The sequence below is a fragment of the Cohnella rhizosphaerae genome (assembly GCF_029525575.1).
In the GTDB taxonomy this organism is placed as follows: Bacteria; Bacillota; Bacilli; order Paenibacillales; family Paenibacillaceae; genus Cohnella; species Cohnella rhizosphaerae.
In genome coordinates this window covers 1,149,649-1,611,021 of the sequence record NZ_JAPDIA010000003.1, presented here as the reverse complement: position 1 = coordinate 1,611,021, position 461,373 = coordinate 1,149,649, and the positions used below count along the sequence as shown (strand labels likewise).

Annotated in this window: 359 protein-coding genes, 57 pseudogenes and 1 riboswitch (1 of these 417 only partly in view); of the genes and pseudogenes, 82 read left to right on the top strand and 334 right to left on the bottom strand. The window is 60.8% G+C overall.

Features of this window, described 5'->3' with window-relative positions:
- Positions 1 to 557: 557 nt before the first annotated feature.
- The 17 genes and pseudogenes from OMP40_RS12940 to OMP40_RS12865 form a co-directional block, all read right to left on the bottom strand.
- Entirely contained in the window at positions 558 to 2,540 is a 1,983-nt protein-coding gene (locus OMP40_RS12940; RefSeq protein ID WP_277531828.1) for an alpha-amylase family protein, read from the bottom strand.
- The gene (locus OMP40_RS12935) at positions 2,530 to 2,994 is read right to left on the bottom strand and encodes a hypothetical protein (RefSeq protein ID WP_277531826.1); all 465 of its coding nucleotides are present in this window, start codon (positions 2,992 to 2,994) and stop codon (positions 2,530 to 2,532) included. The genes OMP40_RS12940 and OMP40_RS12935 overlap by 11 nt, the downstream gene beginning before the upstream one ends.
- Positions 2,995 to 3,250: 256 nt before the next feature.
- Positions 3,251 to 7,804, bottom strand: coding sequence for a non-ribosomal peptide synthetase (locus OMP40_RS12930; protein ID WP_277531824.1), 4,554 nt, complete (start codon positions 7,802 to 7,804; stop codon positions 3,251 to 3,253).
- Positions 7,805 to 7,839: 35 nt separating this feature from the next.
- Entirely contained in the window at positions 7,840 to 9,177 is a 1,338-nt protein-coding gene (locus OMP40_RS12925; protein WP_277531822.1) for an MATE family efflux transporter, read from the bottom strand.
- Positions 9,170 to 9,859 carry a RibD family protein gene (locus OMP40_RS12920; protein WP_277531820.1) on the bottom strand — a complete coding sequence of 230 codons (690 nt, stop codon included), beginning with the start codon at positions 9,857 to 9,859 and terminating at the stop codon, positions 9,170 to 9,172. Before OMP40_RS12920 ends, OMP40_RS12925 begins: the two co-directional genes overlap by 8 nt.
- Positions 9,856 to 11,034: a sugar ABC transporter substrate-binding protein gene (locus tag OMP40_RS12915; protein WP_277531818.1), complete on the bottom strand. Its 1,179-nt coding sequence runs from the start codon at positions 11,032 to 11,034 to the stop codon at positions 9,856 to 9,858. Before OMP40_RS12915 ends, OMP40_RS12920 begins: the two co-directional genes overlap by 4 nt.
- Positions 11,035 to 11,052: 18 nt before the next feature.
- Entirely contained in the window at positions 11,053 to 12,204 is a 1,152-nt protein-coding gene (locus OMP40_RS12910) for a zinc-dependent alcohol dehydrogenase (protein WP_277531816.1), read from the bottom strand.
- Complete coding sequence (locus tag OMP40_RS40090; protein WP_338131168.1) at positions 12,201 to 12,449, bottom strand: hypothetical protein; 249 nt, start codon at positions 12,447 to 12,449, stop codon at positions 12,201 to 12,203. The genes OMP40_RS12910 and OMP40_RS40090 overlap by 4 nt, the downstream gene beginning before the upstream one ends.
- A 12-nt stretch (positions 12,450 to 12,461) precedes the next feature.
- Positions 12,462 to 12,959: pseudogene (locus OMP40_RS12905) on the bottom strand (alpha-amylase family glycosyl hydrolase); the annotation flags it as partial.
- A 94-nt stretch (positions 12,960 to 13,053) separates the two neighbouring features.
- Positions 13,054 to 13,986: pseudogene (locus OMP40_RS12900) on the bottom strand (alpha amylase N-terminal ig-like domain-containing protein); the annotation flags it as partial.
- Positions 13,987 to 14,552: 566 nt separating this feature from the next.
- On the bottom strand, positions 14,553 to 15,611 hold the full coding sequence (locus tag OMP40_RS12895; RefSeq protein WP_277531815.1) for an alpha/beta hydrolase: 1,059 nt from the start codon (positions 15,609 to 15,611) through the stop codon (positions 14,553 to 14,555).
- Positions 15,608 to 16,981 (bottom strand): alpha/beta hydrolase, encoded by a 1,374-nt coding sequence (locus OMP40_RS12890; protein ID WP_277531813.1) that lies wholly within the window; start codon positions 16,979 to 16,981, stop codon positions 15,608 to 15,610. The genes OMP40_RS12895 and OMP40_RS12890 overlap by 4 nt, the downstream gene beginning before the upstream one ends.
- Positions 16,982 to 17,018: 37 nt before the next feature.
- Positions 17,019 to 17,853: pseudogene (locus OMP40_RS41630) on the bottom strand (sugar ABC transporter permease).
- Positions 17,854 to 17,859: 6 nt separating this feature from the next.
- Complete coding sequence (locus OMP40_RS12880) at positions 17,860 to 19,245, bottom strand: carbohydrate ABC transporter permease (RefSeq protein WP_277531812.1); 1,386 nt, start codon at positions 19,243 to 19,245, stop codon at positions 17,860 to 17,862.
- Complete coding sequence (locus OMP40_RS12875; protein WP_277531811.1) at positions 19,242 to 19,904, bottom strand: extracellular solute-binding protein; 663 nt, start codon at positions 19,902 to 19,904, stop codon at positions 19,242 to 19,244. Before OMP40_RS12875 ends, OMP40_RS12880 begins: the two co-directional genes overlap by 4 nt.
- Positions 19,905 to 19,950: 46 nt before the next feature.
- Positions 19,951 to 20,574, bottom strand: a pseudogene (locus OMP40_RS41625) (extracellular solute-binding protein); the annotation flags it as partial.
- Between the two features lie 29 nt (positions 20,575 to 20,603).
- Positions 20,604 to 20,963, bottom strand: coding sequence for a hypothetical protein (locus OMP40_RS12865; protein WP_277531809.1), 360 nt, complete (start codon positions 20,961 to 20,963; stop codon positions 20,604 to 20,606).
- A gap of 54 nt (positions 20,964 to 21,017) precedes the next feature.
- On the opposite strand from OMP40_RS12865, the gene OMP40_RS12860 reads away from it, so the two are divergent.
- Positions 21,018 to 21,539 (top strand): DNA-binding response regulator, encoded by a 522-nt coding sequence (locus tag OMP40_RS12860; protein WP_277531808.1) that lies wholly within the window; start codon positions 21,018 to 21,020, stop codon positions 21,537 to 21,539.
- A gap of 344 nt (positions 21,540 to 21,883) precedes the next feature.
- Here the strand turns inward: OMP40_RS12860 and OMP40_RS12855 are convergent.
- The 4 genes and pseudogenes from OMP40_RS12855 to OMP40_RS12840 form a co-directional block, all read right to left on the bottom strand.
- Positions 21,884 to 22,675: pseudogene (locus tag OMP40_RS12855) on the bottom strand (ABC transporter permease); the annotation flags it as partial.
- Positions 22,676 to 22,687: 12 nt separating this feature from the next.
- Positions 22,688 to 23,437: an ABC transporter permease gene (locus tag OMP40_RS12850; protein ID WP_420871968.1), complete on the bottom strand. Its 750-nt coding sequence runs from the start codon at positions 23,435 to 23,437 to the stop codon at positions 22,688 to 22,690.
- Positions 23,438 to 23,478: 41 nt separating this feature from the next.
- Positions 23,479 to 24,670, bottom strand: a pseudogene (locus OMP40_RS12845) (ABC transporter ATP-binding protein).
- Positions 24,671 to 24,841: 171 nt separating this feature from the next.
- On the bottom strand, positions 24,842 to 25,063 hold the full coding sequence (locus OMP40_RS12840; protein ID WP_277531805.1) for a hypothetical protein: 222 nt from the start codon (positions 25,061 to 25,063) through the stop codon (positions 24,842 to 24,844).
- Between OMP40_RS12840 and OMP40_RS12835 the strand changes: the two are divergent.
- From OMP40_RS12835 to OMP40_RS12825, 3 genes and pseudogenes are all read left to right on the top strand, one after another.
- Positions 25,062 to 25,319: pseudogene (locus tag OMP40_RS12835) on the top strand (LCP family protein); the annotation flags it as partial. The gene OMP40_RS12840 and the pseudogene OMP40_RS12835 sit on opposite strands and share 2 nt — an antisense overlap.
- Before the next feature lie 94 nt (positions 25,320 to 25,413).
- Positions 25,414 to 25,806 carry an LCP family protein gene (locus OMP40_RS12830; protein WP_277533154.1) on the top strand — a complete coding sequence of 131 codons (393 nt, stop codon included), beginning with the start codon at positions 25,414 to 25,416 and terminating at the stop codon, positions 25,804 to 25,806.
- A gap of 104 nt (positions 25,807 to 25,910) precedes the next feature.
- Entirely contained in the window at positions 25,911 to 27,245 is a 1,335-nt protein-coding gene (locus OMP40_RS12825; RefSeq protein WP_277533152.1) for a glutamate-1-semialdehyde 2,1-aminomutase, read from the top strand.
- Positions 27,246 to 28,174: 929 nt separating this feature from the next.
- Here OMP40_RS12825 and OMP40_RS41620 read toward each other — a convergent pair.
- The 9 genes and pseudogenes from OMP40_RS41620 to OMP40_RS12790 form a co-directional block, all read right to left on the bottom strand.
- Positions 28,175 to 28,501 (bottom strand): hypothetical protein, encoded by a 327-nt coding sequence (locus tag OMP40_RS41620; RefSeq protein WP_420871924.1) that lies wholly within the window; start codon positions 28,499 to 28,501, stop codon positions 28,175 to 28,177.
- 109 nt (positions 28,502 to 28,610) lie between these two features.
- Positions 28,611 to 29,447: an inositol monophosphatase family protein gene (locus OMP40_RS12815; protein ID WP_277531803.1), complete on the bottom strand. Its 837-nt coding sequence runs from the start codon at positions 29,445 to 29,447 to the stop codon at positions 28,611 to 28,613.
- 135 nt (positions 29,448 to 29,582) lie between these two features.
- Positions 29,583 to 30,401: a sulfite exporter TauE/SafE family protein gene (locus OMP40_RS12810; protein ID WP_277531801.1), complete on the bottom strand. Its 819-nt coding sequence runs from the start codon at positions 30,399 to 30,401 to the stop codon at positions 29,583 to 29,585.
- A gap of 255 nt (positions 30,402 to 30,656) precedes the next feature.
- A pseudogene (gene uvsE / locus OMP40_RS12805) lies at positions 30,657 to 31,701 on the bottom strand (UV DNA damage repair endonuclease UvsE).
- A 157-nt stretch (positions 31,702 to 31,858) separates the two neighbouring features.
- A complete protein-coding gene (locus OMP40_RS12800) occupies positions 31,859 to 32,443 on the bottom strand; it encodes an amidohydrolase family protein (protein ID WP_338131162.1) in 585 nt (194 codons plus the stop codon).
- Positions 32,412 to 32,984: pseudogene (locus OMP40_RS41615) on the bottom strand (amidohydrolase family protein); the annotation flags it as partial. The pseudogene OMP40_RS41615 and the gene OMP40_RS12800, both read right to left, overlap by 32 nt.
- A 78-nt stretch (positions 32,985 to 33,062) precedes the next feature.
- Entirely contained in the window at positions 33,063 to 33,242 is a 180-nt protein-coding gene (locus tag OMP40_RS12795) for a hypothetical protein (RefSeq protein WP_277531797.1), read from the bottom strand.
- Positions 33,243 to 33,303: 61 nt separating this feature from the next.
- A pseudogene (locus tag OMP40_RS41610) lies at positions 33,304 to 33,531 on the bottom strand (ROK family protein); the annotation flags it as partial.
- A 52-nt stretch (positions 33,532 to 33,583) separates the two neighbouring features.
- Positions 33,584 to 34,048 (bottom strand): annotated as a pseudogene (locus OMP40_RS12790) (ROK family protein); the annotation flags it as partial.
- Positions 34,049 to 34,332: 284 nt separating this feature from the next.
- Between OMP40_RS12790 and OMP40_RS12785 the strand changes: the two are divergent.
- Positions 34,333 to 35,583 (top strand): right-handed parallel beta-helix repeat-containing protein, encoded by a 1,251-nt coding sequence (locus OMP40_RS12785; RefSeq protein WP_277531795.1) that lies wholly within the window; start codon positions 34,333 to 34,335, stop codon positions 35,581 to 35,583.
- 53 nt (positions 35,584 to 35,636) lie between these two features.
- Here OMP40_RS12785 and OMP40_RS12780 read toward each other — a convergent pair whose 3' ends face one another.
- The 20 genes and pseudogenes from OMP40_RS12780 to OMP40_RS12695 all read right to left on the bottom strand — a co-directional run bounded on the left by OMP40_RS12780 (position 35,637) and on the right by OMP40_RS12695 (position 62,858).
- Entirely contained in the window at positions 35,637 to 37,361 is a 1,725-nt protein-coding gene (locus tag OMP40_RS12780) for a type 2 periplasmic-binding domain-containing protein (protein WP_277531794.1), read from the bottom strand.
- 89 nt (positions 37,362 to 37,450) lie between these two features.
- Positions 37,451 to 38,334, bottom strand: a pseudogene (locus OMP40_RS41605) (carbohydrate ABC transporter permease).
- Between the two features lie 133 nt (positions 38,335 to 38,467).
- Entirely contained in the window at positions 38,468 to 39,247 is a 780-nt protein-coding gene (locus tag OMP40_RS12770) for an ABC transporter permease subunit (protein ID WP_277531792.1), read from the bottom strand.
- 258 nt (positions 39,248 to 39,505) lie between these two features.
- On the bottom strand, positions 39,506 to 41,170 hold the full coding sequence (locus tag OMP40_RS12765; RefSeq protein WP_277531791.1) for a cache domain-containing sensor histidine kinase: 1,665 nt from the start codon (positions 41,168 to 41,170) through the stop codon (positions 39,506 to 39,508).
- 134 nt (positions 41,171 to 41,304) lie between these two features.
- Positions 41,305 to 41,940, bottom strand: a complete 636-nt coding sequence (locus OMP40_RS12760; protein ID WP_277531789.1) for a helix-turn-helix transcriptional regulator — start codon at positions 41,938 to 41,940, stop codon at positions 41,305 to 41,307.
- The gene (locus tag OMP40_RS12755; RefSeq protein WP_277531787.1) at positions 41,927 to 42,934 is read right to left on the bottom strand and encodes a response regulator; all 1,008 of its coding nucleotides are present in this window, start codon (positions 42,932 to 42,934) and stop codon (positions 41,927 to 41,929) included. The genes OMP40_RS12760 and OMP40_RS12755 overlap by 14 nt, the downstream gene beginning before the upstream one ends.
- A 960-nt stretch (positions 42,935 to 43,894) precedes the next feature.
- Entirely contained in the window at positions 43,895 to 44,380 is a 486-nt protein-coding gene (locus OMP40_RS12750) for a hypothetical protein (protein WP_277531784.1), read from the bottom strand.
- Positions 44,289 to 45,728, bottom strand: a complete 1,440-nt coding sequence (locus OMP40_RS12745; protein ID WP_277531783.1) for a hypothetical protein — start codon at positions 45,726 to 45,728, stop codon at positions 44,289 to 44,291. Before OMP40_RS12745 ends, OMP40_RS12750 begins: the two co-directional genes overlap by 92 nt.
- A gap of 468 nt (positions 45,729 to 46,196) precedes the next feature.
- Positions 46,197 to 47,888 (bottom strand): beta-mannosidase, encoded by a 1,692-nt coding sequence (locus OMP40_RS41600; protein ID WP_420871923.1) that lies wholly within the window; start codon positions 47,886 to 47,888, stop codon positions 46,197 to 46,199.
- Positions 47,889 to 48,177: 289 nt separating this feature from the next.
- Positions 48,178 to 48,663, bottom strand: a pseudogene (locus tag OMP40_RS41595) (glycosyl hydrolase 2 galactose-binding domain-containing protein); the annotation flags it as partial.
- Between the two features lie 309 nt (positions 48,664 to 48,972).
- Positions 48,973 to 51,318 (bottom strand): annotated as a pseudogene (locus OMP40_RS41590) (discoidin domain-containing protein); the annotation flags it as partial.
- A 191-nt stretch (positions 51,319 to 51,509) separates the two neighbouring features.
- Positions 51,510 to 52,262: a discoidin domain-containing protein gene (locus tag OMP40_RS41585; protein ID WP_420871967.1), complete on the bottom strand. Its 753-nt coding sequence runs from the start codon at positions 52,260 to 52,262 to the stop codon at positions 51,510 to 51,512.
- Positions 52,263 to 52,548: 286 nt separating this feature from the next.
- Positions 52,549 to 55,305 (bottom strand): annotated as a pseudogene (locus OMP40_RS41580) (fibronectin type III domain-containing protein); the annotation flags it as partial.
- A gap of 1,624 nt (positions 55,306 to 56,929) precedes the next feature.
- A complete protein-coding gene (locus tag OMP40_RS12725) occupies positions 56,930 to 57,727 on the bottom strand; it encodes a M55 family metallopeptidase (RefSeq protein ID WP_277531777.1) in 798 nt (265 codons plus the stop codon).
- Between the two features lie 32 nt (positions 57,728 to 57,759).
- A complete protein-coding gene (locus tag OMP40_RS12720) occupies positions 57,760 to 58,989 on the bottom strand; it encodes a Gfo/Idh/MocA family protein (protein WP_277531776.1) in 1,230 nt (409 codons plus the stop codon).
- 107 nt (positions 58,990 to 59,096) lie between these two features.
- Complete coding sequence (locus OMP40_RS12715) at positions 59,097 to 60,107, bottom strand: Gfo/Idh/MocA family protein (protein WP_277533147.1); 1,011 nt, start codon at positions 60,105 to 60,107, stop codon at positions 59,097 to 59,099.
- Positions 60,108 to 60,133: 26 nt separating this feature from the next.
- Positions 60,134 to 60,706, bottom strand: coding sequence for a DeoR/GlpR family DNA-binding transcription regulator (locus OMP40_RS12710; RefSeq protein WP_277533145.1), 573 nt, complete (start codon positions 60,704 to 60,706; stop codon positions 60,134 to 60,136).
- A gap of 94 nt (positions 60,707 to 60,800) precedes the next feature.
- A pseudogene (locus OMP40_RS12705) lies at positions 60,801 to 60,887 on the bottom strand (DeoR family transcriptional regulator); the annotation flags it as partial.
- A 55-nt stretch (positions 60,888 to 60,942) separates the two neighbouring features.
- Positions 60,943 to 61,995, bottom strand: a complete 1,053-nt coding sequence (locus OMP40_RS12700; RefSeq protein WP_277531774.1) for a 1-phosphofructokinase family hexose kinase — start codon at positions 61,993 to 61,995, stop codon at positions 60,943 to 60,945.
- A complete protein-coding gene (locus OMP40_RS12695) occupies positions 61,992 to 62,858 on the bottom strand; it encodes a class II fructose-bisphosphate aldolase (RefSeq protein ID WP_277531773.1) in 867 nt (288 codons plus the stop codon). Before OMP40_RS12695 ends, OMP40_RS12700 begins: the two co-directional genes overlap by 4 nt.
- A 169-nt stretch (positions 62,859 to 63,027) precedes the next feature.
- On the opposite strand from OMP40_RS12695, the gene OMP40_RS12690 reads away from it, so the two are divergent.
- The gene (locus OMP40_RS12690) at positions 63,028 to 63,915 is read left to right on the top strand and encodes an SIS domain-containing protein (RefSeq protein WP_277531772.1); all 888 of its coding nucleotides are present in this window, start codon (positions 63,028 to 63,030) and stop codon (positions 63,913 to 63,915) included.
- Positions 63,916 to 64,903: 988 nt separating this feature from the next.
- Here OMP40_RS12690 and OMP40_RS12685 read toward each other — a convergent pair.
- The 10 genes and pseudogenes from OMP40_RS12685 to OMP40_RS12640 all read right to left on the bottom strand — a co-directional run bounded on the left by OMP40_RS12685 (position 64,904) and on the right by OMP40_RS12640 (position 72,407).
- A complete protein-coding gene (locus OMP40_RS12685; protein WP_277531771.1) occupies positions 64,904 to 65,983 on the bottom strand; it encodes a Gfo/Idh/MocA family protein in 1,080 nt (359 codons plus the stop codon).
- Positions 65,980 to 66,900, bottom strand: a complete 921-nt coding sequence (locus OMP40_RS12680) for an AraC family transcriptional regulator (protein ID WP_277531769.1) — start codon at positions 66,898 to 66,900, stop codon at positions 65,980 to 65,982. The genes OMP40_RS12685 and OMP40_RS12680 overlap by 4 nt, the downstream gene beginning before the upstream one ends.
- A 25-nt stretch (positions 66,901 to 66,925) precedes the next feature.
- On the bottom strand, positions 66,926 to 67,777 hold the full coding sequence (locus tag OMP40_RS12675; RefSeq protein WP_277531767.1) for a sugar phosphate isomerase/epimerase family protein: 852 nt from the start codon (positions 67,775 to 67,777) through the stop codon (positions 66,926 to 66,928).
- Positions 67,778 to 67,830: 53 nt separating this feature from the next.
- Positions 67,831 to 69,003 (bottom strand): N-acetylglucosamine-6-phosphate deacetylase, encoded by a 1,173-nt coding sequence (locus OMP40_RS12670; protein WP_277531766.1) that lies wholly within the window; start codon positions 69,001 to 69,003, stop codon positions 67,831 to 67,833.
- Complete coding sequence (locus OMP40_RS12665; protein WP_277531763.1) at positions 69,000 to 69,782, bottom strand: glucosamine-6-phosphate deaminase; 783 nt, start codon at positions 69,780 to 69,782, stop codon at positions 69,000 to 69,002. The genes OMP40_RS12670 and OMP40_RS12665 overlap by 4 nt, the downstream gene beginning before the upstream one ends.
- Entirely contained in the window at positions 69,779 to 70,825 is a 1,047-nt protein-coding gene (locus OMP40_RS12660; RefSeq protein WP_277531762.1) for a Gfo/Idh/MocA family protein, read from the bottom strand. Before OMP40_RS12660 ends, OMP40_RS12665 begins: the two co-directional genes overlap by 4 nt.
- Positions 70,822 to 71,181, bottom strand: a complete 360-nt coding sequence (locus OMP40_RS12655) for a sugar phosphate isomerase/epimerase family protein (RefSeq protein ID WP_277531760.1) — start codon at positions 71,179 to 71,181, stop codon at positions 70,822 to 70,824. The genes OMP40_RS12660 and OMP40_RS12655 overlap by 4 nt, the downstream gene beginning before the upstream one ends.
- Positions 71,182 to 71,293: 112 nt before the next feature.
- A pseudogene (locus tag OMP40_RS12650) lies at positions 71,294 to 71,686 on the bottom strand (sugar phosphate isomerase/epimerase family protein); the annotation flags it as partial.
- A gap of 176 nt (positions 71,687 to 71,862) precedes the next feature.
- On the bottom strand, positions 71,863 to 72,060 hold the full coding sequence (locus OMP40_RS12645; RefSeq protein ID WP_090108999.1) for a DUF4177 domain-containing protein: 198 nt from the start codon (positions 72,058 to 72,060) through the stop codon (positions 71,863 to 71,865).
- A 26-nt stretch (positions 72,061 to 72,086) separates the two neighbouring features.
- The gene (locus tag OMP40_RS12640; protein ID WP_277531758.1) at positions 72,087 to 72,407 is read right to left on the bottom strand and encodes a hypothetical protein; all 321 of its coding nucleotides are present in this window, start codon (positions 72,405 to 72,407) and stop codon (positions 72,087 to 72,089) included.
- 358 nt (positions 72,408 to 72,765) lie between these two features.
- Between OMP40_RS12640 and rpoD the strand changes: the two genes are divergently transcribed.
- Positions 72,766 to 73,656, top strand: a complete 891-nt coding sequence (rpoD, locus tag OMP40_RS12635) for an RNA polymerase sigma factor RpoD (protein WP_338131160.1) — start codon at positions 72,766 to 72,768, stop codon at positions 73,654 to 73,656.
- Between the two features lie 161 nt (positions 73,657 to 73,817).
- Here rpoD and OMP40_RS12630 read toward each other — a convergent pair whose 3' ends face one another.
- Together OMP40_RS12630 and OMP40_RS12625 are read right to left on the bottom strand one after the other, a co-directional pair.
- The gene (locus tag OMP40_RS12630) at positions 73,818 to 74,945 is read right to left on the bottom strand and encodes a D-alanine--D-alanine ligase (protein WP_277531756.1); all 1,128 of its coding nucleotides are present in this window, start codon (positions 74,943 to 74,945) and stop codon (positions 73,818 to 73,820) included.
- Positions 74,946 to 74,999: 54 nt separating this feature from the next.
- On the bottom strand, positions 75,000 to 76,079 hold the full coding sequence (locus tag OMP40_RS12625) for an amidase domain-containing protein (RefSeq protein ID WP_277531754.1): 1,080 nt from the start codon (positions 76,077 to 76,079) through the stop codon (positions 75,000 to 75,002).
- 1,068 nt (positions 76,080 to 77,147) lie between these two features.
- Here OMP40_RS12625 and acnA point away from each other — a divergent pair.
- From acnA to OMP40_RS12610, 3 genes and pseudogenes are all read left to right on the top strand, one after another.
- Entirely contained in the window at positions 77,148 to 79,862 is a 2,715-nt protein-coding gene (acnA, locus tag OMP40_RS12620; protein ID WP_277533144.1) for an aconitate hydratase AcnA, read from the top strand.
- Between the two features lie 397 nt (positions 79,863 to 80,259).
- Positions 80,260 to 80,490, top strand: a pseudogene (locus tag OMP40_RS41575) (hypothetical protein); the annotation flags it as partial.
- 118 nt (positions 80,491 to 80,608) lie between these two features.
- Entirely contained in the window at positions 80,609 to 81,157 is a 549-nt protein-coding gene (locus tag OMP40_RS12610; protein ID WP_277531751.1) for a S16 family serine protease, read from the top strand.
- A gap of 206 nt (positions 81,158 to 81,363) precedes the next feature.
- On the opposite strand, the pseudogene OMP40_RS12605 reads toward OMP40_RS12610, so the two are convergent.
- A pseudogene (locus OMP40_RS12605) lies at positions 81,364 to 82,108 on the bottom strand (IclR family transcriptional regulator).
- Positions 82,109 to 82,326: 218 nt separating this feature from the next.
- Between OMP40_RS12605 and OMP40_RS12600 the strand changes: the two are divergent.
- The 4 genes and pseudogenes from OMP40_RS12600 (at position 82,327) to OMP40_RS12585 (ending at position 86,438) form a co-directional block, all read left to right on the top strand.
- On the top strand, positions 82,327 to 83,154 hold the full coding sequence (locus tag OMP40_RS12600; protein ID WP_277531749.1) for an alpha/beta hydrolase: 828 nt from the start codon (positions 82,327 to 82,329) through the stop codon (positions 83,152 to 83,154).
- The gene (locus tag OMP40_RS12595) at positions 83,129 to 83,368 is read left to right on the top strand and encodes an alpha/beta hydrolase family protein (RefSeq protein WP_277531747.1); all 240 of its coding nucleotides are present in this window, start codon (positions 83,129 to 83,131) and stop codon (positions 83,366 to 83,368) included. Before OMP40_RS12600 ends, OMP40_RS12595 begins: the two co-directional genes overlap by 26 nt.
- 608 nt (positions 83,369 to 83,976) lie before the next feature.
- Positions 83,977 to 84,606: pseudogene (locus OMP40_RS12590) on the top strand (superoxide dismutase); the annotation flags it as partial.
- A gap of 209 nt (positions 84,607 to 84,815) precedes the next feature.
- The gene (locus tag OMP40_RS12585; RefSeq protein WP_277531745.1) at positions 84,816 to 86,438 is read left to right on the top strand and encodes a M4 family metallopeptidase; all 1,623 of its coding nucleotides are present in this window, start codon (positions 84,816 to 84,818) and stop codon (positions 86,436 to 86,438) included.
- Between the two features lie 556 nt (positions 86,439 to 86,994).
- Here the strand turns inward: OMP40_RS12585 and OMP40_RS12580 are convergent.
- The 8 genes from OMP40_RS12580 to OMP40_RS12545 form a co-directional block, all read right to left on the bottom strand.
- Positions 86,995 to 88,164, bottom strand: a complete 1,170-nt coding sequence (locus OMP40_RS12580; RefSeq protein WP_277531742.1) for an S-layer homology domain-containing protein — start codon at positions 88,162 to 88,164, stop codon at positions 86,995 to 86,997.
- The gene (locus OMP40_RS12575; RefSeq protein ID WP_277531741.1) at positions 88,136 to 91,342 is read right to left on the bottom strand and encodes a cadherin-like beta sandwich domain-containing protein; all 3,207 of its coding nucleotides are present in this window, start codon (positions 91,340 to 91,342) and stop codon (positions 88,136 to 88,138) included. Before OMP40_RS12575 ends, OMP40_RS12580 begins: the two co-directional genes overlap by 29 nt.
- Positions 91,272 to 93,371 (bottom strand): hypothetical protein, encoded by a 2,100-nt coding sequence (locus OMP40_RS12570; RefSeq protein WP_277531740.1) that lies wholly within the window; start codon positions 93,369 to 93,371, stop codon positions 91,272 to 91,274. Before OMP40_RS12570 ends, OMP40_RS12575 begins: the two co-directional genes overlap by 71 nt.
- Positions 93,372 to 93,399: 28 nt before the next feature.
- Entirely contained in the window at positions 93,400 to 94,503 is a 1,104-nt protein-coding gene (locus OMP40_RS12565; protein ID WP_277531738.1) for a hypothetical protein, read from the bottom strand.
- A gap of 46 nt (positions 94,504 to 94,549) precedes the next feature.
- Entirely contained in the window at positions 94,550 to 95,380 is an 831-nt protein-coding gene (locus OMP40_RS12560; RefSeq protein ID WP_277531737.1) for a lectin-like domain-containing protein, read from the bottom strand.
- Positions 95,381 to 95,604: 224 nt separating this feature from the next.
- Entirely contained in the window at positions 95,605 to 96,945 is a 1,341-nt protein-coding gene (locus OMP40_RS12555) for a sensor domain-containing diguanylate cyclase (RefSeq protein ID WP_277533143.1), read from the bottom strand.
- Positions 96,914 to 97,234 carry a hypothetical protein gene (locus OMP40_RS12550; RefSeq protein WP_277531734.1) on the bottom strand — a complete coding sequence of 107 codons (321 nt, stop codon included), beginning with the start codon at positions 97,232 to 97,234 and terminating at the stop codon, positions 96,914 to 96,916. The genes OMP40_RS12555 and OMP40_RS12550 overlap by 32 nt, the downstream gene beginning before the upstream one ends.
- 200 nt (positions 97,235 to 97,434) lie before the next feature.
- The gene (locus OMP40_RS12545) at positions 97,435 to 98,511 is read right to left on the bottom strand and encodes a Gfo/Idh/MocA family protein (protein WP_277531733.1); all 1,077 of its coding nucleotides are present in this window, start codon (positions 98,509 to 98,511) and stop codon (positions 97,435 to 97,437) included.
- 208 nt (positions 98,512 to 98,719) lie between these two features.
- Between OMP40_RS12545 and OMP40_RS12540 the strand changes: the two genes are divergently transcribed.
- Positions 98,720 to 99,472, top strand: a complete 753-nt coding sequence (locus tag OMP40_RS12540; RefSeq protein WP_277531731.1) for a GNAT family N-acetyltransferase — start codon at positions 98,720 to 98,722, stop codon at positions 99,470 to 99,472.
- 74 nt (positions 99,473 to 99,546) lie between these two features.
- Here OMP40_RS12540 and folE read toward each other — a convergent pair.
- From folE to OMP40_RS12510, 6 genes and pseudogenes are all read right to left on the bottom strand, one after another.
- A pseudogene (gene folE, locus OMP40_RS12535) lies at positions 99,547 to 100,141 on the bottom strand (GTP cyclohydrolase I FolE).
- Between the two features lie 61 nt (positions 100,142 to 100,202).
- The gene (locus OMP40_RS12530; protein WP_277531730.1) at positions 100,203 to 100,433 is read right to left on the bottom strand and encodes a YneF family protein; all 231 of its coding nucleotides are present in this window, start codon (positions 100,431 to 100,433) and stop codon (positions 100,203 to 100,205) included.
- 158 nt (positions 100,434 to 100,591) lie between these two features.
- Positions 100,592 to 101,611, bottom strand: coding sequence for an HD-GYP domain-containing protein (locus tag OMP40_RS12525; RefSeq protein ID WP_277531728.1), 1,020 nt, complete (start codon positions 101,609 to 101,611; stop codon positions 100,592 to 100,594).
- A gap of 281 nt (positions 101,612 to 101,892) precedes the next feature.
- Positions 101,893 to 103,058 (bottom strand): annotated as a pseudogene (queG, locus tag OMP40_RS12520) (tRNA epoxyqueuosine(34) reductase QueG).
- Positions 103,059 to 103,145: 87 nt separating this feature from the next.
- Positions 103,146 to 103,730, bottom strand: a complete 585-nt coding sequence (gene lepB / locus OMP40_RS12515) for a signal peptidase I (protein ID WP_277531726.1) — start codon at positions 103,728 to 103,730, stop codon at positions 103,146 to 103,148.
- Entirely contained in the window at positions 103,727 to 104,323 is a 597-nt protein-coding gene (locus tag OMP40_RS12510) for a DUF402 domain-containing protein (RefSeq protein WP_277531724.1), read from the bottom strand. Before OMP40_RS12510 ends, lepB begins: the two co-directional genes overlap by 4 nt.
- Positions 104,324 to 104,642: 319 nt before the next feature.
- On the opposite strand from OMP40_RS12510, the gene OMP40_RS12505 reads away from it, so the two are divergent.
- From OMP40_RS12505 to OMP40_RS12490, 4 genes are all read left to right on the top strand, one after another.
- Complete coding sequence (locus OMP40_RS12505) at positions 104,643 to 105,173, top strand: hypothetical protein (RefSeq protein WP_277531722.1); 531 nt, start codon at positions 104,643 to 104,645, stop codon at positions 105,171 to 105,173.
- Positions 105,151 to 105,396: a hypothetical protein gene (locus OMP40_RS12500; protein ID WP_277531720.1), complete on the top strand. Its 246-nt coding sequence runs from the start codon at positions 105,151 to 105,153 to the stop codon at positions 105,394 to 105,396. The genes OMP40_RS12505 and OMP40_RS12500 overlap by 23 nt, the downstream gene beginning before the upstream one ends.
- Before the next feature lie 882 nt (positions 105,397 to 106,278).
- On the top strand, positions 106,279 to 106,473 hold the full coding sequence (locus tag OMP40_RS12495) for a hypothetical protein (RefSeq protein ID WP_277531719.1): 195 nt from the start codon (positions 106,279 to 106,281) through the stop codon (positions 106,471 to 106,473).
- Positions 106,474 to 106,965: 492 nt separating this feature from the next.
- Positions 106,966 to 107,262 (top strand): hypothetical protein, encoded by a 297-nt coding sequence (locus OMP40_RS12490; RefSeq protein WP_277531717.1) that lies wholly within the window; start codon positions 106,966 to 106,968, stop codon positions 107,260 to 107,262.
- A gap of 165 nt (positions 107,263 to 107,427) precedes the next feature.
- On the opposite strand, the gene OMP40_RS12485 is transcribed toward OMP40_RS12490, so the two are convergent.
- The 7 genes and pseudogenes from OMP40_RS12485 to OMP40_RS12460 form a co-directional block, all read right to left on the bottom strand.
- Positions 107,428 to 107,682 carry a helix-turn-helix domain-containing protein gene (locus OMP40_RS12485; RefSeq protein WP_277531715.1) on the bottom strand — a complete coding sequence of 85 codons (255 nt, stop codon included), beginning with the start codon at positions 107,680 to 107,682 and terminating at the stop codon, positions 107,428 to 107,430.
- Positions 107,679 to 108,008 carry a helix-turn-helix domain-containing protein gene (locus tag OMP40_RS12480; protein WP_277531713.1) on the bottom strand — a complete coding sequence of 110 codons (330 nt, stop codon included), beginning with the start codon at positions 108,006 to 108,008 and terminating at the stop codon, positions 107,679 to 107,681. The genes OMP40_RS12485 and OMP40_RS12480 overlap by 4 nt, the downstream gene beginning before the upstream one ends.
- A 23-nt stretch (positions 108,009 to 108,031) precedes the next feature.
- Positions 108,032 to 108,367 (bottom strand): DUF771 domain-containing protein, encoded by a 336-nt coding sequence (locus OMP40_RS41570; RefSeq protein WP_459076909.1) that lies wholly within the window; start codon positions 108,365 to 108,367, stop codon positions 108,032 to 108,034.
- Positions 108,368 to 108,382: 15 nt separating this feature from the next.
- A pseudogene (locus OMP40_RS12470) lies at positions 108,383 to 108,653 on the bottom strand (group-specific protein).
- A 258-nt stretch (positions 108,654 to 108,911) separates the two neighbouring features.
- Positions 108,912 to 109,130, bottom strand: a complete 219-nt coding sequence (locus tag OMP40_RS41565) for a helix-turn-helix domain-containing protein (protein ID WP_420871966.1) — start codon at positions 109,128 to 109,130, stop codon at positions 108,912 to 108,914.
- A gap of 715 nt (positions 109,131 to 109,845) precedes the next feature.
- Positions 109,846 to 110,148, bottom strand: a complete 303-nt coding sequence (locus OMP40_RS12465) for a hypothetical protein (RefSeq protein WP_277531711.1) — start codon at positions 110,146 to 110,148, stop codon at positions 109,846 to 109,848.
- Between the two features lie 694 nt (positions 110,149 to 110,842).
- Positions 110,843 to 111,265, bottom strand: coding sequence for a GNAT family N-acetyltransferase (locus OMP40_RS12460; protein ID WP_277531709.1), 423 nt, complete (start codon positions 111,263 to 111,265; stop codon positions 110,843 to 110,845).
- A 475-nt stretch (positions 111,266 to 111,740) separates the two neighbouring features.
- Here OMP40_RS12460 and OMP40_RS12455 point away from each other — a divergent pair.
- Positions 111,741 to 112,353: pseudogene (locus OMP40_RS12455) on the top strand (superoxide dismutase).
- On the opposite strand, the gene OMP40_RS12450 reads toward OMP40_RS12455, so the two are convergent.
- The 4 genes from OMP40_RS12450 to OMP40_RS12435 all read right to left on the bottom strand — a co-directional run bounded on the left by OMP40_RS12450 (position 112,335) and on the right by OMP40_RS12435 (position 115,633).
- Positions 112,335 to 112,619 carry a hypothetical protein gene (locus OMP40_RS12450; RefSeq protein WP_277531707.1) on the bottom strand — a complete coding sequence of 95 codons (285 nt, stop codon included), beginning with the start codon at positions 112,617 to 112,619 and terminating at the stop codon, positions 112,335 to 112,337. The pseudogene OMP40_RS12455 and the gene OMP40_RS12450 overlap by 19 nt on opposite strands.
- A 713-nt stretch (positions 112,620 to 113,332) precedes the next feature.
- Entirely contained in the window at positions 113,333 to 113,554 is a 222-nt protein-coding gene (locus tag OMP40_RS12445; RefSeq protein WP_277531706.1) for an NUDIX hydrolase, read from the bottom strand.
- Positions 113,472 to 114,737 (bottom strand): A/G-specific adenine glycosylase, encoded by a 1,266-nt coding sequence (mutY, locus tag OMP40_RS12440; protein WP_277531705.1) that lies wholly within the window; start codon positions 114,735 to 114,737, stop codon positions 113,472 to 113,474. Before mutY ends, OMP40_RS12445 begins: the two co-directional genes overlap by 83 nt.
- Complete coding sequence (locus OMP40_RS12435; RefSeq protein ID WP_277531704.1) at positions 114,734 to 115,633, bottom strand: helix-turn-helix domain-containing protein; 900 nt, start codon at positions 115,631 to 115,633, stop codon at positions 114,734 to 114,736. The genes mutY and OMP40_RS12435 overlap by 4 nt, the downstream gene beginning before the upstream one ends.
- Before the next feature lie 79 nt (positions 115,634 to 115,712).
- On the opposite strand from OMP40_RS12435, the gene OMP40_RS12430 reads away from it, so the two are divergent.
- Positions 115,713 to 116,078, top strand: a complete 366-nt coding sequence (locus OMP40_RS12430; protein WP_277531703.1) for a c-type cytochrome — start codon at positions 115,713 to 115,715, stop codon at positions 116,076 to 116,078.
- A 96-nt stretch (positions 116,079 to 116,174) separates the two neighbouring features.
- On the opposite strand, the gene acpS is transcribed toward OMP40_RS12430, so the two are convergent.
- The 5 genes from acpS to OMP40_RS12405 all read right to left on the bottom strand — a co-directional run bounded on the left by acpS (position 116,175) and on the right by OMP40_RS12405 (position 120,041).
- Positions 116,175 to 116,657, bottom strand: coding sequence for a holo-ACP synthase (acpS, locus tag OMP40_RS12425; protein ID WP_338131106.1), 483 nt, complete (start codon positions 116,655 to 116,657; stop codon positions 116,175 to 116,177).
- Between the two features lie 7 nt (positions 116,658 to 116,664).
- On the bottom strand, positions 116,665 to 117,474 hold the full coding sequence (gene nadE, locus OMP40_RS12420) for an ammonia-dependent NAD(+) synthetase (RefSeq protein ID WP_277531701.1): 810 nt from the start codon (positions 117,472 to 117,474) through the stop codon (positions 116,665 to 116,667).
- A 142-nt stretch (positions 117,475 to 117,616) separates the two neighbouring features.
- Complete coding sequence (locus tag OMP40_RS12415) at positions 117,617 to 118,051, bottom strand: BrxA/BrxB family bacilliredoxin (protein ID WP_090109024.1); 435 nt, start codon at positions 118,049 to 118,051, stop codon at positions 117,617 to 117,619.
- A gap of 131 nt (positions 118,052 to 118,182) precedes the next feature.
- Positions 118,183 to 118,311 carry a hypothetical protein gene (locus tag OMP40_RS12410; RefSeq protein ID WP_277531698.1) on the bottom strand — a complete coding sequence of 43 codons (129 nt, stop codon included), beginning with the start codon at positions 118,309 to 118,311 and terminating at the stop codon, positions 118,183 to 118,185.
- Positions 118,312 to 118,373: 62 nt separating this feature from the next.
- Positions 118,374 to 120,041 carry an ATP-binding protein gene (locus tag OMP40_RS12405; protein ID WP_277531697.1) on the bottom strand — a complete coding sequence of 556 codons (1,668 nt, stop codon included), beginning with the start codon at positions 120,039 to 120,041 and terminating at the stop codon, positions 118,374 to 118,376.
- A gap of 226 nt (positions 120,042 to 120,267) precedes the next feature.
- Here OMP40_RS12405 and OMP40_RS12400 point away from each other — a divergent pair.
- Positions 120,268 to 121,504: pseudogene (locus tag OMP40_RS12400) on the top strand (BaiN/RdsA family NAD(P)/FAD-dependent oxidoreductase).
- A gap of 625 nt (positions 121,505 to 122,129) precedes the next feature.
- On the opposite strand, the gene OMP40_RS12395 reads toward OMP40_RS12400, so the two are convergent.
- The 5 genes from OMP40_RS12395 to xylA form a co-directional block, all read right to left on the bottom strand.
- The gene (locus OMP40_RS12395) at positions 122,130 to 122,543 is read right to left on the bottom strand and encodes a hypothetical protein (protein WP_277531695.1); all 414 of its coding nucleotides are present in this window, start codon (positions 122,541 to 122,543) and stop codon (positions 122,130 to 122,132) included.
- Positions 122,544 to 122,621: 78 nt separating this feature from the next.
- Positions 122,622 to 123,797 carry an ABC transporter permease gene (locus OMP40_RS12390; RefSeq protein WP_277531694.1) on the bottom strand — a complete coding sequence of 392 codons (1,176 nt, stop codon included), beginning with the start codon at positions 123,795 to 123,797 and terminating at the stop codon, positions 122,622 to 122,624.
- Between the two features lie 171 nt (positions 123,798 to 123,968).
- On the bottom strand, positions 123,969 to 124,730 hold the full coding sequence (locus OMP40_RS12385) for an ABC transporter ATP-binding protein (protein ID WP_277531693.1): 762 nt from the start codon (positions 124,728 to 124,730) through the stop codon (positions 123,969 to 123,971).
- 207 nt (positions 124,731 to 124,937) lie between these two features.
- The gene (gene xylB / locus OMP40_RS12380; RefSeq protein WP_277531692.1) at positions 124,938 to 126,434 is read right to left on the bottom strand and encodes a xylulokinase; all 1,497 of its coding nucleotides are present in this window, start codon (positions 126,432 to 126,434) and stop codon (positions 124,938 to 124,940) included.
- Positions 126,435 to 126,468: 34 nt separating this feature from the next.
- Positions 126,469 to 127,788 carry a xylose isomerase gene (gene xylA, locus OMP40_RS12375; RefSeq protein WP_277531689.1) on the bottom strand — a complete coding sequence of 440 codons (1,320 nt, stop codon included), beginning with the start codon at positions 127,786 to 127,788 and terminating at the stop codon, positions 126,469 to 126,471.
- Positions 127,789 to 127,979: 191 nt separating this feature from the next.
- Between xylA and OMP40_RS40050 the strand changes: the two are divergent.
- Positions 127,980 to 128,639: pseudogene (locus OMP40_RS40050) on the top strand (ROK family transcriptional regulator); the annotation flags it as partial.
- Positions 128,640 to 128,697: 58 nt separating this feature from the next.
- A complete protein-coding gene (locus OMP40_RS40045) occupies positions 128,698 to 129,147 on the top strand; it encodes an ROK family protein (RefSeq protein ID WP_338131105.1) in 450 nt (149 codons plus the stop codon).
- Between the two features lie 570 nt (positions 129,148 to 129,717).
- Here OMP40_RS40045 and fucU read toward each other — a convergent pair.
- The 13 genes and pseudogenes from fucU to OMP40_RS41560 all read right to left on the bottom strand — a co-directional run bounded on the left by fucU (position 129,718) and on the right by OMP40_RS41560 (position 143,982).
- On the bottom strand, positions 129,718 to 130,152 hold the full coding sequence (gene fucU, locus OMP40_RS12365; protein ID WP_277531688.1) for an L-fucose mutarotase: 435 nt from the start codon (positions 130,150 to 130,152) through the stop codon (positions 129,718 to 129,720).
- A 144-nt stretch (positions 130,153 to 130,296) separates the two neighbouring features.
- Positions 130,297 to 131,373: an ABC transporter substrate-binding protein gene (locus tag OMP40_RS12360; protein ID WP_277531686.1), complete on the bottom strand. Its 1,077-nt coding sequence runs from the start codon at positions 131,371 to 131,373 to the stop codon at positions 130,297 to 130,299.
- 101 nt (positions 131,374 to 131,474) lie between these two features.
- Positions 131,475 to 132,311, bottom strand: coding sequence for a helix-turn-helix transcriptional regulator (locus OMP40_RS12355; RefSeq protein WP_277531684.1), 837 nt, complete (start codon positions 132,309 to 132,311; stop codon positions 131,475 to 131,477).
- A gap of 58 nt (positions 132,312 to 132,369) precedes the next feature.
- Entirely contained in the window at positions 132,370 to 132,828 is a 459-nt protein-coding gene (locus OMP40_RS12350) for an RrF2 family transcriptional regulator (protein ID WP_277531682.1), read from the bottom strand.
- 199 nt (positions 132,829 to 133,027) lie between these two features.
- Complete coding sequence (locus OMP40_RS12345) at positions 133,028 to 133,669, bottom strand: type 2 periplasmic-binding domain-containing protein (RefSeq protein WP_277531680.1); 642 nt, start codon at positions 133,667 to 133,669, stop codon at positions 133,028 to 133,030.
- Positions 133,647 to 134,765, bottom strand: coding sequence for an extracellular solute-binding protein (locus OMP40_RS12340; protein ID WP_277531678.1), 1,119 nt, complete (start codon positions 134,763 to 134,765; stop codon positions 133,647 to 133,649). The genes OMP40_RS12345 and OMP40_RS12340 overlap by 23 nt, the downstream gene beginning before the upstream one ends.
- Entirely contained in the window at positions 134,762 to 136,192 is a 1,431-nt protein-coding gene (locus OMP40_RS12335; protein WP_277531676.1) for a response regulator transcription factor, read from the bottom strand. The genes OMP40_RS12340 and OMP40_RS12335 overlap by 4 nt, the downstream gene beginning before the upstream one ends.
- Positions 136,170 to 137,513, bottom strand: a complete 1,344-nt coding sequence (locus tag OMP40_RS12330; protein WP_277531674.1) for a sensor histidine kinase — start codon at positions 137,511 to 137,513, stop codon at positions 136,170 to 136,172. The genes OMP40_RS12335 and OMP40_RS12330 overlap by 23 nt, the downstream gene beginning before the upstream one ends.
- Positions 137,514 to 137,523: 10 nt before the next feature.
- The gene (locus OMP40_RS12325; RefSeq protein ID WP_277531673.1) at positions 137,524 to 137,925 is read right to left on the bottom strand and encodes a hypothetical protein; all 402 of its coding nucleotides are present in this window, start codon (positions 137,923 to 137,925) and stop codon (positions 137,524 to 137,526) included.
- A 201-nt stretch (positions 137,926 to 138,126) separates the two neighbouring features.
- On the bottom strand, positions 138,127 to 139,911 hold the full coding sequence (locus tag OMP40_RS12320) for an extracellular solute-binding protein (protein ID WP_277533141.1): 1,785 nt from the start codon (positions 139,909 to 139,911) through the stop codon (positions 138,127 to 138,129).
- Between the two features lie 147 nt (positions 139,912 to 140,058).
- Entirely contained in the window at positions 140,059 to 140,955 is an 897-nt protein-coding gene (locus OMP40_RS12315) for a carbohydrate ABC transporter permease (RefSeq protein WP_277531671.1), read from the bottom strand.
- Between the two features lie 18 nt (positions 140,956 to 140,973).
- Entirely contained in the window at positions 140,974 to 141,942 is a 969-nt protein-coding gene (locus OMP40_RS12310; protein WP_277531670.1) for an ABC transporter permease, read from the bottom strand.
- Positions 141,943 to 142,796: 854 nt separating this feature from the next.
- A pseudogene (locus OMP40_RS41560) lies at positions 142,797 to 143,982 on the bottom strand (MFS transporter).
- Between the two features lie 485 nt (positions 143,983 to 144,467).
- On the opposite strand from OMP40_RS41560, the gene OMP40_RS12300 reads away from it, so the two are divergent.
- Entirely contained in the window at positions 144,468 to 144,884 is a 417-nt protein-coding gene (locus OMP40_RS12300; protein ID WP_277531668.1) for a TlpA family protein disulfide reductase, read from the top strand.
- A 105-nt stretch (positions 144,885 to 144,989) separates the two neighbouring features.
- Positions 144,990 to 145,985, top strand: a complete 996-nt coding sequence (locus OMP40_RS12295; RefSeq protein ID WP_277531664.1) for an acrylyl-CoA reductase family protein — start codon at positions 144,990 to 144,992, stop codon at positions 145,983 to 145,985.
- An 82-nt stretch (positions 145,986 to 146,067) separates the two neighbouring features.
- Here the strand turns inward: OMP40_RS12295 and OMP40_RS12290 are convergent, their stop codons facing one another.
- Together OMP40_RS12290 and OMP40_RS12285 are read right to left on the bottom strand one after the other, a co-directional pair.
- Positions 146,068 to 146,751, bottom strand: coding sequence for a queuosine precursor transporter (locus tag OMP40_RS12290; protein ID WP_277531662.1), 684 nt, complete (start codon positions 146,749 to 146,751; stop codon positions 146,068 to 146,070).
- Between the two features lie 916 nt (positions 146,752 to 147,667).
- The gene (locus tag OMP40_RS12285; RefSeq protein WP_277531660.1) at positions 147,668 to 149,989 is read right to left on the bottom strand and encodes an S-layer homology domain-containing protein; all 2,322 of its coding nucleotides are present in this window, start codon (positions 149,987 to 149,989) and stop codon (positions 147,668 to 147,670) included.
- Positions 149,990 to 150,171: 182 nt separating this feature from the next.
- Between OMP40_RS12285 and OMP40_RS12280 the strand changes: the two genes are divergently transcribed.
- Both OMP40_RS12280 and OMP40_RS12275 read left to right on the top strand, forming a co-directional pair.
- Complete coding sequence (locus OMP40_RS12280) at positions 150,172 to 151,479, top strand: MalT transcriptional regulator family protein (protein WP_277531658.1); 1,308 nt, start codon at positions 150,172 to 150,174, stop codon at positions 151,477 to 151,479.
- Positions 151,388 to 152,851 carry a LuxR C-terminal-related transcriptional regulator gene (locus OMP40_RS12275; protein ID WP_338131157.1) on the top strand — a complete coding sequence of 488 codons (1,464 nt, stop codon included), beginning with the start codon at positions 151,388 to 151,390 and terminating at the stop codon, positions 152,849 to 152,851. The genes OMP40_RS12280 and OMP40_RS12275 overlap by 92 nt, the downstream gene beginning before the upstream one ends.
- 167 nt (positions 152,852 to 153,018) lie before the next feature.
- Here the strand turns inward: OMP40_RS12275 and OMP40_RS41555 are convergent, their stop codons facing one another.
- The 23 genes and pseudogenes from OMP40_RS41555 to OMP40_RS12165 form a co-directional block, all read right to left on the bottom strand.
- Positions 153,019 to 153,180, bottom strand: a complete 162-nt coding sequence (locus OMP40_RS41555; RefSeq protein ID WP_420871965.1) for a GH36 C-terminal domain-containing protein — start codon at positions 153,178 to 153,180, stop codon at positions 153,019 to 153,021.
- Positions 153,104 to 154,702 (bottom strand): alpha-galactosidase, encoded by a 1,599-nt coding sequence (locus OMP40_RS12270; protein WP_277531656.1) that lies wholly within the window; start codon positions 154,700 to 154,702, stop codon positions 153,104 to 153,106. The genes OMP40_RS41555 and OMP40_RS12270 overlap by 77 nt, the downstream gene beginning before the upstream one ends.
- Before the next feature lie 40 nt (positions 154,703 to 154,742).
- Positions 154,743 to 155,165: a hypothetical protein gene (locus OMP40_RS12265; RefSeq protein ID WP_277531654.1), complete on the bottom strand. Its 423-nt coding sequence runs from the start codon at positions 155,163 to 155,165 to the stop codon at positions 154,743 to 154,745.
- Positions 155,083 to 156,876, bottom strand: a complete 1,794-nt coding sequence (locus OMP40_RS12260) for a carbohydrate binding domain-containing protein (protein ID WP_277531653.1) — start codon at positions 156,874 to 156,876, stop codon at positions 155,083 to 155,085. The genes OMP40_RS12265 and OMP40_RS12260 overlap by 83 nt, the downstream gene beginning before the upstream one ends.
- A gap of 13 nt (positions 156,877 to 156,889) precedes the next feature.
- Positions 156,890 to 158,623, bottom strand: coding sequence for an alpha-galactosidase (locus OMP40_RS12255; protein ID WP_277531652.1), 1,734 nt, complete (start codon positions 158,621 to 158,623; stop codon positions 156,890 to 156,892).
- Between the two features lie 339 nt (positions 158,624 to 158,962).
- Positions 158,963 to 159,478, bottom strand: a complete 516-nt coding sequence (locus OMP40_RS12250) for an SDR family NAD(P)-dependent oxidoreductase (RefSeq protein ID WP_277531651.1) — start codon at positions 159,476 to 159,478, stop codon at positions 158,963 to 158,965.
- Positions 159,432 to 159,776 (bottom strand): SDR family NAD(P)-dependent oxidoreductase, encoded by a 345-nt coding sequence (locus tag OMP40_RS12245; RefSeq protein WP_277531650.1) that lies wholly within the window; start codon positions 159,774 to 159,776, stop codon positions 159,432 to 159,434. The genes OMP40_RS12250 and OMP40_RS12245 overlap by 47 nt, the downstream gene beginning before the upstream one ends.
- Before the next feature lie 49 nt (positions 159,777 to 159,825).
- The gene (locus OMP40_RS12240; RefSeq protein WP_277533138.1) at positions 159,826 to 160,659 is read right to left on the bottom strand and encodes an aldo/keto reductase; all 834 of its coding nucleotides are present in this window, start codon (positions 160,657 to 160,659) and stop codon (positions 159,826 to 159,828) included.
- 191 nt (positions 160,660 to 160,850) lie between these two features.
- Entirely contained in the window at positions 160,851 to 161,477 is a 627-nt protein-coding gene (locus OMP40_RS12235) for an SMP-30/gluconolactonase/LRE family protein (protein WP_277533136.1), read from the bottom strand.
- Complete coding sequence (locus OMP40_RS12230) at positions 161,420 to 161,728, bottom strand: hypothetical protein (RefSeq protein ID WP_277531649.1); 309 nt, start codon at positions 161,726 to 161,728, stop codon at positions 161,420 to 161,422. The genes OMP40_RS12235 and OMP40_RS12230 overlap by 58 nt, the downstream gene beginning before the upstream one ends.
- 65 nt (positions 161,729 to 161,793) lie before the next feature.
- A complete protein-coding gene (locus tag OMP40_RS12225) occupies positions 161,794 to 163,440 on the bottom strand; it encodes an extracellular solute-binding protein (RefSeq protein WP_277531647.1) in 1,647 nt (548 codons plus the stop codon).
- Between the two features lie 135 nt (positions 163,441 to 163,575).
- Complete coding sequence (locus tag OMP40_RS12220) at positions 163,576 to 164,409, bottom strand: carbohydrate ABC transporter permease (protein ID WP_277533135.1); 834 nt, start codon at positions 164,407 to 164,409, stop codon at positions 163,576 to 163,578.
- A gap of 75 nt (positions 164,410 to 164,484) precedes the next feature.
- A pseudogene (locus OMP40_RS12215) lies at positions 164,485 to 165,488 on the bottom strand (ABC transporter permease).
- A 62-nt stretch (positions 165,489 to 165,550) separates the two neighbouring features.
- Complete coding sequence (locus tag OMP40_RS12210; RefSeq protein ID WP_277531645.1) at positions 165,551 to 166,363, bottom strand: SDR family oxidoreductase; 813 nt, start codon at positions 166,361 to 166,363, stop codon at positions 165,551 to 165,553.
- A gap of 27 nt (positions 166,364 to 166,390) precedes the next feature.
- Positions 166,391 to 167,854 (bottom strand): CoA-acylating methylmalonate-semialdehyde dehydrogenase, encoded by a 1,464-nt coding sequence (locus tag OMP40_RS12205; RefSeq protein WP_277533134.1) that lies wholly within the window; start codon positions 167,852 to 167,854, stop codon positions 166,391 to 166,393.
- A 72-nt stretch (positions 167,855 to 167,926) separates the two neighbouring features.
- A pseudogene (locus OMP40_RS12200) lies at positions 167,927 to 168,697 on the bottom strand (class II fructose-bisphosphate aldolase); the annotation flags it as partial.
- A pseudogene (gene iolC / locus OMP40_RS12195) lies at positions 168,670 to 169,702 on the bottom strand (5-dehydro-2-deoxygluconokinase). The pseudogenes OMP40_RS12200 and iolC, both read right to left, overlap by 28 nt.
- 6 nt (positions 169,703 to 169,708) lie before the next feature.
- On the bottom strand, positions 169,709 to 170,806 hold the full coding sequence (locus OMP40_RS12190) for a hypothetical protein (protein WP_277531644.1): 1,098 nt from the start codon (positions 170,804 to 170,806) through the stop codon (positions 169,709 to 169,711).
- Entirely contained in the window at positions 170,803 to 171,282 is a 480-nt protein-coding gene (locus OMP40_RS12185) for an SDR family oxidoreductase (protein WP_277531643.1), read from the bottom strand. Before OMP40_RS12185 ends, OMP40_RS12190 begins: the two co-directional genes overlap by 4 nt.
- Before the next feature lies 1 nt (position 171,283).
- Entirely contained in the window at positions 171,284 to 171,589 is a 306-nt protein-coding gene (locus OMP40_RS12180; RefSeq protein WP_277531642.1) for an SDR family NAD(P)-dependent oxidoreductase, read from the bottom strand.
- Positions 171,590 to 171,602: 13 nt separating this feature from the next.
- Positions 171,603 to 172,385: an MBL fold metallo-hydrolase gene (locus OMP40_RS12175; protein WP_277531640.1), complete on the bottom strand. Its 783-nt coding sequence runs from the start codon at positions 172,383 to 172,385 to the stop codon at positions 171,603 to 171,605.
- 13 nt (positions 172,386 to 172,398) lie between these two features.
- Complete coding sequence (locus OMP40_RS12170) at positions 172,399 to 172,824, bottom strand: cupin domain-containing protein (protein ID WP_277531638.1); 426 nt, start codon at positions 172,822 to 172,824, stop codon at positions 172,399 to 172,401.
- Between the two features lie 181 nt (positions 172,825 to 173,005).
- Positions 173,006 to 173,687 (bottom strand): annotated as a pseudogene (locus tag OMP40_RS12165) (SDR family NAD(P)-dependent oxidoreductase); the annotation flags it as partial.
- Positions 173,688 to 174,016: 329 nt separating this feature from the next.
- Between OMP40_RS12165 and OMP40_RS12160 the strand changes: the two are divergent.
- On the top strand, positions 174,017 to 174,574 hold the full coding sequence (locus OMP40_RS12160) for an FCD domain-containing protein (protein WP_277531636.1): 558 nt from the start codon (positions 174,017 to 174,019) through the stop codon (positions 174,572 to 174,574).
- Between the two features lie 80 nt (positions 174,575 to 174,654).
- Here the strand turns inward: OMP40_RS12160 and OMP40_RS12155 are convergent, their stop codons facing one another.
- Both OMP40_RS12155 and OMP40_RS12150 read right to left on the bottom strand, forming a co-directional pair.
- Entirely contained in the window at positions 174,655 to 175,725 is a 1,071-nt protein-coding gene (locus OMP40_RS12155) for an aldose 1-epimerase family protein (protein ID WP_277531634.1), read from the bottom strand.
- A 27-nt stretch (positions 175,726 to 175,752) separates the two neighbouring features.
- Complete coding sequence (locus OMP40_RS12150; protein ID WP_277531631.1) at positions 175,753 to 176,718, bottom strand: C-terminal binding protein; 966 nt, start codon at positions 176,716 to 176,718, stop codon at positions 175,753 to 175,755.
- 171 nt (positions 176,719 to 176,889) lie between these two features.
- On the opposite strand from OMP40_RS12150, the gene OMP40_RS12145 reads away from it, so the two are divergent.
- Positions 176,890 to 178,194 carry a VPS10 domain-containing protein gene (locus OMP40_RS12145; protein ID WP_277531629.1) on the top strand — a complete coding sequence of 435 codons (1,305 nt, stop codon included), beginning with the start codon at positions 176,890 to 176,892 and terminating at the stop codon, positions 178,192 to 178,194.
- 63 nt (positions 178,195 to 178,257) lie between these two features.
- Here the strand turns inward: OMP40_RS12145 and OMP40_RS12140 are convergent.
- The 4 genes and pseudogenes from OMP40_RS12140 to OMP40_RS12125 form a co-directional block, all read right to left on the bottom strand.
- Positions 178,258 to 178,449, bottom strand: a pseudogene (locus OMP40_RS12140) (helix-hairpin-helix domain-containing protein); the annotation flags it as partial.
- A 36-nt stretch (positions 178,450 to 178,485) separates the two neighbouring features.
- A complete protein-coding gene (gene lspA, locus OMP40_RS12135; RefSeq protein ID WP_277533132.1) occupies positions 178,486 to 178,938 on the bottom strand; it encodes a signal peptidase II in 453 nt (150 codons plus the stop codon).
- Positions 178,839 to 179,708 (bottom strand): M56 family metallopeptidase, encoded by an 870-nt coding sequence (locus tag OMP40_RS12130; protein WP_277533131.1) that lies wholly within the window; start codon positions 179,706 to 179,708, stop codon positions 178,839 to 178,841. Before OMP40_RS12130 ends, lspA begins: the two co-directional genes overlap by 100 nt.
- Positions 179,709 to 179,900: 192 nt before the next feature.
- Positions 179,901 to 180,315, bottom strand: a pseudogene (locus OMP40_RS12125) (BlaI/MecI/CopY family transcriptional regulator); the annotation flags it as partial.
- A 147-nt stretch (positions 180,316 to 180,462) separates the two neighbouring features.
- On the opposite strand from OMP40_RS12125, the gene OMP40_RS12120 reads away from it, so the two are divergent.
- A complete protein-coding gene (locus OMP40_RS12120) occupies positions 180,463 to 181,575 on the top strand; it encodes a carbohydrate kinase (RefSeq protein WP_277531626.1) in 1,113 nt (370 codons plus the stop codon).
- Between the two features lie 37 nt (positions 181,576 to 181,612).
- Positions 181,613 to 182,524 carry a pseudouridine-5'-phosphate glycosidase gene (locus OMP40_RS12115; protein WP_277531625.1) on the top strand — a complete coding sequence of 304 codons (912 nt, stop codon included), beginning with the start codon at positions 181,613 to 181,615 and terminating at the stop codon, positions 182,522 to 182,524.
- A 121-nt stretch (positions 182,525 to 182,645) separates the two neighbouring features.
- On the opposite strand, the gene OMP40_RS12110 is transcribed toward OMP40_RS12115, so the two are convergent.
- Complete coding sequence (locus tag OMP40_RS12110) at positions 182,646 to 183,137, bottom strand: copper amine oxidase N-terminal domain-containing protein (RefSeq protein WP_277531623.1); 492 nt, start codon at positions 183,135 to 183,137, stop codon at positions 182,646 to 182,648.
- A 19-nt stretch (positions 183,138 to 183,156) separates the two neighbouring features.
- Positions 183,157 to 183,420: pseudogene (locus OMP40_RS41550) on the bottom strand (copper amine oxidase N-terminal domain-containing protein); the annotation flags it as partial.
- Between the two features lie 577 nt (positions 183,421 to 183,997).
- On the opposite strand from OMP40_RS41550, the gene OMP40_RS12105 reads away from it, so the two are divergent.
- From OMP40_RS12105 to OMP40_RS12080, 6 genes and pseudogenes are all read left to right on the top strand, one after another.
- Positions 183,998 to 184,963 carry an ABC transporter permease gene (locus OMP40_RS12105; RefSeq protein ID WP_277531621.1) on the top strand — a complete coding sequence of 322 codons (966 nt, stop codon included), beginning with the start codon at positions 183,998 to 184,000 and terminating at the stop codon, positions 184,961 to 184,963.
- A gap of 12 nt (positions 184,964 to 184,975) precedes the next feature.
- The gene (locus OMP40_RS12100) at positions 184,976 to 186,094 is read left to right on the top strand and encodes a carbohydrate ABC transporter permease (protein WP_277531620.1); all 1,119 of its coding nucleotides are present in this window, start codon (positions 184,976 to 184,978) and stop codon (positions 186,092 to 186,094) included.
- A gap of 1,665 nt (positions 186,095 to 187,759) precedes the next feature.
- On the top strand, positions 187,760 to 189,523 hold the full coding sequence (locus OMP40_RS12095) for a cache domain-containing sensor histidine kinase (RefSeq protein ID WP_277531618.1): 1,764 nt from the start codon (positions 187,760 to 187,762) through the stop codon (positions 189,521 to 189,523).
- A pseudogene (locus OMP40_RS41545) lies at positions 189,483 to 189,683 on the top strand (response regulator transcription factor); the annotation flags it as partial. The gene OMP40_RS12095 and the pseudogene OMP40_RS41545, both read left to right, overlap by 41 nt.
- Before the next feature lie 256 nt (positions 189,684 to 189,939).
- Positions 189,940 to 191,064: a helix-turn-helix transcriptional regulator gene (locus OMP40_RS12085; protein WP_277531614.1), complete on the top strand. Its 1,125-nt coding sequence runs from the start codon at positions 189,940 to 189,942 to the stop codon at positions 191,062 to 191,064.
- A 98-nt stretch (positions 191,065 to 191,162) separates the two neighbouring features.
- Positions 191,163 to 194,189: a glycosyl hydrolase gene (locus OMP40_RS12080; RefSeq protein WP_277531613.1), complete on the top strand. Its 3,027-nt coding sequence runs from the start codon at positions 191,163 to 191,165 to the stop codon at positions 194,187 to 194,189.
- A gap of 320 nt (positions 194,190 to 194,509) precedes the next feature.
- Here OMP40_RS12080 and OMP40_RS12075 read toward each other — a convergent pair whose 3' ends face one another.
- The 21 genes from OMP40_RS12075 to OMP40_RS11975 form a co-directional block, all read right to left on the bottom strand.
- Positions 194,510 to 195,373 (bottom strand): glycoside hydrolase family 88/105 protein, encoded by an 864-nt coding sequence (locus tag OMP40_RS12075; protein WP_277533130.1) that lies wholly within the window; start codon positions 195,371 to 195,373, stop codon positions 194,510 to 194,512.
- Complete coding sequence (locus OMP40_RS12070; RefSeq protein ID WP_277531611.1) at positions 195,342 to 195,614, bottom strand: hypothetical protein; 273 nt, start codon at positions 195,612 to 195,614, stop codon at positions 195,342 to 195,344. Before OMP40_RS12070 ends, OMP40_RS12075 begins: the two co-directional genes overlap by 32 nt.
- Before the next feature lie 32 nt (positions 195,615 to 195,646).
- Positions 195,647 to 196,453: a response regulator transcription factor gene (locus tag OMP40_RS12065; protein ID WP_277531609.1), complete on the bottom strand. Its 807-nt coding sequence runs from the start codon at positions 196,451 to 196,453 to the stop codon at positions 195,647 to 195,649.
- The gene (locus OMP40_RS12060) at positions 196,446 to 197,261 is read right to left on the bottom strand and encodes a sensor histidine kinase (protein WP_277533129.1); all 816 of its coding nucleotides are present in this window, start codon (positions 197,259 to 197,261) and stop codon (positions 196,446 to 196,448) included. Before OMP40_RS12060 ends, OMP40_RS12065 begins: the two co-directional genes overlap by 8 nt.
- 22 nt (positions 197,262 to 197,283) lie before the next feature.
- Positions 197,284 to 198,387, bottom strand: a complete 1,104-nt coding sequence (locus tag OMP40_RS12055; protein WP_277531607.1) for a hypothetical protein — start codon at positions 198,385 to 198,387, stop codon at positions 197,284 to 197,286.
- 77 nt (positions 198,388 to 198,464) lie between these two features.
- Positions 198,465 to 201,389 (bottom strand): S-layer homology domain-containing protein, encoded by a 2,925-nt coding sequence (locus OMP40_RS12050; protein ID WP_277531604.1) that lies wholly within the window; start codon positions 201,387 to 201,389, stop codon positions 198,465 to 198,467.
- Positions 201,390 to 201,417: 28 nt separating this feature from the next.
- A complete protein-coding gene (locus OMP40_RS12045) occupies positions 201,418 to 201,576 on the bottom strand; it encodes a hypothetical protein (RefSeq protein WP_277531602.1) in 159 nt (52 codons plus the stop codon).
- Entirely contained in the window at positions 201,531 to 201,995 is a 465-nt protein-coding gene (locus OMP40_RS12040; RefSeq protein WP_277531601.1) for a hypothetical protein, read from the bottom strand. Before OMP40_RS12040 ends, OMP40_RS12045 begins: the two co-directional genes overlap by 46 nt.
- Positions 201,943 to 203,604, bottom strand: coding sequence for a glycoside hydrolase 5 family protein (locus OMP40_RS12035; protein WP_277531600.1), 1,662 nt, complete (start codon positions 203,602 to 203,604; stop codon positions 201,943 to 201,945). The genes OMP40_RS12040 and OMP40_RS12035 overlap by 53 nt, the downstream gene beginning before the upstream one ends.
- A 1,149-nt stretch (positions 203,605 to 204,753) precedes the next feature.
- Positions 204,754 to 206,433, bottom strand: a complete 1,680-nt coding sequence (locus OMP40_RS12030) for a type 2 periplasmic-binding domain-containing protein (protein WP_277531598.1) — start codon at positions 206,431 to 206,433, stop codon at positions 204,754 to 204,756.
- Positions 206,434 to 206,520: 87 nt separating this feature from the next.
- Positions 206,521 to 207,141 (bottom strand): carbohydrate ABC transporter permease, encoded by a 621-nt coding sequence (locus OMP40_RS12025; protein WP_277531596.1) that lies wholly within the window; start codon positions 207,139 to 207,141, stop codon positions 206,521 to 206,523.
- Entirely contained in the window at positions 207,071 to 207,397 is a 327-nt protein-coding gene (locus OMP40_RS12020) for a hypothetical protein (protein ID WP_277531594.1), read from the bottom strand. The genes OMP40_RS12025 and OMP40_RS12020 overlap by 71 nt, the downstream gene beginning before the upstream one ends.
- An 18-nt stretch (positions 207,398 to 207,415) precedes the next feature.
- Positions 207,416 to 208,501 (bottom strand): ABC transporter permease, encoded by a 1,086-nt coding sequence (locus tag OMP40_RS12015; protein WP_277531592.1) that lies wholly within the window; start codon positions 208,499 to 208,501, stop codon positions 207,416 to 207,418.
- A gap of 533 nt (positions 208,502 to 209,034) precedes the next feature.
- Entirely contained in the window at positions 209,035 to 210,912 is a 1,878-nt protein-coding gene (locus tag OMP40_RS12010) for a glycoside hydrolase family 36 protein (RefSeq protein ID WP_277531590.1), read from the bottom strand.
- Between the two features lie 166 nt (positions 210,913 to 211,078).
- A complete protein-coding gene (locus OMP40_RS12005; RefSeq protein WP_277531588.1) occupies positions 211,079 to 211,381 on the bottom strand; it encodes a hypothetical protein in 303 nt (100 codons plus the stop codon).
- Entirely contained in the window at positions 211,371 to 212,105 is a 735-nt protein-coding gene (locus OMP40_RS12000) for an Ig-like domain-containing protein (protein ID WP_277533128.1), read from the bottom strand. The genes OMP40_RS12005 and OMP40_RS12000 overlap by 11 nt, the downstream gene beginning before the upstream one ends.
- A 505-nt stretch (positions 212,106 to 212,610) precedes the next feature.
- On the bottom strand, positions 212,611 to 215,223 hold the full coding sequence (locus OMP40_RS11995; RefSeq protein WP_277531587.1) for a fibronectin type III domain-containing protein: 2,613 nt from the start codon (positions 215,221 to 215,223) through the stop codon (positions 212,611 to 212,613).
- An 837-nt stretch (positions 215,224 to 216,060) separates the two neighbouring features.
- Positions 216,061 to 216,861, bottom strand: coding sequence for a DUF4432 family protein (locus tag OMP40_RS11990; RefSeq protein ID WP_277531585.1), 801 nt, complete (start codon positions 216,859 to 216,861; stop codon positions 216,061 to 216,063).
- Positions 216,862 to 217,190: 329 nt separating this feature from the next.
- The gene (locus OMP40_RS11985) at positions 217,191 to 218,780 is read right to left on the bottom strand and encodes an extracellular solute-binding protein (protein WP_277531583.1); all 1,590 of its coding nucleotides are present in this window, start codon (positions 218,778 to 218,780) and stop codon (positions 217,191 to 217,193) included.
- Positions 218,781 to 218,839: 59 nt separating this feature from the next.
- Positions 218,840 to 219,787 (bottom strand): carbohydrate ABC transporter permease, encoded by a 948-nt coding sequence (locus OMP40_RS11980; protein ID WP_277531581.1) that lies wholly within the window; start codon positions 219,785 to 219,787, stop codon positions 218,840 to 218,842.
- Positions 219,788 to 219,824: 37 nt separating this feature from the next.
- On the bottom strand, positions 219,825 to 220,736 hold the full coding sequence (locus OMP40_RS11975) for an ABC transporter permease (RefSeq protein WP_277531579.1): 912 nt from the start codon (positions 220,734 to 220,736) through the stop codon (positions 219,825 to 219,827).
- Positions 220,737 to 221,513: 777 nt separating this feature from the next.
- Between OMP40_RS11975 and OMP40_RS11970 the strand changes: the two genes are divergently transcribed.
- The 4 genes from OMP40_RS11970 (at position 221,514) to OMP40_RS11955 (ending at position 224,447) form a co-directional block, all read left to right on the top strand.
- Positions 221,514 to 222,038 carry a class I SAM-dependent methyltransferase gene (locus tag OMP40_RS11970; RefSeq protein WP_338131104.1) on the top strand — a complete coding sequence of 175 codons (525 nt, stop codon included), beginning with the start codon at positions 221,514 to 221,516 and terminating at the stop codon, positions 222,036 to 222,038.
- Positions 222,039 to 222,095: 57 nt separating this feature from the next.
- Positions 222,096 to 222,692: a DedA family protein gene (locus OMP40_RS11965; RefSeq protein ID WP_277531577.1), complete on the top strand. Its 597-nt coding sequence runs from the start codon at positions 222,096 to 222,098 to the stop codon at positions 222,690 to 222,692.
- Entirely contained in the window at positions 222,685 to 223,374 is a 690-nt protein-coding gene (locus tag OMP40_RS11960) for a response regulator transcription factor (protein WP_277531575.1), read from the top strand. The genes OMP40_RS11965 and OMP40_RS11960 overlap by 8 nt, the downstream gene beginning before the upstream one ends.
- 116 nt (positions 223,375 to 223,490) lie before the next feature.
- A complete protein-coding gene (locus OMP40_RS11955; RefSeq protein WP_277531573.1) occupies positions 223,491 to 224,447 on the top strand; it encodes a HAMP domain-containing sensor histidine kinase in 957 nt (318 codons plus the stop codon).
- A gap of 92 nt (positions 224,448 to 224,539) precedes the next feature.
- Here the strand turns inward: OMP40_RS11955 and OMP40_RS41540 are convergent, their stop codons facing one another.
- The 8 genes from OMP40_RS41540 to OMP40_RS11915 form a co-directional block, all read right to left on the bottom strand.
- On the bottom strand, positions 224,540 to 224,725 hold the full coding sequence (locus tag OMP40_RS41540) for a helix-turn-helix transcriptional regulator (protein WP_420871922.1): 186 nt from the start codon (positions 224,723 to 224,725) through the stop codon (positions 224,540 to 224,542).
- 962 nt (positions 224,726 to 225,687) lie between these two features.
- Positions 225,688 to 226,851, bottom strand: a complete 1,164-nt coding sequence (locus tag OMP40_RS11945; RefSeq protein WP_277531570.1) for a cache domain-containing protein — start codon at positions 226,849 to 226,851, stop codon at positions 225,688 to 225,690.
- A 156-nt stretch (positions 226,852 to 227,007) separates the two neighbouring features.
- Positions 227,008 to 227,169 carry a hypothetical protein gene (locus OMP40_RS11940; protein ID WP_277531568.1) on the bottom strand — a complete coding sequence of 54 codons (162 nt, stop codon included), beginning with the start codon at positions 227,167 to 227,169 and terminating at the stop codon, positions 227,008 to 227,010.
- Positions 227,153 to 227,461, bottom strand: coding sequence for a hypothetical protein (locus OMP40_RS11935; protein WP_277531566.1), 309 nt, complete (start codon positions 227,459 to 227,461; stop codon positions 227,153 to 227,155). Before OMP40_RS11935 ends, OMP40_RS11940 begins: the two co-directional genes overlap by 17 nt.
- Before the next feature lie 112 nt (positions 227,462 to 227,573).
- A complete protein-coding gene (locus tag OMP40_RS11930; RefSeq protein WP_277531564.1) occupies positions 227,574 to 227,969 on the bottom strand; it encodes a hypothetical protein in 396 nt (131 codons plus the stop codon).
- A gap of 98 nt (positions 227,970 to 228,067) precedes the next feature.
- On the bottom strand, positions 228,068 to 228,760 hold the full coding sequence (locus OMP40_RS11925; protein WP_277531563.1) for a hypothetical protein: 693 nt from the start codon (positions 228,758 to 228,760) through the stop codon (positions 228,068 to 228,070).
- A 227-nt stretch (positions 228,761 to 228,987) separates the two neighbouring features.
- Complete coding sequence (locus tag OMP40_RS11920; protein WP_277531561.1) at positions 228,988 to 229,965, bottom strand: Gfo/Idh/MocA family protein; 978 nt, start codon at positions 229,963 to 229,965, stop codon at positions 228,988 to 228,990.
- A 159-nt stretch (positions 229,966 to 230,124) separates the two neighbouring features.
- Positions 230,125 to 231,246: a Gfo/Idh/MocA family protein gene (locus OMP40_RS11915; RefSeq protein ID WP_277531559.1), complete on the bottom strand. Its 1,122-nt coding sequence runs from the start codon at positions 231,244 to 231,246 to the stop codon at positions 230,125 to 230,127.
- A 244-nt stretch (positions 231,247 to 231,490) separates the two neighbouring features.
- Between OMP40_RS11915 and OMP40_RS11910 the strand changes: the two genes are divergently transcribed.
- Positions 231,491 to 232,270 carry a helix-turn-helix transcriptional regulator gene (locus tag OMP40_RS11910; RefSeq protein WP_277531558.1) on the top strand — a complete coding sequence of 260 codons (780 nt, stop codon included), beginning with the start codon at positions 231,491 to 231,493 and terminating at the stop codon, positions 232,268 to 232,270.
- A 114-nt stretch (positions 232,271 to 232,384) separates the two neighbouring features.
- Here the strand turns inward: OMP40_RS11910 and OMP40_RS11905 are convergent, their stop codons facing one another.
- The 20 genes and pseudogenes from OMP40_RS11905 to OMP40_RS11810 form a co-directional block, all read right to left on the bottom strand.
- Positions 232,385 to 235,726: an S-layer homology domain-containing protein gene (locus tag OMP40_RS11905; RefSeq protein ID WP_277531556.1), complete on the bottom strand. Its 3,342-nt coding sequence runs from the start codon at positions 235,724 to 235,726 to the stop codon at positions 232,385 to 232,387.
- 191 nt (positions 235,727 to 235,917) lie between these two features.
- Complete coding sequence (locus tag OMP40_RS11900; protein WP_277531555.1) at positions 235,918 to 236,421, bottom strand: hypothetical protein; 504 nt, start codon at positions 236,419 to 236,421, stop codon at positions 235,918 to 235,920.
- Complete coding sequence (locus OMP40_RS11895) at positions 236,360 to 237,973, bottom strand: hypothetical protein (RefSeq protein WP_277531554.1); 1,614 nt, start codon at positions 237,971 to 237,973, stop codon at positions 236,360 to 236,362. The genes OMP40_RS11900 and OMP40_RS11895 overlap by 62 nt, the downstream gene beginning before the upstream one ends.
- Positions 237,974 to 237,998: 25 nt before the next feature.
- Entirely contained in the window at positions 237,999 to 239,963 is a 1,965-nt protein-coding gene (locus tag OMP40_RS11890) for an AraC family transcriptional regulator (protein WP_277531553.1), read from the bottom strand.
- A 290-nt stretch (positions 239,964 to 240,253) separates the two neighbouring features.
- Positions 240,254 to 241,867 (bottom strand): type 2 periplasmic-binding domain-containing protein, encoded by a 1,614-nt coding sequence (locus OMP40_RS11885; protein ID WP_277531552.1) that lies wholly within the window; start codon positions 241,865 to 241,867, stop codon positions 240,254 to 240,256.
- 49 nt (positions 241,868 to 241,916) lie between these two features.
- Positions 241,917 to 242,795 (bottom strand): carbohydrate ABC transporter permease, encoded by an 879-nt coding sequence (locus OMP40_RS11880; RefSeq protein ID WP_277531550.1) that lies wholly within the window; start codon positions 242,793 to 242,795, stop codon positions 241,917 to 241,919.
- 15 nt (positions 242,796 to 242,810) lie between these two features.
- Entirely contained in the window at positions 242,811 to 243,707 is an 897-nt protein-coding gene (locus OMP40_RS11875; RefSeq protein WP_277531548.1) for an ABC transporter permease, read from the bottom strand.
- 1,016 nt (positions 243,708 to 244,723) lie between these two features.
- Positions 244,724 to 246,703, bottom strand: coding sequence for an alpha-amylase family protein (locus OMP40_RS11870; RefSeq protein ID WP_277531546.1), 1,980 nt, complete (start codon positions 246,701 to 246,703; stop codon positions 244,724 to 244,726).
- 21 nt (positions 246,704 to 246,724) lie between these two features.
- Positions 246,725 to 247,438, bottom strand: a complete 714-nt coding sequence (locus tag OMP40_RS11865) for a carbohydrate binding domain-containing protein (protein WP_277531543.1) — start codon at positions 247,436 to 247,438, stop codon at positions 246,725 to 246,727.
- A gap of 307 nt (positions 247,439 to 247,745) precedes the next feature.
- Positions 247,746 to 248,492 (bottom strand): annotated as a pseudogene (locus OMP40_RS41535) (carbohydrate binding domain-containing protein); the annotation flags it as partial.
- A gap of 106 nt (positions 248,493 to 248,598) precedes the next feature.
- Positions 248,599 to 249,153 (bottom strand): annotated as a pseudogene (locus tag OMP40_RS41530) (NEW3 domain-containing protein); the annotation flags it as partial.
- Positions 249,154 to 249,416: 263 nt separating this feature from the next.
- On the bottom strand, positions 249,417 to 249,980 hold the full coding sequence (locus OMP40_RS11850; protein WP_277531538.1) for a hypothetical protein: 564 nt from the start codon (positions 249,978 to 249,980) through the stop codon (positions 249,417 to 249,419).
- A gap of 459 nt (positions 249,981 to 250,439) precedes the next feature.
- Entirely contained in the window at positions 250,440 to 251,768 is a 1,329-nt protein-coding gene (locus tag OMP40_RS11845; RefSeq protein WP_277531536.1) for a hypothetical protein, read from the bottom strand.
- A 51-nt stretch (positions 251,769 to 251,819) separates the two neighbouring features.
- Positions 251,820 to 252,965 carry an ABC transporter substrate-binding protein gene (locus tag OMP40_RS11840; RefSeq protein ID WP_277531534.1) on the bottom strand — a complete coding sequence of 382 codons (1,146 nt, stop codon included), beginning with the start codon at positions 252,963 to 252,965 and terminating at the stop codon, positions 251,820 to 251,822.
- Positions 252,966 to 253,237: 272 nt separating this feature from the next.
- A complete protein-coding gene (locus tag OMP40_RS11835) occupies positions 253,238 to 253,870 on the bottom strand; it encodes a helix-turn-helix transcriptional regulator (RefSeq protein ID WP_277531532.1) in 633 nt (210 codons plus the stop codon).
- Positions 253,794 to 254,873, bottom strand: coding sequence for a response regulator (locus tag OMP40_RS11830; RefSeq protein WP_277531530.1), 1,080 nt, complete (start codon positions 254,871 to 254,873; stop codon positions 253,794 to 253,796). Before OMP40_RS11830 ends, OMP40_RS11835 begins: the two co-directional genes overlap by 77 nt.
- 13 nt (positions 254,874 to 254,886) lie before the next feature.
- Positions 254,887 to 255,576 (bottom strand): sensor histidine kinase, encoded by a 690-nt coding sequence (locus tag OMP40_RS41525; RefSeq protein WP_420871921.1) that lies wholly within the window; start codon positions 255,574 to 255,576, stop codon positions 254,887 to 254,889.
- Between the two features lie 271 nt (positions 255,577 to 255,847).
- A pseudogene (locus tag OMP40_RS41520) lies at positions 255,848 to 256,585 on the bottom strand (cache domain-containing protein); the annotation flags it as partial.
- A gap of 149 nt (positions 256,586 to 256,734) precedes the next feature.
- Entirely contained in the window at positions 256,735 to 257,127 is a 393-nt protein-coding gene (locus OMP40_RS11815) for an AraC family transcriptional regulator (RefSeq protein ID WP_277533126.1), read from the bottom strand.
- Positions 257,087 to 257,611: an AraC family ligand binding domain-containing protein gene (locus OMP40_RS11810; RefSeq protein WP_277531525.1), complete on the bottom strand. Its 525-nt coding sequence runs from the start codon at positions 257,609 to 257,611 to the stop codon at positions 257,087 to 257,089. The genes OMP40_RS11815 and OMP40_RS11810 overlap by 41 nt, the downstream gene beginning before the upstream one ends.
- 125 nt (positions 257,612 to 257,736) lie before the next feature.
- Between OMP40_RS11810 and OMP40_RS11805 the strand changes: the two genes are divergently transcribed.
- The 3 genes and pseudogenes from OMP40_RS11805 to OMP40_RS11795 all read left to right on the top strand — a co-directional run bounded on the left by OMP40_RS11805 (position 257,737) and on the right by OMP40_RS11795 (position 260,434).
- Positions 257,737 to 258,894, top strand: coding sequence for a glycoside hydrolase family 88 protein (locus OMP40_RS11805; RefSeq protein WP_277531523.1), 1,158 nt, complete (start codon positions 257,737 to 257,739; stop codon positions 258,892 to 258,894).
- Positions 258,895 to 258,945: 51 nt separating this feature from the next.
- Positions 258,946 to 259,575 (top strand): annotated as a pseudogene (locus OMP40_RS41515) (sialate O-acetylesterase); the annotation flags it as partial.
- Between the two features lie 40 nt (positions 259,576 to 259,615).
- On the top strand, positions 259,616 to 260,434 hold the full coding sequence (locus OMP40_RS11795; protein ID WP_277531519.1) for a sialate O-acetylesterase: 819 nt from the start codon (positions 259,616 to 259,618) through the stop codon (positions 260,432 to 260,434).
- A 637-nt stretch (positions 260,435 to 261,071) separates the two neighbouring features.
- Here the strand turns inward: OMP40_RS11795 and OMP40_RS11790 are convergent.
- Positions 261,072 to 262,211, bottom strand: a complete 1,140-nt coding sequence (locus OMP40_RS11790; RefSeq protein ID WP_277531518.1) for an IS110 family RNA-guided transposase — start codon at positions 262,209 to 262,211, stop codon at positions 261,072 to 261,074.
- A gap of 762 nt (positions 262,212 to 262,973) precedes the next feature.
- Here OMP40_RS11790 and OMP40_RS11785 point away from each other — a divergent pair.
- Positions 262,974 to 263,354: a hypothetical protein gene (locus tag OMP40_RS11785; RefSeq protein ID WP_277531516.1), complete on the top strand. Its 381-nt coding sequence runs from the start codon at positions 262,974 to 262,976 to the stop codon at positions 263,352 to 263,354.
- Between the two features lie 59 nt (positions 263,355 to 263,413).
- Here the strand turns inward: OMP40_RS11785 and OMP40_RS11780 are convergent, their stop codons facing one another.
- Both OMP40_RS11780 and OMP40_RS11775 read right to left on the bottom strand, forming a co-directional pair.
- Complete coding sequence (locus OMP40_RS11780; protein ID WP_277531514.1) at positions 263,414 to 263,713, bottom strand: helix-turn-helix transcriptional regulator; 300 nt, start codon at positions 263,711 to 263,713, stop codon at positions 263,414 to 263,416.
- Between the two features lie 362 nt (positions 263,714 to 264,075).
- Complete coding sequence (locus OMP40_RS11775) at positions 264,076 to 264,291, bottom strand: hypothetical protein (protein ID WP_277531512.1); 216 nt, start codon at positions 264,289 to 264,291, stop codon at positions 264,076 to 264,078.
- Positions 264,292 to 264,435: 144 nt separating this feature from the next.
- Here OMP40_RS11775 and OMP40_RS11770 point away from each other — a divergent pair, with 144 nt between their 5' ends.
- Entirely contained in the window at positions 264,436 to 266,406 is a 1,971-nt protein-coding gene (locus OMP40_RS11770; RefSeq protein ID WP_277531511.1) for an alpha-amylase family protein, read from the top strand.
- Between the two features lie 598 nt (positions 266,407 to 267,004).
- On the opposite strand, the gene OMP40_RS11765 is transcribed toward OMP40_RS11770, so the two are convergent.
- From OMP40_RS11765 to OMP40_RS11670, 22 genes and pseudogenes are all read right to left on the bottom strand, one after another.
- On the bottom strand, positions 267,005 to 268,189 hold the full coding sequence (locus OMP40_RS11765; RefSeq protein WP_277531510.1) for a carbohydrate-binding protein: 1,185 nt from the start codon (positions 268,187 to 268,189) through the stop codon (positions 267,005 to 267,007).
- Entirely contained in the window at positions 268,180 to 270,162 is a 1,983-nt protein-coding gene (locus tag OMP40_RS11760; protein ID WP_277531508.1) for a hypothetical protein, read from the bottom strand. The genes OMP40_RS11765 and OMP40_RS11760 overlap by 10 nt, the downstream gene beginning before the upstream one ends.
- A gap of 5 nt (positions 270,163 to 270,167) precedes the next feature.
- A pseudogene (locus OMP40_RS11755) lies at positions 270,168 to 271,038 on the bottom strand (carbohydrate ABC transporter permease).
- A gap of 15 nt (positions 271,039 to 271,053) precedes the next feature.
- A complete protein-coding gene (locus OMP40_RS11750) occupies positions 271,054 to 271,956 on the bottom strand; it encodes an ABC transporter permease (RefSeq protein ID WP_277531506.1) in 903 nt (300 codons plus the stop codon).
- Between the two features lie 75 nt (positions 271,957 to 272,031).
- Positions 272,032 to 273,753, bottom strand: coding sequence for a type 2 periplasmic-binding domain-containing protein (locus tag OMP40_RS11745; RefSeq protein ID WP_277531504.1), 1,722 nt, complete (start codon positions 273,751 to 273,753; stop codon positions 272,032 to 272,034).
- Positions 273,754 to 273,939: 186 nt separating this feature from the next.
- The gene (locus OMP40_RS11740; protein WP_277531501.1) at positions 273,940 to 276,237 is read right to left on the bottom strand and encodes a helix-turn-helix domain-containing protein; all 2,298 of its coding nucleotides are present in this window, start codon (positions 276,235 to 276,237) and stop codon (positions 273,940 to 273,942) included.
- 121 nt (positions 276,238 to 276,358) lie between these two features.
- Positions 276,359 to 278,080, bottom strand: a complete 1,722-nt coding sequence (locus OMP40_RS11735; protein WP_277531500.1) for an Ig-like domain-containing protein — start codon at positions 278,078 to 278,080, stop codon at positions 276,359 to 276,361.
- Entirely contained in the window at positions 278,004 to 279,404 is a 1,401-nt protein-coding gene (locus tag OMP40_RS11730) for a chondroitinase-B domain-containing protein (RefSeq protein WP_277531498.1), read from the bottom strand. The genes OMP40_RS11735 and OMP40_RS11730 overlap by 77 nt, the downstream gene beginning before the upstream one ends.
- 372 nt (positions 279,405 to 279,776) lie before the next feature.
- Positions 279,777 to 281,279, bottom strand: a complete 1,503-nt coding sequence (locus OMP40_RS40030; RefSeq protein WP_338131103.1) for a right-handed parallel beta-helix repeat-containing protein — start codon at positions 281,277 to 281,279, stop codon at positions 279,777 to 279,779.
- Positions 281,224 to 283,029 (bottom strand): CARDB domain-containing protein, encoded by a 1,806-nt coding sequence (locus tag OMP40_RS40025; protein ID WP_338131156.1) that lies wholly within the window; start codon positions 283,027 to 283,029, stop codon positions 281,224 to 281,226. The genes OMP40_RS40030 and OMP40_RS40025 overlap by 56 nt, the downstream gene beginning before the upstream one ends.
- A 187-nt stretch (positions 283,030 to 283,216) precedes the next feature.
- Positions 283,217 to 283,528 (bottom strand): annotated as a pseudogene (locus OMP40_RS40020) (galactose-binding domain-containing protein); the annotation flags it as partial.
- A gap of 425 nt (positions 283,529 to 283,953) precedes the next feature.
- Positions 283,954 to 284,517, bottom strand: a complete 564-nt coding sequence (locus OMP40_RS11720) for an NADPH-dependent FMN reductase (protein ID WP_277531497.1) — start codon at positions 284,515 to 284,517, stop codon at positions 283,954 to 283,956.
- Between the two features lie 66 nt (positions 284,518 to 284,583).
- Complete coding sequence (locus OMP40_RS11715; protein WP_277531495.1) at positions 284,584 to 285,582, bottom strand: type I glyceraldehyde-3-phosphate dehydrogenase; 999 nt, start codon at positions 285,580 to 285,582, stop codon at positions 284,584 to 284,586.
- Between the two features lie 52 nt (positions 285,583 to 285,634).
- On the bottom strand, positions 285,635 to 286,609 hold the full coding sequence (locus OMP40_RS11710; protein WP_277531493.1) for a ring-cleaving dioxygenase: 975 nt from the start codon (positions 286,607 to 286,609) through the stop codon (positions 285,635 to 285,637).
- 57 nt (positions 286,610 to 286,666) lie between these two features.
- Complete coding sequence (locus OMP40_RS11705) at positions 286,667 to 287,068, bottom strand: DoxX family protein (protein WP_277531491.1); 402 nt, start codon at positions 287,066 to 287,068, stop codon at positions 286,667 to 286,669.
- A gap of 1,249 nt (positions 287,069 to 288,317) precedes the next feature.
- Positions 288,318 to 289,517 (bottom strand): low temperature requirement protein A, encoded by a 1,200-nt coding sequence (locus tag OMP40_RS11700; RefSeq protein ID WP_277531489.1) that lies wholly within the window; start codon positions 289,515 to 289,517, stop codon positions 288,318 to 288,320.
- Positions 289,518 to 289,586: 69 nt separating this feature from the next.
- Complete coding sequence (locus OMP40_RS11695) at positions 289,587 to 290,471, bottom strand: DMT family transporter (protein ID WP_277531488.1); 885 nt, start codon at positions 290,469 to 290,471, stop codon at positions 289,587 to 289,589.
- Between the two features lie 104 nt (positions 290,472 to 290,575).
- On the bottom strand, positions 290,576 to 290,839 hold the full coding sequence (locus tag OMP40_RS11690; protein ID WP_277531487.1) for a Uma2 family endonuclease: 264 nt from the start codon (positions 290,837 to 290,839) through the stop codon (positions 290,576 to 290,578).
- The gene (locus OMP40_RS11685; protein WP_277531486.1) at positions 290,757 to 291,137 is read right to left on the bottom strand and encodes a Uma2 family endonuclease; all 381 of its coding nucleotides are present in this window, start codon (positions 291,135 to 291,137) and stop codon (positions 290,757 to 290,759) included. The genes OMP40_RS11690 and OMP40_RS11685 overlap by 83 nt, the downstream gene beginning before the upstream one ends.
- A gap of 144 nt (positions 291,138 to 291,281) precedes the next feature.
- The gene (gene melA / locus OMP40_RS11680; RefSeq protein WP_277531484.1) at positions 291,282 to 292,694 is read right to left on the bottom strand and encodes an alpha-galactosidase; all 1,413 of its coding nucleotides are present in this window, start codon (positions 292,692 to 292,694) and stop codon (positions 291,282 to 291,284) included.
- A 24-nt stretch (positions 292,695 to 292,718) separates the two neighbouring features.
- Positions 292,719 to 293,768 carry a Gfo/Idh/MocA family protein gene (locus tag OMP40_RS11675; protein ID WP_277531482.1) on the bottom strand — a complete coding sequence of 350 codons (1,050 nt, stop codon included), beginning with the start codon at positions 293,766 to 293,768 and terminating at the stop codon, positions 292,719 to 292,721.
- A 5-nt stretch (positions 293,769 to 293,773) separates the two neighbouring features.
- The gene (locus OMP40_RS11670) at positions 293,774 to 294,865 is read right to left on the bottom strand and encodes an FG-GAP repeat domain-containing protein (RefSeq protein ID WP_277531480.1); all 1,092 of its coding nucleotides are present in this window, start codon (positions 294,863 to 294,865) and stop codon (positions 293,774 to 293,776) included.
- A gap of 148 nt (positions 294,866 to 295,013) precedes the next feature.
- Between OMP40_RS11670 and OMP40_RS11665 the strand changes: the two genes are divergently transcribed.
- On the top strand, positions 295,014 to 295,847 hold the full coding sequence (locus OMP40_RS11665; RefSeq protein ID WP_277531479.1) for a helix-turn-helix transcriptional regulator: 834 nt from the start codon (positions 295,014 to 295,016) through the stop codon (positions 295,845 to 295,847).
- Positions 295,848 to 296,556: 709 nt separating this feature from the next.
- Here OMP40_RS11665 and OMP40_RS11660 read toward each other — a convergent pair.
- From OMP40_RS11660 to OMP40_RS11590, 16 genes and pseudogenes are all read right to left on the bottom strand, one after another.
- Entirely contained in the window at positions 296,557 to 299,124 is a 2,568-nt protein-coding gene (locus tag OMP40_RS11660; protein WP_277531477.1) for a beta-mannosidase, read from the bottom strand.
- 21 nt (positions 299,125 to 299,145) lie between these two features.
- A pseudogene (locus OMP40_RS11655) lies at positions 299,146 to 300,424 on the bottom strand (alpha-L-fucosidase).
- A 182-nt stretch (positions 300,425 to 300,606) separates the two neighbouring features.
- On the bottom strand, positions 300,607 to 301,650 hold the full coding sequence (locus OMP40_RS11650; protein WP_277531475.1) for a type 2 periplasmic-binding domain-containing protein: 1,044 nt from the start codon (positions 301,648 to 301,650) through the stop codon (positions 300,607 to 300,609).
- Positions 301,559 to 302,356, bottom strand: a complete 798-nt coding sequence (locus OMP40_RS11645) for an extracellular solute-binding protein (RefSeq protein ID WP_277531474.1) — start codon at positions 302,354 to 302,356, stop codon at positions 301,559 to 301,561. Before OMP40_RS11645 ends, OMP40_RS11650 begins: the two co-directional genes overlap by 92 nt.
- Before the next feature lie 68 nt (positions 302,357 to 302,424).
- Positions 302,425 to 303,303, bottom strand: coding sequence for a carbohydrate ABC transporter permease (locus OMP40_RS11640; protein ID WP_277531472.1), 879 nt, complete (start codon positions 303,301 to 303,303; stop codon positions 302,425 to 302,427).
- Positions 303,266 to 304,180, bottom strand: a complete 915-nt coding sequence (locus OMP40_RS11635) for an ABC transporter permease (protein WP_277531471.1) — start codon at positions 304,178 to 304,180, stop codon at positions 303,266 to 303,268. The genes OMP40_RS11640 and OMP40_RS11635 overlap by 38 nt, the downstream gene beginning before the upstream one ends.
- A 183-nt stretch (positions 304,181 to 304,363) precedes the next feature.
- A complete protein-coding gene (locus OMP40_RS11630; protein WP_277531469.1) occupies positions 304,364 to 305,698 on the bottom strand; it encodes a sensor histidine kinase in 1,335 nt (444 codons plus the stop codon).
- Positions 305,699 to 306,207: 509 nt separating this feature from the next.
- Positions 306,208 to 306,462 carry a helix-turn-helix domain-containing protein gene (locus OMP40_RS11625; protein WP_277531467.1) on the bottom strand — a complete coding sequence of 85 codons (255 nt, stop codon included), beginning with the start codon at positions 306,460 to 306,462 and terminating at the stop codon, positions 306,208 to 306,210.
- The gene (locus tag OMP40_RS11620; protein WP_277531465.1) at positions 306,459 to 307,835 is read right to left on the bottom strand and encodes a response regulator; all 1,377 of its coding nucleotides are present in this window, start codon (positions 307,833 to 307,835) and stop codon (positions 306,459 to 306,461) included. Before OMP40_RS11620 ends, OMP40_RS11625 begins: the two co-directional genes overlap by 4 nt.
- 218 nt (positions 307,836 to 308,053) lie before the next feature.
- Positions 308,054 to 309,499, bottom strand: a complete 1,446-nt coding sequence (locus tag OMP40_RS11615; RefSeq protein ID WP_277531463.1) for an alpha-amylase family protein — start codon at positions 309,497 to 309,499, stop codon at positions 308,054 to 308,056.
- Between the two features lie 187 nt (positions 309,500 to 309,686).
- Positions 309,687 to 310,172, bottom strand: a pseudogene (locus OMP40_RS41510) (beta-galactosidase); the annotation flags it as partial.
- Between the two features lie 1,573 nt (positions 310,173 to 311,745).
- Positions 311,746 to 312,513, bottom strand: coding sequence for an SDR family NAD(P)-dependent oxidoreductase (locus tag OMP40_RS11610; RefSeq protein ID WP_277531461.1), 768 nt, complete (start codon positions 312,511 to 312,513; stop codon positions 311,746 to 311,748).
- A 16-nt stretch (positions 312,514 to 312,529) separates the two neighbouring features.
- The gene (locus tag OMP40_RS11605) at positions 312,530 to 313,372 is read right to left on the bottom strand and encodes a fumarylacetoacetate hydrolase family protein (RefSeq protein WP_277531460.1); all 843 of its coding nucleotides are present in this window, start codon (positions 313,370 to 313,372) and stop codon (positions 312,530 to 312,532) included.
- Positions 313,369 to 314,385 carry a galactitol-1-phosphate 5-dehydrogenase gene (locus OMP40_RS11600; RefSeq protein WP_277531459.1) on the bottom strand — a complete coding sequence of 339 codons (1,017 nt, stop codon included), beginning with the start codon at positions 314,383 to 314,385 and terminating at the stop codon, positions 313,369 to 313,371. The genes OMP40_RS11605 and OMP40_RS11600 overlap by 4 nt, the downstream gene beginning before the upstream one ends.
- A gap of 13 nt (positions 314,386 to 314,398) precedes the next feature.
- A complete protein-coding gene (locus OMP40_RS11595; protein ID WP_277531458.1) occupies positions 314,399 to 315,550 on the bottom strand; it encodes a mandelate racemase/muconate lactonizing enzyme family protein in 1,152 nt (383 codons plus the stop codon).
- A gap of 121 nt (positions 315,551 to 315,671) precedes the next feature.
- Entirely contained in the window at positions 315,672 to 316,307 is a 636-nt protein-coding gene (locus tag OMP40_RS11590) for a GntR family transcriptional regulator (protein WP_277531457.1), read from the bottom strand.
- A gap of 86 nt (positions 316,308 to 316,393) precedes the next feature.
- On the opposite strand from OMP40_RS11590, the gene OMP40_RS11585 reads away from it, so the two are divergent.
- From OMP40_RS11585 to OMP40_RS11575, 3 genes are all read left to right on the top strand, one after another.
- Complete coding sequence (locus tag OMP40_RS11585; RefSeq protein ID WP_277531456.1) at positions 316,394 to 316,831, top strand: GntR family transcriptional regulator; 438 nt, start codon at positions 316,394 to 316,396, stop codon at positions 316,829 to 316,831.
- The gene (locus tag OMP40_RS11580; RefSeq protein WP_277531455.1) at positions 316,776 to 317,027 is read left to right on the top strand and encodes a hypothetical protein; all 252 of its coding nucleotides are present in this window, start codon (positions 316,776 to 316,778) and stop codon (positions 317,025 to 317,027) included. The genes OMP40_RS11585 and OMP40_RS11580 overlap by 56 nt, the downstream gene beginning before the upstream one ends.
- 135 nt (positions 317,028 to 317,162) lie before the next feature.
- The gene (locus OMP40_RS11575) at positions 317,163 to 318,056 is read left to right on the top strand and encodes an SMP-30/gluconolactonase/LRE family protein (RefSeq protein WP_277531453.1); all 894 of its coding nucleotides are present in this window, start codon (positions 317,163 to 317,165) and stop codon (positions 318,054 to 318,056) included.
- A gap of 411 nt (positions 318,057 to 318,467) precedes the next feature.
- On the opposite strand, the gene OMP40_RS11570 is transcribed toward OMP40_RS11575, so the two are convergent.
- The 8 genes and pseudogenes from OMP40_RS11570 to OMP40_RS41505 all read right to left on the bottom strand — a co-directional run.
- Positions 318,468 to 318,659 (bottom strand): hypothetical protein, encoded by a 192-nt coding sequence (locus OMP40_RS11570; RefSeq protein ID WP_277531451.1) that lies wholly within the window; start codon positions 318,657 to 318,659, stop codon positions 318,468 to 318,470.
- Between the two features lie 104 nt (positions 318,660 to 318,763).
- Positions 318,764 to 322,033 carry a DUF6259 domain-containing protein gene (locus OMP40_RS11565; protein ID WP_277531449.1) on the bottom strand — a complete coding sequence of 1,090 codons (3,270 nt, stop codon included), beginning with the start codon at positions 322,031 to 322,033 and terminating at the stop codon, positions 318,764 to 318,766.
- Between the two features lie 42 nt (positions 322,034 to 322,075).
- Positions 322,076 to 322,585, bottom strand: a complete 510-nt coding sequence (locus OMP40_RS11560) for a GH32 C-terminal domain-containing protein (RefSeq protein WP_277531448.1) — start codon at positions 322,583 to 322,585, stop codon at positions 322,076 to 322,078.
- Positions 322,515 to 323,561, bottom strand: a complete 1,047-nt coding sequence (locus OMP40_RS11555; RefSeq protein ID WP_277531447.1) for a family 43 glycosylhydrolase — start codon at positions 323,559 to 323,561, stop codon at positions 322,515 to 322,517. The genes OMP40_RS11560 and OMP40_RS11555 overlap by 71 nt, the downstream gene beginning before the upstream one ends.
- A pseudogene (locus OMP40_RS11550) lies at positions 323,562 to 324,444 on the bottom strand (carbohydrate ABC transporter permease).
- Between the two features lie 18 nt (positions 324,445 to 324,462).
- On the bottom strand, positions 324,463 to 325,362 hold the full coding sequence (locus OMP40_RS11545) for an ABC transporter permease (protein WP_277531446.1): 900 nt from the start codon (positions 325,360 to 325,362) through the stop codon (positions 324,463 to 324,465).
- A 134-nt stretch (positions 325,363 to 325,496) separates the two neighbouring features.
- On the bottom strand, positions 325,497 to 326,567 hold the full coding sequence (locus tag OMP40_RS11540) for a type 2 periplasmic-binding domain-containing protein (protein WP_277531445.1): 1,071 nt from the start codon (positions 326,565 to 326,567) through the stop codon (positions 325,497 to 325,499).
- A 58-nt stretch (positions 326,568 to 326,625) separates the two neighbouring features.
- Positions 326,626 to 326,847, bottom strand: a pseudogene (locus OMP40_RS41505) (extracellular solute-binding protein); the annotation flags it as partial.
- On the opposite strand from OMP40_RS41505, the gene OMP40_RS11535 reads away from it, so the two are divergent.
- Positions 326,783 to 326,962 carry a hypothetical protein gene (locus OMP40_RS11535; protein WP_277531443.1) on the top strand — a complete coding sequence of 60 codons (180 nt, stop codon included), beginning with the start codon at positions 326,783 to 326,785 and terminating at the stop codon, positions 326,960 to 326,962. The pseudogene OMP40_RS41505 and the gene OMP40_RS11535 sit on opposite strands and share 65 nt — an antisense overlap.
- A gap of 54 nt (positions 326,963 to 327,016) precedes the next feature.
- Entirely contained in the window at positions 327,017 to 327,241 is a 225-nt protein-coding gene (locus tag OMP40_RS11530; RefSeq protein WP_277531441.1) for a hypothetical protein, read from the top strand.
- 65 nt (positions 327,242 to 327,306) lie between these two features.
- Here the strand turns inward: OMP40_RS11530 and OMP40_RS11525 are convergent, their stop codons facing one another.
- From OMP40_RS11525 to OMP40_RS11515, 3 genes are all read right to left on the bottom strand, one after another.
- A complete protein-coding gene (locus OMP40_RS11525) occupies positions 327,307 to 329,016 on the bottom strand; it encodes a response regulator (protein ID WP_277531439.1) in 1,710 nt (569 codons plus the stop codon).
- Positions 329,013 to 330,710 (bottom strand): sensor histidine kinase, encoded by a 1,698-nt coding sequence (locus OMP40_RS11520; RefSeq protein WP_277533124.1) that lies wholly within the window; start codon positions 330,708 to 330,710, stop codon positions 329,013 to 329,015. The genes OMP40_RS11525 and OMP40_RS11520 overlap by 4 nt, the downstream gene beginning before the upstream one ends.
- 204 nt (positions 330,711 to 330,914) lie before the next feature.
- The gene (locus tag OMP40_RS11515; RefSeq protein ID WP_277531437.1) at positions 330,915 to 331,874 is read right to left on the bottom strand and encodes an alpha/beta fold hydrolase; all 960 of its coding nucleotides are present in this window, start codon (positions 331,872 to 331,874) and stop codon (positions 330,915 to 330,917) included.
- A gap of 120 nt (positions 331,875 to 331,994) precedes the next feature.
- On the opposite strand from OMP40_RS11515, the gene OMP40_RS11510 reads away from it, so the two are divergent.
- The 3 genes and pseudogenes from OMP40_RS11510 (at position 331,995) to OMP40_RS11500 (ending at position 334,397) form a co-directional block, all read left to right on the top strand.
- The gene (locus OMP40_RS11510) at positions 331,995 to 332,867 is read left to right on the top strand and encodes an AraC family transcriptional regulator (protein ID WP_277531435.1); all 873 of its coding nucleotides are present in this window, start codon (positions 331,995 to 331,997) and stop codon (positions 332,865 to 332,867) included.
- A gap of 137 nt (positions 332,868 to 333,004) precedes the next feature.
- Positions 333,005 to 333,322 (top strand): annotated as a pseudogene (locus OMP40_RS11505) (family 4 glycosyl hydrolase); the annotation flags it as partial.
- Positions 333,323 to 333,380: 58 nt separating this feature from the next.
- Positions 333,381 to 334,397, top strand: a complete 1,017-nt coding sequence (locus OMP40_RS11500) for a family 4 glycosyl hydrolase (protein ID WP_277531433.1) — start codon at positions 333,381 to 333,383, stop codon at positions 334,395 to 334,397.
- Between the two features lie 200 nt (positions 334,398 to 334,597).
- Here the strand turns inward: OMP40_RS11500 and OMP40_RS11495 are convergent, their stop codons facing one another.
- Positions 334,598 to 335,698 carry a CapA family protein gene (locus OMP40_RS11495; protein ID WP_277531432.1) on the bottom strand — a complete coding sequence of 367 codons (1,101 nt, stop codon included), beginning with the start codon at positions 335,696 to 335,698 and terminating at the stop codon, positions 334,598 to 334,600.
- Positions 335,699 to 335,901: 203 nt separating this feature from the next.
- Between OMP40_RS11495 and OMP40_RS11490 the strand changes: the two genes are divergently transcribed.
- From OMP40_RS11490 to OMP40_RS11450, 9 genes are all read left to right on the top strand, one after another.
- Positions 335,902 to 336,165 (top strand): hypothetical protein, encoded by a 264-nt coding sequence (locus OMP40_RS11490; RefSeq protein ID WP_277531430.1) that lies wholly within the window; start codon positions 335,902 to 335,904, stop codon positions 336,163 to 336,165.
- On the top strand, positions 336,147 to 337,346 hold the full coding sequence (locus OMP40_RS11485) for a spore germination protein (protein WP_277531428.1): 1,200 nt from the start codon (positions 336,147 to 336,149) through the stop codon (positions 337,344 to 337,346). The genes OMP40_RS11490 and OMP40_RS11485 overlap by 19 nt, the downstream gene beginning before the upstream one ends.
- Positions 337,346 to 338,506 (top strand): Ger(x)C family spore germination protein, encoded by a 1,161-nt coding sequence (locus OMP40_RS11480; RefSeq protein ID WP_277531426.1) that lies wholly within the window; start codon positions 337,346 to 337,348, stop codon positions 338,504 to 338,506. Before OMP40_RS11485 ends, OMP40_RS11480 begins: the two co-directional genes overlap by 1 nt.
- A 22-nt stretch (positions 338,507 to 338,528) precedes the next feature.
- On the top strand, positions 338,529 to 339,008 hold the full coding sequence (locus tag OMP40_RS11475) for a GerAB/ArcD/ProY family transporter (protein ID WP_277531425.1): 480 nt from the start codon (positions 338,529 to 338,531) through the stop codon (positions 339,006 to 339,008).
- Positions 338,959 to 339,153: a hypothetical protein gene (locus OMP40_RS11470; RefSeq protein ID WP_277531424.1), complete on the top strand. Its 195-nt coding sequence runs from the start codon at positions 338,959 to 338,961 to the stop codon at positions 339,151 to 339,153. Before OMP40_RS11475 ends, OMP40_RS11470 begins: the two co-directional genes overlap by 50 nt.
- The gene (locus tag OMP40_RS11465) at positions 339,110 to 339,625 is read left to right on the top strand and encodes a GerAB/ArcD/ProY family transporter (RefSeq protein ID WP_420871964.1); all 516 of its coding nucleotides are present in this window, start codon (positions 339,110 to 339,112) and stop codon (positions 339,623 to 339,625) included. The genes OMP40_RS11470 and OMP40_RS11465 overlap by 44 nt, the downstream gene beginning before the upstream one ends.
- A gap of 98 nt (positions 339,626 to 339,723) precedes the next feature.
- Entirely contained in the window at positions 339,724 to 340,203 is a 480-nt protein-coding gene (locus tag OMP40_RS11460) for a carboxymuconolactone decarboxylase family protein (protein ID WP_277531421.1), read from the top strand.
- 196 nt (positions 340,204 to 340,399) lie between these two features.
- Complete coding sequence (locus OMP40_RS11455) at positions 340,400 to 340,951, top strand: TetR/AcrR family transcriptional regulator (RefSeq protein ID WP_277531419.1); 552 nt, start codon at positions 340,400 to 340,402, stop codon at positions 340,949 to 340,951.
- A 179-nt stretch (positions 340,952 to 341,130) separates the two neighbouring features.
- Complete coding sequence (locus tag OMP40_RS11450; protein ID WP_277531417.1) at positions 341,131 to 341,871, top strand: SDR family oxidoreductase; 741 nt, start codon at positions 341,131 to 341,133, stop codon at positions 341,869 to 341,871.
- Positions 341,872 to 342,047: 176 nt separating this feature from the next.
- On the opposite strand, the gene OMP40_RS11445 is transcribed toward OMP40_RS11450, so the two are convergent.
- The 4 genes from OMP40_RS11445 to OMP40_RS11430 form a co-directional block, all read right to left on the bottom strand.
- A complete protein-coding gene (locus OMP40_RS11445; protein ID WP_277533122.1) occupies positions 342,048 to 342,593 on the bottom strand; it encodes a type 2 periplasmic-binding domain-containing protein in 546 nt (181 codons plus the stop codon).
- A complete protein-coding gene (locus tag OMP40_RS11440; protein ID WP_277531415.1) occupies positions 342,505 to 343,608 on the bottom strand; it encodes an extracellular solute-binding protein in 1,104 nt (367 codons plus the stop codon). The genes OMP40_RS11445 and OMP40_RS11440 overlap by 89 nt, the downstream gene beginning before the upstream one ends.
- 81 nt (positions 343,609 to 343,689) lie before the next feature.
- Entirely contained in the window at positions 343,690 to 344,577 is an 888-nt protein-coding gene (locus OMP40_RS11435) for a carbohydrate ABC transporter permease (protein ID WP_277531414.1), read from the bottom strand.
- Positions 344,578 to 344,579: 2 nt separating this feature from the next.
- Positions 344,580 to 345,071, bottom strand: a complete 492-nt coding sequence (locus tag OMP40_RS11430; RefSeq protein WP_277531413.1) for an ABC transporter permease subunit — start codon at positions 345,069 to 345,071, stop codon at positions 344,580 to 344,582.
- A 41-nt stretch (positions 345,072 to 345,112) separates the two neighbouring features.
- Here OMP40_RS11430 and OMP40_RS11425 point away from each other — a divergent pair, with 41 nt between their 5' ends.
- The gene (locus tag OMP40_RS11425) at positions 345,113 to 345,361 is read left to right on the top strand and encodes a hypothetical protein (protein ID WP_277531412.1); all 249 of its coding nucleotides are present in this window, start codon (positions 345,113 to 345,115) and stop codon (positions 345,359 to 345,361) included.
- 3 nt (positions 345,362 to 345,364) lie between these two features.
- The gene (locus OMP40_RS11420; RefSeq protein WP_277531411.1) at positions 345,365 to 345,724 is read left to right on the top strand and encodes a hypothetical protein; all 360 of its coding nucleotides are present in this window, start codon (positions 345,365 to 345,367) and stop codon (positions 345,722 to 345,724) included.
- A 35-nt stretch (positions 345,725 to 345,759) separates the two neighbouring features.
- On the opposite strand, the gene OMP40_RS11415 is transcribed toward OMP40_RS11420, so the two are convergent.
- From OMP40_RS11415 to kdpF, 13 genes and pseudogenes are all read right to left on the bottom strand, one after another.
- Entirely contained in the window at positions 345,760 to 347,379 is a 1,620-nt protein-coding gene (locus OMP40_RS11415) for a response regulator (protein WP_277531409.1), read from the bottom strand.
- On the bottom strand, positions 347,376 to 348,698 hold the full coding sequence (locus OMP40_RS11410) for a sensor histidine kinase (protein ID WP_277531407.1): 1,323 nt from the start codon (positions 348,696 to 348,698) through the stop codon (positions 347,376 to 347,378). The genes OMP40_RS11415 and OMP40_RS11410 overlap by 4 nt, the downstream gene beginning before the upstream one ends.
- Entirely contained in the window at positions 348,637 to 349,140 is a 504-nt protein-coding gene (locus tag OMP40_RS11405) for a hypothetical protein (protein ID WP_277531406.1), read from the bottom strand. Before OMP40_RS11405 ends, OMP40_RS11410 begins: the two co-directional genes overlap by 62 nt.
- Entirely contained in the window at positions 349,137 to 350,018 is an 882-nt protein-coding gene (locus tag OMP40_RS11400; protein WP_277531403.1) for a helix-turn-helix domain-containing protein, read from the bottom strand. The genes OMP40_RS11405 and OMP40_RS11400 overlap by 4 nt, the downstream gene beginning before the upstream one ends.
- 148 nt (positions 350,019 to 350,166) lie before the next feature.
- Positions 350,167 to 351,747 (bottom strand): amidohydrolase family protein, encoded by a 1,581-nt coding sequence (locus OMP40_RS43085; RefSeq protein ID WP_277531401.1) that lies wholly within the window; start codon positions 351,745 to 351,747, stop codon positions 350,167 to 350,169.
- 171 nt (positions 351,748 to 351,918) lie between these two features.
- A complete protein-coding gene (locus OMP40_RS11390) occupies positions 351,919 to 352,104 on the bottom strand; it encodes a hypothetical protein (RefSeq protein ID WP_277531399.1) in 186 nt (61 codons plus the stop codon).
- Positions 352,070 to 355,036, bottom strand: a complete 2,967-nt coding sequence (locus tag OMP40_RS11385) for a hypothetical protein (protein WP_277531397.1) — start codon at positions 355,034 to 355,036, stop codon at positions 352,070 to 352,072. Before OMP40_RS11385 ends, OMP40_RS11390 begins: the two co-directional genes overlap by 35 nt.
- Before the next feature lie 2,046 nt (positions 355,037 to 357,082).
- Positions 357,083 to 359,405: pseudogene (locus tag OMP40_RS11380) on the bottom strand (universal stress protein).
- A 240-nt stretch (positions 359,406 to 359,645) separates the two neighbouring features.
- A pseudogene (locus tag OMP40_RS11375) lies at positions 359,646 to 360,179 on the bottom strand (alpha/beta fold hydrolase); the annotation flags it as partial.
- 314 nt (positions 360,180 to 360,493) lie between these two features.
- Entirely contained in the window at positions 360,494 to 361,117 is a 624-nt protein-coding gene (gene kdpC, locus OMP40_RS11370; protein WP_277531395.1) for a potassium-transporting ATPase subunit KdpC, read from the bottom strand.
- Between the two features lie 63 nt (positions 361,118 to 361,180).
- Positions 361,181 to 363,220 (bottom strand): potassium-transporting ATPase subunit KdpB, encoded by a 2,040-nt coding sequence (kdpB, locus tag OMP40_RS11365; RefSeq protein ID WP_277531393.1) that lies wholly within the window; start codon positions 363,218 to 363,220, stop codon positions 361,181 to 361,183.
- Positions 363,221 to 363,238: 18 nt separating this feature from the next.
- Entirely contained in the window at positions 363,239 to 364,921 is a 1,683-nt protein-coding gene (gene kdpA / locus OMP40_RS11360; protein ID WP_277531391.1) for a potassium-transporting ATPase subunit KdpA, read from the bottom strand.
- A gap of 44 nt (positions 364,922 to 364,965) precedes the next feature.
- Positions 364,966 to 365,151: a K(+)-transporting ATPase subunit F gene (gene kdpF, locus OMP40_RS11355; RefSeq protein WP_277531389.1), complete on the bottom strand. Its 186-nt coding sequence runs from the start codon at positions 365,149 to 365,151 to the stop codon at positions 364,966 to 364,968.
- A gap of 144 nt (positions 365,152 to 365,295) precedes the next feature.
- A riboswitch (cyclic di-AMP (ydaO/yuaA leader) is annotated at positions 365,296 to 365,459 on the bottom strand.
- Between the two features lie 344 nt (positions 365,460 to 365,803).
- Here kdpF and OMP40_RS11350 point away from each other — a divergent pair.
- From OMP40_RS11350 to OMP40_RS11335, 3 genes and pseudogenes are all read left to right on the top strand, one after another.
- A pseudogene (locus OMP40_RS11350) lies at positions 365,804 to 367,379 on the top strand (DUF4118 domain-containing protein).
- Positions 367,366 to 368,067, top strand: a complete 702-nt coding sequence (locus tag OMP40_RS11340; RefSeq protein WP_277533117.1) for a response regulator — start codon at positions 367,366 to 367,368, stop codon at positions 368,065 to 368,067. The pseudogene OMP40_RS11350 and the gene OMP40_RS11340 overlap by 14 nt, the downstream one beginning before the upstream one ends.
- A 242-nt stretch (positions 368,068 to 368,309) precedes the next feature.
- Positions 368,310 to 368,744: a hypothetical protein gene (locus OMP40_RS11335; RefSeq protein WP_277531387.1), complete on the top strand. Its 435-nt coding sequence runs from the start codon at positions 368,310 to 368,312 to the stop codon at positions 368,742 to 368,744.
- Between the two features lie 20 nt (positions 368,745 to 368,764).
- Here OMP40_RS11335 and OMP40_RS11330 read toward each other — a convergent pair whose 3' ends face one another.
- From OMP40_RS11330 to OMP40_RS11305, 6 genes and pseudogenes are all read right to left on the bottom strand, one after another.
- A complete protein-coding gene (locus OMP40_RS11330) occupies positions 368,765 to 370,039 on the bottom strand; it encodes a prolyl oligopeptidase family serine peptidase (RefSeq protein ID WP_277531385.1) in 1,275 nt (424 codons plus the stop codon).
- Positions 370,040 to 370,062: 23 nt separating this feature from the next.
- Complete coding sequence (locus OMP40_RS11325) at positions 370,063 to 371,826, bottom strand: DUF5605 domain-containing protein (RefSeq protein ID WP_277531384.1); 1,764 nt, start codon at positions 371,824 to 371,826, stop codon at positions 370,063 to 370,065.
- Positions 371,823 to 373,349 carry a glycerol kinase GlpK gene (gene glpK, locus OMP40_RS11320; protein ID WP_277531382.1) on the bottom strand — a complete coding sequence of 509 codons (1,527 nt, stop codon included), beginning with the start codon at positions 373,347 to 373,349 and terminating at the stop codon, positions 371,823 to 371,825. The genes OMP40_RS11325 and glpK overlap by 4 nt, the downstream gene beginning before the upstream one ends.
- A gap of 12 nt (positions 373,350 to 373,361) precedes the next feature.
- Positions 373,362 to 374,301: pseudogene (locus OMP40_RS11315) on the bottom strand (transketolase family protein).
- A 1-nt stretch (position 374,302) separates the two neighbouring features.
- Positions 374,303 to 375,149, bottom strand: a pseudogene (locus tag OMP40_RS11310) (transketolase).
- A gap of 20 nt (positions 375,150 to 375,169) precedes the next feature.
- A complete protein-coding gene (locus OMP40_RS11305; protein ID WP_277531380.1) occupies positions 375,170 to 376,603 on the bottom strand; it encodes an L-fucose/L-arabinose isomerase family protein in 1,434 nt (477 codons plus the stop codon).
- 231 nt (positions 376,604 to 376,834) lie between these two features.
- Between OMP40_RS11305 and OMP40_RS11300 the strand changes: the two genes are divergently transcribed.
- Positions 376,835 to 378,001, top strand: a complete 1,167-nt coding sequence (locus OMP40_RS11300; protein WP_277531378.1) for a LacI family DNA-binding transcriptional regulator — start codon at positions 376,835 to 376,837, stop codon at positions 377,999 to 378,001.
- A 656-nt stretch (positions 378,002 to 378,657) separates the two neighbouring features.
- Here the strand turns inward: OMP40_RS11300 and OMP40_RS11295 are convergent.
- The 14 genes and pseudogenes from OMP40_RS11295 to OMP40_RS11230 all read right to left on the bottom strand — a co-directional run bounded on the left by OMP40_RS11295 (position 378,658) and on the right by OMP40_RS11230 (position 401,828).
- Positions 378,658 to 380,935: pseudogene (locus OMP40_RS11295) on the bottom strand (beta-glucosidase).
- A gap of 104 nt (positions 380,936 to 381,039) precedes the next feature.
- A complete protein-coding gene (locus OMP40_RS11290) occupies positions 381,040 to 382,374 on the bottom strand; it encodes an ABC transporter substrate-binding protein (RefSeq protein WP_277531376.1) in 1,335 nt (444 codons plus the stop codon).
- A 307-nt stretch (positions 382,375 to 382,681) separates the two neighbouring features.
- Positions 382,682 to 383,557: a carbohydrate ABC transporter permease gene (locus OMP40_RS11285; RefSeq protein WP_277531375.1), complete on the bottom strand. Its 876-nt coding sequence runs from the start codon at positions 383,555 to 383,557 to the stop codon at positions 382,682 to 382,684.
- A 21-nt stretch (positions 383,558 to 383,578) separates the two neighbouring features.
- Positions 383,579 to 384,448 (bottom strand): ABC transporter permease, encoded by an 870-nt coding sequence (locus OMP40_RS11280; protein WP_277533115.1) that lies wholly within the window; start codon positions 384,446 to 384,448, stop codon positions 383,579 to 383,581.
- Between the two features lie 235 nt (positions 384,449 to 384,683).
- Positions 384,684 to 385,412, bottom strand: a complete 729-nt coding sequence (locus OMP40_RS11275; RefSeq protein ID WP_277531373.1) for a helix-turn-helix domain-containing protein — start codon at positions 385,410 to 385,412, stop codon at positions 384,684 to 384,686.
- A complete protein-coding gene (locus OMP40_RS11270) occupies positions 385,385 to 386,293 on the bottom strand; it encodes a response regulator (protein ID WP_277531371.1) in 909 nt (302 codons plus the stop codon). Before OMP40_RS11270 ends, OMP40_RS11275 begins: the two co-directional genes overlap by 28 nt.
- 6 nt (positions 386,294 to 386,299) lie before the next feature.
- The gene (locus tag OMP40_RS11265; RefSeq protein ID WP_277531369.1) at positions 386,300 to 386,719 is read right to left on the bottom strand and encodes a sensor histidine kinase; all 420 of its coding nucleotides are present in this window, start codon (positions 386,717 to 386,719) and stop codon (positions 386,300 to 386,302) included.
- Positions 386,644 to 388,047, bottom strand: coding sequence for a sensor histidine kinase (locus tag OMP40_RS11260; protein WP_277531367.1), 1,404 nt, complete (start codon positions 388,045 to 388,047; stop codon positions 386,644 to 386,646). Before OMP40_RS11260 ends, OMP40_RS11265 begins: the two co-directional genes overlap by 76 nt.
- A 121-nt stretch (positions 388,048 to 388,168) precedes the next feature.
- Positions 388,169 to 390,441, bottom strand: a pseudogene (locus OMP40_RS11255) (glycoside hydrolase family 3 protein).
- A 119-nt stretch (positions 390,442 to 390,560) separates the two neighbouring features.
- Positions 390,561 to 393,482 carry an alpha-L-rhamnosidase gene (locus OMP40_RS11250; RefSeq protein ID WP_277531365.1) on the bottom strand — a complete coding sequence of 974 codons (2,922 nt, stop codon included), beginning with the start codon at positions 393,480 to 393,482 and terminating at the stop codon, positions 390,561 to 390,563.
- A gap of 951 nt (positions 393,483 to 394,433) precedes the next feature.
- On the bottom strand, positions 394,434 to 398,084 hold the full coding sequence (locus tag OMP40_RS11245; protein ID WP_277531363.1) for a fibronectin type III domain-containing protein: 3,651 nt from the start codon (positions 398,082 to 398,084) through the stop codon (positions 394,434 to 394,436).
- A 107-nt stretch (positions 398,085 to 398,191) separates the two neighbouring features.
- Positions 398,192 to 399,850, bottom strand: a complete 1,659-nt coding sequence (locus OMP40_RS11240) for a type 2 periplasmic-binding domain-containing protein (protein ID WP_277531362.1) — start codon at positions 399,848 to 399,850, stop codon at positions 398,192 to 398,194.
- Positions 399,851 to 399,951: 101 nt separating this feature from the next.
- The gene (locus OMP40_RS11235) at positions 399,952 to 400,659 is read right to left on the bottom strand and encodes a carbohydrate ABC transporter permease (protein WP_277531360.1); all 708 of its coding nucleotides are present in this window, start codon (positions 400,657 to 400,659) and stop codon (positions 399,952 to 399,954) included.
- Positions 400,660 to 400,865: 206 nt separating this feature from the next.
- The gene (locus OMP40_RS11230) at positions 400,866 to 401,828 is read right to left on the bottom strand and encodes an ABC transporter permease (protein WP_277531358.1); all 963 of its coding nucleotides are present in this window, start codon (positions 401,826 to 401,828) and stop codon (positions 400,866 to 400,868) included.
- A 258-nt stretch (positions 401,829 to 402,086) separates the two neighbouring features.
- Between OMP40_RS11230 and OMP40_RS11225 the strand changes: the two genes are divergently transcribed.
- The 3 genes from OMP40_RS11225 to OMP40_RS11215 are packed head-to-tail and all read left to right on the top strand — an operon-like array spanning position 402,087 to position 404,716.
- Entirely contained in the window at positions 402,087 to 403,592 is a 1,506-nt protein-coding gene (locus OMP40_RS11225; RefSeq protein ID WP_277531357.1) for a cache domain-containing sensor histidine kinase, read from the top strand.
- Positions 403,486 to 403,830 (top strand): sensor histidine kinase, encoded by a 345-nt coding sequence (locus tag OMP40_RS11220; RefSeq protein WP_277531355.1) that lies wholly within the window; start codon positions 403,486 to 403,488, stop codon positions 403,828 to 403,830. The genes OMP40_RS11225 and OMP40_RS11220 overlap by 107 nt, the downstream gene beginning before the upstream one ends.
- Positions 403,823 to 404,716, top strand: a complete 894-nt coding sequence (locus OMP40_RS11215) for a response regulator (protein WP_277531353.1) — start codon at positions 403,823 to 403,825, stop codon at positions 404,714 to 404,716. The genes OMP40_RS11220 and OMP40_RS11215 overlap by 8 nt, the downstream gene beginning before the upstream one ends.
- Positions 404,717 to 404,933: 217 nt before the next feature.
- On the opposite strand, the gene OMP40_RS11210 is transcribed toward OMP40_RS11215, so the two are convergent.
- Positions 404,934 to 405,209, bottom strand: a complete 276-nt coding sequence (locus OMP40_RS11210) for a hypothetical protein (RefSeq protein ID WP_277531351.1) — start codon at positions 405,207 to 405,209, stop codon at positions 404,934 to 404,936.
- Between the two features lie 112 nt (positions 405,210 to 405,321).
- Between OMP40_RS11210 and OMP40_RS11205 the strand changes: the two genes are divergently transcribed.
- The gene (locus OMP40_RS11205) at positions 405,322 to 405,606 is read left to right on the top strand and encodes a helix-turn-helix domain-containing protein (RefSeq protein ID WP_277531350.1); all 285 of its coding nucleotides are present in this window, start codon (positions 405,322 to 405,324) and stop codon (positions 405,604 to 405,606) included.
- 582 nt (positions 405,607 to 406,188) lie between these two features.
- On the opposite strand, the gene OMP40_RS11200 is transcribed toward OMP40_RS11205, so the two are convergent.
- From OMP40_RS11200 to OMP40_RS11170, 8 genes and pseudogenes are all read right to left on the bottom strand, one after another.
- Entirely contained in the window at positions 406,189 to 406,365 is a 177-nt protein-coding gene (locus OMP40_RS11200) for a hypothetical protein (protein WP_277531349.1), read from the bottom strand.
- 40 nt (positions 406,366 to 406,405) lie between these two features.
- Positions 406,406 to 408,577 carry an FAD-dependent oxidoreductase gene (locus tag OMP40_RS11195; protein WP_277531348.1) on the bottom strand — a complete coding sequence of 724 codons (2,172 nt, stop codon included), beginning with the start codon at positions 408,575 to 408,577 and terminating at the stop codon, positions 406,406 to 406,408.
- Positions 408,578 to 409,189: 612 nt separating this feature from the next.
- A complete protein-coding gene (locus OMP40_RS11190) occupies positions 409,190 to 412,363 on the bottom strand; it encodes an S-layer homology domain-containing protein (RefSeq protein ID WP_277531346.1) in 3,174 nt (1,057 codons plus the stop codon).
- A gap of 296 nt (positions 412,364 to 412,659) precedes the next feature.
- A complete protein-coding gene (locus OMP40_RS11185; RefSeq protein ID WP_277531344.1) occupies positions 412,660 to 413,055 on the bottom strand; it encodes a hypothetical protein in 396 nt (131 codons plus the stop codon).
- A 28-nt stretch (positions 413,056 to 413,083) separates the two neighbouring features.
- Positions 413,084 to 413,308: pseudogene (locus OMP40_RS41485) on the bottom strand (hypothetical protein); the annotation flags it as partial.
- Positions 413,309 to 413,658: 350 nt separating this feature from the next.
- Entirely contained in the window at positions 413,659 to 413,826 is a 168-nt protein-coding gene (locus OMP40_RS11180) for a hypothetical protein (protein ID WP_277531343.1), read from the bottom strand.
- Between the two features lie 37 nt (positions 413,827 to 413,863).
- Positions 413,864 to 414,451, bottom strand: coding sequence for a helix-turn-helix domain-containing protein (locus OMP40_RS11175; protein WP_277531342.1), 588 nt, complete (start codon positions 414,449 to 414,451; stop codon positions 413,864 to 413,866).
- A 134-nt stretch (positions 414,452 to 414,585) separates the two neighbouring features.
- Positions 414,586 to 415,521, bottom strand: coding sequence for an AraC family transcriptional regulator (locus OMP40_RS11170; RefSeq protein WP_277531341.1), 936 nt, complete (start codon positions 415,519 to 415,521; stop codon positions 414,586 to 414,588).
- A 162-nt stretch (positions 415,522 to 415,683) separates the two neighbouring features.
- Between OMP40_RS11170 and OMP40_RS11165 the strand changes: the two genes are divergently transcribed.
- Both OMP40_RS11165 and OMP40_RS11160 read left to right on the top strand, forming a co-directional pair.
- Complete coding sequence (locus tag OMP40_RS11165) at positions 415,684 to 416,637, top strand: glycoside hydrolase family 38 N-terminal domain-containing protein (RefSeq protein ID WP_277531340.1); 954 nt, start codon at positions 415,684 to 415,686, stop codon at positions 416,635 to 416,637.
- The gene (locus OMP40_RS11160) at positions 416,562 to 418,172 is read left to right on the top strand and encodes a glycoside hydrolase family 38 C-terminal domain-containing protein (RefSeq protein WP_277531339.1); all 1,611 of its coding nucleotides are present in this window, start codon (positions 416,562 to 416,564) and stop codon (positions 418,170 to 418,172) included. The genes OMP40_RS11165 and OMP40_RS11160 overlap by 76 nt, the downstream gene beginning before the upstream one ends.
- A 103-nt stretch (positions 418,173 to 418,275) precedes the next feature.
- Here the strand turns inward: OMP40_RS11160 and OMP40_RS11155 are convergent, their stop codons facing one another.
- The 7 genes from OMP40_RS11155 to OMP40_RS11125 all read right to left on the bottom strand — a co-directional run bounded on the left by OMP40_RS11155 (position 418,276) and on the right by OMP40_RS11125 (position 426,483).
- Positions 418,276 to 420,318, bottom strand: a complete 2,043-nt coding sequence (locus OMP40_RS11155; RefSeq protein WP_277533113.1) for a DNRLRE domain-containing protein — start codon at positions 420,316 to 420,318, stop codon at positions 418,276 to 418,278.
- Between the two features lie 223 nt (positions 420,319 to 420,541).
- Positions 420,542 to 420,979 carry a hypothetical protein gene (locus tag OMP40_RS11150; RefSeq protein WP_277531338.1) on the bottom strand — a complete coding sequence of 146 codons (438 nt, stop codon included), beginning with the start codon at positions 420,977 to 420,979 and terminating at the stop codon, positions 420,542 to 420,544.
- Positions 420,980 to 421,235: 256 nt separating this feature from the next.
- A complete protein-coding gene (locus tag OMP40_RS11145) occupies positions 421,236 to 422,867 on the bottom strand; it encodes a glycoside hydrolase family 13 protein (protein ID WP_277531336.1) in 1,632 nt (543 codons plus the stop codon).
- 44 nt (positions 422,868 to 422,911) lie between these two features.
- Positions 422,912 to 424,471 (bottom strand): sensor histidine kinase, encoded by a 1,560-nt coding sequence (locus tag OMP40_RS11140; RefSeq protein WP_277531335.1) that lies wholly within the window; start codon positions 424,469 to 424,471, stop codon positions 422,912 to 422,914.
- Entirely contained in the window at positions 424,374 to 424,871 is a 498-nt protein-coding gene (locus OMP40_RS11135) for a hypothetical protein (protein ID WP_277531333.1), read from the bottom strand. The genes OMP40_RS11140 and OMP40_RS11135 overlap by 98 nt, the downstream gene beginning before the upstream one ends.
- Positions 424,855 to 425,814, bottom strand: a complete 960-nt coding sequence (locus OMP40_RS11130) for a helix-turn-helix transcriptional regulator (protein ID WP_277531332.1) — start codon at positions 425,812 to 425,814, stop codon at positions 424,855 to 424,857. The genes OMP40_RS11135 and OMP40_RS11130 overlap by 17 nt, the downstream gene beginning before the upstream one ends.
- A gap of 42 nt (positions 425,815 to 425,856) precedes the next feature.
- Positions 425,857 to 426,483 carry a response regulator gene (locus tag OMP40_RS11125; protein ID WP_277531331.1) on the bottom strand — a complete coding sequence of 209 codons (627 nt, stop codon included), beginning with the start codon at positions 426,481 to 426,483 and terminating at the stop codon, positions 425,857 to 425,859.
- A 253-nt stretch (positions 426,484 to 426,736) separates the two neighbouring features.
- On the opposite strand from OMP40_RS11125, the gene OMP40_RS11120 reads away from it, so the two are divergent.
- The 4 genes from OMP40_RS11120 to OMP40_RS11105 all read left to right on the top strand — a co-directional run bounded on the left by OMP40_RS11120 (position 426,737) and on the right by OMP40_RS11105 (position 431,670).
- Positions 426,737 to 428,092 (top strand): ABC transporter substrate-binding protein, encoded by a 1,356-nt coding sequence (locus OMP40_RS11120; protein ID WP_277531328.1) that lies wholly within the window; start codon positions 426,737 to 426,739, stop codon positions 428,090 to 428,092.
- 456 nt (positions 428,093 to 428,548) lie between these two features.
- Complete coding sequence (locus OMP40_RS11115) at positions 428,549 to 429,061, top strand: carbohydrate ABC transporter permease (protein WP_277531327.1); 513 nt, start codon at positions 428,549 to 428,551, stop codon at positions 429,059 to 429,061.
- A 10-nt stretch (positions 429,062 to 429,071) separates the two neighbouring features.
- Positions 429,072 to 429,884, top strand: a complete 813-nt coding sequence (locus OMP40_RS11110; RefSeq protein WP_277531325.1) for a carbohydrate ABC transporter permease — start codon at positions 429,072 to 429,074, stop codon at positions 429,882 to 429,884.
- A 40-nt stretch (positions 429,885 to 429,924) separates the two neighbouring features.
- Entirely contained in the window at positions 429,925 to 431,670 is a 1,746-nt protein-coding gene (locus OMP40_RS11105; RefSeq protein ID WP_277531323.1) for a glycoside hydrolase family 66 protein, read from the top strand.
- A 109-nt stretch (positions 431,671 to 431,779) separates the two neighbouring features.
- On the opposite strand, the gene OMP40_RS41480 is transcribed toward OMP40_RS11105, so the two are convergent.
- The 35 genes and pseudogenes from OMP40_RS41480 to OMP40_RS10935 form a co-directional block, all read right to left on the bottom strand.
- The gene (locus OMP40_RS41480; RefSeq protein WP_420871961.1) at positions 431,780 to 432,103 is read right to left on the bottom strand and encodes a glycoside hydrolase family 95-like protein; all 324 of its coding nucleotides are present in this window, start codon (positions 432,101 to 432,103) and stop codon (positions 431,780 to 431,782) included.
- Positions 432,104 to 432,157: 54 nt separating this feature from the next.
- Positions 432,158 to 433,376, bottom strand: a pseudogene (locus OMP40_RS41475) (glycosyl hydrolase family 95 catalytic domain-containing protein); the annotation flags it as partial.
- Positions 433,377 to 433,402: 26 nt separating this feature from the next.
- On the bottom strand, positions 433,403 to 434,278 hold the full coding sequence (locus OMP40_RS11090) for a glycoside hydrolase family 95 protein (protein WP_277533111.1): 876 nt from the start codon (positions 434,276 to 434,278) through the stop codon (positions 433,403 to 433,405).
- A gap of 79 nt (positions 434,279 to 434,357) precedes the next feature.
- Positions 434,358 to 435,278: a hypothetical protein gene (locus tag OMP40_RS11085; protein ID WP_277531317.1), complete on the bottom strand. Its 921-nt coding sequence runs from the start codon at positions 435,276 to 435,278 to the stop codon at positions 434,358 to 434,360.
- On the bottom strand, positions 435,232 to 435,777 hold the full coding sequence (locus OMP40_RS11080; protein ID WP_277531315.1) for a hypothetical protein: 546 nt from the start codon (positions 435,775 to 435,777) through the stop codon (positions 435,232 to 435,234). Before OMP40_RS11080 ends, OMP40_RS11085 begins: the two co-directional genes overlap by 47 nt.
- 43 nt (positions 435,778 to 435,820) lie before the next feature.
- A complete protein-coding gene (locus tag OMP40_RS11075; protein WP_277531313.1) occupies positions 435,821 to 436,276 on the bottom strand; it encodes a hypothetical protein in 456 nt (151 codons plus the stop codon).
- 38 nt (positions 436,277 to 436,314) lie between these two features.
- Positions 436,315 to 436,899, bottom strand: a complete 585-nt coding sequence (locus tag OMP40_RS11070) for a carbohydrate ABC transporter permease (protein WP_277531311.1) — start codon at positions 436,897 to 436,899, stop codon at positions 436,315 to 436,317.
- A gap of 37 nt (positions 436,900 to 436,936) precedes the next feature.
- A complete protein-coding gene (locus tag OMP40_RS11065; RefSeq protein ID WP_277531309.1) occupies positions 436,937 to 437,161 on the bottom strand; it encodes an ABC transporter permease family protein in 225 nt (74 codons plus the stop codon).
- A 155-nt stretch (positions 437,162 to 437,316) separates the two neighbouring features.
- Positions 437,317 to 438,045 (bottom strand): carbohydrate ABC transporter permease, encoded by a 729-nt coding sequence (locus OMP40_RS11060; RefSeq protein ID WP_277531306.1) that lies wholly within the window; start codon positions 438,043 to 438,045, stop codon positions 437,317 to 437,319.
- 109 nt (positions 438,046 to 438,154) lie between these two features.
- On the bottom strand, positions 438,155 to 439,561 hold the full coding sequence (locus OMP40_RS11055; RefSeq protein WP_277531304.1) for a carbohydrate ABC transporter substrate-binding protein: 1,407 nt from the start codon (positions 439,559 to 439,561) through the stop codon (positions 438,155 to 438,157).
- 354 nt (positions 439,562 to 439,915) lie between these two features.
- Positions 439,916 to 440,728 carry an ROK family protein gene (locus OMP40_RS11050; RefSeq protein ID WP_277531302.1) on the bottom strand — a complete coding sequence of 271 codons (813 nt, stop codon included), beginning with the start codon at positions 440,726 to 440,728 and terminating at the stop codon, positions 439,916 to 439,918.
- 39 nt (positions 440,729 to 440,767) lie between these two features.
- The gene (locus OMP40_RS11045) at positions 440,768 to 441,637 is read right to left on the bottom strand and encodes a MurR/RpiR family transcriptional regulator (RefSeq protein ID WP_277531301.1); all 870 of its coding nucleotides are present in this window, start codon (positions 441,635 to 441,637) and stop codon (positions 440,768 to 440,770) included.
- 33 nt (positions 441,638 to 441,670) lie between these two features.
- The gene (locus OMP40_RS11040; protein WP_277531300.1) at positions 441,671 to 442,432 is read right to left on the bottom strand and encodes an N-acetylmannosamine-6-phosphate 2-epimerase; all 762 of its coding nucleotides are present in this window, start codon (positions 442,430 to 442,432) and stop codon (positions 441,671 to 441,673) included.
- A gap of 495 nt (positions 442,433 to 442,927) precedes the next feature.
- Positions 442,928 to 443,338, bottom strand: coding sequence for a Gfo/Idh/MocA family protein (locus OMP40_RS41470; RefSeq protein ID WP_277531298.1), 411 nt, complete (start codon positions 443,336 to 443,338; stop codon positions 442,928 to 442,930).
- The gene (locus tag OMP40_RS11030) at positions 443,271 to 443,831 is read right to left on the bottom strand and encodes a Gfo/Idh/MocA family protein (protein WP_277531296.1); all 561 of its coding nucleotides are present in this window, start codon (positions 443,829 to 443,831) and stop codon (positions 443,271 to 443,273) included. The genes OMP40_RS41470 and OMP40_RS11030 overlap by 68 nt, the downstream gene beginning before the upstream one ends.
- A 15-nt stretch (positions 443,832 to 443,846) precedes the next feature.
- The gene (locus OMP40_RS11025; RefSeq protein ID WP_277531294.1) at positions 443,847 to 444,602 is read right to left on the bottom strand and encodes a right-handed parallel beta-helix repeat-containing protein; all 756 of its coding nucleotides are present in this window, start codon (positions 444,600 to 444,602) and stop codon (positions 443,847 to 443,849) included.
- A 91-nt stretch (positions 444,603 to 444,693) separates the two neighbouring features.
- Entirely contained in the window at positions 444,694 to 445,575 is an 882-nt protein-coding gene (locus tag OMP40_RS11020) for a hypothetical protein (RefSeq protein ID WP_277531290.1), read from the bottom strand.
- The gene (locus OMP40_RS11015) at positions 445,572 to 446,033 is read right to left on the bottom strand and encodes an alpha-L-rhamnosidase C-terminal domain-containing protein (RefSeq protein ID WP_277531288.1); all 462 of its coding nucleotides are present in this window, start codon (positions 446,031 to 446,033) and stop codon (positions 445,572 to 445,574) included. The genes OMP40_RS11020 and OMP40_RS11015 overlap by 4 nt, the downstream gene beginning before the upstream one ends.
- Positions 445,981 to 446,511, bottom strand: coding sequence for an alpha-L-rhamnosidase-related protein (locus OMP40_RS11010; RefSeq protein ID WP_277533110.1), 531 nt, complete (start codon positions 446,509 to 446,511; stop codon positions 445,981 to 445,983). Before OMP40_RS11010 ends, OMP40_RS11015 begins: the two co-directional genes overlap by 53 nt.
- A 100-nt stretch (positions 446,512 to 446,611) precedes the next feature.
- Positions 446,612 to 447,175 (bottom strand): annotated as a pseudogene (locus tag OMP40_RS11005) (family 78 glycoside hydrolase catalytic domain); the annotation flags it as partial.
- A 19-nt stretch (positions 447,176 to 447,194) separates the two neighbouring features.
- Positions 447,195 to 447,878: an alpha-L-rhamnosidase N-terminal domain-containing protein gene (locus OMP40_RS11000; protein ID WP_277531286.1), complete on the bottom strand. Its 684-nt coding sequence runs from the start codon at positions 447,876 to 447,878 to the stop codon at positions 447,195 to 447,197.
- Positions 447,763 to 448,311, bottom strand: a complete 549-nt coding sequence (locus OMP40_RS10995) for a glycoside hydrolase family 78 protein (protein WP_277531285.1) — start codon at positions 448,309 to 448,311, stop codon at positions 447,763 to 447,765. The genes OMP40_RS11000 and OMP40_RS10995 overlap by 116 nt, the downstream gene beginning before the upstream one ends.
- Positions 448,295 to 448,675 carry a carbohydrate ABC transporter permease gene (locus OMP40_RS10990; protein ID WP_338131155.1) on the bottom strand — a complete coding sequence of 127 codons (381 nt, stop codon included), beginning with the start codon at positions 448,673 to 448,675 and terminating at the stop codon, positions 448,295 to 448,297. Before OMP40_RS10990 ends, OMP40_RS10995 begins: the two co-directional genes overlap by 17 nt.
- Positions 448,605 to 448,988 carry an ABC transporter permease family protein gene (locus OMP40_RS10985; protein WP_277533253.1) on the bottom strand — a complete coding sequence of 128 codons (384 nt, stop codon included), beginning with the start codon at positions 448,986 to 448,988 and terminating at the stop codon, positions 448,605 to 448,607. The genes OMP40_RS10990 and OMP40_RS10985 overlap by 71 nt, the downstream gene beginning before the upstream one ends.
- Positions 448,989 to 449,138: 150 nt before the next feature.
- Positions 449,139 to 449,828, bottom strand: a complete 690-nt coding sequence (locus OMP40_RS10980; protein WP_277531284.1) for a carbohydrate ABC transporter permease — start codon at positions 449,826 to 449,828, stop codon at positions 449,139 to 449,141.
- Between the two features lie 261 nt (positions 449,829 to 450,089).
- Positions 450,090 to 451,442, bottom strand: a complete 1,353-nt coding sequence (locus OMP40_RS10975) for an ABC transporter substrate-binding protein (RefSeq protein ID WP_277531282.1) — start codon at positions 451,440 to 451,442, stop codon at positions 450,090 to 450,092.
- A gap of 154 nt (positions 451,443 to 451,596) precedes the next feature.
- On the bottom strand, positions 451,597 to 451,734 hold the full coding sequence (locus OMP40_RS41465) for a helix-turn-helix domain-containing protein (protein WP_420871960.1): 138 nt from the start codon (positions 451,732 to 451,734) through the stop codon (positions 451,597 to 451,599).
- 34 nt (positions 451,735 to 451,768) lie between these two features.
- On the bottom strand, positions 451,769 to 453,145 hold the full coding sequence (locus tag OMP40_RS10970) for a response regulator (protein WP_277531279.1): 1,377 nt from the start codon (positions 453,143 to 453,145) through the stop codon (positions 451,769 to 451,771).
- Positions 453,142 to 453,708 carry a sensor histidine kinase gene (locus OMP40_RS10965; protein WP_420871920.1) on the bottom strand — a complete coding sequence of 189 codons (567 nt, stop codon included), beginning with the start codon at positions 453,706 to 453,708 and terminating at the stop codon, positions 453,142 to 453,144. Before OMP40_RS10965 ends, OMP40_RS10970 begins: the two co-directional genes overlap by 4 nt.
- Positions 453,611 to 454,753 (bottom strand): sensor histidine kinase, encoded by a 1,143-nt coding sequence (locus OMP40_RS10960; protein ID WP_277531275.1) that lies wholly within the window; start codon positions 454,751 to 454,753, stop codon positions 453,611 to 453,613. The genes OMP40_RS10965 and OMP40_RS10960 overlap by 98 nt, the downstream gene beginning before the upstream one ends.
- Before the next feature lie 286 nt (positions 454,754 to 455,039).
- On the bottom strand, positions 455,040 to 455,771 hold the full coding sequence (locus tag OMP40_RS10955; protein WP_277531273.1) for a LamG domain-containing protein: 732 nt from the start codon (positions 455,769 to 455,771) through the stop codon (positions 455,040 to 455,042).
- A gap of 52 nt (positions 455,772 to 455,823) precedes the next feature.
- Positions 455,824 to 457,344: pseudogene (locus OMP40_RS10950) on the bottom strand (apiosidase-like domain-containing protein); the annotation flags it as partial.
- Between the two features lie 193 nt (positions 457,345 to 457,537).
- A complete protein-coding gene (locus OMP40_RS10945; protein ID WP_277531272.1) occupies positions 457,538 to 460,657 on the bottom strand; it encodes an apiosidase-like domain-containing protein in 3,120 nt (1,039 codons plus the stop codon).
- A gap of 48 nt (positions 460,658 to 460,705) precedes the next feature.
- Positions 460,706 to 460,924 (bottom strand): hypothetical protein, encoded by a 219-nt coding sequence (locus OMP40_RS10940; protein ID WP_277531270.1) that lies wholly within the window; start codon positions 460,922 to 460,924, stop codon positions 460,706 to 460,708.
- Positions 460,925 to 460,935: 11 nt separating this feature from the next.
- On the bottom strand, positions 460,936 to 461,373 hold the end of the coding sequence (locus OMP40_RS10935; protein ID WP_277531268.1) for an ABC transporter permease. 846 nt of this gene lie beyond the right edge of the window; only the last 438 of its 1,284 coding nucleotides appear in the window; its start codon lies off the right edge, out of view; it ends in the stop codon at positions 460,936 to 460,938.

The following is a 461,373-nucleotide window of genomic DNA, read 5'->3' as shown; positions in this document are numbered from 1 at the left end:
TCCGCTATCCACCTGCGCCGGGCTGCTGCACGGGCCAATAGCGGAAGTTCCTTCCGCTATCCACCTGCGCCGGGCTGCCGCACGGGCCAATAGCGGAAGTTTCTTCCGCTATCCACCTGCGCCGGGCTGCTGCACGGGCCAATAGCGGAAGTTTCTTCCGCTATCACCTGCGCCAAGCTGCTGCACGAGCCAATAGCGGAATTTTCTTCCGCTATCCACCTGCGCCGAGCTGCTGCACGAGCCAATAGCGGAATTTTCTTCCGCTATCCACCTGCGCTGGGCTGCTGCACGAGCCAATAGCGGAAGTTTCTTCCGCTATCACCTGCGCCGAGCTGCTGCACGAGCCAATAGCGGAATTTTCTTCCACCATCCTATTAAGCCATCTGCGCCAGGCGGCTACGCGGGCCAATAGCGGAAGGTTTTTCCGCTCTCCCCCCCCCCTGCGCCTGCACAAGCAAGTTCGAAAAGCGGCACAGCCCCTCCGGGCTGTTGCCGCTTTTTCGCCGCTGCGAGCGATCTAGTCCGTCGACAGCACGATCGCCTGACGCGGCCCCAGCTTAAACCGATCCACGCGTTGTCCTTCCAGCAGCCCCTCTCCCGGCTCGCTGTCGATGCGCACCGCGAGCCCGCCGCCGCTCGCGCCGGACTCGGCACCGTCCCGCAGCAGCTCGGATACCGAGAGCGGAACCGCCGCCTCCGTACCCAGATTGAACACGGCGAGCACCGTGCCCGCATCCGATCGATAGCCGTAAGCGACGATATCGTCCGGCGTGTCCGGCGAAAAAAAGCGCTCCGGCTTCATCAGCGGCAGCAAGCCGCTTGCGCGCTTCTGACAGACGCTCCAGCAGTCCGATCATCGGGCTCGGGTTCGTCCAGTCCATCGCCATCTCGTGGAAAAACGCGCGCGGGATGTCGGCGCCGTCCGTATTGTCGCCGAGTCCGCAGTTCATCGGCCGCTCTTCGTTCAGCTCGAAGCCGGTCGCGAGGAACGGAATGGCTCGCGGCAAAAAGTGATTGAACACCGCGATCATCCGCGCGAGCGCCGTTCCGCCCCGGCTCGTGATGCGCGGCGTATCGGCCGTCTCGGCGCAGGCGAACACATGGATGTCCAGCTCCGGCAGCTCCCGGACGTAGGCGAGCAGATTGTCCTTGCGGATGTCCGTCATCACGTTCCAGCCGCTGCCGAGCATGATATTGTAGCCGACGGCCGCCGCCTTGCGGTGGTTGCGGTTGAACAGATCCTCGCTGATGAGCAGCGCGTCCGGGCGGATCGAGCGGATGGCGTCGAAGATCTCCTCCAGCAGGGGGATCGGGAGCACGTGCCCGATATCGATGCGAAATCCGTCGATGCCGTAACGCTCGAGATTGAACCTTGCTGCCGCCACCAGCAGATCCCATAGCTCCCGATTCGGCTCCTCGCCCGGATAATAGTTGCATTTAATCGTATCGAACAGCACGTAGGGCGGCTGATCCTCGCGAATATAGGGGCGGGCAGCCGGCGCCGTATCGCGGTAAAGCCGCCAGAACGTGATGTCCGTCCAGATCGGCTGCACGTCGTTGATCCAGTCCGAGTGCGCAGGCGACGTCGTGACGCCCATCTCGGCTTCGACGAGCGTCAGCAGCTCCTCGCCGGTCTCTGCCGCGCGGCGCTTGAGCTTCTGCCACAGCGCGTTGTCCAGTACGTTCGGCGGCTGGGAAAACTGCGCCAGGAAGTCCGCGGTCTCGGCGCTGCGGTACACGGTCTCCAGCTTGTCCGGCGTACACTCTTCAAAAAAGCCGAGCTCCGGAATATGCGGCAGCCGGAAGCCGTCCAGCGCTTCCTTGCGAATCCAGTACACCCAATCCGGGTGCGCGGCCAGCAGGTCGCTGTTGCGCGCGGTCACCCGCGGAATGAAGTCTACGACGACCCGCATGCCCAGCGCATGGCAAGCCTCTACCAGCGCGGACAGCTCGTCGTGCAGCGTCAGCTCCGGCATGCCGTCGAGCAGCGGATCGTGCAGGTTCGGATCCAGCTCGAAGAGCGATTGCACCGCGTAGGGAGAACCGATATTGCCTTTCAGATGCAGCGTGCTGTACCGCGTCACAGGCAGCATATAGACGATGTTCACGCCCATGCGCTTAAGCAGCGGGAGCAGGAGCATGAATCGGAGAAAGGTGCCCGACTCGATCGCGCCGTCGCTATCGTAGTCCCAAGCCGTCGAATAGCGGACCAGCGTGCTGTAGATGATGCTGTCGTCAAGATCGGCTTCGGGCGCTGTCGCGGCCGATGCGGTCGCTGCGGTCGCTGCCGCCCCTTCCTTCGCCGGCTCGCGTGCGGACGCGACCTCGGCGTCGGCGCGGGGCGAGACGCCATCCGTCAACCGAGCCAGATGCGCCGACAAAAACGGGTAGGCATCGACGAGAATCTCGCCCCCCCGCCGCTCAGCGATGTTCGCGTACCCGCATGTATTCCAAATTTCCGGTACCCAGATCCGTGCCCGGCCCTCGCCCTGCTCTCCCACGAAAGCCGCGATCCGCTGCAACGGCTTCTCAATTCGCATCGTACCTTTCCCCTCTCCCCGCATCCGCAGGCTCAATCGCCCGTGCGCCTGTCACATACTTCACGTTTGAAAATAAGGTCGTCTGCTCGGTCGGCTCCCACGTCTTCGAGAACAATCCGATCCGGTCGACCGTGTCCGGCGCATCCAGCTCAAGCAGCAGCTCCCAAGGCTCGCCGGCATCGTGCCTGGCCAGAAAACGCAGCTTGCCAGCGTCCGACGCCTCGACGCGAAGTCCGTGCACGGCGTCCACCTCCGGCCTCGCGTACAGCTCGTAGTTATCCGTGCGCTCCGGATAGAACACGCCGAGCAGCTTGCGCCTAGCGCAGCCGAACATCATCTTGCCTTTGCTCCTGAACTTCACGATGATGCCATTGTGGAAGCAGCCGCCGAACTTCACGTCGTTCATCGTCTCCGTCTCGAAGGCGAACGCGACTGAAGCCGGCGAGAGCAGCAAGCTGCGGCGCTTCGTCCTTCACGATCCACGTATCGTCGATACGGTCCGCGGTATGCACGATGCGGATCTGTTCGCCCGACCGCTCGATCGCGGTTCCGTTCGGATTGAACACCCGAAGACGTTCGCCCCCATCCAGTTCGACCGCCTCGCTGTTCTCGCGCTCCCCCCTCCGCGGCCGATACGGCCGCCCTTAACTGAAGCAGCGCCGCATCGAAAAAGGCATGCTCCTCCGCCACGATCCGCTCGATCTCCGGCATCATGTCCGCGAAGCGATACGTCCTTTCCCCGATCCGGTCGAAAATCGCGAGCCGAATCGGCTCCCAGGCCGCCGCGATCCTCGCGCTGCGCGCCCGAAGCGCTTCGATATCGGCAGCGACGCCTCCCGCCTGCCCGAGCAGCTTGAACAGCAGCTCGTAGTAGACGGTCTTGTAATTCGAGAGGGGGGATCGCCTTGGCGAATCTGCCGGCATCCTGCCGCGTTTCCACCTCGACCGCAATCTCCCGCTCCAGGAACCGGAGCTGCGACTCCCCTCGCCGCCAGCGCTCCAGCTGATCGCGATGGTAAGCAAGGGATGCCGCAGGGGAAAGGGGTTCGTTCGCAGAGCGGCCCAGCGACCACAGATAAGGCAAGGTGCCGTCCGCGCACCAGTTCGCCGCGTATAGCCTGCTCATCTCGTACAATGCGGCGAACGGGACGACGAAATCCCGGTAGACCGGCCGCGCGCCGTCGTCGATATGCATGTTGTCCAGCACGAACAGCAGGTCCCGCTTCGCGTCGTAGCCTTTGACGATAAAGTAGTGCGTGTGCGGTTCGCTGCGGTAATGATGCGAATAATACAGGCCGTACAGATCGCCGGGTACGAGCGCCGGATGTCCCCGTTCGAGCGTGTCCGCGAGGATCTCCCCTCATCTCCGCCTCGCTGCCGAACGAGCGACGATCGATGTCCACCTGGAAAATCGGCTTCAGCGTCTTCTCGTACAGCTCGAAAAAGTCGGCGTGCGGTTCGCTGCCGCGTTCGAACAAATCCGCCTTCCAGCCGTCCGGGAAAAAGGTAAGGCCGAATTGAACATGGAACAAAAACAGCTCGAAGCCGCCCGGCGCCAGCGAATCGAACAAAATGGCCATCGGCTTGGTGAAGCAGTTGATCTGTTCCCACGTAAAGGCGTCCCGGTTCGGCACGACGCCCCCGAGCACGCGGATCGGCGAAGGCGCCTGCATCTGCGCGGCGCCCGCTTCCTCGATCGCGCGGAAGGCAAAGCGCCCCTGTCGCCGCACCAGCAGCGAGGCGAGCCCGGCCGGGGTCGGCTCGGCGTACAGGTCCGATGCCTTGGCGGGAATGCCGCGCGCTTTGAGAAGGGCGACGGCCCGGAGCACATGGAGCGAATGGCCGCCCCAAGCGAAAAAATCGTCGTCCGGGCCCAACGGCTCGCCGGGCAGCAGCGAGGAAAGGCACGCCGCGATCGTATCGGCCAGCGCGCGATCGCCCGCGGCGTCGCTGAATCGGAGCGGGCCGGCGACGTCCGCGTCGCCCGCGTCCGGCGTCGGTCGGGCTTCGGACGCGCCGGCGGCTTGGAACCCGGCGCCGGGCGCGTTTGCGATGCCGGGCGCCCGGGCGCCGCCGTCCGAGCGAGCGGACGCTGCGGCCTGCGCGCCCGCGAGGGCTGCGGCCTGAACGGCATCGGCGGCGGAGGCGGCGGCCCTGGAGGCTTGCGCAGCGAATGCTGCCGCGGGCACTTGCGCGGCAGATGCTGCTGCGAGCGTTTGCGCGGCTGTGCCGGATGCGGCAGACACGGCCGCGCCCGGCGGCAGGTCGGCCAGCGCGCGCCGGTCGACCTTGCCGCTCGGCGTGAGCGGCAGCGCGGCCAGCTCCGCGCAAGCCGCCGGAACCATGTACGCCGGCAGCCAGCGCGCGGCGAACGAACGCAGCTCGGACGGCGACACCGGCCGCGAAGCCGTATAATACGCGTACAGCTCGCGGATGCCTTGCGCGTCCTCGCGATCGACGACCGCCGCCATCCGGACGGCGTCGTGCGCCAGCAGGCAGCTCTCGATCTCGCCCGGCTCGATTCGGTAGCCGCGGATCTTGACCTGGCGGTCGAGCCGTCCGAGATGCTCGATCGTGCCGTCCGCCAGCCAGCGGGCGAGATCGCCCGTCCGGTACAGCCTGCCGCCCGCAAGCGGATGGGCCGCGAACGACCGCGCCGTCAGTTCGTCCCGGCCATGGTAGCCGCGCGCAAGCCCCGCGCCGGCGATGCACAGCTCGCCGGGCGTGCCGACCGGAAGCAACTCGCCCTGTCGGCCCAGGATCAGCACCTCCGTATTGGCGATCGGCCTGCCTACCGTGATGCGCCGTTCGGCGGTCACGTCCTGCAGCGTCGACCATACGGTCGTCTCCGTCGGTCCGTACATATTGAAGATCCGGGCCTCCGTCCGCTGCCTGAGCTGCGTCAGCAGCAAGGGCGGCAGCGGCTCCCCGCCCAGCATCAACACCTCTATGCCGCCAAGAAACGGCTCCGCGGGATCGTCGCACTCCAGCAGCAGCTGCATTCGCGAAGGCGTCATCTGCACGACGTTGACTCCGCTGCGCGAGATCAGCGACCGCAGCGCGTCCCCGTCCTTAAGCTCGGCCTCCGTCGCGAGCGCGACCCGCATGCCCTTGGACAGCGGCAGCAGCGCTTCGGTGACGAAGATGTCGAAGGATACCGTCGTCACGCCGAGCACGACCGGCGAGCCGGGCAGCGGCAGCGCCTCCGCCATCGCTTCGACGAAGTTGACGGCTGCTCCGTGCTCGATCATGACGCCCTTCGGCTTGCCTGTAGAACCGGACGTATAAATAAGATAAGCGAGGTCGCCCGCGTCCGGCCCGCCGCTCCGTCCGATGGCGTTCTCCCCCGCTTCCGGCTCGGCGCCTGGCGCCGCTCCAAGCCAGGCTTCCAGCTCGACGAGCACAAGCGCTTCTCCCCTCGCCGTCGTCCATGCCGCCGCGCGATCGCGCATGCCCGGCGAGACCAGCAGACATCCGGCTCCGCTGTCCGCCAGACTGTAGGCGATCCGATCCGCCGGATGCGCGGGGTCGAGCGGCAGATAAGCGGCGCCGGCCTTGAGGATGCCATAGATGCCGGCGAGCAGCGCTGGCGACCGCTCCGCCAACAAGCCAACGATCGCGCCCGGTCCGGCCCCTACGCCCCGCAGACGCCCGGCGATCCGGTCCGCTGCTTCGTTCAGGCGTCCGTAGCTCACGGTGCGTCCGGCGCATTCGACGGCGATCCGCTCCGGCGTCAGCGCCGCCTGTCTCTCGAACAGACCGTGCAGCGTGCGGCCCTCCGCGTACGCCCGGCGCGTATCGTTGAACGACGCCAGCAGGCGAAGCGTCCGCTGCCCGGTCATCGGCAACTCGGCCAGCCGGCGCCCGCCGTCCGCGATCATGCCGACAAGCAGCGCCGCAAGCGACTCCGCCATCGCCTCGACGCGCTGCGCGTCGAAGCAGACCTTGCGGTATTTCAAATCGACGGTGAAGCCGCCGTCCGGCGCCCATTCGTGGACGACGACGTCCAGCGCGTTCGTCTGGCAGCCGGCGTACAGCTCCCGCGTCTCCACGGCCAGCCCGCCCAGCGTATCGCGCGGCCTCGTGTTGTACACGTTGACGGTCGCCTGGAACAGCCCGTCTTGGCCTTGCCTTCGCAGCGCCAGATCCTGGGTCAGCAGATCGTAAGGGTACTTCTGATGCGGCAAGCACGCCCTCAGCCGCTCGTGAACCCGCCGGACGAAGTCGTTCGCCGTATCCGACGCTTCCGCCCGGATTCGCAGGGGCATCGTACTGGCGAACATGCCGAACAGCCTTTTTTCGTCGCGGTTCGTTCGGTTGTAAACCGGCATGCCGACGACCAGGTCGGCGGCGTTCGCGTCCCGATGAAGCAGGACGAGCGCCAGCGCGGCGAACAGCGCATGGACCGAGACGCCGAGCGCCTCGGCCTGGCGCCGAACGGCCTCGCTCGATTCCGGATCGATGCGAAACGAATGACGCGCGCCGGCAAGGCTGCCCTCGGCGAGCGGATACAACGGCTCCGGCAGCTCGGAAAACTGCGCCTGCCAGAAGCGCCGGTCCCGCTCGAATCGCTGCGAAGCGGCGTACTGCCGCTCCCGCTCCAATAGCGCGAAATAGCCGGCCCCCTCCGTCACGCCTTCCCCTGCCGTTTCCATCACGCTTTCCCTGTCTGCCTTCATTTCGTCCCATCGCCCGGTCGTCCAGCCCTCCCGATCCGACTCATACAGGTCCGCGACCCGCTCCGACAGCAGCTGCACCGACCAGCCGTCCGCGATCGCGTGATGGAACCGGTACGTATAGCCCGTGCGGCCGCCGTCCAGCCGGAACATCGCGAAGCGGAACAGGACATCGTCGGCAAGCTGCATCGGCTCGGACGCGCCGCGGCACACGAAGCGTTCCAGCTCGGCATCCGGATCGGCTTCGCCCGACAGATCGACGAGCGGAATCTCGAACGGAGGCAGGGCCGCCCGCAGCCGCTGCATCAGGCCGTCCGGCGTCTCGACGAACGCGAGCCGGAACGCGTCGCGCTCGCTCACGAACCGGCGTATCGCACGCGCCAGCCGTTCGAAGTCGACCGCGCCATGGATGACGGAGGTGCAGCCCACGACATGGAGCGACGTATCCGGATAGCGCTGCTCGACGTAGCCGATCCGCTTTTGCGGATGGGTCAGCGGAAACAAGGCGGCTGGAGCCGCGGCTGAAGCGGTGGACGAAGCGGCGGTTCCGGCCGCTGACGCAGGACGCTCGGTATCGGTCATACGCATCGTTTTTCCTCCTTAGGCCGAGATTTGACTGCCGGTCAGATTTTTGATCCATTTGCGCGACCGGAACCGCAGCAGTCCCGCGCCCAGGCGAACGAGCTCCTCGAGCGACAGGAAAAATACACCCAGAACAGCGGCTGCTTCCAGACGAACGAGAGCAGCAGCCCGAGCGGGACGCCGATCAGCCAGGTGGCGGCCGACTCCATTTTGAATACGAACTTGCTGTCCCCGCCGCTCTGGAGAATGCCGCCAGCGATGATCATGTTGGCCACCTTCACCCACATGAACGCCGCGAATACCCAGAGGACGTGGACGGACAGGTCGCGCGCCTCCCCCGTGATCGAGAACGCCGACGCGTACAGCGGCGACAGCGCCGCGATGCCCGCGCCCAACGCCAGCGACAGGCCGATGCCCGCGCGGATCAGCCGCCTGGCATAGTCGAGGGCGAGCGCATGCTCGTCCGCGCCGAGCCGGTTGCCCACCAGCACTCCCGCCGCGCCGGCGAGGCCCGACAGCAGCCCGATGCTAAGACCCTGCAGCGGAAACGTGACCGTCATCGCCGTCATCTCGGTCGTGCCCATCCGACTGTAAATGACGGCGTAAGCCGCCTCGCCCAGCACCCAGATCAGCTCCGTCAGCACGATCGGGTACGTCGTAAGCAGAAACTTCCGCGCCAGGTCGCCGCGAAAGCGCAGCAAATGCCTGAATCCCGCCGCGCCGGGCAGCTTGAACCGGTACACCGCACCGATGATCAGCAGGCACTCGACGATGCGGGCCGTCAGCGTCGCATAGGCCGCGCCGGCGAGTCCCAGCTTCGGAAATCCCCAGTTGCCGAAGATCAGCAAGTAGTTCAGCGCAATGTTGACGATGACGACCGCCAGGCTGACGTACATCGGATATTTAACGTGACCCGTGCTGCGCATAATGGCGGAATAGACCATCGTGAGCATCGTCGGCACGTAGCTGAGCGCCACGATTTTCAGAAAAATGTCGCCTTCTCCCGTCACCCGCGCGTCGGTCGTGAACAGCCCCAGGCAGAACTCCGGCATGAGAAAAACGAACGCCGAGAACGCCGCGGACAAGGACAGCCCGATGAGCAGCGTCATGCCGAGCAGATCGTTGATGCTGCGCACGTCCTTGCTGCCCCAGTACTGGGCCGCATACACCGACAAGCCGGTCGCGAGACCCGCGAGCACGACGGAGATGACGCTGTAGATCTTGCTCGCCATGCCCACCGAAGCGATCGCCACGTCGCCGAGCTGCCCGACCATGAGCTGGTCGGTCATGTACAGGGCGGCCATGATCAGGCTCTGCAGCGCGATGGGTACGGCGATTTTGTACAAGCTTTTGTAAAAGCCGGCCTTGGTGTCATCCATGAAGCAAAGCATCCTCCCCGGCATCGCGATAACGGGCGTAACGCATCAGCGTATAATTTTTGCGGGGCTGGACGTCGACGACGCTGAACCGCTTCGTGAACGACATGCGGTCGTAGCCCTGCCCGTCCACCAGCGTAATGTTGGTGCCGCCGCCGATGATGATCGGCAGCTGCATCAGGATAATCTCGTCCACGAGATTGCGATCGAAAACGTGCCAGTTGAGCATGCCGCCGCCTTCGACCATCAGCCGCTTGAAGCCGTATTCGGTCTCGAGCCGGTCGAACAGCGCGGCGAAGTCGACGAGCTCCTCGCCGCACACGATGACTTGCTTGCCTTTATCCTCGATCTGGCGCCGCTTGTCCGCGTTCATGCCGCGTTCGGTCGTCACGATCAGCGTGCGTTCGGCATCCGACAAAATGTTGCTCGTCGGCGGAATGTCGAGCGTTCGGGTCGGCACGATCCGGACGGGATTGCGATTGGGCTCGTAGCGGTTGGTCAGGAACGGGTTGTCCGTGCAAATCGTATTTTTGCCGACCATGATCCCGTCGACCTGGCCGCGGAAGCGGTGAATATACGTCATGTCGTCCTCGTCGAACAGTTGGAAAAGCTCCTTGCTCGAATGCCCTTCGCCGAACGTCAGCTTGCCGTCGATGGAGACCTGGCTGAATACGGTCACTCTCATACGAAACTCGCCCCTTTTTTGAGTTGATCCACATAGTCGTCCACTTCGGCCATGACGGCCCTCGCCCGTTCCTGCATGGCGGCGCGCGCCAGCGCGGCCCCGTCCTCCGGCAGCCGCCGGAGCCCCTCCTCCATGCCGACCCAGCCGGCGATCATATAAGGGCTGACCGGCATCGGCCGGCTCGCTCGCAGCTGTTCGATGAGCCGCCGCTTGTTCGCGGACCCGGCCGATTCGATCTGTTGCAGCGCGGCGATCGACGCGGGTATCCGCTGCACCCGGTCGGACCACAGCCGCTGGCATTCGTCGCTCAGCATGAAGGCCGCATAGGCGCGCAGAGCCGCGCCGCGCGGAGACGACAACGATCCGCAAGGAAAAATAAGTCCGATCGAAGAGCACATCGATACGGCGCGCCGTCCCCCGATCGCCGGAATGGCGCTCACGGCCAGACGGTCGCCCAGCCTGCGGTTCAAATAGTTGTAGATCCATTCGCCTGTCACGATCGCCCCGATGTGTCCTTCGGAGAACCGTTCGAGCAGCGTCGTCGCGCCGTCCAGGCTGGCGATTTTGCCCGATGCCAAGCCGCGCCGCAGGAAAGCCAGCGCTTGCTCCACGGCGTCCGTATCGAGCGAGACCCGGCCTTCTTCCATCGGCCAGCCGCCGAAGGCGGTCAGGAAAGGAATGAAATTGTAGGCTTGACCGAGATCGATCCCGAGCGGAATGATTCCGGCCTCCCGCAGACGCAAGGCTTCTCTCTCCAGTTCCTCCCAGTCCTGCGGCAATTCGGGATAATGCGTCTTGTTGACGTAAAGGACGAGGTGGTTGCCCATGAGCACGGGGACGCCGAACAGACGTCCGCCGATCCGCATCGTGTCGAGCGCGGACGCCGTGGCGATGCCTTCCAGCGCTTCGGCGTCCACTTCGGACAGCCGCGCCGCCTCCCAGTAGTTCGCCATATCCGAAGGAACCATCGCCATGTCCGGTCCCGTGCCGTCCTCCGGCAGCCGCGTCAACCGCCGGCCAAGGTCCGCGATGCTCATCGCTTCGGCGCGCACCCGAATCCCGCAGCGCGCCTCGTACATCCGCCCGATTTCCTCGAGCACCTCGACCGAGGTGTCTCCCGGCCCGTCGAATTCGTGCCAGATCACCAGTTCTTCAATCTTCCTGCCCGCGCTCATGCGCCTCGTCCCCCCTTGTTAATCGCGATATTTCCGTTTGCGCCATGCTCGCGCCGGATTGCTCATGGTCTTCCGCGCCCGGTCCGCGCGCTCCCGTCCGAGCCTCATCCGGCCTCTTCCACCGGCGCGCCTGCCCACGGCGCGAATACCGTCTTGATCGCCTCCGAGACGACTCGCTCCCCCCGTCTCCGGATCGTAGCCGAGCAGCTCGCGCACGGCCTGCTCGTGCTGCTCAAGCCGGTACCGGCCGGTGACGAGCGAATCGAGTCCCGGCATCGTCTCCGCGAGCTGCAGCGCGAGCGGGAACGTGCAGCGGTACTCGCCCGCGCCCACGATGCTGATGCCGTTCTGGACGAGCCGGACCGGCGAGATCGAGTAGCGGTACAAGGCGTCGATGCCGAAGGGCACGATCCGTCCGCCCCGCCCGATCCAGCGCTCCGCGGCCTCGAGCTGGTTGCCGACCGCGTCGATGACGACGTCGAACTTTCGGCCGCCGGCGATCCGCTCCGCGACGGCCTCGAGCTCGTCCGGCCGGCAGGCCGCGTCCGCGATCCGCTGCGCAGCCCGCAGCCGCGCCGGGTTCAGCTCGGTCGCGACCGTCAGGCGCGCGGTCGCCCGGCTCGCCATCTGGCAGAGCAGGCCCATCGGCCCCGAGCCGATGACGAGCACCGCGTCGTCGCGCTTCACCTGCGCCTCCTGGAGGTTGTGGAGCACGCAGGCGAGCGGCTCCACGAGCACGCCGCGCTCCCAGGACATGCCGCGGGGCAGGCGGTGCACGAACCGCTCCTCGGACACATAGTAGCGGGCGAACGTCCCGGGCGCGTTCAGTCCGGCGATCGCCATCCCGCCGCCGCAGCCGACGCACAGATTGGGCATCTCCCGCCTGCAATATTCGCAAGCGCCGCAGCTCCAGTTCGGATCGATGACGACGCGATCGCCGGGCCGCAGCCGCCGGACCGACCGTCCGGTCTCGACGACCGTGCCGACCGCCTCATGTCCGCGGGTCACATGCGGCACGCCCTCCTCCTTGCCGGCGATGACGGCCAGATCCGTACCGCAGATGCCCGTCAGCTCGATCCGGATCTTGACCTGCGTCGGCGCGGCGACGGCGGGCTCCGCGACCTCCGTCAGCTCGAGCTTGCCTCTCGGCGTCCACTGGAGCGCGTTCATGCCGGCGCCCCCTTGCGGACGCGCCGCCGCAGCACCGCGCTGCCGAACGGACCGAGCGGCAGCTCAAGGCAGCCGTCGCGGGACGGTTGAAACTCAGGGACGCCGCCTCGCTCCCCTCCGCCAGGCAGACGGAAGGCGCCCCCGCCAAGCGCCTCCCACGTCTCGATGCCCGCCGCCTCGTCTTCGCCGGACTGGCCCAGACCGAGTCGCAGCGTCTGCGGCTGCGCGCCGGCGTTAAAGGCCACGACGATTCGCTCGTCTCCGGCAAATCGCTCGTATGCCAGCGTTCGCCCGTCCGCCGGCGCATGCAAAAATCGGATGCCGCCCCCGCGAAGCGCGCCGTGCGACCGTCGCAGCGCGATCATCTCCCTGTAGAACGCGAACAGCTCGCGATTTTGCGCGTCCGGCGCCCAGATCATGCAGCGCCTGTTGTCGGGGTCGTTTTCCCCGCTCATGCCGATCTCGTCGCCGTAGTAAATGCAGGGCGCGCCGATATACGTGAACTGGAACAGCACCGCAAGCTTCATCCGCGCCTCGTCCCCGCCGCACAGCGTCAGCAGTCGCGCCGTATCGTGACTGCCCAGCAGTTGGAAGGAAGCTTCGCACACCTGCTGCGGATACAACGCGAGCTGCTGCGAGACGACGTTCGCGAACGTCTCGGCGTCGATCATGCAGGATGCGAAAAACTTGATCGCCAAATCCCGAACCGGGTAATCCATCACGGCGTCGAGCTGGTCGCCCCCGAGCCACGCCATCGCGTCGTGGAAAATCTCCCCCGAGCAAATAGGCGTCGGGCTTCGCCGCCTTGACCGTCTCGCGCAGCCTGCGCCAGAAACGGTGGTCGATCTCGTTGGCGACGTCGAGACGGAAACCGTCGATATCGGCCTCTCGCAGCCAGTACGCGGCTACCTCCAGCAGATATTCGGCCGTCGCGGGATGGGATACGTTCAGCTTGGGCAGATCGGCCTCGTACCCGAAAGTCTCGCAGACGAGCGGAGCGCCCGAGTGCGGATCCGGCCAGCTTCGCACATGGAACCAGTCCGCGTACGGCGATGCCGCGCCGCGCGCCAGCACGTCGACGAACGGCGGGAAGCGGCTGCCGGTATGGTTGAATACGAAGTCCAGCAGCACGCGGATGCCGCGTGCATGACAGGCTTCGACCAGCGCCTTGAGCGTCTCGGCCGTTCCGAACTGCGGGTCGACCGCATAGAAATTCTCCGTATCGTATTTGTGGCTCGACGGCGCCTGAAACAGCGGCGTAAAGTAGATCGCGTTCACGCCGAGCGCCGACAGATGATCGAGCTTGTCCATCACGCCGCGCAGGTCGCCCCCCGAAGGCGTTCTGCTTCGTCGGCGCGCTCCCCCCCAAGGCTCGAACGGCCCTCCCGCCGCCTCGCCGCTTCTCGCGAAGCGATCCGGAAAGATTTGATAGAACACGGCATCCTTCACCCAGCCGGGCGGCCGGATCGCGTCGTCCGGGTTCATGTACGGATACTCGAAGTTGCCGAACGACTCTTCCGGAGGCTGCTCGTCCAGCCAGCGTTCGCCATAGTAGATCCGCTCCTGTCCGGACGTCAGCAGGAAGCGGTAGCTGAGCCTGCGCGAATCGACCGCGATATCGGCCTCCCAGTAGTCGTACAGCGCATCGGCAAGCTTGATTTCCATCCGCGCGCGACGCTCGGTGCCGTGCCAGTCGTACTTGTCCCCGTAGCAGACGACGGCTTCGTCGATATCGCCGCGCGCCGCGCGCAGCCTCACCCGCACCTGCTCGTCGTCGTACATAAAAGCCCAATTCTGCTTGTGGCGATGATAGAGCGCTCCTCGGTTCATCTCCGTCCTCCTCTTTGATTCCTGTCGATCGGGCTTAAGCCATAGCGCTTGCGTGAGACAAAACCGGACGTGATCCCTCCCGGGCCAAAAAAAAAGAAAAAGGCACAGCCCCGACTTGCGTTCGAGGTTGTACCTTTCGGTAACATGGCCTTCAATTTTTCCAGATTGTAGCACTATATTTTTGCTTTTTCAATATCTTATTTTGCTATGATCAGGCGATCGGGAAAATACGACAAATCCCGCAAATGCCACAGCGGCGCGGTTCCAATCGAACGGCTATGCCAGAAACCGCAATCGGAGAGGACCAATCAACGCGTTTTGACATGGCGATAATAATTCCATTTATTCCTATTTAATGGAATCTAAAGTTTAGCTTTTTTTTCATTGTTCAACGTTTGCGGGCCTTCACACTCCAAGGTCAAGGAAACCGGTTTTCCTTTTTTATTTCTATAAAGTTAAAAAAACGGCGACGATGCGGAAGCTCGTCGCTTCCGCACCGCCGCCGTCCTTCGGCAGCCTCACTCTCCCGGCGGCCATACCGCCTGCGCCGTTCGTCCCTCGAAGGAATAGGCCGCGCGGACCGGGGCCGCACACGCGCCCCGGACGATGCCGCCGTCGTCGACGCGCGCGACGCCTTCCGCGGGTCCGGTCGCCGCGAAGCCACCGCCAAGCGGCGTCAGGCGCAGCCCGCCGGCATACGATGCCGCCGGCACGAACCGTCCGACCGCGTCCGGCCCGTGCAGCGCCGTCGCCGGCGCAGGCTGAAGGCTGACGTCCGCCAGCTCGCCCGGCTGTCCGAAGAAGTGGAGCAGCGGCAGCGCGGCGCGCGCTTCCCAATCCGCTTCGGTGTGCGCCGCCTCCGGATCGAAGTAATACGCCAACTGCCGGTTCGGCTCGTAGCCGGCCGCGAGCAGCTCGTCGACGAGACCCCGAACGTGCTTTTCGAGGATCAACGTTCCTTCCTTGCCGCCCGTATCGATCCAGATCTTGCGGAGCGGGGGCCTGCCTTTGAATCTCGCATATACGCGCGTCTCCGCGAGGTTGTCGGGATTGACGTAATACAGGTAAGGCGACATGATGCCGATCATGCCGAAAACGTCCGCTCGCCGCATCCCGATATGGTAGGTGACCTGGCCGCCGCGCGAAGATCCGAGCAATCCGGTATGCGCCGGACCGGTCTTCGTCCGCAGCACCGCGTCGATGTAAGGCTTGAGCTCCTCGATCAGGAATCGCTCGTACAGCTCGCCCTTCGGCGTAATGTCCATTTTGTCGCGGGCATAATCGACGCCTTCGAGCGCATGCGTATACTCGTCCGCGCGCGCCGTCTCCATATTGGCGGCCCCGACCATGACGATCTCCCCGATTCGTCCTTCCGCGATGAGCCGGTCGGCGATGCGGTGCAAATTCCACGATTGCCCGTTGTAGCCGGGGTGGAATACATTCTGACCGTCGTGCAAATACAGCACGGGATAGCGTCGCTCGGAGCTTTGGCTGTAGCCGGGCGGCAAATAAATATAGATGTCCCGCTCGTTGTCCAGCAGCTCGGAACGGAATTTGTCGATGCGCAGCAGCGTCATGCCGTCTCCTCCTCTTCTGCGGCCGCGTCGGTTCGGCGCGGCGCTATGTCGATCCAGCCCTTCACCTTGTATGCGGCGAGCAGCCCTTCTTCGGCCCGGAGCAGCCGATACGGGACTTCCCGGCCCCATTCGTCGGATTCCTCGCTGCCCATGCCGCGGGAGATGCGGAATTCGACCGCGAACCCGCGGGGCAGGGCGAACGTGCCGCCGTAAAGCCGCGCGCCGATCTTCGGCAGCTCGATGCCCGCGTAGATCATCTCGGTATCGGGCGTATCGGCCGGCACCTCGACGCGGAAGCTGACCCGCACCGTCTGCGGCAGGCCGGCGACGACCGCGACCGCCCGCGTGACCTGCTGCTTGGCCGCGTTCGTGTACGTCACCTCGGCCGCGCCCTCCCGGCGCGGCACGATCGTGCCGTCCGGCAGCACCGAGAGCACCGACGGCTGCGACACGGCGTACGCGCCGTCCAGATTCGTGGCGGCGAACCCGCTGTCGTACTCGTCGGCGGGGCTGAACCACGCGGCCGGCTCCGTCAGGCTGACGGTCTCCGGTCCGTGCAGACGCGATCGGACGATACGCCCCGGATGCCCGAACAGGAAGATCAACGGCTCGTGGAGCCGGGCTGCCCAGTCCTTCTGATAATGACCGGATTCGGGTACGAAGTGATACATCAGGTCGGCCCCGGGACGGAAGCCCGCTTCGATCATGGCGCCGACGACGGTCCGGACGTGCCGCTCCATCACCGTGAAGCCCTCCGCGCCGCCGACGTCCATCCAGACCCGGATCGGCGGCTTGAAGCGGTGAACCTCGCTGAGCCACAGCTCCTGCTCCTGGCGCTGGTCGGGCCTAACGAAAAACGGGCAGAGCGCGCCGACGAGGCCGAACGTCTCCGGACGGCGGAAGCCGAGATTGTACGCCATCAGGCCGCCTGCCGACGAGCCGAGCACCCCTGTATGGGCGGCATCCGGCAGCGTCCGGTATTCGCGATCGATGTAGGGCTTCACTTCCTCCGCCAGGAAGCGCTCGTACAGGTCGCCCTGCGCGCCTTGGCCGAATACCTTATCGAGCCACGGCACCGGGTGCATGTACTCGGCCACCCGCGCGCCGGTCACGTGGGCGACGCCTACGATGATGATCGGGCGAATCAGCCCTTGTGCGATCAGGCGATCGGCGGTCTTGTGCGCCTCCCAGGAGCCGCCCCGGCTGTCCGCGGCAAATACATGCTGTCCGTCCTGCATATACAGCACCGGGTAGCGAACGTCCTTATTCGCTGCCTCTCCGTAGCCGTCGGGCAAGTAAACATAGAGCTCTCTCTCATTGTCCAAAAATTCGGACCGGAATCCGGCCAGCGTTACGATTTTAGACGGCATAACGTCCTCCTAGGCGCCGCGCGGGCGCGATGAATGGTCAGCCCTTGTCCGCTCCCGCGGCCAGGCCGTGAATCAGGTACTTCTGAAAAAACATGTAGAGCGCGGTGATCGGCAGCGCGGTCAGCACGGAGCCGGCGGCGAACAGGCTGAAGCTGGAGTTCATTTTGTCCGACACCATGCCGTACAGCCCCTGCGCCAAAGTCATCTTGTCGGAAGAGCGAAGCACGATCTGCGGCAAAATGAAGTCCATGACCGGTCCGATGAACGCCGTCAGCATGACGAAGGTAATCGCGGGAACCGATAGCGGCAGCAGGATGCGGATAAAAACGTCGGCACGCCCGGCGCCGTCGATGATCGCCGCCTCTTCGAGGCTGCGGGGAATCGTGTCGAAGTAACCCTTCATCACCCAAACCCCGAACGAGACGGAGCCGCCCGCGTAGATCAGGATCAGCCCCAGATGCGTGTTGAGCAGCCCCGTCTGGAGCAGCAGCACGAAGATCGCCATGATCGACAGGAAGCCGGGGAACATCTGCAGCACGAGCAGCGTCATGAGCCCGACCTGCCTCCCCCTTGAAGCGAAGGCGCGAGAAGGCGTACGCCGTCACGGTCACGAGCAGCGTCGAGAGCAGCATATTGGATACGGAGATGAACATCGTGTTGCGGTACCACAGCGCGAAGTCCGTCTCGCGCAGCAGCCGCCCGAAGTGCCGAAGCGTCGGATGCTCCGGCACCATGCTGCTGATGAGCAGCGTATCGCCGGGATTGAGCGCCGTGCCGGCGACCCAGACGAGCGGATACACCGTCGCGGCGAAGATGGCGGCCAGCAGCGCATACAGCCCCGCGGCGACAAGATGGTCTTGCATACGTTTCATGGTCGCTCAATCCTTTTCTCGAAACGAATGGGTGCGGCTGTAGTTCAGCACGGAGACGAGCGCGACGACGACGAACATGACGATGGAGACGGCCGAAGCCATGTTGAACTGGTTTTGCTCGAGCGTCATCTTGTAGATCCAGGACAGCAAAATGTCGGTCGAACCCGCGAAGTAGTAGTCCGGATTCGGCGGACCGCCGTCGGTCAGCAGGTAGATCAGGTTGAAGTTGTTGAAGTTCGACGCGAACTGCATGATCAGAATCGGCGAAGTCGCGATCAGCACATGCGGCATCGTGATCCGCCTGAACTTCGACGCGCCGCCCGCGCCGTCCACCTCGGCGGCCTCGTACAGGTCTCTGGGGATCGTCGTCAGGATGCCGGCCAGCAGCGCCATCAGGAACGGCATCGACATCCAGAAATGCACGAGCAGCACCGTCAGCTTGGCGACCGTCGGGTCGGACAGCCAAGGAACGGCCGGCAGTCCGGCGCGCTCCAGCAGGCCGTTGACCGGACCGAGCGCGCCGTTGAAGAGCACGCGGAAGACGAGGATCGCGATGAACGACGGGAACGCCCAGGGCAGCACGAACGCCGTTCGCCACAGCTTTTTGAACCGGACCTTGCGGTGCTCGATCAACAGCGCGACGGCGAGACCGCCAAAGTAGGCGACAAGCGTGGACAACACGGCCCAAACGACGTTCCAGGCGAAGATGCCGCCGAAGGTGGACGTCCACGCCCGGTCGGACAGCAGGCGGGAGAACGTCTGCAGGCCGGTCCAGCTCACGAGGGAGCGATCCGGAATATGGTTCGGCGACGCGTAGTTCGTAAAGGCGATCAGCACGTTAAAAAGCATGGGCACGACCGATACGAAAAGAACGAACAGCAGCGCGGGCGCGAGCAGCAGCAGTGCCGTCCGCCCGTCGCGGGAGCGGCGATGGACCGGCGCCGGTCGCCCGAGCTTCGGCAGGGCTTGGGCCGCCGCCGCGTCGCCGTATCTGCGGGTTCCGGGGAACGGTCCGCCGCCTGCGATCAGGGCAGCGCGGTGCCGATAAGCGTCGGTCACGTTCAGCGCGTGGAGGAGCAGCAGCGCAGCGCCGGCGAACAAGGCGAGCAGACCGTTGATCAACAGGAAAATCGAATGGTCTCCCCGCACGAGCGCGCCGTCGACGATCCGCGTCGGCGTGTCGCCGAGGGTGATCAGCCCTTCGAGCGCCCGGCCGATGCGCGGCGCGCCGACGATCAGCGCGACGGCATAGGCCGCCATGAACAGCGCGCCTTTGGCGTATTGGCGGTTCAGCAGCTGTCCCCCTCCCGCGCAGAAAGCGGACAGCAGCCCTGCCGTCGCCGGACCCGCCGGACCGGCGCGATAAGCGATCGCGCGATCTCCCCGGCTCATCCGCTTGTTTTCATGGCGGTGCGCATCTGATTCGCCATATTGTCCAGCGTTTTCTTGATGTCGGCGCGGTCGTCGTTCCAGATGACGGACAACGCCGCGTACGAAGGCACCCACAGCGCCGAAGTCTCGGGAATGACGGGCAGCGGCGTCGCGTTCTGCAGCTGCGCGAGGAACGAAGAGACGTTCGGATCGGCCATGATGGCCGGATCGCTCACCAGATCCCGCCGCGTGGGCAGCTGCGCGGTCATCTCGTAGCGGAGCTTGGCGTTGTCGCGGCTCGTCGCGAGCTCCGCGAACAGCTTGGCGGCGTTCGGATATTTCGTGTAGGAATTGACGAACAGCGACCGCACGCTGATGAGGCTCTGCGGATGCTCGCCGTTCGGCAGCAGCGGCAGCTGGACGACGCCGAAGTCGACGCCCGCCTTGCGCAGATTGGCCATCTGCCACGTACCTTCGATCATCGCGGCGGCACGGCCTTCCTGGAACAGGCCCGAGATCACGTTGTTGTTGATGTCCGCCGTATTCAGCGGGAACAGCGCCTTCAGGCTCCGCGCGAACTTCACGCCTTCGACCGCGCCTTCGCCGCTCAGTCCGATATCGTCCGGATTCGTGCCGTCGTCGCCGAAAATATAGCCCCCCGTAGCCTGCGATGAAGGCATGCATCTGATAGATTTGAGCGACGTCCCAGACGAGTCCGTACTTCTTGGCTGCGGGATCGGTGAATGCGCGGCCGAACGCCAGCAGCTCCTCGAACGTCGCCGGCTCCTTGGGCATCAGCTTTTTGTTGTAGTAGAGCGCATAGGTGTCCGCCGACATCGGGTAGCCGTAGAGCACGTCCTTGTACGTGATCGCCTGCGCGACGGACGGCATGACGTTCTCGAGCACATCGTTCTGCGTGCGGTCGTTCGGCAGCATCAGGCCGGCGCTCGCCCCTTTGCCGATCGCGTCGTGCGGCGAGGAGAACACGTCCGCGCCCAGGCCCGCGGGGCCGTCCGTCATGAGCTTCCCGACCGTGTCGATGGACGGGACGACCTCTACCTTGACCTTGACGCCGTAAGCGGTTTCAAATTGCTTGCCTATCTCCTGCAAAAACGCCCGCTCGTTCCCGTCGGACTCCCATACCAGCAAGGAGGCACCCTTTTCAGGCTTGATGTCAGCGCTTACAGTTTGAACCGGCGACGCGCCCGCCTCATCGGTCTGCTGCCCGCTGCCCTGGCCGTCCGTCTTCGTACTCGCGTTCGCGCATCCGGCTGCGGCGACCAGCGCAAGCGCCAGTACGAGCAATTTTCCTATTTTGTTTTCCGGCAAAACGATCCCACTCCTTCTCATTAACTTAATCGTTTAAGTTGACTGCCTATTCAAATTAGCACGAACAGATTGTCCGTGTCAATACGAAAACTTGAAGTTACTCCAACAAAAGTCGCAAAAAGTAGATTTTTGTCGCATCCCACCCATTTGACGTATTCCCATTCCAGCGCCTGCCTCTCGCCCAAAGCCAAAGATAAATTTCTTCTTGCTCGAAAATACGCTGAAAAGTATACTTGCCCTATAAACATTTGCGCGTGAAGAACACCGCCTCTCCTAAAGGAGTTGGCGGTGTTTTTTGTTGCCGCTTTAAGGAGGAGATGTGCCGGATGGAAGAACGATATACAAAATGGCTTGAGCAACAGCGCCGCCGACGGACGGGCGAATCCTTGCGCAGACTGCTTGAAGGACACGCTTTTAACGAAGCGCTATTTGCAAAAGAAATATGGCTTAAGGGTGTAGGCAGTTTGAATGATTTGCAAGCCGAATACGAGGTGCCGGGATTCGGAGAGGGCTCGTTTTACATCGATCACGCTTACCTAAGACCTCCATACAAGATTGGTTGGGAGATCGACGACTTCAGGACGCACGGACAGCACGCGAGCCGGCGCACGTTCGAATACGAGCGAGAGCGGCAAAATCATCTCGTACTGAACGGCTGGACTGTATTCCGCTTGCCCCTGGATATGATACGCGACCAGCCTAACAAGTGTAGGCGGTTCGTCCTGCTAACGCTTGGGAAATTGTACGGAGACTTCGGAGAGAAAAAGGAGACCTCCCTTCCGCTTAAGCAGCGGGAGCTCGTCCGATTCGCGAACAAGCTGCAGCGGCCGTTCTCGCCTGCCGAGGCTGGCGAATTGCTGGGTATCAGCACTCGGCATGCGCGGACGATTTTACACGAGATGGCCGAGCAAGGCTGGCTCGATCGGGCTGGCGGACTCCAGCGAATAAGAACCTATCGGCTTGGAGAAAAGGGTAAACTGTATTAAGAACCGTACGCAAGGACTTTGGTGCTGCTAGGGTGTGAACGCTTCGCGCTTTAGCGGAACTTTTTTCCGCTAAAGGCCCAGGGAGGCGTGTGCCTACGTGCCTTAGCGGAACTTTCTTCCGCTAAAGGCCCAGGGAGGCGTGTGCCTGCGTGCCTTAGCGGAACTTTTTTCCGCTAAAGGCCCAGGGAGGCGTGTGCCTGCGTGCCTTAGCGGAGCTTTCTTCCGCTAAAGGCCCAGGGAGGCGTGTGTCTACGTGCCTTAGCGGAACTTTCTTCCTCTATAGGCGCGGGGAGTACCCCTGAGCGCTGAACTTGCGTGCGACAACGGTATTTTCTGCCTAGCTGCCCGCCCCCCCTATAGCGCTTCACGCCGCGGTTCCAGACCGCGAGGCCGATGCCTGCCGCGATCAGGCCGACGACGGGCGTCATCCACGCCATGAAGACGCTGCGATGCGCTTCGAGGAAGAACATGGCCGGGTATACGCCGACGAAGGCGAACGGCAGCACCCAGGTGAGCAGAAAGCGGATGCCGCGGTTGTAGATTTGCACCGGATAACGGCCGTAGCTCTGTATGTTGTACATGAGCGGGATGATGCCCGTCGGCGCGTCCGAGTAGAACGAGATCGCCGCCAGCGTCACGTAGAGGCCCGTGTAAATGAGCACCGAGCCCAGCACCATCACGATGAGCACGAACGGGTCGTACCAGTCGAACGCGAGCCCGAGCTTGCCCCACGCCGTGCCCATGATCGCGAGCCCGACGAGCGAGGAGACGAGCGACGGCGGGTCTACGTTTTCCAGCATGACCTGGGCAAGGGAGTGGGCGGGTCGCGTCAACACGCGGTCCATCTCCCCCTTGATGATGTAGCGATCGCCGAAGTTCCACAGATTCGTGAAGGCGCTGAACACGCCCTGTGCGATCATGAAGTAGCCATACACGAACACGACCTCGGACTCGCTCCAGTCCCCGAGCGTCGGCGTGTGCTGGAATACGATAAAGATGAACACCAGATTCGTCAGCGAAAACAGCAGGTCGCTCACGACCTCCACCCAAAAATCGGCGCGGTAGGTCAGCTTCACTTTCGCATAATTGGCGATGTATTCTTTGAATAGTCCGAACGTGTAGCCAAGTCTAGACAGTCTCAATTTATTTTAGCCCCCCTGCACGAACAGCCGACGACGCGCCGACCGCCACATGAGCACGATCGGAACGACGAGGACCGCGAACCAGCCGATTTGGATGAGCAGCGCATGCCAGGTCTCTGCGTCGCTCGTCCTGCCCGTAAACACCGAGCTCGGCAAATACGTGATCGCCTGGAACGGCAGCCAATCCATGAAGGCCCGCCCCCACGCCGGAAAAAAGGCGATCGGCACGACGACGCCGGACAGGAGATCGACGAGCACCCGCTTCATGCGCATGAGCCCCTCGTTGTTCTCGACGAAGAAGGCGAACAGGCCGGTCAAAATATTGAGCTGCGTATTGATCAGAAAGCTGAACCAGATCATGACGAAAAACACGATCCAGCGCATCGGGTCCGTCGGCAGCGTCACATGGAAAAGCAGCGTCGCCAGAATCATGCCCGGCACCATGAACAGCAGCAGGCGAAACACGCCTTCGCCGAAGCCCTGCATCATTTTCACCATTAAATAGTTGATCGGACGCGTCATCTGCACCGCCACGCTGCCGTCGCGGATCTCGTTCGAAATCTCGCGGTCGAGGTTGTTGAAGTAAAACGCGCGCGCCATCCATGACACGGCCACATACGTCGTCATCTGCTCGACCGTGAAGCCGGCCAGCGTGCCGGCGTCGCCGTAGATCGCTTTCCACAGGAAATAATAAGCGCCGATGTTAATGGCGTAAACGATAATGCCGCTATAATAATTAACGCGGTAAGCAAGCATCGTCAAAAAACGGATGCGAATAAATTCGAAGTAAGCGGCGTTCACGGCTTGGTCGCCTCCGCCCGTGCGGTGGGCCGCGAACTGTCGGCGCTCGCGCCCGCTTCAGCCTTGTCGGACGGTCGATCGTCTGCCGGTCTGTCGTCCGACGGTTCTCTGTCTGCCGATGTCCCTGCCGCTGTACCTGCCGATCCGCCGCCTGATGGTCCGCCGCCCGCCAGCGTCTCCTCCGGCGTCTGCGCGCTGCCCGTCCGGTAAATTTCGCGCACGATCTCTTCGGTGTTCGTCTCGATGATCTTGATGTCGCTGATCTCCATCGTGCCGACGACGCGCGACAGCACCTCCGACACGTTGATCTCGAGCGGAATCCATACCGTCGCGGTAAAGGCGTCGCCGACGCTCCATTTGACGTCCATGCCGTCCGTCAGCGCCGCCAGCCTGTCCGCCCGCACAGCGTCGCCGAACGTGAAGACGACCTCGCGGCCTTTGCCCCACCGTGTCTTGAGCTCCTCCAGCCCGCCGTCGTAGATAATGCGTCCATCGTCGAGCATAATAACGCGGGAGCAGAGCGCCTCGATGTCCTGCAGGTCGTGCGTCGTGAGCAGAATCGTCGTGCCGCGCTCGCGATTGATCCGTTTCAGAAACTCGCGGATCTCCGTCTTCACGACGATGTCCAGGCCAATGGTAGGCTCGTCCAAAAACAAAATCGACGGGTTGTGCAGCAGCGCGGCCGCCAGCTCGCAGCGCATGCGCTGCCCGAGGCTGAGCTTGCGAACCGGGCGGTTCAGCAGCTCGCCGAGCGACAGCGTTTCGACGAGCTCGTCGAGCAGCCGCTTGAAGTCGTTTTCGCCGACGCCGTACACCTTGCGCAGCAGCCGAAACGACTCGATGACGCCGATGTCCCACCACAGCTGGCTGCGCTGGCCGAACACGACGCCGATGCCCTGGACGAACTTCTCTCTTTCCTTGTGCGGCACGAAGCCGTTGACCTTGATATGCCCGGAGGTCGGGACGAGGATGCCGGTCAGCATCTTGATCGTCGTCGACTTGCCGGCGCCGTTCTCCCCCGATATAGCCGCAAATCTCGCCCTGCGGGATCTGAAAGCTGATGTCCTTGACCGCGGTCACTTCCGTATATTCGCGTTTGAAGAGGTCTTTCAGCGCGCCGCCGATGCCTTCGCGGTTTTTCTGAACGTTGAACTGCTTGCGCAGATCTCTGACGTCAATGGCTAACATTCCATATTCCTCCGTCATTCGACTTAACTTGATTCGAGTCGTGCGGGAACGATATAATTCAATATGTTATCTTACAGGAGATTGATCTTAACGTAAAACGAAGGGAACATGTGGATGCGCAGCCAGCCGCGAAAAAAGAGAAGGTGGCCCCTCTATACGGGTCTCTCCATATTAGCGATCGTCGTCGCCTTTGCCGTCTGGTACTTCTACAATACGTATCACGCGCTCGAACAGCTCGACAAACCCAAGGAAGACTCCATCTTCAGCAACGTGCCGGAGAAGCCCGAAGAGCAGCCACCGGAGTGGACGGGTACGGAACGCGTCAACGTCCTTCTTATGGGCGGAGACAATCGCGGGCTCGCCGAGGGGGGAAACGCCGCGCTCGGACTCCATGCTCGTCGCATCGTTCGACCCGACGACGAAGAAGGTGCATCTCTTCTCGATCCTGCGCGATACGTACGTGAAGATTCCGGGCCACGGCTCCGACCGTCTCAACGCGGCGCTCTCGATCGGCGGGCCCAACCTGTCGATGAAGACGATCTCCGAGTTGACCGGACTTGATATTCAGTATTATGTGTATGCGGATTTCCAGGGCTTCATCAAGCTGGTGGACGCGATCGGCGGCGTGGACTTCTACGTGGAGAAGGACATGGACTACGAATCGGCCGCGGACAAGCATATGTTCGACATCCATCTTAAAAAAGGGGCAGCAGCACCTCGACGGCGAGCATGCGCTGCAGTACGTGCGGTTCCGGCACGACCGCTTGAGCGACTATACCCGCACGGAGCGCCAGCGCGCCTTCCTCGGCGCGGTCGCCGACAAGCTGCAGTCCGGCTGGAATCTGATCAAGCTGCCGACCATCCTGAACAAGGTCGTGCCCTATATCGAGACCAACATGTCGGTCAACGACATGTGGAAGCTCGCCAGCCTCGGCTACAAGTCGCATCAGGCCGGTTCGGCGCAGCTGCCGCCGATGGACAACCTGGTCGAGCAGAACAAGGGCGGCTCGACGATCGGCATTCGCGACGAGGACAAACTGCGCGAGTACATCCAGGAAGTGCTCGCCTCGGATACGTCCGCGGCGTCGCCTTCGCCGTCGGGCTCCGCATCCGCGTCGGCGAGCGCCACGCCATAAACTTCACCTTCACCTTCGCCAAGATGGGGACCGCCGAATCGGCGGTCTCTTCACGTTCGCTCGCTTCAGACCATTATCCCATTCGCTCAGGAGGCCCCCCCCATATGTCGAATTCTCAAGCAAGCTCGAACCCAAGACCCGAATCCGCGCGCCTATACGAGGAAGCGCAGCGTCATATCGTCGGCGGCGTCAACAGCCCGTCGCGCTCCTTCAAGGCCGTCGGCGGCGGCGCCCCCGTGTTCATGCAGCGCGCCGAAGGCGCCTACTTCTGGGACGTCGACGGCAACCGGTACCTCGACTATCTGGCCGCGTTCGGCCCGATCGTCACCGGTCATGCGCATCCGCACGTCACGGCCGCGATCGTGCGCGCCGCGCAAAACGGCACGCTGTACGGCACGCCGACGGAAGGCGAAGTGACGCTCGCGCGCATGCTGAAAGATACGATCCCCTCGCTCGACAAGGTGCGTTTCGTCAACTCGGGCACCGAAGCCGTCATGACGACCATCCGCGTCGCGCGCGCGGCCACCGGGCGCAACAAGATCGTCAAGTTCGCCGGCTGCTACCACGGCCACTCCGACCTGGTGCTCGTCGCCGCAGGCTCGGGTCCGTCGACGCTGGGCATCCCCGACAGCGCGGGCATCCCGGTCAGCATCGCGAGCGAAGTGATCACGGTGCCGTTCAACGACACCGAAGGGCTGCGGCTCGCACTTGAAGCCTGGGGAGACGACGTGGCCGCCGTCATGATCGAGCCGATCGTCGGCAACTTCGGCATGGTAATGCCGAAGCCCGGCTTTCTCGAGGACGTATGCCGCATGGCCCGCGCGGCCGGCGCGCTCGTGATCTACGACGAGGTTATCACGGCGTTTCGGTTCCACTACGGGACGACGCAGACGTATGCGGCGGCGTTCCCGGATCTTGCCGCGATCGAGCCGGACCTGACGGCGCTCGGCAAAATCATCGGCGGCGGCCTGCCGATCGGCGCCTACGGCGGCCGGGCCGAGATCATGGCGCAGGTCGCGCCGCTCGGCCCCGCCTACCAGGCGGGCACGATGGCGGGCAACCCGGCATCGATCGCGGCGGGCATCGCCTGCCTTGAGGTGCTGCGCGAGCCTGGGGTCTACGCGCGCATGGAGGCGCTCGGCACGCGCCTGGCCGACGGCCTGCGCGAGTCGGCTGAGCGCCATGGCGTGGCGCTGACGGTCAACCGCATCGCAGGCGCGATCTCGACGCACTTCTGCGACCATCCCGTCACGAACTACGACGAGGCGCAGAATACCGACGGCGAACGCTTCGCGGCGTTCTTCCGCGAGATGCTGTCGCGCGGCATCTATCTGGCGCCCTCCAAGTACGAGGCATGGTTCCTGACGACCGCGCACACGGATGCGGACATCGACCGGACGCTCGAAGCGGCGGACGAGAGCTTCAGGGCGATGAGGTAAAGAGACGGGATCGGAGCAGGAAACGCGAACTTGGCGCGGATGATGACGCCGATGCGGAGTGATGCAGGCGTGGGGCGATGGCCGATGCAGAGTGATGCAGGCGTGGGGCGATGGCCGATGCGGAGTGATGCAGACGTGGGGCGATAGCCGATGCAGAGTGATGCAGTCGTGGGGCGATAGCCGATGCAGAGTGATGCAGACGTGGGGCGATGGCCGACTGGCGTCACAGGCGCGGAGCCTCGCCACCTCGCGCGCTTGGCACGGAACCGCACATTTTTTGTGCGGTTCTTGCGCCTGCGGCGCCGGCGTGAGGCGCGAAGCCTCGCCACCTCGCACGCTTTGCACGGAACCGCACATTTTTTGTGCGGTTCTTCCGCCTGCGGCGCCGGCGCGAGGCGCGAAGCCCCGCCACCTCGCGCGCTTGGCACGGAACCGCACATTTTTTGTGCGGTTCTTGCGCCTGCGGCGCCGGCGCGCGGCGCGAAGCCTCGCCACCTCGCGCGCTTGGCACGGAACCGCACATTTTTTGTGCGGTTCTTCCGCCTGCGGCGCCGGCGCGAGGCGCGAAGCCCCGCCACCTCGCGCGCTTGGTACGGAACCGCACATTTTTTGTGCGGTTCTTGCGCCTGCGGCGCCGGCGCGAGGCGCGAAGCCCCGCCACCTCGCGCGCTTGGCACGGAACCGCACATTTTTTGTGCGGTTCTTGCGCCTGCGGCGCCGGCGCGAGGCGCGAAGCCTCGCCACCTCGCACACTTTGCACGGAACCGCACATTTTTTGTGCGGTTCTTGCGCCTGCGGCGCCGGCGCGAGGCGCGAAGCCTCGCCACCTCGCACGCTTGGCGCGATTCCCGCAGGCGCAGCGCCTACCGCTCCCACAATCGCAACTAAAAAAAGACGACCCCCCGGGCCGTCTTTTTTTAGTTGCCTGCTCACTCGGACTTGCCGCGCGCGTCGTAGCGTCCGTCCGCTTCTTGGGCCAGCTTGCGGTACGCGGCCGTCTCTTCGGCGACGGGATCGCGCTCCGTCTGGATGCGGATCTCCCATCGCGGGGACAAGCGGGCGAGCGCCTCCTCGTTCGGATCGCCGGTCGCCGGCTCTCCTTCGGTCAGCTGCCTGACAAGCTCGGCCTCAGCGCCGGAAATAAACGCCGCCTCGTCGTCCACGTATTCGTCGGCCGCCTGCGGCGCGAGCCCTTCCAAACGTTCGGGCAGCTGCTGCGATTGGTCGAATCTTCCGTCCGATCGGTCGTCGCGCATCGTTGTCGCACTCCTTTCTGAAGTAGCATGATCCTTACGCCCTACTCTCATGTACCCCAAGCGGGATCGAATGCTTAAGTGTCGGAACGCTACTGCGGTCGCAATACGTTTAGGCGTCGGCAAGCGCCTTCAAAAATTCGTCGTGAATCAGGCCGTTGCTGGCAGCGATGTCGCGTACGCCGAGCGAGTAGGGGTGGCCGTTCTGGTCGGTGACGATGCCTCCGGACTCCGCGATCATGAGCGCGCCCGCAGCCAAATCCCAGGCGTTCAGGCCGACCTCCCAGAAGCCGGTCAGCCGTCCCGCGGCGACGTATGCCATGTGCAGCGCGGCAGAGCCGGAGCTGCGGATGTTCCGTACCTGCGGCGCGAGCGCCAGCGTCTGCTTGAGATTGCGCGGAAGCGCGGAGAGATGCTCCGCCGGAAAACCGGTCGCCAGCAGGCTTTGCGCGAGCGCCGGCTCGGCCGATACCTGCATCCGTTTGCCGTGCACGTACGCGCCCTTCCCCTTCTCGGCTACGAACAGCTCGTCTCGCGACGGATCGTAGATGACGCCGACGATCACTTCTCCGCGATAGGCGAGCGCGATCGATACGGAGTAAAACGGAAATCCATGCACATAATTCGTCGTACCGTCGACCGGATCGACGATCCACAAATACTCGCTGCCGCCCATCTTGGCGATCGATTGCGCCGAAGCCTCCGGCCCGGGCTCGACGCCTTCCTCGCCCAAAAACGAGTGCGTCGGGTAATGCGTCGCCACCAGATTGCGGATCAGGCGTTCGGAGCCCTTGTCCACTTCGGTGACGAGATCGTGCTTCGAAAATTTAAGATCCGGCGCCGCGAACTGCCCGATCCTGCTCTTGATCCACTCGCCCGCTTTGGAAGCGCAGTTGATCGCGACGGCCGTAAAACTCTTGCCCCCGATCGTATTCGGATTGTCGCTCATGTCCTCATCCCTCATTACACATTATGAATTCGTAGCGTTTGGACCGCTTGTCTACCGTTGATCTCTCTACTTATACGCGACGGCGCCGCCGAGCGTTCCGGCGCTTGGCCCCGCCATTGAAGGAAGGGCCTCCGCTTACATCTCGTTCGCGCCCTTAAAGATGAGATATGCCGCCATAATCAGCAAGGTCACGCGCAACAGCCACATCAGCTGCGGCCCCGACAGCCTCGATGCGATGACCGCGCCGATGCGGCCGCCGATCAGCGCGCCGGGCGCAAGCGCCCAAAATAGCGGCCAATCGATGTTCCCGTTCCACAAATGCACGCCGCTGCCCAATATCGAGGACAGGAAAATGACGAACATCGAGCTTGCGGTGGCGACATGCGGCGGAAACCTGAACAAGATAACCATGATCGGCACGAACAGCGAACCGCCGCCGATTCCGAACAAGCCCGAGCAGAGCCCGACGGCAAAACCGATCGTCAGCGCCAGCGGCAGGTTGTAGCCGTATTCGTGAACGGCGCCCGAGCCGTCCGTGAACGAGCGCTTGATCGGCCAATCGATGCGCAGGGGCTTCACCCGCTCCCGGGCGAGCATCAAACCGAACATGGCGAGCATGAACAGGCCGAATGCCAGCTGGAACGGGCCCTGCGGGATGTAGTCGGTCACCAGCGCGCCGATCATCGCGGCAGGACCGCTTGTGGCGAAGAACAGCCAGCCGCTGCGAAAATCGACCTTGCCCTGCTTGCGGTACGTCCAGGTGGACGTCAACGCCGTGAAGATCAGCACGGCCAGCGAGGTGCCGACCGCCGTCTGCGAAGACACTTCCTCGCCGAGCAGACTCGGTCCCAGCAGCACGAGCGAAGGCACGATAATGATGCCGCCCCCCAGTCCGACGATGCTGCCGAACAGCGCGGCGACGATGCCGATCAATACGAGAATAATCGTTGCCACTGCAATTCTCCCTATTGGTTCTTGTTGGACTGATTCACTTTATTATACCTGTACATGCCGCGGAAGCGAAACAGCGGTTACAGACACGGGTTCAGAACGGTATCGGGTTGTGTCTGTGCTTGTCTGTGCCTGTGCTGGAGCTTGCGCGTGCCCGAACGCCATGTTTTCGGACTCAGGAGACGCTTTTCGAGCGAGATGCGGGAAAACGGGCGGTCTGGCGGATATAGCGGGCGTTATTCGGCTCAAGCCGGCGCATCATGCTTTGATCTCCACGCTGCCCCCGTCCACGATCCGGATGTCGCCGGCCCCGGCCGCGACGGCTGCGCGCAGATCGTCCATCAGCTTGAACAGCGCCTCGTCCTTGCGCTTCGCTTCGATCATCACGTCGACGGCGGGCGTCGAGCCGGCGATCGCGCGCAGGAACGAGAGCAGCGGCTCCAAGGAGACGTGATCGGCATGCCCACGCGGATCGGAGGCGCTTTTGGGCGTGGAGACGTGGATTTTGGGCGGCAGCGGCGCACGCGATGCCGTTCCCTCCGCAGCGCCGTCCAGCCCCCGCCGAAGCCCGTTCCAGCCGTAGTCGCGCCAAGTGCGCTGAATCCGGTCCCAGAGCACCTCAGGCGCGATGCCCTCCGGATTGTTGACCGCATGATGGTGAATGTCGAGCACCATCGGGACGCCCGCCGCCTCGCTGATCGCGAGCGTCTCGGCCGCCGTAAACGTCTTGTCGTCGTTCTCGAGCGTCATCCTGCGGACGATCCTCGGCTCCAGCGCGCCGAATTGCGCCAGAAACCGCCGGCCGGCCGCCCCCCTTGTCGCCGTAGGTGCCGCCGACGTGGACGTTGCAAGTCGACCTCTCGTCCAGCCCCATCAGCTCGAACATCCGCACATGATGGTTCAAGTCCTTGATCGAATTGCGCAGCACCTCCGGGCGCGGCGTGCTGAACACGGTGAAGTGGTCCGGGTGAAATGACACGCGGATGCCCGTCTCGCGAATGTAAGCGCCGAGCGCGGCGAAGTCGTCCGCAAGAATCGCATACGGATCCCAGTCGGCGAGCGCGTCGTGCGTCGCGAGCGGTACGAGCTTGGACGTGAGCCGGTAGAGGTGGATGTCCGAGTATTTGCAGTGGCTGAGCAGACGCTGCGTATGCTGCAGATTCTCCTGCGCGATGCGGGCAAGCCGAAGCAGCGCGCCCTCGCGGTCCGGCAGCTTGCTGAAGTTCGTGTAGGTCATCGTGCGCGACGGGGATGCGTTCTCCAGCAGCACGGACATGGCGACAAAGCCGAACCTGACGAGCACGGAACCGCCTCCTTTTTTACATGAAGTGTACCCCGCGCAGTCCTCGCCCACCCGCAATAGCCATTTATACGAAAAAAAAACGCCTCCCCGCCAAGCATCGCTGCTCGAACGGAGTGACGCGGACCTATGAGGAATGCCGTAACTTTTGACGCGGGCCTCATCCGATCGGGCTGTCGGCCGCCTTCTTCGCATAGACCTGCCGGCCCCGCACATAAGTGGACTGCAGCTCCAGCGCGCTGTCCAGCACGAGAAAATCGGCGTCCATTCCCGCCTCCAGCTTCCCCTTGCGCCCCGATACGCCGATCTGCCGGGCGGGCACCTCCGTCAGCGACGGCAGCACCTCCGCAAGCGGAAGGCCGGTGAACCGAACAACGTTGCGCAGCGCCTGAAGCATCGTAAGGCTGCTGCCCGCGAGACTCGAGCCGTCCTTCAGCCACACCTGCCCGTCCTTCATCGTCGCTTCCCCGTATTCGCCGTCGGGCAGTCCCGCGCAATAGACGGCGTCCGTGATGACGCATACGCCGCGCGCGCCTTTCACGTCGAACAACAGCTTGACCGCGTCCGGATGGACGTGGATGCCGTCGGCGATCAGCTCCGTCGCGAGCTCCGGGCAGATCAGCCCGGCGCCGGCCACGCCCGGCTCCCGGTGGTGGAACGGGCTCATGCCGTTGAAGTGATGCGTCGTCTGCGTCGCCCCCCCGCCGGATCGCCTCGCGCATCTGCGCGAGCGTCGCGTCGGAATGGCCGACGGACACGGTCACGCCCGCCCGGGACAGCCGCTCCGCAGCCTCCATGCCGCCTTCGATCTCGGGCGCGAGCGTGACGAGCCGGATGAGTCCGTCCGCCGCCTTGAGGTAGCGGTCCAGCTCGTCCGGATTCGCCGAACGGATATTCGCCTTGTCCTGCGCTCCGCAGCGGATCGGGTTCAAGAACGGTCCCTCCAGATGGACGCCAAGCAGTTCTGCGCCTTCGAGGCCCCGCCCGGCGGCCCCGACGGCGCAGCGCAGCGCATCGAGAATTCGCCCTTCGGCGGCCGACTCCGTCGTCGCCAGAAAAGAAGTCGTGCCGTGCGACGCATGATACAGACTCATGCCGTTCAAGCCTTCGTAGGTGGCATCCATGGCCTGCCAGCCGCCCCCGCCGTGGACATGCTGGTCGATCAAACCCGGAATCACGACGCCACCGCCCAAATCGAGGAGCCGCACCCCCGCGGTCTCCAGCTCCTCGGCATTCAGCTCCGCGCCGCCGATGCCTTCGATCCGTCCGTCGACACCGATCAGCATGCACCCGCCTTGGATCGCGCGGCCCCCCCGCGTAGATCGTTCCGTTCGTCGCCAGCACGCGCCGGCCGTCGCTATTCGTCATGCCCGCTCCTCCCTCTCCCGGGACCAATTGTCCATCGCAAAGCGTACCGCGCCGACGAGGCCGGCCTTGTCCCTCAGCTTGCCGGACACCACGGCCGGCCGCCACTCCGCTTCGGGGATATGCACGGCCAGCTCGTCGCGGATCGGCTGCAGCAAATAGTCGCCCGCGGCGGCCACGCCTCCCCCCGACGACGATCATCCGAGGATCGACGGCGAAGGCGAGCGCGGCCAGCTTGCGGCCGAGCGCGCGGCCGACGAACCGGAAGATGTCCGCAGCGACGGCGTCGCCCGCTTCGCGAGCAAGGAAGACGTCATACGCTGTAATCGGCTGCCCGACCTCAGCCAGCGTCGTAAGCTTGCCTTCCCGCACGGCCGCCTCGGCGAGCCGCGCGATGCCCGGCCCCGAGGCGATCGTCTCCAGGCAGCCCCGCTTGCCGCAATTGCATGGCGCGTCCAGGCCGTCCACGCGATCGTGCCCGATCTCGCCGGCGAGCAGACGGCTCCCCCCGCACCAGGACGCCGTTCATCATAATGCCCGCCGACAGCCCGGTCCCCACTGTGACGCAGACCAGGTCGGGGCAGCCTTCGCCCGCGCCCGCCATCGCCTCGCCCAGCGTATACAGCCTGACGTCGTTGTCAATATAAACCGGCGCTCCCAGACGCCGGCCCATCGCTTCCGCGAACGGCACGTTTCTCCAGCCCATGTTGGAGGCGTCCAGCGCCATGCCGGTCGCGGTATCGACCCAGCCTGGCACGCCGAACCCTGCGGCGGCGATATCCCGGTACCCGTGCGCCAGCGCGAGCGCGCCGATCTCCAGGCCCAGCCGGTCGATGAATTCGGCCGGTTCGGACGTGGGGCGGCGCGGATCCGCGCGCATCGTCGCCAGCCGCCGCTCGCCCAGCAGCAAGCCGCGCTCGTCGAAGAGGCCGATCACCGTGTTCGTCCCGCCGATATCCGCGCCGATAAACGCCTTTCCCGCCATTCCCGGATCCGCCATGCGCGCCGTCTCCTCCCGCGAAGCCCAATGTAGCTCCATCGTAGAACGAATCGGGCTTCGGGCAAACGGGCCGATCTTAATTTATACTGCGAGACTCTTATCCTTCAATCGGCGAGCCTCCGCTCCGATGTCCCGCCATCCGGCGAAGCCGCCGAGTGATTAAAATCCACCCAGTAAAAAACGCGATCGCCTTATCGCCGCGCCGCCGCGCCTGGAGTAGACTGGACTGGATCATCATGGGGGGATTCCCTACAAGGAGCTGAGGAGAGATGGAGAAAATCGTCATCCAAGTCGGACCAATCGGACCCTCGCCGTCGCCGTCGCCCTCGCTCGCTTCCGCGACCGCGGCCGCCGCGGCCGGCGGGGCAACCCGGGCCATACAATCGGCGATTGATTATGCGGGCAATCTGGGAGGCGGCACGGTCAAGCTCGGAGAAGGCGTGTACGAGCTTGACGGCTCGCTGCTGCTGCGATCCGGCGTACGGCTTGAAGGCCTGCCGGGCCGGACCGTTCTGCAGCAGGGCGAAGAGCGCATATCCGCGCTCGCGTCCGACGCCGACCTGCACGAACGCCAGGTCGCAGTCGAACATCCCGGCCGCTTCGCGATCGGACAGACCGTGACGATTCGCAAAGCCGCCTCCAGCATGGGCTTCGGAGATACGGTCGCCGTCGTCGTTGGCAAGGAAGGACAAGTGCTGCACCTCGACCGGGAGCTCCATGCCACCGTGCTGCTCGATCACGGCGGCATCGCGACGACGCAGGCGCCGGTCGTCGCCGCCTACGATTGCGAGGGGATCGAGCTGTACGGCCTGACCGTCCGGGGCAACGGAAACAACGTCACGCTGGCCGAAGGCTGCCGCAGCGCGGGCATCTACCTGTACGGGGTCGCCGGCGCGCGAATCGAGCGCTGCGCGGTTCGCGCGTACAAGGGAGACGGCATCAGCTACCAGCACTGCTCGGACATCGTCGTCGAGGATTGCGATTCCACCGGCAACGGCGGCAAAGGCATTCATCCCGGCAGCGGCACGTCCCGCACCCGAATCGTGAACAGCCGATTCGACGACAACGCCATGGACGGGATCTTCCTCTGCTGGCGCGTGCAGGATAGTATCGTGGAGGGCTGCACGGCCGCCGGCAACGGGATGAACGGCTTGTCCATCGGCCACAAGGACATCCGCAACGTGATCCGGTTCAACCGCCTGTCGGACAACCGGTATTACGGCATTTTCTTCCGCAACGAAAAAGAACCGATGTCGCCCAGCTACAACCGGGTCGAGGGGAACACGCTGGAGGACAACGGCTCGGACGACATGGGCTACGTGGGCATCCGCATACGGGGATACACGCACGACGTCGAACTCGTATCGAACCGAATCTCCTTCGCCAAAGCGCCGCCCGAGCGAACGATCGGCATCTGCCTGGAGCCGCATACGTCGGGGATCACCCTCGGGGACAACAAGTTCGCGGGATGCGCGCTGCGGACGCACGATCACTGGCTGCCCGACGGCCGGCATGAATAAAAAGAAAAGGCCGTTCCGGCGCTGCTGCCGGAACGGCTTTTCTTTTAGCGAGCTTATTGTCCGATCGACTTCAGGTATTCCTGGTAGATGGCCGTCACTTCCTGGTTCTGCTTGTCGAGCCCCTTGCCCTTGAGCGTTTTCTCAAGCCCCTGCCAGATGCCGTCCAGCTTGGATTCGTCCTTCTCGAGGATGAACTTCGGCAGCGTCTTGCCCCACTCCGCGATCGCTTCCGTGTTGAAGTCTTTGATGTCGTCCGTCCACTTGGCGACCGAGCCGGCGAACTGGTAGTCTTTCTCCTCGCCTTTCACCAGCAGATCCGCGGACGTCTTGGCCCCGTATTTGCCAAGCGTCTCGATCGCGACGGCATTCATGTTCTTGGAGATCCAGCTCTCCGAGAAACTGTACATCGCGAAGTCTCCGTCGGACAGCGTAAAGCCAGCTGCATAGTTGGTGGACAGCGGACGGGCGTAGCCCATTCCGAGATCCTCCCAGAACGTATTCGGCCTGTTCTTGTACTCGTCGATCAGCCAATCCGTTACCGTGCGCTTGCCGTTTTCGACCGTGTAGTATTTGCCTTCGATGCCCCAGCCGACGAGGATTTGATTCTCCAGCTTGAACATGTCGTCGTAGAACTGGATGATGCGCTCCGGATTTTTGGCGTTCTTGGTGATCGACAGCCACATGTCGCCGCCGCGGCTCGCATAGGTGGACGGCTTGACGACGAGCTTGGTCTTGCCTGGCTCGACGATGTCGAAGTTGATATAAGTCCGATCCGCCATGTTGTTCTGCTCGAGGCTGCCGTTGCAGTTGCCGCCGCCGCCGAAAATGACGAGGACGCGACCCTGGCTGCACTTGGTCGTGAACTGCTCCTGCGTCTGAATGAGCGATTCGGGGTCGAACAGGCCTTCTTTGTTGATCTGATTCAGGAATTTGAAGAAGTCCGTGTAGCCCGGCTCGAAAAAGCGCAGTCTGGCGTTTTTCTGATCGTCCACGAAGTACTGGGCCGTCGTCGGCAAGCCGGCATAGGAACGGGCCGCCGTATCGAAAACATTGTACAGCTGGTTGGCCGCGCCGTAGTTGGAGAAGCCGATCGTCTTGCCGCCGCCGATCTCGGGATATTTCTTCATGTAGTCGACGGCGATCTTCTTGACGTCGTCGAGCGTTTTGATCTCCGGATAGCCGGCTTCCTTCAGCACCGCGGATTGAATGGCGATCCAGCCCGCCTGGGTCAGATTATCGACCTTTTGGGTGGGCGGCTGCAGCAAGCCGTATACTTTGCCGTCCGGCTGCTGAAGGAAGGACAGATCGTTATTGTACGCCTTCATGATGTTCGGCGCATGCGCCTTGATCAAGTCCGTCAGATCGAGTACGGCCTTCGCGCCGATGTACGACTGCAGCGTATTGTCATGGATGTTGATGACCTCCGGATAATCGCCCGCGGCCAGCCAGACGTTCATCTTCTCGCGGAAGTCTCCCGTGATGACGTCCCACTTGATCGTGGCGCCGGTGCGCTTTGTAATCTCCTGCGCGACTTCGTTGTTCCAATTGATGTTCGGGTTGTCCGTATTCATCGTGAAGGTGAACGGCTCGCGGGCCGCCTCGCCTCCTGACGCAGACGGGGATGCCGACGCGGACGCCGATGCGCTAGGCGCGGCCGACTGGCTGGGCGAAGCCTCCTGCGAAGCCCCGTTATTGCCGTTGCCATTCGAGCAAGCCGTCGCGAGAATCCCGAACATTAGCAGTACGGACACCAAACCGTGCTTCTTCATTTTCCACATACGCTGGCGACCTCCCAATTTCGTATCGTGCTATTTATTCCAGGCGCCCGCCGACTTAAGAGCCGGCAATAGCGGCGGCCGCCGTGAAATCAATCCTTCATCGAACCCAGCGTCAGGCCTTTGACGAAGTACTTTTGCAGAAACGGATAGACGAGCAGGATCGGGACGGTGACGAGAATGGTGAGCGTGGACTTGATGGTAAGCGGCGAGATGATGCGGGCGTTGCCTTCCTCCCCGCCTTCCGCGGCGGTGTTCTCGACGACCTGGATCATCTTCTGAAGCTCGTATTGGAGGACGGCCAGTTTCTCGTTGCGGCTGTTGTACAAGTAGTTGTCGAACCACGAATTCCATTCCCCTACCGCGACGTACAGCGCGATCGTGGCGAGGACGGGCAGGCTGACCGGCAAGATGATCTGCGTATAGATCCGGAAATCGTTGGCGCCGTCGATGTAGGCGGATTCGACCAGTCCGTCGGGCAGCTGCTCGAAAAACGTCCGCATGACGAATATATAGAAAGCGCTGACCAGCCCGGGAACGATGTAGACCGCGAAGGTGTTCATCAGATGAAGGTTTTTGATCAGCAAGTAGGTCGGGATCAATCCCCCCGCTTACGTACATCGTGACGATGAGCATAAGGATGAAAAAGCGGCGCAGCATGAAGTGTTTGCGGCTGAGGACATAAGCGAGCATGCCGCAGGCGAATACGGATCAGGACGGTCTGGATCACGGTGCGGAGCACGGAGTTGACCGATGCACGCAGGAGGGATTCCTTCTGGAATACGTACGCGTAATTTTCCAGCGTGAACTTGCGCGGCCAGAAGTAAAGTCCGCCCTTCAAAGCGTCGGCGGTCTCGTTAAGCGAGATGACCAACAAGTAGATGAACGGGTAGACCGTAGTAAATGCGGCCAAAGCCAGCAACGCATACAACGCGGCGTCGAACGTTCGCTCTCCTGCACTGCGATGAAGAGGCATGGCGATTCGCTCCAATCGTTAAAAGAGGTTGGCTTGATAGCGTTTGGCAATCGCGTTGACGATAAGCACCAGGGTAATGCTGACGATCGAGTTGAAAATACCGACCGCCGTACCGAACGAGAAGTCGCCCGCGTTAAGGCCCAATCTGAGCGCCAGGATCGAGATGACCTGGGAATAATCCGCATTGATCACGTTGCCGAGCAGGAACTGCGATTCGAATCCGCCGGTCATGAGTCCCCCCGATCGACAGGATGGTGAGCAGGATGACGGTAGGCATGATGGAGGGTACGACGATGTACTTGACTCGCTGCCACCGGCTGGCGCCGTCCACCATCGCGGCATCGTACAGACTCGGATTGATGCCGGCGATCGCGGCCAGATAGATGATCGCGCCCCAGCCGAAGCCCTTCCAGGTGATGATGAGCGTATGAATGACCCAGAACCAGGTCGGCTTGCCGAAGAAGAAGACGCTCTCATCGATCCACCCCAGCTTGATCAGCAGGTCGTTGATGAGGCCGCCGTCCGGCGAGAGGAGCATGACGAAAATGTTGGCGACGACGACCATCGAGACGAAATGGGGCAAGTAGGTCATCGTCTGGACGATGCGGACGAAGTTTTTGCTCCTCAGCTCGCTTAGCACGACAGCAAGGGCGATGGAGCTTAACGTCCCCAAGATCAGCTGCATGAGGTTCATGGCGAAGTTGTTTCGAAGCGCTTGTAAAAATTCATCGTGCGTGAGCAACGTCTTGAAATGCTTGAAACCGACCCAGTCGGCCTTCCACAAGCTTTGTCCGATGCGATAGTCCTTGAACGCCATCAGCCATCCCCAGAGCGGCACGAACTGGAACAGAACCAGGTGGAGCATGATGGGGACGGACATCCACAGCAGCACCTGTTGCTTCCGGATTCTCATCCATAGCGGAGACCTGCGGACCGTAGTTGCCCGGCGCGCGCTCTGGACGGGTTCTGCGTTTGCGGCTGCGTTCGTTTCCATTCCGGTTCACCTCCGTCTTACTTGAGATTCATTATAGCTTTCGCCCATGCGCCCGTAGTATCTCTTAAAGTTGTTGTTTACTGGGAGATTTTTAAACTGTTCGAGAGGTAGGCAAAAAAAATAGGCCGACCGCCGGTTGCGTGACTTAACCGGTCGAACGGCCATGCCGCGTTTTCGTCAGATCGCCTCCCGCTGCCCCGGCTCCGCGTCCAGGATCGGATGCGAGATTTCGATGACCGTCCCGCCCTCTTCTCTGCTCTCGATCCGCAGTCCGTAGCGTTCGCCGAAATAGAGCGCCAGCCGCTCGTGGACGTTGCGGAGGCCCACCCCTTTCCGCCGATGGGGGACGTCCGTCTCGGCGGTCAGCAGCCCGGCGCGCAGCGCCTCGGGTATGCCGGGGCCGTTGTCCACGATCTCGAACTGCAGCCGGTAAGGCTCGAGGATGCCCCGGATCAGGATCTTGACGGCCTCTCCGTCTCCGGCGTGCCGGGTGCCGTGTTTGATCGCATTCTCTACGAGCGGCTGGAGCATGAGCCGCATGCAGGGCAGCGGCAGGATGTCCTCGTCGATCATATAGACGACCCGGATCGACGTATCCTGGCGCGCGGACTGGATGGCGACGTACGCCTTGACGTGCTCGATCTCGCGTTCGACCGTCGTCAGCTCCCGGCCGTCGTTCAAGCTCAGCCGCAGCAGATTGCCGAGCGACCGGACCATCTCGCTGATATCGGACGCTTCCCTGCTTTCCGCCTTCCAGCGTATCGCCTCGAGCGTGTTGTACAGAAAATGAGGATTGATCTGATGCGTAAGCACCTGGAACTCCAGTTCCTTCTTGTCCTTCGCTTCTTTCTCCGCGCTTCTGACCAGTTCGTCGATTTTCCGCACCATGTTGTCGAAGCCCATATAGAGCCAGCCGATCTCGTCCGAACGCCTCAGCTGCGGCCAGCCGATGACCGTCTCCCCGCGTTCCACCTTGCGCATGGCTTTGACCAGCTTCTGAATCGGATTGGTGAAACGAATCGTGAAAAAAGCGATCGTAAAGACGGAGATCGCCAGATAGAACAGCAAAAAGAACAGGCTGATCTGTTCGATGCCCGATACCGGCCGCGTCAGCACCGATACGGGAATGAGGCTGAGCACTTTCCAATCGTTATGGGTGAGCGACGCGTACGTCGCCATATATTGCACGCCTTCGATCGTGAGCCGGCTCGCCGCCTCCGTAGATTGCATGAGGAAGGCGTCCAGCTCGGGCGAGTCGAACCGGGTACCGATCCGTTCCGCTTCCTGGTGGTAGACGATCGTATTGTTCTCGTTCAGCAGCACGACCTGCTGGCGATCCACCATTTTGACCGGCGCCAGGTACTCGCTCAGCGTGCTCGCCTTGACGTCGGCGGCGACGAAGCCGAGCGGCTCGGATTGGTTCAGTCCGTACAATTGCTTGATTTTCGACAGGATCGGCTCCTTGTAGAGCGTCGGATTGTCCTTCGGCAGGAAAAGCTGCCAATAGGGAGACTTCATCTCCTTGGCCAGACGGAACCAGGCCTGACTCTCGATGTCGGCATCATCGTATATCGTGTGCGTAAAAGTCGGGTAGCGGGACGGCTCGATCGGGAAGATCCGGATCGTATACGCATGCGTGTTTCTGTTCAGCAAGCCGGTATACTGCATGAGCCTGGACGCGATCCCGAGCTCCTCCAGCTCGTCGGCCGGCCGGATGCTGAGCAGGTCCTGCATGTCTCTGGAATACATGATCTCGTTCTGGGCGGTATCCACCAGATCGAGGTAATTGTCCAGAACCCTCGCATTCTTGTCCATCATCTCCATGGACACGATCGAGCTCACGTCTTGAATGGCCTTGATGGATTTGGAATAGGCAAAATACCCGATGAACAAAAAAGGGAAGCACGACGATCAAAAAAAACAGCAGAATCACCTGGCGGCGAATCGAAAAACGTCCCATCGGAGCGCGGACCGGCCTACTCATGCCGGCTGCTCCGGCTGTTGCGGTATTCCTGCGGCGTGCAGCCGTACGCTCGCTTGAACAGCTTGGCGAAGTGGACGGGATCCTGATAACCGACCATGTAGCTGATCTGGTAGACCTTGTACCTGAGATCGCCCAGCCGCTCGGCCGCGTTTTGGAGCCGGACGTCGGTCAGATACTCCAGGAAGTTCTTGTCGGTCTCTTTCTTGAACAGCTTGCTGAGCCACACCGGCGTCACGTGCACGCGCTCGGCGACCATTTGCAGCGTCAGGTTTTCCTGGTAAAGCTCGTGGATGATGCGCTGGGCTTCGTCCACGATCTGGCTTCGAGATCCGGACTGCGCCTTGATGCTTTCCGCCGCCTCCGCCAGCTTTTCCGTCGCCTGCTCCCGAAGCGAATCCAGCGTATCGAAGCGTTCCAGATGCTCCCAGAGCGCGATCGGATGCTTTTCCCAGGACGATTCCTTCCAGCCCGCCGTTTTTTGCGCGGTCCGGAAGACGTCAAGCAGCCATTCGAACGTGCGCTGCTGCAAATCCTTCGGGTGCTTGACCTCCCAGGTCTTCACCAGCTTGGGGAACCCCGCCATCGCCTCCCGAAGCTCCTTGTCGGAACCGTACTTAAGGATCTCCACCAGTTCCCTGGGATTCGCCAGCTGGTCCTCCGGCCGATCGCCCGACTCGTCTTCGGACGCTTCCTCCGCTCCGCTTCCCCCGGAGCCTCCGGCTCGCAAGCGACTGCCTCGCGCTGCGATACAGATCGGACAACTGGTGCAGGCCGCCATCGCCGCAAGCCTCGCCCATGTCCAGCCGAATATCGAACGCGTGACCGATCCGCTCGCGAGCCTCCTCGAGAAAGTCGGCGCCAGTCTCGTCCGCGGATGCTTCCGGCTGCTGGAGAACCGCGACCCAGTCGTCCTGCTCGGACCTGAACAGCACGCTGCGTCCCGGGTGAAGCGCGGCGATCGTCTGCGCGAGGACGCTGCCCGCTTCCGCGAGCAGCGCCTCCTTGTCGAGCGCGGACGGCCCGAGCGTTAGCGCTCTCAGGCTGTCGATCCCGATCACCGCGAGGCGCAGCCGCGCGTCGAGCAACCATGCGAGATCGAGCTGCGCAAGCTTGCGCTCGTTGCGCGCCGCAGGATCCTCCCGGTAGGGACGCCTGATCAGCTGGCGCAGCAGCTCTTCCCTGATCTTGGGGACGGCCGACTCGTACCCCTGACGGATGAGGCTGCGGCTCAGCTCGCTTTCGTTTTTTTCGCGCTGCCGCTCGAGCGCCGCCGTCACCGCCTTGAAAAGGTCGTTCTTGTCGAGCGGCTTGAGCAGGTAATCCGATACGCCGAGTTTGAAGGCTTCCTTGGCATAATGAAAATCGTCGAAACCGCTTACGACGATCAGGCTGCCCTCGTAGCGCCGCTCCACCAGCGCTTCGATCAGCTTCAGACCGCTCATGCGGGGCATGCGGATATCCGTGACGATCAGCTCCGGCCGGCGCCGCGCAGCCACTTCCAGCGCCGTGTCGCCGTCGTCGGCGTCCAGCACCTCGTCGACGCCCCATTCGGACCAGGGGATCTGCTTGACAAGACCGTTGCGAATTTCCCTTTCGTCGTCGACTATCAAGATCCGGGCCATCGCTTCGCCTCCTCGGAGTTTCACTGTTCTATCGCATGTCGATGGATGGAATGAGGCTTTGTTCTTCATTTTGCGTAAGGTGTCCCCGGCTCCGCTATGGGCCAAACTAGACGAATGCAGGCCATTTTTATCCGCTGCGGAGCCTCGGCGCGATCCTCTGCAAAGAACGTGACAAAATGGCCGGCGTTAGTGCCCTTTGGTAGTGCCCTTTGGCGCTTATCGGCACCCTTCCGAGTGTTGCAGGTGCGGCGTTAGTGCCCTTTGGCGCTTATCGGCACCCTTCTGAGCGTTGCAGGTGCGGCGTTAGTGCCTTTTGGCGCTTATCGGCACCCTTCCGAGCGTTGCAGGTGCGGCGTTAGTGCCCTTTGGCGCTTATCGGCACCCTTCCGAGCGTTGCAGGTGCGGCGTTAGTGCCTTTTGGCGCTTATCGGCACCCTTCCGAGCGTTGCAGGTGCGGCGTTAGTGCCCTTTGGCGCTTATCGGCACCCTTTCGAGCGTTGCAGGTGCGGCGTTAGTGCCTTTTGGCGCTTATCGGCACCCTTCCGAGTGTTGCAGGTGCGGCGTTAGTGCCCTTTGGCGCTTATCGGCACCCTTCTGAGCGTTGCAGGTGCGGCGTTAGTGCCTTTTGGCGCTTATCGGCACCCTTCCGAGCGTTGCAGGTGCGGCGTTAGTGCCCTTTGGCGCTTATCGGTATATAGTTGCACGGTTTTTCCGTGTTACTCCGCTTCCGGGTCGGCGATTCTACGGGAGCTGCACGGTTTTTCCGTGCTACTCCGCCGCCGTGCGCCCCGGCGTCGAATCCGGCCTGCCGGCGCGGATTCTAGGTACATTTATTCGCTCCCCAACGTCAGCTTACCTGCCGGAAACGGCAAAAAGCATCGGCAGCAACGAGATCCGGCGCAATAGCCGGGGGCGCTGCATGCACGATGCTTTGGAGTTCAAGAATGTCCAATAAGGTCGTCAGATAAACATCGGCGGCACGTCCTCGGTCAGCTCGAGCACCCCGACGATCTCCTCGTCCGAGTTGCGGACCGGGTAATACAACGTCTGCCCGCGCTCGCGGTTCAGGCGGGTGGGCTGACCTCCGAATGCCCGCTCGATCTCTTCCCACAGCTTCTGGATGTGGACGCCTTCCGAAGGCAGCGCGCTCCCTGCAACCATCACTTCGCATAGCGCGGGATTTTCCGGCCGTCGGATCCAGAGGGATGCGTACGGACTGCGGCTTGGGTCGATCCGCTCCGTCAGCAGGAGTATGCGCTTCAAGGCGTTGTAGTTGTCTTCGACGAAATCGATCTCGTCGGTAAGCGCGAATTCGCTGTCCGAGTCCGCCACCAGCAACGGATATTCCTTGCGCTCAGGCGGCATGATGTCTTCGAGAAGGTCGCCCGGGAGGAACAGGACGCCCAGGCGGGCCATCTCCATTAAGTCGTACTTGTTCGTCTTCATTAGCGGCTTCGGCCTCCTTTAGCCCACAATCTCCCACAGCGTCTGCCTCAGATCGTTGAACGACTCCGGCGCCCGGCCGCGATGAAGCGACGCCCTTGGCGCCTCGCTGAACATTTTGTTTTCCCACTCGTAGGGCGGCTTGTCGAGAAAGTCCGGTTTGCCGGGCCACCAGCCGCCCGGCGCGAGACCGAACGCCTCGGCGATCGCCTCGCCCATCCGCGCTCTCCCGTCCGCCGGCTGCGCCCCGATCCACTGCTCCATGCAGTCGGCGACCTGCATCGCCCCGCGCAGCACCTTGAGCCGGATCGACGGGATCGGTCCCTGAAGGCCGAACAGCCGATCTCCGGGATAGAACATCGCGGTGCTGCCCTCCGAATCCGGCGTCTCGTACCACCGCTCCCCCCCACTTGGTGCTTTCCCAATACGTGAATCCGTCCACTCCTCTCGCCACGGCGGCAAGCGGGGAGAACACGGTGGCGAGCAGCGACGTGGAGATTCGCTCTGCGCTTCCGTATGTCCAGATCTCGCAGCCGGCCGCGCGGAGCACGTCGACGCTCTCCGGGAACCAGGAGAACATCTGTTGATTGACGACCCACAGCTTGATCATGTTCGCGTATTTTTCGAAATGCAGCCCGTAGCTCCAGCTGGCATCGGTGCGGAAAATGAACCGGGCGCCGTCTTCCTTCTCGAGCACATCCTTTGACAGCTCATAAAAGATATCGTTGATTTTCTCGTCCCAGACGAACCGCGTCTCGTCGCCGTCGTACGGGAACAGCTTGTAGCGCTTCTTGTGGTTAAGGAACAGCTCGAACTTGGTGCCCAGCCACCCCTTCTCGGTGAAGTGCCTATGGAATTCTTCCATGATTCCCGCGAATTCGGTACGGTAGCCCTTCATCCCGAACTTGGCGTAGTCGGCCGGCCAGTGGAAGTTGAACGGCAAATACATGTACGGGATCGGGATCGCGCCCCGCTTGGTATCCGCGAACGCGGAGCCGTCCAGATAGGGACCGAAGTGCTCGTCGAACGCCGACCAATCCTTGACGCGCATCTCCTTGCCTTTGCCCGCAAGTTCCGGAGCGAAGGTTGGAGGCATCTTGCCGGAATGCTGGTATGGCAAATAGTGCAGCAGGCAGCGATGCTCGTGCGCCATCCGGTAAAATTGCCGCTCCGCCTTAAAATACGTGCCGTCCTCGTACCGGGTCGGATTGTCCCGGAGTACGTCCGTCCGGCGAGAGATATTGTCGGCGTAGCTGTTGAGGTCGAGGATCATGCGAGACTCGTCCGGTACGGCCGTGCGCAGCACGCGGAGACGAACCTCGTGCGTCTCCGTCTCGCCGTTCGCCGTCACGCGCAGCGCCCCCCCGGTATCGGCCCGCCTGAGCGGCGGACGGCACGAACAAGTCTACCCATACGGCCGCGTACGCCTGATTCTCGACCCCGTTGCGCGCGACGACCTGGGACAGACTGCGCGGCCCGTCTCCCTCCTGGTCCAACGGGACCAGCGCGTCGGGATAATAGCGGCCTTTGATGCGGTGATACCACTGGGCATACCATTCAAATTCGCCGGCGCCGATCTCGCCCTGTTCGCCCTTCAGCGCCTCCGCTTCAATACGGAGGCCTTGCGCGCCCGCATCGCCCAGCTTCACGACGATCTGGAAGGATACGTAGGCATTGCGGGGCGTCGTCAGCTCTCCGAACGGCGCGCCCGGCTCGGGGAGCGACCGCGTGCGCGACTCTTCTTCGAGCGCCGCTCCGGTCTGCGGACAGATGCGGATCAAATCGTGGATCAAGTAGCTGCTGCTCATGGCCGGTCTCCTTATGTCCGATTTTTAGGGGCGTTAAGCGCCCCGACGCTGATATCTCCGGGTGCGAAGGCCGCTCCCTTGCGGTTCGTCGCCAGCACCGTCCTGCGCTCGCCGGGCAGCAGGTTGAAGTAATTGTCCGAGAACATCGTGTGGTCGATCGGACACTCCAGCTTGACGAACCTGGCGAACGTATCCGTCTCGATCGCGACGAGCATCCCTTCGGGCCGCTCTTCGTACGAGACCTGCAGCCGGCAGGGACTGAACCGCAGTTCCTTCTGCTCTGCGAAAAAGAAATGATTGTCGTAGACGTCGTCCCGCGCGCTGCGCGCGAACATGAAGTGCGACCGCTTGTTGATGACGCCGAGGCGCCATTCTACTTCCTCCGGCGAAAATGCGACGATCCGCGCCGAGGAATTCGGCGCGACGCGGATCTCGAACGTCTGCTCATAGACCGGATGACCGAAGCAATTGCGCGCGCCGACCGTGATCGCGTCTTCATATTCTTCGTAGCTGTCGTTCGTCATCCATACGGAGATCCGGCCTTCGTCCTCCTTAAAGGACAGCAGCAGCGGATGGAAGAACCGGCGAGCGTAATAATAGGAAGCCTTGGGGAACAAATAATAGTCGATCATGCTCCAACTGATGCCCGGCCAGCAGTCGTTGAGCTGCCAGATCAGCGACCCGCTGTTCTCCGGCTTGCGTCTGCGGAAATGCTCGACGCCGAACTTCAGCCCCTCCGCCTGGCACAGCATCGAGAAGTCGATATATTCGTCCAGGTCCCGCGGCAGTCCGGTATAGCCCGCCATCGTGATGGCCGCCTTTTCCGGCTCGAAGTCCTTGTTGCGGTAATCCAGCTCGAAGCTGCCGTAATACAGCTCGCCCTCGGGAATCGTGCGCCGCAGCGTCTCCTTCACCGTGCTGCCGTGAATGCCGAACTCGCTGCTGAACTTGGAGGTATCGTCCGCATATCTCTTGTAGGAGATGCCGTAGGGCGATACGTCCATCTTGAAGCCCTCGCCGTAATGACGCGGGTAGACGTCTCCGGCCCACACGGCCCAGTTGTGTGTATCCCCTTCGTCGAAGCCGTTTGGATCGTTGCCGCCCCACGGCGAGCTCGGCCAATACAGCCGCGTCGGGTCGAGCTTCTCCAGCAGTTCGGGCATCAGCTCGTGGTAAATCTTCGCGCCATAGAAGCGGGTGTCGCTGCGGTAGCGCATTTTTTCGCTGTGTATCGCCTGGCTCTCGTTGTTGCCCGCCCAGATCGCGATGCACGGATAGCTGCGCAGCGCCTTCACGTTGGCGACGATCTCCTGGCGCACGCTTGCCATGTACGCCTCGTCATAGTCCGGCACTTCGCTGCACGAGAACATGAAGTCCTGCCATACCAGCAACCCTTGCCGGGAGCAGGCACGGTAGAAGGCCGCCTTTTCATAGACGCCGCCGCCCCATACGCGCAGCATGTTCATATTGGCTTCCCGGGAGAGCGCGATAAGATCTTCGTAGCGTTCGTCCGGGATGGCGCCGATGAAGTTGTGGGCCGGAATCCAGTTCGCGCCTTTGGCGTAGATTGGCTTGCCGTTCAGGACGAACGTGAAGCGGGGACTTTCGCTCTCCGAGCGCAGACTGACCTCGATCGTCCGGATGCCGACCTCCTCGGACAACGCGTCGACGAGCTCGCCGTCCGCCAATAGATTGACGGTCAACTCGTAGAGGAAGGGCTCCCCCGTGATCGAACGTCCACCAGAGCGACGGCCGCTCCACCGTGAACCGGAGACCGATCGCGCCGTCCATGACCTCCGTCTCGTGCCGGATCTCTCGGCCGCGCCCGCGCAGGACCACCTCGGCCGTCAGCCGCGCGCTCGCGTCGCGGTGCCGGACTTCTGCCCCCACTTCGACTTCCGCGCTGTCCGGACCGATCGACAGCGTCTTGAAGTTCAGGTGCTCGAGCCGCGCCGCAGGGACGACCTTCAAGCGCGCTTCCTTCCAGATGCCCGCGGTCACGACGCGGGGGCTCCAATCCCACGAGAAATTGCATGCGCACTTGCGCAGCCAGATCCGCTCGTAATTCACCTTGGACCAGAAGCGGGAGATGTCCTGCCGCGCCGCGTATTCGACGACCGGATCGAAGCGGACGACGAGCACGTTGTCCCGCTCCTTCAGCTTGCCGGCGAGCTCGGCCGCGACGGGCACGAACATGTTGTCGGATACGGCGACCGTCTCCCCGTTCAGGAATACCTCCGCCAGCGTATCGAGTCCGTCGAACTCCAGCAGCAGGCCAGCCGTTTCCGCGGCGTACGGACGGTCGAATACCGTACGGTACACCCACGTTTTCCGCTCGATCCACAGGCAGGCCTGGTCGTTGGTCGAATAGTACGGGTCCTCGATTCGCCCGTGCGCCAGAAGCGTGGAGTGCACGTCCCCCCGGCACCGCCGCGGCCAGCCACTCCGCGTCGTCGAAGCCGGCTCGATGCACGGCATCCGGAATCGTCTCCCTGCCGTCGAAGCCTTGTATTTTCCAGTTGCGGTCCAGCTCTACAGCGTTCGTCTTGATCGGTGTCATCGTTCGTTCCTTCCCGGCCTTCGTCCTCGAACCGCCTTGTGGTTTGCAGCTATCTATCATGTTAGAGAGGACGCGGTTCTTTAGAAACGAGTCATTGCTGGCTTTTACTGAGGAACTTTTGTCCTCCTGCCGGGGCAGGTTTCCGCCGCGAAAAAACCGCCGGAGCGGCCCGAAATGGGGCTGCCGCCGGCGGTCGGTCGGAATGGCATCAAGCTGTATGCGAACGCCTAAGGCTCATACACGTTAAACTCGTAAATGCTCCACCATGGGGATGCCGCCGCCGTCAGCACGACCTTGATATACCGAGCGGTCTGCACGGGGAAGGTGACGGTCTGCACGCTGCCGCTGCCCGTGCCGCTCGCGACGGCCGTGCCCCAAGTCGTGCCGTCCGAGGAAACGTACACCTCGTACGCGCGGGGATAGTCGCTGCCGCCCGTGGAGTCCAGCGTGATCTTGTTGAAGGTCTTGGCCGCGCCCATATTGACCTGATAATACCGGCCGGCGCTCTGCGATCCGCTGGACGTCCAGCGGGTCGTCGCGTTGCCGTCGAGCGCATTGGCCGTAGCCGTATTCGTCGATGAGGTCGCGGTCCAGCCCGTACGGCTCAGCGCCGCGCCGCTGGAAGGCGTGGCCGATGCCTGTGCGGAGTTCGCGCTCTCGCCCCCGGAACCGACGGCGCTCACGACGTAATAATACGTCGTCCCGTTCGACACGGTCGTATCGGCATAGACGGCGCCGGTCACGCTCGTCGCGACGATGCTGTAAGGCCCTCCGCTGACGGTGCCGCGCTTCACGTTGTAGCCGGTCGCGCCGGAAGTAGCCGTCCAGCCGACGGAGACCGTGGCGTTGCCGCCGGTCGCGGTGACGCCGGTCGGCGCCGCCAGCGGAACCGTGACGGACGCCTCGGCTGCGTTCGGTCCCGAGCCGGCCGTATTCGCGGCGGAGACGGTGTAGTAGTAGGTCGCGCCCGCGGCTGCGGCGTTGTCCGTATAAGCGTTGGTCGTGACGCCAGTGGCCAAGCTCGTATACGGACCGCCTGCGACCGTCGCGCGCTTCACCGTGTAGCTCGTCGCGCCGGACACGAGGTTCCAGCCCAACTGGACGTTGCCGCCGACCAGGCTGGCCGTGAGTCCGGCCGGCGCGGCCGGCGCCTGGCTGAGCTCGTCGGCGCCGATGTCGTAGGCCGAGCCGGACGGACGCGGCTGTCCGTCCATGTCCAGCGGTACGTCGGCCGGCAGCGCGTAGCCGGCATCGATCGCCGCCGAGGCGGTGGCCGGATTCAGATGGTAATCGCCGGCTGCCGCGTTGACCAGCATGCTCGCGGTACCGTTCGTAATATTGTTGCTGCTGGTAGCCGCGCCGCCGTCGCGGAGCTTCACCGCTTTGTCCATCAGGTTGTTGCGCACGTCGCCGCTGCTTCCCGCGAACCTGGATTCCACGGCGCCTACGCCCGACGGAATGCCCAGAATCGTGTTGTTGTAAACCTTGAAGCCGGAAGCCTTGTTCATATAGACGCCCGCGTCGGCCGTGCCGTACACGACATTGTTGCGCATGATGCCGCCGCGGTGCTCAAGCGACGTATCGCCGTTCCGGAAATACTGCGGCGCGGTACCGCCGCCGCCGAACGACATGGCGATGAAGCTATTCTGGAACACGTTGTTCTCGACAAGCGTATCGATGGAATTGCCTTTGGCGAAGAAGGCATAGGCGACGCCGCCGCCGGACATCCTGGCGTTCTGGAAGGTGTTGCCCCGGATGATCCAGCCCCTGGAAGCGATCAGGTCGACCCCTTCGACGACGCTGCGCGTACCGCCCGTGGTGTAGCCGATCAAAGAGTTCTCGATGATGCCGTAGTCCGCGTAAGGCAAGTCCGGGGATCCGCCCGAGGTCGACTTGAAGCCGCCCTCTCCGTTGTCCCAGGTCTTCAGATGATCGGCGCGGAAATAATCCGACCCCGAGTTCACCTGGATCGCATGGTAGTAAGAATCGCGGATCGTCATGTTCTTGAACGTGACATAGTCCGAATCGTTGACCTTGAAATTGATGTCCATGCTCGATGCGTTAATGCCCGGACCGGCGACGACCGTGTCGTCGTAGTTCGACGTCGCGCCCTGGATCGTAATATTGTTTTTGCCGTTAATGTTGATCGTCGCCGTCTGGCCGTAGGTCCCCGCAGCAAGGGTTATAATTCTGCCCTGCGCCGGCGCCTGGTCGATCGCCTGCTGCAGTTGGGACAGCGAAGCGACGGTCACGCTGTCCGGCGTCGGCGTGACCGTCGTCGCGCTGACGGGGTTGGACAGGCCGCCGTAGTTGCCGCCGTCGTCGTACGTCTTGACCGCGAAGTAATAGGTCACGCCCGTCTGGAGCTGGTTGACCTGGTACTTCATCGTCTGGCCCGGACTTTTCTGCGCCAGCTCATCCTCCGCCTGCGTCGCCGCAGACCACTGGGCCTCGGTCGTAATCGGCGAAGTCGCGTACCGAACCTCGTAGCCTTCCGCCATGCCGGCGGTGCCGTCGTTGCCAGGCGCCGTCCAGGTCAGCTGCACGCTGCGCGGCCCCGGGTTCACCGCCGCGAGATCGGCGATCGCCGCAGGCGGCGTCGGATCGTTCGCCGCCGTCGTAACCAGCACGACGTTGGACAGCGCCGAAGCGTTGGACGTCTCGTCGAACGTCCGCATCGCGAAGTACAGCGCCGTGCCCGCCGGCAGTCCGGTTACCGCCAGCGTATGCGTCGTACCCGCGGGCGCCGGAGCCGGTTCGTTCGTCAACTGGACGGCATCGTTCCAGTTGTTTTCCGTGATGCTGGACGTGTAGTAGCGGATGTCATAGGAAGCGGCCGTACCGGTCGTGCCGTCATCGCCCGGCGCGGTCCATGACAGATTGGTCGACTTCCAGGTCGTACCGGACGCGGACAGATTCGCGATCGTGCCCGGCGCCGTCGTATCTCCCGTATTCGCGTACACCTCGAGCTCCACGGGGGGTATTGACCAGATTCGTCTCCCCCGGTCACTCTCACATGTCCGTTGGCCCAGGATCTGACGTACCTGGCATTGACGGGCGTCGTCAGCACGATGTTTTTGCCCGTTCCGTCGGTCGGCTCCTGGTAGGCCGCATCGCTGCCCGCGCCGAGTCCCGCGCTGTTGTCCGTGTCGTTGTTGAAGACGGTCGTGACGCCGGTTGCAAACGTCGGATCGTTGGACAGCTGCACGACATGATCGCGGCCCGTCCTGGCGACGCCGGAGGTGCCGCCCCAGTCGTTCAGCACGTTGATCCGGCTGATCGCATAAGTCTGACCGAGGTCCGCCTGCACCCACTTGGGGCCGTCGGCGACGCTGATCAGCGCATACCCGCTCGAGCCCCGGGCGCCGTCCGTCACGACCGAGACGGAGCCGCCGCCGGACACCGCGCCATTCGTGCTGACCGTCTTGCCGAGCGCGACATTGACGGTCGACTCCAGCACGACTTGAACCACGTTGGAGAGCGCCGACTCGTTGTTCGCGTCGTCCCTCGTCTTCATCGCGAAGTAATACGTCGCGCCCGGCGTCAAGCCCAGCACGGTGAACTTCTGCGCGGTGCCCGCCGTCAGAGGCGAGGGCTCCCCCGATCACGGGCGTGGCGCTCGCCCAGTTCGACGCGGTGATCGGCGAAGCGGCGTACCGCACGTCGTATTCGGCGGCCGTTCTGACGTTGCCGTCGTCGCCCGGCGCCGTCCAGCCGAGCTCCACGCTGCTCAGCGTCTTCTTGCCCGCCGCGAGATCGGCGACCGCCGCCGGCGCGACATCGTCCGTTTCGCTGATGAGCAGGAACGGCTTGTTGTACGGATGCTCCGAGCTGTTCAGATCCACTCTTGCCGCTTGAGCCTGCGGATCGCTAATTTTAAAAGTGACGATTTTGTCGGTCATCTGGCTATTAATAAACGCCGTGACGTCGAATTCATACCAGCCCGGCTTGCTGAACTGGATCGATCCCAGCGGGAGGGCGCCGGTCTCGTCGGCCAAGGTGAGCCGGGTGACCGTGCTTTCCGACCAGCTGTCGTTGATCAGTCCGGTGACGGCGAGCGCATGCGGCCGGCTTGGATTGTTCGGGATGTCCGATACGTACAGCTTCAAGACCGCACGTTCGGCATGCGTCGCGGAATAACCGGTGAAGTCGGCCTTTAAATAACTCCAATACGTGCTGTTGCCGTTGTTCAGAATGATGAGCGATTGGCTTGTGCCGGATCTGTCGCCCGAGGCGGCCACATAAGCGTCGTCGGTCGGCGTGAACTCGGAACCCGACGCCGCAGGCGTGTTAACCTGTACGATGTTCGACAGCGGCGACACGTTGCCTTGGTCGTCCACCGTCTTCACGGCCGCATAAATGACGCTTCCTGCCGTGGGGCCCTCGATCTTAACCGACTGCGACGTCCCCGCGGCCGCAGGCAGCAGCGTCGCGTCCGCCTTCTGCGCGCTGCTCCAGTTCGTTTCCGTGATCGGGGCATTCGCATAGCGAATGTCGTACGCATACGCGGTTCCCGTGTTGCCGTCGTCGCCCGCCGCCGTCCATGTCAACCGGAACGTACGGGACGTAATGTCGCTTGCGGTCAAATTGGCGATGGCGGCCGGCGGCGTCGTCTCGCTCGGCGCGAACTCGTCGGCGCCGACGTCGTACGCGCTGCCGTACGGACGGGCTTCGCCGTACATGTCGGTCGGCACGTCGGCCAGCGTCATGCCGACGTCGCGGGCCGCCATTCCGTTGAACGGATGCAGACGATAGTCGCCATTCGCGGGGTCGACCAGCCAGCTTGCCGTAGCGCCCGTGATGTTGTTGCTCGCCACGGAGGTGCCGCTGTCGCGATTTTTGACCGTGCCGGTCATGAGGTTGTTGCGCACCTCGCCGCTCGTGCCGGCGAACCGCGGCTCGATGGCGCCGACGCCGGAGCCGGTGTTCAGAATCGTGTTGTTGTACACCTTGTAGCCGTTGGCCTTGTTCAGGTAGACGCCCGTATCCGTAGCGCCGAAGACGACATTGTTGCGGATGATGCCGCCGCGATGCTCGTAGGTTTGATCCTGATTGCGGAAGAAGGTCGCCCCCGTGCCGCCGCCGCCGAACGACATGGCGACAAAGCTGCCTACGATCACGTTGTTCTCGAAGATCGTGTCGATGGAATTCCCTTTGGCGAAAATGCCGTAGCCGCCGCCGTTATTCGACGTCTTGGCGTTCTCGACGCGATTGCCGCGGACGATCCAGCCCTTGGAGGCGATCAGATCGACGCCTTCCACGACGCTGCGCATGCCGCTCGCGGTGTAGCCGATCAGCGAGTTCTCGACGATGCCGTAATCGGTGTAGCCTTTGCCGCTGTTCAGGTCGAAGGTCGTCTTGAAGCCGCCTTCGCCGTTGTCCCAGGTCTTCAAGCCGTCGGCATGGAAGTACTTCGAGCCCAGATTGACCTGGATGGCATGATAATAAGAATCCTGAATCGTCATGTTTTTGAACGTGACATAATCGGAGTCGTTGACCTTGAAATTGATATCGAGCGCGCTGTCGTTGATGCCGAGCCCCTTCACGACCGTCGCCGTATAGTTGCTGCCGGCGCCCCGGATCGTGATATTGTTCTTGCCCGTAATATTGATCGGCGTCGTCTGGTTGTAGGTGCCGGCGGCCAGCGTGATGACGCGGCCGCCGGCAGGCGCGCCGTCGATCGCCGTCTGAAGCGCCGAGAGTGAGGATACCGTCACCGCGTCGGCCGTCGGCGTCCCGATCGTGGCGCTCGCGGAATTGGACAGACCCGATACGTTCCCTACGGCGTCCGTCGTCCGGACCGCGAAGTAATACGTTACGCCTGCGGTCAGCTCCGTCACCTTGAATTGCATAGGCGTGCCCGCCGCCGGCTGCGGCAGCTCGTCCTCCGCCTGCGTCGCGGACGCCCAGTTGGACGCAGTGATCGGCGAGGTCGAATAACGGACGTCGTAGCTGGCGGCTTTTCCGTTCGAGCCGTCGTCGCCCGGCGCCGTCCAGGTCAGCTTGACGGACTTGAACATCGCCTGCGTCGCCTGCAGGTTCGCGATGGCGGCCGGAGCGACCGTGTCCGCCGCCGGCGTCGTGACGGTCGCCACGTTGGAGATCGGCGACTCGTTAACGAGATCCTTGGCCTTGAGCGCGAAGTAATACGTCGTGCCCGGCGTCAGCCCGGTGACCGTGAAGGCTTCGGCCGAACCCGCCGTCTTCGGCGCGGGAACGCCGGACACGGGCGTCGCGGAGGACCAGTTGGACGCCGTGATCGCGCTCGTGGCGTAGCGGAGATCGTAGGCGACCGCCGTGCCCGTATTGCCGTCGCCGCCCGGCGCCGTCCACGCGAGATCGGCGGACTTCCAGGAGACGAAGGTGCTCGCCAGGTTCGTCACCGCGGCCGGCGGGGAGCTGTCCTGGGGATCGGCGTACACTTCGATCTCGACGGGCGTGTCGACGGTATTGACCGAGCCGTTCACCCGGACATGGCCGTTCGCCCAGTAACGGACATAACGCGCGCCGACCGTGTCGGCGAGCAGGATGTCCTTGCCGCTGCCGTCAGCCGGTTCCATGTATTCGGCGTCCGTGCCGGCGCCGAGTCCGGCGCTGTTGTCGCCGTCGTTGTTGAACGCCGTCACGACGCCGCTCGCGAAGCTTGCGTCGTTCGACAGCTGCACGACGACGTCGCGGGCGTACCGATAGACGTCGGCGGAGGCGCCCCAGTCGTTGCGGATATTGATCCGGGCGATATCGTACGTCATGCCCAGATCGATCTGCGCCCACTTGGGGCCGTCGGCGACGCTGTAGAGCGAATAGGCGTCGCGCGTCTTGACGCCGTCGGTCAGGGCGGAGATCGGCTGCCCGCTAGCGTTGATCGTGCCGTTCGTCGTGACCGGCTTGCCGAGGGCGATGTTGGCGACCGGCAAAGTCGAGGCCGAGACGGCCGACGAGAGAGCCGATACCTGCCCCGTGCTGCCGACCGTCTTCATGGCGAAGTACAGCGGCGTGCCGGAGGGCAAGCCCTTGACGGTCATGCTCTGGGCGGTTGAGGCCGCAGCCGGCGCCGGCTCGCCCGTCACGCGCTTGACGACCAGGCCGTTGTCCCAGTTCGCGCTCGTAATCGGCGAGGTCGAATACCGGATGTCATAGCCGGCGACGGCCGAAGGTCCCGGACTGGTCCAGGACAGGACGACGCTGTTGACCCCCGGACTGCCGGCCGTCAGTCCGACGGCGCTCGGCAGCGACGCATTCGTCGCGGGAACGGCGGCATATACGTCGACTTCGACCGGCGTATTGACGGTCTGAACGGAATTGTTGGAGGAACGGACGTGGCCGTTCGCCCAGGAGCGGACGTATCTTGCGTTGACCGGCGCGGAGAGCGTCACGTTTTTGCCGCTGCCGTCGGTCGGCTCCATATAGGCGGCGTCGGTCCCTGCGCCCTGGCCGGCCGTATTGTCCGCATCGTTGTTGAAAACGGTCGTGACGCCGCTCGCGAAAGTCGGGTCGTTGGACAACTGGACGATGATGTCTCTGCCGGTGCGGGGCTCCGAAGGATTGAAGTCGTTCAGCACGTTCACGCGAGTGACGTCGAACGATTCGCCTAGATCGAGCTGAACCCACTTGGGGCCGGCGGCTGCGTCGATCAGCGCATAAGCGGACGCCTGGCGGTCGCCGTCGACGAGTTTGGCCAGCGACACCGCGTTTTTGACGAGTCCGTTCGTCGTCACGGTCGCATGGCCGAGCGCGACGTTCGTCTCGATGGCATCCGCGTGCGCTTCGGGGGCGGGGGAGAAGGTTAGAGGAGAAACAACCAATGCGGCGACAAGCATGGACAGGCCTGACTTTTTGACGATCGACAGCATGCGGACACATCCTTTTCATCGAATGGTCTTGCGTGAAGCGTCGAATCCGATCTCGTCATTCCCTTGCTTTGCGGTTCCTCAATTCCTCCTTTCGGTTGCAGGGTGCGGCATTCGTTGAAGCGCTTGCCGCCTTCCTTGTTTAACCCGGCTGAAGCGCTTCTCCTTTAAAATTGTCACATCCCCTTCCGTCGCACTACGGGCGTAAATTGTCTTATACTCGGTCATTTCCATACAATCGGCCGAATCTCCGCCTATCGCCGCTTTCGCGCGGCGCAAGCGCGGGAACGGCAAACAAGCCTGCCTCATCGCTGAGACAGGCCTGGTCCGTTTTCGCTTAACTGAACGTTCGGGCGAGCAGCCGCGGCAGGTTGTCGTCGCGGAGCGCGAGCGCCCTGCCGCCGACCCGGCGGACGCCGTCCGATTCGAGCGCCCGCGCGTCGGCCAGGTTCGTGCTCGTGTATTCGATCCGCATGTCGTAAGGTCCCGGGAGCGAATAGGGCCTGCAGGCGCCTCTTCGGTTTACGGCTTCCTTGACGGCGTCGCCGATCTCCGCCAGGACGCGCTTGGGCGCCTTGAGCAGGCCCGAGTGCCGGCCCGTCGCCCGCTTGGTCTCGTACGTGAACACGGCGCCGAGCTGCCGCTGCGCCTCCGCGCACGTCTTGTCGTCGCCGGAGACAAAAACGACAGGGACGCCGCTGCGTCCGAACAGGAGCGCATCGATCCCGATCTCCCCGATCGGCTCGCCGTTAAGCGCCAGCTCGAGGATGTCCGCGTAGCTGAACGTATGCTCGAGAATCGCGTCCCGGGTGCCTGCCATGGCATGATAGCCGATCAGCAGCGCGCCGGCGAACGTCTCGTCCAGGCCCGGAAAGCGATTGGCGAGCGGCAGCGCGCCGGCGGCCAGCGTGGCCGCGGGATGCAGGCTGCCGTACAGCAGGTTGAAGCCCGACCCGTGGGCGTCCTTCACGACGACCTCGGTCGCGCCGGACTGGGCGAGCGCCTCGACGACGGCGTTCACCTCGTCCGTCAGCAGCCGGCGGGATTCCTCGTAGAACATCTCGCCGCGGTAAATCTGTTCCTTGAACAAAATGCCGGCGATGCCTTCCATGTCGACGCTGATATAAAACTTCATCGCTCTGCTCCTCCTCCCGCCGTCCGCCGGGTCTAAGCGCCGTTCAAGCGAAAGCGCCGGGGAAAACGGCGGTATTCGCGCAGGTCGAACGGCTCGGGCGTCACGGCCCACGGCAAGCCCGTCTCGGACAACAGCTTGCCGGCCGCGAAGGCTTCCTTCATGGCCGTCTCGATCCCCTCGATGTAGGCGCCCGGCTCGTCCGCCGCATCCGACAGGCGTACGAAGTCCGCGGCAATCCCGCGGATCTCGCCGGCCGATTCGAACGCGCCGTTGGCGACGAGCGTGAAGCGCCGCGCCGAATCGAGCGAGACGTCGAGCCCCTCATCCCGTCCGTCGATCGCCGCGATCAGGTTCCGGTACCGCCGCTCGACGATGCCGCCTTCCTTGCAGTCGTAGGAATGGCCCAGACCGTATCGCCAGATCTTGACCTGATCGTCATAGTCCCATTCGATCGCGCCTTCGGTTCCTTCGATCCGGATCCGCTGGGTCTCCGTCTTCCTTGCGCACAACGTTACATAGTAGCAGAGCGTCGTTCCGTCGCTCATCTCGATGCGCATCGCGGTCGTGTCGTCGCTCTCGATCGGATTGGCATGATACATCTCCGCCGCCACGCCGACCGGCTGCGACTCGCGGCCTGCCGCGCTTGCCGCCGTCTCCGCCAGCTTCAGCATGCTGTACAGCAGATGCGCGGCCGGGTTGTGAAAGGCGCCGTCGAGAACGACGCTGTCCGAGACCGTCAGCTTGCCGGCCCAGGGCGTGCGGCCGAAATACGCGGCCGTGCGCTGAAGCAGGGCGATCGCTTTAAAGCGCTTGACGCGGCCGATCTCTCCGGAGGCGATCGCGCGCGCGATCAGCGCCTGCGCCTTGCGCGACGGCGCGAAGAAGTTGACGGCGCACAGCCTGCCCGTCCGGTCGGCGGCCTCCGCGATCCGGTCGACATCCTGGAGCAGGGCGCCGGGCGGCTTTTCGAGGAGGACGTGGTAGCCCGCCTCCATCGCGTCGATGCTCATCGGCGCATGCAGCGCGATGGGCGTGGATATGACGACGAAGTCCGCGCCGGCCTCCGCCGAGAGCATGTCGCGGTAGTCGGCGTAGTGCCGGATGCCACGCTCCGCGACAAGGGCCGCCGCGCTTTCCGTCAACCGCACGTCGCTGACCGCAGCCAGCTCCAGCGTGCCTGCGTCCGCAAGCCGGACGAGCTCGTTCAGATGGACGCGGCCGAAGCCTCCTGCGCCGATCAATAGGGCTTTGCGTACGGACATGCCGCTTTCCCTCCCTTTTTTCGACAATATCGCGTTGGTCCGATCTTTCGGGAACCGAGCCGCGGCCGCTTCGAATTCGTATATCGGGCCGCATACCCTTGCGTCCGCTAGGCGCGCTCGATCCTCGCCGCCCGTTCGTCCGCTTCGACGGCCGCCTCGGAAGCGAGCAGCACGTCCTCTCCCGACAATACGGACGCGCCGCCCCGCAGCCGATTCGCAAAGTCCGCGCAGGCACTAACCGGCGACCGCCGCAGCGGGACGAGATGGTCCGTTTCCCTGTCGGTCGATATCAGCAGCATCGGCTCCTTGTCGCCCCCGGGATCGCCCTGCAGCCGCAGCTCGGCGCTGCCCGCCGTGCCGGCGGCGAAGATGCGTCCGTCTCCCCATGTCCAGCAGCGGGCGGGCGTATGCCAGTCGGCGTACAGCTGCGCGAACGTACCGTCCGCAAGCCTTACGTTCAACGCGGCGGCATCGTAGAAGTCCGGATGCCCGGGGAGGATGGTTTTGGCCATATAGCCCTGCATGTCGACGATCTCGCTGCCCGTCAGCCAGCGCAGCAGGTCCAGGTCGTGGACGAGCAAATCCTGGATGATGCCTCCCGACCGCGAATGGTCGAAAAACCAGCCCGGCCGATCCCCGGCGTTCAATCGATGCGGCTTGCGCATGTCCAGCGACACGAGCCGCCCGAGCGCGCCTTCGTCGATCAGCGCCTTCAGCGTAAGCACGCCGGCGTTGAAGCGCTGGACGAGCAGCATGCCGACCTCGATTCGTCCGCGTCCGACGATGCCGCGCAGCCGCTCGAGACCCGCCCTGTCCGTCACGGCCGGCTTGTCGACCATGATGTGCTTGCCTCGCGCCTCGCACAGCTCGGCGATATCGATCTTGCGGCTGTTGACCGCGGCGCAGCCGACGATGCTTACGTCCTGCGCGAGCGCGTCTTCGAGGGCGCCGAGCAGCGGAACGTCCAGCCTGCCGGACAGCGTTTTCGCCAGCTGCGGATCCTCGCCGGACTCCTCGAAAATACCTGCGCAGCGATAGCCCATGCCCAGCATGTTTTCGATAAAAGAACCGATGTGCCCGTGCTGGCATCCGATAACCGAGAAAACCCGAGACTCCATATTTTCACCCCTTTGGCCGGCAAGATTCATCGTGGTTGCTCCGGGACGTGCACGGCCGTCTGATTGTCTCGGCAAGCCTGCGCCAGCCAGCCGTCCGGCCGGCGGTTCGTGACGATGCCCGTCGCATCGGCGAGCGGCATGATCGTGAACAGCGCCGTTTTCGCAAGCTTGCTGTCGTCGAACACGGGATACACCTCTCCCGAACGCCGGATCAGAATTTGCGCGATGCGGACTTCCATTTCCGAATGCATCGTCCAGCCGTGCGTGGCCGAGACGCCGTCGACGCCCAGGAACATCTTGGTGATGTTGATGCGCTCCGCGACGATCTCTGCGAGCGGCCCGATCAGCTCGTAGCTCTTGGCCCGCATGACGCCGCCGACGACGACGACCTGGACGTCCTCCGCGTCGGCCAGCTCGCAGGCGATATTCACCGCGTTGGTCACGACCGTGATATTGCGCCGGACTTTGAGCGCGCGCGCGATAAGAAACGTCGTCGTCCCGCCCGTCAGGCAGATGACGTCCCCCCTCTGATACGAGTCCCGCCGCCGTCTCCGCGATGCGTTCCTTCTCTTGCAGTTGCGCCTGTCTCTTATCCGCAAAAGGCAGCTCGGCCGGCGGCGCCGGCGTCCCTTCGTAAACGGCGCCGCCGATCGTCCGGATGATCGGTCCCGAACGCTCCAGCAGATCGAGATCGCGCCTCGCGGTCGCTTCCGAGCATTGCAGCGCGCTCGTGATCTCCTGAATCGACAATCTCCCGCCGGCTTTGATCAGCTCCAGCATCTTCGCCCTGCGCGCTTCGCCCTTCGACGTCGGTTCCATGTTCGGTCTCCCCCGGTCATCTCCGTATTTTTCTACATTGTGAAGGAGAAGGCGGCCGGTTTGCAACAATAACGACGCCGACCGGGCGGATGCGATGACGGCCGCGGCTCGCCCGGTTGCAAAAGCGATGGCGACGACTTACAGCGGCAGGACTTCCACGCGGTCCAGAAGGCGCTCGTATACGGCCGGGTCGAGTTCGCCTGCCCGGTCCGTCATCGCCGCAGCCGCTCCGGGCAGCCGCGGCCGCGCGAAGCCGATCTTCCGCCGGCAGCCCTTGTTCTTCGGCATAGGCCATGCCGGCCACGAACGCATCGCCGCAGCCGACGGCGCTAACCGCGGCGACGCGCGGCGCGACGACGCGATACAGCTTGCCGTCGATGCAGGCGACCGCGCCCCGGCGACCGAGCGTCGCGCACACCTGGCCGACGCCTTGGCCGTGCAGCTTCGCCGCCGTCTGCGTTAATTGCGACGCTTCGAGACGCTTGCGGCCGGACAACCGGGCCAGCTCCTCTTCGTTCGGCTTGATCAGGTCCGGTCTTGCGCCGATGCCGAGCGCGAGCGCTTCGCCGCTCGCGTCCAGGTAGACGCGGGCGCCCGCGGCTCTGGCGATCCCGACGAGCTCCGCATACAGGTCTGCCGGGGCGCCGGCCGGCAGGCTGCCGGACAGGACGACGACGCTCGCCCGGCCGCCGAGCCGGCCGACGGCGTCTTTGATGTCCGCGACCTCCGCGTCCCCGACCGCAGGTCCCTCCTCGAGCAGCTCCGTCGACGCGCCGCTCGCCTCGTCGACGATATTCAGACAGGTGCGGGACTCGCCGGCGATACGGACGAAGGCGGTTCCGATGCCTCTCGCCGCGAGCCGCTCCTCGATGAAGGCGCCTGCGCCGCCCGCCGAGAATCCGGTCGCGGCCGCTTCGCCGCCAAGCAGCCTGACGATCTGGGCGACGTTGTTCCCTTTTCCGCCGGGCTCTGCGATCTGCCGCCTGACCCGCTGCACGGCGCCCGCCGCGAAGCCGGACACATAGTAGGTTTTGTCGACCGCGGCGTTTAACGTGACCGTGACGATCACACCGCCTCACCGCCCCGTCCGGCGCAGCCGCACAGCGCGATCTTTTCGAGCGCCAGACGCTTGACGGCTTCCTTCGCCGGCACCATGTACTTGCGGGGATCGTTCTCCCCCGGCCGCTCCTCGAAGACGCGCTTGATGGCGTCCGAAAACGCGATGCGCAGCTCGGTGGCGATGTTCATCTTGGCCATGCCGAGCGCGACCGCCCGCCTGACCTGATCAGGCGGAATGCCGGAGCCGCCGTGCAGCACCAGCGGGACGTCCACGCTGCCGGCGATGCGGGCGATCCGGTCGAAGTCGATGTTCGGATCCCCCTTGTAGATGCCGTGCGCGGTCCCGATGGCCGGCGCCAATGTGTCGACGCCCGTTCGCGCGACGAAGGACACGCATTCCTCCGGGTCCGCCAGCAGCGCGTCGCGCGCGTCGACGACGATATCGTCCTCCACGCCGCCCACCTTGCCGAGCTCCGCCTCGACGTTGACGCCGACTGCCGCGGCTACCGAGATGACGCGGGCGGTACGCTCGACGTTTTCTTCGTAAGGATGCATCGACGCATCGATCATGACGGAAGTATAACCCGCGCGGATGCACCTTACGACGACGTTGTAGTCGGTGCAGTGGTCGAGGTGAAGGCCGATCGGCAGACGCGTCCGGCTCGCGGCCACCTCGGCCGCGGCGGCGATGTAGTCGGCGCCCAGATGCTGGACGGTGCCGACGGTCGTCTGGAGAATGAGCGGGGCGTCGCTCTCGATCGCGGCATCCACGACCGCTTGCAGCATCTCGAGCGTGTGAACGTTAAAAGCCGCTACGGCGTATCCGTGCTTTCTCGCGTGCCGCAGCACCGCCGTCGTCGATGATAGAGGCATGACTGGTTCCTCCCGGCCTGCTTGAGTGGTGTTCGTGCGCGAGTCGTTCGCTCGCGTTCGATTCTAATATAGAGAATTAATATGATTTTTTCAATCATAAAATGATTGATTTAATCATTTTGTTTGATTATCATGATCGTAACACTCAACACATGGAGGTTGTCGTCTAATGAGCCTGACATACCGGGAGACCAAGCAGCAATACGCGGCGTTGCGACAAACTTATGATTACATGCTGGGCGAGCGAGATCGCATCGAAGCTTTCGTGAAAAGCGCGTGCCCCTCCTCCTTCACCTATATCGGGTGCGGCTCCAGCTATTGTCTCTGCGAATCCGCCGCGTTTGCCGCCCGGCTGCGCGCGGGCTTGAACGCCCACGCCGTTGCCGGCGGCGACATGCTGCTGAACGGCGAGCGCTATCGCGCCGCGCTGACAGGCACCTTGCTGGTCGCGCCCTCCCGGTCCGGCAGCACGACGGAGATCGTCGAGGCCGTCCGGGTGCTGCGCGGCGCGACGCATGTCCCGGTGCTTGCCATTTCCTGCGTCGCCGAATCTCCGCTGTCCGCCGAGGCGGATCTTGCGCTCGCGCTTCCCTGGGCGTTCGACGCCAGCGTCTGCCAGACCCGCACGGTGGTCAACCTGTATGCAGCCAACCTGCTGATCGCCGCCTTCCTCGGCGGCGACGAGGCGCTGATCGCGTCGCTCGGCGCCGCCATCCGGGACGGCGAAGCGTTCATGGCGCGGGTCGAAGCGGGCATCCGCCGCGCGGCCGGGTTCGACTGGAACCAGGCGGTCGTGCTGGCCGACGGCGAGTTGAAGGGGTTGGCGGGCGAAGGCGCGATCGCGCTGACCGAGATCGCGTCCGTGCAGACTCAGTCGTATCACCTGCTGGACGTCCGCCACGGGCCGATGGTCGTCGTCGGTCCGGGCACGCTCGTGATCGCCGCCGCATCCGGCAACGAACGAGGGGCGCAGCATCGGCGCAACCTGCTCCGCGACCTCAAGCGCAGGGGGGGCGACCGTCATCGTTTACGCCGACGAGTCAGACGCGGAGCTTGAAGCGATCGCCGACTGTGCCGTCTTTTCCGGCTTCGCGCTGGATCCTGCGGTTCAGGGCATTCCCTTTCTCTTTCTCTCGCAGATCGCGGCGCTGTGCCGCGCGGAACGCAAGGGCATCGATCCCGACACGCCGGACGGACTGGTGGCGTGGGTCGCGCTCTGATCGGCCGGGTCTGCTCATCAGTCATGGGCATGGGGGCTTCTCGCGGCTGGCGCACAGGTCGGCGGATCAAAGTAGTCCCAACCGAGACTTCTCGCGGGCGGGCTACGGTCGGCTGGGTAAAGTAGTCCCAACGGGGACTTCTCGCGGGCGTCGCTACGGGCGGCGGATCAAAGTAGTCCCAACGGGGACTTCTCGTGCGCGGCGCACAGGTCGGCGGATCAAAGTAGTCCCAACCGAGACTTCTCGCGGCTGGCGCACAGGTCGGCGGATCAAAGTAGTCCCAACCGGGACTTCTCGCGGGCGGCGCACAGGTCGGCGAGGCAAAGTAGTCCCAACCGGGACTTCTCGCGGGCGGCGCTACGGGCGGCTGGGTAAAGTAGTCCCAACAGGGACTTCTCGCGGGCGGGCTAAGGTCGGCGGGGCAAAGTAGTTCCAACGGGGACTCTCGCGGGCGGCGCACAGGTCGGCGGGGCAAAGTAGTCCCAACGGGGACTTCTCGCGGGCGGCGCTACGGGCGGCGGATCAAAGTAGTCTCAACGGGGACTTCTCGCGGGCGGCGCTACGGGCGGCGGATCAAAGTAGTCTCAAAGGGGACTTCTCGCGGCTGGCGCACAGGTCGGCGAGGCAAAGTAGTCCCAACCGGGACTTCTCGCGGGCGGCGCTACGGGCGGCGGATCAAAGTAGTCCCAACCGGGACTTCTCGCGGGCGGCGCTACGGGCGGCTGGGCAAAGTAGCTTAATTTAAAAACCGTTCTTCGCCCACAGACGCATGATTGCGTCCTGACCGAAGAACGGTTTTTTCGCATGAAAAGGTTTGCCCCTATGCTACGCGCTGTAAATCAACGGATTCTGCCGCCTGCACTCCTCCATCACCCACATCTGCTGGCGCACTTGCTCCGGCGTGATCTCCAGCGGCGCGCCTTCCGTCAGCGAGCGGTGCAGCATCAGGTACAGCTTTTCGGTCATGTAGCCGAACAGGCTCTGTCCCTCGGGCAGCGACATCGTCCATTCGTCGCCGTGCCAGGTCAGCGTCTCGTTGCAGTAGGCGGGCAGTCCAGCCGCGTTGAACAGCGGTTCCTTCACGAGTTGCTGGGCCGGCGCTTCCTCGGGCTTGAAGTACCGCCATTCCAGATGTTCCGGACTGCCGTGCAAGCCTCCGTTCGTCCCTTGTATATTGAAGGAATCCTGCGGATACGCGCAGCAGGACGAGATCTCGATGTCGATCGTCGGACGGCCGGGACCCCGCATGAGCAGCTTCACGTAATCTTCCGCGTCTCCGAACGTGTTGGCCCGGTCCATGATGCACGTGATCTGCGGCAGCTCGTCGGTGCCGAACAGCTGAAGCGCCTGGTCGACCGGATGCGGGCCGGTGTTCATCAGGTTGCCGCCGTTGTTGCTCTGCAGCGTCTGCCAGTCCCAGCGGCGGGCGAATCCGTTCATCTCCATGCTCACCTGCACGATGCGGCCGAGCGCGCCGGAGTCGATGACGCTGCGAATTTGCTGGAAGGCCGGGTGGTATCTGGATTGCTGGAAAACGGCGAGCAGCTTGCCCGAACGCTTGGATGCTTCGATGAGCCGGTCGACCTCCTCGGGCGATTTGGCCAGCGGCTTTTCGCACAGGACGTTAAAGCCTTTGTTCAACAGCTCCAGCGTGATCGGAAAATGCTGATGGCTGGGCGACGCGTTAACGACAAGGTCGAGCGGCTCGCCGGCGACCATCGCTTCCCACGTCTCGTATGCGCGGCACCCGAATTCCTCCTCGGCCCGCGCCCTGCGCTCCGGAATGGAATCGGCGACCGCCGCGATGCGATATTGCGCGGGCAGCTGTTCGAGCAGCTTGCCGTGGATGTCGCGGCCGCTGCGGCCCTGTCCGATGATGCCGACCTTTAAAGGCGTTGCCGTCATTTGTTCATCCCTCTTTCTCCGATAGGCCCGGCGGTGCCGCCGAACGTTTTTTTGTACTCCGTCGGGGTAATGCCCGTGCGCTTCTTGAACGTGCGGATAAAGTGACTGAGATGCCGGTAACCGACCTGGAATCCGATCTGCGTGACCGTAAGCGACTGTCGCCGGATCAGCTCCTTCGCCCGCTCGATCCGAACCTCGTTCACGTAATCGATGAACGACTGCCCGGTCACCTGTTTGAACATATGGCTGAAGTAAGCCGGCGCCATATTCGCGATAAAAGCGCCGTGCTCGAGCGGGATGTCCTGGCTGTAGTTGTCGTGCACGTACCGTCTCGCTTCTTCGATCGGCTCTTTGTCGACGGCGACCGTCTGCTTGCCCGGCTTGCGCCGGACCGCGCGGTATTCGCGCTCCGCCACCATGAGCAGCTTCAGCAGGGACAGCCGGATCGCGAACGCGTAGCCGTCCTCCTTATGTTCGTATTCGTCCTGCATGTCCTGCAGCAGCTGCAGGACGAGCGGCTGCCTTTGCTTGCCGACATGCAGCCAGGAGTACGGCGCGGACGCCAGCCCCGGCGTAAGGTATCGCTTAAGCGCATCCTCCATCGGTCCCAGATGACCCTCCAGCAGCTCCGGCGCGAAGTCGGCCATGATCAGCTCGAACGCGCGGTCCTCGATCCCGCTTATGCTGTGACCGGTGCCCGGCGCGATGATGAACAGATCGCCTTGGCTGACGGTCAGCGACTTGCCGAGCATCTGGTGGTTGCATACGCCATGACGAACATAGACGATCTGGACGTAATCGTGCATATGAAGGCTTTGCTTCAGAGAAGGGCTGTCGTAACTGAATATTTTAAAAGGAAAATCCCTGTTCAGCTGATCTCTGCCCTGATAATAAGGCATATCCAAGTCTTCGCTCATGAAGCACCGCCTATCGTTACGCTCGTTACGCCGTCGCGATCAGCTTGCGAACCGCCGCGAGGTCGTGTTCCAAACGTTCGTACGCCGGAAACGGCGCATGACACTCCAACGTCACCCATTCCGAGTAACCGGTCTCGCGCAGCGCGTCGAACAGCGGCCGATGGTCGGCCCCGCCCTCGCCCAGCCGGCTCTGAAGGAACAACTCCCTGCCATGGCGGGTCGTATCCGCGAACGTCCCGGGCGCGCCGAGCTCCGCGATGCGAAGCTCATCCTTCACGTGGACGTGCATCAGGCGGCGACCCAGCCGCAGGACGGATTCCCGGCCGTAATCCGTGTCGGTGATGTACATATTGCCGGCATCGTGAATCATTCCGACGTTGTCCCGCCCGATCATGTCGAGCAGGCGCAAGCTGCTGTCCACCGTTTCGACCAGCGAGTTGTTGTGAATCTCCATCAGGACGTTCACCCCGTGCTTCGCGGCCTCCTCGGCGCACAGCCCCATCCAATGCGCGGCCTTGGCATAATGATAGTCCTGCGCCTTGAAGGCGTTGGGGCCGCCCGGGAAAACGCGGATCGAACGCGTGTCCAGCACGCCTGCGATCTCGAGCAGCCGTTTGAATTCTTCTAAGTATTTCTCCGACTGGCCGTCGTCCGCATCGGAGAAGCCGCCGATATAACTGGCCAGCACGGGAATCGGAAGCGCCAGGCTGTCCGAGAGCGCCTTGACCTCCTTGACCCTCGTCATGCTGCTGGATGGAGAGACGTGCGGCTCGCGCGCCGCGATCTCGATCCCGTCCAGGCCCAGCCGTTTCGTCAAATGCATCGCTTCCTGAATGCTGTGCTCGATAAAAACCCCGCTGAATGCCGCAAGTTTCATTGTCGTTCCTCCTGTCCTCGATAAACGCGCATCGTTCGCCCGCGAAACGCTCATCATTCGCCCGCGCCGGCTTCGTCCCGGTAAACGACCTTCCCGGCCTTGCACAATTGTTCGATCCGGAGCTTGCCGTCGCCGCGCCTGAACAGCGCGATATCCGCCGGAGCGCCCGCGGACAAGCCCGCAGCCGCCGGCAGCCGCATGAACCCCGCCGGCCTGACCGACGCCATGTCCCAGGCATCCGCCAGGCTCGCGATGCCGCGCGCCGTCATTTGCTCGATGCCCCAGAGGAGCATCTGCGCCGATCCGGCCAGCATCCGCTCCTGCTCCGCCAGATGCAGCCGCCCTTGCGGCGTCAGGACGACGCGGCCGCCGATATGCGTCGTGTATTCGCCCGGCGGCATGCCGCTCAGATATACGGCGTCGCTGACCAGCATCGCCTTCTCGCCCTTCGCCTTGAGGACGACCTTCAGTACCTGGTCGGGCAGATGAAAGCCGTCCGCGATCAGGCAGCTGTAAAGTTCGTCCTGGGCCAGCTGCTCCCACAGGTAGTTCGGATGACGAGGCAGCGTAAGATGGGCGCCGTTGCCGAAGTGCGTCGACATGCGCGCGCCGGATGCGACCGCTTCCTCGATCTGCTCGGCGGTGGCCGCCGTATGACCGATGGAGACCGTGACGCCGCTGTCCGTGAGGCGTCGTATGAACGCGCCGCTCCCCTCCCACTCGGGCGACAGCGTCAGGATGGCGATGCGGCCGCCCGCCGCCTCCTGCCATCTGCAGAACAGCTCCCAATCCGGCGCCCGGACGAATTCAAGCGCATGCGCGCCGCGCGCGCCGTCCTCGGGCGAGATAAACGGACCCTCCAGATGGATGCCCGCGATGCAAGCGGCCGCATCCGTATCCTGCTCGCATGCTTCGGCAATGGCCGCGACCTGGGAAGCGATCGCCGCCGGCGCGTTCGTGATGACGGTCGGATAGAAGGCGGTCACGCCCTCCCGCCGCAGCTCGCGCGCCACCGTCCCGGGCAGCTCGGGCGGGATCGGCGACCGGTTGAAGTCGTGTCCGGCGAAGCCGTTGATCTGCAGATCGACCAGTCCCGGCGCCGCATACGGCAGCGCGTCCCGCTCGGCCCGATCTGCCTCCGCGGACGCGATTCGCGCGATTCTTCCGGCCTCGACTTCGATCTCCACGGGCTCGCCCGTGCGATAGTGGAGCGCCTTGAGGATCATCTTTCCACCGCCCCGTACGAATCGAGGTCGACGTACAAGGCGCAGTCCGGATGGTTTCTCAAAATGGTGGACGGACAAGCCGTCGCGACCGGCTCGCTGAGCGTGCGCGCTACCGCCTCCCGCTTGGTCGGCCCCGGCACGACGCAGTACAGATGCGCGCCGGAGAGAAGGGCGGGCACCGTCAGCGTCAGCGCATGCGTCGGCACCGCGCCCATCTCGGGGAAGCAGCCGTCGTTGACCTGCTGTCGTCTGCACGCCTCGTCGAGCTCGACCGGCTTGACGAGCAGCGGATCGTCGAAGTCGGCGACCGGCGGATCGTTAAAGGCGATATGTCCGTTCTCGCCGATGCCGAGGCAGACGATATCGATCGGCGCTTCCGCAAGCAGCGCCGCATACCGGCTGCATTCGGCCTCGCTGCCGTTCGCGCTGTCGATCAGATGCACCGTGCCCGGTTTAACCCTGTCGAACAGCCTGCCCTGCAGGTAGCGCGCAAACGCTTGGGGAGCGCCCGCAGGCAGTCCCAAATATTCGTCCATATGAAAAGCGGCAATGCGCGACCAGTCGATATCCGGATCGGACGCAAGCGCGTCCAGCATCTCGTTCTGCGACGGCGCGGCCGCGAAGATCATCCGGATGCCCGGCTTGGCGCGAAGCAGCTCCTTTATTTTCGACGCGACGTCGGCGCCTGCCGCCGCGCCCATTTCGCCGCGGGTCCGGTACACCCGGACCTTCAGACCGTCCGCCCTCGTTTCCTTGACCGGCTGCTGCAGATTCGTCATTCGACTCGCTCCTTCGCTTGATCTTCCCCGATCGCGATCTCCGTCCGGCGGTTCGCGCTCTCATAGATCGATTCGACCAGCCTGACCGCCCGCCAGCCGTCCTCGCCCGAGCTGAGCGGCTCGGTACCCGTCTCGATGGCTGCGATCACGTCGAGGAACTGGCTCTGGTGAAACTCCGTGACGATGCTCTTCGGATCGGTGACGCCGCCGTACGTCTGCTCCTGCGCCCAGTTCGGCTGCTCCCAGCCGGGCACGGCCCACCGCACGATCGAGCTGCCCTCGAGCTTGATCGTCCCGGTCTCGCCGTACAGCGAGACCGTAGCAGGATAGCCCGGCTGGACGCTCGTCGAAGCCATCACCGTGCCGTATGCGCCGCTCTCGAATTGCAGGATCGCCAGCCCCAGGTCCTCGGCCTCCATGCGGTGCGTGAGCGTGGCCGTCTTGCCGAACACGGTGCGCGCGTCTCCCGCGAACCAGAGCAGCAGGTCCAGACCGTGAATGCCCTGGTTCATGAGCGCGCCTCCGTCCTCGGCGATCGTGCCCCGCCATTCGGCGCTGTCATAGTAGGCCTGGGTCCGATAGAACGGCAGCGTCATCTCCGCCAGCAGCAGTCTGCCCAGCCCGCCTGCGTCCAGCACCCGCTTGATCAGCTGATTGTTGGCCTCGAATCTGCGCTGGGCGATCGACGAGAGGACAAGGCCACGCTCGCGGGCCGCGTCGACCATTCGCCGGGCGTCACGCGCACTCATCGCCATCGGCTTTTCTACAATGAGATGCTTGCCTGCGTTCAGCGCGTCGAGCCCGATGGCCGCATGGCTGCCGCTCGAGGTGGTCACGCAGACGATATCGATATCGCCGCGACCGAGCAGCTCCCGGTAATCGGCGTACCATTCGCAGCCCTCCCGCTCCGCGATCGCTCGCGCCCGGCTCTCCGTCCGGCTGGATACGGCGATCAGCTTCGCGTCCTCGATCTGTCCGATCGCCTCGACATGCCTCTCCGCGATATCTCCGCACCCGATAATGCCGAACCTCCATTGCGTCATCCGCCTACACCTCTTTCGCGAGCGCGCGCAGCGCGTCGAGCGTCATGCGGGTCCCCGTCATTCGGCTCCCGTCTGCCGGCACGTAGTGCGTCTCGATCGTAAAAAAGCCCTTCGTAGCCGTCCGCCGCGAGCGCCCTCAGCTGCGCGATGACCGGCACGTCACCGGAGCCGAGCGGCACGCAGCGCGCCTTGCCGTCCGGACCTGCGCAAGCGTCCTTCAGATGCACGTGAGCCGCATACGGCTTGATCGTTTCGTAGCCCAACGGGTACGCTTCCTTGCCCGCATGCGCCTCGTTGCCCGGATCCCACAGCGCGCGCAGCGCCGGCGAGTCGACTTCGCGGACAAGCTCCGCCACCTCGCGCGCCGAGCCGCCGTTGCACGAGGCCTCGTTTTCGAGCAGCAAGCGTCACGCCCGCCTGGCTCGCGATATCCGCCGCGCGCCGAAGGTGCCCCGCGATCTCCTCCGCATAGCGCTCCGGCTCCCGCTCGCGCCAGAAGGAGAAGATCCGGATCCGCTTCGTGCCCATCAGGTCCGCGAGCGCGATGACCCGCGACAGCTTGTCGAAGTGCGCCTCGACGCTCTCCTCGGGCGCGCCGAACGTATCTCCGGACGCGACCGGCCTCGCGGGATCCAACGCGCACTTGAACACCGGCGAGGCGATGGCGGATATGTACAGTCCCCTCGCCTCCGCCTGCCGGCGGACTTCCCTTGCCTGCGCGTCGCTCAGGCTCGCCGCATTTTGCCCGTCGACGACGCGCACCTCCACGTGCGCCAACCCCTGCTCCGCCGCCCAGTCCAGCGCTTCCTCGTATCGGTCGGACACCTCGTCCGTCAGTACGCCCAATCTGCCTAAGAACATGCGCATGGCTCCTTTCGCAACGCTTTCTTTCTCTACTATAGCAACATCGCCCCGAAAGAAGTTGACGTATTTTGCGAAGGATTTTTACATTTTTTAAGGACGCAAAAAGCCCCCCGGCCGTTAGACCGAGGGCTGAGACTATGTAGACGAGCGGATCGTCCGCTCTCGCGTTTCTGTCATAGCTGGCGTTTGAAAACAACGATGATGTCGCGGGAGGCGCCCTGGCCCTGACTCGTATCGAAGCAGGACACCAGCTCCCAGCCTTCATATCCGTAGCGGTTCAGCTCGTCCTGGAACTCCTGCTCGTCGACCTTGCCGCCCAGCCAGCCGCCGGTCTTGTACTTCAACGTGCAATATTCCCACTTCGTCCCCATGGCGAACGCCTCCCCCTGACGAATGTCTAAACCTGCTGGTCCCCGAAAAACATCTCGTGCGCAAGCGCCGTCTGGATGCGCGATTCTTCGTCCGTGAGCTTGCGGATCAATTCCATCTCGACCTGCGTCACTTCTTCCCCTTGGAAGTTGATCTCGGCGATCGAAGCGATGATGCGGACGATGGCGACCGCTTTGTTGTCCGGCGCGTACGCGATGACTTTTTGGCCCGTAGGAAATACGCGGAACTGCTTCTTGACCATTTTGCCCCGCCCGTACTCAAGCAGCTCGTAGAGCTCCTGTTCGGACTTGAATTTGCATACCGAATTAAATTCCGTCTGGAATCCCATTTGCATCCCTCCGACCTTAGACTTGTGCTGCTATTATAAACCGTAGACCGCCCGCAAAGGAAGCAAAGCGTCGTTCGATTCGATCTAAACCTTTCGATTCAACCCGTTCGTTCGCAACCAAAAAAGGACCGGCACCCGGCTCGTCCGAAAACGAAGCGCAAGGTCCGGTCCAAAATAATTCGAAATTGATGTTGTAGAAATGCCTAGCTCGTGATATAATGAGAAATGGTACTTATCAGACATCCAAAGCATAAACTTCCTACTTCAGGATAGCACATACTTCATCGGATGTCAATTCCCGTTATTCTACACCGTTCCGCCCCAGCACTTTTACCGGATGGAGGGATGCGCTTTGACGATGGATACCGATTCTCCCGTAGTCGACTTCATGGACGACGACCTGAAGGTGCCTGCGGGCATTCGAATGGACGATCCGGTCCGCATGTATCTGAAGGAGATCGGCCGCGTGCCTCTGCTGACGGCCGACGAAGAGATCGCGCTCGCTCATCGGATCGAGGAAGGCGACGAAGCAGCCAAGCAGCGTCTGGCCGAAGCCAATCTTCGGCTGGTCGTCAGCATAGCAAGACGGTATGTCGGACGCGGCATGCTGTTTCTGGACTTGATTCAAGAGGGCAACATGGGCTTGATCAAAGCTGTCGAGAAATTCGATCACCGCAAGGGCTTCCGATTCAGCACGTACGCCACCTGGTGGATCCGTCAGGCGATCACCCGCAGCATCGCGGACCATGCGCGTACGATCCGGATCCCGGTTCACATGGTGGAGACGATCAACAAGCTCGTCCGCATCTCCAGACAGCTTCTGCAGGAGCTCGGCCGCGAGCCGACGCCCGAGGAGATCGCCAAGGCGATGGACATCACGATCGACAAGGTCCGCGAGATCATGAAGATCTCGCAGGAGCCCGTGTCGCTCGAGATGCCGATCGGCGAAGAGAACGACTCCCGGCTGGGCGAGTTCATCGAAGACCAGGACGCGCCGGAGCCTGCCGACGCGGCGGCGTTCGAGCTGATGCGCGAGCAGCTCGAGGACGTACTCGATACGCTTACCGAACGCGAGGAGAGCGTGCTGCGCCTGCGGTTCGGTCTCGACGACGGCCATACGCGGACGCTCGAGGAAGTGGGCAAGGCGTTCGGCGTCACCCGCGAGCGCATCCGGCAGATCGAAGCTAAGGCGCTGCGCAAGCTGCGCCATCCGAGCCGCAGCCGCCGGCTGAAGGATTTCCTGGATTGAGATTTAGAAAAAAATCACCGCCGTCAGCGCTGACGGCGGTGATTTTTTCGTTGCAGGGTCTCCCCGGTTAACTCGCTCCGATCGCATTCCCACTCGCGCAGTTGCACGGTTTTTCCCGCTAACTCGCCCAGATGACCTGTCGGTCATCCATCCATCTCCGCTCAACCGCCGTAATCGATCAGTTGCTTCTCGGCGTGCCGGGCGAGTGCGAGCTCGATCAACGTATCAAGCAGTTCCCGGTAGGAGACGCCCGTCTCCTGCCAGAGCAGCGGATACATGCTGAACGGCGTGAAGCCCGGCATCGTGTTGACTTCGTTGATCAGCAGCGCGCCGTCGCTCTTGCGCAGGAAAAAGTCCGCGCGGCAGAGCCCCGAGCCGTCTATCGCCAGAAATGCCCGCACCGCCATCTCGCGAACGGCCAGCGCCGTCTCCTCGGGAATCTCCGCCGGAATGATCATCGCGGATTTGCCGTCGATATACTTGGCTTTATAATCGTAGAATTCGTTCGAGCTGACGATCTCGCCGACGACCGATGCGCGCGGCTCGTCGTTGCCTAGGACGGCGACCTCGATCTCGCGCGCGTCGACGAATTCCTCTACGATCACCTTGCGGTCGTACCGCAATGCTTCCTCGACGGCAGCCGCGAGCTCCTCGCGATCGCGCGCCTTGGAGACGCCGACGCTGGAGCCGAGATTGGCGGGCTTTACGAAGCTCGGATAGCCGATCCCCTGCTCGATGCCGTCAAGAAGCGCTTCCCGTTCCTTGTTCCAGTGAAACCGCGTAAACGACCGATACCCCACCTGCGGCAAGCCGGCAGCCGCGAACATCGTTTTCATCGCCGCTTTGTCCATGCCGACCGAAGAGGCGAGCACGCCAGCACCGACGTAAGGCAGGTTCGCCATCTCGAACAAGCCTTGAATCGTTCCGTCCTCGCCGAAGGTGCCGTGGAGCAGCGGGAACACGACGTCCACCGAGCTTAGTCCCTCGCGAACGCCGGCTTCCGATACCGCAGTCTCGGACATGCCCTGCATGAGGGGAATGAGCGACGATCCGGTCGTTCCCGCTTCGCCGGCCGGCTCGAATTGCAGCTCCGCGACGGCCGCGGGCGGCGCCGCAAGCAGCGAACCCGCGCGCCACCTGCCTTCTTTCGTTATATAATAAGGAATAAGTTCGTATTTGTCGTAATCGAATGCCTTCAGCACCGCCAGTGCGGTCTGGAGCGATACTTCATGTTCGCCCGAGCGGCCGCCGTAGACGAGCCCGACGCGAATCTTCTGTCCAGTTCCCATTGTCAGCTTGACCTCCGCCTTGTTCGACTGCCTCGTATATTCGCCCTTAGGATCTTAGAAAATCGACTCGATACGATAAAAACGATACCGGGTATTCTCCGTCCAGGCGTAGGAATCGCGATAATCCCAGTATCGGTGCCTGCTGGGCACGGTATTGGCATTGACCAGCGGCATGCCGTCCGGAGCGGTCGCCGTCACGATCGTATTGTGCCTGAATTGGCCGTTGCCGTCCCAATCGTAGCAAATGACGTCGCCCGGCGACAACTGCTCGGGACGCTCCATGCGCACCGCCCGCAGCCCGGCCTGCCGCGGTTGGCTCAAAAAATGCTGCAGGCTGTTCGCGACCGCCCAACTGTAGCTCCAGCGCTCTTGCCCGCCCGACAGACCGTGATACCACCAGCCCGATTCTCTTTTCCCAGTATAGTTCATGGGCGCCCCCCCTGCAAAGAGACACTGGGAGACGTAGTTGGTGCAGTTCACCTCGAAAAGCTCGTACGCCGGATTGGCTTTATCCCACCAGGCCTCGGCGTAAGCGACGACGGCTTCCCGATCGTAAGGCCCTCTTCCGACGGGCGCTCCTCCATAAGGATTCGCCCAAGGCGCAGCCTGAACGCCGCTCTGGATTACCTGCCAGGCGGCATATCCGTCGCGGGCCGGCATAAACGGAACGGAAGGCGCTACCGGCCATTCGCCGGGGGCGCCCAAGGCTCCTTCCGCACCGGACCCTAGCAGCGCTGCGGAGGAGCGCTCGTCGCCCAGCGGCTCCGCGCGGTCCAAACGCCACTCGCCGCCGAAGGGGACGAGCCGGATCCGTTCGCGCTCGATCCGTTCTTCGGCATACGCCGCTTCGCCGGCGCCGCAGACTCTGGCGATCGTCAACTGCAAATCCGCGAACGCTTCCTTTTGGCCTGCGTTCCACCGCAGTACGCGGGCACGAATCTCGCCACGTCTCGGCTTCGCACCCGAAAACGCGTCGCGCCGCCGAAGCGCGCGTACCCGTCGTTCCAACTGCCGGCGGTGCGCCTCGTCGCCGATCCGCCCCAGCGCGTCGGGCGAGCGGTTCAGGTCCGCTTCGTTAACCGCGTTCACGTATTCGACCAGCGCCTTCTTTATCCGTTCGTCCAATTCCGGCACCGGACTCCCCTCCCGTTCGGCACAGCTTGCATCCGTTCAAATGTATGCTCGCGGCGGTTGATGCATGCCAGCTAATGATTCGGTTGGCACTTCTGCACTTCCGGCCGCGTCCGAGCGCCATGTGCTGCCCTGGGAAAGCACTTCTGCAATTCCGACCGCGTCCGGCGCCATATGCTGCCCTGGGGAAGCACTTCTGCCCCTACGACCACGTCCGGCGCCATGTGCTGCCCTGGGGAAGCACTTCTGCCCCTCCGACCACGTCCGGCGCCATGTGCTGCCCTGGGGAAGCACTTCTGCCCCTCCGACCACGTCCGGCGCCATGTGCTGCCCTGGGAAAGCACTTCTGCCCCTCCGGCCGCGTCCGAGCGCCATGTGCTGCCCTGGGAAAGCACTTCTGCCCCTCCGACCGCGTCCGGCGCCATGTGCTGCCCTGGGAAAGCACTTCTGCACTTCCAGCCGCGTCCGGCGCCATGTGCTGCCCTGGGAAACCACTTATGCCCTCCGGCCGCGTCCGAGCGCCATGTGCTGCCCTGGGAAAGCACTTCTGCCCTCCGGCCGCGTCCGGCGCCATGTGCTGCCCTGGGAAAGCACTTCTGCACTTCCGACCGCGTCCGGCGCCATGTGCTGCCCTGAGAAAGCACTTCTGCACTTCCGACCACGTCCGAGCGTCATGTGCTGCCCTGGGAAAGCACTTCTGCACTTCCGACCGCGTCCGGCTCCTCCCTCCCTCCCACCCCTTCGACGGCATTGATGCCGGGCACTCCCCCCCACTGCATTTCCCCTCGCTGCATTCCCTCCCGCGGCGCACCTCCTCGTTTCACGCCTCCCGGCGGATGATCCTTTACGTTTGCGGCATGCTAAACCTCATGCAATATCGGCCGTTTCCCCCCTCATTGGCAACAAACTGGACACAATCTCTCTTTACTGTGCGCCGGGATAACGCTATAATAATGAGGAAGGTTTAATTTTTGAAATCGGGTTTCACAGAATGAAACGTAAACGAGAACTTTTCTCATCCTCGCTTCGCTCTATTTTTATGAAATCCGTGCAATCTTATCTAGGAGGCCGATTATTTTGTCTACCCTTCCGTACAACGTACAGGCCGATCTGCAGGCAGCGGGCAATACGTACCGCTACTACAACCTGCAAGGTCTGGAAGAGCAAGGCCTGGGCGCCGTGTCCAAGCTGCCTTTCTCGATGAAAGTCCTGCTTGAAGCCGCCATCCGTCAATTCGACGGACGCGCCATCACGCTGGAGCACGTCAAGCAAATCGCCAACTGGGCGAACGGCCGCGAAGATAAGGAAGTTCCATTCATCCCCGCCCGCATCGTGCTGCAAGACTTCACCGGCGTACCGGTCGTCGTCGACCTCGCCGCGATGCGCGAGACCGTGAAGCAAGCCGGCGGCGATCCGAAGCGGATCAACCCGCTCGTTCCCGTCGACCTGGTCATCGACCACTCCGTCATGGTCGACGCATTCGGCACCGCGGACGCGCTGCAGACCAACATGGACCTCGAATTCGAGCGCAACGAAGAACGCTATCGTTTCCTGCGTTGGGCGCAAACCGCGTTCGATAACTTTAGAGCCGTTCCTCCGGCAACCGGTATCGTTCACCAGGTTAACCTCGAGTACCTGGCATCCGTCGCCGCCACCAAGACCAAGAACGGCGTCACCGAAGTGTATCCAGACTCGCTCGTCGGAACGGACTCCCACACGACGATGATTAACGGCCTTGGCGTCGTAGGCTGGGGCGTCGGCGGCATCGAAGCCGAAGCCGGCATGCTCGGCCAGCCGCTGTACTTCGTCATGCCCGAAGTCATCGGCTTCCGTCTGACCGGCAGCCTGGCCGAAGGCGCTACGGCGACCGACCTCGCGCTGACCGTCACCCAGATTCTCCGCAAGAAGGGCGTCGTCGGCAAGTTCGTCGAATTCTTCGGCCCGGGCCTCTCCAACATCAGCCTGGCCGACCGCGCTACGGTCGCCAACATGGCGCCTGAATACGGCGCGACGATCGGCATCTTCCCGGTCGACAACGAGACGCTGAACTACCTGCGTCTCACCGGCCGCGACGAAAAGCAAATCGAGCTCGTCGAAGCCTACTACAAAGCGCAAGGCATGTTCCGCACCGACGACACGCCGGATCCGACGTTCACCGACGTCATCGAGCTTGACCTTTCCACCATCGTGCCGAGCCTTGCAGGTCCGAAGCGTCCGCAAGACCGCGTCGAGCTGACGGCGATGAAGGAAGAGTTCAACAGCATCATCCGCACGCCGATCGACAAGGGCGGCTACGGCCTTTCCGACGAGAAGATCGCGCAGACCGCGCCGGTTAAGCACCGCAACGGCCAGTCGAGCACGCTTACGACGGGCGCCGTCGTCATCGCGGCCATCACGAGCTGCACGAACACGTCGAATCCGAGCGTCATGATCGGCGCCGGTCTCGTCGCGAAGAAGGCAGTCGAGCGCGGCCTGACGAAGCCTGCTTACGTCAAGAGCTCGCTGACCCCGGGTTCGCTCGTCGTTACCGACTACCTGGTGAAGGCCGGCGTGCTTCCTTACCTGGAGAAGCTCGGCTTCTACGTCGCCGGCTACGGCTGCGCGACTTGTATCGGCAACTCCGGCCCGCTGCCTGACGAAGTCAGCCAAGCGATCGCGGACAACGACATGACCGTCGCCGCGGTCCTCTCGGGCAACCGGAACTTCGAAGGCCGCGTGCATGCGCAGGTCAAGGCGAACTATCTCGCTTCGCCGCCGCTCGTTATCGCTTACGCACTGGCCGGTACGGTCAACATCGACCTTGCGAACGATCCGATCGGCTACGACCCGAACAACGTGCCCGTCTACCTGAAGGATATCTGGCCGACCAACGAAGAGATCCAGCAAGCCGTCGCGGCTTCGCTCGATCCGGAGATGTTCCGCAAGAAGTTCGAGAACGTCTTTACGCAAAACGAGCAGTGGAACAAGATCCCGGTACCGGAAGGCGAACTGTACGAGTGGGACGACAAGTCGACCTACATCGCGAACCCGCCGTTCTTCACCGACCTGGGCGATCAACCGGGCGACATCGGCGACATCAAGCGCGCCAACGTGCTGGCCCTGCTCGGCGATTCGGTCACGACGGACCATATCTCTCCTGCAGGCAACATTAAGGTCGACAGCCCTGCCGGCGAGTACCTGATCAAGCACGGCGTCGACAAGAAGGACTTCAACTCGTACGGCTCCCGCCGCGGCAACCACGAGGTCATGATGCGCGGCACGTTCGCCAACATCCGTATCCGCAACCAGGTCGCTCCGGGCACCGAAGGCGGCGTGACGACGTACCTGCCGACTGGCGAAGTGATGTCGATCTACGACGCGTCGATGAAGTACCAGAAGAACAAGACGAACCTCGTCGTCATCGCCGGCAAGGAATACGGCACGGGCTCCTCGCGCGACTGGGCGGCCAAGGGCACGTTCCTGCTGGGCGTCAAAGCGGTCATCGCCGAGAGCTTCGAGCGTATTCACCGTTCCAACCTTGTTGGCATGGGCGTGCTGCCGCTGCAGTTCCAACCGGGCAACGGCTGGAAGACGCTCGGCATCAGCGGCCACGAGAAGTTCGACATCGAAGGGCTCTCGAACGACGTTCAGCCGGGCCAGACGGTCACCGTTACCGCGACGCGCGAAGACGGCACGACCTTCTCCTTCCCTGCGATCGTCCGCCTCGACTCGATGGTCGACGTCGACTACTACCGCAACAGCGGCATCCTGCAGACCGTTCTGCGCCAGATGATCGCGAATCAATAATTCGTTCACGCCCAGCCGTATCCCGGGGCCGCTCCCGGCGATACGGCTTTTTCATGTCGCAGCCGCGCCTCCGGTCTCCCTTTTGTTTGGGAAACGGGATCGGGATACGCTATAATGAGGGACGGAGGTGACGATCGCATTGCCAACCGAGAATAAAGGCTTTATCCGGCGCTATAGATCGGCGATCATCATCGCGGCGCTCATCGTCGTCGTCATCGTCGCCAGCAACTGGTCCCTGCCGTATGTTTTGTACGGTCCGGGCTCGGCAGAGCCCGTGCACCCTCGCGTCGAGACGGACCACAAGGTCGATCAGAAGGGCGCGCTGCTCTTCACGACCGTATCGTCCTACTCCAAACCGAACGTATTCTCCATCATATATGCCTGGCTGAATCCCAAGATGGATATCCAGACGCAGGCCAAGGCGACGGGCGGCACGGTCAACCTCGGCGCCTATCGCAATCTGATGGCCTGGATGAGAGACAGCTCGGAGGCCAATGCGCTGCTCGCGGCCTATACGGCGATGAACAAGAAGATCGACGTGAAGGAACAGGGTATCATCGTCAATTCGTTCATCAAGGAGACGAAGGCGCGGGAGCACGGTCTGCAGGAAGGGGATATCATCACCTCGGTGGACGGCGTCAAAGCGAACAACGCGGAGGCGCTCAGCAAGTATCTTTCTTCCAAAAAAAGCAGGCGATACGGTCAAGCTGACGGGCACGCGCGGCGGAAAGGCATTTGCCGCGAGCGTGCCGCTCATCGAGATGCCGGGCACGGGCAAGCCGGGCGTCGGCTTCACCAATCAGACCGTGCTCAAGGTGACGCCGCCGGACAAGGTCAAGTTCGACTTCGAGGATACGGGCGGCCCGTCCGCCGGTCTCATGATGACGCTGGAGATCATCTCCCAGCTGCAGGGCAAGGATCTGACCAAGGGCTACCGGATCGCAGGCACGGGGACGATCGCGGCGGACGGCAGCGTCGGACTCATCGGCGGCATCCAGTACAAGCTAATGGCGGCCGACCGGGAAAAGGCGGACTACTTCCTCGTCCCTTACACGCGCGTCGCCGCCGACCATTGGCAGGACAACGAAAAAATCGCGCCGAAGGACGCGATCAACGCCGTTCTGAACGGCTTCGGCAATTGGAGCCTCGCGCAGCAGACGGTCGCCGACCTGAAGCTGAAGCCGAAGCTCGTGCCGGTCGCGTCTTTGCAGGACGCGCTCGATTTTCTGAACAGCCTGGAGCCGAAAAAGGACGTGAGCGCGGCGAGCCCGTCGCCTAGCGCCAAAGCATCCTGAAGTTAAAAAAGAGCCTTGATTGCCGGTTTAAGCGGCAATCAAGGCTCTTTTGCCTGCGTATGGACAGGAGATCCGCTGTTGTGCTCAGATCGCGTTTATGACTCGCTTACGGACACAGAATCCGCTATGAACTGGATTGTTATTCACGCCTCCTCTGTCCGCATACCGTTGATGCGGGACTAAGTTAGCGGAAATCGAGCATGCCCCTAATCGAGCAGCGCGCCCATGCGCGTAGCGGCGCCGATGATCGCCGAGGCGCGCTCTTCCATGACGTCCGGCGTCAGCCTGTTGGACGGGCCGGAGACGGCGAGCGCGGCGACCAGCTTGCCCGAGCGGCTGAAGATCGGCGCCGCTACGGCCGCGGCGCCCGGCTCCCGCTCCTCGAAGCTGGTCGCGTAGCCGGCTGCCACGACCTCGTCCAGCTGCTTCGCGTAGGACGGCCCCCCGCAGCCCCGCAGGCCACGCAGGATCGCTTAGCAGCGCGTCGCGCGTATGGCCGTCCTCGAACGCCAGCAGCACCTTGCTGGAGGCGCCCACGGACAGCGGCAGCCGGATGCCCACCTGCGCGACCCTTCGGATCGCCTGTCTGCTCTGCACCGCCTGGATCCGAACGCGTTCGAGCCGGTCGCGAATATACAGGCTGACCGTCTCCCCCATTTGATCCCGCAGCTTCTCCATCTCGCCGATAAGCACGACCGTCGGATCGTCCGATCGCGCGAAGTGCGCGGACAGCTCCAAGACGCGCAGCCCGAGCCTATATTTGTCCGTCGCGTCGTCCCGCGTGACGAAGCCCTTCTCCTCGAGCGTCGCGAGCAGCCGATGAACGGTGCTCTTGTGCAGCCCGCACTTCGCGGCCAGCTCCGTCAGGCTCCATTCGCTTCCTGTCGTGAACACGAGCAGGATGTCGAGGGCGCGTTCGACGGCGCGCACGGTTTTCTTTTCCTCTTCCAACGGGATCACCTCCGTTTCACTACATGAAACCTTGTTACACCCAGTATAACTCACTACCGCCTCAACGTAAATCTCCAAAGCTAGTATTACAGTTCGATTACATGTACCTAACAAAACGACAATGTCCGTTGACGCTTTAGGCCGTAAGCCCTAAATTTAAATTATCAGATAATAATGCGCTTTCAGTGCTAGATTGATAGAAATAGGAGGCGATCCCCATGAGCACGACTGTCCTGACGCCTATGCCTCTTCACGCCGGATCGCTTCACCTCGAAGAAGATTCTCCGCGCCTCACCGCCGCCCGTCGCCTGGCCCGTATTTTCGGGATCGGCACCGCTTCGCTCGCATGCGCCGCCGTGCTGATCGTCTTCGGCCTTTACGGTTATATGAGCTGGATTTTCACCCACCCGCCCGTCGCAGCGCTTAATGAAAACCCGATGTCCGCCAAAGGACTCGCCTATGACGACGTTTCCTTCCCCGCCGCGAACGGCGGCCGGATGACGGACGGCTGGTGGATCCCCGCTTCCGCCGTCAGCGCCCGCACCGTCGTGCTCAGCCATGGCTTCGGCGCCAACCGCGAAGAGTACTGGGTTCCGATGTACGACATCGCCGACATGCTGCATAAGCAGAACTATAACGTGCTGATGTTCGACTACGGCTATGCGGATCCGAATGCCAGGTCGGCCGCGACCTTCGGCATAGGCGAATCGAAGCAGCTCGTCGGCGCGTTGGAATACGCGCGGGAGAGAGGCTCGCGCGAGCTGATCGTCTGGGGCTTCTCCATGGGCGCCGGCACAGCGCTTCAAGCCGCCTTGCAGACTTCCTTGATCGACGGCATGATCCTCGACAGCACCTTCGTGACGAACGGAGATACGATCGCCTACAATTTGAAGCGTTACGGCGCTTTGCCTTCCCGTATGACGATGAACCTGCTCTCCCTATTCACGCCGCTATGGGCCGGCATTCGGCTCGATCAGATCCCGTCCGACGAGATTCAGTCCACGGCCTACAGCTTCCCCCTTGCTGCTCATCCACGGCACGCGTGACGACAAAGCCCCGTACGAGATTTCCGAACGGATCGCCAAGTCGCAGACGAACGCGGACTCTTCCCTTTGGCTCGTCAAGGACGCGATCCACGAGATGGTATTCCGCACGCATCCGGAGGAATACGTCGCGCGCACGACCGCCTTCCTGCAGACCGTCGATACCGACTTAGCGGCCAGCCGCGTTTCCAACATGGGCATGCTGGAGTCCGCCTGACCTTGCCGGCATGGGACAGCGCTCCCCCCCGCATACGATGGAACGAAGCCATCATCGGGGACGAAGGGAGGCTGGTCCTATGCTGCCAGGCCAAGTGCTTGCCCAACTGATCGACAGTAAATGGCGCGAATACCGGCATGCGCAATCGCTGCTTGAAGCGGTACCTAATCTGGAGCCGCCCTATGCCGGGCTGCTGCGCCAATGGGAAAACGCGCTGGGCAAAACGATCGCGGCCGCGCAATTCGCCGCGCAAGAGCAGGCGGCCGACGACGCGCAGGGCGTCTACGTCGAAGCGCCCGCCAGAGAAGCGCGGGTCCGGAGCCTGATCGCCGAGGCGATGCTCCAGACCCGCGAATTCGGCAAGCATCTGCTGCTGATGGGGAGCGGCAGCGAAGCGGTCCGCCGGTTCGGCCAAGACATCCGCCTCCCCCGCCGATTCATCCGACGACATCGAGAACAGCGACTACGGCGGGCCGGAGCCCGCAGACGCCGCACGGGCGCCGGGAACCAAAAAAGCGTCGGCCGGAACGCCTGGCGGCGGGACCGCTGGCGGGACAGCCGCGTCTCAATCGGCGGCGCCTGTATCCGCCGCGGCGAGCGCCGGCGCCGCGCCCGTGCCGATCGGCGGCCACAAGCTGCCGCCGCTGCCTTATGCCTACAATGCGCTGGAGCCCTACATCGACGAGACGACGATGCGCATCCATCACGACAAGCATCATCAGACGTACGTCGACGATCTGAACAAAGCCGAGCTCAAGCTGGCGGAGGCGAGGCGCAAAAACGACTTCGGGCTCGTCAAGCACTGGGAACGCGAACTCGCATTCAACGGAGCCGGGCATTACTTGCATACACTCTTCTGGGATACGATGACGCCGGGCGGCGGCGGCAATCCGTCAGGCCCGCTCGCGGATCAGATCGCGAAGGACTTCGGCAGCTTCGACGCCTTCAAGCGGCAGTTCTCCGAAGCCGCTGGCAAAGTCGAAGGCGGCGGCTGGGCGATTCTCGTGTGGAGTCCGAGGGCGCACCGCCTGGAGATTCTGACCGCCGAGAAGCACCAGAACCTGTCCCAATGGGACAACGCGCCGATTCTCCCGCTCGATGTGTGGGAGCACGCCTATTATTTGAAGCATCAGAACAAACGCGCCGACTACGTCAAGGATTGGTGGAACGTCGTGAACTGGCCTTACGCCGCCGCCCGGTTCGAGGAGGCGCGCAAGCTGAAGTGGCAGCCTTATTGATTCGATAGAAGGCGGACGTCACCAGGTCCCGCAAGCCGACGAAGCGTCTGCCTGCGGGGCTTTTCCGTCTTCGTCTCCGTATGGCCGCGTTCATGATTCTCGCGTTTTATTTAATGCCCAGAACCTTAATATGATGTATATTTAAACCAATAGAACAAAAGGCGTGGCCCCCCGTGCCATGGAAGCCCACATCAGGAGGAACCCCTATTATGCTTCAACGCCCCAGCGAATCCCGAGCGCCTCTGGTCTCCCGTATTTTCCCGACGCTGGTCGCCATCGCCGCAGCGATTCTTATTCCCGCCGCCGGACAAGCCGTCTCCGCCGAGCCGAGAGACGAACAGGCCGTCCTTAAGCAGGAAGCGCCCTTGCCCATTGATTATAAGAGTTATCGTATGGTATCCCGATCCGTTTCAGCGGATGGTCCCGCGTCGCTTCAACTGCAGGCGCAGTATCGCGGCATCCCGATTTACGGCAGTTATACGCGTCTTGAAGCGAATGATAAGGCGAACGGCTATGAGGAAATGTATGCTTCGCATGTGAACCTTGACCTTGCCGGCTTAACTTTGACGCCTGCCGTCGAACCGAACGACGCCATCGAATCGCTTAAGTCCGTCCTTCAGCGCGATTTAGGAGACGCGATCGGCACGTCGCCCGAAGACGGAGACGTCCCTTCGCCCGAAGCCTCGCTGCTGATATATCCGTTTGACGGCCGAACATACTTGGCCTACGAGGTGCAGCTCCGCTTCACGCGGCCTGTCCTGGGCGACTGGGTCGGCTACGTGGATGCGGCGACGGGCGAGGTGATCGACCGTTACGACCGTCTGAGCGCCGCGGCTGCGCAAGCCGCGCAGACCGCGCCGATCGGCTATGGCAAGGGAAGCGCCGGCACGCTGCAATCGTTTTACGTGAAGTCTCGCGTTGACGCAGGCAAGACGGTCTACCAGTTGCTGGACGCCACGCGGCCGGCCGCGATCCGTACCTTCGATTTTCGCAAGCCGTCGACGCGCAAAGACCTGCCCCAAGGGTACGACTACGTGACGTCCGGTTCCAAGACTTACGCCGATGCCGCCGCCGTCGACGCGCATGTCAATGCCAAGCGGGTCTATCTGTTTTACAAGAACAAGTACGGACGCAACAGCATCGACGACAAAAACATGGACATCCTCTCGTTCGTCCACGTAAACGGCAGCGCGCAAACGCGGAATAACGCCTTCTGGACCGGGTGGGCTATGTATTATGGAGACGGTACGGGTCTGAAAAAAGGGGGCGTCGACTGCACCTCCTGCGCCTACGATCTGGTTGCGCACGAGCTGACCCATGGAGTCACCCAACATACGTTGGGACTTGAATACCGCGGCCAAGCCGGCGCGCTGAACGAAGCCATCTCCGACATTATGGCTGCCGTCATGGACGCGAACGACTGGGAGATCGGCGAGGATACGGGCGCTGCGGTCCGCAGTCTCGCCGATCCCGGCAAATACGGCCAGCCCGCGCACATGGACGACTTCGTCAACCTGCCGAACGATGCGCAGCACGACAACGGAGGCGTCCACGTCAACAGCGGCATTCCGGCGCATGCCGCCTATCTCACCGCGCTCAAGATCGATAACGCGGATATCGGCATCGGCGGTCGGGATACGCTGGGACGCCTCACTTACATTCTGCTGCGGGATCGCCTGATTTCGCCGACGGCGGATTTCTACGAGGCGCGAGAGGGCTATATCGCTGCCGCCGGCCGCTTGTCCGGCCTGACGGCCGAGCAGAAGGCGACCGTGACGCTAAAGGTAAAGGATGCATGGAGCGCAGTCGGCATCGACGAGCGCTCGAGCTGACGGGAAGCAGATAATAGACGAAAAGAAACCGGGAAGATGCTCTATTCTGCATCATCCCGGTTTCTTTTCGATAGGCCCTTTGTTGCCAATTCTACGCATGGATGCGGCCATCTCGCCGTGCATCATGTTCGCCTCCGAAGCGGGTTAACGGCAGTACTGAAAAAATGCCCCTGCGGCCTGTAGGTTTGTGCATTCGCGTTTCGCGGACGGACTGAGGAGCCTTTATTTTTGTTCATATCGCGATTATCCGCCCGCTCGAGGACCCAGGCGCCGCTATTGCGGGACTTCCGGTCTTTTTTTAGCCATGATTCGGAGGAATAACGTCCGTCCAGTCCGATACGATCACCATTCGGACCGGTTTTCAAGAAATTACGCCTCCTGTGTCCGGTAACGTTTGCTTTATTTAAACCAGCCCGCTCACCTTCTACGCTATCTCTCCTTCAGGTTAGCGAGTGAAGCAATAATTTTATACTCTCTAATACTCTCTCTCTTATACTCCAACATAAAAGACGCCCTTCCGGGATAAGCAGCCCGGAAAGGCGTCGGTTAAGACAAATTACTTGGATTCAATCAGTTCGGATCGGATCAACAGATTGCGCAGCATCGCTGCGGTCTCTTCCCGGGTTACCGTACGCATCGGCTTGACGCTGCCGTCCTCGTAGCCCGAGATTAGGCCCAGCTTGAAGGACGACCCGAATGCCGGGCGTACCCAAGCAGGAATGTCGGCGTTGTCCGAGATGCCGGCCAATGCCGCCGCCGCGTCGCTGTCGCCGGCCGCAGTTTGGCCCGCCAGCGTCCAGGCTTTGCCGATGATGGCGACAGCTTCTGCGCGCGTGATCGTCTGCTTCGGACGGAACGTACCGTCCGGGTAGCCGCTGATCAGGCCGTACGACTTGGCCGCGGAGACGAACGGTGCATACCAGTCTGCCGCTTTAACGTCGTTGTAGACACCGTCGGTCTTCGCTGGCAGTCCCAGCGCCCGAACGATCATCGCCGCGAACTCGGCGCGCGTGACGCCGCGCGCAGGCTCGAACTTATCGATGCCGGTGCCGGTCAGGATCGTGCGGGAAGCCAGATCCTCGATGGCTTGCTGCGACCATCTGCCGGCCGTATCCTTGAAGCTCGCCTTGTTGACGATCAAGGCGTACACGCTGTTCGTGAAGCTGTTCATGACCGCGAAGTCGCGCTCGTCGACGCGCTTCACGTAGGTCGGCACGTGATACAGGCTGCCGTCCTCCAGGACGCGAACCCCGGTCGTGACTTTGCCGGCATCAGCGGCAGGCAGTTCGATCGCGCGCTCGACGTACTGCGAGAAGCGATCGGCCGCGATCGTCTTGCCGTTGTACGTATAAGTCACGCTGAAGTCCGTAGGCATGCTGATGACAGATGCGCCTGTCTTGGCCGCTTTCTTGCGAATGGCCTCCTGCTCATCCTCGCCCGGATGCTTGATATCGATCGATACCGCAACCTTCGACAGATCGTCCGGCGCGAACGTATTAATGATTTGCGCGATGTCCAGCGCAGCGGAAGGCAGGGTATAGAACGAGCTGCCCGTATCGATAAACAGGATGGCTTCTTTTTGCTGCATGTTTTTCACCAGATCTGCGGTCAGGCCCGTTACGACCCGATCGATTCCCGTGCCTGCATTGATCTTGATGACCGGCTTGCTGGCGCTCGAAGCAAGCAGCTTGTTCAGTTCATCCTTCACGAACGATACGCGAAGCACCTTTTTTACCGTTTTCCTCCGACTTTTTGCCCGTCGCGACCTTGTTGTTTTCGTCACCATTAATCTTGACGACGAATTCATCGGTCGGCGCCGAAGCCGCTACGTTGCGCAAGATAGAGACGGAATACAGGTTGGTCTCCTTTTGATCCGGAGAGGTCACCTGGATTTGGACCGCGTTCAGGCCTGCGGCAAGCGTCGCGGTAGCCGTACCGTTCTCGTCCGTTGCCTTGCCGTTCACCTTCACGGTTGCGCCCGGAACTTGCGGCTTGGCAGTGACCGTGACTTCTGAGCTGTAGGTGCTGTCCTTCACCTGGTAGTTTCTCGTCAACGGCTCGAACTCGGTCGTGAGTTCCATATCCTTCACGGACAGCTCGTCCAGCAGCAACGAGGTATTGAATGCCGTGTCGCGGTAAATGACGAGCGAATACGTCTGGACCGTGCCGTCTGCCGCATGCACTTCAATGACAAAACGATTGGTGCCCGTCGCGAGCGTCAGCGCCTCGTTTCCGGAAGATCCCTTGGCCGTGCCGTTAATCCACACGACGGAGGTTGCGTCCGCAGCCGCGAAGCTCAGCTGGGCCGACGGCGTATTGGCGCCTACGCGCGCATTGTAGTCTAGGACGGCACTATCGAACGTACCCGGCGTCATCGCGATGCCGGACAGCGCGAGCTGCTTCAGACTCGCGTCCGATGCGACCTTGCGGTCGAACGACACCACGTATTTCTTGGCGAGCGTCCAATCCTTCGTCGTGGCGGCCGCATCGTTCGGCGACAGCACCTCGATCGTGATCTTGCTAGAACCTACGTTCAGCGAGATCGGACTGGACGGCTGTCCGGAGGATACAGCTTCGATCTGAGGCTGGGCGTCCGAACCGGACGTAATACGAATCAACGACCCCGGCGAAGCTTCTTCCGGCGTCAAGCGAACGGATGCGGTCGCATTTTCGACTTGCGCCGAATAGTAGACCGTGTTCTCCGCGAAAGGAGCTCCGTAATCCTTGCTCAGCTCGATCGCTTCGGCCGAAGCCGCCCCGCCGGCATCCAGACCGGATGCCTCGAGCGACTTGAGCCCCGCAAGGCCCGATTCGGTCGTAACGTTCAGACTGTAAGTCTGAGAAGCCCCTCCAGACTTGACGACCGCCTGAACGGCGCTGCCGTTCGAGATGTCGACGACGGCGGAGAACTGCTCGTCGACCGGCTCGCCGCCGATTGTCACTTCCGCATCCTTATCGACCGGTACCGCCCATACGCGGGTTTGCTTTTCGCGCACGTCGATCGAAGTCTTGTACGTCGTCTGGCTCGCGATAAACGGCGCGTCCAGCACGCCCTCCCCGGTTCCGAATGCCGCGAGATCCGTGTTCTTCTCGTCCGCCGCGGCCGTGCCGCTGGCGAGCACTTCCAGCTTGTGCACCGTCTTGTTGCCCGCGGCGTCGGTCGCTTCGAGCACGAGCGGCAGCACTCCGTCTTCAGGGAACGACGCGTAATAGACGAAGTGTCCGATCGCATCGACCGGCACGACGGTGCCGTTTACCGTCAGCGCGGTGCCGGCTTCGGTCGCGCCTTCAAGCCGTGCGCGGCTGCCGCTGACGATGGCGCCGTTGGTCGGCGTCTTCAAGTACAGGTACGGCGCCGTTTGGTCCACGATCAGCTGGCTGTAGCCGTGGCTTGTATCGCCGCTCGCATTCGTCGCCTCAATCTCGATTCGATATTGTCCTTCGCTTAAGGTGCCAAGATCGAAGGCGGCAGAATCGCCGCCAGTCGGCGCGACTTCCTCATCATCCTTGAACAGCTTGTATGTCGCAGCCTGATCGCTATCGACATGGACGACGACATGATCGGAATCCGTCACGACAAGCGTATGCTGCAGCGCCTGCTTTTCTTCGTCGCTCAAGCCGTTCAAATCTTCGGCCTTCACGTCGTAAGGATAGTACTGCTGCTCCGACGGCGCGCGATCGCCCGCCTCGTACGATACGTCCAGCTTCGCCGGATTCGGCTTCGGCAGGAACACTTCCGCCGTATCGGACAGCTCGCTGACGAGCAGCGACGACAGCGTTTCGCCGTCGGATTCATAGTTTGCGCGTACGATCATCACGCGCAGCTTGTAGGTCTGCTCCGTATCGAGCCCCGCCAGCACAAAGCGCTGATTCGCGCCCAGCGCAGGGTCCGGCTGGAATTCGTAGGACTTGCCGTTATAGTCCACGTTGCCGTTCGCGTCCGCAGGATAGATGCGATATGCGGTCGTGCTCGCATAACCTGCGTCCGTGAAGCTGATCGTCACGCCTGCATCTCCGCTTGCTACAGCCTTGATATTGGCAGGCTTGGCCAGCATCTGAGAAGCCTTGTAAGAGATCGGCTGCTCCAGCGTCTTGAACACCGGCGCATACGATTCGCTGTCCGCGACGAGCGCCAGGTAGTAGTCGCCTGGCAGATTGTTCGCTGGCAGCGTCACCGTAGTAATGCCCGAGGCCGGAAGATTGTCGGCAAGCACTTGGCCAACGGGTTCATTGGCATCGTTCGCCATGATCAGCCTGACCTTCGTGTCCGGTTTGGCATTGTCGACTTGCCAGGTCACTTCGTAGGCATTGCGCTCCGTTTGAGCCGAAGCCGTCAGCTTGGCTACCTGCGGAATCGGCGCCAGCGCATATTGCTGAATCGTCGCATAACCCTTCGTTTGGACTTTAAGCATGCCCGTCGATTTGACGTCCACCGTAACTTTAAGCCCCGTGTCGTCGAGAATCGCGTTGCGGCCCGCTGCGTCCGGCGTCGCGTTGAGCGCGATTTCCGTGCCGTCCGTGCCGTAAATCTTCGTGCCAAGATCGCCTCCGGCGATATCGAGCAAGTATTTGCCCTTTTCCATCATGGACAAATTGTACGTATACACGGCGTCAGGGCCGTACAGATCGGCCATCGTCGACTTTTGCGACAGGGTCATCGCATCCAGATCGGTGAAGCCGCCCGACTTTACGATCCAGATGCCATCCTTGTCCACGTCGACCAAGGCGGTAACTACGCCGTGCTGCTGGTCGTAGATCGCGTTCCAATCCGACGAATTCTTGTTGAACTCAAGCGGGTACAGCGTGCCGTCAGGACGGTAGAGCTTGGTGTCCTCATTGCCGCCGTAAATATCGAGCGTAGCCTGGAAGCCCTTGAGACCCGTGAAATTCGCGGCAAGCCGCAAATTCGGAGCCTCCGCGCCATGCCATCGTCTCGCTCATCGTGGCATCCGCGCGCATGCGGTACAGGTTAACTTTGGCGTCTACGCCCGCATCGACATACCAGCGTTCGGCGCCCGGCGTCTCGACGAGCATCCAAGTCGTGCCGTCGGCATCGTCGCGCTTGACATTCCATGCCGCGTCCGCTTCGTTCGCTTCGGTCGCGTACACTCTGCCGTCGGCCTTGATCAGCGCAGCATCGGCAGCGCCGCCGACGATCTCGACGAGGTACTTGCCTTGACGGACGATATCCAGCGGAACCAGGTTCTTGGCGGTCGCGCCGTTCAGTTCGGCGGCGATGTCGCCGATCGAGCTTTCACTATCGCCCGTATACAGAACTTTGTGAACCGTGACGCCCAGGCTGGAGCCTGCGACGATCTTCCAAGCGCCCGGCGTCAAAGCCGCGTCGATGACGAGCACGCCTTTTTCCGTGTCGTAATACGCGTTCGGCGCCTTATTTTCCTTCTTCTCGAAGCGGAGCTCGTACTCGGAGCCGCTTGGCGAGATCAGCTTGAGGCCGTCCGTATCGCCCTTGACGGCAATAAGCGCTTCGTAGGATTCGTCTGCGACAAAAGCGTGAGCGAATTTGCCTTCCGCCGTCTTCGATACGGTCGGATTCGTCTCCGTGACTTCAGTCGCGAACTGTCCCTTCACATACGTTCCCAAGAGCGATGCGCGAATGCCGCTTTGGCTGAACAGCTTCTCGCCGACGACGCCCGGCACGTCGCCGAAGTCCGCTCCCGTCCATTCGAATGCGCCGTTCGGGTCGATGTACCAGAACCAGCTCTTGATTTTATTGACGACTGCCTTGCCGGTATTTACGACCGCGCTGCCGATATTTTTCAGCGTGGAAGCCATGTCGACATCCCAGTCGAAGCTGCGCGTCGCGAACGGATACTTCACGACGAAGCCGATGCCGATGACCGACAGCGCAGCTCTGAACCGCGAAGAGTCGACGCCGACTTCCGCGCTGGAGAGACGTTGTCCGCCGACCAGCGGTACCGAACGCGGGATTTGAACCGCCGTTTTCGCGTAGCCGGTAAACGAAGAGCCTTGGAAGTACTTGACCACAACTTGACCGACGAGAATGTCAAGCACGTTGACGGTCGCGCCCATATCGAAGCCCGCGCGGTCGTAGCCGCGATAGCCTGTCGGATTGAACACGATAAACATGTCGACGCCGGCTACGTTGATCGAGTAGATCGCGAGCTTGCCGGATGCGCCGAAGTGATTGGCCGACAGGTCGACGCGCAGATCGTTGCCGTTGACCATGTAGTTGCCGCCGAGCTTAGGCGTCAAATAGTCGGACAGGCCGCCCAGGACGGAGAACGTCAAAGGCGTATCTGCAAGCGCAGACATCCCGCTGACGCCGCCGCCGAGCTTCGTAATCTGTGCGCCGGTGGAGCCGATCTTGATCTCCTTCTTGACCGCAAAGCTGATGGAATCGAGCTTCTTGTCCTTGAGCAGCAGGTCGATGTCGAAGCCGACCTTCGCCTTTTTGAGCTCGGCCGACGCGCCGACGCCGAATTCCGGCGTGCGGGTGTCGATACTGAACCGCAGCTCGGCCGCTTCGAGCGGACCGCTCTTGAAGTCAGCCCCGGCTTTGAATTCGGCTGCCAAATCAAAGCGGTTTTTCATGAAGTCTAGCGCATTGACTTTAGCACTTGCCCCGATCTTCGTGCTGCCGACCTTGAAGCCGAGATCAGCGTTGCCGGTGATACGGATACCGCCTTTGATGAAGGTGAACGAAGTAATATCCACGGGCATTTTCATGCCGGTATAGTCCAGCGCTTTGGAGGTAAGCGATGGAAGCTTGAATACGAAGTTTTGCGGATCGAGCTCGAAGTCGCCTTCGAGAACGGTATACGTCGACAAAATCGGAACCGTGTTTTTGCCGTTGACGTACAACCTGCCCTTGCCGCGAATCACTTCGTGCGTCGGGTCGGTTTTGTCGACGACCAATTCAGTACCTTTAAACAACAGGTTGTCGTTCAATGTTACTACCGTGTTCGCATCGCGAAGTCTAAATACATCTTTTTTCAGAAGCGTTTTCGACGAACGGACCACGCAACTCGATAAAGTCGACCTCCGTCGGGTCGCGCCTGATCGACTTGTTTTCTACCTTTACGACGTCGTAGTTAATCGAACGGTAAGCCTTATCGTCCGTCAGTTCGATCGCGGAAGTAAAGGTTTTGTCGTCGAAGAACTCATGTTCGATTGCGACGTTATACACGCCGAGCGGCAGCGTCTTCCCGTCAGGCTTGGGCAGTTTGATCTTCAGCCCCGAGGTGCCGACCGGTTCGATATCGCTGCGCGGAATGTCATACGAATCGCTGCCTTTGCTGATCGTCACTTTAAGATCCGTATAGGGTAGACGCTTTTTCAGCCAATACAGGTTCTCGCCGACAACCTGCACGGACTCCGCATCTTCGTAGTAGATCTTGGACGGGCCGACCCGTGAATACTTGACGCCGTCCTGCGGCATCGGCATTTGAACGGCGAACTGCACCGGATCGCCTTCAGAAGTCCCCTTGTTATTCGTGGCGATAGCTTTAGCCTCGTAATAAGTGTCCTCCTTCAGGTGCTCCAGCGTTACGCTGTAGTTGCCCGAAGAGTTCACAACAGGAGGTACCGTACCTTCGACACTTAGCCAGACACCGCTGTTGTCATCCTTCTTCTCTCTATACTTGACGCCCCAAGTCGCGCTCGCTCCGCCGTTATTGATGACGTTTACCGGAACGATGGCCCGCTGCTCGTTCGCATTTTCCGCGTTATACAGCGGCGTGGGTGTCCCCGTCTCGACTTGGGGCGGCGTTGTTACTTTAACGTCGTAATATGCGCCGTATTCCGTCGAGATCCGATAGCTCGGAATCGGCTTTGAGGGGTCGATCGCGGTATAGTAATAGGTCGCGTTGCCGTTTTCGTCCGTTTTCAAGTCTGGCGGCGAAGAGAGCGGCGCAAACTCGTTTTCGGGATCGAGGAACGTCGTATTATTCGTGTTTTCTACAAACAAATCGATATTTTTACCGGGATTCTTCTTGGAATCCTTCAGATTCAAATCGGCCTTGTAATACACAGCCGTCTGAACGCTGCTGCCCGAATCGTACACGGAGGCGTTGACCGACATGATGCTTGGCGCTTCCACGTAGGTGGCGCTGTTCAGGTCGATCGGATCATATTTGTTCGTAAAATACCATTGTTTGATAAAGTGATTTTGCCAGGCGCTGCCCGTCGCGGCGGTAAAGCCGACGTATACATCCGGGGGAAGCGATGACAGAAGCCAGATCGAGCCCCGTATAGGTAAGCTTGGGCTGAGCCGGTCTTGTGCTGGAATTGTTGTAGTAAACGGACAGCGTCTTGTCCGCCGTCTTGTAATCGATCCAAACGTAGATGTCTTGTCCCGAGTTGAAGTCGATGTTTGGCTCGGCATAAACGCCTTTGCTGCCGTGGGACACGACGCCGTTCAAATCGACCGCGACGTGGTTGTTGCTCGGGTCGCCGTTGCTGCCCCATTGGGACGGTCCGTTGTCGAACGTATCGAACTCGACGCCGACGCTGTTCGGGATGTTCTCGAAGCCCATCCCGCCGCCGAGGCTGCCCGCACTGTTCGATTTGGTCTGAACGGCGAACACTAGACCGTCCGCGCCTTTCGGCACGCCGGATGAACCGTCTGCGCCATTCATGTTAAATGTAAAGTACGTACTGAAGCCACTGTTATCGCGCAGGGACACTTTGTCCCAGTTGAATACAGTGCCGAATTGGCTGCCTTGGGCCGGCGTCAGCCGCAAGGAACCGTCATCCATAAATCGGGTTGCGCCGTTAAACGACAGCCGGTTAGCCGCTTCCTTAAAATCCGTGTACAAAAACGTAATGTACTTCGACGGCTTGTCCGCCGCGTGGGCAATACTCCCGATGGAAGCGAATCCCGACAGCATCATCTGGAACATGAGCAAAAACGCGAGCACGGCCGCTATTTTTCGCCGGCTGCCGATTGCCGTGAACATCCTCATTAAAATAGTCTCCCTCTCTGTAACTCGTCTGTTTATTGCCCTTAACCGCTTGCGAACTTCTTTCCCGCCCCTCCTTAAGCCCCTTTTTTCACCCAGTATATTAAAAACCACTTAAAAAAACACTAAAAAAAATTGGAAGATTCACGCAGAAAAAAGAGAAATGTGCAGAATAAATAGGCCTTTCGCCATGTCAACGAAAGGCCGAAAGTCCTATGTTTTTATAAAGCCAAAAAAATAATTAAACGCTTGCCGTCTCCCCCCATGTAAACCACCGTCCGATTCCGCCCCTCCTCCTTGGCCCGGTACAGCGCCAGGTCCGCACAGTGCACGACCTCGGCCGCGCTCGGGCCGTCCAGCGGGTAGGCGGCGATGCCGAGCGACAGCGTGACGGGTCTGCCGATCGGCGATTCCTCGGCCATCAGACCGACGCGGATGCGTTCGGCCAGCTCATAGGCGAGCTCCTTGTCCCCGAAAGGAAGCAGCAGGACGAACTCTTCGCCGCCGTATCGGCACGCATAGTCGCCGTCCCGCCGGTCCGCGTTGAGCCGCGCGGCCAGGAAGCGCAGCACCTCGTCCCCTTTCAGATGGCCGAACGTATCGTTGACGGACTTGAAGCGATCCAGATCCATAAGGATGACTGCGTACGGCATCTGCTGGCGCTCCCACGACGCGAGCAGCGAATCGAAAAAGCGTCTGTTGTGCAAGCCTGTAAGCGCATCCGTATGCGCCTCGAGGGAAAGCGCCTCGGTCCGGTCGCCCATGACGCGGAAGGCATCGATGACCGCCCGGTTCAACTCGTTGGCTTCGTAGATGAGATGATGCCGCATCCGAAGCGCGGGGACTTTTTCCCTCTCCGTTTCCCCTTTGTTGAGGAGTGAAGCATACACCGCCAGCCGGCGGAGCGGAAAGGCAAGCCGGTGCGAGACGCCGATGACGAGCAGCGCGAGCAGCAGGATGAACGGCATGGACACGAGCGCCATGCGGGCCACGATGCCTCTGACACTTTCCGTCACCGTAGCGGTTGGCGTCTGGGAGATGATCCCCCACTGCACGGACGGCACGATGGCATACCCGGCGAGCATAGGAATGCCCTTGGTGTTGACGATCTCCATATGACCGCCTTTGCCTTCCATGATCTCGGCGACCGCTTGATTCGACGCGACGTTGTCCCCGATCCGGCTCTTGTCCGGATGATAAATGATATTGCCCCGATGATCGACGACGTAATAATAGGAGCCGTTCAAATTCGATTCCTGCTTGCCGAGTATCTTCTGCAGCACATTGTCGTCGTGCAGGTATAGCGTGCCGCTGATGAACCCGCGATACGTCCCGTCCTTGTCGAAGATCGGCTCGCTGACGAGCACGATCATCCGGTTGGTGACGCCCACGTACGGCTCGGAGACGAGGGGCTTGCGCTCGGCCAGCGCCTGTTTGGAGGCGTTCGACTTCAGCACCTGCCCCACGAGGTCTCCGTTGTCCGGCGACGCGGCGGTGACCTTGCCGGTCTCGTCCGTAAGGGCGAGCGAATTAAAAAAAGGACGTGCTGCCTCTGCTCTGATCCAGCCAGGCGCCTGCCTGCCTGCCTCTGTTCTCCGGGTTCGAAAAGTGGACGCTCGCCGCGTTGAGGGACTGCGTCATGGAGTCGAAAATCGTATCCACGGCGACGCTCAATTCGTTGGCCGTGATCTGGTTCAGTTCGAGCGTATTGGTCGACAGCGAATCCTTCTGCGCCTCGAAGCCCACGATCGTATTCAGCGCGGCCGTCAGGGTGACGGACAGTACGACGACGGCGGTGAAGATGACGGAAAGATGAATCCCCTTTCCCCGCCGAAACCTTAATCTATGCATGGACGTTCTCCAGTCTTTAAAATGGCGGAACGCGTTTATTAGGAACAGCTTTCGACAACATTCCAATTAACCGTATTATTCTACCACACATTGCTAGATCAATATAGTTGAAGTAAAAACAACCATGCGCGGAAGCCGTCGGCTTCCGTTCATGGTTGTGGCAGTTGTGCGAAGCGTAAGTTTGCCGCGCGGATGGCGTATTACAGCGACCAGTCCAGTTTGACCTCGCCGCCGCTGCGGGACGATTCGTAGATCGCGTCGATGATCAGGTTGCTGCGCAGTCCGGTCTCTGCAGACGTGATCGGCGCCTGGCCGGTCAGCACGCAATCGATGAAATGACGGCTCAGCTTGACGCGCGCGCCTTCGTCCTCGATCGGGGCGATGAGCGGAATGTCGACAGGCTGGTCGAAGCGCTCGGTGAGGAATTTGCCTTCGTTGCCCTTCAGGAAGGCGCCGCCTTCCGAGCCCATCAGGTGGACGAACGGCGTGCTGTCGGTGTCCATGTGGACCGCCCAGCTGACCTCGAGCGTGAGCGACGAGCCGTCCTCCATCTTGATGATCGCGGTCGCCAGATCCTCGACGTCGTAGATGCCGTTCCAATCCGGCTTGCCCCAGCTGCCGATGCCCTTCTTGCGGGGACCGAACTCGGCGTACGTCGAGCCGTATACGGACACGGGCTTCGGCTCGCCCATGAGGTAAAAGGCGAGATCGAGCATATGCACGCCGATATCGATCAGCGGTCCGCCGCCGGATTGGCCGTGCTGCGTGAACCATGTGCCCCAGCCCGGGATGCCCTTGCGCCGGTACCAGCCGGTCTTCGCCGTGTAGATATGTCCCAGCTCGCCGCGATCGATCTGCGACTTTACGAGCTGCGGGAGCCATTCCCAGCGCATCTGATGGGCGACCATGACGGTTTTGCCGCTCTTCTGCTGCGCGCGCACGATATCCTTCGCGGCCGCCGAGTCGAGCCCCATCGGCTTTTCGACCAACACGTGCTTCCCGTGCTCGAGCGCGCTGATCGTGAGCGAAGCATGGCTCTGATTCGGCACGGCTACGATGACCGCGTCGATGTCGAGCCGCTCGATGAGCGCCTGCGGCGTCGGCGCGACCGATTCGATGCCGTACTGCTGGGCCCTGGCTTCCGCCAGCGGCAAATACGTATCCGTAATCGCGACGATCTCGCAGAGCTCTGCCAGCTTGCCGAACTCCTGAAGGTGAACGTTCCCGATGTTGCCCGCGCCGATCAGGCCGATGCGGACTTTATTCGAATTTCCCATGATAGCCTCCAATGGATTGCTTTTTTTAAAAAATTCGCGATAACGCTATCATAGCCCAATTCCTTTAGACCGGCGATGAGCGATTTAGCTCAGTTCTTATCCGCGTTAGGCTTTGCCGTGCCGTAAGCTTTATTCATTTGCATATTTATAAATTTTTATGTATATTTATTCTTACCGAAATTACGATCCGCAGGAAGGAGCGTGCGCCGTGCGCGATGACATCCGCATCGTCGAGACCAAAGCGCTGAACGCCTGGCCCGCCTTGCGGCAGACGGCGCATGACGGCTGGCTGCTCAGGCAGTCGAAGGGGTACACGAAGCGCTCCAATTCCGTGCAGCCGCTGCGGACCGATACCGGCGCCGACCTTCGCGCCATGGTCGGCTACTGCGAGGAAACGTATCGACGCGCGGGCTTGCCGACGATATTCAAGATTACGCCGCTATGCGAGCCTTGCGGCCTGGACGGCCGTCTGGACGAGTACGGCTATGCCGCGGTCGACCGCTCGCAGGTACTGGTCCGCTCGCTTGGCGAGACTCAGTCTACGCTTCCCTTGGAAGGACTGAGCGTTTACGCCGGCCCGACGGAAGCGTGGATGTCCGCCGCCGCCGCGTTCCTGCCGCTCAACCCGGAGCAGCGGGAGACCGCTTCGGCCCTGCTGGCGAACAGTCCGCTCGTCAGCGCCTTTTTCCTCCTCCGCGCCGGGGACGTTCCCGCCGCGATCGGGATCGGCGTCGTCGACGACGGTTACCTGGGCCTGTTCGATATCGCGACGTCCCTCGCCTATCGGAACCGCGGGCTCGGCGGGCGTCTCGTCGGACAGATCCTGCGATGGGGTCAATCGCGCGGCGCGCATACGAGCTACCTTCAGGTCGCGGACGGCAACCTGCCCGCGCAGCGACTGTACGCCAAACTTGGATACGAGAAGCTTTACGACTATTGGTATCGCGTGCGCCGGCCTTAATGCGCCCCGCCGCGCATTCGCAAAGAAGCCGCGTTACCGGCCGCGAACGGCGGCCGGCAACGCGGCTTCCTTTATTATTCCTTCAGCAATGAGAGAAATTCGGAGCGCAGCGCGGAGCTGCCCCGGAATTGTCCACGCACCGCCGATGTGACGGTTTTGCTCCCGTACTTTTTGACGCCGCGCGCGCACATGCACAGATGCTCGCCCTCGACGACGACCATGACGCCGTTCGGCTTCAGCACGTCGTCCAGAATGTCGGCGATCTGGGAAGTGATGCGCTCCTGAACCTGCAGCCTTCGCGTGACGGCTTCTACCAGCCGCGCCAGCTTGCTGAGGCCCGCGATCTTGCCGCTCGGAATGTAGCCAATATGGGCCTTGCCGAAGAACGGCGCCATATGATGCTCGCATTGGCTGTAATACACGATATCCTTGACGATGACGAGCTCCTCGTGCTGCTCGTCGAACGTGACGCCGAGCGCATCCCGCGGATCGATCGCATAGCCCCCCGAAAATCTCCTCGTACATGCGCGTGACGCGGGCGGGCGTGTCCAGCAGGCCTTCGCGCTCCACGTCTTCGCCGATCAGCTTGAGAATCTCGCGGACATGGTGCTCCACCTGTTCGCGGTTGTTCGTAACGTTCGTATTCAGATAGTCCTTCAGACCGGCCATCGTACGCCCTTCTTTCGTCCTTAGCGGCCGCTCCCGTTCATCCCGGCGCGCCGCTTGTCGATTATCTGCGGGGTTTAACGTTTTGATTCTGGTTTTTCATCATCTGCTGCGCCTTCTGAAGCTGCTGCTTGTTCATATTGTAACCCATCTGCTTGGCCATCTTGGCCAGCATGTCCGGATTGTTCTGCATCTTCGTCATCTGGCTGCGCAGATAGAATACGCCGCCGAGGAAGCCCAGCACAAGTCCGACGATCAACGTCAGAACCGGAATCAGAATATCCCAAAAGCTCATCTGCCCTACCTCCAAATTGTACGCATAAATGCGTGTCTGCGATCCGCGCGATTCTGCGGGACAGCCAGCCTATAATAGCATGAGCCCCGCCGGCGAATCAACCCGTCGGCCAGCCGGCGCACCCCCCGTGGCGGCTAAGCCGTCGCCCGCGCGCAAAGTCAATTGATGACCGCCTCGATGAACAGCGTCGGCAGCCTCGCCAGATCCAGCTCGCGAGCTGCGGAAGATTCGCCCTCGCGGGCGATGACGCGTACGATCGGCCGGCCGGGCAATCCTCTGTGCTGAGCCACGACGATACCGATCAGCCGGTTGGACAGTCTCACCGAGACGCCGTTCGGGTAGACCGACACGATCTTCAGAAATTCGATGAGAATCTCGCGGTCGAGCGTCGTATCGGATAGCGCGTGCAGCCGCTCGATCGCCTCGTGCGGCTGCAGGCGGGGAAGCTCGCCCGCGCCGTGCACGAGATTGTCGTAGATATTGGCGACCGCGGTGATCTTGGCGTATGCGTGGATCTCCTCGCCGGATATGCCGCGGGGCTCGCCGCTCCCGTCCGGCGCCTCGTGGTGCTGAAAAGCGACGTGGGCGGTCAGCAGGCTGTATTCGCGCTTCAGCTTGAGCAGCTCGAAGCCTCGCCAGGCGTGATGGGTCCGTCCTTCCTCCGGGCCCGTCGCCCCCAGCTTGCCGATGTCGTGCAGCAGCGCGCCGATCGCGAGCTCCTTCAACTGCAGCATATTGAAGCCCATGTTGGCGCCGACCATCGTCGCCATCATGCAGACGTTCATGCTGTGCAAATACAAGGCGTTGTCCGCGGTACGTATATCCGACAGCTGAACGAGTACGTTCTGATTGCGCAGCACGTCGTCCATCAGTTGATCGACGGACAGGCTGATCGCCCTCGCGCTGAATTCTTTGCCGGAGCGAAGCGCGTTAAAGGTGGCGGACATTTGCGAGATAACCGCCTGCTTGGTTTGCTCCGACAGCACCTCGTCCAACTGAATCTCCGGCGCGCCGGGCTCCGAGATATAGACCATCGGCACCCCGAGCCTGCGGAGCGTGCTGATCATGAATACGGTCAGTTGAACGCCTGCCGACAGAAGCACCGTGCCGTTTTCCGAAAAGAGCGTCCTGCCGAGCAACTGCCCCGGTTCGAGATTATCGATATCAACCAGCTTCATATCCCATGCTCTCCCGTGGATGCGCCTGACGTGATAGGCTGGATTTTCTTCCTATATGAATATATTAGCCGTCGGCCGCCGGTTATAGCAAATAAAGATTGGCATGCAAGCGCTTGACCGCAATAAAAAAAAGAAAATCCGCGACGGGAACCGTGTCGCGGACTCATTGAGCGAGGTTCAGTGCGTTTCGGACGAAAACCCTTTTTGCGCGATAGGCGGGAACGAGAAGATGTGCCTCTCTATCGCTATTGCACGGTAGAGGGTCGTCTTCACCCTGGTCTTTAGTCACGGTCTTGGGTACTCTCTCCGTCCTTCCTGCGCCCGCTCCGCTTCGGCGCCGGCTCCGCGAGCGAGGCAAGGGCCCTGCTCGCCGCCGCGCGGACGCGCTCGTCCGCGTCGGCCTCGGCCGCCTCGGCCAGAGCCGCCTGCGCGACTTCCCCCGCGGATGCGCCCAAGCGCCCAGGCTGCCGTCGCGCGCAGCTCGAAGCGCGGATCCTCGCGCAGCACGCGGGCGACGTCGCCGGCGGACGCCTCGTCGCGGAAGTTGCCGAGCCCGATCAGCGCATTGCGCTGGATCGGCTTGCGTCCGCGCCAGGCGGCGCTGCTCGCGCCGAACGTCTCCTTGAACGCGCGGTTGCCCATCTGCAGCAGCGGAAGAAGCAGCGGCTTCGCGACCTCCGGATCCGGCAGCGTCTCGGCCTGATGCCGCGAATCGATGCCCCGGTTGATCGGGCATACGATCTGGCAGGTGTCGCAGCCGTAGAGGCGATTGCCCATCTTGACCATCGCTTCCTCGTCCAGCAGACCTTTGCTCTGGGTCAAGTAGGAGATGCACTTCTGGGCGTTCAGTTGCCCGGGGCCGACCAGCGCGCCCGTCGGACAGGCATCGATGCAAATGGTGCAGTCCCCGCACTGATCCAGAAGCGGCGCGTCCGGCGGCAGCGGCAAATTCGTGATCATCTCGCCGAGGTACATCCAAGAGCCGAGCTCGTCGTTCATGATCATGCAGTTTTTGCCGCTCCAGCCGATACCGGCGCGCTCGGCGACCGCCCGGTCGGAGAGCGCGCCGGTGTCGACCATGGACAGCCATCTGAGCTCAGGCGCCCGCTCCGCCAGCCATTCGGCCAGCCGTTCGAGCCGCCTGCCGAGCACGCGATGATAATCTTCGCCCCATGCCGAGCGGGACAAAATACCGCGGCGCGCGCCAGGCTCCGAGACAGGCGGATTTTTTAGCTTCGACGGATAGGCGACCGCGATCGCGACGATCGAGCGGGGCGCCTCGAACAACAAGGACGGCTTGCGTCCGCTTGTCCAGGTCCGGCTCCTCGAAGCCCGACTCGTAGCCGAGCGCCCGATGCGCGGCGAGCCTCTCCCGCAGCTCCGGGAAAGGCTCGGCCGACGTCACGCCGATCCGGTCGATGCCGAGCGACTTCGCCGCCCCGAGCATATCCCTTTTCAACGACGACCAATAGGCGGGGCTGCGGCTCGGCGCCGCGACGCCCTGTTTATCCAACGTCAGGTCTCCCTCCTCGCGCTACAGCCGCTTCCAGCGTACGATCGGCCACATGATGAACTCCGTCCGCCCGAGCAGCAGCGACTTCGGCACTTCTCCGAAGGTACGGCTGTCCTTGCTCGCGCCCAAACGACGATTGTCTCCCATAATGAAGTATTTCCCGTCTTCGACCTTGATCGGTCCGAAATCTCCGTCCTCTATGGAACTATCGGTATAGGGCTCGACCCGCAGCTCGCCGTTCACGTACAGCTGTCCGCCTTTGCCCTCGACCGTATCGCCGGGCATGCCGATGATGCGCTTGACGAGAAACTTCTTCTTGTCCGGACCGTCGCTCGGATCCTTCAGGATGACGACGTCGCCCGCCTTCGGCTGACCGAGCTCGTAGGCGACCTTGTTGACGAATAGCCATTCGTGCTCGTACAGCGTCGGCTCCATCGACTCGCCCTTGACCGTCGACAGCCTGAATACGAACGCCCACAGCAGGATGACGATCGTAAACGCGATGCCCAGGGCGCGCAGCCACTCCCACAGCTCGCGACGCCAGACGGATTCGGGCTTGACGGAGCGGGATCTGCCTGGCTGAGGGATGCCGGATGTCTGCTTCATGGGTATGACTCATTCTCCTTCGCCTGGGGGCTGTCTCTCCACTCGCGATAGTAACGTCTGGCTTCCTCGTCGCCGAACGGCTGTCCGAACGTCGCCACGCGCTCGTGCAGCGCGCGCAGCCCGTCCTCCACCTGCCCGCGAACGGACGCGCTGTAGCGGTATTCTTCCTTATGCTTGTCGTATTCGTCCCGGTCCAGATCGAGCACCGATCCCCCGGGCAGGAGCACGACGTCCAAGTCGTAATCGATATAGGTCAGCACGTTGTTGTAACGATAGGGCGGAGACGCTACATTGCAATAATAACGCACGCCCCGGTCCTCCAGCAGCGCCACGACGTTAAACCATTCGCCCGGCAGAAAAAAAGAAACGGCCGGAACCCGGCTGATCCATTCTTTGCCGTCGGCTTCGCGAATCGGCGTATGGTCGTTCACGTATACCATGATGCCCGCGTCCCGATGCGCGGGATGGAGCCTGCCCTCCGGCACCTTCCAGTTCTCGAGCCACATGCGGTGGAGCGAGCCGTTGTGCTTAAAGCTCTTGATCGTACAGCTCTCGTATATAGATGTAGATATTAAGCCGCCGATGCGCTCCATGCCAAGCCCCCTGCCGTAGAACCTTTTAAGATAATATAAGAATAGTCCTTGTCGCTTTTTTCATTATACCCGATTATCAGGAAACGCATAAACTAAAGGATTTTCCGAATGCCTGTTATTCCTTTATCCTAATTTACGACCGTTTACGTGCCTTTAGCAACAATTTTTTGCAACAAGTTTGCGACAACATTAAGGGTTTGAATAAGGTAGCTCTAAAAGCATTTGAGGGATTAGCTAAAAAGTAATTGTTTGCACAATATTCCTAATGGTAATGTGTTTGTGAAGCAACTCCTTCTTACTTTAAAGCGAGGCGAAATCAGTGAAGCTGATCATTCCAGAAAAATTAACGTCCATGCTCTTATCGAGTGGAAATGAAATTGAAACTCGACTGTTAGAGGATTTAGTTTCATTCCATGAAGAAAGATATATAAAGAAACACAAACCACTTCCAGAAAGACCATCACGCTTATTGGGGCAAAATGGTCTTCATTATCTTCAGATGTGCCTATTTAGATCACGATCACTAGTGGATGGTTTCTTCGTTTCGGTTGAATCGGACAATCCGATCCTTTCCGCATTAACCACGCGAGCGCATTTTGAAGTTACCGGGGGGATAGCGTATTTCCTTAAAAAGCTAAAGAATTTTTATAATGGAGTCATTACTTATGAACAGATTGATGAATCATTAGGAAGGCTAAATCTAGGAATAAAGACAAAAAGTAATTTGGAAGGTGTTGAAATCGAGCGGATTCCTGACCCCGTGAATGTAATGTCCTTTATTCAAGCTGCCGACCATGAGTTTAAAAAAAATAAGCAGCAAAGGTATTATGTATTTTCAAGAATCCTATGATGATCTCTCTGAGTTTTGTCATCCGAATAGCCTGGGGATGTTTATGGGTTCATCAATAAATAAAATTGCAGTTGTGAGATATAACAAAGACTTTGCTCATACTGAACATCCTAACGATTTCTTCTTTAATTTTTTTGCAATTACTTCTCTAGCGTTTATGCATTTTTATGACGAAGCTTTTGGATTACTTGAAAAAGAACGAAGATTTCCCCATTATCCTTGACTAATAAAAGTTCATTTACCATTAAGCCCCTGGTTCTATTTACAGTAAGCCAGCAAACGAAGCCTTAGTTTAATCACTAGGGCTTCGCTGCTTATTATAACCCTTTGTGAAGTCAGGATATTTGACCTCGATCGGCAACCGTGGAATCTGTACCTTAATGATTAGGTCCGAGTAATCCTCTACCCTCTCCGTCATATATGCGCGTAATGTGGCTCTCTCGACCTCATATAACCCCCCGTCGGCCGGCTATAGAATATGTAAAGATTAACTTTAGCCCGGAGCGTTCCGGCGTCTCCTTGACCCAAAGACGGCGTTCCTTAAGTCTGCCGAGCGAGCGCTCGAGTTCTCCTTGTAGGAAGCTGCCTACAAGCTTTGTGATAGCTGCTCGTGTACCGGTCGCCTCCTCATGCTGCTTACGGGCTAACTCCATAAGTGTCAAGATCTCAACGTGATCTTGGATGAGTTGCAGGTCCTCCGCTGGTGCGCTCATGAGATGTCACGCTCCTGGATCGGCAGCGGCCGGCAGGCTAAGATACGATCGGCGTGAAGACTGCGTGGTGCGTGCTTAGATAGGTCGTAGGCAGATACCTTATTGTCGGTCACAGCGATTACCTTAATTGGGCGTTGCGTAAAGTTGCCCTGCTGATTCCTCATAGATCATACAACTTCTCGACTAATGTACTTCGTGACGTCCATTCTGACCGCCTCCAAACAGAACGTATGTTCTTATAATACTCACAGATCCGGATTTTATTCAATGGGATTTCAAACATTTTAGATTATGTATCATAAAAGGTAGTTCTATTAAAATATAGATATAGGATAATAATACCATTTATTATATAATGCTTTTGCGCACGCTTACGAATGGATGGTGAATTCATGACAAGTAACCCCTCACTAACAGATTGGATACAAGCCATCGCTGCTACTGCTGCTTTATTGATCGCTATTTATGCTCTTGTAATTTCTAAACGTGGTCTAAAAGCTTCTGCTGAAACCCGTTTAAGGGTAATTGATCTTAGATTAGACATTGATGGTTCGAATACTATAACGCTTATAATTTATAATTTATAATTCTGGGCCCGGAACCGCATTTGATGTAAGTGTTTCAGCTTATTACCGTAAAACCCAAATTGAAGATCGGCGTTTTCTTTCATCAAAAACTTGGAATGAATATACTCAATTCAAAGCCAGAGGCTTAGCAGATATGACGCCCACTGCCACTTATAACTACGTTCTCGATGATATGAATGCTTTTATGCTTCATGGCCTGAGGCCATTTGAAATTTCTTATAAGCTTTCGAGTGGAAAGAAAAGAAAACTCTACATCCAATACAAGCTTGGATATTCTGGCTCCGAGAAATTCGTGGAATTTAGCAAAAAAGGAAATATTTCTGAGTAAGTGGTTTAGAAACGGAACTTTGGACCAGCAAGAAAGAGTACAACATCATTGAATTAACTCCCAAATAAAAACTCTATCTTACATACAATTTGAATTCTGACTAAATCTTGATTCGATTAGAATCCATGGTATATTATGGGTCTAAGAGGAAGGAGGGGAGAAACATGTCGAGACAACTCATAGAGCAAGGAAAGCAATTGGCCGGACAGGTAAGAGAAGGCGGTTATGGAAGAATGATTACTGGTCCAGATTTTGAAAAATGGGCAGCCGCCACGTCACTCTTCATTGAACAAAATTTTAACGGCACTACGATTGCTGCGGAGGCAACGGAAGCTTACCGTACTCGAGGAACAAATTCTGCTTCTAAGTACGAGACGCTACTCGCAATATTGGAAGTGGCTGTGGAGAACAAAGAAAAGCAGGATGAAGCATGGGATGCATTCAGTGATCTTAATAGCTAATTCAAGAAAACGCCTTAAGGCGTTTTTTTTGTTGGATGAAATTAAAGCATCATAAGTATCTTCACCTAAAGATGGCAATCGTACTGCAAACTAAAAAAGTCCGAGAAACTGAAATCCCCGGACTGTTCCATCGATCACATCGCGTAAATCTTAGGAAATAAAGGGTCAAGACCATTTCCGTTGAAAAACCATTCCGTCTGTCGCCGCGAATTGCTCATTATGCTCGTTCCTTCTTTCTTCAAGCCATTTAAGGTAATCTTCTTTACGTGCTCGCCTGGATCGCCCGAACTGGTAACTCGGGATCCCGCCAGCAGCCGGACTTTTGCGAAACAATACATAAATCGTTTGAGCAGAGCACCCTTGGTGTTTGGCGATAGTTGGCGCCGTTAATACATCAGGTAATTCATCCACTGTCATCATTGCATCACTCCTTTTCTTAATCGCTTCTCAAACTCCAATAAATCAGTTCGCCTCACCCTTCGTGACTTTCCAATTTTGTATGAGCTGAGTTCGCCGCTCTTAATCAAGTGAAATACTCTTGTTCGCCCGATACCCAGATAACGGGCTACTTGTTCCATAGTTAAGGTTGGTGGAATCTCGTCCTTTTCCTCCGATGCGGCCGACCTTGCTTCTGCAGCAATCCTTCTTAGTTCCTCTAGCTCCTCTTTCTTAATAATCACGTAATCCGCTGGAATATTAATCTTGAGCTGCAGGTGGGCTGTCCCTGTTACTTCAACTTCTCTCATTATTCCGCCTTTCTCTGTCCGCTTTATGGACTGAACTTACGGATTAAATATCTGACCAAATCTCCGGTCCAAGAATTCTGCCATCTTATTTGCTTGAAATGCCCAAGGCTGACCTTGGGCTTGGGGGATAAAAAAACAAAGCCGCCCTCAGAAGCATCTAAGATTCTCCGAAACCGTGGAGGATAGAGGATATTGGTCTTGATCCAGTCACTCTTGCGCCGGATCCGGTGTTCGAGATCATTCATGTTCCAGTAAACGCCTGCGAGCTCCTGCCTATGTAAATCCTCGAACTGGACCTGTTTGATAAGCACATACTCCGGCGGGATTTTTATGGAGAGTTGAAGTTCAAATTGTTGCATGTCGGGAAGCACTCCTCATGACTTGGGCTGCTCAAGCAACCATATTCTTAAGAACTCTCTGGTATCTTTCGCAGGAAAGTACCATTTGCCTCCAATCTTTCGTTTTATGAAGCGAGTATCGAAGAAAAAATAAGTTTGAATCGTATTCCAGCTCATGCAGGTCCGTTTTTTTAAGTTCCGCGGCGTCCCAGAATACGTACTCTGCATCAACTTCTCGAACAAGTTCAGCGATCCGAAGGAGTATCATCTTCCGAGCTTCCACTTCATCGACTTTAACTTCTATCAGAGGTACCATCATCCTCATTCCCGTTTTTATCGACGATCCGGTATTTGTTACCGGTGAATACCTCTGCTATTACCTGCTTACATCGATCTGGGTTGCCGACCTTGCGTGGATCAATCTCCACCAGTTCCCCGCCGATATTAATGAAGTGGCCTATAATCTTAAGTTGAGGTCGTTCACGTTTTCTTCCCACGTCTTTGCACCTTTGGACATCCCTTTGTTCTGCATGTGCAAGCGTGCACACTACTTGATATGAGTCTTTTACTGATCGAAGCGATTCGTTTGCTCACGCTTTCGATCTTCAATCCACTTTTCGAACTCCGCAAGCTCAACCCTGCGCGATCGAACAATAGAAAACGAGGGTATGCCTCCGTGGTCTGGAGACAGCGTCATCAGTTCGTAAACCCTCTTACGACCAATACGTAAATATTTTGATATGTCCTGAGCAGTTAGGATGTTTGGCAGATCCTCCAATATCACAACTCCTTCCTTGTGCCGGTCCAATTACTCTTTGGCTTTTTATCAGATGTTTCATTATTAATAGCATCGTCAACTGTTCAGGTTATTACACCTCGCCGCATTTCCTTCTTCATCTTGAATGCAAATAAAAAAGCACCCAAGTGGGCGCTATGATTATCTTTGTCTATAGGCAAACAGTAGGACTAGGAACTATTTCTTGTGAATACACCGTATACATGCCCGCATGAATCGCAAAATACGATATTAAACCATTCACTTCCGAGTATAGTTTTTTCTATACTTTCTTCAGATATGATGTGTTCTCGACCTATAATCCCACAATCCGGACATTTTGGTTGTGCAACAGCCACTCAATCACGCCTCCTTAACTTCCAGGTAATTATACACCATCTTCCATAATACGACAATGTTTTACAGAAAAAAAACACCGTTCGGAACGCATCCGGCGGTGTCATCATAGGGATATGTTGTGGATTATTACCCAGTGAATATAACGTCTATAACTTGCGGCGCCATGTTTGATTGCGATTGCAGTTCGGCTTTGCGTTGCTGCCAGATGGCGAGCTCGGCCTTTTGTTGCTCAGCCATGTCCGCATATGATTTAGCTGATTCCTTATTTCCTTCATCGGCGTACTTCTTAGAGAGTTCGGAATATAGCTTTATTCTTGATTCTTTCTCAGTAATCGCAAAATCTATTTCAGCAGCAGTGTATTGATTATCCGTAGGTACAGGCGTTGCGGCCGGTCCGCTCGAAGGCGTCGGCTGAGGTGTCGTTGGAGTAGTCAAATCGATCTTCCCCCCCTGCCAAGTCGATCTGCAGACCCAGAGCGTCAGAGAGCGCCCTGACTGGCAGATAGCTTGTATTATTGATAATTGCCGCCTGGCCAATAGCCTGACCGCCTAAAGTGACTTCCTTGGTCCCGGCCACCTTCGAGCCCGTCAGAACGGCGGTCGCGCCTGCTTGAATACCGAACATCAATGCGGCCCCGACCAATGCGCCGATTACATACTTTCGCATTATCGTCATCCTTTGCCATTTTTCCAAAGTATATCATTGGATGACGCCGTTGACTACGGATATAGCTCGAGTAGCCGGACCTCCGGATGCGCTTGATACATAAAGCGTGCCTGTATAACTGGATTTAGCGGCTTTTGATTCTAAACTGCTTAATACATCAACATGATTTATGGTTACCGGCGCTCCTACTAAGTTCATTTGAGCCGATGAAGGTCCAATCGAAGTAAGAATGCTCGTCGTATCAATGGCAAACAACGAAGAGCTACCATATATTCCTGCGAACTTGCCGTTTGCATTAAATTCGAGCATCGGAAATCCTGAGGAACCAGCACTTATGAACTGAACATAGTTTTCCGCGTTCATGTAGACAGCAAAAGAATTCGCACCGTTATTCATTTCGGCTCGAGGAAACAATCCATTGCTTGTAGCGATGTACGAACCGAAGATATTCGTTCCTGTTATCGTCGTCCCATCGATCGTGCCGCCATGGAATGAAGATGCTGTGATATCCCCTTAAATCTCAGCATTGAACGCAGATAAATGCCCCTACATCAAGGCTTCATGGGGTCGGATATGCTTGTATAAGAAAAGCATATCTTATGGCCAAAAGCAACCGGTTTTCGGCGCCTGTCGACACGTAAGATATGCTCTCCTGATCGTAAAGCCGTCTTGCGAGGGACCTAGCGATGGGCGTTCAGCCTGCTACGATCGACAACGGACGCTGAGGCGTCACGAGATCGAGCATTTCGTCGCTCAAGGATTGGTAAAACGGAAGCAGCATCTCGTTGTGCTTGTCCGCCGCGACGAAAACCTTCAGGACGTTCCGCTGGCGGAATCGCGCATTCATGGCGGTGACGAGCGAACGGCCTACGCCTTGGCGGCGAAGATCCGGATGTACGGCGACGCGGTAAACATAACCTTTGCTGTGATCGATCGTGCCGATCATGATGCCCGCGAGCTCGTCGTTCTTCAGCGCCACGAGCACAAGCTCGCTGTCCCAGGACAATTGGCGGGATAAAGCCGACATGGTCTCTTCACAGCATTCCTCCGACAAAGCTACTTTCAGAAGCTCGGATACGGAACGATAATCCGACAATTGAAAAGTCCGAATCTGCATATGCCTGTCTCCCCGGATTCAGTTAAAGTAGAGGCTAAACTGTGAACATCGCTTTAACGTCTTTTTATATTACGACAAATTCGTGATAATTTCATGCTATTTTAGGAATATCGCATAAATAATTTAGGAGAATGGTCGCGCAAAGGAGTGTAAACGCTTTAAATAAAGCGTTTACATATGGATATATCTAAATTTTTGCCGAATTTCGCCGAATATGCGCTTAAATCGCGTTTTATCGGATCGTCCAGCATTTTGATGGAATAGCTTATAATATATTCAAACAATGTCTGAGGTATGAGGTAATGGATAAATTTAACCGGATAAAACCAGGCAAAAATGCCCATGCTGAGACAACGCGGCCTCGTGCTTGCGGGCAGACTTTCTAAACACCCGTGTTGATTTAGTATTTAAAATCAGGGATAATACAGAAGTAGATTTCCAATCCCGATTCATAATCCAAGGAGGCTGTTCCATTATGGCACACGTATTGCCCGCTCTTCCTTACTCGAACGACGCACTCGAGCCGCATATCGACGCGCTCACGATGGAGATCCACCACGACCGCCATCACAATACTTACGTAACCAACCTCAACAAAGCCCTCGAATCCGCTCCCGAACTGGCGGACAAGAGCCTGAACGATCTGATCTCCGATCTGAACGCCGTGCCGGAGTCCATCCGCACCGCGGTTCGCAACAACGGCGGCGGCCACGCCAACCACTCCCTCTTCTGGGAGACGATCGGCCCGAACGCAGGCGGCGCTCCGACCGGCGCGCTGGCGGCAGCCATCGACAGCGAGCTCGGCGGCTTCGACAAGTTCAAGGAAACGTTCGCGGCGGCAAGCTACGACCCGCTTCGGTTCCGGCTGGGCGTTCCTCGTCGTAGGCAAGGACGGCAAGCTGAAGGTATACAGCCTGCCGAACCAGGACAGCCCGATTTTCGAAGGCGAGACGCCGATCCTCGGCCTTGACGTCTGGGAGCACGCTTACTACCTGAAGTACCAGAACAAGCGTCCGGACTACATCGGCGCGTTCTGGAACGTCGTCAACTGGGAAGAAGTCGGCAAGCGTTACGAAGCCGCCAAGTAATTTTCCTTACGCAAAAAGCCGGTGCCGCAGAAGCGGTGCCGGCTTTTTTTGCGTGCGGTCAGCGTTTTGCGTGCGGTCAGCGTTTTGCGTGCAGTCAGCGTTTTGCGTGCAGTCAGCGTTTTGCGTGCAGTCAGCGTTTTGCATGCAGTCAGCGTTTTGCGTGCGGTCAGCGTTTTGCGTGCGGTCAGCGTTGATGAAGAGCGAAAAAGGAATCTGCCCCGCGGATGCGGTATTGATAACAAACCGGCCTTGGCGCAGCGGTTCATTCGGACCCAGGTGCCGCTATATCAACGAAATGGGCCTTTTATGTCGGGTGATCGGACTCAGGAGACTTTATTTAGGCTTTGAGGTACGTTTGCGTGCCTGCTGGAGATGAATAGCGGATCCTCGGTCCGTTGCCGAACGTTTAACCGACCTCGGACGCAACTTAGCGACGCTGGAGTCCGCAACCTTCGGTGTTATCATGGAAAACACATCATCCAAGGCTCGGCTGGCCATTTTTGCCCGATAAGCGAAACATTTAGCTGGGAGGCACCCATTTTGACCGCGCTGCGTGCCTGTAGAGTAACTTTTTGCGCTTACGGAACCATTTTGACCCTGCTGCGTGCCTGTAGAGTAACTTTTTGCGCTTACGGAACCATTTTGACCCTGCTGCGTGCCTGTAGAGTAACTTTTTGCGCTTACGGAACCATTTTGACCGCGCTGCGTGCCTGTAGAGTAACTTTTTTGCGCTTACGGAACCATTTTGACCCCGCTGCGTGCCTGCAGAGTAACTTTTTGCGCTTATGGCACCATTTTGAACGCGCTGCGTGCCTGTAGAGTAACTTTTTGCGCTTACGGAACCATTTTGACCGCGCTGCGTGCCTGTAGAGTAACTTTCTGCGCTTACGGAACCATTTTGACCGCGCTGCGTGCCTGCAGAGTAACTTTTTTGCGCTTACGGAACCATTTTGACCGCGCTGCGAAGATTTGAGAAAAGTCAGCGCTTCTCCGCGTTCTCGTACAAGGCGCCGCTAAAGTGCGCGGCCAGCAGCTTGCTGAACACGTTCGGCCAGGCGAGACGCTCGAAATCCGCCGCGTCGATCCAGCGGTAGCCCGTCGGCAGCGCGACGGCAGCCTCATGGGCGCGATAATCGGCGTTGCCTTCGGGCCCCCCCCACGAGCCCGGCTGCTTCCGCAGCTGCCGCCGCGACGCCTGCAACCGACGCAGCCCCAGGCGGCCCCTCGGCATTGCCGAACGCGACTACAGGCGGCCCCTCGGCATTGCCGAACGCGGCTACGGCCGTTCCCGCGGCATCGCCAAACGCAGAAGCTGCCGCAGTCTCAGCCGCAGCAACTGCCGCCCCCCCGGTCGCGGCAGCCGCTTCCCCTCCGGCAGCCTCGGCCTCGCGCCGCCCCTCTACGCCGCCGGCGCCCAGCACGCGCAGGTGCCAGCGCAGATGCGTGAACACATGCTCCGCGTCGGCGACGTGGCGCAGCGCTTCGGCGCGAATGCCTGCGAGCCCCGCGGCATCCAGCGATGCCGCGAGCAGCGCCCCGCCCGCGGAGGCCGACTCCCAGACGGCCCGCTCGGGCGCCACGACGTGCGGCAGCTCCCACATGCGCGCGAGCAGGCCGCTCTCCGGCCGCTGGCGCACGAGCACGCGGCCCTTCGCGTCCTGCAGGAGCGCCGCCACGCGATGCTCCGGCCGCGGCGGCTTCGCCTTGCTCTTGACCGGCAGCTCGGTCTCGCGGCCGGCCAGCCGGCCCTGGCAGTGCGCCATCACCGGGCACAGCAGGCAGCTCGGCGACTTCGGCGTACAGATGAGCGCGCCGAGCTCCATGAGCGCCTGGTTGAAATCGGAAGCCTCCCCTTCGGGGATGAGTTCCCGGGCGAGTCCTTCCATGCCGACGCGCGTGGCCGGCTTCGCGATATCTTCGTCGATGCAAAAGTAGCGCGAAAGCACGCGCATGACGTTGCCGTCCACCGCCGGTTCGGGTCTCCCGAAGGCGATGCTCAGAATCGCGCCTGACGTATACGGCCCGACGCCCTTCAGTCCCGTTACGACGCGCTTGTCGTCAGGCAGCTTGCCGCCGTGGTTGTCCGCGATCTCGCGGGCCGCGGCCTGGAGATTGCGGGCGCGCGAATAATAGCCGAGCCCTTCCCAAGCCTTGATCACTTCTTCCTCGGGCGCTTCGGCGAGCGCCGTCACCGTCGGAAACTTGGCCATGAAACGGTTAAAATACGGGATGACCGTATCGACGCGCGTCTGCTGGAGCATGATCTCCGACACCCAGATGTGATAGGGGTCCCGGCTGCGTCGCCAGGGAAGGTCCCTTTTCGCCTGCTTGTACCACTGCAGCAGCTCGCCGCTAAAGAACGATTTAATCTCGCGTTCGTTCAAGTCTCCGTCCCTTCCTTCTTTGGCGATTCGGCGCCGCCCGCTTCGTCCTTGGCTCCGCCTGCGCCGAGTCCCAGCACCAGCTTCTTGTAGCGGCTCGGGGTAAGCCCCGTGTAGGCTTTAAACATTCTTGAAAAGTAGTAGATCTTCATGCCGATCCGCGCCGCGGCGTCCGAGACGTTGCAGGCGGGATCCGCGAGCAGCGTCCGAGCGACCTCCAGCCTGCGCTGGTTCACGTATTGTATCGGCGAGCAGCCCATCAATCCTTTGAAAAATACGATAAAATAGTTCGGGTGCAAAAAAATGAGCCCGGCCAGATGCTCGACGGTAATCGTGTCGGCCAGATGCTCTTCCACGTAGCTCAGCACGATCTCCAGCTTCTCGAACTCCGGAGAAAGCGACGCCCGACGCCCGGAATCCGCGACGAAGTAATCGATGTAAATGCCGATCAGCTCCATGAAGGAGGTTTTGATCCGAAGCCGGGCCGACGGCTGCTGCGAGAACAGACAGCCGCGAATTCTGGCGAACATCGCGATCGCTTCGCTCGGGTCGGGGATGCGCACGTGCTCGGGCAGGCCGATCGCCTGGTAGAGCGCCCGGTCCGCGTAGCTCGCGCGGAAGTGACACCACCAGTATGACAACGTCTCGCCGGGACTCGGCTCGATCCAATGCGCTTTGCCCGCCAGCAAGATGCTGAACGTACCCGCGTCCATAGAAAAAGACCGGTCATCCATGTGCAGCAGGCCGCTGCCGCCGGTCACGAGCAGCGCCCGATTGCAGTCGTAAACCTCAGGCCGGCCCTCTTCTGCGCCCGCTTGCTCCTCGAAGGAGGCGGCGGCGACCTCGAACTGCATTTTTTCGAGATGGTTCATGAATATGTTAAAATAGCGTATGGTCATGATTTGCACTCCAGGAAGCTTGTCTTAAGATGTCTAGTAGGTTTTATTCATTATACTTAACATTGGGAGTCGGGTAAATTTGCAAAAATATGCCTTTGCGCGCCGGGGACTGCGGATCGCCGCAGCGCTTGTCCTGATTGGAACGCTGCTGCTGACTTCGGCTTGCGGCAAAAACAAGACTACAGGAAACGCCAAACCGACGGCGCCTGCCGGCCCGGCCGATACGATCGCGTTGTATCGCAGCAACTGCATCTCCTGCCACGGCGGCGGCCTTGAGGGCATGATGGGGCCGGCGACGGATCTTCGGTCCGTCGGCGCTCGCCTGACGGAGACGCAGATCGCAGCGCAGATCGCGAACGGCGGCGAGAGGATGCCCGCATTGAAGGATCGCCTGACCGCAGAGGAGATCGACAAACTCGCCGCTTGGCTCGCCGGCTTGCAGTGATTCGGTTCACTCTCACATCATACAGTTCCCGGGAACATTAGTCCTGGTATATATTTGGATCTCGAGCTAATTTATTTCATTTTATTGAATATCTTCTCAGGAAAAATAAAACGATCGCCGCACGGCGATCGCAACGTACAAATAGGCCGAGCCCGGCCAACGAGGACCGGGCTCGGCTTGCCTTATTCGATTCGCTCCAGCGTAGCCGTCGCCGCCGCCAGCCGTCGTTCGTGCGTAATCGCCACATGAACGCGATACGCCCCCCTCCGCCAGTCCAAGCCGCGACCAGGCTTCGGGCGAGAGCCGGCATGCCGGCCGGCCGCGTTCGTCGGGCAGCACCTCGATGTCGCGGAATCCCACGCAGCTGCCGATGCCGCAGCCTATCGCCTTGACGACCGCCTCCTTGGCCGCGAACCGGCCGGCGGCGAATTCGACCGCCCGGCGCGGCTGCATCTGCGCGTAGCGCGCAAGCTCGCCATCCGTAAGCACGCGCGCGGCGAACCTGCCGCCGGTGTCTCCCGCGAGCAGCTTCGCCATCCGCTCCATCTCGACGACGTCGATCCCGATTCCCTCGATCATCCTTCGCTTAGATGCCGGGAATCGCCTGGCGCTTGTGCTGCGTGCGCCGATAATGCTTCTCCAGAATCTCCCGGGATGCGTCCGGAATCGTCTTGCCTTCCAGATAGTCGCTGTTGTCGTCGTAGCTGACGCCCAGCTCGGCCTCGTCGGTCTGGCCCGCCCACAAGCCGGCCGTCGGCGCCTTGTCCACGACTTCGGCGGGAACGCCGAGCGCGCGCGCGACCTCGCGTACCTGACGCTTGTTCAGCGAGCTGAGCGGCGTGATGTCGACCGCGCCGTCGCCCCATTTGGTATAGAAGCCGGTCAGCGCTTCGGACGCATGATCCGTGCCGACGACCAGCAGATTGAGGTCGAACGCGAGCGCGTACTGCACGATCATGCGCGTGCGCGCCTTGACGTTGCCCTTGCCGCCGCGGCTGATATGGCGGGACATGCCCAGCGACTTGAACGCGTGCTCGGTCTCGAGCGCGATCTCGTCCACCGCTTCTTCGATATTCGTCTCGACCTTGTGCTTGAGCGCGAACGCTTCGGCCACGGCGTAGCTATGCGCGATGTCTTCCTGCTGCCCGTATGGCTGGAACACGCCGAGCGTCATGTATTCCTTGCCGGTCTCGGCTGTCAGCTCGTCCGTCGCGCGCTTGCACAGTCCCGTCGCCACAGCGCTGTCTACGCCGCCGCTGATCGCGATGAGCAGGCCGGTCGCTCCCGCCGCTTTCACGTATTCCTTCAGAAAACCGACCCGCTTCGCGATCTCTTCCTGGGGATCGATCGACGGCTTCACGCCGAGCAGCGCGATAATCTCCTGCTGCAAACTCATACGAACGCCTCCATTCTATAGGTTCCTTAGTTATGTAAGACGGCATGGGCACGCGTGAAACAGCAAGTTTCGGCGCGGACTGCCGTCATTCTCATACGAAAAAACCGCGGATGCGCAAATGTCATCCGCGGCTGCGCCTTCGTTAGCGGCAGAAGCGATCGAACGCATCGGTCAGATCCGCGGCGATATCGTCGGCGCTGCGGTTCTCGATCTGATGGCGTTCGATGAAGTGCACGAGCTCTCCGTCCTTAAGCAGCGCGATGGAGGGCGAAGACGGCGGATACGGCGCGAAGTACTCCCTCGCCTTGGCCGTCGCTTCCTTGTCCTGGCCTGCGAACACGGTGTACAGATGGTCGGGCAGCGCGTCGTGGCGAAGCGCCTCGGCTACGCCCGGGCGCGCTTGGCCGGCCGCGCAGCCGCATACGGAATTGATGACGACGAGCGTCGTACCCTTGCTGTCCGGCAGCGCCTGCTCGACTTCCTCCGGCGTTCTCAGCTCCGTGATCCCGATCCGGGTCAGGTCGTCGCGCATCGGTTGGACCATGTCCAGCATATATCGTTCGAATGACATCGACATGTCTATCCCTCGCTTTCGATAGAATCGCAATTCGGCGGGCAAACCGCTTACCTTATTATAGCGCGGCCATGCGCGAACCGTCAAAAGCGGCACGAGCCCGGCAAGCGCCGGACCCGCCTCGATTCATGCGATCAAACCGAAGGACGGTTCGGACCGTCGAGCTTCTTGTCGTATCCCGCGGACAGCGGCGACGCGTCTTCCCTCGCCTTGGAAGAAGCCGGCGCTTCGGCGCGTCCCTTTTGCTTGGGCTGCTTGGCCATGACCATTCCTCCTCCCGATCTCGTGATGTTATCGGAGGTAGTGTAAGCCATAAAAGACCGGCTTATTCGGCCGGAACCCAGCAGGCATAACCGCTTTTGCAAAAAGTAACGATAAAGGTCGTCCCCTGTCCCACGGTGGATTGCACCTCGATGCGGCCGTCGTGCCGCTCGGCGATGCTGAGGCAGAGCGCCAGCCCGAGGCCCGTTCCTTGCTCCTTCGTCGTATAGAACGGCTCGAACAGGCGCTCCACCTTCTCCGGCGGTATGCCGTTGCCCGTATCCGACACGAACAGCTGGACCCGGTCCTCGAGATCGCGCGTCTCGATCCGAAGCACGCCTTTCTCGTCCATCGCCTCAAGGCCGTTGCGCGCCAGGTTCAGGATGAGCTGCTTGATCTCCTTGCCGTTCAGCTCGAGCACGTCCTTTTCCTCGCACAGCTCGAGCTCTACCGATTGCCCGCGCAGGTTGGCGTCGGCCCATATAAGCGGCAGCATGTCCTTCAGCACCGATTGGAGGCTGCTCGTTTCCTTTTCCACGATGCGATTTTGGGCCAGCGACAAAAAGTCGTTGATGATCGCGTTGGCCCGGTCGAGCTCCTCCATGACGATGCGGAAATAAGAGCGCTGTTCCGAGGGACTTCGCTCGTTGAGCAGCTGTACGAATCCCCGGATGACCGCCATCGGATTGCGAATCTCGTGCGTAATGCTGGCTGCCATTTGACCGACCAGGCTCAGCCGCTCCATTTTATCCAGCTCATCCTTGAGCCGCTGCGTATCCGTCACGTCCTGCGCGATATAGACGACGCCCTCCGGCATCCCTCTCGCTCCCGACTCGTTGACGGAACAAGCGGTCGCGAGCATCGTCCGGCCTTGAATTTTGAACATCTCCGAGGAGACGCGCTCCCCTTTGTTCAGGACCAGTTCGATGATAGAAGCGGTTGCATCGAGCCCCATAAGCCGGGCCAGCTCGGTATAGTGCAGGCCGACGATACTTCCCTCCGCGTGCTTGCCCGTCTCCATCGCGATCTGATTCACGTGCGTAATAATGCCTTTCGCATCGATAAAAATGACGGCAAGGGGCACCATATCGAGAAAACGCCGCATTCGGATCGATTCGAGCTTGTACTGACGAGTCAAGTCCAGCAGCTGCGACTGCAGGCTGACCCGTTCGTAAGCGATTTCGATAAAATAGACGGATAGATGCGAGATGAGGATAAACGCGATCAAATAAGCGACGCACGCCATGAGCAGCATGGTTTTGTGCGCGATGCTGCCGTCCGCGTACGAGATGACCGCGGGAATTAAAAACGATAACGAGGCGACCGCCCAAAGAAGAGCGACGGCCCGCATCTTTCCGCTTCGGTTCTTAAGCCTGAAGGTGCGCGAGACCTTGTATAGAATTAGGATATAGACGAGGAAAAAGACGAGAAAGCCGACGATTTGGGCCGGACTTTCCCCGGGGATATGCAGAATCAGAAACGCCGCGCTAAGCACGATCGCAAACGGGAAGCCGCCGTACAGCGAAGCGGTGATGACGGCGACAAAGCCCAGATCGAGTATAACCGTGCCCTTTTGCACCATATAGAAATGACCGAGCAGCATGCAAAAGCCGCTGACCGTGCCGATGAACAGGCGGGAATGCCGCAGCTGGCGCTGGCGCGAGAACCAGATCTGAAAGGTGCCAACGGGCAGCAGGGCGATAAGAACCTGAAGAAGCAGGCTGTTGACCAAAGAGATCCCCCCGCACGATCGTCCATAATACTTAAACAATTCATTCTGATTAAAACATATAAACATTCCGCTTACAATAATAGGAATATAGTTTAGACTGTATATATCCAAGAATTAAACCTGCGGTGTCGATACGGAGAGGAACGAGCTCGTGGCGTATAAACGAAATAACCGAATCGTAGATCATTATAACATTCTTATTATCGGCGGGGGTTCCGCGGGCTTGATGGCCGGGATCGCCGCCAGCCGGTCCGGCGCCCGCGTCCTGCTGCTCGACAAGGGAGACAAGCTCGGACGCAAGCTCGGCATCTCCGGCGGCGGCCGCTGCAACGTGACGAACGCCAAGGAGACGGACGAGCTCATTCGGCATATCCCCGGCAACGGAAGATTTCTGCATTCCGCGTTGTCCGTCTTCGGCAACCGCGATATCGCCGCCTTTTTCGAAGGCATGGGCATCCGGTTGAAGGAGGAAGACAACGGGCGGATGTTTCCCGTTACCGACAAGGCTAAGACCGTCGTCGACGCGCTCGTGCGCAAAGTCAGGGAGCAAGGCGTGACGATCGAGACGAACGCTCCGGTTGCCGAGGTGCTGTACGACGAGGGCCGGGTCTCGGGCGTGCTGCTGGCGGACGGACGCGTATTCGCCGCGCCCTCCGTCATCGTGGCGGTCGGCGGCAAGTCGGTGCCGCATACCGGATCGACCGGCGACGGCTACGCCTGGGCCGAACAGGCCGGTCATACGATCTCCGAGCTGTTCCCGACCGAGGTGCCGCTCACCTCTGCGGAGCCTTTCGTCCGCAAGCCGCGAGCTTCAGGGCTTGTCGCTGCGCGACGTGACCCTGACGGTCTGGGGCGACAAGGGCAAGCCCCTCGTCGCGCACCGCGGGGATATGCTCTTCACGCACTTCGGCCTGTCGGGACCGATCGCGCTCCGCTGCAGCCAGTTCGTCGTCAAGCAGCGAAAAAAGACCGGGGGCGAGCCGGTTCGGCTCACGCTCGATCTTTTTCCTGACAAAAGCGTCGCTCAGGTGTACGACGATACGTACGCGTTGACGAAGGCGGAGCCTAAGAAAGCGGTCAAAAATATCCTCAAGAGCGTCGCGGCCGAACGCCTGCTGCCGCTGCTGCTCGCGCGGGCGGGACTGGACGGCGACACGACGCACGCGAACATTCCGAAGCAGGCCTGGCAGAACCTGGCGGGGCTGCTGAAGGCATTTCCCGTCGACGTCAACGGCACGCTGTCGATCGAGGAAGCGTTCGTGACGGGCGGCGGCGTCAGCTTGAAGGAGATCGATCCGAAAACGATGCAGTCGAAGCTCATGCCTGGCCTGTTTTTCGCCGGCGAAATCCTGGATATCCACGGCTATACGGGCGGCTACAATATTACGGCGGCGTTCTCGACGGGCTATGTCGCCGGGTTGAACGCCGCCCTGCATGCGGAGGCTGCCGCTGGCGCGCAATAGCTGGCAGTGCCCGCGGCGCTCGTGAGGCTGTAAGGCGGATCTGGCGCGGATCTGGCGCACGCGCGAGGTGCCCTGCATTCGGAATAGAGGACCGGTACAAATGTTGCTGAAAAGGCACTAAGTTACTCTACAGCCTCGCGGTTCGGTCTAAATGGTGCTGTAAGGCAAAAAGTTACTCTACAGCCTCTCGAACCGGTCTTAAAGGTGCTGTAAAGGCAAAAAGTTACTCTACAGCCTCTCGAACCGGTCTTAAAGGTGCTGTAAAGGCAAAAAGTTACTCTACAGCCTCTCGAACCGGTCCTAAAGGTGCTGTAAAGGCAAAAAGTTACTCTACAGCCTCTCGAACCGGTCTTAAAGGTGCTGTAAAGGCAAAAAGTTACTCTACAGCCTCTCGAACCGGTCTAAATGGTGCTGTAAAGGCAAAAACTTACTCTACAGCCTCTCGAACCGGTCTAAATGGTGCTGTAAAGGCAAAAACTTACTCTACAGCCTCTCGAACCGGTCCTAAACAATCGCCAAACACCCCGGTTCTCGCATAAGATACGCGCTACAATGCACTTTTGCGCGATGGATCGCAAAAGCCCGCCATATTCCGCCTTGATGATGCACTTATTGCAGGGTAGCCCTAGTATGCCTCGAAATGATTGTAGCTGCCGTCGTCCGCCGCTTCGTCTACCGGCGACTCATCTATCGCAGATTCGTCTGCCGAGCCGTTCGCGCGCGACGCTGCAATCGGCTCGACGCCGAAATATGCCGGTTCCCAGTCCTCGTTCACGGTGTGCGCGGGGATCTGCAGCTCGTCGAGCGCGTAGGCGACAGCGAGCAGCTCGGCGTCGTCGGCCGGCGCTTCGGCGAGCAGCTCGCCGCCGTGGCTCTGGGCGATCTCAAGCGCGCTCGCGAGATTGTCGCCGTCGACGTGGATGTGGAGCCGCCCGACGCCGTGCGGCTGCGGTTCGTACCCCAGCTCGTCGAGCGTTCCGCAAGCCTTGTGCGCGCTGCCCTCGTCCGGAAACTGAAACATTAGTGCTCTGTATGCCATTTCTAAAAATCGCCTCTTCTCGGTTAGCGGATTGGAATGACAGTAGCATATCCGCCCGCGGCCGCCTTCATGTAGCGATCATTCAACGCCGCCCGATCGGTCAATGTCTCCCGCGTCGGATTTCGACCGGCCTTCCCGCCCGGTGCCCAGCAAAGCGGTAGCCGCGCGATTGATGCGGCCGAGCAGCGGATATCCGGCGGCCGGCAGGAGCAAGGCCGCGGTCCACCATGGTCCGCCGTACAACCATCCTGCGTGCAAGCCGAGAATCGCGCACCAGGCCAGTCCGATCGGACGAAGCAGCAGCGACCGCCCGATCTCCCGTCCATCCGTACGCAGCGCCTCGCTCCAATCGTACAACGCCATATAACGTTCCGTTTCCCACCTGCCCCACAAGCCGTTCAGCCATAGCAGCAGCAATGCGCACAGGCCTGCCCAGGCGATCGCTCCCAGCCAGACCGGGGACAGCCAGATCGCCGCGATTCCGAGCAAAGCGAATTGAAGCAAGGTACGCACCTGCTCGGCATCCCGAAGCATCGCGCGCAGCCACAGCTCGGCGATTCGGGCGGGCTCGTCGCGCCGCTTCAGCAGCGGCCCCGGCTTGCGCAGCACCCAGGGCCTGCGTCCGGCGGGCGGTCTTTTGGCCTGCTCGGTATCCATCAGCACCCAGCCGACATTGTCCCCATAGGCCCGGTGCTCCGCCTCGAGCTCTTGCGCGAACGTGCCGGCGCGCATCGAACGTCGCCAAGCAAGGCCAACGCACGCCAAGGCCAACGCGGCGATGAAAGCCGCCGCCGCAACCGGCTCACCGCCGCGCATCCCCCACCCCGCGACAGGCACCCACGCGGCGATAAAAGCCGCTCGCAGGCCATACACGGCCAGCACGCGCCGCGCGCCTTGCCATCTGCGCTCGGTCGCATCGCGTATGAGCGTCCAGGCGAAGCCCATCAGGCCGGCGGACACCGCGAGCGCCGCCCCTGCGCCGAAGCTCCACCCTGTCGCATCCGACATCAACGGCAGCATCAACCCGGCCCCCGCTGCCGACACGGCCATACGGGCGGCCAATGTGTAGGCGAGGCCCGCCAACGTCATGCCGCTCACCCACCTGCCGCTCGAGCGCAGGAACAGTCCGTCCCCCGACTCCGCAAAGGTCCGCAGTCTGGCGCGCAGCATGAGGATCGCCAGCACGACGATCGGCGTTCGCGCAGGCAAATGTCCGATCCAATCCGGCGGATGCCGCAGCAGGTCCAGGTACATCCCCCCCGGCCACCCATAAACCCGGCAGAACGAGATACAGCAGCACGGTCCAGTCCAGCGTCAGCCGCCAAGCGCGAATCGATTTGAGCCAAAAAGCGCCGCAGCGTCCCGCAACCAGCCTCACCGGACCGCTTTTTCCCCGCAATCGCCCGATCCTGCCGTCCGCCGGCTTCATGAACCCTCCGCCGAAGCGGCGCGGGTCAGCCGATGGAAGCAATCGAACAACGGCGTACCGTCCGGCATGCCGGACGCCGCGCGGATGTCGGCGACCGTGCCCGACGCCGCCGCGCCGCCTTCGTGGACGAGCACGAACCGGTCGCACAGCCGCTCCGCCGAATCCAGGACGTGCGTCGTGAGCAGCACGCCCGCGCCCCGGGCGCGTTCCTCGTCGAGCGCCTCCAGCAGCTCCATGACCGCCGCGGGATCGAGTCCGATGAACGGCTCGTCGACCAGGTACACGCTCGGCTCCAGCAAGAAGGCGGCGACGAGCATCGTTTTTTGCTGCATGCCCTTGGAAAACTTGATCGGGTAGTCGTCCTTCACGTGCCGAAGGCGAAATCTCGCCAACAACCCCTCCGCCCGATCGGCGAGCCGTTCCTCGGAAATGCCGCACACCGCGGCAGCCAACTGCAGATGCTCCCACAGCGTGAAGCGCTCGTACAGGATCGGCTGCTCGGGAATATAGGCCAGCCTTCCGTTCATCGCGCCGCCGGCAACCGCGTTCGCCTCCCGCCATCGGACATCCGCGTCCCAGTAAGGCAGTTGTCCGAGCAAGCCCTTCATCACCGTACTTTTGCCCGCGCCGTTCGGCCCAAGCAGGCCGACGCGTTCTCCCGGTCCCACCTCGATCGCCACGTCGCGCAGCACGGCATTGCCCAGCTCGTACCCTGCCGCGCGGATCGCCGCGCGCATCAGCCAGCTTTCGCCGCCCATCGGATCCCCACCTTTGCACCCTTTTCAAAGTAACTACGATAACGCGCCGCCGCGGGTTGCGTACCGGCGAGATCGCCCAGCGCGACAACATAGCAAAAAAAGAGCCCCTCATCCGGTTACCGGCCGGAAATGCGAGAGGCTCTCTCACTATTGGGAGGCACCCGTCCGCGAAGACAAGCTCCTCCCGTCTATCTTATCATCCAAGCGTTAGATACGGAAAGGCTGCAGCGCTTCGTTCAGCGGCTTCGTCGCGGCATACACGTCCCGATAGACGCCGAACAGCTCCGCATAACGGCGCGCGCGCGCAGCGTCCGGTACGTATGTCGCGGCATGCTTGACGAACGCGTCCGCGCACGCCTCGAGGCTGCCGTACCAGCCGGCGCCTGTCGCCGCCAGCATCGCCGCGCCGAGACCCGGTCCCTGCTCGCTCTCGAGCCGAACGACTTCCGCGTCGAACACGTCCGCCTGCATTTGCAGCCAGTCGGGATTTTTCGCGCCGCCGCCGATGGAGACGACCTTCGTCACCGACTTGCCGGCTTGGCGGAAGACGTCGACCGACTCGTTCAGCGAGAACGTGATGCCCTCGAGCACCGCTCGCGCGAAATGCGTTATCGTGTGAGCGCCGTCCATGCCGACGAAGCTCGCCCGGATGGCCGCATCCGCGTGCGGCGTGCGCTCGCCGACCAGGTACGGCGTGTACAGCAGCCCGCCGGCCCCCGGCGCGATGTCGCCGACGCCCGCGAGCAGCCGCTCGTACGGCTCGCCCGCTGCGAACGTATTGCGGAACCAACTGAGCGAGTAGCCCGCCGCCAGCGTCACGCCCATCGCGTAAAACGCGCCGGGCTTGCCGTGATTAAAGAAGTGCACCTTGCCCGCATAATCGGCCGAAGCGTCCGGCTCGTGCGTGAGCACGACGCCCGACGTGCCGATGCTGCACAGCGTGAGGCCCGGCTTCAGGATGCCCGCGCCGATCGCGCCGCAGGCATTGTCCGCGCCGCCCGCGAACACGCGCGTCGAGGCCGGCAGGCCCGTCTCGCGGGCCGCCGCGTCGGACAGCGTGCCCGTCTCGGCGACCGACTCGACGAGCGGCGGGCAGAACGAATCCGGAATGCCGAACGCCGCCAGCACCTCTCGGCTCCAAGCACGAGCCGCGACGTCCAGCATCAGCGTGCCCGCCGCGTCGGACAGATCCATTTGCACGGCGCCGGTCAGGCGGTAACGCACGTAATCCTTGGGCAGCAGAAACGACTCCGCTTTGTCGTAGAGCTCCGGCTCATGCTCCCGTACCCACAGCAGCTTCGGGAGCGTGAATCCCTCGAGCGCCGGGTTGCGGGTCAGGCGAAGCAGCGAATCGCCGAGCTTGCGCTCGATCTCGCGGCACTGCGCCGTCGTGCGCGTGTCGTTCCAGAGGATCGCCCTGCGCAGCGGCTTGCGGCTCCCGTCCAGCAGCACGAGACCGTGCATCTGGCCCGAGAAGCTGATGCCGTCGATGCTGCCGCCCGAGGCCGCCGTCTTTTCTCCGAGCTCCTTCAATACTTCGATCGTCGCGCGGACCCAGTCCTCCGGCTCCTGTTCGCTCCAGCCCGAGCGCTCGTGATAAAGCGGATATTCGCGGGAGGCTTCGGCAGCCACCGCTCCGTCCTGCCCGACGAGGAGCGCCTTGACGGCGCTCGTGCCGAGATCGATGCCGATGACATAATTCATGTTTGGCCCGTCTCCTTCGGTATGCTTAATGCGCTTATACGCTGAAAATAACCTCGTTTACCGCTTGGCGAATCTGCTCCAGACGGCCGGAACGGTTGACGATCGGCTTCTGTCCGTTCAGCACGTATGCTTCGAGCGATGCGAGCGTGTGCTTGCCCGCGACGATCTCGGCGCCGATGCCTTCGCCGAAGCTGGCGTAGCGGCCTTCGACGATGCCGTCCAGCGTCTTGTTCTCGATCATCTTGGCGGCGGCCTTCAGGCCGTGCGCGAACGAGTCCATGCCCGCGATGTGCGCGAAGAACAAATCCTCGTCCTCGAAGGACGTCCGGCGGACCTTGGCGTCGAAGTTGACGCCGCCCTTGCCGATGCCGCCTTCGTTTTTGAGGATTTCGAACATGGCCAGCGTCGTCGAGTACAGATCGGTCGGGAACTCATCCGTATCCCAACCGAGCAGGTAGTCGCCTTGGTTGGCGTCGATCGAGCCGAGCGCGCCGTCCAGGCGGGCGACGCGGAGCTCGTGCTCGAACGTGTGGCCCGCCAGCGTCGCGTGGTTCGCTTCGATGTTCAGCTTGAAGTGGTCCTTCAGGCCGTATTTGCGCAGGAAGCTGAGCGTCGTCGCGGAGTCGAAGTCGTACTGGTGCTTGGTCGGCTCCTTCGGCTTCGGCTCGATCAGGAATTGCGCGCCGAAGCCGATCTCCTTGGCGTAGTCGACGGCCAAGTGCAGCATACGGGCCAGATTGTCCAGCTCGAGGCCCATATCCGTGTTCAATAGCGACTCGTAACCCTCGCGGCCGCCCCAGAAAACGTAGTTTTCGCCGTTCAGCTCCTTGCCCACTTCGAGCATCTTCTTGATCGTCGCGGCCGAGTACGCGAATACTTCCGCATTGTTGCTCGTCGCGGCGCCGAATACGTAGCGCGGGTTCGTGAACAGGTTGGCCGTGTTCCAGAGCAGCTTCTTGCCGGTGGACTGCTGGAATTCCTTCAGCTTCGCGACGATGATGTCGATGTTCTTGTTCGTCTCGGCGAGCGTCGCGCCTTCAGGCGCGATGTCGGCGTCGTGGAACGCGTAGAACGGTACGCCCAGCTTCTCGAGCAGCTCGAAGTTCGCTTCGACGCGAACCTTGGCCTTGTCGAGCGGGGAGAGCGAATCCCAGCTGCGCACGGCCGTGCCGGCGCCGAACGGGTCGGTGCCGTTGGCGTTGAACGTATGCCAGTAGGCGACGGCGAAGCGCAGATGCTCCTCCATCGTCTTGCCGAGGACGACCTCGCCGGCGTTATAGTGTTTGAAAGCGAACGGATTGTCGGATTTGCGGCCTTCGTACTTGATCTGCGGCACATTCGAAAACAGGCTCATAATAACGGAATGCCTCCTTAAGGATGTAGGGTCGTTGAATTCGTTTACAAGCTGAATTAAGCATAGCACTCGAAACTTAGTTTGTCTATTGGCTAAACTAAGTTTTATGCTATGATGGCGTTAACGATTAATGGGACGAAAGAACGACGCGAAAATCGCCGATCGCCCCGCGCGAAGGAGCCGCATACCGCATGAAGACCCCGACCGGAGATCAAGCGCTCATCAAAAGAATGAATACCGCCATCGTACTCGAATCGGTGCTGCAGGGCGCCCCGCTCTCTCGCGCGGACATTTCCGCCCTAACCGGCCTGAACAAGGCGACCGTGTCCAGCCTCGTCCAGGATCTGATCGACAGCGGCCTGGTCCGCGAGATCGGCACCGGACGATCCAGCGGCGGCCGCAAGCCGGTTCTGCTTGAATTCGTAGCCGAATCGGGCTATGCCGTCGGCATCGATCTCGGCGTCAATTACGTGCGCGGCGTGCTGACGGACCTGCGAGGCGGCGTGGCGGTCGAACGCACGGCCCAACTGGCCAAGACGTCGCCGGATGAAGTATTCGGCATTCTGCGGCCCTTTATCCAAGCGCTCGTGGACGAGGCGCCGGAGAGCGCGTTCGGCGTCGTCGGCATCGGCGTCGGCGTGCCGGGGCTCGTGGACCGCGGCGGCGCCGTGCTGTATGCGCCGAATCTCGGCTGGCGCGACGTACCGCTGCAGGACGCGCTGAACCGCGCCTTCGGCATCCCCGTCCTGATCGACAACGAAGCCAACGTCGGCGCCATCGGCGAGCGCAAGTTCGGCAGCGGCCGCGGCATCGGCAGCATGATCTACGTAAGCGTCGGCATGGGCATCGGAACCGGGCTTATTTTGCAAAAAAGAGCTTTACAAGGGTGCGGCGGGCTTTTCGGGGGAAATGGGTCATCTGTCCATCGAGGCCAGCGGCCCGCCCTGCCGCTGCGGCAATCGGGGCTGCTGGGAGCTGTACGCATCGGAGCAGGCGCTGCTCGCCCGCGCGGCGGAGGCCGGCATGGGCGGGGGCACGCTGGACGGACTGCTCGCGCTGGCCGAAGGCGGGGACGAGAAGGCGCGCGCGCTGTTCGCCGGGATCGGCGAATCGCTCGGGGTCGGCATCGCCAACATCGTTAATGTCTTTAATCCCGAAGCCGTCGTCATCGGCAACACGATGAGCCGCGCGCGGCCCTGGCTCGAGGAGGCGATGAGCCGAACGACCGAAGCCCGCGCGCTGAACTTTCATCTGCGCGGCATTCGGCTGCTATTCGCCGAGCTCGGCGACCGCTCCGCCGTCATGGGGGCGGCGGAGACCGCGATCGCCGCGTTTTTCAAGCGGCTGCGCTCGGCTTGATTAGGTAAAGCCGGGCTGCTCGCGCAGGCTAAATTAACTGCTGCCTGGAACCGATACAGCACTCAGCATATGCGGCGCGAGCGTTTGGTCCTACCTGGGAACAATGCGCCGTACATCCGATCTCCCGCGCGCCAGTTGAGTCCTACCTAGGAACGATTCGCCGTACATCCGACCTCCCGCGCCAGTTGAGTCCTACCTAGGAACGATTCGGCGTACTTCCGATCCCTCGCGCCAGATTAAGTCCTATCTAGAAACAATGCGGCGTACATCCGGATCTCCCGCGCCAATTGAGTCCTATCTAGGAACGATTCGGCGTACCTCCGATCCTCCGCGCCAGATTAAGTCCTATCTAGAAACAATGCGGCAGCCAGCTCATCACCCGCGCCGGGTTTAATCCTACCTGGGAACGATTGACTCCCGCGGCGTGTTGCCGCCCCATTCATTTCCTATGCGGGAACAATGGAACGCGCAGGGTCTCCCGAATCGAAAAGCCGGATACGTTCTCCGGGCGCGACGCGCGCCTGGGGAGCATATCCGGCTTCCTTGTTGCCTTTACTTCGATGAATGCGGTTATTCGGGCTTGATAACGCCCTTTTTGAGAATGATGTTGGCGTATATCGCGCTCTCGCCCGTCGCCACGATCGCATAAGCTTGCTTCGCACGCTCATAAAACGCGAACCGCTCGACTTCCTCGAACGGCTCCGCAAGACCGGTCCGCTCGCGGATAATATCGCCGTACCTGCCCCAGATCGGCGTCTCGGCCGTATCGCCGGGCACGACCTGCATGAGCGCAACCGGCCGATCCGTGTACTGATCGAGCGGCATCAGCTTCAGCACCGCGTCCAGCAGCTCCGGAACGCCGTGGCCGTCGGCGCGTACGAGACGCTGGGCATGACTGGCAGCGGGGAAGTTCCCGTCTCCCAGCACGATCTCGTCGCCGTGGCCCATCTCCATCAGAATCTTCAGCAGCTCCGGCGACAATATCGCCGGAATTCCCTTCAACAATTCAATCGACCTCCCGCCGGCTTCTGCGCATGCGCACGGTCAGAACGCGCGGGCCTCCCGAACCGGACATGTCCGCGGCGCGTAGGGCGGAACGCCCGTTTCTGCCGTCTTCTGCCAGTATAACCGACGCGGTTCGTCTTGTCTTTATCGAGCTGCGCCCGACAACGCGTCCGAAATGACTTTGACGCCTGTCCTGCGGTCGATCGGCCCGTAACCGAGCACCATTTGGCCGTCCACGCCATAGACATGCCCGTTTTTGACCGCCTTCAGGTTTTTCCAGATCGTACTGTCCTTCCACGTATCGGTGAACGCGGCCATCGTGGAATCGCGGTAGTTGAAGTAGCCGAGGACCAGATAATCGGGATCGAGCGCGCTGAGTCCTTCAAGGCTGAGCTCGGCGCCGGTTTTCCCGATATCGCCTTCGGGCGCTTGCAGGCCAAGTCCGTCATAGTAATCCTTCAAATAGTCGCTTCCCTGCAGGTAGACCGTCTTGTCCCGCACTTGCAGGAACGCGACCGTGCCTTGGAGCTCCGCGAGCTTTGCTTTGGCTGCCGCCAGTTCGCTCCTGTAGCCGGCAATATAGTCAGCGGCGACCTGCTCCTGCCCGAGAATCTCGCCGATCTCCGTCACGAGCGCCTGCCAGTTCGACCACACATCCGTCTGCGCTTCGTCGATGACGACGGTCGTCGCGACTTGGGACAACTGCGGCAGCACTTTCTCGTTCGTCTTGTTGCCGGCGATGATCAGATCGGGACCGTAAGCCGCCAGCTTTTCGAGATTGACCTCCGTGTTCTCGCCCACGATCCGGATGTCGGCGATTTTGTCCGCGTACGCTTTGTAGGCGTCCGTGCCGAGCAGAGATTGCTTCTCCGTAAAAGGAAGCGCGAACGCGGCGGAGTCGAGGTCGAACAGCAGCAGCGAATCGGTATAGCCCCAATGGAGCACCGCGACCTTCTTCGGCCGTTCCGGGATCGTCACGTCGCCGCCGACGCTTGTCACCGTGCGGGGATATGCCGCCGAAGCTTCTGAAGCGCCCGCGGACGCAGCGGGACTGTCGCTGCCGCCGGCCTCCGCTCCGCCTGCCGAAGCGCTGGCGGTTGCGCCTGCACCGGCGCCGGGGCTGCCCGAAGCTTCGTTAGTTCCGCGCCCGCAAGCCGACAGCAGCACAAGCAGCAGCATTAAACCGACAAACGCCGGCCACCATTTGAAGCGATTCATCATGTTAAAAATATCCCCTCTGCTCATCTAGTAGATAACGATTCTCATTATCATCTAGACTTTAACACCTCTCCTGCCTTCTGCAAATGGAGAAAAGTTAGCGATCAGGATGGACGATTTCGCCTATGCTTCAGTCCGATCTCGCCCGGAGATTGCCCTTTGTGCTTCTTGTACAGCCGGCTGAAATAGTAGGCATCCGGATAACCGACGCTTCTCGCCACCGCATGCACCGGATACGTTCCGGTCGCGAGCAGCTCCTCGGCGCGGTTCATCCTGTACCGGATCAAATAATCGATCGGGCCCATCCCCATAAACCTGCGAAACTGCGTCGAAAAATACTTGGGCCCGAGCCCATGCCGCTCGGCCAGCCGCGCAAGCGTAATCGGCTCCGCGTAATACGCGTGAATCAGCTCGAGCGTGTCGCGCACCATCTCGGAAGCGGGTCCGTGCCTGACCGTCCGCGCCGCGAAGAGCAGCCGGTTCACGAGCTGGTAAAACAGCGTTTTTTTCTCAAGCCTCATCATGCTATCCGGAAGCGCGGCCGCCTGCAGCAGCCGCTCAAGCAGCAGTCGCTGCTCCGGATCCGCGCCGACGCGCAGCGGCGAGACGGCGATCAACATCTGCGCAGCCTCGCCGATCTGCGGCTCAGGCAAGTAGTGAACGAGCCCGTACTCGAACGCCTCGCCTCCGGTCCGGATCTCGAGCCGTCTGTTCAGTCCGCCGATCAGCGCGACGCCCGGCTCCATCGTATGCCGCTCCGCGCCGTCAAAAATAAAATCGGCCTGACCGCTCAGACCGATAATGACCGCACACTTGGAGGTTGGCCGCTCTACGTGCCCGGTATATGCCGAATCGGCCGCGAGGACCGTGCGGTAAACGCCGTGAACGGACAGATTCGCGCCTTCGAACGCTTCAGCCAATTGCTCGCACGTATAGGACATGTTCGCGTTGCCTCGTCCTTTCCGCCGTTTATGTAGGGCGGCCGCGCCGCCCGCCGCATTATACCTTTTGCCCGAATACCTGCCCGATCATGTCCGCGATCGTGCGGCCGTCGAGCACTTCCATCATCCTGCGTTCGGTCTCTCGAATGACGTCGCCGAACGCTTCCTTCATGCCCGAACCGAGCGCCGTGCAGTCGTCCGCGCTGTCCAGCATTCCGCTGTGCAGCGGCTCGGCGATCTCAAGGGCGCGATACACTTCGCCGAGCGTAATGGATTCGGGCGGCCTGAGCAGGAAATACCCGCCTTCCCTGCCCTCCCGGGCGCCGACGATCTGCGCCCTTGCGAGCCGCGACAGAATGCGCCTCATCAACGTCGCTTCGGTGGCGCACCCTCCGGCGATCTCTCCGCTTGGACAGCGGTCGTCCCGATCGGCGTGATGGGCCAAGTAAACGAGAGACTGTAATGCGTATCCGAACCATCTCGGCGTCGCCACGCCTCCGCATTTATCGACTGGCATAAACACACCTCCATCCGGCGTACTCGCTCATTTACACAGTATAGCGCATCGGGCATGCGATGTCTCTATGCAAGGGGACTCCCCGGTCGGATACCCATGCGAAGGGCTGCCGTCAAAGCGGCCCTGATCATCTCAGCACGGCTCGGTTTTTCCGGCTATCTCCCCTGTCCTCAAGGCGAAGCAGCGCCAATCTGGCGCCCTATCCGCGATTCGCCTCCCGCACCGCCTCCGTCATCTTGTCGCCGCCCTCCGCGTGCCAGCGCTGCGCGTAATCGTCGAATGCCGACAGCGGCAGCTCTCCCGTGATGATTTTCGCATAAGTCTCCAGCTCGAGGTTCAGCAGGTTCGTCCACATGGCCGCGAGCGACGGCGGCGGATCGGCGAAAAAGCTCTCGATCTTGACCGTCTCCGCCCGCCCGACGCTGCCCCACTGCTGATAGGCCGTCGAGCCGCTCCATGCGTCCAGATTTTTGCGCGGATACTCCCGCTCGGTCAGCGAATCGTCGTACAGCCGCTTCGTCTCCTGGTCCAGCTGGCCTGGATCGAGCTCGCCGGCCAGCGCCTTGGTCAAGCGGTCGTGCCGCTGGGCGATCGCATCCGGATAGTCGAGCAGCAGGTCGAACGGATAATAATTGCGGAGCTGGGTGTCAAGCTGCTCCGTCGCCGCCAGCAAGCTCTTGGCGCCCGGGTCCTGGTTGCGCTCGATCCGCGTGAACACGTTCAGCAGCTTGAGCGCGGCTTCGGGATGCTCGTAGCCTTTGCGGACGACCAGATAGCGGTCGGTGACCGGCGATTCGCTTACGTTAAAGCGCCCATTGTCATCCACCGGTACCGCATACACCCGCCAGTCCGCTTTCGTGTCTTGCGAGACCGACTTGGACAACGGATAATAGGGCGCCCACCAGGGTCCGAAAAAGATGCCCGTCTTGTTGTCCGCCACCAGATCCTGCGCGTCCTGCCGCAGCATGAACTGCATGTCCAGCACGCCTTCCTTGTACCACTCGGCGAGCAGCTTGAGCGTCTCCTTGGCCTCGCGCTGCACCGAACCGTACACGGGCCGGCCGTCCGAGCCCGCGATCCATTTGCGCGGGTAGGCGCCGAAGGCCGCGAACACGGCGTTCAGCCCGTTGTTGCCGGTCTTCTCCCCCGAAGACCATGCCGCGATCCACCGGAATGCCGACCGTGTCCGCCTTGGCATCGCCGTCCGGATCGATGTGTCTGAAAGCCTTCGCGATCCTGGCAATGTCGTCCAGCGTCTTCGGCTGCGCGAGGCCCAGCTTGTCCAGCCAGTCCTGACGCACCCACAGGTACGTCGGCGCGTCCGCCTCGATCGCGACGTTGGGCAGCCCGTACAGTCGCCCGTCGATCGACGCCTCCTGCAGCGCCTTGCCGCCGGTCGCATCGTAGATCGACTTGACGAGCGCGGACGCGTACTGGCTGTACGTTTCCGTGAGATCGGCCAGCTCGCCGGCCTGCTTCAATTCCCGGAACTGCTGCCGGTCGACGACGAAGGCGTCGGGCAAGTCTCCGCTGCGGATGGCGTAGTTCATCGTGGACGCATACTGCACGCCGCTCGGCGTCTCCCACGCGTACTTGATCGAGATGCCCGTCTGCTCGCCGAGATACCGGCTGACGAAGTTGTTCTCGCTCGTATCTCCCTCGGGCAGGGCGATGTCCGAATATTGATGCGGAATGCGCAGCGTGACCGGCGTATCGTACCTGGCGAACGCCTCGCGGTCAGCCGGATCGACGCTCGCGGCGGCGTCGTCCTTGGCCTTGCCGCCGTCACCGCCGAAGCAGGCGGTCAACGACAGCGCGCAAGCCGCCAACGCGACTGCAACCTTCGATGCGGCGGCGATTCTCCGCGTACCGGCGGTTCGCGCGCCGCCCACTCCCTCGTCGGCGACGCGGGCTCGTTTGTTTTTGGCGGCGTTCACGGGCGGCCTCCTTCATGCTGGAGCTCCTGCCCCGCGCTCCGGTATTCGGATGGAAGCAGCCCCGTGCGGTCGCGGAAAAGACGGCTGAAATACTTGTCGTCCTCGAAGCCGACCCGTCCGGCGATGTCCCGGATGGGCAAGTCCGTCCCGACGAGCAGCGCCTTCGCGGCCGTCAGCCGAAGCTTGCGGAGCGCATCCCCGAACGCCTCTCCGGAAGCGAACTTCTTGAAGCACTGGCTGAAGTAGCTGCGGCTCATGCCGATGCGGCGCGCCACCTCGTCCTGGTTCAGGTCGCGGCCCGCGTTGCCCTTCATGTAGAGCACCGCGCGGATCAGGCTGCCGAACACCTCTCGCGACAGCGACAGCTCGGCGAGCCGCTGCTGGGTAAGATGCGCCGCCGCGGACAGCCAGCTTTTCCACTGCTTCCAATCGTGCAGCGTCTCCGGATCCCCGAGGACGTCCGCCAGCCCTGCCCCGTCTCCCGCTCCGCCGCGCCAGCCCAGGTACGGCGCCCATTCCGCCGCGAGCGATCGGAGCCAGTCCTGCAGGCGCGCCGGGTCGATCTGCCATTGCTCGATCTGCAGGACGAACTTGCGCCAGTCCTCGCCGTACAGCAGCCAGCGGCACTCGGACCACTCCGCGAACGCCGCGTCGAGCTCCGCGGGCGTCGGCCCCGCGTCAATCTTGAGCTCGTTCAGCGCGATCGCGCGATCGCCCGCGTCGCCGCTCCCGCGGTAGAACAAACGCACCGGCAGCCGCTCCGCGATCGCGCGCTCCGCCTCCCGCGCCGAGACGCGATCGTCCGCGCCCGCGGTCACGAGCGCCGCGTGCCATCTGCCGGCTACGTGCGCCGGCAGCTCGCGCAGCCAAGATTCCGCCTGCTCGGCTTGCGCGGACCAGAGCCACAGGCCGCCGCCTACGCGGCGCGGCTTGCCTTCGGGCGCCAGGCTTGCGGGCGGCGTATCGTCTCTCGCCGCGCGTCCTTTGGGCGCCAGCACCATGGCCGCCTCGAACGGCCGCTGCGCGCCGCCGGCCGTATGGCGCCGCTCCCATTCGAACCGCTTGACGATGCGCTGCAGCGTCTCGTCCACGTTGCTCTTGTTGAGCAGCGTCTTGACGATGTAGTCGATCGCGCCGATTCGAAGCGCCTCCTGGACATAATCGAACTCGTGGTAGCAGGTAAGGATGACTGCCTTCGTCTTCGGATAGCGGCTCCTCGCCTGGTCGATCAGCTCGAAGCCGGACATGCCCGGCATGCCGATATCGACGAACATCATGTCGATCTCGCGCTCGCCGAGCAGCGCCAGCGCGGACGCCCCGTCCTTCGCCTCGCCGACGATGGAGATGCCGTAGGCGGACCAGTCCGCCAGCGCGATAAATCCGCGACGCACCCGTTTCTCGTCGTCAACGACCAGCGCTTTGATCATAGAGCTCCACCTCGCTTCGAATCGGTATGTGCACGGACAGCGTCGTGCCTTCTCCCGGCGCGCTGCGGATGCGCAGCAGATCGCCGCTGCCGTAATAGCTCTCCAGCAGCCGCTTGACGTATTTGAGCCCGATGCCCATCCCCGTCCGGGAAGCGCCCTCGCCTTCGAGCAGCCCGGCAAGCGTCTCTTCGTTCATGCCTGGACCGTTGTCCGTCACCCGGAGCGCCAGCATGCCCGGCGCGTCCGGCTCCCGCTCGACGACGACGCGGATCTCGCCGCCCTCCTCGCTCTGCCCGTGATAGATCGCGTTTTCCACGAGCGGCTGAAGCAGGAAGCGCGGCATCGCGATCGACTCCGTGCCCGGCTCTACGACGATGCCGAAGGCCAGCTCGTCCTCGTAGCGGTAGCTCTGCAGCTCGATATAATGTCGCAGCGCCTCGAGCTCCTGGCCGACGGTGACGATCAGGCTGTTTTTTCCCATGTTGTATTGAAGCACCTGGACGAGCAGCGTCACGATCCGGTCGATCTCCTCCTGGCCGCCCGCTCTGGCGACCCATTGCACCGTGTTCAGCGTATTGTGGAGAAAATGCGGATTGATCTGGCTCAGCAGCTTTTCCGTCTCCAGCTGATACTTCGCCCGCTCGTTCTGGCCGATCTCGACGATCAAGCCGTTGACCGTCGTCTTCATGTCCTGGAAGCTGCCGAGGAGCTGGTCGAACTCCTCCACCTGCATATATTGGACCGGCGCCTCCCGATCCCGGGTCATGCGGACGATCTCGCGGTTCACCTTGCGGATGGACCCGTATACTTTGCGCCAGACGAGCATCGCGAGCACGATCGCGAGTCCGAACGCGAAGGCGAACAGCAGCGCCAGCCGCCGGAACCAGTCGTTGATCTCCCGGTTGAATTCGTTTTTGCTGACGGCCGTCATCAGCTTCCAGCCCTGCGGGCTCTCGTAGCCGAACAGATAGTAGCCGCGATACGGTCCGCCGTCCGAAGCCGCGATCTCTTCGTAGCGCAGCTGCTTCGGATCGAGCGGCGGCTCGCCGTCGTCCGCGAACAGCGCGTCGCCTTCCTCGTCGAATACGTAATGCGATACCTTCATGCCGTAGAGCGCGCTGTTCAGAATCTTGCGGAACAGGTTGTAGTTCGACTCCAGATAAATGTAGACAGGCGTCTGCTGCTCCGTGCGCACGACGCGCAGCGACGAGATGACCGTATTGTCGCTGTTCTTGTACTGCGTCCGGTGCGGTCCGTGGAAGACGGCGCCCTTGTATTGCACGAACGGCGGCAGGCCGTCGATCGTGAATCCGCCGATCACCGGCAGGTTATTAAAAAAGAACGGGCTCCGCGGCTTTCGGCATGTAGTACACGGTAAGTCCCACGTTCGGGCTCGTGAAGTTGACCAGGTTCAGGCTGTCCTCGATATCCTGCTTGATCTCCGCCTTGTCGTAGGTCTGGCTTGTTTTCAGATAACCGTTGACCAGTTCGACCAGCCGTCCGTCCAGCGCGAACTGCTTGGAGACGAAGTCCAGGTCGTTCAGCATGTTCTCCATCCCCGTCGCCTCCTGCTTGAGGCTAGCGTCGATGCCGCTGCGGATCTTGCCGGTCAGTATGGAGTGAAGCGACGAATACGTATAGGCGGAAAACAGAATCGGCGGGAACAGGCAGGCGATCAGCAAATAGATGACGAGCGTGCGCCTCAGCGTGCCGGACTTGAAGGGATGAGGCATTTTAAAATATCGCGACAAAAACAGTTGCGTGCATCCCCTCTCGTTGCGTCGGGCTCGCCGCCCTGTATACGCTTACTATTTTAACAAATAACGCGGGTTCCCGACAGCGGAAGCCATTTCCTCGCCCGCGATGCCCGAAAAGCTTATCGCCGACCCGGTCGGGGGCGGCGATAAGCTTCAGTCATACAGTGGCTTCGATTCTTACTTGGCGCGGTATTCGAACACCTTTTCGTTTTGCGATTTGTTCCAGTTGTAGACGTCGTCGTAGCCGAGGCCTTTGGCTTTCGAGATCATTTCCTTTTTCAGCTTGTCGAACTCGGCCTCGTTTTTCGCGAACACCATCTTCCAGGAATATTGCTTAATGACCTGCGCGACCTGCCCCTGCTTCTGCGACAGCTCGTCGGAGATGACCTCCGGCGCCGTGCCGGTGAAAATTTGCTTGTTGACCGCGATCATGTCGTTCTTCAGCAGGTATTCCTTGGCGCTCGTCGCGCCGCCCATCGCGGCCCGCCAGCTTTCCTCCAGCTTGTTCGGCGCTTGGGCCAATGTTGAAGTCCACAGCGTATAGTCATACGGTTCGCCGGTTTCCGGGTTGATGCTCGTCAGCTTGAGGGTCGAATTGTTGATCTGATTCTGACCGTCCTTCCAAGTGCCGCCGCCGAATTCGTCCGGCACTGCCGTCGGATTGGATGGTAATGCTTGCTTGCCGAAGTCCGTCAGCACCGGCTTGCCGCCCTCCAGCTTCCAAGCCATGCCTTCCGGTCCGTAGTTAGCGACCATGGTGCCCTCCGGGCTATACAGCCAGTCGATAAATTCGAGCACGCGCTCCGGATGCTTGGCCTTGGCGCCGATCGCCCAGATGCGGTTGCCGCCGTACGGATTGTAGCCGTAGGAGAAGGTGCGTTCCTCTTCGAACGGCACGAGCGCGAAGCCCTTGCCTTCCGCCAGACGCTCGGGCGTATTGTACGTGTTCAGCCACGGGAACCAGGTGAACAGGAGCTGGCCGTCCGTCATCTTGTTGACGACGTCGTCGAACTTCTGCGTCATGGAGTCGGGATCGACGAGCCCCATCTGGTTCGCGTCGAAATACAGCTTCAGGCCGCGCATGTAGAAGCCGTTTTCGTCAAGCACGCCCTGCACTTCGTTCTTGTCGGCCGAGATCAGCGTGAAGCCGCCGGGGTTGAAGCCGTCGCCCTCGTCGAAGCCGTTCAGCCCCGCCCATGCCTTCGTATTCATCATCATATTGCCGTCCCAATCCTGCCACATCGAGAAAGCGTAGGTCGGCTTGCCCGAATCGCTCTTCGGTTCAAGCTCCTGCATCTTCTTCAGCACCGGGAGATAGTCTTCCATCTTTGTGATCTTCGGGCTGCCGGCCTTCTGATACAGGTCGAAGCGCAGGTTCGGGTTGTAGGTCATGTCCTTGCCTTCCGAAGGACCTTCGCCCTCGCCGACCTCAAAGCCAATGCCGTATACTTTGGAACCGCCGCCGAAGTTGACCTTGTTTTTCTCGATCGCCTTGGGCGCATACTTGGTCAGGTTCTGGCCGTACTTGTCGAGCAGGCCGTCCTGCGTCCAGTCGAGCAGCATGCCCGCCTTGATCGCGTCCTGGTACTTCTGGCCGTCGTCGCCGAACACGACGAGGTCGCCCAGATTGCCCGCCGACATCATCGCGGAAAACTTCACGTCGCCGCCGCCCTCGAGGTTCGAGGAGATGATGTTGAGATCGAGGTTGAACTTGTCCTTGACGACCTTGGCGAACCAGCCCTGCTGCTCGCCCGAGAAATTGGACAGCATCGAGAACACGTCGATCTTGTAGGCGTCGCGCTGCGGCGCGCTCGATCCAGAAGCGCTTGCAGAAGCGCCGGACGATGCCGAGCCGGACGGCGCGGCGGACGGCGAAGCGTTGTTGTTGCCGCCGGAGCAGGCTGCAAGGCTGGCTGCGAGCAGCACGGCGACGGATGCGGTTAGCGCTTTTTTCTTTTTCATCTGAACCACGGGGTAGTCCTCCCTTTAATAGATAGCTATTGGTCGTTCGGCCTGACATGGAGCGGTCAGTCGTTCCGGTCACATCGCGGGCTCCGGATTCACCTCCTTAAATGGAGCCCGCCGGGAGTGGCTGGCCGCCGTTCGGCCTTAGCCCTTGACGGCGCCGATCATGATGCCTTTGACGAAAAACCGCTGGAAGAACGGGTACACGAACAGGATCGGGATGACGACGATCATCGAGACGGTCGTGCGGATCGAGGTCGCCGTCTGCATTTTGGACAAGTCGACGTTGGCCGCGCCTCCGCTGCTGCGGATGATGGCCGCGAGCGAGTTGGATTCGTTCAGATACTTGTAGAGCACGAACTGAAGCGTGTAGTACTTCTGGTCGGTCATGAGGAACACGGTGTCGATAAAGGAGTTCCACTGCGTCACGGCGGAGAAGATGGCGATCGTGGCGGCGATCGGCATGATGAGCGGCATAATGATGCGGAAGAACAGCGTCATCGTGCCTGCGCCGTCCATCTCTGCCGACTCCTGAAGCACCTCGGGCAGCGACTCGACGAACGTTTTGACCAGGATCACGTAGAACGGTGAGACGATCATCGGCAGGATGTAAGCCAGGAAGTTGTTCGTCATATGCAGCTTCAGCATGATGACGTACCAAGGGATGATGCCGGCGTTGAAGTACATCGTGATCATGATGAAGCGGTACCAGAACGTGCGGGCCCACATCTTGCGCTTGGTGAAAATGTAGCCGAGGAACGCGGAGCCCGCTACCGTCGCGACGGTACCGATAACCGTCCGTCCGACGGAGACGAGTGCGGCCTGCGACAGCCCTTTAAGCTTTAGCACCTGGATGTAATTGTTGAAGTGAATGTCCTTCGGGTACCACATCACGAGCCCTCTCGAGCTCAAGTCGTTGCTGCTGATCGTGTTGATGAACAGATAGTAGAACGGGAACAGGCACAGCAGCGTGAAGATGGCGAAGGCCAGATAGTTAAACGTGTGAAATACTTTGTCCCCGGTCGAGCTGCGGATCTTCAAGTTCGGTCCCTCCTTTGCTTAGATGATCGATTCGCCGCGGACCCACTTGGAAAGGCGGTTGGCGAAGAACAGCAGCCCGATGCTGATGATCGACTTCAGCATGCTGACGGCCGTCGCGAACGAGAAATTGGTGCCGAGCATGCCCGTGTTGTACACGTAAAGATCGAGCACTTCGATGTGATCCTTGTTGATCGGGTTCTGGAAGACGAAGTACTGCTCCATCCCGTTGTTGATGAAGTTGGCGATCGAGAGCAGCAGCAGCACGAAGTACGTCGGCATGATGCCGGGCACCGTGATGTTCCACATCTGGCGGAAGCGGCCCGCGCCGTCGACCTTCGCGGCATCGTACTGCTCCTGGTCGATCCCGGTGATGGCGGCGATGTACATGATCGCGCCCCATCCGAGTCCTTTCCAGGTAGCCCACAGGATCATGGCGAGCCAGGTATGGCTGTCGTTCGCCAGGTAGTTGAAGCCGCGGTCCTGCAAGCCGAGCTCGATCATGAGCTTGTTGATCAGGCCGTTGTCGACGTTGAACATCATGAAGGCGATTGCATAAACGAGCACCCAGCTGATGAAGTTGGGCAGCGTCGTAAGGATCTGCACCGTTTTCTTGAAGCGCATCGATCTGATCTCCGACAGCAGAATCGCGAAGGCGACCGGCAGAACCGAAGTCAGAATACCGAGGGCGCTCATGGCGACGGTGTTCTTCATGACCCGCAGCACCTCTTGGGTCTGCGTCGGATTGGCGAAGATCGAGCGGAACCACTGCAGGCCGACGAACGGCGTATCGCTCAGCTTGAAGCCGGGACGGTAATTGTAAAGCGAGTAAATCCAGCCGTACAGCGGCATATAGCTGAACACGAACACGAGCACCAGGAAAGGAAGCGCATACAAAAACAATCGGTAACGTTCCGTAATGCCGCGTTTTCGCGAGACGGGTTGAGCGACGGTCTGGGGATGCGGCGAGGTGCCGGCAGCCGAATTCATAAGATTCCTCCTTCTGGGGTGGCAAGGCGCCGCCTGCGGCTTCAGCCTTGACGGCCGGCTAGCTTGCGAGGGAACGAAGCTGCGCAGCGTCTCGCGGATGGACGGAAATCGTTTTCCATTCGGCGGCTGCCGGAGCCTTTCCCTCTCTTCTACGCCTCTTATTGTAGCTACCGCGGCCTATGTAAGGGGATACAAAACGGTTTTAGCGTATGTGACAGCTGTCGCGAGACATCGAACGAAATTCTGCCGCGCGCGTACGAAATTCTACCCTCGGCAATGGATGAGGCGAAGGATGGCCCGCTCCAGCACGCTGTCTGAGTAGGAAAATCGTCGGCTGGGCTTCTTTGCCGGCTGTTTTTGCGCGTTTTAACGATATCCCCTTCGCACAGGAACGGGATTTTCGACCATAAAGCGGCATAGGGTTTTGAGCGGATAGCTGCGGTGGCGACCTATTGGCGAGCATGGGGTTGTAGGGGAAAAACCCTGCAACTCCGCAGAAACTTCCACCCGAGAGCAGTGTTACACGGAAAAACGATAAAACGCTTGTCGATAAGCGCCTATGGGCACTATCGCCGCATCTGCGACGCTCGGATAGGTGCCGATAAGCGCCTATGGGCACTATCGCCGCATCTGCGACGCTCGGGGAGGCGCCGATAAGCGCCTATGGGCACTATCGGCGGCAAGATTTTTTGGCGGAATAGCGGTGGTGATGATTGGTGATGACCGTTATTGGAACTGCATGAAATTTGTTTGGCGGGATAACGGCGGTGCCAACGATAAAAAAGAGCGCCCTCTCTCCGCCTGAGGCGAAGTCGAAGACGCTCGGGTGAGCGAGCCAAACTAGCTATGCGGCGCTAAGCGACGCGTTTGCGGTCGGAAGGCAGCAGCATGGCCAGGAAGCCGACGACCGGCAGAATGCCGATCGTGCGCATGACATCGGACATGCCGTAGACGTCCGCGGCTTTGCCGAGCACGACAGCGCCGATGGCGCCCATGCCGAAGGCAAGGCCGGTCGTGAGGCCGGAGGCCATGCCGACCTTGGTCGGCAGCAGGTGCTGCGCGTAGACGACCGCGACGGAGAAGCCGGACAGCAGGATGAAGCCCATGATCCCGATGACCGGATAGACGGCCCACAGCGGCAGATACGGCAGCGCGAGCGAGAACGGCAATGCGCCGACGATCGAGAGCACGATCATTTTTTTCAGCCCGATCCGGTCCGCCATGACCCCGCCGAAGAAGGTGCCGGCCACGCCGGTGGCGAGGAAAAGGAACAGCGGGATCTGCGCGGACGATTTGGACAAGCCGTAATGGTCGATCAGGTAAAACTGGTAAAACCCGCTGATGCCCGAATGGTACCAGGAGCGGCCGAACACGATGAAGACGAGCAGCGTCATGGCGAAAAGCGCGCGCGGGTGGTTCGTCAGCTCGGCGGGCGCCGCGGCGCCCGCTTTTCGCTTCGCGCCGGCCGCTTCGCTTTTCTCCCGCCAGGCGGTCAGCTGTCTCTTGTACCACGGCGTCAGCCACATTAACGCCGCGATGGCGAAGGCCGCGAACAACGTCCCCCAAACCGCGCCGCGTTGGCCGAAGGGGATAAAGATCGCCGCGGCCATGAGCGGCGCGAGCGAGCTGCCGGCATTGCCGCCGACCTGGTAGATCGACTGGGCGAGCCCCCCGCTTGCCGCCTGCCGCGAAGTAGACGACGCGCGAGCCTTCGGGATGGAAAATGGACGAGCCGAGACCGATGAACATAACCGCAAGCAGCACGCTCCAGAACGCCGGCGCGAAGGCGATGCCGACCATGCCGATCAGGCTGAGGCACATGCCGAGCGGCAGCAGGTAGGGACGCGCGGTTTTATCCGTATAGGAGCCGACGACCGGCTGCATGACCGACGACGTCATATTGAGCGCGAACGTAATCCAGCCTACCTGGGCGAACGAAAGGCTCAGCGACTTTTCGAGGACGGTGAACATCGCCGGGACGACCGCCTGCATCGAATCGTTCATCATATGAACGAAGCTGATGCAGAGCAGCACGGGCATGACGGCGAGCGAGGCGTCGCGGGCGCTGCCCGGCTCGGCCCGCGTCGATGCGGTGGATGCCATGAATGATTCCTTCTTTCGGATTTTCCGCTTGATGTGATTAAAGTTTAGGAGCCGCTGGCGTTGAAGTCAAGCGAACAATATCGATCGGGGCCATCGGAATAAAGCATGTTGACCGGGCGGCCGAGGGATTGCCTGCGGTGGAAGCGGACATATTGACAAGTGGGGCGCTCCCGCGCGTTCGTCTGCGGGAACTTCTTTAAGCTTGCGACATCGGGAGGCTGGACTTAACGTGCATAAGCAAGTCATTCGCGATTGGGCGATGCTCGCCGTCTTCGTGACGGCTGCGATCGGATTGTTGCTGCTTCACCGCGGACCCGCGCTAGGCCGCGAGTCCCCCCGCTTCGGGAACGCATGCGCGCGAAGACGCCGCCGTCCGGAACGTCTCGGTCTCGGCACGTCCGGCGGCGCCAAAGCTTCTGGCCATGGCCCCGGACTTCTCGCTCGAAGGCTTGGACGGCGCTACGCATTCCTTGTCGGACTACCGGGGCAAACCCGTCGTCCTGAATTTTTGGGCTTCGTGGTGCGGTCCGTGCAGGGAAGAAGCCGCGGCCCTCGTCAAGACGGCAGCGCGTTATAAAGAACAAGCGACCGTCGTTGCCGTCAATCTGACCGCCTCCGACGACGAAGCCGCCGCGAGATCCTTCGCAACCGATCAACGATTCTCGTTCCCCGTGCTGCTCGATCGGTTGGGCACCGTCGGAGAGCTGTACCGCATCCGGCCGATCCCGACGACGCTGTTCATCGATGCGCAGGGCGTCGTCGCGGACGAAGCGCTCGGCGCGCTCGACGAGGAAGCGTTCGCGCGACGCATCGAGGCGCTGCTCAAGCCGGCGGATTAGCGGTTAATCCCTCCGATCGCCTCTCGCATACGCCGCTATGTTCTTGCAACCTGTCCCAAAGCGATTAATAATGAAGGATAATGACCGCCGGGGAGGGCATGCGACATGGAACAATATCGGGCTTTGGTAGCAAGATTAAGTGGCGAAGAGGTGCTCGCCTCGGTCGAACGGCTCGAAGCGCCGCCTTTGCAGGACGGCGATGTGCGCATCCGGGTCTCGTACTCCAGCGTGAACTATAAGGACGCGCTCGCGGTCAGTCCGCGCGGCAACGTCGTGAAGCGCTATCCGCATGTGCCCGGCATCGACCTCGCCGGCACGATCGCAGCCTCGAAGGACGCGCGGTTCCGCGAAGGCGACTCGGTGCTCGTCACCGGCTACGGTCTCGGCGTATCCGCGGACGGCGGCTATGCCGAGCTTGCACAGGTGCCGGCCGACTGGGTCGTCCCGCTGCCCGCCGGTCTGACGGCGCGTGAGGCGATGGCGTTCGGCACGGCCGGCTTCACGGCCGCGCTGTCGGTCCTTCGCCTGGAGGAGGCCGGCCTCGCGCCCGGACAAGGGCCCGTGCTGGTGACGGGCGCGACCGGCGGCGTCGGCAGCGTCGCGGTCTCGATGCTCGCGGGCCTCGGTTACGAGGTGGCGGCCAGCTCGCGCAAGGCCGATGCCGAGGCGCAGGCCTTCCTGCGCGGGCTCGGCGCGAGCGAGCTCCTGCCGCCGGAGGCGCTGCGCATGCCCGAAGGCAAGGCGATTGCGCGCGAGCGCTGGGCCGGGGTCGTCGACCCGGTCGGCGGCCCCGCGCTGCGGGACGTGCTCGGCACCGTCCGCTACGGCGGCGGCGTCGCGCTGAGCGGATTTACGGGCGGCGCGGATTTCGCCCCGAACGTCTATCCGTTCATCCTGCGCGGCGTGAGGCTGCTCGGCATCGACTCGGTGCTATGCCCGATGCCGGAGCGTCAGCGCGTCTGGGCGCGGATGGCCGGCGACATGAAGCCCGCCGGGCTGCTGGACGAGATCGCGAGCGAAGCGACGCTCGAGGAGCTGCCGGAAGCGCTCCGCGCCATCCTGCGCGGCGAGATGCGCGGCCGCGTGATCGTGAAGCTGTGACGAAGGCCGTGACGGCGAAGGGTGCCAATAAAAGAAAGCCGGGCGCGAATCGGCCGCGCTCGGCTTTCTTTTTTTTATAAATTTATCGTTCATCCGCGAACTTGAAGCTCCGCGCCAAATAGATGACCGGCGTCGACGCGGCGGAAATGACGAACTTCAGCACGTAGGTCGTGATGGCGATCTCCCACCAGACGTCCCAGGGATACAGGCCGATAAAGGCGATCGAGCTGAAAATGAGCGTATCGACGAGCTGGCTGAGCCCGGTGCTGCCATTGTTGCGGATCCAAAGCTGGGAGCGGCTCGGATACGCGACCTTCAGACGGCTGAAAATGCGAACGTCCAGGAACTGGCTCACGAAGTAAGCGCACAGGCTGCCGATTACGATCCGCGGCGTCATGCCGAAGATGATTTCCAGCGATTCCTGGCTGAAGTCGTCGGCGCCCGGTTTGAAATGAAGCACCATCTGCATGATGATAAGGGACATGAGCATCGTGAAAAAGCCGAACCAGACCGCCTTCCGCGCTTCCTTTTCCCCGTACTTCTCGTTCAGCAGGTCGGTGGTCAGGTAAATGGTTGCGTAAATGGTATTGCCGAGCGTCATGACGATGCCGTAGATCTCGATCGTCTTGACGACCTGAATGTTGGCCAGCAGCGTCGCCGCGCCGATCCAGGTGTACAGCCCGTTCTTGCCGAACAGGCGGTAGCAGACGAGGAACAGCGCGAAGTTGACCGCGACGAATCCCGCGCCCCAGAGCAGGTTGAACATATTGGACTTCCTCCTAGTTTTGATGACGCGGGAGGTCTCGAACCGCGGCTCCGTGTCCCGGAGCAATGCCTACCATTATAGCATAGCGGCTGTGTCGCGACAGCGGAAATGTCAACGCCTCCGCCGCGAACAAATCCGCTCGGGCCAAGCTTCGCTGCTTCACGGTAGTCCCATGTAGGAACAAATCCGCTCGCTCCGGGCGTCGCTGCTTCACGGCAGTCCCATGTAGGAACAAATCCGCTCGCTCCGGGTGTCGCTGCTTCACGGCAGTCCCATGTAGGAACAAATCCGCTCGCTCCGGGCGTCGCTGCTTCACGGCAGTCCCATGTAGGAACAAATCCGCTCGCTCCGGGCGTCGCTGCTTCACGGCAGTCCCATGTAGGAACAAATCCACTCGCTCCGGGCGTCGCTGCGTCTCGGTCGTCCCATGTAGGAACAAATCCGCTCGGGACGGGCGTCGCTGCTTCACGGCAGACCCATGTAGGAACAAATCCGCTCGCTCCGGGTGTCGCTGCTTCACGGCAGTCCCATGTAGGAACAAATCCGCTCGCTCCGGGCGTCGCTGCGTCTCGGCAGTCCCATGTAGGAACAAATCCGCTCGGGCCAAGCGTCACTGCTTCACGGTAGTCCCATGTAGGAACAAATCCACTCGCTCCGGGCGTCGCTGCTTCACGGCAGTCCCATGTAGGAACAAATCCGCTCGCTCCGGGCGTCGCTGCTTCACGGCAGTCCCATGTAGGAACAAATCCGCTCGCTCCGGGCGTCGCTGCGTCTCGGTCGTCCCTTGTAATTAAGAAAAGGGTGAAGTCTAAGCTTCACCCCGAATGTTTTACCTTTTGATATGTCAAAAAAAATCCGGCTGTCGCGATTGCCCCTGTCGGCAACCCGGCAGCCGGATTTTACACGTTACTGCAAGCTATTCGGAAGGCGGTGGCAGCGCCGACAGCGGCGTATACGCGACGGCGTTGGACCGTCCCCGGTAATAACCCGCGCTCACGATTAATTCGAACTGGTATTCCACGCCTTCGGCCAGATTGGAAACTAGGACGCTGTCCGCAGACCAAACGAGGTCTTTGGCCTCCCACACCGTGACACTGTTTCCCGTCGTGACCAGCAGCAACAAGCCATCATTGCCCAGCGGCTCCGTAAAGGAAAGGCGAACCTGCGAGCCGGTATTTTCGCCGAGCAGGTCGACCGAGAGGTCGTCGATTGTCTTAATGAAGTCGTACGGCACATGCATATTCGTCGGCGCCAGCTTGAAGAGCGCGTCCGCCTCGGTTGGCGCGGATACGTGGCCGACCCACGCTTTGAACGATAGATCTCGGTCAACCGTGGATTTGCCGATCCAGACCGAATATACAATGTGGAGACCCATGCCTGAGGGTAGCGAATAAGGATCCTCGGGAAAATTCCCCACAAAACGGTCGGTGCCCTCGATCCGTCTCATCGTAAAGTTGTCGCGTCCCATTTCGTGCTCGTAGTCGACGTACATTTCATCCCCATCGTATCCCGGCAAGGTCAGCTCAACGCCATTTACGGCGTTGATTAAGTTCAACCCTACGTTTGTCGCGGTTACGTTAACGGTAAGGTATTCTTCCTCGTAATTATAATCCGTCATCTCCAGCTTCACGTCTGCCGAGAGCTTGAAATGAATGACCGTCTCTCCGCCGACTGCATTGGTTGCAGTCAAAACGTAGGTTCCCGTCTCGGATAGCTCGCCGCCGAGCTCATAGTCCGCGACGAGTTCGCCGTCCTTGGTCAACGTGACGGATGCGATATCGCTGCCCTCGCCGAGCCTGGGCGTCACGGTTGCCGGATACGTTTGACCTTCCGCTATGCCGTCGATGACCGGGCCGGGCGTTGGCGACGGGCTTGGCTCGGCGCTCGGCGACGGCGACGGGCTTGGCTCCGCGCTCGGCAACGGCGACGGGCTCGACTCGGCGCTCGGCGACGGCGACGGGCTTGGCTCGGCGCTCGGCGACGGCGACGGGCTCGGGCTCTCGCTTGGCGACGGCGACGGGCTTGGCTCGGCGCTCGGCGACGGCGTCGCCGTAGGCGCAGGTCCGCCGGACGACGCACTTCCTCCGGTCGCCCCGGTCTCGCCTTGGAGCAATACGCCCGCTTCCCTCTCCACGCTGCCCGGCGGATGTTCGAACGACGAGCCGGATACGAACAGGCGGGCATTGCCGATGTTGCCCGAGCCCGTAACGAAGATGATCGCAAACGCGTTCAGGCTGCCTACGGACGAGCCCGGGGGCACGACCAGCAAACCTTGCGTACGGAAATCAAGCTGCGAAATGAACGTCGCGCCTCCCAGCACGAGCCGCAGCTTGCCGGCCAGCTTGTTGACGACGACTTGTCCCAGCTTGGCGTCCGTCAGATGTACGCTGTGCTCGCCGCCTCCGGCGACGTTCAGCTTCCCGTCGACGGTGACGCCCTCAAGCAGCGCGTCGCCCTCGCCGACCTCGGCCCCGATCGTCAGATCGCCGCGGACGACCGTGTTGCGCAGCGTCACGCCCGGCGCCGCGATCGACACGCTGCCGGCGATCTCCTGCGTGCCCTCGGCAGGTCCGTAGACGCCGGCTTTGTCGTATACGGTCGTGCGCGTCCGCTCGCGCAGCGCCCAGGCTTTGTCCAGCGCCACGACCGCTTCGGCGCGGGTCATCGCCCTGGCCGGCCGGAACGTGCCGTCGGGATAGCCGCCGAGCAGCTTCGCGTAGACGGCCGAAGCGACGGACGCCTTGCTCCACGACCGAAGTTCCGACGCATCGGAAAACGCGGGTTCAGCCGCTCCCGTTTCCGCCACCCCGTCCAGCTTCGCGAGCACGACCGCCGCTTCTTCCCGCGTGACGCTGCGGGACGGGCGAATCGTGCCGTCCCCGTAACCCGACAGGATCCCTGCGCCCGCTGCCGCGTAGATCGCCCCCGCATACCAACTCCCCGCGCGAACGTCGCTATACTTCCCCGTACCCGTCCCCGTACCCGCACCGTCCGCCTGCAGCCCGAAGGCGCGGACGGCGAGCGTCGCGAATTCCGCGCGCGTGACCGGCTGGTCCGGCTGCTGACCGCCGCTCCCGGCGCCGGCCAGCCAGCCTTTATTCACCCATGCGTCCAGCGTGTCCTGGGCCCAATGCCCCTGAAGCCCGGCAGCCGAAGAAGCCGCGCTTCCCCAACCCGTACCAAGCATGGACAGCGCCAGCGCGCACGCCGACAGCCTGACTCCTTTTCCCCATGCCACCTCGATCATCCTCTCTTCGCGCATTCTTCTGGTGCCTATCCTACCAGTGAAGCCGGAGAGAATCGATTTACTTTCGTTAACTTTCGACAGCATCCGGCAAAAGGATATGTCCCCCCCGCGCGCCGAATACTTTCTAGACAGTATAAGATTGACACCAATCCTGTCGAATCGAGGTAGCCAAAGTGCCTTCCGATATCATTCTGCGAACAAAAATACGCATCCCTCCCGTTCGCCGCGACGGCGTCGTCCGGACGAGACTGCTCGACCGCATGGAACTTGCCGTCCGCGGCAGGCTGACGCTGCTCGTCGCGCCGGCCGGCTTCGGCAAGACGACGCTGCTGGCCCAGTTTCTGACGGAACGGGCGTGCCCCGCGGCATGGCTGTCGCTGGACGACACGGATAACGATCCGGCCAAGTTCTGGCGTTATTTGATCCGATCGATCGGCGCCGTCATCGCCGAGCTTCCGCAGCGGGCGCTTCCGCTTCTCGATGCGTATCCGAACGTCTCGCGCGAGACGATGATGGACATGCTCCTTCTTGAAATAGACGACTTTTCCGCGCGCGCCGGGCAGCGTCTCGCGATCGCGCTGGACGACTATCACGCCGTTCACGAAGCGCGAATTCACGACAGCCTCGCCTATTTTATCGATCATCTGCCCGAGGGCGCTCACTTGATCCTGGCGAGCCGCACGCAGCCCCCGGTCAAAGCCGCGAAGTGGCGGGCGCGCGGCCAGAGCACCGAGATCGCCGGCGGCGAACTGACCTTTACGGCCGAAGAGACGCGCCGTTTTTGCGAGCACACGGCCAAGCTCAGCCTGACGGCGGAGCAGCTCGACCGGATCATGGCCTGGACAGAGGGCTGGGCGGCGATCGTCCAGCTCCTGTCCGTTTCGCTCGAGAGCAACGACCTGCGGACGCTGGACCGGCCCGCCGGACAAGCGGCTGGCGGCCATGACAACATTATGGCGTATTTGACGGAAGAGGTGTTGAATCGGCTGCCCGGCGAATTGCGACGCTTTTTGCTCGACACGTCCGTGGCCGAGCGGTTCGATGCAAGCATATGCGACGCGTTGACCGGCCGCGACGACGGGGTCCGCATGCTGGGCGAGCTGCGCAGCCGCAACCTGTTTCTCGTGCCGCTGGACGACGGCGGCGTTTGGTTCAGGTATCACCATATTTTCCGCGACATGCTGAAGGAACTGCTGCTTGGCGAAGATCCTGCGCGCGCGCGGCGGCTCTCCCGCGTCGCGGCGCTGCGATTCAGCGAGCTCGGCCTGCACGACGAAGCGATGGAGCAGGTCATCCAAGGGGGGCAACGACGAATTGGCAGCGGACCTGCTGCAGCGTCATCTTTACGGCGTGCTTGGACGCGGCGAATTTTCGACGCTGCTGCGCTGGATGGGCGCCATCTCGCCTTCGTCGCTGCCAGCCGAGCTGCATCTGCTTCGCGCGTTCGCGCTTGTCGTCACCGGGCAATACCCTGCTGCTGAAGCCGCGCTCGTCTCGCTCGAGCGAGACATTCAAACGCTGCCCGACGACGAACGGCGCGGACAATTGCAGAGCGGCCTGTTTTTCGTCAAAGTCAACTACGCCTTCTCTACCGGCGACTACGACCAATGGTTGAAGTTCGCCGACCGCATTCCGGACATGCTGCCGGAGAGCCCGCTGTTTTACAACTTGAACTACAATCGCAGCGAGCCGCTGGTCAGACGCACGCTGTTCGGATTAAACGGGGCGATCCCGCCGAATACGGACATCATCGCACTGCGCATGGTGGACATCATGAACGCTCATGGATGGAAGCAATCGCTGTTCTCGCAATACGTGATTCAATCCGTCGCCGAAGGCTACTTCGAGTGGGACAGGCTGTCCGAGGCGGATTCGCTGCTGAAAGAGGTCGAGAAGGTCGCTCATCTGAAACGGTGCGCGGGTCTGTACGTCCCCTGCCGGATCACGATGGCGCGATGCCTTCTGGCTCGCGGACGCGGCGAAGAAGCGCGGGCGCTGCTGCAAGCGACGGCGGATACGGCCCGCGAATGGGGAGAGCCGCGATGGGAGCTGCCGCTTGCCGCTTACGAAGCTCGCTTCGCGCTGGCCGACGGCGACCTTGCCGGCGCGGAGCGGCTGCTGAAGCGGACCGGCGTCTCGCCCGCCGACGCGCCGGCGTTGTATCGGGAAACGGAATATATGACGCTCGCCAGACTGCTCGGCGCCAGGCGCAAGGAAAAGGAAGCGCTGAAGCTGCTGGAAGGCCTTGCCGCGCTGGGCGCACGCGAACGCAGCCTCATCACGATGGTGGATGCGGCGGTGCTGTGCGCCTTGCTCGAATGGCAGCGCGGCAGGCGCGAAGCCGGCCTGGACCGGCTGCACGAGGCGCTCGCCGCAGGCGCGGCGAACGGGTATGTGCGCAGCTTCGCCGGCGAAGGCAAGCCGATGCTTGCGCTGCTGCGGGCGTACCGCGCCAAGCGGCTGCAAGACGGCGGCGACGGCGAAGAGGCGTTGGCCGGCGACGGTGCGTTGGCCGGCAACGAGGCGCCGGGTAGTGACAAGGCCCGCGGCGGCGTATCGAAGGCGTACGTCGACGGCCTCGTCGCAAGGCTGGGGGCGGAGCTCGAAGCGGCGGGCGTATCGGCCGCCGGGGACGGCCTCGACGGGGAGCGGCTCATCGAGCCGCTCACGGACAAGGAGCTGGCGCTGCTGCAGGAGCTCGATCGGGGCGCGACGAACCGCGAGTCGGCCGCTAAGCTTCAATTGACGGAGGGTACCGTCAAGGTGTACCTGAGCCGTGTCTACGCCAAGCTAGGCGTCTCGTCGCGCACGCAGGCGCTGAGCCGCGCGCGGGAGCTGCGGCTGCTGGATTGAGCGCGGCCTTCCGAACGTTAAGCTGCCCACCAGCGCCCGCGACCCTGCCGTCCTCGCTACCCGCTCCAGCTACGGAAAAAGATCGCCCTCCGCCAGGCCCGAAAGGCCCGGCGGAATCGGCGATCTTTTCATTTTGCCTCGGCGCTCAATTCCTGTTTGGCACCCAGTTACGGGATTTCAAGCCAGATCATCTCGGACCCGCGGGTTTCCGACAGGGTAACGCTGAGTCCGGCCATCAGCTGCGCGCCGGTTTTAGTCGTATTTTGCGACACGCGGTCTTCGAATACGACATCGTAAGTCGCCGCAGGATCGAGACCTTTGAAGGCGATCGTCTTGGTCGAGCCGTCCGTATTCGTCGGCTTGAACAAGAAGGCGACGCCGGCCACCGCCCCCCGAATCGTCGACGTCGGGATCGAAATACTGCACGCCGTCCCAGTGAATCCCGTCCGGACGCGGCAGAATATGGTACAGGTCCGCATTGCGCACGAGCGGGCGAAGCCGGTCGCGGAACATGCCGTAATACTTTTCGGCGTAAAGCTCCTCGTTGTACGGCAAGTGTCCGCCCAGGGCGCCCGGCGAAGCGATATGCATGGCGCTCAGAATGACGCTTCTCCATCCATAGTCGTCTTCGCCCGCAATGCTGGAGAACACGTCCGGATTCACGTATGAAATCATCTGCGCCGGATGGATGGCGTATGAGGTCGTATAGAACGTCTGCCGAATGTCTTCATAATTCGCCGAATCGTTGTATACGACGACGCTGGATCTCGATAAAGTGGCATAATCCTTCAGGCTGCCGCCCGAGCTGTTATTTTCGTAGCGGAAGCCGGGCAAGTTGTCGTACATATAGTCCAGCACCTCGTAAAAGCCCTTGGCCGCCCAGTATTGCACGTCCGACGCATACTGATGCCGGTTGAGCTTGTCGCTGGAGCGGACGATCGGCTCGAAGTCGCTCCTGTACGTATCGATATGATTGTCCGTCATCACCTCGAGCAGCCGCTGCTTGATGAAGTCGACGGCATCCTCGTCGCCCAGATCGGCACTCGCGCCCGCGGATATTTGCCGGTTGGAAAACCAAGCCGGGTGGCCGTTCGTACCGATCGACGTCAGTGCGTCGGCATCCGCGGACAGTCCGTCATGCAGCAGGAAATAGTTCGTGTATTCGAGATTCTCGTCCTCCAGCGCCTGCCCGTATTCTTCCCAGGTGGAGATGCCTCTCATATCGAGGCCCTCGTAATATCCCGGGTTGCCGAGCCGCCAATCGCCTTCGCCGGTTCTCCACCCGCCGGAGGCGGCGCCCGGCCACCAGCCGTAATCCCATTGCAGCGCGTCGACGCCCCAGCTGGCGAGATCGTAATGCTGGCCCATGAGCATTTCCGCCATTTGCGTATACGGCTCGCGCGTGTCCGTACGCGTCTTGGCGGGCGCTTTGTTCTCGAAGAACCATCTTTTGAAAATGTTGCTCCCCCGGTCTACGTCGCCTTCGTAGACGCCGAGGTAGGCGGAGGGTATCTCGTAAACGCCGCCCGCCGGAATATCCGTTTTAAAATCGTCGGGCACGCCCGCCCGCAGCGTGACGGACGGCGGCGAGCCCGTGCCGGCCGTCGACGCCTGAATGCGTCCTTCCGGCCACTCCCAACCGACGTACACGCCTCTATCCCCGCCCTCGTCGACGAAGACGAGCGGGATGAAGCCGTTTGAATTGAAATCCTGGTTCGTATTCGTCCAGGCGCTGTAGCTTTGGGAGGCCGTCAACGCATCGTTGTACAAGCCTACCGTGTCGGGCTCTCCGCTCTCCTTGTGGAATCGCCATAGCGTGGATGCCGCCTCCGGCTGCACCTCAAGCGCCAACGATTCCTGCGGGTATACCGTTATCTTTTGTCCGGTGGCGTTATCGATCTCGATCCAATGCTCGATCGGCCCCGCTCCCGCTCTCGCCCACCAGATGGAGCGCAGCGTCAGATCCGGCGTTCCGGCTGCAAAGGTCAGCGTTACTTTTTTTGCCGGCGGAGGCGTCGACCGAAGCGCTCTCGTATTCCCAGTCGACGACGTACGGAACGCCGCCGATATCCACCCGACCGAGAAGCGGTACCGTCGACTCCGATGCGATCCAGTTGTCCGCCGAGCCGGCCGACTTCAGCGACGAGACGGCAGGACGTTGATACAGCACGGTCAAGGTCATCTCCGTATCGCCCGTCGCCAGCTCCCAATACGGCTGCACGCGCACGTCGTCAAACCAGACCGCCTGGCCGGCGCTCGAGATGACGCTGACCAGCCGCAGGGTGACGGACGTATGGGAGCCCGAGTTCCACACTTGCTGCACATGCCGCCATTCGCCCCCCGCCGACGCCCGCATCGGAGCCGAACTGCGGCTCTCCCGCGATGTCGCCCAGATCCAGATAGCCGACATCCGATGCCGAAGATTTGTAGATCCAGGCCGACAGGACATAATCCGTATTCGGATCGACGTCGATGTCCTGCGTGCTGACGGCCGTGCCGGTCGACGAAGCTTTAAGCGCGTAGTTGCCGTCATGCGTCCGGTCGTCCGACCGCGCATGACCGGACGCCTGCGTCCATGCGTCCGCCGCCGCGGTGTCGCCGAACTCGAAGCTTCCGTTCTCCGGCAGACCTGCGGCAGCCTGGATGGGCGCGATCCGAATCTCGTCGAACCAGATCGCGCCGGTCGGCGAGCCGTCCGTCACCGCCCGAACGGTGATCGACGTGCTCGACCCGCTCTGCCAGTACGCTTCGGCGTATGTCCAGACGCCTGCGCCGAGACCCACGCCGACGCCGATCTGAACCTCTCCGCTCCTGTCGTTCATATCGACATAGGCGGTGCCCGCGGACGTTTCCTTGTAGATCCACGCCGACACCTTGTAGGTCGTATTCGGCTCGACGGCCGCTGCCGTGCTGGATGCGGCTGTCGCGGTCGCAGTCGATTTAAGCGAATAATTCCCGTCGTGCGCGCGGTCGTCGGACCGCTCATGTTGGCTGTGCTGCGTCCATGCGGAAGCGCTTGCACCGCTGCCGATCTCGAAGGAGCCGTTGCTGACCCGATCGTTGCCTGTCAATTGCGGCACCAAGCGGATGTCGTCGAACCAGATGGCGCCCGTGGGCGTGCCGTCGACGACGGCACGAAGCGTCACGCTCGTGTTCGAACCGCTGTTCCAGAGCCCCTCCACGTACGTCCATACGCCGGCCCCTTGTCCGTTGTCCACGCCGATTTCCGTTTCTTGACTGATGTCGTTCATATCGATATAGGCGATACCGTTGCCGTTGTCCTTGTAGATCCGGCCCGACAGCAAATACGTAACGTTGGGCTGCACCGTAGTCGTTATGCTCGATGCGCTCGTCGTTGTCGCGGTCGACTTCAAGCTGTAGCTGCCCTCGTAGGAACGATCCGCGCTGCGCTGATGCTGCCCGTGGAGCGTCCAGCCCGTCGCGCTCGCTCCCGTGCCGTCCTCGAACGAGCCGTTGCCCAGCACGCTGCCGGTCGAGACCGGGACCATTCGGATATCGTCGAACCAGATCGCCCCCGTCGGCGAAGCGTCCGTGACGGCACGGAACTGGATGGCGGTCAGGCTGCCGCTGTTCCAGACTGTCTCCGAATATGACCATTGGCCCCCGCCCAGACCGACCCCCGTGCCGATTTGCGCTTCGCCTCCGATGTCGTTCATATCGACATAAGCCGTCCCGTCGTTGTTCTCCTTATAGATCCACACGGAGATCCTGTACGTCGTCTGCGGAACGACATTAACGGCGATCGAGCTGACGGCCGTCGACGTCCCCGTCGATTTTAAGCCGTATGTCCCCTCATGGGAACGGTCGCTCGCCCTGGCATGGCTGCCCGCCAGCGACCAGCCCGAAGCGGAGCCGCCCGATCCGGCCTCGAACGAACCGTTCGCGACGGTATTGTTGGCGGGCACCGCCGCCCGGGCGGCGCGCTCCGGGTAAAAGGCGCTCGACAGCGCCTGGAACAGCAAAGCAATGGCCAGTATCGCGGACAATCGTTTTAAGCTCCTCATCCGAACCCGCTCCTTAAGTTCTATGATAATGAACCGCGACGGAAGTGTCCTTCGACGGACATGGCAGCAAAAGACCCGATTCGGCGAGCGCGCGCCCCGAAGCTTCGAACGCTTCGCGCCGATGCGCCTCGTCGATGACCGTCACCGCGTATTCCGCTTCGGGATCGAGACCGCGCAGCCGGACCGTCAGCGTCTCTTCCGCAGCCTCCGCCCTTCGAAACCCCATCACGATGCCGCTCCCGTCCTCATCCCGGTGAAACTGCCAGGCCATCCAGACGTCATTGTCGACGGCGCACGGCGTCAGCGGATAAAAGCTCTCCTTGTAATAGGGTACGAGCAGCGCACGCTCCTCGGCGTTGCGCCGCATCGTGTCATAATCGAGCGACGTCTCCCGCATGTCGAAGCAAAAAATGTTGCACGGCGCGATCGCGCTGCGGAATCGGTTGGGCTCCGTGTGCATCACGCCGCCGCCGTGGAACGTGAGCCAGGGCGACAGACCGTACGTCTGGCACTGCTGGCCGATCGGCTCAAAGTGATAATCGCTTCTGGTGAGCGGCACCGCCCTGCGCATCGATTCCAGATCGAGCCGCCGGCCGCCGGAAGCGCAGGTATCGATCAGAATGCCGTCCAGTCGTTCGCGAAGCTCGTCGAAAAACGCCAGCAGCCCTTCGACGTAGCGGATCTCCGTCATGCCCTGCCGGTCCTCCTCGTCGTGGCTTTGCCAATACGACAGCGGATCGACGTTAAAATCCTGGCGATAAAGATCGATGCCTTCCCGCTGAATGAAGCCGACGACCCAATCCGTCCACCAGCGCCGCGCCTCCTCGTTGCCGTGATTGAACAACAGCCAATCCGGGCGAACGTTGTGCCCGGCCGGCATCTCCGCCGGCGGAGCGAGCAGCCATTCGGGATGCGCCCTGGCCAGCGCGCTGTCCGCCGTCACCCGTTCCGGCTCGAACCAGACGATGCTGTCCACGCCCTTCGTGCGCCCGTGATCGGTGACCGCCCGCAAGCCGCGCGGGAACCGCCGGGTATCCACCTCCCACGTTCCCGTATTGATCCAGGTTCCGTTGTTCGGATACCAGCCGGCATCCATCCACCAGTAGTCCAGCGGAATGTCTTCTTCCAGGTACCGGTCGATAAATTGCTTCTGGTTGTCCTCGTTCGCCTTTTCCATCTCGGAAAACTGATGCGAGCTGCACGCCGCGATGAACGGCGCAGGCAGCTGCCCTTTCGGACGCGGCACATTGTGTTCGTTCATCCACTTGCGGTAGACGTTGTGCGCTTCGACCGCGTCTCCCTGCCAGAATTGCAGCGCGATGAGCGGCGTGCGGATGCGCTCGCCCGGGAGCAGCCGCAAATGAACGCGCTCCTGGCCGGCGCGCATGCGCACGTCGCCTTCCTCCCTAGAGCAGCGCGCCGCCCATTGTCCTGGCCAGCCGATGGCGAGGTTGATCCCGAAGTCCGCCAGATCGAGATGGAAGTAGGGCATGCTCCCGTTCGACGAGCGTCCGCCGACGGAGGCGAGGGTCCGATCCGTCCCAGGCAGCAGCCGTTCGCTGAACATCTCGAAGTCCCTGATCGAATGCTCGCTGCCCCGCTGGTGCCGGAGCGTCGCTTCCCGCCCGGACGCTACCGCAAACCGCGCGTCCAGCGCCTGAATGTCTTCCAGCATCGCCGATGCCCGCTCGCCCTTGTTGTGAAAGTAGACCGTCCATTCCACGATCGGATAGCGGAGGTACTCCACGGCTTCGCATTCTACCGACAACTGCGCCGTCGAATAGACCAGCCTGTGCGAGCGGCGACCGTCGTCCAGCGCGGCGGACGCGTACGTCCTCGCCGCGCCGGACAGCAGCCGGTCGGACGGCTCGCCGTCGTATCGGAAAGAGAACGGAGCCTCCGCCCCCCTCCTTCGAAAACCGCTGTGCCAGCCATTCCTGGCTCAGGGCCATTGCCGCTTCATTCGATAACATCGCGCTTCCTCACTCTCCGGCCAATAATGTCCATCAATCATGTCCATCAATCATGTCCATTCCAATGGCAATCGCCTGTTCGTCTCTTCCGCATGCGACTGAATCTCAGCCCCTTATTCGACCTCCTTCGCGGCATGTCCGGTACTGTCGTCGAACATTGATGCGACCTCCTTCCCCCCGTCCACGTTGACAATTTGTCCCGTAATCTGCTCCGCATAGCGGCTGACCAGAAACAATACCGCATTCGCCGCATCCTGTCCGGTCTGAAGCCGTCCAAGCGGCAGCGATCGGCCCCGCTCCCGGATCCAATCGGAGGACTGCCCGGCCGCTTCCCGTTCGGCCAGCTCCTTCTCCGTCAGCACCCAGCCGGGATTGACGCAGTTGACGCGTATGCGATCCCTGGCATGCGCGCCGGCCAGATTGCGAGTCAAGGTGCTGACGCCGCCCTTGGATACGGAATAAGCCAGCAGCTCCGGCAAGCCGACCTGCGCATGAGAGGAGCCCAGATTGACGATGGCGCCCTGCCCCTGCCGCTTCATATGCGGCACGCACGCCTTGCAGCACAGGAACATGCTCTTCAGGTTAGTCTCCATGACGCGGTCCCACGTGCCGGCGGTCGTATCCAGCAAGCCTCCCCGGGGATAAATCCCCACGTTGTTGACCAGTATATCGACGCCCCCCGAAGGCAGCGGCCGCCGAATCCGCCAAGCGAAGAACGTCCGTCTCCGTCGTGGCGTCCGTCCGGACGAATAGCGCCTGGCGGCCTGCATGGCGAAGCAGCCGCGCCTTTTCCTCTCCCTCCTCGGAGAGGTCGGCCAAGGTGACGGCGGCGCCGGCGCCCGCCAGCGCGGACGCGATGACATAGCCGATCCCGGCGGCGGCGCCGGTCACGATCGCGGATTGACCGCTCAAGTCGACGGCAAGCATGCACAAACCTCCTTTTCCATATCGAATGTTCCCTATCGAATGCGTGCGCTTAACCCGAACGGAGCCAATCCCGCTGCTCCGCGGTCAGGGCGATCCCGTCCGCCGCCAGCGAATCCGCGAGGTGCTCGGGATCGATGGTGCCGACGATCGGGAACACCGGAAAGTCATGCGCCAGCAAGTACGCCAGCCCGATCTGGTTCGGCGTACAGCCCAAACGATCCGCCAACTGCCTGGCTCGTTCCCTTCGCTCGCGGCTGATCGCGTTGTCGAAAGACAACGCGTTGCTGCTCTCCGAGCCGGCGATATAGCCGTAAGCCGTCGGGGTCCAGGGCATGACGGGAAAGCGGTGCTGCCGATGCCAGTCGATATCACCGTCGTCCATCATGAGCGCCGTCTCGTCGTATCTTCCGTCCCAGCCGATCGGCGCGTGATTGGGATGAACGAGATTCCACTGCGGCGAGGAGACGACAAAGCCCTGCAGTCCTTTCTCGGCCGCGTAGGCGTTCGCTTCCGCCAGCCGGGAGACCGACCAGTTGCTGGCGCCGATGTGGCGCACCCGGCCCCGCTTGATTTGTTCGTTCAGCATGTCGACGATCTCGCCGACCGGATGCCGGGGATCGTCGCGATGCAGCAGAAAAAGATCGATCGAGTCGATTTGAAGCCGTTCGAGGCTCTCCGTAATGTCGCCCGCGATCACCTCCGGCGTCAGGCAGTCATCGGGACGCGGATAGAACCTCCCTTGATGCGGATGGCCCCCCTTGGTCGCGATGACGACCTCGCTGCGGTTGCCGAATTCGCGCAGGCATTCGCCGAGACCGCGCTCGCTCGCGCCATCGCCGTCCTTGATCCAACAGGCGTAGCTGTGGGCCGTATCGAAAAAAATTGCCGCCCGCCGCGCAGTAACGGCGATACAGCTCGTACATATCGCGTCCGCGAACCAGGGAGCCGAATTTCATGACGCCATAGCATAACGACGACACCCGCAAATCGGTGCCTGGCAATATACGCTGCTTCAATTGCACGGAACGCCTCCTAAGCGTGCTGAATTTGCCTTTCATCCATCGCCAAGCTTACTTAAACGCCCACTCGCTTTAACGGAATACGGGTGATATGCCACCGGCCCAGATTGCAAACGTACAAGTCGTCGCCGACCAGCACCCCGTTCGTCGGATGGCAAAGCTCGTGGGCCGTCGGATCCTCCGCGACCAGCTCCAGACCGGCCTCCGGGCGATTCACATCCATCCGGTAAATGCGGCTTGGCTCGTAACAAGTCACGTACAGTTTCCCGCCGCCCGACAGTACCAGTCCGTCCAGAATGACGCCGGGAACGGAAATGAGCGCCTCGGCCTCACCCGCCGCGCCGTTATCGCCGATCGGGATCCGATAAATACGACGCTGCCCGCGGCTCTCGGCCACGTACAGCGATGTGCCGTCCAAAGAGAGCGCGAGCCCGTTCGCGAAGTCGAACGATCGGTCGCACCACAAATCCGTCTCGCCCGTCTCGACATCGATCCGCCATATGCCCGGTCCCGCTTCGCCGAAGCCGTAGCTGTCCGATACGTATAGCGCCTTGCGCCCGCGATCGTATACGGGATAGTTGGGAAACCGCATCTCAGCGTCTTTCGAGCCGCCGCTCAATCGAATCAGCTCTCCGGTCGGCGGGGTGTAGCGGAATACGGCCCGATGCTTGGAATCGCAAATGTACAGGCGCCCCCCTGTCGTCGAAGTTCATCCCGAGGGCGAACCCGTCCGTCGACGCCGCCTGCTTGAAGCGACGCCGGACCGGATCGACGACATAAATTTCCCCCGCGTTCGCCGCCGCACCACAGCATGCCATTCCCGTCGCTGCAGATGCCCTCCGGGTGGTTCAACTGCGGGTCGGTTAACGTGCCGTCGACGACCACCTCCCATTCCTCGTGTCCGACCAGCGCCGAACCGCTCCCGATCATCAAGCGTCCCTCCCCCGAATATAAGGAAGGGGAGCGTCGAAGACCCTCTCCCCTATCCCGATTGCCGATTACAGCTTTTTGAATCTTTCGAGCGCCGCGTTGTAGACGGCCATGTATTTATCCAATCCGAGGCTGTTCACTTTGCTCACATATTTATCCCAGTTGCTGAACGGTTCCTTGCCCATGATGAACTTGGTTTCCATTTCGGTGATATACTGCATGGCTTCATCGTTGAATTGCTTCTTGACCGCCAGCTCCTCGGCGGTGAACAAGAACGGTTCGACGCCGTTATTGAGGACCGGATCGTAATAAGGCTTCAGCATATCGGCAGCCGCGGCGACTTTATTAATGGCCGAAGCTTCCATCTGCTCGGCGATCCAAGGACGCTTGGTGAATTCGTCCGGCGCCATGTAATACGGGATGCCGTCTCCGAACATCGGGGAGAACAAGCCGCGGCTCTTCTCGATCGGCGCGATGTTCGGATCGTACTTCTCCGTCCACCAGTAGCCGCCGTCCTTGTCGACCGTATAAGTGACCCCTTCGATGCCGTATTGAAGGCGGATCCAGCCTTCTTCGGAGTACCAGTAGTCCAGCCATTCCATCGTTTGTTCGGGATGCTTGTTGGCGCTCGTGATGATCGTGTTGTTCTTGCGGAGACCGGTGCCGACGAAGCTGAGCACCTCGTCGCCGAATTCGCTCTTCAGAGGCGGCAGCACTTCGTAGTCCGAGGATTTGTTCGATTCGGGCGCCGCCAGGACGAACGAGCCGTGCAGGCCGGCCTTGGAATTCGCCGTCCAGGCTTCAGACTTGTGCGTCAGCAGCTCGGGATCGAGCAGCTTCGCCGTCCAAAGCTTGTTCATGAATTGCAGCAGCGCTTTATAGCGTTCGTCGGTTTTGACGAACCTCATCTTGCCGTCGGGGCCCAGATCTACGCCCTCGCCGAGGAAATTCGGGCCTTTGTTGCCGATGCCGAACGATCCGGCAAAATAAATCAGATCCCGATTGAAGTTGCTCGAAAAGTCCGTAAGCGGGATGACCTTGCTCACGCCGCCCGGATTTTTGTCGCGGAACGCGACCAGCGCGTCGTAGTATTCGTCCAGCGTCTTCGGCATCGGCATGCCGAGCTTATCCAGCCACGCCTTGTTGATCCACAGCTTTGAGGCATTATCGCCCATCCAGCCGTTGAACGCCGGCAGCGCGTAGATGTTGCCGTCCACATCGGAGATCGCTTTTCGAATGTTTGGATCGGCATCGAGGATCGCCTTCAAGTTCGGCGCATGCTTGTCGATCAAATCGTTCAGCGGAATGATCATGCCTTGCGCCGAATAAGTCGCGATGTCCGCGTCCGAAAATCCGGATCTGGAGATGAAGTCGGGCAAATTGTTGGTCGCCATGCGAAGATTTCTTTTTTCTACCCAGCCCTCGTCCGGGACATTCTCCCACTTGACGTGAACCCCCGTCTCTTTTTCTCTTTCCTGAAATACGAGCATGTCGTTCCAGTCGGCTTGGAATACATGCTTGGACGCCAGCCCGTTTAACGTAATCGACTCCTGCTTGCTTCCCGCCGAAGCCGAAGCCGAAGCCGAGGCGCCGGCCGTCGGCTGCGCAGACGCGCTGGCCGCATTCCCGTTCGAAGATTGACTGCAGGCCGTCTGCAGCGTGAGCGCCACGAGCGTCGCCCCGATCAGGCTCCTGCCTTTCCAGTTTCTTTTCAAATGTACTTCCTCCCCCAGCTTAATTTGAATGATGACGATGAGATTGTTCTTGCAATCGCCGGCTGCAATCTCTCAACTCACCTGCGATTATCTGAAGCGGCTCCATGGTAACCGCGCCAAGATCAAGCGTGACGACTACCCCTTGATGGCGCCGATCATGACGCCTTTGACGAAATATCTCTGAAGGAACGGATACAAAATGAGCACCGGCAAGCTGGAAATAATGATAACTGCGTACTTGATGCTCGTACCGTACTGCGTCGAATCGATGATGTAGTTCGCCGAGCTGTTGCCCATCAGATTTTGCGTATCGTTTTGCACGAGAATTTCCCGGAGGATGAGTTGCAGCGGGAACATCTCTCGTTCATTCAAAAAAATGAGCGCATTAAAATAGGAGTTCCAGTGCCCGACGCCGTAGAACAAAATCATGACGGCCAGAATCGGTCCGGAGAGCGGCAGCACGATCCGCGTCAGCACGCCGATGCGGCTGCAGCCGTCGATCTCGGCGGCCTGGTAGATCTCATCCGGAATAGCGGTCTGAAAGTAAGTCCGCATGACGATTACGTTAAAGATCGAAAGCGCCGAAGGCAGGATCATGACCCAAAAGTTGTTCAGCAAATGCAGCTTCTGAATGACGATATACAAGGGAATCAGACCGCCGCTGAAAAACATCGTGAACGTAAAGACGATCGTCAGAACGTGTCGTCCGTAAAAGTCTTTTCTCGACAAGGGGTACGCCGCCATGACGGTCAAAGCGACATTTACGATCGTGCCGACGACGGTGTAGGCGATGGTGTTCCAGTAGCTCAGAAAAAACTCGCTGTTTTGAAAAACCTTCACGTAAGGGACGATCGTGAAGCCTTTGGGAAAGAGCCACACTTTTCCTTGCAGCACGGCATCGGGATTGCTTATCGAAGCGCTTACAATAAACAAAAGCGGATAGAGGAAAATGAGCGTCACGAGCAGCATGAACACAAAATTGATTCGGTCGAAAATGCGGTCGGCCCGGCTTTCCGCGATTTTATTCAATGCGAACCCGCTCCCTTACCATAAACTCGTGGATCCGGCACGCTTGGCAAATGCGTTCACCAACACTAAAATAATAAAGTTGATGACCGAGTTGAACAGTCCGACGGCCGTCGCAAAGCTGTATTCGATGTTCAACAGACCTTTGCGGTATACGTAAGTGGCGATGACGTCCGAAGCTTCGATGTTGGATGAATTTTGCATGAGAAATACCTTTTCGAATCCTACGTTCATCACGTTGCCCGAGGATAAGATGAGCAGAATGACCGCCGTGGGCATGATGCAAGGCAGAGAGATATGCCAGATCCGCTGCCACTTGTTCGCCCCGTCCAGAATGGCCGCCTCGATCTGCTGATGATCGATGCCCGCCAGCACCGCCATGTAGATGACGGTCCCCCAACCGGCGCCCTGCCAGATGCCCGACAGGACGAAGATGCTCTGGAACCAGGAGGGCTCCATCATAAATGCGATCGGCTTGCCTCCGAAGAACGCGATGACCTGGTTGACCAGGCCGTTGGTCGGAGAGAGGAATACGAGCAAGATGCCGACCATGACGACCTGCGAGATGAAATAGGGCGCGTAGGAAATATTTTGAACCGTCTTCTGGAAAAAGCGGCTTTTTTAATTCATTCATCAGCAACGCCAGGATGATCGGCGCGGGAAAGCCCAGGATGATCGAATAAATGCTGATCTTCACCGTATTCCAGACGACCCTGTCAAAAAAAGATGGAGTTGAAAAACGTCTCGAAATGCTTGAAGCCTGCCCAGGGGCTGCCTGTAATCCCCTTGATGGCGATAAAATCTTTGAAGGCGATCTGGACGCCGTACATCGGCCAGTAGCAAAAGATGAGAAAGTAGGCCAACGGCAGCAAAATTAACAGATACAAGGACAGATTCGGCTTTATTTTCTTGATTCGCTGTCGAAGGAAATCGGGAATGGGCGACGGCGGCGGGATGCTCCCGGGCGACGATCGAGGATTCACTTTTGAATGAGCCACGGCTTCACCTGTCCTGGTCAACATTATTTTTAAAATTAATACCGATATATAATTTTGAATCCATAATCTAAATTTAGTATACAATTTTATTTTTGTGTTGTCAAAGTATTATTTACAGGCGAAATGGAGATCATCTGGCCAAATATCCCCCCGTCCACGGGAATTACCGTACCTGTGACATAATCCGATGCGCGCGAGGATAAAAAGACGGCGATGCCGTGAAGATCCTGCAGTGTTCCCCAGCGACCGGCGGGAATCCGGGCCGATACCTGCGGATAACGAACCGGATCCTTTTTCAAATCCGCATTCATATCGGTATCCATATAGCCGGGCGCGATGGCGTTCACCTGTACGCCGGAGGCCGCCCACTCATTGGACAGCGACTTGGTCAACTGCGCGATGGCGCCTTTGCTCGCGGCATAGGCCGTGGCATTATAGCCGCCGATAAAGCTGAGCATGGAGCCGGTGTTGACGATCTTGCCGCTGCCTTGCGCGACCATCAATCGGCCGGCCAGCTGGCAAAGCTGGTACACCGCATTCAGGTTGAGCTCGATGACCCTGTCCCAGCTCTCGACGGGCAAGTCCAGACAAGCGCGCCGGTCATGCATGCCGGCGTTGTTGAATAGGATGTCCAGGCGGCCGCCCAGCAGTCGGACGGCTTCGTCGAACGCTTGCGGCAGCTGTCCGCGCTCCGTCAGATCGCACTGCACGCCATGCGCCCGATGGCCGCCGCTCTTGCCCATCTCCTCGGCCGTCCGCCCGATGTCCGTGCTGATGTCCAGCAATACCACCTCCGCGCCCGCCTGCAGCAGCCCCTCCGCGATGCCTTTGCCCAGGTTCCGGCCGCCGCCCGTCACGATCGCTTTTTTGCCGGTTAGATCGAATAAATGTTGTGCCACGAGTTCCGCCCCCTGAATGAACTGCGATCATGCGTAGCGCGCCACGACCATTTTCTTGCGGGTATAAAATTCGACGCCGTCGCGGCCATTGGCATGAAGATCGCCATAGAACGACTTCTTAAATCCAGAAAACGGGAAGAAGGCCATCGGAGCCGGAACGCCGACGTTCACGCCCAGCATGCCCGCATCGATCGTTTCCCGAAATTGACGGATCGCCTTGGCGTCGTTGGTGAATAAACAAGCGCCGTTCGCGAACGATGAGCGATTGGCAAGCGCGATCGCCGCTTCGAACGTGTCGGCGCGGGCGATGGCCAGCACGGGCGCGAAGATCTCGTCCGTCCAAAGCTTCGTCTCCGGCGCGACATGGTCGAAAAGCGTCGGTCCGACAAAGTAACCCGCGCCGTTCGCGGCTTCCCGCGTCCTCCCGTCCAGCAGCAGCTTGCAGCCGGCCTCCTCTCCGGCGCGAATGTAGCCGTAGGTCCGTTCCTTGTGCGACTGCCGAATGACGGGACCGAGAAATACGCCATCTTCAAGACCGTTGCCCATGACGATCCGTTCGGCGGCCGCGCGCAGACGATCCGCCAGCTCGTCGCCGACGTCGCCGACGGCCACGACGACGGAGCAGGCCATGCAGCGCTCTCCCGCCGAGCCGAAGGCCGCGTTGACGATCTCCTTGACGGCCAGATCCAGATTCGCGTCGGGCATCACGATCGTATGATTTTTCGCGCCGCCAAGCGCTTGAACCCGCTTGCCCTGCGCGGCGGATTCCCTGTACACATATTCGGCCACCGGCTGCGAGCCGACGAAGGACACCGCCTTGACCGCTTCATTGCGAATCAATTCGTTGACGACATCGTGCGCGCCGTGCACGATATTGAACACGCCCGCGGGCAGTCCCGCCTGCTCGAGCAGCTCGGCCAGCCGGTTAGCCAGCAGCGGCGTACGCTCGGACGGCTTCAGCACGAACGTATTGCCGCAGGCAATGGCCAGCGGGAACATCCAGCACGGCACCATCATAGGAAAATTGAACGGCGTAATGCCGGCGATCACGCCAAGCGGGTAACGATACATGCCCGATTCGATGCCGGTGGCGATATCCGGCAGATGGCTTCCCATCATTAGCGTCGGCGCGCCGGCCGCGAATTCGACGCATTCGATGCCGCGCAGCACCTCTCCGTGCGCTTCCGTAAAGCTTTTGCCGTTTTCCGCCGTGATGAGACGGGCCAGATCGTCCCAATGCTCCACCAGCAGCTGCTGGTACTTGAACAGGATGCGCGCCCGCTTCGGGACCGCCGTCCGGCTCCAGTCCGGAAATGCCGCGGCTGCCGCGGCCACCGCCTCGGCCGTGTCCGCCGCGTCCGACAACGGCACGCGCGCAAGCGTCTCTCCCGTCGCCGGATTCGGCACGTTCTCCGACCTTCCCGCACGCGACGGCACCCAGCGGCCGCCGATATAATTGTTGAGACATTCCGGCTTCGCTGCCAAAGTCATAAGCGTTATCCCCCCGTTTCCTAATAGGCGCATTTTGAGCAGGGCGGTCTCCTGGACGGCGGCCATGGCACCTGCGAACAGTTTGATTCGGTCGAATTCGTGCGGATCGCGCGCCATGTCCGCTCTCAATGCGCGCCCGAAGGACATTCTGAGCGCCGTCCCGATATTGACCTTGCCTACGCGCATGGACACCAGCCGTCCGAGCGCATCGTCCGGCACGCCCGAGGCGCCGTGGATGACCAGCGGAACGGCGACGCGCGACTGAATCGCCGCCAGCCGCTCAAAATCGATGGCGGCCTGCTGCCGCTCCATGCGATGAACCGTCCCTACCGACACGGCGACCGCATCGACGCCGGTCGCCTCCACGAAGCGTGCCGTCTCGTCCGGGTCCGACGGCAGATGCTTCATGTTGACGGCAGGGTCGCTGTACCCGACCGAGCCGATCTCGGCTTCGACCGATACGCCGAAGGCGTGCGCCGCTCTCGCGATTTCTTTCGTCCGGCTCGCATTTTCCCCGAACGGCAGCTGCGAGCCGTCGTACATGACGGAGGTGAAGCCGTGCTGGACGGCTTGCATGATCGTCTCGAAGTCGCTGCCGTGATCCAGATGCACGCATACCGGCACGGCCGCCTTTTCCGCGATTCGATGGAGCAGCGGACCCAGGCAGTATACGGGCATATGCCGGATGGCAGGCACATTCGCCGCCAGAATGACCGGCGCGTTCAGTTGCTCCGCAGCCCGCACGACGGCGGCTGCATCTTCGTAGCCGAATACGTTGAAGGCGGCGACCGCGTACGTCCGCTCCGCCGCTTCGCTTACGATCGATTTGAGATCGGCCAACATCCGCTACTCCCCCCCTTCCCTTCGTATCGCGCGATCAAGTCCCGGATCTGCGCCTGCGTCGGCATCGCGTCCGAGCAGCTGTGACTGGATACGACGATGGAGGCGGCCGCGCTTCCCCATGCCAGACATCGATCGATCGTCCAGTCCTGCATCAATCCGTACAGGAACGCTCCGGCGAAGGAATCGCCGGCCCCGAACGTTTTGACGACTTGCGCCGGGAAGACGCCCGCTTGATAGCGCTTGCCCGATCGGTCGAACGCCACCGAGCCTCGGCCGCCGTGCTTCACGACGACGAGCCTTGCGCGCGCGTTCAGCCATTCGCGCGCCGTCGCTTCATCGTCGGCTGCCGAATCGCCGCCGCGCTCAAGCATATTGAACTCTTCCCGTCCCCCGAAGATGATGTCGGCTTGCGCGGCCGCCATCCGGCAATAGACGTAGGTCTCTTCGACGCTCCCCCCACGAATACGGACGATAATCGATATCCAGAATGACGGCGGTGCCGTTCGACCTCGCATATTCGATCGCCAGCAAAGCCGCTTCGCGGGAAGGGCTGCGCGACAGCGCCGTACCGGAGACGAGCAGCGCCCTGGCGTCTCTAATATAAGGCTCGGAAATGTCGGCCGGCTCCAGCTTCAAGTCCGCGACGTTGTCGCGATACATCAACAGGCTGCATTGCTCGGGCGACAAGATCTCGGTAAACGAAAGCCCGGTCACGCTTCCCGAACGATCGATCGTCAATTGAGAGGTGTCGATGTTCGTCCGGTTCAAATAATCCCGGATGAAGCGTCCGAAGCCGTCGTCGGAGATCCGCCCGATGAATCCGGTGCGAAGCCCCAGACGGGCCATCGCAATCGCGATATTCGCCGGAGAGCCGCCGACGTATTTGGTGAACGTCGATGTCTGCTCGATCGGTCGATGAATCTCGTTCGCGTTCAAATCGACGCATAATCGGCCGAGACCGATACAATCGAGCGTCCGGTTCGCCGGAAACCAACTGTCGCTCATGGAGAATTACGCTTCCTTTCCCTTGCATTCTAGATTTGCATGCCTAACAAGCGGTACGCGATCTGCCCGATGACGCGCTCCGAACCGCTGTAGCCCCATACTTGCGACACGTCCGTCCGCCTTGCGGGCGCCGGATCGGCGGAGGACGGCATTAATGCCGGCGAGTGATGCTCCAGCTCCCCCGAAGCTGCCGATGGCCCCATCGTCGTTGTAAAATTGAATGCAGTGTCCGTAGTCGTTCAGATCGCCGGCCGGCACATCCCGATAAACGCCCGAGGGTTGTACGGCGATTTGTCTCACGAGCAGATGGCAAATGCCGTTGCCGCCCCGTCTGATATACCCGAACCGGCCTGTCGTCTGCACGCTTTTTAACGAGATTTTGTGGGTCTCCCTGGCATCGATTCGAAACCGAAGCGCGCCGGGCGCCGCGGTCAGATGGCCGGGTCCCGTCGCGGCGAAAAAATCCGTGGGCTCGGCAAGGCCGTAAACCGGGATAAGCGCCTCCCCGCCCGCCGGCACCTGCAGGAGCGTCCATAAGGATACGGCCGGGCCATGGTCGCGATCGTCGAGCTCGATGCCGGTCTCCGTCTCATAGCCGACATACGCATAAACAAGATCGTCCGGCTTGAGGCCGGCTGCTTGCAGCGGGTCTTCGACCATTCTGCATGTTTTCTGCATGCGAAAAGATAACGCGCCCCCCGCTTCGGTAGGCTTGCGCCGTGCCCGTTTGCCGCCATTGCGCGCTTGCGGAGCCTGTCTCCCCGTCCGCCATCCGGTAATGGCCGGGATCGATCGCCGATTGCACGGTATAGCTGTCCGAATCTTGAAGGTCGCGAATATGAAATTCAACCTCGGGGCTGAGCCAGCACCGTTCTCCCCCCCCGTATTCCAGCCGGGCGTCTGCGAGAACCTGGATTCCGCCGCTTCGCGGTCGGCCAGATCGGGACAGACCCAGACTAGATTGTCGCCTTCGGCGTCCGGATACACGCCGAGTATTCTGGCTCCCCGCTCCAGCGCGACGACGATACCGCCTGTCGCATGTTCAAGGATCGTATGCCTCCAGCCCAGCTCCCGGAGGCAGCCGCGCAGCGCCGGCAGCTTCATTTGGCGATCGCCTCCATCAGCTTTTCAAAAAAGAAGCGCGTGCTCGATCCGCCGTCGACGGTCACCACTTGACCGGTCACGAAGTCGGAGCCGGAGGAAGCGAAAAAGGCGACGACCTTGGCCACATCTTCCGGATAGCCGATCCGGCCCATCGGAATCTGCAGGCCGATCGCCTCTTTGTCGTGCAACGGATCGGCAGTGAACTTCTCGACTTCCGTCGCGCCGGGAGCGACGGCATTCACTTGAATGTTGAATGCGGCCAGATCGAGCGCCAACTGTCGGGTCAACGCGTTCATGCCCCCCTTGGAAGCCGCATAGGCGGCGTACCGCGGCATTGTCAATGCGCCGTGCACCGAGCTGATGTTGACGATCTTGCCGCCCTTTTTCCGGACCATATGCTTCGCGCAAGCTTGCGTACAGAAAAACGTTCCTTTCAGGTTCGTGTCGACGACACGATCCCAGAACGCCTCCGTCACGTCAAAAAAAATGCGCCATCGGATCGATCGCAGAGTTGTTGACGAGAATGTCCGCGCCGCCGAAGTCCGACTCGACTTTTGCGACCATATCGTTAATTTCTTCTACATTCGATACGTCGGCTTGAATCGCCAACGCCCTGCGGCCCATCGCCCGAATCCGCTCGACCGTCTCCATCGCCTGATGGACGCTCGACCGATAGTTCACGACGACATCCGCGCCGTCCGCCGCCAATTGAAGCGCGATTCCTCTGCCGATGCCGACGCCGGCCCCCGTGACCAGCGCCGTCTTTCCTTGCAACGCAAGCATGTGCCATTCCCTCCTATAGAAGCAGCGCTTCGCCTTGTCTGAACAGAAACGGCGTCGTTTGCGGAGCCCGTTTTTCCACGGCCTCCACGAATTGCAGCGGATCCCCGCCCGAATTCCCCGGCAGCATCCAGAAGTGGCACGGCGCTGCATACGCCGGATTCACGATCTCTGTCGCAGCCGCGGCCTCCGCCTCGTTCATGTTGCCGTACCTGCCGTTGATCGGCGCCAGCAGTAAGTCGATTCGAAAGCCGGCCGTGTTTTTCCGAAACTCCGCTTCCCGCAGACACGTATCGCCCATATGGTAGACGGCCTTGTCCCCCGCCTGAACGATGATGCCGATCGCATCGGGCGCCAGCTCTCCGTGATCGGCATAGACGCCGAATATCGTGAATTCGCCGCGTCTCTCGACGCTGCCCGCGAGCAGCGGGCGGCACCGTTCCTCCGCCACGCCCCATTCGTTCAATCGGCGAATCGTCTCGGGCGGCGCGTAGAACGGAAAATTTCCGGATTGCATCTGCTGCACGCAGTCCGCATCGAGATGGTCCTCGTGATGATGCGTGACGAGATAGGCCGCGATCGGCAATTGGCCCAGCTCCCGCGGACTGATCAGCGAAGGCGCGAGTCTTTTGAACGCCGGTCCGATCTGCCGCTCGCAATAATCCGTTATATACGGATCGATCAACGCCACTTTTCCGGAAGGAAATTTGTACACGTAGCCTGCCTGACCGAGCGACCATACGGCGATCCGGCCGGAGCCGACCGGCATTTCCAGTATTTCGCGCAGCAAAGCGCCCAATCCGATGCGCCCCCTATTCTTCGTCGACCGTCTTGTACGATTTGCCCCATTGTTCCAACCGCAGGTCGTACACCGGATTGGCGCCCGGTTCGGGCAGCCGCGACCATACGGTAAATATGACGAGCTCCTCCGTATCGCTGCGGTTGGCAATGGCATGCATGGAGCCGCCCGGGATAAATACGACATCGCCGGGCTCCAGCTCGTGCTCCACGCCATCGAGCCGAACCATCGCCTTGCCTTTGTGGATCAGATACACCTCGTCGTAGGACGGCGCGTGGTTATGATCGGTGTGCTTCGCGCCGGGGGCGACGATGCCCATATTGATTTGCACGTTCTTGGTTTCGGAATTCGTCTGATCGATCAGCATTTTCGAAGAATAAGTCTCGTCGACATACAACGTTTTCACTTGAGACGCTTGAATAACCGTTCCTTTTCCCATTGGACAACGCTCCCGAATTGAATGATTGGATGAATCAGATGTTGCCGGAAGACACCGAACGATCCGGCCGTTCGAACGAATGGTTGAACGACGGGATCGGCTCGGGTCCGTGATAAGCCGCATAACCGCCGTCCACGTGCACGATCGAGCCCGTAATGAACGAAGCCTGCTCCGAGCAAAGGAACAGCACGGCCGCCGCGATATCCTCGGGCGTTCCCAAACGCGCCTGCGGCGTTCGGCGTATCATATCGTCCTCGTTCAACGCGCCCTTGCTAAACGCTTCCCGAATGCCTTCCGTCAGAATGTAGCCCGGCGCCACGCAATTGACCCGGACGCCGTCAAGCGCCCATTCGCATGCAAGCGTTTTCGTAAAACTCTCTACTGCCGATTTGGAAGTCGCGTAAGGAAGCCGTTTGCTGATCCCGCCCAGCGCATGAACGGACGATATGTTCACGACCGCCCCCTTGCTGACGGCCGAGCATCATCGGGCCCGCCTCTTTGACGCACAGGAACATCGACTTGATGTTCGTATCGAGCACAAAATCCCATTCTTCCTCCGAAAACGCCACGATCGGCTTGCGAATCGTCGAACCGACATTGTTGATCAAAATATCCAGTGCGCCGAATTCACGGACAACGTTCGCAAACAATTTTCCGACTTGTTCGGAGGAAGAAACATCCGCCGCGTACGACACGGCTCTCCCGCCGGATCGGATGATTTCCTCGCTTACCGATTGGGCCGCATCCCCGTTAATATCCGCAATGACGACGGCGGCGCCTTCCCGGGCGAACGCTTTTGCGATGCTCCGCCCGATACCGTTCCCAGAACCGGTTACGAGCACGACCTTGTTTGCAAATTGCATGAATATCCATCCCCCCCGGTTTTCAGAGCATGCGCTTAAAACCAAATCTCGTTTTAAATGAACATATTCAAAACGTGGTTTTAGTATACAATTTGATTATATTGTCGTCAATACATTTCACTCATTTTGTCTACCACTTTTCATTTATGTTGACATTATTGAAATTCACTTGATAAGATATAGAAATAAAACAAGAACGAGGGATCTTATGACCAAAATCGACGACCCGCTGGCGCGGGCGCAAAATACGAAGGAAATCGTCAAGAAGCTGCGCACGGACATCATCCTCGGCAAATACGCAAAAGGGACCCGTCTGATCGAATCCAAGATTGCCGACCAGCTCGGCGCCAGCAGAGCCCCCCGTTCGCACGGCCTTTCAGCTGCTGGCGCAAGAGGGACTCGTCATCAACCTGGCCAACGGCGGAACCGAGGTGGTGGGATTTTCTCTCAAACAGGCGATGGATTTGTTCGATCTGCGGCTGCTGCTCGAGAAAAAGGCGTTGGAACTGGTTCTATCCAACGACGCCTTTCACTTTCGGCCCTTGTTCGAGAGCATGGAGCAATTGGAGCTTTATTTGCCCCAAGCGGATGCCGGAGAAGTGCCGAGCTCCGAAACTTCCCGCCTGGACATCCTTTTCCATCGAAGCCTGGTGATGATGGCGGAAAACAATCCTTTGCTCGTCGCCTGGAATACGATGGTCAACATTTTTCAGGAGCTGCTTGAGATTACGAACATGACCAGCTCTTCCTACACCGCATTTTTCGAAGATCACCGCAAGCTGGCCGACCTTATCATCCAACGCAACCGGAGCAGCATCGACGAGCTGGTCGCCCACATTACCAAAGCCAAGAACATTATCATCGAGCGTCTGGAATCCAAGCTGTAGGTGATCATCCACCCATCCCGCCGCGTTCGACGGCCAAAAGCCGCCAACCTCCTTCATCCGGAGTTTGGCGGCTTTTCGATTCACAATCCTTCCACGAACTTTTCGAATGCCTGAATGTCCGTCTCGCCTTCAATGACGCCGATCTCCAGCTCGAACGACAGCGCCGTCATCGGCGCGATCGGCAGCAGCGTGCCCTGCGCTCTCTCGAACGCTCTGCCCTTCACAAAGCAGGTGGACGGCATAAGGCCAATCGCATAATCGCCGGACCGCATCGACTTCCACTGGACCAGATAGGGCAGCTGACGCGTATCGTATTTGATGTACACCCCGAGGCCCAGCCGCGGATTGACGACTGCCGCTCCCGTATATCCCGCGCTACCGGCAGCCGGACGATGACGGTAGACATGCTCCCGGAACCCGTCGATCGGACCCGCCAGGCGATCGAAATCCGCCGCGTGCGCTTCGGACGTCTCGTCTCGGGCCAGCAGCTCCCGGCTGGGCAGCAGCAGCCTCGAACCTTCATCCAGAATCGGAAAACCAATGTTGATATGATAAAGCAGCATCAACTGCTGCGCTTCAAAGCCTTGATTTTCGACGACATCCCGAATCCGAACCGATTTACTGCCTACCGAAGTGGCAATCGACCGCTTCAAAACGAGATTGTCTCCGAAAATCGCCGCTTCCCGCATTTGACCGGATAGCCGGAGGATATATTCGTCCCCCTCCCAGCCGCAGTCGACGGAAATTTGCTCGGCGGGCGTCGTTTTCATCCGCCCATGGAACGGATGTCCGGTTCCTTCGTCTTCGCAAGCGTTGCCAACGTTCAACAAGCCGCATGTATACAGCATCCCGCCCGATATGGCGCGCATGAATTCGGTTCCGTTCATGTCCGCCAGCGCGGGAGAGACGGTGCCGGACTTGGGCGCGTAATGCAGATTCATGCCTTTGTAGCGCATGCCGACCATATCCATCCCTTTGCTCTCGAGTACGGTAAAATCCAACCCCGTACCGTTCGAAACGTCGAAAGCCTTAACGCCGTTCGCTCGACCTTCTCCATAAGTAAAAGGACGTACGTACGCCATCTGCTCCATGCTGCCTACTCTTCTCATCAATGCGGCTCGATCCATCCGTCGACCGTATACGTCGGGCATCCTGCGTTCCTCCTTGTTCCGCCTGCGTCAGACGCCGTTCACGACATGCTTCGGACGTTCTCCGGTCAATACCCTTTTGACCTCCATGGCGGCAAACCGCTGTAGCCGCTCGCTTGCATCTTCCGAATACCAGGCCGCATGGGGGCTCAGCACGCAGTTGTCCAAGCCCAGCAAGGGATGCTCCGGGGCAATCGGCTCCTGCTCGAACACGTCGAGACCAGCGCCGGCGATGATGCCGTTTTGCAGCGCCCATACCAAATCGGACGTCCGAACCACGCCGCCCCGCGACGTGTTGACGAGGTAAGCCGTGCTTTTCATGCGCCGAAAAGCTTCCCGGTCGAAAATATGCGCCGTTTGGGCGTTCAGCGGCAAGTGGGAGGAGATCAAATCGCTCTCGCGCAGCAGCGTGTCAAAATCGACCTTCCGAACGCCCGACGCCTCGAATGCGTGCTCCGGCACGAACGGATCGTATGCGATCACTTGCAAACGGAAGCCTTGGGCTCTGCGGGCGACCTCCTTTGCAATGCTGCCGAATCCCGCCAGCCCGAGCACTTTGTCCCGAAGACCGACGATCGGGCCGAGCGACTGGATCTGCCAATCTCCCCTCCTCACGTTGCGATCCATGATCGTCACTTTGCGCACCGCGCTCAGCAGCAGCGTGACCGCATGATCGGCCACCTCCTGAATACCGTAGTCGGGCACGTTCACGACCGGAATGTTCCTCGCCGCGGCCGCCTTGATATCCACCGTGTCGTACCCGATTCCGTACCGAACGATAACCTTGCAGCGCTGAAGCTGATCGATGACCTCCTTGGTGAACGGGGCGTGATTGGTCAGGATGGCATCCGCATCGCGGCAAAACGCGATCAGCTCCTGAACCGTGTGACAAGCGCGAATCTCAATTTCGGCCGGAAGCGGTTCCAAGATTCGCTTTTCGTTCACGTAATCCGCGAATCCCGGTTCCGTCGTGGCGATGGCAATCCGATAGCCCACAACAAACGCCCCTTTACATACGATAATTTATTTTAGTATACATTAATATTTTATTGTACTCAATACTTAAAATCAGCCAATCCTCTGTCCGGCAACTTCCCTGCCGGGCGGTTCGTCTAACTTCATGAAGGTTAAACTACTTCCATCACGAAGAAACGGAGATGAAACGCCATGCCTAAATTAAAACGGCTCAGCCTCCTGCTGGCCTCGTCCATACTCGCAGCTTCCCTCGCCGCTTGCGGCCAAAACGGTAACGCGGCTTCATCAGGCGATGCGACAGCGACGGTATCCGCTACCGCACCTGCGTCCGAAGCCACGAGCGCGTCGCCCCCGGCAGCTTCTAACGCCGAAGCCGGAGCCTCCTCGCCTTCCGCGATTCCGGCGCAGCGTCCATCCTCGGAACCGAGCGCGTCGCCTTCCGCCGCGCCGTCGGCCGCAGCGTCCGAATCGCAGCAGGCGATCCTCGGAACGCCGACCGCGCTGCGCATGGCCGGCACGAAGAGCGGCTGGACGGGCGGCAAAGGATGGATCGCGAGAACCGACGACGGCGGCAAAACCTGGCGCACGCAGTACAAGCACAACTACGAAGTGCTGCAGATTTTCGCGCTGAACGACCAACAAGCGTGGGCAACGCTCGACATCGGCGACGCCAAGGCCGTGAAGCTTGTGAGAACGACGGACGGCGGCAAAAACTGGAGCGACGCGGGGAAAATTCCGAGCTACGCCTTTTTCCATTTCGTAAACGAGAACGAGGCGTTTAGCGGATCATGGACGACCCAGGACGGCGGCAAGACATGGCAGGAGCTCTCGGTCCCCAAAGACCAGGTCGGCGACGTTTACTTCCACGACCGGAGCAACGGCTGGGCCGTCACGCAGACGGCGGGCAAAAAATTCAGCTTCCTCCGTACGCAGGATGGCGGGAAGACGTGGACCTCCGTCTACGCGAAGGCTTGGGAGGAGCCGCTGAACGGCGCGGTCATCCGCTCCGCCGGCAAAAACGACGCCTGGATCGAGCTGATCGGCGGTTCTGGAATGACCCAGACTTCGTACTCGCTCTTCCATACCGCGGACGGCGGGAAAACATGGCAGCCCGTCGTCGCCAACAGCACCGCCGGCGCAGGACCGGCGCCAGGCTTTAAAATGGACGACAAAGGCGTGCCTTCCAACGAAGGCAGCTCGCCGGGCACGCTTTACGTCGTCGATACGAAGACGGCCTTCCTCGGCGGCCAATGTCAGGCTTGCGACAATCCGAACACGTTGGGCTACACGACGGACGGCGGCAAGACCTGGGTGAACGACAAGCCGCAGCTTCCGGGATACGGCAAGCAGCTGATCGCGGCGGCCGACGCCAAACATGTCTCCTGGATTCTTACCGACTCGCAAAACGCATCCGTCCTATACGTGTCGCAAGACAGCGGCGCGCATTGGACCCAGACGCATACGTTCGCGAAACCGGAAGGCAGCGCCGCCAAGTAACGGTTTACAAGACAAAAGAAGCTTCAAGGCCGCATCGTGCGAGCCTGAAGCTTCTTTTTTTGGCTATGTTCGGTTTTCTCTGAACGACAATCCGTGCGCCTCCAATGCGATTCTCAGCTTGGGAAGCGTACTCGGACCGACGCCATGCATCTCCAGAATATCCGACTCCGCATAAGCCGACAGACGCTGGAGCGAGGTGATCCCATTCCGTTCAAGCGCCCTTCGGGCAGGCGCGCTTAATTTGGAGAGAAAATCGCTTTCGCTCTCTTTGTTCACATGAAAGTCCTCCAATCACACATCTGGCTCCGGATTTTTCCTGGCCGCCCGCGCTTCCAGCAGCATCCCCACGATGCCGAGCAAGACGCCGACGTTGATCGCGAGATCGGCCAGATTCATGATGCCTCTGCCGCCCGTCCACTCCAGAAAGTCGGTCACCCGCGCGAAAAGCAGCCGATCGATCGCGTTGCCGACGGCGCCGCCCGCGAAAAAGCCCGCTCCCGCCGCTAACCAGGGGTTGTTCAGCTTACCCTTGCGCTGCGCGTAAACGACCCAGACGACGACCGCGATCGCGACCGGTATAAAAATCGGCCCCCAACCTTCGAACGAACCGCCTGCCGCGCCCGTATTTTCAATGTGGGTAAACCTTAGCACCCCGGGCCAGAATAAATAGCTGTCCCCGACCGGCAATGACCTGCGGACCGCGATCTTGGACAGCTGATCGACGGCGATGACGGCGAAAAGCACGATATAAACGAGCCCGAACCAACGGCGCATGACGATCCCTCCTTCTGCCTAAGTATACGCGATCTGGAACCCCGCCGTTGCGCGCCAGCGCCTTGCCCGGCTAACCGCTTCTTTAGCTTAGCGCGGCCAAAAGCGCCAGCGCCGCGAACGAAAGCAGCGTAGCGGCAAGGGGCGGTCTCCATGAGGGGCTGTACCGGGGATCCAGCAATAGCCGAATGCGCACGTTGACCGACGCGTCCGCGAAGGAAGCGCTCGCCGCGGGCATCCCCCCCGACCCCGGCCTGCCGCAGCAGCTTCAGCAGCGCGCCGCCCAGCGCTTCGGCGCCGCCGCTCGACGACGCGATCGCATGGCGGTCCGCCAGCACTTCGACCGCCGTCTTGTACTTGTCCTCCGCCCAGCCGAGCAGCGGCACGTACCACAGCGCCTTGCGGCTTAGCGACAGCGCGAACAGCGCGAGCGGATCGCGGCGCCTCAGATGGTGCCGCTCATGCGCGACGACCGCGGCGAGCTCGGCCGGCTCCAGCATGCGCAGCAGTCCCGCGGACAATACGATCCGCGGCCGGAAAAGGCCGACGGTCATCGCGACGGGCGCTTCCGCGCGGATGATCGCGAGCCGCCCCCGGCCGATGCCGAACCGGCGTCCGTATCGCCTTGACAGGCGGGCGTCCGCCGAACGGCGCAGCATGCTGCCGAATCGCCTGGCGCAGACCGCCTCCCGGACAAGCTGACTCGCGCAGAAGGCCAGCGTCGAGACGAATACCGCGCTCATCAAGGGAAGAGATACGGGAAATCCCATGTAACGGAACCAGGCGACGCAGTAGTCGAACAGCACGAATGGCAGCCTGATCCGGAAGACGACCTTGAGCGCGAACATCGCCATCTGCGCCGCCACGAACGCCGCAACGGACAATGATAGGGCGAGCAGCCATCTCGAGCGGGCTTCCCACATGTTTATCGTTCCTTTTTTATGTTGTTTGAGCTGTCGCTCCAGCTGGTCCAGCAGGTCGGGATCGACCTGCTCCAAAGCATCGACCATATGCGCGACGGCGCGCGAGCCGAATTCGTGGACCAGCTCGAAGGCAAGCTCCTTCGACTGCGCCTCGAGAAATTCGTCGCGGGTAAGGACCGGGCGATACCGATGCGATTTGGCATTCGTCTTTTTTGCTCAATATCCCTTTGTCCACCAGCCGGTTCATCACCGTCATGACCGTGTTGAAGCTCATTTCCTTGTCCTTGTCCTTGTTCAGCGCCTGCTGCACTTCTTTGATCGTCAGCTCGCCCTCCGCATCCCAAAGCGCGGTCATGATCCTGGCTTCGAGCGGTCCGAAAAAGCGTTCGAGGCCGTTCCCGTGAACTTTGAAATTTTGCAGCTTCATATTCTACACACCCTTCACACTACGGATTATAGTTTTCCGCGGCCGCGCACGTCAACGTTGGTCCCCGCCGCGATATTCGGGTTGCATCGTTTTCGGACTTTTGTCTATAATACAAACATAAGTTTAAAAACGTGAGAGGAGCCGCCTATGGACCGCGAACAACAAATACTGTCGTTCATCCGGCGCAATCCGTTCGTCACCCAGCAGGAGCTGGCGGACGCCATCGGCATTTCCCGCAGCGCGGTCGCGGGATACGTGGCGGCGCTGACCCGCAAAGGCAGCATTCGCGGCAGAGCGTACGTGCTCGCCGAGGAAGGCAGCGTGCTCTGCATCGGAGGCGCGAACCTGGACAGCAAAGCCCGCGGCAAGCAGCCGCTGCGGCTCGGCGCCTCCAATCCCGTCGCGGTCGCGGAGAGCTGCGGCGGCGTCGCGCGCAACATCGCGGCCAACCTCGCCGCCCTCTCCGCGCGCGTCGCGCTGCTTACGGCGGTCGGCGACGACAAGGCCGGCAGCTGGCTGCTCGAGCGGACGGCGAGCCAGGGCGTCGACATCGGCCCGTCCCTCGTGCTGAGCGGCGAGAAGACAGGCAGCTACACCGCGATTCTCGGCGAAGACGGGGAATTGTTCATCGCCTTCGCCGACATGGACATCTACGAGCGGATCACGCCGGGCACGCTTGAGGAGAAGTGGCCGCACATCGCCGCTTCGAAGCTGGTTGTCGCGGACGCGAATCTTCCCGCCGCCAGCCTGGCCTGGCTGGCGCGCCGCTGCGGCGACGCCGGGCTCCCGCTGTTCGTCGATCCGATCTCGCCGGAGAAGGCGAAGAAGCTGCCGGAGCGGCTGGACGGCATCGCCGCGGTATTCCCCAACCTCGCCGAAGCGCGCCAGCTGGCAGGGCGGGGCGACGAAGAGCCGACGGCGGACGGCGGCGTCGCCGAATGGGCCGAGCTCGCCCGCCTGATCCTGGCGCGCGGCGCCGGCCATGTGCTGATCACGCTCGGCAAGCACGGCGCCTACTGCGCCGGGCCGGACGGCGAGCTTCATCTGCCGGCGCTGCCGGTCCGTGTCGTCGACGTCACCGGAGCCGGCGACGCGTTCCTCGCCGGCGTCGCCTACGGCGTGCTGCGCGGCGAAGCCTTCGCAGACGCCTGCCGGTCAGGGCTGGCCGCCGCCCGCATCGCGCTTGAGACTGCGAGCTCCTCCTCCGAGCAGCTGAATGAAGAACGGCTAGCCGAAGCCGTCCGCGAATCGCGAATTTAGTTTCACCCACATCCATCTAGCGAAAGGAAACGATCCCATGAACCCTTATCTTCAAATGACCAAGGAAGTCCAGGACGCGCTGAACGAAGGCAAACCGGTCGTCGCGCTGGAGACGACGATCATCTCGCACGGCATGCCGTATCCGCAAAATATCGAGATGGCCCGCAAGGTCGAAGACATCATCCGCGAAAACGGAGCCGCCCCCGCGACGATCGGCATCATGAACGGCCGCATCCGGATCGGGCTCGACGCGGAAGGACTTGAAGCGTTCGCCAACACGCCGCACGTCGAGAAGGTAAGCCGCCGCGACTTCGCGCACATCCTGTCCGCCGGCAAGATCGGCGCGACGACCGTGTCGGCCACGATGATCGGCGCCGCGATGGCCGGCATCGAAGTGTTCGCCACCGGCGGCATCGGCGGCGTACATCGCGACGGCGAGAACAGCATGGACGTGTCCGCGGACCTGACCGAGCTGGCCCGGACGAACGTCGCCGTCGTCTGCGCGGGCGCCAAGTCCATCCTCGACATCGGCCGCACGCTCGAGTATTTGGAGACCCAGGGCGTACCCGTCGTCGGCTACAAGACGGACGAGTTCCCTTCGTTCTACGCACGGGAGAGCGGCTTCGGCGTCGACTTCAGGCTCGACACGCCGGAAGAGGTCGCCGCCATGCTGCGGACGAAGTGGCATCTCGGGCTTGCGGGCGGCGCGATCGTCGCCAACCCGGTCCCGGCCGAGTACGCCCAGCCTGCGGACAAGATGGAAGCCGTCATCCGCCAGGCGCTGGACGAAGCCAACGCGCAGCATATTGCCGGCAAGCGCGTGACGCCGTTCCTCCTCGGGCGGATCAAAGAGCTGACGGGCGGCAGCAGCCTCGACACGAACATCCAGCTCGTGTACCACAACGCCAAGGTCGCGGCGGAGATCGCCGTGGCGCTGAAGGCGAAGTAAGTCAAGTCAGCGGAAATGACAAGAAGGGGAAGAGACGGCCGCGGCCGCTTCTTCCCCTTTTTGTCGTCTGCTTGGCGGTAAGACTGGTAAGCTTAATCGCCGTTCACCCTGCTCTGCAATATTAAGGATTCAAAATTTCGGTCACTTTCTTAAATGAAACGGCACTGACCTTCCAGCTCTTATCCGCGTAAACCAGCGTAGCATACCGATAAAGCGTCTCGTTATCCGAATTCATCCCGGAAGACTGAACCAGGGTCGCCGTATGATCATCTTTATAGGTAACGCCTGATTGATAGATTGTTTTAAACTTAAAGTCGTTCTCAAGTCCTTTGCTTTGAACAAGGGTGTTAATAAATAGGTCCGTAAAATAAGGGCTGAAATACGTTCGGATTTGCTTCATCGCAGAAATGTCGGTCGCTTCATTTAATTTGTCGACCAGTACTTGGACTCGCTGATCCGTGATTCGTCTGGACGACGGCACTTCGGCTTTCTGGTCCATACTGACGACAAGCTGTCGTTCTGCCGTCGTAATCGTCGCCTGTTTGGTTTGCTGATTCCAGCCGACCTCCGCCCCCAGCGTTTGGCTTACAAAACGCAGCGGAACGTACGTCATGCCCCCCGTAAAATAACTGCGCGGGCACGTCAAGCGTCACTTGGGTTTGGTTCACCGATACGTTCGGAGAATCCAGTTCGAGTACGATCGTTGTGCTGTCCCGAGTGATGGTTATTTGTTTCGTTTGTTGATTCCATTGTACATCCGCACCCAGATTTTCCGATACCGCCCGCAAAGGAATGAGCACCCGATTGTTTTGAAGCTTTCCGCTGTCTAATTGAATAGGGACGCTGTTCGCAAAGGATGTCCCACAGGGTGTCGCTAAGGTCGGCACGATCAGCATCGCCGCAGCCAGTATAGATACGATCCTTTTCATCAACATCAAGCCCTCCTAGAATTCCTTTATATAATCTATAAACACTTCACGCCATAGAAAGGTTGCTTTTTCAAGCAAAAAGGAGCCAGAGCCTGTCTCGATCAGGCTGACTCCCGTTGCCACTCTTATTCAGGACTGTTGATAATTCACGGGGGTACTCCGCATCCTGAATCCAGGTCGCGTTGCACCAATCGAATCAGTTCATCGCGGATCGCCGGGCCTGCCGCCTTGTAGAGGATACCCGGGTCATACTTTTCTTGGCGGAAAAGGGCGTTTAACCCCCCGCTCGATGCGTTCGTTCGTAAAACATACCAGCGACAGCAGGATCGTCTCCGCTTGATCAAAATCCTCCTGCGCTATCAACGAGATCGCGTACGTCTCCATTTGCTCCCGACCACCCGCTCATACCACCAGGTCATTCCTATCTGAGCCCAATCCGATCCACGCGTGCACATTTTCAGTCGTGCCGTGCACATCGGAGCCGAGGCGTCGTGCTAAAATCTAAAATTGTAAACGCTAACACGGACTGCAAAGGAGGAGAGCAATGGCTCAGCCCGTTCCGGCCGCCCCATCCGTATCCGCCCCAGAAGCGCCCGCAGCCGAAGTGACGCTGTGGCGGCGGATCGTGCGGCATCGCATGCTGTATCTGATGTTTTTGCCGGTAGCCGTCTACTATATCGTGTTCCGCTACTGGCCGATCGGACTTGCCTGGATCGTCGCCTTCAAGGATCTGAAGCTCGGCATGGGCGTGTTCGACAGCGCCTGGGTCGGACTGGACAATTTCCGCGTCATGTTCGAAGACCCCGAGATCGTCAACGTGCTGCGCAATACGGTGGAGATCAGCCTGCTGCGCATCGTCGTCGGCTTTTTTCCGCCGATTATTCTGGCCATCATGTTCCACGACCTGTCTTCCGGCAAGTTAAAAAAATGGCTGCAGAGCGCCGTCTACATCCCCCACTTTTTTTCGTGGGTCATCATTTTCGGCATCGTGTTCGCCTTTTTCTCCACCGGCACGGGCTTCGTCAACAATGTGCTGGAAGCGATGGGCCTGCCCCGAGTCGAGTTTTTCCTGTCCGAGGGCTGGTTCCGGCCGATCCTGATCGGCTCCGCATTGTGGAAGGAGATCGGCTGGAGCACGATCATCTATCTCGCGGCGCTCAGCACGATCGACGCCCAGCTCTACGAGGCGGCCAGAATCGACGGCGCCGGACCGATCCGCCGCATCTTCGCCGTCACGCTGCCGGGCATTCTGCCTGTCGTCACCTTCGTGCTCTGCCTCAGCCTCGGCAATATTTTGTTCGCGGGCGGCGAGCAGATCCTGCTGTTCTATAACAAAGCGGTGCTCGACACGGCGGACGTCATCGAGACGTGGGTGTATCGCGAGGGACTGAGCCGGCTGCAATTCAGCGTAGGGACGGCCGTGGGCCTGTTCCAGTCGCTGATCGGCATGGTCGTCATCCTGGCCGGCAATACGCTGGCGAAGCGGTATACCGGCCGCGGCATCTGGTAGAGGAGGCTGCATATGAAAAGCAATTCGGCTGGCGAGCGCGCCTACCAGATCGTCATTCATCTCATCGTCCTGCTCGTCGCGGCATCTGCCGTCTTTCCCCTGCTGTATGTCATCGGCATGTCGCTGACGACCAAGTCGGAGATGATCGCCCGCGATTATTTCGTCATCGTCCCTCATGCCCCGACGCTGGAGGCCTACAAACGGATCATGTCCTCCTCCGTCATCTGGCATTCGTTCGTCGTCTCCGTCCTGCGGAGCACGGTCGGCCCGCTGCTGACGCTGACGCTCACCGCCATCGGCGCTTACGTGCTGGCGCAGCGGACGCTGCCCGGCCGCGGCATCTTCCTGTTCTTCATCCTCGCCACGATCCTGTTCAACGGCGGACTGATCCCGACCTATCTGGTCGTCGAGCAGACGGGACTGATCGACTCGTTCTGGTCGATGATCCTGCCGATCATGGTGGACAGCTTCGGACTGCTGGTCATCAAGATTTTCATCGAAAATCTGCCCGACGGCCTGACCGAATCCGCGCGGATCGACGGCGCCGGCGACTGGAGCATGCTGTGGCGGATCGTGCTGCCGCTCGCGGCCCCCGCGCTCGCGGCTATCGGCCTGTTCAACCTGGTCGCGCACTGGAACAGCTGGTTCGACGCGCTGCTGTACCTGAACGACAAGTCGCTGTACCCGCTGCAGATGGTGCTCAAGAACATGCTTACGATCGACTCCGTCAGCGGCGACTCGATGAACGCGATGCTGAAGACGTCGCAATCGATCAGCACGGAGACGCTGAAGATGGCGGCCGTCGTCGTCGGCATCATCCCGGTGCTGTGCGTCTATCCGTTTTTGCAAAAGCATTTTGCCAAGGGCATGTACATGGGCTCCGTAAAAGGGCTGAGGCACCTACTACTATTATCGAAGGGGGGCATTCCCGTGAAAAAAGAAAACGTTACGCCGCCATGGCCGCGGCCGTCGCCGCTTGTACCCTGCTTAGCGCCTGCTCCGGCAACGGAAACGGCAACGCGCCCAAGCAAGCATCGCCGTCCGGCGGCGCGGCCTCCACCGCCAGCGCAACCGGGGAAGCGAGCGTCAAGCCGTCCGGGGGCGATGCGGGAGCGCCGCTCAAGGAGCTGAACTACCCGGATGCGTTCCCGGCCGTGCCGAAGGCGGTCGACAGCGCCAGCTACGCCTACGACGATCTGGGCAAGAAATACGATCTGGACATCATGGTGGCGGGCGCCTTCAACCAGCCGGTGCCGGAGGACAAGATCAAGACCTATCTGGAACAGCAATTCAACGTCTCCCTGACGTTCTCCAGCATGAACGGCGAGGATCTGAAAAACGCCGTGACCGTCCGCTACGCCTCCGGCGACGAACCGGACCTCGTCATGTTCCCGTTCAAGGACGTGGCGCTGTCGCTCTACAACAGCGGCCAGCTGCTGGACGCCCGCGAGATGCTGCCGTACATGCCGCAGACGATGCAGTACGTCACCAAGGACTATGCGAACTGGGCGACCGTCGACGGCAATATGATCGGCATTCCCCGCTATCCGGTATTTCCGGACAACTGGAGCTACTTCATCCGCCAGGACTGGCTGCAGAAGCTCGGCATGAGCGCGCCGACCAACGAAGACGAACTGTACGCCTACGCCAAGGCGGTCGTCGGGAAGGACCCGGACGGCGACGGCAAGGCGGACACCTGGCTGATGGCCACGGCCGGCGGCGGCAACAGCTGGTCGATGATGGATTCGCTGAAGACGATGTACGGGCATCCGAGCTGGAACGTGGCGGACGGCAAGATCAACCATCCGATGCTCGACGGGACGACGAAGCGGTTCCTGCAATTCGCGAAGAAGCTGTACGACGAGAAGCTGCTCGCCCCCGACTGGTACACGATCGGCTGGGAACCGTTCAAGGCGTACAGTCTCAACGACCAGATCGGCATGGTCTGGTATCCGGGCTGGAACATCGTCGACGAGCAGTATAACGCCAAAAAGAAGGATCCCGAGGCCGTCAAACTGTGGGAACCGCTCCAGCCGCTCAAATCGAGCGACGGCAAGGGCGGCATGTACGGTCCGGGCGGCAATCCCGGCGGCCTGTTCATCGTCTCGAAAAAGGTGGCGAACGACCCCGGCAAGCTGAAGCGGATCGCGCATCTGATCGATACGCTGATATACCCGAACGTCAACTACTGGGCGGCGTCGCAGGGCGGCGGACCGGAGATTTTCCCCGGCGAGTCCCGCGTCCAGATGAATGAAGACGGCACGAACGTCTTTTTCATCAAGGACACCCACATTCAGAAAGCGAAGCCGGAATATCAATCGCTCGCGGACTGGCAGTTCTTGGGCTATACACTGATCTGGCAGGTGTACGACGACGAGCCCGTCGGCGTCGCCGGCAGCAAGTTCAACCAGCAGATCGTCGCCATGCCGCGCTACAAGAACTACGATATGTACCTGACGCTCGACGGACCGACCGTCACCAAGCTGAACGACTTCCAGAACAAAAACGAAATCTCGTTCGTGCTCGGCAAAAAGTCGTTCGACGATTGGGACAAATACGTGGAGGACTGGAAAAAAGCCGGCGGCCAGAAGCTGATCGACAGCGCGGCCGAGCAGTTGAAGGTCGAGAAGCAGTAACGAAGCAGGCCAAGCCGGTGTCCGCGGACACCGGTTTCGGGCGGTTCGCGGACCGGTGCCGCGGCGGCGCACGGCTCTAATGGAGGCTTGTACGCGGCGAACGATCGTGCGTATAATCGATGTATTTCATAAGCCTCGCAGAGGGAGGAGCTCGGCCGCCTTGGACTGGTACAGAATCGGCTCCCGCTACAAGCTTATCCTGCTGCTGGTCATCCCCAGCACGCTGTTCGTCATCATCGTCACGCAGATCGCCAAAGCCAACGCCCTGCACTTCCTGCGGGATACGCAGAACGAGGCGCTGGCCGGCATGGCCGGCCAGGTCGTGCATCTGATCGGCATTTACAACAACGAAATTACGTACAACATGCTGGAGACGGAGGAGATCGTGAAGCAGGAGGGCGGCGCGGGGGACCGGCTGTACGAGGCGATGCATACGGTCGCCAAGGTTCGGGCCGACTTCGTGCGAGGCGTCGTCTATATCGGCGCGGACGGCGCGATCACCGGCTACCCCTCCTCCTTCTGGGGCAACTTCTCCGACAAGGAAGAGGCGCTGATCCACGAGCAGGCGTCGCGCAGCCGGGGCGTCTTCGAATGGTCGAATACGATCCGCTCCGACATCGGGCGGTCCGGCGCCTTCGGGCCGACGAGCATCGTTACCAAATCCGTATACGACGACGGCGGGCGGCTGATCGGCTATCTGGCTTTTCTCGTCGACCTGTCCGCCTTTCTGGAGCGCAGCGCGGCGTTCGCCGGCAGCTACGAGACGCAGACGCTGCTGTACGACCGCGAGGACGCGCTGATCGATTACCTCGGCGCGACCGATCTGGCCTCTCCGCCCGTGCTGTTCTCGGAGGAAAAAGTGCAAACGCTCTCTTCGGCGCTGGCCTACCTGGACAGCCGGGGCGTCTACCACTCCGTCGCGAGCATGGAAGCCAATCTGGGCTGGAAGGTCGTCGTCGTAGGCGACGTGGAAAAGCTGGAGTCGCGGTTCGAGCCGCTCAGCCAGATCGCCTGGGCGATCCTGCTTTTCGGATTGGCGGGCTTCCTCTGCATTCACATCGCGGTATCCTGGTGGTTCACGCGGCCGATCCTGCTGCTGACCAAAGGCATGCGCACGGTCGCCAAAGGCAAGCTGGATACGAAGCTGGCGGTCGTGCGCCGCGACGAGTTCGGCGAGCTGGCGAACCAGTTCAACCGGATGACGGATACGGTCAGGGAGCTGATCTCCGACCTGCAGCGCACGGAGGCCGCCAAGCGGCAATCCGAGCTGCAGGCGCTGCTGTCGCAGATCAATCCCCATTTCCTTTACAACACGCTCAATACGATCGATATGATGGTCGACTTCAGTACGAAGTCCGAGCTGCACGCCATGATCCATGTGCTGTGCCGGCTGCTGAAGTACAGTCTGGACGGCAACGAGGTACGGACGCTGGCGGACGAGCTGCAATATACGAAGGACTATCTGTACATTCAATCGGTGCGGTACGAGCATCGGTTCGAGTGCCGCGTCGCGCAGGCCGGGGACGATCTCGGCCGCCTGCGGGTGCTAAAGCTCGTGCTTCAGCCTTTGGTCGAAAACGCCGTCTTCCACGGCCTGCATGCGCTGGAAGGACGCCGCGGCAGCTTAAGCGTGACGGCCGACAGCGCGGACGGCGTGCTGCTGCTGACGGTGGCGGACAATGGCGTGGGCATGACGCGCGAGCGGCTTGACGCGCTGCGCGCCGCGCTCGAGCGCGAAGACGGCGACACGTCGGAATTCGGCATCGGCGTGCGAAACGTGCACCGGCGCATCCGGCTATTCTACGGTTCCGAATACGGGATCGTCATCGACAGCGCGGAAGGCGAAGGCACGGTAATGACGATCAGGCTGCCGGCGGGGACGGATGCCCGCCCGGCGCTTAAGGAGGGCACGGCGGATGGATGAACCGGCGATGAAGGTACTCGTCGTGGACGACGAGCCGATGGCCCGCAGGCGGATCCGCTCGTTCGCGCTGGAGGAACGCGGCTTCGCCATCGCGGGCGAAGCCGAGAACGGCGAACAGGCCTGGCGCATGATCCGGGCGTCCGCGCCGGACATCGTGGTCGCGGATATCGGCATGCCCGTGCTGGACGGCCTCCGGCTGCTGGAGCGAGTGCGGGGAATGGCCGCGGCCCCCCAAGGTCATTCTGCTCACTTGCTACGAGGACTTCGACAAGATTCAGGCGGCGCTTCGCCTTGGCGCCCACGATTATATCACCAAGCTGCTGCTGTCCGAGGCGGAGTTCGTCGCCTGCCTGTCCAAGGCGGCCGACGATATCCGGCGGGAGCGCCGCCACCGCCGCAAGGCGATACGGCAGCTCTTGCTGGAGCTGCTTCTCTCCGGAGACGAGGCGCGCGCCTCGCTCGACCAGCTCGCCGCCCTGTCCTTTTCCGCGCGGCAGCATCGGCTCGCGCTGATCCGATTCGCGCCGGAGCGCGCGAGGACGCTCCTCTCCGCGGAGACGGCGTTCGAGGACGAGAGCGGGCCTTACGCGTCGCTGGTTCTGCCCGTAGAGCCCGGCCTGTGGGCGATGCTCGCCGTCTCGCGGGAGCGGAGCGAGGGCGCGGACTTCCTCGGCTGGACGATGAACGCGCTGCGCCGCGGCGGCGAGGCCTGCCGCGCGCTCGGCGTGCCGACCGTGCAGGCGCTGTCCGATCAGCGCGGCGACCTGCTGCTGCTGCCGCGCGCGCTGGCGGAATGCCGGCGGCTGCTGGACGCCGCCTTTTACGCGCCGCCGGGCGAGCCGGTCGCGACGCGGGACGAGACCGCGCCGGGCGAATACCCGCCGGATCGGCTCGACGCGCTGCTGCGGGATTGCCGCGCCGCGATGGAGCGCCACGATTATGCCGCGGCGGGCGAGGCGCTGCTGCGATGGGCGGACGAAGCGGCCGCGCACAGGCCGGCGCCCGCCCGGCTTCGCCTGATGGGCGCGGCGCTGGCCGGCTGCCTGCACGACGGCACGGTCAGGCTGCGCGAGGGGACGGAGGCGCCGCTGCGGCAGCGGCTCCAGCAGCGGATCGCGGCCGCCGGCCATATGACGGAGCTGCGGGCTGCGGTGGAGGAAGCGGCGGAGCTGCTGCGGGAGACGCCTCCTCCGGCTCCCGCCATCCGGTCCGAGATTCGGGAAGCGCTGCGTCTCGTCGAGACGCAATACAGCGAGGAGCTCGACCTGCAGACGGCAGCGAGACATGTCAGCCTGAGCCCAAGCTGGTTCGGCGCGCTGTTTCGGCAAGAGACGGGTCAGAGCTTTTCCGATTACTTGCAGGATTACCGGCTGGAGCGCGCCCGCGAGCTGCTGCTGCGCACGGATCTGAAAATATACGAGGTCGCCGCCGGCGTCGGCATTCCCAACTCGCGCTACTTCTCCAGACTGTTCGCCGACAAGTACGAGACGAGTCCGCAAGAGTACCGGGCGCGAATGCGCGAGTCGCGCTGCCGGACATAGACCGGCAAGGGCGAAGACAGATCGGATCGAGAGCAAACGATAGTCAGGACCAAAACAGTCAGGACCAAAACGAATACGGTTTGGAGCGTGACGATATCATGAGCGAGTATGGCAAACTGCGGGCCGCATTCCAGTCCGCCAACCCGCCGCGCAGCCTGTATCCGCTGCTGTGGCTGCACGGAGACGAGCGGGAGACCGAATCCGTCATCCGCGCGGAGATTGCGGCCATGGACGATGCCGGCTCGGGGGGCTTCATCATCGAGTCCCGGCCGCATAGCGACTACCTCGGCGATCGCTGGTGGCGCGACGTCGGCTACTGCTTGGACGAGGCCGCGGCGCGCGGCATGGACGTCTGGATTTTCGACGAGGAATATTATCCTTCCGGCATTGCCGGCGGCCGTGTGCTGGAGGGACACCCGCAGTACCGGATGCGCGTGCTGATCAAGCGAACGTCGCAGTGGGACGGCGCTTCGGCCTATGCGCTTCCGCCGGGAGACGACGCGCATCCGATGGAGACGTTGCTGCGCATCATCTGCACGTCCGGTCCGGCAGACGGCGGCAAACGGGTCGTCTTCCCGACGGAGCGGGAGTTCGCGTCCTGGAGGGATGAGATCCGGCGAGACGGCGACCACCATGGAGACGGGGACGGAGTACAAAACGGGGATGACGCCGGTGGCGAGCTATGGACGGTGCATGTCATCGGCCTGACGCCTTCCTGGAGCGGGCGAATGTTCGACCGGATGGTCGACTATATCGATCCCGAGGTCACGGATCGCTTTATCGAGCTGACTTACGAGGAGACCCGGCGCAGATTCGCTCCGTATTGGGGGACGACGATCAAGGGCTTTTTCGGCGACGAGACGAGCTTCGAGAACTTCGGCTCCTACGACGCGCTGTTCGGCGAGGATACGCCATGCTTCCCTTGGACCGCCCCGTTGGCCGAAACGTTTGCCGACGCCAAAGGCTACGAGCTACTCGACTGGGCCGACCTGCTCTGGCAAGAGGCGGGCGACGCCCGCGCGTCCGCGAACGCGGAGTTTGCCCGGGGAGCCCTCCCTCCGGTGCGCTACGACTTTATGGATGTCATGACGCGCTTGTTTTCGGCGAACTTTTTCGGACGCCTCCAGGCTTGGTGCCATCGCCACGGTGTCGCCTTCATCGGACACGTCGTCGAAGACAATCACGCGCATATGCATCACGGTTACGGCGTCGGCCATTTTTTCCGCGCGACGAAGCATTTCGATATGGGCGGGTACGACTTCGTGCTGCGCCAGCTCGACTCGGAGCAGAAGCGGACGCCGTACGAGGAGCAGTATCCGCAGTGGCGCCACTACCGCGACGCGCCTTACCCGGCTTTCTTTCACTTCACGCTGCCCAAGCTGGCGCAGTCCGCCGCGCATCTGGAGGTCGGCACGAACCTGGTCATGTGCGAAAACTTCGGCGCGTACGGCTGGGACCTCGGACTGCGCGAGATGAAGTGGCTGACCGACTGGATGACGGCGCGGGGCACGAACTGGTACGTTCCGCACGCTTTTTCGCCGCTGTTCCCCGATCCGGACTGTCCGCCGCATTTCTACGCGGGCGGGCGCAACCCGCAGTGGCCTTACTTCCGGCAGTGGGCGGACTACGCGAACCGTTCGTGCCTGATGCTGAAGGAGGGCGATCATGTCGCCCCCGTAGCCGTGCTGTATCCGGCGGAGTCGCATTGGTGCGGGGATAACGACCGGCTGGACGAGGTATGCCGCCTGCTGTCCGAAGACCAGTACGACTTCGATATTTTGTCCTGCGATATGCTGGCGGACGAGTCGCGCTGCCTTATAAGCGACGGCGAGCTGCTGATCGGCCGCGAGCGCTTCCGGGCGATCGTGCTGCCCGGCGTCGAGACGCTTCCGCTGGCCGCAGCCGCTCGGCTGCGCGCCTTCGCGGAGGCGGGCGGGCGTATATTGGCCGTAGGCGGGATTCCCGCGTCCGAATGCGAAGGGCAGCATGCGGCGCTTCGGGCGGAGCTGGCGGCAGCGGCCGCGGCTGGCGGCGTCCGTGCCGCTCCCGCGGAGGCGCTTGGCGCCGCGCTGCGCGAGACGGTCGCGCCAGGCATCGGCATCGGGGCGCCGTTTGCGGATTTGCGCTACTGCCATTATCGGCGCGGGGCGCTCGATATCTTTTTCCTGCGCAACGAGGGCGTGGAATCGGTCTTCGACGGCGAGGTCGCGCTGCCGGGCTCGGGCGCGCCCGAGCTCTGGCACCCGATGGACGGCCGGATCGAGCCCGCCGCAGGCAAATCTCGGGGCGGCGGCGACTTTGACGGCGATCGTACAGATGGCGACGGTGGCGGCAGTGTGGCTGACGATGGCGGTGTCGATGACGGCAGTGTGGCTGAAGATGGCGGTGTCGATGACGGCAATGTGGCTGACGATGGCGGTGTCGCTGGCGATGGCAGTGTCGTCGTCCGGCTCCGGCTCGAGCCTTATGAAGCGGTGTTCGTCGTGCTGAAGCCCGCGGAGACAGCAGCGCCCGCAGCCGAAGCGATGTTCGACGAGCCTGCGGGCGCGGGGCGGCCGGCCGGAACGCCGCCGGCGCATACGATCGCGGAGCTCGCCCTTCACGACTGGCGCGTCGTCGAATGCCGCACGCCGCTCGAAGGGGCTCCGCTGTCGGCCGACCTGTCGCGGTCCGGCAGCCTGCCGGTCCCCGCCGACCTATCGGCGCTCGGCGTTGGCGATTGGCACGCCTGCCCGGAGCTGGCCGCCTTTTCAGGCACCCTCGTCTATGAGATAGAGCTCGGACCGATCGGGGATGCGCTCGTGCCTCTCGATGCCGAGCCAGGAGACGGCGCGCTGGAGGTCGCCGAGCTATGCGGTCTGCTCGACCTCGGCGAAGTCGGCGAACTCGCGGCCGTCTCCGTGAACGGCCATAAGCTGGCTCCGGCCATCTGTCCGCCGTACCGCTGGACGTTTCCGCTGCATTGGCTGTCTTCCGGCGGCCGCATTAGAGCGGAGATCACCAACACGCTCGGCGGCTTTTTCCGGGACGAGGCCTTCGGCCGCCGGACGCCGGCGCCTGCGGGGCTGATCGGCCCGGCCAGACTGATGTTACAGTCGCAGCACCAAGCACAAGTTGGGCTGTAAGCGCAAAAAGTTACTTTACAACGGCCGCTTCGAGCCCAATATGAGCTGTAAGCGCAAAAAAGTTACTTTACAGCGGCCGCTTCGAGCAAAATGTGGGCTGTAAGAGCAAAAAGTTACTTTACAATAGCCTCGCCGAGCACAATGTGCGCTCTAAGAGTAAAAAAGTTACTTTAGAACGGCCGTACGGAGCGCAATATGGGCTGTAAGAGCAAAAAGTTACTTTACAGCCACCCGCGACGAGCGAGTATCCAGTCCGGCACCACCAAAACGAGAGACTTCGCCGCCGCGAAGTCTCTCGTTTTTGGCTGCCTATACGCGTTCTACTTCCCCTCGCCCGCTCCCGCCGACACCTCCGCCAACAGCAGCAGCGTCAGCCCTTGTCCGTACAGCGTCGGGAAAATCGGCACCTCGCCGTACGCCTCGACGCTCTCCAGCACCGGCGTGCCGCCGGAGACGCCCCCGACGGCGCCGTCCGGACCGATCGCCGCGAGCACGGCCGGCACCGCCCGGTCGGCGTGTGCCGACAGCGCCTCCGGCACAAGCCCCATGCGCGCCGCTTTGTACAATCCGCAGGCGATGCCGGCGGAGCCCGACGTCTCCGCGTAGAAGCCGGGACGGTCGAGCACCGTCGGCCACAAACCGTCGGCCCCCTGCATCCTAACGAGCGCTTCGGCCAGCCGCGCATAGCGCCGCTTCACATCCGCGAGCAGCGCGTCGTCTCCGCACAGCGCCTCCGTCTCCGCCACGATCATCGGGACGCCGACTGCGATCCAAGCGTTCGCCCGATTCCAGCGGGCGCCCGACATCCAGTTCCCCGCCTCGCAGTCCCAGCCATGGAACAGCAGCCCCGTCTCCTCGTCCTGCAGCGCTTCGAGATGAAGCCGGACCTGCCGCAGCGCTTCGAGCGCGATCCGGCCGTCACCCTTCATTCGAGCGGTCCGGGCGAGGAACAGAACGGCCATGAAGATCGTGTCCGCCCAGATCTGCTCGCTGAACGATGCCTTCTCCGTCACCGTATGCTCGAATGCGCCGTTTTTCGTGCGCGGCGCTTCTTCGATCAGCCACCGGGCCACTTCGCCGGCCTTTTCCGCGTACACCTCCCGTCCCGTCATGCGATGCAGCAGCGGGAACACGGCAAACGGCGCGATCGAATTAATAACCAGAATCGCCTTGGACTGTCCGATATTGCGCTGAACCCACGCCTCGATCTCGCTGAGAATCCCCTCGTCCCCCCGTCACCCCCGCGAATTCCGCTGCGGCGATCACGCCCACGCCCGCATTCCAATCCCACCGGTCCGCGTTCATCGCCCAGTCGGTCCATTCATGTCCACCCCACTGCGCCGGCTTGCTGTGCATCATATAACGGTAAACGCTTCGCGCAGCTTCATCTGCCTGATCCCGATTCCAAATTCCATTCCCGTTCACGCTGATTCCTCTCCTCCTCGTCCCTCTCCGCGCTACAGGCGGCTGTTGCGATATTCGCTCGGCGTTTGGCCGTACTGCTTTTTGAACACCTCTCGAAAATAGTCCTGGTCCGTATAGCCGATCCGTTCGCAAATCTCGTAAATGCGATTCGCCGGGTCCTTGAGCAGCCGCGCCGCCTCCTCCAGACGGTGCCGGACGATCCACGCGTTAATCGTCGTGCCGGTCACTTCCTTGACGAGCAGATTCACGTACTTCTCGCTAAGGCCGACCGCATCCGCTACATCCGATAGCGCGAGGTCGCCGCGCGCAAAGTTTTGTTTGATATAACCGATCGCCTGCTCGACGAGGCGCTTCTTCTTCAGGCTGCCCGACCATTCGCTTGCCGGCAGCGCTCCGGCCAGGTTCGGCAGCTCGTCCCGCAGCCTGCTCTCCGCCACAGCCAGTTCCTCCTTCCGACGGCGCTCCCGTCCCAGGTCGCGCACGACCTCGGAGAATACCCGCGCGATTTCGTCAGGATCGATCGGCTTCAATATATAGTGCTGTACCTGCAGCGAGATTGCCTTCCTGGCGTGCTCGAATTCGTTCAGTCCCGACAAAATGATGCAGCGGATATCCGGATTGCGAGCCTTGCACGCCTGGATCAGTTCGAGACCGTTCATCTTCGGCATCCCGATATCGGTCAGCAGCAGGTCCGGCGTCTCCCGCTCCAGCCGGGCCAGCGCCGCCTCGCCGTTCTCGGCTGTGCCGAGGAGCGAGATGCCGATGCGCTCCCAGGGGACGGATCGGGCAAGCGCGTCCCGAACCGTCTTCACGTCTTCGGCGATAAGCAGCTTATACATGCTCATACCTCCTTGGTGCCGGCGCCGCATTCAGATTCGGGCGAAACGGAAGCACCGCCTCGACGCAGGTGCCTTCCGCCGTCTGCACGTATTTCAGACCGAACGCCTCCCCGCAATACAGACGGATGCGCCGATGGACATTCAGCGTACCGTAGCCGGAGCCGCCGCGGTCCTTGTCGCTTGGCGAAGCGAGGGCCGGCGATTTTGCCGGCGACGCTGCGCGCGTAACGTCCGCCTCGCTCGCACCCCGGTCGTCCGCCTCATTCCCCTTTTCCTCGATCGGCCGCTCCTCCAGCATCCGGTTCATCGCCTCCGCATCGCAGCCGACGCCGTTGTCCTGCACGCGAAGACGGAGCGAGATGCCGTCGAGTCGCGCCTCGATGGCGATCCGACATCCTTCCGTCCGACCGGCGAACCCGTGGACGATGGCATTCTCCGCGAGCGGCTGCAGGCAAAAATGCAGCATGGACGCGCTCAGCAGGTCGTCGGGCACCCGAATGTCGACGGCGAGATCGTCCATGAGCAGCCGCTGGATATGAAGGTACGCCTCGACGTGCCTGATCTCGCCCTCCAGCGAGATCCAGGTCTGCCCCCGGTTCAGACCGTACCGGAGCATGTTGGCGAGCGCGCGTACGATCCCGCCCGTCTCCTTGTCGCCCGACAAAATCGCGCGGCAATTGATCAGATCGAGGGTGTTGTACAAAAAGTGCGGGTTGATCTGCGCCTGCAGCAGCTCCAGCTGAAGCTGGCGGCGTTCGATCTCCTCTGTGAAGGACTTCTCAATCAGGCCGTGGAGCGTCACCAGCATCGTCGCGAACTTCTGCCCCAGCTCATCCACCTCGTAAATACCCGAGTTTTGCGCCGGCAGCGGCTCCTTGAACGCCAGCACTTCGGGGCGTTGCATCGCCCCGACGAGCCGCGTGATCGGCACGGTCACCCGGACGACGATCCGGTTTAAAATAAAGCCCGCGATCAGCAGCGCAACGACCGCAGTCGCCGCGCCGATGGCCGAGATTGCGAACGTATACTGGTTGAAGTGGCTCTCCGGCACGACCGTGAGCAGCTTCCAGCCGTTGGCGAACGTCTCGTACATGACCCGGTGCGGCTCGCCGTCGATTTTGCGGACCAGCGATCCCGAAGCGCCCGAAGCCGCGCTCACGTAGGGCAGTTCGCCTGCCGGCGTCAGAAACGGATAACGCTCGCTGAAGATGACCCTGTCGCTCTCGTCCAGCAGCAGATGGTAGCCCTTCGCCGGCTTCGCGTTCTCGAAGATGCTTCGAATACTGCCCGTGTCCGCCCCGACGACGACGGTGCCGATGTGCCGGCCGTCCTTGATGCTCGTCTTTTTTGCGCGCCGCGTAGATCATCGCCGGGTTGAAGGCGCCCGCCCGCTGGCCCCACCATTCGGCCTGCCGTCTCCCTTCGCTCAGATTGCGGTACCAGTCCTGGCTCCGCAGATCGATCGATTTGTAAATGCCCGTGGACGGATCGTAGCGATCCGGCGCCATGGCGTACAGTCCGCTGGACGGCTCGAGCGCGATGGATACGACATAGGATCGGGTCGGGACCCGGCCGCCGCCTTGGCCGTTCAACAGCGACAGCAGCGATAAATTTTGCAGATTCGTCTGGAGCGCGAAAAAATCGTCCGCCGCCTCGTAGGCCGCCGGATATTCGCTCTCCAGCAGCCCTTCGATCGACGGATTGGACAGGATAAACGCCGCGACGTTGTTCATCGTATCGAACTGGTACCAGATGTTGCGGTAGACGAACTTCATCGATTGCTCCGCCGTGTCGCGCGTATGATCGTTCTGCACCCGAATGAGGATGTAGCTGGCCGCCGTGGCGAAGAACGCGATGATGACGACGATCAGCGCGAAAATCGGCAACCGGAGCCGAGACAGCAATCCGGCGCTGTGCCCGGAGCGTCCATGCACGATCTTTTCTCTCCTCTCCTTCGGCAGGCCGAAGCCTCCCGCCGCCCAAGGGCGGCAAGGAGGCCTTCCGTGCCTCTTTATTTAGCGTTGGGGTTCGGAAAGAGCAGGCTGTCGACGATTCGGGCAGCCTCGGCGCGGGTCGCCGTGCCTTTGGGGACGAACCGGTCGGCGCCTCGTCCTTGCGTCAATCCGAGCGCCACCGTCTCCCTCACGTAGGACAGCGCCCAAGCCGAGATGGCGGCTTCATCCGCGAATAAGGATGCGTATGCCGATGCGGCTTGAACCGGCCGCTCGCCATGCAGCAGGCGATAAGCCTTCATCGTCAGGACCGCCATCTCTTCGCGCGTCAGGCGGCCGTCCGGATCGAAGGCCGTCGCGCTCTTGCCCGTAGCGATGCCTGCGCCGTAAGCGGCGGACACCGCCTCCGCGTACCAGCCGTTCGCGGGGACGTCGGCGAAGATCGTCTCGGCCTGGACCGCCGTATCGGCAGGCTTCGGCAGCCTGAGCGCCTTCGCCAGCATCGCCGTGAATTCGGCGCGCGTGACCTCGCGGCCGGGCTCGAATGCGCCGGTGTCGCTGCCCTGGACGATGCCGCGGGCGGCCAGCGCCCGAACCGCGCCGTACGCCCAATGCGCGGCCGGCAGGTCGGAAAATTCCCGCTTCACCTCGAGCATCGCATAGGCGCTGAAGTGCCGGACCTCCGCGGTCAGGAAACCGTCGTCTCGCTCGCCGCCGACCCATTCGGGCCTGCCGTCTTCGGCCATGTAAAAGATCGCCGACAGCTTCGGGTCCAGAGCCGGATCGATCCGGAACCGGATCGTGACCGACTCTTCGAACTTCGTCAGCCGAACCGCGCTTCCCGCTGCCGTCCGGATCGACAAGGTCAGCTCGAACGCTTCGCCGCCCGCGCGAACGGTCGTCCCCGGCGTCTGCGCCCCGGCAAGGAGCGCCTGCCATGCATCGGACTTGAGCGGCAGGAAGCCAAGGGAGAGCGCGCTGCCCTGCCGGTCCGCCGCAGGCACCCGCTCCGCCAGCTGCTTGAGCACGCCGGACGGAATTTCCAGCACAAGCTTGCCGGCCTTTACCTCAAGCTTGTTGGCGCCGAGCCATGCCGCCGCGTCCGCCGGCAGCCGCAGCTCCGTCGTTCCGGCCGGCGCTTCGACGGAGCTGACGCCGTTCGCGGCGTTCTGAAGGGACGCGGCCGATACCGTCAGGATGCCGGAAGGCGCTGCGGGCGAGCTTGCGACGATCCCGGTAGTCGGTTGATCGGGCGGCGAACCGCCGTCGTCGCCATCGTCATCGTCGCCCCCGTTATCGCCGCCATCGTCTCCGCCATTATCTCCGCCGCCCGGCGGCAGCGGAACGTCCACGAACGCGAATGCGTCGTACAGCGACGTGTTCTTCGAATCGGCGGTGCCCTGCGTCCATTGAATGAAGTTGTCCCGGCCGTTCTGGTAGTCGGCGTCGTTGACGGCGACATTGAAGCCAAGCTTGCCGCCAAGCGCGGGCCGCAGATCCTTGACGTAGGCGCTCGGGATCTTGAATTCGTATCGCGTGCGCTTCGCCGCTTCGTCACGAACCGCTTCGAACGGCACCTTGCCGCTCATGTCGCCGTTCGGATTCGGGGCCGTCGAGTTGAAGACGTTGACCAGATGCGTGCCGTCGTCGGCGAGCGCGAAGCTCCATTCCACGTCGTCCGCCCCGTACGGAGACTCCCGGTTGTTGAGCGGATCGAGGCTGATCTGCACGGAATCGTTTTTCCACATGTTCGCGGTATTCTCCGACTGCTTGTGCACGTCGTCCCGTACGTCGACCGCGACGTACAGGCCGTCCGCCGCCCACTTGGCATAAGCCGTCGCTTCGAGATTGGCCGAATCCTGGTAGCCCGTCGCATTCTGGTCCTTCCTGCGAAGGTGGACCGGGTAGGCATCCTGCCAATCCGCCAGATTCCCGTCCACCGCGACCGCAGCCTCGCCCGCCGACTGAATCAGATCGAAGTCCAGCGGCAGCTGCGCATCGTGGAAAATACTTCGACCGTCCGACGCTTCGTCCACCTCGAGGTCGACCTTGTATTCATTGAAGGGAGCGGTCTGGCGGTACGTCCACCGGAAATCCAGCTGCAGGCGGTCGCCCTTCTTCAAATTGCTGAACGCGTTCGTCGTCACCGGCTCGAGCAGGCCGCCGTCCGGCCCCTTCAGCGTGACCGTGCCCGACTTGACGGCCGTCGACGTGCCGGTCAGCTGCACCGAGACGATATCGAGATCCTTGATCGTCTTCGCGACCGGCAGCAGTCTCACGTCAAGGCCGTCCTCGACGGTCAGCTCCACCTTTTTCGTATCGAAAAGCGCGCCGCCATGCTCGATCTCGAACGCGACCTCGTAACGTCCCTTGATCGCGGACTGCGGCACATTTACGTTGTAGGTCCGATCTACCGCGTCATGCGCGGGAATCGTGAGCTCGACCTCGGACGTCTCGGTCTGGGCGGATGCCCAGTCCGCGGGCACCTTGAGCCTGGCCTTCACCTGCTGCGGCGCGTCGGTATCGTTGACGAGCGAGAGCGTCAGCGGCGTCGCGTAGCCCGCCTCGCCGGTCGACACGCTCGGCGTGACGTTCGCCATGACGCCGATGAACCGGGCCGGCTCGGAGGCGATCATCCCCGTCGCCGCGCCGGCGAATTCGCGCGCCAGCAGATTGTAGGCGTAGCTCTCGCCGTAGCTGCCCCGCGCCTTCGCGGCATCCGCCAAGCGACCGTAACGGTTCATGCGCAGCACCGCCGACGCGGACACCGGCATGACGCTGACGTTCCCCTTCTTGCTCTGGAAGGCGGCGTCCGCGGCCTGCGTCGCAGCGGCATAATCGAGCGCGTTCGCGCCGCTGCCGCCCTTGGCGTAGGCCAGTGCGACGGATGCGGTCTCGGCGTAGTTGTACAACGCCTCCAGCGTCACGTATCCCGGCGCGGCGATCAGGTCGCCAGATTCGATCTGACCGGCCATCTCCGCCATGAGCGCATATATATCCTTGATGCCCTGCTCAAGTCCTGCCGCCGGCGATGCCCCCCTCGGTCGCCGTCTGCAGCGCGGCGGCGATCCGGGCGATCTCCGCCGCGTCCGCGTCGACGAGCGTCGCGTTCGATGCGGCCCGCGTCAGCGCCAGCTTGGCGAGCGCTTCCTGCTTCTTGACCTGCAGCAAGCTGCGCAGCGGATGCGTAGACGAACTCGGCCGGCGCCCCCCGTCACGTAGAGCGGCGCGCCGGATACGACGAGCTGCAGTCCGGCGCTTCCCGCCGTCGCCGGCAGCTCCACGCCATTGATGTCCATCACCTTCGCGCCTGCCGCCGCGAACGGCAGCCCGATCGCGCTCGTCGGCGGCTTGACGGCCGGATCGTCCTTGTGGTCTACTTTCTTCCAGGCGACGACGACGGGCTTGCCGTCGTTCAGGAACACCTGGACCGCGACGTTCGGGTCCCCCGTATCCCAAGTCCCGACATACCGCGCGCGATCCAGCTCGGTCATCAACTGGTTCACCGCGGCGTAAGCCAGCTTCGGCCGGCCGTCATTATCCGTGATCCCCCCAGAAAATATCGTAGTACCGGTCGTCCGTGCCGTCATTTTTGTAATCGTAATATTCGTAAGCCTTCACCTGGTCCGTGACCATGTAGTTCAGGAAGGCGCGGACGATATAATCCCGCTGGACCTCCTCCGACACCGAAGGATAGCCGCTGTTCGCCGTCGGCCACCCTCCTTCGGTGAGATAATAATCCTTCCACCCGCCGTATGCGTTAACGAGTCCCTTCACGCCGTCCGTCAGCTTTTGCAGATTGCCGTCGGGCATCGCATTGTAGACGTAAGGGTGGTAAGAATAGGCGTCCGCAAACTCGTACGAGCCGAGCTCGAGCTCCTTCGGCAGCACGCTGAGCACGCTCGACGTATGGTCGCCCGCGAGCAGCATCGCGTTCGGATCGGCCTTTTTCATGTTCAGGTAGGCGACCTTCTGCAGCTGCACGAACTCGGCCGGGATATACGGCTTGGAGAAAATCTCCGGCTCGTTGGGCATCTCCCATTGCCGGATGCGATCCTTGTACTTCGCGACCGTGTTCGCCACGAAGTCGCCCATCGCCTTGAGCGAGGCGGTCGTGTTCGCGATGCCCGCCTGGTAGTTCGCGTTTTTTTCCAGCGACAGCACCGTAATCTGGTTGAAGCCGTAGGAAAACAGCTTGTCGAGCGTCGGATCGGTCCGGCTGTAATCGTAAACGGTCGCGCCGCTGCCGTCCTTGACGTTTTTGTCGACGTCCTCCCAGACGATGCCGGAGCGGTGGCTGCGCGCGCCCAGCTTGCGGGCCCCGTCGATGATGTCGTCTTTCCAGTTGAGCGCGTAGTGGGTGTTGAGCCCGAACTTGCTCTCGTTGTCCAGATCGATCTCCCGGATCGGCGCGGCTTCCTTCGCGATCGCAAACCGCATCTTCTTCGACTTGCCGGGCTGCGGAACGCCGTCCACTTCGAAGTCCGCCGTCACCTCATAGGTGCCGATCGCGGAGAGCTGCGGATCGAAGGGAATGATCTCCTTGTCGTTCTCGTACTTCGCCAGATCGTAAGTGCGCGTCCCCATCGCCACGACCGCTTTGTCTCCGTCGGCGCGGCGCACGGCGTAGTCGATCTGGAACGTATGCGCCGCTGCGCCCGCGTCGAGCGCGAGATCCAGCCCCGGCGTATCGCCCGGCGCATAGATGCCCGAGAAGTTGCCCGACGGCTGCAGGTCGATGACGTAAGGGGGCAGCATCGGCTCGATCGAGAAGTCGTCGATCATCAGGTTGATGCCGCCGACGACGTTCCATTGGAAGTAGCCCTTGAGCGGCGCGAGCGAATCGGAGTCTTCGCCCGACACGGTCTCTACGCCGTCGATGAACAGCTTGTGCGTGATCCCGCTGACCTGCAGCTCATAATCGTGCCACTCGTCCAACAGCGACTTCACGTAGTTGGCGATGTAATAGTTTCCGCCGAGCGTCGTTTTCCGCATGATAAAATACTTCGAGTTGTGCGTCGCCCACTCCAGCGCGTTATTGTTGTTGTCGTCCTTCGCGCGGTAGCGGAAGCGCCACGTATTTTGCAGCGCGGTGCTCGTGCGTTCGTACTTGACCTTGAACTTGACGGTGAAGTTGTCCGCGTTCTGATACATCGGCAGGTTCAGCCTGGCGCTGCCCGAACCGTTCAGGTTCAGCACCTTGTTGCCGTCCGGCAGTTGAATGACCTTCGTCGCGCCGCCTACGGTCCAGCCCGGGGGGAGCCGCGTTCGCCGTCTCGCCATTGAAGTCGTTGACGTAGGGAACGATCGCCCCGATGGCGACCGTCACTTCGCCGGTAGCCGGGTAGCGCGCTTCTCCGCCCGTCCCGTTGTGCGCGGTGATGTAATAATGAATCCGGTCGGCCCGCGCCGTCCCCGGGATTGCCCCGGAATACGCGCCGCTGCCAAGCGTCGCGGCGGACACGATGCGATCCGGCGCCTCGTCCTCGTAGCCGTAGTGGATCTCGGCCGTCGTCGTCCCGTAGGTCGCATCCGCGACTGAGAAGGCAACGGCCAGGTCCGCGTTGTACGGCACCTGCGCGAGCGGCGAATGCGCGATCGCGTAAACGGGCGGCGCGGAGACGATTGGGAGCACCGCGATATCCTCGACGCTTAAGTTGACGGCCGGTCCGATGCTCCTCAGCCCGAAGCCCACGCCGCCCGCCGCCAGCGAAGCGTCGGTGAATACGGTTACAAGAGCGCCGTCGATCGACAGCTTGAACTCGCTTCCCTTGACCTCCAGGCTGTATTGATGGCGCTCGGCCACGTTGAAGCCCGGCAGCGTCTGCGCGATCGGCACCGGCGCGCCGACTTGCTCTACGGTTGCCGAATTCGGATACTTCCACAGCTCCACGCTGCTCGTGTTCTTGAACTCCAGAAAGTAATAGGCCGTGCCGGACGCGTACCTGAACATGACGCGGAAGCGATCCCCCCTGCGCCGAGAAGGTCAGGTTGTAGTCGGTCGATGCGTAAGACAGCTTGGCAGGCTTCACGATGGCGCGCTGCGGAGTGCCGCCCGCGATCGTGCCCGTCAGGCGCGCTTCCGCGCCGCTGCCCTGAACCTGCCAGGCGGTACTGCCGAACAAATCCCAGTTGCCGAGCCCGCCGGCGAAGCTGTCCTCGAACAGCGGCGCAGGCGCCTCGGCTCTTGCTGCCGCCGGCAATGACGGGAGCAGCAGGGCTGCGACGAGAAGCATAATCAGGCTGCGGTAAGTTTTTCTCATTCGTCCAACCACCTTCTTCGGCAAGAGTTAAAGCCTCCCGCGGCATCGGCTGGCGAAGGCGGGAGACTTTCGGATCAAACGGCTGTTATTTGCCTGCTTTCTTCTGGAAGGACGCTTCAAGCTCGCTTAGGATCTGCGTGCCGCCCTGGGACTTCCACTTCTCGACGAAGTCGTCGAACTTCTTGATATCCCCGCCCATGATGATCTGCGTGAACACCGAGTCGCGCATCGTATCGAGCTCGACGAGCTTGGCGACCTTGGTCGGAGAGTCGAGGTAGTTGGACGCGTCGGTGATCTGGTTCGGGTTGTTGATCGCGACGTCGAGCGCCTGGGAAGGGCGGAGCGGCAGCGACTCGAGGTAACGCGGCCAGCCGTTCAGGCCCGGCGCGAACAAATAGCTCTGTATGGAGCGGTAGTGGCCGTTCTTATCCAGCTTCGTCGCCGGATCGACCGCGTCGGTTACGATCGCCATCTTGCCGTTCTCGATCTTGTAGTCCTCGCCTTCGATCCCCCAGACGGTCAGCATCTGATTCTCTGGAGACAGCGATTCCTCGATGATGGACAGCACCTTCTTCGGATCCTTCGTCTTGGCGCTAATCGCCGTCATCTGGGAGAACGGTGCGCCTGCCGGCGCGACCGCCTTGCCGTCCGCGCCCGTCAGCGAGCCGGTCAGCGACAGATACTTGAACGGATCCTTGGATTGGTCGGGAAGCTTCTCGTTCGCGCCGAGCTTCTTGCTCTTGATCAGCTCGCTCGTCTCGACCTGCGTATCGTAGTCGCTCGCCGTGGACCACCAGCCCATCCACGAGAACAGCTTGCCGCTGTAGAGCTTGGCGCGGAGCTGCTCTTCCTTGATCGTGGCGAATTCCTTGTCGATCAGGCCTTCCTTGTACATCTTTTGCAGGAACAGCAAGGCGTCCTTCATTCTCGGATCGATGTCGTAGTTGCTGAACTTGCCGTCCGTCTCGGTGAAGTAGCCCGGCGTCACGCCGAAAGCGCCGAAGATATGGTCGAAGGAGTTGTTGGCGAACTTCACCTGGCCGATCTGCGCCGTGTAGCCGCCCAGCGGGATGACGTCCGGGCGATCCGCTTTAATCTTCTTCAGCAGGTTGTAGTACTCGTCGAGCGTCTTGGGCACCGATGCGCCCGCGGCCTCCAGGTAATCCTTGCGCATGACGAGATCCCAGCGGTAGCCGGCGCCCGGTCCGCCCTGATACGGAATGCCGTAGATACGTCCGTTCACCTTGGCCTGCTCGAATACTTCGGGCGGTACTTCGCGCATGATGTTCGGCGTGTCCTGCTCGTTGATCAGGTCGGTCAGGTCGACGAAGGCGCCGAGCGGCGCGTACTTCTGGAAGTCGTCGGCGAAGTCGATCCGCACGACGTCGGGAATGTCCTCGCTGGACATCTTGAGGTTCAGCTTCGTCTTGTACTGCTGGACGTCGACCATCTCGGCGTCGATCTTGACGTTCAGCTTCTGCTCGATCGCCTGCTTGACGACGTCGTTCTCCGGGTCGTACGGGACAGAGATGTCCTGCGCCTTCAGCCACTTGAGCGTGTAGGGCTCCGTCGACGCGCTTGCGGAACCGGACGGCGATGCGCTAGCGGATGCCGTGGCCGATGAAGATGAAGATGCCGGCGCTGACGCACTCTCCGAGGCGGCGCCTTTGTCGCCATTGCCGTTGCTGCAGCCCGCGACGGCGAGCGTGCCGACGAGGACGGCGGATGCCAGGCCGATCGTCTTTTTCTTTTTCTGATGAGACATGTTCAAGTGACCTCCTAATAATGAGCTGTATATTTACCCTTGGGGGATAAACCGAAGTGAGTGCCCCGCCGCGCGCTTGCGACCGTCCTACCCTTTGACCGAGCCGACCATCATGCCCTGATCGAAGTACCGCTGAATGAGCGGATAGATGATCAGCATGGGCAGCGCGACGATGACGATGGCGGCCATCTGGATGCCGACCGTCGGCGGCGGCGTGCGCCCCGCGGTCTCGAGCAGCTCGGGCGGCAGGCTGGAGCTCGCGATGATCGAGCGAAGCACGAGCTGCACCGGCGCCTTGTTCCAGTCCGAGACGTAGAGCATGGCGCTGAAGAAGTCGTTCCAGTAGACGACCATGTAGAGCAGGCCGACGGACGCGATGGCGGGCATCGAGAGCGGGAGAATGATCTGCCGCAGGATGCGGAACTCCGAGGCGCCGTCGAGGGACGCCGATTCTCTCAAGCTCTCGGGGATGCTCTCGAAAAACGACTTCATAATAATCATGTTGAAGGCGCTGAACGCCATCACGAGGATGAGCACGTAGTTCGTGTTCAGCAGGCCGAGCTGCTGGATCGTAATGTAGGTGGGGATCATGCCGCCCTTGAACAGCATCGTGAACACGAAGATCAGGATGATGCCCTTACGGCCCGGCAGCCTTTTCTCGGCAAGCGCGTAGGCGACGGTCGTCGTCAGGAACAGGGCGAGCAGCACGCCCGCGACCGTATTGCGGATCGTATTGCCGTAGGCGTGGTAGATTAGCGAGCCTTTTTTTTAGCAGATAAGCGTAGTATTCGAAGCTGAAGGACGTCGGGAACAGGACCATGCCGTCCTTGGCGCTGAATTCGGAGTAGGGCGTGATCGATACCGTGATGACGTACCAGAACGGGAGCACGATCACCAGCGTGAGCAGCGTGAGTACGATGTAGTTGGTCGTCGCGAAGGCGGATTCGCCTCTAGTGAGCTTCATCTGTCGTCTTCTCCTTCGTCAGAAAATGCCGGAATCGGGATCGATCCGCTTGGCGATGCGATTGGCGGCCAGCACCAGCGCCAGACCGATGACGCCCTTGATCACGTCGGCGGCGGCGGCCAGACTGAGGTTGAACTGCTCGATGCCGATGCGGTAAATATAGGTGTCGAGGATGTCCCCCACTTCGAACACCATCGGGTTGTACAGGTTGATGACCTGGTCCAATCCGGCGCTCATGACGAATCCGACTCTCAGGATGAAGATGACGATGATCGTGGAGGCGATGCCCGGCAGCGTGACGTGCACGATCCGCTTGAAGCGCGTGGCGCCGTCGACGACGGCCGCTTCGTACACTTCGGGGTTCAGGCCGGCGATCGCGGCGATGTAGATGATGGCGGCCCAGCCCATTTCTTTCATCGCGTCGGTAACGACGAGGATCGTGCGGAAGTATGCGGGCTCGACGAGCAGGTACGCGGGCGTGCCGCCGAAGAGGGCGATGATTTTGTTGACGATGCCGGTCTCCGGGGACAGCAGCAGCGTGATGATGCCGCCGTAGACGACCCACGATACGAATCTCGGCAGGTACACCGCGGTTTGCAGCGTCTTCTTGAACCAGCGCGTCCGGATCTCGTTAAGCGCGAGCGCCAGCAGGATCGGGGCGATGAAGCCGCTGATCATCTTGTACAGGCTGATGAGCAGCGTGTTCTTGAACGCGTGGACGAACATCTCCGACTCGAACAGCGCGCGGAAGTGCTTGAGCCCCGCCCAGTGGCTGCCCGAGAAGCCCTGGATGACGTTGTAGTCCATAAAGGCGATGCTGACGCCGTACAGCGGCAGGTAGTCGAAGACGAGCACCCACAGCAGCGCGGGAAGCAGCAGCACGTACAGCAGCTTGAACTTCCAGATGCGGCGGAACCTGGGCCCCGCCTTCGGCCGCGTTCGCGCCGTTCGACCTAAAGTCGTGCCGGGCGGCGTGCCTGTCTTTTTTGCCGGGAATCGGCTCCTCGGCGGCGACGGATGGCGTGTCTGCGGACGATCCGTTCGGCGTGCGCGCGGCTGTGCCGGGTTTTGCGAGCTCCATGCGGTAAGCCTCCTATCCTTCACTCTGTCTCTCTGTATGTGGCGCACCTCCGCTTTGAAAGTGCTTACAGTAGCCAGTTTAGCGGATCGGATCGGCACGGAACACCGGAGCGGAGAACGATATACCCGGTGAAAAGTCGCATTGTCGCGGGGGGAGGCCACGGTTGCGAGGCGCGGGGAGTGGCGCGGAACGGCGCGTGGCATGGAACGGCGCGTGCCATGCAACGGCGCGTGCCGCGCAACGGCGGATGCCGCGCAACGGCGGGGGCCGCGGAATGGCGGGGGCCGCGGAATGGCCGGTGCCGCGCAACGGCGGGTGCCGCGCAGTGGCGAATGCCGCGGACTCAGGATCCGCTATTTGGCCGAAAACGTGCCGATTACCGTTCGCTGCGGACCACAGATCCGTTATTGGCGCACGAACGCCCCGATTCCCGCCTAAGTAGCCGCACTAACGTCCCCTGGGTCCGCAACCCCGCCGATTATCGTTACTTTCGAGTAAATAACGGCTCCTGGGTCCACTAACGTTGCGATTAGCGTGCCGCCAACGCCCGCTTCGTTCACGCAGTCTGCATCCCCGCCACGCCGTCGCTTGTCCGCCTAGGGTCCGGTCTGCAGCCGACGGCAGACCCTGGGCGCCACTCGCGCAACCTCCCCCCTACCTCCTCTTCAATGTCGCGTTGCCGGCCGGCGGCACGTTCACCAGACAGACCCCGGCATGCAGCACGAACACCGAGCGCTTCACCGTTCCCCCCGCGGCAATCCCGAATTTCCAAGTTCCATTCTCCCTGCTCCCCAGTCGTCTCGACATATACGCCTTCGGCACGCGTGCCGTTGACGAGGATGACCGTCCGCGGCAGCTCCCGGTTCAGCGGAACGATCGTGCGAGGCTGATAGACGGCAGCTAGTAACTTGGATGCGTTAGACGCAACGACGAGCGGATACAACAGTTCGGGTTGATGCGGCTCCAAATGTCCGTCGAGCAGGACTTTCCGGTGTTCTTTCCAGAAGGCGAGCAGATAAGCGACCATCTCCGCTTGCGCCGCCGGCAAGCGGTCGAGCCGCACGGATATTTGAGGCACAGCGAACAGTACGTTGATCAGCTGCAGCGCCGCGCTCTCGGCCGGCTCGTCGGGATGCCACATGAGCATGTCGGCATGGGCCGCCGTCTCTCCGCACAGCAGACGAATATCCAGCGTCCGCAAGCGGTTCTCGACCGCGTCGTTCGGACAGTCCGCCGCCCTGAACATATTGCCGTACTTGCGCATATAGGGGCCAACGTAGGCTTGGCGGAACTCGATCATCACGTCCGGATCGATCGCGGAGAGCCTCGCCATAATATCCGACATGAGGCGGTCGACGGCCTCAGGCACGGCATCGAAGTCGCGTCCGTCCCCGAACGCGAGCTTGCGGTCCGCGGGCAGGTTGAAGCTGTCGACGAAGTCGAGCTTGAAGCCGTCGAGCTTCCACTCGCGCATCGCCCGTTCGTAGATGCCGATCAAGTACTCGCGCACCTCGGGGAACCGCGGATCGACGATGCCCCAGCCGCGCTCCTCGACCGTATACAGCATTTTGCCGCCGAACCGCGTCCACGCCCGGCTGTGCACGCCGACGAACGGCACGGAATACCACAGCAAGTACTTCATCCCCAGCGCATGAATGCGCTCGATATGGGCCGCCATGTCCGGCATCTTCTCCGCGCAAGCCTCCCAGTCGCCGCAATACGCGTACCCGCGCTCGTTGTTCGCCGTCTGCCAGCCGTCGTCCACAATTACGGTCCCGCAGCCCAGCGCCGCGGCCTCGCGGCATTGCGTCTCGATCGCTTCGGGCGTCAGCTGTTGATGCAGGCTGTACCAGGTCGAGTACATCGGCTCGCGCGCCGCCGCGGGCACCGGCGAAGGGGCAAGGCCGGGAAGCCCGCTCCACCATCGCCGCACTTCGTTCAGGCTGTCATAGTAAGGCAGCTCGCGCAGATCCACCCGCAGCGTCGCCTCGTAGCGGTCCAGCGGGGCGCCCGGCTCCTCGAACAGCGATACCGAGCAGTGGAATTCGGCCGTTTCTTCGTGGACGCCCGCCTTGCAGACGACGGGGTTCAGCGTATCGGAAAAAGCGAACGTCATGCGGCTCCGTCCGTCCCCGCCGAACAGACAGACGACCGGCGCGGAGCTCGCGGCATTGCTGCGGTAGCCGGCGAACCAGTCCGGCGACAGCCCGCGGTTCCGGTAGCCGTTCGGGTGCCAGACGCCCTGGACGTCGACGATCGGGCGCTCCCAGGACAACCGGATCGCCGGCGGGATGCCCGGTCGGTCCGCCGATATTTTCAGATGCACGAGCTCGACGCCCGCCTCTTGCACCTCGACGGCAAGCGTGGCGGTGAACCGGTCGTCCGCGCCGGATATACGGTACTGAAGTCTGCTTTCGTTTTGCGTTTGCCGCATAAGACAAGAACCTCCGCTATGGATAAATGAGTTCGTAAATCAAGCCGCAACGGCATTGCAGCATGCCCCCGGCGCGCTGCGCGTCGACGGCATGCTGGCTCCGTTGCGAACCGATATCCGCGCGCCGCGTCTTGACACGTTCAAGCGGCGGCGGATCGCTGCTGCATTACACGTTCGGCATGACCGTCACGTCGTCCACGAGCAGCTGCACGGGCGTCGCGCCCGCTCCCTTGACGGAAAATCCGATGCCGCCCGCGGTCAGCGAAGCGTCCGTGAACGTCGTCACCGTCGCGCCGTCGATCGACAGCTTGAACGCGCTGCCGTCGACCTTGATCTCATACACATGATGCGCCGTCATATCGAAGCCCGGAATGACGCTGCCGATATCGACGGTCGTCCCGACCTGGGCCGGCGTCGAGCTGCCCGCATATTTCCATAGCTCGACGATGTCCGTGCTTTTAAACTCCATGAAGTAGTAGTTCGTGCTCGAGGAATACCGGAAAAGCGTGCGGAACCGATCGGACTCGGCGCCGAAGGTCATCGTGTAGTTCGTCGCACTGTAGGGCAGCGCGGACGTCTTGGTCACGGCCCGTTGGGGACCGGTCGACGTCGTCGTGCCCTTCAGCACGGCCGCCTGCCCGGTGCCCTGAATCTCCCAGGCCGTGCTGCCGAACAGGTCCCAATTGCCAAGGCCCCCCGGCAAACGTATCCTGGAACAGCGGCTCGGCGGTAACGGTGACCGCGGCGGTCGCCGTAAAGGCACCGTCCTCCGTCGTCGCGGTAATAACGGCGCTGCCCGGCGCGACGCCCGTCACCGTGCCGCTGGCGCCGACCGTGGCGACGGACGGGGCGCTTGAGCTCCACAGCACGTTTTTGTTGGAGGCGTTCGCGGGCGAGACGACCGCGGTCAGCGCGGCGGTTTTCCCCGCGCCTACCGTCAGCGTCGAAGCGCCGAGCGCCACGCCGGAGACCGGCACCTGCACGGTCGGATCGCTGGCCGTGATCGTCCAGCTGCCGAAGTCGTAGGTCAGCCGTTCATTGCTCTCGGTTGCCGTAAACGTCGTCGAGCCGCGTTCCTGCTGCAGCCATGGCGTATCGAACAGCTTGAACGACGCATAGTCGATCGGCTGGCCGTTGACCTTGTGCGTGCCGGCATAGGCGCCGGAGGCGCGGTCGAAGGTGATGTCCAGCATATCGCCGCTCAGATTCGTGTAGATCAGCCGCGGATTGCTCTCGTCGATATGCGAGCTGTCGACCGTCGTGCCCGTCAGTACGGCATTTTTAAACGCCGCGAAATCGGCATATTCGGAGGCGCCCGCCGTCTCCAGCACCCAGCCGTTTTTGTCCGCCTGGCTGCGCAGGATGTTGTAGCTGTAGGACAGCTGCGCGGTCGGATGGAGCTGCGTCGTCGTCTTGACCTTGTTGGACGGATCGGTCGGCGACTGCGTATACCAGGCGTACGGCTTGATCATCTTGAAGGCGAAGTACATCGGACCCGTCTTAACGAACACCCAGCCGCCCTGCTCTTCCTTCGCGAGGATCGACCCCGTATCCGGGAACATGGCGTTCAGGTAATTGTCGGTCGCGCCGGCGCCGCTTAGCGATTTGTAGACGCCCACCGCCGTTTTGCCGTCCTGCATGATCCGGTGATTCTCGATCTGGTCGTAGTTGCCTATCGGGCTGTTGCCCTGGTCCGCGTTAATCCGGAACAGACTGTCGGGCTTGTCGGACTGCCAGCGCAGCACCGCCTGCATGTTCTCGATCCAGTTGTCGACCCGGTTGTACGTCACCTCGGTGGCGAGACCCCAGGTCGGCTTCACGTAAGCTTGACGGTATACGTTCATGGCGCGCCCGCTGGAATTTTGCAGATTCGTTTTGCGGGACTCGTAATCCTTGTCGGTCTTCTGTCCGATCCGAACCGCCATCGCGGGCGGCGCATAGCTCATCGAAGGCGCGAGCACCATCCCGACGTATTCCAGGAACGGCCGGTAGGCTCCCGGCACGCCCGCGTCCGTGTCTCCGAATCCCTGCTGCGCGCGATGCGCGCCGAAGTACATCCAGGACAGCAGCGTATGGTCGGCGCCTCTCCAGGTCGGGTCGTTGGCGGAGGTGGCGTCCCCCCTTGGACCGGCTCGTGCTGGAGATGAAGTTGCCGTCGATCCAGTCGTTTGCCCATTCGAACCACATGACGTCCATCGCCATCTTGACCTTTTGCTTGAAGTCCGGTTCGTCCGAATACTGGTAAAGCGCGTTCAGGCAAAAATACGTCATGAACGTGTACTCCGGACTCTCGTACTCCGCCCAGCCGCCGCGGACCGCCGCATCGAGCATCTCCTCGATGTTAGCCCGGTTCGCGCTTTTCAGCGCGGCGCCGGACGCGCCGTTCAGGTCGACGACGTCGGGCAGCAGCTGGCCGACCAGATAGCCCGCCGTATAGTTGCTCATCCGCAGATTCTCGGTCTGCGGCAGCTTCGCGTACGCATAACCCGCAAAGTAGCTTTTCACGTGGCCGATCATCGTACTGTCCATCTTGTCTCCGGCGAGCAGGTACGCGTACATTTTGCTGACCGTCTTGTACTGCTCCCAGTCGTAGGTCTGGAACATCGTGTCGAGCTTCTGCAGATTGACGGCGACGTTTTGATTGTCCACGAGCTGCGCTGCGATCTGCGCGATGTTGGGCACGCCGCCCATCTCGGACATCGACTTCGTCTTGTTCCAGAGCCACTGCTTGCGCGTCTCGAGCGTGCCCGGGAACGGCGCGTAATTGGTGTCCGCCGGCGGAACCTCGCCCACTGCGACGTGGTCGAACTTCGTCGTGCTGAGCCTGTTGGCGTCGTGGCTCGTCAGCGCCAGGCCGATGTATACCGTTTCGGGCAGGTTGACGGCCTCTCGTTTGATGAGATTCCAGGTGATTCCGTCGGACGATTCATAGCCGCTGATGAAATTGCCGACACGCGTCAGCTTCACCCAATAAGGCGCCGGCGACTTGGTGCCCGACGTCAGTACCGTGGCCCCTCCCTGCGTCAGGCGATCCTCGAAAATAACCCCGTTCGTCGGTGACACCGCCATCAAGGCATGCGGGGATTGACTCGTTATATTGGCCCTGATCATGACGCCTGCCTTGGTCCAGGCGACGGTGTTGGTCATCTCGCCCACGCGCGCCACGATCTGGCCGTCGCCCGTCCATGGCCGGTATACGTAGTGGAATGCATCGTCCGTCCCCCAGATGTCTGCCCCCGAGGCTCTCACCGTGAACGATTCGTCTGCGGCCGCGTAGCTCGCGCTGCCCGCTACGTTGACGGTGCCGACATCGCGGTCGCCGAACGGCTCCGGCAATCCCGACGCAGACGGGTTGGTCGTTACCGCCAGCGCAGCGCTCTGGGTTGATGCGTTGCCGGCCGCGTCACGCGCCTTGAGCGTGTATTGATAGGTCTTGTTAGGGGTAAGGCCGATGACGCTATAGCTCGTCGCGGTTCCGAGCGCGGAGCCGGCGAGCTGGCCGTCCTGATAAACGTCGTAGCGGTTCACGCCGACGTTGTCCGTCGAGGCCGTCCACGATAGATTGACGCTCGTATCGGTCTTGGAAGCCGCAGCGAGGCCGGTCGGCGACGACGGCGCCTCGGTGTCCAGGCCGGCGTCGTGCGTTGCCTCGTATAGGGCCAGATCGTCGACGACGATCGCTTCGTCCGTGCCGCCGGTGTTGACCCGGACGCCAAAGGCGATCTTGATCGAGCTGACGAGCCGTTGCCCGCCGTTCGGCACGATCTGAAACCGATAGGATGCGATATCGTGATCGTTAACCGTCTTCAATTCGTTCGGCGTCGTATTGAGATAGGCCGCGGTTCCCGTGATCGTTTGCTTGTCGGGCACCGGGAACCGCGGGACCAGCACGTTGTCGTAGTTGCCGAATTGCAACTGGCTGTAAATGTCCGCATTGACCGGCTTGTCGCTCGCCGCGCTGCGCCGGAGCCGGTATTCGTATACGAACTCCACCGGCTCCGTCCCGGTCGGCAGCGAGTAGATGGCGTTGATCCGCGATAGAAGCGCTCCGCTCGACAGTTGATAGTAAAAGTAGCTGCCTGCGTTCGAGCCCAGCGAAGCATCGCGGAACTCGACCGCGTTGTTGCCGTTCACCTGGACCACGGACTGCGAGGTGCCCGCTACGTTCGCATCGTACACAAACGGGCTGACGCCGCTGTCGAACCCCGTATCCATATCCTGCTTCAGCCAATCGACCAGTACCTCTTCGCCGCTTGCGACGGCTTTGCCGGCGGCCGGCCAATAGCCCAGCGCCAGCGCGCATAGAAGCAAGCTGCAGACGGCTTTTTTGAGTAAATGCGAATAGTTTGTTCGTGCTTATGCTCATTTTCGGTTAACCTCCTCATGAATGGATGCTGCGAATTGCCGAGGAAAGCGCTTACGATTATTGTCGAGGGAGCTGCCGACTTCAACGTCGGCAGGGGCATAGAGCAAGAAAGTTCCTCTATGCGGCGCTTGCGAGCCGCTGGCGAGGGGCTTAATAGTTAGAGGAAAAAAACTCCTCTATGCGGGGCTTGCGGGCCGCTGGCGGGGAGCATAGAGGAAGATAGTTCCTCTATGCGGAGCTTGCGGGCCGCTGGCGGGAGGCATAGAGGAAGATAGTTCCTCTATTGCCTCCCAAACTAGCTTCCTTTGGGTCAATAGAGGAAAAAAGTTCCTCTATGTGGCGCTTGCGGGCCGCCAGCGTGGTGTATAGAGGAAGATAGTTCCTCTATTGCTTCCCAAATCAGCTACATTAGGTTCAATAGAGGAAGAAAGCTCCTCTATGCGGGGCTTGCGAGCCGCCGGCGTGGGGCATAGAGGAAAAAAGCTCCTCTATGCGGGGCTTGCGAGCCGCCGGCGTGGGGCATAGAGGAAAAAAGCTCCTCTATGCGGGGCTTGCGGGCCGCCGGCGTGGGGCATAGAGGAAAAAAGTTCCTCTATGCGGAGCATGCGGGCCGCCGGCGTGTGGCATAGAGGAAAAAAGTTCCTCTACGTGGCGCTTGCGAGCCGTCGGCGGTGGGTGTAGCGGAAAAAACTTCCTCTATGCGGGGCATACGGGCCGCCAGCGTGTGAATAGAGGAAGAAAGTTCTTCTATTCGAGCCTCGCTATCCCCCGGCACAGTAGCGCTAAGGCTGTTCCACGCGCACGTTGAGCCAGAACCTCCGCTCCTCCTGCGGGGCCAGCGAGATACAGTTGCCGTGACGCATACAATCGCCGATATCCGAGTACCATGATGTCGACGGTTCGAGCGCCACCGTGTACCATTCGTTGTCGTTGCTCGACCAGTATCGGAGGCTCGGGAAAGTAAGATGGTCCCACTCTAGCAGCAGCTTCACGTTGAGCGCCGGTTGGCAAATGCCCGCGAGCCCTTCCTCGAGATCCTTCAGCGGCATGTAGCAGGCTTCGCCGTTTGGCACGGGTCGTTCCACCATACGCAAATTCTTTTTCCTTCCGCTCGGCAAGCTTACCGCTTCCACAGGCTCTTCGAAGCTCGCGGCAGGCGCTTCCCGATCGCGCTCATAACGCAGCACGTTAAACGCACGGCTGCCCTTCGGCAGCAGCACCTCGGCCCCTTCGCTCACCAGCGGGCTGCCGAATGCCGGATGATGCGTCCATATAAAATGGACGTCATCCCTCCCGACGTTGACGACGCGCTCGTCGATGCGCAGAACGCTTTCGCCCGCTGCCAGCGAGAGCGTCTTTTCTACCGTCAGCGGCGTAAAAGGGAGCGTCACCCAGCAGCGCAGCGTCACGCGCGATCCCCCGTCTTCCTCGACCGCGTATGCCCAGGGCACGCCGGCCGACTCGCCCTCCACTTCTCGCCCGACTTCCTGCCGCCCGCCGTCGAAGAAAGCCCGGTTCGGCAAAATCTCCTGCCAGCCACCCGGATAGCCCTCGGCGTAATGCATCAGCCTGTTGTTCCTCAAATCCCTCCCCCTCGCAGAGCGACAAGCCGTCCCGCGTTTTCATCAACAGCTGCATGTTCAGCGGCTTGTATGTCAGCTCCCAAACATCGGTGCCCTTGCCTACCAGAATTACGGCGATCAGCCATTCGTTCTCCAGCCTCACCCCCTCGATGCCGTTTACCACGACGGTCGTCGCGACGCAAGGACCTTCCATCCGGCTGTGCCTCCTTGGCGCCCTTCTCTTCCGTTCAAATTCGGAGGGAACCCGGCACGAGCCGCTGCCGAATCCCCTTCCCATTGCGCGACTGCTTCACAGTCGAATTCCCCCGATGCCTACCTCTCCCGATGCCTCACTTCTTCTGCGCCAGGAAAGCATCGATCTGCTTCTGCAGCTCAACCTGAATCTTTTTGGCGTTGGCCGCGCCCTCCTTCTTCAGCGAAGCCCACGTGCTGTCCGGATCGGTGACGCCGTCGAAGAGCGAGTTGTAGTACTTGGCCTCCGTCGCGTTGTAGAGCGAGATCTCGTTCATGACCGGGGTTGGATCAAACGAGAAGCCGGTGAGGATGCTCGGCGTCAGGTTCGCGGCGTCCTTGTTGAACTGGTAGTGCTTGATCGTCTCCTCGTCGAAGCCGGCGTTCAGGCGGTCGGTCGTCGGATTCCAGACCCACGCGTACGGGAAATACGAGTAGTGGGTGCCGATCTGCTTGTACTGGTCGTCGCCGACCGCTTCGTAGTTTTTGCCTTCGATGCCGTAGGCGAGCAGGTCGTAATTTTCCTTTTGCGCAGTCCAATTGAGGAACATCATGGCGCGCTCTTTGTTTTTGCTGACCTTCGGAATCGCCTGGAAGTTCGCCTGCTTGAAGTTGGTGATGTTCGCGCCCTTCTCCATCTTCACGAAGGTGACCGCCTCCAGCTCCGCGCCCGGAACGTTCTTGGCAAGCGCCGTGTTCAGGCTGGACGGAACGCCGAATTCGTTGTACACGGCCGCGCCTACCTTGCCCGAGTTGATGACCGAGTCGATGTCCTTGAGCGCCAGCACGTCCGGGTGGATCAAGCCGTCCGTGTACAGCTTTCTGGCGTCCTGGACCCATGACCAGATCGTCGGCTCCATTTCGTCGAACAGGTTGTAAACCTTGCCGTCGTTGTTTTTGTAGTAGAGCACGAGGCTCTGGCCGAGCGCGTCGGACTTGATGAACTGCGGATCGTATTCCATGAAGGAACGGAATGCGCCCCAGGCCTGGTCCGTCGAAGCGCCCTGACCGTAAGCGAGCAGCGGGATGACGTCTTTTTCGTTTTCCTTGACCTTGTAAGCGTATTGAATCAGTTCGTCGTAGGTTTTGATCGGCTGCAGCCCGTACTTCTCGCGCAAGTCCTTGCGGACGAGATACGTCCGGCCGGCCAGGTGCGTGTTGCCCAAGGGCAGGCCGTAAATCTTGCCCTGGAACTTGTTGGCGTCGAACATCTGCTGCGAGCGCACCTTGATCGCGTCCTGCCCGTATTGCTGCAGCAGGTCGTCCATCGGCTCGTAGTAGCCGGCGCTGATCATCTGCTCCATATGGAGCCACGGCGCGTCGAAAATTAAATCGACATTTTCGCCCGATGCGAGCATGACCTGCGTCTTCTGCGCGAGATCCGACCAGGGCACGAACACCAGGTCGAGCTTGACGTTGATATTGTCGGCCATACGTTTCTCGGCTTCTTTGATAATGACGTCCATGTCCGCGGGCCGGTCGCCCGGCATGACGATCTTGAGCGTCACCGGGTCCAGCTTGGTCGTCTTGCTCCCGTCGGACACTGCCGAGGATGAGGCCGGGGCCGTGGACGAAGCGCTGCCGGCGCCTTCCCCATTCGAGTCGTTCGATTTGGAGCTGCAGCCGGCGAGCGTAGCCGCGAAGGCCGAAGCGATCATGAGCGCGGTCAGGCTTTTTCTGGTTTTCATTGCTGTGACCTCCTAGAGTGGTGGTGATCTATTCTCAACCGGATGTCTCCGAATCAAGACTAACCTTTCAGCGCGCCGATTGTAATGCCCTTGACGAAATATCGCTGAATAAACGGATACAGCAGGAAAATCGGGCCGATCGTGACGCATACGGTCGCGAGCTGCACGCTGTAGGTCGGCAGGGGCTGTCCGTAGTTCGTCTGGCTGCCGCCCACGTAAGCGCCGATGTTGATGTTGGAGATAAGCTGGCGGATCATGATCTGCAGCGGATGCAGCTTGTAATCGTCGATGAACAGGAGCGCGAGGAAAAAGTCGTTCCAGTACTGCAGCGCGTAAAACAGGCCCACGGTCGCGATGACCGGCTTCGAGATCGGCAGGATGATGCCGAAGAAGATCCGCAGATCGTTCGCGCCGTCCACGGTCGCGGCCTCGTTGATCTCGTAAGGCAGCGTCCGGAAAAACGAAACCATGATGAAGGCGAAGAAGGGGTTGAGCAGGTACGGCAGGATAAGCGCCCAGAGCGTGTCCTTCAGATGGAGCCAGTTGGCGATCAGAATATAGAACCCGACCAGACCCGCGCCGAAGATCATCGTGAAATAGGTCAGGAAGGACAGCGCGCTGCGGTACTTCACTTTCGGATGCGCGAGCACGTAGGCGTACATGGCCGTGATCAGTACGGCCAGCACGGTGCCGGCCACCGTGACGGTCGTCGAGACCATGTAGCTGCTGGCCACCTGCTTGCCGCGGAATAAGAACTCATAGGCGCCGGCGGAGAAAATTTTAGGGATCAGCTGGTAGCCGTAACGCTTGATCGCGGACTCGTCGGCGAACGAGTTGATCGCCACGATCCAGAAGGGCAGCAGGCAGACGAGCGCGAACAGTCCGGTGAAGGCGTAGATGAAGCCCACGAACGCCTTTTCCGACGGGGAGCGGTCCGCCTTGATTTTGACGGCCTTGCCGGCCCGGCCAAGCTTGCCCGTTTGCGCCTGGGTGATAGAGCTTTCCATGCGTGATTGCCGCCTTTCTATCGGAAAAATCCGGATTTTAAAATAAGCTGGAGTCTTTGTCGATTCGTCTGGCGATGGCGTTAAAGATTACGATCGTCACGAGCCCCATCACCGACTGGTACATAATGATGGCCGAGGACTTGCTAAAGTCGCCCAGCTGACGCAGCGCCCGGTAAGAGTACGTATCGATGACGTCCGTCGTCGGATAGAGCGGCGCGGTGTCGCCGACGATGCCGTAGATCATGCCGAAGTCGCCGTAGAAAATCCGTCCCACGCCGAGCAGCGCCAGCACGATCAGCACGTTGCGGATGAGCGGAATCGTAATGTGGATGATCTGCTGGAACCTAGTCGCACCGTCGATCTTGGCGCTCTCGTAATATTCGCCCGAGATGCCCGTGATCGCCGCGAGGAAGATGATCGAATAATAACCGGCGAATTTCCAGACGTAGATGAACGTCAGCACGCCCGGCCAGATACTCGGCTTCAGGTACCAGTTCTGCGGGTCCATCCCGTTGTCGATCAGCAAGCGGTTCAGGATGCCGTCCGTCGTATTGAGGAAGGCGAACGTCATCATGCTGACGACCAGCCACGAGATGAAGTAGGGCAGGAAGATGAGCGACTGCGCGATCTTTTTGTAAAGCCGGCTCTGAATCTCGTTCAGGAAGATCGCCAGAAGCAGCGCGATGCCAAGGCCGCAGACGATAAACAGTCCGTTCAGAAACACCGTGTTAAACGTCACCTTGTACCAGTCGCTGCTCATGAAGAAAAACTTGAAATTGTCGAAGCCGACCCACTCGCTCCCCCACAGCCCGTCGGCGAGCCTGTATTTTTTGAACGCGATCAGATGACCCGCCATGGGCACGTAGGCGAACACGATCAGGAACAGCAGACCGGGCAGCGCGAGCACGTATAAATATTTGTTGCGTACGATTTCTCTCACGATCGGCACTTGGAACACCTTCTCCTCTCTTGCTGGCTGCGTTTGATTGGCGATGTCCCAAGCTTAGGTCGCGCCGGAGCGGTCTGTATAGTTCTGGATGAGGAAGCGAGGCGGAAACGGTGTTCTGAATGCGGAAAAAGCCCGCGGCGGCGCAGGTTCGTCAAGGTTCTGAATCCGGAAATCGGGTTCGCAAACGGGAAATCGGACCGGATTTCCGGGCCGTTCGAGCAATCGTTTTGCAAACATTCTAACCTGGCGGCTTCCAGCCTGGCACAGCGGTCGCTACAGGCTCTTTGTGCGGGCAATGTGGTGCTGTAAGAGCAAAAAGTTACTCTACCGCCTCACATCACGGTCAATTTGGTGCCGTAAGGGCAAAAAGTTACTCTACAGCCTCACATCACGGTCAATTTGGTGCCGTAAGGGCAAAAAGTTACTCTACAGCCTCACATCACGGTCAATTTGGTGCTGTAAGAGCAAAAAGTTACTCTACAGCCTCACATCACGGTCAATTTGGTGCTGTAAGAGCAAAAGTTACCCTACAGCCTCACGTTACGGTCAATTTGGTGCCGTAAGAGCAAAAAGTTACTCTACCTACCGCCTCACATCATCCGTTCGAGCCGATTCTGTACCGCATCGGACCGCATCGGATTGCATCGGATTGCATCCGTATCGAATCCGTTTCAAATCCCTGCAGAATCTTTAGAAAACCTTTAGAAGTCTCCTTCCTCGCGCCTTATTTTTGACGGTTAAGCTGAAGACCGACAAACAGAAGGAGGACGAGCGGAAATGGGACTGTTCGACGAGGAGAGCCGCGCGTTCGCGCGCAAGTTCATGGAGAATCCGGGGCAGGTCGGCAGTCTCGTGCCAAGCTCCGTCCGCCTGGCGCGGGCAATGGCCCGGGAGATCGACTGGGGCAAGGCGCGAGCCGTGGCGGAGCTCGGATCGGGGACGGGCGCGATCACGCGGGAGATCGCGCGGCGGCGGGAGCCGGGCACAAGCGTCTATCTGTTCGAAAAGGACGCCGCGATGCGGCGGCGGCTCCGCGAGCGCTTTCCGAACTTCCGCTGCTTCAGCGACGCAGCCGGCATGGCGGATACGCTGAGACGCGACGGGAGCGGCGGGCTGGACGCCATCGTGAGCGGCCTGCCGTTCTTCAACTTTCCGCAAGCCGCTGCGGGACCGGCTGCTCGCACAGATCGTCGATTCGCTGAAGCCGGGCGGCCTGTTCGTAGCCTTCCAGTATTCGCTCCAGATGCGCGGACAGCTGGCCCGGCGGCTCGATATCCAGCGCATCCGCTTCGTGCCGCTTAATTTGCCGCCGGCGTTCGTGTACGTGTGCGAAAAAAGGGATGAAGCGGGGAGACGGCCATGAGCCACCTTCCGTTCCTCCCTTATATCGAGCAATTCGGCTACGCCGCGCTGTTCTTCGCGCTTTGGCTCGGCATGATCAGCCTGCCGATCCCGAACGAGGCGATCGTCGTCGCAGGCGGGGCCGCCGCGGGCACGGGCCTGCTCGCTCCGCTGCCGGCGCTTGCCTGCGCGGCGCTCGGCGTTGCCTCGGGTTTGACCTTTAGCTATTATATGGGGAGAATCGCCGGTCCCGCCGTGCTGGGGCGGTTCGCGCGACACGGGCGAAGGGCGAAGTACGCGGCGGCCGCGAGCGGCATGATCGCGCGGCACGGCAGCCTCGCGCTCTGCTTCAGCTACTTCCTGCCGGTCGTCCGCCATCTGCTGCCGTTCACGGCTGGCGCGAGCCGCATGCCATACCGCCGCTTCGCCCTGTTCGCCTATCCCGCGGGCGCACTCTGGACCTGTCTCTGCTTCGCTTCGGGGCTTGCCCTTGGCGGGCAGGCCGGGCGGATCGCCGGTTTCGCGCAGCGGCACGGTCCGCAGGCGCTGTGGCTGGCGTTTGCGCTGACGGCGTCGTACGTCATCATCAGGAGAGGAATGCCGGCCCATGAATAACGGCACGATAATGGTGGTGGACGACGACCCGGAGATCCGGGACGTCGTCCACGTATATTTGCGCAACGAAGGCTATCGCGTGCTGGAGGCGGAGGACGGCGCACAGGCGCTCGAGGCGTTCGGCAGCGAGCCGGTCAAGCTCGTCATTCTGGACGTCATGATGCCGCGGATGGACGGCATCGAGACATGCATCGCGCTCCGCAAGCGCTCCGACGTCCCGATCATCATGCTGTCGGCCAAGGAAGCCGACATCGACGTGATCGCGGGCCTGTCCATCGGCGCGGACGACTACGTCGCCAAGCCGTTCAGCCCGCTCGCGCTCATGGCGCGCGTGCGCGCCCAACTGCGGCGGCAGAGCATCGGGAACGGCCGGGAGCCGTCGTCCCTCATCGAGATTCAGGATCTGACGCTCGATATTCCGCAGCACCGGGCGACCCTGCGGGGCGAGGAGATCTCGCTCACGCCGCTTGAATTCGCGATTCTGGCGCTGCTGGCCACGCATCGGGGCCAGGTGTTTCACGCGGACCAGATTTACGAGCGCGTCTGGAAGGAAGCCCGCGGCTTCGGCGACAATACCGTCATGGTGCACATCCGCAACATCCGCGACAAGCTCGGGGATCCTCCGCGGGATCCCCGTTATATTAAGACGGTGTGGGGTGTCGGCTATAAAATCGAAAAATAAAAGGCTTCTCCGTTTGATTGGCATGGGAAGCATCCGAATTCGAATTTTATGGACGTTCGCCGCGAGTCTGACCGGGGGACTCTTCGCCGGCAATTTCGTCCCTTTCGCGCTCCATCGTGTACCGCACTACTTTGCCTTCGCCGCCCCCCTTGTCGTTCGCGCTGTTCGCGGCCGGCTTCCTCGGCGTTTTCTACGGCCTGACGAACGGCAGCATCCGCTATTTGGTGCGTCTGGAAGACAGCTTGAACGCGATGGCGGGAGGCGATCTCGACCATCGCCTGACGGCCGAACGCGCGGACGAGCTCGGACGCGTAGCCGCCCATATCAACGCCATGGCCGAGCAGCTCGAGACCCGGATCCGAACGGAGCGGCAGAACGAACAGGCCAAGCTCGAGCTGATCACGGGCATCTCCCACGATCTGCGCACGCCGCTCACGAGCATGCTGGGTTATCTGGAGCTGCTGCGCGGGCGTGCTTACCGGGACGAGCGGGAGCGCGAGCGCTTCCTTGTCAACACGCACAGCAAGGCGATCCAGCTGAAAAGCCGCATCGACGACTTGTTCGACTATACGCGGTTGTCCGCCAGCGAAGCCCGCCTGCACCCCGAGCGGATCGACCTGCGGGAGCTCGTCCGGCAGCTGCTCGCCGAATTCGAGCCGCTCGCCGCCGAGCAGGGGCTGTCGGTAGCGGCAAGCCTGCCCGCAGGCGGCCTGGAACTGACGCTCGATCCCGGTCTAGCGAGCCGCGCGATCGACAACCTGCTGACCAACGCCCTGAAGTATGCCGACAAGCCCGGCGTCGTGCGCTTGCGGCTGGCGGCCGCGGACGGCCGGGCGGTGCTCGAGATCGCGAACCGGGGCGCGCCGATCGGACCGGAGCAGGAGGCGCGGCTGTTCGAGCGCTTCTACAAGGCCGATGCGGCGCGCAGCCCGGCGCCTTCCGCCGGCGGACCGGCCGGCGCCGGACTCGGCCTGTCCATCGCCCGCGAGATCGCGCGCCTGCACGGCGGCCGGCTCGGGCTGACGTACCGCGACGGCGACTATCGCTTCGCGCTCGAGCTGCCGATGGACTGAGCGCGCAGTCGTCCCGCTATGGCGAATTGCCCGCAAAAAGGCCGAACGTCAAGTCGCCCTTGCGACTCCGCGTCCGGCCTCCTGCCCTGCTTTTAAAGCGCCGTGTCCCTGTACTGGCTCGGCGTCAATCCCGTCGCTTTTTTAAAAATCGTAAAGAAATGGCTCTTGGTCTGGAACCCGGCCCGCTCCCCGATATCGGTGACTGTCCAGTCCGTCGTCGCGAGCAACTCCTTCACCTTGGCGATGCGCTCCTGCAAAATATATTCGGACAGCGTCACGTCGAGCGACTCCTTGAACAGCTTGCCTCACATGCCGCGAAGAGAGCGAGACATGCTCGGCGATCTCCTCGACGGTGAGCATCGGGTCGTGCAGACGGTTGCGCACGTAGTCCACGATGTCCGTCACGATCTCGTCCCTGCGGCTCGCGCCTTTCTTGCTGCTCAACTCCTCGATGATGACGAGCAGCTCGCGCTCGAGCCAGGCCCTTACGCCCGCCAGCGTGTCGAACGACGCGAGGATGCGCTCGATCCCCTCGATCGACGCCACCGACGGCAGCTTGTTGAACGCCTTGAACAGCGTATACAGCATAAGCGACAGCTGAATCTTGCTCTGCGCGTAATGCATCGTCTGCATGTGGGCGAACAACCGGTCGAGACCCGCCGCCGTATCTTCGGGCTTGCCCATGCGCACGCTTTTGATCAGCTCGTCGAGCAGTTGATCGTCCGGCAGCGGCTGTACGCTGCGCATATAATCTTCAAAATCCCGCTCCGCATAAATCTTGTCTTCGCCGGACACGAACTTGAGCATCGTCAGCTCGAGGATGTGCTGGTACGCCGCCCGGATATCGTCGCCGAACGCCCGCGCCTCGCTGACGGCGACGGTCACCCGAATCTGCGTCCAACGGTCGATCTGCGCCTTGACTTCCTCGAGCAGCGTTGTCAATCGCTCCGCCGACATGCCGTCCCCGGAGAGCAGCAGGACGACATGGTCGCTGCCCAGGTCAACCCCCTCGGCGGCGCCGTCCCGCCGCAAAATTTCCTCCGCGATGTTGCACATCGCGTACTTCATCAGCTTCCGCGAAGCGAACTCGTACTTCTCCTTGAACGCGCTGTACCCGTCGATGCGAATCGCGCCGATATACAGCTCGCCGTACGCGAACAACCCCGAGTGCTCCCGCAAATACTGCTCGACCGGCGGGATCAGCTTGCCTTGCAGAATCCATTGACGCAGGTATTCCGTCTTAATGACGTCCCGGTGCTCCCGCATCGAAGAATCGAGCGCCACCATCCGGTTCTCGAGCAGCTCGATGCCGTACCGGATCACGCTGTGCTCCGCCAGCGGCCCCCCCCGCCTGCCCGCGCTGCAGCGAAGGCCCGAGTTTGGTTTCCAGATGGCTCGCCAATTGGGAGAACGGCCTGTAGGTACGCCGCGAATTCCAGAACAGGATGGCGAGAAGCAGCGCCACGAGTCCTGCCAGCACGACCATCAGCTTGGTCCGGAACGCGTAAAAGTCCGCATGGATGCCATCCAGCTTGGCCATTAGATACAAGGTCCAGCCCTGCGGCTCGATCCGGGCGTACTGGACAGACCAGGATTCGCGATCGTAGCGCTGCTCGAAGCTGCCCGAAGCGCCTTCCGCGCGCGACGCCAGCTCCTTGTACAGCCCTTCGTTCGAAGCCCCGGGCGTCTCCGACGCGGCAGCCCCGGGCGTCTCCGACGCGGCAGCCGCGCGCTCCTCCTCGTCCGGACCGAGCATCATCCGTCCTTCATCGTCGAGCATAAAGGAGATGAATCCGGCGGCTTTATTTTCCTTGAGCAAATATTGCTTCATCAGCGCGTCGTCCAGCAGCAGCACCAAATAGCCGTACGAGGGCTGACCGGAAGGCACGGTCGGAATCATCAGGGCGAGCGAACGCTCCCCGCCCGCGCGATGGACGAAGAAGCGCTGGTACGCTTTGGCCGGCGCTTTGGCAAGCTCCAAGATAGCCTGATCCTTGAACGCGGCGAACGTCGTGATGCCGTACGCGATGTCGATCACATGCCCGGTGCGCATGTTCAGCAGGTACGCGTTTTTGAGAAACGGCTCGGTCGTCCTGTATTTGGCCGCCGCGGCGATCGCCTCGATCTCGCGGTCCTGCGTCTCTTCGTCGGCCGTCATCCAGGCCTGCACGCTCTTGTCGGCGTACATGGTGAAGCCGTATGCGATCATTTTGTCGAGAATGAATGCGGCGTTGTCCCGCGAATGCGCAAGCTCGGTCTTGTTCACCTTGTCGATCTGATCGAGCGCGAAGCTAGAGAACTGCCGGGTCATGAAAAACACGACGGGCACGGAGACGAGGACGAACAGCAGGCACGAGCCCAGGAAAATCCGGATATGCGTCCTTCTCGGCATCAGCTTTTTCATCGACGTCATTCTCCCCGCACGCTGGTCAATTCCGATTGCCCAATCAACCCATGTTCTTTTAGAACATTATCGCATGAAAAATAAACATTACAATCCCCCTAAAAGTCGTCTTTCCACGCAAAAAAGGCTTCGCTCCGCTGGTGCCGGAGAGAGCCTTTATCGCATGCTCGCCCTGCCGCTTTCGCTGCGAATGAATCGCAGGTGCCAACGGAGGAACAGCAAGCCGAGCGCGTACACCGGGATCGAATAATACAGCCTCCAGCCTTTGTTGACCAGGTACCCGGACTTGAGCGAGAGCCATTCAAACAGAATCGACACCCCCCGTGGCCAGGACGAGGTAGCCGATGAATCGTTTGGTACCGGCCGGCATAAAATTCAGGGCCAGCACGCCGGCAGTTGGCGGGAGCGCGATCTGCAGGATGAGATCCGATACCGACACGTCGGGGTTGATGAAGTCATAGAGGTCGAGCACCAGTCCCAGAAAAAGATCCGTATAGATCGTCAAAGCAATCATGACAAAATAAGTGATGTAAATTTCGGCGCGGGAAAGTCGTTTGGGCGAAAAAATCAGAAACACGATCGCCGCGACGGCGGCGCCGTAAGCAAACAAGTTCCCGGAATGCAACCGATCACCGCCCACGTTCGTTTACGTTTACGTTCACTTCGTCTTCGCCAATCCCAGCGCCTTGTGATCCCACAAAATATCGGCCATGACCGCGGCCTTATCCTCGTCGCAGGCGACCACCAGGATCACGTCCCCCCCGCTTGCCTTTCAGCCGAGCCGCATGATTTTTGCGACGCGTCCGCAGATAGATCAGCCCGTTGATGGCTACGCCGAGGGCGAATCCGGTGCCTGCGCCGATGAGCCCCCAGATCACCGGGCCCCACGCCCATACGAAGCCTTTGCTGGCCCCGATCGTCGCGAACATGAATGCAAGGACCGCGCCTTTGTCCACGAAAGACAGGCCGTCCGCGCGATGCAGGCTGTCCATCAGCCGCGGCTCCTCCTTGCGCAAGTCGAGCGGCACGGCGTAGATGGACGCTGCTCCCTTCGACTCCAGTTCCGTAATGGCGAGCTCGAGAAAAGTCGAGTAATCGAACGTCGCGAATATCTGCATCAGTCCACTTTGCCCCCGATCGTCAGCGTCACGCCTGGCGGCTGATATCTCTCAACCAGATGCTTTCTTAGGGCGTGATCAAAAAAGCTTGTTGCCCTCTACGGTGCTAACGTAGGCATCAAAAATCGTAAAAAAAGTAAAAAAGAAGGAAGATACAGCAGCCATTGAGCATTGAGCGCTCTTTTGGAGGACCTTAAATCGCCCAAAATCAGGTCGTGCATAGCGAGAACGATATGAGATTCGCTGACAATCACGATTCCGCTCAACAAAATGAAGGTGGCCAGCACGATGCGATGAAGGTACAGCTGTCCGACGCTCGGCAGGCCCATCGACCAGAGGACGGCAACCCAGGGCTTGCGCTTGTCGAGATAATTCACTTCGAGCGCGCCGATGGTGAATTCATTGAACTTGGCGTTTTCCCTGCGGGCCAGTACGTACATCTTGTTCAAGTCCACCGTCGTCCGGTAGCTGTCCCAGATCGCGAATAAATAAACCGGAATATAAAGCGACATGAACCTGGGGTCAAGAACCTCCCGCGCCGCCTGGAACTGGCCGTTAAAGGAATGGATGATCGCCTGATTCAAATGAATTTTCTGATTGATGTAAATCTCCCAAAGCACCAGCGCGTATCCCCGGATAAACTTGTTTAGCAGCAGATGGCCGAAGCCGGGAAACGCCATCGACCAGCAGGCGATCGTATACGGATTGCGCTTGTGAATCTGCGTCGTTCCGAACATGCTGACGAATGCAAGGTAACGCCTGGCGCGATAGGGAGCGGAAAAGTTGTTCATCGTTTCACCCCGAGGCCCATGTCCTTCGTTAAGCAGCGAAAGCGATAGGCCGCAATCGCGCGGTTGTAGGATATCCCTCGTCAGGATCATTTATCCGCGGCAAAAAGCGCGCCGACCCGGGGGGCCGACGCGCTCTTTGATAATCGAAGTGAAGCGGCCGGCGCGCGATTCATCGATGCATCGCTGCTCCTTCCTCCGCCGAAGGTCAGCCTTGTTCGCCCGGATACTTAAGCCCCCCACGGCTCGCGAATCCGGTCGAGCGTCTCCATAATGCGCACCGTTTCGTCCACGGTCATGATCGCGCTCTCCTTGCGTCCCGCCCGCAGGCACTCCATCGCCTCGATCGCCTGATAGAAGTGGCCGGACGGCTCGAGCTCGTGCTTGAAGGCGACCGGCTCGGCTCCGTTCGCGTGCAGCGTCGCGGCCTTGGCTGCCAGGAAGTGCGGCACCTCGATCCGCCCCTTCGTGCCGTAGATGACGGCTTCGTTCGTCATGGACAGCCGCACCGAGCCGTGCAAGGAAGCCGTGCGACCGCCGCCGTATTCGCACAGCAGCGAGAACTGCTCGTCCACGCCCGTCTCGCCGATGACGACGGCGCTCTCGATTCTGGCGGGCTGCTCGCCGCCGAATACCATCGAAGCGAACGACACCGGATAGATGCCGGCGTCGAGCAGCGTACCGCCGCCTTTTTCCTTGTTAAGGAGCCGGCCCTCGGGATTCCAGCCCGCGTCGAAGCCGAACTCGGCCTTCACGATGCGCACGTCGCCGATGACGCCGCTGTCCAGCCATTCCCGCACCTTGGCGATCGCGGGCAAGTATCGCGTCCACATCGCCTCCATGAGGAAGAGGCCCTTCTCGCGCGCCAGCTCGGCGATCTCCCTGGCCTCGGCGGCGTTGATCGTGAACGGCTTCTCGCAGAGCACGGACTTGCCGCCGCGCAGCAGCGTCAGCGCGTTCTCCTTGTGAATCGGATGCAGCGTGCCGATATAGACGATCTCGACGTCCGGATCGGCCGCGAGCTCCTCGCAGCTGCCGTAAGCGCGCGGGATGCCGAACTTGTCGGCGAATGCCTGGGCCTTGTCCAACGAGCGTCCGGCGACGGCGACGAGTTGGCCGCCCGGCGCGTGCGGCAGCTCCGTGGCGAAGTTGTCCGAGATGCCCCCCGGCCCCATGATGCCCCACTTTACGATGCGTTGTTCCGCCATGATCGAGTCTCCTTTTCCAATCAGATAACTCTACCTTAACTGATTAAAGCCAAAATGCAAGCGATTAACCAAAAAATCAACGCGCGTTCACGAATGAGCAAAAGGAGCGGCGAGAGCACGCGTCTCCCGCAGCCCGACGATCCGAAACCTTGGCTTCGTTCAGGTCAACGAGACCGTCCGCTTCTCCTCATGAGCGCGCACGATCGCCTCAAGCACCCGCTGATTCGCGTAGCCCGCCTCGAAGCCGGGCAGGCCGGGTCCCGGCGAACCGGCGAGAAGCGCCGCGAAGTCCTCCCACTGATTGAGCCGCTCGCGCTGCGGCGACCTGCGCGTCTCCCGCACCAGCTCACCCGTCTCCGCGTCTACGCGAATCCATAAGACCTCCTCCGGCCGCTCCGTACTCGCCATCAGCGTGCCCTCGTCGCCGAAGATCGACACCTCCAGCTGATTGCCGGAGCCGACCGCATTGCGCGTCGTCTGAAACAAGCCTGCCGCAGCGTTGGTCATGAGCGATTGGAACGATACGAAATCGTCTACCTCCACTTTCCTCGCCTCGCCGGTGTGCGGGTCGAGCCGCTCGGGAACCAGCGTCTGCAGCCGCGCGGACAGCTCCTTGAACGGGCCGAACAAATAATGCGCCAGATCGACCATATGCGCGCCGAGATCGCCGAGCGTGCCCGTTCCCGTGACGCTGCGGTCGAAGCGCCAGACGTACGGCGTGTTGTAGACGGCCGCCCCCCAGCCCTGGAGATACTGAATCGAAAAGCTGCGCACGGCCCCGATCCGGCCCTCGTCAAGCATGCGCTTCGCCAACCGGAAAGCGGGCGTGTAGCGGTAGCTGAAGCCGATCATGGCCGGTACCGGATGCGACTCGTAGAGCGCTTGCAGCTCCTCGGCTTCTTCGAACGTGCGCGTGAACGGCTTTTCGGACAAAAACGGCTTGCCCGCAAGCAGACACAGCCGCATGACGTCCGCATGGAGCGCGTTCGGCGTGACGGACACGACGGCGCCTACCGTCTCGTCCGCGATGAGCCGGCTGTAATCCGTATAGCGGCGCTCGGGCGGAATGCCCAGCCTTTCTCCGACCTGGTCGAGCGCCGACGGCTGCACATCGCAGATGGCCGCGATGGCGATGCCTTCCAGCCTGCCGAGCCCTTCGATATGCGCCATCGCCATGCCGCCCAGGCCGATCACGCCGATTTTCCGAACGGTCGTCGTCTCTCTATTCCCGCGATCTTCTGCGGCGATGCCCGCCGGATCGTTTAATGAAAAAGCCGCCACTTCCGCTCATCTCCTCGTCTCATGTTCGTTTATTCTCCTCACAGTATAAAGCGTGTTAAACTGATGGAACATGTCACATCGAGACCTTCGCTTGTGAAAAAACGACTTTTGAAAAAAGGGGAGCGGACAAGCCTGTTCACGATACGCGCCGATCTTGCGCCGCGCATCCGTCTTCAGGGATTCATCTCTTACGGAACGCCCTGGCTTCATTTCAGACGGGTGACGGACGACTATATTTTTTACTTTGTCGAAAGCGGGGGAGCTGCACCTCGCCGAAGGAGACACGGTCTACCGACTGCGCCGCGGGGACGGCCTGCTGCTGGAGCCCGACATCTTGCACGAGGGGCTGGAGGCGCATGCCTGCGATTACTACTTCGTCCACTTCGCGCATGCCGACATCGTCCGGCTGACTTGCGAAGCGGAGGCTGCCGAGGCCAGGAGACTGCTGCTGCAGGAGGAGGCAGAATCGGCCGAGGACCCGCCCCGGGTCGTCATTCCCAAGCTGCTGTCGCTCGCCGGCAAGCCGCAGCTTCATCAGACGCTGGCCGACATGGACGCGCTGTGCCGGCTGGATATCGGCCGTCCCTACAGCCGCAGCCTGGCGGGGCTTAAGCTCTCGGAGCTGCTCGTCACGCTCGGCCGCCTGCAGCAGTCCGGGGCGCTTGGCGCAGAAGGCGGCGGTCTAGGCGCCAAGGCGCTGTCCAAGGCGAGCGCCGCGCTCGACTACATCCATCTGCACTATGCAAGACGTATCGCGGGAGAAGAATTGGCGCGCGTCTTCGATGTCAACTTCGATTATTTGAACCGCGTGTTCAAGCGGGCGACCGGTCTCCCGATCCACCGCTACCTGAACCGCGTCCGTATCGGACGGGCCAAGGAGCTGATCCGCGCCACGGCGCTGAGCTTCACGGAGATCGCAGACCGGACCGGTCTAGGCGATCCTTACTCCTTCAGCAAGACGTTCAAGAAATATGTCGGCATGACCCCCACCGAATACGCCGAACAAGCGAGAGGCGGCGAGTAGCCGCATTCGCGCACAGCATTTCCCGGCAGGCAAAAAAACGACCGGCCCCAGGCATCGCTGCGCAGGGCGGTCGTCACTCTTTTCGTACATGGAGAAGTGTCCGTCGGTTTTTTCCTAGATCAGCTCCGACTTCTGCAGCAGACGCTGCAGAAGCGCGGCAGTCTCTGCCTTGGTGACGGGAGCGCCCGGCACCAGAGCATCGCCGTCCCGGCCGACGACGACGCCGGAGGCGATCGCCAGGGCGATGCCGTCGCGCGCCCAGCCGGCGATCTTCGCCGAATCGCGGTAAGAACGGAGCGTCTCTGCGGCAGACGGCGCAGCGAGCTTGTCCGTAAGACCGGTGATCGCCATCGCGTTGGAGACGATCAAGATCGCTTCCTGGCGCGTCACGCCGGCTTCGGGACGGAAGCTGCCGTCGGCGAAGCCTTGGACGAGGCCGCGCGCATACGCCGCTTCGATCTCGCCCGCATGACGGTCTCCCGCCTTCAGGTCGTTGAAGGAGGACGAGCTCGCGGTGAAGGTCGGAAGACCGAGCGCCCGCACAAGACTCGCTACGAACTCGCCACGCGTCATGCTGCGGCTCGGATTGAATACGCCCTTGGCGTCCTCCACGACGATCAGCCGCGATGCCATATCGTTAACGGCATTTTCCGACCACTTGCCGGCCACATCGGCATATTGAAGCGGATGCCAGATGATGCCGTACAGACTGTTCGTCAAGCTGTTGATCTGCGCCCAGTAACGACCGTCGGACTGTACGACCGTCGTCGGCACGTGCCGGACAGAGCCGTCGGCTTCGAAGACGACCCCCGTCGTGATGCGCTTCGGATCTACGCCGGACGGTATCGCGATCGAACGCTCCACATAATCGGCAAACTCCTTGAGCTCGGCGGATTTGCCGCCGTATGCCGCGCTCGCGCTAAACTGCATCGGCTCGACGGCAAGCGTTGCGCCCGCTTCGCGGGCGGCTTGCTCGGCAGCTTGAACCGCGGCGGAGGAAGCCTTCGCGATCTCGATTCGGAGCTGGATGTCCTGCAGTCCGACCGCTTGCCCGAGCTGCGATTGAAGCGCGGCCAGATCGATCTCCCTGGCCGGGAACTTGTAAGAAGCGGTTGGCGTCTGAAGCTGCAGATAAGCAGCGCTGTATACCATTTGCTGAACCGATGCGCCCTCAAGCTGGCCGACGATCGTATCGGAGCCGGCTTTGACGGGAATCGTCACGACGGCGCCTGGACCGGCGGCGGTCAACTTGTCCGCCAGCTTTTTGGCATCGATGGCGATCTTCGTCACCGTTCGGCCGCCCTGCTCGACCGTCGTCGCGGTTCCCGCGCTCTCGGCTTTGCCGTTGACGAGGATATCCGCGGATTCGGTCTTCGTGCCGGCGCCTGTCTGCTGCGACGGTGTCGGCACATAGCGCGTCACGGTCAAGACGTCCGAGCTTGCGCTGACATTGCCGGCGGCGTCCGCAGCCTTGGCCGAGATCGTGTGCGAGCCTACGGATAAAGCCGTCTGTACCGTGTAGCTCCAGTTGCCGCCATCGTCTGCGATCACACCGACCTCAGCGCCGTCGATGTCGACGGTGACCGCGCTGTTCGGCTCTGCCGTGCCGCTGATGACGGGAAGCGCTTCGGTGAACGACGCGCGATCGACCGGCGCGACGATGGCCGGCGCCGCCGGAGGGGTGACGTCGACGACGAAACTTCTGGCTTCGGAGGCTTCGCTTAGATTGCCGGCCTGGTCCTTTGCCTTGACCGTGAACGTATGCATGTCTTCACTCAGATCGACGGACGGCCGGAAGCTCCAGTTGCCGGCGGCGTCCACAGTGGCGGCATAGTCCGTGTCGTCCAGCGTCACCGTTACCGCGCTGCCTGCCTCGGCCGTGCCCGAGAGCACCGGCCGCAGGCTGCCAAGCGCCGCGTTCGGCAGCGGAGCCGCGACCGCGGGCGCCGCAGGCGGCGTCTTGTCGATGGACAGCGGACCGGAGTAGGTGATGACGTTGCGGACCGGGGGCGTTCCGCCGTCGGCCTGCGTATGGTGAATGAGCTTGAGACGCAGCTTGTAGTCCTGACCGCTCGTCAGGCCATCGATCGTCGCCTCGAGATCGGCATTGTTGCTTCTCAGTTCGGTCAGATCGATCGCGGGACCCGCCGCCACCCATGCGTCGCCGACCTGCTTTTCGATGCGTACGAAGTCGGCCGCCTTCAGCAAAAGCTTGTTTTCGGCGTCGGTCGGAAAGGCCAGCTTGACCCAATCCCCGCCCTGGTCCACTACGCGCAGCAGCGACTGGAAGTAGCCGCCGAGCGGCGAATAACCGCCTTCGATCTCAACCTCGTCGTCCTGGTCCATCACGATGGTCAACCGCCCGACGCCGGGGATACCGCTGTCGACGAACGTATTGTTGTCCAGTATCGACTGAGAGATTTCCCATATGTTCTCATAGTCGTAGGGATCGGTGCAGTTGCCGTCGACTTCGCAGTCCTGAATCTCCTGGTCGGTCGGATATTGGAACGAAGGGCTGATGACCAGACGCCCGTTGACCGACAGCGCGCCGTTGCTGAACCCCGTCCATTTGCCCGTGATGCCGATCGAATCCGAATTGCCTTCGAACTTGTTGTCCTGGATCGTCACGGACGATTCGTAAAAGGAAATGAGGCCTAGTCCCGCGCTTCCGTAGCCCGGCTGGTTCGTGCTGTCGTAGCCGGTCATCGTGTTGTTCTCGATGTCGACGTTGCCGCCATAGGTATAAATGGCGTATTCATAGCCGTCAGCGTATTTAAGACGCCCCGGCTCGTTCGTTCCCGTAAAGTGATTGCCTTTAATATCGGCGTCGCCGTATACGCCGATCGCCTGGCGAAACGCGTTGCCTGCGCCGAACGTGCTGTCGGTAACGGTACCCGTCGCGCCGTTTTCAATCAAGATTCCGATACTGTTGCGATCTTCGTTTTTTCTGTCGGGGTCGGTCAAATAATCTCTGTTGTTGAAGAAGTTGTCCAGAGAAATACGGTCCGCCGTCAGCGTGCCGCCCGACTTGACGCCGATGACGTTGGAGAGCATCAGGCCGTCCTGACTGCGAAAATGAACGTCCCGCACGGTCAGTCCGCCCGTCCCTTCGATATAGAGCAACGAACTAAAGTTTGAATAAGCCATTCCGCCGACGGCAGACCGGATAAAGGTTACGTTGCTTACGCCGCCGGTTGCGATCACTTCAGCCCCTTGACCGTCGATCGTAACGTTGCGGCTGATCGTCGTGCCTTCCAGCTCATAGGTCCGGGTGCCGTCCAGATGAATGACCGATACGGCCGGCTCTGCCAGATAGCTCGCCAGCGCTTCCGAATCCTCCGCCGTCACCTCGCTTGGCGGGACGGCCAGCGCGGGCGCGAGACCCGCCAGCAGAGACAGCAGCATCATGCCCGCCAGCGCGCCGCTAAGCTTGCTCGTAAATCGGGTCTTGAGCAAAACGCTTCAACTCCTTTTCGTATGTAATCGATGCCCGATCTAGGATGCCGCTCCCTCTTGCCGCTTTTCTACTGCCGAATTCCGGCGACAAAATACGGAAATTCACTAGCGCTATCGTACCACCAAAAAAAACCGCCCGAATAGGCGGTTTTTGTCGAATATCAGAAAAAAAACGTGACTATAGAATCATTTTATAGCTCGCATACGAACACTAATGCGGCTATGTTTAGGTCCTGTCGGACGCCCGCGGAACCGCGCGTTAGCCGGACAAGATGCAATCGATCGCGAAGCTGCAGCCGAACTGCCGCGGCAGGCGTTCCGCATGCAGCCTGAGCCGGTATACCGTGATCGGCCGGCCGTCGTGCCTGTACGTATCGATCGCCTCCGTTCGGGCTTCGAACCGGGTTGCATCGAAGCGCAAGCATACCGTCCCGCGCTCCCCCCCGCCATACGGCTTCGCCCTCGCCGACGACGGGCTCGTACACGCTCATGAAATGCTCCGTGACGCTGTTCCCGTCTCCGCCTTCCGTCGGCAGGCTGAATTCGAACCTGTCCGTCAAGCTCAGCGAAGCCCGTCCGCTCATCGGATCGCAGCGCCATTCGAACCTGCGGAAAAAGGCGCCGAGCTGCGCTTCAGCGGGATAGGCCGCGGTCAGGTCCAGCTCGAACGCGACAAGCGCGCCGCCCGCATCCATTTCCTCGCCTGCAGACGATTCCCGATCCGCATCCGCGTTCGCCTCCGCGCTCACTTCCGCGACCGCTGCGCGATGCCGCTCTCCCGGCGCCTGCGTCAGGCCGTTGACCAGCGGAACCGAGTGGCCCTGGGAGCCGTTGTGGAGGAAGGAATAGCGCTGCTCGCCGAAATACGCGCGCGTGTAGACGCCGCCGCCGAGATCCGCGAGCAGCGTCTCCCCCTCCGGCGTGAACGATAAAGTGTCCCAAATCGTTATGGTTGTGCGCCTCGTGATTATGCCCCCCTTTCGCGGAGAAGGCGAGCAGGCCGCCCGGCGCGCTTCGCTTGGCGATCAGCCAGGCCGTGCTCGGGAAGTACCATGCCCGATCCGCAGCCGGGACGTTCATGCGCGCCGGGTCCGTCCACAACAGATTGCGAACCTGATGCGGCCAGCGGTAGCAGTGATCGGCATGAAACGAGGGCACCGCGGTCATCTCGGGCGGCGAGACGCCCAGCCTGTCGCACAGCCGGCTGATCAGGCCGGCGTTGGCGATCATCGACGGCTCGCAGTCCGAGTAATTGACGCACAGGGAACCGGAGAGGGATACGGCCGCCGGAAATTCCGCAATCCGCCTGATCTTGTCCGAACGCAGCAGGTCGATCGAGCCTCCTGTATATTCGCGGAGCATCTCCGCCCAATAGACGAAGTAGCCGAAGCCGTAATTCCAGTAGCCGGCTCCCTCGGAGCAGCAACCGTCTTCGCCGTAGCCCGCGAGGAAGCTCTCCATGGCGCTGACGATCCGGTGCTGCATGCCGGCCAGCATCTCGCGGTCGTCGACGAGGAGCAGCGCCGCCATGCCTGCGGCGCCGCCGCATACGGCGGCCCAGTTGTTGGTGACCGCCTCCCACAGAAAATGAGTCGATCGTTCGAACAACGGCCGGAATACGCGCCGCTCGACCTCCTCGCGGATCCGAAGCGCAACCCAGGGATGCAGGCGGTCGCCGACGAGGTACAGCGTCTCGGCGAGCGCATGCGCGGTCTCGGCCGCGAACAGGTCGACGGTTTGTTCGGGCGGCACGCTCCCCGCGAACGCCGCTCCCGTCCTCTCCGGCAGATGCGCGGGAATCGCCCATGTATATTCGCCGCAGATCTCCCAGATCGAATTTTCCAGCGCCTGAATATAGCGGCCGCAGCCGTCGCCACCGTCGCCCACGCTGCCATCCTTGCCATCTTTGCGCGCTTTGAGATCACCGCGTTCGTCTCTTCTGCCTCCCGTGTCGTCCAGCAGGACGGCCAGCGCGAGCGCGAGCAGCCTTCCCCTTCGTTCGAAGTAAGGCTTCTCGAATTCGATTCGCGTTCCCGCGGCGTCGAACCGGCTGAAGTCGCCGAACGACAGCGGCGGCACGGGCTCGCGCACCGCGCGCTGCGCCTCCTCCCGAATCTCCCGCAGGAGCGTCGCGAGATGAGGCGCTCTCTTCAGCGCCGCCAGCCTCTCGGGCGTGAACGCGCCTCCCGCGAGCGTATCCGGCTTCGGCCCTGCCGACAACAGCGCTTCCCGCAATTCGCGGTACAAGATCATTGCAATCCCCCCATGACGGTTAGAAGCCTGACTTCTGGAACTGCTTCGGCGTCAGGCCGTACTTTTCCTTGAAAATCCGGATAAAATGATTCGGCGATTGATAGCCGAGCAGCAGCGCGATCTCGCCGACCGAGCGGCCGTTCTCGCGGAGCAGCTCGGCAGCCTTCTCCAGCTTGCGGCCGGTGATGTACTCGATCAGCGTGACGCCGGCGCCCAGCTTGAACAGCCGGCTCAGATAATTGGGCGTCACGCCGATATGCTCCGCGATACGGTCGAGGCTGAGCTCGCCGCACAGATGCGCCTCGACATACGCCTTGACCCGCGCGTTCAGCTCGGTATCCGCGCCTTTGCGCTGCGCTTCGATCTCCCGGACCGCGAGATTGACCGCCTCCTCGATCCAGTCGGCGTACAGCCGGACGTTCGCAAGCCCTGCCGCGCGCTCCTTAATGTCGCAGCCGTACAGCTCCCGCGAACCGATGCCCAGCGACTTCAGCGTCTTGCCCAGCGCGGCGTCCAATTCGCCGAGCAGCTGCCTGGCGTAAGCCGCCGCGTACAAGCCGGACGAAGCCTCCTCGATCGCGGACCTGACAACCCGCAGCGCCTTGTCCTCGTCGGCTGCCCGCAGCGCGGCCGCCAGCTCGTCGGGGGCCTTCGCCGGTCCTCCGCCGTCCTTGCGCGACGGGATGCCGAGCGCATCGTACCGCACGACCCGCCGCTCCGGATAAAAGTAAGCGTAGGCAGCCGCCTCGCAAGCTTCGCGGTGGGAGACGGCCGGCGCCGTCTCCTCGATCGCGTACCGGCCGCCGAGACATAGACTGCAAGGTTCGTCGGCATGCCGCTCGACCTCCCCCTGAAGAACGCGCTCGTCCGCCTCGCCGTCCGGTTCGGCCCCGTTGACGATGCCGTAGATCGAACCCTCCGGCGAGACGACCGCCCATATTTTGCATGACAGGGAGCCGGCCGCCTCCAGCCGTTCGGCCATCCGGTAGGCGGCGGCCACGCCGCTGCGGCTCTCGCCATCCATGCCGCCGGCCATGTTCAGCACGAAGCAGAAGAAATACGGCTCGCGCAAATGCAGATCGAGAAACAGCCGCATATCGGCCGTCTGTCCGCCGGCGCCCGCCAGGCCCGTGCCCGTCAGCAGGCTCATGATGCCGTGATACTTGATGACGGGCTCGTGCTTCGCGAGCTGATCGTTCAGATCGTCGATTCGAAGAGAATACGCCCGAAGCGTAAGACCGATCGGCTTGTGCGCCCGCTTCGTCAGCATGTAGACGAGCGCGAGGCCGACCGCCAGCAGCGCGCCGCCCAGCGCGTACATGAGATTGCGGATATGCGCCGCGCGCTTGTAGAACACGCTTTTCTCCGCGATCGTCACGTAGCGCCAGTCGTTGATCTCCGAATCGGCGAAGGCGGCGACCGCCTCCTTGCCCTCCCACTTCACGCGTTCGATCGGCTGCTCCTCGTCCGTCTCGCGCGCGGGCTGCGGGAAACGGATGCCGGCCCGCCGGAATTCGTCTTCCTCGCGCGCGCTCGCGTTGCTCGAGATCAGCGCGCCGCCGCCGTCGACGACGAAGATCAAGCCGCCGCCCGGTGCCAGCGACTGCGCCAGCTTGCCTCGGATCGCGCTCTCCTTCAAATTAACGGCAAATACCGCCTTCCGTTTGTCGGGCGGCGCGAAGTACGGATAGTTCCGGACGTAGCTGACGAGCTTCTCCCGATCGGGGTTGTCCGCGGCGGCGATCGGATACCAGGCCACCTGCGTCCCGGCCTGTCCAAGCTGTTCGAGCCATCGTTCGCGGAAGCCGAGCTTGCACGCGGACTGGTCCATATAACAAAAAAACTTCGTGCCGTAAAAGAACACGTCGTTGTACCGGTAATAGATGTCGACCGACGCGGCGAACGAGAGCTGGGCCTCGATGGCCGACAGCGTCTCGGTCACGTCCGTCATGGACGAGTAGTCCCCGCGGATCGAATGAAGCATCGGGTGCAGCAGCGGCGGCTCCCCCCGTCGCCGACTCCGTCAGGCTGTGGTTCGCGGCCTCGACGGTCGGCTTCAGGAATTGTCCGTCGATCGCGCTTCGGATCTGCTTGACCGACTGGACGTTGAACTTGGCGAGCTCGCCGTTGTAGGCGGTGATCATATACTGAAAGGCGATGACCAGGGGGAGCGACGCCGATGACGAGAATCAGCAGCGAATTGAAGGCAAGAAGCCGCGTAAAGTAAGGTGTGCTTTTCCAGTTCCGCATCGGCGTTCGCCCTCCCGGCCGTTATTATTTGCCCAGCATTTTGTTGTACGCTTCGTTGACGTCCTTCTCGATCTCGTCGCCGCCGTTGGCCTTGAACTTGGCGACGAAGGCGTCGAAGCTCGATACCGGCTGCTCGCCGAGAATGATCTTGATGTACGTCTCGGTGGCGAGCTTATACAGATCGCCGGCATACTTGGCGTAGCTGTCCACCGCAGGCGCGATGACCGGCGGATAGCCCGTCGTTTTCTTGGAATCCGCGAATTTGTACAGATCCGCGTCCGCCTTTTTATCGAAGTCGGGGTTGTTCATGATGTTGAACACCTGGACTCCCTTCTTGGAAAAGTCGGCCACGCTAGTGGATTGGTTCAGGATGAGCACTTTGCCGCTGTCGTCGACCTTCTTCCAGTCCTCGCCTTCGTTGCCGCGCAGGACGGTCATATAATAGTCGTAATCCGTAAACGTCGTTTCGAGCATTTTCAGCAGCGTCTCGAGCTTGCGCGGGTCCTCGGCCGCCTTGTTCGTAATGCCGACGGCCGTGCTGTTCACGCCCCATTGCAGCGTGCCCGACTTGCCGGACGGTCCGACCGGGGGCTTGCCGAAGGTGAGCTTGCCGCCGGGCTGCGCCTTGATGAAGTTCTGGTACTGGCCCCCGCCCTGGTCTTCGCCGCCGAACAGCTCGTTGCGCCATTGGTAGAACATGCCGTTGCCGGTCAGGCCGATGCGGCCGTTGTACAGCGCTTGGGAATCGGCCCAATAGCCGCCGGTGTTCTCGCCCGTGACGAACTCGGGATCGATCAGCTCTTCCTTGTACCATTTGTTCAATACCGTAAGCGCGTCCTTCATCTCCGGCTGGATCGCCGCGAACGTGATCTTGCCGTCCTTCATGACGTAGCTGGCGTTGTTGCCCGGATAGCCGAAGGCGCCCATCACGAACGGTATGGCGAAGCTGGACAGCCCGTACGTGTCTTTTTTGCCGTCCTTGTCCGGATCGTCGTTGCGGAATTTAAGCAAGGCCGCCTCGAACTCGTCCAGCGTTTCGGGGATCTTCGTAATGCCGACATTGTCGAGCCAGTCCTGGCGCCAGAGGACGACGGTCGGATAGTCGCCCGCCAGATTGATGCTGGGCAGACCGTAGATTTTGCCGTCGTACTTGACCGCGTTCCACAGGTTCGGATCGTACTTGTCGATCGTCGCGGCGTACGTCGGCGCGAGCTCGCGGATTTTCTCCTCCGGAATCGGGGCGAGGATGCCGTTGTCGACGTACTTCGGGATCTGCTCGCGGATCTGCAGCACGTCCGGCATCTCGCCAGCCGCGAACTTGACGTTCAGCTGATCGACCCACTTCTGATTGTCGACGTACCAGACGTTGAACTTCGCGTTGAACTTCTTCTCGACCATCTGCACGAGCGGCGCGTTCGCGTCCGGCTGGCCGTACGAGTTGTAGGCGAGCCAATCCAGCGTGACCGGCGGCTCGGCTGTTGCCGAAGGCTTGGCGCTCTCCGAGCCCTTCGCCCCCGCCGATCCGCTTGCCGACGCTCCTCCGTTTTCGTTTTTGCCCGAGCACGCGGCCATCAGCGCTGCCAGCATCGTGACCAGCAGGATGACGGCGACCGCCCTCTTTTTCGTTTTCGTTGCCATCTTCATTCCTCCTAAAGTATGGATATCGTTAACCCGGACGAACCGGTGATTAACCTTTGACGGAGCCGAGCAGCGTCCCCTTGACGAAGTATTTCTGAAGAAAGGGATAGACGCACATGATCGGCAGCATCGTGACGACCAGCGCCGCCATCTTCATCGCCTGGCTGTTGGTCGGCGCGTTCATCGAATCGGCCGCGCCCGTCGTAGAGGGGTCTGCCGTGCCGTCGATGATGATCTTGCGCAGGATCAGCTGGAGCACCTGCTTTTTCTCGTTTTGAATGTAGAGCATGGAGTCGAACCAGGCGTTCCAGTGATCGACGGCGGCGTACAGCGCGACGGTGGCCAATATCGGCATCGAGAGCGGCACGACGATTTTCCAAAGAATGTACAGGTCGTTCGCGCCGTCGATCTTCGCCGACTCCTCGAGACTCTCGGGCAGCGCGGCGATAAAGTTGCGCACGATCAGCAGCATGAAGGCGCTGACCGCGCCGGGAAGCACAAGCGACCATACGGTGTTCATCAAGCCGATATTTTTGACGAGCATATAGCTCGGGATGAGCCCGCCGGAGAAAAACATCGTAAGGACGACGAAGCCGGTCCAGAAGGCGCGATTCGGGAGCTGGCGCTTCGACAGCGGATAGGCGCCCAGGAAGGTCATGACGATCGTGATGCCCGTCCCGAGAATCGTGCGGACGAGCGTATTCTGATAGCCCGTCCAGATGGTCTCTTTGTGGAACACTTGGCGGTAGCCGCTGAAGTCGAACGCGGTCGGGATAAAGTGGAAGCCGTACCGGTTGACGACGTTCAGCGGGCTGACGGAGATCGTCAGCACCTGCATCATCGGGAGGACGATCGTGAGCGCCAGCCCCGTGAGCAGCGCGTAGACGACCAGGCTGAACAAGCGGTCGGACATTCGCCGTTGCTTCATGCGGGTTCCTCCTTTCTAGAGGATGGTATTGTCGCTGAATCTGCGGGCGATGAAGTTCGCGGACAGCACCGCGACGAGCGCCGCCACGTTTTTGAACAAACCGACCGCCGCCGCATAGCTGTAGTTCATTTTGGCGATCCCTTCGGAATACGTGTAGGTGGAGATGACATCGCCTACGCTGCTCACGTTCGCGTTGATCAGATTAAAGATCTGGTCGAAGTCGTCGTTGATGATCGACCCCGAGGTCAGGATAAGCATGATGACGATGACCGGCGCGATCGACGGCAAGGTGATGTAGTACATTTTCTGCAGCCGGCCGATGCCGTCCACCTCCGCAGCCTCGTACATATCGCCGCTGATGCCCGCGATGGCGGCCAGATAGATGATCGCGGAGAAGCCGACGTTTTTCCATACCGCGGTGCTGACGAGCACGGTCCGGAACCAGTCCGTATCGGCGAGGAAAAAGACAGGCTTCATCCCGAGCTCCATCAGCGCGATGTTGATCGGTCCCCGGCTCGGCGACAGCGCTTCGATCACGATGCCGGACAGCACGATCCAGGACAGGAAGTGCGGCAGGTAGCTGATCGTCTGCACGATCCGCTTGAAGGCCGGACGCATCACCTCGTTGATGAGCAGCGCCAGCACGATCGGCGCCGGAAAGCCGAACAGCAGCTTGTAGGCGTTGATGATAAGCGTGTTTTTGAGCACCGGCACGAAGTAGAGGCCCGAGAACAGCTCCCTGAAGTGCTTCATCCCCACGAACTCGCTGCCGGATATGCCCTTCAGCACTCTAAAATCCTGAAAGGCCATCAGCACGCCGTAGATCGGCGCATAGTGGAACAGCGCGAAGTACGCGACGACCGGCAGCAGCATCAGAAAAAAATAACGGTAGGCATAATAACGCCTGATCACGGACGCATTCCTCCTTTCTTCCGTTGTAAGCGGTTTCGGTTGCCGCGAATCCAACTTACATCGCCCTTCAAGGCCGTGACAATGACGCATTTCTATAAAGAATGGCGATTATTTATCGCTTTGCCGGATCTGTTCAAAATGGCGATTTCTTATAAAATCGCTATTTTTGCAGGTCCGCTGTCGCGCGCGCCATGCGATTGCCGTCGTCGGTTAAAACGGCCAAGCCGAGGGCTTGATCTTCTCTCCATAACGTCGAACGTAGAAGTGCCTAAGCGCAGTTGCTTTCACCGTTCGCGCGGCTCTTGCAAATAAGTCGATCCAAGCGTCGCTGCTTCACGGTCGTCCCATGTAGGAACAAATCCGCTCGCTCCGGGCGTCGCTGCGTCTCGGCAGTCCCATTTAGGAACAAATCCGCTCGCTCCGGGCGTCTCTGCGTCTCGGTCGTCCCATGTAGGAACAAATCCGCTCGCTCCAGGCGTCGCTGCGTCTCGGTCGTCCCATATAGGAACAAATCCGCTCGCTCCAAGCGTCGCTGCGTCTCGGTCGTCCCATGTAGGAACAAATCCGCTCGCTCCAGGCGTCGCTGCGTCACGGTCGTCCCATATAGGAACAAATCCGCTCGCTCCAGGCGTCGCTGCGTCTCGGCAGTCCCATGTAGGAACAAATCCGCTCGCTCCAGGCGTCGCTGCGTCTCGGCAGTCCCATGTAGGAACAAATCCGCTCGCTCCAGGCGTCGCTGCTTCACGGTAGTCCCATATAGGAACAAATCCGCTCGCTCCCGGCGTCGCTGCTTCACGGTCGTCCCATGTAGGAACAAATCCGCTCGCTCCAGGCGTCGCTGCTTCACGGTCGTCCCATTTAGGAACAAATCCGCTCGCTCCGGGCGTCGCTGCGTCTCGGCAGTCCCATGTAATTAAGAAAGGGTGAAGTCTGAGCTTCGCCCCGAAAGTCATACCTTCTGATCGGTTAAAAAGAAACGGGAAGCCGGCTCGCCGGCGTTCCCGTCGCATGAAACCTCAAAATTGAAGCGCGACCATCTGATGGCCGTTCAGCTCGGGCACCCGGAAGGCGACGATGAACGCGTCGTCTCCGTCCGTCTGCCGGCAATCGAACGGAATCGGCGTCCGTCCGGGCGCCAGGTATACCTCCGCAGGCACCCGGCCGCAGCGGACCGATACCGATACGCCGTACAAAGGAACGATATCCTCGATAATCTCGATGCCTTGGCCGCGCTTGACCGGCGAAGCGTAAAGGAGATGAACGACGCTGCGGTCGAAAGCTTCCTGCCGCTGGACCGTGACGACGCCCTGCGCAGGCAGGTCGGTCTCCAGCGTCTTGCGCGGGAGCAGCCGGTCGAGAGCGTACCGGACGATCGCCTTCGATACGTAGCTGCCGACGGTCGCGTACTCCTCGAAGATCGGCCAGCTTACGTAGATGCCGTTGTCCGATTCGACGATGCCGGGTCCGGCGTCGGCCGGCGAATTCGGAAAATGCTGATGCGAGCAGTAGGCGAACAAGTCGCGGTTGTAGTACGGGTTCTCGATATGTCCGAGCGTCGTCCCCCCGGTCAGCTCGACCAGTTCGCTGCGGGCGTAAAAGACGCAGGACGCGCGCCCGAGGCCGGGCAGCGGGAAGTCCGGGCGAACGTAAGCGGGGCGGTACGGATTGTCCCCTATCCATCGGATGCCGAGGTCGATCGCGAACCGGTCGCCTTCCTCCGCCAGTCCCGACTTGCCCGTCGCCAGCACCTTGCCGCCTGCGGCGAGAAAGCGCTCGAGCTTGCCTTGCAGCCGTGGTCCGACGGGGATAGCGTCCGGCAGGACGAGCACTTTGTAGCGGCCGAAGTCTTCCTCCGTATCGACGACGTCGAACAGATACTTGCCTTCCAGCAGCATCCGCACGGCACCGGTATCGGACCCGTTGCCCAGGAACCCGGTGTCCGCGTCCGATACCGCTTCGACCGACAGCACGGCGATGTCCGCGACGCTGGAGGCGCCTGCGCACCAGGCTTCCTTCTGCGCCACCTCGCCGTAGACGCTGCCGATCAGCCGATAGGTCGCTTCGTCCATCAGGCCGAGCGGATGAAGCTGATCGCCGACGGAGCAGCGCGCGCCGTTCGCCAGGGAGAGGGCCGTCTCGTAGCGCAGCGCGTTCGGATGCTTGAAGCCGCCGAACTCTCCCCAGTGCGTATGGAACTTCCCGGTCATACCCAGAAAGTCCATGCCGAAGCTTTGCACGTACCGTGCGGACAGCGGGAAATGATCGTAGCCGTAGCCGCCGGTCGGCAGCGACTCCAGCTCCAGATGCGCGTTCATCCGGATCAGATCCCGCCTGCCGCGGCGGATGTGGCCGCCGTTGTGGAACACGCCGAGCTCCGGCTTGATGCGGCGGACCGCTTCGTTGACCCGGCCCGTATAGTCGGCATACACCCGCTTGCCCAGCTCCCGCACCGCATCCGCGTCCCGGGGGTCTTGCCCTTCCCCGCGAAGCGCGGCGATGCAGTGGTGGCAGTAGCACATCTTCTCTCCGACGATGTCGAGGAACAGCCCGTCGGCGTCGTTGGCCGCGACGACCTCCTCGATCTGGCGGATCAGCGCGTCCAAATACGGCGAGTTCATGCACAGCAGGCGATAAAACGGCTGCAGGTAGTCCTGCCGGGTCGGACTCAGGCCGGCGGCGTCGCGAACGAGCCATTCCGGATGCGCTTCCGCGAGCCGTTCGTCCAGCCCGGCGGACACGTAGACGGGCGTTCTGACGCCGATCTCGCGGGCGGCCTCGATCATGGCTCCGAGCAGATCGAAGTCCAGGCCCGGGTGCATCGCGCCTGCCGTCGTAGGGTGGTACGACCAGCCGTGGTGGCATTTGGCGAACAGCGTGACCGAGTCCACGTGGCCAAGCGTCAGCATTTCCTGAAACTGCGATTTGGAAAAACGGCTGCCGATCTGCTGCAGCAGCTCCGAATTGTGAAAGTCCAAGTGTACCTGTCTGAAGCGCATGTCCTTCTCTCCTGCTTTCGTTCAATCTGCTAGAGCTTCTCCGCCTGGCTCAGCTGCACGTCGTCGACATAAGCGTCGCTCGCGCCGCCCGACCATCCGAGCAGCCGAACCGACAGCTTGGTCGTCGATGCTCCCGTCGTAAACGTATAGGTCTTCGACTGCCAGCCGCTCGCGCCGATCGTATCCAGATTCGTCTGTCCGAGCCAGGCGAACGCGTTGGTGGCTTCCCCCGTAGGCGACGGCCAACGATCCGCCGCTCACCTTGGCGTTCACGGTCAGCGTGTACGTCGTGTTCGGCGATACGCCGATCCACTCCTGGAGGATGCCGTTGCCGTAGCCGGTGCTCTGAATCCGCTGCCCGTAGCTGCCCGACGCTTTTTCCGCGCCGCTCAGCGAGACGGTCGCCGATCCCGTCTTCGTCCAGATGTCGGCGACGCCATTGGCATCGAGATCCTGCTCGAAGCCGGGATCGGCCAGCAGATTGAGTCCGCGCGCCAGCCGGACCGTCACGCGGTCGACATAGGCATCCGTGCTGCCCGCTCCGGAGGCGACGAAGCGAACGCTCAATTTTCTGGCGCCGGCCTTCGGCATGATCGTATACGTATACTTCGTCCAGGCGCCGTTCGCGACGACGGCGTTCAGGTTGTCGCCGAGCGAGGTCAGCGCTCCGTTCGCATCGCCTTCCTGGATCGCGATCGCGCCGGACGCGACCTTGACCCAGGCTTCGATCAGCACCGGCTCGGTCTCGCCGATATCGATCCATTCCTGCTTGATGCCGCTCCCCCGCGCCGCCCTGAATCCGGATGCTGTGCAGGCCTGCGGCCGCGTCGGTCGTCAGGGAGAGCGTCGGCGAGCCGACCGTCAGCCATTTGTCCGGCAGACCGCCCGTGACGGCCGTCGATTCGAAGTCGGCGTTGCGCAGCAGGTTGACCGGCGCCCTGCGGAGCACGATGCCGTCTACGTGCGCGTCCGTCGCGCCGCCCGACCACGTGAACAGCCGGATGCTCGTGCTGGCCGCCAGCGCGTTCGGCGTGAATTCGACCGAATACTTCTTCCATACGCCGCCGTTCGCCGCCGCCGTGATGAGGGACAGCGTATTCTCGCCCAGCCAGGTGCTGTCCGCCTTCTTCTCCCCGTCGATGACGGCCAGCGCGCCGCTGTCCACCTTGGCCCAAAATTCAAGCGTGTAGTTGCCGGCCGGGCTGACGCCGATCCACTCCTGCGCGATGCCGTTGCTGTAACCCGTCCCGACGATCCGCTGCGACTTGACGCCGTCGGCCGCCGTCGCGGCGTCGATCGTCAGCGTCGGAGAGCCGTATTTGACCCATTGGTCGGCGATCCCGTCCGCGTTCGCGTCCGTCTCGACCGAGCTGTTCTGCAGCATGCTGCCGTCGGGATCGGGCTTGAAGACGACGCTGTCGACGTAAGCCGTCGTCGTCCCGCCGTCCCAGGTCTGAATCCGGATGCTCATATGGGCCGCGTTCGGCTTGGGCTTGAATTTGAAGCTGACCTTCTGCCAGGAGGAGCCCGTCGCGTCGACGTAAGCGTTGGTCCCCAGATAGCCGAACGAGGCGTCCGCCTCGTCTTCGGAGATCCGGATCTTCCCGCCGGTCACCTTCACCCACGCCTCCACGACATAGCTCTTGCTCGGATCGGGCGTGAACCATTCCTGGTGAATATTCGTTCCGTAGCCCGTGCCGACGAGCTTGACGGATTGGGTCCCGTCCTTCGCGTCGGTCGACAGGCTCACGGCCATGCTGCCGCTGGTCGGCCAGCCGTCCGGCTTCAGAGGGTCGTCCGCATGAAGCTCGAAGCTGCCGTTGGCGAGATAGTTCCCGACCTTGACCGTCGTCGACGACTCGGCGATGCCCCCCGTCCGTGCTGTACCGGAGCGTCACCGTGTAGCTGCCCGCCGGCGTGCCGTCCGGGACGGTGACGTGGAACGTGCGCGTCGCCTTCCGGTTCGTATGAACGCCGCCCGTATAGCCGGACAACGAATACGTCCCGTCGCCGTCGCTCGTCACGTACCAGCCCGATGGGGCGACCAGGCTGTAGGTTCCCGTCCTCGCCGCGACGGAGTAATTGCGAAGATCGCCCAGCATGTCGAACGTATCGCCTGCGAACACCGCCTGGCTGACGGGCTCTATCGTGCCGTGCACCTGCTCGGCCAGAACGACGAACGTGGACTCGGATCCCGTCTTGCTCGAGCCGCCGACCGTGAACGAAGCGTTCGCGGCGATCGCGCGCTTGGCATAGTTGGTGCCGGTACCGGCCGTTACCTGGAATTCGAAGTTCTGCGAAGCCCCGGCCGCGAGCCCCGTCAGGGATGTCCCGGTCGAGGAGACGACGGTCCAGCCGCCCGTGTCGAGCGACAGCGTGCCCGCCGTAATCGCGCTTGCGTACTGATTGGTGACCTTGCCCTTGATCTTGAACGTCTGTCCGTTCGTCACCGTCGCGAACTCCGGCGACACCTCGATGCGCAGCGCCGGATCGAGGTCGGGCAGGCCCGCCGTCGCGATCTTGGCCTTGTAGGCGCTGTTGCTTAGGCCGAATACCTCCTGGATGGCGTTCAGATACCCGAATTTGTACAGCGTCGTCGGTTCGATGACGCCGCCCTCCGCGTTCTCGTTCCACGCGTAAAAAAGTGGCGATGTTCATGGAAGTCGGATGCGTATCCAGATAGCTTTTCACATTGTTCAATTGGGTCCTGAACTTAAGCGGGCTCGGATCGGCATAAACGTAGTTGTCGTGCCCCTTGCCCCACGGCCTCGGGTCGTAGCCGCTCAGCCCCCCCCGGAATGAACAGCACGTTTTCGTAATTCTGATAGCCGCTGCCGGCCGGGTAGGAGGCGGTGACGAAGGCGTTCCACGCGTCGGGGTACGACGTCGCGTAGTCCTCGGGCACGTACGTATTGTCGTCCAGGCCGATGCCAGCCAGGTTCAGCGGCTGGAATCCGTCGTAGCCGGCGTCGATGGAGGGCTGCAGGCTTCTGTAGGCGGCGGACAGCAGCAGCGGATTCGGCAGTCCCGCAGCGTCCGCAGCGTCCCGCAAATGCTGCAGGCCCGTCGCCAGCTGCGAAGCGCCGCCGAGGCGCGCCGCGAAGTTGCCGTAAAACGCGACGATCGGCCTGCCGTCCGGCGTCCGCTTGTACGACGGGTCCTGCATCATCGTCACCAGCTTCGGCACGATCAACGCGTCCCAGTCGCTGGCGGGCCATGTGCCGTCGGCGATCATATAGATATAAAATTTCATCAGGTCCTTGTACGGCGAATTCATGAAGTTGTAGATCGACTGCTGGCCGGGCCGTTCTCCCCCGCCGTTCTCTTTCCAGTAATAATAGAAGGCAAAGTGATCGAGCCCCCCGGCTCGCCGCCTGCAGGATCTGCTGGTCGACGACGCTCTGGTTCCTGTCGTCGTACCAGCCCTGCAGCGGCTCCCGGTCGGGAAGCGGTCCGTAGCCCCACAGGCCGGGCACGGTCAGCATGTCCGTCACGCCGTTCCACTGGTTCGCCGTACTGCCGTAAAGCTTTTTGTAATCCTTGATCGCGGTCGGATTCAATTCGGGGTTCCAGTTGTCGAAGTAAAAAGGCCCCGACCTCGTAGGGACCAGCGGCTTTGGCGCTCGAAGCGGAGCAAAGGACATACACTGCAATCGCAACTATTGCGGCAGCCAGCCATTTGGCGGGCCAAGCGCGAACACCGTTCCGGATGGACATAAACAGCCTCCTCGAATGTTTATTCGCCCTGCGCCTTGCTTTTCAGAACAAGCTTGATCGTCTTCGGTTCGCCTTTCAATCCGAATCTCATGAACGCCAATTGCTCCTGAACGACGACCGCTTCGCTCACCTCCTCGCATGACGCGATCTCATAGCCCGCCAGATCGTCCCAGTAGGCAAGGCCGAACGGCATGACCCGGTCGGACTCGATCGTATATTCGATCTCGATCGTGCGCGCGTCCCGAACGAAACGGCGGACGAAGACTTCCGGAACCGGTTCCTTGAATTCCTCGTTCATGTCGGTTTTTCCGATATAATTTCTCAGCAGGTGCGGGCTGCTCTTGCCCTTGATAAAAGCAAGCTGGCATTCCGCATCGTAATACAGGAATGTGCGCGGCCAGGGCCCCTGCGGGATGCCGCCTCTAAGCATCGTATAGGCGTTGAGCGCGGGGCGGATGTCGCTGTCGTCGGCGAGCATGTAGGAGGGCGCGGTGAACGAATGGCGATCGCGGTACATGCAGATGGCCTCGGGGAGGCTCATCCTCGCGATCGGATAGGCGGAGATATGCGAGAAAAACAGGTCCAGCATTCGCTCGGACGCCTCAATGTCGGCTTCCGTGCAGAAAGCGAACCGCTGCGAAGCTTCCATCTCGTGCGCTTCCTGCTGCTGCACGAAAAATACGCAATCGTTGCTCTCGGTATTGCGCAGATAGTCCCCGAACAGCTTTTTCCAATAATCGATGTCGTCGCCCGTGCACAGACCCGCGCGCAGCACGTCGTTGGGGTCGGTAGAGTAGTAGACGGCGTCGTCCGTGTGCAGCGCGAGATTCAAATCTCTCGCTGTCCATTCGGCCGCCACGATCCGACGTCCCGAAGGAAGCTTGTAGCCATCCTTGTCGGCGTACCAGAAGCCCCACGGGACGCCGCGGTGCGAGATGCCGTCCCACCAGGATTGCTGCCAGCAATAGCCCCATAGGCCGATGAAGTCCAGCTCCTCCATGGCCGCGATCAGCCGATTCTCGATAAAGCCGGTCGCGAGCACCCTCCCGGGCAGCCAGGGAAAGGCCTGCTTGAGCAGCGCCGTCTCGTCCGCCAGTCTGCTCCGCAGCTCCGCCTCGTCCTTATAGGCCGGACAGGCGAGGATGGCGCTGTCGCCGTAGCGCTCGTGCCATTCGCAAATGCTGGACTTCAGCAGTCCGATGGACGTACCGTCCACGATCCAGGTGACCGGAATCCCGTGCCGGTGCGCCAGCTCCGCGATCCGGCGCACGCCCTCGACCGCGACGCCGCGGTCCCCGAAGGATGCGGCATAGCTGACAAATGTATAAACTAACCTCTCGGGCTTCATGGCCTCGTCACCCCATCGTTAATATGCGATGCGGCGCCCTCGGCCGCCCGTTCAGCCCGGGCGGCTGACCAGCAAGCCTTTGTCCGCATCGTACAGCCGCTGCAGCTCGGCCAGATTGGCCGGGCTCCACTTCCTGTCTGCGATCGTCTGCGCGATCATGTCGCCGAACTTGTCGTTGACGGCGCCGGACCAGTAGCTCCCGATCTGCCGGCGCGACGGCAGCTTCGCGAGCAGACCGGCCATCTCGCGCACCGCCTGTTGGTCGTAATCGACCGTGACGCCCGTCAACGGAGAGAAGGCGTTGGCCTCCTTCAGATAGACCGACATGATGTCCGGCTCGAACATGATCGAAGCCAGTTCCTTCGCCTGCTCCGGGTACGCGGACCTCGCGTTGACGCTGACCTTTTTGTCGCCGGCCGCGATCAGCATCGTACGGCCCTCCCGGTCCCGGATCGGGAAGAAGCCGACGTCGAAGGGCAGGCGGCCGTCCGCAGCCAGATCCCCGAGAAACCAGTTCCCGTTGACGACCATCGCGCCTTTACCGTCCGCGAACCGCCGGAGAACCTCGTCGTAGCCGATGCGAAAGGCGTCTTCGTTGAAATAGCCGTTTTTCGCCAGCTCTTCGACCATCAACATGCTGCGCGTCATGGCCGGACCGTCAAGCTTCTCGGTGCCTTCGTATACCGCTTTGTCGAACCCCGGGTCTTCCGGGTAGACGGCCGCCTGTCCGATCGTGACGCCCACGATGTTGGCCGTCCACGAATCGAGCGCGCCGATCAAGATCGGCGCGATGCCGGACGCCTTGATTTTCCCGCACGCGGCCAGCAGCTGCGACCAGTTCTGCGGCGCGCCGATGCCAAGCTCGGCGAATATCCGCTTGTTGTAAAAGACGCCGTTCGTCACGGACTCGAGCGGCACGCCGTACACCTTGCCTTCGTACAGATCCTGGCTTTTCAGCGTGTCGTATTCCCGGGATACGAACGGCATATCGGACAAGTCGATCACGAAGCCCGCCTTGCCGAGCGCGGCCGGCGCCTGATTGATCACGATATCCGCGGCGCGGCCGGCGATCAGTTGGGCGGTCATCAGGCCGTTTACGTATTTGTCGCCGTCGTATTTGCGCCACTCGATCGTCGCGTTCGGATATTTCTTTTTTGAATTCCCGTTCCACGGCCGCGGACCAGCCTTTTCTTTCATTCCAATACGAGACAGAAATTGTAAACGCTTTCTCGTTTTTGGCCGCAGAAGCCGCCTCGGACGGCTCGGGAGCGTTTTCCCCCTCGCCCGAGCAAGCCGATGTCGCGATAATCGTCGCCAGCAGGAGCGCAGCGGACCTGGCCCAAGCTCGATTCATGTCGTTTTTCCTCCCAGGAGGCCGCCCGACGCCTTAACTATAGCCGTCTGCGCCGGGCGCCGGAATGCAATAATATGAACACATCGCATATAGAATTTTGCCGTTCCCCGCTGTTTCAAGGCTGCGCGGACAGATGCTCCCTGAGCCGGTAGGAACTGGGGCTTGCTCCGAACTGCTTTTTGAATACGTTGCTGAAATAGCTGGCGTTCGAGAAGCCCACGAGTCCCGCGATATCGTCCAGGTTCAGGTCGGAGCGCTCCAGCAGCTTGACCGCTTGCGCCATCCGAAGCTCCAGGATATATTCGCTGAACGTCTTTCCGACCTGCTTCTTGAATATTTTGGACAAATAGGTCTCGCTGATATGGTAATCGTCGGCGATCGCCGACAGGCTGAGCTCGTAGGCGTAATGCCGGTCGATGTAGCCGCGGACCGCGTCTACGATCGCGGCCGTGCCTGATTTCTTCGCCTCCGCGATGACCGAGATCGCGTATTCGGCGAAGTCCTCTACATGACGGGCGACGCTGTCCCTCGATTCGAAGCGCCGGATCGCGTAGTAGCACGTCCAGGTTCTGTCCCGAAGGCCGGGCGCCTCGCCGTTATACTTGCGGCACAGCGCGCTCGCCAGCAGGACGACCCGCATGGCCCTGATCGAATCCTCCATCATGCCGGCGTCACCCTCCTCCGCGAACAGACGGGCGAGCAGTCCGGCGAACGCTTCCCTGTCCTCCTTCTCCAGCGCGAGCGTCATCCTGCGTTCGATCTCCTCCATCGGAACGGAGACGCCGGTCATCGGAGGCGCCGCGCCCGCGTCGAGCCGATCCGCCTCGCCCGTCCCGCCGAGGCTCCGCTCGAGCAGGCAGGACGCATAGCCCGCTCGCAGGCCGGACGGCGCCAGGCACGGGCGCCCGACGCCGATCGCGATGTCGACGTTCAGGTAGCGCTCCAGCGTCAGCCGGATGTCCGTCTTGTCTCGCCTGGCGCGCGAGTCGCCCCCCCGGATCGCCGCCCGGATCCGCCCCGACGATAAAAAACATCATGTCCGGAAAATTGTAGTCGTGAAACACCAGCCAGCGCGCCGCTTCCTGCCGCGCCATGTCTCGGCAGGTCGTCTGAAAGGCGAGCCGCATCGCGTCCCGCTGCCGCTCGTCGTCTTCGAGCCGCCCCGGCGGAATGCGCATCTCCGCGCCGACGAACCGTACATTCGCGCCGTCGGCGAACAAAGGGTCCAGCTGCAGCTGCGCGGCGCGTTCGCGCATGGAGACGGCCGCGTTCGCGCTCCCGTTCGCGAGCTGCACCAAAAATTGCTCGCGCAGCGCGGACACCTGCTGATCGAGCGTCCACCGCATGCGGCTGCGTTCGGCATTGTCCGCCAGCCGGCGCGTCAGCTCTGCGCGCACCTTGTCCAACACCGCGACCAGCTCGCTGCGCACGATCGGCTTCAGCAAATAATCCGCGACGCCGTGCTGGATCGCCGTCCTGGCGTAGGCGAAGTCGTCGTACCCCGATATGACGATCATCTTCACGCCCGGATGATCCTGCGCGCAGCGCCGGATCAGCTCGAGTCCGTCCATGCCCGGCATCTGGATATCGGTGATGACCGCGTCGAACGGCTCCTTGCCCATCAGCGCCAGCGCCTCTTGTCCGTCCGAAGCCTCCCCGCCGATGCGGAACCCCGCCGCTTCCCAATCGATCAGATGCCGCAGTCCGCTTCGCAGCTGCATCGAATCGTCTGCGATCAAAATATTGTACATGACGCTCACCTCCTCACCTTCTCGTCTCCGGCAATAGCAGCGTAATTGCGGTTCCTTCGTTTTCCGCGGATCGTATCTCGAACCGGAACGCGTCCCCATAGCTCAGCCGGCATCTGGCGAGCACGTTGCGCAGACCGATATGCCGCCCGTCGCTGCTCAGCATATCCGGCTCCGCATGCGCCTCCGCCACGATCCGCGCCACCTGCTCCGGCGTCATGCCGGCGCCGCGATCGGACACCGTGACCCGCACGACGCCCGCCTCCATCGCGGCTTCGATCCGCACGGGCTCGTCGTTCCCGGCTTTACGGCTGTGCTTGACGGCGTTCTCCACGAGCGGCTGCAGGATGAACTTGACGACCTGGACGCCGGCCAGCCCCGGTCCTTCCCGAATCTCGACCGCGATATCGTCTCCGTAATAAGCCTTGACGATGTTGACGTATCTGCGGACGTACTGCAGCTCCTCCGACAGACTCGCCAAGCTGCTGTCGAGCTTGAGCGAATACCGCAGCATCTGTCCGAGCGACTCCGTCACGTCGATCACCTCCTCGTGCTTGCGCTGCGCGGACAAGGCGCTGATCACGCCGAGCGTGTTGTACAGGAAATGGGGATTGATCTGCAGCAGCAGCGCCTTGAGCTCGGTATCCTTTTGCCGCGCGAGCAGCTCGTACTGCCGTTTGATCGATTGCTGCAAATTGACCAGCATCGCGCGGAACACGGAAATGACGTAGCCGACCTCGGTCCCGCCCGCCAGCCGGGTCGGCGCCGCCTCCTCGGCCGTTCGCCATTCGCCCTTCTCCGCGTATCTCATCGCTCTCGCGAGTCGGGAGAGCGGCCTCGCGATGCCCGAGGACAGCCAGTAGGCGCAAGGCAGGATCAGCGCCAGCAGGAGACCGGCCAGCAGCAGCAGCGAATGCTTCGTCTGGCGGACCTTGGCGTACAGATCCTTTTTCGGGGACCCAGCCGACCAGCAGCCAATCGACTTCGGGCAGCTGCCGGTAGAACAAGATGCCGTCGCTGCCGCTTCGCTTCATCCGCGGCTCCGCCGCCTCGCCCGCGTCTGCCGCATCGGCCGCGATCGCCTGCAGCGCCGCCGCGGACAACCCTTGTGCGCGCGCAAGATCCTGTCCCAGAATCGGCTTCCCCGAGCGGTCCAACAGGAACGCGGCGCCGCTGCGGCCGAGCCGGATCTTCTCGAGCGGTTCCCTCAGCAGATCGGTCCGCACGTCGACCTTCAGCACCCCGATCTTCTCCAGCGAAGCGAGATGGACGATCGGCAGCGTCATGCCGTTCATCTCGGTCCCTTCATCGGACAGCGGATCGGGGCGCGCGGCGAGCCAGGCGATCGACGCCTGCGCCGCTTTGTACCAATCGGCGGATAAGAACGGCTCCCCTGCATCGTCGCCCTGCAAGCCGACGAAGCCGCCCTGATCGTCGTATACCTCGATGGAGGCGACCGTCGGATTGAACTGGACGAGCGAATAAAAATATTGGCGCAAGCTTTGCGTCACGCGGTACCGTTCGTACTCGGTCTCCCGTCCCGACAAACGCGCGGTCGTCCACTTTTGCAGCACGTCGCTGCCGATCGCCTGCTGGCCGACATTTTCCGCCTGCGCCATCACGGTTCGGAGGTAGGTCGTGTATTGATCCATCGACTGAAGGGCGGATGCTTCGACCGACGAGCCGATGATGTCGCTGGCCTGCCTGGACAGCATCACGATGACGGCGATAAAGGGAATCATGAACAGCACGACAAACGTCAACGCCACCTTGCCGCGGAGGGAGTAGATCATCGCGGGCCGGCTTCGCGCATCGGAAGCGCCCCTGTCCTCATGCGTTCGCTGCACTTCCGTTCACCCTCGCTTTATGTGTGGTTGCGGTATCTGAGCGGCGTGACGCCCACGATTCTTTTGAACAAATGGATGAAATAAGGGGCGTTCGGCAGGCCGACCTCCGCGCCGATCCGCTCCACGGACAGCTTCGTCGTCTGCAAAAGCCGGCAAGCCTGCTTGACTCTGCGCACGTTCAGATAATCGGAGATGCTGCTGCCCGTCTCGCGCCGGAACAGGCGGGAGACATAAGACTTGGAGAGATGCAGATCGTCCGCGAGACGCTCCAGCCCGAAGTCCTCGCTGTAATGCGATTCGATCCACTGCATGATCGACTCCGAATAGCGTCTTGGACGAAGCGGATCCGGCGCGGATTCGCCGGCTTCATCATCTTGCTCCTCCTGCTCCTCCTGCTCGACGAAGGCCATCAATTGCGCGAGCAGCAGGCCGGTCTCTTCTTCCGTCTCTCCCCTTCCCTGCGCCGCGGCGCGCGCATAGGAGGCATAGGCCCACTCGATCGCCCCCCTCTTCCTGCCGGATATCGTAGGCGCGCCTGCGCTGGCTGCCTTTGCACAATCGCGCGAACTGCCGAAGGCGTACCGGAAAAGCCTGCAGGATGCGCTCGATATGCAGCGGGTCCCCGTGAATGATCGTGCGCACATAGGGCTGCTCCGGGCTCACTTGCACGTGCAGATAGTGCAGCTCGAACGGCTGAAACGCGAACAGCATGCCCCTCTTCAGCTCGTAATGCTGCTGATTGACGATAACGACGCCCCGCCCCTCGTGTACATAGAGAAGCTCGCAGCACTGATGCCAATGGTAATAGCCGCTGAAGTTCTCTGCAGACGTCCGGCGATAAGCCAGATCGAACGGCTGTCCGCCGAATCGGATCGGATCGAAGGATTTGTTCATCGCGCCCTCCATACAGGACAACATAGTGATATTTTAGACCATTGTATCGCAACTATCGCGCGCGCGGGAGGGCTATAATCAAAAAATGTAAACGGTTCAATTCTTGAAGACGGAGGCGTTGCAACATGAGCGAATGGAACGCGGCGGAGCTGCTCGCCCGCCTGGAACGGAAGGTCGACCGGATGATCGCGCAATTCGGGGACAGATGCCCGCACTTCGCGGGGAAGGACGGCATCTACGACGATATGGGGACGGATTGGTGGACGTCCGGCTTTTGGGGCGGACTGCTCTGGGTCATGTACGGCGCGACCGGCGAGGCCCGATACCGCGAGGCCGCCTGGCATTGGGACGAGACGATCGAGCGCTGGTTCGTCCTGCCGACGGACCAGTTGAATCACGACGTCGGGTTCCAATTTCTGCCGACGGCCGTCATCAAGCATACGGCCACGGGCGACGCGGACGGCTGCCGGCGCGGGCTGGCGGCGGCCAACTTCCTGGCCGGCCGGTTCAATCCGGCGGGCGGCTTCATCCGGGCGTGGAACGGCGACAAATACGGCTGGGCGATCGTCGACTGCATGATGAACATCCCGCTGCTCTTCTGGGCGACACAAATCACCGGAGATCCCAGATATAAGCATATTGCCCTCCTGCATGCGGACACGTCGCTTCGCTATTCCGTCCGCGACGACGGCTCGGTCAACCATATCGTCTCCTTCGATCCGGAGAGCGGCGAGTATCTCGGATCCATCGGCGGGCAGGGCAACGCGCCGGACTCGGCCTGGAGCCGCGGCACGGCGTGGGGGCTGTACGGCTTCGCCGCGGCGTACGGCTGGACCGGCGACGTCAAGTATTTGAACGCGGCCAAGCGGATCGCGCACTTCTTCGTCGCGGCGCTGCCGGACGATCTCGTGCCGTACTGGGACTTCCGGCTGGACACGGCGGAGGGCGAGCCGCGCGACAGCTCCGCCGCGGCCATCGCCGCATCCGGCTTGCTGGACATCGCTAGCAGCGTCCCTCCCGCCGAACGCGGGATATACCTCGATTCCGCGACGCGCATTCTCGCTTCGCTTACGGCGAATTACGGCACGTGGGACCGCCCCGAACACGAAGGCATCCTGATCGCGGCGACCGGCCACAAGCCCGGCAACGGCTGTATTGACGGATCGCTCGTTTACGGCGATTATTTCTATGTGGAAGCCGTTGCCAAGCTGAACGGCTGGCGCCACCGGGTATTCGGTCCGCAGCCGGATGCGCTCGCGCCCAAGCCTGCGGTGTCCGTGTAGGCGGCAGCGGGCGTCACTGCGAGACTTTAAGTAGAAGGGGTCTAATCGTGCATGGTTAAGCAAATCGGCGTCGTCATTCGCCATGGACCGCAGCCCTGGCAAATCCTGCAGCAGCGCGAAGGCGCAGCCGTCCTAGAAGCCGGCGGCACCTGGGAGCCGCCCGACGAGCGCGCGATCCGCGGCCGGGTGTACGCCCGCATCGTCAAAGAGGAGACGGGCGAGATCGTCGTCCCGTGGCGGCCCGCCGAGATGTCGGGGGACGGGGATCGGGAGGGGGCGGATCGGGAAGGGGCGGACCGGGGTGGCGTGGATCGGACCTGGCATATCCGCATCGAGCGGGTGCCTTGCGGCGGCTTGTACCGGTTCGAGACCTCGCTGCAGGCGGACGGCAATCCCGCGATGGAGTGGAACGTCCGCGGCGATATGATTCATCATCTCGGCGTAGGCGATTTGTGGGCGATCGCCGGACAGAGCAATGCCGCCGGCTACGGCAAAGGTCCGGTCAACGATCCGCCGGAGCTCGGCATCCACCTGCTGCGCAACAGCGGCAGATGGGATCTGGCCGCCCATCCGTTCAACGATTCGACGGAGACGCTCCATGCGGAAAACCGGGAGACGGCCAATCCGGGACATTCGCCGTTTCTTGCTTTTGCGAGAAAGATCAAGCGGGAAACGGGCTGGCCGGTCGGCCTCGTTCAGACGGCGCTCGGGGGGATCGCCTTTGAGCAAGTGGAATCCGGAACAGGACGGCACGCTGTACCGGATGATGCAAGAGGTCGTCGCGTCGGCCGGCGGCAGCGTCCGCGGCGTGCTGTGGTACCAGGGCTGCTCGGATTGCAATCCGGACGAAGCGCCGACGTATATGAGCCGGTTCCGGGCGATGGTCGATCGCTGGCGGGAGGATTGCGGCAGCGAGCGTCTACCTTTTCTGACGGTTCAGTTGAACCGCTATACCGCGCCGAATCCGACGCCCGAAGCCGACGCATGCTGGGGCGCCGTCCGCGAGCAGCAGCGGCGCGCGGCGCGCGAGATCCCGCATGTCGCGGTCGTGCCCGCGCTCGATTGTCCGTTGTCGGACGAGATTCACAACAGTCCCGCCGGCAACCTGCTGATCGGGGAGCGGCTCGCGCGGGCCGCGCTGTCCGAAGTTTACGGCCGGCCGGTTCACTGTCGTGCGCCGGAGATCGCGGCCGCGCGGCTGACGTCGCCGGACCCGGCGGCTGCCGAACCGACGATCGAACCGACGATCGAACTGACATTCGACTACGTCGCGGGATATTTGCTGCATACGGGTTCGTTGGAACGCGTCTTCACGGCCGAAGACGACGCAGGGCTCATTCCCGTCAAGCAGTGCGAGATCGTCGGCCCCCGTACGATCAAGCTGACGCTGACGCGTGCCGTCCGCGGCGAGAGCCGTCTGCATGGCGCCTACGAGCGGAATCCGGTCGCCCACCTTCCCCTCGACAGCGACACCTATATGCCGCTGCTCGGGTTTTACGGATTTCCGATCTCGGGGGCGCAGTACGATGAGAACCGCTGAGATCCGATGAGAGCCGCTTAGAGCCGCTTAGAGCCTCTTATCGAAGAGGTGTCCGTAAGCGTCATTAGTAAAAGCGGCTTGCGGACTTGTTGTTCGCGCATGAGCGCTTAGCGGACGGACTGAGGCGCCGCTATTTTTGTTTCCATCCCGATTTGCGGCCCCCCTCGCGGACCCAGGAGCCGCTGATATGAACGAAACTGTCAAGCGTCTCTGTTTGCACCCGTGTTTTTGACAATAGCGAATAGAAGCCTGTCAAGCGATTTTCTTTACAGGCGGTCGCATCATTTCCCATACTTTTCTGGATCTCCGGCATGGAAATGCCCGGAGGTGCCCCTACGGCGAGTAACGGGGTGCAGGGGGGCGTCGCTCCCTGCGTTTCCCCTTTAGGGGACGGAAGGGGGCAATTCTTCTTTAGCTCAGAGGCAAAAGCAATTCGCTGGTCGGCAATCTGATATTCGTGGATTCACACATGTTATTCATACGTCTGGAGAGCTTACCCGCTAACTATTGACGAGCATAAGCATTCGCTTGCTCAAGCGGCTCACGCGGTTTTCTCTCCACCTTGCCTGATTTTGCCTCTGAGGTAAAAAAAGAATCGCTTCCCCCTCAATCGCCTCCTTTGTTCGGACCCGTTGTTTTACACCGCTGCTTGCAAACGAAGCTTCTCGATCTCCTTAGCAATCGCCCATACAAACCCCGCCAGTTCTCTGGCAATCGCGACCGCGATGCAACCCTTGTGCTTTCCTCTTCGCGCCAGACTCCAATACTTCTTGTGTAATCGATGCTGCGCGCTCCAGGCAATCGACTGAACCTCCGGTGGCAGCCCCTCGATACGGTCGCGCATTCTTCTGCGAATCGCGGGCGCGTGTCGGTAACTTTTCGCGGCTTCCACCAGTACCCGACGCAGATGCGCATTCCCGGCTTTCGTTATACGGCCTTGCCAGCGGCTGCTTCCCGAGGAGTATTCGCTGCTGACCAGTCCGCAGTAACTCATAAACGAAGAGGCGGAGTGAAAGCGGTCGCTGCTCATCATCTCGGATGAAAGCGTAACGGCTGTGACGGCTGCTACGCCTCGCAAGGCTTGCAGCGCTTGAACGACCGGCGCCTGCTCGCTTAAAGCGGCTTGTTCTTCAATTTGCTTTTCGTATCGCTTGATTCGCTCCTTCGTTTCCCAAATCGATTGGCGGTACTCCTGAAAGGTCATTTGTTTGCAGCTGTCCTCGGGAAAACGCAGCGTATCCAGCCATTCCTCGTACGCGAAAGTTCCGGGTTTGGCGCCTTTGGCGTCCTGAAGCTGGTGGCGAAGCAGAAACTTGCCCAGTCGTTGCTTAAAACGATTCAAATCCTCGACCGCATCCTCGCGTGCGCGAACGAGATCCCGCAAGCTTTCGTCTGCTGGCGTGGGCACGTATACCGGCGTCAGTTCTCCTGCGCGATACAGCTGTGCGAGTCGAATGGCATCCCGTTTGTCTGTTTTGACCCGGTCGCCGGCACGCTTGGGAATGAGCGAGGGCGCGACCACGCTGCAAGCGATGCCTGCCGTCAATAGCCAACGATAGAGCACATAGCCGGTGGGACCTGCCTCGTAACAGACCCTTAAAGTCACCTCCTCTTTCTCACCCGGACGACGCAGCCTTTGCAGGAGTTTCAATACCGCTTCCTTGCTATGCTCGATGACGCCAAAGTACCGTGCTTCTCCTCGTCCCTCATCCGCGAAGGCAACCGCGATTTTGGATTTGGATACGTCTAAACCTACGTACTTGATGGCCATACTCATACTAAACCGACTCCTTTTGCTTTGAGCTCTGTATTTGGTAAATGGGTTGTTTCTGTAAACGCCATTTTTCCCAAATGTAACCTCCGAGATAAGCAAACAGGATGTCGGTTTCGTTCATGATAACTAAAGAGAGATTTCCGGCCTTGTTGAGCAGCGATCCGGGTTGATAACGTCCCTCCAGTCCGAAACGATCGCAAATGGACCGGTTTTAACGAAAATAGCGTCGCCTGGGTCCGCTGAGTCCGGTACCCGCTTCCTGACTCGCATTCATCTGCTACCCCGCAGTTTTCATTTGTGCCAACTCGCTTACCTTCCCACCGATCGTCGCCGCAAGGCTTGCGAACGAAGGTTACGTATTCTCCGTGATTTTATACTAAACACCGCACCATTCGGCTGCGCGATGCGCGGCCGATCGTTGCGATGTCTGCTTTTCTCCTTCCGATCGAGAACCGCACCTGTTCGCCGCTTTCGCCTATCGCGTAAAAAAAGCGCAGGATACTTACCCGAACCTTACCCGAACCACTCGCGTTATTGCTTAAATAGACGAGATAATGTGTGCTTTTGCGCGAAAGATCGGCAAAAACGCGATACTGGCCATGAATGCTACACATTTGCAGGTTGGCACTAGCCTATTATTCGGAGGCTCGTCCAGCGCGTCGCCTAGGCCAGCGCTTCCCTGCCTGCCGCCTCGCCTCCACGCCAACACGCCAAGTATCGATCTACGTCCACACTTGGTCCGCCGCGATCCCGCTAACACGCCAAGTGTCGATCTACATCCATACTTGGTCCGCCGCGCGCCCGCTAACACGCCAAGTATCGATCTACGTCCATAATTGGTCCGCCGCGTTCCCGCCAACACAACAAGTGTCGATCTACGTCCATACCTGGACCGCCGCGCTCCCGCTAACACGCCAAGTGTCGATCTACGTCCATACTTGGTCCGCCGCGCTCCTGCTAACACGCCAAGTGTCGATCTACGTCCATACTTGGTCCGCCGCGCACCCGTCATCACGCCAAGTATCGATCTACGTCCATACTTGGTCCGCCGCGCACCCGCCAACACGCCAAGTATCGATCTACGTCCATACTTGGTCCGCCGCGTTCCCGCCAACACGCCAAGTGTCGATCTACGTCCATACTTGAACCGCCGTGCTCCCGCCGGTCCGCCAAGCGTGAACCTGCATGCGCACCTGATCCCCCCTTCACGCGTACCCCGCATGCAGCCTCCGATAGGCCGCGGGCGACATGCCCGCTTCCTTGCGGAACAGGCGGCCGAAATAGTTCGGATCCGCGATCCCGACGGCCTCCGCGATTTGCTTCACGGACAGCTCGGGCGAGTGCTCCAGCAGCCTGCGCGCCTTTTCCACCCGAACGTGCCGCACGTACTCGACCGGGCTCATGCCGGCGTGCCGCTTCATGCAGCGGGCGATGTAGTCCGGATGAAAATGGAATTCCCGCTCCAGCGACGCCATCTCGAACGGCTCGAAGGCGACGCGGCGCAAATACGCCGACACCTCCTCGGCCAGCCGGCTCGAGCGGGTCTCGGTCGCCGCTCCCCCGGACGAACTGCTGCATGACGGACAGCAGCTGCACGAATGCGGCCTGCATGCGCCATACGCCCTCGACCGTCAGCCTGTCGTGCAGCTTGACCAGCCGATCCAGCGCCGCCCAGGCTTCGTCCATCCGAAACGTCCCGAACTTTGGAATAAAGACGGGCTGCATGCCCGGCTGAAGGTCTTTGTCCGTTCCTTGGCGCAGCACGAGCGACCAGGGAATGTCATCGGAGGCGACAAGCCGGTGTTCGGAATCGTGCTTAACGTGAAACCAATAAAGCTCCGTCTCCGCTTCGCAAGGCCGATACCCCTCATGTACCTTCCCCCGGCTCCAGCACGAGTAAATGATGGGGACCGATCGCATACTCAACGCCGTCCTCCTCCATGTACAGGCATCCCGACTTGACGAATATGATGTCGTAAAGACCGAAGGATCGCCGGAAATGCTGCATGCCCGGACGCCATGTTCCGTGCCCCGCCGTCACCAGCTGCGGTATCGGCGGCATTTGCCACTGGATGCACTCCACTTGCGCACCTCCCGCTCCCGTCGTTTTATCCATCATAAACGCTGAAGTCGTTTTTGTGCTAGAGGTTGTCGGTTCGATGCCTATCCGTAGATGCCTGCCCGCCTTACACTGAGGGCATACCAAGTATCCCAAGGGGGCTGTCCCATGCGTTTTCGCCAGGTACATTTGGATTTTCACACGTCGGAGCTGATCGAAGGGATCGGCGCGTCGTTTTCGGCCGAGCAGTTCCAGGCGATGCTGAAGCTCGGGCATGTCGACTCGATCACGGTGTTCTCGAAATGCCATCACGGGTGGGCCTACCATCCGACGACGGCCAACGAAATGCATCCGCATCTCTCATTCGACCTGCTCGGCGCCCAGATCGAAGCCGCGCATGCGATCGGCGTCAAGACGCCGGTCTATCTGTCGGCGGGTCTCGACGAGAAGCTCGCCCGACTTCATCCGGAGTGGCTCGTCCGCCGCGCCGACGAATCGACGCAATGGGCGCCCGACTTTCTCACGCCGGGCTACCACGAGTTTTGCATGAACACGCCTTACCTCAATATCCTCGTCGCCCAGATCGAGGAGGTCGTGCAGAAGTACGACGCGGACGGCATCTTCCTCGACATCGTCGGCATCCGCAAATGCTACTGCCAATTCTGCGTCCGGGCCGCGCGCGCGGAAGGCATCGATCCCCGCGACGAAGCCGCGATGCGGCCTTTGCGGGAGCGCACGTACCTCCGTTACGCGGAGCGGACGAACGAAGCCGTCCGCAAGCATCGCCCCGACCTGCCGGTGTTCCACAACGGCGGCCATATCCCGCAAGGCAGGCGCGACCTGGCCTTCCTGAACACGCATCACCTGGAGCTGGAATCGCTGCCTACGGGCGGCTGGGGCTACGACCACTTCCCGCTGTCCGCGCGTTACGTCCAGCAGCTCGGCCGTCCGTTTCTCGGCATGACCGGCAAGTTCCACTTGTCCTGGGGCGAATTCGGCGGCTACAAGCATCCGAACGCGCTGCGGTACGAGGCGGCGCTCAGCCTGGCGAACGGCGCCGGCTGCTCCGTCGGGGACCAGCTGCACCCGGACGGCCTGATGGACGAGGCGACGTACCGGCTGATCGGGGAAGCCTACCGCGAGGTGGAGGCCAAGGAAGCCTGGTGCAAGGATGCCGTCAGCGTCGCCGACATCGCCGTCCTCGGCGTGGAAGCGTCGGGCCGCTTCGAAGGCGCGAGCAGTCTGCTCGCCCAAGCGGACAAAGGCGCGATCCGGATGCTGCTCGAGACGCACAGGCTGTTCGACGTCGTCGATACGAGCTCGGACTGGAGCAAATATGCGGTGCTCGTTCTGCCGGACGTCATTCCCGCGGACGAAGTCGTCGCGCCCAAGCTGGAGGCGTTCGTCCGGCAGGGCGGCAAAGTGCTCGCGACGGGCACCTCCGCGCTGCGGCCGGACGGCTCGGGCTTCGCCGTCGACTTCGGCGCGCGCTGGACGGGACCTAATCCGTTCTGCCCGGACTACTTCGTGCCGGCGGCCGCGTTCGGCCCCGGCGAAGGCGCGGCGAGCGTCATGTACGGCGAAGGACAGCGGATCGAGGTTGGCGGCGGCACCGTGCTCGGCTACCGGGAAAATCCGTATTTTAACCGGGACGCGTTCGCCTTCTCCTCGCACCGCCATACGCCGAACGACAAGCGCAGCAGCGAGCCCGCCATGATCGAACATGACGCCGGCATCTACATCGGCTGGAATCTGTTCGCGGACTACGCGGACAACGGCAGCCTGTCGCTTCGCCAGATCGCGGACTATGCCTTAAGCCGTCTGCTTCCGGAGCCCGCGCTTCGCGTAAGCCTGCCGGCGCAGGGCGTGACGACGCTGCAGGAGCAGCCGGGCGAGCGCCGCCTCATCCATCATCTGCTCTACGCCTCGCCCGTCCGCCGGGGGAAGGACGTCGAGATCGTCGAAGACCTGCTCCCCGTATACGAGGTTCAATGCGAGGTTCGGACGGATCGCGCGATCGCCGGCGTTCGTCTCGTCCCGCAGATGACGGAGCTCCCGTTCGAGACGCGAAATGGCGCCGTTACGTATACGGTGCCCGTCGTCGAATGCCATCAGATGGTCGAGCTGCGGTGGGCGTGACGGCTTGGCAAGAGGCGGCATCGAATAGTCGCTCGGAGACCGGCGAATCTGCGCCCGGGGCCGCTATCCGGCCTGATCTATTCCGTCCCGGCTCGTCGAATGGGCCGAACAGGTCGTCCAATAACTGACGGCTGTCGAATAACTGAAAGACTGTCGAATAACTGAAAGACTCTCGAATGCGCTGAAAGGCGATTGCAGCAGGAAGGACGCCAAGCCCGCGGGTTTGGCGTCCTTTTTCTCGCAGTCTCTCCATTAACGGTTTATACGAACGGTTGAATGCAGTTCATGGCCTCGGCGGTCACGACGCCTTAAAATAAATAAGTGTCGAAACGCAGTTAATTCCCTCGATCACGACATCTTTGAGCAAAATAAGTGTTGAAACGCAATTAATCTTTCACGTTCGAGCATTTTGAACCCGTTTTGAAGAAAATAAATGCGGTTGAACACTTATTTTCTCCGCAGCCCCGATCCGCGCGCCGATTAACTGCTTTTGAACACTTATCGCCCCCAGCCAACCCAGCTCTCAGTCCCCTGCCGCCAACTCCCAACTCCCATTTCCCAGCACCCTGCTTACAATCCCCGTCTCCACCGTGTCTAGTTAATCGCCATTACGCTTGACGCTTTCATGCCATTCGACCAATCGAACGCTCCGCACCCCGAACGGGCACAGCGCGTACGTCCGGCTCCAGTTGGCTTCATCGCTGAAGCTGCCGAAGTGCACCATCGGCCCCTTGATCTCTCCCTCCCAGTGGTGGTGAGGGCCCAACAGATTGTGAAGCGAGCTCGCGAGCCGCAGCGAGATCCGGTTCCTGCCTTCGCGCAGCAAGGCGGTCACGTCGATCTCGTAAGGCCGCCACAGCATCGCGCCGGCGTCCGTGCCGTTAACGGACAGATGGACCGTGATCGCCTCCATCGCGTCCATCGTCAGCACATAACGCGCATCGGGCTTGAGTGCTAGCGGGACCTCGGCGGACAGGACGACGCTGCCTGCATAAAAGGGATACCCCTCCAAGGTCAAATCCGCGCCCGCGCGGCGATCCTCCCGCCGGTTCAGGACGCCGATCCGCCCATCCTGCAGCTCCACGCCGAAATCTCCGATCAAGTATGCCGCCTCTATGGAAGGCGCGTCCGCCTTCGTACCCGATATCGAGATCGTATTGTCGCCTTGTCTCAGGCAGCCCTGCGGCAGCGGAATCCGCTTGAAGCTGATATCCTTCCACCAGCCTTGCGGCTTCGCATCGACGACCGTTCCGTTGACGGCGATCGTATAGCGCTCGGGCGATTCGAGGATCAGTTCGGCCTGCCGTCCGTCCCAGCTTCCGATGCGGAAGGCGTAAGTAACCGTATACGCCGCCGCCTTCGCCTCGCGAATCGACTGCTCCGCCTTCCAGTGAATCACCGGAACGCCGTCGTCCTTCTGTCCGGGCAAGCGGACGGAACAATGGTCCATCAGCAGCATGTTCGGCTCGAGCGGCCGAAGCTCCCAATCCGCGATCGGGACGACGCGCTCGGCATGCGCCTGCCGGCGTATGTCGCCGCCAGTCGATGGCGCCTCCTCCGTATCGAGCAGGAGAATCAACGATCCGCTTGGCGCGAGCGTAGTCCGATAAGCCAAACCGCTGCCCGCGCGAACCGCCCAAGCATCCTCTCGATGGCCCTGTGCATCCGCGCGAACCGCCCAGGCATCCTCGCGATGGCCCTGTGCTCCCTCGGGATGGGCCGAAGCAGCCTCACGCTGGCCCCAAGCTTCCTTCCCACCGTCCGCAGCCCCCCTCAAGCGCAACGACGGCTTCCTCCACCTCCCCCGTTTTCCGCATTCATCACGCGCAGACGGCCTTGCTCCGGTATTCGTACGAGGAGCTCCGCCGCATTCGTTCTGCCGTGATTGATGATAAAGTACAAATAGCCGCTGTCGACCCGGCGCTGATGACAATAAATAGACGCGGCCGCCCCGCCGTTCGTCTCCTCGATCCGGATTCGCGGCGGCAGCTTCGACCGCAGCAGCGCCTCCAGATGGTGCAAGCCCGCCGGCAAGGCGCCTTGCAGCAGCGCCTCGTACGCGCGGCCGCCGCCCGGCAGTCCGTCGACCATAGCCGGCGGCTCCCCCTGAAATAAATCACGACGCCGCCGCCCTTCATGAAGGCATCCAGCAGCGTCAACGTGCTCGCGCGGATCGTCAGCACAGGCGGAATGACGACGCAGCGATACCGTCCGTGCCCCACCGCCAGCTCGGCCCCCCTCTACCGATCCGTGCCGCGCCAGGATGCTCTCGTCGCCCAGGTCGAAGTCGTAACGGGCCTCCAGCAGACGGCGGAGCACCTTTTCCAGCTTCTTCGCCGCCAGCCCGCCGGCTTCCGGACGAAGGGGCGTATGCGCCGCAAATGCGCTGTCCTGTACATGCAGCACCAGCACGTCCTTGACCCTGACGCCCTGGCTAAGCGCATAGCTCACCCGCGCCTGATAATCGGCCATCAGCCGGTTGTCGCCCCACCACGGCTGCTGATAGAACAGGTTGGGCGGATGGTCCCGCTTGCGGCTCCCCCCCGAAGCGAATAGGAGGACAAGTGTGGCGTCAGCACCGTGACGCTGTTCAGGAACAGCCAGTTGGAGATCCATTTCTGGTCCTCCATCGTCAGGTTTTGCCCGGCCGCGCCGAACGTTTCGCAGAGTCCGCCTTCCTTGCCGAATTGACAGACGGCGCTGTCGAGCTGGCGCAGGCCGAGCAGCTGATCGCTCTCCAGCGCCAGATGGTCGATCCCCCGGAACCTGCATATATTCAAAGTGCCGCATGTACGACATGATCGGATCGCCGCCCATCAGATGGCCGGTGGACTTCAAGCCGTTCCGCTCGCACCATTCGTGCAGTATCTTCGTATAGCTCTCCACGAAAAGATCGTTCACCAGATCGTGAAAATGGATTCGCACCCGTTCGCAGCCTTCCAGCGGAAAATACAATTGGGGCAAGCAGTCCAGCAAGTCGTAGCCGTATCTGGCAATAAACCGCTCCGGAATCGACGTCGTCCACGGCAGCGCCTGCTTCTTTCTCCCCCAAATATTCCAGAGCACGGTCAGGTCGTCCGTGAAGCTCCCGGGCACGGTCGCGCCGAATTCCGCGCCGATCGCCTCCTTGTAACGCTCGTGCGTCGACGCGATAAAGGCTTCGGCTACCTTCGGATTCAGCAGATCGACGTAGCTCGCGCCCCGATACCTCGGATTCGTCAGCGGCGCCGTCCATTGGTAGAAATACAGGATTACTTCGTCCCCGTGTTCCCTGATGGCTTCTTCTTGCGTAATTTCCGCGATATTTTCCAATCGGTACGCGGACGAGCGATCTCTATAGTACGCGGCTTCCGCCGCGTATCGCCTGTTCGCTTTGTATATTTTCAGCATGCGGATGTCGTCGGGGTGGTGCGGAATTTCGTTTTCCGCCAGAAAGAGATGCTTCTCGCGGTATTCCTCGCCGAGTCTCGGAATCAAGCCGCCCGCCCAGCCGCTCGGCCAGGTGTCCTCGTCATAGATCCAAGCCTGCATGCCTCTCGATTTGGCTTCGTTCACGCAAGTCTCGACGCAGTCGAACCATTCTTCGGACAGATAAGGCGTCTCCAGTCCGGCGCGGGCATGCATGAAGAAGCCGCCCCAGCCCTGTTCGTCCATCTCCCGGATCTGCCGGACCAGCTCGGCCGCCTCCAGCTTGTCGTTCCAGGACCAGAATGCGACCGGCCGGTAGCGGCTGGAAGGCGATTTAAAATCGTCCATCGGCCTCAACCCTTCACGGCGCCGATCATGACGCCCTTCACGAAGTAGCGCTGCAAAAACGGATACACGCACAATATCGGCAAGGTCGCGATGACGATCGTGGCGTACTTCACGTTTTCCGCCACCTCCGACGTGATGTCGCCGTTCTGCGAGCTCGTGACGTTTTGAATCAGTATCTCGCGCAGGATGACCTGAATCGGATACAAGTCGCGGTCCTGCAAAAAAGATGACGCCGCGCAAATAGGTGTTCCAGTTGTCGACCGCATAGTACAGCGTCACGACGGCCATCGCCGGCAGCGCCAGCGGCACCATGATTCGGAACAGGATCGTAAAATCGTTGGCGCCGTCGATCTTGGCGGATTCCTCGAGACTGTCCGGAATGGTCAGAAAAAACGTGCGAAGGATGATTAAATAGAAGGCATTGATCGCATACGGAACGATCATCGCCGCCATGTTGTCGTAGAACCCGAGCGACTTGTACGTCAAGTACATCGGAATGAGGCCGCCGGAGAAAAACATCGTGAACACGATGACGAACATAAACAAATTGCGGCCGTACAAATATTTCCTCGACAAGCCGTAGGCGCCCATCAGCGTCATCAGCAGGTTCAGCGCCGTTCCGAGACCGACGTACACGATCGTATTGATATAGCCGGATATAATATTCGGATTGTCGAAGGCGAGCGCATAGCTGCCCAGCTGCAGCTTTTTGGGAATAAACAGCAAGCCTTGCGCCCGCGCCACCTCCGCGGGCTCGCTCAAAGAGGCGAGCAGCACGTAAAGGCACGGGTACAGCGTGGCGACGACCAGCAAGGTCAGGAATACGATATTGACCGTATCAAAAACGATATCGCCGAGCGAACGCTTCGCAACCATTTCGTATTGTCCTCCTTACCACAAGCTGTTCTGCGTCATTTTTTTGCTCAGCCGGTTGGCGCATACGAGCAGCGCGAAGTTAATGACCGAGTTGAACAAGCCGACTGCGGTCGTATAGCTGATCTGCAGGTTCAGAATGCCCTGCCGGAACACGTAGGAAGAGATGACGTCGGCCGTCTCGTAGGTCATGGGCTGGTACAGCAGAATGATTTTCTCCACGCCGATATTGAGCATCTGTCCGATCCGGAGGATCAGCAGAACCATGATCGTCGGCAGCAGGCTGGGCAGCGTAATGCTGACGATCTTCCGCCAGCGTCCGGCGCCGTCCATGACGGCCGCCTCGTACATGTCCGAATCGATGCCGGCGATCGCGGCCAAGTAGATGATGGAGCTCCAGCCGACCTGCTGCCATACCTCGGAGGCGACGAAGATCGTCCGGAAGTAGGCGGGCTCCAGCAAAAACGTGATCTTCTGGCCGCCGAGCGCCCCGATGATCGTGTTGATCAATCCGTTGAGGGAGGTCAGGTCGATGATGATGCCGCTGATGACGACGAGCGAGATGAAGTGCGGCATGTAGGTGATGCTCTGCACCGTGTTTTTAAACCATTTGACGCGCAGCTCGTTGAGCAGCAGCGCCAGAATGATCGGCGCGGGAAAAGAAAAGATGATCCCGTACAAGCTGAGCAAAATCGTATTCGTAAGCACCTGCTTGAAGGCCACGCTGGAGAAAAACGCCTCGAAATGCTTGAAGCCCACGAACGGCGTCTCGAACAGGTTGCCGATCAAGCCGTACTTCAAGGTGTAGTCCTTGAACGCGAGCGCAAGCCCCGCCATCGGCACGTAATAGAAAACGATAAAATAAACCATGACCGGCAGCATCATGAAATAAACGTATTTATGCTTGCGAAGCGCCCTCATCGCATCCTCTCCCTTCCGCTTGCGCGGCGACGGGGAAGAAAGCCGGCGGACGCGCCGGCCTTCCGCCCGAATCGCTTATCGTTGATTGTAGCGCTCCAGCGCCGACTGGTACGCTGCCGTGACTTCGTCAATGCCGAGCTTCTTCAGCTGCGGCACGAACTCGGTCTCCCATTTGTCGAGCGATACTCTGCCGGTAATGAACTTGTCGAGCATTTGCTTCTGGTAGTCGTCGATGGCCGGCTTCTTCGCGGTCATCACGTCCATTTCCTGTTCGTTGAACGTAACCGGAGGCATGATGCCCGAGTTGTCCGGCATGTTGTCGCCCCAGGTCTGGAAGGCATTCCATTCTACTTCGGACTTCTGCAGCTTCGTCGCCTCCAGATCGTTCAGCGTCGGAAGACCGGCCGCCGGCGCGGTCAGCGTCAGCATTTCGTTTTGCGTGCGACCCTGCGGATCTTTCGTGATCATGTCCGTAAACTTCGGCTTGCCGTCCGCCATTTCGTAGGTGACGCCTTCCTTGCCGTAGTTGAACGCCATTTTTCCTGCCTGCGTGAATACCCAGTTCCACCATGCCATCGTCTCGGCCGGATGCTTGTTGGCGGTCGTGATCGCCAGACTGACGCCCGGATTCGTAATATTCGCCGTATTCTGTTCGAACCAGTAGCCCTTGCCGTCAGGTCCGGTCAGAGACGGGATCGGCGCCAGCGCAGCATTGGCATCTGTCGCCTGAATGCCGGGCGCCCAGCTCGCGACGCGTCCCGCCGAAGAATAGGAAGCGCTTACGGTTCCGTTCGTATATTTCTGCTGCAGCTTCGTATTGTCGTTCAGCATGTATTCGGGGTCCAGCAGGCCTTCCTTGTACAGCTTATTCAAATAAGCGACGCCTTCCTTGAACGCCGGATCTGCCGGGCTGAACACGACCTTGCCGTCGCGCTGGATGAACGCGTCGTTGCCGGCGGTCGCGCCGAACGGATAGAGCAGCTTCTCGATGCCGAGAATGCCTTTGTCCATGCCGGTGGCGCTGAAGTATTCGTCCTTTTTGCCGTTGCCGTTGACGTCCTTGTCCTGGAACGCCTTCAGCGTGTTGTACAGATCGTCCGTCGAACGCGGCATCGGCATGCCGGCTTTGTCGAGCCAATCCTGTCTGATCATAAAGCCGTTGTACGTGCGCATCGTCAGATCGGGCTGCATTAATGAAATATAGTCCATTTCCCCCTGGTCGTTCGTCACCCGTTTCTTGATCTCCGGAAACGACTCCAGCACCTTCGCATAATCTGGCGCGTTCTTCATGTAGTCGTTCAGCGGAATGATGACGCCGTCCTTCACGTACTTGTCCGCGCCGCCTGCCAGAAACTGCGAATTGCCCCATGGGTAAAGGATGACGTCCGGCAAGTCGCGCGAAGCGACCATCAGGTTGAACGGCTCCTGCGATTGTCCGGCGGAAGGGTGAATCCATTCGATCTTGACGCCGGTCGCCTTCTCCATCTCCTGGAACGCCAGCACCTCGCCGTAATTTTTGAAATACTTTAAAATCGGATCCGCCCCCATCCACACCTTGAGCGTGATCGGTTTGTCCGCGCTCGCAATCGGATACATGCCTTCTTGCGGCTGAGCCGAAGCCTGCGGCGAATTCGTACCGGCCGCCGTGGAAGCAGGTGCCGTCGAAGCGGGCGCCGTTGCGCCGTTCGTCGCCGACGTCTCGTTTTTCGTGCTGCAACCGGTTACCGACACCGCCGTCGCCAGCAGGATCGTTCCCCAAGTCGATTTTTTCTTGAATGCTGCGGAGATGCTTGCCATCCATCGTGTCCCCCTCATCGTATGGTCGGCCCGTTCCGGCGCTTGACGCTCGAGCCGGTTCGGCCTGAAGGAAGCGTACCAAGCGCGCCTTGAAGCTGTATATCGCCATGTCATTTTCGTCTGTTCCGATGTTTACATGTCCGATATTCCTTTTTTTCCGCCGTATTCCGTTCTTTACGTTGACCGTCAGCGTCCTTCCTTGAACTGCCCGGGCGTGATGGATTCGAGCTTCTTGAAGCTTCGAATGAAGGAGTTGGCGCTGCCGTAGCCGACCTTGTCGGCGATCTCCGTGATCGACAGGTCGGTGCCGGAGAGAAGCGCCTTCGCCCGCTGAATGCGCAGCCGGGTGACGTAATCGATGAAGTTGTAGCCGGTATGGTCCTTGAAGAAGCGGCTCAAGTACGAATTGGACATGCCCAGATAATCGGCGGCCACGAGCAGCGACAGCTCCTTGTCCGCATAATGCGCCTCGATATAGGCCATCATGCGATCGCGAAGATCGTTATTGTTGCTCTCCCGCCTGTCCAGCAGATAGACGCATACCCTCCGCAAGATCTCCTTGATTTCCTGATGCATCTCGTCCACCGTATCGCACTGCATGAGCGTGGCGACCATATCCGCGTTTTCGCCGAACACTTCTTCGTGATTGGCCTGCACGCCGTCCAGCACCTTGACGATCGTGCCGACCATGTCGAAGAACAGGCAGTTGACCAGGTACACCGGTAGCCGGCGGTTGACATAGTTCTCTTCGTAGATCCGGTCCAGCAGCCGCTCCGCGCCTTCGGCATCGCCGATTCGCACATGGTTCATGATTTGCAGCTCGAGATCCATCGGATAGTAGTAGCTATTGCTGCTGAGCGGAATATCCCGGTACATCGTCAGGGAATGCTTCCCGTGGAGCAAACGCTGGCTCAGCGCCAGCTTCGCCTCGGCCCAAGCGCCCGGAACGCCGCTCAGCCCCTGGCATACATTGCCCGCGCCGGCGCTCAGATCGATTCGGAAGCGATCGCCGATAAACTGGATGAGCTGCTTCATCAGGTCCGCCGTCTCCTGGTACATGTCGGCCTCCGACAGATCGCCGTAATTGACCAGCAGCGTGATTTGCCCTTCCTCTTCATAGGAGAACGCCTGATGACGCTGGTTAAACAGCTCTTCGGCAATATTGACGATGATGAGACGAACCAGATCCGGACGATAGCCGTCGCCCTGCTCGGTCAGCGGCGCGAAGTCGTCGATCCGAATCAATAGGACGTTAAACCATTCGGACTTCCACCGGATGTTGAGCACCTCCTGCATGCGGTCGATCTCGCCTTGATTCCGGTATGTATTCATGAGCAGCTTTTTCATAAAATTCGAGCGGATACTGTGGAGCTGCTGCTTGAACTGGTGCTCGAGCTCGGACTTTTTATCGTACGTCTCTTCGATCTTGCCGATGAGCGTGTCATAATCGATCGCAAGATGCGGCTCCGTCTTCCCTCCCTTGTTAATCGAAGAGATAATCCGCTTGATCGGCAAATAGTTTTTGCGCGACAAATAGACCGACAGCGCGAAGCCGAGCAGCAGGCACGCCGCCATGACGGCCAAGATCATGCCTTGAATCCAATCGACCCGGCTCATGAATACGTCCTGCCGGATGACCGAGTAATAACTCCAGCCCCTCACCTGGGAAGGCACCGTCACGGCGATATAAGACTGCTTGCCCAGCCGGTAGCTTGCAAAATTTCCTTGATGCGTCCCGCTTAGCATCGGCGACTTCAGGATGGCATTGTCCGGATCGGTCGAGAAAATAACGGCGCCGCTCTCGTCGACGATATAGTAGTCGCCCTTCAGGCGATTGCTCTGCGATTCGAACAGGGAGCGGATCGTGCCTTCGCGGATGTAAGCCAGCAGCGTGGCCGTGGACTGCCCGCCCTGAGACTGAAGCGTGCGGGAGTAAATAAGCGATTTGACGCCTTTGTCCGCGATCGTGCCGATCTGCGCGGAAGCCCGAAGCTGGCCGTCGTGCGTCTGCTCCAGCTCCGCCAGCCATTGCTCGTAGGTCGAATCCCTCGGCCCGTAGCTTCTGTAGATCAGGTCCGCGGAGTAATTCGTCACCGGCGTCAGGAAGGTGCGGTCCTTCTTCATGTATATAAAGGCATCCGAAATAAACTTGTTGACGGATGAAATGCTGGAAAAATCCCTTGCGAAATCGGCGATGGTGAAATATTGGTCCGGTCCCGCGGCGCCGTCCGCGTTAAAGAGCTGGCGAAGAAAGCGGTTCGTGGAAATTTGATAGGACATCTCGTCCAGCTCCATCACGCGCGTATCGATCGCCAGCTTCGTCTGGTTCAGCGCCGACAGCGCCGAGCTCTTCGTCTCTTCCTCCAGCGCGCTTCGAACCTGCGAGATGATCAACGTGCCCAGCAATCCCATGGGAATCAGCAGGACAAGCGCGAAAGAAAGCATGATGCCCAAATAAATGCGGTTCAAAAATAGCCTGCTCATAGAAGCACCTCGATAAGTGGGATGCGGCTCCTCAAAAAACACGAAAGAGAAAGACGGTTGCCCGTCCCTCTCTCTCGAATTTGATGGCGCCCCAGGTTATCTCATGGGGTGGAATCCCTTGTTATACCTCTTGTCTGCTGTAAGGAAGCACCTGGAAATCCGTGACCAGCATATTGCCCGCGTCCGCGAAGACGGCTAGATTGCTCAGGGTCGTCGCCTGCGCGCGGAAGGAGAACGATTCGCCGATGACCTGCGTCTGTCCGCCTTGCGGCGTGATCAATACGCGATACTTCTTGGCGGGTACGTCGATCTCCAGCCTGACCTTGTACGATGTCCCCTTCGCGTAATCGAGCGTGGATTCGCTTGCGTATCCGCCGGTCGTATACGCATCGAACTGGCCGGTCGGATTCAACCGGACGATCGCGGCCAGCGCGCTGTATGCGCTCGCAGGGCTGCCGGACAGTCCGATCACGCCGTTGATCGAATCGCTCGTCGGAATGACGCTGTATTCGACGACCGCCTGGCCGGTGACGGCGGAGAAGCCGACGTTCTGCCAATCGCGCGACGCGAGCACATACGACCCGCTGGAGCCGACCAGCAGCACCTCGCGCGTCGGCGACGACAATCCCGTCGTATCGTAGGCGACCGCCTTCAGCCGCTGTACGCCCGAGAGCACCGTATAGTCGAAATCGTACGGCTGCGCGGTTTTCGTATCGATCAGTTGACCGTCCCGGTAAAGCTCTACCTTCTGAATCCCGTCGGAATCTTTGGCGTTGACATGGACGGAGAGCGTATCGTTAACCGTCCCCACCTGTCCGTCGGTCACGCCGACGAGCGTGGCGACCGGCGGAATATTGCCGACCGTGCCCGTAAATTCGTAGGCCCCGATATCGAAGCCCGATCCGGTCGGTCTGACGTTGCCTTCGAGATCGGTGCCGAACGACCTTGTCGTGCCGTTGTTGATGGCCGGAGAATCGGCGCCCAGGCGCCAAACGTTGAGGACGAGACCCGTGTCCGTCCGCAGCGGATCGAATGCGATAAACTTCGGATCGAGCCCGATAATATCGTTCGGTCCCGTGGCGACCGGCACGCTGCCGTTGTAGATCAAATTGTAATCCGCATCGATGGCCGACCCTTGCGACGCGCCGTAGGTGGACGTGCCGAAGCCCACGAAAATGTTGTTGCGCAGTACCGTAGATCCGCCCGTGCCCACCGCATTGATGCCATAGAAAGCCGGCTGGCCGTCCGTGATGGCGCTGGTAAACGTGTTGTTCTCGAACACCATATTCGGGATGCCGCCGTTCGTCTTGCCCAGGAAGGCGCCGGAGGAACCGACGCCGCCGAACACGTTGTTGCGGATCGTCCAGTCCGAGATGCGGTAAATGCCGTTCACGCCGTTTTTATCGTTCTCCAGCATGAGGCCTTGCTGATAATAGCCAAGGAATACGTTGTTCTCGATCAGCACGCGTTTGACGTCGATATTGTTATCGTCCCAGGACTGAACGACGTCGGCATGCGCCGGATCGCTTGGCGTGGAAGGTCTGTACAGATCGGCAAGATGCGTCCCGTGCAGGTAGTTGTGCCGCACGACGATGTCGCTCCCGAACACGCGCAAGAAATCGCCTTGCGGCTCATCCGTATTATGGACGCTGATTTGCTCCACTTCATTGTACTCGACGATCGAATTGCTGCCTACCTGGAATGCCGAAGCGGTTTTATTCGCATAGTTGTGTCCGATGTAGGTGTCTTGGGGCAATTGCCCGGCCTTATATTCGGCGATGACCGCGTAGCCGACGTAATCCTTGAAGCGGTTGTCTACGACATCGACATGATCGGCATTCACGCTGATCGCATTGCGCAGAACCCCCCGGCGTACCCGAGTACTGGCTTTCGCCGTCGAACTGCAGCCCTTCGATGCGGACATACTGGCCGTACACCTCGATCGTGCTCTTGACGACCGCATCGTCCGCCTCCGCCTTCAGGACGATCGGACGGCTGGCCGTACCGGAATACGTCATGTAGATCGGACCTTCCGCGTACACGCCGTCCTTCACGATAATGGTCGTGCCCGCTCTGGCCGCCTTCACGGCTTGCCTGATGCTGGTGAACGCGCCGTTCGCGCCGTCCGGATGGACGTAGAGCGTACCGTCCTCGACCGGCGCCGGCGGCGCCTGGGGCGGATTGACGCCGTGATTGTCGATGACCCAGGTTTGCTTGTTGGCGATGTTCCATGGGTTGACGTAGCCATCCTCAAAGCCGGGGTCCTTGAGCAGGTTCGTGCCCGACGGGCTTCCGAGGAAGGCGCTGTCCATGAATACGACGCCGCCCGAACCCGGCGCGCCGTCGGACACGACAAACGTAAGCTGCGTGTTGCTGCCCGTATTAAAGGCAGGCGTCGCGCATTCCGTCCAACCGGAAGTATTGGCGCTGCACGTCGCCACGCCCAGGTTGGCTCCCCAGGTGCCCGCTTTGACGAGCAGCCGGATTCCGATTCCTCCCTTCAGCCATATTTTCCCGACGTAGCTCGTATTCGGCGCCGCATTGGCTATCGTCTGCGTCATGCCCGAAAAAGTCGGCGTACTGGGGATCGTCGCCTGCAGCGACCAGTCGCCCTGATACGTATAGGAACCGAAGCTGGACTGGACGATCGTCCAAAGGCCGGTCGTGCTCATCGTCCAGCCGGCATTGCCGCTCTCGAATCCGCCGTTCTGCAGCAGGTTCGCGCCTCCGGCGGTTCCGAGGAACGAATCGTCGACGTATACGGCCGACGTGCCGGCGTAGTTGTCGGACACGATAAAGGTGACTTGCGTGCTGCTTCCGGAATTGAACGCGACCGAACACGACGTCCACCCGCTCGAAGCGTCGCATTTTTGCTGGGCGATCGTCGCCCCCCAATTGCCCGCCTTGACGAGCAGCAGGAGGGAGCCGGTTCCTTTCACCCAGATCTTCGCATTGTAAGCCGTATTCGAAGTCACATTGACGAGCTGTCTGCTGTTGGAAAAATTGGGCGGCGTCGACAATTGCACCTTCATCGCGGCAGTCCCGCTGCGGCTCAAGCTCCAATAATCGTCGGCAAAAGCGGCCGTCGGCGCCAGCATTCCCCATAGCAGCGCCAGGATCAGCGCCAGATTAAGCGAGTGGATCGATTTCCCGAACAATCGTTTCATCTCATTGCTCCTCTCGTCTCGTACGAATTAAAAAAAACTGTAAGCGGATACAATTTGATGCGGCAACCATTCCCCCGGTTTATCCGAGCGGACCTCCCTCCTTCGGCTTGACGATTGCGCCATGCCGTTCACTTCGCGGTGCGGCGCATGATCGCGTTTACATCGTATCAAGCGTCGTTTATCCCGCCTATACGCGATTCATCGCAGGCTGCACCGGGATTTACATTTTCGATATTCATCTTTACCGGCCGTATTCCATTATTTACAGTGGCGCATCGCGGGCGTTGGAATGGCCTGCAAACAGCGACAGCCCCCCCGCAAACGGGAGGCTGCCTTCCTTCGAACGTATGGGCTCGCAGAGCGTCTGGTGCTTTATTGAATCGTCAGGTTAAAGCCCGGCTGCAGATAGTACAGGCTCGGATAGGCGACATTGCTCGTCGTCAGGCCGTTAAACGTCGCCGACCCGTTGCCGGTATAGGTGAAGATCGCCGCGCCCTGGTGCGGTCCGGAGAAGCGCGACGTCGTGACGCCGTCCAGGCCCGTGCCGTTGATGTTGATGTTGTTGAACACGATATTCTGGAAGCCGCCGCCGTAGCCGAACTGGATCGCGTCGCGCTGCGTATTGAGAATGTCGATGTTCGTGAACGTGACGTTGCGGATGGCGTCGTTCGACGCTTCGAGATCGATGGCGCCGCGCTCGCCGTTGTACAGATCCTGGCTCGTGCCGCTATTGATGATCGTCGTGTCCGAGAAAACGATGCCGGTGTTGTTCTGGAAATGATAGCCCGGGAACACGGTATTCATACGGATGCCCGAGCCGCCGACCGTGTCGACGATCAGGTTGTGGTCCGCCTTGTGGCCGCTGCCGCCGAAGAAGGCGATGCCGCCAGCGCGCCAGTTGTTCTCGATCGTATTATAGGAAAACGTGTTGTTCACGCCGGCCGGCGCGCCGTTCGTGTCGCTGGTCCAGACAGCCAGCGCGTCGTCCCCGTTGTTGCGCAGGTTGCTGTTGCGGACGATCGAATTGCTCGTACCCTGGGCGAAGTTGACGCCGTCGGCCAGGTTGTTGCGAATGCGGCTGTTCTCGATCGTCAGCCCGTTCGCGTAGATCGCCGGGGTATGCGCATAATCGCCGACCCAGAAGCCGCATTCGAAGTGCTCGACCCATACGTCGTGAATCGTGGAGTTCGAGCCGAAGTTATCCATGAAGCCCTTGTATATCGCATTCTGGCCGTAGCGCGACCGAAGCTTGGAGTTCATATACACGTTGCTGAAATCAAGCTTGCCGGAGATGCGCAGCGAGATGCCGCCGCCTGCCGCGTTGGGGTTCGTGAACTGAATGTTCGTATGCCAGATGCCCGCGCCCGTCACGGTCAGGTTGTTGATCATATTGTTCGCCGAGCCGATCTCCCACATGCTGCTCAGGTTAAACGTACCCTCCGGAATGTACAGCGTCTTGCCCGCCGAGACGGCCGCCGTCACCGCGGATTTGAACGCCGCGAGATCGTCCTGTCCGTCGTTCGCCACGGCGCCGTAGTCGGTGACCGATACGGCGTTGGTCGGACGCGCGACGGCGGCCGGCACCGGTTCGATCTCCAGGAAGTCGACGCCGTATTCCAGGCTGTCCCCGTTGCCCTTCTGAATCCGGATCGTGTCGCCCGGCGCAAGCGGCGTATCCAGCTTCCAGTGCACCTCGTCGAAGCGGAAAAGCGGCCGTCCGCCGCCCGGCGCGTCCGCCGGCATGTCGCCGGAGAAGTACTGCCAGTTGTAATACGACGATAGCGATACCGTCTTCACCTTCGTCCCGTTGACGTACACGTCAAGCGAGCCGTTCAAGCCCATCCCGTCGCCGGAGTCGGGCATCGTGAACCGCATCGTGACGCCCGCGCCCCCCCTGTCCCTGGCGTACGGTCCACTGCGCATAGGAGCCGTTCGACGGCAGCGCCACGTATTTCTGGCCGGACGCCTCGGACGCGATCAGCGCCTGGTCGAAGTTAGGCGCGGCTTGCAGCGTCGCGCCGCCGCCCCTCGTTGCGTCCTCCGTATCATACCGGAAATAAGGCATGCTGGCGCCGCGCGCCGCGTAGACGGTCAGGTTCGCCGTGCTCGCATTGTTGGCCTGCTTGGTCGGAACTTCGTTGCCGTCCGCGGCGACGGTCGTCGTCACCGTGTAGCTGCCGCTGCCCGCCGTCCACGTACCCGGGATGGCGACATTGGCGGAAGCGCCTGCCGCAAGCGATCCGCTGTAGGAGCCGTTCAGCGTCTGGACGGTCGTACCCGCGCCGTTTTTGATCGCGACCGAGATCGCGTGCGCGCCGGCTGCCGATGCGATCGTGCCCTGGTTTTTCAGATTGACCGTAAAGCTGACGGCGCTGCCGACGGTCGGCGTGACCGGCGACCAGGAAGTCGCGGCGACCAGATCCGAGCTGGAGACGGGCGCGACCGTGAGCGGCGAGGCGTTCGTATAGCCGTTGTTCGCTTCGTTCTGCTCGATGACGGCATTGTTCTCGTCGACCTTGGCCGAGAGCGCATAGGACGCCGCGGTCTTGGCGCCTGCGTTCACCGATACGTTGGCGGTTGCGCCCGCAGCCAACGCGCCGACCTGCGCGGTGCCGGCGGCATCCCCGTTCAGGTAGAAGTTGACCGTCGTGGCGGCGGATGCCGCGGTGCCGATGTTTTTAACGGTCGCGTTCAGCGTGAGCGCGTCGGTCTCGATCGGCGAGGCCGGCGACCAGGACATGCCCGAGATCGTCAGGTCTGGATTGGCGGCCGGCGTGCCGAATACCTGGAACTCCGCGACCTGTCCGGCCGGGGCGCCGGTGTTCGCCGTGATGTTCAGCTGCAGACGCTTCACCGTTGCCGTCACGGGGATCGTCACCGCGTTGCCGGATGCCGGGTTAAACGTGTAGGTCTGCGAGGAGACCAGGTTCGTGAAGGTTGTGGTCGACTGATTGTGGCCGAGCACCTGGATCGTCTGGGTGCGCGTGGCCCATTCCGTAGCCGGATTGAGCTTCAGCACGATGGACGTGATGTTCTGGTTGGCGCCGAAATCGAGCGTCAGCGTGCTCGGGTTGCCGCCGCCCTCCCAATACGTGGCGGTGTTGTTGTCGTTGGCGTTGGTCGCCACGAACGCTTGCGTGTTGGAGGAGGCGACGATCGGCTTGCCGATCGCGATGTTACCGCCCGGCGGCGGCGTAGCTGTCGGCGTTGCCGTTGGCGTGGCCGTTGGGGTGGCCGTCGGCGTCGCGGTTGGCGTGGCTGTCGGCGTGGCCGTGGGGGTCGCCGTCGGCGTGGAAGTCGGCGACGTGCCCGCATCCACCGCGATCTGATCCAGATTCACGTTGGCAGAATCGCCTGCGTCGTATTTGTAGGCGATCGTATTGCTGCCGGCGTTCAAATTGAGCGCTTCCGTTTGGGTGCCCCATGTATCCCAGTTGGGAAGGTTCGCGAGCGTCGTCTGGCGAATCTTCGCGCCGTTGACGTAGATGGACACCGTTCTGGCGCCGCCGTTCGCGTTGCCGTACTTCAGCGTCACGTTCCGGCTGCCCGCCGCAGGTACGCTGACCGTGAAGGTCGTCGTCGCCCCCCTGCGTCCAGTAGCCGTCGACAAAACCGGTGCCGGCATAGCCTGCATGATCGGTGTTCACCTTGGCCCCGCCCGAGAGCGCTGCGGACTCCGCTTGATACGTGCCCGGCGGCGGCGTTGGCGTCGGGGTCGGGGTCGGCGTCGTTCCGCCCGCGCCGTAAATCTCAAGCTCGGACAGCTGACCCGCCGGCCAGCCCGTGTTGGCGGTGAAGCTCAGGCGAACATAGCGGGTCGACGTCGCCGTGAAGTCGATCGTGACCGCATTGCCGGACACGGCCGGATTAAACGTATAGTTGGCGGAACCGACGATGTTGGCAAACGTCGTGCCGTTCGCGCTGCCCTGAACGGCCAGCGTCTGCGTCCGCGTCTCCCAGCTTGACGGCAGCTTCAGCACGAGCTGGTCGATGCTGACGCTCGCGCCCAGGTCGACCTGAATCCATTGCGGAAAGGCATTGTTCGCGCTTTCCCAGTAGGTGCTTGCGTTTCCGTCCTTTACGTTGTCCGGCGTGTATGTCTGCGATTGGCCGCTCGCGGTAATCGTTTTGCCGATCGTCAGATTCGCTCCCCCCGGCCGCGAACGCGGGCGAAATGGAGCCTGCGGCCGAGATCCATCCGGTCACCAGCAGGATGAGAGCGAGCGTCCAGGCTGCGTGCTTGTGTCGCATTATAGTCCTCCTCAAAGTGGTTTTAAAGCCGATGCTGCGAAGTCCCACAGAATGATAGCGGTTACAAATAACGTCGAACCGATAAGCTGCCGACTGCTTCGTCTTCCTGCCTGCTCGACGCCTCCTTTCCGTTCCCAACTTAACGTACAGCTTTATTATAGTGAGGCGCTCCTCCCCCGCTATAAGGCGTGATTTTACGAGGATGGTAGTCAATTCCAAGCATATCGGGGCACGCGCGAAAAACAGGCCAACCAGAGCTTCCTGGCTGACCTGAACGGAACATCGGTATTGTGGCGAGTTACTGCAGTCCTTGCGACTGGTCGATCCAGCCAAGCAGCGTCTGCACGTACCTTTTCAAATATTTGAGCGTCGTCTCGTCCGTCAGACGTCCGCGCTCGGCATCGACCTTGTCCATGACTTGAGAAATGTACATTTTCTGAAAAGGCAGCACCCAGGACTGCGTCGCTTCCAGCGTCTGCCGGATCTGCTGCTGCGACAGGATCGTCCCTTTGGGACCCGGCGTCGAGCCCACGATGCCGACGGGCTTATGGATAAGCGCGGCCGTCCGGGTCGGCGTCGATGCCCAGTCCAACGCGTTTTTGAGTACGCCGGGAATGCCCGAATTGTACTCCGGGCTCACGATCAGCAGCCCGTCCGCGCCGCGGATCGCCTCGCGATACAGCCGCACGGCCTCAGGGCCGTCGCCGACGTCAATATCCGCATTGTACAAAGGCAAGTCCGCGATCGATATGTATTCGTAAGCGGTCTCTTCCGCCAGGCCAAGCTCCGGCACGGTGGCCGCGATCATGCGATTGTACGACTGCTCTCGCAAGCTCCCCACGATGATGCCGATTTTTTTCATCCCCATACGCCTCCTTTAATAGAGAAAAAGGACGACCGCTTGCTGGACGGCCGTCCCTTCGTTGCATTAGCGATTGGCCAGATAAGCCGCGACTTCGGCGAGTCTCGAAGCGTAGCCCCACTCGTTGTCGTACCATGCCGCGATCGACACGATGTCGCCTTGTACCTGCGTCAGCGGCAGGTCGATGATGGACGAATGCGAGTCGCCGACGATGCGCGAGGACGCCCATTCGCCTTCGAGCACGTCCAGCACGCCCTTGAGTTCGCCTTCGGCGGCCGCAGCGCGGAACATGTCGTTGATCTCTTGGGCCGTGACCGGCTTTTCGGTGATCAGGTTGAGCTCGGCGATGCTGCCGGTCCGGGTCGGGATCCGGTACGCCTTGCCCGTGATCTGCAGGTCCGGCCAGATAAACTTGAGCGCCTTGGCCGCGCCGGAGGACGACGGGATGATATTCTCGGCTGCGGCCCACGAGTCGCGGCGGTCCTTCATCGGCTGATCCGTCAGCGACTGGGTGTTCGTGTAGGAATGGACGGTCGAGAACAGGCCGTGCTTGATGCCGAAGTTCTCGCGAACCAGCTTGACGACCGGGGCCAGCGCATTGGTCGTGCAGCTCGCCATGCTGATGATCTTATGCTTGTCCGGATCGAAGTGGTCGAGGTTGATGCCCTTCAGCAGCACCGCGTCGCAATCGTCGAGCGTCTTGCTCGGACCGCTGACGAGTACGCGCTTGGCGCCACGATCCAGATGAACCTGGGCGACCGAACGCGTCACGGCGCGGCCGGTGCAGTCGATGACCAGATCCACGCCGAGCGCCTGCCAGTCCGGCACCTCGTTCGCCGAATTGATGTACTTGATGTCCCGGCCGCCGATGACGATGCTGCCTTCGCCGCCGGATACCGCCTCGGGCCACCTTTTATAGTTCGTGTCGACTTCGAACAGCGCGGCCAAAGTGGCCTCGTCCTTAATGTCCGAGATCGACACCGGCACGAAAAGATTGTCTTGAAGAGCGACTCTGAGCAACTGCCTTCCGATACGTCCGAATCCGAATACCGCGATTTTGCCCATGTTTGCCCTCCGTTATGAATTAGTTTCGTTTGACTCCGCGTACCTCTCCAATTTACACCTTATCCGGGCCGGATTGAAGAGCCTGCGGAATTAATTCGCGCACCTCGATCGGCAGCAGGTTCGATTCGATCTGTTCGCGGTGCGGCTCGTACCACGAGGGGAGCATCAGCTTGCCGCCCAAAGCGTCGGCCGGCTCGTCGTTGGCGAATCCGGGCGGATCCGTCGCGATCTCGAACAGAATGCCGCCGCTCTCGCGGAAGTAGATCGCGTTGAAGTATTGGCGGTCGATGACCTCCGTCGGATGAAAGCCGGCTTCGCTGACCCTTTGCTGCCATTGTACGTGCTCTTCGAAGTCCTTCGCTCTCCAGGCGATGTGGTGAATCGTTCCGGCGCCCGGCGTTCCCCACGGCATGTCGGACGTCGGGACGTCGACGATGTTGCCGATGTCGCCGAATGCCCGGAAGCGGGTATAGCCGCCCTCTTCGCCGATGCGGGTCATGCCGAGCACATGCTCGAGCACTGCGCCGGTCTGCTTGACGTTCGCGCTGAACAGGATCGCGCCGCCGAAGCCCTTGATCGCCTTGTCGGACGCGATGCCGCCGAACGACCATTCGCTGTTCGCGCCTTCCTCGCGTTCGACGAGTTCCAGGCGCAAGCCTTCGTTGTCTTCGAACTGCACGAAGCTTTCCCCGAAGCGGGACGTCTTCTCGTACGAGATGCCGAAGCCGGCGAGACGCTCTTCCCAAAAGCTCAGGGCGCCGACCGGCACGACATAAGTCGTCACGCCGACCTGGCCGCCGCCGACCCTACCCTTGCGGGAGTTCGGATGCGGGAAGAAGGTGATGATCGTGCCGGGGCTGCCGACCTTGTCGCCGAAGTAGAGGTGATATACCTCGGGGGCGTCGAAGTTGATCGTCTTCTTCACGAGCCGAAGGCCCAGGACGCCGGCGTAGAAGTCCACGTTTTCCTGCGGGTTTCTGGCAAATGCGGTGATGTGGTGGATGCCTGCGGTTTGGATGGCGGTCATGATTGATTCACTCCTTGTTTTTATTTGGGAAGCTTCGCTTCGTTTTATTTTAGTTGGTTAAAATAAGTTGAGCGCGCTGTCGAGCGAATATGCGCCCGCTCCGGCGAATGCGACGCCGATCGCGATCGCGAGCATCACGAGCGGGTACTCATAGCCGTTGGCGGTCGACCACACGCCGTTTGGAGCGTGGACCTTGATGGCGCCGATCATGGCGAGCGCGATCAGGACGCCGGCGATCGGCGTGAACAGACCGACCGTGAATAACGCGCCGCCGAGAAACTCCATCAGTCCGGCGATAACCGCCATCGCGACGCCCGGCTTGATGCCGACCGACTCCATCCAGCCGCCCGTCCCCTTCGGTCCGTAGCCGCCGAACATCCCGAACAGCTTCTGGGCGCCATGCCCTACGAACAACAAACCTACAACGATTCGAATGATGAGCAATCCCGTATCCATCATGATAATTCTCTCCTTTAAAATGTTAGTTTTAATTTTCTTCAATTGAAGATATTGGTGCGGCAAAAACTTCGCCTTCTAAATCGGCTCTCGCCCGCCTTGGCCTTGCCTCGGCATCGGAAGCGGCGTCGAGATCGCCGTCATCTTCCGCTTGATTCCCTGTGCGCCGGTCATTCGTCATTCCTCATTTCGCCATTGTTGATTTAGTGAGTTTGTTCGACTCGTTTATGTCTTGAATTAAAGATAATTGATTTCGAGCATTTTGTCAACACCCCCCTTTTCGAGCGTTTTGGGGAGCTGTTTCTAGATGGGACTTCCTGCGGCGTGGCGGTGTCGCGAAGAGTCGGTTTGTTTCTAGGTGGGACTTCCTGCGGTATGGTGGTTTCGCAGGTAGTCGGTTTGTTTCTAGGTGGGACTTCTTGCGTTGCGGCGGTTTCGCGGAGAGTCGGTTTGTTTCTAGGTGGGACTTCTTGCGATACGACGGTTTCGCGGAGAGACGGATAGTTTCTATATGGGACTTCCTGCGGCGTGGTGGTGTCGCGGAGAACCGGTTTGTTTCTAGGTGGGACTTCTTGCGATACGGCGATGTCCAGGAGATCTGGTTTGTTTCTATATAGGACTTCCTGCGGCGTGGCGGTTTCGCGGAGAGTCGGTTTGTTTCTACATGAGACTTCCTGCGGTGTGGCGGTTTCGCGGAGAGTCGGTTTGTTTCTAGGTGGGACTTCTTGCGATACGACGGTTTCGCGGAGAGACGGATAGTTTTTATATGGGACTTCCTGCGGCGTGGCGGTTTCGAGGAGAGTCGGTTTGTTTCTAGGTGGGACTTCTTGCGATACGGCGATGTCCAGGGATCTGGTTTGTTTCTACATGGGACTTCCTGCGGCGCGGCGGTGTCGCGGAGAGCCGTTTTTGTTTCTGGGTGGGACTTCTTGCGGCGTGGCGGTTTCGCGGAGAGCCGGCTTGTTTCTAGGTGGGACTTCTTGCGATACGGCGATGTCCAGGAGATCTGGTTTGTTTCTATATAGGACTTCCTGCGGTGTGGCGGTGCCGCGGAGAGCCGGTTTGTTTCTAGGTGGGACTTCTTGTGGCGTGGTGGTTTCGCAGAGAGGCGGTTTGTTTCTACATGAGACTATCCGCGGCAGGATGGCACTCACAGGATGGCGCTCAGACGAAAGCATTCTCAAGCAAAAAAAGCCGCCGGAACCGTCCATACGGACGGATGCTCCGGCGGCGAATGGCTGGACTGCATGGCTCAGCCGTGGTGCTTGGGGACGAGCGTGCACAAACGGCTGGAAAACCGGCTGCCCCAGACGGCGACGGCCAGCAGGACGAAAACGGCAGCAGCCGACAGGACCAGCGAGCTCAGCGCATGGGAGAATGCCGCAAGCAAGCCAAGGGCGACGAGCCCCGTCGCATGCGGAACCGCGATCATACGGGACACGATCCAGATAAAGATCGCGTTGCTCAGCAGATAGAGGGCCGGGGAACCCAAAATGACCAATGCCACGCCCGGCTCCAGGTGCCCGGCAGGATGCGCAAGCAGAAATTCGTCCGCGACCGCCGACAGCACGATGCCTCCTGCCAGCAGCAGATGCGTATAGGTATAGGCCGCCCTCGCCAGCTCTCCCGGGACTCTCGCGTTCACGATATAGTGATGGCCGATGCGCGACGTCGTCTCGAAGTAAATCCACCACATGGACACCGTGCCCAAGAACGAGACGAGAAACGCCAACACCGTCTCCGCATTCCTTTCCAATCCGGCAAAGGTGGCGCCCATGACGATAATGGACTCTCCGAGCGCAATAATAATGAAAAGCCCGGCTCGTTCCGCCATATGCGACCCTTCGACCGCCCAATCTTCGGCCGTCGAACGGCCGATCCGCGGCACCCAAAAGCCGAGCGAAGGCGCGACATAGTCGATGAGCAGCGCGACGCCCCAGAGCGCCAGCCGGATCTCGCCTTCCTGCGTCCCGCCCGCGACCCAAAAGACGCCGGATAAAATGAGCCAGCACAAGATGCGCACCAGGTTGATCTGATTGACCGGCGCGCCGTGCCCGAGCGCCCATACGGTGAAGGCGGTTCGCCCGATCTGAAACGCGGCGTACGAGATGCCGAAGTACAGACCGGCGTGCCCGAACGCTTCGGGAATGGATGTGGACATGACCAGGCCGACGAGCATGAGCGAGAATAGCATAATGCGAACCGGGAGCGCGTCGGGACTCAGCCAGTTGATGACCCAGGTCGTGTAGTTCCACGCCCACCATACCGCCATCGTCAGCATCGCCGTATGAAGCGCGCCCATCCACGTGAAGTTCTCGAGCAGCGAATGGGACAGCTGCGTGACGGCGAATACGAAGATCAAATCAAAGAACAGTTCGATAAACGAAACTTTGCCCGAATCGCTAAGGCCTCTGCTGCGAAAAAGTTCAGGTCTGTGATGCGCTTGCGCCATGCCGGCGATCCTCCTTTTCGCTCTCTTCTCATTTAAAGCTGAGTATAGCAGAGAACGCCGGCTCTCGGGCTAAAGTTTAGCACGGCGCCGCGCAGAAACGTTTAACGGTATCGCGAACGCGGCCAGCAAGCTCCCGAACAGCAGCAGGATACCAACCGACTGCAGCCCGTCCGGCCGAAAGCGGTCTATAAAGATGTCGAGCAGGATGGCGACCGCGGGATCGACGAAGACGAACACCGCGACGACCGGCGACGGGAGACGGCGGATGCTGCCGAAAAAGAGCAGGTACACGACGCCGGTATGGACAATTCCGGTCGTGACGGCATATATCCATTCGCCCCGCGCGAGCCCTTCGTAAGCATCGAAATGCACGAACGGCAGCAGCAGCGTTAGGCCGATCGCCATCTGGATAAACGTCGTCGCGTACACGCTCGTCTGCCGGACGCTTCTGCCGAGCAGCATCGTCGCCGCGTAGAAAAAAGCCGCCAGCACGCCGCAAAATATCCCTTTCCAGTTCGCAGAGGCGCCCCCAAACCCGACCGCGCCCATGATAAGCATCGTGCCACCTAAGCATCCGGCAAGCGAGAGGATCGCCGTCCTGCCGAGCTTGTCCCGGAAGATCAGTCCGCCCGCGACCAACGCAAGGATCGGAGCCAGATGATACAGCGAGATCGCGATCGTTACGGAGATAAACCTGAATGCGGTGAACAGGAACACCCAGTTGAGCAGGTTCGAGACGCCGCAAGCGACGACGATAAGCGCCTCCCTGGCGTCCCAGCGCTCCCGTCTGAAGCTGCCCGTAAACACCCAGGCCGCCAGTAAAATGACGAACGCGCAGACGCACCGGACAAACACCAACTCCACGGCCGGCAGGCCCGTTCGCGAGGAAAAAAATCCGACCGAGCCGAATATGGCCATGGATACGACTAATTGAGGCAAAGCGGACTTGTGCATGTTCTGGATGTCAATCTCCCCCGATGTGTGGATGGACCTACTCTACTATAGAAGCGGGAATCGGGACAACGCGGAAATCCATACCAGCGACACAGGCAACCTGATTAAACCGTGCGCCGGAACACCTCGGCCAAATTCACCGCAAGGCACGGCACCGCCGATGAAACGATCTCGTCCTCCACCGTCCACGTTTTGACGAGCCTGTACTCGCCTTCGGTCAGCACGAATTGATCGACCAGCCGGTACTCGGGCTCGACCAGCCAATATTCGGCTACGCCGAACCGCTCATAGGTCCCCTTTTTTGATCGTCTTGTCGTTACGCGCCGTGCTGTCGGACAAAATCTCGACGACCAGGTCCGGCGCGCCATAGACGTAGCCGTCCCGGATAATGTCGCTGCGCGTCCGGCTAATATAGAGCAGGTCGGGCTGCAAAATGTTGTCCTTGTCGAAATGGACGTCCAGCGGCGCGAGCAGGATTACCCCGTCCTGTGCGCAGGAAGCGTGGAACGCCAGGTAAAGCTGCCCCAACACATCCTGGTGCACGAACTTCGGCGAGGTGAGAAAGTCGTACCGTACGCCGCCGATGATCTCGTAGCGTTCGTCAATGAAATAAGTGCCGTGGGTCTCTTTAACCTTGCCGCTGTCGCCATTTTTCTTTTCACTCATCTCTAATCCCCCCCCCCCCCCTAAAATAAAAACCCCGCAAAGCCCCGCGATCCATCGCGCGCTCTGCGGGGTGCTTCCCCGATCATTTCCCTTATTATGGTCGAAAGAGGGCGAAACTGTCAACCCTCGAGGCAGACTCCCGCCTTACTTCGCCAACTCCCCGAACCGCGAGAACACTGCCAGCGCAGGATCGATCGGCACTTCCGCCCGCTGCAACCCTTCGGGCGTCTCGATCGTCGGCGTCGGCCGCGGCAGGCGACCTTCGAACTGCGGCAGCCACTGCCGCTGCGCGGTCAGCATCTCCGTGACCATGTCGCGGATCTCCTTCAGCGTCAGCACCGACGACGTGAGCGGATCGAGCGCGATGGCCTGCACGACCGTCTCCGGGTCGCCGGATTTGGCAGCCAGCACGGCCAGCCGCTGCACGTTGATGTTGGTCATGTTAAGCGCCGCGCACTGCGGCGGAATCTCGCCGATGACGGTCCGGTGGATGCCCGTGCGGTCCGCGAATACGGCGCCCTCGGCGCAGCAGTCCGCCGGGAGGTTGGCGATCATGCCGTTGTTGCGCAGATTGCCGCTGAACTTGAACGTTTTGCCCGTTTCCAACGCCTCGATGATATAAGCGCAGTATTCCACGCTCCGGGGCGGCAAATCGTACGATTCGTCCGCCAGAATGTCCTGGTCCTTGTACTTCTCGGCGACGTACGCGCACCAAGTATAGTACGCGCCGGATTCTCCGCCGAAAGAAGGCTCGTCGCAGTACAGGTCGAGCGCCTTTTGATTTTTGCGGAACCACGGCACGTACTCGGACAGATGCCCCGTCGACTCGGTCATGAAGTAGCCGAAGTGGCGGAACACCTCGCCGCGCACCTTCTCGTTGACGTAAAATGCAGGCTGCTCGAACTTGTCGCGAAGCGCCGGGTACAGATCCTCGCCCTTGTGGGACAGCTTCGTGAACCAGCCCATGTGGTTGATGCCCGCGGAGACGTAATCGATCTCTTCCTTCGGCACGCCGGTATAGCCCGCGATGAGGTCAAGCGTCGTCTGCACGCCGTGGCACAGGCCGACATATTGAATGTTGGTCTCGCCGAGCGCCCAGCAGATCATGGCCATCGGGTTCACGTAGTTGAGCAGCGTCGCGTTCGGGCACAGCTCCTCCATATCCCGCGCCACGTCCAGGATGACCGGAATGCTGCGCAGCGCGCGGAATACGCCGCCGGGGCCGAGCGTATCGCCGATGCACTGGTCGACGCCGTACTTCATCGGAATCTTGTAGTCCAGTTCGAACGCGGACACGCCGCCAACCTGGAACGACGTGATGACATAGCTCGCGCCGGCCAGCGCCTCCCTCCGGTCGGTCGTCACGAGTACGCGCGACTTGAGCCCGTTCTTCTCGATGACCTTGTCGGCGAACGCTTTGACCTGCGACGTTTTGCCCGTGGAAGGGGCCATCAATACGAACTCGGTGTCCTCCAGCTCCGGCGTCGCCATGATGTCGAGCATCAGCGTCTTGCAAAAAACGATGCTGCCCGCTCCGATGATCGCGACTCTTCTCATGGTACGATCCCGTCCCTTCGCGCTTTATTGGTATTGCTGCATCAAGCGGATGTAATCCCTGGCCAGCTTCAGGTCTTCCAGCGCTTCCTTCGATTCGCACGGCGCCGGCCGCTCGCCGCGCACCGCGGCGATGAAGTTCATCGCCTGCTTGCGCATGGCGTGCAGGTTCGGCATCACAGGAATCTCGTAGGAAGGCGCGCCCTTGCCGTCCTTCATGATCGTGACCTTGCCGGCCTGCTGGCGGGCGAGCGGCGGCGGCAGATCGACGCGGACGAAGCCGCGCTCGAAGCAGACGAGCAGGCTCTCGTGCCATTCGATCGACGTATTATACGGGGCCATCTCCAGCGCGACCGTGACGCCGCCATCGCTCTCGCCCGCCAGCAGCACGCCGCGGCGATCCGCGAACGTGATCTTGTACGGTTCGCGCAGCAAGAAGCGGATGGCGTTGACCTGATGGATGTAATAGTTGACGAATGCATCGAGGTGGCGGGTCTGTTCGTCTGTGAAATAGTCGGGTCCCGGCTCGATCGCGACGTTCGGATACGGTTCGTCCGAGTTCAGCGGCGCATCCGAGCCTCCGATCCAGTCGCCCGGCGGCATCGTGACGCGGACATACTGCATTTTGCCGTACTCGCCGCTTGCCTTCCACTGCTCGATGACGGCGCTTGCGTGCTCCATCGCAGGATCGGAGCGCTTGTGGTAGCCGACCATGTGCAGCGTCTTGTATTCGTCAGCGAGCCGGACCAGCTCCTCGCCGGCCTCGACGGTAAGCGAGATCGGCTTCTCGGTGAACACCGGGATGCCCGCCTTCAGAATGTCGGGGATGAGGTTGATATGCGTGCGGTACTGCTGCGGCGCGACGATCGCATCTACCTTTGCGTCATGCAGCAGCTCCAGATGATTGGCATACACGGTCGGTACGCCGTAGCGGTCCGCCACCGTGCGCGCGAGTCCCGGGCGCACCTCGGCCAGCGCCACGACCTCGCATTGATCGCGCAATACCGCGTAGTTGGACAGATGCGCCATCTGCCCCATGCCGCCGACGCCGACGAATCCGATTTTTAATTTGCTCATCTCGCTCACTCCCTGGGTCCCAAGTTTTCGAATAAATAGAGGCCTTCCGTGCCCGGCGCGACGATGTCGGGGTAGCCGTTGCCGGTGATGTCCTGAATCCACATATAAATGCCGTTGCCCGAGCCCTCGCCCGCGGGGCCGTAATCGATGACATGCTTCTCGAAGGCGCCGCCGTTGATTTTGAAATAGTACAAGAACAGCGGATCGTCGAAGCCCGGATCGTTGTCGTGCGCCAGATAGCGCTTGCCGGTGACCAGCTCCAGCTCGCCGTCGAGATCGAGATCGACGAGCATCAGATCGTGATACTGGGACGCGGTCGTATCGATGTCGTGGCGGGTCCAGCTGCGAGAGCCGTCCGCTTCCCGTCGCTGCTCGTACCAGTGCAGGCCGTAGTCATGCGCCTGGCCGACGATCAGATCGCACAGGCCGTCGCCATTGACGTCGTAGCCGAGCACCGGCACGCTGGCGGAGCCGAGCGAGAACTCGGGGTGGAACGTCCACGGTCCCGCGAACGGGTCCTCCGGCTGCTCCAGCCAGCCGTTCGACAGCACGATGTCCGTACGCCCGTTGCCGGTAATGTCCGCAAAACCCATGCCATGCCCGCTCGGACCTTCGGAGATGACGGTCTTGCTGAACTTCCCCGTCCCCTTGCCGTTCTCGTCGACGATCAGCTTGTAGAAGGCTTGAGGCGATCCCGGCGTGTTGGGAAAAATCTCGGGTATGCCGCAGCCGTCGATGTCGAAGTAACGAATCGTCTCGATCGGCGTGCTCGGGTCGATCTCGATCGTCTCCCATTCCGCGGAGGCGATCCCCGGGTTGCGTCGCCACTTGAGCGCGCCTCCCCACCAGGAGCCCGTCACGATATCCATCCGCCCGTCCCCGTCCACATCCATCGGGAAGTCGGAGAAGTCGTCCCGGTAATGCGCGTAGGTCGCCAGCTCGCAGATTTTGTGTTTTTTGACGAAATCGGGCCCCTCGTACCAGTAGCCGCCGCTCACGATATCGAGCGTGCCGTCGCCGTCGACGTCGAAGACGGAGCAGGCTTCGAACGTCTCGTCGCTCAGCTTCCGCTTGTTGAATTGAATGGGCATGCGCATGTCCCTCTCTCCGCAGGTCTATGGATTCGTTGTGAAAGCGCTATTGAATGTCGTATCGCTTATAATCTACAATACAGACAGATTAAGGGACAATGCGGAGAGTTGCGGGATTTGGCTATTGAAAATTGGGTTTTGGAGGCGCGCACGCATGAGGCACTCGATCATCGCCGGGAAGCCGGAGATTCTGAGCGGATCGCTCATTCACGGGAGCAAGGAGTCGCCCTTCTACTTCCCGCTTCACCAGCACGAGCTAAACGGCGAGATCTTCCTGATCACGGAGGGAGAAGGGGAATTTCGCGTGGACGGCAGGTTCTATCGCGCCAAAGCCGGCAGCCTGCTCATGTACAATCGGGGCATCTGGCACGAGGAACGATCGACCAGCGACAAGTTCGCCGCGGTTTACGTCGCGTACGCGGGGCTGCAGCTGCAAGGCATGCCGGCCGACTGCCTGTCGAGCGCCGCCCAGCCGGCCATGCTGGAGCTCGGCGAGCACTTTTTGCCGGTGAAGAAGCTGTTCGTCGACATGATCGAGGAATGGAGCAGCCCGCTGCCCGAATCCGCCTTCGTCGCGAACGGACTGCTCCACGCGCTTACGGGCAGGCTCGCGCGTCTGCTGCATTATTCGGCGGCGGACCAAGTGAAAAAGCGCCCGCACAAGGAAACCGTTCACCTGGCGAGGCGCTATATGGAGGAAAATTATCCGTTCGACGTGACGCTCGAGACGCTGGCCAGCCTGACCTACACGAATCCGTACCATTTTATTCACGTGTTCAAGGCCGAGACGGGCATGAGTCCGATCCAATATTTGATCCGTTACCGCATCGAGGTGGCCAAGCAGTACCTGGCGTCGACGCGGCTGCCGATGGCGGAGATCGCCGAGAAGGTCGGGTACAAGAGCGAGACGTACTTTCAGAACTTGTTCAAAAAGACGACCGGGATGTCGCCGGGGAAGTATCGGACCGCGGCTGGCGGCAAGGAGTAGCGGAAGCCGCTAACGCGCGCGTGCGTCGACGCACGTGCCGGATAAGAAATGCCGCCTGCGGCCTTTGTTTGCGCGGTGGCGCTCAACGGACGGACTGAGGAGCCCTTATTTTTGTTCCTATCGCAATTTGCGGCCCGTTCGCGGACCCAGGAGCCCCTATCGCGGGTTTGGAGAGCTATTTTAGCCTTGATCTGAGCAAATAACGCCTCTCCAGTCCGAAAAGATCGCAATTGCACCGTTTTGTACGCAATAGCGTCATCTGAGTCCGGTATCTTCTTTCGGCTTGCCTTCCGTTGCTCCCGCACTACTCATTCGCATCTAACGCGTACTTTATCGCCTATTGTCACCGCAAGGTTAGCTAGTGAAGCCAGCGGGGGCGATGGGACGCCGCCGCTCCTGTTCGGCATCTGCCTGCGCGAGGGATGGCCTGTGCGAGGGATGGCCTGTGCGAGGGACGGCATGCGAATGCCCGCCAAGGATGGCAGGCATATCCGCATCGGCTCGTCCAATCGGCTAAAAGCCTGCGTGATCCAGCGCGATCCCCTTTCTCGCCTCGCACGACGATGCGGGCGCTATGCAGCGTTACCTGGTCGAGACCGTGGCGTATTCCGAGCCGAAGAGGCGCTGAAGGGCGCTGCCTGTCGATTTTATACTTTCCATTATATCAAACGGAAAGGACCGCCCTTGCCGGACGGTCCCAACTTATAAATTACGATCGCCCTGCCGGCGCCGCTGCCGTACGCGCCTGCCGATCGCCGATCGAATTGCCGACGTACAGCACCTGCGGCGGCTTGCGTCCTGACGGCCACGCGATTCTGTGCGGCATTCCCGGCCACAGATCGAAGAAATTGTCGGACAGCGGAAGATCGCCGTCGAGATCGATGCATACGCCGAAGGCGAACGCGCTGCTGGTGAAGACGGCATGGCCGCCGTCCATGCGAACGTCGATCTGCGCCTGCGGCCAGTTCATCTCCCGGAAGCGCGGCACAATCAGGCGTCCGCGCGCAACCGTCTCGCCGCCCTGCGACAGACTCGCGAATGCCAGCGTGTCCGCAATCCCGGCGGCGTCCCAGGCGTCCGCGTCGAATTCGGCCACGCAGCGCGACGTATTCGCCGGCACCTCGACCGTCGAGCGCAGCTCCTTCACGTAGTCGCCGCCGAGCGTGAACAAGCCGCCGTGCAGCTCGCCGCGCCACGTTTCCCCCGTCTCGTTGATGCCGAATATGCGGACCAGCCCCGCTTCCCGGACGACCACGACCGACACGGGCTGGAATGCCCGCTTCACCGGGTAGAAGGACGGCGTCCGGTTGAGGTAATAGTCGACGATCGTCCAGCTGCGGGTCGCCGGCCAGCAGTCGTTGAACATCCAGAAGATCGCCGAGGCGCTGTCGAACATCCGGCGCCGGAAGTTGTCGATATACTCCCTTAAACCCTCGCCCTGGACCAGCCCGCCGTAATAGACATGCTCCTCGATCGACAGCCCGCGCGGCTCGAGCCCCGTCCATTCCCGGATCTGCCGGTCGGGCGCCGACTGCGCGTACCAGGAGTCGACCGCGTTGTCGTGCTGCTGCCAGGCGAAGGACAGCACCTCCCGGTGAGGGTCCGGCAGACTGGCGTGCATGGCCGGCAGACTGGTCGGCCCGAGGATGCCCCCTTCGTTCGGGAACCGGCAGGTCAGCGACCGGTATTCGCGGAAGTCGGTATTGTCGAAGCCGACCGTCCACGGATGCTGATCGCCCGCCGAATCGTCGTTCGGATGCAGATCGTCCGGCGAATACGGACTGCTCGGCTGATAGTAGCGTCCCGGGTCTTCCTCCCGCACGATTCGGGGCAGCACGTGATGGTAAAACGCGTAATCCGGATACATGACGCTTTCGCTCGCCTCTTCGTCCCAGCGGTTCGTATGCCATTGATTTTCGTTGTTGCCGCAGTACATGACGAGGCTCGGATGATGCGCCAGCCGGCGCACGTTGTAGATCGCCTCTTCCTTTACGTTCCGCATAAAAGCGGGCTCCGTCGTCGGGTACGCCGCGCAGGCGAACATGAAGTCCTGCCAGACCATCACGCCCCGCTCGTCGCACAGCTCGTAGAAGTCGTCCGATTCATACACGCCTCCGCCCCAGACGCGCAAAAAGTTGAAGTTGGCTTCGAGCGCCCGGTCGATCAGTCCTTCGTAACGGGCGCGGTCCGCGCGAATGAACAGCATGTCGGCCGGAATGAAGTTGGCGCCCTTCGCGAATACGGGCTTGCCGTTGACCTCCAGCACGAAGTAGCGCCCCCCGGCCGGATGGGGATCCTGGTTAATGGCCAGCCGCCGGAAGCCGGCCCGCTTGACGCGCCTGCAGATGACGCTCCCGTTCACTTTGACCTCCACCTCGATCTCGTAGAGCGGCTGCTCGCCGTGCCCGGACGGCCACCACAGCCGGGGATTCGGCACCGCCGCCGCCGCGTCCAGCCGCTGCTGTCCCTTGCGCACCGGATGGACGCTCGAAGCCGCGGCACCGCCGTTCACGCGTACCGTCACCTCCGCCTCGGCGGGCAGGTCGGCGCAGCCTTCGAGGAAGACGCGAACCGACACGGCCCCTTCGTCCATCCGTTCGTTCAGGTCGGTCAGGACGACGATGTCGTCGACGCGCGCCGTCGCGGCCCATTCGAGACGCGCCGGCTTGTGAATGCCCACGTTCACATAACGCGCGGACCAATCCCAGCCGAAGGAGCTTTGCGGCTTGCGCAGCCAGATCCGCTTGTGCAGGACGTGGTCGTAGGAATTTTCATAGTAGCCTTCCACCGAGCGGTTGCCTGCCGCGTGCAAGCCGCCGTTCAGCACGACGACGAGCAGGTTTTCCTCGCGCAGCTTGCCTGTCACGTCAAGCTTGCAGGGACGGTAAAAATTGGCGTGCTCGCCGATCCTCTCCTCGTTCAAATAAATGTGCCCTTCGTAGTCGAGCCCCTCGAAGACGAGCCAGGCACAGCCTTCGACCGCCGCCTCGGGTGCAGAGAACGTCTTCCGGTAAGCCCAGATGCTCTCCTCCACCCAGCGGCCGGACAGGGCGTTCAGCCCTTCCGTCGGCTCTTCGATCAAGCCGCGCTTGATGAGCTCCAGGTGAACCTCGCCCGGCACGCTCGCCTCCATCCACTTGGCGTCGTCCGTATCCGCCAGATGGAACGTCCGCACGCCGCCCCGCTGCCCGTCGGAGCCCGCAAGCCGCCAGACGCCAGACAGATCCAGCGCGCCGTGCAGCCTTTCCTCCATGTCCGTACAATCGTTCAAACGCATGTCCCCCCACTCCTTCTCTTCTCAATCCGCTGCCAGCTCCAGCTCGATCACGGTGTCGATGTCGTCCGGCAGCTCCGCGCCGGCAAGCGTGATGAACGCGTCGTCGGGGTATTCGTAGGCCATCCAGGGCGTCTCCACCTTGATCTCCGAGCCGTCCGCGAGCAGCCTGGCCCGCTTGATCTTGCCCTTCATCCCTTCGAACGAGATCGGTCCCATGCCCCGGTCGAAAATATGGGCGTACAGCTTGTTCCCGTTCTGCGTGTAGCGGCCCCACTCCGGCTTGGGCAGCGCCGCCGCGCCGCAAGCCGTAGATGCTGCTCGCGTTCGCGTCCATCCAGCGGCCCGCCTCGCGCAGCACGTCGACGGACTCGCCGGGGATGCGCCCCTTGGGATCAGGCCCGACGTTGAGCAGCAGGTTGCCGCCCTTGCTGACGCATTCGACGAGCCCGCGAATGACGGTCTTGGCCGACTTGTAATTGCGGTCGGACGAGCAGTAGCCCCAGTGGTCGTTCAGCGTGATGCAGGCCTCCCACGGCACGGGGCGTCCCGACTCGCTGCGGATGCCCGCGGACGGCAGCATCTGCTCCGGACTCGCGAAGTCGCCCGCATATTCCTCGGGCTCCGCCGCTTTGATGTTGCCGCCGAGCCGGTTGTCGATGACGATGTCCGGCTGGAGCGCGCGCATCATCCGCACGAGCTCGGTCGCCCGCCACTTTTCGCCGGTCATGTCGTCGTAGGAAAAGTCGAACCACATGACGTCGATTTTCCCGTAGCCGGTCAGCAGTTCCTTCACTTGCCCGTGCATGTAGTCGAGATAGCGGTCGAAAACGATCGGCTTGTCCTTGAACGCTTCGTTCGCGCGCATCGGATGAATCTTGTCGCCGTAAGCCGGATAATCTTCGTGATGCCAGTCGATGATCGAATAATACAGGCCGACCCGCAGGCCCTCCTCGCGGAACGCCTCGACGTACTCGCGGATCAGATCCCGGCCCGCCGGCGCGTTGGTCGCTTTGTATTCCGTCAGCTTGCTGTCGAACAGACAGAAGCCGTCGTGATGCTTGGCCGTCATGACGGCGTACTTCATGCCGGCGGCCCTGGCGAGCTTCGCCCAAGCCCGCGGGTCGTAGCGGTCGGGGTCGAATTCCTCGTAGAAGGGGCGGTAATCCGTCTCCGGGATCTCCTCCAGGCTGCGGACCCATTCGCCGCGGGAAGGAATCGCGTACAAGCCCCAGTGAATAAACATGCCGTACCGGTCGTGCATGAACCATCGCACCCGTTCCGGATAAGCCTCGTTATGCATCTTCAAATACCTCCATAAATTCGGAATAGCTCCGCGAAGCGGCCCTGCCTCTCAACTTAAAAACGGGTGCCGGAGCAGCGGAATCCGCCGTTCCGGCACCCGCGATCCCGGATCGCGGCTACGCCCCGCGGCCGCCGATCCTTCGCGTATCGCTTCTAGCCGGCCATCTCTCCGGCTTGGTGTTAGCCCGCGATCTTCGCCTTCGTGTCCTCGAAGGCTTGCTTGTACCATTCGAACCACTTGTCGGCGCCGGCCTTGGTCAACTGGTCGATCAACGCCGCTTGCCGCTTCTGATAGTCCGCGTCGTCCTTCGATTGCAGGACGACGATCGGCGCTCCCTTGATGATCGTGTCTCTCAGCTTGGCGTCGATCCGCTTGATATCGTCCGGCATCGGCGGCATCGCGTTGACGACGTCCTGCGGCATCGCGTCCAGCGTCTTCACCTTGCCCGCGTCCGCCAGCTTCTTGTAAGCCTCCGACGGATACGTCACGCCGTAGTGGTCGTTGTAGTCCTTCGTGAGCGAGTTGTTCTGGGTCGCGTACATCTCCGGCGTATCGAACAGATTGACGATGCTGCCGTCGCTCGTCTCGGTGAAGTCGGTCAGGCCCTGCTGGTTCGCGGCCATGTTGATGCCCGTCTTCTTCCAGGCGTCGCCGCCCGCCGAGCGGAGCTGGACGACATCCGGCTTGATCTGCGGCTTGCCGTCCACGACGTCCCAATGCACGCCCTGGACGCCGCTCTGAATCAGGCGGGAGCCCTTTTCGGAGACGAGGAAATTGATCAGATCCATCGCGCGGGCGGGATCCTTGCAGTTTTTGGTGATCGCGTAGGCGCGGTCGCCCCAGCCCGCGACCGTCGAGCCGCCGACGTACGCCTGGCCCCAGGCGAGCGGTATGGTCACGTAGCCTTTGTCGGCGCCCTGCTTCAACAGATCGGCGTTCGCCTGCTGGAACGGCCAGGTCGCGACCGACGAGAGCAGCGTTCCCTGCGTGCCTTTGGCCACGATGTCGTCGTACTTGGCCGTAAACGCGTCCGGATCGAGAATGCCCTTTTGCTGCGCCTTGTACAGGAACGAGATCGTATCCCAGAAGTCGCTGTGCGCAGGATCCAGGTACGTGTTGTACAGCTGCCCGTCATTGACGTTGAATTTGCCGTTCCCGGTGACGAGGCCGAGACTTGCCAGCCCCCACGTATCCCAGTCGTTCCAGATCGCCGCGCCGTACACCTTTTTTGCCCTCGGCCGTCGTCGGATGCTTCTTCACCATGTCCGCCAGCACGTTCACCATGTCGTCGATGCTCTTGATCTCGGGATAGCCGAGCTCCTTGTAATAATCCCAGCGGGTGTTGAAGCCGACCTGCTGGTCGAAGCCCCAGCCCGACTTGCCGATCTGCATCGGGATGACGTACAGCTTGCCCGTGTCGTTGCTCCAGAACTTCCTGGAATAGTCCAGGCTCTGCGCGTAGACCGGCGCCATGATGTCCGGTCCGTTGCTCTTCACCAGATCGTCGAGCGGAAGGATGCTGCCGCCTTCGATCAGCTGCTGCAGGTACGTCGTGTTGACGTTCTTCACCTGGATGATGTCCGGCAAGTCGCCGCCGGCCAGCTCGACCTTGAACTTCTCTTCGTCGAACCGCTCGATCTTGAAGGTGACGCCCGTCTGCTTGACGATCTCGTTGTATACGTCGGTACCTTCGAAGTCCGGGCCCGTCGCGTTGAACTGCACCTTCAGCGTGATCGGATCCTTGGCCGGCGCGCTCGTCGGCGAGCCGGAATCGGAAGCGGTTGCAGAAGCGCTGGAAGCGGACGGAGCCGCGCTTGCGGACGGCGATGCCGTCCCGTTGTTCGAATTGCCGCTGCAGCCCGCCGTGACGGCGAGCGCCACGGCGAGCGCTGCGAATGTTGTCCCCCTGGACGCTTTGGTGCTAAGCATGCCATGTCCTCCCTTAATATCTGAATCATCTATTGTTCGCGCCTTCCTAGGTTAAGGCGGTACAACCATCAGCCTTTGATCGCGCCGAGCATGATGCCCTTCACGAAATATCGCTGCAGGAACGGATATACGAGCATGACGGGAATCGTGACGACCATCGTGATCGTGATGCGAATCGATTCGGGCGATACCTTCGTCGCAAGTCCGCGGTTCAGGTCCTGCATATTGCTGCTGTTGACGATCTGCTGCGCCTGGGTCAAGTAATTGTAGAGGACCAGCTGCAGCGTCTGCAGCCTGTCGCTGGATACGAGGAAATAGTTGTCCATCCACGTATTCCACTGACCGACCGCGGAGAACACCGCGATCGTGGCCACGATCGGCATCGACAGCGGAAAGATGATGCGGACGAATATTTTCAGAAACCCCGCCCCGTCGATCATCGCGGACTCCTCCAGCGCCTTCGGCAGCTGCTCGATAAACGTCTTCAGCAGCACCACGTAAAACGCGGATATCGCGCCGGGAAGAATATAGAGCAGGAAGCTGTTCTTCAGGCCCAGCGCCTTCATCGTCAGGTACCAGGGGATGAGCCCCGCATTGAAGTACATCGTGACGACCAGAAAGCGATAGATCAGCTTGCGGAAATACAACTCGTTTTTCGTTACCGCATAGGCGAACCAGGAGCAGCACAGGACGGTGACGGCCGTGCCGATCACGGTGCGAAGGACCGAGACGACGAACGAATTCAGCATATGGTCGAGCTTGAATATCGTCGCGTAGTTCAGCAGCGTGAAGCCCGCCGGGGCGATGAACACGCCTTTGACCGCCTGCTGCGGATCGCTGATCGAATAGATGAAGATATAGTAGAACGGGTACACGCACAGCAGCGTGATCGCAATCTGGACCGCGTAGTTAAAAATATCGAACGTCAGGGAAGAATCCTTTTTCACCGTTCGCCCCCCTTTCCTGAAATACGGATTGCCCTCTGATCTTGCGCGACAGCGCGTTCAGCGAGAACAGCAGCGCGATGCTGACGATCGACTTGGCCATGCCGACCGCCGTCCCGAACGGAATGTCTCCCGTGGCGATCCCCATCCGGTACACATAATAATCCAGCGTCTCGACCTTCCCGGACACGAGCGAGTTGTAGAAAACGAAATACTGCTCGAAGTTGTTCGACAAAATGCCCGCGACCGCCAGCAGCGTGAGCACGAAGAAGGTCGGCATGATCTCGGGTACGGTGATGTGCACGATCCGCTGCAGCCTGCCCGCGCCGTCCACCTTGGCCGCGTCGAACAGCTCGGTGTCGATGCCCGCGATGGCCGCCAAATATACGATGCTGCCGAAGCCGAGCCCCTTCCAAACGCTCACGGCGGTCTGGAACAGCCAGGCCGCTTCCGGATTGGCCATGACGTTGGTCGGCTCCTGAATCCAGTGCAGCTTCATCAGAAGCTCGTTCAGCAGTCCGCCCGAGGAGAACAGGGCGGTCGCCAGCGAGTAGACGATAATGAAGCTGATGAAATTCGGCAGCGTCGTCAGCGTCTGGACGGCCTTGCGGAACTTGCCGCTCGCCGTCTCGTTCAGCAAAATGGCGAAAATGACGGAGAGCGGCGACGCGAGGATGCTGAGAAAGCCGAGGACGAGCGTGTTGACCAGCACGTTTATCAACTGCTCCTTGTCCTCGAAGACGAGCCTGAAGTACTTCAAGCCTTCGAAGGACGATTCCGAGAGCGGAATGCCGGGCCTGTAATCGAAAAAGGCGTAGATCCACCCGAAGAGCGGAATATAGTTGAAGGCGAAGATCATCGCGACGAAGGGCAGCACCATCGCGAACAGGATCAGGCGGCTGGCGGTGAGCGATTTCTTTTTTGGAGGCTTTTTCCCCCGCGCCGCCGAGCGCGGTCGGCACGGCCGCTTGCGCGGATTTCATTCGTCATCATCCATTCTTTGTTCCGGCTTCTTTCTTGTTTTCATTATAGAAATCGGCCGGAACAGAGAACATGTACGATTCTACGGTTTTTGGACCTCGCCCTCCGCCAGCTTCGGCATGCGCATGCCGACCCGGGTTCCGACGCCTTCCTCGCTCTCCACGGTCAGGCCGTACCGGCCGCCGAAGTGCAGACGCAGCCGCTTGTGGACGTTGAGCAGCCCGATCCCCGACTTCTCTCCGTCGGCGGCGCCGTCCAAACGAATCCTCCGATCGAGCTCCGCCGTCTTGGCCGGCGACATGCCGCCCCGCGTGTCGGCGACGACAAAGACGAGATCGCCGCCGTCCTCGCAGACGGACACGCGAATGACGCCTTTGCCCGATCGGCCGTGAACGAGCGCGTTCTCGATCGACGGCTGGATGATGAACCGGAGCGACAGGCAGCGCTGCAAAGGCTCGGGAACATCGAAGACGAATTCGACCTCCTCGCCGTACCGGAAGTTCATAATGTTCGCGTAGTTGCGCACGAAGGCGATCTCTTCGCCGATCGACCAGAACGGCGAGGGCTTGTTGTAGATCGGGCGCAGCATGTTGCCGAGACTCGTGACGCATTCCATGATATTGGTCGCGCCGCCGAGCGCGGCCAGCCACTTGACCGTGTTGAGCGTGTTGAACAGAAAATGCGGATTGATCTGCGACTGGAGCGCCTCGATCTCGAGCCGGCGCTTCTCCTGCTCCGCTTCTTCGTTGCGCTTCATCAGGTCCGCGATGCCGACCGACATCCGGTTGAACTGCTCGATCAGAAGCCCGATCTCCTTGTTCGAGGCCTGCGTCAGCTGCTGTCCGAGCTGCCCCCGGCCGATGTTGCGCATCCCGCGGATCAGCTCCTGAAGCGGCCCCATGATCCGGTGCATCCAGAGCGAGGAGAGGGCGGCGATAAGGACGACGGACAGCACGAATACCGCCGCGGTGAACCGCTGGATCGCGACGGCGCCCCGGCTGTATTGCGCGGAGGGGACTTCGTTGGTCAAGGTCCAGCCCAGATCGTCCAGCCGGTAATAGAGCACCTGCTCCTTCGTGCCGTCCCGGACGGATTGAAAGCTGTCGAACTGGCGGACGTCCGCCGCCAGCTTGTCGCCGAACCTGTACGGGCGCCCGATATCGGCCTCGTCCGTGCCGGAGATCACGATCCCCTCGCCGTCGACGATGCTCATCTTGCCGTTCGGTCCGCTGCGCAGGCTGCCGTAGAGCGAATGCAAATATCGCTCCTTGACGTTGAACGCGAGCACCGCGTTCACGGGCAAGATCGCGCTGACCTCCCGGCTGTCCATCGAGGTGATTCCCCGCAGCGCGGAGATCAGATGACGGTTCGAATCGGCGTTGGCGAGCGGCGTGCGCATGAAGTCCTGGGTCGTCACGCCGCCGGTCCAGTACAGCAGGTTCGGATAATGCTCCTTGACGAACAGGTACAGCGGATGGCTGTAGAAAGGATAGCTCTTGCCGGTTACGGCCGAGCTCTGGTTTTGCGAGGGGGGTGCCGCCGATGACCATGCCGTTGTCCAGGAACAGGTACATCGAATCCAAATAATCGTAGTTGCCGAAATACCGCGCCATCAACTTGTCGACGCCGCGGGAAAGGGGGATGAAGTCGGCGTTCGACAGACGTTCGCTGAGCAGGAACGTCTGGACGTCGGTCTCATAGATGAAGGTGTTGGCATACTTGTCGACCTCGTGCAGCAGCGTCCGGATATTCGTCTCGATCTGCCGGAACTGGGCGAGGCTCGTGTCCTCCATGCTCGTCTGCAGCACGGTCATCGTTTTCCGGTAGCTGTAATAGGACGTGACCGACAGCACCGCCAGGGTGATGGCGACGAAAGAAAGGATCAGCTGGTTTTTAAGAGAGAGCCGGCCCAGCCGCAGACGCCGCTCAGCGCTCATGGCCGTCACCCGCTCCCGCGATCGGATCCTGCACCCACAGCCTGCGGAAGCCGTTCGGGCGAACGCCCACATGCTTCAGGAACGTCCGGCTGAAGTAGCTGTCGTCGGAGAACCCGGTACGCTCGGCGATCTCGTAGGACTTGAGATTGGTCGTGAGCAGCAGCTCCTTCGCCTTCTCCAGGCGGACGCGGTTGACGTAGTCCGTGAAGTTGACGTTCAGTTCCTTCTTGAACAGGCCGCTCAAATAATTGGGGACAGCTCCAGCTCCTCCGCCAGCTGCTGAATGGACATATTCTCGGCATGATGCTCCTGCACGTACTGCACGGCTCTGGCGATTTCCTTGCTCAGCTGCTTGCGGCTGCCGCGCATCGCCGCGAGCTCCGCCAGATACCGGCCGAACGCGTCGATCGTCTCGTCCAGCGTCTCGCATCGGCCCAGCGTCTCCCCGTATGCCGCGGCCAGCATGGCCGCTTCCTGACGGCCGGCTTCCGCCTGCGCCGCGGGCGCATGAAGAAGCCGCACGAACAGCTTGCGCACGTCGGCCTCGCCGCAATCGCCGCCGGCCGCCGAGAAGCCGCGCACGATCTCTTCCATGTCGTCCCGGACGGCGCGGAGCGCGTCCGGCAGCCCGCCAAGGACGCCGTTCAGCCTTCTGCTCACTTCGGCGCAGTCTTCGGGCTCCGTCCGGCGGCGGAACAGAATGTGCCCCGTGCCGGCATAGAACCTTCGCCGCGCGGCCTCCTCGCTCTCCCGGTACAGCGCGCGCATCGAGGCATACTCGCTGCGGATGCCGCTGACGCCGATCGTCGCGGAGACGTTAAAGAACCGCTTCATCACCTTCTGGATCTGCTGAAGCAGCCAGACGAGCTCTTCGTGGATCTTCGCCTCGCTGACGATATCCCGGAAGCTGAACAGCAGCAGATAGCGCCTTTCGCCGTCGGATACGGCCTCCCCGCGCTTCGATTGGTCCAACTGCTCGCTCAGCACGTTCAGGATCGTCGCCCGGATCAGCTCGCCCTTCTCGTCCTTGAACTTCTCCCGGACGCCGTCGAACCGGTCGATCTCCAGCGTGCAGACGACCAGCCGTTCGGGGTGCAGCCGCAGCTTCAGCTTGGCGATATGGCGTTTGAACTCTTCTTCCGAATACAGGTTGTAGAACACGAAGTTTTTGAGCACGTTTTCCTTGAGATATTCCGGGTTGCGGATGATGCCTTTGCTCGCCTCGATCGACTCCTGGACGCCGAGCTCCTCTCTGACCTGCGTCAGCACCGAATCGATCTCCTCCGGCGTCATCGTCAGCTTCAGCATGTAGTTGGAGACGCCCATGTTCATCGCCTGCCGCACCAGGTGGAAGTCCTCCATGCAGGACAGAATCACGATGCGCGTCCGGCTGTCTTGCTCGCGAATCCGGCGGATCAGCTCCAGTCCGTCCATCTCGGGCATGAGCAGATCCGTGACGATAAGGTCGGGCCGCAGCCCGCCCTCGTAGAGCTCCCACGCCTCGCGGCCGTTCGCCGCGTCCGCGCATACGGTCATGCCGTACTTTTCCCAGGGAACGGTATTTTTGAAGCCGAGCCGGACAAGCATCTCGTCTTCGACGATCATGACGTTCAACATAGGTGCACCTCTCTCATCGAAGCAGCGGCGGGCCGCATGCGTCAGCGGCCGGACGGCCGGCGGGACGCGCGGAAACGCTGTCCACGTTGTATTCTGTAGAACACCCCGCACCTCCTGCCGGCGTCCCGCTTCCGCTTCGTCCGATCTCGCCGCCGCTGCCGCCATCCGGCCTTCGCGCACGCGCCGCCTCATCTCGCGCGGGGATCTTCGCGAGGTTCCTACCTGCGCGCGCCTAGTCGACGATCGGGATCGCCTTCGCCTCCATCGGACGCAGCGCGTGGCTTCCCGTCTCCAGGTACGAGCCGTCCGCCCGCCTGACCTTGAGCTCTGCCGTCGCCGGGGACGAGAACAGATTCATCGCGAACAGCATCCGGCGCTTCCCGTCGGTCCGCAGCGACGTCCACACGTTCGGGTTGTCGCAGCGCACGACCGACGGCTCGCAGCCCAGCTCCCGCAGCGCGAAGTCCAGCATCCGCAGATGGACGTGCTTGTCGAATCGCCACTGCAGCCCGAGCCAAAGCACGCGCCCGCCGCCCGCGTATTGCTTTATCCAGCCGACCGTCCTGCCGCTGACCCGCTCCCCCGGCGATCGGGGACGCCCCCGCCGGCATGCCCTTGGCCGCCCAGAGGCCGCCGTTGACGTGAATCGAAGCCGCGGGGCCGGCTTGTACGTCCGGATACGATACCTTAAGCCGCTCGCACGACGCTCCTTCGAGAAAATCCGCGAGGATCGTACAAGGATTGAAATACTCGTCCTTGTCGGGCAGCACCGGCGCCAGAAGCAGGCGCCCGCCGTTCTCGACGAACCGGACGAGACGGCGCTGCACGTCCGCCGCCATGTTCTCCGAGGATGCGACGAGCAGCGGCAGGTCGGTCCGCCCGAGCATGGCGTCCGTGTTCAGATCGAGCGTTCCGGGGGAATAAGAGGCGCATAGCGACGTGATCGCGAGCCCCTTGGAGAGGAACGCCCAGGCGTCCGCGCTGCCGAAGCCCTCCAGGTCCGCCGCATAATATTTGCTGCGGGGCAGCTCGCGGTCGAGTCCCAGGCGGAAGTCGCAGACCCGATCCGCCTCCGCCAGCCAGCCGTTCGTCCTCAGAAAATCCCCGAATGCCTTCAGCGCGACGTAGTGCGGGCGAATCTCGCCGTCCGGGCCGATCGGCGCCCGATAGTCGTATACGTCTCCGTCGCCGCCGATGCCGGCCGGATTGGCCCCGCCGGTAAATACATAATAGTTGAGACCCTTCATGCCGAACGCCAGGTTGGTCATGTAGCAGCAGCTCAGGTCCTCCGGCTGGATCGGCGGCCAGTCCGCCGCGCTGCCCGCGGGCAGCTCGTATACCGTCGGCGGAAAGCCCATATGGCGGAGGCTCTCGAGCGACAGCAACGCGCCGAGCGCGTATTTGGGCGTCGGGTTGTTCGCGTTCCAGTCCATGTTCAGATTGTAATAATGATCCGAGCCCAGCACGAAGCCCGCTCCGAGCGCCCGAACGGTCTCGTAGTGATAGGCGTTGGAGCCCGGATTCGCCGAATTGTGCACGAGGTCGCAGTCGATGCCCGCCTCCCGCATCCAGCCCGCGAGCGTGACCGCGTACTCGGCGACGCTGCCGAAGTAAAAGTCCTGATAGTCCTTCACGCTGCGCCTGTCCCCGTACGTTCCGATCAAGGCGGCGTCCGCCGGGCGCACGTCCGCCAGACTGGCGAACCGCGAGCCGTAGGCCGCGTTCAGCGCGCCGACCTCCCCCGTAGCGTTCGCGGAGGAATCTCGGATACCGGCCGTCTTCCCGGCCGAAGCCCATCGTCTCCGGGTGATAATCCCAGCCGCCGAACCATTCGTGTATGCCGGTCAGCTCGTTGTCGAACTGCACGAAGGCGATCGGTCCGCCGCGGCTGACCGTATGGCGGGCCAGAATCGGACAGACCGCCTCGTACCAGGCCCGTACCTTGCTCAAAAACAGCGGATGCAAATAAGAGACGGAATCCTTCGTCATCGTCTCTCCCGCGATGTTCCGCGCCAGCAGTTCGGGGTAGCCCTCGCACAGCCATCCCGGCAAGCCGCAATACTTCATTTCGGAATATTGATAAGGTCCCGGACGCGCAATGACGCGAAGCTCCAGCTCGCGGCACAGCGTCAGGAAGCCTTCCAGGTCTCGTTCTGGCGTATCGCCGAAGCGGATGTCCCCTTCCTCCGGCTCGTGCAAAATCCACGGCACATAAGTGGCCGCGCAATTGCCGCCGGCTTCCTTGAGACGGATCAGCCGCTCTCTCCAATCCTCCCGGGGCACGCGAAAATAATGAAACTCGCCAGACACGAGAAATGCGGGCTTGCCGTCGATCACGTAACGCTCCGCATTCCATTCGATAGTTTGCAGCAAAGCCGTCCACTCCCTCCGATCTTCCTCGCCCCATTATGGAGGGAGCGACGGGCCGCGGACATGAACTTATCTACGAAATTTGGACTTGACCGCCCATACGCCGGCATGAACAAATCCGCTCGCTCCGGGCGTCGCTGCGTCTCGGTCGTCCCATGTAGGAACAAATCCGCTCGAGCCGGGGGGCGCTGCTTCACGGTAGTCCTATGTAGGAACAAATCCGTTCGGGACGGGTGGCGCTGCGTCTCGGTCGTCCCATGTAGGAACAAATCCGCTCGGGACGGGTGGCGCTGCTTCACGGCAGTCCTATGTAGGAACAAATCCGCTCGCTCCGGGCGTCGCTGCGTCTCGGTCGTCCCATGTAGGAACAAATCCGCTCGCTCCGGGTGGCGCTGCGTCTCGGTCGTCCCATGTAGGAACAAATCCGCTCGGGACGGGCGTCGCTGTGTCTCGGTCGCTCGAGCCGGGTGGCGCCGCGTCTCGGTCGTACCATGTAGGAACAAATCCACTTGGGACGGGTGGCGCTGCTTCACGGCAGTCCTATGTAGGAACAAATCCGATCGGGACGGGTGGCGCTGCTTCACGGCAGTCCTATGTAGGAACAAATCCGCTCGGGACGGGTGGCGCTGCATCTCGGCAGTCCCATGTAGGAACAAATCCGCTCGGGACGGGCGTCGCTGCTTCACGGTAGTCCCATGTAGGAATAAATCCGCTCGAGACGGGTGGCGCTACGTCTCGGCAGTCCCATGTAGGAACAAATCCGCTCGGGACGGGTGGCGCTGCGTCTCGGTCGTCCCATGTAGGAACAAATTCGCTCGGGACGGGTGGCGCTACGTCTCGGCAGTCCCATGTAGGAACAAATCCGCTCGGGCCAAGCGTCGCTGCGTCTCGGCAGTCCCATGTAGGAACAAATCCGCTCGGGCCGGGTCGCGCTGCGTCTCGGTCGTCCCATGTAGGAACAAGTCCGCTCGGGACGGGCGTCGCTGCGTCTCGGTCGTCCCATGTTGGAACAAATCCGCTCGGGACGGGTGGCGCTGCGTCTTTTTTAGCCTGGATCTGGGTAAATAACGACTCTCCAGTCCGAAATGATCGCAATTGCATCTGTGTCCGGTATCTTCGCTCGGCTTGCCTTCGGTTAGTCCCGCAGTCCTCATTTGCATCTCACGCTTACCTTGCCGCTTAACGTCATCGTTACCTGGTCGGTACTGCGGCATATTACGGGCCAAGAGGCGCTGTTCAGCGTTACTTGTCGGGACTGCGGCGCATTCCGGGCCGATGAGGCGCTGTTCAGCGTTACCTGGTCGGTACTGCGGCATATTACGGGCCAAGAGGCGCTGTACAGCGTTACTTGTCGGGACTGCGGCGTATTTCGGGCAAAGAGGCACTGTTCAGCGTTACCTGGTCGGGACTGCGGCGCATTCCGGGCCCATGAGGCGCTGTACAGCGTTACTTGTCGGGACTGCGGCGTATTCCGGTAAAAAAAAGAGCCGTCTCCCGGCCAATTTAAGGCCTTAGAGACAGCTCTCTTGGTTGTCCGCAACTACAGCTCCACCGTCATGCCGCCGTCGGCGACCAGCGTGGCGCCGGTCATGAACGAATTGTCGGGACTGGCCGCGAACATGACGACGGACGCGATCTCCTCCGGCTGTCCGACGCGGCCGATCGGCTGCGACTCGTCCCACTGCTTCATGATCTCGTCCCGCGGCGTATCGAGATTTTTGACGCTGCTCTCGAGCATCGGCGTCCGCACCGCGCCCGGCAGCACCGTGTTGGCGCGGATGTTCTGCTTCGCGAAGTCGAGCGCGATCGCCCGCGTGAGCCCGGCGATGCCCGCCTTCGACGCCGCATAGGCGGAGTAGCCGTCCAGCGTCGCGAGCGCATGAACCGAGCTGACGTTGACGATGACGCCGCCGCCCTGCTCCAGCATGACCGGAACGACGCCCCGGCAGAACAGGAAGACCGACGTGAGATTGTTCGTAATGACGCCGTTCCACTGGTCCAGGCTCATATCGGTCAGCCGGACCTGCGGGCATACCGCCGCGTTGTTGACCATGACGTCGATCCGGCCGAACGCGTCCCGCGCGTCGCGAATGACCCGCGTCACGTCCGCCTCGGACGAGACGTCTGCGGCCATCGCGACCGCGCGTCCGCCCGCTGCCGCGATCTCGTCGGCCACGTCCCGCACCTTCGACAGCGTGCGGCCGACCGCGACGACCGATGCGCCGGCGCCCGCGAACCGCATCGCGACCGCGCGGCCGATGCCGCCTCCGCCGCCGGTGACGATCACGACTTTATTTTCCCAACTCATCGCCGCACCTCTTCGCTCATCGGATTCGCTCGGATACGAACGTATTGCGCAGCGTGCCGATTCCTTCGACCGTCGCCTCGACGACGTCGCCCGGCTTCAGCCACACCTGCGGCTTCTTCCCCATGCCGACGCCCGGCGGCGTCCCCGTGCTGATGATGTCTCCCGGCCGGAGCGTCATCGTGTTCGAGAGAAAAGAAACGAGATAAGGGACGTCGAAAATCAGTTCCTTCGTGTTCGAGTCCTGCATCGTCGCGCCGTTCAGCTTGAGCGAGATACCGAGCTTGCCCGGATCCGCGATCTCGTCGGCGGTCACGATCCACGGCCCCGTCGGCGCGAAGCCGTCGATCGCCTTGCCGCGCGTCCATTGGGGCTCGTTCAGCTGGATATCCCGCGCGCTCACATCGTTCAGCACCGTGTAGCCGAACACATAATCCATGGCCGATTCAAGCGGTACGCGCTTGGCCGTCTTGCCGATAACGACCGCCAGCTCTGCCTCGTAATCGCACTGCGTCACTTCGACCGGTATGGCCACCTCGTCCTCGTGTCCCGTCAGGCAGTTGTTGTATTTGGGAAACAGGACCGGCACCTTGGGCACCTGCATGTTGGACTCGATCACGTGGTCGTGATAGTTCAGTCCGATGCAGACGATCTTCTCCGGATCGGTGAGCGGCGACAGCAGCTTCACGTCGGACAGCCGGTAAGCGGCCCCTTGCGCCAATGCCTCCACGTCTCCCGCCTCAATGGCGTCCCGCATCGTCCCCTTCACGTTTAAAGCGACGACCTCGTCTTCTCCCTTAAGTACGCCTACCTGAAGCTTCCGCGCTTCATCCTGCCTGTCGTAAAACTGCACGAGCTTCATCCAAGCTGCGCCTCCTGTTCTATCGTTAGAAAAATCTTCGCGATCTTGCCCGGCCCGCCGATCAGCTTCTCGAAGGCGGCGCCGCCTTCGGCAAGCGAAGTCGTCTCCGTCCAGGGCAGCAGGTTGATCCGCCCCTGCCCGATCCAGCGCAGCGCCGTCTCGAAGTCGTCGCGCGAGTAAGCGAACGCGCCCTTCGTGCCGATCTCGGCGCGGATCATGTCGTTCACCGGCAGCCGGCTGTCCGCTTCGTGCAGGCCGGTGAAGACGACCGTCCCGCCCGGCCGCGCGGCAGCCGCGCTCCGCTGCCGCGTCGCCTCCGCGCCGACGGCGTCGATGACCGCGTCGAAGCCTTCGCCGATCCCGCCCGGCAGGTCGTCCAGGCTCGTCACCGCGATGCCGCCGAGCTCGCGGGCGATCTCGAGCCGCGACGCGTTCAGATCGACGACGACCGCATCGCGGACGCCGTAAGCGGCTGCCGCCTGAAGCGCGAACAGTCCGATCGGACCCGCGCCATAGATAAGCAGCCGGTCCGTCGGCGCCAGCGCGAGCAGGCGGCAGACGTGGATCGCGCACGCGTACGGCTCGGCCAGCGCGCCCTCCGCGAACGAGACATGGTCGTCCAGCCGGTATACGTTCCGCGCCGGCACCGCCGCGAACTCCGCGAACGCGCCCGGCCGGTGCGCCCCGAGCAGCTTGCGCGCGCCGCACAGCTGCGACGCCCCGTTCAGGCAATACCGGCATTCGCCGCAGGTGACGAGCGGATTCGCCGTCACCCGATCGCCGACCTGGAAGCCGGCCGCCCGCTCGCCGACCTGCGCGATCGTGCCCGCAAACTCGTGCCCCATGATCAGCGGCGGCTTGCGCAGCGAATTGTGCCCGAGATACCCGCCCAGCTCGGAGCCGCAAATGCCCGCGTGCGACACGCGCACGAGCACCTCGTCCGGCTGCAGCGCCGGCAGCGGGACTTCCCTCACGTTCATCGTGCGCGGTCCTTCATAGACTAACGCCTTCATGCCTGTTCCCTCCTCACGATTCGACCGGCTCCCGCTTCTCCCAGCCTTGCTTGAACAGCGGCAGCCAGTGACCCGGCGCGTACGGATACTTGGCCGCTTCCTCCAGATTGAACTCGACGCCGAGGCCCGGCCGTTCCGGCGGCTGGAGGTACCCGTTCACGACCTTGAACGGCGGAGTGAAAATATCCTGCGCCCACGAATGGTTGAAATCGTCGAAAATCTCGTGAATGAAGAAGTTCGGCGTCGCCATGTTGAGATGCGAGCAGACGATCGAGCAGATCGGCCCCTGGGCGCTGTGCGGCGCGGTGACGCCGTTGTGCGCGTGGACCATGCCGGCGATCTGTTTCGAGGCGGTCAAGCCGAGGAACTGCGGCTCAAGCTGAATAATGTGTACGGCATCGTGCTTCAACAGCTCGGCGAACTGCTCGCGGTTGTAGTAGTCTTCGCCGCAGGCGATCGGTACCGGGCTGCGCTTCGCCACTTCGACGACCGACGAGACGCGGGACGGCGGCACCGGCGCTTCGAACCAGGTCGGGCTATAGGGCGCCATCGCTTCGGCGAACTGAAGGGCGGTATGCACGCTGAACCGGTTGTGCCCCTCGATCAGGATGTCGACGTCCGGTCCGACCGCCTGTCGGACGGCGGCGATGTTGCGGACGGCGTTCGCAAAATCGGCCCGTTCGACGGTCCGCCAGGCCGCGCCGAACGGATCGAACTTCAGCGCCGTATAACCCTTTTCGACGACTTCCTTCGCCTGGCTGTAAAAGCTCTCCTCGTCGTTGCCGCCGCGATACCAGCCGTTCGCGTAGCAGCGGAGCTTGTCGTGGCATCTGCCTCCGAGCAGCTTGTAGATCGGCTGTCCGGTCGCCTTGCCCATGATGTCCCAGCACGCGGTCTCGATCGCCGCCAGCGCGGAGCCCTGCACCTGTCCGCCGTCCGAATAGACGTCCCGGATCAGCTTGAGCGAGATCGTCTCCACATCGAACGGATCCATGCCGAGCACGAGATGCTTCAGCTCGTGGATCGCGGCTTCGACCGTTTTGGCCAGGCCGTTCAGCGTGCCTTCCCCAAGGCCCGTCAAGCCCTCGTCCGTATCCAGTTGCACGAACAGCCAGTTTTTCCACGGGTTCCCCACGATATAAGTGCGCACGTCCGTAATTTTCATGCCGCTTAACCTCCGTCTGAAAAGGATGAGTTAAACGTAGCATGGGCAAGTGAGACGCTCAAGATGTCTCACTTGTATACATCAGCGAATCCGACGTTTCGCGCATTAAAGCACGATCACATCAGAGCATAATCTGCTTCACGAATTCGATGTGGTCGCGAATCAGCCGCTCGCTGAGCGACGGGTCGTCGCCCGCCAGGGCGTCCCGAATGCGGCGATGCTCCGCCAGACTGCCCCACAGCCGGCTCTTGTTTTTGTAAAACGTCGTGCGAACGGCCATCAGAAACTTGTCCTGAATACGCGACATCGCGTCCGCGTATTCTTCGTTGGCCAGCCCGGCGATGATCGCTTCGTGGAACTGCCGGTCCAGCTCGACGTAGCCGACGATATCCTCGCGCTCCGCCGCCTCCGCCTGCTTGTCCAGATTTTCGTCCAGCCTGCCGAAAAAAGCCCGGTCCATGCGACCCGTCAGCCTGCCGACCGCGAACGTCTCGAGCGACAGCCGCAGCTCGTAGATGTCCATGATCTTCTTGAGCGAAATCTCCTGCACGACGAAGCCCTGGCTCGGCATCAGCTTCACCAGCCCCATCATCTCCAGCCGGTCGAGCGCCGACCGAATCGGCGTCTTGCTCATCTGCAGCGTCTCGCTGAGCCGCCGCTCCGACAGAAACGTGCCGCCGCCCCATTCCCCCTGAACGATTCGCTCCTTGATTTGCCGAAATGCCGCGTCCCTTAACGTCGTACCGATCTCGGGCATCGTCTCTCGACCTTCCTTTCCGCTTGCGCTTGTTCTATGATTATCATACTTCATTCATCGAAGCTAGCGAGAGAGAAGGACTTCGTATGGGCAAACCGACCCTGCGTCAACAAGCTTACGCCCGCATTCTGGAGATGATCGAAACCGGAGAATGCCCGATGGGCTCGGTCACCTCGGAGGTTCAGCTCGGGCGCCGGCTCGACATGAGCCGTACGCCGGTTCGCGCCGCGCTGCAGCAACTCGAGCTGGAAGGCTACGTGCGGATCGCCTCCAAGCACGGTGTGCTGATCCTCGACTCCTCGTCGCAGCGCGTCGGGGATCTTCTCGAGCTGATCGCCGCCATGGCATTGTTCGCCGTATGCGCCGCGCCCCCCTGCCGGACAAGACGCGCTGCGGGCGTGGTCGCGCGGCATGTCGGATACGTACCGCGCCTTGAGCGGCGGCGGCGAGCCGGAGGACTGCGGCGCCTTGGCCGCGTTCGAATACGAGCTCCTGAGCGGGCTGATCCTGGGCTGCAACAATAGCGAGATGGCCAAAGCTTTTCAAACGTACGCGTCGCGCCTGTTCTGGCATCGCAACGTCCGACGGTGGCAGGCGCCTCATGCCGGCCGGACCCGCGCGCAGGTCGCGAAGCTGATCGAGGCGGTCGCCGCCGGTCCAGAGTCGTTCCGGGCGGCGCTGTTCGACTACCTGCATACGCTCAAGCTGACGTGGCGGTAGCGCGTTCGCCGCGCCGTTCGCGCGATGCGGCCGGGCGATTCTTTTTTCAAAACACGCTTATTGCGGCTTGAGCGACGCGCGGCTCGCGTGGTAAGTTAAGCGCATGCATTCATTTGTTCATGGAGGTTGGAGACGATGACCGCTGATGCGAAAATAAAGGTCGAGCTGGCCAGCGACGCGCAAGCCCCGTTGGGCGAAGGCCCCGTATGGGACGCCCGCGACGGAAAACTTTACTGGGTCGACATTCTGTCCCACCGCGTACATATCCATCATCCGCAGGAGCCCGCCGAAGACGCCGCGATCGAACTTGCGCCCCATGTCAGCGCCATCGTGCCGCGGCGTTCGGGCGGGTTCGCGCTGACGCTGCAGGACGGCTTCTACGTCTGCGATTCGGCCGGCGGCGGGCTGACGCGTCTTGCGGAGGTCGAAGCGTCCGTGCCCGGCAACCGGTTCAACGACGGCAAATGCGATCCCGCCGGGCGCTTCGTGGCGGGCACGATGTCGATGAACGACGAGCCCGGCCGCGGCGCGCTGTACAGCCTGGACGCCGGACATGCCGTCGAGACGCTCGTCCAGGACGTCAGCATCTCGAATGGACTGGCCTGGTCCGGCGACGGCGCCACGATGTACTATATCGACACGCCGACGCAGCGCGTGGTCGCCTTCGATTACGACACGGCGACGGGCGCCGTCGCGAATCGCCGCGTCGTCGTCGAGATGCCGACGGACGAGGGCTCGCCCGACGGCATGACCATCGACGCCGAGGGCATGCTGTGGATCGCCCATTGGGGCGGCTGGCAGGTGTCCCGATGGAATCCGGCGACCGGAGAGAAGCTGCTGTCCGTGCCGGTGCCCGCCTCGCAGGTGACCTCCTGCGCGTTCGGCGGCGAGCGGCTGGACCGGCTGTACATCACGACGGCACGCGTCGGCCTCGGCGAAACCGAGCTGGCGGCGCAGCCGCACGCGGGCGGCCTCTTCTGCGCCGATGTCGGCGTGCGGGGGCTGCCGACTGCGGAGTATGGCGGCTGAGCCGGGCAGGAGGAAGACGCTGTGAGCCGGCCGCCGTCATCGGCGACCGGCGCGCCACGCCTGCCGCGCCCTGCCGTGCCGCTCCCCACGATGCCGACGCCTCGTTCGCCACGCCTCTGACACCGTCATGCACATTTTCTGTGCATCATCGCGCCAGCCGCCGATACTAGCCACACCGCTGCCGCCACCATGCACATTTTCTGTGCATCATCGCGCCCGCCGACGCTACTTGCCACACTACTGCCGCCACCATGCACATTTTTTGTGCATCATCGCGCCCGCCGCCGATACTAGCCACACCACTGCCGCCACCATGCACATTTTCTGTGCATCATCGCTCCCGCCTCCGCTACTTGCCACACCACTGCCGCCACCATGCACATTTTTTGTGCATCATCGTGCCCGCCTCCGCTACTTGCCACACCACTGCCGCCACCATGCACATTTTTTGTGCATCATCGCGCCCGCCTCCGCTACTTGCCACACCGCTGCCGCCACCATGCACATTTTTTTGTGCATCATCGTGCCCGCCTCCGCTACTTGCCACACCGCTGCCGCCACCATGCACATTTTTTGTGCATGGATAGACGCCATGGCGCGCATAAACCCCTCTGAGCCCGCCCCGCAAGCGCGACAAAGAAGCCGCCCCGCAGCCCCTAACGGGCATGCGAGACGGCTTCTTTATTCATTTCGGCTCAAGCTGCCTCTTAAGGCAGCGCCTGCAGCTTCGGCTCCCCCCAGAACGCCCAATCGTAGCCGTAATCGCCCAGCGAGTCGGTGATCAGCGTAATGACGACGGTCTTGCCGGCGTAGGCGGAAAGCGAGACGCTGAACGGCGTCCATGCGCCGCCGGGCTGCAGATCGTCGGACCACAGCTCGCTGCCGTTCACGGCGACGCGGAAGCCGACGCCCTGCGAATCCTCCGCGCCGTCCTTGATGCCCGCGAACCCGGTCAGCTTCGCGCCGCCCGCAGGCAGCGTCACGACGTATTCGACGCGGGTCTGTCCATGCTGCGGCGGATGCGCGTCAAGCCCCTGCTTCTGCACGCCCAGCACGGTGCCGGTGCCGACCTTGCCGCCGAACGGATCCTGCGGCGGCGCCGTCGTCCCGTCCTCGAACTGCAGGCTCGAATCGAGCGGCTGCGCGGACAGCGACAGCGGCAACGTCACGGCACCGCCCGTGCTGTAGATCAGATACACTTGATCGGTCGCAGGCGCCGTGACCTTGTAGCGGTTCGCGCCAAGCGACGTATACGTCGCCAGCCCGGACGCCGAAGCCACCGACGCAAGCGGCCGCGGGCTGACGAGCGTCAGGTCCACGCTGCGAGCTGCGCCGGCCTGCGCCAGCGCGATATGCGGCGCCACCCAGACTGCGGAGTCGTTGTCGACCGTCGTGCCGGGGTGCGTCTCCATGCGGACCGTGACCTCCTTGCCCTTGAACGACGACAGATCCAGCGATACCGGCGTCGGCGTTGCGCTGTGGCTGAACTGCTCCTTGCTCAGCACCGGACGCGTTGCGGCGGGCGCCGCCTTTTCCCAGGCATACACCTTAAACGTCACGCCGTCGCTGCTCGCCACGTTCACCTCCGAGCCGAGCTGGACGCCCGTCTCGAACGTCGGCGTGCGGTCCGCCGGCAGCGTCACGTCGAACTCCAGCCACGTATGGCCGCCCTGCCACGTTCCCGAATACGGCGGATGCGCGAGGATGCGGTCGCCCCAGTGCTGCACGGTCCCGCCCTGCGCGAACGAATACGAGAATCCGCCGATCGAGGAGAATGCCGCAGCCGTCTGGTGCACGGTACCGTCGGCGAGCTTCTCGCCCGCGCGAATCGGACCGGCGTAATTCATGAAGTCGACGGCCCCCGGCTGCTGCTGATCCTGCAGGGACAGCACCGTATGATTCGTATGGACGGCCACCGACTTCATCGCGACGTCCGCCGGCATCCCGTCGATGTGGAATGCGGTCTGGTCGCGCGGCAGATCAAGATACAGATACGTCTTGGCGGGGTTCAGGCCGAACAGCTTGGCGCTGTCATACAGATACCAGCCCGGAATCCGTCCGGGCAGCGTCACGCTGTCCGAGCCGTACAAGTACCGCAGCACGCCGACATCCCCGCCCGAGCTCCCGGCCCCGTATGCGGTCAGCTTTTCTCCATAGGCATCCCGCTCGTACTTGGCCGACTTCCCGCTTGCCGTCTTGAAGGCGAACAGCGCATTGGCATCCCACTGGCCGAAGTCGAGCTGCGGCTTGTTGTCCTGGTACCAGCGCGCCTCCGCGAACAGCTGCGCCATCAGCGGCGACGGGTTCGCGACTTGCGCGTAGGTCGGCCTGGTCAGCATCGGAACGGCGCCGAGCCGGTTCTGGACGACCTTGTGCCAGGCGATGAAATAGTCCTCGGTCAGCGGATTCGCATGATCGGGGTGTCCGTAGATGGTCGTATAAGGCGCGAAGATGGCCGAGCTCGCCGGCACGACCTGATCGATCTTGCTGTCGTCCCAGGTCCCGGTCTGCGCAAAAATGCCGTACGCATGCCGCTGCGCGAACGACTCGTACCGGGTCGTAATCTCGTTGAGACTCTCCCCGCCAAGCGCGACGTTAGCCGGCAACTGCTCGCGCAGCTCGCGGTGCAGCGCAATGTTGCCTTGCAGCATATTGCGTCCGTCGATCGTGCCGTTGGCATCGTTGTACATGAGCAGCGACTGGTCGAGATGAATGCCGTCGGGATGAAGCGACTGGACGAGCTGCGCCATTTTGCCGACAAAAAGCGTCCGCCACGCCTGCGAAGCCGGATTGATCTGCGCAAACTTGATATGGCTCGAGCCCGCGGTGTATTCGGAGAAAACGGGCTGCAGCGAGAATGGATCCTTGACCTGATAAGGCTGCATCGACGCAAAGGCCGGATTGTTCGGGTCGACGCCGAAAATATTGACGTACAGCATGACCTTGAAGCCGAGCGCTTGCGCCGCCTGGATCTTGGCCGCGATATCGGCCTTCGGCGTATAGTCCGGGAAGTCGACGTCGTACGGATCCTCGCGCCAGCCGGGCACGACGAGCAGCGTCTGCGACGGCTCCACTTCCTGCGCTAGCGTGTTCAGCGTCTGCGCGTCCTCGAGATCCGTCAGCACGGTGAACTGCACGTCTTTGGCCCATGCCGGCTGCAGCTTCGACAGCTTGGACAGGTCGAACTTTTTGTCCGCCCACGTCCGGTACAGCGTCGCCCCGTTCACCCAGTCTCCCGTATAGGCCTTCAGCCGCCAGCCGGTAGAGACGGCCTTGCGCACCTGGGCGAACGGCGCGGGGGCGTATGTCTCCACGCCGACGTAAAAGTTGCCGTTCTCATGCTTTACGTGGAGCGACTTGAAAAACCGGGCGTCGTCGTCCCCATGGACGAGCATACCGCCGCCGCTGCCCTGGATGATAAACATCTGCGCTTCCCAGATATTCGGATAATCGAACTGCTGGAAGCCGTACGCCGCGTCCGGCGATTCGGCCGTCAGCCGGATGCCGCCCAGCACCGGAAGGATCAGGTCGTACGTATCGGGTACGACCAGTCCCCACTGGACGCCCGAGATGCCGCCCGTCTGCGTATCGGCGTTCTGGCTGACCGTGAGCGTGCCGTCGTACTTGGCCGCCACGGTCGTCTCGAGCTCGGCCAGGCTCTGGCCGCTACCCCACGTCTGCGCGTAGGTCGTATGTCCCTTCTTGACGGTCGCGGCGGAGACCGCCGTGTCGTTCCACAAGCCGTTGCCGCCGCCCAGCGTCCGGTGCCGGATGCCGGTCAGCGCCGTGCCGCTTCCCTTGGCCAGCGTCGCCGTGCCGTAGGTAAAATTCAGCGCGCCCGTCGAGGCGTTCAAGGTCACGGAAGGACCGTCGGCCGCGGCCGGACCGCCGCCCGCGAGCGCGCCTCCCCAAACCATGACGGCGGCAAGCCCCGTCATCATCGTCTTTCTCCATTTCCCGCGCCAACTCGCGTTCATCGTCGCATCCCCTTCCGATATTTGCTTTCCGAGCCTTACGGTTCAAGCAATACGGCTTCGAAGCTTGCGCTGCCTTCGCTCACGAACAGCCCCCATCCCCCCCTCTCGATGGTCATACAGCCGCGCGCTCATCGCGACCGTGTCGTCCACGTACACCTCGCAAACCGTGCCGTCGATCACGATGTCGAGCCGGCAGGCGACGCCCGGCGTCAACGCGACGGGACGCTCGAGACCGACCTCGAAGGGAACGTCTCCCTTTCTCGGCCAGCGGTCGAAGACAAGGCGCTGCCGCCCGGGCTCGAGGCGGATCATGTAGCCACAGTCGAGCGCCTCGTCCGTCCGCAGCAGCACGCCGCAACCGCGCGTGTCGTCCCCGAAGGTCACGTTCACCGACAGCCGGCACCGGGACGGCAGCCATGCCGCGGCGGCAGCCGCGAACGAGTCCGGCGCTTCGGCGGCCGCCGTGCATGCACCTGCAGCTTCACCGCTCTCGCCGGCATCCGTCGCTCGAATCGATGTCGTCGCACTCGCGCCCCCCGCTTCCCCCTTCAATCCGCCACCTGCTCACGACCTCGCGCAGCGCAATCTCCCCCCGCCGCGACATCGCCGCCCGCACGGTCTCCGGCATCCGCACCGTCAGCGAGCCGTCGGCCTGCTGCACGATTTCGTGCACGACCAGGTTGCCGCCCCACTGCCACGTGCCTTCGTCGTGCTCGCCCTCCCGCGTCGGGTTCCAGCCGAAGGCGTAGCGCCGCTCGCCGTCGGTCCACGTTTTCGCCGCATAGAACGCCCGGTTGTCGAACGTGTCGTTGTCCGGCGCCAGCCAGGGTCCCGCCAGCGACTTGCTCATCCGGTAGTGCGTGACGGTGCGATCCGAGAACGTCGAGTACACGAGATACCACCAGTCCCCCATCCGGAACAGATCCGGGCATTCGTGCGTCGTGTACAGCGACGGCGCCCAGAACGGCTCGCGCACCTCCCAGCGCTTCAGATCCTTCGAGGCGCACAGCGCGACGCAGCCCCGCCTCCGGCTCGGTCCCTCCTTGAGCCGCGCAGCCAGCAGCATCCAGTACTCCCCGGCCTCCTCGTTCCAGAAGACGAACGGGTCGCGCCAGTCATGCTGCTCGTAGCGGTCGGCGGGCGCATAGAAGGTGTCCTCCGGATGTTTGGTCCAGTGAAGCAGGTCGGCGCTCGTCGCATGCATGACCGCCTGCTGGAGCTTGCCCTGGGCGGGGTAGTGGAAGTTGTTGCCCGTATAAAAAATGTGATAGAGCCCGCCGACCTTCAGGATGCAGCCGGTATAAATGTACAGATCCTGCTCCGACACGCCGCCTCTTTGCAGCACCTCGCCGTATTCGGCATAGTTCACGAAGTCCTTCGTCCCGAGCAGGAACCAGGGCGTACCTTCGCCGAAGTTTTCCTTGTCGCGCCAATCCTTCAGATACAGCAGCTTGAACTCGCCGTCCTCGTAGAACGGGATGACGTCCGCCAACACGCCGTCCGCCGGCCGGTAAAAAAAGTCGCTCATTTACTCCTTCACGCTCCCCAGCACGATGCCTTTGACAAAGTATTTTTGCAAAAACGGATAAGCCAGCAGAATCGGCAGCGCGCCGACGATGATCTGCGCCGCCTTGGAGGTGCGGGTCGAGATCGCCTCCAGCTTGTGCAGATCCTCCTGCTTCACCTGCGAAAAGTCGAAATTGATGATGATCGTCTGCAAGTAGGAAGAGAGCGGATAATGCTCCGGCTTGTTCATCAGGATCAGGCCGTCGAACCAGGCGTTCCAGTGTCCGACGATCGTGAACAGGCCGACGGTGGCGAGGCCCGGCAGCGACAGCGGCACGTAGATGGTCCACAGCGTGCGCAGATGGCCGGCGCCGTCGATGAAGCACGACTCCTCCAGCTCCCTGGGCAGGCCGCGGAAAAAGTTGAGCAGCAAAATGACATTGAAAACGGGGACGGCTCCCGGTATGACAAGCGCCCAGACCGAATCGAGCAGGCCCGTGTACTTGATCGTCATATACCAGGGGACGAGCCCCCCCGGCGAACAGGATCGTGAAGACGAAGATCCAGACGTAAAACGTACGCATCCGAAAGCTGCGGACTTCCTTGGACAGCGGGTACGCGATCGTGATCGTCAGCAGCATGTTGATGGCGGTGCCGAGCAGCACCCGCTCGAGCGTGATGACGAAGGATCGCATGAACTCGGGCCTGCTGATGATGAAGTCGTACGATTTAAGCGAAAAATCGACCGGCCAGAACGTGACCTGCCCGGCGGTGACCGCCGCGCTCTCGCTGAACGACACCGCGAGGACGTGGACGAGCGGCAGAAAGCACAGGATGGCGAGCAAGCTTAAAAACGCGGCGTTCGCGACGAGAAACAGCCGTCTGGCCGGGGAAACGTGATGCAAGCGGAATCTCTCCTTTCTCTAGAAAATGCGATAGTTCGCCAGCCGGTAGGCCAGCCAGTAGGAGACCGATATAAGCAAAAAGGACACGACGGACTTGAAAAGCCCGACGGCCGTCGCCACGCCGTACTGCGCGTCGTTGAACGCGATCCGGTAGATCATCGTGTCGAGGATGTCTCCGCTCTCGTATACGAGCGGGTTGGCCAGGTTGAACACCTGGTCGAAGCCGGCGTTCAGCACGTTGCCGAGGCTCAGCGTCACCATGAGCACGATGATCGGCATCATGCCGGGCAGCGTAATATGGCGCGTCTGCTTCCAGCGTCCGGCCCCGTCCATGACCGCCGCCTCGTACAGCGTCGGATTCACGCTCGTGATCGCGGCCAGGTAGACGATCGTGCTGAAGCCGAACTCCTTCCAGACGTCGGAGATAATCAGCACGGCCGGGAACCAGCGGTTGTCCGCCAGGAAAAAGATCGGCTCGATGCCGAGCTTGCCCAGCATGGCGTTCACGATGCCCTCGGACGGCGACAGCAGGTCGATCAGAATGCCCCCCAGAATGACCCAGGAGAGAAAATGGGGCAGGTAAATCAGCGTCTGCACGCCGCGCTTGATGAACGAGCGGGTCACCTCGTTGAGCAGCAGCGCGACCACGATCGGGACGAACAGCCCCGCGATGATTTTCATGCAGGCGATAAACAGCGTGTTCCAGATGACCTGGCCGGTGTTGGGCATATCCAGCACGAACCTGAAGTTGTCCAGCCCGATCCACGGGGAGCCGAACCAGCCGCTGAAGATCGTAAACTTCTGAAACGCGATCACGACGCCCAGCATCGGCACGTAGCTGTAAACGAGCACCAGGACGAGGCCGGGCAGGAGCAGCAGGTGCAAAGGCAATTCCCGCATCCATTTTGCCGCTTTCATTTCGTACTTCACCGCCTTTTTTCCTCATTCGGCGCGATCGGACGCCGTTTCGGGGCATGACGGAAGAAGGGGACGATGGCCAGGACCGTCTCCCCTTCCGCCTGTCTATGCCGCGAGCGTCCGCGCGTTCGTTTCTACTTCTGCGCGCTCAGCCAGTCGTTGATCTCCTTCAGGATCGCCTCGCCGCCGAGCTTGTTCCAGTCCGCGACGAACGTATCGAATTCGTCGACTGGCGCGGCGCCCATGATGATCTTCGTGAACGTCTCCTTCTCCAGCTTGTCGAGCGTCGCCCACTTGTCGGTCATCGTCGGCGTCTGGCCGCCGAACGCGGTCATGAGCAGCCGGTCGCCGGTATAATTGTCCATCGTGGTCACGAAGCCGAAATACTGGTGGGCAACGGCCCAGTTTTCCATATTGCCCGTCTTGAGGTAGTCGACCGTCGGACCGTACTTGTCGGTCTCGGTCAGCGCGTCCTTCAGCAGGCTCTCGTCCTCGGTCTCGATCGCCTTGCGCAGCAGGGTAAGCGACTCGAGCACGCCCTGGTCGGATACGCCGGACTGCACGACCGACAGACGCGACGTATTGATCCGCTCGCCGTTCTCTTCGACGGTAATGAACTGGCCTTCGTTGCGCCGCGAGCCGTGCACGACCTCTTCGTGCAAATTCAGCATCTTGACGGCGGCCTCCGGATGCTTGGCGCCCTTGCGCACGACGACGTAGCCGCTGGCGGAGAAGCCGACGTTCGCCTTGGTCGGGGTACCGTCGACCGAAGGCACGGGGAACGGCATCCAGTCCATGCCCGGATTTTTCTTGACCGCGTCGAGGAACACGTACGGGTTCCAGTTCGCGCCGAACGCCATGCCGAACTTGTTCGCGGCGATATCCTCGGCAACTTTGTTGCCGTCCTTGACGCCGAACTCGCGGTCGAGCTCGCCGGCCTTGTACATCTCCTGCAGCTTGGCCAGCGTCTTTTTCATCTCCGGCTGCGTCGAGCCGTAGACGACCTTGCCCGAGGCGTCCTTGACCCACGTTTGCGGATAGGCGTGGAAGGCGTTGGACAGCCCCGTGATCGAGGTGATCGGGCCGTACAAATAGTTGTTGACCGCCAGGCCGTACGTATCCGGCTTGCCGTTGCCGTCCGGGTCCTGCTTCGTAAACGCTTCTGCGATCTTGAACACGTCGTCCAGCGTCTTGGGCTCGGACAAGTTCAGCTTTTTTGAGCCAATCCGTGCGTATCCAGAGCAAATTAGGCTCGTAGATCGGCGCGTTGACGACCGGGATCGCGAGCAGCTTGCCGTTAAACGTGGCAGACGCCAGCGCCGCGCCCCCGTCGCCGTGCTGCAGCTTCTTGGTGTGATCGGAAGCATACTTCTCGTAGACGTCCGTCAGATCCTCGAGCTGGCCGGCGTCGGCGAGCTGCTTGAGCTGGCTGGCCGAGACGGCGAACAGCTCGGGCAGGCTGCCGGAGGCGATCGAGACGTTCAGCTTGCGGTTGTATTCGCTCGCCAGCGCGGTCCAGTCGTGCACGACCTTGATGCCGAGCAGGTTCTCGTATTCCCGGTACCAGACGTTGTTGTCGATGCTGTCTCCCTTCGGATAGGTCCAGGTCTGGTCGACCGCCCGGGCGATATGAAGCTCGATCGGCGGGTCGTACTTGCCGAACGGGTCGGCCTTCTCCGTCTCGCCCGATGCGGACGCCGGCGCCGTGCCGGATGCCGCGGACGAGCCTGACGCCTTGCCGGACGGCTCCGTGCTTGCCGCGTTTTTGCCCGAGTCGCTGCAGCCGGTCGCCGCGAGCGCGCAAGCCAGGATGCCGCAGACGAGCGCGATGCGTTGGTTCTTTTTCAATCTCGGTTCCCCCCTTAGAGCTCATGAATGAATGCGTCTTGCCTTGCATGAGCTCATTATAGAGCCGGCGCGGAAGCGCTCTCTACTCGCCGATTTTTACATTTCATTATCCGTTTTGGATATCGCCTGCCGCTCCTTGTACTCCTGGGGCGTCAGGCCCGTCTCCTTCTTGAAGAAGCGGTAAAAGGACTGCTCGGTCATAAAACCGACGGCCCGCGAGATGTCCTGCACGGTCAGCTGATTGCCCGCGAGCAGCTTCTGCGCGCCCGCCAGACGCGTTGCGGCGATGTAGTCGGTCAGCCCTTCGCCGGTCAGCTGCTTGTACAGCCGGGTCAGATAATACGGATTGTAGCCGACGACCTCGCCGATGCGGGTGAGCGACAGATCGCCCGCCAGGTTGTGCGCCACGTAGCGCCGCACGAGGCGAATCAGATCGTTTTCGCTTTCCGAACGCTCGGCGCGCTTGAGCGCGAACAGACGCTCGGCCAGCGCCGCGAAGTATTCCTCCGCCGCATGCCAGGACGGATGGACGTCGAATCGGGTTAGCCTGCCGAGATCGATCGTCCCGCCCAGCTCTTCCTGGATGCCCCAGCGGCCGATCTCCGACAGGAAAATCGGGACGAGCGAATAGTAGATTTCCATCCTCAGCAGCTCGGCGCTTCTCCCATCTCCCGCGCCAAGCGCCATCAGCCGGCCGTACTCCTCAAAAAAACGGGCGTTGTCGCCGTTCTCCAAATAGGCGGCGAGCGTGCCGACCCGCTCCAGCCGGCTGCGCGTCTCGTGCGTCCGGACGTCCGGAAGCTCGCCGGCGCCGTCCCGGGCCGGCCGGTCCAGCAGGATCAGCTCTTGTCCCAGGCCCAGGCCGCGGCCAAGCAGGCGCTTCAGGGCCTGGAATTGCCCGGGAATCCGCTCCCAGTCCTTCGGCTCGTCCGCGGCCGCGAAGGAGACGCTGAGCTGCAGCAGCTGCTTGCACGCGCCCTGGATCGTCTCGATCGTTCCCTGGACGAACCGGACGAGACGCCTGCGCGCGTCCTCCGCCTGCGGCCGAGCGCCGGACGCGACGTCCTGCTCCGTCTCAGGTTCCGGCTTCGCCTGAACGAACCACAGCAGCTTGTTCTGCTCGAAGCTCACGGCCGCGGAGGACAGCGACTTCGCGAAGTACTCCTCGGCGATGTTCGCGATGGCGTACAGCATCAGATGCTTGTCGCCGCCGCTGAAGCCGTCGCGCCAATCGTCCACCCGCCCGAGCACGAGCAGCGTCTCGGCGTCCGCGTCCAGCGGCAGCTGCAGCTCCGGCAGCCGCGCATGCCGCTTGCGCAGCGCCTCCGGATCGCCGCCCGCCAGCGCCAGCAAGTACTCGTTCACGAGCAGCGGCCTGGCCAGCTGCATCTGGCGCTCCGCGTTCAGGATCAGCTGGCGCGACTCCACCGCCTCGTAGAGCTGCGCCGCCGCCCGCTCGACGGCCGCGACGACCGCGTCGTGCCCCTCCGTCTTGAGCAGGTAGTCGACCCCGCCGCCCCGCAGCGCCTGCTGGATATAGTCGAAGTCGTCGTAGCCGCTCAGGAAAATAATTTTGCACCACGGCCACTGCCTGACGATCTCCCGCTGCAGCGCGAGCCCGTCCATGCCCGGCATCCGGATGTCCGACAGGACGATGTCGATCTTCATTCGCCGCAGCGCCTCCAGCGCCTCCGCGGCGGAGTAGGCGCCGAAGGTCTCGAGCTCAAGCTTGCCCGGACGGCCGAACAGGTCCAGCAGACTGTCGACGATCCAGCGCTCATTGTCCACGATCAGCAATCGAATCATGCCGTATCCTCCTTGTCTTTGCGTATCGTCAGCTCCGCCTTCAGCCCGCCCAGCGCGCTGCGCGACAGCGACAGGCCGCAGTCCGGCCCGAACTTGAGCTGCAGCCTGCGGTGGATGTTCAGCAGGCCCGTCGTCTCGATCGCCCGATCCGCCGCGGAGACGGACTTGCGCAGCCGCTCCAGCTGAAGATCGTCCAGCTCTTCGCCGTTATCTTCAATCCCGATGCGCAGCCGGCCGTCCGGCTCCTCCCGGAAGCCGATGCGCAACCGCCCGTCGCTTGTCTTGTTTTCGAGACCGTGCAAGTAGGCATTCTCGATGAGCGGTTGCACGATGAGGCGCGGCACCTCAGCCTGCGCCCATTCGGCGGGCAGCTCCTCCTGCTCCACCTCGATCGTTCCGGAGAAGCGAAACTTCTGAATTTCCACGTACGAGCTTGCGTGCTTCATCTCCTGCTCGAGCGTGACCGTCTCCGCCCCGTTTCGCGTGATGAACTGGAAGTAGCTGCCCAGATGACGGAACATCTTGTCCGCCAGCTCGTGCTCCCGCATCTGCACCAGGCCCTGCAGGATGAAAAAGCTGTTGTAGAAAAAGTGCGGATTGATCTGCGACTGCAGCTGCTTGAGCTCGGAGCGCTGCGACCTTATCTGCTGCTCGTACACCTCTCCGATCAGCGTCTCGATCCGGCCGAGCATGTGATTGAACTGGTTGTACAGGTAATGGAACTCGTCCTGGTTGCGGTGATAGACGCGCACGCCGAGGTCGCCCTTCTCCACCTTGCGGAAGGAGACGACCAGCCGCTTGATCGGCTTGTGGATGAGCCGGTGAATCCAATAGGAAAAGGCGACGACCAGCACCAGCGCGATGAGCGAGAGCAGCCAGATCCAGTCGCGGTGGCGGTTGAGCGGCTGCATCACCTTCTCCGCCGGCACCAGCACCGCAAGCGTCGAATCGAGGACCGGGGAATATTCATGGGCCACGAAAAAGGAGCCGGCGTCCGTCTTCATCGTGAACTGGCCGGGCGCCGAGGCGCGGTCGTCCGCCGGCTTGGTTCCGATCGCCCCGGACAGCTCGGACAGCACCGGCGGCCGAAGGCCCGACGTCACGTTCCAGGTGCCGTCTGCGCTCATCCATACCGCGCCGCCCGCCTCCCCGTTCGCCATGGACGAGAGCGTGCGGACGATCTCCGCCTTGGACAGCTCGATCTCGATGGCCAGCACCGGCTGGCGGTTCACGTAGATCGCGTCCGGATAAACGCCGCTCAGCAGCAGCCGGCCCTGGAATCCGAAGACGGTCGCGCTCATATTCCCGGGCTCGAGCATGGCCGCAAGCTCGGCCTCGGGAATCGTATCGTCGAAGTTGTTGGCCATGATGCTGCGCCCCAGCGCGGGGACGTACAGCTTCACGTTTTCTACGAACGGGCTGGAGCTCTTGAGAAGATAGAGCTTGCTCTTCACCGACAAGATCGTGCGCGAGCGCTCGAAGTCGTTCATCCGGGATACAGCGGTGCCCAGGCTGAGCAGGTCGTCGTCGCTCACGTACTCCATCTGGAGGCGGCGGAGCCGGGCCAGCTCCGTCTCCAGCGAGGACAGGTAAAAATGGACGCGCGACGCCATCGAAGCCGAGATCTGCTTCTTAACGACATCATGCCCCGACTGGTTCATGAGCAGGCTGGACAGATAGATAGGGATGATCATCAGCAAAAAAAGACAACACGAGCTTGGGATAAATTGTTAGCGCTTTCAAAAAAAGTTCCCATGACACCCCTCCGCCGCGATCTCGCAGGCCCGGCATAGAACCGCCGCGCCGCTTCCACATCAGAATAGCAAAAAAAGAGGGGCGGCGTCGCTCCTCTTCGTATCGCACCGTGCGCATACCGAGCGCACCCGCCCCCTCCGGCGCTACATGCCCAGCATGAATTGCAGCGCCTTGTCCTCGAAGTCGGCAAGCCGCTCGTGCACGTAGTCGTGATAAATTTCCATCCGTTTGCCCGCGACGATCCTGTTGTAGGCCGCGAACTGCGTGGAGGGCGGGCATACGGTGTCCAGCAGCCCGACGCCCATCATGACCTCGCCCCGGATCCGGTCCGCCAGATGCTGCACGTCGACATAGCCGAGCCGCTCGAAAATCGCTTCCTCGCGCTTGTGCTGGGGATCGAAAAGGCGGAAATAGGTGCGCAGCTCCTCGTAGGCGTCTCTCGCCAGATCCATCTCCCATACGCGCTTGTAGTCGCACAGGAAAGGCACGCTCGGCGCCGTTCGCCGGATGCGCGGCTCCAGCGCCGCGCAGGCCAGCGCGAGTCCGCCGCCCTGCGAGCCGCCGATCGTCCCCACCCGGCCGGCATCCACCTCCGGCAGCGACATCGCGATGCCCGCCAACTGCGCCGCGTCGAGGAATATATCGCGGAAAAGCAGCCGGTCCGGGTGGTCGTCGAGCCCGCGGACGATATGTCCTCTGAACGTGGTCCCTTTGACCCCGCCTCTATCCTCCGAGCGTCCGCCCTGCCCGCGGCAGTCCATCGCCAGCACGGAAAAGCCCGCCGCCGCATAGCCCAGCTTGTCGATCCAGTCGCCCGAATGATGGGCGTAGCCGTGGAACTGCAGCACCGCCGGATGCGGCTCCTTCGCGTGCTTCGGCCGCACGTACTTGGCATGAATGCGCGCGCCGCCGACGCCCGTGAAGTACAGATGCAGGCAATCCGCGCCAGGGACCTCGAAGCCGCTCTCGACGATCTCCACTGCCGGGTCGACATCCCTCATCTCAGCGAGCGCCCGCGCCCAATAGGCGTCGAAATCGGCGGGCTTCGGATTCCTCCCTGCATACGTGCCGAGCTGCTCAAGCGGCATATCGATCGTCGGCATCTTCCATCGCCCCTTTCCCTCGTAGTACAATATTTGCAAATTTGTCATTCCTATTTTTGAATGTAGGCCATATTCGTCCTTGCTTCAATCGCAAATAATTGAGTTGGAGGTCGCATTATATTGCTCAGAACCAACTTTGGATTCCGATACGCGGAACCGACGGATGCCTTGATGGCGATCCGGACGATCGGCTGGGAGAGCGCCGTGAGCGGCAGCTACCGCTGGAACGGGCGGACGCGCGGGGACAAGTTCGCGCTGTTCCAGTACACCTTGTCGGGGGAAGGCAATCTGACGATCGGGGGCAAGCATTATCGCATTCCGAAGCACCACGGTTTTTTCGTGACCGTGCCGGACAATCACGAGTATTACTACAGCCCGGATGCCGGCGGCGAGCCTTGGGAGTTTATCTTTTTGACGGCGGCGGGCCGGCATGTCGAAGGCTACTGGAACGATATCGTCGCGAAGGCCGGGCCGGTCGTCTCCTTCAAGCCGAACGCGCAGCCGATCGCCATGCTGTGGGAGATGATGGAGAGCGCGCAGGCGAAAACGGGCCTCGACAAGTACGAGTTGTCCGTCCGCCTGTACGAATGGATCGTGGCCTGCCTGCGGGCCGTCGACGGCAGGCCGGACGCCGGACGCCCCGTCCCCGATTCGGTGGCCGCCGCCTTGAAGTTCATGGACGCGCAATACCACCGCTTCCTGACGCTGGAGCAGATCGCCGCCGAAGCCGGCATGTCCAAGTATCACTTTTGCAGGCTTTTCCTGAAGCATACCGGCATTACGCCGATCCATTATCTGACCAAGATCCGGATCGAACAGGCGTCCCGGCTCCTCCGGCAGACCGATCAGCCGATCGGGGCCATCGCCGCGGCGACCGGCTTCGACAACGGCAGCTACTTCGGCAAAGTGTTCCGCAAGCTGATGGACGCTTCGCCCCAGCAGTTCCGCGACAGTACGGACGACATCCCCGAACACCACATTTTTATCGACTGACACACCGTTCGCGAACGGCGCAATATTTTATCAATCCGGTGAAAATATTATGCTATTTACGCCCCGCATATCAGGATTCTATGATATTAGCCGAGAGGATGTAATGCGCAATTATTTCATACGGAGGTCGATATAAAATGTTGAAAATCGCAATGATCGGGGCCGGAAGCATTAACTTCACCCGCAGGTTGATCATGGACTTGATGGCGGTGCCCGAATTCCGCGATACCGAATTCCGGCTGATGGACATCGATCCGGAGACGCTCGAGATGGTGACCAAGCTGAGCGAGCGCATGCTCGAGACGAACGGCCTGACGGACGTTAAGATCGTGCCGACGACCAGCCAGCGCGATGCGATCAAGGACGCCGACTACGTCATCTGCCTCGCTCGCGTCGGCGGTCTCGAGGCGTATCGCCACGATATCGAGATCCCGCTGAAGTACGGCGTCGAGCAATGCGTCGGCGACACGCTCGGCCCGGGCGGCGTGTTCTTCGCGCTTCGCACGATCCCCCGTGCTGCTCGACATCGCCAAGGACATGCGGGAGCTCGCGCCGAACGCGCTGCTGCTCAACTATTCCAACCCGATGGCGATGAATACGTGGGCCGTCCGGCGCGCCGGCGGCGTCCGGGTCGTCGGCCTGTGCCACGGCGTGCAGCATGGCCACGAGCAGATCGCCGAAGCGTTCGGCCTGCCGCAGGACGAGATCGACCAGATTTGCGCGGGCATTAACCACCAGACGTGGTTCGTCAACATTTCCCACAAGGGCAAGGATCTGACGCCGCATCTGCTCGAAGCGTTCGAGAACCACCCGACGCTGCCGCAAAGAGAGCCGTGCCGCATCGACGTGCTGCGCAGGTTCGGCTACTACTCGACGGAGTCGAACGGTCACTTGAGCGAATACCTCCCCTGGTACCGCAAGAAATCCGCCGACATGTCCAAGTGGATCAACGACAAGGAATGGATCGGCGGGGTGACGGCGGGTTATCTGGAGCACTGCCTGACGCGCTTCGTCGACTACAAGGAGACGTACCCGAAGATGCTGAGCGGCGAGATCGCGTCCATCCCGCTCGGCCAACGCTCGGAGGAGCACGGCTCGTACATCATCGAAGCGCTGGAGACGGGCAAGACGTACCGCGGCAACTTCAACATCGAGAACCGCGGCATGATCACGAACCTGCCGGACGGCGCCACGATCGAGATCCCGTGCTACGTGGACCGCAACGGCATCGCGCCGACGTACATCGGCGATCTCCCGATGGCCTGCGCCGCGACCTGCCGCGCGAGCATCAGCGTGCAGGAGATGGCCGTCGAGGCGGCGCTGACCGGCAACCGCGAGCTCGTGAAGCTCGCCGTGCTGCACGATCCGCTCACGGCCGCCGTCTGCAGCACCGAGCAGGTATGGCGCATGGTCGACGAGATGCTGGAGGCGCTCGCGCCATGGCTGCCCCAGTTCAACGGCGAAGGCCGCAACTGGCCGGACCTTCCGCAGCCGGCGGGCGACCTGTACCACTTCACGCGCGCGAAGTAAAAGAAGCGGCAGCCCGTTAATAGGGGCTGCCGCTTCTTTTTCGCTTGGCGATGCGGCGCTGCCCTCGGCCGATCACGGGGAGATGCGGCGCTGTCTCCCGATCGTCGCATGGAGATCCCGCGACGCCTCGCCCTTGTCGCATGGCGATGCGGCTCTGCCTCGCCCTTGTCGTATGGAGATGCGCCGCCCGCCTGCCCCGGCTACTTCCGTTCGACGAACGTCCGGTCGTGCAGCACCGCGCCAACGGAGAGATCCTCCAGATAGCGCAGCTGGGCCGCTTCGTAAGTCGCGTCGCGGCCGACGATCTGGTTGTGCCGGATCGCGAGCGGATGAAAGGCGATGCCGACCTTGCCTTTGTCCAAGGTCAGCTTGAGCAAGCCCGTGTCCGCCTTCTTGCCCTTCACGTAGTCGGGGAACAGGAAGTTGCCGATGGAGTAAGCGATCGGCTTGCCTTCGTGAAACTCGAAGCCCTGCAGCACATGCGGGTGGCTGCCGATGACCGCGCTGGCGCCCGCGTCGAGCATATCCGCGGCCAGCTCGCGCTGCCAGGGCTGCGGGGACGTCGTATTCTCCACCCCCCAATGGATAAACACGAGCGTATAATCCGCGCCGGCGCTCGCGGACCGGATGGCCGCCAGCAGCTTCTCCGGCTCGTAGGCGCTGGCGACGCCCGGCTTGTCTGCCGTCGCGTTCCAGGCGGTCGTCGGCATGAAGCGCGTCACCGCGCCGATTTTGACCGTCGCGCCGTTCAGCTTCACCGTTTCGAAATGAAACGCCTCCTCCTCGTTCAGACCCGCTCCCACATGGCGCAAGCCTGCCTTCTCGACATTCCTGAGCGTGTCCCTCAGCCCCCGCTCTTTGTAGTCGAGCACATGGTTGTTGCCAAGCGACACCATGTCGAAGCCCGCGTTTTTGATGCCCTTGAGCGAGCTTGCCGACGATTTGAAATTAAAGCGCTGATTAAGATCCTTGTCCTTCGCTTCGGTGACCGAGGTCTCCAGATTCAGCACGGCATAATCCGCCCGGCCGACCTCATCTTTGATCTGGCTGAACGGGTAGTCGGCGCCGTGGACGCGGATCGCTTCCTTCACGCTGCCGTCCATCATCGTATCGCCGGCGAAGATCATCTCGATCGGCTTCGTCTGCTTGACGGACGCCGGAACGGCTTCGTGCGCCGGCGGCGCGTGCGAGGCGGACCCTTGCGCGGGGATGGCGCCCGCGGAATGGCCGGCGCGCGCGCCGCATCCGTTCAGCATGACGGCCGCGGCCAGGACGATCAAAGGCTTGCTCCATTTTTCCAAGGATATGTACCTCGCTATCGTTGTTTTATATCCAATGTATCCGGCGGATATTTCAAAAATGCAGAGACGTTGTATCCATCCGGTAAACATTCCGAAGCGACTGCCCGGATTATAGGTATCCCCGCGAATGCCCGCGCATAGACGGCCGCGCCTCGGCCCATAATATTCCTCGCGAACGCATACTTGGGAACGGGGTGAACGGCATGGAGGCCATCAGCGGGCGTTTGAGCGAGAACGAGGCCGAGCTTAAGCGGCGGCTCCATCCGGGCTCGGATATCGTCATCCGCACCTTCGCGCACAAAAATCGTCCCCTGCTGATGCTCGTCTATCTCGACGGCATGGCCGGCACGGACGGCATCGAACAGCTGCTCTTGAGACCGCTCCTCTACGCCGGCTTGCCGGACGGCCTCGACCGGCTGCCGTCGCTGGCCGAGACGCTTCGCCGCGGGTGCCGCTCTCGAACGTGAAGACGGAGACGTCGATGGCGGGCCTTGTCAAGCAGATCCTGCAGGGCAACGCGGCGATTCTCGCGGACGGCGAAGCGTCGGCGCTCGTCGCGCAGGTCCAGGCGTACGAGCAGCGCAGCATCCAGGAGCCGCTCAAGGAATCGACGCTGCGCGGCTCGAAGGAAGGCTTCGTCGAAAACATCCGCGCGAACCAGTCGCTGATCCGGCGCAGAATCGTGCATGCGGACCTGAAGATGGAAGCCTTCACGATCGGCGAATATACGCAGACCGAAGTCGCGCTCGTTTACATGCAAGGGCTGGCCGACGGCGAGGTGCTGGCCAGCGTCCGGGAGAAGCTGCGGGGCATCGAACTGAAAGGCGTCATCGATTCCGCCTATATCGAAGAATGGATCGAAAACAACTCGTTTTCGCTCTTCTCGCAAATTCAAAATACCGAGCGTCCGGACATCGTGTCGGCGAGCCTGCTTCAGGGCAAGATCGCCCTGCTCACGGACGGAACGCCGTTCGCGCTCGTGCTTCCCGTGACTTTGTGGTCGGGACTGCAGTCCGCGGACGATTACTTCGAGCGGTTCGTGTTCGTCTTGCTCACCCGGTTCATCCGCTACGTCATGACGTTTATTTCCTTCGCCTTGCCGGCGATCTACGTAGCGCTGACGACCTTTCATCCGGAGATGGTGCCGAGCAACCTCATGATCAGCATCGCCACGGCGCGGGAAAACTCGCCTTTTCCAACCGTAATCGAGGTATTCCTGATGATGTTCGTCTTCGACGGACTGCAGGAGGCCGGCGTCCATCTGCCCAATCAGCTGGGACCGGTCGTGAGCATCATCGGCGCCCTGGTCATCGGACAAGCCGCCGTCGAAGCCGGCATCATCTCCACGCCGATCATCATCGTGATCTCGCTGACAGGGGTCGCGGCCTACACGATCCCGCGCTACAGCGCCACGCTTCCTTTTCGCCTGCTCCGTTATATTCTGCTGTTCATCACCGGCCTGCTCGGCTTCGTCGGCTTCGCCTACGGCATCATCTTCCTGCTGATCCATCTGGTCATGCTGGAGTCGTTCGGAACGCCGTATCTGAGCCCCTTGGCGCCGTTCGACGGCAGGCGGATCAAGGACCTGTTCGTCCGCTACCCGTTCTGGATGCGGGGCGGCAAAAACCAAAAAGGACGCCAGAGCTGATGCGGTCCCTTCTTCTTGCGGCCTGCTGTCTGCTGGCGCCGATCGCGCTGTCGGCGTGCACGGACGCGGTCGAGCCGAACCAGCTCGCCTTCGTGATGGGCACGGCCGTCGACCGCGCGGAGGGCGGACTGATCGAGATCAGCGACCAGATCGTCATTCCCTCCCAGTTGAGCGGACCGTTCGCGGGGGGCGGCGCCGGCGATGCCAAGAGCTCCGTCGTCGTGTCCGCGACGGGCAGGGACGTGTTCGAAGCCTCCGAAAAGATTCAGCGAAAAATGTCCCGCAGACTGATGACGAGTCACCGTATCCTGATCGCGATCAGCGAAGCGTTTTTTAAGCAGGACGACGCCGGCAAGCTCTTCGACAAGCTCGGCCGCGATCCCGCCAACAATATGCGGGACTTGACGCTCGTGGTGCGGGGCGACAGCGCCAAGGAGCTGCTCATGCTCAAACACCCGCTCGAGCGTCTCACGAGCATCGCCGCCGAGAAGGAGCTGCACATCAACGGATTGACGCGATTTTCGTCCAGGCAGCTTATTCTCGAGCATGATGCCGGCGGCCTGCGTCCCCTGCTGCCGGTGCTGAAGGTCGAGAAGCTGAAGTCGGACGGCAAGGCGCCCGAACCGTTCGCCTCGCTGTACGGCTTTGCCGTCTTGAACAAGCAGCTTCGCATCCAGGGCATCCTGGACGAGGAAGAAAGCGCGGCCGCGGGCTGGATGTCCGGCAAGGTCGCGTATCACGGCATGACGATTCCCGGGAAAAACGGACAAGGCCTCTTGTCGTTCAGGCTCGTCCATCTGAAGCGCAAAATCCGGACGAAGGACTGCGGCGAATCCAAATGCGCCGAACTGGAAGTCAAGGCGCAAGCGTATCTCGTCGAAAACACGACCTCGCTCGACATGTCCGAAATCCGCAGCATGACCGAGACGGAGCGCTATCTGAACGAAGAGATCCAAAGGAATTTTCAGCGGACGGTGAAAAAAATTCAGCGATGGGGGCCGGATATCTTCGGCATCGGCGAACATCTCCACAGGCATGATCCATACTGGTGGAGGTCGCGGCAAGGCGACTGGGACGAGCGGTTCAAGACGCTCGACGTCACCGTCAGGACCGACGTTCGGCTCATCTCCATCGGATCGAGCGGCGGGAATATGAATTGAATGCGCGGCGAGGGGGAGCACGATGAAATTAAGCGGGTACCAGCTGTTCTGGATGACCAGCATCTCGTCCATGATCATGTTCTCCTACATCCCGATCACGATCGCCGTGAACGAGGCGCGCCAGGACGCGTGGATCTCGATCCTGCTCGGAGACGGGCTCATGATGGCCGTCACCTGGCTCATGCTGCGGGTGTGCATGCAAAATCGGGACAAGACGCTCGTCAAGATGATGAAGGATCTGCTCGGCACCGTGGCCGGCAAAATCGTCGTCACGGCCTACTTCGTCCACTGGTTCCTGCAGATGTCCACGACCGTCAAGGACATGGCGAATTTTCAAAACCTCGTCATGCTGCATAATACACCCATGTCCGCGGTCCTTCTTTGCATGCTCTTTCTCGTGTTTTACGCGGTGTACAAAGGGGGGGATCACGGCGGTCAGCCGATGCGCGGAGGTGATCGGTCCCATCTTCATCCTGATCCTGTTCGCGCAGTTGTTCCTTAATCCGCAGGAGATGGATCTGAAGCGGCTTCTGCCCGTCTATGCCGACTCGGGCTGGCTGCGGATCGGCACCGGGGCCTTTAACGCGTTTAACTACATGCTGGATCCTTCGATCGTCCTCATGCTGTTCTTTTTTTGCCGAAAATAAACGGACCGCCTCGCGCGGGATACTGTGGGGAACCGCGGTGTCCGCCTGCTGGGGGCTGCTCGCGACGTTCGCGATGCTGGCCGTGACCGGTCCCGACATGGCGGCCAAGTTGGTCGTTCCTGTCTACTCGCTGACGAAGATGATATCCATTCTTAACTTTATCCAGAACATCGATGTGTTCTACATCCCGCTCTGGCTGCTCGGCGCCTTCATCAAGCTCGCGATCGGCTTGTTCATCCTGAGCTACGGGCTGGCCGAATGGAGCGGCTATCGCCATTGGAAACGAATCGCCGGCGCGTTGACCGTCGCATGGCTGGGCTACGTCCTTTACAGCGCGCAGATCGTGCAGTTGTCGTTTCCGTTCCGCAGCGCGTGGCTGACCGACGTTTTTTATCCCGCGCTCTATATCGCGATACCTCTCCTGCTGTGGATCGTCGGCAGCCTGCGCAAGCGGCGGCAAGCCCTGGATTGACAATCGGGCGCTGCCCGGGGAGCGGATTGTCACAACATCCAAAGCTGCGTCGTTATAGATATGCACCGCAAAATCATCCACAGGAGGTCATACCCGCTATGACGCAACGAATCAACTATATGGCGCAATCGCCCGAATTTTTCAAGACAATGATGGCCTTCAGCAACGCGGAGCACGGCAGCTCCATCGAACTGAAGATTCTCGACCTCGTTCATATCCGCGCCTCCCAAATCAACGGCTGCGGCTTCTGCCTGGACATGCACGTCAAGCAGGCGAAGATCAACGGCGAGAGCGAGCTGCGCCTCTACCATCTGCCGATCTGGCGCGAATCGACGCTGTTCAGCCCGCGCGAGCGCGCCGCATTGGCGTGGACCGAGATTCTGACCAAGCTGCCGGAGCACGGCGTGCCGGACGACGTGTACGAGCGCGTACGCGGGGAATATTCGGAAAAGGAGCTGTCCGACCTGACGTTCTCCGTCATGGCGATCAACGCCTGGAACCGGATCAACATCGCGTTCAAAAACGTGCCGGGCTCGGCAGACGCGGCGTTCGGGCTGGCGAAGGCGGGCCTGAGCTAAGTCGGGCGCGTTAAAAAAGGTACAGCCCCTTTGCGTTTAAGGGGCTGTACCTTTTTTGCGCGTTGGTCACGTTTGGATGACTCCCCGCTCGCGCGAGCCCGCACTCCCCGCAGCTTCGATCTTGAACAAAAGTTGTTTATCCAACCGACGTTCATGATACGCTATAACAAAACGATGCCAAAGGAGTTCGTGCGAAATGGAAAAGCCGGCCAAGGTGGACCGAAGAATCCTGCGAACCCGGGACGCGATCACGAAGTCGTTCCTCGCGCTCGTGTCGGAAAAGGACCTCGACCACATCACGATCAACGATATCGCCGACAGAGCCAACGTCAACCGCGGCACCTTGTACCTCCACTATGCGGACAAGTACGCGCTTCTCGACGAATGCATCAAGGATCATATCGATCGGATGATCGCCGTTTGCGGCGCGGAAGCGGTCAATCCGATCGACGATCTCAAACCGATGTTTGCCTATTTTGAAGCGAATTATGCGTTTTTCCATACGATGCTGTCCAATCAGAAAACGTCCGTCTTCCGCGATCGCCTGCTTCAAGGCATCGCCGCGGGCACCAAGGCGAAGATCGGCGCGCTTGCCGCCCGGCAGAACATGGATTTGGAACTGGTCGCCCGCTTCCTGGCTTCCGCCTTCGTCGGCACGGCAGAATGGTGGATTCTGAACCGGATGCCGATCCCCGCGGAACTCGCGGCCAAGCAAGTCGGCGAATTGTTCGAGAAATTCGTAAGATGAATCGCGCTTCCGCTCGTCGCGAGGCAAGATATTAGACAATGAATCGGCGAATGTCGGATATCGTACAAAACGGCATGGATTAGCGATTGAACGGCCGCCCCATCTCTCTATAATGATAATCAGCAACGGTCGAATATACGACTGATGTTGATTAATTACAAATAGAGGAGTGGGATTTCATGCTAAACGTAACCGAAAAAGTCGTCGTCATCACCGGCGCTTCGAGCGGCATCGGGGAAGCGACCGCCAAGCTGCTCGCGCATCAAGGCGCCAAGGTCGTGCTGGCCGCCAGAAGAGAAGACCGGCTGAAAACGATCGAAGACCAGATCCGGCAGGACGGCGGACAAGCGGTCTCCTTTCAAGCGGACGTCGCTTCGTACGACGACATGCAGAAGCTCGCCGGCTTCGCGCAGGAGCAATTCGGCCGTATCGACGCGCTCGTCAACAATGCTGGCGTCATGCCCGCATCCCCCCTAAGCGAGCTGCGGGTCGACGAGTGGGACCGCATGATCGACGTCAACGTCAAAGGCGTCCTGTACGGCATCGCGGCGGTGCTGCCCGTCATGAGAGCGCAGCGGGCGGGCCACATCGTCAACCTATCCTCGGTCGCGGGCTACCAGGTCAACCCGACCTCGGCCGTATACAGCGCGACCAAGTTCGCCGTAAGGGCGATCTCCGAAGGTCTTCGGCAGGAGGAATCGCCTGCTTCCCGCATCCGCTCGACCATCGTGTCGCCCGGATTGACGGAGACGGAGCTGCTCGACTCGATCGGCAGCCCCGACACGAAGGCGATGACCAACCAGCTCGCCGGCATGGGCATCTCCCCGTATGCGATCGCCCGCGCGATCGCGTTCGCGCTGAACGAACCGGACGACGTGTCCGTGAACGAGATCGTGGTGAGGCCGACCGCGCTGCCTTAATGCGCGAATGCGCAGGCGCGAGCCGTCTGATTTTCTCCGAAAATTCGTCGTCCGCGGCATGACGAATCGCCCAGGTGCTCCCGTCCGGGATTACCTGGGCCATTCGTGCGGAGTTTGGCCCGCAGGAGTTCCTGTTCAGGAACCCCGGGGGGAGGTTCGTGCGGTTCGCAGGTCCCTTATTTACTCGCAAACCACGCGTTCATCGCGTCAATCGCGTCCTGCCCGCCTTTGGCGTTGAAGTCCTTCACGTAGCTGTCGAATTCCGATAAACTGCGCTTGCCCATGATGAACTTCATGGAATTTTCCTCCATGTAGTTGCGCAGCTCCGTGAACTTGGCGTCGTACGCTTCGACGGACGGCGCGTAGTTCGTTTCCTCGCGCAGCTTCTTGTATTGAAGCAGCGGCTCGTAGTACGGCAGCAGTCCCTTGGCCTTCAGCCTCGCCGCGAACCCGGCGTCCGTGTCGCCGAGCGGGTAGATCGAACGCCATGGGATGTTGGCACTTTGCTCCGGCGTTTGGGTGATGACGCCGTCCTTCTTCGTGTAGTCGGTGCCTTCGATGCCGTAGTTGACGAGCTCGTCGGTCTCCGGCGTGTACAGGAAATTCAGATACTGCGCGGCGCCGAGCTTATTCTTAGCCTGCTTCGGAATAATGATGTAGGTTGTGGAAATCGAGCTGTCCTGCAGGCCGGACTCCCCGTTCTTGCCGACCGGCGGCGCGATGAAGCCGACGGTTCCGCCTTCGTTCTTGTCTTTCAAAGCATTGTCGATCTCGGGTACGCTCCCCCCAGTACATCGGGGTAAAGACTGCGGTGCCGTTGATGAGCGTTTCCTGCGTGCCCTTCTTGATCGCGAATTCCTGGTCGAGCAAGCCTTCGTCGTACCATTTTTTCATCGTCTCCAAAAATTCCTTGTACTCCGGCTGCACCCACGAGAACACCAGCTTGCCGTCCTTGATCTTCGTCGGCGTGGCGACGCCGAAGGCCGCGGCGAAAGGCGTGAAGCCGTCGAAGAAGTAGCCCGGATTGGACGTCGCGATCGACAGCGGCGCGATGTTTTTCTTCTCCTTGATCGTCTTCATCGTCTCGTAAAACTCGTCGAGCGTCCCCGGCTCCTTAAGCCCAAGCTCCTTTAGGACGTCCGTTCGCGCCAGCAGACCGTTGCCGACCTTCTGGGCCTGGCGGTACGGAATCGCGTAGATCTTGCCGTCGAACTTGACGGCGTCCAGCGCTTCCTGGCCGGCCATGTTGGAGACGTTGGGCATCTCCTTGGCGATCAGATCGTCGAGCGGCTCGAGCGCGCCCTGCTTGGCCAGCTTGAAGTAATCGGATTTGCCGGCGATCGTCATAATATCGGGCACGTCGCCGGAAGCGAAGATGATCGAGATTTTCTGGGACGGATTCTCGAGCGGGAGCGCTTCGTATTGGATGTTGAAGCCGGATTCCTCCCGCAGCTTGTCGATCAGCCGGTTGCTGTTGATCGTGTCGGCGCCCTTGAACGTCTCCATCGCCCCGTGATAGAGGCGGGTAATCTTCAAGTCCTTGAGCGCCTTCGCTTGCTCCGTGCTCTTGGCTCCTCCCTTGTCGCTCGCCGTTGCCGCGGAAGTAGACGGTCCTTCCGTCTTGTCCGCGGTCTTGTTGCCGCTATCGTTCCCGCCGCATCCTGCCGCGAGCAGCATCAACGCCATGACGCCGATGCCGACGGCCGTTCTTTTCGTTCTTTTCTTTGTCTTCAACATACTTGCGCGAGCCTCCCGTAAATGAAATGTCTACACTCTATACATGCGACTGCGATGTGCCGGCCGGGAAAGGAAGCTTCTCTACCCTTTCACCGCGCCGAGCATGATTCCTTTGACAAAGTAACGCTGGATGAACGGATACACGCACAGGATCGGCAGGACGACGCAGATGATCGCCGCGGCCCGCATCGATTCCGGCGTCACGCCGCTCAGCACGTCGTTGACGACCATGTCGGCCGGCTTATCGTTCGATACCAGCTGCAGCAGGAACACTTGCAGCGGCATAAGGCTCCTGTCCGTGAGGTACATCATCGCCTGGAAGAAGCTGTTCCAATAGCCGACGGCGTAGAACATCGAGATCGTCGCGATGGCCGGCATGGAAAGCGGCACGTAGATTTGGGCCAGAATCCGCAGGCTGGAGGCGCCGTCCATGCGCGCCGACTCCTCCATCGCCTCCGGCAGCCCGCTGAAAAAATTGCGGATCAGGATCAGGTTGAACGGCGCCAGCGCGCCCGGCAAAATGACCGACCACAGGCTGTTCAGCAGGCCGACGTCTTTCACGATCAGGTAGGTCGGAATGAGGCCGCCGCTGAAAAACATCGTGATGACGAAGATTAGCATCATAAAGCGTCTGTACGGCAGTCCGTTTCTGGCGAGCGGGTACGCCGCAAGCAGCGTCACCGCCATGCTGATCAACGTGCCGACGATGGTAATGAACAGCGAGTTGCCGAACGACACGTAAAACTGCTTGTACGAGAGCACGAAGTCGTACGAAGAGAAATTCAGCCCTTTCGGCCACAGCCACACGTCCTTCGCGACGACGTACGATTGATCGCTTAGCGACTTCGCCGCGATATGAATGAACGGCAGGAGCATGGAGACCGAGATCAACGATAAAAACGCCGCGTTCAGGAGTTGAAATATCGAATCGCCCCGGAAGCCCTTGACGCCAAGCTTTTGCGTTTGCACGGTCAGTACACCCCCTCTTCGCCCATCCGTCTCGCCAGCGTGTTGGCCAGCACCAGCAGGATGCAGCCGATGATCGACTTGAACAGTCCCGCAGCCGCCGTCAGGCTGAATTGCATCGTGCCGAGCCCCACGCGGAACACGTACGTGTCGATAATGTCGGATACGTCGTAGACGGTCGGATTGTACATGACCAGCACCTGCTCGAAGCCGGCGTCCAAAATGTTGCCGATCCGCAGCAGCAGGATCACGATGATCGTCGCGCGAAGCCCCGGCACCGAGATATGCCAGATCTGCCGCCAGCGGTTCGCCCCGTCCACGGTAGCGGCCTGATAGAGCTCGTCGTTGATCCCGATGAGCGCGGCCAGGAAGATGATCGCGCCCCAGCCCGCTTCCTTCCAGATGTCCGACGCGATCAGGATCCAGCGGAACCAGCTCTCCTCGGTGAGGAAAAAGATCGGCTTGAAGCCCATGAGCCCGATCGCTTTGTTGACCATTCCGCTGCTCGGGGACAGCAGGTCGATCGCGATCCCCCCCGATGATCACCCACGAGATGAAGTGGGGCAAATACGTCATTGTCTGGATCGTCCGCTTGAGCCGGATATATTTCATCTCGTTAAGCAGCAGCGCCAGAATAATCGGTACCGGGAAACCGAAGACCAGCTTCATGAGGCTGATCGCCACCGTGTTCCGCACGACCTGGGGGAACTCGTCGAACAGGAACAGCTCGCGGAAAAACCGGAATCCGACCCACTCGCTGTCCAGCATCCCCTGCATCGGGTTGTAGTCCTTGAATGCGATAATGACGCCGTACATCGGAAAATATTTGAAAATCACGATCAACGCGATCGCGGGCAGCGCCATCAAGTACAAATCCCAGTGCTTGCGAATCGCCCTTAGCGGACCGCCCGTCGCCGCCAAGTCGGGACGCGGCAGTCCCGTATTCGTTTTCGCCATGTTCGTCTCCTTCGTCAGCCGTTTGGGTCCCTGCATCAACTATAGCGCGGGCCCGATCGCGGCAGTAGACGAATGGTTTTACTTTAAACGCAACATATTTGCGGTTGTTGGCAAAAAAAACGGCATCCGACCGGGTTCGTCGAATGCCGATGCTTTGGAGTGCCGCTATACCAATGGATCCGGACGCCTTTGAGCGCCGCTCGCTTAAAGTGTCGTTGCCCTATACATTCAAGCTTGCATGTCGCTCGGCTTGATTCCCCAATATTTCTGGAAGTTCTTCGAGAAGTAGTTGACGTGCTTGTAGCCGACCTGCTCCGCCGCCTCGTACACCTTCGCGCCTCCCGCGAGCAGCGCCTTCGCCTTCTCCATCCGCAGGCGAAGCACGCTCTCCGAGAAGGAGCTGCCCGTCACTTCCTTGATGATCCGGCTCGCGTACGAGTAATTGATATACAGCTTGGCCGCGACGGCGTAGAGGCTAAGTTCCTCCTCGCCCAGATGCGCTTCGACGTAGGCCATGATCTCTCCGACGGTCACGTGCGTGCCGGATCGGCGCCGCTCCGCGACGGAGCGGCCGATGCGCGCCATCATCCGCTCCAGCCAGGTCGTCACTTGCTCCTTCGTCAGCAACTGGTTGAAGTTCATAAAGTCCTCGTAGTCGGCGCCGAGCGTCTCCCGCAGGCTCCAGCCGTGCGCATGGACGATCCGCGTGAGCAGCGCCGTGATCCGCAGCAGCATCTCCTTGGCGTCCGCGAGCTGGCGGCCGGGCGAGAAGCCTTTCTCCATGAGCGCCGCGATCAGCGCCGCCCGCCTGCCCTCGCTGCCGGTATCGATCGCGATCTCGATCTCCTTTTCCATGTCGTTCATGTTGAGCCAGGACGCGTCGGCCGGGACGTCGTGCCGGTAGCGGATGATCGTCTCGCGGCCCAGCACGATCCGCTCCTGCAGCGCCATGCGGCACTGCTTGTACGCGACCGGCAGCAGCGCGGGATCGGTCACTTCGGCGCCGATGCCCGCGCTCGCCGTCAGCTTCAGGCAGTCCTTCACCGTGCCGAGCAGCTTCCCGAGCTGCTGATCCGCAAGCTGGCGCAGCGCTTCTCCGCCGGCCGGGGAGGAGGCGATAAAGATGACCGCCGTCAAGCCGTCGTCGTCCTGCAGCGCGATGGTCTCGAACGCTGCATCCTCTTCGTCCGCCTCAGCCAGCACGTCCTTGGCGATGTTAAATAACGCAAATTGCAGCAGCGCGCGCTCGTCCGGCGGGAACCTGTCGTCGTTGCCCGCGGTCGGATCCATGTCCACCACGGCGGACAGCAGCGTCCTTCCTTGCAGGGCAAAGCCGATCTCCTCGCTGCGTTTGGCAAGCTCCCAGCCGGCGTAGCGGCCGTTCAGCCAATTTTTGTAGAAAAGCTCCTTCAGGCGGGGCAGATGCTCCTTCCACCGGCGTTCGAGCTGCGACAGGTTGTGGCGGTCGTACAGCTCCTGCTCGCGCAGCCGCTTGGCGTTGAGGACGGTGTCCAGGATCAGCTCGTTCTCCGCCGGCTTCACCAAATATTTGAACACGCCCTGGTCGATGCTCTCGCGGGCGTATTCGAACTGGTCGTAGCCGGTCAAAATGATGACCTTCGCGTGCGCATGGTCGCGCTTCAGCAGCTTGGCCAGCTCCAGTCCGCCGACGTCCGGCATGTGAATGTCCGTAACGACGATATCGATATGCGCCTCGCGCATCGCGGCGATCGCTTCCCTGCCGTTCTCCACCGCGCCGGCCACCTCGATGCCGTGCGCCTCCCACGGGATGCCGAGCGCGATCCGTTCCCGGACGCGGTATTCGTCTTCGACGATCAGCAGCTTCATGCGCTTTCCTCCGTCCGGATCGGAATGATCAACGTTACCTTTGTCCCGACGTATTCCTCGCTCTCCACGAGCAGGTCGGCCGCCTCGCCGTAATAAAGCTTAAGCCGGGACTTGACGTTCTTGAGCCCGAAAAAGCGGCTTGACGGACTGTCCTGCGGCAGCCGGTACAGCTTGCTCGTGATCGTGTCCAGCTCCCGGCGAATCTCCTCCAGCCTGGCCGGCGGCATGCCCGCGCCGGTATCCTCCACTTCGACGATCAGTCCGCGCCCGTCCAGACGGGACCGGATTCGCAGCTCGCCGTCCATCGCATCCTTCTCGATGCCGTGGATAATCGCGTTTTCCACGATCGGCTGCAGCAGCAGCTTCAGCACCGGCATCCCCTTCGTATCTTCCGCCAGCTCAATGTCCGCGGTGAAATGCGCCGTGCGCATCTGCTGGACGCGAATGTAGTACATCAGATGCTCCGCCGTCTCCGCGAGCGTGAAGTCCTGCCTGCCCTTGCCGAGGCTGACCCTGAAAAACTTGGCCAGGTTCATCACCATGTCGCTGATCTCCCGCATGCCGTGCTTGACTGCGACGGAATAGATGGAATCGAGCGTGTTGTACAAAAAGTGCGGGTTGATCTGGGACTGCAGCAGATTGAACTCCGACTTGGCGAGGCGCAGCTCCTTCTCGTAATTCTCCTCGATCATGATGCGCTGGGCGGCCGCCATCTGGTTGAATCCGTCCATGACATGGCCCAGCTCGTCGCGGCGGACGTGCTTGATCTGATGCGTCAGATTGCCGTTCTTGACCAGCCTGAACGCGCCGGACAGCTGATAGAGCGGCCGTAAAATCTGGATATAGACGAACCAGGCGATCCACATGGCGAGCAGGATGCTGAGCACGATCGTCAGGTAGGTGAACAGCTGCAGCCGGCGCGACTGCTTGAAGATCTCCGCCTTCGGCTGCTCCAGCTGAATGGACCACGCGCCGCCCGACTCGCGGATCGTGAACAGCTCCTGTCCGCGGACGCGCGCCGCCCCGGCGTTCGTCTCGAGAATCCGCTTGTCGCCGTAGAACAGCGAGATATTCATGTCCGCGGACGTTTGCAAATGCTGAATGACTTCCTGCAGCGCCGTCTTGCGGACGGCGAAGATCAGCACGTTGGGCTCCGGCGATTCGCTCAGCACGTCGAGCAGCCGGATGTAGTAGAGGCTGTCGTCCTTCAGGTATCGGTTGGTTCCCTCGCCGTTGCCGCTCTCGCCGCCGCCGCTGCTATCGTCGTCTCCGCCCCCCGATCCGGGGACGTACATCAACAGCGCCCCGACGCCGTTCACCGCCTGCCGGAACCAGGCTTCCTCCTTGATCCGAGGCCAGCGGATGCCGCCGAGCGTCGTCGAGACGCCGTTGCCGCTCTCGCCGTGCAGAATATAGGCCTCCTTGATCGAGCCGTTGATGTTGGTCAGGGAATTCAGCTTGCTGCTGCACGGTATGGACGTCGTACAGATTGTCCGGGACGAACGGGTCCCGCTTGTCCCGCCAGATGTTGACGATGCTGGGGTTGGAGCTGATGAGCAGCGTCTGCTGATCCATGTTGCTCGCCATCTGGTCCATGTAGGCCAGGGTCGTCTGCAGGGCGCCCTTCGTGCGCTCGCGAATCTGCTCGTTCATGATCCGCTGCGAGTAGTTGTTCGCGAACAGACTGACGATCACGAGCGGGATCAGAATCAGGATAAAGGTGAGCGACAGCTTGAACTGCAATCCCTGCGTCCGTCTCAATCCGTCGCCTCCGTCCCGGCCTCGGCAGCGGCCCCGCCGCGCCTCGCCTTCCGCCAATGGCCGGGCGGCATGCCGTAAAATTTGCTGAATGCGTGCGTAAACGCATAGGCGTCCGAATAGCCGAGCATGGCGGCGATCTCCACGATCGCGTAGCCTGCGTGAAGCAGGTCGGCCGCCTTGTCCATGCGCAGCTTCTGCAAATAGTGTATAGGGGAAATGCCCATCCGCTCCGTGAACAGCTTGGAGAAATAGGCGCGGTGCAGGGACAGGTAATCCGCCACGTCGTGAACGGTGATTTTCTCCGCATAATGGGTATCCATATAAGCGACGCTGCGGGCGATCCAGCTGTCGATGCCCTGGCGCGTCCGCTCCGCCTCGCCTTGCGGAACGAGCAGCGCGAACACCTGATACAAAACGGCGCACAGCTCGAGATGCCGTTTCAAGTCGTATTTTCGGGGATGAAAAAGCAGCCGCAGCGCGGATTCGAGCTCCTTGCCCAGTACGCCCGTCAGGAAGGGCTTGTGCCGGCCGAGGCCCGCGCGCTCGAACAGCCCGGGGACATGCGGACCGTCCATGGAGATCCATGTCATCTGCAGCTCATGGCAGCCCGTCGCCAAGCTGTAACGGTACGTATCCCCGGGGAACATGCCGAAGCAATCGCCCCTGGACAGTACGACCCGCTCTCCGCCGTGATCGAACTCGACCTTGCCTTCCGTGATAAAGTGCACGTTGTAGTATTCCAGGATCTTCAGGCCCGTCCGATAAGTCGGCTTGGCCACGTTTCGGCCGATGCGAAGCGGCCAGATGCCCCCTTTGCAGGCCAAGGCGTCGGGGATGAACAGCTGCGACTCGAACCACTCGATGGCGGTCTCCTGCATGACGCATCCCCTTTCCGCATAATCCCCCCCTATTATAGCAAGCGCTTTCCAAACGCTGTCAATCGGCCTTCAGCATAAAAAACCTCATCGCCCGGAGAGGTTTCTTATGCTTTGATGCCGCTATCGTCATGCCGCCTCGTTCGTGCCGCTATAGATGAATCATCACGTAGTCTTCTTCGACCGATACGCCGAATTTTTCCACGGTCACCTCGTAAGACTTGGTTCGCACCTTCCCGTCGACGACCATGCAGCCCGTCTTGATGTCGAACTCCCACTGATGCCACGGGCAGCGCACGATCTCGCCTTCCCGCTCGAAGCGGAAATCGCCCGGGCCCGAGGATACGACGGCCGCGGTCACGAGCCCCTTGCAGAGCTCCGCTCCCTGGTGGGGACAGACGTTGCGCAGCGCGTGATAGGCGCCCTGAATATTGTAGACGCCGATGCTGCGCCCCTCCACCTCCACGATCTTGCGCGCGCCGGGCGGGATCTCCGCTACGCGCGCGGCGCGGAACCGCTTGCCCGAAGAGCTGGCCGGCCGCCTCGGATCGGGCGAAGCCGCTCGCGGGTCGGGCCGCTGCTGCTCCTGTTCCGTCGCGCTCATCCTTCCGCCTCCTTCTCTCGCGTCGGCAGACCGTACAGTTCGGCTGCGTTGTCGTAATAGACCCGGTCCGCCAGGGCGTCGGCAAGCCGGGGCAGCGCCTGCTTGGGCGAATCGTAGTCCCAGTGCGGATAATCGCTGCAGTACATCAGCGTTTCGTCGGCGTGAATGCTGTCCAGCAGGGCGTCGAACAAGGCGCGGCTCGGCGTCTCGTCGATCGGCTTGCGTCGTGACGCGGACATGCTCGCGGAAGTATTCGCTCGGCCGCTTGCGGACCCACGGCGTCTGCACGCGCAGCCCCTTCCATTCCTGGTCCATCTTCCAGAGCAGCGGCGCTAGCCAGAGGACCCCGGCTTCCTGCAGCACGACCCTAAGCGTCGGGAAGCGCTCGAACGTGCCTTCGAAAATAAAGCTGGCCAGATGCGCCGCCATCGTCGACGGCCGCGCGCAGCGCGTCTCGATGTAGTTCGTCACGTACCCGGCGCCCGTCGGCGGGCTGTTGATGCCCTCGCCTTCCAGGCCGACGTGGATCGTAAACGGCAGGTTGTGCCGCACGCACGCTTCGTAGATCGGATCGTAATACCGGTTGCCGTAGGGCAGCGTCGCGCCGTTGCAGACGATGACCTGCACCATGTCGGCTCTGCCGCCGACGCGGTCGATCTCCTTCGCGGCGAGCCGCGGCTCCTGCTTCGGGATCATGACCGAGCCCCGCAGCCGGCTGTCCCGCGACAGCCAATGCTCGATCGTATAGTCGTTAATCGCGCTGCAGGTCGCAGCCGCGTAGTCGTAGTTGATCGTCGCCTGCATACCGTAGCCTTCCCCGGTCAGAATGCCGTACGCGACGTTGTAGCGGTCGAGATGCTGCCGCTGCATGAGCGCCAGGTCGCTGCCGGCGCGGCCGCCTTCCTCCGGATAAGCGTCGGCCATCCGTCCGCCGACCCCGCCGTTAAAATGCATGCCGCCCGGATACGCGGGTCCGTACGCCTCGACCAGCTCCCGGTAATGCCGCGGCAAATAAGGCTTGATCTCTTCCAATCCCGAAATCTGGTGAATGTCGCAGTCGATGATAGGTCGTTTGGCTTTGCTCTTCTTGTCCGCCGGCGACGGCGTCTCGGCTTGCGAAGTCTGCATGCGAGGTGCACCTCCAAGGTTTCAACGGAACCGCCGAGCGGCGCTTCGGGAGCCGTCCGGCGATTCGATCGCTTGACCTTCATGTTAAAGCGCAGGTCCTCGAACGCCAATGCTGCCTTGTCTGGCGTTTTTGCGATTTTGTAAGGTTACCGCCCTTCAGGTTCTTACGGCTCATACCTGCTTCACGACGACATCGTCGAAATAAGCCTGGGCGAAATGGGTGTACACGCCGATTTTCCCGCTTGCGAGTGAAGCATCCGTCGCATTGATCTTGAGCGTTCCGTCGACGTAGGCCTTGATCGCGCTCCCGTTCAACTCGAGCTTAAACAGATGCTGCGTGCCCGTGCTCAGCGTCAACGAGGTTGAAGCGACGGTGCTCTCCGTGCCGCCTACGACCTTGCGGAGCGTCAACTGCCCCAGATTGTTGTCGTAGTACACGTAATAGTAATTGTCTTTGTCCGCGAATCGCGCTACAAGTCCGATCCTGCCGTAAAGGCTCTGCCACTGATCGGCTTTGATCTTGGCCTCCACGCTGTAATTCGTCCAGCCCGCGTCCCCGGCCGTAGACTTGGAGCCGCCTTTGTCGAAGTTGTCGGCCAGATAGACGTACGAGCCCCCCGTTCGAGACGACGCTGAAGTTGCCCCAGGAGCTGGCCACCGTCCAGCCGGCCGCCGTACCGCTCTCGAACTGCTCCTTGAACAGCAGATCGCTCGTCGTGACGGCGGTCGGCCCGCTTCCCGCAGAAACGTTGCCCGACGGATCGAACGCCTTCACGACATAGTGATACGTCGTAAGCCCCGTAACGCTCTTGTCGACGTAACGCGTGACGTTGCCGTTAAGCGAAGCGATCTGCGTGCCGTCGCGATAAACCTTGTAGCCGGAGACGCCGACGTTGTCCGTGGATTTGGTCCAAGACAGCTCCACCTTAGCGGCCGTGTCGGACACCGCGGCGACGCCGGAGGGCACCGTCGGCGCGGTCAGATCCGTGCCGGTGACAGGATCGTACACCAGCTCGAACGCGTAGCCTTTGTCGGTTTCCAGCGGCACCGAGATCGTCGTGCCGGTCGCCGTGACGGGCACCTCCGCCAGCCGCACGCCGTTCTGCGCGAGCTTGTAGGCTTTGTAAGCCGACGGCGTGCGCGTCGTATCGAGCTTGAACTCGCCAAGGCCGTACTTCACGAGCGTCGGCAGCGTGCCTTGGTGATACGTCGTGAGGCCGCCGGACGTCACCTCGTACTCGCCGGTCCCGGCGGCGTCGGTCGTATAGGCGAGCAGGATCCGGCCGCTCTCGTCCAGCGGTTCGTCGTCGAGCGACAAAGCCGACACCGTGCCGTGCGCCAGGTCTCCGCGCAGCGTGACGGCGCCGAGCTCGTAGCCGCTGCCGTCCAACGTGCCGACGGCCGCCGCCGCGTACGGCGTGTTGATCAGGTACGTATTCGTGTTCAGGTCGAACACGAGCTCGCCCGTATCCGAGACCAGCAGGTCGTCGTCCAGGGCATCCTGCATGGATGCCTTGAGCCCACCGTCGTCGAGCGCGTCGATGAACGTCTCCGCGACCTCCTTCATCGTCATCGCGTTCGTGACCGTAATCTCGTTGGCGCTCGGGATATCCCCGGCCTCGATATCGGCCGGCGTCAGATCGGGCGTGATCTTGTAGATGGCATAAGGCGCGGCCGGGTGGTCCGCGTATACCGTCACCGTCTTGAACAGATGCGGAATCATCATGCGGTTGCGCTCCTGATCCTGGTTTTCGGTCGCGGAGCCGTGCGTCGTCACCCAATTTTTATCCCTGACGATGACGAACTTCGGCTCGCTCTCCGAGACGTGTCCCCTGCGGAACAGAAGCGCGCTCTGATACTCCGACATCGTCGCCAGCGTGTCCGTGACGGAGTCGAAGGAGATGGCGCCGCCGAGCGGCGCCTCGTTGACCGCCTCGTTCACCCGGCTGCTGAAGTCGAAGCGGTTCATCATGTCCCAGCCGTTGTAAGCCCCGGCCGCGGACGAGATCAAGCCGAGCTCGTCTCGCCCGTCGGTCGGGAACTCCTGGTTGAACTCCGTCAGCGCGAAGGGCTTCCGGTACAGCTGGCCGAGCGCAAGGGCGGGAATGTAATTTTTGATAATGGACGAACCGTACTGCGGAGCGTAGCTAGCCGCCGTCGCAGGATCGAACACGGTGCTGTAGCGCGGATGCGTAAGCGGGTTGTAAGTGAAGACGCCTCTTCCGTTGACCAGCCCGTTGTATAGATGCGTCTCCTGAACGTCCGCCTGCGTCCGCCAGTAGTTGGCCAGCGAATCGTTAATGTAGTTGATGCCGCCGATCGGCGCTCGGACGCCTACAACGTTCTTCAAGTACGACTTCATGTCGCCGTTGGCCGCGAACTGCTTCTCCGTAAAGTACGCGGTCATGAGGTCCCGGACGCCGGACGGCGACCAGAAGCTCGTCGGAAACGTCGACACCGTCGGCAGCCCTTTGCCGGTCAGATAGGCGTTGAAGTCCGTCTTGATCCAGTTGTTGAAGTTGGCGTCGGAAAAGCTGGCGTTGTAGAGCAGCGATTCGTTGACCGGAGAAAGTCCCATCAGCTGGGGATCGTCCTTCAGCGCAAGACCGGTATACGGATTCACGTGCGACAGGAGCTGGCTCGCGAAAGACTTCCAGATGGCGATCCCGTCCGGCATGAGCGTCGCCAAATACTTGGACGCGGTCGCGCCGTACGTGTTCAGGCTCGGGACGCCCGAGAAATCGGCATACGCCAAAATGTCCATGTCGATATAAATGCCGCGCGCCTTGAGCAAGGCGTTGAAATACTCGAAATTGTCGAGCTTGGCCGCGTTCAGCGTCACCGTCGTGGAGGTGGGCTTCGCCATCAACCCTTTGGCCCAGTCATAGTTCTGGTCCACGGAGGAATACCGCACGACGTTGTAGCCCATGGCGGCGAGCCGGTCCGCGATCACGACCATCTCCGCGTGCGTCGGATCGATGCCGTAGCTGCCGTTCAGGTTGCCGCCGTAGAACTTCACCTTCTTCGCCGGTTCGTCCTCGAATACGTAATCGCCGTCCGCGTCGATCTGGACGAAGCCCTTGTCTCCCGCGGGCGCGTCGTTCAGGAACGACAAATCCAGCGCGCTGCCGGGCGCCACGGCCATCGTCGTGTCGATCGCCCGCCAGTCGCTGCCGGCCACGATCGGATCCGCGTTCGCCACCTCCGCCTTGCCCGCGACGGAAGCGACGGGGACAAGCAGGGCAAGCGACAGGGCGACGGCCGTCGGTTTGGTCATTATTCTCATCATCCAGGTCTCCTCTTAAATTAGAAATAAATTGGAAATAACATTTGAATGCGCTTACAAATTGCGATGCCCTTCCAGCTGCTCGCGCTTCATCTCCTTCCCCGCCAGTTCAGCAATATCATAGAATCAGTCGGATCGGCCGACAATGTTCGTCCGTCGGCAGTTTTTGCGCGTTCGTCAGCATGGCTCATTACACGAACAGAAAAGGCCGGCTTCGTATGTCCTCTCCCAGATTACACGAACAAAAAAAGGCCTGCTTCGAATGTCCTCTCCCAGCAAAGAACGACCGAAGCCGTCCCATCCAGGAGCGTCCTATTGCCCGGGCCCAGACGTTCCTATATAGGAACTCCCGGGCGGCTCGTGCGGGGTGTGGGTCGCGGGAGTTCCTATTCAGGAACTCCCGAGCGGTTCGGGCGGTGTGGGGCGTGGACCGCAGGAGTTCCTATCCAGCAACTCCCGGGCGGCTCGGGCGGTGTGGGGGCCGATGGAGTTCCTATCCAGGAACTCCCGAGCGGCTCGTCCGGTGTGTGGGCCGCAGGAGTTCCTATTCAGGAACTCCCGGGCGGCTCGGGCGGGGCGTGGGTCGCAGGAGTTCCTATCCAGAAACTCCCGGGGGTTCGTGCGGGGCGTGTGGGTCGCAGGGGTTCCTATCCAGGAATTCCCGGGCGGCTCGGGCGGTGTGTGGCCGCTGGAGTTCCTATCCAGGAACTCCCGAACGCTTCGTGCGGTGAATGGGTCGCCGGAGTTCCTGTCCAGGAACTCCCGGGCGGCTCGGGCGGGGCGTGGGTCGCCGGAGTTCCTATCCAGGAACTCCCAAGCGGTTCGGGCGGTGTGTGGGCCGCAGGAGTTCCTATCCAGGAACTCTCCGGCGGTTCGTGCGGTGAATGGGTCGCCGGAGTTCCTATCCAGGAACTCCCGGGCGGCTCGTGCGGGGTGTTGGCCGCAGGAGTTCCTATCCGGGAACTCCCGAGCGGTTCGTGTGGGGCGTGGACCGCTGGAGTTCCTATCCAGGAACTCCCGGGCGGCTCAGGCGGGGCGTGGGTCGCGGGAGTTCCTATCCAGGAACTCCCCGGCGGTTCGTGTGGTGTGTGGGCCGATGGAGTTCCTATCCAGGAACTCCCGGGCGGTTCGGGCGGGGCGTGGGCCGCTGGAGTTCCTATTCAGGAACTCCCCCGGCGGCTCGTGTGGTGTGTGGGCCGCAGGAGTTCCTATCCAGGAACTCCCGGGCGGCTCGTGCGGTGTGGGGGCCGATGGAGTTCCTATTCAGGAATCCCGAGCGGTTCGTGCGGGGCGTGGGCCGCAGGAGTTCCTATCCAGGAACTCCCGGGCGGTTAGTGCGGGGCGTGGGTCGCGGGAGTTCCTATCCAGGAACTCCCCCGGCGGCTCGTGCGGGGCGTGGGTCGCAGGAGTTCCTATCCAGGAACTCACGAGCGGCTCGGGCGGGGCGTGGGCCGCTGGAGTTCCTATCCAGAAACTCCCGGGCGGCTCGTGCGGTGTGGGGGCCGATGGAGTTCCTATTCAGGAACTCCCCCGGCGGTTCGTGCGGTGTGGGGGCCGATGGAGTTCCTATTCAGGAACTCCCGGGCGGTTCGTGTGGGGCGTGGACCGCAGGAGTTCCTATTCAGGAACTCCCGAGCGGTTCGTGCGGGGCGTGGACTGCAGGAGTTCCTATTCAGGAACTCCCGAGCGGTTCGGGCGGGGCGTGGACCGCTAGAGTTCCTATCCAGGAACTCCCGGGCGGCTCGTGCGGTGTGTGGCCGATGGAGTTCCTATCCAGGAACTCCCGGGCGGCTCAGGCGGGGCGTGGGCCGCTGGAGTTCCTATCCAGGAATTCCCCGCGGTTCGTGTGGGTCGTGGACCGCAGGAGTTCCTATCCAGGAACTCCCAGGCGGTTCGTGCGGTGTGTGGGCCGCAGGAGTTCCTATCCAGGAACTCCCAGGCGGTTCGTGCGGTGTGTGGGCCGCAGGAGTTCCTATCCAGGAACTCCCAGGCGGTGCGTCCGGTGTGTGCCGGCCGCTCCGCTCGCCGCGTGCGCCGCAGGTGATCCGCTCACTCCGCCGCGCCACGGTCGAAGTCCGCGACGATCAGCATGTCGGTGCCGCGCGCGCGGCGCAGCATGAAATGCACGACCGTCTCCCTGATCAGCGAATGCCATAGCGGCCTGCGGGACTGGCCGATGATCAGCAGCGTCGCGTTTAGTTCGTTCATGCGCGCCAGCAGCGCTTCGCCGATCCGGCGGCCGTCCCGCGTCTCGGCCTCCAGCTTGCCTCCCAGACGTTCGCACAGCTGGCGCAGCGTGTCGAGCCGCTTCTCGGCATCGGCGCCGGATTCCCCGTCCGGCCGCACGTAGTGCGCATGCCACTCCGCCTTGAGCCGGTGCGCGATGCGAAAGCCGCGGCGAATGAGCCGCTCCGAGCGCGGCCCGGCGTCCACGCAGACGAAGATCGTCTCCTGCCGCCGCCATTGTCCGCGCAGCGAAGCATGGCGATCCCATGCCTCGAGCCGTTCGTCCACGTCGTCCGCCAGCTCCCGGAGCGCGAGCTCGCGCAGCGCGATCAGATTGCCTATTTTAAAAAAGGAGCCTAACGCCTGGTCGACCTTCTCGAGCGCGTAGATCTTCCCCTTCGCGCATCCGCTGCTGCAGCATCTGCGGCGTCACGTCGATGAGCTCCACCTCGTCGGCCAGCTTCAGAATCGCGTCCGGCACCGTCTCGCGCACGCGAACGCCCGTCAGCTGTTCCACCGCGTCGTTCAAGCTCTCGAGATGCTGCACGTTGACGGTCGAAATGACCGAAATGCCGTTGTCGAGCAGGCGGATGACATCCTCGTACCTTTTTTTGCGAAGGCTTCCCGGCACGTTCGTGTGCGCCAGCTCGTCGACGAGCACGACTTCGGGATGACGCGCGACGATCGCCTCCGTATCCATCTCCTCGAGCCGCGCCGACTGGTAGTCAATCTTGGCTTTCGGCACGATCGGGAGACCGCCGACCTGGTCCCCCGTCTCCTTCCTGCCGTGCGTCTCGAGCAGGCCGATGACGACGTCGACGCCTTTGGCCTTCAGGCTGTTTCCCTCCTGCAGCATCTTGAAGGTTTTGCCTACGCCGGGCGCCGCTCCGATGTACACTTTAAAGGTGCCGCGGCGAATCGTCTCGATTTCCCGTTCGATCTCGCCGGAGCTGAGACGGCGGAACCGGTCCGCGTCCGCATGCGGCTTCGGCTTGATCGGCAGGATGCGCTCGCCCGCGTGGGCGGCGCGATCGGCCATGATGAACACGTCGATGTTCCTCGTCTTTCGCAGCACGCGGTTCGCGATGGAGCCCTGCCATTTTTCCTGCCGGCGATTTAGGTTGGAATGACCCATCACGATGCGCGTGACGTTGTTCTTGGCGGCATAGCGCACGAGCAGCGCCGGCAGCTTGCGCGCATGCGGCAGCGGCAGCTCCTCGAAACGGGCACCCACTTTCTCGACCAGCTTCTGAATGGACCGCTTGAACGTCAGTTGCTCCTTCGTCAGCGCCCGACTCGGCCGCACGAACGTCGCGACGATCAGCTCGCCGTTCAGCCTTCTGGCGATCTGCTGTCCTCTGCGCACGTGAAGCGAGCCGTTCCAGTGATATTGGGCCGCGACCAGGATTCGCTCCGCGGCGCCGGACGGACCGACGAGCCCGAGCGCCTCGCGATGCTTTTCCAGCGAATCGTTCACGCCCTCGGCCATGAGCCGCAGCGCGATCTCTCTCAGCACGCCGAGGTTGCCGCGGCGGCACATCGCCGGATGACGCCGCTCGCCCAGCAGCCCATCGTCGATCCGCTTCAGCATCGTCTCGGGCGACACGTCGATCAGACGCACCTCGTCCGCCAGCTCCAGCGTGTCGGAGGGCACCGTCTCCTCGGCGCGAATGCCGGTGAGTTTGTAGACGATCTCGCCTTCGTCCGCCAGCTCGTAGACGTTGATCGTCGCGATGACGCCGATGCCTTTGTCCATCAGATAAAGAATGTCTTCAAGCCGCGTCCTGAACCTCGCGCCCTCCCGATTGCGATGGGCGAGATCGTCGACGAGCACCACCTCCGGATTGCGGGCGAGCAGGGCGTCGAGCGGCAGATCCTTCCGCTCCCGGCCGTCCTTCGTCCAATGAATGCTCGGCACCCGCTCAAGCGCCAGCGTCTGCTCGACCGTTTCCGACCGCTGCATCGTCGATACCGCGCTGATGACGACGTCGATCCCCTGCTGCTTCAGCTGATTGCCTTCCCGCAGCATGTGATACGTTTTGCCCGAGCCGCTGACCGCCCCGATGATGATCTTCAGCCGCCCCCGATGCAGCTTGGAAATGGCGTATAAAATCTCCTCCGGCGTTTTCCGCCGATATTCCGTCACCCGCTCCCCGCCTCCCCCGAACGATCGGATCGCGTGCCGGTTCAGAAATTGCTCGACGACCTGATTAAAAGCATCCGGCCGGCACAGGCTGCTCGGACCGCGAGCGTCCGCGATGACGGCCAGACCCGCTTGAGGCAGGCAGGCGACGAGCTCCTCCATGCATGCGATGCCATAGGCCGTATAATCGCCCGCCACGCCTAACGCCGGACCGCGGAAAGCCCTTAGATGATCCGTGTAGTCGATCCGCCTGGTCGCCAGCCGCTGCCGGTACAGCTCGCGGGGCCTCCGGTTCAGCACGTTCCGCCGGAGCTCGTCGTAGGCTGGCGCCCATCTCTGATAGGCAAGCCGCAGCGAGGGAAGAAGCAGCTCGCCGGGCGCATAGTAGTCGAGCCAGCTCATATACGCCGCCGCCAGCTGCAGTTTTCCAAAGACGGTGGACGATTCGAAACGGCAGAAACTGTCGGCGATGACGATCGCCGCCGCCCGCTCGGGGTACTGCGCGGCGATCCGCTGCACGATCAAGCCGCCGTAATCGATGCCGACGAACACGGCTTGGCGAATGCCGAGCGAATTGAGCAGCAGGATCAGATCGAGACACTGGGTATCGATGATGTCGTCGGGGGTTTGGCGCAGCTCGCCCGACCGCCCGTTGCCGCGAAGATCGCAGGCGATCGTCCGGTATCGCTTGGAAAAGTAGTCGAACTGCGGTTTGAACATGCTATGGTTCCACCCGTGTCCGTGAATGAAAAGAATCGTCGTGCCGCTTCCTTGCATCTCGTAGTAGATCGACGTTCCGTTAAGCCTGGCGACCGGCAAAGCCATACACCTCGATTATTTGCGAAATTCGATAAAGCCTTTCGAGCCATTCGTTCCAGCACCCGCTCGCGCGACTCATTCAACCATTCATTCGAGCCATCCGTTCGAGCCATCCGTTCGAGCCATCCGTTCGAGCCATTCATTCGAGCCATTCATTCGAGCCATTCATTCGAGCCATTCATTCGAGCCATCCGTTCGAGCTCTCCATTCGCGCGAGCCTTCGGACGGCAACCGCCCGTCCGGCACCAGCGCGGACAGGGCTTGTCGCGACGTTATTTGCCCAGCTTTTCCTTCAAAGCCAGGTTCAGCTTCAGCACGTTCACCCGCTTGTCCCCGAAGACGCCCAGGTCGCGGTCCTCCGTATAGGCGTCGACCAGCGACGTCAGCTCGGCGGCGGACAGGCCGGTCAGCTTGCCGATCCTCGGAATCTGCACGAGCGCCGACTGCGGCGTAATATGCGGGTCGAGCCCCGAGCCCGAATTGGTGACGAGCGCGATCGGCAGACGGTCGATCGGCACATCCGGATTGTCCTTTTGCCACGCCGCGATCGATGCCTTGACCCTGGCGAGCAGGTCCGGATTCGAAGGCGCGTAATTGTTCGAGCCGGAAGCCTCCGCCTTATTGTCGATGCTCGATACGCGCCCCTGAAAGTAGCTCGGATCGGCGAAGGACTGTCCGATCAGCTCGGAGCCTACCACGTTGCCCGCCTTGTCCTTGAGCAGGCTGCCGTTCGCCTGATGGGGAAACAGCAACTGAGCGAGCCCGGTGCTGACAAGCGGATAAACAATCCCGCACAAGAGGATGAACAGCAGACTAAGGCGAATAGCGATCCAGAGCATCGAGCCGCCGGAGCGCTCTTCCTCGCCGCCTTGCCGATCCTGCGCAAGCGTAGCCATGGCCGATTCCTTCTTTCATGAATGATTAATAGGTTTAATCGCCTTCGCTGCCGCGACCTCGCTTCAGATCCAGGCGTGAACAATCAGGTCGATCAGCTTGATGCCGATAAAAGGAGCCACGACGCCGCCCGCGCCGTACACGAACAGATTACGGCCGAGCAGGCGCGCGGCGCTCATCGGGCGATAAGCGACGCCCTTCATGGCGAGCGGGATGAGCAGCGGAATGATAATGGCGTTAAAAATTAACGCCGACAAGATCGCCGACAGCGGCGAACCGAGCCGCATAACGTTCAGCGCGTCCATCTCGGGAATCGCCAGCATGAACATCGCCGGGATGATGGCGAAATACTTGGCGATGTCGTTGGCGATGCTGAAGGTCGTCAAGGCGCCGCGCGTCATGAGCAGCTGCTTGCCGATCGCGACCACCTCGATGATCTTGGACGGGTCCGAGTCGAGATCGACCATGTTGGCCGCTTCCTTGGCGGCCGTAGTGCCGCTGTTCATCGCGAGGCCCACGTCGGCCTGCGCGAGCGCGGGCGCGTCGTTCGTGCCGTCGCCGGTCATCGCGACCAGCTTGCCGTCGGCCTGCTCGCGGCGGATGACCGCGATCTTGTCCTCCGGCTTGCTCTCCGCGATGAAGTCGTCGACGCCCGCCTCCCTGGCGATCGTCGCCGCGGTCAACGGATTGTCTCCCGTGCACATGATCGTCTTGATGCCCATCGCGCGGAGCTGGTCGAACCGCTCCTTCATCCCCGGCTTCACCGTATCCTTCAGATAGACGACGCCGAAGATCCGTTCGTCGACCGCTACGGCCAGCGGCGTGCCGCCCTCCGAAGCGATGCGGTCCGACTGCTTGCCCAAATCGTCCGGGACCGCGCCTCCTTGCGCCGCTGCCCATTTGCGGACGGCGTCGACGGCGCCCTTGCGCACGCGGCGTCCGTCCGACAGATCGATGCCGCTCATGCGCGTCTCCGCCTTGAATTCGACGAAGCCGCCGCCGTCGGCAAGCGAGGCGTCGAACGCCTTTCCGTTTTTCCTCATCCACGCCAGCACCGAGCGGCCTTCCGGCGTCTCGTCCTGCAAGGACGCGATCGCCGCCCAGGCGGCCGTCTCGTCACCCCCGGCGCCGCCGACGGGAACGATGTCGCTCGCCATCCGGTTGCCGAAGGTGATCGTGCCCGTCTTGTCCAGGATCATCGTGTTGATGTCGCCCGCGGCCTCGACCGCCTTGCCCGACATCGCGAGCACGTTGAACTGCGTCACCCGGTCCATGCCGGCGATGCCGATCGCCGACAGCAATCCGCCGATCGTCGTCGGGATGAGGCAGACGAGCAGCGCGATCAGCACGGGTACCTCCAGCTTGACGTCCACGTAGGACGCGATCGGTCCGAGCGTGACGACCACGATGAGGAAAACGAGCGTCAGGCTGATGAGCAAGGTGTTCAGCGCGATCTCGTTGGGCGTCTTTTGCCGCTTGGCGCCTTCGACCAGCGCGATCATCCGGTCGATAAACGTCTCGCCGGGATCGCTCGTGATCCTCACCTTGATCCGGTCGCTGACGACGCGCGTGCCGCCCGTGACCGAATTGAAGTCGCCGCCCGCTTCCTTGATGACCGGCGCGGATTCGCCGGTAATCGCCGATTCGTCGACGGAGGCGAGCCCCTCGACGACCTCGCCGTCGCCGGGGATCATCTCGCCCTGCGACACGACGACGATATCGCCCTTGCGCAGCTCGGTGGAGGGCACGGTCTTGACCGCGGCGCCGCCATTTAAGAGCTTGTTCGCGGTAATTTCCTTTTTCGTCCGCTTCAACGTGTCGGCCTGCGCTTTGCCCCGTCCCTCCGCCAGCGCTTCGGCGAAGTTCGCGAACAGCAGCGTGAACAGCAGGATGAGAAACACGGCCAGATTAAAGCCGATGCGGTCCTTCGCGTCGAAGTAGCCCGGCAGCAGCGTCATCAGCAGCACGATCGCCGTGCCGACCTCGACCACGAACATGACCGGATTTTTCATCATGACAGCCGGATTCAGCTTGATCACGCTCGCCTTAAGGGCTCCGGCGACCAGCGGTCCGGAAAACAGGCTCTTTTTTCGTTTTTCGTTCACGACAGCTCACTCCGTCTCTTATTGGCGAATGGTCAGATGCTCCGCGACCGGTCCGAGCACGATCGCGGGCAGGAAGGTCAGCGCGCCGATCAGAATGACCGTGCCGACCAGCAGAACGGCGAACAGCGCATTGTCCGTGCGGAACGTGCCGATCGTCTCCGGCACCCACTGCTTGCGCACGAGCGATCCGGCGACGGCCAGCAGCGCGATCATCGAGACGTAGCGCCCGAAGAACATGACCAGGCCGGTTGTGATGTTCCAAAACGAAGTGTTGTCCGCGAGTCCCTCGAAGCCGGAGCCGTTGTTCGCCGCCGCCGAGGTATATTCGTACAGCACCTGCGAGATGCCGTGGAAGCCCGGATTCGATATCGATCCCTTGCCGAGATCGGTCAGAAAGGCGATCGCCGTCGGCGCCAATATAATGAACGGATGCGCCAGAATGGCGACCGCGATCAGCTTCATCTCCCGCGGCTCGAGCTTGCGACCGAGAAATTCCGGCGTCCGGCCGACCATCAGGCCGCAGATGAACACGGCGAGCATCGCGTACATCAGCATGTTGACCAGCCCCACGCCCTTGCCGCCGAAGACGACGTTCAGCATCATCTCGGCGAGCGGCACCAGGCCGCCCAGCGGGGTCAGCGTATCGTGCATGTTGTTGACCGTCCCCGTCGTCGCAGCCGTGGTCACCGTCGTGAACAGCGCGGACTGGGCGATGCCGAAGCGCACTTCCTTACCTTCCATGCTTCCCTGCGATGCGTCGATGCCCAGCGCCTCAAGCGCCGGGTTGCCGCTCTTCTCCGCGGTATAAGCGACCGTGAGGAACACGAGGAACAACGCCATCATCGCCGAGAAAACGACCCAGCCCTGCTTGCCGTTTTTCGCGAAACGGCCGTACATGAAGGGCAGCGCAGCGGGCAACGCCCACATCGACAAGATCTCGATCACGTTCGTCAGCGCGTTCGGATTCTCGAACGGATGCGCCGAGTTCACGCCGAAAAAGCCGCCGCCGTTCGTGCCCAGATGCTTGATCGCCTCCAGCGAAGCGACCGGCCCGATCGCGATCTGCTGCGCGGTCCCCTGAAGCGTCGTCACCGACAGCGTCGGATCGAGCGTCTGCGGCACCTGCAGCGCGACCAAGACCAACGTCACCACGAGGGCGAGCGGGAAAAAAATGCGCGTGTGGGCCTTGACGAAGTCTTCGAAAAAGTTGCCCAGCGTCTTGCCCTTGCCGGTGATGCCTCTGACGAAGGCCACCGCCACCGAGAAGCCGGTCGCCGCGGACGTGAACATCATCATCATGATGACGGCCATCTGAGAAAAGTAAGACAGTCCCGTCTCACCGCTGTAGTGCTGCAGATTCGTATTCGTAATGAAGCTGATGACCGTATTCAGCACCAGCGTCGGTTCCATGCCGCCGATGCCGTTCGGATTGAGCGGCAGCCCGTTCTGCGCGCGCAGCAGGACGTAGCTGACCGCCACGAGCGCGAAGTTGACGGCGATGAAGCTAAGCGCGTATCGTTTCCAGGTCATCCCGGCGCGATGCCGCAGGCCGATGGCCGCGAAGATCGGCTTCTCGACCCAGCCGAACAGCCTGTCGGTGCGATTGGACTCGTTCGAAAAGACGTGATAAACATAATTCCCAAGCGGTTTGGCGATCAGCGCGAGCATGCCGATCACGATGACGATTTGCAATACATCCATGGCCGTTCCTCCTTAAGCTCGGGCGGCGCTTGCGAGGCGCGTCGTTAAAATTTCTCCGGGTGAAGCAGCGCGTACACGAGGTAGATCAGCAGCAGGCCGGTGAAAACAAGCACGATCGTCATGCGCCCTCTCCCCCCCGCCTCGTCGATCGATCGGTCGCACCAGTATACGAATCCGACGACCAGCGCGAAGGCGGCGAGCAGCGCGATCGTCATCCAAACGTCCATCATGGGTCACACGCTCCTTGTGATTCATTCGACCTTCCTTCTCCGAACAGCGGAAAAAGACAACAAAAAAAGAAGCCCGGCAAAGGAGGAACCTTCGCCGCGGCTTCCCGATCAAGACAGGACGTCTTAACGTCGTACGCGACAAGTGTTGCCTCTCCCATACGCTTGCGAGGTTAGCTGTCGGATTCGGGCGCGAGAGTCGCCCTACGCCGGCACGGATGCGTGCCCGGCGATTCACCCCTTGGAGCCGATTGCGGCTCCGGTCGGTTCCCCCCGCTCTTGTTCGTGCCAAGATTCAGCGTTTCAACGAAACGAACGATGCTGCTCCCTCATCCCTTCTCTCCGCAAGACGGTCGAGTCCGTCGCCAAGACGTCGGCAAGGCGCCGTTCATGCACGTATCTTACGCCCGGCCGGCTATACTGTAAATAAAGCCAATATCCGAAATGGACGGAATTCGTCAGAAATCGCCGGATTGGAAAATGAAAATGGCGGAACGCTCCGGCATCCGTCTATTATCTCGGCCTCGTTCCGGTTCTCTATGATTTTTATAGGATTTTTACGCCGTCTCGCGGTTTATTTTCTCCCCCTATTTACAGTAACCTTAAGAAAAAAGACGCCGACAACCGGGCAGCCGGGGGAGTGAAAATCGTGCAGATGTCCCAAGCCCTGCGGACGACCTGGAAGGCCTACGCAGGCATCACGCTGCTGATCGCGTTCATGACGATCGCGTTGCAGCCGCTCACCTTTGCTTTGGACCTGGTGAACATTGCGCTCCTTTATTTATTTCCGATGCTCGTCAGCGCCGTCTGGTGGGGCCTTCGTCCCGCGATCTACGCGGCGGTGCTCGCGATATTGGCATTCGATTTTTTCTTCGTTCCGCCGAAGCTGAGCTTCACGGTCGCCGACCTGCGTTATCTGGTGTCGTTCGCCGTCTACGTGGCCGTCGCCGCGCTGACCGCCAGCCTCGCCTCGCGGCTCAAGCAGCAGCTGGCGTATGCGAAGCAGCGGGAAGCGCACACGGCCGCCCTGTACGCGCTGAGCCGGCAGATGAGCGAGATCGCCGACGTTGACGCCCTGCTGGACAGCGTCTCGCGCGAGGCGGCGCGCTCGATGGGCGCCGAAGCCGTCGTCTACTTGCCGGACGAGCAGGATAAGCTGGCGCTCGCGCACCGCTCCGGCGCGGACGGCGACCGCGGCGAAGGCGGCTGGGGAGAAGGCGACGCGGAAAAGGCGACCGCCAGGCTCGCCTTCGATCACGGCGAAGCGGTCGGCTACGGCTCGCATACGCTGAGGGACGCGCCCGGCTGCTACTTGCCGCTGCGCGCCGAGGACCGCGTCTACGGCGTGCTCGCGCTCAATCTGAAGGCGCGCAGGAGCGGCCTGACTGCCGGTCAGTTGCAAATGCTCGAGGCGCTCGCCGGTCTCGCGGCCGGCGCGATCGCCCGCGCAAAGCTGGCCGAGGAGGCCAAGATCGCGCATCTGACGGCGGAGTCCGAACGCCTGCGCACGGCGATCCTCGACTCCGTCTCGCACGAGCTGCGGACGCCGCTGGCCGCCATCATCGGTTCGGCGACCGTGCTGACCGCCGACGACGCGCCTTTTTCGCCCGAGGACCGCAAGGAATTGCTGGTCAATATTCGCGACGGCGCGATGCGGATGAACCGGCTTGTGAGGAATCTGCTCAGCATGGTGCAGTTGGAGAGCGGCATGCTGCGTCTGCGGCAAAACTGGTGCGATGCCGAGGATTTGATCGGAGTGGCGCTGGCGCAGGTCAAAGACTTTCAGGAGAATCGAAAGCTGCGGGTCAGCCTGCCCGGCCAGGTCCCGTTCATACGCGGCGACGATGTGCTGCTGGAGCAGGTACTGGTGAATGTGCTCAGCAACGCCGTCAAGTACAGTCCGGACGGCAGCGAGATCGACATTGCCGTGTCTGCGAGCGCGGACCGGCTCCTCATCGCCGTCGCCGATCGGGGGGATCGGACTCGCGGACGACGAATACCGGCGGATATTCGAGAAATTTTACCGCGCGGACGCGACCAGACAGATCACCGGCACAGGCTTGGGGCTTGCGATCTGCAAAGGCATCGTGGAGCTGCACGGCGGCACGATCTCGGCCAGGCGGAACGAGCCGCAGGGGACGGTCGTGACGATCGCCTTGCCGCTCAGCGCGGCGGACGAGCCGCGGGAGCGGCCGAAGGACCATGGAACGGAGCGGGATGGGGATGAATGAGCAAGTCGCAAAAATATTGATCGTGGACGACGAGCCGCAGATCCGCAAGCTGCTGCGCGTGACGCTGCAGGCGTACAGCTTCGGCATTCACGAGGCGGCGACCGGCGAGGATGGCGTGCGGCAGGCGATCGAGGTCCGTCCCGACCTGATCGTGCTCGACCTGGGGCTGCCCGATCTGCACGGGCTTGAAGTGCTGAGCCGCATCCGGGCATGGTCGCGCGCGCCGGTCATCGTGCTGACGGCCAGAGACCGGGAGGAAGACAAGATCGTCGCGCTCGACGGCGGCGCCGACGACTATGTGACCAAGCCGTTCGGCATGGGCGAGCTGGTCGCGCGAATCCGGGTGGCGCTGCGGCATGCGTCCGATTCGGCCAACGAACCGACGCTGACGTTCGGCGCGCTCTCGATCGATCTCGTGCACCGCGTCGTGGAGCTGGACGGCGAGCGGGTCAAGCTGACGCCCACCGAATACGAGCTGCTTAGAGTGCTCGCGACGAGCGCCGGCAAGGTCGTCACCCAGCGGCAGCTGCTGCAGCAGGTGTGGGGCGACGCGTTCAGCGAGTCCGACAGCCACTATCTGCGCGTGTACATCGGACACCTGCGCAAGAAGCTGGAGGCGGATTCGACCCGGCCTCAGTTTATTTTGACGGAGCCGGGGGTCGGCTATCGGTTCAGGTCGCGGGATTGATTCGCTGCGCGCGTGCGCGCGGACGAGCGCCGGCGAGCTTCGCCGCAAAAGGCGTCACTTGCGAGAATGCGATTTGCCGCCGACGACGAATTCGCGCGAATGGCGATCTTATCCGCGATTCCCGCATTTTACAGCGCCTCGCCAGAGGCATATGATAGAGGGCAAGCCGATGCGGCGAAGAGCGTTGCTCTCGCCCGCATCCGACCGTTAACCTCGCAAGTGTAAGGGAGAGATCTTGTACGATGTCCGTGCAAATGACCGCGCGAATGACCGCGCGCACGTTTGAGCCGCCGTCCCTGTCGGCGAACCGTTTGCCGTCGATAACCGTTCGAAGGCTCGAAGTCTTTATCGTGCCGCTCGACGACGGGACGCGCGCCGGTTACCGCGTCCACCTGCTGCTCGCGACGGACGCCGGGCCGCTGGCCGCCGAGCTCGCGCTCGAAGCGCGGGAGAAGCCCGCCGATTGGGTGACCTGGTCGTACCGCTTGCGCAAAGTCGTACATACCGATTGCCGGGACGATATCGCGCTGGAGCGCGCGCTCGGCGACCGCGGGAGCTTCCATTGCCGGCTCGTTCGCGCGGCGCTGCAGCCGTTCAAAGACGGCCAAAAGCCCGCGCTTTTGAACACGCGGGCCACCTTGATCGAGCTTGCATCGAGCTATATTTGTTTATTTTAGACGGCCGGTCGGCGGATCGGCTATTTTTTCTGCAGCGCCAGCCATTCCATCAGCGACACTTCTCTGCCATTAACCACGACAGGCTGCCCGTCGTAGTCCAGTCGGCAGTCGTCGTTCAGCGCGTAGATCCATGCGAAGTGCCCGTGATAGACGTACGGCGCGCCCCGCTCGTCGGCGAACCGGCCACGGAGATCGACGACCCGGTCGAAATACGAGAAATGCACGTCCTTCGCGCCGGCCTTGATCAAGCGCTCGTAGGTCGGCACCGCCGTCTCTTCGGGTCGCACGATCGAATCGTCCTTGGCATGCGTCAGCCAGATCGGCATGTGCCTGATCCGCTCGATATCCGCGTCGCCGATGACTTCGTCGTACAGCGCCTCGCATACCGGGAAAGCGGCCGCGAAGTACGCCGGGTAATCCAGCGCCATCCGCATCGTCATGAATCCGCCGTTGGAGCAGCCGCCGATATAAATCCGGTCCGTGTCGATCGCGGCCTCGTTGCGGGCGACGAATTCGTCGATCAGCGTTTTTAACGCCTGTACGTACTTGGACTGGCCCGTCCGGCCGTATTGCCCGCTGCCGTCGTCCAGCCAGAAGGTCGGCGCCTGCGGCACCAGCACGAACGCGCCGCCGAGCTTGGCCTGAATGTCATAGCCGGCCAAGTTGACCACGTTGTTGCCCGTATAGGCGATAGCGGGATCCGTCCCGCCTTCCCCGCCGCCGTGCAGCCAGATGAGGAGCGGCCGTTTGCCGCGGCCGGTCTGCGGCACGAAGTAGCCGTACTTCAGCGGTTCCTGCGAATAGGAGGAGATCCCCTGAAGGAACTTATCCGCCTGCTCCGCGGTATTCCCCGCGCACCGGTCGAACACGCAGCCCGACAGCGATTCGCCCTCCGCCGACCGGATCTCGGCGATCTGCGCAATCCGGTAATCGCTGACGATATATTCGTTCATGCCGTTCAGCGGGGCGATGGGCGCGGCCAAAGGATCGAGCGGTCCGTGCTTCATCTCGAGCGTGACGAACGTCCCTTCTTCGGCGCGCACGCCGGCGATCGAGGAAGGATAGGCGTCCAGAATCGTGCCGTAGCCCTTGCTCGGCAGCTTAAGCTCCGGCTCGGTCCAGCTCTTGGGAAGCAGGAGCACCTCGCCTTGCTTGTCCTTCCGTTCCACGTAAACGCTAAAGCAGGATGGCTTGACGTCTTCCGTCTTTACGGCGGCCCGCATCGGCAGCACGAGCTTCGTAATAAACGGGCCGTAATCCGTGATTTCCGTAATCGTGTAGTAGATGCTTCCCATGCCAGCCTTCCCCTTTCGGACCGCTATTCCGCTTTGGACATTCTGACGGCCATGAACTGCCTGCCCGGCAATTCGATGCGGAACGCGCCTTCATACGTCCCTTCGAGTCGTTCGACCGTCATGTTCCACGTATCGATGACGTCAACGTTGTACTTCGTACCCGGCTTGCGGCTGAAGTTCCGGAATCGCGGCTGATTGAAGCCGAAATAGTACAAATAGTATTCATCCTTCTCGCCTGCGCACGGCACGTCCCAGTCGGACGGCAGCGGGTTCAGCACGCCGCCCGGGCTCTCCTCGACGATGCGGCGCAGAAAGGAGATCCGGTCGGGGCTCGTGCCCGTGAGCTTGCCGCCTTTGGACCACCACAGCACCTCTTCGGGATTAAGGTACGTCTCTCCGTGCCCCACGTATCCCCCGCGGATCGCGCCTTCCCAGAAGCGGCGCGTCATCTCTTCGCCGGTGATGTTGCCCCAGCCCTGGTCGATGTCGCCTTCGTAGGCGCACTCGTCGATGACGATCGGCTTTTTCCACCGCTCCCGCCACTCGGTCGTCGCCTCGGACGTCTTATACACGTCGACCCGCTGGATGCTGCAATGCGTGACCCAAGGCTTGCTGTAGTCGTAGAAGGCGAAGCAGTTGTGATTGGAAATGAGATGTCCCGCGGGATCGTTCGTCGTGACGATCTCGGCGAAGCGCTCCCAGTCGGCCGGCTCCTTGTTCCACATGAGATCGTACTCGTTCGCGAGCGACCACCACACGTTGCGATAAGCGGACAAGCGGGCCGTAATGTAACGAAGATAACGATCGTCGGCCGCCGGACTCATTTCCGAGTAGCCCCAGCGGTCGTAAGCGTGGAAAAGGATCAGGTCCGCTTCGATGCCCAGCTTGCCCAGATCGGCGATCCGATCCTCCAGATGGCGGAAGAATACCGGGTTGAACCGCGTATAATCCCAGCCCTGCGCAAGAGAGCCCTCGAACGGATCGTAGACGGGCTCGTTCTCGTTGAACAGGTACGATTTCGGAAACACGCACATGCGCATTTTGTTGAACGGGGAAGCCTTGAGCGTCTCGAGCGTCTGCGCCTCGAGCTCTTCGCCCTGGTGCGTCCATGCATAGCAGGTGGTGCCGACCGGGATATAGGAAGTGCCGTCTTCGTAGGCAAAATGGTACGTGTCCTTCACGCGCACCGGGCCATGGTTGCCCGCGGACGGGGGCACGACCCGGAACGCGCCTTCGATGCCGTTCAGGGAACGGGCGCTGCTCGCCGTCCGGTATGTCCAGTCGCCCTGCGCATCCGGCATGAAGCGGATGCGGTAGACGCCGTCGCCGTCGTAGAAGCCGGCCATGCGGACGCTTTTGCCGCCGAACTTGAACTCGGCGGCGAGCTCGACGTCCGTGAACGGATTGCCGTGGCTCGGTCCCTTCAGCTCGATCTCGTAGATGCCCCACTGCTCGGCCTCGGCCGGCGCCTGAACGGCTGCGGACGCCTCCGGGACGTCAGCAGGCTCGTAATCGGCGGAGCGCGCGACCTCGACATCGGCATCCGGCTCCGCAACTCCGCTATCGGACGCGACGCCGGCCAGCTCCGCCAGCGTATCGGCGATCCAGTCCGGCTGCCCCAATTCCTCCTGGCGGAAGGCGTACACCTTTTCCAGCGTCAGGCTCTTGAAGAGCGACAGCATATGGGGCGGCGAGGACGCCAGATCCGGCAGCCTGCGGATCAGAACGGCGCGGGCCGCTTCGTTTTTAAAGATGATGCCGATGCGGGTCTTCTCGGTATATGTCATACTCGGTTGACCTCCTCCAAGGCGTTTGGTTTGATAGGGGCGCTTAGCACCGAAGCCGCCGCTTTTTGCCACCCTGCGTACAATCGCTCGCGCTCGGCAGCGTCCATGGCCGGGGCGTATGGCTGCCCGGCGGCGCCGAAGCGCGCGATCTCGTCCAGCGATGTCCAGCAGCCGGCGCCCAGACCCGCCATATAGACGGCGCCCATCGCCGACAGCTCCGCGACCGCGGACCGCGACACGGCCAGATTCAGCAGGTCCGCCTGGAACTGCATGAGCAGCGGATTGCCGGAGGCACCGCCGTCCGCATGCAGCTTCTTCAGCGGGATGCCGGTCTCGCGCGCCATTAATTCCGCCGCGTCGCGCACCTGGTACGCGATGCTCTCGACCGCGGCGCGGACGATATGGCCTTTGCCGGTCGCCCGGCTCATGCCGACGATCGCGGCCCTTGCGTACGGGTCCCAATAGGGGGCGCCCAGCCCGACGAATGCGGGCACGAGGTAGACGCCCTCGTTGTCCGGCGTCTGCCTCAGCATCGTGTCCAGCTCCTCGAACGAATCGAACAGCCCGAGATTGTCCCTGACCCATTTGACGCTGTCGCCGGAGCTGCGGATGACGGCTTCGAGCGCGTAAGTCACCTGGCCGCCCTTCCCCCAAGCGATGGCCGTCACCAGCCCGTTATCCGATACGACGGGGCGTTCGCCGGTATTCATGAGCACAGAGGTTCCCGTGCCGTAGGTCGCCTTCGCCATGCCCGGCTCGAGGCACAGCTGGCCGAACAGGGCCCCTTGGGAGTCCCCGATCACGCCGCATATCGGGAGCCGCGCGGGGAACAGGTCCGCGTCGTCCGTGTACCCGTACGCGTCGTCCGAGAACTTGACCTCGGGCAGCATGGCCCGCGGCACGCCGAACAGTCCGCACAGCTCGTCGTCCCAGTCCAGCGTATGGATATTGAACAAGGAAGTCCGGCTCGCGTTGGTGTAGTCGGTCGCATGCGTTTTGCCGCCGGTCAGCTTCCAGATCAGCCAGCTGTCGATCGTCCCGGCGAGCAGGCGGCCTTGCGCCAGAAGCGGTTTAGCGCTTTCAACATGCGTCAGGACCCAATCCCACTTGGCGGCGGAAAAGTACGGATCGAGCATCAGTCCGGTCTTGGACCGCACCGTCCGTTCCTGTCCGGCGGCTCGCAGCGCCTCGCACCGGTCGGCCGTGCGCTGGCATTGCCAGACGATCGCGTTGTAGACGGGAAGGCCGGTCTCGCGATCCCAGACGACGGCCGTCTCCCGTTGGTTCGTGATCGCGATCGCGGCCAAAGCGGCGGGCTCGATGCCCGCCAGCTTCAGCGCTTCGCGCACCGTCCGCTTCACGTTGTCGTAAATCTCGAGCGGATCGTGCTCCACCCAACCGGGCTTCGGATACATTTGCCGGTGCTCCGCGCTGCGCTTCGCGACGACCCGGCCGGATCGGTCCACGAGCAAAGCCTTCGTGCCTGCCGTGCTCTGGTCGACCGCCAGGATATATTTTTCCATAAACGGCCGTCCTTATCTGCCCAGCAGATCGAGGGCGATCTTTTTTAATGTTGCCGGCGCTGATGCCGTAATGGTCGAATACCTCGGCGCTCTTGCCTGCGATGGCCGGCTCGTCCGGGATGCCGAGAATGCGCATCGGCACGGGCTTGTGCTGTACGACGACCTCGGCCACCGCGGCGCCGAGACCACCGTGAATGCTGTGCTCCTCGACGGTGATGATATGTCCCGTCTCCGCGGCGGCCTTGACGATCGTTTCCTCGTCCAGCGGCTTGATCGTGTGCATGTTGATCACGCGGCAGGAGACGCCGGCTTCCTTGAGCGCAGCATGAGCGTCGAGCGCGACGCGCACGGTCTCGCCGGCCGCGATGATCGTCAGGTCGAGTCCTTCGCGCAAGGTGACGGCTTGGCCGATCACGAATTCGTAGTCGTCGCTCTCGTAGACGTCCTCGACCGGATTGCGGCCGATGCGGATGTAGGCGCCGCCCTCGTGCTTCACGAGCGCTTCGGTCATGCGCTTCGTCTCGTGCCGGTCGGCCGGCAGGAGGACGGCCAGGCCCGGGATCGCCCGCGAGACGGCCAGATCCTGCACCGAGTGGTGGGACATGCCGAGCGCGCCGTAGCTGACGCCGCCGCTGATGCCGACCAGCTTCACGTTCGTGGCCGAATAAGCGACGTCCACCTTGATCTGCTCGATGCTGCGCATGCTGAGGAAGCAAGCCGGCGAGGTGACGAACGGCTTTTTGCCGCTGTGCGCGAGGCCCGCGGAGATGCCGACGATGTTCTGTTCGGCGATGCCGACTTCGACGAATTGGTCCGGATACGCCTTGGCAAAGGGAGCCATGGCGGCCGAGCCCCGCGAGTCGCTGGCGAGCACCATGATGTCGCGGTCCTCCTTGGCCAGCTCCAGCAGCGTATCGCAAATGACCTGACGGTTCGGTATCGTATTCGCCATGTTAACGCACCAGCCCTTCCTGCTCGTAGCTCTCGATTGCGGCGGACAGCTCGGCGAGCGCCAACGCCAGCTGCTCGTCGTTCGGCACGTGATGATGCCAGTGCGCCACGTTTTCGGCGAAGGATACGCCCTTGCCTTTGACCGTGTTCGCCATCACCAGCGTCGGCTTGCCCGGGATCGAAGGCGCCGCCTCGAAAGCGCGCACCAGTTGCTCCATGTCGTTGCCGTCGATGGATACGACGTGCCAGCCGAAGGCCGCCCACTTTTCCTCGAGCGGCTCGAGGCCCATCACTTCCTCGGTCGATCCGCTGATCTGAAGCCGGTTGCGGTCGATGATGGCGACCAGGTTATCCAGCTTGTAGTGCGGACCCGCCATCGCGGCTTCCCATACGGAGCCTTCCGCCTGTTCGCCGTCGCCCATCAAGCAGAACACCCGATAGTCCTTGCCGTCCCGCTTCGCCGCGAGCGCCATGCCGACGCCGATGGCCAGCCCGTGGCCCAGCGCGCCCGTATTCATTTCGATGCCCGGCACCTTGTTGTTCGGATGCCCGATCAGCCGCGTGCCGAACTGGCTGAACGTCTTCAGCTCTTCCTTGGGAAAAAAAGCCGAGGTCGCCGAGGATGCACCAGAGGGATTCGACCGAATGCCCCTTGCTTGCGATGAACCGGTCGCGCCCGTCCCACTTCGGATTCGCGGGATCAAGCTTCATGATGCGGTAGTAGAGCGCCGTCAAAATGTCGGTATTGCTGAGCGAGCCGCCCGTATGCCCCGTCTTGGCGCCGTGAATCATCTTCAGCAGGTCCATGCGGATCTGCGCGGCTTTCGCTTTAAGTGCCGTCGTTTCCATGGATGAATGCCTCCTTTGATTCACAATCCCGCGCCGCGGAGCCAGGCCTGAATCTCGCGTTCGGTCGGATCGACCGCATCGGGCGTCAGCCCCGGGATATAGTTGCACGCCTCGTACAGCGCCGGAATCGCGTTCGCGTGAATGCCGACGGAATGATGGACATAAGGGCCTTTGACCAGCTTCTCTTCCCACAGCGGCCAGTCGTTCACTTCCACCCAGACATAGGAGCCCCGCGTATACGGACCTTGAATGCCGCGGGCTTTGCCGAGAAACAGCTGGTACTCGCCATGGTCGCCGTCGAAGCGCGCCAGCGTCATGTCGCCGCCCTTGATCTCGCCTTCGTGCGTGCCCGGCGAATGGTCGTCGAACAGGAAGTGCTTGCGCAGCTTCGGCTTGTCTTCGACCGTCAGGGAGACGGGGAAGTTGCCGCAGTGGAACAGCAGCTCGCCGTTCGGATTGTCGGGGTGGCGGACGGTCAGGTCGGCGAAAAACGTCGGGTGCTGGTTCAGCGTCGCCGCTTGGACCATGACGGAGGTGATCGCGCCGTGAATGTCGGTCTCGCAGGTGACCGGGATCTGCTCGTCGGTCAGGATCGCGTTGGCCAGGCATGGCATGATGCCCATGGCGTCCTGCAGGGACGACCAGCATTGGATCGCGATCGCCGTGCTGCCGGTGTTCAGGGCGTACTGCTTCATCGCGACCTTCAGGGCGGCAATCCGGCGGACGTCCGCTTCGGTCACTTCGGACCAGTCCAGCTTCGCTTTAATATAGTCGATGGCTTCCGCCAGTTCGGAACTGCTGCCCTTCTCGATCTTCTGCGAAGCGCGCTGGATGTCGACCAGCGTGATCGGATGGATCTCGATGCCGAACCGCTCCAGCAGCTCCCCTTCGTTGCACATCATCGTCCAGAACGAAGCCGGGCGCGGGCCGATCTGCAGGATCCGCAGGCTGCGGAATTTTCTGACCACGTTCGCGGCGGCGACGAAGTTCGTGAAGCCCCGCTCGAAAACGGGATCGTTCACCCGGCTGTTCGTGACATAGGTGAAAGGAACGTTGAAGCGGCGCAGAATCTTGCCGGTGGCGAACAGGCCGCACTGCGTATCGCGCAGGCGCGTGCCGTCCTCGAGCGGCGCCTCGTCGCGGGGGCCCCACAGCAGGACGGGCTTGCCTAGCGCCTTGCCGACGCGCGCCACCGTATCCTCCGTGCCGAAGTTGCAGTGCGGGAAGAACACCGCGTCCACTTTCTCCTGCTTGAACCGGTCGGCGATCAGGTCGGCGTTGATATGGTCGTCGTAGAGCAGTCCTTCTTGGTTGAGTCCCTCCAGATCGACGATGTCGATGTCGAGGCCGAAGCTTTCGATCTTTTCCTTGATCATGACCTTGTAGCGGAAAGCGTCTTCAGCGCTGAATACGAAACGTCGGGTCGGCGCATAGCCCAGCTTCAATCTGCTCATGTGTAGGTTCTCCCTTTCAGTAAACTAACTAAACTTTTGTTCGAGCCGTTTAACTGCATGAGTTCAATTTATCACTGGTTTAATCGCCGGTCAATGCATTTTAAGTAAATAAAATGCGTTATTTAGTTGAAATATGAACTAAATTAACTAAACAAAGCCGATTCATCTTGCTTATTAACAGAATTAACATTAAACTAAACTTACTAAACGGAACGAATGGAGACTATCTTCATGAAGATGGAAGACATCGCCAGGCTTGCCGGCGTATCCAAGGCCGCCGTATCGCTGGCGCTCAACGGGAAAGGCGGCATCGGTCCGGAAACGCGGGACCGTATCCTTCAAATCGCCAAGGAAAACGGCTACCGGCCCAAGTCGCGAACCGCTGCCCGCGAACCGCAGAACGCCTCGATCACGTTCCTTGTGTTCGCCAATTCCGGCATCGTGCTGGAGCAATATTACCAGCAGCCCTTTTTCCGGGAGCTGATTCACTATATCGAAGAGCGATGCCGCGCGAGCGGCTATTCCCTGCTGTTCTCCTCCGTCGATATGTCGGCATTCGAAGACGGCATCCGGGCGATCGCCGAGGACCAACGCGCAGGCGGCGTCATTCTGCTCGGCACGAACCTGAACAAGGCGCTGCTCGCGAAGGTCGCCGACCGGCTGAACGGCCCGCTTGTCGTGCTGGACACCTGCTTCGAGACGCTGCCGATTCCTTTTATCCAGATCAACAACGTCATGGGCGCCTATCAGGCGGGTCAGCATCTGTGCGGGCTCGGTCACCGCGACATCGGCTATATCGCTTCCGATATCCGCATCCGCAACTTCGACGACCGCCGCGCCGGCTTCATGCAGGCACTGGAAGAGAACGAGCGCGAGCTGTCGCCGGAGCATGTGTTCTCGGTAGCGCCTACCATACTCGCTTCCCAGGACGCGCTGAAAAAGCGGTTGTCCGCCTACAGGGAGTCGAAGCGACCGATGCCGACGGCCTTCTTCTGCGAATGCGACTACATCGCGATCAGCGCCATCAAGTCGCTCGTCGAACTGGGCTACCGCGTGCCGGAGGATGTCTCCGTGGTCGGCTTCGACAACATCTCCGAAGCGCTTATCGTCTCTCCCGAGCTGACGACCGTGCACGTGGAAAAGGAACGGATGGCCCGTCTCGCGGTGGACATGATCGTCGAAGCGATCGAATCCGACTCGCTCGCCGGCTCGAAGGTGCTCGTGGACACGCAATTGATCGCGAGAGGGTCTTCCCGCTCCCCCGGATCCGGCAGCGCTCGAGACGGCGGCGAACGCCGTTCGCTAGACGCGCCGGCGTTTCCTCGCGGCCGCTGGCGTGCCCGCCGGAAGCCCGCAAAAGGGTCCCGCTTCGGACCGGTACGCGAGGCTGTAGAGTAACTTTTTGCCCTTACGGCACACTTTGGACCGGTCCGCGAGGCTGTAGAGTAACTTTATGCCCTTACGGCACCATTTGGAGCGGTCCGTGTGGTTGTAGAGTAACTTTATGCCCTTACGGCACCATCTGGAGCGGTCTGTGTGGTTGTAGAGTAACTTTATGCCCTTACGGCACCATCTGGACCGGTCCGCGAGGCTGTAGAGTAACTTTTTGCCCTTACGGCACACTTCGGACCCTTCCGCGAGGCTGTAGAGTAACTTTTTGCCCTTACGGCACACTTCGGACCGTTCTGCGAGGCTGTAGAGTAACTTTTTGTCCTTACGGCACACTTCGGACCGGTCCGCGAGGCTGTAGAGTAACTTTTTGCCCTTATGGCACACTTCGGACCGGTCTGTGAGGCTGTAGAGTAACTTTTTGCCCTTACGGCACACTTTGGACCCTTCCACGAGGCTGTAGAGTAACTTTTTGCCCTTACGGCACACTTCGGACCGGTCCGCGAGGCTGTAGAGTAACTTTTTGCGCTTACGGCACACTTCGGACCCTTCCACGAGGCTGTAGAGTAACTTTTTGCCCTTACGGCACCATTTGGAGCGGTCTGTGTGGTTGTAGCGTAACTTTTACCTTTCCAGTAAGCTCCACCCAGCACTCCCGCCGCACTTCAGGGCTCCCTCGCGTTTAACTGCTTGAGCAGGCCGTCCAGATCGTCCTCGCCCAGCGCGCCGCCGCTGAAGCCGACCAGGCCGCGAAGCGGCAGGTACTTCATCATCGCCTGCATCATCTCGGCGCCTTCGCCGTCGGGATCGGCGGCCATGGCGCCGAAAGGCGTCTTGCCGATCCAGTCCATCACGAGCGCTTGCGCCGCCGGATCGCCCATCAGATCGCCGACCGTGCTGTTCCGATGGAAGACGGGCTGCAAAACGACGGTCGATTCGACGGACAGCGCGCCCGATAAGACGATATCCCGGGAGGAACGCCCGACTAACACTTCAAACTCGCCGGACTCCACGTGCCAGTCCTTCAAGTCGACGTTGTAGTAGGAAAAGGCGCGCCGATCCAGCGTAAACGAAACGCGTTTTGTCTCGCCCGGCTGAAGCTCGACCTTCTCGAAGCCCTTTAGTTCCTTCACAGGCCTAACCACGGCGCTCTGCACGTCGCGTACGTACAGCTGCACGATCTCCTTGCCCGCGCGCGCGCGCGTATTCGTGACGTCGACGGTCACCGTCGCCGTCTCGTCGTCCCGAATCGCCGAACGGCTAACGACCAGGTTCGCGTATTCGAACGTCGTGTAGCTAAGCCCGAATCCGAACGGGAACAGCGGCTCGATCTCCTTGGCGTCGTAGTAGCGATAGCCGACGAACAAGCCTTCCTTGTATTCGACGCGATCCCCTTCGCCGGGGAAGTTAAGCTGCGACGGGTTGTGCGCGAGGCGCATCGGAAACGTCTCCGCCAGCTTGCCGCTCGGATTGGCGTCGCCGAACAGCAGGTCCGCGATCGCGCCGCCGAGCGCCTGGCCGCCGAGATAGGCTTCGAGCAGTCCCTTCGCGCTGCCGAGCCAGGGCATCTCGACCGGCGCGCCGTTGCTCAGGACGACGACGACGTTCGGCTGCGCCTCGGCGACCGCGCGGATGAGCGCGACCTGGTTGTCCGGCAGCCGCAGATGCGTCCGGTCGAAGCCTTCGGACTCGTAGCGGTCCGGCAATCCCGCGAAGACGACCGCGACTTCGGCGTCCGCGGCGACCCGCTTCGCTTCCTCCGCAAGCGCCTCGTCCACAGCGTCCGACTGCAGGTCGTAGCCCTGCGCGTAAGCGATCCGCGCCTCCTCGCCCGCGGACCTCCCAATCTCCTCGCGGATGTCCTCCAGCTTCGTCGGCTTGATATGGGAGCTTCCGCCGCCTTGATAGCGCGGATTCGCGGCCAGCTCGCCGATGACCGCCAGCTTCGCATCCTTGCGAAGCGGCAGAATGCCGCCTTCGTTTTTGAGCAGCACCATGCTCTCTCTCGCGACCTGGCGGGCCAGCGCATGATGCGCCTCGGCGTCGTACGTCGCGCTCTCTTTTTTTACGGTCGACGGCCTTGAACACGATCCGGAGCAGCCGTTCGACCGCGCGGTCCAGCTTTTCCTCCGGCAGCCTGCCGCTGCGAACGGCTTCGACGATCCTGCGGTCGCCCGCGCCGCCGCTCGCCGGCATCTCCAGCTCCAGGCCCGCGGCCAGACCGGCCTCGCGCTCGTTGACGGCGCCCCAGTCCGAGACGACGAAGCCTTCGTGGCCCCACTCGTCCTTCAGAATGTCGGTCAGCAAATATTCGTTTTCGGAGGCGTACGTGCCGTTTACTTTGTTGTAGGAACACATGACGGTCCATGGCTGGGCCTCTTTGACCGCGAACTCAAAGCTCGCCAGGTAGATCTCCCGCAGCGTGCGCTCGTCGACGACGGAATCGCCGGTCATGCGGCGATGCTCCTGATTGTTCGCCGCGAAGTGCTTGAGCGAGGTGCCTACGCCCTGGCTCTGCACGCCCTGGATATGGCTCGCGGCCATGCGCGAGCTTAAATAAGGGTCCTCGGAAAAGTATTCGAAATTGCGGCCGCAAAGCGGCGAACGCTTGATGTTGGCGCCCGGGCCGAGCAGCACCGCGACTTCCTCCGCCTGGCATTCTTCGCCGAGCGCGACGCCGACTTTTCGGACCAGCTCGCGATCCCAGGAACTCGCGAGACCCGCGGCCGAAGGGAAGCAGGTCGCCGGAACGCTGTCGAACAGCCCAAGATGGTCGGCGGACGCCTTTTGCTTCCGCAGCCCGTGCGGACCGTCGGTCAGCATGATCGACGGAATGCCGAGGCGCTCGACCCCTTTCATATGCCAAAAATCCAGGCCCGAGCACATGCCGGCCTTCTCCTCCAACGTCATCTGCGCGACCAGGCCGCGAATATCCCTTTCCATTTTCGCACCTCCGTATGAATGCCGATCCATCGCCGCAATAGAGAAAGCCCTTCCCGAAACAGGGTTTCGAAGAAGGGCCTCCGACGCGTTGCCGCGACAGTCGCTTACTGCACGTTGTTCGCCTTCGCCCAAGCATCCAGCTGCTTTTGCTTTTCCGCGATAATCTTGTCCATGCCTGCGGCCTTCAGCTTCTTCACGAACTCGTCCAGCTTGGACGGATCGATCGTGCCCGATTCCAGGCCTGCCTTGTACTGGTTGTTGACGTTGATGACGGCGGCAACCTCCGTCTTGACCGGCGACGAATCGAACGAGAAGCCGAGCGCTTTGGAGAAAGTCGAGTTTTTGTTGAATTCCTTCGTTTGCGCCCAAATATCCGCATCCATGCCCTGCCATACTTTGGTCAAGGCGTTGTTGCCCACTTCCCACTGATTGAAGACGTAGTTGCTGCCGCCTTCGGGCGCCTTGATCTGGCCGTTGCCGGCATCGACGTAGTGCTTGCCTTCGACGCCGTTCGCGAGCAGGTTGGCGACGTCCTTGTCGGTATAGAGCAGGTTGAGCAATTGCGCGGCGCGGTCCGCGTCCTGCGTGTTCTTCGGAATCGAGATCATGAAGCCCGTGCCGGAATCGGAGGTTGAGATCGGCGGCACGAAGCTCGCGGTCACCATCTCGCGGCCGTTCACCGTCGTCTCCTGGGTCGCGAAGCCCGGCTTCATGTTGGATAAATAGCTGAAGCCCTTGCCCGCCTTGATCAGGCTATTGTTGCCTTCTTGCGTCGTCGCCGCGTCCGGCATGATGTAGCCGGCCTGGTACCATTTGCGCGCTTGCTGCAGCGCGTCCTTGTACCTTTGCGTTTCGTACAGGTCTACCACTTTCAGATCCTGATTTTCGATGATGAGCACGCCGGGCGTGTCGCCGAGGTAGTCGGTGTAGCCGCGGACGAGCTCGTTGGCGATGGTATTCGTTTGGCTGCGCTGAACGAGCGGGTAGACGCCCGGCTCGTTGTCCTTGATCGTCTTGAAGATCGGATCGAGATCCGCGTACGTCTTCACGTTGTCGAACGACAGGTTGTACTTGTCCATCAAGTCTTTTCTGGCCGCGATGCCGTGATCGGCCGCCGTATCCCGGATGCTCGGCACGCCGTACATCTTTCCGTTGATCTTGGTGGAGCCGAAGATCGCCGGTTCCATCGTGTCCTTGACGGTCGGCGCGTACTTGGCGAGCAGGTCGTCGAGCGGGAGCAGTTGCCCCTTGGCGACCTGGGAGCTGTAGTTGAAGAAGGAGGACGTGACAAGCAGGTCGACCGGCTCGTTGCCGGCCAGCAGCAGGTTAACCTGCTGCGTCCATGCGCCGATATCGATCGGCATCAGCTTGACCGTCGCGTTGATCTTCGCTTTCGTAATCTTGCTGATCTCGTCCTGGACCAGGCCGACTTCCTTCATGTTCCCGAGTCCGATGAACGCGAGCGTCAGCTGGAGTTCTTTGCCGTTCGGCGAGGCGCCGGACGAAGCGCCGGACGACGCCGGAGCCGAGCTCCCGCCAGACGCCGGAGCGGAGGCGCCGCCGGCATCGTTCGAACCCCCCGCAAGCGGAAGCCAGCATGGACATGGCCAGCAGGACGGAGGGCAGAAGGATGGCTTTCGACTTGTTTTGCATATGATTTCCCCCCTAGATCGTATTGAAATGCGAGTTGCAATCTATACCAACCGGCCGTGATGGCCCGGGACTGGCCGCGCTGTCATATCCTATTTACTTCACGGCCCCGATCGTCAGGCCTTTCACGAAGTACTTTTGGAAAAATGGATAAATCAGGATCAGCGGTAGGATGCCCACGACGGCCATCGCCATGCGGACGCCGTTCATCGGCAGGTTGACCGCCATATTCTGCCCCCCGAGGTTGTTCTGCTGGAGGAACTGAATGTTGGAGAGCATCCGGTTGAGCAGGTTCTGGATGCTGAACAGCCGCGGCTCCGTGATGTAGACCAAGCCGTTAAACCAGTCGTTCCAGTAGTTGATCGTCAGCATGAGGCCGATCGTCGCCAGGATGGGCAGCGACAGCGGCAGCACCATGCGATAGAAAATCTTGAACTCGGAGGCGCCGTCGATATACGCCGATTCGAGGATTTGAACCGGGATCGAATTGGCGAAAAACGTGCGGATCAGCAGGATGAAAAAGCCGTTCGTCAGCAGCCCCGGCACGATCAGGGCCATCAACGTGTTTTTCATATGGAACACTTCCGTGTAGATCAGGTAGGTCGGCACCAGGCCTCCGTTGAAAAGCAGCGTGAAAAAGACGAGGAAGCTGAGAACGCCGCGGATCGGCAGGTCCCGCCGGGATAACGGATAAGCCAGCAGCGCGCTGATCAGCAGGCCGACGAAGGTGCCGGCGACCGTGATCAGAATGGTAATGCCGTAGGAATTGAACATCGCCAGCTTTTGCGACCACAGGTACGTATAGGCTTCCAGACTGAATTCCTTCGGCCAGAACGAATAGCCGTTGTTTACGATCGAGCTCTCCGAGGATATCGACGACATGAAGAGAAGCAGGAACGGGATGACGCACAAAGCGGCGAGCAGGATGAAGATCGCATGGACGACGGGCTGGTTCATATCGTTGGTTTTCATGTTCGTTTCCCCCCTTTCGGTTTAGAACAAGGCGTTCTCCTTGCTGCGCCTCGCGACGATATAGTTGGAGAGCAGCACGAGGACGAAGCCGACGAGCGACTGGTACAGGCCGGCCGCGGAGGACATGCCGATATCGCCGAGGGTCATCAAGCCGCGGTATACGTAGGTGTCGATGACGTCCGTCACCGGCTGAAGCGGGCCGGAGTTCAGCGGCACCTGATAGAACAGACCGAAGTCCGAGTAGAAAATGCGGCCGATGGCGAGCAGCGTCATGATCGTGATCGTCGGCGCGATAAGCGGTACCGTGATGCTGCGGATCTGATGCCATTTGCCGGCGCCGTCGATCGTGGCCGCCTCGTAATATTCGTTGTCGATGCCGATGATCGCCGCGAGGAAGATGACGCACAGGTAGCCTGTCCCCTTCCAGAGCTGGACGATCGTCAGAATGTAGGGCCAATACTTCGGCTCGAAGTACCAGGAGATCGGTTCGATGCCGAACATCGGCAGCAGGTTGAGGTTCAAGTATCCGCTTTCAGCGCTGAGCATGGAGAGGACGAGATAGCCGACGATGACCATCGAGATCAGGAACGGCAGCAGGATGACGCTCTGGTAAAGGCGGGCGGCGAACTTGCTGCGCACTTCGTTCAGCAGGATCGCGACGCCGATGGCGAATACCGTATTAAGGATGATGAACGAGCTGTTGTACAGGATCGTGTTCCGGGTGATGACGAGGGCGTCCTTGGTCATGAACAGATACTCGAAATTTTTGAAGCCGATCCAGTCGCTGCCGAGGATGCCCTTGGCGTAGTTGATGTCCTTGAAGGCGATGATCACGCCGAACATCGGCAGGTAGTTGTTCATGAAGAGATAGGCGAGTCCGGGAACCATCATGAGAAACAATGCCCGATAGCGCTTGAGCTTTTTTGAACGTCGAGGCCCATCCTGTCCGTGTCAATGCTGTCCCCTTCTTTCGTGTCCTTCGTTATGTCTCTATTTTAAGGGGCGTCCGATCTTGGTGCTTACCAATAAAACGACTTCCGACTTTCGATATTCCGACCTCGTCGCGGACGGAAAAACGCAAGGCCGCCAGAGGAACGAATCCCGCTCCCTGACGGCCTTTTCCTTCCTATTGCCGCTGCGCGCGCTTGCGATAATCCACCGGATTAAAGCCCGTCGCCTTCTTGAAAATCGTGGAGAAATAGGACAAATTGGAGTACCCCGCCGCGAGTCCGATGTCGCTGACCGATTGTCCGGTGCCTTCGAGCAGCTCCTTCGCATAGTCGATCCGCTTCTGCTGGAGATAATCCGACAGCGACATCCCGGTCTCCTTCTTGAAGACGCGGGTCAGGTAGTCCGGGTTAAGATACACATGGTTCGCGATGTCCTCGCGGGACAGATCCTGCTGGCCGAGCTGCTGCGCGATGTATCGCTTCGCTTTGTCCACGACGGACAGGTTCTCTTCGATGGAATGGATGTGGTTCATCGCCACCTCGATGACGTAGCGCGTCCATTCCTGCAGGGCCCGTATCGAGCGAAGCACCGATTCAGGCTTGTCCGTCAACAGGTTCTGGGCGAACACCTGGTTGGCCTGCAAGCCCTTGGATTGGAGGACGAAAAACACCATTTGAAGGAAATCCTGATAAAACGATTGAACGGTGTGCGCGTCCACGCCGCTGCCCGTCTCTTTCCAAGCCTCCAGGTACCGCTCGACGCGCTCGGTCAGCTTGTCCCGGGCGCCTTGCTTCATCCATTCGCCCCATTCGGCCAATGGCGCCGGCTGCGCCGAACACGCCCCCTGGCGCTTCTCGCCGAGAATGAACGTGCGGTTCACCTGCGTGACATTGTTGTCATCCATCTCCTGTAGTCTCCGCAGCATGTCCGGCAATTCGTGAAGCCGCGTCGTATCGCCGACGTAGCTGCTGAGATCGCAGAACAAATACTGATTGCAGTTTTGAATGAACGCGTCGCCGTTCCCCCCGGAGCTCCGCTTCTTCGGCCGGCCGGTCGACGGGCACGACGGTCAGCAGCGCCCCCCTCCGCGACCGGGACGACCGCGGTTCCCGGGACCTCCTTCATGACTTCCTCAAGCACGTTGCGGAGCGCGTATTCCATGATCCGCCGATCCCGCTCGGACAGCTCCTTGTGCCAGCGCTGCACGCGGATATACATCGGCCTGAACAGCGCGTCTTCGTCGAAGGACAAGCCGGCGGCGCGGAGATGCGCCTGGACGGCCTGCGGGTTGGCCGGGATTTTCCGGTGAACGAGATCCTGCCAGAACCGTTCGGCCACGACCGGCCGATGAGACTCCCAAAGCTTGCGGTAGCGATGATGCGTCTCCTCGAAAGAACGCAGCTCCTTCTCCTTTTCCACTTTCCCGAGCGCTTTGCCGATGACGGTCTCAAGCTCCGCATAATCGACCGGCTTGAGCATATAGTCGAAGCTGTTCATCTGGATCGCCTGCTTCGCGAACGAAAAATCGGAGTGGCAGGTCAAAAAGATCGTCTCCGTCTCGGGATACCGTTCCTTGACCCAAGCAACCAGCTCCAGGCCGGAGCCCTGCGGCATCTCGATGTCGCAAACCATCAAGTGGACCGGCTGTTCGCGGAATACCTCCTGGGCTTGCTTCATGCTGTGCGCCGTATGGACGAAGCCGATACCGAGACGCTCCCACATCACGCCGGCCTGCAAGCCTCTGACCGCATGAATCTCGTCGTCTACGATTAGAACATGGTACATCGCGAATCACCTCGCTTTCTTATCCATCGGCAGCTCGATCTGCACGACCGCGCCCAAGCCGGCCTCGTTGTAAAAGTCGATCGTCGCCCGATCCTGATACAGGAGCCGCAGACGCCTCCTGGCGTTCCAGATGCCGATCTGCTCGCCGCCCTCGCTCCCCGCTTGATCCGGTTCCGACGCGAGCCGGCCGAGCACTTCGTCTGGGAATCCCGGTCCGGTGTCCTTCACGCGGATGAAGAGACGAGGATGACCCTCGCCATCTTCCGCTTGGGCGACCTCGACGGTGATCCGGATCGGCTCGTCCATGTTCACTGCGTACTTGATCGCGTTCTCCACCATCGTCTGCACGATCAGCGGCGGCACCTCCTGCGCGAGCAAATCTTCCGGCATGTCGACGCTGTAGTGAAGCAGGTCGGGGAACCGCAAGCTTGCTGAATCCGCAAGTAGTTCGAAGTATGGGACAGCTCGTCGCCGAGCGGCACGAAATAGGAGCTGCTCCGGAACATGAAGCGGAAGTAGGATACAAGGCACTTGGTCATCTCCTGGATGAGGGAAAAATCTTTGACCGTCGCCAGATTGTAGATGATGTTAAGCGAGTTCAGGAAAAAATGCGGGTTGATCTGAAGCTGCAAATGCTTGAGCTCCGCTCGCTGATGATTCAGCTTTTCCTCGTACACGTTGATCTTCAGGTCGTGAATCTCCCCGATCATCCGGTTAAACGTCTCGTTCACGATCTGAAACTCGGTCGACGTCGGCTTCTGTTCGATCCTCGATTCCCAATTGCCGTCGCGAAGCTTGCGCATGGCGATGACGATCCGCTTCACCGGATTCAGGAAAATGCTCCGCATCATCGCGAGGAAGAGGAGAAGGAACAGCACCGCCGCGATGGTGATGATCGACGAGATGCGTTGAAGATACGGCAGCTTTTGCAGAATTTCGTTTTCGGGCACGAGCGCCACGAGATTGAAGTTGCCCCGCTGGGATCTCTCGCCCATGATCAGGTAGGCGTGTTTCCCTTTTCCGCTGATGGCATACGATTGTTCGGGGAACGCCAGGTCGATGCCTTTGTCCTCGAACAAGGCGCCGTGGCTGATCGGCTTATTTTCGCTCGTCGTGATGACGGCCGCGCCCGACTCCCCCAGATCGATCAGGCTGAGCGGCACCATCAACTTGTCGCTTCCGACCCAGGCGCCCATATACACGTTGCCGGACTTCATCAGGTGGAACAGGTAATCGCCGTTCGCGCCGCTTCGGACATGCCAGCGAGAATAGTCGATCTTGTCCGCGTCGCTCTCGACGATCCGCTGAATTTCCAGGCGCGCGTTCTCCCGCGCTTCGTAGCTGTCCGTCGACGGCTGGCTCATCAAGAGGTCCTTGTTGACCGCGGAATAGACGAAGAAGGCGTCCAGGATCGGGTAGTAGCCGATATCGTCCTTCATCTTGTTGAACAGCGTCAGCTTGGCGATGTTGTACCGGTCCTCGTCGCGGGACTTGGGAAATTCCATGTCCAGGACGTTCAGATCGCTCTCGAGCGCATTGGACAAATACTTGTCGACCTCTTCCAGCCTTTGATCGATTTGGCCCATGTACAGGCTGAGCAGGTTCTTGTTGGACTGCGCGACCTGGTTGCGAACGACCTCGCCGGAATAAAAATTGTTGATGATCAGCACGGTGATCAGCGGCACGAAAATGACCAAAACGGCGGCGAAAAACTTGAAGCGGACCGAGTTGACGTACGTTCGGATCTTGCGCATGGCCGCCGTCCTCCTTGCGATGCTGCGTTAAACTTGGTCCTTGCATTATAGCGTTTTTAAATCGGCCGCGGTATATGCGCGAAGGAAGGGCCCGTCGCGGCATCCCTTCCCTTGTCGATCGCTATGAAGTTCGCCGTTTGTTCGCGTATCGGCTCGTTCTGGCGTCCGCGATGACGCCGCTCCAGTTCAAGCCGAAGGCAAAGTCGTAGGCGTGGCCGGCCGAATCCACGTATACGTCCATGTCGTGGGGGACATCTTCGAGCTGCTTCTCCACGGTCGTCATGTCGGCGGGCATCCGGAAAGGCAGCAGCGCCTGCGGCTCGAACGCGCCCGTCAGTATATCGAGGATCGCCTGGTCCTGCACGCCGAAATGCGCGAGGATGGCGTCGGCTTGCCGGCTCGAATTCGGCTGCCACCGCCGGATTCGACAGCGCGATGGAGACGACGACCGGCTTGCCGTTCATGAGCCGCTTCGTCTCCAGCACCGCGTCGAGATCGCCTTCGTTCGCGACGGCCGCCGTCTTCCCTTTGTACGAGCGGTTCAGCACGTCCCGCGGATCGCCGGCGAGACTCGTCTCCCGCGCATGCTCCGCCGTATAGGGCCGGTACTGCAGGCTGATCGGGACGTAGCCGTTGCCCCCGGCCTCTGCGTCGGCCTTGCTGTAGCCTTTCGTCGAGCGGGGGCTTTCGATGCAGACGAGCGCGAAGTCCGCGTCCGCCGGCCGGTCGGTTACGTCGAAGTATTTGCGGACGACGTCCAGGTTCATCGGATACGTCTCCGAGGCCGGGACCGGGTTGCCCATCCAGTCGGCGTCCGCCGGCAGCTTCCGCTTCGGGATATACACCGTTTGTCGCTTGGGCAGCGGCAGGACGCCTTCGTTCTTGAGCATCACGACCGATCGCAGCTGCGCCCGGTAACCGGCCTCCATGAAGGCGGGATTGCCGACGAGGGCCGCGGATTCGCCGGGGTTCAAATACGGATTCTCGAACAGCCCCAGGCGGAACATGTTCTTCAGCAGCCGAACCGCCGACTGCTCGAAGCGCGCGCGCATGAACGGTTCCCCGTGCGCCTCGGCGCCGATCCGGTAGGCTTCGATGACGGGACCGGCATCGTTGTTGCCGCCGAATTGGTCGACGCCCGCCATGAGCAGCTTGTAGTGGCGCTGCGCGACGGTATGGTTTTCCTCCACGCCCCAGCAGCGGCCGCCCGGGAAAAGCCGCTCGATGTCCGGTCCTTCGTCCGCCGTGATGCCCCAGTCCGTGCAGACGACCCCGTCGTAGCCGTACTTCCCGCGCAGCAGGTCGCGGATGAGATAGGCGTTGTAGGCATTGCCGACGTTCTCGCCGTTTACCGGATCCTGCCCGACGGAGATCGTATAGTAGGGCATGACGGCCGAGGCTTCGCCGGTCTTGCCCGCCAGGCGGAACGCGCCTTCCGTAAAGGGACGCAGGTGCTCCTCGAAGTTGTTGCCGGGATAGACCGCGTATTTGCCGTAGCCGAAGTGGGCGTCGCGGCCGGCTTCCCCCCGATCCGCCGCCCGGCCAGTGCTTCACCATGGCGTTCACGCTGTCGCTGCCCCAGCCGTCAGCGATCTCGGCGTCCCCCTCCGACGTCTGGAAGCCGTCGATGTAGGCCCTCGCCATGTCCGTTGCCAGCCGCGGGTCTTCGCCGAACGTCATGCCGAAGCGGAACCAGCGCGGGTCGGTCGCCAGATCCACCTGCGGCGACAGCGCCGTCGAGAGGCCGAGCGCGCGGTATTCCCGCGAAGCGATCTCGCCGAATTCCCGTGCGACCGCCGGATCGAACGTGGCCGCGAGTCCCATGCTCTCCGGCCACATGGAGATCGCGCCGCCCGCGCCCGCGTTGAACTCCTTGGACGTATCCGAGCCATGTCGGGGATCCGAGCTGTTGTTCGCCGGGATGCCCAGACCGAGGCGCTCGGCGTACGCTTGCACGTTGTTGTTCCAGCGCGCGGCGACTTCCGGGCTCTGCACGCGCGTGACCAGGATGTGCCGGATATGGTCCTTCGATAGGAAATCCAACTGTTGATCGGACAAGTCGCTCGGCGCCGCTCCGCTGTCCGGGAACGCCTTGCCGCCTGCGTAGGTCGCGGGGAACCATCCCATATTGCCTGGGATCGCCTGGTGGCTGCTGTACAGCATGAGGCCGGCGATCTGCTCGATCGTCATTTTGGAGGCGAGGTCCCTCGCCCGCTCTTCGGGCGGGAGCCGCCAGTCCTCGTACGGATCCAGCTTGCCGTCCTTGTTCAGATCCTTGAAGGCGTGACCGTCCACGCGCAAGATCCGCACGCCGGACGATTCGTCGTAGCCGAGCAGCGGACCCTGCCCGTTTTGCGCATAGCGAACCGACGCTTGCCTGGCCGCATTCTCCATTCGTGTTCCCTCCGGCTGCTTTTTTTATGATGGATGTTTCATGACGGGTGTTTAATGACGGAAGTTTAATGACGGAAGTTTAATGACGAATGCTTATTGACGGATGCACGACGTCGCGGCTACGCTCTAAGCGTCTGCAGCTCAGCCGCGATCGCCTCGAACTGCGCTTGCGAGAGGCCGCCGCCCATCGGGTTGTTCGCCGCGGCCGCGAGCGGCAGCTTTTCCATGTAGCCCAGGTTGTCGGCGAATCCCGGCGCATGGCGGTCGAGAATGCGTTTGGCCGCATCCCATTGCGCCAATTCGCCGAGCCGTGCGCCAGGGTGATACGTGCGATAGGAAGCCTGAGGCCGGGCGTACGTGAAGACGTAAACGCCCGAGCCCGCTTCGACGCGGACGCCGTCCGCCTCCTGGCGGAAGGCGACGATCCCTTCGGCGTCTGCAAGGCCGGTTCCGTTGCAGTTGACTTGCTCCGCGTCCGCGCCGCGCAGCAAAATGGATGCGGAGGCGTTGGCGGGAATCGTCGCCCGCAGCTCGATCTCGTCCTCATTACCGTTCTCGTTCCCGTTCCCGGCGAACGCCCAGCCCGATTCGACCTTGCCGTACATCGACTCGTAGGATGCGCGTGCGTGGCCGAGCCTGCCGCCCGTGTAGTCGGGCTCGATGCGAATCCGCTTGTAGCCGGGACTTGCCGGGTCCGGCGCCAGGCCGGCGATCTTGCGGTACATCCAGTCGCCCACCGCGCCGTAGGCGTAATGGTTAAAGGAGTTCATATCGTCGCTCCAGAACGAGCCGTCCGGCTTGATGCCGTCCCAATGCTCCCAGATCGTCGTCGCGCCCTTCGCCACGGAATACAGCCAGGACGGATACGTGTCTTGGAGCAGCAGTTTGACCGCCGTCTCATGATAGCCGTTGTCCGACAGCGCGAAGCAGAGGAACGGCGTGCCGACGAAGCCGGTCGTCAGATGGTAGTCGTTGTCCACGATCATCTCGTTCAAGTCCCTGGCAATGCGTGGGCGGTCCTTCGGTTCGACGAGGTTGAAGACGAGCGCGATGATATGGGCGGTCTGCGTCTGGGCGGCGACCCGACCGTTCGGCGTGATGAACTCGTCGCGGTAGGCCGCCGCGACTCGCTTCGCCAGCGCGCCGTAATAAGCCGCATCCTCCGCCAATCCGAGCAGGCTCGCCGCCTCCCCGAGGATGCGCGCGGATAGAGCGAAGTAGGCCGCGGTCACCATATGGTTCGGCGTGGCGCCCATATAGCTGCCTTCCTTGGCATCCAGCGCGAGCCAGTCGCCGAAGTGGAAGCCCGTGTCCCAAACATGCTCCTGCTCCCCTTGGGCGCGAATATAATCGACCCATGCCTTCATGCTGCCGTACTGCTCGGCCAGAATCCGTTTGTCTCCGTAGCTGACATACAGCGCCCAGGGCACGACGGTGGCCGCATCGCTCCACGCCGCCGCATTGTAGCCCTGCAGGATGTTCGGGACGACGAACGGCACGCTGCCGTCCGGCAGCTGGTCGGCTTTGAGGTCGCGCAGCCACTTGGCGAAGAACGGCGCGCCGTTGTAGTTGAACAGGGCGGTCGGCGCGAAAACCTGGACGTCCCCGGTCCAGCCGAGGCGCTCGTCGCGCTGCGGACAATCGGTCGGCACGTCGAGGAAGTTGCCGCGCTGTCCCCACACGATATTTTGCTGCAGCCGGTTTACCCTCTCGTCCGAGCACTCGAACGCGCCGGTGCGCTGCATGTCGCTGTGCATCACTTCGCCTGCGAAGGCTTCGAGCGGCAATCCGTTTTCTTGATCGGGGAATCCCTCAACCTTAACGTAACGGAAGCCCTGGAACGTAAAATGCGGTGCGTATATCTCCGTCCCTTCGCCTCGCGCGATGTAGGTGACGGTCTGCTTGGCGGTGCGAATGTTGCCCATGTAGAAGTTGCCGTGCTTGTCCAGCACCTCGGCGTGCGTCAGCTTGATCGCCGTGCCCGCGGGCGCATTGATGGAAAACCGGATTCGTCCGACCATGTTCTGCCCCATGTCGAGGACGGTATCTCCCTCCGGCGTTCGGATCGCTGCGATCGGCTTGAGCGTCTCCGTGACGCGCGTCGGCATGTTCTCCTGCGCGACCAGACGCGAGTAACCGAGGTCGAGCCGTTCCGACGCGCGCCAGTCGGCGTCGTCGAAGCCCGGCTCGCTCCAGCCCTTCCGTTCGAGGCGGGCGTCGTAGGTTTCTCCGTCGTAGAGCTCGGACATGAGCACGGGCCCCGTCGCTGCCTTCCAGCTCTCGTCGCTCGCAATGACGGTCTCCGCTCCGTCCCGGTACCGGATATGCAATTGAACGAGAACGGCTCTTCGGTCGCCGTAATGGTTGGACTTGTTTTCCCAGCCCAGACGCCCTTTGTACCAGCCGTTCGCGACCGTCGCCCCCAACGCGTTGCCGCCTTCGCGAAGCAGCCCCGTCACGTCGTAGGTCTGGTATTGCAGGCGGCTGTCGTAGCTCGTCCAGCCGGGCGCGAGCTCGTCGTCGCCGACCTTGCTGCCGTTCAGGTATAGCTCGTAGACGCCTGCGGCCGTGGCGTAGACGCGCGCCGATGCGATATCCCCTTCGCGCAGGTCGAACGGCTTGCGCAGCAGAAATGCCGGCTCCGCCGCCGGCTCGATCGCGCGCGAGTCGGGGGTGATCCATTCCGCTTGCCATTCATCGGAGGACAGCAGCGCGGTCTCCCACCAATCGGCTTCGCTCCACTCGGATTCCCGGCCGAACCCGTCCCACGCCTTGACGCGGTAATAATATCTCGTGCGGGATTGCGCCTCCGGTCCCTCATAGGGAATAAGTACCGATTCGTCCGAATCGACGCGACCGCTGTCCCATAGCGGCGAATCGAAATTCGTTTGATTCAAGGCGACCTGAATCCGATAAGCTGCCTGAACCGTGCCCTGACGCTCGGACAGCAGCTTCCAGCTGATCCGCGGGCGCGGTACATCCGTCCCCAGCAGCCGAGTCCGATATTCCGCCGTCAAGCCGTATATTTGCAAGGAATCCATGCGTGTCGCCTCCACCGTTCTTTTGCGTACCCATGGTACCATTGTACCGGCGAACCGATTGTCACCGCTTTCAATCCGCTGACCATTAGTTTGGTTTTGACGACTAGATTCCGTATAGGCGGCCGGTGCAACGGCAGCTTCGGCGAAAGACTAGCGCCCGCGCTCCCAAGCCGCGCCCGCGGCAAAGAACCGCACAAAAATTGTGCGGTTCTCGCCTGTATCACCCTTCCTCGCGGCTACCTTGCGCGCCGGCCGCTCCCCGCCCGCGTCCGCGACGCCAGAACCGCACAAAAATTGTGCGGTTCCGCCTGCATCACGCTTCCTCGCGGCTACCTTGCGCGCCGCCCGCTCCCCGCCCGCGTCCGCGACGCCAAAACCGCACAAAAATTGTGCGGTTCTCGCCTGCATCACGCTTCCTCGCGGCTACCCTGCGCGCCGGCCGCTCTCCACCCGCGTCCGCGACGCCAGAACCGCACAAAAATTGTGCGGTTCTCGCCTATATCACGCTTCCTCGCGGCTACCTTGCGCGCCGGCCGCTCCCCGCCCGCGTCCGCGACGCCAGAACCGCACAAAAATTGTGCGGTTCTCGCCTGTCTCACGCTTCCTCGCGGCTACCTTGCGCGCCGCCCGCTCCCCGCCCGCGTCCGCGACGCCAGAACCGCACAAAAATTGTGCGGTTCTCGCTTGCATCACGCTTCCTCGCGGCTACCCTGCGCGCCGGCCGCTCTCCACCCGCGTCCGCGACGCCAGAACCGCACAAAAATTGTGCGGTTCTCGCCTGTATCACGCTTCCTCGCGGCTACCTTGCGCGCCGGCCGCTCCCCGCCCGCGTCCGCGACGCCAGAACCGCACATAAATTGTGCGGTTCTGGTGCGATTCTCGGCTGCTCCACACCTGGCGGGGGCTCCAACTGCCCTCGGGCTCCCCACGCCCCACGCCTCTTTAACGCGCTTAAAGCTTCTGCACGTTAAAGTCGTCGAAATACGTCTTCTGCATGTGCGAGTATACGCCCGCTTGCCCGGAGGTGAAGGCGATCGAAGTCCCGCTGACGAGCAACGCACCGTCGATGTAACCCTTGATCGAGCTGCTGTTCACTTCCATCCGGAACGTATGGTAGGCTCCGGCCGCAGGATCCGCGCTCAGTGAGGCCGTAGCCAGCGTCGTATCGGCGCCGTTCTGGTATTTCACCAGCGATACCGTATGATAGTACCCCGAATAGCTCATGTAGTAGTAGTTGTTGAAATCTATGAATCTCGCGACCAGGCCGGCGCGGTCGTGCCAGCTGTCCACTTTGATCTTGGCTTCGACGCTGTAATTCGTCCATGCATTCGCGTCCGTGCTTTTCGGTCCCGTTACCGACTTGGTCGAGCCGGAGGAAGCGTTATCGGACAAATAGACTCTCGTATTGCCGTCCTTGACGATATAGAAGGTACCCCAGCCGCCCACGACAGTCCATGGGGCCAGATTCAAGTCCTCGAAGCCGGTCGCGAACAGGTCGCTCGTCGTCGTTGCCGCCATATCGCCGCTGGCATTCGACAACCGGTCGCCGAGATCGTAGGCTTTAACCTTATAGTGATAGGTGGTGGAGATCGTCAGTCCCGTATCCTTGTAGCTTTGGAAGGCGCCATTGACGGTGGCGACTTCCACGCCGTCGCGGAACACCTTATAACCCTTGACGCCCGTCTCGTCCGCGGGCGCCTGCCAGGACAAGTCGATCTCGTTGGCCGAGATCGGCGCCGCGGTCAGGCCCGCGGGAGCGGCCGGCGCCGCGCGGTCGTAATGGCGAACGACGATATTGTCGAAGGCGACGGGCTGCTTCGAGCCGGATACGAGGCCGGCTTTGCCTCCGGCAAGCGAAGCGTCTGCGGCCGTGATGACCGGCACGCCGTTCAGCGAGCCGACGAGGCTGTCGCCGATCGTCTCGAATCGCAGCTTATACGGCGTTCCGGCTGCGGCGGTCGGGAGGCCGTATACCGCTTGAACGACGGAGGCCACGCCGCCTACGCGTTTCTTGATGACGGCCTTGCCCGTGCGGGCGTGATACTTGAACACGTAAAAATTGTCTTGATCCGCGTACTTGGCCAGCAGGCCGACTCCGCCTTTGCCGTTCGTCGAATTGACGTCCGCCTCGATCGCATAGTCGCCGCCGTACGTGGCGTCAATCAAGGACTTGCCTTTGGCGCTCGCGCGATAGACAGCATTCCCGCCGCTCGTCACGACGCTCCATTGCCCCGTCGCCGCCGTCCATCCGTTCGCATTGCCGTCCTCGAACGTATCCTCGAACATCGGATCGTAGACCAGCTCGAACGAAAATCCTTTGTCGGTATCGAGCTGAAGCGAAATGCCGTTCGCATCGACCGCAACGGGAATCTCCTGCAGCCTTACGCCGTTCAGCGCCAGCTTGTAGGCTTTGTAACCGGCGGCAGGGCGATCCGTCGCGAGCTTGACCACGGCGGTCTGCTCCTTGGCGAGCGTGGGAAGCGTGCCCTTGTAGTATTGGACGATACCGCCCGGCTGCTGGATCGTGCGTTCGCCGGTCGCCGCGACGTCTGTCGTGTAGATCAGCAGCATCCTGTCGCTGTCTTCCAGCGCGTTATTGTCGAGCGAAGAAGCGAGGAACGTTCCCTTGTACACGTTTCCTGTCACCGATACGGAGCCGAGGTCGAGCGCGTTATTGTTCATCGTTCCCGCTGCCGCGACGACCTTCGGCGCACGAACCATGTACGTATTGAGATTCAGATCGAACAGAAGCTCGCCCGTGTCGGACAGCAGCTTGTTGTCGTCCAGCGCGTCCAGCATCGCCGTCTTCATCGGAGACGCATCCAGCGCGTTTATCATCGTTTCCGCCACTTGCAGTTTGTTCATCGCGGTCGTAATCGGAACAAGGTTCGCCGCAGGGAAATCGCCCGCTTTAATGTCGTCCGACGTCAGGTCCGGCGTGATCTTGTATACCGCGAACGGCTGCCCCGGATTGTCCGCATATACCGTCGCCGTATTGAACAAATGCGGAATATACATCATGTTGGCGATTCGGGTCTCGAGATCGGAAGCCTCACCCTTGTCGCTAACCCAGGCCTTATCCCACACGATGGCGAACTTGGGCGCGCTCGCCTGGACGGCGCCGGTGCGGTACAGCAGCGCGGCCTGCGTCTCGGAGGTAATCGCCAGCGGGTCGTTCGTGATCGAGAACGTCTCCGGCGTTCCAAGCTTGTTGTTGGCATAGGCGTCGCCTACGTTCATACCGAACGAATACCGGTTCATCATGTCCCAGCCTTGGTAAGCGCCGATCGCGCCGTTGAAGATGCCGACCTCCTCGCGTCCCTTGACGGGAAACGTATCCTGGAACTCCGTCAGGATGAACGGCGTATCGTACTTTTGCCTTAAAGCCAGGGAAGGATAGTAGCTTCCCGTCAGCGTATCTCCCGCGTAAGCGGGCGGATAGCTCGCGTTCGTCGCGGCGTCGAACGTCATGCTCAGCCGCGGATATTTGAGCGCGTTGTATTGGAAGCCGTACTGGCCGTTGTTGACCGGCGCGCTGTCCGTCACGAACTGGTGGTACATATGCGTCTCGTACACGTCCGACGACTGGTCGCGCCAGAAGTTCACGTTCGGACTGTAAATGAAGTTCAGGCCGCCGACCGGGGCATGGACTTGAAGCACGTTTTTTAAATAATTCCGCATCTCGTTGGCCGCCGCGATCGTTCGTGCCGAATAATAGGCGCTCAGTTGGTCTTTGAGCGTACCGCTCGCGCTCCAATAGGAATTGGGCATCGAGGCGACCGGAGCAGCTCCGCGATCATCCAGGAATTCATTGAAATCGTCCAGCAGGTATTGACGGAACGTCGACGTCATCGAGTTGAGGTTCATATTAAGGACCAGCGACTCGTTCCACGGACTGACGCCCACAAGCACCGGGTCGTTTTTCAAAGCCAGACCGGTATACGGATTGACATGCGTCAGGAGCGCGCTGGCGATCGTTTTCCAGGAATCCACCGCCGCAGGCACGAACGGAAACAGGTAGGGAGAATTGTAGCTTGACCCATAGATATTAAGGCTAGGATCGTTTTTAAAATCGTACAGCTGAAACAGATCGATCGTCACGTAAATGCCATGCGCCTTTAACCTGGATATGAGGTATTCGACCTGGTCCATCCGGTCTTCGTTGATCTGCGGCGTCGCCGAATTCAGCTTAAAAACGCCTGGCGCATCGTCGCCCATCGAATCGAGCGAATGCAGCCGAACGACGTTATAGCCGAGCCGCGCCAGACGCTCCGCCGTACGCTCCGCATCCTCACGGGAGCCGTAGTACATTTTCCAGGACAGATTCGCGCCGTACAGCTTCACCTTGCGCTGCGTCTGGCCCGAAAAGACATAATCCCCGTCGCCGTCGATCTGGATAAATCCGTGGCTTCCCGCCGGAACGTCGTTCAGCCCCGACAGATCCAAAGCGCTGCCTGCGGCAATCGACGGCTCCGTGTCGATCGGCTGCCAGCCCGCCGGGACATCGGCATTGGCCTTATCGGCGCCGGCGCCGAATAAAGGAATCATAAGCGTTAAAGCCAGCAATGCGGACAGACTCTTGCTTTTCCAGCCGTTGGACATCGTCATCGTTCCCCTTTATGATCGATTCCAGCCGGTTCTCCCGCTCCTGTAGATACGCGGACGCCGTTGCCAGCGCCCGCGTATGCTGTCTCTATTGCCTTGCTCTATTACTTCTGATTCGCAGGCCATGCGAATTGCAGGCCGAGCGCCTTCTTCGCGTCCTGGAATTGCTTGTTCTGGTAATCGTAGAGCTTCTGGTAGCCAAGCTTCGCTTCCGTGTCGACTTCGTCGTTAAAATACTTCTCTACGTCGGCTTCCGACTTGGCGAGGATCATTTTGGCGCGCCACTTCTTGCGGTTCTCCTCGACCTTGGCGTTGATGCCGCCTTCGTCGGTGCCGCCGAGCGGCGTGATCGATTCGAACGGCAGCATGTCGTACGTCAGCTTCGCGAAGAACAACGCGTTCTCATCCTTGGCAATCGCGTCGGCCGTGACGGGCACCGGCGCAGTGCGCTGGATCGGCGTCCAGTTGATAAGCCATTGAAGCGTGCCGTTGCCGTATTTGTTTTTGGCTTTATTCGGGTCCTCGGCGTTCAGCGCGTTGAATTCGTCGCTCAGCTTTACCTTGCCGTTTTCGTCAAAGTCCCACGCCGCGCCCTTCGGCCCGTAGTTCACGTTCAGGCTCATCTCGTCGGTGGACAAGTAGTCGAGCAGCTTGATGATGCGATCCGGATATTTGGTCTTGGCGTTGACCATCGTGAGCGTCCAGCCCGAAGCGTTGACGGGATCGACGTACGGCTTGTTGCCGGCGTCGCCGACGACCGGTCCGACGTGAACGAACAAGGCTTTGGGATCCTTCTGATACAGCGCGCTCCAGTCGAGATTTTTATTCGTGATCGCGAAGACGGAGCCGTTCGCGACCTTCTCCTTGAGCTGATCCTGGTCGAGCGTCTGGCTGTCTTCCGGCATCAAGCCTTCCTTGTACAGCTGATTCAGGAACTTGTAGGCTTCCAGCATCTCCGGCGTGCGCTCGCGGTCGACCAGATTGCCCGATGCGTCTTCGCGCGGCGCGCCGAAGAAGCCGCCGATGACCCAGCTCTCGAAATAGGCGGGCGTTACCGTAAAGCCGTTGTATTGGACTTTGGCGTCCTTGACCTTGCGAAGGGCGGCTACCATGCCTTCCTTCGTATTGAAGTCCTCCGGCTTGATGCCGAGCTGATCCATGATGTCTTTGCGCGCGTACAAGCCTTGATTGCTTCGGATGCTGTCGCCTTCCTTAAACTTTTCCTTCGCCCAGAAGAAGCTGGCGTAGCCGTAGAAGTGGCCGTCCGCGTTGCGGAACCAGTCCTGCATCGACTTCGGCACGTCGAAGCTCGGGTCGTACTTCTGAATCAGCTCGTCGAGCGGCGACACAAGGCCCGACTTCTCCAGCACGCCGCGCTGCGGGTTGCCTTTGTCGACGGTGACGACGTCCGGAATATCTCCGGAAGCGATGAGTGCGCTGAGCTTCTCGGGCGTACCCGAGGAAAAGTCGATCGAGATGCCGGTGTCGTCGGTAATCATTTTGTCGAGCAGGTTGTTGACCGGATCCCAATTTTTCTTGTAGTAGTCCTGATCGACGAACCAGGAGATCTTGATCGGCGACTTGTCGTCCGCCGACGCGGTCGGCGATGCCGAAGCCGATGCCGATGCGCTTGCCGTCGGCGCGGCCGATTGCGAAGCTTGTGCGTTGTTCCCGTTCTTGTTGCCGGAAGAGCAGCCCGCGAGAAGTCCCCCGAGCAGAACGACGGCCGTCGCGGCGCCGATCCATGTTTTACTGCGTTGCATGTGTTGTGCCTCCCCATACGACTTGTAAATGCTAGATTTGTATAAGCTATATGTTGTAATTCGCGCGCAAACCGGCCCGTACGTGCCGCCCGGCGCGAAGATCAACCTTTGACGGAACCGATCAGCACGCCTTTGACGAAGTACTTCTGAAGAAACGGATAAATAATCAGAATCGGTGCCGTGGTCGCAAGCATCATGGCAAGCTTGAGCGTCTCCGGACTGATCTGCTTCGCTTCTTCCGGCATCACGCTCGCGGCTTGCGCGCCGAACTTCGACGCCGCCCCGGAATCCGTGACGATGCGCATCAGGAATAGCTGCACCGGCTCCAGCGCGTCCTTCGTCGTGAACATTAGCGCATCCGTATAAGCGTTCCAATGGTATACCCCGGTGAACAGCGCGATAGCGGCCAGGACCGGCTTGGTCAGCGGCATGATGAGCTGAAGGAGAATGCGGTATTCGCCGGCACCGTCGATCTTGGCGGACTCGATAATCTGCTCCGGTATCGATCGGAAAAACGACATCATGATAATCATATCCCATACGCTGAACAGGGTCGGAATAATTAACACGAGAAAGTGATTGAGCAGCCCCAGTTCCTTGTACAGCAAATAGTTCGGGATCAGGCCGCCGTAAAAGAACATCGTGAACAGCATGGCGATCATATAGACGTTGCGGCCTGCCAGCGCTTTGCGCGACATGCCGTAGGCGACGAGCGCGGTAAACGCGACGTGCAGCGCCGTGCCTGCGAGCGTTCGCATGATCGTGATGAAGTAAGCGTGGTAGATCGTATGATCGGCAAACACCGTCACGTAATTCGATAGCGTAAACGTGCGAGGCCAGAAATAAACGCCTCCCCCGCGTATAGTCGAGACCCTGGTTAAACGATCCCACAAGCGCGAACCAGAACGGGGCGATCGTCAGTACCATGACGGCCAGCATGATGAAGACGTTCATGGCATCGAACCATTTGTCTCCTCTCGAACGGATGTTCATCGTGAATCCTCCTCTTCGTAGCCTAGAACAGACTGTTGTCGGATAGCTTGCGCGACAGATAATTCGCCCCGAAGAGCAGGATGAGCGCCACGACCGATTTGGCCAATCCGACCGCCGTCGAGTAGGAATAGCGCATCTGCTGAAGTCCGACCTTGTACACGTAAGTGTCGATCGTCTCGCTGACGTCGAGATTAAGCGGATTTTGCATGACCATGATCTGCTCGAAGCCGGTATTGAGAATCGAACTGACGGCGAAAATGAGCATGATCACGATCGTCCCCATAATGCTCGGCACCGTCACGTACCACATCCGCTGGAATCGGCCGGCGCCGTCGATCTTGGCGGCCTCGTGCAGCTCCGGATCGACGCCCGCGATCGCCGCGATATAGATGATGGCTCCCCAGCCGATGCCCTTGAGCATCTCCGCCCCGACCATGATGAACCAGAACAGCTCGGGCTTGGCCATGAAGTTGATCGGTTCGTTAATGAAATGCAGCTTGACGAGCAGCAGGTTAAGCACGCCGTTCGTGGGCGACAGCACGGTGAGGATCAGCCCGCCGAAGATGACCCAGGATACGAAATGCGGCACGTACGAAACCGTTTGCACGAATCGCTTGAAACGACCGGCCGTCAGCTCGTTGAGCAGCAGCGCGAACAGGATCGGCGCCGGGAAGCTGAGGAGCAGCGCGAGCAGGTTCATCGCGAGCGTATTGCGCAGGACGTTCAAAAAGTTCGGGTCGGTGACGAATTCGCGGAAATAGGTCAGGCCCGCCCACGGCGAGTCCATGATGCCCAGGAATAAATCGTACTTCTTGAAGGCGATCAGAATGCCGTACATCGGAAAATACGAAAAGACGAGAAGAAACAGCAGTCCCGGCCAAACCATGCTTTGAAGCGCGAATTGGCTCTTCCATCTTGACCGTCGGCCGCTCGCCTTCGTTCCCGAAGCGACAGCCAGCCGGCTTGTCTCTAAGGTTCTTTCCACTTGACGTTCTCTCCCATCCTTGGATCCGCCCGGCCTGCGGCATAGGCTTGCCGCACCGCCTCCGGATCGCGTTCTCTTTGTGTGACTTAACTATAATTCTTGAAAGCGCTTATAAAAATAGCACCATTTTTGATTTGATACCTTCATTTTGGTTCCGCGGCGCTGCCGGAAGGGTTGGCGGGCAAATTGTCGAATACGTGATTGTCGAATACCTGGGGATACGCGGGGACGATGAATTCCCTCGAGAGAAGGTTGGCCATGCTTCGCTATATAAACGCCATGAGCATCAAGAGCAAGGTCATGCTAGCATTTGTTGCGCTGATCCTGCTTCCTTTCAGCGCGCTCGGGCTCTATACGTACGATCAATCCCAGCGCTTCCTTCGGGCCCAGTTAATTGCAAACGCCTCCACGACGCTGGGGCAGATGGCGTTTAATATTGAGAACAAGATCGACCTGCTCGAGAGCCTCAGCGATTCCATTACCTATAACTATCGCCTGCAGCAATTTCTCGGAAGCCCGTTCTCGGGAGACGACTCGCTGGATACGTACTTCAGCTACGCGGCGCCGTTGATCAATTACGCGATGCTGTTCCAGAAGGTCAATACGGAGAAAATATCCGTCTATATGAAAAACGACAGCATTCCGGAGGGGTTCGGCGCCTTCTTCCGCGCATCCAGAGCGATGCGGGAGCCCTGGTACGCGCCCTTCGCCGAGTCGGGAGCAAAGTCGGCATGGATCGTCCGCGACAGCCCGGAGGCCGGCCGGACGTACGGCTACGTGCAAAAGATGGTGTCGCTGGAGGGCGCCGACATCGGATTTACCCTGGTCGAGGTGCGGCCGGGCGATCTGCTCGGGACGATCGTACAGGAGGATCGGGCTAGCGGACAAGACGTCGTCCTTGCGGATACGCAGGGCGAGCTGGTTTTTCCGCCGGGCAGCGCCGCGGACCTCTCTCTCCCGCTTCAGCAAAAGCTGGCCGGCGGCGGCCATGCCGTTCGCGACGAGCGTCTCTATGTCGGCGAGCGGCTGGACCGCATCGACTTGTCCATGCTGATGAACGTTAGGCTCCCGCGCACGGCAAATTCCTGGCAGGTCGCCAGCAACCTGATTTTTATCGCCGCGACGGTCGTCCTGTTGTTCGCCTTCTACTCCGTGCTGCAAATGGCGCTGCGCACGATGAGGACGAGCATTCGCCAGATGGATCAGGCGATCGAATCCGGCTTCGAGCCGATCCCGATCCGGCGGCGGGACGAATTCGGCGTCATCGTCGAGCGGTTCAACCTGCTGCTGAACAAGATCACGACGCTGATGAAGGACATGATCCGCAAAGAAACCGCTCAGAAGGACGCTCAATTGGCGGCCCTTCAGTCGCAGATCAACCCCCATTTCATCTACAATACGCTCGATATGTTCAGCGCCAGGATGGAGCTTGCCGGTCAATTCGAGGTATCGGACGCGATGGCCGACTTCGGGAAAATGATGCGTTACAACATGGACGGCCGTTCGAAGTTCGCGACGCTCGAGTCCGAGATCCGCTACCTGGAGCAGTACATGAACCTGCAAAAGGTCAAATACGGCGGCGACGTCGAGCTGGATATCCGTGTCCCGGGGGGAGCTGCTTGGGCTTCGCATGATCCGTTTCATCCTGCAGCCCATCGTGGAGAACAGCATCAAGCACGGTTTTCCGGCGAACGGATCCCTTCACATCGTGCTTACGACCAGCCTTGCGTCCGAGCGATCCGTCCTGATCTCGATCAAGGATAACGGGCCGGGCATCGAGAAGACGGGGTTGGCGTCTCTCAATCGGCGGTTCAGGGAGTCCGATTATGCGCCGGCTGACGATCAAACGCGGGAAAGCATCGGCCTCGGCAATATTAACGAAAGATTAAAGCTGTTCTACGGCGAGAATTATGCGATCCGATTGAACAGTCTGGAAGGCGAATATGCGGAGACGATCGTGACGATTCCCTGCGGCAATGGAGAGGACGACAACCATGTATAACATTCTTATCATCGACGACGAGCGTCTGATCGCCGAAGGGGTCAGAGCCAAGCTGGAACGCGCGGGCATGAGCGAGATCTCGGAAATCCGAGTCGCTTGCGGCGGAGAGGAAGGGATTCGGGCGGCCGGGACGTTTGCGCCGCATATCGTAATCACGGACATGCGCATGCCCGATATCGACGGCGTGCAGGTCGTCCGCCGGCTCTCCGCCGAGCTGCCGCGGACCAAGTTCATTTTGCTGAGCGGGTACGGCGATTACGCTTACGTTCGCGAGGCTTTCAAGTACGGCGTGCTGGATTACTTGCTGAAGCCGGCGGGCTCGGCCGAGCTTGCGGATCAGATCAAGGCCGCGATCGCGGCCATCGAGGCGGATGCCAGGCAGGCTGCCATGGCGGAACGAAGTCGTCAAACGGAGCATCTGGCGCTCGCCGCGCGGATGAACGCGCTGCTGAACGATGCCGAAGGGCGGGGCGCTGCGGGGGAGCTCGGCGGGAAGCTCGGCGGGTGGCCGGGTGAGCGGATCGGTGGGTGGCCGGGTGAGCGGATCGGTGGGTGGCCGGGTGAGCGGATCGGTGGGTGGCCGGGTGAGCGGATCGGTGGGTGGCTTGACGGGCGGAACGGTGGGTGGCTTGACGGGCGGAACGGCGGGCAGTTCGGCGGACCGGTCGGTGGCGGAAGCGTATTTGAGCCATGCCCATGCGGTGGTCGCCTTGTTCCATGTCGGCGAAGCTTCCTTCAGCTCGGCGGATTTAGCGCTTGTGGAGTCCGCGCTGGAAAGCCAGGCGCAAGCACGCGGGTTGCCCGAGCGGCTCAAGCTAATCGTTTTCCACGATGGAAGCGGACAGATATGCGCGGTCTTCAATTTTGCGGTAGACGTACCGGCTGATGGTGCGGTTGATGGTGCGGTTGATGGTGCGGTTGATGGTGCGGTTGACGCCACGACCTCGCTGCTTGAAGCTGCCGTTGCGCACCTTCGAGAGACGGAGGCGGAGCGGGCGGCAGCATTCGTGAGCGAGCGGGGATCGCCTGCCGACCTGCGACAGCTGTACGAGCATGCCCGGCTCGCCATGTCTTACCGGATTTTGCGGGAGCCTTGCGCTGTGTTAGCGTGGCAGCCTGGGCTGTCCGCCGGCGATCGCGAGGAATATTCGCCCGCCCGCAAAGATATCGAAGAGCTGCGACTTGCCGTCGATACGCTGCAGGTGGAGCGGATCGGCCTCTGGATCGACCGCTGGCTGCCCGACAGCCTGATCGGCTCCGCTTCCCTTGAACAAGTCGAAGCGGTCTACGGCCTTCTGCTCACCGAGATTCGAAGGCGCCTCAGCGGACATCATCCGCTCGAGCGGAGCGAGCCCGTCCGCGCGTTCGCCTCCTTTCATAGGCTGGATGATCTTCGCCGGTATTTAAAAAGATTACGCCGGTTCGGCCAAGCGATCCGCCGGCGAACATGCCGAACCGGAGGAAACTGTCGTCTCCTTTGCCGAGTCCTACGTGCGGGAGCACTTCAATCGCGACATCCAGCTAGCGGAGATGGCCAACCGCGTATCCATGAACTACTCCTACTTCAGCAGGCTGTTCAAGGAGCGAACAGGCTTAACCTTCACCGCCTATCTGATCAAGGTACGGATGGAAGAAGCGCGCAAGCTGCTGCAGGATCCCACTCTGCGTATCAACGAAGTATCCGACCGGGTCGGCTACGGCAATCTGTACCACTTCTCCCGCGCGTTCAAAAACTACTTCGGCATGTCGCCGAAAGAGTACCGGCGTTCGAGGTAGGCGAAGGCACGAATAAGCTCCCCTTCGTCCCGCCAGCTCCAATGGGACTTCTTTGCCTCGGTTGTCGGCGCGGTCTCGCCATGTAGTTCTATATGGGACTTCTTCGCCTCGGTTGTCGGCGCGGTCTCGCCATGAAGTTCTATATGGGACTTCTTCGCTTCGGTTGCCGGCGCATTCCCGCCATGTAGTCCTATATGGGACCTCTTCGCCTCGGTTGTCGGAGCAGTCCCGCCATTTAGTTCTATATGGGACTTCTTTGCCCCGGTTGCCGCCGAAGTCCCACCATGTGGCGCTGTACAGCGCCTCTTCGCTCCGATTCGCGGCGCGGCCCCGCCATGTGGCGCTGAACAATGCCTCTTCGTCTCGGTCGGCGGCGCGGTCCCGCAATGTGGCGTCACACAGCGCCTCTTCGCCTCGGTCGGCGGCGTGGCCACGCCATGTGGCGCTGCATAGCGCCTCTTCGCTTCGGCTGGCGGCGGCGAGGTCCGCGCAAGCGAGCTAGCATAAACCAAAAAAAACGCAAAGTAAGATGAAGCCGGAACCCCCTGCTTCATCCTACTTTGCGTTTAATTTTGAGCGAGCTTATTCGGCTTGCGGGGCGTAGCAGCGGATTTCGTAGATGGCGGCGGAGGGGTCCCCGTTGGTCGCTTCGATCACGACGCGCAGCTTGTCGGTCGCGACCGGCGCCGCGAAGCGATGTCTGCGGTGCCGCTGGTAGTTGCCGCGAACGGCCGCTAGCTTCGTCCATGCGCCGTCCACCCACGCTTCGATCCGGTAATTTTTCGCACACTGCGGGTCTTTATAAAAAAGGCGCATACCCGTGATATTCCCAGAGCAGATGGCCGGGGAACGTAAGCTCCACATCCCCGATCGTCCGCTGCCGCTCCCAGGTCAGCTCGAGCCCTTGCGGCAACGCCTCGTCCGGGTCCGAACGCCACAGATTCGTGTACCGGTTGGGACGCGCCACGCCGTTTACAGCTTGCTCCGGACCGAAGCTGCGCTGCGGCGGATCAACCCGGAAGCTCCTCGTCGGGCCGTTCCAGTCTCTGCGCATCTTGCCCTGGCCCATCTCGTACGCGCAGGTATGCGCCGGCACGACGTCCGATGCGACATGCCACTGCAGTTTCGCATTGGCCAGCAGGTCGAGGCGCACGTACTTGCCAGGCTCAAGGCCCGAGGCCTTCGACAACCGAACGTCCCACTCGACCCACTCGAAACTCGCGCCGGGCTTGATCGTAAGCAGCGCCTTCGCAAGCGGCTCAATCTCTTCCGTACGGTAATCCCAGATATGATCGACGGGCAGAATCCGCGCCTCCACCGTCTGCTCTACGTCCGACAGGTTGGACAGGCAGACCGCCACGCGATCGAGCTTCTCCTCCGCGATCGCGATCCATTGGCCCTTGCGCTCGCGCAGCGCCTCCGTCTCCGGAAACCGCCGCTTGTCGTCCCGTTCCGCGTCCATACCTGCGCAAGCTGCTTCGCTGCTGGCGGTTACCCGGGCCAAACGCGCCAGATCCAGCTTGTCCTCGTTCGTCGCGTTCGGCAGGAAGCAGCCGTCGCGAAGCAGCGTCTGCTGCACCTCCCGAATCGCGCGGCTCGGCACGTCCTTAAGCGCGATACCGCGCTTCAGCGCTATCGCCGCCGAAGTGCCGACGGCTTGCCCGACGATCGCGGTCGTGCCCATGACCCGTACCGTGCCGAGCGCGGCATGCGTGACGCTGACGTTGCGCCCCGCCATCATCAGATTGTCGACGTCGCGCGCGATCGACGAGCGGAGCGGAATGCCGTACGGTCCGCAATAGCTTTTGACCATATACGAACTGGTCTCGTTGTAGCCTTCGGCGCTCGCATGCTCGCTCGTCGGCGCCAACAGGCCGCCCGGCGTATGCAGATCCAGGAACCAGCCGCCGTAGGCGATCTCGTCCTCGAATATGGTTCGGTTCAGCGGGTCGTGCTCGGTCATCAAGTAGAGGCCTTGAATTCTCCGGCTCTCCCGCTTGCCCGGCACCTGCCCGATCCAGTCGATCGCGTGGTTTGCGGCAAGCTCCTTCATGTTGGGGTCCTTGTTTTTGATCCAATCCCAAACGCCCAGCACATACCGCGTCAATTGATGCCGGATGTCCTCGTTTTCATGAATCGTATGCCACGGCATGCCGATCTCGATCCACCAGTAGCCGCCGCGCACATCGTTCGGCCTCCGGCCTTCCTTATAGAAAAAGTCCGGGTTGTCCAGCTTCGCGGCCCATTCCGGCGCCTCGAACGGCGCGGGCGCGCCGGTGTTCACCGTCTTGAACAGCAGCGACGAGCCCATCACGTCGCCGCTCGCCTGAAGCGGCGCATGCGGCTCGTTATATTCGTCTCGGCCTTCCGAGCCCATATGCCACTCGCACCCGGCCAGATCCGCCACGATCCCGTCGCCCGTGCAATCGATGAAGATTTCGCCGCTCAATTCCAGCGTGGTCTCTGCATTCGCCACGACGCCGACGACCGCTTCGATGCGCCGCTCCGCGCTCTTGCGAACATCGACGATCGACGTATTCAGGTAAAAGGTCAGATTCGGCGTTCGCACCGCCAGATCGTACATCGCCATATCCCATACGCTGTTCGTCCATCCGTTCTCGAAGATAACCTCGTGGTTGCGGGCGCGCTCCTCGATCAGCAGCTCCGAGATGATGCCCGTCTCCTTCGCATAAACGTGGAAGGCGGCCGCGCCGTGCGGCGTCACCCGAACCTCGGACGAGCTGTTGCCGCCGAAGACGGGCCGATCCTGAACGAGACAGGTCCGCGAGCCATGTCTGGCTGCCGCCACCGCCGCGCAAAATCCCGCCAAGCCGCCGCCGCAGACGACGACGTCGTAGTTTTCCTTGCGAAAATTACGGGTATTTTCCGCCTCGTGCGCCTTGCGTATGACACGCTCCGAATGCCCTCGATTTGCGTTGTTCGTGTTCTCCGTCAATTCCATTGCCTCCATCGCCGTCTACCTTCCCAAATAGATTGATAGCGTTTTCTTTCATTTCCACCCCACTATATCATCGCGCTTCCAGCGACAAAATAGCGCTATTTTTGATTTGATACCTTCATTTTGGATGGCGGACGGAACACCTCAAATAAAGATATCTTGAGGTGATCGACGTGGATTTGAATGCGACGGTTTTCCAGCAGCTTGTGTCACTCATTACGTCGGCGCACCAGGTGCATTACGAGATGACCAAGGATATACAATATACTAAATTAACACGATGCCGTATTAAATTACGTGATGCAAGGACTTTCTCAACAGTCTGAAATATACATCTATTTTCACCGATGCCTATCCTTTCAAGAAGAAAAGATGCAAAAATGCAGGTTTCTACTCCCCTCAGCCCGATTTCCGGCTTGTCCTTGGCATTTGCCTGCATATTTGCAGGAATTTCATCGCGCGCCGTCGATAGGCAAAAAATACGTGTACAATTGCAGGTTTTTTCACCCTCCGCCCTTTCTTACGAAAAAGCGCCGGCTCTCCGATAGCTTCAAAAAAAAGCCAGTCAGATCAAGGTTCTGATCTAACTGACTTCTAAAGGAAATCAATAATTTGCTCTTTGTCTTATTGCAACGACGCCAGCCGCGCCAGCAGCACGACCGCTTCGGCTCGCGTGATCGGGGCCAGCGGATTGAACCTGTTAAGGCTTTGGCCTTTCACAAGCCCCGCTTCGCTTGCAGCATGGATATAAGGCAGTGCCCACGCCGCGATCGCGGCATCGTCGGCGAAGGAAGTCCGCTGCGTATTCGTTGCGGGCAATCGTGCGGCTCTTGCGATCAGCGCGGCCGTCTCGATTCGGCTTAGTCGAGCGCCCGGGCGGAAGCGATGGTCCGGATAACCGCTGACGATGCCCGCCGCCGCGACCGCAGCCACTGCATCGCTGGCCCATGCCGGAATATCCTCCTGATCCGCGAAGCTCGAAGGATTACCTTCCGGTAATGCGAGTACGCGATCCAGGAGCAATGCGAATTCGGCGCGCGTGACCGGAAGGTTCGGACGGAACGTTCCGTCGGGATATCCGGCGATGATTCCGCCAGCGACCGCGTCCGCGATCTCTTGCTCGGCCCAGTGTCCGGCGATATCGGTCGGCACTTGAATCGGCGGCTCAGAGGTCGGCTCGTCGTCTACGGGCATAACGGCAAACTTGGTGAAGTGATCCGTCTCGCCTGCCAGCGTGTTTCCGGAAAGCTTGCCTCCTCTGATGGTCGTCCACTTCGCGTTCGTCTCATCGTAATAAACCAATGCCGGATGTTGATCGTCGGCCCAGGATTGATTCTTTAAATTTAGTTTCAGGCGGACAGGCGCGTCGAACTTGCCCGGCGTGTCCTTCAGCAATTCATAAACGTCGGACAGGATCAATTGACCGGGTTGGAGCAAGCTTTTGGTCTCGTCTGTCACCTTTTTAAGCGTGACGATCGTCGCTTGCTTGATCGCATCCGCAGGCACGAACAACTCCAGCCCGTCTATCGTTAGCGTATATTCGCGTCCCGGTACGAGGTAAAAGGACGCCTGATTCAAAATCGGATTCGATGGCGGAGCGGGAGGCGCCGGTGGATCGACTATGTTATCGATGCCGATCGATTGAACCTTCCGGTTGCCGGCCGTATCGGCCGCGTAGACGGTATACGTACCGTTCTCGGTCACATGGAACGTTCCGGAGGACGGCACGTCGGTCCCGACGCCCGGGTCGCCGAAGTCCGCCACGCTTAGCGCGCCTGCCGCCCACTTCAACGCCTCAATTTTGTTGCCCGCAGCATCATCGGCTACAGTCGCCGTTACCGCGATGTCCACGCCATTCGAGACGGCGGTCTTCGGCGTATAGTCCAGCGTAACGCTAGGCGCCCCGCTCACGATGTTCGCGATCGCAATCTCTTCGACCCGCTCATTGCCGGCCGTATCGACTGCATAAACCGTATACGTGCCGTTCGCGGTCACATGGAACGTTCCGGAGGACGGCACGTCGGTCCCGACGTCCGGGTCGCCGAAGTCCGCCGCATTCAGCGAACCCGCCGCCCACTTCAAGACCTCGATTTTATTGCCTGCCGCATCATCCGCTACCGTCGCCGTTACCGCAATGTCCACGCCAGTGCGAACCGCCGTCTTGGGGCTATAGTCCAGCAACAGGGTCGGCTTCGCCGAAACGATATTCGTCACGTCGATCGTCCCGACTTGTTCGTTGCCGGCTTCGTCAATCGCATAGACCGTGTACGTGCCGTTATCCTCCGCCTCGAACGTGCCGCCCGACAAGACGGTGCCCGCTCCGGCAAAGTAGGATGCGGTTCGGTTGCCCGCCGCCCATTTAATCCCGGCGATGGCCGAACCCGTCCCGTCCGTATCCACCGCGATCGTGACGGGACCCGCGACCGGCGCCGTCGTCGAAGGCGTCAGCTCGATCCCGGGAAGCTCTCCGTCGATGACGATGCCGCTCGTATCCGGCAGCGGCGTCGCCAGATCCAGCGATACGGAACTGCCCAGGGCCGTCACAGCGGAAGGGGAAGCCGCGACAAGCGCAGTCCCGAGCTGAATGCCGGCTGCAGCCTGGTCGCCTTCCTGAACGGTATAGCGGAACTGCAGCTTGCGCGGATCGCCGCCGGACAAGCCTATATAAGAAGCGGATTTGCTCGCCCCGCCGTCCAGCACGATCGGCAGCTTCGGCGGCTCGGCGGAATCGATGTCGACGGGGAAATCGTAGGCGACCACAAAATCCAGTTCGTCGCCGATGCCGTAAATGTCGTCCGGCGGAACGGAGGCGACGACAGCCGAAGGAGACGGTACGGTTATCATGAACTGATATACGCCAACCTGACCGTTACTGCCCGTCACGACGATTTCGACCGGATTGTCACCCAACGTCAGATCGACCGCGCACGTACTGCCGTTAACGCCGTCGATAGAGACTGATTGCCCCGCTGCCGGCGTCACCGTGAACTCCGCTTGCGCAACCGGCGCTGCGAGCGTAATCGCATAGATGCCTGTCGACGCGTTAAACACGGAGGGCGTCATCGTCGCCGTCGTGCCGGGCGCTGCGACCACTATTGCAGTCGGGCTCACGCCCTGAAGGCTTGCATACGGCATCGGATAAGTCGTGCCTTCGACGATGCCCCACCGTTTTCCGCTGCCGAACGCCCACACCGTGCCTGCATAGCCGGAATAGGTAGCCTCCTTCATCATATCGGCCGTGCTATGCGGCATACCGCCGCCTGCCGAGGACGCTTGCCCGCTGCGCTCGCTGTCCCAGAAGGAATGGGTAACCGCTCCTGCCGCCGCGCCCGATCCGATCAGCCCGCCCCCGTCATTTCCCGCTTGCACTTCGGCCGCTGCGTAAGACTCGTTCACGGAACTCAGGGCATCCGCAGAACCGATCAGACCGCCGACATCGCTTGCTCCCGAGACCGATCCCTGGACGGATACGCCGGCTACAGTCGTATTCTCGGCGCGGCCGATCAACCCGCCGACCTCGTCGGCGCCTTCGACTTCCGCATTTACGATCGAGATATCGGAGATTTTCGCCCCGGACGTGACGCCGAACAAGCCCTGTTCATCGGAAGTCGGACGATGGACGCTTACGTTCGCGATCGTGTGGCCGTTCCCTTCGAATACGCCTTCAAAAGGCGAAGTCCCGCTGCCGATAGGCTCCCATCCCGGGGCCGAGGAGAATGCGGTCAGATCCAGATCCGCTTCGAGCACATAGCTGTCGCCCAACTCGTAACCGACGGACGAATCGCCGATCCTGGACAACTGCTCCGCGGTCGTGATCCGATGCGGATATTGCGCGCTGCCGTCTTCCCGGTAGACTGTCAGCTTGTAAACGGCATTCAGCGCGGCCGGGTCGCCGGCGTCGCTGACCTTTACCGTAATTACGTTTTCACCCGGATCCAGAGCAACCGTCTCCTCCCCTGTCCCCCCCTTCTACCGAGACGATCGAACCCGCAGCGAGCGGCGTTCCCGATACTTTCACCTGATCCGTCTCGCTTCCCACACGCACGCTGTAGGCGCCGTAGTCGCCGGAAAAAACGCGATCCAGCTCCTGCGTCTCATCCCCCCTCGTCCGTTACGTTCAGCGAGGCAAGCGCGACCTTTTTATAATCGCCGTAATGAAGCGGATAAGTGGCGCCTTCTACCCTGCCCCAGATCGGATCGCTCGTATCGCTGCCGGCGAAGTCCCACCCCGCGTATGTTGACTTCAGCAGCATCTGCGCGGTCGTCTTGCCCGCGCCCGCCGCGGACGCAGGCTGCCCGCTTGTCTCCGTATCCCAATAGGCGGATGTTGCCGGCACGGAACCATCCACCCGTCCGACCAGGCCGCCGGCATTCGTTCCCGAATCGACGGCGGCGGTCGAATACGACCGGGCGATCGAGCCTCGGGCGCCGTTGCCGGTACCGTAGCCGATCAACCCGCCGAAGCCGTCTCCGGCCCCCCGCCATGACATGTCCGGCAGCGTAACTGTCGGAGACGTTCGTCAGACTGTTGTAGCCGACCAAACCGCCCACGCCGCCCTCGCCGGACACGATGCCTTGAACGGAAGCGCGGCTAATGGCGGAAGTATCCGATTCGCCCGCCAATCCGCCCACGTATGTATGTCCTTTTACGTTTACGTTCGTCAAATGCACATTGGTTATCGTCGCATTGCTCGTCACCCCGAAAAAACCTACGCTATTATCGTTCGGCCGGTCGATCGTCATATTGCGGATGACATAGCCGTTGCCGTCGAAGCTGCCCGTAAATAAGCTTCCATTGCCGCCGATCGGCTTCCAACCCCCGCCGTCTCCGGCGTCGTACCCAGCCAGATCGATATCCTGCATTAACCTGTAGTGACCTGCCGGTGCGGATCCCATCTGCGACAAATCCGCCGCGCTGCTAATCGGCGTCCAGACGACGTCGTCGGCGAATGCATGCCGAAGCGTTCCCGCCGCATTGGACAGGATAGTCGTAGCCATGAAGAAGACGAGTAGGATTGCGATCGCTTTGCGCTTCATTGTGATAACCCCTTTATTTTTCTGAATAAAGACTCGTTCGCTATCGCGCGTTCCGGCTACCGCATCAGCTTCGCCAGCCCTTGAATGAGCACCTGCGGGTCCGTGCCGCCGAACAAGGCCGAAAAAATCGTATAGCCTTCGTTAAAAGCGATCACCTGCATCGCAATCGGGCGCGGATCCTTCTCCTTCTCGATCCAACCCTTGTCCTGCAGCGTGACGATCAAGCGCTCGATCCCCGCGATCCATCGGCGATATTTTTCTTTAAGCCTGCTGCTGCATCGCTTCGTCCCGTTTGGTCTGCTGGTAAAAATCGACGAGCGTCACGATCCAGTTGTCGATCCCCATCATCAGCTCGCCCAGACGCACGAGGGTGAACCCGATCACTTCCTCGAGCGTGAAGTCCGACGGGCTGTAATCTCTTGGAATATCCCACCAGCCGTCCGTTCTTTCGATCTGAAAGTCCAGCACGTGCATAAACAGCTGTTCCTTGCTCTGAAAATGGCCGTAAAACGCCCCTTTCGTATGTCCGGTGCGCGCTACGATGTCCGATAACGTCGTAGACGCATAGCCCTTCTCCGCAAAGCAATGCCAGCCGGCCTCGACCAGCAGACGGTACGTCGCTTCTCTTTTTAATTGGAACTTGTTTTTTTTGCAAACCGGTCGCTCCTCCTGCTCGCTCTCATTTATATATATTCCAGAAGGTATATAATTTAATTTACTATTATTTGCCACAAATAAGTATGCCGTATCGATGCGAAATTCGTCAAGATGCCGAACGGCGATTTTATTCGTAGCGGCACAGCAAAGAGAAGCTACCTGAAGCAGCTCCTCCTCTACTCGATCGTTCACATTTCACTGCCCGCTTCTCGCTTTTTGTCGCGTCCGCATGCGGGCCGCTTTCTTACACTTCGGCGCGTATATCCGCTCACGCTCGGCGCCTGGCTGGCGTTCGTCCGGAAGCCGGCGGACGATCATTCGGGCGATCAGGCGTCCGATTCGCGGGCCGATTCCCGGACCGGTCCAGACGCGGCCGATACGTCCGCTTGTGCGTAAACGTGCGCGCTGCGGTACGCCTTCGGACTGACCCCATAAGCTTCCTTGAACACCCGGCTGAAGTAATGGGCGGCGCCGAAGCCCGCAATGTCCGCGATATTGGCCATTGAGGCGTCCGTCTCCTCCAGCAGCTTCAAGGCGCGCGCGAGCCGGACCTCGGTGTGGCGGCCGACGATCGTTTTCCCGGTCAACCGCTTGTACTTGCGCGCCAGATGGTTGTAGCTTACGTGCATGGAGGCGGCCAGCCGCCGGACATCGATCCGCTCCGCGCGGTCGTCGTTCAGGTAGATCTCGATCTTGCGGAGAAAAGCGGCGTCCGACAGATCGACCGCCGGCGGGGCGACCGTGCCTGCGGGGTCGCGGATGGCGGCCAGCGCGAGCAGAATCTGCACGAACGTGAGCCGGACCGACGCAGGCGGGACGGAAGCCCTCGCTTCGCCGAACAGCCGCGAGATCCGCTCGCCGAGTCCGTAGCGGTCCTCGTAGCAGCCCGGCCGCCAATGCCGAAGGCTCTCCAGCATCGCTCGGACGCCCGCCGGCTCTCCGTCTTCGGGCAACTCGGCGCGCGCGAACGTCCAGCGCAGGCAGACTCCCCGATGCGGCGCCTGCGGCTCGTACTCGTGGCAATGCTCGAGACCCGGCGGCACCACAAAAAACTGTCCCGCCCCCACGTCCAACAACGGCCCGCCGAACCCTGTTCGCATGCAGCCTTCGTAAATGTAGTTGAATTCGAACCATACATGCGTATGAGGCGGGCAGAAGCTGGCACCCGAAGGCTGCTCCTCGAGCGCCTCGATGATCTCGACGACGGCGTCGTCCACTTGAATGTGCCCGTACAGCCGTTCCGGCAGCGCGGCGCGCTCCACAGGTCTTCCCTCCCGGCAGCTCTTTCTTTATTTACATAGTAGCACAGGCCAACCGGTCATTTTAGTGTAAAAACGCGATATTCCAATGAATTTACACCCGCTCTTTTCCGGATGAAAATGTAACGGAGAGCATGGACACGATCCGAGGAAGGATGAATGGCATTGAAAAAATTGCATCTGATCAGCAACGCGCATCTCGACCCCGTCTGGCAGTGGGAATGGGAAGAAGGCGCGGCGGCGGCGGTGTCCACGTTCAGGGCGGCCGCGTCGTTTTGCAGAGAATACGACGGTTATGTCTTCAATCACAATGAGGCGCTGCTGTATAAGTGGATCGAGGAGTACGAGCCGAGCCTGTTCGCAGAGATTCAGCGCCTCGTAGGGCTAGGCAAGTGGCACATCATGGGCGGCTGGTACCTGCAGCCGGATTGCAACATGCCGTCGGGCGAATCGCTCGTCAGGCAGATTCTGCTCGGCAAGCAGTATTTCATGGAGAAGTTCGGACAGGCTCCGACGACCGCAATCAATTTCGACTCCTTCGGCCATTCGAGAGGACTGGTGCAGATCATGTGCAAGTCGGGCTTCGACGCTTACTTGTTCATGCGTCCCGAGCTGAAGCTTGCCGGACCGGCGGACGACTTCGTCTGGGTCGGCTTCGACGGCTCCGAGGTGCTCGCGCACCAGATCGCGGACGGGTACAATACGCTGCTCGGTCAGGCGCATCAGAAGATCGCGAAGTGGCTGGAGAAGTACGCCGACGACGGCGAGGATCGCCCGCGCCTGCTGCTGTGGGGCGTGGGCAATCACGGCGGCGGTCCCTCCCGTCTCGACCTAGACCGTATCGGCGAGATGATGCGGTCCGCCGGGACGGAAATCGTGCATTCCACGCCGGAGGCCTACTTCGCCGAGCTGCGCGAAGCCGCCGAGCTTCCCCGTCACGCCGACGATCTCAATCCGCGCTTCGTCGGCTTGCTACACGTCGATGATCCGGATCAAGCAAAAGCATCGTCAGTTGGAAAGCCAGCTGTTCATGACCGAAAAAAATGCTGGCGACTGCCGCGATGCAGGGGCTGCTGGCGTACCCGGCGCGCGAGCTCGGCGAAGCGTTCCACGACCTGATGGTCGCCGAATTTCACGACATCCTGCCGGGCAGCTCGATCCAGCCCGCGGAGGAGGCGTCGCTCCGGCTCATGGACCACGGCCTTGAGATCGCTTCGCGCCTGCGCGCACGCGCGTTTTTCGCGCTGGCCGCCGGCCAGCCCCAGGCGGCGACAGGCGAGTATCCGATACTCGTCTACAACCCGCATCCGTATCCCGTGCGCGGCATCTTCGCCTGCGAGTTCATGCTGGAGGACCAGAACTGGACGGAGGAATTCTCCATGCCGCTGGTGTACCGCGACGGCGAACGCGTGCCGAGCCAGCCTGAAAAAGAGCAAAGCGCCCTGAATCTGGACTGGCGCAAACGCGTCGTATTCGAAGCCGAGCTCGCGCCTTCGTCGATGAACAGGTTCGACTGCCGGATCGTCAAGCTGCCGCAGAAGCCAAAGGCCTATCTGGCCGAGCGCGACGGCGCGATTCGGTTCGAATCGCCGTCTCTGCAGATCGAGATCAATACGCGGACCGGTCTGATCGACAAGTATGTCGCGGAGGGCGTATCCTACCTGCGCCCGGGCGCCTTCCTGCCGGTCGTGTTCGCCGACAACGAGGATCCGTGGCGCATGGATACGAACCGGTTCGAGCCGGTCGTCGGCCGATTCGAGCTGATGAGTCCCGCCCGCGGCACGGCTTTCTCGGGCGTCAAGGACGAGGCGCTGCCGGCCGTGCGGGTGATCGAGGACGGCGAAGTGCGTACCGTCGTCGAAGCGCTGCTGTCCTATGGCGACTCCGCTGTCGTGCTCACCTACCTGCTGCCCAAGCAGGGCACCGAGATCGAAGTGCAGGTTCGCCTGTACTGGCAGGAGAAGGACAAGCTGCTTAAGCTGTCGATCCCGACTGTATTCGAGGAGGATTATGAATACTTGGGGCAAACGGCGTACGGCGTCCAGCGGCTGCCGGTGAACGGCGACGAAGCGGTCGCGCAAAAATGGACCTCGATCGCGGAGCCTGCGGCCGACGGCCGGGCCGTGACGCTGATCAACGACGGCGTCTACGGCTCGGACGGCGCCGACGGCACGCTGCGGCCGACGCTCGTTCGCGGCGCCGCCTACTGCGCGCATCCGATCGGCGAGCGTCCGATTCTGCCGCAGGACCGGTTCCTGCCCCGGATCGACCAGGGCGAACGCACATATACGTTCTGGCTCAACGCCGGCAAACGCGAGGAACGCCTCGCGGCGATCGAACGCGAAGCGCTCGCCCTGCACGAACGGCCGTATGCGCTGTCGTTTTTCCCCGGCGGCTTAGGAGAGCTGCCGTCCCCAGGCATCGCGCTTGATGGCGATCGCATCGTGCTGACCGCCTTCAAGCAAGCGGAGGACGGAAGCGGCTATATCGTCCGGCTGTACGAACCGACCGGCGAGCCGGGCTCGGTCCTCCTTCGCATCCCTTCGCTCGGCATCTCGCAGCGGGTCGATCTCCACGGGTTCGAGATCAAGACGTTCAGGACGGACGCTGCCGGGAGCGCGCTTCGGGCATGCACGTTGATGGAAAAAGAATGAGCCTCCTCCGGTAACGACACTCGCAAATCAAAGCTCCCGCCGGTCAACAACCGACGGGAGCTGAAGGCTTGTTTGCCGATTTTATGCTGCGAGAGTTGAGTTATTAATTGAAATTACCTACAGTATCTATGCCATTATTAATAAAGGTATTGTTATTCTGCGTAATTGTAACTGTTGTAACGTTTTGCAGGCCTATTCCATTGTTTGCAATAGTTGCGCCGGTTACAACGGTATCCGTCGGATAATTGTTGTTTTGGCCGGTCTCTCCAAAACGTATTCCAACGGGGGCATTGGAGTAAGTGCCGCCGGATACAGTCACACCAGTAAGCGTACCGTTGTTGGTACCGTCATTCCTGCCTTTTATTACCGCAGCCGCACCGTTTACGGGGTCGCCGGTTCCGCTGTTAGTTACCATATTGTTTATGAGGTTGACATTCTGGTAGTTGCCGTGTTTGAGATTGATATCTATACCGGCTGCAAAACTCCCGGTTGTACCACTGCTGTCGATCGTATTATTTGAAATAATTGCATTGTTCAACGCTTCATAGTACATTCCCTTTGAAGTGTTGTTGTTAAACGTGGATTTTGAAATATGAATGTTATTAAATATTGCCGTTCCTGAAAATACAAGTATTCCAAAGGCATTTCCGTTAAACATGCTGCTTTGGATGGTTACATTTGAAACCTGTGCGTAAGTCGGGACTCTGAATCCCGCAGTCACGTTATTGGAGAAGTTACTGCCTGTTATAATCAGATCGTTCATAACAGGAAAAGAGGGACTGATATTGATACTTAAGCCGTTATCCAAATTACTCAGCAATGATACGTTAGAAAGCGTAATAAAGCTTGGCTGATTGTTTCCTGTGGTTGAAATTCCCTGGGAAGCGCCGGTGACCTGCAAGTCTGATATGACCAGCCGATTTGTCGAGTTCAACCCGCCGTTTGAAATGGATATGCCGACGCCCGACGCCGGATTAATTATAGTTCCGCCAACGCCGCTTCCGGAACCATTTAGCGTAACACGCCTGTCAATGGTCACATTTTCGGGATAGTTTCCAGGCCCCACCTGGATAACATCTCCTGGATTGGCGGCATTTATAGCCTGTTGAATCGTAGTATAGAAAGTCCCCTGGGTTTGGTTATATACCGAATTGCTTCCTATGGCGATGACTGTAAATGATACGACGGGGCCTTCAATATTTTTTGTGGCTACGGTTATTACGGCAGAACCGGCATTATTTATTGAAATAACGCCGGTAGTTGGGTCTACCGGAAAATCAGGATTGTCTGAACTAAACGTAAGCGGTACCTGATTCGGATTGAAAAGGTTGTCGTTTGCATTCAGCGTACCGCCGACAGCTCCGGAAACAACAGGATCAATGATACCGACAATTGATATTCTTTCATCAAGCCTGGATGCTGTGGTGGATAACACCTTTGTCTGTCCAGGGCTTACTTCTGCCGATTTTTCATCCACCCAGACGCTGCTGCCGTTCAGTATTTGAAGTACGGCAAGTCCATTGGTAAATCCGGTGTTTTCAACACTGAAAGTACCAAGTATTCTTTGGCCTAACAACAGCGTATTTGACTCGTTAATGATGTAATCTCCAGATTGCGTTACTTCATTGATCATGTCACTGTTGCAGCTGCTGCCTTCCTGGTAAGTTACCTCAAGAAACGGATATAAGTCGCTGTTGGAAAAGTTCGTACTGTAACTTCCCATTATTGAATACGCATTTTCCGGGCCAATCATTGTGATACCGTTATTTGCTGCGGCATTCGCATACCATTGTTGCGCAAGCGGAGTTATATCGATACTGATAAAATGGTTTACATCTGCGTCATTAACGGTTTTAGTAATGCCCGTAGGCGTAACAGCAGGCGCATTTGAATAGGTTGCCGTATTCTGGTTGAAGTCGCTTTGATTTAAATAGATAGCTATAGCTTCCGGACCGGGGACGTCTTTTCTGAAAATATAAAGCTTTAATAGGGCCTCAACGATGTCACTGCCTGGGGAAATAACGGACAAATCAAATTTTAACAATGTCCTGTAAATATCTCCTGGAGCTACATATTCACCAACATATAAAAAAGGGATAACTGCCGAATGCAGCTGCAGGATAACTTGAAGCGATAAGCGTATCATCACTCGGAAGTAAACTCGCTACCGGCATGAAAATTCCTCCTTCGTATGGCCGCGTATGCGCTTGATGCAGGCTTGGGAGGGCGCAGCCGGTTGTCGGACAGCACGATCATGCGCTTGCGGGTGATCTCGACGGGGGAAAGAGGAGCTTGCCGCGGACGAAGAGGATTTCGTGGATCGGATAGATCAAGCGAGGCCCGATCGAACGCTTGACGAGTGTACGCGATTAGCCTTGGGAAGCTACGCCCCAGAAAGCTTCGGGTCCGATGCGGGTAATCAACACAACGCCCGCTACGCCGGTGCCGCTGATAAAGGCTGTGTATTGCGTTAGGAGAGCTGCGGGAGCGAGCAGGTCTTGCGCGTTGAAGGAGACGATCGTGCTGATGTTCGACTGAATCGGAAGTACGGCTGTGTAGATGATCGTGCCTTCGGCAATGGTGCCGCCGCGTACGACATTGATCGTGACTGTGGCGGGCGCAACAATGGAGAGTCCGATGGTACCGGCCAAATCGACGATCAGAGAGCCGTTGGTCCCAAGTCCGTTGCCCGCTACCCCTTGAGTCTGCAAGCCGATGTCGCCGAATAGCGCCGGGGTCGTCGTTGCGGCTATAGCGATAGTCGCGCCTGCGTTCATCGAGCTTCTTTGGTCAAGAAAGGTTCCCATAGACGCTTCACCTTCTTTTCTTTTGCATCTTTATATCCTATGTACGCCTGTCTGTGGCAATAAGGACAAATCGATTGGTGCAATCGCGGATTCTTCCCGGTGCAAATGATATTGGACAGGTCCCTGTCGAGATTGAAGGCATGTCCTACAGCGACGCAAATAAACGCCAAGGCAAATTGCCCTGACGTTCATTCGTTATGCCGGCGGCTTCAAGCGCTCGCTTCGCCATACGCTGCCATGCGCTACAGCACCCTGCCTAGATCAGTTCAACCGCAAATGCCTCGTACGGCCTTAGCTCCAGCTGCGTGAAGTCTGCCTCTCCGCGGTCGTAGTTCCCGATGATGACCGACTGGCTGCGTCCCAGATGCGGCACGCTCGCCGAGATCTCCGTGCCTCCGAAGTTGGCCGCGACCGCCCATGTACGCCCCTCATGACGGCGCAGGTAGAGGAACAGCTGCTCCGGAACGTCCTCGATCAGCTCGTAGTCGCCCCAGACGACGATCGGATTGGCCTTGCGGATGGCGATCAGCCGCTTGTACGTATGGAAGATCGAGTCCGGGTCCGCCAGCTCGGCGGCGGCGTTGATCGTCGCGTAGTTGGGATTCGTCCGAAGCCACGGCGTGCCCGTCGTGAACCCGCCATGAGGCGTATCGTCCCACTGCATCGGCGTGCGCGCGTTGTCCCGTCCCTTGGCATTGATGGAAGCGATGATGTCCTCGCGGGCATAGCCCCAGCCGAGCCGCTCATGATACATGTTGATCGTCTCGATGTCGTTCGCTTCGGCGATGTCCGCGATCGGACAGTTGGTCATGCCCAGCTCCTCGCCCTGATAGATGTACGGCGTTCCCTTCATCAGATGCAGCACAATCGCGAACATTTTGGCGCTCGGCACCCGCAGCGCGCCGTCGTCGCCCCAGCGGGACACGATGCGCGGCAGATCGTGATTGTTCCAGAACAGGCTGTTCCAGCCCTGATCGCCGAGCTCGGTCTGCCATTTGCTCAAGATGCGCTTGAGCTCGCCGATCGGCAGCGGCTTCAGATCCCACTTGTCCCTGCCTTCCTGCTGATCGAGCTGGATATGCTCGAACTGGAACACCATCGACAGCTCCTTGCGCGCCGGATCCGAATACAGCTTCGCGATCTCGGGCGTCGCGCCCCAGGTCTCCCCGACCGTCATGACGTCGTACCGGCCGAACGTCTCGCGGTGCATATCCTGCAAGTATTCATGAAGTTTCGGGCCATTGCCCGTAATCTCCTGGTCCGGAATTTTGCCGACCAGATCGATGACGTCCATCCGGAAGCCGCCCACGCCCTTTTCCAGCCAGAAGTTCATCAGGTCCCATACTTCCTGCCGCACCTTCGGATTCTCCCAGTTCAGATCGGGCTGCCGCTTGCTGAACAGGTGGAGAAAATATTGGCTCGTCTGCTCGTCATACTTCCAGGCGGAGCCGCTGAACGTCGACCGCAGGCCGTTCGGCTCGCCGCCGCCCGGCGCCGGGTCCCGCCAGATATAGTAGTCGCGGTATTCGTTGTCCCGGCTCTTGCGGGATTCGATGAACCATGGATGCTCGTCGGACGTATGATTGACGACCAGATCCATCACGATCTTGATGCCGCGCGCATCCGCCTCGCGAATCAGCTCGTCCATGTCGGCCATCGTGCCGAACTCGTCCATAATGTCGCGGTAGTCGCTGATGTCGTAGCCGTTGTCGTCGTTCGGCGACTTGTACACGGGGCTCAGCCAGATCGCCCCGATGCCCAGCTCCTGCAAGTAGTCCAAACGCTTGATAATGCCTTGCAGATCGCCAATGCCGTCGCCGTCGGTATCCTGGAAGCTGCGGGGATAGATTTGATAGACGACTGTCGTTTTCCACCATTTGTCGGACATGAGAACCGCTCCTTTAATCAATAAAATTAAAACCGCGACTTCAGTTAAATCTTGGATAGCGGCAGCGTCGCGCGCACAGTCGTTCCTTCTCCGGGAACGCTGTCGACAGTCAGCCCGTATGGCTCGCCATACCGCATGCGGAGTCGATTGTGAACATTGACGAGACCGATGCCTCTGCGCAGCGCCCACTCGTCCGGGTTCTCCAACTGGAGCGCGCCGCCGTTCGCAAGGCGACCTCGCAGCTCAGCGAGCTTGTCGGCCCCGATGCCGACGCCGTCGTCGCTGACGACCAGCGCCAACACGCCTTCTTCCGCGAGCGCGGCTACCCGGATCGTCGTGGGCTCGCGTCTCGCCTCGCAGCCGTGCACGACGGCATTCTCCACGATAGGCTGCAGCAGAACGGCAGGGATTGCCTGCTCCAGCAAGGGGCTATCGACCTGGATGATCGACTGCAGCCGATCGCCGAACCGGCTTCTTTGTATGCTCAGGTAGGCTTCGAGCAATTCCAGCTCCCTCCGCAGCGGTACCGTCTGGTCGGCGGCGGCAAAACCGCGCAAAATAAGGCTCAGCTTTTCCAGATTGTCCGTCGCCTGCTCCGTACGTCCCATCTGTATGAGGGCGCCGATCGTGTGAAGCGTATTGTAAATGAAGTGCGGCCGGATCTGGCTCAAGAGCGCATGGATTTGCGCCTCCTTCTGCAGATAGCGCGTCTCGAACACCTCCTTCGTCAGCCGCGTATTCTCCTGCATCATCTCCTCGATGCGATCGAGCATCGTATTGAACGAGGCGCCGATGTAGCCGATCTCGTCCTCCGTCCTCGCATCCGCGAAGCGCAGCGACAATTGGCCGAGCTTGACTTGCTTCATCAGTCCGACTAACCGCATCAGCGGCCGGAGGAAGCCGCGCATGAGCCAGTAAAGCACGACGCATGCCAGCAGCGAGCAAAAAGCGGCGATGAGTATGGTAAAGTTGCGCGTAATCGTCGCGCTCTTGTTCATCTCCCGCACAGAGCCGACCGAGATGACGGTCCAATCCGCCCGCTGGATCTGCGAAGTCGCTACGAGATATTCCGCGCCGCTCTCCTTCAAGTGGAACCGGCTCGCCCGGCTGTTCAAGGCAGCCGATACGATCGTGGATTCCGCTTGCCCGCGCAAGCTCGAATAGATCACGTTGCCGCCGCGATCGGCGATAACAAGGCCGCCGCGTTCGCCCAGATCGACTTTGTCGGCCAGACTCGCAATGCCCGAATAATTGGCGTCTACCTTAATGACCGCCAGCGGCCTGGTCGTGTCGCGCAGGCTCCGCAGCTGCTTGACGATGGAAAAAATTTTGATGCCGGGGTTCGACTTGATCGACTTGTTCGCGGAAAGGAAGGCAGGCTTCTGCGTCTCCAACGCCTCGCGGTACCAGGCTTCGTCGCGGAAGTTCGGTTCAAGCGGTTCAATCAGCGCAGCTCTCCCGTTCATATACACGTCCGCCGCCGTAATGATATACACCTGGAGGATATCAAGCCGCGGCGTGACGATCATCTGGCCCAGGAAATCTTCGATCTGCCGCTCTCGCATGAGCCGTCCAAGATCGGTATCGGGGGGGCGGTTCGTCAAGCAATTGCAGAACCTGCAGGTTATTATAGGGCGACAGCGATAGACGGAAGAGATCGTCGATATAGTTGTCGATATTGAGCGACAACTGATCGAGCGTCTGTTGGGTGCGTTCGTTGGATTGCCGTTGAAAATCGCGCGTGTACCGGTCATACGACAGAAACGAAACGAGCGAGACGGTAAAGAGGAACAATAAAATAGTCGTACCGACGAGCTTGAGCTTCAGGCTTTGCCGTTTGAGCCGTTCCCGCAGATTCCGCGCCATTCTGCCCGATCGCCCGGCCAAGCCCGCATACCCGACGGGATGACGCGATTTCTTGGCGGCTCGCTGCAATAATTCAGGCGCTTCCCGCTCTTCCTTGCCCACGCTCGCCCTCACCTCCGCATTATTCTGCTTGGTCATATTCGCCGGGCGTGACGCCATAGTGCTTTTTGAATACATAGCTGAAGTGCTTCACGTTGACGTAGCCGGTACGCTCGGCGACCTCGAAGATTTTCATCTCCGGGCGAGCGGACAGCAGACGGGCGGCATTGTCCATGCGGACGCGCGTCATATATTTGATGTAGGGTGTGCCCGCATGCTTGTGGAAGATCGTGCTGATATGCTGCTGCGACGCGCCGAACTTGTCGGACAGCAGGGCGAGCGAGATCGGCTCGGCATAGTTCGCGTCGATATAGGCGCGAATATCCAGGACCAGCTGCCGTTCGCCGGCTTCAGTGGAGGGGCGCGGCTCCGGGGCGGCTCCGGAGGGCGCCGCCAGCGTAGCCAAAGCCGCCCTGTATACGTCCGTCAGCGCCGCCGCCGGCCACAAGGCTGCGTCGTCTGCCGGGAGGGTATGGCTCAGCATATTCCAAGCCGCCGCCCACGGCACGGGGCGACGCCTCGCGGCGGACAGCCGCTGCAGCTCTCCGAGCAGCGCGGCGCCGAGCCCGTAGGCGCGAACGGCATCCAGTCTCCGGCCGTCCGGCAACAGCGCGGCGAGCGCCTGCCATCCGTGGGCGTCCCGGCGTTCGCCATGCGCATCCGTCAGCTCGGACGCCGCCGACTGCACGAGCGCGCCGAATGCTTCGGCAGCGGCGGCGTCCACGTATGCATACAGCTTATCCCCGCCCTCCAGAAATCTGCGGCAGGTCGCCGCATAGGCTTCTGCATACGCGGTATCCAATTGCTGGACATCCTCGACCAACGAGCTGACGCCGCCCGTCAGCGTCAAGCCTGTCGTATCGAGCATCGCTTTCCTTGCTTGCCCGAATAGCGCTTCGGCATCGTCCGACAGTCTCTCGGGATCGGTGCCGGACAGCAGGACAGCCGTCCGCTCGCGGTCGTCGAACAGCGTCCAGTTCAACGCCCGCGTCTGCGCCAGCTCCGTCGCGATCTGGTTTAGAATCTAATAAAACAACGATGTCTCCTGCGGCGCGACGCCTTTGTCGCGCAGCGAGCTGTCGTCTATGACGAGCAGCAGGAGCAGGCCCTCGCCTTCGAACAGCGGGATCTTCATTCGATAGGCAAGCGGGAACAGCGAACCGACCTCCGCCTGAGCGCCTGCGATGAGCGCCTGGAGCAGTCTGCGTCCGACCTGCATGCGACCTTCTTCGGATAGCGATTGAAGTCCGCGAAGCGCCAGCGCTTCGCTGCGTTCGCGCTCCAACTCCTCCGCCAGTCCCGCGAACAGCAACCGTACGGACTCTCGCGCTGGCGGCTTCAACAGATATTGTTCGGCTTTGTAGATCAGCGCTTCACGCACGTATTCGAATTCTTCATGGCCCGTTAGGATCACTCTGCGCATGTTGGAATAACGCTCGTAGGCAATCCGGCATAAAGCAAGCCCGTTCATCCCCGGCATCTTGATATCGGTCACAAGCACGTCCGCCTCGTGCCCTTCCAGCCAAGCGAGCGCTTCTTCGCCGTCGGCGGCCTCGCCCGCCACGACAAAGCGGGGATCAAGTCCCGGGATCAGCGCGCGCAGGTATTCCCGTTGAATGGATTCGTCGTCTACGATCAATACAGTATACATCGTGTCGCGTGGCTCCTTCCCGAGGAATGCCGGTACATTGCATTATAGCAAAGCTGCGGGCTCCGCAGGATACGGCGGAAAAAATCGACCCTTCAAAAGAAAAAAACGGAATATCGTAAAACCGAAAGGCAGACTATTCTTAAAGCACGGCAACGGGCACGACGGGCCGCAGGTGCGGCGAGCTAGCCGCCTGCCTCCATTGTTACGATTGCACGGGGCCGCAAAGGTTAAATCGAATACAGGGGTGAATGGCATGAACAAAAAATGGTGGTCCGTCGCAGGCATCGCGGTCATGGCAGCGGGACTGCTCGCCGGCTGCGGCGGCAACAACGAAAACAATGGCACTACGGCAGCTTCCTCCTCCGAGCCGAGTTCAAGCGCATCGTCGTCCGAAAACGAAAAGGCAGTCAAGCTCACCCTGCTGAACGGCACAGTAGAAGCAGTAGATTGGCTGAACGAGCAGATCCAGGCTTTCCACGCGCAGCACGGCAACATAACGATCGAACAAGAATTCCAGAAGAGCGCGTCCGATGTGCTCAAGGTCAAGATCGCGTCGGGAGATACGCCCGATATCGTGGCGCTGGCGCAGGTTCCGCAGGAATTTTACGACCAGAACCTGTTCTACGACTTCTCCGGGGATACCGCGATTTGGGACAGACTGACCAATCCCGCGATCAAGCAGAGCGTAGCGGATACGAACCGGACCGACAAGCAATTCTATCTTCCGATGACCGTCACCTATACGGGTCTCTACTACAACAAAGACATCATCGCGGAGCTCGGCATCCAGCAGCCCAAGACTTGGGCGGCGTTCACCGCGGCGCTCCAAACCGTCAAGGAAAAGAAAAGCGATGCGACCCCCCTGTATCTGGGCGGCAAAGATTCCTGGACGCTCGGTCAGCTCGCCCAATACTTGCCGCTCGGCAGCATCCAGCAGAAGCTGGGCATCGAGGAAGCCCACAAAGCCTTCATCGCCAATGACGCTTCGAAGCTGGGTCTGGATCAGTCCGGCGGCGGCGTCGAGACGTTCGCCAAGGCGATTATGGACATGAAAAAGTCCGGCCTTATCAACAAAAACGGCGCATCCGCCTCCTACGACAACCAGCTCGACGCCATCGCGAACGGCAAAGCCGCATTCGTCGTACAGGGCATGTGGGCGCTCGGGGACATTTTGAAAAAAAATCCGGACGCAAAGCTCGGCTTCTGGCCGATCCCCGGACTGCTCGCGGACGACAAGCCTTACATGATCGGCAGTCCGGACGGCGCGATCTCGGTATCCGAGCAATCGCCGAACAAGGAAGCCGCGCTGCAATTCGTCGCGTTTCTCATGAGCGCCGACGTACAGAAGTCCTACTCCCTGCTGCGCAACTCGCCTAGCGTCTACAAGGACGCCTCCGCCGACTGGTCCGCGCTAAGCCAAGACATCGAAGCAAGCACGCAGACCGCGTTCGTCGCCTCGCGCTGGCCGTGGACGCCGAGCGGCTATAACTCCGACGCCATCGGCCGCTCCGTCCAAGAGCTGCTCGTCGACGCTTACAAGACGCCGGCCGACTTCGCCAAGATGTTCAAGGACAACTGGGATAAAGGCTACAGCGCGCCCGCTCAATAAAAGAATCAGATTTGGCTCGTCAGGCAGGTCAGGCGCCGCTCGCGGTCCGGCCTGCCTGACGGCATTCGAGGTGAATTCGCATGACTAGTCTCTTTCGCGGAGCGAGCCGGCGGCTGCATCTGTTCATGGCCGTGCCGGCTCTCCTCTTGTTCGCGGTCTTCTTCGTCATTCCGCTTGTGCAGGGCATCCGAATCAGTCTGACCGACTGGAACGGCTTGACGCCCGGCTATCGCTTTATCGGTTTTCGCAACTTCGTCGACTTCTTCTATGACGACAGAGCGATCCACGCGCTGCGCGTCACGCTTACGTTCGGTCTGATCAGTCCGCTGCTGCTCTGCGCGGCAGGGCTGCTGTACGCGCTGCTGCTGGACAACAAGCTCGTCGGCAAAGGCTTCGTACGTACATTCGTCTATATGCCCGCGATCATCAGTCCGCTCATCATGGGTTACGTCTGGCTTGCTGCTGCTGAATTCGGAAAACGGGGCGTTGCTTCAAGTGCTCGACATGCTGAATCTGTCCTCCTGGTACCGGGACTGGCTCGGTTCCCCGAATCAGGCGCTGCGCGTCATTATCGGCGTGAACCTGTGGCAGTTCGTCGGTTATGCGATGATCATCTATCTGGCAGGCCTGCAAGGCATCTCGCCGGAGGTGAACGAGGCGGCCAAGATCGACGGCGCCGGGTATTGGAAGACGGTTCGCTATATTACGCTGCCGCTGCTGCTGCCTGCGATCCGCATCAATGTCATCACCAATCTGATCGGCTCGCTTGCCGTGTTCGACGTCATCTCCGCGCTCACCGACGGCGGTCCCGGATACGCGACAGAGTCGATGAGCATCTTCATCATGCGCAATTCATTCAACGGGCACACCGGTTATGCGACCGCCGTAGCCGTCATCCTGTTCGCCGTTATCCTGATTCCCGTCTCCGTCGCGCTATGGCTGATGAATCGGGCCGATCACGAAGCTTAGGAGGGGGACCATGCGCAAAATTATCCTTTACGCCATCCTGGCGTTCGTGGCCATCGTCTCTCTGGTACCGTTTTATATGCTTGTCTATACGGCGCTCATGCCCGCTTCCGTCAACATGGCGGACAGCCGCCTGCTCTTGAAGGCAATTGAATGGCGCAACCTGCAGCATGCTTGGGAGCAATCGAAGCTGGGACATGCGATGCTGAATTCGGTCGTCATCATGGCCGGAAGCGTGCTGTTGTCCGTCTTCGCGTCGGCAGGAGCGGGCTATGTGTTCGCTCGCGTGAATACCTGGTACAATCGCGCCTTCTTCGCCATGCTGCTGTTCAGCATGATGATCCCGGGCATCATCAACACCGTGCCGCTTTACGGGCTGATGAAGTCGATCGGCGGCATCAATACCCTCTGGGCGATGATCCTGCTCATCGCGACCGGCTTCATCCCGCAGTCCGTATTCCTGTACACCCAATTTATCCGCTCGCTGTCCAAGGAGATCGAGGAGTCTGCCGTCATCGATGGCTGCACGCCCTTCACGGCATTCTGGCGCATCTCGTTCCCGCTGCTGCTGCCGATCACCTCGACGCTCGTCATTCTGAACGCGATCGGCGCGTGGAACAACTATGCCCAATCGGTCTTCTTCCTGCAGAGCCAGGATAAACAAACGGTGCCCCTCGCGATCGGCCGGTTCGTCCAGACCTACGGCGCGGACTACACGCAGATGGCGGCCGCGTCGCTGATCGGCATGCTGCCCGCCGTCGCCGTCTACTTCGTATTCCAACGCTATTTCGTCAAGGGCATCTCGGCCGGCGCCGTCAAGGGCTGATCGTCGCAGTACCGTCGACTTACAAGGGAGAGACAAGGACATGATTAGAGATATTTATCCGCTGCAGGCCCAGTTCCGAAGCGGCGCCCCGGTGCGCATCGCTGTCGATCTTAGCATAGCTTCGCCTGGCGTGCGGCTGGACATCGCCGTGAGCCGGCTGGACCGTATTGTTCTAGAATTATCCAGGGACCTTGCGCTGAATAGGAACGGCGAAACTTCGAACACAGTCACGGCCGGCGCGAACATCGAAGAAGTCGTAGATCCCGAATCCGGCATCCGCACGCTGACGCTCGAGTTGGGCGCCTTCGAGGCGACGTTTGACGGATTCGGCGTGGATGCCGATCTGCTGGACGCGAACGGCGCTCTGCTGGATACGGCATCCACCGCGTTCGATGTCGTCGACGATTGGCGCAGATCGACGCGTTACGGCTTTCTCAGCGACTTCGACGACGCCGACCGCGGCGACGCGGAGGATGTGAAGTGGCTGAACAAGCTGCATATCAATCTCGTGCAGTTCTACGATTGGATGTACAAGCACGACGATCTCGTTTCCGAGACCAACGCATATACCGATCTGATGGGCCGAACGCTGTGTCTGGACGTCGTGCGGGAGAAGACCGCGCTCTGTCATCGGTACGGGATGAAGGCTTACGCCTACGGCGCTGTATATGCGGCGAGCAAGCCGTTCGCGGCCGAGCATCCGGATTGGGCCCTCTATCAGAGCGACGGAGAGCCGTACGACTTCATCGGCCTATTCACCATTATGAATATCGAAGCCTCCAGTCCCTGGCACGATCATATCATCGAGCAATATCGGCGCGCGGTTGCGGAGGTCGGATTCGACGGCATCCATATGGACACGTACGGCTTCCCGAAGACAGGGATATCTAGTTATGGCGGCGAATCCCGCATCGTGAGGCTCGAGGAGCACTTCCCTCAGCTCATCGACGATACGAAGGCAGCGCTGTCCAAGGTGCATGCCGACGTCGGACTTATCTTCAACAATGTCGGCAATTGGCCCGTAGGACCGGTCGCGGCGGCGGACCAGGAGGCGGTCTATGTCGAGGTGTGGAAGCCGTACGAGCGCTATCATCACATCCGGCAGATCATTCGGGAGGCTCAGTCGGCCGGCGGAGGCAAGCCGGTCATACTGGCGGCTTACCTGGCGCCATTCCGCACGGAAGCGAATCCGGCGCGCGCGCATTGGGGCGGACTGCTGTTGACGTCGATCATAGCCGCGCACGGCGCCTACCACCTGCTGGCCGGCGAGTCGCAGGCGCTGTTAACGCAGGCTTATTACGCAGACTACAGTCCGGCCGGGCCCCGCTTCGCGACTGCGCTCAGGCAATACTATGACTTCCAGATTCGCTATGCGAACCTGCTGTACGATGCGTCGCTCCGCGACGTCTCCATGACGCATGCCGACGGCGATAATATGGAGTATGTATTCGACGGGCCGAACTACAGCACTTATGGCGAAGCCGACAAAGTTTGGACGATCATCAGAGAGAACGAACACTGCAAGACGATCAGCTTCATCAACTTGACCGGTCAGTCGGAGGACTATTGGAACGAAGGCAAAGAACAGCCTTCCACCCTTTCCAACATCGTCGTACGCATCCTCCTCGACCGCGAGCCGTCCGGCGTATTCTCCGCATCTCCGGACGAACGATCGGGCAGGCCGCAGACGCTGGAATACCGCCTGACAAGCAGCTTGCGCGGGCTGACGCTTGAAGTCGATCTGCCCGAACTGAACGTATGGAGCGTGCTTTGTATTACATGCTGACCAGCAAAAAAGGAGCCATCCGCATGGCTCCTCTTCTTATAATTCGAACGATGCCGAAACCTACTTAGCCTTTCGGAGTTGGTGTAAAAAAGTCGCGGTTGAAGGGCGTTTAACCCGTCTCGAGTTTCCCATCCAGCGTATAACTTTCGCCTCCGATCGCGTCGAACGCGATTTCCCCCTCGTTGCCGCGGACGACGGAAACCGCTTCTCCGCGGCAGGTAACCCGGAGCGGGCCATTTTCCCGAAAGACCTTCAATCGGCAACGACGATCGTAGCGGAATCGAAATTCCGCCGAGACGATTCGATGGTTCCGCCAAATCAAGTCGATCTCCACGCCTTCGCGACCGCGCAGTCCGTTGACGCTGCCCTCCGGCCATTCTTCCGGCAATGCCGGCAATAATCGGATTAGCCCCTGACGATCCTGAACGAGCATTTCCGCGATAGCCGCCACCCAGCCGATGCTGGATTCGATCTGGAATAGCTTCCGGCCTCCGAACCAGCTCAAGCTGTTGCCGCGCGGTCTCCAATCGCATAATGACATGAGTAGATTATCCATGACATGATTCCTGATCGTAAAATCCAGTTGCTTGTAAGCTTCCCTGCCGTCGTATAAGCGGGCGAACATCTGCGCGTCCCATACGCCGGAGAATGAAAGCGAGCTTCCTTGACCAAACCGGAGCCTCTCGAGAAGCGCCATGCGCGCAGCTTCGAAATGCTCAGGCGTTTGTTCAAGACTGATCCGGTTGCCGGGGCACAAGCCGATCAGATGGGAACGATGGCGATGACCGGGATCGGCCGGTTCGTGATCGTCGAGCCATTCCGCCATCACTCCGTTCCTGCGCACGGGTAGAGGGACCTTCTCGCGTATTTCCCGCCATTTCCCTCTTTCCGTTTCATCTCCGCCCAATAAGGCGGATGCTTCGATCGCGCAGCCGAACATTTCGCGTATAAGCTCCAGATCGATCGTCGAAGGACTGCTGAGCATGCTCCAGTTGGTTCTTCCTTTAATCGCCATCTCGGGAGAACCGCTGGGGCACGGAACGAGTCTCCCCCTGGTCGTCCGGCGTCAGGAAATCTTCATAGAATCGGACAATCTTGCAAAGAAATGGATACAATCGATCCCGAAGAAACGTCTCGTTTCTCTCATATTCCCAATGCTCCCACAAAACTTGGGCGACCCATGCGGCCGAGCCGGTCCAGCAGTACGACATATTGTCGCAATTCCCGATGTTCTTGTAATCCGCGCTGGCGTTGTACACGATCCCTTCGCAGCCGTATAAGTCCTTCGCCGCTCGCTCCCCTTGCGGCATCAACCGGATCGCCCAGTCCATCAGCGGCTCGAACCATTCTCCCAAGTTCACCGCATGCAAAGGCCAATAGCACATCTGCAAATTCAAATCCAGATGAAGGTCGCAATCCCACGCCGGGCGCCGATCTTGATTCCATATCCCTTGCAGATTAATCGGCGACTTCGGAGCGCTTCCGGTCGGCTGGGGACGCCCGCTGGCAACGGCGAGGTAGCGCCCGACGTGAAACAGCTGTTCGAACATCGAAGGGGCGATCGTATCCGCCTCGCGGGCTTCGCGCATGCGTTCATCAGTCGGCAGCGAATCGTTCGGCGCGGTGAGCTGAAGTCCGACGCGTCCGTAATATTGCCGATGATCGCGGATATGCGCCTGCAGCAGCGAAGGAAAATCCGACGGCACCCGGTCCAGGAGGCCGAGGGAACATCTCAACGGATCATCCGACTCGTTATCCGTGGCGATCGCGAGGATAAGAACCACTTCGTCCGCGGAATCGAAGCAAGTAGATGCACCCGCGAGCCCTTCCCCCCAAGGTCTCCGTCATCTCCTCGTCCCGGAAGACGAACTCGATCCCCTTCACGTTCTTCTTGGAAGGTTCGGCCCCCCTCCGGTTGCCGATACTCCCGGTTTCCGTTCGTCAACCGACCTCCCCGTTGCAGGACGCGGACGGCCGCTGCGAACCGTTTGCCTTCCTCGAACTTGCCGGTCAGCCGAACTTCACCCAGCTTCGATTGCCCCGTCACGACGCATTCGGGGTCAAGCAAGCGGGATAAAGACACTTCCCCGCACAAGCTCCCCGCCCTGTCCGAGGACAAGCGAACGACAACGACTCCGGTTTTCCAATCGCAGAAGTACGTCCTGCGGTATTCAATCCCGCCCGCCTGATAAACGATCTCCGCGATGCCTTTCTCCATATCCAAGCTTCTTCGGTAGCTTTCGATCTCTCCATCGCCCCGGTGGAACATGCGAATGCCTAGATCGCAGGCGGGCACATATGAATTGACGTACAAGCCTTCCCCCGTCAAGTGCACCCGTTGCAGCATGAGCTCGCTGGCTTCGTCCCACTTGCCTTTCGCGCAAAGCGCTCTGATTTCCGCCAAGTTTTCAGCTGCGTCGCGGCTCTTGTATGTCCAATATTCTCGCCACAGCAAATCGTGATTGAGGCCGATGCGCTCCATTTCGGGAGATCCCGGAATCATCGCTCCCAATCGGCCGTTGCCGATAGGATAGCATTCGGCCCATTCCTTCGCGGGATGATTCGACCACAGCAAATGAGCGTCGGTTGTTTCGCGCGCCGATTCCATCATCAATACCCGCGGATTTCGATTTCGTCCAGGAACATCCAATCTTTATTGCCTCCTTATCGATAAAGCCCGCGCGGTGTTACGAATAAAACCGCGCCAATTCCTCGCTTCGAAGCCCCGCGATGAGTCCCGACGCGATCTCCGCGACCGTCCAGCCGGTTTCTACGGCCCAGGGGCCCCACCCGGCATCGGCAGCAAGGCCGTATACTTCCATGAGATCGACGTCCAGGGCTCTTGTCCATGTTCCTTCAATCATCCCGTCGCCGCTGCGAATTTGCGCCGATACGAAAAACTTGGCGATATCTGTCCAAAGCTCTTGAAAATAAGAATCTTTCGTAACCAGGTACGCTTGAGCAAATCCCATCGGCAGCCAGTTCAGCGAATACAGCATATCGACCACGGGGTCGCCGTTCTTCGCGAGCAGGGAGCTCTCCGCCCCCTCTTTGATTTCCGCCGCATAGCCGGTGTCCCATTCCAGATAACCGCCGGAAGGATGCTTGAATCGGGTCAAGTCGCCCGCGGCGCGATAGAGCCAGCCCTCGTGCTTCTTGTCTCCGGTGACCCAATATAACCAGGACAGCGGAAGGATCAGCCGACAAATTTCCTGCGTTTCGCTATGCTCGCGGATCGTATGGGGATAAGCGGCCATCATCGTTTCCATGCCGCGGACGCCGACCTCTTTGAATTCCTCTATGCCGGTCACCTTATAGGCCAACAACAACGCTCCAAGATAGTAGGCGTTATAATGCGCGCTCGGATAACGCGCCGGCCCGGATGCCAGTTCTCTCATTTTTTCTTCCGTCAAGGCGCCGTTGTCCGTTCGCCAGACTCGCGTGCCGTCCGTGCCTGTGCTGCGCAGCAGAAACCGCAGCGCCTCGATGCATTCCTCCGCGTAATCGGTTCGACCGGCGTACAGGTTTTTTAAAAGCTGAGGAATCAACACCCTGGCGGCGTCATCCTGATAACACGTTCCCCAGCCGGTTTGAGTCCATCTCAGCATGCCCTTGAGATGCCCTTCCTCTTTTGCATTGGAAAGCGTCGAAGCATAAGGACAAGAGATTGTCCGAAATTTCGAGACTCCGCCGATCACCGCATCTTGCGTAATTCATATAGAATGCCAAGGCGGTTTCCGCGGAGCAATCGTTTCTGACGCCGGCAAGAACCCTTTGCTTGCCGGCCGGATCGATCTCCGTCGCCAGGCCTTCCTTCACGCCGTCTTTTCCGTCATTGATCAACATATCCGCGTTTTCGTACCACGCGACCGAGCGTTCGACGCAGGCATGAACCTGCGCGTCGAAAGGAAGAGCTTCGTCGAACGGGATCAAGCGATAGGCAGGTTCGAGCACGCCGACATCGAACGTCTCGCCGCAGTTCCATTCCAGGATGAATTTCACGATCGTTTGCCACTTGCCGGCGGGAGAAAACCGCGCTTTCACGAAGTTCGAGATTCTAAAATTGCAGACCAGCAGGTTGTCGGGAAGCTCGAACCATAAAGCCAAATCGGAAAAATCCAAAGGCTGCTCGTTAGCGAGATCGACGTTGCTATGAGCTCTCGTCCGAATATAGCGAAGAATCGCTTTTTTTGGGCTGTCCCGTAAAATCGTAGGGCTTGATTCTCGCATTGCACTGGTCGTCGAGCAGGTCGCCTCGCGGGAGCGAGCCGAAGCCGGCCCCTCCTTCCTCCGCGCAGAACGCCAGTTTCTCGAACCGGGTCGATTCGGGGGAACCGCAGTAAATATCGCCGATGCTTTGGCAATACTCGCTGAACACTCTTTTTCCAGAACGGATGAACGCTTCGACTTTGACCCGCTCCCTCGGGCCGAACACGATTGGCTGTTCTTGACCGCCCCCCAGGATCATCAAGGAAGAATAGTCATCGAGCGCGTATTGTCCGACGTCCTCAGGCGCGATCCATTGGAAGGAAACGGACGCCCGCCGGAGGATTTTCAGAAAATCGCTTTCTCCGTTCGCGATGATTCCGATCGTTTTTTCTCTCATTAGTATGTTGTCCCCTTATCCGGCCTCTGCCTGCTGGCTTACATCTTAATACCGCCCGCGGCAATTCCCGAAGTGATACGTTTTTGGACGAAAATATAAAATAACAGCGTGGGCAGCAGCACCATCGTCAAACCCGCGAACAGCGCTCCCCAGTCGGTCTGATATTTTTGCACGGCGAACAAGTTGTTAAGACCGATCGGAACCGTCATTAAAGTCTCCTCCGATAGGAACGTATACGCGTACAGAAATTCGTTCCACAGGCCGAGAAAGACGAATACGGCCACCGTCACGACGGCCGGAGTCGACAACGGAAGGATGATTCTGAACAGAATGCCGTACCGCGACGCGCCGTCGATGAACGCCGCTTCCTCGTACTCTCTTGAAATCTGGCTCACGAAGCCGCTGAGCACGAATACAGAGAACGAAATATTGATCGCAACATATACGACGATGATGCCCAGCCGCGTATTGATCAACTGCAGGTCGTTCATCATCAAAAACAGCGGCACTAAGCCGACGATTCCCGGCAAAAAGAAAGTAGAAATGTACAGGGCCTTCAACGATCTCGTGTAGGCGTTGACGAACCGGGTAATGGCGTACGCAGAAGTCAGACTGATCAGCAACGTGACGGTCAACGCAATGGCGGAAACGAATATGGAGTTAAAAAAAGTAGCTTCCCAGATTCGCCTGCACCCAGGCATTAGTATAATTTTCAAAATGAAGCTGCTTGGGCAAGAGAACCGGATTCTCCATAAATTCGCGGGACGTCTTAAAGGAACTGTAAATCAGCCATAAAAACGGAAAGACGACCGTCGCCGAGAATCCGATCAGGATGAGCCTTACGGCAAAGCTCGCTGCTCCACGGGGCCTAGATGTTTCGTTCATGGCATTCACCTCCCGTCAGAATTCGACGGATTCCTTTCTGGTCAGCCTGTTCGCGATAAGAGCCAGCGAGATCCCAATGAGGAAGACCACGATTCCGATCGCAGTGGCGTAACCCATGTTGAAGTTTTTGAAGGCCTGATGGTACAAATAATTGACTAGCGTCTCGGAAGCCCAGTTCGGTCCCCCCGTTCGTCATGATTTGCACGTATACGAAGCTTCCGTAAAATACGCCGGAAATGAGCAGCACGATCGCGATGCGAACGACCCCCCCACAGCAGAGGCAGCGTTAACGAGAAAAACTGCCGGACTTGCCCCGCCCCGTCGATCGCGGACGCCTCGTAATATTGCTGCGGAATGCTCTCGATTCCCGCAATAAACAGAATCAAGTAGAAGCCCAGACCCGCCCAGACGATCGTGACCGCGACGGAATACAAGGCCGTCTCGGCCGTTCCCAGCCATACGATATCGGCCAGACGGGTCCAGCCGAGCCAGTCGAACAGCGACTTCAGAATGCCCATCGTCGGATGGTAAATGAAAGACCATAAAATCGACGTGACGACGACCGACAGCACGTTCGGAAAGAAGATGACGGTCCGGTAGAACATTCTTTCCTTCAATTTAAACCGGGTCAGCAGCACCGCCAAAAACAATGCCAATACGACGGTCGCCGCGGGAACGACCAGCATGATGACGAAGCTGTTCTGCAGCGAGCGCCAGAAAACATCGTCGTGGAACATCGTTCGGAAATTGTCGAATCCGATAAATACTTCCGTTCCCTTCGCCATGCCGCTCCAACGATAGAACGCCATCGTGAAGGCGCGGAGAATGGGATACAGGAAAAAGACGAGGAATAGGAGCAACGCGGGCGCCGTGCATATGGCCAAGAATAGAAATCGTCCCTTTTCCTTCACTTTCTCACCTCGCATGGTTTGAGCCGAAATTATGATAAAGACCTCCCGGAAAGGGATTGCGCCGGAAGGTCTTTGAGGTTTTTTACTTTGCCGCCGCTTCGATTTCCTTTCTTACCGTGGCCATCGACTTCTCGATGGACGCGCTCCATTCGTCGACCGTCATCTTCTTGTTCATGACCGAGGTAAGCGGGTTGAAGATGGCTTCCGACACGTTGACGGACAGCGGAGGTGTCACCTTCCAAGTCGTCATAACAGGCTTCGCGCCTTGATCGAAGACGCCGAGCGCTTCGTACATGGCAGGGGACACGTACGATTTCGACAATTCCACGACGCCTTTGACCGCCGCAAGTTCGCCCGTCTTCTGCACGTTCAGAATGATGTTATCCTCGTTGAACTGATACTTAAGGAACGCTTTGGCGAGCTCGGGATTTTTGCCGTTTTTGGGAATGAGGTAGTAGCCGTTGCTGGCGACCGCATAGGAAGGATCCCCGGCGAACGTTGGCGGCGCCATGAAGCCGAACGAAAAGCCCTCCGCTGGAATGGCGTCTTTCATTTCGTTCTCGAACCACGTGCCGTTCGGGATAAACAACGCTTTGCCGTTCAAAAATTCCGTTTGGGCTTGTGTATGATTAAGCGCGACCGTGCCTTTCATCAGATCGTCCTTCTGGGCGATTCGATAAAAGATATCCAGCACTTCTTTTACTTTCGGATCCGCCCATGCGCCCTCTTCGTAATTGAAGATTTTTTTCAGCGCGTCGGTGCCGGCGTGGCTTGCGATCATCGGCCAGAGGATCATTTCGTTGTAGCTCGGATATGCGCCCTGGTAGGTATAAAGCGACGCGCCGACTTCCTTCGCCGAGTCGGACATCGCGAAGAACTCGTCCCACGTCTTCGGTTTCGCCCAGCCTTTGGCGTCGAACAGCGTCTTGTTGTACCAAAGCCCCTGGACGTTGAAGCCCGTCGGTGCGTACAGGATTTTCCCGTCGCCAAGAGGCATGCTGGCATCGAGAAATCCGTCGAGCACTTTGTCCTTCAACGGTCCCGACTTGTCCAACGCTTCGCCGTCGAATACGTCGTTGAGCTCCAGAAGCTGGCCGTCGGCCGCAAACGTCTCCACGAACGGCGTCGCGATGAAATCCGGCGCATTGCCCGAAAGGAATTGCGTCTTGATATAATCCCGGAATACGTCGCCTTTTTTCGTTTCCAGGTTTATTTTAACGCCAGGATAATCGGCTTCGAATTTCTTGACGACTTCTTCCCAGTATGCCGTTCCGAAACCGCCGTCGAACGCGGCGACATTTAAGGTCGTGTTCTCGAAGGTCGGCTTGCCGTCGGAATCGCTTGCGCTCCCGCTGGGCGCTGCGGTCGAGGAAGCCGAAGCGCTCTCCGACGAACTTGCTTGGGGGCTATTCTCGTTTTTGGAACAAGCGGACAATACCGAAGCGGAAAGCAGGATAAGCATCAAAGCCGAAGACATCGTTCTTTTCATTTCTAAACCCTCCCGTTTATGATTGTTTATTTATTTCAAGGAGCGAAGAGCCTCCTTAGAAAATGCGAGAAAGCCATCGTACGTCCGATTGGAGGCGTCATCCATAATCAGATCAATTAATAATAAAATTATCCGCCTCAAAAATCGTTAACGATTCCTTGTATCCTGCATTCCATTGCTTCTTTATTATAGTGGAGTCAACCTCCTTTATCAATGATTAAAATAAATTTTTCCTTTATTTTTGCGGATCCAATAGTAGCTTGGCAGCGCCGATGACGCCCGCTGCATTTCCAAGCACGGCTTTACGGATCGCTACTCCCGCGCCCCGATTGTAAGCGCTTAAGGAAAACTTCTTCACGTATCCCCGAATCGGCTCGAACAAGGCGTCTCCCTGAGCCGTAATCGCTCCCCCCCGACAATAATGGAGGAAGGATTAAAGACGTGAATTAAATTAGCCAATCCCACGGCGATATTGCGGGCATATTCATCGACTACGGACATTGCGGCAGGATCGCCGTTCCGGAGATCCTCGAACAGTTCCTCCGCGGTGCTGGCTTGGACTCCTTTCGTTACCATGAGCCGTCTAAGCGCGGTAACCGATGCATACTGCTCCCAACAACCTCTTTGTCCGCAAGTGCAGGCTTCTCCTTCGATCACGACTCTTTGATGGCCCAGCGCCCCCGCGAAGCCCTCCCTACCTCGGTAAATGCGCCGGTCGTGCACGATGCTTCCGCCCACCCCGGTTCCTAAAGTGATCATAATAAAGTGCTCCGCGTCTTTCCCGGCTCCCAGCCACATCTCTCCCGCCGCCATAGCGTTCGCGTCGTTATCGACCCTTACAGGAACCTGAAGGCGGCTTTCCATCTCTTCCTTCAGCCGCGTCCCGCTCCAGCCGGGCAGATTTCCCGTCGCTTCCGCGACGGTGCCGTTTAAGTCGACGAAGCCGGCCGTTCCGATTCCCGTTCCCGCAAGCTCAAAGTCCCATTCGTCCGCAGTACCTTTCAAGTCGTTCGCGATGGCCCCGATTTGGCCAAGCAACGCCTCTCTTCCGGATATCGCCAACGTAGGAGCCGTGCATTGATACAACACTTTTCCGTCGTCCCGCACGATGCCCGCCTTGAGTTGAGTTCCTCCGATATCCATGCCGATCGCGCAGCGTTTCCCCATAGACCGATTCTCCTCGTTATCACGCGCATAACCGCCGAATTAATACAGCTTGTCTAAGATGCCCTTTGACGTTTGCTCGATGGCTTTATATGCTTTTTCCTTGTTTTGCAGCACGGTCGCGGTGGTCAGAATATCCAACACATGAATCTGGGCCAGCTTCGATTGGAACGCGCCGCCCTGCAGCGGAGACTCCTTCGCGCAGGAGAGCAGCACCGCGTCCGCATACAGGGTTACCGGCGACTTGGCTTGACTCGTCAGGCAAATGAAATAGCATCCATTGCTTTTGGCGATTCGAACGGCATCTACGATATCCTTGGTGCTCCCGGATGTGGATACGGCGAATACGACGTCCTGATGATCCATCAACGTAGCCGCCATCGCCATCACGTGGGAATCCGTAACGAGCTCCGTGTTAAAGCCTATTCTCATGAATCTGTGCTTGGCATCCGCGGCCGTGTTGGAGGAAGAGCCAATACCGAAAAAGGTAATCTTCCTGGCGGCTGCAATGGCGTTAATCGCTTTTTGCAGCTCGTTCATATCCAACAGCTCGAACGTATTTTCGATGAACATTTTGTTTTCGGCAGTAATTTTTTCCGCGATCGTGGACAGGTCGTCTCCATCCTCGATCTCGCTGTGCACCTTCCTGCTCGTGGTCACCAATTCTTGCGCCAAGGTAAGCTTGAATTCCTGATAGCCGCTGAAGCCGAGCTTTCGGCAAAGACGCAATACCGAGGTATCCCCGGTACGCGCTTTCTCCGCCAAGTCCGTCAACGTCGAATACACGACCGATTCCGGTTCGCTCTTGATAATATCCGCGATCTTCTTTTCCGTTTTCGATAAAGAATTGTACATGCTCGACAACATCAATAATGTATTCGAGCCTGGTTGAAGCGTTTCTCTTCTGGACATCGTTCTATTCCACCTTTGATAGGAAATCCCCACTTATAGAACGATTATATTTGGATATCCCCTCCCTTTCAAGACATGCCTATGCCCGCCGGACCCGTATTTTTTTAATCCCTGCATTTGATCGACGAACCCTCTGGTAATCACCTTCGGTTGCGTGATCGCCGCGCCGATGACGATGGCGTGAGCGCCTTGCTGCAGGAACGATACGGCTTGCTCGTGGGTTCTGATTCTGCCCTCGGCGAATACGGGAATGCTCAGCCTTCCCGACAACGCGGATACGAGCGCAAGATCCGGCTCGTCGGATTGTTTGCTGTACGGCGTGTAACCGGATAGCGTCGACGAAACCATGTCGAAGCCGATCGACGCCGCATAAAGTCCTTCCTCGATCGTGGAGATATCGGCCATCACGAGACATTCGCACGTTTTTTTAAGCTCGGCAACGATGTCCTTTAGCTTCTCCCCGTTGGGGCGGCGGCGCACGGTCGCGTCCATGGCCACGATCGAAGCCCCCGCCTTCACGACCTGCAAAGCATCCTCCAGCGTGGGCGTAATATATACTTCCGAATCGGCGTAATTCCGTTTCCACAACCCGATAATGGGCAACTCGACCGCCGAGTGAATCTCGGCGATATCCGCAGGACCGTTCGCCCGAATACCCGCGGCTCCTCCTCTTTTCGAAGCGAGCGCCATCTTGGCCATGATCTCGCTTCCGTACAGTTCATCATCCGCTTGCGCTTGACAGGAAACGATCAACTTTCCCCTCAGATCGTCCAGCAGACCCTTCAAATTACTCATTTGCGCCACTTCCAATCAATAAAAATGGAGTTTGATTTTATTTTTATATAAATAAAAAAGATTTATCCTCCAATTATAGGATAGCCCCTACGGCATGTAAAGGTTTATTTCCCCCCCATAAAATGAATCAGTCATCGATGTCATTGCATCCATGACCATAAAAAAGTAAAAAACCAGCAAGTTCAGCGGCCTGAGCTTACTGGTTTTTATATAAATGCTTCACTCTGAATCGTCGTTTCAGCTCATTTACCTTACCAAGCAATACGCTTGAAAGTATGGGTTTCCGCCGATTCTTTGGCTTTCAGACATAGCAGCGCACTCCATAAACCAGCATCTATCGGCGTGCCTGATCTCTCCTCTCCTCGCATCACCTTGAGAAAGTTCATGGCTAAAGCGATGTCCCCTCCGCTATGGGCCATCTGCGACGAGTCTACTTTATAGGTTTCTACCCGCGGGGTGTTGTGCATGTATACTTTGGCTTCATCCGTACTCCAATCAAATTCGACTGTCCCCTCGTAGCCTATTAACGTGGCCCCCCCGTTTGGCCGCACCCTTCCTCGCAAAAAAGTTTTGCGAATAACTGACATGCATCCCGGACTCGTAGACGACCAAAGCACTGCCAGCGTCCTCATTGCCGGTATCGACGGCAAAAGCGCACATCTCTCCATGGGACTCCTCCGATTTGAAATGCTTGAGAACGAAGGGGCTCTCCGGACAAGTATGATATTCAGCACAATCCTTGCAATAAAGTCCCTCGGGCTTGTTTCCTTTGAAAATCTGCTTCGATTTCACCGCGCAGACCGATACGGGCTTTAAGCCAATGAGATGATTAATGTAGTCAAAATCGTGGGTAGCCTTCTGTAGAAACAGCCCCCCCGGTTTCCCTCTCGTCCCGATACCAATCATGAAAATAGATACTGCCATACGGCACATTGTTGACCGCTTGTACGTGTTCGATCTTACCTAACTTTCCCGAATCCACAATTTCCTTAACGAGTTTTACCAGCGGCGTATTTCTAAGCGGAAAGGATACCACGACCTCGCTTTGCGAATTTGCAGCGGCTTCCTTGAGGGACAGCAAATCCGCCATTGTGGTGGCCACGGGCTTTTCGAGAAACAGCGGCAGATTTCTTTGGAGAACCTTCTTCGCCATTGCCGTGTGCAAGGAACAACGTGTTCCGATCAACACGCCATCCAGCTGCTCCTTGACCAGCATTTCATCTGCATTAGAATAGGTAGAAATTCCTGTTATACCTCTTCCTTTCTTCTCAAGCTGCCTGCTTACTTTTTCAATGTTCATATCGGTAATGGCTGTCAGTTCGACGCCCATATTGAAATCCAGCAATTGCTCAACGATCATTTCGATTCTGGTCCCGTACCCAATTACGCCTATTCTCATTGGTTCCCTCCCCCCTCACACCTGGAACGTCTCTTCATCATTGACCCATGCGACGGTTTTCGTTCCCTTCGGCCATTGATTGCCCGCTATCGTGACGTTTTTGCACGCCTTAAGCTGAATGGGATATGCCATGACATGATGCGGCGGATAGGAATCGCTTTTTTCAATGACATTGTCGACAAAGCGGATTCCATCGACAGAATGACCGTACAGGATACCGGTATCGAACGTTACGAAGCGATTGTTCTCAATCGAAATATGGCGATGGTAGCATTCCTCGTACGCCTTCGGCCGCTCAATCTCGGGATCGATGTCGATAACGGCCTTTCCCCATTCCGGACAGCAATAATTACAATCCGTGAATTCATTATGGCGAATGACGACCTGTCTCACGGCGCCGGACTCGAACCAGTAATTGACGTCTCCGGATATTTTAATGCCCGATCCCGGGGTGCTGATCTTGTTATGCTCCAGCAGCACATTGCCCGAAGTGGTGATCAAAAAACCGCGGGCGCGGTTGGCCCTGACCGTCGTATTCGTGACGGTTAGATCGGGCTGCCATAACGTATTTCCGACACCGTCATCGATTCCCATGTCTTCCGGCAGCGGCTGTTCAAATGCTAGCTCCACATAATCCTTATTGAGCACGTTCAAGTCTTTGACCGTTAAGTTCGCATAGGTCAATAGCGAGTCGCGCCGCACGAATTCAAGCCGATCGCCGGGATCGGCGATTTTGATTCCCTTCGCCATGTCGTGCGCCAGTTCAACCAACAGCCTATCATCGCCGAGCCTCTCGGCAATTCTGGCATATATGCCGTGCACGTTGCATGGATCGTCCAATTGGTTCTCAAATAGACAATGGTCAAGCGTCACCTGGCCGCGACAATATACGAAGTGCGTGGCATCCGCGGTGGCGGTTACCATACGGTCCGACCCGGGTCTGCGCATGACGTTGAATTGGTGCAAGCGTATATTCGAACACCATTGCGCAAGGAGTCCCATGCCCGGTGCATGATGCACGTTCACGGATGCCAAGCTGACGTTTTCCCCGCCGCTGATGAAAAAAAGCCGGATTTTCTCTTCTGCCGAACCGCATGACGATGACATTACCGATCCGCGGGAGCTTCATGTTATCCCCTTGATAAGTGATTACGCCTGGACGAGATTGTTCGACGCGGACTTTACTGTAGTTTCCCCAGCTTAATTGATCGCCGCTTTGATAGGCAGGCGCTTTCGTCTGCTTGTCGAATTCGTTCAAACCCCATACTTTTTCGGGTATTCCTCCGAATGTGAACCAAACCGCATGATCTTCGACTTTATAGTCGGTTCCCTCCGGCATTTGAATATCGAATGATTCATGGTCTGCGCGAGAAACCGTGCCCTGCGCAAACATCGGCTCCTCCCAATCGATGACAAGGTTGCGAACAAGCACTTTGGAGCAGTTTTCAATGACGAAGGGAATCATCGGACCATGAAAAATAAACTCGGATCCTTGTCCGTCGACCGTGAACCCGCTCCGATCCGCCAAGTGGAAAGCGATTCGCCGCAATCCTGCTTGATCGTGATTCGAGATAAACAGTTGTTTTTCTACGGCCTTGTCGGGCCAAAAATGGTAGTTACCACGCGGAAATACGAGTACTGCGCCTTCAATTTCCCTGCAGGAATCCAGAGCGGACCTGACGGCCAACGTGTTGTCAAACCCTTGTTCCGGCTTCGCGCCAAACTGCTCCATTCGGATGATCAACTTTTCACCTCCGAGGAGGTACGCCATTCATATTGAAACCGGTAGGTACCCGACGCTAATTCCAGCGTCACGCGGTTGTCGTGGAGCGCTGCGATTCGAACGCCTTCCGCTTCGCCTAGTCGTACGCCGTGCTCCGTCACCCGATCCTGCAACGCGTTCGGCAATTCCAGCGTAGCCGTCGTATTCGGCGGAATCTTCACTTCCACATTCATCTCCCCGTTCAGCAGCTTCCAACCGGACACGATCTCGCCGTACATGGATTGGTAGGTCGCTTTGGCGTAATTCAACCCTTCGCCCGGAAGAGGCCGAATCCGAATATGTTTGAATCCCGGCTCGGCTTCAACCGTGTCAATGCCGGCCACGTAGCGATAAAACCACTCTCCGATCGCGCCGAACGCATAATGATTAAAGGAGTTCATATCCGCGCTCCAGAACGAACCGTCCGCTTTTTTTGCCATCCCAATGTTCCCAGATCGTCGTAGCCCCTTGTTCGACGGAATAAAGCCAGGACGGATAGTCGCGGGATAACGCCAACCGATAGGCCAAATCATTTCTGCCGATGTCCGACAGCACAGGGCAAATATAGGGGGTCCCAAGAAATCCGCTAGTCAGCTTATACGCCGATTCCTCGATGAGCCGAATGAAGCTTTCCTCCACTTTCTTGCGAACCGGGCCTTCGACTAATCCGAATTGAAGCGCCAATACGTGAGCGGTTTGCGTGGGGGACGATAGCCTTCCCGTGCGCGTCACGAACTCTCGATTGAAGCAGTCGCGAATGTTAACGAACAGCTCCTCGAACTGTGCCGCTTCCTCTCTTTTTCCTAACGCTCTCGCAGATTTGGCGAGCAAATTCGCAGAATGCGCGTAAAACGCGGTTGCGATAAAGTCTTTCGGCGTCGCGCCCGTATAGCTTCCCGCAGGAGCATCGAGCGCCAGCCAATCCCCGAACTGAAAACCGTCGTTTCGGAGATACGCCTGTTCCCCCCGAATTTCTCAAGAACGCAACCCATGCTTTCATGCTGTCGTATTGTTCTTCCAACAACCGCAGATCCCCGTAGCACGCATACATCGTCCATGGACAGATGACCGCCGCATCCCCCCATCCTGCCGCCGAATGCATTTCCCAACCTGGCAAAGTGTCGGGAACCGTATTGGGCACGCCGCCACTCGGCAATTGATCCGCCTTCAAGTCTCTTAACCACTTGGTAAAGAAAACGGCAACGTTCATGTTATGGGCCGCCGTCCGGATGAAAACTTGCGCATCTCCCGTGTATCCCAATCTTTCGTCGCGCTGCGGGCAATCCGTCGGCACGTCCAGGAAGTTCCCGCGCTGTCCCCAGACGATGTTGCTTTGCAATTGATTGACCAGCGGATCCGAGCATTCGAATGTGCCCGTCTCTTCCAGATCGGAGCTAATGACATGCGCGGTAAAATAATCGGGATTTACGTCACCCGGATATCCGCTCACTTTCGCATAGCGAAAGCCTTGGAACGAAAACCTCGGCTCATAGCGTTCGTTCCCCGTCCCTTTGCATATATAACGGGTCATCTGCTTGGCCGAACGCAAATTATCGACGTATAGGTTGCCGTTCGAATCCAAGACTTCGGCGTGGGTCAGTTCAACAAGCCTGCCCGCTTCCCCCCGTCACCGAGTAAGACACCCATCCGGTCAGATTCTGGCCGAAATCCAAGATCGTCTCTCCGCTCGGCGACCGCAAGACCCGCTCGGGCTGAAGCTCTTTTACGACGACCGTCGGTACGTTTTCTTGCGGGAGCAGCATATGGTTGCCGCGTTTCATCGTTTCGACGGGCAGCCAATTTCGATCGTCGTACGCCGGCAGACTCCAGCCGTCCCTCTCGAGCCTGGCGTCGTAGCTCTCTCCGTCATAAAGGGAAGCCATGACGATCGGACCGGTCTCCGCTCGCCAGGAACCGTCCGTTACGACGGTTTGCATACTGCCGTCTTCGTAGGCAAGATGAAGTTCAAGCAGCGCAGCCCGGCGATTGCCGTAAAAATCTCGGGGATGGCCCCCGATTCTGCCTTTGTACCAGCCGTCCGCAACGGTTATTCCGATCGCATTGTCGCCCATACGGATATACGCCGTCACATCGTAGGTTTGCGTTTGAAGCCGTTTGTGGTAGCTTGTCCACCCCGGCGCGAACAGCTGATCGTTCAAGCGATTGCCGTTAAGCTCCAATTCGTACAGTCCGAGAGCGGTCGCATAAATTCGGGCGGCGCGCACGGGGGGATTTCGCTTCGAACGTTTTGCGGAAAAGAGGCAAAGCTTCCGCGGCACGATCATGCTTCCCTGGATCGAGCGTGATCCATTGTGCCGTCCACGCGCTGTAATCCAATATTCCCGTCTCGAAGAACGCGGTCTGCCAGTCGCTTTCCCGGCCTTTGGCGTCCCAAGCGCGCACGCGTAAGTGGTAGACTTGACGAGACGCAAGCGGACTTCCTTCATACGCGATGTGCACGGACCGATCCGAGTTCACCTCACCGGAATCCCAGATCGGATCGCTGAAATGCGGATCGTTCTCGGAGACTTGAATCCGATACCCGCCTTGTCGGATTCCCCTTCCTTTTCCGATCAGTTTCCAGCTGAACCGGGGAACGCGCACGCCGATGCCGATCGGATTTCTCCTGTATTCCACGCGTAGATCCGTCATGCCGAAGTCGATCGTTCCGGACTTCTGCGTATTCTCGATTTGGAAGGGATCAGCCTTTAACCGCACCGGCGACGAGTCCTTTCATCATATATTTTTGCGTGAAGAAAAACAGAACGATCAGCGGCAAAGTCGCCATGACGCACAGCGCGAATATCGGGCCGTAATCGATCGATTGGGTATTCGCTTTGAATTGGACGACTTGTGCCATCAGCGTCATTTTCGCGGGATCCTTCAAATAAAGCAGCGGACCGAAAAGATCGTTCCAGATGCCATAGACGTTCAGCATGATGAGCGTCCCCGTCGCCGGAAGCAGGAGCGGGAAAATAATCATCCAGAACGCGCGAAGCTTTCCATATCCGTCAATGGCAGCCGATTCTTCGATTTCCCTGGGGACGGATTTCGTAAATCCTGAATACATGAACGTCGCCATAGGGAGCGCGCCCGCCGCGTACAACAAGATCATGAAGGTGCGCGTATCGATCAGATGCAAGGCCACCCCCCATTTTGAAGATCGGAATCATGCCCGTTTGCAGCGGAATTACCATGCCGGAGATGAAGAAATAAAAGAGAAACTGAAAGAACTTGCGCGGAATGCGCGCAATGACATACCCCGCCATGGAAGAGACGATGACCATCAGCCCGATCGATCCGGCGCTAATCGCAAACGTATTGAAAAAACCGCGCAATACGTTCACCTTTTCGATGGCTTTCTTGTAATGGCCCCAATAGAATGAATCCGGCATAGCCAGGGGCCGATACAGTTGATCGGGAGATTTAAAACTCGTCAGTATGAGATAAAAAAATCGGATACAAAAACAGCAATGCGATCAATAACAATAAAATTTCCAACGTTAGGCCCGTACGGTTTTTCCGCTTGGCGGAGAGATCGCTCATCACATCTCCACCTCTTTGCGCCGCATCACTTTCAATTGAAGAAGCGTAACGGCCATAATGACGATCATCAGAACGATCCCGCCCGCGATCGCATAGCCGTACGTATTTTCCCGGAATGCGGCATTATAGATGGCAAGCGTCAGGGTGTAGGAAGCCGAGCCGGGGCCGCCTCCCGTCATGATATAGGGAATATCGAACATTTTCAGGCCGCCGACGATGGTCAAGAACACGACGATCGTTGTCGCGGGCATGAGCATCGGAAGCGTAACGTGCACAAACCGGTTGACCGCCTTGGCGCCGTCCATTTTCGCGGCTTCATACAAGTCCTGGGGAATGGCTTGCAGACCTGCCAAGTAGATCACCGCGCAATACCCAAGCCCCTGCCATTGCGTCAGGGCGATGATGGTCGGGAATACGGATCGCGTGTCGCCCAGCCAATCGCGTTCCCAGGCAGACAGACCGATTCGTTCCAGCAAATGATTCAGCAAGCCGTCATATTGCAAAATTTGACCCCATACGATAGAGGTAACCACAAGACTGACGACGACGGGCAAATAAAAGGCGACTCTGAGCAAAACTTTCGTACGGAAAGAGCGGTTCAGCAAGATCGCCAGCAGTAAAGACAAGGGGTTCTGAACGACGATGCCGAAGAGGGTGATCAAGATCGTATTCTTGGCCGCCTGAAGCATTTTGGAATCTTCGAGCAAAAAAGGCGTAGTTGTCCCAACCGATAAACTTGGCGGGACGAATGGAATCCCATTCCGTAAACGAATAGTACACGCTTGACGCGAAAGGATAATAGACGAACGCGACGAACAATGCGGTTGCCGGCAGGATGAACCAAAAACCGGTCCACCACTCCCGGGTACTGGCTTTTAACAAGATCTCACCCGCTTACTATTCGACCGGCCGCGCTGGGAGCCGGCCGGTCGAATTGGAATAGTTTTTGATTACTCAGCCGGAAGAATGACCGTTCCTTTGTCTTTCTCCAGCTTTTTCTGAGCTTCCTCCAAATCCTTAGGATTGAATTTAATACCGGATGCCACTTTCGTGAACGTCTCCACGAGCGAAGTCACCGCGGACGCAGGCACATAGGGTTCGATTGCCAAGCCGGGTTCCGTTTCTTCGACAACCTTCAATAAATCGTTTAATGCGGAGTTCGGATAGTCGAGCTTCATGCCTTGAATGGCCGGTACCGTTCCGCTGCCTATATTAAAAGGTCCGTACACTTCAGGGCTCGCGATTACGCCGACCAAGTCCTTCGCCTGCTGCAGGAGCTTGGTTTTGGCGTTCACCGACAGCGATTGGTCAATGCCTGGGACAACTGTGGCATACCCCTTGTCCGTTCGGAACGGGAAGTACCCGAGATCGAATGCGGCATGGCCTTTCGTTTGGAAATTCTCCTGCGCGGTGCCAGGCATCCAGGGACCTTGAACGATCATGGCCGCCTTCCCCGAGGTGAACAATTCCGCGGATTGCGGCCAATCGATGCTAAGGGCCGTTTTGTTCAAGTAGCCCTTCTCGACCATTTCTTGCAGATGCGTCATGACCGCTTGAACTTCCGGCCCGTCCAGCCGCTTCTTGCCTTCGTAAAGATCTTTGCCGAAAGTCGGGCTGCTCTCGTTGCCATAGGGCTGCATCCACAGGTTAAAGGTCATGCTTGCCGTCCAAGTGTCCTTAAATCCGGCGGAAACCGGCGTTATGCCTGCCGCTTTGATTTTCGCGAATGCGCTCTCCATCTCCGCCCAGGACTTCGGCACTTCGATCCCGAGATCGGCGAATATTTTCTTGTTGTACCAGATCCCGCTCGAAGCGAGCCCCATCGGCAGTGCATAGACCTTACCCTTGTAGGAATAGACGCTTTTCGCTCCAGAATTGAGCTTGGCCGCCCATGGTTCGTCGGACAAATCCGCCAAATAACCGACTTCTCCGAACATAGCGGTCTTACTCTGATGGAAAAAAACGTCGGGCGCCGTATCCGAAGCCAGCTCTGCCTTCAGCTTATCCGCATACGTATCCCCAAGCGTAATATCCCATTGAATGGAGGCTTTCGGATATTTTTCTTTGTAAGCCTTCTCTACGTTAGCCTTGAATTCTTGCATGAAAGGCCGATCGTCGATGAACCAGGCTCCGATTCGGATCGTAAAGGGATCGTCGGTTCCGCCGGCCGAGCCGGCTGCGGTTGCGCTTGCTTCGGAAGCGGCCGCGTCCGGGGCTTTCGAAGTTTGGGCATCGTTTGCTTTGTTCGCTCCGCATGCCGAGATCAGCGTGGCCAGCACGAGGGTCAGCGAGGCGAGAAGCATTCTTTTTTCTTTTCACTGGATTTGACCTCCTGATTGTCGAGTTCGAGTTCGGTTCGGCGTCGCCCCGCGACGGCGCCTCCCTAGTCATAAGCTTATCGAATCGATCCGAGGATCGACATGTGTCCATTTGCCTTGAACTGTTCTGTATTTGCCTTTAAGCCTTATAATCGCCGGGCGTTTTCCCGGTCATTTTCTTAAACAGCTGGCTGAAATGGGCGGCGTCCTTAAACCCCACCGCATAAGCCACTTCATAGTGCTTCAAGTTGGTCGTCGAAAGCTTCTCCTTGGCGATGCGGATCCGATGCTCCCATAATAGATCCCTGAAATTACGGCCCGTTTCTTTTTTTAATGAGCCTGCTTAAATACGAATAATTAACGAAAAGCTCGTCCGCCAGCATTTGCAGCGTGATGTCCTCCATATAGCGGCTTTCAATGAACTTCATGGCGGTATCGATATAATGGGCAGAAGCGCTTTGTCTGGCAGAACTTAGGAGCGTTGCGGTTTTCTTCAGAAATTGCTCCATATACATCATCAAATCCGAAAGAATCGTAAAGGACAGAACGCTTTTGCGAACGGCGATCGTCTCCTCCGGGCTTGGTTGAATGCCGAAGGAATGCAGGGCTTGGCCCGCCGTCTCCACCATTTCCATACAGGCCTCCTGAATGCGCGTCTTGCTTATTCCCTCCAACATGAACGTCCTGTTCAGGCTTCTTAAATAATCGGAGATTGGCGCTTCCTCTCCTTTGCGCAGCAGATCGGTCAGTTCGGAACGGTTCATCTCGGATTGCTCCCGTTTCTGTTCCCGCATCGAGAGCAAGGCGGAGTACGCAACGATTGAATTCCGTCCGATCAGCATCCGGTAATCCAAGCAGCTTTGGGCTTGTTCAAGCCCCTTCCGAAGCGCTGCCGCGGAGGGCAATAGATCGCTGAGGCCGATCGAAACGCTGTAACCGAACGACCCCTGGATCGCATCCAGCATGTGCCGGGCAACCTCCATCGCTTCGTGCGCCGATTGTTCCTTCGGAACGGCCGGGGGCATGAACAAAACCAAATAAACGCCGCTTTGCGACAGGGACGACCAGTAAGGATGCGGGTACAAGGTCATGACGTCGGCGATGAATTCGCGTATCGCAAGGTTCGAAAACGGTTTTCCCGTATCGGCCAGAATACCCGCATTGTCGATTTCGACGGAGAGGAAAACGGCCGATTGATTCATCGTTTCGAGTTCTCCAAGCATACCGGTCTTTTCCCTGTCCGGCGTCGCGGGGGACAACAGCGTCCGGATCCATTCTTCCTGCTGAACCCATTCCGGTCTCCGACGATTCAACCGATGATCTCTGATCCACTTCACGCGTTCCACGAGCTCGTCTTCGTTGAACGGTTTCGTAATAAAGTCTACGGCGCCCAGCTTGACGGCCTGTTTGGCATATTCGAATTCGCCATGCGCGGTCAGAAAGATCACTTTCATATCGGGGAAGTCTTCAAGGACTTGTCTGGTCAACTCGATGCCGTCCATGTAAGGCATTCGAATGTCGGTTATCAATACATCCGGCGCGTCGGCATTCGTTCTGCTTAACGTCTCGTAGGCTTCCCAGCCGTCGGCCGCTTGTCCGACGATCTTGCAGCCAAGACGATGCCAGGCCGGGAGGGAGACGATATAATCTCTGACGGCTTTTTCATCGTCTACGATAAATAGCTTCATGGCGCTGGGTCCCCCTTTTCCGATGAAAAATCCGTTGACTCGTTCAATAGGATCGGCAAAAGCAGCGTTACGATCATCCCCTGTTCGCCTTGCCGCTTCTCAATGCCATAACGATCGCCGAAATGCAGCTTAATCCGCGATTCGATTCCTTTCAAGCCGGATCCCATCCCTTTGGAAACGCGGGGATGCGTTTGCGCCGAACCGCCGTTGTCCTCGATCTCGATCGCAAGATTAAACTGGCGCTCATAGGCTCTGATATCGATTCGGCCGATCCCGCGAATATGATCGATTCCGTGAATGAACGCATTTTCGATGATCGGTTGAAGAATAAGCTTCGGAACCTTGAGCCGTTTCAAGTGTTCGGGCAAGTCGATACTGTATTCGAATCGGTCCTCGAAACGATATTGATGGATTTGCATATACGTTTTCGCGAATTTCATCTCGACGTCCAGAGAAACGAAAGCTTCACCCGGCGAAATCGAAAAACGAATGATGCTGGACAAGCTTTTTACCACATAAGGGATTCGTTCGATATTTTCTTTGGATTTGGCCAGAATGCTCACGTATTCCAGCGTGTTGTGCAAAAAATGGGGGGTTGAAATAAGTTCGGATCGCCGCCAATTGGGCCTCCTTCTGCTCAAGCTCCGCTTTATAGACCTTCTGGATCAATTCCTTGGTTTCCAGAATCATCCGATTAAAGCTATGACAGAGCTGCGCGATCTCGTCGTGGGACCCGAAGTTTTCGATTAACTGGTAGTTTTCTTTCTGCGCTTTGCGCATGAGTTTGCTTAATGTCGCCAAGGGGCTGGTAATTTTTCGCAGCACGTAATAGGTAATGACGATGACCGCGATCCAGGACGCAAGCGCGACCGCGACCGAGAAGACGGCCAGCCTTCGGATTCCGGCGCTCGCTTCGGAAACGGGAATGCGGCTTACATACTTAAAGCCCGTCCATTTCGATTCTCTTTGCGTCGTTATCGTATCGCCCGTCGCCGGCGAGGGAAGGAGCTCTCCGATCGAACGCTGACGGTCGGAGGACAACACGACATTGCTTGCGTTCGTAATGAAAAAAGAACCCGTGTCGTAGGAGTCGTATAGCGAAGTCATTTTGATCGGATCCAGCAGGACGACCAGATTGCCCAGAACCGTCCCCATTTCCGGATCGACAAGCTGCAAATTGCAGATCAGCCGTCGATGATCGACGAAAAAGGCCCATTCCGGAACGCCTTGCTTCTCGAACGGCATGATGACGATCGCATCGTAATATTGAATGTCGGGGTCGGCGCCGGCGTAATAATGTTTACCATGAACGTCGAAGAGATGAATGGAGTCGGCGAGATCGCCAATGTTCTTGCCCATGTCGTCCAGCTCGATATGCAGCATTTCTTCTACCCTTTCCTCCAACGCCGCTCGTTCGGATGGCGCCAGCGGATACTTGTCCGGCGCCGAAGCGTTGCGAAAGAGAACGTTGACGAACCGATTGTCGCCGATGCCGGAAGCCTCCCTTGCGAATGCTTTAAAAACCCCGTCGATTTTATCCGAGGTCTCGGACATCGTTTGCTTGAAAGACTGGTCGACGTTATTTTCAATAATTCTTTTCGATGTCACGTAGAAGGTTGCGCTTACAATGATTAACGGTACCAGCGTTAAGAGAGAATAGATTAGCATCATTTTGTAATGCAATTTCGATCGAATGAACCGAACGACTCTCACGGATGAACCTCTCCTTGTCATCGACCGTATTCGAATGTTTGTATCCTCTTTATCCTCCCAGAAGGCCGCGGCAACCGTCAATGCGTTGTTTTTGCTTTATCCATTCTCTATTTGACAAAGACAAGAGCTCCTTTCCGGTATGTACGGAAGGAGCTCCATCTTCATTTCGGGCTTCGCCCTCTTATCGCAGCGAGAATAGCTTAGCCACTTGGTCGCCCGTCAGCGCCCGGTCATATAATCGCAATTCGTCCATATCGGCTTGCGCATATTCGATATTCGTGGCAGATTGATAGCCGAGACGAATCGGGTTCGCTACGGTCATCAGTCCTCCTCTTATCTCTCCGCTCATGCCCTCTTCCTCGCCGTCCACGTATACACGGGCATTTTTCCCGTCATAAGTCATGGCGACCTGATGCCATCGATTGGGCTGCAAGGGCCAATCGAATGCCGCAACCGTACTGTACCAGTTCGATTCCGGCGTACGCATAACGAAATGTCCCGCTCCGCTTGGCAGTATCGTCAATCTGAACGCATTGTCCGTATCTCCGCCTTCCTTGCCGATCAAGGAATAATTGAGCTGCGGGAGCCTCGTCATGTTCACCCATAGGGAGATGGTAAATTGCTCCTTGCCATTTAATGCCGCGCTGTCGATTTCCGCATAATCGTCTACGCCATCCAGCGAGAGCGCGTTGCCGGCAACGCCGCCGGGTATGATCTCCGCTCCGTTCTTCAACTGGGCCGGCGAACCGGATCCGGAAGATTCCACGGACGTATTCCCCGTCTTTTCGTCGAATGTCCATGTCGATACCGGCACGGGCAGTTCCCCCCTCCTGGCCGGTCTGAACGAAGCAACGCGATTCCGCCTGCAAGGCGTCGGCGATCTTTTGCTGAATCGCCGGATCGAGAACGGCATTTTTCTTATTCTTAGGGGCTGGCTTCCCTTTCTTTTGCTTCTCGAGCAGCAGCACCCAATCCTCGTCGTTCGGCTTGGCGGGAATGCACCAGCTGGAAGTTTTAGCTTTGACCGTCTCCGGAATGCTGTAGTACACCCCTTGACGCGGGTCGAACCAGTAAGCATGATAGGTTGCGGCGTTGTCCATTTTCTTCAATGTCCCGGTGGCTGCATCGTTGTTGTAAAAAAAGACGACATAGGTGTCGTTGCCGTCCGATGACAGCAGCGATCGGCTCGTGTCCTTAAAGGAAGCCCAGGCTCCGTCGTTAAATCGAGGGACGAGCGCCCACCATTTCAGCGCGGTATAAAATCTTTTGAAATCGGTCAATTGATCTCCCGTTTGCAAATTCGCGCCGTCAAACCACCAGTAGTACCGGCCAGGCATCTCGGAAGCCGTTCCGAAGTCGTCCGGTTCTCCCTCTTTCGAATAAATATCGTTCCACACGCCCGCTGCCCCATACCCGTATCCGTACATCCCATACTGAAACGCTTTGTATGCCGCGCCAAGCGCTCCTCTACTGTCGGTCCAAAATTGGTCGTAACCGCTCTCGTACAACACGGCCGGTTTGGATGGAGAAGCATTCCAAAAGGATTTGGCTACCCGCATGCCGGAGAGATTGCCCTGCCATTGAACCGCCCAGCCGTCATGATACGGTTTGCCCGACCAACTGGAGCTCGCCGGAAGCGTCGAATTCGTACTTTCCATATGCGGCAGGATCGGATGTTTGTACGCGTCGTTGTCGGCCAGGCTCTGCCCCACGGCAAACCACTTGCCCATCGTTTCTTCGCTGTAGTTCCCGTACATATTTTTGTCGATCTCTTGCGCGATCGTCCAGATCACCGGATAAGCGCCGAAGCGGGCCACCCAATATTTCGCGATTCGGGCCATGTAGTCTTCGGTATAGATCGGATACTGCGACGGGTCGAGCGCCCATGTCGCTTGCGCATTCGCGTGTACGAGTCCGCTGTCGGCGATATATTTGAACTTCCGATCCAGATTGCGGAACCCTTCCAGATCGTCTGCCGTAAAGCCGTCGCTTAGATTCGCCGTTTTCTCTTCGTCCGCTCCGGTATGCGTTCCGCCATGCGGCTGCCAGATCGGCTCCGATTGATATACGGTGAATCCTTGTTCCTTTCGTTTGTCGACCATGTACTTGAACTGCGAAGCGACGCCGGGCGCATTGGACGTGGAAAATCGCTCATGCGGCAGGATCCAATGCGTATCTCCCAAGTAAAAGAACGGCGTTCCGTCCGCATAGCTCAAGTGCCTGCCATTGTCGCTTACCTTCAGAAATCCGTGCTTGTAAATATCCAGGTCGCCTTTGTACTTCTGACTCAAAACCTGGCCGGCTTGATTGTGAAGCCCTGTATCGGACGGATCGGAAGCGGTGACCCGATAGCTCCACATCCCCGGTTTGGTCGGCGCGAACCGGATTTTCCACGTGTGTCCGCCATCCCAATAGCCGGGCCGCGTAATGATCGTTTGACCCGGACCGAAGAACGTCGCCGAAATTTGGACGTCCTTGAACGGATCTGAATAATCTTTTTTTACTGGTCAATGTAATTTCCGCGACCTTCCACTGCTCGACTTTGACGATGGGAGCGGCGAGGTTTGCGGATCCCTCAGGGGCGTTCGATCCGGCCCACAGTCCAAGCACAAGCAAACAAACCATCAATCTGGCTGACAGTCTCCATTTTCGATTCATTCGTACGCGTCCTCCCCTATATCAATAGATTGCGAATTCGTAGATTACAGGCTGCATCGTTCCGGAAGTAAAGTAGAGTCGCGCTTTGCTTCCGGTGACAGCAGGGAAGTTTACGGTCCTTGGCGTATTCGCGTCGCCGATCGTCGTTCCCGTGTATGCCGTGGCCCATGAAGAACCGTTCCAGTATTCGATTCTGTAGCCTGTCGTGCGATTACCGTATTCCGTGATTACCGCTTTGCCGAAAGTTACCGGTTGTCCGAAATCAACCGATAGCCATTGCCCGGAGAACAATTGATTGCCGGCTTGCCAGTTGGTCGCGAGCAACCCGTCAAACGCCTGATCGGCGGTTTGACCGGCATCGTACTGTGAAGAACTGCCGTAATTGGATGTTGGTTTATATAGGGCATGATTTCGATTCAGGAGTTCAAACTCGTAGATAATCGGTTGAAAGCCTGTACCGCCCGTAAAAAATAGTCGCGCCTTACTCGCAGTTACGGTTGGGAATGTAACCGTGAGCGGCGAGCCATAATCGCCGATGGTCGTTCCCGTATAAGCCGCGGTCCACCCCGTGCCGTTCCAGTATTGAACCTGGAAGCCCGTCGTACGCTGGCCATATTCGCTAATCACGGCGGTATTAAAGGTTGTATTGCCGCCGAAATCGACTTGTAGCCATTCATTCGCATATTGCCCCGATGCCGCCTGCCAGTTCGAAGCGGAACCATCGAACGCCTTTGCGGCAGTTTGAGTGGCATCGTATTGCGAGGAACTGCTGTAGGTTCGATGAAGCGCCAAATTCGGAGTCAAGAGTTTGTAGTACGCAATGGATTGCGGACTGCTCGCCATCCCGCTCTTTACGGCAATGGCTTTCAGGACAATGGTCTCTGGATAAGGCGATGTAACCAGCAAAGGACCGGTGTATACCGGACTCGCCGTCGTCGGCGTCGTTCCGTCGGTCGTGTAATGAATCGTTGCGCCGGTAGTGGTTGAAGCGATCGCTACGCCCTGCATGGAATCGTAGGTCCCTCCGCCGATGCTCATTTTGGGAGGATTCGCCGAATTCGTGATTTTGGTAACCCATAATGTCCAATCTTCCGTAGAAGGTTGGGCGGGAATGCTCCATTGCCCGGATGCGTTCGGAGAAAATCCTGCGTTTATCGTCGAATAATTTCCGGTACGCGGATTAAACCAGCTTGCCATATAGGTTTCCGAAGCATTCAAGCCATTCAGCGTACCGCTATAGGGCGTTGTCGTTGAAGGCAAATACGCCACGATCGTTGTTCGATCGACGTTTGTTTTGGCAGCCGGCCTTTGCGTTCCCGAGGGAGCTCCGATCCAGGAAATAACGGAAGCATCGGGTTTTAACGACCACCAATTCGCAGCCTCGAAGAAGTCTTTCATATAACGCATTTGTTCTCCGGCCGGCTTATCGATGGCATTGTACCAGGGAGTCGGGACACCTCCCCACACTTGCCAAGTGTCATTGCTGTCCCAGGTTGCTTGCCATAATCCTTCAGCGCCATAGGAGAACCCTGCACTTCCTGCCATATTCGCATTCCAGGCTGTTTCCCTCGTATAAGAAGAAGGTATACCGTTAATGTTCTCATAATTGGCCTCGGCTTCAATGACAACTTTGGTCGGCGTCGCATTGTAATGATTCAACCAGTAACTTTTATCCAGTAAAGTACCATGCCCTCCTTGCAGAAAATCGATATGATAAGCATCGTCATTGCGAAATGCAATCGTATTCGTGTAATCGTTGTGAAGCGTATTGGCCCGTTTATATGCGTCTATAGCGTAGGTGTAATCGAGTACGTTTTTCCAGCTGGCCGCGCTCCCCTGACCATACTCCCCTCCGCCTGTCCATACCGTTGGATAAGCGCCGTACCTGGCCACGATATACTTGGCCATTCTTTTGTAATCATCTTCGTTGCCGCTGTCCAGCAGCCTTCCCCAGTCGATGCCCAACGCTGCGACTAGTCCGTTTTCAACGGCATATTGAATGCGAAGATCGCAGTTTTGCCAGAAACCGGGGTTCAAGTCCGAAGCGAATCCGTTCCAATTCAATAGAGAATTCGCCCCGCTGTATACCTTAAATTCCCGAATGGACGGAACGCTGCCTCCGGCTGCTCCGGTGATCGAAATCCTGACGTATCTGGCCGTCGCCGTTACGGGATCGGAGAAGCGGTCTCCGGAAACGCCTGCCGTGCGGTCAACCAGCGTCGTGTAAGCGACATTATCGGCAGAACCTTCGATTTTGTACCGCCACGTGTCGTTCGCTCCGAATAAAGTGTCGATTTTACTAAGCGTCGTATTGGATTTAAGATCGATAGAAAACCATTGGGGATAAACGTTCGTGGCGGCCTTCCACATCGTCCCTTCCCGATTGTCCAGCGCTTTGGAGGGATGGGCCACGTAGCTGTCGTATAGGCTGCTCGAAGAAATAAAACTCGATGCGTTCGCATCGTACCGATTGTAATTCCAGACATGACCGCCCTCATTGTAGGTCCCGCTTGCACTCACATCGCCCTGCTCAAAAGCGAAAAAGTTCATCTGATAGACCGAATATCCTTGTTTAACCCGTTGATCCACCATTCCCTTATATTGCGACGACCATCTCGAATCATTCGAAGCGGACCATCTTTCCCGAAAAGAAAGTCCCATCCAATGGGTGTCCGCCAACCAATAGAAAGGCGTTCCATCGTTATAGGTCAGGTATCGATTCGAAGAGTCAGGTTTTAAGAATCCATGTTTATAGATGTTCAAAGCGCCTGAATAAGGTTGGCTCACTACCGTTCCGGTTTGTCCGTGCAATCCCGTATCCGTCTGATCTGACGCCGTAGTCGTAAAGGTCCAAGTGCCTATAACGGTAGGCGCAAAACGGATTTTCCACGTATCCCCCCCATCCCAAAAACCCGGAATCGTTAAGCTAACGCCGCCGGGTCCGGTAAACGTGGCGCTGATATCTACGTCCAGATAAGGGTTGGCGTAGCTTTTCGAGCTATGCAAGGTGATGTCTACCGCTTTCCACAATTCGGCAGCATAGGCGGCATGCGCTCGCGGAACTGAAATCGACAACTGGCCTGCTGCAAGCGAAATAAATAGGACCATCGAAGTCATCAAGAGCATAACGCGGCTTTTCATTTACGGATCTCGTCCTCCTCAAGATTACTTTAGAATAGATGATCTTCTTCACTGATAATTAAGCGCTTTCAAAAAGTATCTTAATTGAACTAACTCTTCGTTTACATGTGTGCAATTTACATTACCTGTTCTATAATTTTCTAATCTTGTTTGCTGCTGCACCAAGGCGTTTGGCAGGCTTTTGGTTGTTTCCTTTCTCTTTTGCAAAATAAAAAAAGCCTTGATATACCAATAAGCTTGGCAATCAAGACTTTTAATGATCGGCAAATCCCCCCGTCCTACACCTTGTACGCCTTCATCGCCTTGAACACTTCCTTGAACGAAGGCTTCTTGCCGTACATCAGCACGCCGATGCGGTAGATCTTGGCGGCGAGCCAGCCGATGGCCAGTACGGACACGATCAGGATGCCGACCGACAGGGCGATCTCCCACCAGGCCGGGTCTGCGAGGCCGATGCGCAGGAACAGGATAAACGGCGAGAAGAACGGGATAAACGAGCATACGGTGATGAACGTGCTCTCCGGATTCGTCAAGCCGTAGATCGCGATGTAGAAGCCCGCGAGCGACAGCATCGTGACCGGCATGGACGTCTGGCTGAGGTCCTCCGTGCGGCTCACGAGCGAGCCGATGGCGGCGAACAGCATGGCGTACAGGAAGTAGCCGAGCAGGTACATGACGATCGCGAAGATGATCATCTTCGGCTCGATGCTGGAGAG

What these genes read in the sequence shown, in the direction of transcription:
- OMP40_RS12940 (WP_277531828.1), bottom strand. Translation starts at nt 2,540, where the DNA reads ATGCGAATTGAGAAGCCGTTGCAGCGGATCGCGGCTTTCGTGGGAGAG.
- OMP40_RS12930 (WP_277531824.1), bottom strand. Translation starts at nt 7,804, where the DNA reads ATGCGTATGACCGATACCGAGCGTCCTGCGTCAGCGGCCGGAACCGCC.
- OMP40_RS12925 (WP_277531822.1), bottom strand. Translation starts at nt 9,177, where the DNA reads ATGGATGACACCAAGGCCGGCTTTTACAAAAGCTTGTACAAAATCGCC.
- OMP40_RS12920 (WP_277531820.1), bottom strand. Translation starts at nt 9,859, where the DNA reads ATGAGAGTGACCGTATTCAGCCAGGTCTCCATCGACGGCAAGCTGACG.
- OMP40_RS12915 (WP_277531818.1), bottom strand. Translation starts at nt 11,034, where the DNA reads ATGAGCGCGGGCAGGAAGATTGAAGAACTGGTGATCTGGCACGAATTC.
- OMP40_RS12910 (WP_277531816.1), bottom strand. Translation starts at nt 12,204, where the DNA reads ATGAACGCGCTCCAGTGGACGCCGAGAGGCAAGCTCGAGCTGACGGAG.
- OMP40_RS12895 (WP_277531815.1), bottom strand. Translation starts at nt 15,611, where the DNA reads ATGACGCTGCTGCGCATCGACAAATTCCGTTCCGAGCTGCTGGACAAC.
- OMP40_RS12890 (WP_277531813.1), bottom strand. Translation starts at nt 16,981, where the DNA reads ATGCCGTCTAAAATCGTAACGCTGGCCGGATTCCGGTCCGAATTTTTG.
- OMP40_RS12880 (WP_277531812.1), bottom strand. Translation starts at nt 19,245, where the DNA reads ATGAGCCGGGGAGATCGCGCGATCGCTTATCGCGCCGGTCCGGCGGGT.
- OMP40_RS12875 (WP_277531811.1), bottom strand. Translation starts at nt 19,904, where the DNA reads ATGCCTTCATCGCAGGCTACGGGGGGCTATATTTTCGGCGACGACGGC.
- OMP40_RS12850 (WP_420871968.1), bottom strand. Translation starts at nt 23,437, where the DNA reads ATGCTTGCTTACCGCGTTAATTATTATAGCGGCATTATCGTTTACGCC.
- OMP40_RS12840 (WP_277531805.1), bottom strand. Translation starts at nt 25,063, where the DNA reads ATGGAGTCCGAGCGCGGCGTTTCCCCCCTCGGCGAGCCCGCGATTGTC.
- OMP40_RS12825 (WP_277533152.1), top strand. Translation starts at nt 25,911, where the DNA reads ATGTCGAATTCTCAAGCAAGCTCGAACCCAAGACCCGAATCCGCGCGC.
- OMP40_RS41620 (WP_420871924.1), bottom strand. Translation starts at nt 28,501, where the DNA reads ATGCGCGACGACCGATCGGACGGAAGATTCGACCAATCGCAGCAGCTG.
- OMP40_RS12815 (WP_277531803.1), bottom strand. Translation starts at nt 29,447, where the DNA reads ATGAGCGACAATCCGAATACGATCGGGGGCAAGAGTTTTACGGCCGTC.
- OMP40_RS12785 (WP_277531795.1), top strand. Translation starts at nt 34,333, where the DNA reads ATGGAGAAAATCGTCATCCAAGTCGGACCAATCGGACCCTCGCCGTCG.
- OMP40_RS12780 (WP_277531794.1), bottom strand. Translation starts at nt 37,361, where the DNA reads ATGTGGAAAATGAAGAAGCACGGTTTGGTGTCCGTACTGCTAATGTTC.
- OMP40_RS12770 (WP_277531792.1), bottom strand. Translation starts at nt 39,247, where the DNA reads ATGAGAATCCGGAAGCAACAGGTGCTGCTGTGGATGTCCGTCCCCATC.
- OMP40_RS12755 (WP_277531787.1), bottom strand. Translation starts at nt 42,934, where the DNA reads ATGGCCCGGATCTTGATAGTCGACGACGAAAGGGAAATTCGCAACGGT.
- OMP40_RS12750 (WP_277531784.1), bottom strand. Translation starts at nt 44,380, where the DNA reads ATGAAGACGAACAAGTACGACTTAATGGAGATGGCCCGCCTGGGCGTC.
- OMP40_RS41585 (WP_420871967.1), bottom strand. Translation starts at nt 52,262, where the DNA reads ATGAAGACGAGGGACGACGCGAACAACGAGTCGGCGCTCTCCAACGTG.
- OMP40_RS12725 (WP_277531777.1), bottom strand. Translation starts at nt 57,727, where the DNA reads ATGAAGTTTTATATCAGCGTCGACATGGAAGGCATCGCCGGCATTTTG.
- OMP40_RS12720 (WP_277531776.1), bottom strand. Translation starts at nt 58,989, where the DNA reads ATGTCCGTACGCAAAGCCCTATTGATCGGCGCAGGAGGCTTCGGCCGC.
- OMP40_RS12715 (WP_277533147.1), bottom strand. Translation starts at nt 60,107, where the DNA reads ATGGAGTCTCGGGTTTTCTCGGTTATCGGATGCCAGCACGGGCACATC.
- OMP40_RS12695 (WP_277531773.1), bottom strand. Translation starts at nt 62,858, where the DNA reads ATGCCTCTATCATCGACGACGGCGGTGCTGCGGCACGCGAGAAAGCAC.
- OMP40_RS12690 (WP_277531772.1), top strand. Translation starts at nt 63,028, where the DNA reads ATGAGCCTGACATACCGGGAGACCAAGCAGCAATACGCGGCGTTGCGA.
- OMP40_RS12685 (WP_277531771.1), bottom strand. Translation starts at nt 65,983, where the DNA reads ATGACGGCAACGCCTTTAAAGGTCGGCATCATCGGACAGGGCCGCAGC.
- OMP40_RS12680 (WP_277531769.1), bottom strand. Translation starts at nt 66,900, where the DNA reads ATGAGCGAAGACTTGGATATGCCTTATTATCAGGGCAGAGATCAGCTG.
- OMP40_RS12675 (WP_277531767.1), bottom strand. Translation starts at nt 67,777, where the DNA reads ATGAAACTTGCGGCATTCAGCGGGGTTTTTATCGAGCACAGCATTCAG.
- OMP40_RS12670 (WP_277531766.1), bottom strand. Translation starts at nt 69,003, where the DNA reads ATGATCCTCAAGGCGCTCCACTATCGCACGGGCGAGCCCGTGGAGATC.
- OMP40_RS12665 (WP_277531763.1), bottom strand. Translation starts at nt 69,782, where the DNA reads ATGACGAATCTGCAGCAGCCGGTCAAGGAAACGAGGGCGGACGGTCTG.
- OMP40_RS12660 (WP_277531762.1), bottom strand. Translation starts at nt 70,825, where the DNA reads ATGACGCAATGGAGGTTCGGCATTATCGGGTGCGGAGATATCGCGGAG.
- OMP40_RS12645 (WP_090108999.1), bottom strand. Translation starts at nt 72,060, where the DNA reads ATGGGGACGAAGTGGGAATATTGCACGTTGAAGTACAAGACCGGCGGC.
- OMP40_RS12640 (WP_277531758.1), bottom strand. Translation starts at nt 72,407, where the DNA reads ATGGGATTCCAGACGGAATTTAATTCGGTATGCAAATTCAAGTCCGAA.
- rpoD (WP_338131160.1), top strand. Translation starts at nt 72,766, where the DNA reads ATGGATACCGATTCTCCCGTAGTCGACTTCATGGACGACGACCTGAAG.
- OMP40_RS12630 (WP_277531756.1), bottom strand. Translation starts at nt 74,945, where the DNA reads ATGGGAACTGGACAGAAGATTCGCGTCGGGCTCGTCTACGGCGGCCGC.
- OMP40_RS12600 (WP_277531749.1), top strand. Translation starts at nt 82,327, where the DNA reads ATGAGCACGACTGTCCTGACGCCTATGCCTCTTCACGCCGGATCGCTT.
- OMP40_RS12585 (WP_277531745.1), top strand. Translation starts at nt 84,816, where the DNA reads ATGCTTCAACGCCCCAGCGAATCCCGAGCGCCTCTGGTCTCCCGTATT.
- OMP40_RS12565 (WP_277531738.1), bottom strand. Translation starts at nt 94,503, where the DNA reads ATGTCGGTCAACGCCTCCGTGTACGATTCGGGCAGCAGCGTTCAGACG.
- OMP40_RS12560 (WP_277531737.1), bottom strand. Translation starts at nt 95,380, where the DNA reads ATGTTCACGGCAATCGGCAGCCGGCGAAAAATAGCGGCCGTGCTCGCG.
- OMP40_RS12550 (WP_277531734.1), bottom strand. Translation starts at nt 97,234, where the DNA reads ATGCATAGATTAAGGTTTCGGCGGGGAAAGGGGATTCATCTTTCCGTC.
- OMP40_RS12545 (WP_277531733.1), bottom strand. Translation starts at nt 98,511, where the DNA reads ATGGGAAATTCGAATAAAGTCCGCATCGGCCTGATCGGCGCGGGCAAC.
- OMP40_RS12530 (WP_277531730.1), bottom strand. Translation starts at nt 100,433, where the DNA reads ATGAGCTTTTGGGATATTCTGATTCCGGTTCTGACGTTGATCGTCGGA.
- OMP40_RS12525 (WP_277531728.1), bottom strand. Translation starts at nt 101,611, where the DNA reads ATGAAGCTGGTTGATATCGATAATCTCGAACCGGGGCAGTTGCTCGGC.
- lepB (WP_277531726.1), bottom strand. Translation starts at nt 103,730, where the DNA reads ATGAAGCAGACATCCGGCATCCCTCAGCCAGGCAGATCCCGCTCCGTC.
- OMP40_RS12510 (WP_277531724.1), bottom strand. Translation starts at nt 104,323, where the DNA reads ATGGAGCGCATCGGCGGCTTAATATCTACATCTATATACGAGAGCTGT.
- OMP40_RS12500 (WP_277531720.1), top strand. Translation starts at nt 105,151, where the DNA reads ATGTATTTTCAAGAATCCTATGATGATCTCTCTGAGTTTTGTCATCCG.
- OMP40_RS12495 (WP_277531719.1), top strand. Translation starts at nt 106,279, where the DNA reads ATGACAAGTAACCCCTCACTAACAGATTGGATACAAGCCATCGCTGCT.
- OMP40_RS12490 (WP_277531717.1), top strand. Translation starts at nt 106,966, where the DNA reads ATGTCGAGACAACTCATAGAGCAAGGAAAGCAATTGGCCGGACAGGTA.
- OMP40_RS12485 (WP_277531715.1), bottom strand. Translation starts at nt 107,682, where the DNA reads ATGATGACAGTGGATGAATTACCTGATGTATTAACGGCGCCAACTATC.
- OMP40_RS12480 (WP_277531713.1), bottom strand. Translation starts at nt 108,008, where the DNA reads ATGAGAGAAGTTGAAGTAACAGGGACAGCCCACCTGCAGCTCAAGATT.
- OMP40_RS41570 (WP_459076909.1), bottom strand. Translation starts at nt 108,367, where the DNA reads ATGCAACAATTTGAACTTCAACTCTCCATAAAAATCCCGCCGGAGTAT.
- OMP40_RS12465 (WP_277531711.1), bottom strand. Translation starts at nt 110,148, where the DNA reads ATGCGAAAGTATGTAATCGGCGCATTGGTCGGGGCCGCATTGATGTTC.
- OMP40_RS12460 (WP_277531709.1), bottom strand. Translation starts at nt 111,265, where the DNA reads ATGCAGATTCGGACTTTTCAATTGTCGGATTATCGTTCCGTATCCGAG.
- OMP40_RS12450 (WP_277531707.1), bottom strand. Translation starts at nt 112,619, where the DNA reads ATGAACCGCTGCGCCAAGGCCGGTTTGTTATCAATACCGCATCCGCGG.
- OMP40_RS12435 (WP_277531704.1), bottom strand. Translation starts at nt 115,633, where the DNA reads ATGACCATACGCTATTTTAACATATTCATGAACCATCTCGAAAAAATG.
- acpS (WP_338131106.1), bottom strand. Translation starts at nt 116,657, where the DNA reads ATGATCGAGGGAATCGGGATCGACGTCGTCGAGATGGAGCGGATGGCG.
- nadE (WP_277531701.1), bottom strand. Translation starts at nt 117,474, where the DNA reads ATGAGTTTGCAGCAGGAGATTATCGCGCTGCTCGGCGTGAAGCCGTCG.
- OMP40_RS12415 (WP_090109024.1), bottom strand. Translation starts at nt 118,051, where the DNA reads ATGTCGATGTCATTCGAACGATATATGCTGGACATGGTCCAACCGATG.
- OMP40_RS12410 (WP_277531698.1), bottom strand. Translation starts at nt 118,311, where the DNA reads ATGGCCAAGCAGCCCAAGCAAAAGGGACGCGCCGAAGCGCCGGCTTCT.
- OMP40_RS12395 (WP_277531695.1), bottom strand. Translation starts at nt 122,543, where the DNA reads ATGGCATACAGAGCACTAATGTTTCAGTTTCCGGACGAGGGCAGCGCG.
- OMP40_RS12390 (WP_277531694.1), bottom strand. Translation starts at nt 123,797, where the DNA reads ATGTACCTGGACCTGCTGCGGCATCCGCCGGATTGGATCGGACATTTG.
- OMP40_RS12385 (WP_277531693.1), bottom strand. Translation starts at nt 124,730, where the DNA reads ATGGGCGGCGAAAGCTGGCTGATGCGCGCGGCGATCCGCGCGGCAGGG.
- xylB (WP_277531692.1), bottom strand. Translation starts at nt 126,434, where the DNA reads ATGAATTATGTCATCGGCATCGATCTCGGCACGAGCGCCGTCAAGGCG.
- xylA (WP_277531689.1), bottom strand. Translation starts at nt 127,788, where the DNA reads ATGAGCCTGTTTTCGAATGTGCCGCAGATCAAGTACGAAGGCCGCAAA.
- OMP40_RS40045 (WP_338131105.1), top strand. Translation starts at nt 128,698, where the DNA reads ATGGGTCATCTGTCCATCGAGGCCAGCGGCCCGCCCTGCCGCTGCGGC.
- OMP40_RS12360 (WP_277531686.1), bottom strand. Translation starts at nt 131,373, where the DNA reads ATGATGAATCGCTTCAAATGGTGGCCGGCGTTTGTCGGTTTAATGCTG.
- OMP40_RS12355 (WP_277531684.1), bottom strand. Translation starts at nt 132,311, where the DNA reads ATGTCCTATACGTGCGAGCAATTGGCTGAAGCGTTCGAAGGCGCGAAT.
- OMP40_RS12350 (WP_277531682.1), bottom strand. Translation starts at nt 132,828, where the DNA reads ATGCCAGTCGATAAATGCGGAGGCGTGGCGACGCCGAGATGGTTCGGA.
- OMP40_RS12335 (WP_277531676.1), bottom strand. Translation starts at nt 136,192, where the DNA reads ATGATCAAAGCGCTGGTCGTTGACGACGAGAAACGGGTGCGTCGCGGA.
- OMP40_RS12325 (WP_277531673.1), bottom strand. Translation starts at nt 137,925, where the DNA reads ATGCCTCATCCCTTCAAGTCCGGCACGCTGAGGCGCACGCTCGTCATC.
- OMP40_RS12320 (WP_277533141.1), bottom strand. Translation starts at nt 139,911, where the DNA reads ATGAAAAAGAAAAAAGCGCTAACCGCATCCGTCGCCGTGCTGCTCGCA.
- OMP40_RS12310 (WP_277531670.1), bottom strand. Translation starts at nt 141,942, where the DNA reads ATGAATTCGGCTGCCGGCACCTCGCCGCATCCCCAGACCGTCGCTCAA.
- OMP40_RS12300 (WP_277531668.1), top strand. Translation starts at nt 144,468, where the DNA reads ATGGCCCCGGACTTCTCGCTCGAAGGCTTGGACGGCGCTACGCATTCC.
- OMP40_RS12295 (WP_277531664.1), top strand. Translation starts at nt 144,990, where the DNA reads ATGGAACAATATCGGGCTTTGGTAGCAAGATTAAGTGGCGAAGAGGTG.
- OMP40_RS12290 (WP_277531662.1), bottom strand. Translation starts at nt 146,751, where the DNA reads ATGTTCAACCTGCTCTGGGGCGCGGGATTCGTCGCGGTCAACTTCGCG.
- OMP40_RS12275 (WP_338131157.1), top strand. Translation starts at nt 151,388, where the DNA reads ATGGGCGCCATCTCGCCTTCGTCGCTGCCAGCCGAGCTGCATCTGCTT.
- OMP40_RS12260 (WP_277531653.1), bottom strand. Translation starts at nt 156,876, where the DNA reads ATGAGGAGCTTAAAACGATTGTCCGCGATACTGGCCATTGCTTTGCTG.
- OMP40_RS12245 (WP_277531650.1), bottom strand. Translation starts at nt 159,776, where the DNA reads ATGCTTGCCGTCGACTTGAGCGGTCAATCCGCGATCGTGACCGGCGCC.
- OMP40_RS12220 (WP_277533135.1), bottom strand. Translation starts at nt 164,409, where the DNA reads ATGCTGCTCGTGACGCTCATTTTCCTCTATCCGCTTTTGTTTATTGTA.
- OMP40_RS12205 (WP_277533134.1), bottom strand. Translation starts at nt 167,854, where the DNA reads ATGACTTTGGCAGCGAAGCCGGAATGTCTCAACAATTATATCGGCGGC.
- OMP40_RS12190 (WP_277531644.1), bottom strand. Translation starts at nt 170,806, where the DNA reads ATGAAGCTGCCGGCGCTGCGCGGCTGCCTCCGGGAGCTGGGCTGGAGG.
- OMP40_RS12180 (WP_277531642.1), bottom strand. Translation starts at nt 171,589, where the DNA reads ATGCTTGCGTTGCAAGGAAAGACGGCGCTGGTCACGGGGGCCGGCGTC.
- OMP40_RS12170 (WP_277531638.1), bottom strand. Translation starts at nt 172,824, where the DNA reads ATGGGAAAAGGAACGGTTATTCAAGCGTCTCAAGTGAAAACGTTGTAT.
- OMP40_RS12155 (WP_277531634.1), bottom strand. Translation starts at nt 175,725, where the DNA reads ATGCCCGACGTATACGGTCGACGGATGGATCGAGCCGCATTGATGAGA.
- OMP40_RS12145 (WP_277531629.1), top strand. Translation starts at nt 176,890, where the DNA reads ATGCCTAAATTAAAACGGCTCAGCCTCCTGCTGGCCTCGTCCATACTC.
- OMP40_RS12130 (WP_277533131.1), bottom strand. Translation starts at nt 179,708, where the DNA reads ATGAGCGCGGTATTCGTCTCGACGCTGGCCTTCTGCGCGAGTCAGCTT.
- OMP40_RS12120 (WP_277531626.1), top strand. Translation starts at nt 180,463, where the DNA reads ATGGACCGCGAACAACAAATACTGTCGTTCATCCGGCGCAATCCGTTC.
- OMP40_RS12115 (WP_277531625.1), top strand. Translation starts at nt 181,613, where the DNA reads ATGAACCCTTATCTTCAAATGACCAAGGAAGTCCAGGACGCGCTGAAC.
- OMP40_RS12110 (WP_277531623.1), bottom strand. Translation starts at nt 183,137, where the DNA reads ATGACGTACGTTCCGCTGCGTTTTGTAAGCCAAACGCTGGGGGCGGAG.
- OMP40_RS12105 (WP_277531621.1), top strand. Translation starts at nt 183,998, where the DNA reads ATGGCTCAGCCCGTTCCGGCCGCCCCATCCGTATCCGCCCCAGAAGCG.
- OMP40_RS12100 (WP_277531620.1), top strand. Translation starts at nt 184,976, where the DNA reads ATGAAAAGCAATTCGGCTGGCGAGCGCGCCTACCAGATCGTCATTCAT.
- OMP40_RS12080 (WP_277531613.1), top strand. Translation starts at nt 191,163, where the DNA reads ATGAGCGAGTATGGCAAACTGCGGGCCGCATTCCAGTCCGCCAACCCG.
- OMP40_RS12065 (WP_277531609.1), bottom strand. Translation starts at nt 196,453, where the DNA reads ATGTATAAGCTGCTTATCGCCGAAGACGTGAAGACGGTTCGGGACGCG.
- OMP40_RS12060 (WP_277533129.1), bottom strand. Translation starts at nt 197,261, where the DNA reads ATGCTGGTGACGCTCCACGGCCTGATTGAGAAGTCCTTCACAGAGGAG.
- OMP40_RS12050 (WP_277531604.1), bottom strand. Translation starts at nt 201,389, where the DNA reads ATGGCGGAGATGGCCGGTCAGATCGAATCTGGCGACCTGATCGCCGCG.
- OMP40_RS12040 (WP_277531601.1), bottom strand. Translation starts at nt 201,995, where the DNA reads ATGACGGCACGGACGACCGGTACTACGATATTTTCTGGGGGGATCACG.
- OMP40_RS12030 (WP_277531598.1), bottom strand. Translation starts at nt 206,433, where the DNA reads ATGTCTCATCAGAAAAAGAAAAAGACGATCGGCCTGGCATCCGCCGTC.
- OMP40_RS12020 (WP_277531594.1), bottom strand. Translation starts at nt 207,397, where the DNA reads ATGAAGCTCACTAGAGGCGAATCCGCCTTCGCGACGACCAACTACATC.
- OMP40_RS12010 (WP_277531590.1), bottom strand. Translation starts at nt 210,912, where the DNA reads ATGCGGCAAACGCAAAACGAAAGCAGACTTCAGTACCGTATATCCGGC.
- OMP40_RS12005 (WP_277531588.1), bottom strand. Translation starts at nt 211,381, where the DNA reads ATGGAGTTTAAAAGCACGGACATCGTCGAGCTATGGAAATATGCGGGC.
- OMP40_RS12000 (WP_277533128.1), bottom strand. Translation starts at nt 212,105, where the DNA reads ATGCTGGACATCACCTTCGACCGCGCCTCCGGCGCCTATGCCGGCACG.
- OMP40_RS11985 (WP_277531583.1), bottom strand. Translation starts at nt 218,780, where the DNA reads ATGAAAACCAGAAAAAGCCTGACCGCGCTCATGATCGCTTCGGCCTTC.
- OMP40_RS11980 (WP_277531581.1), bottom strand. Translation starts at nt 219,787, where the DNA reads ATGGAAAGCTCTATCACCCAGGCGCAAACGGGCAAGCTTGGCCGGGCC.
- OMP40_RS11970 (WP_338131104.1), top strand. Translation starts at nt 221,514, where the DNA reads ATGGGACTGTTCGACGAGGAGAGCCGCGCGTTCGCGCGCAAGTTCATG.
- OMP40_RS11965 (WP_277531577.1), top strand. Translation starts at nt 222,096, where the DNA reads ATGAGCCACCTTCCGTTCCTCCCTTATATCGAGCAATTCGGCTACGCC.
- OMP40_RS11960 (WP_277531575.1), top strand. Translation starts at nt 222,685, where the DNA reads ATGAATAACGGCACGATAATGGTGGTGGACGACGACCCGGAGATCCGG.
- OMP40_RS11945 (WP_277531570.1), bottom strand. Translation starts at nt 226,851, where the DNA reads ATGAAAAAGCTGATGCCGAGAAGGACGCATATCCGGATTTTCCTGGGC.
- OMP40_RS11930 (WP_277531564.1), bottom strand. Translation starts at nt 227,969, where the DNA reads ATGCAGATATTCGCGACGTTCGATTACTCGACTTTTCTCGAGCTCGCC.
- OMP40_RS11925 (WP_277531563.1), bottom strand. Translation starts at nt 228,760, where the DNA reads ATGAACAACTTTTCCGCTCCCTATCGCGCCAGGCGTTACCTTGCATTC.
- OMP40_RS11920 (WP_277531561.1), bottom strand. Translation starts at nt 229,965, where the DNA reads ATGGCGGAACAACGCATCGTAAAGTGGGGCATCATGGGGCCGGGGGGC.
- OMP40_RS11900 (WP_277531555.1), bottom strand. Translation starts at nt 236,421, where the DNA reads ATGGATGCGGGCGGCGCGCTTGTCGCGTTCGAGCTGGACCTGACCGCG.
- OMP40_RS11890 (WP_277531553.1), bottom strand. Translation starts at nt 239,963, where the DNA reads ATGCTTCATTCGATCCGCGGGGACTACTCGTCCATGACGGACGTGACC.
- OMP40_RS11885 (WP_277531552.1), bottom strand. Translation starts at nt 241,867, where the DNA reads ATGGCAACGAAAACGAAAAAGAGGGCGGTCGCCGTCATCCTGCTGGTC.
- OMP40_RS11880 (WP_277531550.1), bottom strand. Translation starts at nt 242,795, where the DNA reads ATGAAGCAACGGCGAATGTCCGACCGCTTGTTCAGCCTGGTCGTCTAC.
- OMP40_RS11870 (WP_277531546.1), bottom strand. Translation starts at nt 246,703, where the DNA reads ATGCGCTTCAGACAGGTACACTTGGACTTTCACAATTCGGAGCTGCTG.
- OMP40_RS11850 (WP_277531538.1), bottom strand. Translation starts at nt 249,980, where the DNA reads ATGAATTCGCCGTACAAGGACCTGATGAAATTTTATATCTATATGATC.
- OMP40_RS11845 (WP_277531536.1), bottom strand. Translation starts at nt 251,768, where the DNA reads ATGAAGCCCGAGAGGTTAGTTTATACATTTGTCAGCTATGCCGCATCC.
- OMP40_RS11840 (WP_277531534.1), bottom strand. Translation starts at nt 252,965, where the DNA reads ATGAAAGAAAAGGCTGGTCCGCGGCCGTGGAACGGGAATTCAAAAAAG.
- OMP40_RS11835 (WP_277531532.1), bottom strand. Translation starts at nt 253,870, where the DNA reads ATGACGCTCGCGCTGGAGAAGGAGGACAGGGAAGCGTTCGCCGGACTG.
- OMP40_RS11830 (WP_277531530.1), bottom strand. Translation starts at nt 254,873, where the DNA reads ATGTACAATATTTTGATCGCAGACGATTCGATGCAGCTGCGAAGCGGA.
- OMP40_RS41525 (WP_420871921.1), bottom strand. Translation starts at nt 255,576, where the DNA reads ATGCTGGTCAATTTGCAGCAATCGATCAAACGGCAGTACGAGCTGCTC.
- OMP40_RS11815 (WP_277533126.1), bottom strand. Translation starts at nt 257,127, where the DNA reads ATGGCCTTCGTCGAGCAGGAGGAGCAGGAGGAGCAAGATGATGAAGCC.
- OMP40_RS11810 (WP_277531525.1), bottom strand. Translation starts at nt 257,611, where the DNA reads ATGAACAAATCCTTCGATCCGATCCGATTCGGCGGACAGCCGTTCGAT.
- OMP40_RS11805 (WP_277531523.1), top strand. Translation starts at nt 257,737, where the DNA reads ATGAGCGAATGGAACGCGGCGGAGCTGCTCGCCCGCCTGGAACGGAAG.
- OMP40_RS11790 (WP_277531518.1), bottom strand. Translation starts at nt 262,211, where the DNA reads ATGAGTATGGCCATCAAGTACGTAGGTTTAGACGTATCCAAATCCAAA.
- OMP40_RS11770 (WP_277531511.1), top strand. Translation starts at nt 264,436, where the DNA reads ATGCGTTTTCGCCAGGTACATTTGGATTTTCACACGTCGGAGCTGATC.
- OMP40_RS11760 (WP_277531508.1), bottom strand. Translation starts at nt 270,162, where the DNA reads ATGGACGATTTTAAATCGCCTTCCAGCCGCTACCGGCCGGTCGCATTC.
- OMP40_RS11750 (WP_277531506.1), bottom strand. Translation starts at nt 271,956, where the DNA reads ATGAGGGCGCTTCGCAAGCATAAATACGTTTATTTCATGATGCTGCCG.
- OMP40_RS11745 (WP_277531504.1), bottom strand. Translation starts at nt 273,753, where the DNA reads ATGGCAAGCATCTCCGCAGCATTCAAGAAAAAATCGACTTGGGGAACG.
- OMP40_RS11740 (WP_277531501.1), bottom strand. Translation starts at nt 276,237, where the DNA reads ATGAGCAGGCTATTTTTGAACCGCATTTATTTGGGCATCATGCTTTCT.
- OMP40_RS11730 (WP_277531498.1), bottom strand. Translation starts at nt 279,404, where the DNA reads ATGAAACGATTGTTCGGGAAATCGATCCACTCGCTTAATCTGGCGCTG.
- OMP40_RS40030 (WP_338131103.1), bottom strand. Translation starts at nt 281,279, where the DNA reads ATGCGGTTCACGATGCCCGACTCCGGCGACGGGATGGGCTTGAACGGC.
- OMP40_RS40025 (WP_338131156.1), bottom strand. Translation starts at nt 283,029, where the DNA reads ATGCCGGCACCGGTTTTGTCGACGGCTACTGGACGCAGGGGGGCGACG.
- OMP40_RS11720 (WP_277531497.1), bottom strand. Translation starts at nt 284,517, where the DNA reads ATGAAAAAAATCGGCATCATCGTGGGGAGCTTGCGAGAGCAGTCGTAC.
- OMP40_RS11715 (WP_277531495.1), bottom strand. Translation starts at nt 285,582, where the DNA reads ATGGGCAAAATCGCGGTATTCGGATTCGGACGTATCGGAAGGCAGTTG.
- OMP40_RS11710 (WP_277531493.1), bottom strand. Translation starts at nt 286,609, where the DNA reads ATGACCGCCATCCAAACCGCAGGCATCCACCACATCACCGCATTTGCC.
- OMP40_RS11705 (WP_277531491.1), bottom strand. Translation starts at nt 287,068, where the DNA reads ATGATGGATACGGGATTGCTCATCATTCGAATCGTTGTAGGTTTGTTG.
- OMP40_RS11700 (WP_277531489.1), bottom strand. Translation starts at nt 289,517, where the DNA reads ATGGCGCAAGCGCATCACAGACCTGAACTTTTTCGCAGCAGAGGCCTT.
- OMP40_RS11695 (WP_277531488.1), bottom strand. Translation starts at nt 290,471, where the DNA reads ATGCACAAGTCCGCTTTGCCTCAATTAGTCGTATCCATGGCCATATTC.
- OMP40_RS11690 (WP_277531487.1), bottom strand. Translation starts at nt 290,839, where the DNA reads ATGGCGCGCCGGACCTGGTCGTCGAGATTTTGTCCGACAGCACGGCGC.
- OMP40_RS11685 (WP_277531486.1), bottom strand. Translation starts at nt 291,137, where the DNA reads ATGAGTGAAAAGAAAAATGGCGACAGCGGCAAGGTTAAAGAGACCCAC.
- melA (WP_277531484.1), bottom strand. Translation starts at nt 292,694, where the DNA reads ATGAGAAGAGTCGCGATCATCGGAGCGGGCAGCATCGTTTTTTGCAAG.
- OMP40_RS11675 (WP_277531482.1), bottom strand. Translation starts at nt 293,768, where the DNA reads ATGAGCAAATTAAAAATCGGATTCGTCGGCGTCGGCGGCATGGGGCAG.
- OMP40_RS11670 (WP_277531480.1), bottom strand. Translation starts at nt 294,865, where the DNA reads ATGCGCATGCCCATTCAATTCAACAAGCGGAAGCTGAGCGACGAGACG.
- OMP40_RS11665 (WP_277531479.1), top strand. Translation starts at nt 295,014, where the DNA reads ATGAGGCACTCGATCATCGCCGGGAAGCCGGAGATTCTGAGCGGATCG.
- OMP40_RS11660 (WP_277531477.1), bottom strand. Translation starts at nt 299,124, where the DNA reads ATGCGTTTGAACGATTGTACGGACATGGAGGAAAGGCTGCACGGCGCG.
- OMP40_RS11645 (WP_277531474.1), bottom strand. Translation starts at nt 302,356, where the DNA reads ATGCTTAGCACCAAAGCGTCCAGGGGGACAACATTCGCAGCGCTCGCC.
- OMP40_RS11635 (WP_277531471.1), bottom strand. Translation starts at nt 304,180, where the DNA reads ATGGTGCTGCCCTTCGTCGCGATGATCTTCGCCTTCAACTATATTCCG.
- OMP40_RS11620 (WP_277531465.1), bottom strand. Translation starts at nt 307,835, where the DNA reads ATGTTGAACGTCATGATCGTCGAAGACGAGATGCTTGTCCGGCTCGGC.
- OMP40_RS11610 (WP_277531461.1), bottom strand. Translation starts at nt 312,513, where the DNA reads ATGAGTTGGGAAAATAAAGTCGTGATCGTCACCGGCGGCGGAGGCGGC.
- OMP40_RS11605 (WP_277531460.1), bottom strand. Translation starts at nt 313,372, where the DNA reads ATGAAGCTCGTGCAGTTTTACGACAGGCAGGATGAAGCGCGGAAGCTT.
- OMP40_RS11600 (WP_277531459.1), bottom strand. Translation starts at nt 314,385, where the DNA reads ATGAAGGCGTTAGTCTATGAAGGACCGCGCACGATGAACGTGAGGGAA.
- OMP40_RS11595 (WP_277531458.1), bottom strand. Translation starts at nt 315,550, where the DNA reads ATGAAAATTACGGACGTGCGCACTTATATCGTGGGGAACCCGTGGAAA.
- OMP40_RS11590 (WP_277531457.1), bottom strand. Translation starts at nt 316,307, where the DNA reads ATGCCCGAGATCGGTACGACGTTAAGGGACGCGGCATTTCGGCAAATC.
- OMP40_RS11585 (WP_277531456.1), top strand. Translation starts at nt 316,394, where the DNA reads ATGGGCAAACCGACCCTGCGTCAACAAGCTTACGCCCGCATTCTGGAG.
- OMP40_RS11575 (WP_277531453.1), top strand. Translation starts at nt 317,163, where the DNA reads ATGACCGCTGATGCGAAAATAAAGGTCGAGCTGGCCAGCGACGCGCAA.
- OMP40_RS11570 (WP_277531451.1), bottom strand. Translation starts at nt 318,659, where the DNA reads ATGCGCGCCATGGCGTCTATCCATGCACAAAAAATGTGCATGGTGGCG.
- OMP40_RS11565 (WP_277531449.1), bottom strand. Translation starts at nt 322,033, where the DNA reads ATGAACGCGAGTTGGCGCGGGAAATGGAGAAAGACGATGATGACGGGG.
- OMP40_RS11555 (WP_277531447.1), bottom strand. Translation starts at nt 323,561, where the DNA reads ATGAGCGACTTTTTTTACCGGCCGGCGGACGGCGTGTTGGCGGACGTC.
- OMP40_RS11545 (WP_277531446.1), bottom strand. Translation starts at nt 325,362, where the DNA reads ATGAAAGCGGCAAAATGGATGCGGGAATTGCCTTTGCACCTGCTGCTC.
- OMP40_RS11525 (WP_277531439.1), bottom strand. Translation starts at nt 329,016, where the DNA reads ATGATTCGATTGCTGATCGTGGACAATGAGCGCTGGATCGTCGACAGT.
- OMP40_RS11520 (WP_277533124.1), bottom strand. Translation starts at nt 330,710, where the DNA reads ATGATCATCCCTATCTATCTGTCCAGCCTGCTCATGAACCAGTCGGGG.
- OMP40_RS11515 (WP_277531437.1), bottom strand. Translation starts at nt 331,874, where the DNA reads ATGCCGACGATCGATATGCCGCTTGAGCAGCTCGGCACGTATGCAGGG.
- OMP40_RS11490 (WP_277531430.1), top strand. Translation starts at nt 335,902, where the DNA reads ATGGAGGCCATCAGCGGGCGTTTGAGCGAGAACGAGGCCGAGCTTAAG.
- OMP40_RS11480 (WP_277531426.1), top strand. Translation starts at nt 337,346, where the DNA reads ATGCGGTCCCTTCTTCTTGCGGCCTGCTGTCTGCTGGCGCCGATCGCG.
- OMP40_RS11475 (WP_277531425.1), top strand. Translation starts at nt 338,529, where the DNA reads ATGAAATTAAGCGGGTACCAGCTGTTCTGGATGACCAGCATCTCGTCC.
- OMP40_RS11460 (WP_277531421.1), top strand. Translation starts at nt 339,724, where the DNA reads ATGACGCAACGAATCAACTATATGGCGCAATCGCCCGAATTTTTCAAG.
- OMP40_RS11455 (WP_277531419.1), top strand. Translation starts at nt 340,400, where the DNA reads ATGGAAAAGCCGGCCAAGGTGGACCGAAGAATCCTGCGAACCCGGGAC.
- OMP40_RS11450 (WP_277531417.1), top strand. Translation starts at nt 341,131, where the DNA reads ATGCTAAACGTAACCGAAAAAGTCGTCGTCATCACCGGCGCTTCGAGC.
- OMP40_RS11440 (WP_277531415.1), bottom strand. Translation starts at nt 343,608, where the DNA reads ATGTTGAAGACAAAGAAAAGAACGAAAAGAACGGCCGTCGGCATCGGC.
- OMP40_RS11430 (WP_277531413.1), bottom strand. Translation starts at nt 345,071, where the DNA reads ATGGTCAACAAAGCGATCGGGCTCATGGGCTTCAAGCCGATCTTTTTC.
- OMP40_RS11425 (WP_277531412.1), top strand. Translation starts at nt 345,113, where the DNA reads ATGATCACCCACGAGATGAAGTGGGGCAAATACGTCATTGTCTGGATC.
- OMP40_RS11415 (WP_277531409.1), bottom strand. Translation starts at nt 347,379, where the DNA reads ATGAAGCTGCTGATCGTCGAAGACGAATACCGCGTCCGGGAACGGATC.
- OMP40_RS11400 (WP_277531403.1), bottom strand. Translation starts at nt 350,018, where the DNA reads ATGCAGGAGACCGCCATCGAGTGGTTCGAGTCGCAGCTGTTCATCCCC.
- OMP40_RS43085 (WP_277531401.1), bottom strand. Translation starts at nt 351,747, where the DNA reads ATGCAGACTTCGCAAGCCGAGACGCCGTCGCCGGCGGACAAGAAGAGC.
- OMP40_RS11385 (WP_277531397.1), bottom strand. Translation starts at nt 355,036, where the DNA reads ATGATGAGAATAATGACCAAACCGACGGCCGTCGCCCTGTCGCTTGCC.
- kdpC (WP_277531395.1), bottom strand. Translation starts at nt 361,117, where the DNA reads ATGGCTACGCTTGCGCAGGATCGGCAAGGCGGCGAGGAAGAGCGCTCC.
- kdpA (WP_277531391.1), bottom strand. Translation starts at nt 364,921, where the DNA reads ATGGATGTATTGCAAATCGTCATCGTGATCGGCATGCTCGCGCTGATC.
- kdpF (WP_277531389.1), bottom strand. Translation starts at nt 365,151, where the DNA reads ATGATGGACGTTTGGATGACGATCGCGCTGCTCGCCGCCTTCGCGCTG.
- OMP40_RS11340 (WP_277533117.1), top strand. Translation starts at nt 367,366, where the DNA reads ATGGGGATGAATGAGCAAGTCGCAAAAATATTGATCGTGGACGACGAG.
- OMP40_RS11335 (WP_277531387.1), top strand. Translation starts at nt 368,310, where the DNA reads ATGTCCGTGCAAATGACCGCGCGAATGACCGCGCGCACGTTTGAGCCG.
- OMP40_RS11330 (WP_277531385.1), bottom strand. Translation starts at nt 370,039, where the DNA reads ATGGGAAGCATCTACTACACGATTACGGAAATCACGGATTACGGCCCG.
- OMP40_RS11325 (WP_277531384.1), bottom strand. Translation starts at nt 371,826, where the DNA reads ATGACATATACCGAGAAGACCCGCATCGGCATCATCTTTAAAAACGAA.
- glpK (WP_277531382.1), bottom strand. Translation starts at nt 373,349, where the DNA reads ATGGAAAAATATATCCTGGCGGTCGACCAGAGCACGGCAGGCACGAAG.
- OMP40_RS11305 (WP_277531380.1), bottom strand. Translation starts at nt 376,603, where the DNA reads ATGAGCAGATTGAAGCTGGGCTATGCGCCGACCCGACGTTTCGTATTC.
- OMP40_RS11300 (WP_277531378.1), top strand. Translation starts at nt 376,835, where the DNA reads ATGAAGATGGAAGACATCGCCAGGCTTGCCGGCGTATCCAAGGCCGCC.
- OMP40_RS11290 (WP_277531376.1), bottom strand. Translation starts at nt 382,374, where the DNA reads ATGAAGGAAGTCGGCCTGGTCCAGGACGAGATCAGCAAGATTACGAAA.
- OMP40_RS11285 (WP_277531375.1), bottom strand. Translation starts at nt 383,557, where the DNA reads ATGAAAACCAACGATATGAACCAGCCCGTCGTCCATGCGATCTTCATC.
- OMP40_RS11280 (WP_277533115.1), bottom strand. Translation starts at nt 384,448, where the DNA reads ATGATGGTTCCCGGACTCGCCTATCTCTTCATGAACAACTACCTGCCG.
- OMP40_RS11275 (WP_277531373.1), bottom strand. Translation starts at nt 385,412, where the DNA reads ATGGATGACAACAATGTCACGCAGGTGAACCGCACGTTCATTCTCGGC.
- OMP40_RS11270 (WP_277531371.1), bottom strand. Translation starts at nt 386,293, where the DNA reads ATGTACCATGTTCTAATCGTAGACGACGAGATTCATGCGGTCAGAGGC.
- OMP40_RS11260 (WP_277531367.1), bottom strand. Translation starts at nt 388,047, where the DNA reads ATGCGCAAGATCCGAACGTACGTCAACTCGGTCCGCTTCAAGTTTTTC.
- OMP40_RS11250 (WP_277531365.1), bottom strand. Translation starts at nt 393,482, where the DNA reads ATGGATTCCTTGCAAATATACGGCTTGACGGCGGAATATCGGACTCGG.
- OMP40_RS11245 (WP_277531363.1), bottom strand. Translation starts at nt 398,084, where the DNA reads ATGTCCAACGGCTGGAAAAGCAAGAGTCTGTCCGCATTGCTGGCTTTA.
- OMP40_RS11240 (WP_277531362.1), bottom strand. Translation starts at nt 399,850, where the DNA reads ATGCAACGCAGTAAAACATGGATCGGCGCCGCGACGGCCGTCGTTCTG.
- OMP40_RS11225 (WP_277531357.1), top strand. Translation starts at nt 402,087, where the DNA reads ATGCTTCGCTATATAAACGCCATGAGCATCAAGAGCAAGGTCATGCTA.
- OMP40_RS11215 (WP_277531353.1), top strand. Translation starts at nt 403,823, where the DNA reads ATGTATAACATTCTTATCATCGACGACGAGCGTCTGATCGCCGAAGGG.
- OMP40_RS11210 (WP_277531351.1), bottom strand. Translation starts at nt 405,209, where the DNA reads ATGAAAGGAGGCGAACGCGCGGACGGGCTCGCTCCGCTCGAGCGGATG.
- OMP40_RS11195 (WP_277531348.1), bottom strand. Translation starts at nt 408,577, where the DNA reads ATGGAGGCAATGGAATTGACGGAGAACACGAACAACGCAAATCGAGGG.
- OMP40_RS11185 (WP_277531344.1), bottom strand. Translation starts at nt 413,055, where the DNA reads ATGTCATGGCGGGGGGCCGGAGACGGCTTCGGCGGGTTGATCGGCTAC.
- OMP40_RS11160 (WP_277531339.1), top strand. Translation starts at nt 416,562, where the DNA reads ATGCTGGCGACTGCCGCGATGCAGGGGCTGCTGGCGTACCCGGCGCGC.
- OMP40_RS11155 (WP_277533113.1), bottom strand. Translation starts at nt 420,318, where the DNA reads ATGATACGCTTATCGCTTCAAGTTATCCTGCAGCTGCATTCGGCAGTT.
- OMP40_RS11150 (WP_277531338.1), bottom strand. Translation starts at nt 420,979, where the DNA reads ATGGGAACCTTTCTTGACCAAAGAAGCTCGATGAACGCAGGCGCGACT.
- OMP40_RS11145 (WP_277531336.1), bottom strand. Translation starts at nt 422,867, where the DNA reads ATGTCCGACAAATGGTGGAAAACGACAGTCGTCTATCAAATCTATCCC.
- OMP40_RS11135 (WP_277531333.1), bottom strand. Translation starts at nt 424,871, where the DNA reads ATGACCAAGCAGAATAATGCGGAGGTGAGGGCGAGCGTGGGCAAGGAA.
- OMP40_RS11125 (WP_277531331.1), bottom strand. Translation starts at nt 426,483, where the DNA reads ATGTATACTGTATTGATCGTAGACGACGAATCCATTCAACGGGAATAC.
- OMP40_RS11120 (WP_277531328.1), top strand. Translation starts at nt 426,737, where the DNA reads ATGAACAAAAAATGGTGGTCCGTCGCAGGCATCGCGGTCATGGCAGCG.
- OMP40_RS11110 (WP_277531325.1), top strand. Translation starts at nt 429,072, where the DNA reads ATGCGCAAAATTATCCTTTACGCCATCCTGGCGTTCGTGGCCATCGTC.
- OMP40_RS11105 (WP_277531323.1), top strand. Translation starts at nt 429,925, where the DNA reads ATGATTAGAGATATTTATCCGCTGCAGGCCCAGTTCCGAAGCGGCGCC.
- OMP40_RS41480 (WP_420871961.1), bottom strand. Translation starts at nt 432,103, where the DNA reads ATGCTCGTTCAGGATCGTCAGGGGCTAATCCGATTATTGCCGGCATTG.
- OMP40_RS11090 (WP_277533111.1), bottom strand. Translation starts at nt 434,278, where the DNA reads ATGGAATCGGCGCGCGAAACAACCGACGCTCATTTGCTGTGGTCGAAT.
- OMP40_RS11085 (WP_277531317.1), bottom strand. Translation starts at nt 435,278, where the DNA reads ATGCTGAGATGGACTCAAACCGGCTGGGGAACGTGTTATCAGGATGAC.
- OMP40_RS11075 (WP_277531313.1), bottom strand. Translation starts at nt 436,276, where the DNA reads ATGAGAGAAAAAACGATCGGAATCATCGCGAACGGAGAAAGCGATTTT.
- OMP40_RS11065 (WP_277531309.1), bottom strand. Translation starts at nt 437,161, where the DNA reads ATGAACGAAACATCTAGGCCCCGTGGAGCAGCGAGCTTTGCCGTAAGG.
- OMP40_RS11055 (WP_277531304.1), bottom strand. Translation starts at nt 439,561, where the DNA reads ATGAAAAGAACGATGTCTTCGGCTTTGATGCTTATCCTGCTTTCCGCT.
- OMP40_RS11050 (WP_277531302.1), bottom strand. Translation starts at nt 440,728, where the DNA reads ATGGGGAAACGCTGCGCGATCGGCATGGATATCGGAGGAACTCAACTC.
- OMP40_RS11045 (WP_277531301.1), bottom strand. Translation starts at nt 441,637, where the DNA reads ATGTCCAGAAGAGAAACGCTTCAACCAGGCTCGAATACATTATTGATG.
- OMP40_RS11040 (WP_277531300.1), bottom strand. Translation starts at nt 442,432, where the DNA reads ATGAGTAATTTGAAGGGTCTGCTGGACGATCTGAGGGGAAAGTTGATC.
- OMP40_RS41470 (WP_277531298.1), bottom strand. Translation starts at nt 443,338, where the DNA reads ATGATTGGTATCGGGACGAGAGGGAAACCGGGGGGGCTGTTTCTACAG.
- OMP40_RS11030 (WP_277531296.1), bottom strand. Translation starts at nt 443,831, where the DNA reads ATGAGAATAGGCGTAATTGGGTACGGGACCAGAATCGAAATGATCGTT.
- OMP40_RS11015 (WP_277531288.1), bottom strand. Translation starts at nt 446,033, where the DNA reads ATGGCAAAAAAAGCGGACGGTTCGTTCTGGAGCGCGGATATGAACTCC.
- OMP40_RS11000 (WP_277531286.1), bottom strand. Translation starts at nt 447,878, where the DNA reads ATGATCGTGCCGCGGAAGCTTTGCCTCTTTTCCGCAAAACGTTCGAAG.
- OMP40_RS10990 (WP_338131155.1), bottom strand. Translation starts at nt 448,675, where the DNA reads ATGGCGACGTTCATGTATTCAGGATTTACGAAATCCGTCCCCAGGGAA.
- OMP40_RS10985 (WP_277533253.1), bottom strand. Translation starts at nt 448,988, where the DNA reads ATGCCGGATTCATTCTATTGGGGCCATTACAAGAAAGCCATCGAAAAG.
- OMP40_RS10980 (WP_277531284.1), bottom strand. Translation starts at nt 449,828, where the DNA reads ATGCTTCAGGCGGCCAAGAATACGATCTTGATCACCCTCTTCGGCATC.
- OMP40_RS10975 (WP_277531282.1), bottom strand. Translation starts at nt 451,442, where the DNA reads ATGCTTCTCGCCTCGCTGACCCTCGTGCTGGCCACGCTGATCTCGGCA.
- OMP40_RS10970 (WP_277531279.1), bottom strand. Translation starts at nt 453,145, where the DNA reads ATGAAGCTATTTATCGTAGACGATGAAAAAGCCGTCAGAGATTATATC.
- OMP40_RS10955 (WP_277531273.1), bottom strand. Translation starts at nt 455,771, where the DNA reads ATGCCGTTCTCGATCCGGCGATTCAGCAAAAGATCGCCGACGCCTTGC.
- OMP40_RS10945 (WP_277531272.1), bottom strand. Translation starts at nt 460,657, where the DNA reads ATGAAAAGCCGCGTTATGCTCTTGATGACTTCGATGGTCCTATTTATT.